The sequence below is a fragment of the Mycobacterium paraseoulense genome (assembly GCF_010731655.1).
In the GTDB taxonomy this organism is placed as follows: domain Bacteria; phylum Actinomycetota; class Actinomycetes; order Mycobacteriales; family Mycobacteriaceae; genus Mycobacterium; species Mycobacterium paraseoulense.
Genome location: NZ_AP022619.1, coordinates 3,373,376 through 3,834,748, shown reverse-complemented (window position 1 = coordinate 3,834,748; position 461,373 = coordinate 3,373,376). Strand labels below are relative to the sequence as shown.

Genomic DNA, 461,373 nt, shown 5'->3' with positions numbered 1-461,373 from the left:
TGATCGTCTTCAACGAGGTGAGCAAGGCCTTCGCCGACGGAACCACCGCGGTCGACCGGTTGACCCTGGTGATCCCGAATGGGAAGTTGACCGTCTTCGTCGGCTCGTCGGGCAGCGGTAAGACCACGGCGCTGCGCATGGTCAATCGCATGATCGAACCCACGTCCGGCGCCATCACCGTCGACGGTGTGGATGTGTCCACCCTCGACCCGGTGCGCCTGCGCCTGGGCATCGGCTATGTCATCCAGCACGCCGGCCTGATGCCGCACCTGCGGGTGATCGACAACGTCGCAACGGTTCCGGTGCTGAAAGGGCAGTCCCGCCGGGCGGCCCGCGCCGCCGCCTATGAGGTGCTCGAACGCGTTGGGCTCGACACCAAGCTGGCCACCCGCTACCCCGCGCAGCTCTCCGGTGGCGAGCAACAACGCGTCGGCGTGGCGCGTGCACTGGCCGCCGACCCGCCCATCCTGTTGATGGACGAGCCGTTCTCGGCCGTCGACCCCGTGGTCCGTCTCGAGCTGCAGAACGAAATTCTGCGCCTGCAAAGCGAATTGCGGAAGACGATCGTCTTCGTCACGCACGACATCGACGAAGCGCTCAAGCTCGCCGACCAGGTCGCGGTCTTTCGGGCGGGCTCGTTGCAGCAGTACGACGAACCCGCGCGGCTGCTCTCGCGGCCCGCCAACGACTTCGTGGCCAGGTTCATCGGCCTGGGCCGCGGCTATCGGTGGTTACAACTCATCGACGCGACGGGCCTACCGCTGCACGACGTCGAGCGGATACCGGCGGACGACCTGCCCGCCACCCCACCCGACGGCTGGGCGGTGGTGGTCGACGGTGCGGGCGCGCCGCTTGGCTGGATTGACAGCGAAGGGCTGCGCCGGCATCGAGCCGGTGCGTCACTGTCCGACAGCATGAGTGGCATCGGCTCGTTGTTTCGGCCCCGCGGGAATCTCAGTCACGCGCTCGACGCGGCGCTGTCATCGCCGTCGGGCGTGGGCGTCGCGGTCGACGACGGGGGCAGGGTCATCGGCGGTGTGCTGGCCGGCGACGTGCTGGCCGCGGTGGAAACCCGGCGAAGGACCTGACGGGGAATTCGCATGCACTACCTGCTCACCCACCTCGACGACGCCTGGGCGCTGACCGTCATCCATCTGCGCCTGTCGTTGGTGCCGGTGCTGATCGGCCTGGCGGTCGCGGTCCCGCTGGGGGCGGCGGTGCGGCGCGCACCGGTGGCGCGCCGGCTGACGACGGCGGCCGCGAGCGTCGTGTTCACCATCCCGTCGCTGGCGCTGTTCGTGGTCTTGCCGACGATCATCGGGACCCGCATCCTCGACGAGGCCAATGTCATGATCGCGCTGACCGCCTACACCGCGGCGCTGCTGGTGCGGGCGGTGCTCGAAGCGCTGGACGCGGTGCCGGCCCAGGTGCGCGACGCCGCCACCGCGGTCGGCTACTCGCGGATCGCCCGCATGCTGAAAGTCGAACTGCCGCTGTCTATCCCGGTGCTGGTGGCCGGGTTGCGGGTGGTGGTGGTCACCAACATCGCGATGGTCTCGGTGGGTTCGGTGATCGGCATCGGCGGCCTGGGCGCCTGGTTCACCGAGGGCTACCAGACCAACAAGAGCGACCAGATCCTCGCGGGCATCATCGCGCTGTTCGTGCTGGCGGTCGTCATCGACGCGCTGATCGTGGTGGCCGGCCGGCTGGCCACGCCGTGGGAGCGCACGGGGCGCACCGCGCGCCGACGGTCGGTGGTGGCCCCCATCGTGGGCGGCGCGCGATGAACTTCGTGCAGCGGGCCGTCGCCTACCTGTTGACCCTCGACAACTGGACCGGCCCGGTCGGGCTGGCGGCGCGCGTCTTGGAGCATCTCGAGTACACGGCCGCCGCCGTGGGCGCCTCGGCCCTGATCGCCGTCCCGGCCGGGCTGATCATCGGGCACACCGGCCGCGGCACCCTGCTGGTGGTGGGCGCGGTCAACGGGTTGCGGGCGCTGCCGACGCTGGGCGTGCTGCTGCTCGGGACTCTGATGTTCGGGCTGGGCCTGGGGCCGCCGCTGGTCGCCCTGATGCTGCTGGGTGTCCCGGCGCTGCTGGCCGGCACGTATGCGGGCATCGCCAGTGTCGAGCCGGCCGTGGTCGACGCCGCCCGGGCGATGGGCATGACGGAGGCCCAGGTGGTGCGGGTGGAGGCGCGCAACGCGCTGCCGTTGATCCTGGGCGGGTTGCGCAGCGCGACGCTGCAGGTGGTCGCCACCGCGACGGTCGCGGCCTACGCCAGCCTCGGCGGCCTGGGCAGGTACCTGATCGACGGAATCAAGGAGCGCGAGTTTCACCTCGCCCTGGTCGGCGCCTTGATGGTGGCCGCGTTGGCGCTCGCGCTCGACGGGCTGCTGGCGTTGACGGTGTGGGCGTCGGTCCCGGGCACCGGCCGGCTGCGCAAGGCCGCCCGAGGGGTGAGGACCGGGCAGGTACGTCACGGTTGGCGGCCACGATTTACGGTAGATGAGTGAACGCAGATTCCTCTGATTCGACTCGGCGCGTGTGGCAGGCGATGCTCACCTGGCGTGCACAGGACGTATCGCGGATGGAATCGGTACGAATCCAGGTGTCCGGCAAGAGAATCAAGGCCAACGGCCGCATCGTGGCCGCAGCCACCGCAACCAACCCGGCATTCGGCGCGTACTACGACCTGCAGACCGACGAGACCGGCGCCACCAAGCGGCTCGGGATGACGGTCACGCTGGCCGAGCGGGAACGCGTGCTGTCGATCGCCCGTGACGAAGAGAACATGTGGCTGGTCACCGACCATCAGGGCGAGCGTCGCGCGGCCTACCAAGGTGCCCTCGACTGCGACGTGGTGTTCAGCCCGTTCTTCAACGCGCTACCCATCCGGCGGCTCGGCCTCCATGAACGGGCAGACCCGGTCACGTTGCCGGTGGTGTACGTCAACCTGCCCGAGATGTCGATCACTCCGGAAGTCGTCAGCTACACCAGCTCGGGCGGCGCCGACGGCATCAAACTGCGCTCCCCGGTCGCCGACACCACGGTGAGCGTCGACGAAGAGGGGTTCATCGTGGACTATCCAGGCTTGGCAGAGCGGATCTGATCACCCCGCCCGCCCGGCCGGCGGCGGCCAACTCCTCGCGCCAGTTCTCCGTGCCGATGACGACGTGGAAGATGTCGGAACGCGGGAAGCTGTCGTAGCGCGTCCGCGCCGCGTGCCCGGCCTCGACAAGCTCGGCCACCGAATTGTGCCCGGCCAGCGACTCGCGAGCCCGGCTCAGCAATTCGATGACCCGGTCGGCCGTCGGCACCAGCTGGTCGGAGTTGCCCTCACACATCGCGCGTACCAGGTCCGGGGCGGTCGCTGCCACCCGCGTCCCGTCCCGGAACGAGCCGGCGGCCAGCGCGAAGGCCAGAGGGACGTCTCCCGCGATGACCGCCAGCGCCTCGGCGAGCAGGTGCGGCAGGTGCGAGATGGCCGCCGCCGCGGCGTCGTGGTCGTCGGACTTGGCCGGCACCACCACCGCGCCGCAATCCAGCGCCAGCGTCATCACCATGGACCACACCGTCGGGTCGACGTGGTCGTCCACGCTGACCACCCACGGCGCCCTGGTGAACAGGTGGGGGTTACCGGCGGCCCAACCGGAATGCGCGGTGCCGGTCATCGGGTGGCCGCCGACGAAACGCTGCCGCAGACCGGCCGCTACGACCTCGTCGAGCACCGCCCGTTTGACGCTGGTGACGTCGGTCAACGGGCAGGCCGGGGCCAGTTCGCCGATGTGGGCGAGCATGCCGGCCATCGCCGGCATCGGTACCGCCAGCACGATCAGCGCGTCGGTCTGGGCGGCGCGGGTCAATGTCGCGGTGAGGTCGGTGGTGGCGTCGAAACCGTCGGCGGCGGCCCCGTGCGCGCCCTCCACCGACCGGTTGTAGCCGAACACTTCCCGGCCGGCCGCCGTGGCGGCCCGCATGATCGAGCCCCCGATCAGCCCCAGCCCGAGCACGCATACCGGTGGTTGAGAAAAAGGGCGAGCCACAAAAGCAAGGTTGGCATAACCCGGCGGCGATGCTGCGTCCAGATGCTGCCGTGTCCGGCTCCATCTGGTCACGGGGGCTGGTCTGCGACTACCGTAAGCGGCCATGGGAGCACAACGGGCCCCTGCCCAAGGCCTGTCCGCCGATACGCCGGATGGTTTCGGCGTAGCGGTTGTGCGCGAGGAGGGCCAGTGGCGGTGTGCCCCGATGGCCCGGAAATCGCTGACGAGCCTCAAGGCCGCCGAGACGGAACTGCGGGAGTTGCGCAGCGCCGGCGCCGTGTTCGGGCTGCTCGACGTGGACGACGAGTTCTTTGTGATTGTGCGCCCCGCGCCGTCGGGGACGCGGCTGCTGTTGTCGGACGCCACCGCCGCGTTGGACTACGACATCGCCGCCGAGGTCCTCGACAAGCTGGATGCCGACATCGACCCCGAGGACCTGGAGGATTCCGATCCCTTCGAGGAGGGCGACCTCGGGTTGCTGTCCGACATCGGGCTGCCCGAGGCGGTCCTGGGCGTCATCCTCGACGAGGCCGACCTGTACGCGGACGAGCAGCTCGGCCGTATCGCCCGGGAGATGGGCTTCGCCGACCAGCTGTCGGCCGTGATCGACCGCATCGGTCGGTGATCGCGAGGCCGGTGGTGGCGATCGCAAGCGCGGCGGAGCCGGGCGCAGCGGGTCGCCACGAATGACGCAGCCGGGCGAAGCGGGTCGCCACGAATGACGCAGCCGGGCGAAGCGGGTCGCCGCCAGCAGCCGCGGTCGGTGATCGCAAGCGACGACGACCTGATCCGCGCCGCGCTGGCGGTCGCCGCGACTGCGGGCCCCCGCGACGTGCCGATCGGTGCGGTGGTCGTTGGCGCCGACGGAACCGAGCTGGCCCGTGCGGTCAATGCCCGGGAAGCCCTGGGCGATCCCACCGCGCATGCCGAGATCCTCGCGCTGCGCGCGGCTGCCGGCGCGCTCGGCGACGGCTGGCGGCTGGAGGGGGCCACGCTGGCCGTTACCGTCGAACCATGCACCATGTGCGCCGGCGCGCTCGTCCTGGCGCGCATCGGCCGACTGGTGTTCGGCGCGTGGGAGCCCAAAACGGGCGCGGTCGGATCGCTGTGGGACGTGGTCCGCGATCGGCGGCTCAACCATCGGCCGCAAGTGCGCGGCGGCGTCCTCGCCAAAGAGTGCGCCGCACCGCTGGAGGCGTTCTTCGCCCGCCAGCGATTGGGGTAAGAGGCCGACGGTTCGGTAAGCTGCTCGGCGGTGGCGTGTCCGAGCGGCCTAAGGAGCACGCCTCGAAAGCGTGTGACGGCTAACACCGTCCGAGGGTTCAAATCCCTCCGCCACCGCCAAAACTGACTGCAACGCGGGATCATGCCTTAGCAAAGCAGTACATCCGGTATTCCATGGTGCCGCCACTTTGCAGACCCTGGTACGTATCCCATACGAATCGGTAGCCGCGGGTGACGGCGAAGCTGCGCGCGAAGGCGGGCACAAGTGCGTTGACCACCGTCACCCACCACTGTGAGTTCTTCTCCATCCCGCGCATGATTTCTGGATTGATCACCCGCTGCGAGAGAAGCCGCATCGGCGCTTCGGCTAATTGTGCCTCCCAGGCGCCAGTACCCTCGGTGAGGCGGAAATCGGCGTAGAGAAAATGACCGCCGGGGCGAAGCACACGTACCACCTCGGTGAGGAATCGGGGAAACTGAGAGTAAAGGTGTGACGATTCGATATTGATCACGGCGTCGAAGGATTGGTCGGGGAATGGCAAGTTCTCGGCGTCGCCTTGCAAAAATTCGAGGCCGGCCACATTGTGCCTTCGCCGGCAAAAGGCGACACCGGCCGAGTTCAAATCCAGTCCCGTGTATGACGCCGGGTGCAGGGTGCGGGTGAGGTAGGAGGCGCCGCCGCCGTGACCGCAACCGACCTCCAGCACGTCCTTACCGCGGAGGTCTACCTGAGCCGCCGTGCGGTGATAAAGCTGGATGAAATACCGGTTCGGCTCGTCGGAGGGCGAAAGCGCAACGCCCATCGGTGGATCTTCTTCGTAACCGTAATTGAGGAACTGAACATCTTCGGCGGACAACTTGCGCGTTAAGTAGCCGTAGAAAAACCGTTGATATAAGTACTCGTGAACATACTGCGCATACTTCGCGCTGACCTTGTCCAGAAGGCGGCGACGAAAGCCGCGCTGTTGACCCTGCAGCGCCATGGCCGGAGCATAGCAAGGCCAGTTTGATGCTGATCGGATTTGCCGCGATCGACTTAATCCGATTTTCCGTGACCGTCACCTGCAACGGAGGAGAATCTTGTGATTCTCGGCAGGCCCGGTCGAAGGCGGATAGCATTGCCTCACGGGCAACTGCAGGCGCGCAGCAAGAGGCCACATGACGAAGAAAGCCGCGATCGTCGCCATCTCCTCCTTTTGCAGTGTCCTCATGGCGGCTCCGGGCGTCGTTGCTGAATTCGTCGCGCGCGCAGACGATTCTGCTGCCGCGCTGTACAGCGGCGTCAACGGGTTTCGCCAGCCGTGCGGGCCGCTCACAGACGACCCGCATTTGAGGGTGGCGGCGCAGCGGCACGCCGACGATATGCTGCACACCGGTATAAGCGGGCACATCGGTTCCGACGGCTCGTCGCCGCGGACGCGCATCGCAGATGCCGGCTACACCAGGACCCCCGCCACGGGTGAGATTGTCTACTGGGGCACCGGGTCAGCGGCGAATCCCACCCAGGCCCTCGACTCGTGGATGCAAAGCCCCCCGCACCGGGCGATTATCGTGAATTGCGCTTTCACGGCGGGCGGCTTCGCCACCGCCTCGGACGGCAACAAAATGACCGTGGTGGGTGACTTCGCGGCTTCCTAAGTCTCTGCCGTGCAGGACATTTCATCGCTCGCCAGATCAGTCGAATAGCGTCGGTCCGTGGCTTCGTTGGATGGGTATCTCGTTGGTGCGGTCACGAGGTTTGGCGTTGTAGCGGGGCTCGTGATGACCGGTGCTGCCTGCACTGACCACCACACCGAATCGACCTCGAGCCCGGCGACGCTCACCGCCGCGCCGACCGAAACCGGGGATTGCGCGCCGGATCGGTTGGCGCGCTGACTCAGGCCTGGCTGCCGGCCAGCTTCCGCGTCGTCAGGGCCTCCGTATCCTGGAAGGGTCGGCCATCGGGCCCGAGCAGGTCGTGGAACCAGACTTTCGGGATCGTGGTGTATGGGTGGTCCCACGATTCCCAGGGGAAGTAGGTCTGCGTCTTTCCGGCGACCAGACCCCAGTTGACGGCTCCGACGTTGTGGCGCTTGGCCACCGGCAGAATTCCCTCCACGGTGCTGCCCCGCGGTCGGGCCATGTACTCGGTGCACAGGATCGGCCTACCCAGCGGGGCGAGCTCGCCGATCCGCGACTCGAAGCCCGCGGGTTCGGCGTAGGAGTGGAACGTGACCACGTCGGAGTTGGCGAGCTGAATGTCGCTGATTGCGCTGCGCCCCTGGGGTTGTCCCCAGTCGCCGCGCCACACGCCACTGGTCAGCGGCTGACTTGGGTCGACCGCGCGCGCCCAGCGGAACACCTGGGGAAGCAGGTTGGCGACCAACTGCTCTTTGTCGCTGCGCTCAACGCTTCGATACTGCTTCGCGGGGTTGTCGGGCTCGTTCCACAGATCCCAACCGAGAATCCGGTCGTCGGTGCGGAACTGGGTCATCACGGCCGTGACGTAGTCTCGCATGATCCCGGCGTAGCGCGGGTCGCCGAGCCGTTCGGCGCCGGGGCTCTGCACCCAGCCGGAGTTGTGCACCCCGGGCCTCGGTGCGCGCTGCCGGCCCGCTCTGGGTGCCGGGTCCCAGCATGAGTCGAAGAAGACGAACAGCGGCTTGATGCGGTGGCGCGCCGCGATGTCGACGAACTGCGCAAGCCGCGTTTGGAAGCCTCGCGGATCCTGGGCCCACAACTGATCGTGGAGGAACACCCGGGCGGTGTTGTGCCCGTAGAACCGGGCCCACCCGAGCTCGGTGTCGATGCGGCGCGGGTCGTAGCTGTCGGCCTGAAACATCTCGAGTTGGTTGATGGCGTTGGAGGTGATGTAGTTCGACCCGACAAGGAAGCCCTGCGCCTGATACCAGCGGTTGGCGCGATCGGCGGACCAGCGTCCCGGCTCCTCGGCCGAGGCGCGCGGTGCTCGCGCCACCGCGGTGCCTGCCGCCAGCAGCAGTGGCAGCTTGAGGGCCGTTCGTCGTTGCACGATGTGACGATAGGTTTTCCGGGCGATTTCGCCGGGATTTGCTCAGCGCGTCGCGCCAGCTTGACGTGGGAATTGTTATCGCCCCGTCACCCGGGGCACTTAACTCTTTCTCAGAAAAAGTTTTGCATACGCAAATAGTTGCCTACTGCTACTATCTTCTCACGCGATCATCGGATGTGTTGAGGAGTGGACCCGTGCAGGCACTGTCGTTCGATCCGGCCGCCGCCGCCATCGGGTCCGACGTCGTCCGTGGTGCCGTGCAGGGCATGCAGGCCGGAGCGATGGCGGCTCCTTCCACCACGGCGTTGGTGCCCGCCGGGGCCGACGTGGTGTCGGCGCAGGCGGCCCTCGCGTTCGGCGCGGAGGCCGCCGCGTTCCTCGCGCTGCATACGACCGCTCAACAGGAGCTGGTCCGCACGGGCACGGCGGTTGTCGACATCGCCCGCATGTATTCGGAGGTCGACGCCGCGGCGGCGGGCAGCCTGCTCGGCGTCGGCCCGGTGGCCACCTACCGGAAGGCCGGATAGACAGCCGGCACGGGCTGGAAAATTGCTCCCCGGCAGTCGGCAAAGTTACTTCTAACTTCACCCCTGAGAGGGCGATACTTAATCGGTGCCCGATCGAAACGTGTTAGGCGGTCCGCTGGAACCGTGCGGCACAGAGCCACTTACCGGGTACTACCGCGACGGCTGTTGCTCGACAGGACCCGAGGATATCGGGCGGCACACGATCTGCGCCGTCATGACGGCCGAATTCCTGGGGCACCAGCGTTCCATCGGCAATGACTTGCTCACCCCCGTTCCCGAATACCGGTTCCCCGGCCTGCTGCCCGGCGATCGATGGTGTGTCACCGCGCTGAACTGGCTCCGGGCCCACCAGGATGGCTGCGCCGCGCCGGTGGTGCTGGCCTCCACCCACGAGCGCACCCTCGAGGTGGTGCCGCTGGAGGCGCTGCAGGAGCACAAGGTCGACGTGCCCGACGACTTGGCGAATCTGTAGGGACCGCGGCGGCCGGCGTCTGGCGTCTGTGTCATATTTTTCGTCGACGACACGTCGAAAAGAGGATCCGGTGGGCTCTGCCGTCGACGACATCGACTTCGACGACCTGACCGCGCCCAAACTCACCGACATCCAACGCCAGATCCTCGAGTTCACCGAGGCCAAGGTCGTCGATTTCGACATCGATCGGATGTTGGCGGAGGCCGTTGCGGAGGCGGGCGCAGATGACCTCGACGACGTCGACGGTTTCGGCGATCGGCTCGCCGCGCACGTCGCCGCGATCGAAGCCGACGAGGGTCTGCGTCAGCTCACGCGTTCATCGCTGCGGCAGCGCATCGTGCGACTGCTGCGCAACCGGTTGTCGCTGACCGAGCTCCTCAAGCGGTATCCCGAAATCGAAGCCATCGCGATCGAGAAGCCGTTCATCGTCGTCGGGATGCCGCGATCGGGCACCACCCATCTGGTCAACCTCATCGCGGCCGATCCACGCCGACGGGCGCTGCCGTACTGGGAGAGTCAGGAACCCATCCCCGCTCGAGGCCGGGGCCCCGACATCTTCGGGGTCGACCCCCGGTACGCCCGAGCGAAAGCCGAGCACGACGCGCTCATGGCCAGCGCCCCGGCCGTCGCCGCGATGCACGACCGGTTCCCCGAGGGGATCGAGGAGGAGGTCGAACTCCTCGACCTCGACATGGCCGCGTACGTCCTGGAATGGCATGCGCGCGTACCGGACTGGCGCGACTACTACCTGCGCCTGGACCAGAACCGGCACTACGGATACCTGCGGAAAGTCCTGCAGGCATTGACCTTCTTGCGGGGTCCGCGGACCTGGGTCCTTAAAAGTCCTCAACACTGTGAGCAGCTCGGCCCGCTCATAGCGACATTCCCAGACGCGACAGTGGCTTTCACGCATCGCGATCCCGTCGCAGTGATCCAGTCGGCCATCACGATGATGGCCTACTCCGATCGACTGCGCCGAACGAGCATCGATCCGCAGTGGCTGCTCGACTATTGGAGCGACCGGGTGCAAAGCTTGCTCGGGGCATGCGTGCGCGACCGCGAACTCATACCGGCGGAACGCAGCATCGACATCAACTTCCATCAGCTCAACGGCAACGAAATGCCGTTGCTGGAACGGCTTTACCACTGCGGCGGTGTCGAATTGACGCCGAAGGTGCGGGGGCTGTTTCAGAAATACCTGAAGGGTAATCCGCGGGGCAAGCACGGTCGCGTCAACTACGACCTGCATCGGCACTTCGGCATCACGGCAGACGAGCTGCGCCGACGCTTCGACTTCTACTTCGACAAGTTCGACGTCCGGGCCGAGAGCTAGCCGGAGGCAAACGAGAACGATGAGTTTCGAACCGGTATACCGCAGCAGGCCCGGGGCCGACGCCATGCGGCCCGCGGCCGCCGACCGTGCCGAAGAGATCGCGCCCGGGCTGTGGTGCTCACCGGGGCTCTCGAACGCCTACCTGCTCACCACCCGCGAGGGCCGGGTGATCGTCAACACCGGCATGGGTTTTGAGGGTCCGGTGCATCGCGCGAACTTCGATGCCGTCGACCCGTCGCCGGTGCGCTACATCGTCTTGACCCAGGGCCACGTCGACCACGTCGGCGGTTTGGACAGCGTGCGCGACCAAAAGACAACGGTGGTCGCGCAGGCGAACTGGACGCTGTGGCGCGACGACAACGAGCGCCTCATCCCGTACCGCGCCAGCCGCAGCGCCTTCGCGTTCAAGGACACCCTGGCAGCCGGGATCCAAGCCATTCAGCGGCGCCTGGGCACCACCCGGTTGGCCGGGCAGAGCGTTCCCGTCGTCGACCTCGACTTCGAAGAAACCCTGACTCTCGAGGTCGGCGGCCGGCGAATGGAGCTGATCTCCGTGCCCGGCGGTGAAACCACCGACTCCCTGGTGGTGTGGCTGCCTGACGAACGGATATGCCTGTGCGGGAATGTCTTTGGCCCGCTGTTCGGGCATATCCCCAACCTGGTCACCATCCGCGGCGACCGGTATCGCGACGCCCTAACTGCCATCGCCTCGGTGGAGCGGGTGCGCGACCTGCAGCCCGACCTTCTGGTGACCGGCCATTTCGAGCCGATAGCGGGCGCCGAGCGCATCCACGCCGAACTGTCCCGGCTGCGCGACGCCATCCGGTACGTCCACGACCAGACCGTCGCGGGGATGAATGCGGGAAAGGATGTGCGCACCCTCATGCGCGAGATCACCTTGCCCGCCGAATATGACGTGGGGCAGGGGTATGGAAAGGTGGCCTGGGACGTGCGGGCCGTCTGGGAGAACTACTCCGGCTGGTTTCATCACGAGTCGACCACCGAGCTCTATCCGGTCGGGTTCGATGCCGTCGCTGCCGACGTGGTGGAGCTGGCCGGTGCCGACGCCTTGGTGGACCGGGCGCGGGAACACCTCGCCGCCGGCCGCCCACTGCAAGCCATCCACCTGGCCGAGCTCCTTCCCCCCGACCATGCGGGGGCGCGGGCCGTGCTTCGAGAGGCCCACGAACAACTCCTGGCCGGCAGCACGAACTTCTGGGAAAGCGCCTGGCTCAGAAACCAGATAGCGAGGAATTCATGACGGCTCGCGTGAGCTTCGACTTCACCGGGACCACGGCGCTAATCACCGGCGGCACCAGCGGGATCGGGCACGCGACCGCGGTCCTGTTCCGTGATGCCGGGGCCCGCGTCGCGGTCACCGGAACCAAACCGGCGGCGACGGATTACGAGGTGGACCTGTCCGGCATGGCTTATCACCAGCTGCAGATCAGCGACCCGGCTTCGGTGGACGCGCTGGCGGAGAAGTTCACCGGCCTCGACGTGCTGGTCAACAACGCCGGCGCTAATTTCCCTGGCGGCCTTGATGAATCGAAGCCAGCCGGGTTCGAGGCGTCGGTCGCGCTGAATCTCACCGGACCGTACCGGTTGACGGTCGGGCTCTACCGCGCATTGAAGGCGTCGACCGCGGCCGGCGGCGCCAGCGTGGTCAACCTGGCGTCGATGTCGGCTTTGCGGGCCGTCCCCTTGGTCCCCGGATACGGCGCCGCGAAGGCCGGGGTCGTCTGCGTCACCAGGAACCTCGCCGTCAAGTGGGCCGGCAAGGGGATCCGGGTGAACGCGGTGGCGCCCGGCGCCATCGACACCCCGATGACCGCACCCATGCAGGGCTCGGCCGAATTGGTGGAGTCCGAGCTGGCGCACATCCCGTTGCGCCGTTTCGGTTCCGTTGGTGAGGTCGCCCCGACCATCGCCTTCTTGTGCACCGAGCAGAGCAGTTACACCAGCGGCGCGTTGTTCGTCGTCGACGCCGCATCGGACTGCGTCTGAAACCCAAGGAGTGACATGGCGATTGCGTTGCGACCCGAGGATTTCTACCACACCGGTATCGTCGTGCCCGACCTCGACGCGGCGATGGCCAGGCTGAGCGCGCTGGCCGGTTACCGGTGGATCACCCCGATGAGCTACACCCTGCCGTTCCGCACCGCGACCGGCGTCCGCGAATTGACCTCGACGGTCGTCTACTCCTTGCAGAGCCCGCACCTCGAATTGGTGCAAGAGGTGCCCGGAAGCCCGTGGACGGCCGCCCCGGGCAACGCGGTCCACCACCTCGGCTACTTCAGTGACAACCTGGCCGAGAGCGGCCGGGCGCTGGAGTCCAACGGCTTCACCCTCGAGATGACCGCGGCAGTGCCCGGCTCAGAGCTTGGGCTGTTTGCGTACTACACGGACGCTTTCGGTGCCCGCATCGAGATCGTCGACCGCGCGTTGTTTCCCGACTTTCCCGCCTTTCTCCAGTCGATGGCCGCACCACGGGAGGCGTGACGTGTTGCTGACGGTGTTGCGCTTCAACTTCGCCTCCCCGCACGGCGAACCACGCACGCAGGGCGCGCTGTTGTCGGCCGCCCTCGAACTGGCGCAGTGGGGCGAGTCGCATGGCATCACCTCCATCAGCGTCGACGAGCATCACGCGACCGGACACGGGTGGAGCTGCAATCCCATCATGGCTGCGGCGATGTTCTTGGCCCGAACTTCGACTCTGATAGCCAGCGTGGACTGCGCGCTCGGCCCGTTGTGGAATCCGGTGCGGCTCGCCGAGGACATTGCGCTCGTCGACAACATGAGCCGGGGACGGCTGCACACCACGGTCGGCCTCGGTTACCGGACTGTCGAATATGACACTCTGGGAGCCGATTTCGCGCGGCGGGGCGCGCTCATGGACAGCCTGCTCGCGAGAATGCTGTCGGTGTGGTCCGGCGCCGATGCCGACGCGGGAATCTGCGCGGGCACCTGGACCCGACCCCATCCTCCGCTGTATGTCGGCGGGGGCGCCCGCGCCACGGCCCGACGGGCGGTACGATTCCGGCTGCCGCTCAGCCTGGCCGACCACCTGCCCGACATCGCGGCCTACTACCGCGAGTTGTGTGCCGACGCCGGGATGACGCCGCTCATCCTCATGCCGGGGCCGGTCAACCGCGGGATGATATTCCTGCACGAGGATCCCGACCGCGCATGGGCGGAACTCGGTGACCACATCCTCTGGGAGGCAGTCACTTACGGCGGATGGTCAACCGACCAGCGGTCCCTCATGCATTTGCCCGGCGTGCAAACGCTGGATGAGGTCAGGGCGTCGGGCCGGTACCGCTTCCTGACTCCCGACGAGTTGATCGCCGAGGTGCGCGACGCCGACAACTACGGGCCGCTGGTGATGCACCCCCTCGTCGGCGGCATGCCCGCCGACGAAGCGTGGAAGTCGGTCCAGTTGCTCACCGACAAGGTGTTGCCCGCACTGACTCAGAGGAGATCCACATCCAAGTCTCACTCGTGAATGTGGCCGCGAATTTCGGGTACGCGAACGAAGTACGAGCTGAGATAAGGATAGGAGGATCTGATGGAATTTCGCTTAAGCAGGGTCGCGGCCGTGCTCGGTGGGGCCGCCATCCTCAGTTCGGGAATGGCCTGCACCACGGGCGCGAACGCTTCGGCCAGTAAGGCCCCCGCCGCCCCGGCGCCACCGACTTCGTCCCACCCGGTACCACCACCACCATTGGTGGTCCCCCAACAGCAACAATGCAACTACTACTACTACTGCCGTGGCAACGGACTTTCCGGCGCGGGCGGTGGCGGCGGCGGTGCCGGTGGCGGTTAAGTCGCGCCCAGCCACCCCGAAAAGGAGCAACGATGACCAAATCGCAAGCAAGGAAGGCATTCGCCGCATTGGGCGGCGCCGCCGCGCTGACCGTGTTGGTGGGTTGCGGCGCGGACACGTCCTCGATCGGTGCGCCCGCGGTACCGACCATGGCCACATCGTCCAGCCCGGCCCCGCCACCGCCGAGTCATCCAGCGCGGGTGCCCGACAGCGGCTGCATCGCCGGCGCCAATTGCTAGCGCCCGGCGTGCCAGCCGTTGCGGCGCCGGTGGGGGCGGCGGCTGAGTCGCGCCGGTCATCCCGTCAAGAGCGCCGTGACCGGCCTTCGGCGGTAATGAGCCATCGACGAGTTCACCACCGAGCGCCGGGTGCCCGTGCAGCACCGCCCGCGGGAGTACGCGTTCTGACCTGAGGTTCAATGGGGTAATGGGAGACCCTGTGCCCCGGGTGGCGATCCTCGACGACTATGCCGGTGTGGCTTTGCGGCTTGCGGACTGGTCGACGGTGCAAAATCGTTCCCGTGTTTCCGTTTTCGATCGGCACCTGTCCGAGGACGACGCCGCCGAGGCGCTGCGGCCATTCGACGTGATCTGCACCATGCGCGAGCGGATGGCGTTGCCGCGAACGCTGATCGAGCGGCTGCCGAACCTGAAGCTGATCACCATCGTCGGCAGCAGCCTGCCCAGCCTGGACATGGCCGCCGCCACCGAGCGGGGGATCCTGGTCGCCCACACCGACTTCACCCATTCACGATTCCGCTCCGTGCACGACGCCACGCCGGAACTGGCCTGGGGATTGCTGATCGCCACGGTGCGCAACCTGGCCGAAGAACACCGACGCATGCGGGACGGCGGCTGGCAGGTGACGACGGGGCTCACGCTGTCCGGAAAGACGCTCGGGCTGCTTGGCCTCGGGCGGTTGGGCAGGCGGATGGCCGGATACGCGAAAGCCTTTGGCATGGAGGTCATCGCGTGGAGCCAGAATCTCACCTCGGATGCGGCCGCGGTGGTCGGCGCGCGCCGAGTGGAGAAGGCGGCGTTGTTCGAGCAGTCGGACGTGGTCTCCATCCACGTGGTGCTCTCGGAACGCACGCGCGGCCTGGTCGGCGAACCGGAGCTGTCCCTGATGCAGCCGCACGCGTACCTGATCAACACGTCGCGGGGACCGATCGTCGACGAGGCCGCCCTGCTCGATGCGCTCGAAACCGGCCGCCTCGCCGGGGCCGGGCTCGACGTCTACGACATCGAACCGCTGCCGCCGGACCACCCCTTGCGGCAGCTCCCGAACGTCACGCTGTCTCCACACCTGGGATACGTCACCCGCGAAATGCTCGGTGCCTTCTACTCCGACACGGTGGAGGCGGTGAGCGCCTGGCTGGACGGGGCGCCGATCCGGATCGCCAATCCCGAGGCGTCCCGGGCTTGATCAGGCCCGCTTCCGCTTCCAGTGCGAGCTCTTGACCGCTTGCAGGGCTTCGGTCACGTAGCGATCCAGCGGCCAGGGGCGACCGGCCTGGCGCACCCATTGCTGGAACCCGAAATCCGCGGCGGCGAACGCGAGTTGGACCAAGAGTCCGGGACGGAGGTCGACGTCGGGGTTGACGCCCATCCGCTCGGCGATCAGCTTGGCCGCCCGCTCCTTGTCCGCGGGCGTGTGGACGGTGACCTTGCGGAGCAGATCGGGGGCCACCAGCAGAGCTTCTCGCCACTCGTCGGTGTCGGCCTGCTCGAAGGACCGGGTCCGCGTGATGATGGCGTTGATCAACGCGACATCCGGCGCTTCGGTCGCGGGCCGCTGCTCGAGCAGGTTGACGATCGCGGCGCCGCCATGCCGGACGGGGGCCAGTAACAGGTCCTCTTTCGTCGGAACGTGCCGGAAGAAGGTGCGCGGCGAAACGCCCGCTGCGGCGGCGATCTCCTCGGTTGTGACGGCGTCGTAGCCACGGTCGACGAACAGCCGGAACGCCGCTCGCCTGAGGTCGGCCCGGACCTGTGCGCGTTGCCGATCGCGCAGCGACTCGCCTCTGGCGGGGGAGGTCACCGAAAGCAGCCGATCCCACCGTCGACGTGAATGGTCTGTCCGGTGATGAACGTCGAATCGGTGCCCAGCAGGAACGCCACCAACGCACCCACGTCGGTGCGGACGTCGCCGATGCGTTTCATTGGAACGCGGCTCACCGCCTTTTCGTATTCCTTGGGCGCGAACGACTTCCAGAACTTGACGCCGTCCGATTCGGCGAACGGGCAGATGACGTTGACGCGGATGTTGTCGCGCCCCCACTCCAGGGCGGCGACCTTCGACAGGCCCCGGATGGCCTCCTTGGCGGCGGCGTATCCGCCCCATTTCGGCTCGCCGCCGGTGCCCGTCCCGGAGCCGAGGTTGACGATCGACCCGCCACGTCCTAGGACCATCACGGGGTGCACGGCCTGCATCAGCAGGAAGGTCGCCCGCGGGCCGACGTCGTGGCCGAGCGCGAAGTCCTCGGTGGTGATGTCGACGAATGCCTTGGGCTCGTTGGTGGCGATCGCGTTGTTGACCAGGCCGTGGATCGTACCGAACGCGTCGACCGCGGCCGCCACGATGCGTTGGGCGCTGCCCGGGTCGCGGAGGTCGGCGGTCAGCTTCTCGACGCGGCCCACCGACGACAGCTCTCCGGTTGTCGCGCACAGCAATTCGTCTTGAATGTCGACCAGCAGGACCGATGCGCCGCGTTCCAGTAGCGCGGCGGCGACGCCCTTGCCCACGCCTTGGGCGGCGCCGGTGACGACCGCGACATGGCCGCGCATCGAGGACGGATGACTGTAGGTCATGAGGCCGCGAGGTCGGGAGCGGGGCGACCCGCGAACAGGGGTAGGTCGAGGTAGGTCTTGATGCCGGGTTCGGCGGCGCAGACATCCGGGATGGCGTTGACGCAATGATTGGCCGTCGCCACCACGCCAGGATTCTTCACCAGCCCTTCGGCGATCGTCTCGGGTTGCAGACCCTTGAAGGTGAGGCTCACGGTGGGATCACCGGTGATCTCAACCTCGAACCGTTCGCCCCGCCCGCCGAAATCCCAGGCCGGGTCCAGGTTCTCCTCACCCATCAACCAGTTGACCGCCGCCGTGATGACCGGTTCGCCGTCCACGAGGGCCTGCCAGCGGAACCGGCGTGCGGCCACGGCTCCGGTCGTGATGGGGAATGGACCGTATTCGATCTCGGCGGTCGCGACGGCGACGTCCTGGATGGTCCTGATGTTCGGGTCGATGCGAAATCCCATGTGGTCGGCTATCATTCGCACCGACTGCTTGAAGCCGCCGTCCAGCAGGCCGGCCATGGGTCCTTGCATCGCCTCCTCGGGAGTGCCGCCGAAGCCCATGATGTGGCGCACGACGTCCGGGGCGTTGTAGGTACGGATGTCGGAGAATTCTTCGGCGCGGATGTGGGTGACCGCCGACGAAAGCGAGGTCAGCATGAGCGGGAATCGTTCGGTGATGCCGCCGGGGTGGATCCCCGAACCGTGCAGGGTCACTCCGCCTTGGACCGCGGCGTCGGCGACGGCCCGGTGCCGCGGGTTGCCGGGGTCGGGGTACACCCAGCCGACCGGGGTGACGACGTTCTTGCCGGATCCCAGGATGGCGATGACCTCGTCGTCGTTGGGCACCAGGGGGCTGTAGACGACGCAGTCGGCGTCCAGCGCCAAGATCTGCTCGGCATCGGAGGTGGCCGTGACACCGAGGTCGCCAGTTCCAAGGATCCGGCCGACATCCACGCCGTTCTTGTCCGCGCTGTGCACCCAGCAGCCGGCCAGCTCCAACTGCGGATGATTCAGGACGCACGCGATGGCCGCCTTGCCGACGCCTCCGGTCGCCCATTGGATGACGCGGAGCTTGGACGGACTACTCATCTCGGTGACCTCCGAATCACATGCCTTTACACGCCAACGACCGAAATGGCACAGTATGACCCGCTGACAGTGACTGTCAACGTCGGCTCGACGGAGGAAGGACTGTCATGAGTGTCCTGGACGGCAAGGTCGCGATCGTCACCGGAACCAGCCGGGGTGTGGGTGTCGGCATCGCCCACGAACTGCTCCGCGCCGGTGCCACCGTCGTCGGCTGTTCACGCTCGCCGCTGGACGCCATTCCCGGGGTCGACCCCGATTGGTCGGCCCGGGCTTCCCAAAAGGTCTGCGACCAAGGGGACTACCGTGCGATCGACTCCTTTGTCGCCGAAGTCGTCGCCGAGCACGGCCGCGTCGACATCCTGGTGAACAACGCCGGCGGAACGGTTCCGGCGCCCCACGCGGAGGGCATTCCCGAACTGGTGCAACGCATTCAGGGGGCACCGGCGAGCGACGACGAGTATGAGCGCACCGCGTTGTTCCACGCGTTCGCGGTGCAGATGAACCTGATCAGCCCGCTCTGGTTCGCGATCCGCGCCTACCGCCAGATGCGCACCCAGGACGGCGTGGGCTGCATCATCAACATTTCCAGCGGGGCCGGGCATCCGGCCGGGTCTCCGACGTTGGTCTCCTATGGTGCGGCCAAGAGCGGCCTCAACCACCTCACCCGCTCGCTGGCCGAGGAGTGGGGTCCCAAGGTTCGGGTCAACTGCGTCGCGCTCGGACCGACGATGACCGAGAACTTCCGGTCGTTCGTGCTGCCCAAAGACGACCCAACTGGCGCAAAGTATTTCGAGGCCGTCCCGCTGCGGCGTGCGGGTGAGCCCGCGGAGGTGGGCAGGGTCTGCGTATTCCTCGCCGGCGGGGCGGCCGACTTCATCAACGGCACCACCATCGAGCACGACGGCGGCATGCTGCCCGGCGTCCTTTATGAAGCGGGCCTGAAGACCATCACCGATCTGCTCTAATCGTCTCTCATGAGCCATTCCTTGGAGCCCACCGCCGAACAGTTCGCGGCCCTGGCCGCGCGGCCCGCCGACGCGCCGGTGGTGATGGTCAACCTGTTGAAGTTCAAGACCTCGGGCGGCCGGGAGTCCTACCAGCGCTACGCGCTGGAGGTGGCGCCGCACCTGCGGCGGGTGGGCGCCACCGTCCGTTATGCGGGCATCGCGCCGGCCTTCGTGATCGGTGACGACGAAACCCCTTGGTGGGATGCGATTCTCGTTGTGGAATACCCGACGCCGCAGGCGTTCATCGACATGGTGAGCACGCCGGAGTACGCGCAAGTGCACGAACACCGCGCCGCGGCGCTTGACCGTGGCGACCTGGTCGCGACATCGGCATGGTCGCTGGCCCCCGAATAAACGGGTGCTGGCGGGTTTGCCCATAGTCGCGTGTAATTGCTGAATGGACCTGATGATGCCCACCGACGCGATCTTCCTATTGGGAGAGTCGCGGGAACATCCCATGCACGTCGGTGGGTTGCAGTTGTTCGAGTTGCCGAGCGGCGCCGACCGCGACTTTGTCCGCAACCTCTACGACCGGTTGATCGCGCAGCGCGATTTCCAGCCCACCTTCCGTAAGCATCCCGCGACGTTCGTCGGCGGAATCGCGAACCTGGGCTGGTCCTATGACAACGACGTCGACATCGACTACCACGTCCGGCGCTCCGCGGTGCCGTCCCCGGGGCGGATCCGTGAATTGCTCGAGCTGACGTCGCGATGGCACAGCAGTCTGCTGGATCGTCACCGCCCGCTGTGGGAGACCCACGTCATCGAGGGCCTCAAGGATGGGCGGTTCGCCATTTACACGAAGGTTCACCACGCACTGATCGACGGCGTCTCGGCGCAGAAGCTGATGCAGCGCGCGTTGTCGACGGACCCCGACGACACCGAGATCCGCGCACCGTGGAGCCTGCCGAAAAGCAAGCGCAAGAGCAGCCCGGTCAGCCCCCTGCGTGCGGCGCTGCACGCGGCGGGGGCCCTTGCGGCGCTTGCCCCTTCGACGGTTTCGCTGGCCCGCGCGGCGCTGCTCGAGCAGCAGTTGACGTTGCCCTTCGGCGCGCCGCGCACCATGTTGAACGTCAAGATCGGCGGCGCTCGCCGGTGCGCCGCCCAGTCCTGGTCGCTGGATCGCCTCAAAAGCGTCAAGAAGGCCGCCGGCGTGACCGTCAACGATGTCGTCCTGGCCATGTGCTCGGGCGCGCTGCGCTACTACCTGCTCGAGCAGAACGCCCTGCCGGAGGCCCCGCTGATCGCGATGGTCCCGGTGAGCCTGCGCACCGAGGACGAGGCCGACGCCGGGGGCAACCTCGTCGGCGCCATCCTGTGCAATCTCGGCACCGACAGCGACGATCCCGCGCAGCGACTGCGGACCATCAGCGACTCGATGCGCAGCAACAAGACGGTGTTCTCACAGTTGCCCCGCTTCCAGGCGCTCGCGCTCTCCGCGGTTAATACCTCGGCGCTGGCGCTGGCGGCGGTCCCCGGATGGGTGTCGTCCACGTCGCCGCCGTTCAACATCATCATTTCGAACGTGCCGGGGCCCACCCAGCCGATCTACTACGGGGGCGCGCGGCTCGACGGCAATTATCCGCTGTCCATCGCGCTCGACGGCCAGGCGCTGAACATCACCCTGGCCAACAATGCCGGCAATCTGGACTTCGGGCTGGTGGGATGCCGGCGCAGCGTGCCGCACCTGCAGCGCCTGCTCGCACACCTGGAGTCGTCGCTCAAGGACCTGGAACGTTCGGTCGGGTCCTGAACGAATGCCGAAGCTCAGCGCCGGTGTGCTGTTGTACCGGACCCGCGAGGGCGTCGTCGAGGTCCTGATCGCGCATCCGGGCGGCCCGTTCTGGGCGCGAAAAGACAACGGGGCCTGGTCGATTCCCAAAGGGGAGTACACCGACGGGGAGGATCCCTGGGCCGCCGCCCAACGCGAGTTCTCCGAAGAGCTCGGGGTTTCTGCGCCGGCCGGGACCCGGCTGGACCTCGGCCAGCTGAAACAGTCCGGCGGCAAGGTGGTCACCGCATTCGCCGTCCACGCCGACCTCGACGTGAGCGACGCGCGCAGCAACACCTTCGAGCTGGAGTGGCCGAGGGGGTCGGGCACCATGCGCGAGTTCCCGGAAGTCGACCGGGTGGGGTGGTTTTCGGTGGCCGAGGCGCGGGTCAAGTTGCTCAAGGGCCAGCTGGATTTTCTTGATCGATTGATGGCGCATCCCGAATTGGTGGGACTACGCGAAGGGACCTGACATGCAGACGTTGCGCACGCCCGACGAGTCTTTCGACCACGTGCCCGACTTTCCTTACGCCCCAAGGTATTGCGAGGTGCCCGACGGCGAAGGCGGGCTGTTGCGGGTCGCGTGGGTGCAGGACGGCCCCGAAGGGGCCGACCCGGTCCTCATGCTGCACGGCGAACCGTCGTGGTCGTTCCTGTACCGCAAGATGATTCCGGTACTTGCCGGCGCCGGACACCGGGTCATCTGCCCCGACCTGGTCGGTTTCGGTCGCTCGGACAAGCCGGCCCGCCGCGAAGACCACAGCTACGCGCGCCACGTCGAATGGATGCGCGCGGTGGCCTTCGATGTCCTCGACCTGCGAAACGTGACCCTGGTCGGCCAGGATTGGGGCGGCCTGATCGGTCTGCGCCTCGCCGCCGAACACCCCGATCGGTTCGCCCGGCTGGTTGTGGCCAACACCGGCCTGCCGACCGGCGAGCAGCCGATGCCCGACGTCTGGTGGCGCTTCCGCGAGGCCATCACGACCGCGCCGACGCTACGGGTAGGCGCGTTCGTGCAGGGCGGCTGTCGCCAACCGATGAGCGACGACGTGCGCGCGGGCTACGACGCACCGTTCCCCGCCGACGAGTACTGCGCGGGCCCGCGCGCCATGCCGGGCCTGGTGCCGACCTCACCGGACGATCCCGCGGCGGCGGCCAACAAAGCGGCGTGGGCCACATTGTCCGGGAGCCCGACGCCCATGCTGGTTGCCTTCAGCGACAGCGACCCGATCACGGGACCGATGGGGGCGATCTTCCGGCGCGAGATGCGCGGGGCGCAGGGAATCGAGCATCCCCTGATCCGCGGCGCCGGTCACTTCCTGCAAGAGGACGCCGGCGAGGAACTCGCGGGCCACATCGTCGAGTTCCTCCGTCACTGAAACCGGGTGCGCGTCCGGCGCCGGGCACAATGGCCGCATGACGACCGCGCCGACCGAGCAAGCCGAATCCCAGGGACTGCTGCTCCAACTGCTGGACCCGGCCAACCGGGCCGACCCGTATCGACTCTGTGCGCGGTTCCGCGAGGGCGGAGCGTTGCAGCTGCCCGACGCCAACCTGACCGTCTTCTCGGCCTACCGGGACTGCGACGAGGTGTTGCGGCATCCGTCGTCCAGCAGCGACAACGTCAACTCGACGGTCGCCAAGCGCCAGGCCGCGGCCGGAACGGCGCCGCGCAGGCAGGGCCCGCCGGGTTTCTTGTTCCTCGATCCGCCCGACCACACCCGGTTGCGCAGGCTGGTCAGCAAAGCGTTCGCGCCGAGGGTGGTGAGCGCGCTGGAACCCGATATCCGTTCGCTGGTCGACGGAATGCTCGATCGGGTCGCCGACAAGGGCCACTTCGAAGTCGTCGAAGATTTCGCCTATCCGCTGCCGGTGGCGGTGATCTGCCGGCTGCTCGGGGTGCCACTCGACGACGAGCCGCAATTCAGCCGCGCGTCGGCACTGCTCGCCCAGGCGCTGGACCCGTTCTCCACCATCACCGGGGTGCCGGCCGATGTCGCGGACCAACGACAACAGGCCGGGACGTGGCTGCGCGAGTACTTCCACGACCTGATCGAGCGCCGCCGTTCACAACCCGGGGACGACCTGCTCTCGGGACTGATCGCGGTGGAGGAGTCCGGAGACCAGCTGACCGAGGAAGAGATCGTCTCCACCTGCAACCTGCTTTTGATCGCCGGACACGAAACCACGGTGAATCTCATCGGGAACGCCGTCCTGGCAATGCTGCGCCATCCCGCGCAGTGGGCCGCGCTCAGTGCCGACACCGGTCGAGCGCCGGCGATCGTGGAAGAGACCTTGCGCTATGACCCCCCGGTGCAACTCGTCGGTCGAATTGCTCTCGCCGACATGGTGATTGGCGGGGTTGAGGTGCCGACGGGAGATGTCATGATGCTGCTGCTCGCCGCGGCCCACCGCGATCCGGCGGAATTCGACCGGCCCGATAGCTTCGACCCGGACCGGAAGGGGCTGCGGCACTTAGGCTTCGGCCGGGGATCCCATTACTGCCTGGGCGCGCCGCTGGCCCGGCTGGAGGCCGGCGTGGCACTGTCGGCGGTCACGGCGCGCTTCCAGAACGCGCGACTGGACGGCGAGCCGCAATACAAGGCCAACGTCACGCTGCGCGGGCTGTCGCGCCTGCCGGTCGCGGTCTGACTAGCCGCGCTCCCAAGGCGCGCTTTCGCCCATCTTCTTGTAGTACTTGGCCAGGTGGCTCTTGACCCGATCGACGTCCGCCTTCGGCAGGTCGATGCCGCCGCGCGCTCCGTCCATGATCGCGCCGGCCGCCATCACCCCGCGTGGCACGGCCTTGAGGTCGCCGTCGACGACATCGGCGATCAACAGCTTGTACGCCGTGAAGTTGTCTTTCTTGGCGTTGTCGTACCAGACGTGGGCGTTGCGGTACTTCTCGTTGGGCTCGTCCTCGGCCCCCGCCCACTTGCGCACCCGCTTCTCGGCGGCGTCACCATCCCACTTGCGGTCGCGGTCGGCCAACGGCAGGTCTTGAAACGCTGTCACTGACATGTGGGTTCGCGTGCCCGCCTGCCGGGGGCGTTAAACGCCCCAGGTCGGTGTTATCCACAGTTGAAAGTTCTTCCACAGGGTGCTCTTCGGGCGGTGCTTCGCGTCGCCGGCCGCGGTTAGTATCGAAAATATGTTCGATTCCGGGCTGCCCACCGTCGGGGAGCTTGCGTGCGCCGACGATGCGCAAGTGGCGGCCGCGATCGCTGAGTGTGCGCGGGTTGAGGCGGCGGCCGCGGCGCGCAGGCTGGCGGCCATCGCGGAGCTGGTGCACCGCCGTGCCGACGGGCCAACCAGCTCCGCCCAGTGGTCCTGCGACAACTGGGATGCCATGGCCGCCGAGGTCGCCGCGGCACAGAACATCAGCCACGCCATGGCCTGTGGGCAGATGTACTTGGCCGCCGCGCTGCGCAATCGACTTCCACAGGTGGGGGCGCTCTTCGCCGAGGGGATGATCAGCGCCCGGCTCGCGGCGACGATCGTGTGGCACACCGACCTCGTGAAGGACCCCGACACACTGCAATTGGTCGATACCACCCTGGCGGAAGACGCGAGGCGGTTCGGGCCGCTGTCGGCAACCAAGACGGCGCAGGCCATCGACGCGGTGGTGGACCAATACGATCCCGGCGCCCTGCGGCGAACTCGCGCCGCGGCCCGCAGCCGCGACGTGGTCATCGATCGATCCGATGACGAGTCGGGCACCGCCTCGATGTGGGGCCGGCTCTACGCGCACGATGCGGCCGTGTTGGACCAGCGCCTGCTGCAGATGGCCCACGAAGTCTGCGACGACGATCCGCGCACCGTCGCCCAGCGCCGCGCCGACGCCCTGGGGGCCTTGGCCGCCGGCGCGGCCCGGCTCGCGTGTGGATGCGGCCAGGCGGGCTGCCTGGCCGGCGCCGAGGGGGACGCGCGGGCGGCCAGCGTGGTGATCCACGTCGTCGCCGACGCTTCGGCGTTGGACGCCGACCCCGACCCCCATATGTCGGGGGAGCGGCAAGCACGGCCCATCACGGACCAGACGACGTTGGCGGAGGCGCTGGCGCCAGATCCCGAGCCCGACGTCCCGGATCCCCGGCCGCCGGCGCTGATCCCCGGCGGCGGCGTGGTATCGCCGGCGCAGGTCGCCGAGCTGATCCGTGGCGGCGCCACGGTGCGCCGGGTGCGCCATCCGGCCGACGCGAAGCCCGAGTCGGGTTACCGCCCGTCGGCCGAGCTGGAACGGTTCATTCGGTGCCGGGACATGACGTGCCGATTCCCCGGGTGCGATCGACCCGCCGAGTTCGCCGACATCGACCACACGGTGCCCTACCCGCTCGGGCCCACCCACGCGTCCAACCTCAAGTGCCTGTGCAGGAAGCATCACCTGCTGAAAACGTTCTGGACGGGTTGGCGCGACGAGCAGCTTACGGACGGCGCCGTCGTCTGGACGTCGCCGAGTGGGCAGACCTACACCACCCGCCCGGGCAGCCGCCTGTTGTTTCCCGCGCTGTGCGTGCCGACGGGTGAATTGCCAACCGTATCAACCAACTACGGTTCTCTCGGTGATCGCGGCGTGATGATGCCCAAACGCCGCCGAACCCGACAGCAAGATCGAGCCCGCCGCATCGACGCCGAACGCGCCCTCAACGCCGCCCGCATCGCCGAACGCAATCAGCCTCCGCCCTTCTAGCCCGATCCCAGGCCGGGCACGATGTCACCGAGGCTGAACGTGACCGGCTGCTCGAGTTGTTCGTATGTGCACGACCGCGGGTCGCGGTCCGGCCGCCACCGGTTGAACTGGGCGGTGTGCCGAAAGCGCCGGCCTTCCATGTGGTCGTAGCGGACCTCGACGACACGCTCGGGTCGCAGCGGCACGAACGAAAGGTCCTTGCCGGCGTTCCAGCGCGAAAACTCGTTCTTGCGCGGTGTTCGCTCGCCGGCCTCGTGGGCGGCCCAATTCCACGGGTGGCCGTCGAAATCGGTGACGAGCGGCTGAAGCTCGGCGAACAGGCGCCGCCGTTCGGCCATCGGAAAGGCACCGATCACCCCGACGGACGCGAGCTGGCCGTCGTCCTGGTAGAGCCCGAGCAGCAGCGAGCCGATCGCGTCGCCGCCGGACTTGTGCACGCGATAGCCGGCGACCACGCAGTCGGCGGTCCGCTCGTGCTTGATCTTGAACATGACCCGCTTGTCGGGCTGATAGGTGACGCTCAGCGGCTTGGCGATGACACCGTCGAGTCCGGCCCCCTCGAATTCGTCGAACCAGCGCCGCGCGAGATCGATGTCGGTGGTGGCGGGCGTGACGTGGATCGACGGGCCGGCGTCCCCCAACGCCTCGACGAGGGCCGCGCGCCGCTCGCTGAACGGCCTCCGCAGGTAGTCGTCGTCGCCCACGGCGAGCAAGTCGAAGGCGATGAAGGACGCCGGCGTCGCATCGGCGAGCATCCGCACCCGCGAATCGGCCGGGTGGATGCGTTGTTGTAGCGCCTCGAAATCCAGGCCGTGGTCGGTGGCGATGACAATCTCCCCGTCGATCACACACCGCTCGGGCAGCCCTGCCCGCACCGCGGCGACCAACTCGGGGAAGTAACGCGTCATGGGCCGCTCGTTGCGACTGCCCAGCTCGACCTCGTTGCGGTCGCGGAAACATATGGACCTGAACCCATCCCATTTCGGCTCGTATGACGCGTCCGGCGGAATCGACCGCACCGATTTGGCGAGCATCGGCGACACCGGGGGCATGACAGGTAAGTCCATAAGCCGATTGTGCTGGAATCTTCGGTATGGCTGCTGCAGAAGAGCTCGACGTCGAAGGTGTTGCGGTGCGCCTGACCAATCCGGACAAGGTCTATTTCCCCAAGTTGGGCGCCAAAGGTACCAAGCGGCGCCTCGTCGAGTACTACCTCGCCGTGGCGCACGGACCGATGCTCGACACGCTCCGCGACCGGCCCACCCATCTGCAGCGGTTCCCGGATGGCATCGACGGCGAGGAGATCTACCAGAAACGGATTCCGCAGCACCATCCCGACTATCTGCAGACCTGCCGGGTGACATTCCCGTCCGGGCGCACCGCCGACGCGCTGAAGGTCACCCACCCCTCGGCTATCGTCTGGGCGGCGCAGATGGGCGCCATCACCTTGCACCCGTGGCAGGTGCGTTGCCCGGACACCGACCATCCCGACGAGTTGCGCATCGACCTGGATCCGCAGCCCGGCGTCGGATTCGAGCAGGCTCGTACTGTCGCGGTGCAGGTGTTGCGTCCGTTACTCGATGAGCTCGGTCTGGTGGGCTACCCCAAGACCTCCGGCGGACGGGGGATCCACGTCTTCCTGCGGATCGCCGCGGACTGGGATTTCGTGGAGGTGCGCCGCGCCGGCATCGCGTTGGCCCGCGAAGTGGAACGCCGCGCGCCCGAGGCCGTCACCACCTCATGGTGGAAAGAAGAGCGCGGCGAGCGCATCTTCATCGACTTCAATCAAAACGCTCGGGACCGCACCATGGCGTCGGCCTACTCGGTGCGGCGCACCCCGATTGCGACGGTGTCGACGCCGCTGAGTTGGGACGAGCTGGCCAGCGCGGAACCGGACGACTATACGATGGCGTCAGTTCCCGACCTGGTGGCGGGCCGCGAAGACCCTTGGGCCGCAATGGGAGATGTGGCACAGTCGATCTCGCCCCTGTTAGCGATGGCCGATGCCGACGAAGAACGCGGCCTCGGCGACATGCCGTATCCGCCGAACTATCCGAAGATGCCGGGTGAGCCGAAACGCGTTCAACCGAGCCGGGATACGGACCTGAAGAAGGGCGCCGAACAGAAGTGAGAGAGCTCTGGTCGCTGCGGTGTCAGGGAATCGGTACGCTTCCTGGCACGCCCATACCATCAACGATGCACTCGATATAGGCCCAAAACCGGCCATTACCAAGTAGAGCGTGCCAGGAGCGCAACCCCCGACGACCGCCGGCCAGCTCTATGGCGTGCAGGTGATTCCGGTGGATGAACCGGTGCACGAGATGCTCGGCAGCGTGCAACCGGAGCTTGCCAATGCGGTGAAGCCCAGGACCAGGCCGAGAACGGCCTTGTACTTCAAACGAGACATGAACACTCCGTTCGTCGATGAAGAAATGTTTCGCCCGAGGGGAGACATATTACGTGACCGCAATACGGAATGATGTGGGATTCAATAAATTTCAGATGATTTACGTCAACCGTTTGAAGTCGGGACAAGCCTTTCGAACGACGCTCGGTAGCTCGAATGCCTTGTGCCACGAGGCCGGAAAAGATTAGCGCTAAAATGATTAGCCGCACTTCCTGGCGAGCTGGCTTGGCTCAGCGAACGACCACAACGACGGTGGAGTATATGCGGCGCAATTCGAAAACACCTGGGTGGCCGAGCATTTCGTAAACCGCGCGGAAACCAGTTGGGTACGCTGACTGGCACGCTTAGGCAGCTATGCTGCCCCCCGGCAGGTCTCAGAGTGGACCATGCCAAGTAAGGCGTGCCAGTAGCGCAACCCCCCGACGCCCGCCGGGCAGCCCTACGGTGAGCAGGTAATGCCAGTGGTTGCAGTGCTGCAGTTGATAGTCAGCGGGATAGTGCAACCGGAACCTGCCAAGGCGGTCGCGGCCAGGATCAGGCCGAGAGCAACCTTGTACTTCATACGCGCCATGGACCACTCCATCCGTCAGAGGAGAGATGTACGCCCGAGGGGAGCTATGTTACGTGAGTGCAATGCGGAATGCTATGGGATTCACCAAATTTAAGGCGATCAACACGGCCCACTGTTTGAGAGCCGGCATAACCCGTGGGCTGAACCGCGCAGTGCCGCGGGGTAATCCGCACTCGGCGGGCAGGCTCGACCTTATTGCATTCATTTCTCGCCCCTTTCCGCGCGGACGGATGGGGTCATGCGTAGCACCGGCGTACCATCCGCCGTGCACTAAAACGGTGCGTGGTGATGCCAAATATGTTCGGGGGAGCAGACATACGTACTTTTGGTTTGGAAAATGACGGCTAGCGGTATCTCAGGGTATGTGCCACGCCCAGGCGCTCCTGCCGGTGAACCTGCATTCGGCCGTGCCATTGTGCGCTCGTCTTCCCGGTTTTTTCAACTGCTTGAATGCATTTCATGGTATCGCCACGCCGGCGACGATCTGGAGTTAGATTCCAAATCAGGTCAACCCGACCGAGAAAAGTAAGCTTTGTCGCTATGCCGGTGGCGATTCGTGCGTGGTGCGTGATCGCGGCCTTCGCGCTGTCGGCGGCGGCCGGCGTGATCACGGCGGCGCAAGCGCCGGCTGGGTCGAGCGGCGACGGCGGAAGGTTGATCGGCTGGGACACGTATCGCCGACTGGACCTGCTGCCGTATCTGCGGTCCGACACCGAAGCCTTGCAGTTTTCCAGCTTCGATCGCAGCGGCGGTGATTTCGACCTCTCCACCGGAAATCGCAACGGCACCGGTGGGTGTTTGGCGGACGGCGGTGCCGGCTGCGTCATCGCGGAGGATCGCGGTGCCGGCGAGGTGGATTCGATCTGGTTCACCCGCGACGGCGGCAAAGTGACCCGGATCGGGAACGTCCGCGTCGAACTGGATGGCCAGGCCGTGCTGGATGCTCCCCTGCAGTCGGTGGTCGACGGTGCGCTGGGTGCGCCGTTCGCATGGCCGTTGGTGGCCAACGCGGCACAGTCGCCGGGTGGGGTGTACATCAAGGTGCCAATGCCCTACCGGCGGTCGATGCGCATCAGTGTGACGTCGAATCTCGAGTACTACCACGTCGATTACCGTCGATTCTCGACGGCCGAGGGCGTGACGACCTTCTCGCCCGCTGACCCCGCCCTCGACGTCGTCGCCACCCTGCGCGACGCGGGCACCGCCGATCCCAAACCGCCGGCATCCTCTGCGGCTCACGACAAGCGGATCGTCGAACTCCCCGCCGGTGCCGGGGTGACGATCGCAGAATCGACTGGCTCGGGCAGCATCTCGGCGCTGCACCTCCGACTACGCGAACCGGCGGACCAACTCCTCAGCGGCTTGCGGCTGCAGATGGAGTTCGACGGCCAGACCACGGTCGACTCCCCACTAGGGGAGTTTTTCGGCGCCGGCCTGGGTGTCGACACGGTGCGTTCGTTGATGTTCGCTGCGATTCCGCAGCCCGACGGCTCGTTGTCGTTGTCCGGTTGGTGGCCCATGCCGTTCGCCCACGAAGTTCGCCTCACGCTGGTGAACACCACCGATGACGCCGTGGCAGGAATCGACAGCGACGTGACGATCGCCCCAGATGCCCGGTGGGCGCCTGCACTGGCCGGCGGCCGCGCCGGCTATTTCACCGCCCGGTCCCACGCGGCGCCGACGACCCTGGGCCAGGACTGGCTGTTCGCCGACGAACACGGCCACGGGAAATTCGTCGGCGTCAGCCACACCATTCGCGGCTCGCGCATCAGGACCGCCTTCAGCGACGCGGCTCCTTACTTCCTGGAGGGAGCCGAGCGCGTGTACACCGACGGTTCCGCGTCGCCCCAGTGGTATGGCACCGGCACCGAGGACCTCTACGAGGGTGGTTGGTATTTCAAGGACGGCACCCGCTTCAGCGACCCGCTCACCGGGCAGCCCGATCGGCGCACGGCGACCGGCGGCTGCGCGGACTACTGCGTCGCGGTCTATCGGCTCATGCTGGCCGACGCCATCGACTACCACTCCGCGATCCTCTTCGGTATCGAGCACGGGAAGCGGAACATGGTCCAACCCGATTACAGCTCAACCGCTTTCCTCTACACACAGCCGGATGAAACGCTCACGCCCGGTGACGAAGTCCGCCCCGGCGATCCCGTCAGCCGACTCCTGCACGGCTACGGCGACACCGACGCCGCGGACCAGCTGCTGGTCAGCGAATACGAGGGCGCCGACGATCTTCATCCGGTCATCGGTTCGGTCCGCGCCACCAACGCCGCCGTAACGTTTCACGTCGAAACAGACCCGGCCAACCGCGGCATCCTGTTGCGCCGCACGTCGGATCAAGCGGACGGTTTCCAATCGGCGGACGTCGCCATCGACGGCGTCCCGGTCGGCAACTGGCTACAACCGCGCGCCAACAATTTTCACCGCTGGCTCGACGACACCTACCCCCTGCCGCCCTCGGCAACCGCTGGCAAAGCGCAGCTCACGGTCACCCTCACCCCCGCGCCGGACTCCCCGCCCTGGACGGCGAGTCGCTACCAGGTCCAAACACTTTCCGGGCCAACCGATTAGACGGCGGCCGACCGCACCACCCGGCCGGCGAACTGGGCCACCACCACGCCCGTCAGTCCGCCGATCGGCGCCACCAACGACGACCATCCCGAGATCACGAAGTAGCCGAAGGCAGCTCCGACGGCGAGCAAGGCGGTGTGCACGGGCGTCCAGCGCGCGATCGAAGGCAACCGGAAGGACAGGCACATGCCCAGGAGTAGCGCAAGCACGTGACCGAACGCGGTGAAGTCCGCGTCAAGAGTCGCCGTCAACGCGATACCAAGCCACCAGCCGATCCACGCCGGGCGCCAGGCCAACGGTATCGATGCGGTCAGGGCGCCGAGTACGCACGCGGCGCCGTAGCTGATACCCACGTCGGTGGCGCGCGCAACCGAGAACGGCAACCATCCCGTCTCGACCGCGGCGACCAGCCCGACCGCGAGGATCAAGGTGGCGCCGATATGGCCGACCGCGAAGGTGATGAGCAACCCCCTGCCGTGCCAGATGAGTTCGCCCAGCGCCAACAGGCACACCAGCCCCGGCAACCAGAGATAGACGTCGCCGCCGTCGCTGACGAACGCGCTGCCGACCAGGGTGCCCAGGTGGCCGTGCGCCAGGTTGTGCAGATTGGTGCTCATCTCGCTGACGACCGCGGCGCGGGTGCGCGCACCCAGCGCCGTCAGGGTGACCGAGACCGCGAGCAACAGGACCGCGTATGCCGCCGTGACCCGCAACCGGTCGGCACGGACCCGATCGTCGCTAGGGGACACCATCATTGGTCGGTCCAGCCGCGATCGCGGGCCAACAGGTCGGCCACGGTTTCCCGGCGCACAAGCTCGCGCGACCGTCCCCCGGAGACCGCGATCAGGGGCGGACGGCCCACCAGGCTGCGGCTCGACTCCGTCGAGTGCTGATAGGCGCCGGTACAGGCCACCGCCAGCAGGTCTCCGGGCCGAACGTCCGCGGGCAGCTCGACGTCACGGGCGATCACGTCGCCGTCGCCATGCCGGCCCACGACGGTGACCGGCGCGGTCGCGGTTGGGCGGTGCCGATTGGCTAGTGCCACCGTGTATCTCACGCCCGGCCGCTCGGTGCTGTGGAGATCGCCCGTGCCGCCGTCCACCGCGACGAAGGTGCGCCCGCCCGGCTGCCGCTTGACGGCGATCACCCGGCACAGCATCACCCCGGCGCGCGCGGCGATCGCCCGGCCCGGCTCGATCACGATCGTCGGGCGCGGGAATTCGTGCTCAGCACAGGCGGATTCCAGTGCGCCGGCGATGGTGGCGCCAAGCGAGCGCAAGTTCAGTTCCGGGTCGCCGGACAGGTACGGGACCGCGTGTCCGCCGCCAAGGTTGAGCTCGGTGAGCACCACCCGATGGCGGTCGCGGACCTCGGCCATCACGCCGATCATCTGGCGGATCGCCTCGCCGTAGTGCGAGGCGTCGGTGAGCTGCGACCCGAGCCGGCAGTGCAGCCCCACCAGATTCAGCCACGGCTGGTCCAGGACCCGCCTGAGGGCGCCCGCCGCCTGGCCGCCTGAGAGCGCGAAGCCGAATTTCTGGTCGACGGCCCCGACATCGGTTATGACGCCGACCAGGACGCGCTGAGGGTGCCGCACCCGGCAGGCGAGCAGCGAGACCTCGCTCGGGGTGTCGATGACGATCCGCCCGACGCCGGCGGCGACCGCGTCGTACAGCTCTGCGGCGGTGATCACGCCGTCCAGGATGATTCGTGACGGCGGGACGTCGGCGGCCAGGGCGGTGGCCAGCTCGCCGGCCGAGCAGACATTCACGCCGGCCCCTTCGTCCGCGGCCCAGCGGGCGACGTCGACGCTCAACAGCGCCCTGCCCGCGTAGATCAGCTCGGCATCGGGGAGCGTCGCGCGATAGCAGCGGATGCGGGCCCGAAAGTCCTCCTCGTCCACCACGTAGGTGGGGGTGCCGAACTCGGCGGCGATGTCGTCGGCGGGCACGTCGCCGACGCACAGCCGGCCCAGGTCGTCGACGTAGGCGCTCAGCGGCCAGACCGCGCGATCGAGGTGCGGGTTCAGCCCGTGCCTCAGCGACGGAAGCAGCTCGAAGAGCGTCATGCCTCCACGGTGCCGGTCGCGGGGCGTGCGTGCCGCGCGCTTAACGAAGCTTTCACACCTGGGCGGTGAATCTTCACAGTTTCGGAACACAGGGCGCGATCGAGGCGATCACCGTGCCTACCTTCTGGCGGCAAGTCCACGTCTTGACTACGCCGTCTCCCCGCTGCTAGACATGGGTGCGCCCCTAATTTGGGCGATCGCCCAAATAGCTTCGGCGTGGAGGTGGAGCATCGATGACCGTCACCAACGACACGGCCGTCTACTACGACCCCTATGACCCCGGCATCATCGCCGACCCCTACCCGACCTACGCCCGGCTGCGTGAAGAGGCGCCGATCTACTACAACGAGCGCTACGACTTCTGGGCGCTGTCAAGGCATTCCGACGTCGAACGGGCGCTGGCCAGTTGGGAGACGTTCTCCAACAAACGCAGCGACATCCTCGAACTCATCCAGTCGAAATTCGACATGCCCGGCGGGGTGATGATGTTCCAGGATCCGCCCGAGCACACCAGGCTGCGCGGGCTGATGTCGCGCGTGTTCACCCCACGCCGGATGGCGGAGCTCGAGGACCAGATTCGCCGATACTGCGTGCGGTGTCTGGACCCGCTCGTCGGCGCGCAAGGTTTCGACATCATCGCGGAGCTGGCCTCGATGATGCCGATGCGGGTGATCGGGATGCTGTTGGGAATCCCGGAGTCCGAGCAGGTCTCGGTCCGCGACGCCAACGACGCCAACCTGCGCACCAAACCGGGCGCACCGCTGAAGGTCGCCGATGCCGACTCCATCGCCGACGGCCGGATCTACGCCGACTACGTGGAATGGCGGTCGAAGAATCCGTCCGACGATCTGATGACAACGCTGCTCAACGTCGAATTCGACGACGAGGACGGTGTGCACCGCAAGCTGACCCGCAAGGAGGTGCTGCACTACACCCAGGTGGTCGCCGGGGCGGGCAACGAGACGACCGGCCGCCTGATCGGCTGGCTGGCCAAGGTGCTCGCCGAGCACCCCGACCAGCGGCGCGCGGTCTACGAGGATCGGTCGCTGCTCACCCGCACCGTCGACGAGACACTGCGCTTCGAACCCACCGGCCCGCACGTCGCCCGCTGGATGGCACGGGATTTCGAGTGTTACGGCACGACGGTTCCGGCCGGCAGCGCCATGCTGCTCCTGTTCGGCGCGGCAAACCGCGACCACCGCCGCTACACCCATCCCGACACCTACAACATCCGACGCGACAACATCTCGCACATCACGTTCGGCAAGGGTGTGCACTACTGCCTCGGCGCCAACCTGGCCCGCCTCGAGGGCCGCGTCGCGCTGGACGAGATTCTCAACCGTTGGCCCGAATGGGGTATCGACTACGACACGGCGCGACTGGCCTCGACGTCGACCGTGCGCGGCTGGGAGCGGTTGCGGATCGTGTTGCCCTGACTCGGGTTAACTCGGCATCTCGAATCGGTCGACGAAACGGTTCACCAGCGCGACGGCCTCGGAGTGGCCGGTCGTGGCGCCGAGTGCCTGCTCCAGGATCAGCATGCGGCCGACCGCGGCGATGATGACCGCGATGCCGGCCGGCGGAAAGTCGAAGGTGTCCAGGCCGTGTTCGCAGGCGATGGAATTCAGTGCGGTGATCTGCATTTCGCGCCACCGCTGGAACCAGGCCGCGATCTCGGCCCTGATCTCCTTGCGATGGTTGGCCAGCCCCATGAACTCCAGCAGCAGGCGGGTGTCCTTCGGCTCGATGAGCGTGTCCCAGAACGCGTGCAGGGGGCGGTCGGAGGCCAGCGCCTGCTGTTGGCGCTCCAGGTATGCCTCCGCTCCGCGCCGGAAGACGTTCAGGAAGAGCTCGTCCATGGTGGGGAAGTAGTAGTGCACCAAAGCCGGTTTGACGCCGGCTTGCGCCGCCACCCGGCGAGACGTCGCCGCGGCGTAGCCCTCGTCGACCATGACCTGGATCGTCGCGCCGATCAGCATGTCGCGGGTCGTGGAATCCCGCGCCCTCGGTCGTTGGGAGGCGGTCATGGTGTTGGCTTCCTGTCGTTGGACCGGGGTGTGCGGGCGGTTGGGCGATCGCCCAAGAGTCTAGCGTGGCGGGGTCGCAGGATTAGGAAGTGGCGTGATCGGGGAATTGGGTTACCAACAGTCACGTAACGGAAGGAAGCCCGTGCCTCCGACTTTCGCCGACGTCATCCAATCGAAGTACCTGCTGCTGACGACGTTCACCAAGGACGGCCGCCGCAAGCCGACACCGATCTGGGGTGTGCCCGACGGCGACACGCTGCTGGTGATCACCGACGACGGGTCGTGGAAGACCAAGCGGATCAACAACACGCCCCGGGTTACCCTCGCGAAGAGCGCCGCGTTGGGCAAACCGAAGAGCGAAGAGGTCGAGGGCGTCGCCCGGGTCCTGCCGAAGTCCGAGACGCGCCGCGTCTACAACGCCGTGCTCAGGCGGTACTGGTACCACGCGTGGTGGTTCTACGCGCACTCGATCGTGCGCGGCGGCATCGACAAGGTGCACGTCGGCCTGGAGATCAAACCGGCCGGATAGCGTCGCTCTTGGGGTCGATCAGGATCTTCGCGTGCGTCTCGGGGTCAGCGAGCGCATCGAACGCGGCTTCGACGCCGGACAACCCGACCGTCCCCGTGATCAGCGGCGTCACGTTGACCTTGCCGTCGGCGAGCATATTCAGGGTGTCGCGGAACTCCAGCGGCGTGTAGCCGAGCACGAACCTCAGGTCGATTTCTTTGTTGATCGCCATGGCCGGTCGAATGCGGTCGGCGCCCATGCAGACGCCGACGACAACGACGCGCGAGAACAGCGGCGCATGGGCAATGATGTCGTCGATGATGCCCGGGACGCCGACGCATTCGAAGACGACGGGATGCTTGGGCGTCGCCGCGCCGGCGGCTTCGGCGGCGCGCCACACGTGCCACCACGGCAGCCGTAGCCGCTGCAGCTTCTCGATCGTCCCGACGGCCAGGTCGAACGCCTCGAGGATGCCTCGCAGATGCTTGCGCCCCGCCTCGGTTGCGTACGGCGAGTCCCGCGCGGGGTCGACGACGATATCGGCCCCGCACGCCGTCGCCAGCGCGCGCCGCCCCGGCGAGAAGTCGCTGGCGATCACCGCGCGCACTCCGTGTGCCTTGAGCATGCAGATCACCGCGAGACCGATTGGCCCGCAACCGATGACGATCGCGACGTCGCCCTTCTTCACCTCGCCGCGCCGGACGGCGTGCCACCCGACGGCCATCGGCTCGGTCAGCGCCGCCGTCTCGGGGGGCAACCCGTTGGGGACGGCGATCGTCAGGGACTGCTCGACCAGAAGCTGCTCGGCGTAGGCGCCCGGCGCCATGGTGGACAGCCCGATCCCGTGCACCTCTTTGCCGCGCCGCAGCAGCGGCAGGGCCACGACGCGTGTGCCGGGCCGCGGGGCCTTGCGAGTGCCGGGACCGTAATCGAGCACCTCGCCGCAGAATTCGTGACCGAACACCACCTGCTGATCCGATCGCATGAACGCGTCATATCCCGACTCGGCCATCACGTCGGCGAGTTCGTCGCAGTGCCGGCGTGCGTGCAGATCCGACCCGCAGATGCCGCACCGCAGGACGTCGATCAGTAACTGCCCCTTGGCGGGGGTCGGCGTCGGGGCGTCGATAACTTCGAGCTTCGCATTCGTGCACGTCACGCTCTTCATCCGTCGATCCTCCCGCTTCGTTGCTCGACAAAGGATCGTGCCTGGTCGATTTCGTCGTAGGCAAAGGCCGCGATGGCGGCGGTCTTCATCGACTCGCCCATGCCGGCCAACTCCTCGTAGCGTTGTCCGCCCAGGGCATCCCGGAGCTCGGCGATGGTGGTCCCCAACTGGGGAAACACCGCACCGGTCATCGGGCTCAACGCATAGCCGACGATGGTGGCCGCCGCCTCCCGGAGCCCGAGGCGGTTGAGCAGCACCGCCAGAATCGCCAGCGGCGACTGCATGGAGACGGGGTTGCCGGAATGGTGGTTGTTACGGATCGACAGCATGAGGAAGTCGAGCGCGGCCACCGGGTCACCGTGCTCGAACTCGAGGCGGGCGAGGTTCAAGGCGAGATACGACTCGTTCCACCAGATGCCGGTGTCTTGGGCGATCGCCAGGCCGCGGCGAAGTGCCTGCAGTGCGGCGTCCGGCTCGGCATCCCAGAAGGCGAAGCCGTAGGCCAGCAGGGCGTACGAGATGGCCCAGGGGTTGTCGGTGGCCTCCGCGGCCTCGATCAGACCGTCTGCGGTGGCCCTCGCCTCGTCAGCGGAACCCGCGATCACGAGCGCCATGACCAGCAGCGTCCACGACATGGTGAGGGTGTCGCGGCCGGAGGCGCGGTGCGCGCGGCACAACTCGACGCACCGTTGCGGCTGGCCGATCACGAGGTAGACGCCGTAGTAGAGACTGTCGATTCCGAACGGGGCATTCTGGCGCCCACCGATCTCCGTCGCCTCGCCCGTCATGACGTAGCCGAATGAGTCTTCGATTCGCCCTTGGGTCCAGCACAGCGCCGCCAGCACCAACAGGACGGCGAGCCGCGGATGATCCACGGCGCGCGCCGGTTCGACGAGTTCCTCGGCCCACGCGACCGCCTCGCCGTTCTCGACGAGAAATCCGAGGAGCGCCGCGGTGAAGACGATCGCTGCGGCGGCATCGAGATCCTTCTGATCGGCAGCCCAACGAAACCCGACACGCAGGTTCGCAATTTCGGTGTTGAACCATTCATAGGCCTCGCGCTGCCGAGGGCTGTTCCACAGCGAGATGATGTCGGGTTCGCGCCCGGCGAAGTACCGGGCGTGCGCGTTCCGCGCGTCCGCGGCCTCCCCGCGTGCCACGAGTTGTTCCTCGGCGAACTGGCGGACCGTCTCCAGCATCGAGAACCTGGTGCGCCCGGCCGATCGATCGGCGACGAGCAGCGACTTGCGGACCAGGGCATCGAGCAGATCGAGCGCGGCGAACTCGTCGTCGAATCCGCCTACGACACAGGCGCTTTCGAGATCGAACCCGCCGGCGAACACGGAGCATCTGTCCAGAAGGACCTTCTCATCGCCGCTCAGCAGGTCATAGGACCACGCGACGGCATGCCGCAGGGTCTGGTGCCGTTCTAGACCGCGGCGCGCGCCGACCAGCAGCCGGAAGCGTTGGTCCAGCCGGTCGCGGACCTCGTCCGGGGTCATCGACGCCATGCGCGAGGCGGCCAGCTCTATCGCTAAGGGAATCCCATCGAGCCGACGACAGATCTCTACAGCCGCTGCTCCCGCGTCGGTCAGCGAGAAGCGCGGCGACACGCTGCGGGCGCGTTCGGCAAACAGCTTCACCGCCGGTGAGTCAGATCCGGCCGCAACGTCCAGCGAGGGCACCGGCCAGAGCTGCTCGTCGGCGAGCCCCAACCCTTCGCGACTGGTGGCAAGCATTTTCACGGTTGCCGAGCGCGCGAGGATGGCCTCCATGATGTCGGCGGTGGCCTCTCGCAGGTGCTCGCAGTTGTCGAACACCAACAGCCGCACTTTGTCCTCCAGCGCGGCGGTCACGCTATCGACGATCGTCTTGTCGGGTTGCCGCGTGACGCCGAGCACCGCCGCGACGGCGTCGCGAACAGCCGCCGGGTCGGTGACCGCCGCCAGCTCGAAAATCCAGACGCCGTCAGGGAACTCGTCGGTCAAGCGCGTCGCGACCTCCAAAGCCAGCCGCGTCTTGCCGACCCCGCCCACCCCGGTCAGCGTCACCAGTCGATGCGTACGCACTATGTCCTGCAACTCGCCGACCTCGCCCTCGCGCCCGACGAAACTCGTCGTCGCAGGCCGCAGGTTGCCCAGGCTCGTGTCCAGCGCCCGCAACGGCGGGAAGTCCATCGGCAGTCCGGGTGCGCTCACCTGGAACACCCGAACGGGGTTGGGCAGGTCGCGCAACCGCCGCAGTCCGAGATCCAGCAGGTCCACGCCGGCAAGCAACGCGGCAGTCGACTCGGCCAGCAGGATCTGGCCGCCGTGCCCGGCGGCCATCACCCGTGCGGCGCGGTTGAGCACGGCACCGAAGTAGTCCGCGCCTCGCAGCTCCGCCTCGCCGGTGGCCAGCCCCATGCGCACCGGCAGCTCCAGCGCAAGCTGTGCTGCGGTGGCGGCATCGACGGCGGATCGGGCGGAGGCGAATGCGGCACAGACGCCGTCGCCGGTGTGCTTGAACAACCAGCCACCGTGCGCCTCAATCGCACCCCGTAATGCGCTGTCATGTGCGGCCAGGGCCAACCGCATCGCATCCGGGTCCTCCTCCCACCGCCGGGTCGAGCCCTCGACGTCGGTGAACAAGAAGGTCACCACCCCCGCAGGGGCGGCCGCCGGGGAAGCGGACACCAACGCAGGATGACACAACTGACGCTGGTTAACGTGGCGTTCGATGCGTTTCGGTGGCCCGCCAATACACGGCGCGATCAGCCGCTGCGACGCTAAGACGCCGTAACTCTGGGCGGTGTCGGCTTGGCGCGCGCAGGGGTCCGCACTCCCGCCGCCCCTTTCAGCTCTGCGTAGGCCCGCCGCGTGCACCGCGCGAGGAGCGGTAGGTCACCGAGTGCCGCGGCGTTGGCGACGAAGCCGAAGTCCATGCTGTCGTGGTAGGACGCGAAGGTGGCGTTGAGTCCGATCGAGGCCGCGAGGGCGGAAACCGGGTAGATGCCCAGCAGGCGTGCGCCGTTGAGGTATCGGATCTCCTTGGCGCCCGCCACATTGGAGATGACGAGGTTGCACGCCGGGTTGGCCACGCGGTCCAGGTGCGTGGAAGAACCCAGGCCGGCGAGCGCGACGAGCCCGGCCGCATAGGTCAGCGCCGCCTCGCTGGACATGCGGCCGAGTTCTTTCTTGCACGCCGCGACCGAGTCGACCACCTGGTGGATCCGTTCCGACATGCTCGCTTGGGGCTCTCCGAGTCGCGGGAACACCGCCGACACTCGCGTGCCGATCGCCGTGTCCCCGCCGGCGCGCAGCGACACCGGACACATCGCGATGAAGCGGTGCGCAAAGGCCCGGTCCGTCTCGCGTAGGTAGGCGTGCAGCCCGGCGTCGACGACGGTGACCGCCACGTCGTTCAGGGTCGCCCCGAGGCGACGGCCGACCTCATGCATCTCTTCGAGCGGCAGGGAAAGCGTCGCGAAGCTTCGCCCGATCTGCAGCGGAGCGTTGGTCGGGGCGTGCTGCGCCCCAAACGGCAGACTGCCCTCCAGATGCGATCGGAAGAGACCCGCGAGCACTTTGCGCAGCGCGCCGACCGAAATCTGGTTGAGCGCCTCGACCTGCGTGACGGTCCCGCGAATCGAGTCGGCGATCCGCGCCGTGAGGGGCGTCGGCGGGTGCGGCGTGGGTTCCGGTGCGCCCAGCGCGAAGGCGGGTGTCGGGACCGTGCGCTCCGCGGTCGTGCTCAGCCCGGCGTAGAGAAGCTTGAGACCGGATTCGCCGTCGATGATCGAGTGATGGGTCTTGGTGTAGATCGCGAACATGCCGTCCGGTACCCCATCGATCACCCAACACCGAAAAAGCGGCCGGTCACGGTCGAGTTGTGGCTCGTGCAGGTCGGCGACGAGCCGCAGCAGGTCCTCGTAAGAGGAGCGAGCGGGGAGGGCCAGGTGTCCGATGTGGTAGTGGGGGTCCCAGTGCGTCACCTCCCGGAAATGGGGCGCGCCCAGACCGAGTAGCTCCGGGACGTAGTTGAAGGGCGGCGCCGGCGTGCATACCCGGTAGGCCTCCACGATCTCGCGCACTATGGGCGCGCGGCCGGCCGGCTTCTTGAACAGCAGCATGGCGCCGACATGCGTGGTGCCGGCCGGCGACTCGATCAACAGCCATGAAAGATCCAGGGGCGGAATGAGTTTGGTCACCAAGCACCTCCAATCCGAGGCTCTGTCACCCGGCCTGGGCGCGCGTGACCCGAATCGATATGGCGATGTTCTCTCCGTGCACCAGGGCTCACGAGGGCATTAGGGCCCGGTTACGGCAGTCGTAAGTCCCTCAGGACGAGGTTTGGCCGCTTGCCGCGCGGTACGCCGCCAGCGTGTCCGCCACGGTCTCCTGCGGATCCCGGTACTTGATGCCGAGCTCGCGCTCGCTGGGTGAATCGTCGGATGCCGGCATCTGCGTGTAGTACTGCATCCCGGCCCAGGTGAAGGGCGTCTCGAACGGCAGGAAGCGGCCGGCCTTGTCCAGCACCGCTCCCGCCACGCGCAGCGCGGTGTCGGGAATCGGGACGGACACCATGGGCGTCCCGGCAACCTCGCCGAGCATGGCCGCGAGTTCGGCCGCCGGCACCCGGTGGCCACCCGCGGTGTAGCGGCGCGGGCCGCGCCCCGGTTCCAGCAGCGCCGCGTGCAAGGCGGCCAGATCGCGGACGTCGACGATCAACCAGGCCGCGCTGCGGCCCGGGATCGCGTGCATCTGCACGGCCGCCCTGACGCCCTCGCCGGCCTCGCCGAACTGGTCGCCGACCGGCGGGCCGAGCACCATGCCGGGATAGGTGATGTTCACCGGCGCGCCGGCGTCCTGCAGACCCCGGGCATAGATGTCGACCTGCGCCTTGGACGTGCCGTACCCGTCGGCCCCGCCGACCACCGGCAGGTCCGCGGTCAAGGTCTCCAGGCCCGGATGGAAGAGCGCGGTGAAGCTGGACACGTGAACGATGGGGTCCAGGCCCAACTCGACCGACTGACCGAGGACATTCTGGGCGCCCTGCATGTTGGTGGTCAGCATCTGCATCGTCTGGCGCGGGTCGGTGGCGACCAGGGCGGCGCCGTGCACGACCGCATCGCATCCGTCCAGCGCCTTGCGCACGGCAACCCGGTCGGTGATGTCGGCGACGGCGAAGTCGGACACGTCGACGCCCAGCTTGGCCACCGAGGTCTCCAGCTTGCCGGGGTTGCGCACCAGAAACCGGATGGAGTGCCCCGCGTCGGCGATGGCCTTGGCCGTCCATCCGCCGACGAATCCCGTACCGCCTGTGATCACAACGCGCATGGTGCGATCTTTGCAGGACCGTCCGGCCTACAGGTGACTGGAGGCGAAGTTGGCGGCCTGGGTTGTCATGCCGTTCACCCCGTAGGAGACGTGCGCGGCAAAGTCGCCGGTGCCGCTGCCGCACACGGGATCGCCCTGGGCGCACAGCTCCAAGGTCTTGGGCTGATACAGCGGACCGATCGTGAGCGGCGGGGCGTGATACTTCTGCAGGAAGTCGCCCGACGGCGTTCCGAACAGGGTGACGGCGGCGACGTGGTTCGCCACGTCCGGCGGCATGGGCGCCGGCACGGCGGACGCGGGCACACCCGCCGGGACGGCCGCCGAGGTGACATACCCGGCCAGCGCCGCGCCCTGGGAGTACCCGCCGAGCACCTCCCGGGTGTTGGGGCAGTTCTTGGCGGTGGCTTCGACGTGCGCGCTGGCGTCACGGATGCCGTCGATGACCGTCAGTGGAAAGTTGGGACTCGAAAAGTCCGTGCTGGCAGGGTAATTCACCGCATACACCCCGAGCGACCGCGAGCCGAGCTCCGAGCGCAGCGCGTCCACGAACGACCCCCCGATGCCCCCGATGCCAGGCGGCTCGCCCGACCCGCGCGCGAACACCACCTCGACGTCGGGACACGGGTCGGCGGACGCCGAGGGGCTGGGCGCGCTGGACACCAGCGCGCCGGCCACCAGCGCCGCCAGTCCGACGAGCGCCGACAGCCGGCGCAGCTCGGCGAGCGTGCTCACTTCTTGAAGGCGTCTTTCACCTTTTCCCCGGCGTCCTTCAGGCTGGACTTAGCCTGGTCCGCCCGGCCCTCGTCCCTGGTGTCGTGGTCGCCGGTCGCCTTGCCGATGGCCTCTTTGGCCCGGCCGCCCAGGTCCTCGATCTTGTTCTTCAGCTTGCCTTCGTTGCTCATGCCGCTGTGGCTACCCAGCAAAGGGAGATGTTGAAACCCCCACCCTGCCATCATGGAGGTTGTGAGCGCCGCAATCGTGGTCGCAATAGTGGTGGGGCTGATGCTGCTCGGCATCGGCATGGTGGTAAACCAACTGCTTCGGCTCCGCAAATATCTCGGGGACGCGCCGCCTGCTCCGCCGGCCGCCCCGGATCCCCCCGGCCCACCCGACTAGCTCGTAGGATCAGCCCGCGATCGCCGCGATCGCCGCCGCGCTCTCCAAGTCGCCGAAGGCGATCGCGTACCGCTGCGCCAGGGCGACGGCGATCTCGACGCGTTGCCACAGCCCGCCGCCGGCGCTGGCCGTGCACAGCCACAGCGTCAGCCCGTGGGCGACCGACGCCCGGTAGCGCAGCCACAGCTCGTCGCGGGACGGCAGCTCAGCGTCCGGCAGCCCCAGCGCGTTGCGGTATTCCTCGAGGAGGGTGCGCTCGTGTTTCCGGCGTTCGTCGACCGTCAGGGCGCCCTGCAGGAAGTAGCCGAGGTCGAGCGACCAGTTTCCGCGGCGTGTCATCTGCCAGTCGAGAAACCCGACGTCGCAGTCGGGCGTGACGTACGTGTTGCCGATGTGCGGATCGCCGTGCAGCAAGGTCTGCGGCGATGTGGTGAGCGTCCGGATGTAGGGCTTCCACACCGAGTCGACGAGGTGGTCGATGGTCAGCGCCAGCACCTCGGGGGGAGTGTCGGCGTCGAGGCGTTCCAGAGCGGAGGGCAGCGGCGCGTACTGCAGCCCTTCGAAGGGCAGGATCGGTTCCAGCCAGGCGAGGCCGGGATGCCGCAGGACGCGCTCGCCCCAGTAACGGCCGTGCATTCGGCCCAGGGCTCGCGCCCCGGCGGCGGCCTGCTCCGGGTTCAGCGGCCGGAGGGAATCGCGCGGGTCCGCGGCGCGCGCGTTCAGGTCCTCCATGACCATGATGAAGTCGTAGGCGTCCTCGTCGATCAGAGCGGTGTAAACGGCCGGGTGTTCGAGCGGCAGTTCGACACCGGAGGAGAACAGGCGCGGCTCGTGAAACATCCCGCTGGTCATCCGGATCAACTCTTTGTGCGCCGGGTCTGCGGCCTTGACGAACACAGTGGCCGGGCCGGAGCCGGCCGAATATCTCAGAGCCAGCCGGGCGCGCCGATTGGTGCCGTCGTCGCGGAGGTCGACGGTCACGTCGTCGATGACGACGCCCGGATGGTGTCCGGCCAGGGCCGCCGACATCCAGGCCGGTGTGATCTCGTCCCAGCTCCGAGGCACGGCTAGAGGCAGTGTGCTCACTCAGGATCCCGTCGTCGACCTGGTATGCCAGTAACGACACGGATCGTGTCGTTACTGGCTGAAGCGCAAGTTACCGCATCCGACGCACCCTTCGGAAGTGCGGGGCTGATCTAAGCTCGCCCCATGCCTGAGGCGAGGGGCGGCAGGCCACGCGACGTGCAGCTGGACGACGTGATCCTCGCGGCGACCCGCGAGCTCCTGGCGGCCGGCAGCTACGCCGAGTTGTCGATGGAAGGGGTAGCCACCCGCGCCAAGGTGGGCAAGAAGACCGTGTACCGGCGCTGGTCGTCGAAGGCGCCGTTGGTGGCGGATGCCGTCCTCGACGCCTACGGCAGGGGCGGCTCGTTCGAGGTTCCCAACACCGGGGACCTGCGGGCCGACCTGCGGTGCTGGCTGGTCGAGCACGCCGAGTTCATCGCCGACCCCGCGAGCGCGGCGCTTATTCGCGCGCTCATCGCCGCCGCCGCGGCCAGCACGTTGGACAACCAGGCGCTCGACCAGCAGCTCAGCGTTCCCCAGCACGCCGGCCTGCTGGCCCGCCTGCGCCTAGCCGCCGACGCCGCCCAATTGCATGCAGATGCCGACATCGACGCCGTCGCGAACGCGCTGATCGGAACTCTGCTGCTGCGGCTGTTGAGCCGCACGCCGGCGAACCGACCGCGGGCCACCGAATTCGACGGGCTCCTCGACGCGATCCTCGGCGGAATCCTGCGCTGATCGGTGCGGGAGAATCCGAACCGTTGCGCGGGGGCGACTGATAGCTTCGTGCTCGTGGCAACGGCGCGGCGCGGCACCGGGACACCGGCGGGTCTTCTGGTCACCGACGACGGTCTGCCGCGCGGCGTCTCCGGGGCGGCCGACCCGCATTTCGGCAACGTCGTCAAGCTGTTCGCGCAGCTGTTCCCCGGGCGCAGGTTCGGTGGCGGAGCGCTGAGCGTCTACATCGACGGCGTGCCGGTCGTCGACGTCTGGACGGGATGGTCGGACCGGGCCGGCGGCCGGCGCTGGAGCGCCGACACCGGCGCGATGGTGTTCTCGGCGACCAAGGGTGTCGCCTCGACGGTCATCCATCGGCTGGCCGACCGCGGCCTGCTCTCCTACGACGAGCCCGTGGCCGAATACTGGCCCGAGTTCGCGGCCAACGGCAAGGCCGAGATCACCGTTCGCGACGTCCTGCGGCACCGCTCCGGGCTGTCGCACCTGCGCGGGGTCACCAAGGCGCAGTTGATGGACCACTTCCTGATGGAGGAGCGCCTCGCCGCCGCGCCGGTCGACCATCTGCGAGGGGTGCAGGCGTATCACGCATTGACCTACGGCTGGCTGCTGTCCGGTCTGGCCAGGGCGGTGACGGGCAAGGGCATGCGGGAACTGATCCGCCAGGAGGTCGCGCGCCCGCTCGACACCGACGGCCTGCACCTCGGCCGCCCCCCGGAAGGCTCGCCGACCACACCCGCGGAGGTCCTGCTGCCGCAGGGCAGGTTACGCGCGCCGGTGTTCAACTTCATCGCCCCGAAGGTGGCGGGCCTGCCTTTCTCCGGCGCGCTGGGTGCGATGTACTTCCCCGGCGTCGTCTCGCTGATCAAGGGCGACACCCCCTTCCTCGACGGGGAGGTCCCCGCCGCCAACGGCGTGGTCACCGGCCGCGGGCTGGCGAAGATGTACGCCGCGCTGGCCAACTACGGTCGCATCGACGGCAAGAAATATCTGTCCGAGGAGCTGGCGCGCGGCCTGGCGGGACGGGCGCGGCGCAAGTGGCCGGACGCGAACATGGTGGTGCCCATGCCGTTTCACCTCGGTTACCACGAATCGCCGGTGCCCGGCCTGCTGCGCGGTTTCGGCCACGTCGGTCTCGGTGGGACGCTCGGCTGGGCCGACCCCGAAGCGGGCAGCTCCTTCGGCTTCGTCCACAACCGGTTGCTGACGCCGCTGCTGTTCGACATGGGATCCTTTGCGGGACTGGCGCGTCCGCTGCGCAACGCCATCCTGGCCGCCCGTGATCAGGGTCCGCTGCCGGTGCCGCAGCTCGGCGCCGGCTACGCCAAGCCCACCCGCCGCAAGGCGGCCCTATAACCGGGCGGCGACGAAGTTCGCCGCCTGAGCCGTCATCCCCGACTGCACATACGAGCCGTGCGCGAAGACGTTGATGTGGGAGCCATCGGAGCACGCCGGGTCGCCGGCGGCGCACTCGTCGATGGTCTTCGCGGCGTAGGGCGGGCCGATCGGCGGGAACACCGTGCCGGCGAGGCTGCCCGCGAGCGGGCTGGTCGGATTGCCGAAGACGGCGATCGCCGCGACGTGGTCGTCCGCCTGCTGCGGCAGGGCCTTGGTGGCCAGATCCATCACGCCGGCGCCCTGGGAGAACCCGCCCAGCACCAACCGGGTGCGGGGGCACCGGGCGATCATGTCCTGCACGTGGGCGACGGTGTCTTCGGAGCCGGCCTGGGCGCTCGTCGCGAAAGCCGTTGTCGCCGGGTAATTCACCGCGTAGACGTCCATCGACCGGCCGCCGAGCTGCGGCCCGAGCGAGTCGATGAACGCCTGACCCACCGGGCCGACGCCGGCCGCCTGCCCGGTGCCGCGGGCGAACACCACCTCGACGTCCGGGCACGGATCGGCATCAGCGGGGGGGACGTCGACGGGGCCGCCTACCGCCGCCGCACTCACCGCGGCCGCAACGCCGGCGGCGCGAAAGAGGTTGCGAAAGAAGGGCGGCGCGATCACCGCTTCATGCTGACACAGGCGTTCCCGCGCGGCAGTGTCAGCGGGAGGTCGGCGTAGGTGACGATGCCGGGCGCCGCGGCGACGACGGCCGGGATGGCGTTGATCGCGGGCATCGCGGTCATGATGTGACCGAGGTCCATGAACTCCTCGATCGTGGTGGCCTCGAAGTAGGGCGGAGGCAGGAAGCCGACCTTGGTGGTCACCGTCGGCTGCCCGTCGATCTGGATGACCCAGCCGTCCTGCTCGATCTTCCAGTCGGGTTCCAGCGTCTGCCCCTTGCGCCACCGGACGTTCAGGTCGATCAGGGTGGTGTCGCCGACGACGCCCTGCCAGCTGATGTACACCCCCGCCACGCATCCCGCGGGAATCGTCCAGGACGCCATCTCGAGATCCGCCGTGGTCTGGGCGAACTCGGCCACGCAGCGCACCTCGTCGAGCTCGACGCCCAGCGCGTCGCCCACCAGGCGGACGGCCTCGCCGAAGATCGCGGTCCCCTGGGCCGCCATCGCCTGCAGCTCGGGGTGATCGATCGGCTGACCGAAGCCCACCGGCTTCTCGGTCTCCGGGGAGTCGTAGAACGTGGTGTCGGCGGCCTCGTTGACCGTGACCTTGTCGATCCGGTTGCACACCATCGCCGACACGATGGCGAGCAGCTCGGCGAAGCCGGGGCTGACCCCGGAGCCGAACATGGTGGCGCCGCCCTTCTCGCAGGCGTCCGCGATCCTGGCGCGCCCGCGGCCGAGGTTTCCGCCGGTGATGAAGGACGCCGTGGTCACCACGTTGACGCCCGCGGACAGGATGCGGACCAGCTCGTCGACGTCGATCCACATCGGGTTGTAGACCACGCAGTCCGGTTTCAGCGCCAGCAGCGCGTCGACGTCATTGGTGGCCGCCACGCCCAGCGGCGGGATGCCGACGAGTTCGCCGGCGTCGCGGCCCACCTTCTCCGCCGACCAGGCATAGCAGCCCACCAGTTCCAGCGTTGGGTTGGTGACGATGGACTTCAGTGAGCTCTTGCCGACATTGCCGGTGTTCCACTGGACCACTCGATAGTTGTTTGGCACTCGCTCAGCATAGGGAATCGAGGGCTCCGTTAATAGGCGGATTCGGCCGCCAGGATTTCGGCGAGGAAGGCGTCGTCGGCCGGCCGGTCCAACCGCGCCCTGGCCCACCGCCGCACGCGTTCCCGGATTTCGGGCGACTCCGTCGTCTCGGCCCCGACGAGCACCGACGGCGCCGCCCAATCGTGGTCCCACGCCGCCGATTCCGTGAGCGGACCTCGCTGGCCGTCGACCAGGGGGAGGGTTGCGCGGCCGTCGGCGTCCAGGGCGCCGGTACCGGAGATGGCCCCGGAGCGCAGTCGCACCGCGACACCGGTCGGTGCGTCCGGCCCGATGACGGCCGCCCGCACGACGGCGACGACCCCCGGCCCGGCCGCCTCGACCGTCCAGTCGACGGTGTTCTCGCCCGCGTCGAAGATCGCGGGCGGAACCCCACCCCAGTTGACGGACGCGGTGCCGCGGGCGATCGGCGCCGCGGCGCGCGGGGCCGCGCCAGCCCCGGCGGCCAGCGCGTAGTCGTCGCGGCGCCCGCTCGGCGGCGCCGGCGTCAGGTCCGAATCGTCAAGGGCGGCGAACAGTTCCGGCCAGCCGGGGCCGTCCACCCCCACCTCGTCGGCCAGGGCGGCGCCCGCCCGCACGAGTTCGAGCGCGCGCGGGTCACCCTCGGCGGCGTGCGCGGCCAGGGCTGCGGCGTGCGGCACCAGCAGCCCCGCGACGTCCGAATCGAACGTGTCGTCGGCGAGGAAGCCCTGTGCGCCGGTGGTCAGCAGCGCGACCTCGAGGTCCAACAACGCGCGGTCGAGGCCGGCGATGCCCTCGCGCTGGCTGGCGGGCCACCAGCGCCGCAGCCAATGGCCCAGGGCCAGCCTGCGCAGCGGCCTCAGCGAACCCGGCAGGATGTCCACCCCGGCCAGTTCGATACCGCGCGGTTCGTCCGCCGGTCCCACCGTGGAAACCAGGGCGACGTGGCCGGATTCACCGAGCACCCGCCAAAGCCAGTCGGCGCGCCGGAGATCCGTGAACGTGATGTGGGTGGCCGCATCGTCCGGCTCGTCCAGGGTCCACGACAGCACCGCCCCACTGACCTCCAGGACCACGGCCAGCGGCGTCGCCTCGCTGACGGGTCCGGTGCTCCACAACCCGGAATCGGCAACCAATCTCATCCGGCCACCTGCAATTCCAGCATCGCCTTGATCCGCTGCCGGTGGTCCAGGCTCACCGAGCGCGCCACCCCCTCGAGCAGCGATCGCACGTCATCGACGTCGTCGCAGGGCTCCTGCCACACGTCGCGCCCATGCAGCCGCGCCCACAATCGGCTCAGGTAGGGCTGCGCGTACGCGGCGAGGTCGTCGACCACCTGCCGCTGGCGCGGGTGGATCGGGCCGCCCTCGGCGAGGTAGCGCCGCGCGTGCAGCACGTAGGCCTCTTTGCGCAGGCGGGCCTGAATCTGCGCCGCCAGGGCGTAGCGGCTGGCGGCGGACGGGTCCAACGGGGCCAGCTCGACCGCGATCTCGATGCCCGCGACGAGGGTGGCCTGTTTGTCCTCGGCCAGCAGCCCCCAGGGCGCGCAGGCCCTGTCGACCTCCTCCTCGCAGAGCAGGGGGATATCGGGCAACGCGTCGCGGTCCAGGGCGCGGCGCAGCGTGGCGCGAACCCGGTCCACCACGCTGCGGTCCAGCGGGCGGTCGCTGTCGGTGCCGCCGATGACGCGCGGGGGCCGTTGTGGCGCAGCCGAACTCAATCCCAGGTCGACGATCGACCACGGCAATTCGGCCGCCTCGACCCGGGCCAGCGCGCCCAGGTTGTACGGGGTGGCGTCGGCGATCATCGCCGACCAGACGCGTTGCCGGCCCGTCGCGCTGCGGTGGCTGCTGGCCGGTCCGAGCACGGTGGCCAACTCGGCCAGGAACGGTTCGGTGACGGTGTCGCCGCCGGCCCGCACGTCGCGCCAGCTGCGGTCGAGCTGGTCGGCCAGCTTGGCGACCGCTTCGGAATCGGCCACGTACTGGTGCAGCACCTCGATCGCGGTGCGATCGCGGCCCTGGTGGATGTCACCCAGCACCGTGGCCGCCGTCTCGCGATCATGCGGTGCCGGTGGGCCTTTCGTCACCGCGAGCTCGAAGCACACCGGGAAGTACAGCTCCTGGGCGTTTCCAGTGCGGATGCGCTGCCTGCGGCGCTCCATCTTGAGGACGTCGAACCATGCTGCGGCGGCGCGCAATTCGGTGCCACTGCCGACGATCAACTCGCGCATGGCCGCGGCGGCCTCGGGGGTGACGACGGGAGCCGAGTATTGCGGGTTCGTCCGCAGTCGCAGCACCAACGGATCGATGATGCGTTTGACGGTGCGGCTCAACGGCCCGCCGTCGTCGCTGCTGAGCACCTCCACCCCGGGGCCGATCGCCCGCCACGCCGCGTCGATCACCGACCGGCGAGGGTGGCCGACCGCGACGGCCAGCTCCGAATCGGCGCTCATCTGCACAGAATAGGGGCACCGCGCGAAACGCGGCAGCCGAAAACTTGGGTTCGGTAGCCGGCGGGCGGCTGCACCGTGGTCGGATGAGGAAGCTGTTGGCGCTCGTTGACCGGTTCAGGCCCCCGCGGCGGCGGGGCGCCGCCGACCGCGCCGTCGGGGTCGGCACCGTGCGCGCGGTCGAGCGTCAGGTGTTCATCGAGGTGGTCGCCGTCTCCGGGGAGACCTTCATCGGCAAGCTGGCCCGCTGCGGCGACGGCCTCGACGTGTCGGTGCTGCGTCCCGGCCTGGTCGTCCTGGTGGCGTTCGATCCCGCTGCGCGCGAGGAACTTTCGCTGCCCGACGACGTGCTTGCGGTGCACGCGGCGTTCGTGGCGTCGCTGTGAGCTAGCGCGCGCCGTCCACCGCGAAGCTGACCACCGCACCCCAATACACCGGGCTGGCCCCCGGATCGCCGTCGCGCCAGCGGCGCATCTGCTCGCGCTGCCAGAGGTTCACCGCGCACCCGGCGTCTGTTTCGGCGTCAAGGGCGCGATCCACGGCGGCCACGACGTCGGCCATCGGATCGCCGGCCGCCGTGGCGAACTGCCGGTACGCCGCGGTGGTCGGCAGCGACCACAGGGTGGCCGTCACCAGCTGTGCGCCACCCAGGACCATGGCCGCCACCAGCCCGGTGGCCTCGTCGAATTGGTAGTCCCCACCCGACCCGCACGCGAGCAGGGCCACCCGCGGCGGCATCGGCAATTGCAGGGCCATCAGGTCAGAGGCGGTCAGCGGGCGGTGATCACCGATCGGGTCGGCGTCGCCCGGGGTTTCGGCCGTATCCGCGAGGTGCAGCGCGGCCCGATCGGCTTGTCCCTCGGCCGAACTCGCGTGCCCCACATACAGGAGCCGGCTCGGGGCCTGGGCGAGCAGCTTGGCCAGCCACGTCCGATCGGCGTCCTGGCGGCGGAACAGGTCGACCGCGGCGTCGACGGCCGGTAGCACGGGCCGGTGCCGCAGCACCTCGGTGAAGTGCCGCGCCAACGGGGTTTCGGGCGACGGCCTGCCGAGCACCGAACCCAGCGGCGAGTCCGGCCGCTGCCCCGGCACCCGGGGGTCCAGAACCAGCAGCGGCGGGCCGTTTCTCCTGACGTCCCATCCGGCCGGCACCCGCGGCGAGTGCACGATGTTCGGCGGCACCGCCATCAGGACGTCGGCCAGCTCCATCAGCCGGTGGCCGTCGGTGTGCTGCGCGATGTCGGCGAGCTGCCACGGGATCCGGGCCGCGGCCCGGCCGCTGGCGGTGATCGCCTCCTGACGGGCGCGCACCAGCTCTTCCTTGCTGGGCCCCGATTTCGGCACCGCCAGCAGTCCCCACGGGACGCGCGCCAGCCGCGCGCTCGGCGAGACGAACAGGACCGCCCGCGGCGTGGCGACGCACTCGGTCAGCAGCTGCCAGCCGGCGGAGCCGATCAGCAGCACCCCGAGGATGTAGGCGAGCGTGAGCTCGCTCTCGGCCGCCGCGAACGGCCCGGTGGTCAGGGCGCGTGCGATGGCGTCCCGCCGGCCCTCGGAACCGTTCGGCTCGGGCAGGGCGCTCGCCAGCTCTTCCAGCGCGGCGAGCAACAGCGGCTCTTCGATGACCCAGTTGACGGTTCGCGACGGCTGCCCGACGATGCGCAGGCTCGCGTAGGTGGCGATCCCGACGTCGGCGTACCGCAGGATCAGCGTGGTGCGCTCGGCGTCGCTCATGGCCAGGTCGACCAGGCGGGCTCGGCCGAGGTGACGTCGCGGCCGTAGCGCTGGTGGGCCAGCGCGCGATAGTGGCTCAGGATCGGCTCGGCGCCGGGCTGCATCCGCAACGGCGGCAGCGGCCCGAGCCGGGTCAGCGATACGTCGCGGGGGGCGGGCGAACCGGCCGCGGCCAGCGCCGGGGCCGGCTCCAGCTCGGTGTCCACGGGGATGTGCGCCGTGGCGGTCGACGCCCATTCGCCGGATTGCGGCCGCTCCACGCCAGAATCGAAAGTCCCTCGCGCGCTGTGATATTCGACCAGTTCGCTGATAAGTTCGGTGTTCTCCCATTCCCACGCGACGGCGAAGGCTCCGGCCAGGACCCGCGCCGAAACCCCGGCGGCCCAACGGGATCTGGCATCGGCGTCTGCGATCGAATACCGCACCGAATCGACCGCCAGCGCGGCCGGCACCTTGAGCTCGGCGGCCTGCTGCAGTTTGGTCATGCCGCGCCGGTATGATTCGGTGCCGACCTCGCCGTGGAGGATGCCGAGCCCCTCGGCCTGCCTGGCCTCGGTCTCCTCCAGCGTCTCGTCGGGATCGCCCGAGCTGTCGAAACCGAGGTCCGCCAACGCGTCCGCACGCCACACCGTGCCGAGTTGGTTGTCGAGCAGCGCGTACTGCAGCCAGCTGCTGCGCGGCGACGAGTCGAGCAAATCGCGTGCCTCGGCGATCAGCTCGACGGCATCGGCGAAGCGGCTCCAGAAGATCGCAATCCAGCTGCGTTGCAACAAGATACGGTGCAGGTGCAACGGCTTTCCCAACTCCCGCCAGTGCCGCTCGGCGTGTTCCCAGCATTCGTCGGCGGCCTGCAGCGCGCCCGCACCCAGCCGGGTGAGTCCCAGGTACAGCCAGCAGCGGGCGACGTCGTGTGCCCGGGCGTGGCGGGCGATGACGGGATAGGCCTCCGAGACCAATCGCTCGGTGCCGGCGTGGTCGTTCGCCGCCCAGCGCGCCGCCGCGCACTCCAATTGCGCTCGCGCCGTTGCGAGTTCCCAACCGTTGGCGCGAGCCCGGGCTTCCGCGCGGCGCAGCCACGGGTCGGCCTCCGCGAGCCGGCCGGTTTCGACGCAGAACCTGCCGTACCCGATGCCGGCGGCCACCCGGAGGTGGTCCGCGGCCTCGCCGCCGCCCCGGTACTCTCCAATGTCGGCAACGATGCTCTCCCACAACGGGACTGACCGAACGTGCAGGTCGTCGTCGCACAGCGCGGTCGCGCACAGCAGCGATGCATGGATGCGCAGTCGTGCGTGCTCGTCGGCCAGAGCGGGCAGATCCGCGTCGTCGTCCAAGTTCGCCAGCGCCGCGGCCGCACCCTCGTGATCGCCGATCGCCGCAGCCAGGCCGGTTTGCAGGAACTGGGCCCGGCGCGAGTACCGACGGATCATCTGTGTGGTGTCGGCGTCTGCGGGCATGCCCGCGTAGATCGACACGCAGTCCCGTATGCGCCGGATGGACTCGCGCACCCCGTCATTCGCGCCGCGGCCAAGGTAGATTTCGCCGAGCTGCGCGAGGACCTCCAGCATCAGATCGTCGCGGTCCTCTCGCTCGATGCCCGGTATCAAGGACAGCAACAGATCGCGCGCCCCGGCCTCGTCGGCCGCGAACGCCAGGCGGCGCGCGTGGTCCAACTCGTCGGCGATCGACACGGCTGCATCATAAGTCCGCGGTCTCGTGCGGGCAGCCGAAAACGGCGAGCGGCGGACGCGTGAGTGGGGCACGTCCGCCGCCCGGTCGCAGTCGATCAGCCGCAGGTCACCTTGATGTTGAAGTCCTTGCTGATCATTCCGGCCATCGGGTTCTTCAAGTCGGCGCCCTGAGCCTGGCCGGTGATGGTGTAGGTCTTGCCGTCCACCGCCACACTGGCCGAGCCGACCTTCGCGCCCATGTTGTTGCTGACCGACAGGGCGTTGCCGTCGACGACCATCGCCAGCGACTCGACCTTCGGGGTGGCCTCGTCGGTCATCACGACGGCGAGCGCCTGCCGTCCGCCGCTGGAACCACTGCCGATGTCGATTTTGCCGCCGGTCCTGACGCAGGTCACCGAGGCCGGGTCCAGGCCCGCCAGGTCGGCGCCGCCAACCTTGACCTGTGCCCCGCCGCCGTTGGCGACGCTGGGTGCCGTGCTGGACGCCGGGCCGGCCGTGTGGCCGCCGCTGGAGCACCCCACCAGCACCGATGCGGCGCCCACTGTCCCGATCGCAGCCGCGAGAAGACGTTTCACTTTGCGGTTCCTTCCTTCATGCGCCGCCCCGATGGCGTCGTCATGGCGCAAGTACAGACCCCCGCAGTCGCTACCGATCCCAAATATCGTTGCGCCGAGCCGGTAGGCTGCGTCGAGGCCGCCAGGCGAGGAAGGGAGGCACGCGATGCTGCGCGTGAAGTGGCTGGAAAAGCCTGAGGCCCATGACTTTCCGGCGGCGGCGGACTACCTCACGATGCTCGCGGACGCGAACACCGTGAAGAAGGTGATCAAGATGCTGAAGGCCGGAACCGTCACGCACCGAAAGGCCAAAGACATTCTGCGCGCGGCGCAGCTGGGGCTGTTGCCCGCCGACAATCCCCACGTCGCCGCCGACCTGACCAAGGTCGAGAAGGGCCAAGCGCTGTCGCCCATCCTGCTGGTGCGCGGCGACTTCGCCGCCGGTGTCCCGCTCCAGATCGCCGACGGCTACCACCGGGTGTGCGCGAGCTACCACACCGACGAGAACACCGACATTCCGGTCGTCATCGCGGCCGTGAGCCGCTGACTTAAGGAGTGGCGATGATCGACACCAAGACGGTGGGAACCGTGCAGGTGCTGACCCTGTCGTCGGGTCCCGTCAACGCCCAGGACGTCGAGCTGCTCGACGAGCTGACCTCGGCGGTCGGGGAGCTGCGCGGTGCGGGCGCCGGCGCGCTGGTCGTCACCGGCGCCGGTCGGGCGTTCAGCGCCGGCGTCGACCTCAACCGCGTGGTGGAGGGCGGCGCCCGTTACACCGATCGGCTGGTCCCGGCGCTGGCCGCGGCGTTCGAGGCGATGTTCTCCTATCCGGGGCCGACCGTCGCCGCGATCAACGGCGCGGCCATCGCCGGCGGCTGTGTGCTGGCGTGCGCCTGCGATCGCCGCCTGATCGGCCCCGAGGCGCAGATCGGCGCGGCCGAGGTGCGCGTCGGTGTGGCGTTCCCGGTCGCCGCGCTGGAGGTCATGCGCTATGCGTGCGGGGATCACGCCGAGGAAGTGCTACTGGGCGGCCTGACCTATCGCGGACCCGACGCCGTGTCCCGCGGGCTCGCCCATCGCGTGGTCGCCGACGACCTCCTCGAGGCGGCCGTCGCGGAGGCCTCCGATCTCGGCGGCATCCCGGCCGGCGCCTACCGCCAGACCAAGACCCAGCTCCGCGCCCCGACGATGGCGCGGATCCGCGAGGGCCGGGGTATCGACGACGAGGTGCGTCAGATGTGGGGCGCGGACGAAACGCTGCAACGCATCGCCACCTACGTGGAGCGGCTGCGCCGGCGCGGCTGATCAGTCTTCGTCGACGGCGTCCTCGACGGCCACGCCGCCCCTGGTGCGGCGGCGCCGCATCCGATGCGAGCCCTTGCCCGTCGGGCGGCGGTTGCGCAACCTGGCTGGGGCGGCTTCCGCGCCGTCGGCCTCCGGGGTCTCCTCGGTCTCCGGGGTCTCCCCGGCAGCCTCGACCGCCTCGGCCGCCGGCTCGGGCTCCAGGGCTTCGGAACCCTTGGCCGTGACGGTCTCGGCCTCCTCGGTCTCCTCGGCCTCGGCTTCCTCGGCCTCGTCGGCCTCGGTCTCCTCGGTCTCCTCGGTGGCCTCTTTGCGGCGGCGCTGCTTCTTGGGCTTCTTCGCCTTGATCGGCTTCGGCGGCGGCGGCGGCAACTCGGCGACGAACGACAGGTAGAACGCGAAGAACCCCAGCAGGGCGATCGCCGCGGCCGCGCCGTAGATGGCGAACAGATACTGTCCGGCGGCATCCAGGCTCAGCCAGATCTCGCTGATCGCCGTGCCGATGATCAGCGCACCCGCCAGCACGTGACACACGATCGAGACGACCCGCAGCGTCAGGGCCAGCTGCGGCGTCCCCAGCTCCGGCTTGCGCACCCGCAGCAGGTTGAACACCACGGGCAGGGCGGCCAGCGCGACCAGCGCACCCGTGGTGATCCGCAGCGCCGTCCCCAACGAATGCGTGGTGTCACCCATCAGCTCCGGCCAGCGGGGCAGCACGAAGAAGAAGTAGAGGGCGCCGGCGACAAGGGAGAACAGCAGGTGCCATGGCACGGCGATCTTGCGCCCCATACCCCTCCTCGTGCTGGTGAGTTCACGCCAGCCTAAAGGCGGCCAACCCGAATCCAAACCAATTCGTGCCTGTCCGCATGGCGGACCAATTGCGGAGGATGCGGGATTTGAACCCGCGAGGGCTGTTAACCCAACCCGCGTTCCAGGCGAGCGCCATAGGCCACTAGGCGAATCCTCCGTGGCCATGGTAACCGAGGCCACCATCGGCGCCGCCACGCGCTCGTCAACGTCTTCGAGCCAGGTATTACACTCGCGATGGACCCCGCGCGGCGTCTATCCTGTGAACTCCCCCAGGGCCGGAAGGCAGCAAGGGTCAATGGGCTCTGTCGGGTGCGCGGGGTCCCCTATGTCGGGGCCCAAGGCTCGTCCCCCCACCTGACCCCGAAATCACGGTCGACAGTGAAAGGGTCCATGGTGTCGCTGGAGTCCCTCGGCGCGGCGGAGCTCGCCGCCGAACACGCCCGCCACGAGCAGGATTACGCGGGCCTGCAGGCCAAGAAGTTGGCGCTGGACCTGACCCGCGGTAAACCGGCGCCGGAGCAGCTCGACCTGTCCAACCAGCTGCTGAGCCTGCCCGGTGACGACTACCGCGACAGCGAGGGCACCGACACCCGGAACTACGGCGGCCTGCACGGCCTGCCCGAGCTGCGGGCGATCTTCGGCGAGTTGCTCGGCATTCCGGTGCAAAACCTGATCGCCGGGAACAACTCCAGCCTGGAGCTGATGCACGACCTCGTCGCGTTCTCGATGCTCTACGGCGGCGTCGACTCGCAGCGCCCATGGATGAGGGAGCAGGACGGCGTCAAGTTCCTGTGCCCCGTTCCGGGCTATGACCGGCACTTCGCCATCACCGAGACGATGGGCATCGAGATGATTCCCGTCCCGATGCTCGCCGACGGCCCCGACGTCGACCTGATCGAGGAGCTGGTGGCCGTCGACCCCGCCATCAAGGGCATGTGGACGGTCCCGGTGTTCGGCAACCCCACCGGGATCACCTACTCGTGGGAAACGGTGCGCCGGCTGGTCCAGATGCGGACGGCGGCGCCCGACTTCCGGCTTTTCTGGGACAACGCCTACGCGGTGCACACCCTCACGCACGACTTCGTCCGCCAGGTCGACGTGCTGGGGCTGGCGGCCAAGGCCGGCAACCCCAACCGGCCCTACGTGTTCGCGTCCACCTCCAAGATCACCTTCGCCGGTGCGGGCGTGAGCTTCCTGGGCGGATCGCTGGGCAACATCGCGTGGTACCTGCAGTACGCGGGGAAGAAGTCGATCGGCCCGGACAAGGTCAACCAGCTGCGGCACCTGCGGTTCTTCCGGGACGCCGACGGGGTGCGCCTGCACATGCTGCGCCATCAGCAGATCCTGGCGCCGAAATTCGAGCTGGCCCTGGACATCCTCGACAAGCGGCTCAGCGACTCCAAGATCGCGTCGTGGACCGAACCCCAGGGCGGCTACTTCATCAGCCTCGACGTGTTGCCCGGGACGGCGCGCCGGACCGTCGCCCTGGCCAAGGACGCGGGCATCGCCGTGACCGAGGCGGGCGCGTCGTTCCCGTACCGAAAAGACCCGGAGGACAAGAACATCCGGATCGCGCCCACCTTCCCGTCGCTGCCCGACCTGCGCGACGCGGTCGACGGGCTGGCCACCTGCGCGCTGCTGGCCGCCTCGGAGTCGTTGCTGGTTTCCTCCGCGTCCAGTGTGAGCTGACGGCGGCGGCGCCCGACGGGCTCACGTCACCGCGCGCCGGTAGCCTGCTGACCGTGGCCCTCTACCGCAAGTACCGACCGGCAACCTTCGCCGAGGTGGTGGGGCAGGAGCACGTCACCGAACCGCTGTCGATCGCCCTGGAAGCCGGCCGGATCAACCACGCCTACCTGTTCTCCGGCCCGCGCGGCTGCGGAAAGACTTCGTCGGCGCGCATCCTGGCCCGGTCGTTGAACTGTGCGCAGGGGCCGACGGCCAACCCGTGCGGCGTGTGCGACTCCTGCGTCGCGCTGGCGCCCAACGCGCCGGGCAGCATCGACGTGGTGGAGCTGGACGCCGCCAGCCACGGCGGCGTGGACGACACCCGTGAGCTGCGGGACCGCGCCTTCTATGCGCCCGCGCAGTCGCGCTACCGGGTGTTCATCATCGACGAGGCGCACATGGTGACCACCGCCGGGTTCAACGCGCTGCTCAAGATCGTCGAGGAGCCCCCCGAGCACCTCATCTTCATCTTCGCCACCACCGAACCGGAGAAGGTGCTGCCGACGATCCGGTCGCGCACCCACCACTACCCGTTCCGGCTGCTGCCGCCGAAGACCATGCGGGCACTGATCGGACGGATCTGCGAGCAGGAGGGCGTCGCCGTCGACGACGCGGTGTTCCCGCTGGTGATCCGGGCCGGCGGCGGTTCCCCGCGCGACACGCTGTCGGTGCTCGATCAGCTGTTGGCGGGCGCCGAGGGCGCGCACGTCACCTACCCGCGGGCGCTCGGCCTGCTGGGCGCCACCGATGTCGCGCTGATCGACGACGCGGTGGACGCCCTGGCCGCGTCGGACGCGGCGGCGCTGTTCGGCGCGGTGGAGTCGGTGATCGACGCGGGCCACGACCCGCGGCGCTTCGCCACCGACCTGCTGGAGCGGTTCCGCGACCTGATCGTCCTGCAAGCGGTTCCGGACGCGGTCAGCCGGGGCGTCGTGGACGCCCCGGAGGACGTGCTCGACCGGATGCGTGACCAGGCGGCCCGCCTGGGGCCGGCCACCCTGACCCGCTGCGCCGAAGTCGTGCAGGCGGGGCTGGGCGAGATGCGTGGCGCGACGGCCCCCCGGCTGCTGCTCGAAGTCGTGTGCGCGCGGCTGCTGCTGCCCTCGGCCAGCGACTCCGAGTCGGCGCTGCTGCAGCGCGTCGAGCGGATCGAGACCCGGCTGGACATGTCCATTCCCGCCGCCGAGACGGCCGCCGCGCACCCGCAGCGGCCGGCGGTGGCCGCGGCCGCGCGGCCCCGCGGGGAGGCCGTCGCGCCCGCGGAGGCCGCACCGCCCAGGGCCCCCGCCCCCCCGGTCGCCAAGCCCGAACCGGCGCCCGAGCCGGCCACGCCGCCCGCACCCGAACCGGCGCCCGCGCCGGCGCCCGAACCGGTGGCCGCGCCGGCCCCCGAACCCGCCGCCGCGCCCGGCGAACTCAACGCCGCCGCGGTGCGCACCATGTGGCCGACGGTGCGCGACAAGGTGCGCCAGCGCAGCCGGACCACCGAGGTGATGCTGGCGGGCGCCACCGTGCGCGCGCTCGAGGACAACACGCTGGTGTTGACGCATTCCTCGGCGCCGCTGGCCAAGCGGCTCTGCGAACAGCGCAACGCCGACGTCATCGCCGAGGCGCTCAAAGATGCGCTGGGCGTCAACTGGCGGGTGCGCTGCGAGGTGGGCGCCGGCGCACCCGTCGAGTCGGCCCCGGCGACCCCGCGGGTCGAAGAGCCGGCGCCCGACGTCGCCCAGCGCGACGAAGAGGAGCACATGCTCGCCGAGGCCGGCCGCACGGAGTCGTCGGAGCCGCGGCGCGACCCCGAAGAGGTCGCGCTCGAGCTGCTACAGAACGAGCTGGGCGCGCGCCGGATCGATAACGGCTAGGGCGTCCACCACGGCCGCAGCGGCAGGCGGTCGCAGCCCCGCTCGTCGACGTTGGCCGCCAGCACGTGGTGCAGCTGCAGGTTGTTCTGCTCGAACGCCACCCGCGAGGCCGCCATGTACAGGCCCCACACCTTGGCGGTGGCCAACCCGACCTCGTCGACCGCCTCGTCCCAGTGCTCGACCAGGTTGCGGCACCAGTCCCGCAGCGTCATCGCGTAGTGATTCCGGAAGTTCTCCTCGTGCAGCACCTCGAACCCGACGTCCTGGACATCGGTGATGATGCGGCCCGAGCCGGTCAGCTCCCCGTCCGGGAAGACATACCGGTCGGTGAAGCCGCCCGCGAAGGAGGTCGACTTGTTGTCGTGGCGGGTGATGCAGTGGTTGAGCAGGAGGCCGCCGGTGCGCAGCTTGGACTTCAGGAACCCGAAGTAGGCCGGGTAGTTCTTGACGCCGATGTGCTCGGTCAACCCGATCGAGGACACCGCGTCGAACCCGCACTCGCCGATGTCGCGGTAGTCGGAATGCCTGACCTCGGCGAGGTTCGCGAGCCCGTCGCGCTCGATCGCGCGCTGCGCCCACTTCGCCTGCTCACCGGAGAGGGTGGCACCGATCACCCGGACGCCGCGGCGCGCGGCGAAACGCGCCATCCCGCCCCAACCGCAGCCGACGTCGAGCAGCCGGTCGCCCGGCCGCAGCCGCAGCTTCTCGAAGACCAGCCGGTACTTGTTCTCCTGGGCCTCTTCCAGCGTCGCGTCGGCGTCGGGATAAACCGCGCACGTGTAGGTCATCGACGGGCCCAGCACCCACTCATAGAAGGTGTTGGACACGTCGTAGTGGTGGTGGATGGCCTCGGCGTCGCGCGTCTTGGTGTGCATCAGCCCGTCGGCGATCCGCCGCCACCGCGGCGGGGTCTCCTGCGGTGGCGGGGGGACCGGCACCAGCCGCTCCAGGCCCATCGAACGCACCACGTTGGCGAGCACCCGCGCCGGCGGGCGCTTGAACTGCACGCGGTCGGTCAGCGTTTTGAGCAGCTGGTACGGGTCACCGGGGTGGACGCCGTACACGTCCAGGTCGCCCGCCACGTAGGCGCGGGCGAGACCGAGTTCGCCGGGGGCGGTGGCCAGGTAGGTGGCGCCGCGCGGGCTCCGAAGGTCCAGGCCCAGTTCGGCATCCTTGCTGCCCGCGGTGCTGCCGTCGTAGGCGGTGAACTTCAGCGGGTGGCGCCCGGTCGCGGCGAAGACCTCCAGGATCTCGGCCATGCTCAGCTTGCCGGTGGCGGCGCGGTGGGGTTCTTGGGTCTTGCTGATCGAAGTCATCGCCGTTGTACCGCCTTTGCATACAGGTCGAGGAGACGGGAATCGGGGTCGTAGGTTTTTTTGACGGTGTTGTAGGCCTCGCCGCCGTACAACGCGTCGAATTCCTCGCGGGCGTAGTAGCTGTCGGAGTACAGCGACTTGTGCCCGTCGAGCTCGCTCACCTTCGCTTCGATCTTCCGGTTGGTGCCACCTTCCACGGCGCCCGCCGGCACCGAGGACCAGAAGCCGACATTGACGTAGGTGTGGTCCGGCCGCATCGGATACAGCGGCCAGCCCTCGCGATCGCGCAGCCGCAGCGGGCACAGCCAGATCGGGGTGATCGGCACGTTGTCCAGAAACCATTCCAGGAACTCGCAGGTCCGTTCGACCGGCACCTCGACGTCCTGGACCACCCGCTCGCGCAGAGGGCGGCCAGGCGAACGAATACTGCGCCTCTCGATCCGGTCCGCGACACCGAAGCGCTGGTCCATGGCGACGAGCTTCGAGTACACGCTGCTGCGCCGGTAGCGCCGCGGCCACCAGCGCCGCACCCGAGGGTTCTGCACGCCGAAGGCGCGCGAGCACCAGAACCAGTCGGTGTCCCAGCGCCAGAAGTAGTCGTGCATCGTCAATCGGTCGTCCTTGGTGGCTTCCACTCCCGCGGAGTCGTGCCGGATCGACTGGTAATAGATGTCTTTGCCGGTGTAGTCGCTGACCGGTCCCGGGGTGGTGGTTCGCCGGCCCACACACAGGTAACTTTCGTCCGCGCTGAACACCACCCCGTCGAGATAGTCCACCGGGGTGCCGCCCTGCCCGCCGGTGTCGATGATGCGTTCGGCCGCCGCGATCAGGGCGGGCAACGATGTGAACCGGACGTGCCGCAACGCCACGAACGGTGCGACGGGCTCCAGCTCGATGCGCAGCCGGGTCGAATATCCAAGCGTGCCATAGGAATTGGGGAAGGCTCGGAACAGGTCGGGGTGCTGGGTGGGGGACGCGGTGAGCAATTCGCCGGCGCCGGTGAGGATGTCCATCTCCAACACCGATTCGTGGGGCAGGCCGTTGCGGAACGACGCCGACTCGATACCCAGGCCGCTGACGGCACCGCCGAGCGTGATGGTCTTCAGTTGCGGGACGACGAGGGGGGAAAGCCCGTAGGGCAACGTCGCGGCGACCAGATCCTCGTAGCTGCACATGCCGGCGACGTCGGCGGTCCGGGACTCGGGATCGACGCTCAGCACGCCGGTCAGCCCCGACGTGTCCAGGCCGGGAGCGTCGCGTTTTGTGCGCGCGCGAAACAGGTTCGAGGTGGGCTTGGCGAGCCGAACGGCGGACGTGGCGGGGATGGATCGATAACTCGCCATCAACCGGTCCACGCCCGACGTGTGCGCCGAGAGTGCAGATCCAGGGACAGGCACCACATATACCCTAGTCTTCGACCACAGCCCGTGCACCCGCGCGCGGGCGGCATAGCTTCAGGAGTTGTCTTGGGACAGGTGAGTGCTGCCAGCACGATTTTGGTCAATACCGAGCCGGGCGCCACCCTTGCCGCCGTCGCGGACTATCAGCAGGTGCGCCCGAAGATCCTGTCCCCCCAGTACAGCGACTACCAGGTGTTGCAGGGCGGCCAGGGGGCGGGCACCGTCGCCAAATGGAGGTTGCAGGCCACCAAATCCCGCGTCCGAGACGTACAGGTCGACGTCGACGTCGCCGGCCACTCCGTCATCGAGAAGGACGCGAACTCGTCGATGGTCATCAACTGGACGGTGGCCCCCGCCGGGCCCGGCTCCAGCGTCACCATCAAGACCACCTGGACCGGTGCGGGCGGCATCAAGGGGTTCTTCGAGAAGACCTTTGCGCCGTTGGGGCTGAAGAGGATTCAGGGCGAGGTGCTGGCCAACCTGAAGCGCGAGCTGGAAGGCTAGGCCGGGTTGGAACCGCGGCCGGCAACCGCCACCGTCGGGCCCAACCGTTGGTCGGGAAATTCGACGGTAATCGCCGGGTCGGCGAAATGGGCGAGCGCGCTCAGCGCCGACGGGCTGTAGGCGCGTAGTTGGCTGATGAAACCATCGTGTGCCAGCGGGCTCAGACGCGTGAAGGGCCACGTCGCCGCCAACACCACCGAGTGGATCGGTGCCGGCGGCCTGCGGAGGTCGATGATCACCAACTTTTTCGCGGCCCGGGTCCCTTCGGCGAAAACTCGGGCCGCCAGGGCGGGCGGCAGATGATGTAACGACATCGCAAACACCGCGAGGTCGAAATGCCCGTCCGGGGCGTCGATGGCGGTGGCATCCATCGCCCGCACCGTGGCCCGTGGGTGGCTGCCGAGGTCGCCGGCGACGACGGCGGCCACAAACGTGGGGTCGATGTCGGTGACCGTCACGTGTGCCGTGGGGTGCATCTCCAGCAGCTTGCTCGACAGCCCGCCGAGGCCGGCTCCGAGCTCGAGGATGTTCGGAGAGGGGACATCGGACACCTCAGCAAGCACGATCTTGGCCAACTTCTCGTGGGCACCCAAGAACCGGCGCCGCCCGGCGCGGTCGAGTGCGCGGACGACCTTTTGTTTGAGATCGTCGACGTCCTCGCGGTCGAGGTATTCCAGTCGATTGGTCTGCAACCGACGGTCCAGCCAGGAGGCGTCCGGCCCACCGCGGGGCATGTTTTCGATGTCGTGGGCGCTGCTTTCCACGCAGACAATCATGGACCATGGCGGCACTCACCGACCGCGTTTTGCGCCCAATCCGTTCGCCGCAGAAGTACCCCATCCGGGTAGCGCGCGCTACGATGAATGTTTGGTTTCCCGAAGGGAAGACAATGGGCGGAAATGCCTTTTCAATCAGCAGGGCGTTTCGGACGGTTTCCCAGTCCTTTCGCCTCATGCGACAGAAAGACGCCGCGGCTTACTATACGATGATCGGCGACGACGTCATCGACTTTATGAATGACGGGTATGCCGATAGCTCCAAGCCGCTGTGGCTCAACCTCGGTTACTGGAAAGTCGCTCGGACCTATCCCGACGCTTGTGTGGCGATGGTCGAATTCTTGGGAACGCGGGCCGCGTTGGAACCAAGCGATAGAGTCTTGGACGTCGGCGTCGGTTTCGCAGAGCAAGATTTTGTTCTTCTCGATCGCTTCAAAGTTTCTCACATCACGGGCATCGACATCACGCCCGTCCACGTCGACAAGGGCCGAGAGCGCGTCGCAAAGCGCGGGCTGGAGAAGCAAATCGACATCCGACTCGGTTCCGCGACTGCAATGGAGTTTCCGGACGCATCGTTCGAAAAAGTGTTGGCCCTGGAATGCGCCTTCCACTTCGACACGCGCGATCAATTCCTCCGGGAAGCGCATCGCGTCCTCATACCGGGAGGAACCATTGCGCTTGCCGATATGCTTCCGAATTCGGATACGAAATTCGGCCTGACGACCGCTTTTGGCCGGAAGTACGGTCACATTCCCAAAGCCAATTACTACGACCGGGAGGAATACCGCCGGCGGCTGGCCTCTGCGGGATTTGGCGATGTCCTCGTTGAATCGATCCGGGAGGACGTGTACCCGGGGATGGCCAAGTACACCTGGCAACGCATTCAGGAAAAGAAAAAGATGAATGAAGTGGTCGTGGAAGTGACTCAAGACGATCGCGCACAATGCCGCGGTGCAGCGCTGTGGGAGAGATCGACCGGCTTGGGCGACTATGTGATCGTGTCGGCGCGAAAGCCTCCGGAGGCCAGCCGAGTTCCGTGACGACGTGGACGGCAAACGGGCTAGAGCATTCCGAGCAGGTGCAGGTCGGTGGCGTATTTGATGATGATCGGTGCCGAGATGTGCGGAATGTCTTGATCGGGGCCGATTTTCGCTTCTTGCACCGCGGCGCGGAATCGGTCGGTCGGCGCGTAGCACGCGCTGGTCGGCTCGGGGGGCTGCAACTGCTCGGCAGTGTTCAACAGGAACTGCAACACCTCCAGGACCGAGTGCCGGCGCTGTCGGTCCGGCAGGGCACGCAGGGCGGCCTCGAACCGCTGCAACCACTCCCCGAAGTCATCGATGCGCTGGATCGGGTAGCCGGCCTCGATCAGCCAGTCGACGAACTCATCGGGCCCGATGCCGTCGTCGTGCGGGTTCATCACGTGGTAGGTCTCAAACCCGTCGACCACCCGGGCGCCCAGCGTGGCGATCGCCTCGGCGACGAAACCCACCGGCAGCCCGTCGAAGTGCGCGCGTTGCCGGTTGCCCTCGGCGTCGAGCTGGAAGAACGAGCCGGGCGCGACGCCGGTGGCCAGCAGGCTCAGCGCCGTCCTCGTGAACACGTCCGGCACGTTGAGCTGGCCCGCGTAGGTGGTGTCGGCCAGGATCACGTCGCTACGAAATACCGAGACCGGCATACCGCACAGGTCGTGGGCCTCGCGCAGCAGCACCTCGCCGGCCCACTTGCTGTTGGGGTATCCGTTGCCGTAGCTGTTGTCGACTGTGCGGGTGGGGCTGATGACCCGGATGTCGGCGTCCTCGGTGAACAGCGACCGCTCGACCTGGTGACCCACGGCGCTCGTCGACACGTAGGTGTAGGGCTTGATCTTGGTGGTGAGCGCGATCCGGATCAGCTCGGCGGTGCCCATGACGTTGGGCCCGAACAACTCACGGTAGGGCAAGACGGTATTGACCAGGGCGGCGGCATCGACGATCAGATCGACGGTGTCGGCCAGCCGCTGCCAGGTCTGGGGGTCCAGGCCCAGGTTGGCTTCGCCCTTGTCGCCGGCGATGACCTCGAGATGATCGGCGAGTTCCTCGAAGTGCCGCAACAGCTCGGGGTCGCCGCTGTCGAAGGTCTGGTGCAGACGGCGTCGCGCGTCCTCGTCGGAGTGCGCGCGCACCAGGCAGATCAGCGTGCCCTCGACGCGCGCCATGCGGTCGAGCCAGTGCAGCGCCAGGTAACGCCCGAGGAAGCCGGTCGCCCCGGTCAGCAGGACCGTCCGCGCCTGGGAGCCGGCCCTGGGAAGCGTCGGGGCGACCGAGAGCGTCGGGGCGTCGATGAACTTGTCCAGCGTCAGATCGCGGGCGTGCACCTCGGTGGTGTCGCCGCCGTGCACCGACGCAAAGAGCACGTCGCCGGCCGGGCTCTCATGTCGGTCCAATTGCTCGCTGAGGCTTCTGACGGACGGGGCGTCGAACACTGTGCGCACCGCAAGATGGGACTCAAGGGCTTTGTTGATCGAGTCGATCAGGCGCATCGCCGACAGCGAATCCCCGCCCAGGTCGAAGAACGACTCGTCGACCCCGACCCGCTCGAGGCCCAGGACCTGGGCGTAGACGCCGGCCACGATCTCCTCGGTCGGGGTCTGCGGTGCCTGGAAGGGTGTGGCGGCAAACACCGGCGCCGGCAGCGCTTTTCGGTCGATCTTGCCCGAGGAGGTCAACGGGAACTGCTCAAGCACGACTATCTGGGACGGCACCATGTATTCCGGTAACCGCGCGCTCAAACGCTGGCGCACCGCGCTGACCTTGGCGTTGGTGCGGGGTTCATTGGCGTGCGGGGTGCTTCGGCGGGCCCACGTGTCGGGCAGGTAGAGGTCGGTCAGCGGTGGGGTGTGCTCGCGGTGCGGTTCGGGGCCGATGAAGACGGCGTCGAGGGTGCCGGGTTTGGTGCCCCAGGTCACCGCGACGTGATATCCGGCGGCTTCGCCGGCGCGGTGCAATTGTTCCGCAGTGGCGGTATCGGGGGTCGCATTGGCTTGGGCGAGTGCATCGGCCAGCGGTAACCCGGCCGTGAGTGCCTCTTCGACGCGGACGTCGGTGATCACTCCGGTGTGGGGAATCTCGGCGATGCGGACCGTGGCGGGACGGTGCGTCAGCAACTGGCTGCGTAACCCGTCCAGTCCTGCGCACTGGGCCCACGTCCAGGTGGGCACTTTCGCGAGCGAGCGTACCCACGTCGGGGTTTTATGGACGACCACGTCGTAGCGGTACCGGTTCAGTTCGTTGTCGGCAGATCCGCGTTTGACTTGGATGTCGAGCCCGGCCACTGACGGGTGGTCGGCGGCCCACGTGGTGAAAAACTCCGGGGCTAAGAGCAATTCGGATTCGCTGAGCATGGCCCGGTGAACCCGTTGGCGGATCTCGGCGGTGTCCGTGGTGTCGGTGCGGGCCAGCGCGACCGCGGTTTGGAAGGCGCCCTGCAGAGTGTGGTTGCGGACGTCACCGATGAACAGTGCCCCGCCGGGGGCCAGCAGTTCCACGGCGTAGTCGATGAGGTCGGCCAGGTATTGCCGATTGGGAAAGTACTGGATGACCGAGTTGAGAATGATGGTGTCGAAGTAGCCGGGCGGCAGTCCCTCGACCACATGGGCGGGTCGGGTCAGCAGCTGGACCCGGTCACGCCACGGGGTCTGCAACCGCTCCAGCGAGCGGGCCAGGTGGTCGATGGCCGCCGCCGACATGTCGGTGGCAACGTAACGCTCACACTCCGGGGCGATCTGCGACAGCACCAACCCCGAGCCCGCGCCGATCTCCAACACTCTTCGCGGCTGCAGGGCGATGATCCGGTCCACTATTGCCGAACGCCACTCCACCATTTCCTCGAGCGGGATCGGATCACCGGTGTAACTGCTGTTCCAGCTCCGAAAGTCCATGCCGAACGCCGACACTCCGACCTCAGCACCGTAGAGCTCGTTCCAGACGTGTTGCCATTCTTCGACGCTTTCGGCGTCGTGGTCGGCGCTGGCGGTGTGCTCGAGGGTGACGTAGGCGACGAGTTGGGCGCCGGTCTTGGCGTGGTGCACGGTTGCGGCTGCCTGGGTGACCTGCGGGCACGACAGCAGGGTGTTTTCGATTTCGCCCAGTTCGATGCGTTGACCGCGCAATTTGATCTGGGTGTCGGCGCGGCCCAGGTAGTCCAGTGTTCCATCCGGGGCCCAGCGCACCAGGTCACCGGTCCGGTACATCCGCGCGCCGGCAGCCCCATAGGGATTTGCGACGAACCGCTCGGCGGTCAGGTCCACCCGGCCCACATAGCCGTGAGCCAGGACCGGCCCGCTCACATACAACTCGCCGACCACTCCCCTGGGCACCGGGTTCAGCCGGGTATCGAGAACCAGCGCGCACGCTCCGGGCAGCGGGGCGCCGATGCCCACCGGCTGCCCCGCCGACAGCGGCGCAGTGCAGGTGACCCAGATGGTGGTCTCGGTGGGGCCGTAGGTGTTGAACATCTGCCGGCCCGACGCCCAGGTGGCCGCCAACTCTGCCGGGAGGGCCTCCCCGATGGTGATCAGCGTGTCCACCCCGTTCAGCCGGGCCGGATCCAGCGACGACAGCACCGTCGGGGTGAATACCGCCGCATTGACCTGCCGGCACTGCAGCAACGTGGTCAACGCCTCCCCGGCGTACGCTTCCCTGCCCGCCACCACCAGCGCCGCCCCCGACCTCACCGCCGACAACAACTCGCCGACCGACACATCGAAGGTCGGCGACGCCACCATCAACAGCCGCGAATCCGCACCCAGCCCGACCCCCTCGCCCAGCGCCGCCGCGCGCAGACCGGCGTGGCTGACCGCGACCCCTTTGGGTGAACCGGTGGACCCCGACGTGAACATCACGTAGGCGGTGTTGTCCACCCCCAACGGCGCCAGCCGGTCGGCGTCGGTTATTGCATCCGCGGAGCGCCCGCACAGGTCCATACCGTCGATGCGGAGCACCGGGCGCGGCCCGGCCCCGGCCACGGTGTCGGCACCACACGTCAACACCAACCCCGCATCGACCGTGTCCAGCATCGTGGCGATCCGTTCGACCGGATAGGCCGGATCCACCGGCACATAGATCCCGCCGGCCTTGACCACCGCCCACCAGGCCACCACCAACTCCAGACACCGATCCATTGCGACACCCACGGCATGCTCAGGACCCACCCCCGCGTCGATCAGTACCCGCGCCAACCGCGTCGACCACTCATCAAGCTCGCGGTACGACACCTCCCGGGTGCCGTCCACCACCGCCACCGAGTCGGGGCGGGCCGCCGCCGCAGCCAACAACTGTGGCGCCACCGCCACGGGCACTTCCACGCCAGTCCCAGACCACTGCGACAGCACCAAGTCCCGCTCACCGCGATCGAGCAGCGGGACGTCTCCCACCACGACCGACGCGTTCGCCACCACCGCCTCGATCAGCCGTCCAAACCAGGTGACCAACCGCTCGACGGTGGCTCGGTCGAAGAGATCGGTGGCGTAAGTCACCACCCCGGAGGCCATCGGCGCGGCCGGATCGTCGGTCGGCACTTCGCTGAACTCGAATTCCAGGTCGAACTTGGCGGTGCCGGTCGCAGCCGTCAGCGGCTCGACGCTGAGCTCGTCGAACGACAACACCTCGGGGCGCACATTGTTCTGGAAGGCCATGAACACCTGAAACAGCGGATGGTGTGCCGTGGAGCGCACCGGGTTGAGCTGCTCGACCAGCCGCTCGAACGGAACATCCTGATTGCTGTAGGCATCAAGCGCCTTATCGCGCACCTGCCCGAGCACATCGCTGAACCGGTGCGCAGAAGTGATCCCCACCCGCAGCACCCAGGTGTTGACGAAGAACCCGACCAGATCGTCGAGCGCCTGATCCAACCGTCCGGCGATCGGCGTGCCCATCACCACGTCCTCGCCGACGCCGACTCGGTGCAACAACACCGCCACCACCGCCTGCAGCACCATCGATGCGGTCGTATTATGCTCTGCTGCAACACGTTTGACGCCGGCCCACATTTGCGGGTCGACGGGCACGTCGATCGCATCACCGCGGAAACTGGGCTCCGGCGAGCGGGGCCGATCCGTCGGCAGCGACGCCACTGCCGGCAGATCGGCCAATTCCTGCCGCCAGTACCGCAACTGGCCCGCGATAATGCTGTCGGGATCAGACTCCGCGCCCAACAGATCCAATTGCCAAAGCGTGTAATCCGCATACTGCACCGGTAACGGCACCCACCGCGGCGCCTCCCCCCGCGCTCGTGCCCGGTACGCCTCGGCGATGTCCCTGACCATGGGAGCGAACGACCAGCCATCAAAAGCAATGTGGTGCAACACAATTGCCACCACATGCTGCTCGGGCCCGACCGAGTAGATCTGCGCACGAATCGGGATCTCTGCCGACAAATCGAACCGGTACCCAGCCAGCGCAATCACCCTGCCGGCGACATCCTGCTCCGGCAAAGACATCACCGCTGGGTCCCCGCCCTGCCACATGCCCGGCTTGGCCGGCATCACCTGCTGGAACGGCACACCGTCGATGTCGGGAAATATGGTGCGCAGCGATTCGTGGCGGGCGACGACATCGTCGAGCGCCGATTGCAGCGCCGCAACATCCAGGAGCCCGCTCATCCGAAAAGCGATCGGCATGTTGTAGGTCGCAACCCCACCCTCGAACCGGTTGAGGAACCACAGCCGGCTTTGGGCGAACGACAGCGGGACCACTGCCGGCCGTGGACCGGCCACCAACGGCTTACGCCGACCCGCATCTCCACGCGAGTCGTCGGCCCCGGCCCGTTCCGCACCCAGCAGGCCGAGCAGGTGCAGGTCGGTGGCGTACTTGATGATGATCGGCGCCGACACGTGCGGGATGTCCGGGATGTCCTTGTCGGGGCCGATTTTCGCTTCTTGCACCGCGGCACGGAATCGGTCGGTCGGCGCGTAGGACCCGCGGCTGGGCTCGGGGGGTTGCGGCTGAATAGCGTTGCGCAACAGCAACATCTGCAGCACCGAGTGCCGGCGCTGCCGGTCCGGCAGGGCACGCAGGGCGGCCTCGAACCGCTGCAACCACTCCCCGAAGTCATCGATGCGCTGGATGGGGTAGCCGGCCTCGATCAGCCAGTCGACGAACTCATCGGGCCCGATGCCGTCGTCGTGCGGGTTCATCACGTGGTAGGTCTCAAACCCGTCGACCACCCGGGCGCCCAGCGTGGCGATCGCCTCGGCGACGAAACCCACCGGCAGCCCGTCGAAGTGCGTGCGTTGCCGGTTGCCCTCGGCGTCGAGCTGGAAGAACGAGGAGGGCGCGACGCCGGTGGCCAGGACGCTCAGCACCATGCGGGTGACGGTGTCCGGCACGTTGAGCTGGCCCGCGTAGGTGGTGTCGGCCAGGATCATGCCGGAGCGGAACACCGCTACCGGCAGCCCGCACAGGTCGTGGGCCTCGCGCAGCAGCACCTCGCCGGCCCACTTGCTGCTGCCGTAGCCGTTGGCCAGGCTTCCGTCGACGGTGCGGGTGGGGCTGATGGCCCGGATGTCGGCGTCCTCGGTGAACAGCGACCGCTCGACCTGGCGGCCGACGTCTGAAGTCGACACGTAGGTGTAGGGCTTGATCTTGGTGGTGAGCGCGATCCGGATCAGCTCGGCGGTGCCCATGACGTTGGGCCCGAACAACTCACGGTAGGACAGGACGGCGTTGACCAGGGCGGCGGCATCGACGATCAGATCGACGGTCTCGGCCAGCCGCTGCCAGGTCTGGGGGTCCAGGCCCAGGTTGGCTTCGCCCTTGTCGCCGGCGATGACCTCGAGATGATCGGCGAGTTCCTCGAAGTGCCGCAACAGCTCGGGGTCGCCGCTGTCGAAGGTCTGGTGCAGACGGCGTCGCGCGTCCTCGTCGGAGTGGGCGCGCACCAGGCAGATCAGGGTGCCGTCGACGCGTGCCATGCGGTCGAGCCAGTGCAGCGCCAGGTAACGCCCGAGGAAGCCGGTCGCCCCGGTCAGCAGGACCGTCCGCGCCTGGGAGCCGGCCCTGGGAAGCGTCGGGGCGACCGAGAGCGTCGGGGCGTCGATGAACTTGTCCAGCGTCAGATCGCGGGCGTGCACCTCGGCCGTCTCGCCGCCATGCACCGACGTGAAGCACAAGTCGGTTGCCGGGCTCACGGCGGGAGCCACTTCCAGCAGCCTGCCATCCCTACCCAACAGCCGACTCAGGCTTCTGACGGACGGCGCGTCGAATATCGTGCGCACCGCGAGGTTGGTATCCAGGGTTTTGTTGACCGCGGCGACCAGCCGCATCGCCGACAGCGAATCCCCGCCCAGGTCGAAGAACGACTCGTCGACCCCGACCTGCTCGAGCCCCAGGATCTGGGCGTAGACGCCGGCCAGGACCTCCTCGACCACGTCGGCGGGGGCGCGGTAGAGACCCGCATGGTATTCGGGTGCCGGCAGGGCGCGCCTGTCGAGCTTGCCGTTGACCGTCAGGGGCAGCTCCTGCAGCACCATCACCGCCGCGGGGACGAGGTACGCCGGTAACCGCTCGGCGAGCTGCGAACGGACGGCTGCCGGGTCCACTGCCCCGGTGACCGTCTCGGTGACGTAGCCCACCAAGCGCTTGTCACCGGGGCGGTCTTCGCGGGCGATCACCACCGCCTGCTCCACCCCGTCCAGTCCGGACAGCGCCGTCTGGATCTCACCGAGTTCGATGCGATATCCGCGGATCTTGACCTGCTCATCGGCGCGCCCGAGATACTGCAGCTGCCCATCGGCGCCCCAGCGCACCAGGTCCCCGGTGCGATACATGCGTGTTCCGGGCTCCCCGAACGGACACGCCACGAACCGCGACGCGGTCAACCCGGCCCGCCGCAGATACCCGCACCCGACGCCGCGACCGGCCACATACAACTCCCCGATCACGCCGACGGGCACCGCGCGCAACCATCCGTCCAGGACGAACAGCGCCGCCCCCGGCACCGGTGCACCGATCGGCACCACCGCCGACCCCGCCGTCAGCGGGGCGCTGATCGTGGCATACACCGTGGTCTCGGTCGGGCCGTAGCCGTTGATCATCACCCGCCCGGGCGCCCACCGATCCACCACCTCGCCCGGGCAGGCCTCGGCGGCGATCATCAACGCCGCCGATCCCAGACCCTCGGGTGAGAGCGTCGCGACCGCCGACGGGGTTTGACTCAAGACGCTGACCTTCTCGGCGACGAGTAAGGCGTGCAAGTCATCCGGTGAGGCCGCCACCGACTCCGGCACCACGACCAGGCGCCCGCCGTGCAGCAACGCGCCCCAGATCTCCCAGACCGAGTAGTCGAAGGCATAGGAGTGGCACTGAGTCCACACCTGTTCCGGCGCCGGCTCCAGGCCGACGTCGAGTGAGTCGAACAGCCGGGTGATGTTGTGGTGGGTGACGGCGACGCCCTTGGGGACTCCCGTGGTGCCGGAGGTATAGATGATGTGGGCGACGTCGTCGGGGTCCGGCGCCGGGAGGCCTGTGCTTGGGTAGGTCTTCACAGCGGGGTCGTCGGTGGCGATGACCGGCACGCCGTACCCGCGCAGCCGGTCGGCCGGCCCGGTGGCGGCAATCGCGGCGATCGGCGCGGCGTCAGCCATCATGAACTCGATCCGGGCCGGCGGGTGCGCCGGGTCGATCGGTAAGTACGCGGCCCCGGCCTTGAGCGTTGCCAGGATCGCGACAATCGCGTCGGCGCACCGGTTGAACAGCACCGCCACACACTGGCCGGGGCCAACACCATGTCCGATCAGCAGGTGCGCCAAGCGATTCGATGCCCGATCAACCTCGCGGTACGTCATTGAGCGGCCGTCGAAGGTCACCGCCACCGCCCCGGGTGTGCGCGCCACCTGTGCGGCGAATAACCCTGGAATCGACACCGGCGTCGCGGGCTGGGCCAACACCGCGCGATTGCCGAACTCATCGAGGCGGGTGTGTTCGTCGGCATCGAGCACATCCATCGACGCAAGCCGCGCCGTTGGATCGGCGGACATGGTCGCCAGGATCCGCTGCAAGCGCGCGGCCAGCGCCTCGATGCCGGCCGGGTCGAATACGGCGGTGTCGAATTCGAGGCGAAGGCCCAACTCGTCGCCCGGCATCGCTTGCAGTGTCAGCGGGTAGTGGGTGGATTCACGGGTGGCGATGTCGGTGATGGCCAGCTCGCGGACGTCCAACGACGTGGCGGTGTCGATGGGGTAGTTCTCGTAGACGAACAGGGTGTCGAAGAGTTGGTCGTGGCCGGTGGCGCGGTGGATCTCGGCGAGCGCCAGGTGTTGGTGTTCCAGTGTGTGGTTGTGGTCGTTGCGTAGTTGGTCGAGCAGCCCGGCGGTGGTGGTGGCCGGGTTGATCCTCGCGCGCACCGGCACCGTGTTGATCAACAGACCGACCATCGTTTCCGCGCCGGGCAGCTCAGTCGGCCGGCCGGAGACCGCGGTGCCGAAGGTGACGTCATGCTGACCTGTCAGCCCCATCAGCAGCTGCGCCCACGCGGCCTGCAACACGGTGTTGACGGTGGTGTGGCACGAGCGCGCCAACTCGACCAGCGCCCGGGTGGTCTGTTCGGGCACCCGAGACGAGGTCACGCCGCGCCGCCCGAGCCCTGACCGATTCGGCGGGGCCACCAGGGTGGGGGTGTCGAAGCCGGCCAGCACATCGCGCCAGGCGGCGTGGGCGGCCTCGAGGTCTCGATCGGCCAGCCAACCGACGAACCGGCGATACGGCGTGGCCGCGGGTAGCCGCTGTCCGTAGTAGCCGGCGAAGATTTCCCCCAGCAGGATCGGCAGCGACCAGCCATCGAGCACGATGTGGTGGTTGGTCAGCACGACCCGGTGCCGCCCGTCGGCGGTGCGGATCAACGCCACCCGAAAGGCCGGCGGCTCGGTGAGGTCGCAGACCGCGGCGCGTTCGGCGGCGCACACCTGCTGGACCTGTTCCTCGGAGTCCAGTTCGAAGTACTGCCACGCCGCCGTGGGTTCGGCCGGGATGATCTGGACCGGCTGGTCGAATTCTTCGCAGAACCGGGCGGCCAGGTTGGGATGGCGGTTGATCACCGTGTGTACGGCATCGTGCAGGCGGTGCGGATCGAGCGGGCCGGTGACGGTGATGTCCAACTGCATCGCGTACAGGTCGTTGTTGCTGCCGCTGGCGCCGGCGTGAAAGTGTAGTCCCCGCTGCAGGGGGGTTAGCGGCAAGATATCGGCGATCCGGTACTGCTGTTGCAGCGCGTCGATCTGAGGTTGGCTGAGCCGGGCGGGGACGATATCGGAGGGGGTCAGCCCGCCGCCCCCGCGACGGACATGCGCGCAGATTCCGGCCAGGGCCTCGAACCACAGCTGACTGAGTCGGCTGATCTGGTGGTGGTCCAGTGCTGACGAGGCCCACGTCCAGGTGGCGTGCAGGTGCGGGCCGGTATCGGTGTCAGTCTCGTTTTCCAAGGCGACGGCGTTGAGTTCCAGGGTGTGTCCCAGTGGCATCGGCACGGCGGTCGCGGCAGCGACTGACTGGCCGTCCTGGCTGACCCGCCACAGCTCGTCAGGGAGGTCGGCGGCGGCCGCGCCCATCCGGCCCAGATAGTTGAATCCGATCGTCGGGTCCGGACCGGCCAGGTCGACGTCGGTGTTGAGGTAGCGCAGCAGCCCGTAGGTCAGGCCGTCGGGCAGGGCGCGCAGTTGTTCTTTGCCGCCTTTGACCACCGCACCCAGCGCCGCCTCGCCGGCCACGACCTGGGTCCAGCGCAGGCCACCGACCGCCAGCGAAACCGGGTATTTGGTGGTGAACCAGCCCACGGTGCGCGACAAGTCCACGTCGGGGAAAAGGTCGTCGTGGCGCCCATGGCCCTCAACGTCGATGCCGACGGGCGCGTCGCTGAGTGCGCCCAAGTATTCGGCCCAGGCCATCCCGAATGCGATCAACAGGATGTCGGTGATCCCGGTGTGAAACGCCGCGGGCACCTCGCCGAGCAGCAGGCGGGTCGTCTCGACATCCAGTGCTGCCGTCAGGTGCCCGGCGCTGGCATAGGTATCACGTTCGGGTTGTACCGGCGGTAACGCGGCCGGGGTCGCCAACACCTTTCGCCAGGTGTCGGCCTGGTCGACGACCGCTGGGGTGTGGGCGTGCTCATTGAGGAGTGCCGCCCAGCGGGCGAATGAGGTCCCGGCTGCCGGCAGCGCAATCGGTTGACCGCTGTGATGCTGGGCCCACGCGATATTCAAGTCCTCCAACAGGATTCGCCAGGACACCGCGTCGATGGCCAGGTGGTGAATGATCAGCGCCAACTGGCCGCTGACGGTCGCCCATACCGCGCGCACCATCGCCCCGCCGGCCGGGTTCAACCGTGACCGGGCCTCTGACAGCGCCTCGTCCGAGAGCACGTCGACGGTGTGCAGGCAAGCACCGGAGTCGACCGAACCCGGCTCGGGAACCTGGAGTGACCAGCCCCCGGCGTCATCGGTGTCGGCGCGTAGCCGCAGCATGGCGTGGCGGTCCAGCAGCGCCTGAAGAACGATCGCCACGTCGACGTCGGAGACCCCGGCCGGTGCTTGCACGACCATCGTTTGGTTGAACTGGTCGGTCGGGCCGTCCACGGTGTGCAGCCAGCGCATGATCGGGGTTGCCGGCACCGGCCCGACACCCTCATCGACCGGGACGGCTGCACCGGCGGCCGCCACGGCCACTCGGGCCAGGCGGGCCACCGTCTGCTCGACGAAGATGTCGCGCGGCCGACACGTCAGGCCTGCCGCCCGGGCCTGGGCCACCACCTGCATCGACAAGATGCTGTCCCCGCCCAGGTCGAAGAACGACTCGTCGACCCCGACCCGCTCCAGCCCCAGCACCTGGGCGTAGATGCCGGCCAGAACCTCCTCGACCGCGTTGGTCGGTGCGCGGTAGCGATCGCCATCGCGGTACTCCGGTGCCGGCAGGGCGCGGGTGTCGAGCTTGTTGTTGACCGTCAACGGCAACGCGCCGACAGCCACCACCGCGGCGGGAACCATATAGGCGGGGAGCCGCTCAGCGAGCAGGGCGCGCGCCTCGGCCGGGAGTGCTGTTCCGGTGATGTAGCCGACCAGGCGTTTGTCGCCGGGACGGTCCTCGCGGGCGATCACCACCGCCTGGTCGACACCGTCCAGCCCGGCCAGTGCGGCCTGGATCTCACCGAGTTCGATGCGGTACCCGCGGATTTTGACCTGTTCGTCCGCGCGTCCGAGGTAGCGCAGCTGTCCATCGGGACCCCACCGCACCAGATCGCCGGTGCGATACATCCGCGTCCCGGGTCCGCCGAAGGGACAGGGGACGAACCGGGCCGCGGTCAACCCGGGCCGCCGCACATACCCGACCCCCACGCCGTGGCCGGCCACGTACAACTCGCCGACCACCCCGGCCGGCAGGGGGCGCAGCCATTCGTCGAGGACGAACAAGGCCGCGGTCGCCACCGGCGCCCCGATCGGCGCCGCACCCGACCCCGCCTGTAACGGCGCGCTCATCGACGCGTACACCGTCGCCTCGGTCGGGCCGTATGCGTTGATCACCACCCGTCCGGGTGCCCACCGATCCACCACCTCGGCGGGGACGGCCTCACCGCCGAGCAGCAACGCCACCGAATCCAACCCCTGCGGCGAGAGTGCGGTCACCGCGGACGGGGTCTGGGTGAGCACGTTGACCTGTTCGCCGACCAAGAAGGCGTGGAAGTCCTCTGGCGAGGCCGTCACCTCCTCGGGTACCACCACCAGGCGCCCTCCGCCGAGGAGCGCAGCCCAGATCTCCCACACCGAGAAGTCGAAGGCATAGGAGTGGCATTGGGTCCACACCTGGGCACCGGGCAGGCCTGGGGGCGCTGACCGAGCCAAGTGGGTCAGGTTGCGGTGGTTGATGGCCACGCCCTTGGGGACGCCGGTAGTGCCCGAGGTGTAGATCAGGTAGGCGATGCCGTCCGGGGCTGGCGCCGGCAATGCGGTATCGGGCTGGCCGTCGACAGCGGGATCGTCGACATCGATGACCAGCAGGTCGTACCCGTCCAGTCGCGACCGCAGGCCCGCGGTCGTGACAGCGGCGATCGGCGCGGCATCGGTGATCATGAACTCGATCCGGGTATCGGGCAGCGCGGGGTCGATCGCCAGATAGGCCGCCCCGGACTTGAGTACCGCCAGCATGGCCGCGACCGCGTGCGCGGACCGCTCCATCAACAGCGCCACACACGAGCCCGGCCGCACACCATCGGCGGCCAGCAGGTGCCCCAGCCGGTTCGCGGCCTCGTCGAGTTCGCGGTAGGTCAGTGAGCGGCCGCCGCAGCGGATCGCGACCGCCTGCGGCGAGCGGGTCACGTGGTCGGCGAACAACTCCGGAACGGACGCGGGCGCCGGTGCGGGCCCGGTCAACACCGCCCGGTTGCCGATCTCATCCAGCCGGGCATGCTCACCGGCATCCAGCACGTCCACCGACGACAACCGCTGGTCCGGGTCGGCGGTCATCGCCTCCAGGACGCGTTCGAACCGCTCGATGAAGGCGTCGACGGTTGCCGTGTCGAACACGTCGGTGCGGAATTCCACCGCCCCGCCGATCCCGGCGGCCGCACCGGTCTCGGTGAAGCGCTCGGCCAGGGAAAACGACAGATCCATCCGGGCGGTGTGGCTGTCCACCGGCACCTGGGTGACCTGCAGATCGCCCAGCGCCAATCCGGCGGCGGGATCATGGTTTTCGTGCCCGGGAAGGTTCTGCCAGGACAACATCACCTGGATCAGCGGGTGATGGGCCAGGGATCGGGCGGGGTTGAGGCGCTCGACCAGCACCTCGAAGGGCACGTCCTGACGATCGTAGGCGGCCAGGCTACGCCGGCGCACCTGGGCCAGCAGCTCGGCAAAGCTGGGATCTCCGGTCAGATCGACCCGCAACACCAGGGTGTTGACGAAGAACCCGACCAGCTCGTCGAGAGCAGGATCACCACGGCCGGCGATCGGAAACCCCACCGCCACATCGGAACTCGCGCTGAGCCGCGACAGCAGCACCGCCAGGGCCGTCTGCACCACCATGAAGCTGGTCGCGTTGTGCTCGACGGCGAGCTCGCGAACTCGTTGCTGGAGCGCCGCAGGCCAGTCCACGGCTGCCTTGGCGCCGCGCTGATCGGCCACCGGCGGATAGGGCCGATCGATTGGCAAGTGCAGGCATTCGGGCATGCCGGCCAGGGCATCCTGCCAGTAGGCCAGTTGGCCGGCGATCGGGCTGTGGTCGTCGTCCAGATCACCAAACTGTTCGCGTTGCCACAACGTGTAATCGACGTATTGCAACGGCAATTCGGCCCATGCTGGGGACCGCCCCGCGCTTCGGCTGGCATACGCGATGCCCAGGTCACGCATCAGAGGGGTGATCGACCAGCCGTCGGCGGCGATATGGTGCACCACACCCACCAACACGTGCTCATCATCGTTGACGCGGAAAAGCTTTGCCCGCAACGGGATTTGGGTTGCCAGGTCAAAGGTGTGACCCGCCGCCTCCTCGATGGCCGCACTCAGCCGGCCCGGCGACCAGGCGGCGGCGTCGATGATTTCCCAACCGAAATCGGTCGGCTCGGCGGACACCACCTGCTGCTGGGGTATGCCGTCGGGTGCGGCGATCAGTGTGCGCAGGCTCTCATGGCGCGCCACCACGTCGACCATCCCCGCACCCAGTGCGTCGACATCGAGGTGCCCGCGCAACCGCAAGACCACCGCCATGTTGTAAACCGCTGAGGGCCCTTGCAATTGGTCGAGGAACCACAACCGATTCTGGGCAAACGACAACGGCACCACCGCGGGCCGCTCGACGGCCACCAACGGCTTACGCCGACCACCCTCCCTGCTGATACGGGGCGTCAATTGGGCAATCGTGGGGAAGTCGAACAGGGCGTGCATGTCGAGGTCGGCGTCCAGGGCGGTGTTGAGCGCGGCGACGAGGCGCATCGCGGACACCGAATTCCCGCCCAGGTCGAAGAACGAGTCATCGACGCCGACCCGGTCCAGTCCGAGGACTTGGGCGTAGATGTCGGCCAGGATCTCTTCCACGGCGTTGGTGGGGGCGCGGTAGTGGTCGGCATCCTGGTATTCCGGGGCCGGCAGGGCGCGGGTGTCGAGTTTCCCGTTGACCGTGACGGGCAGCGTCTGCAACGTCACGATCGCGGCTGGCACCATGTAGCCGGGGAGCCGCTCGGCCAGCGCGGCACGCGCGGTGGTCGGGTCGGCGGTGCCGATGATGTAGCCCACGAGCCGTTTGTCTCCGGGGCGGTCTTCGCGGGCGATGACGGCGGCGCGGTCGACGCCGTCGAGTGCGGTCAGGGCCGCTTGGATTTCGCCGAGTTCGATGCGGTAGCCGCGGATCTTGACCTGTTCGTCGGCGCGCCCCAGGTAGTCCAGTTGGCCGTTGCGGCCCCAGCGCACCAGATCCCCGGTGCGATACATCCGCGCTCCTGCTCCGCCGAAGGGGCAGGCGACAAACCGCGACGCGGTCAACCCGGCCCGGCGCACATACCCGACTCCGACGCCGTGACCGGCCACGTAGAGTTCACCGACCGCCCCGGGCGGCACCGGGTGCAGCGACTCGTCGAGGACGAACAGCGCCGCCCCCGGCACGGGTGTCCCGATGGGCACCACCGCCGAACCGGGGGCCAGTGGGGCGCTGATGGTGGCGTAGACGGTGGTTTCGGTCGGGCCGTAGCCGTTGATCATCACGCGCCCGGGCGCCCAGCGGTCGACCAGGTCGGCGGGGCAGGCCTCACCGGCGGCGATCAGCGCCACCGATTCCAATCCTCCGGGGGAGAGTGCGGCTGCCGCTGAGGGGGTTTGGCTCAACACGGTGACGTGCTCGGCGACGAGCAGGGCGTGCAGGTCGGGCGGCGAGCCGGCTATCGCCTCGGGCACCACGACCAGGCGCCCGCCGAACAGCAGGGCGCCCCAGATCTCCCACACGGAGAAGTCGAAGGCGTAGGAATGGCACTGGGTCCACACCTGCGCCGGGGTCAGTTCCAGCCCGACGTCGAGTGAGTCGAAAAGGCGGGTGACGTTGTGATGGGTAGCCGCAACGCCTTTGGGGACGCCGGTGGTGCCCGAGGTGTAGATGATGTGGGCGATGCCGTCGGGGGCCGGGGCCGGTAGTGCGGCACAGGGCTGGGTGGCGATGCGCGGGTCGTCGATGTCGATGACGGTCAGGCCGTGCCCGTGCAGCCGGCAGGCCTGCGCGGCGGTGGTGACCGCGGCAATCGGTGCGGCGTCGGTAACCATGAATTCTATGCGGGTCGCCGGCACCGCCGGGTCGATCGGCAGGTACGCCGCCCCGGTCTTGAGCACGGCCAGGATCGCCGCGATCGCCTCGGCCGACCGGGAGAACAGCAGCGCCACGCACGTGCCCGGGCCAGCGCCGTATCCAACAAGTAAGTGCGCCAACCGGTTCGACGCCTCGTCGAGCTCGCTGTAGGTCATCGAGCGGCCCTCGAAGGTCACCGCCACCGCCTCGGGGTCGCGTTCCACCTGGGCGGAGAACAGCGCCGGAATCGACACCGGCGCGGCGGGCTTGGTCAATATCGCCCGGTTGCTCCACTCATCCAGGTGAGCGTGCTCCGACTCGTTGACAAGATCGATGGAGAACAACCGTCGTGTTGGGTTGGTGGTCACGATTGACTCTCCACGTCGGTGGTCATGGCCATCAGCGCCCGCTGGAAGCGCTCGATCAATGCCTCGATTGCGGCCGCATCGAACACGTGGCTGTCGTATTCGACGCGCAGGAGCAATTCGCGGTCGGGTCTGGCCTGCATCGTCAGCGGGTAATGGGTGGATTCGGTGCCGGTGAAGTCGGTGATGGCCAATCCGTTGTTGCTCACCAGTGCGGTGGCGTCGATCGGGTAGTTCTCGAACACGAACAGCGTGTCGAACAGTTGGTCGTGCCCGGTGATGCGGTGAATTTCGTTGAGCGCCAGATGCTGATGGTCGAGTGTGTGGTTGTGGGCACTCTGGAGCTGGCCGAGCAGGTCGGCGATGGTGGTGGCCGGTGTGATGGTGGCCCGCACCGGGACCGTGTTGATCATCAGCCCCACAATCGATTCCGCGTCTGCCACCTCGGCGGGCCGTCCCGAGACCGCGGCGCCGAAGACGACGTCACGCCGGCCCGTCATCGACATCAATACCTGTGCCCAGGCGCCCTGAAGCACGGTGTTGACGGTGGTGCGACAGGAGCGGGCCAGCTCGTTGACGGCCTTGGTGGTGTCCTCGGGCACCCGAGCAGAGGCAACGGCTCGCGGTCCCAGCTTGGCCGGGCCCGGCGGTCCGACCAGTGTGGGAATCTCGAACCCGGCCAGCACCTCACGCCAGGCCGCCTCGGCGGCGGGCAGGTCTCGCTCGGCGAGCCAGGTGACAAACCGACGATATGACCCGGCCGCCGGCAGCCGCTGGCCGTAGTAACTGGCGAAGATCTCGTGCAGCAGGATGGGCAATGACCACCCGTCGAGCACGATGTGGTGATTGGTCAGGACGACGCGGTACTGTTCGCGCGCGGTACGGATCAGAGCGACCCGAAAAGCCGGCGAGACCTTGAGGTCGCATACCGCGGCGCGCTCGGCGGCGCATATTTGCCGGACCCGCTCATCGATGTCCGTATCGAATTCCAAGTATTGCCAAGGTATTTGGGGATCGGATGGGATGATTTGTACCGGCTGGTCGAATTTACTGCAGAATCGGGCGGCCAGGTTGGGGTGACGGGCGACGACGGCGTTCACGGCATCGTGCAGGCGATCGGGGTGGAGCGGGCCGGCGACGGTGATGTCGAGTTGCATTGCGTACAGGTCGTTGTCGCTGTTCTGCCGGGCGGAGTGGAACAGCAGTCCCTGCTGGAGAGGGGTGAGCGGCAGGATGTCGGCGATCCGGTACTGCCGCTGCAGTTCGTCGATCTGCCTTTGGGTGAGGTGGGCGGGGGAGACGTCGGAGGGGGTGATACCGCCGCCGCCGCGTTGGACGTGGGCACAGATGCCCGCCAGCGCCTCGAACCACAGCTGGCTGAGCCGGGCGACCCGGGTGTGATCGAGCGCCGAAGGCGCCCAGGTCCAGTCGGCGTGCAGGTGGGGGCCGGTGGCCGTGTCGACAGTGCCGGCATTGAGGTCCAGGGTGTGCGCCAGCGGCATGGGCACCGCCGCCGCGGAGGTGGAGATCGCCAGACCATCCTGGCTGATCCGCCACAGATCGACGGCCACCTCGGCCGCGCCCAGCCGCCCGAAATAGTTGAACCCGATCGTCGGATCGGACCCGGGGAGTGCGACATCGGTGTTGAGGTAGCGCAGCAGACCGTAGGTCAGGCCGTCGGGCAGGCCGCGCAGTTGTTCCTTGGCCCGCTTGACGATTGGGCCGACGGCAGCGTCACCGGCCACCAGCTGCGTCCAGCGCAGCCCATCGACCGCCAGCGACACCGGGTACTTGGTGGTGAACCAGCCCACGGTGCGGGACAGGTCGACATCAGGGGCCAGGTCCTCGTACCGGCCGTGGCCCTCGACGTCGATCCCGATCGACGCGCCACCCCTCGAGCCCGAGAACTCGGACCACGCCAACCCGAAGGCGATCAGCAGGATGTCTTGGATGCCAGCACGAAAGGCCGCGGGAACCTCACCGAGCAGCAGGCGGGTGGTCTCGGTGTCCAGCGAAACCGCCAGGTGTCCCGCGCTGGCGTAGGTGTCAGTCTCGGGTTCCGGAGGGGGCAGGGCGGCCGGGGTCGCCGCGACCTGTTGCCAGGTGCCGGCAAGATCCACCACCGCAGGCTGGTGGGCGTGCTCGGCGAGTAGTGCCGCCCAGCGCTGGAATGGAGTCCCGCCCGCGGGCAGTGCGACCGGCTGGCCGCTACGGTGTTGAGCCCAGGCGATGTTGAGATCTTCCAACAGGATTCGCCAGGACACTGCGTCCACAGCGAGATGGTGGATGATCAGCGCCAGCTGACCGGTGTCGGCCATCCACAGCGCGCTCAGCATCACCCCGCCGGCGGGGTCTAGGCGCGACCGGGCATCCGCCACTGCGGCCTCGGTCAACACCTCGACGCCGTGCAGGCACCCCCCGGCATCCACCGCACCGGCCTCGCGCACGGCCAGCGTCCACTCGCCGGCATCGCCATCGGCGACGTGCAGCCGCAGCATGGCGTGGCGGTCCAGCAGGGCTTGCAGGACCACCACCACGTCGGCCTGGGTGACCCCGGGCGGCGCCTGTATCAGCATGGTTTGGTTGAACTGATCGACGGGGCCGTCGATGTTGTGCAGCCAGCGCATGATTGGGGTGGGCGTGATCGGCCCGATGCCGCCATCCACAACGGCGCCAAGGCCCTCGGTGACGTGGGCTACGCGGGCAAGTCGGGCCACGGTCTGTTCGACGAAGATGTCGCGCGGGCGGCACGCGAGGCCGGCGGCGCGGGCGCGGGCGACCACCTGCATCGACGAAATGCTGTCGCCGCCAAGGTCGAAGAAGGAGTCGTCCACCCCTACGTGCTCGAGTCCCAGGACCTGGGCGTAGACGCCCGCGAGGATTTCCTCGACGGCGTCGGTCGGGGCGCGGTAGTGATCGACCTTGGAGTAGTCGGGCGCCGGAAGGGCGCGGGTGTCGAGTTTCTTGTTGGCTGTCAGGGGCAGCACGTCCAATGCGAGAACGGCAGCGGGCACCATGTAGCCGGGCAGCCGCTCAGCCAGGGCGGCACGGGCGGCGACCGGGTCGGCGGTGCCGGTGATGTAGCCGACCAGCCGTTTGTCGCCGGGGTGGTCTTCGCGGGCGATGACGGCGGCGTGGTCGACGCCGTCGAGCGCGGCCAGGGCCATTCGGATTTCGCCGAGTTCGACGCGGTAACCGCGAATCTTGACCTGTTCGTCGGCGCGCCCCAGGTAGTGCAGTTGCCCGTCGCGGCCCCAGCGCACCAGATCCCCGGTGCGATACATGCGCGCCCCGGGGCCTCCGAACGGGCAGGCCACAAATCGAGCCGCGGTCAGCCCCGCCCGGCGCAGATAGCCGACGCCTACGCCGCGACCGGCGACGTACAGCTCGCCGACTACCCCCGGCGGTACCTGAAGCAACGACTCGTCCAGGACGAACAACGCCGCCCCCGGCACCGGCGCACCGATGGGCACGGTCCCCGACCCGGCGGTCAACGGCGCACTGATCGCGACGCACATCGTCGTCTCGCTCGGGCCGTAGGCATTGATCATCACTCGCCCGGGCGCCCATCGATCAACCACTTCGGGGGCGCAAGCCTCACCGACCACCACCAGCGCCGCCGCCTCCAAACCTTCGGGCGACAACACACCTGCCGCAGAAGGGGTCTGCGTGAGCACATCGATTTGCCCGGTGACCAGTGCGTCGTGGAAGTCGGTCGGTGACGTTGTCACGTCTTCGCTCACCACCACCACCCGCCCACCACGCAGGAGGGCGCCGAAGATCTCCCACACCGAGACGTCGAAGGCCAAGGAATGGCACTGCGGCCAAACGCCTGTTGGGGGTAGGCCGGCGTCCAGTGACTCGAGTAGTTGCGTGACGTTGTGATGACTGATGGCAACACCTTTGGGCACACCGGTGGTGCCGGAGGTGTAGATGAGGTACGCGATGTCGTCGGGGGCCGGCGCAGGCAGTGGTGTGCGGGGTTGGGCGTCCATGGCGACGTCGCTCACGTCGAGGACCGTCAACTCGTGCCCGTCCAGCCGCGGCCGCAGGTCTGTGGTGGTGATCGCGGCGATCGGCGCGGCATCGGCGAGCATGAATTCGACCCGCGCCTGCGGTAGCGCCGGGTCGATCGGTAGATAAGCCGCCCCGGTCTTGAGCACCGATAAGATCGCGATGATGGCCTCGGCCGAGCGAGAGAACAGCAGCGCCACGCTCTCACCAGGACCTGCCCCATATCCAGTCAGGAAGTGCGCCAACCGGTTCGACGCCACCTCCAGTTCGCGGTAGGTCCAGGAGTGCGCCCCGTCGCTGATCGCGACCGCGTCGGGGTTGCGCGTCACGCGTCCGGCAAACAGCGCTGGTATCGAGACCGGCTCGGGCTCGGGCCGGGTCAGGATCGCCCGGTTAGACGTAGTGTCCAGACGGGCGTGCTCTGCAGCGTCCAACACGTCGATCGACGACAACCGGGCCCGCGGATCGGCGGTCATCGCCACCAGGACCCGCTGGAACCGCTCGACGAGCGTGCTGACGGTATCGGGGTCGAACACGTCGGTGCGGAATTCAACCGCGCCCCGAATGCCGTCGGGCGCATTGGCATCGGTCCAGTGTTCGGACAGCGAGAAGGTCAGGTCCATGCGGGCGGTGTGGGTGCCTATCGGCACCTCGGTCACCTGCAGATCACCCAACGCCGACCCGGCGGCAGCCTCGCTGGCGTCCCCCGGCAGGTTCTGCCACGCCAATGCCACCTGAACCAGCGGATGATGGCTCAACGACCGGGTGGGGTTGAGCCGGTCGACGAGCACCTCAAACGGCACGTCTTGATGCTCGAAGGCAAGCAGGCTACGCCGACGCACTTGAGCCAACAACTCGGCAGCGGTTGGATCTCCGGCCACGTCGACCCGCAGCACCAAGGTGTTGACGAAGAAACCCACCAGGTCGTCGAGCGCGGGATCACGACGTCCGGCGATCGGGAAACCCACCGCCACGTCGGAACTCGAGCCGAGCCGCGACAGCAGCACCGCCAAGGCGGTCTGAACCACCATGAAGCTCGTCGCGTTGAAGTCGCGAGCAACCTCGCGTATGCGTCGCTGCAACTCGGGCGGCCAGTCCACGGCCACCTGGGCGCCACGCTGATCAGCCACCGAGGGATAAGGCCGATCCGTCGGCAACTCCAAGCGCTCGGGCAGGTCGACGAGGGCGTCTTCCCAATACTTCAGCTGCGCGGCGATTCGGCTGTCGGTGTCGTCGAGAGCACCGAACTGCGCCCGCTGCCACAGCGTGTAGTCCACGTATTGCAGCGGCAATTCGGGCCAGCCAGGGGCCTGCCCCGCGCAGCGGCTCGCGTACGCCTCGCCGATATCGCGGATCATCGGCGCCAGTGACCACCCGTCAAAAGCGATGTGGTGGACCACGCACACCAGCACATGCTCCTCATCGGCGACACGGAAGAGTTTGGCCCGCAACGGGATTTCGGATTCCAAAGCAAAGGGATGGCGTGCCGCTTCATCGATTGCCTCATCGAGTCGGGCCGGCGGCCATGCGGTGGCGTCGATGACAGCCCAACCAAAATCCGCCCGATCAGCAGAAACGACGAGTTGCTGCGGTATCCCGTCGGGTGCGGGAAATATCGTGCGCAGGCTTTCGTGCCGGGTCACCACGTCGGCCAGCGATGCGTCGAGCGCTTCTGCATCAAGCGTGCCGGCCAGCCTGAGTGCCACTGGAATGTTGTAGACCGCTGAGGGCCCCTGCAACTGGTCGAGAACCCACAGCCGGTTTTGGGTGAACGAGAGTGGAATCACCGCGGGGCGCCGGCACACCACCAACGGCTCACGACGGGAAGCCTCGCCGTCGAGACAGGGTGCCAACTGCGCAACCGTGGGCGCGTCGAACAACGCGCGCACGGCGAGGTCCGCGTCCAGCCCGGTGTTGATGGCGGCAATCAAACGCATCGCCGACAGTGAGTCCCCGCCCAGGTTGAAAAACGAGTCATCGACACCGACCCGCTCGACACCCAGCACCTGGGCGTAGATGCCGGCCAGGATCTCCTCAACGGCGGTGGCGGGGGCACGGTAGTGCTCGGTGGTGTAGTCGGGTGGGGGAAGGGCCCGGGCGTCGAGTTTGCCGTTGACCGTCAGCGGCAGCGCCTGCAACACCACGATCGCCAAGGGGACCATATGACCGGGCAGTCGCTCGGCCAGTGTGGCCCGTGCCGCAGCGGGATCGACTGTCCCTGTGGTCGTTTCGACGATGTATCCGACGAGGCGCTTGTCGCCCGGGCGGTCTTCGCGGGTGATGACCGCGGCCTGTTCGACGCCGTCGAGTTCGGCGAGCGCGGTCTGGACTTCGCCGAGTTCGACTCGGTAGCCGCGGATTTTGACCTGGTCGTCGGCGCGGCCCAGGTAATGCAGTTGCGCGTCGGGACCCCAGCGCACCAGGTCCCCGGTGCGATACATCCGCGCGCCTGGCGCACCGAAGGGGCAGGGCACGAACTGAGCGGCGGTCAGCCCGGGCCGGCCGACATAGCCGACGCCGACGCCGCGTCCGGCCACATAGAGTTCGCCGACCACTCCCGGCGGCACCGGGTGGAGCCATTCGTCGAGAACGAACAATGCCGTTGTCGACACCGGTGCACCGATCGGGACCGTCCCCGAACCCGCCGCCAGCGGGGCGGTGAGCGTTGCGTAGACGGTGGTTTCGGTGGGGCCGTAGGCGTTGATCACCACCCGCTCGGGGGCCCACCGGTCCACCAGCTCGGCCGGGCAGGCCTCGCCTCCGAGCAGCAGCGCAACGGACTCCAGGCCTTGCGGGGAGAGCGTCGCGGCGGCCGACGGAGTCTGGGTGAGCACGGTGACGTGTTCGGCGACGAGCAGGGCGTGGAAGTCTCTCGGTGAGCTCACCACCTGCTCGGGCACCACGACCAGGCGCCCTCCGCCGAGCAGCGCGGCCCAGATCTCCCAGACGGAGAAGTCGAACGCGTAGGAGTGGCACTGCGTCCACACCTGGTCTGCGGGTAGGTGCGCCGACGCTGAATCGACCAGATGGGCCAGGTTGTGATGCGTGATCGCAACCCCTTTGGGTACGCCCGTGGTGCCCGAAGTGTAGATGAGGTAGGCGATATCCTCCGCTACGGACGTGGGTAGCTCGCAGCGGGGTGGAGCGGCCGTGCGGTCGTCGGTGATATCGATGACGGCCAGGGCACATCCGGCCAGCCGTGGGCGCAGCGCGGTGGTGGTAACCGCGACGATCGGCGCGGCGTCGCTCAACATGAATCCGATCCGCTCGTCGGGCAGTGCCGGGTCGATCGCCAGGTACGCCGCGCCGGCCTTGAGCACCGCGAGCATGGCGATGACAGCTTCGGCGGAGCGTTCCAACAGCAGCGCCACACACGAGCCCCGGCCGGCGCCGCAGCCAGATATATTATGCGCCAGGTCATTCGAGGCTTCGTCGAGATCCTGATAGGTGAACGACCGGCCCGCGCAACTGATTGCCACCGCCTGCTGGGAACGGGCCAGCCGGCCGGCGAACAGTTCCGGGATCGACACCGGCCCCGATGGTGGCCCGGTCAGCGCCGCCCGATTGCCCATGTCGTCGAGGCGGCTGCGCTCATCGGGCTCGAGCACGTCGATCGCCGACAATTGGAGCTGTGGATCGGCAATCATCGTCAGGATGATCCGCCGCAGCCGATTGATCAGCGTGTCAACGTTTTCGGCGTCGAACACGTGGGTGTCGTACTCGATGCGGAAGCCGAGTTCGGGGCCGGGTGCGGCCTGCATGGTCAGGGGGTAATGGTTGGCCTCGCGGCCGGTGAACTCGGTAATGATCAGCCCGCCGGCGCCTGCGAACGTGGTGGCGTCGATCGGGTAGTTCTCGTAGACGAACAGGGTGTCGAACAGTTGGTCGTAGCCTGTCGCGCGGTGAATCTCGTTGAGCGCCAGGTGTTGGTGGTCGAGGGTGCGGTTATTGGCGTTGTGGAGTTGGTCGAGCAGGTCAGCGGTGCTGGTGGCCGGCGTGATAGTGGCCCGCACCGGCACGGTGTTGATTAGCAGTCCGACCATGGTTTCAGCGCCGGCCAGCTCGACGGGCCGCCCCGAGACGGCGGTGCCGAAGACGATGTCGCGCTGGCCGGTCATGCCCATCAGCAGTTGCGCCCACGCTGCCTGCAGCACGGTGTTGAGGGTCGTGTGCTTGGAACGTGCCAGCTCGTTCAGCGCCAACGTGGTCTGCTCGGACATCCCGAACGTACGAGTGCCCTTGGGGCCGGGCTTGAGTCGGGCCGGCGGGCCGACCAGGGTGGGGGTGTCGAAGCCGGCGAGCGCCTCGCGCCAGGCTGCCCGGGCGGCCTCGAGGTCTCGCTCGGCCAGCCAGGTGACGAACCGCCGGTACGGGGTGGCGGGCGGCAGCTGCTGCCCCTGGTAGCTGGCGAAGATCTCTTGCAGCAGGATTGGTAGCGACCAGCCGTCGAGCACGATGTGGTGAAAAGTCAACGCGATACGGTGCTGGTCGTCGGCGGTGCGGATCAACGCCACCCGGAAGGCGGGGGCGTCGGTGAGGTCGCAGACCGCGGCTCGCTCAGCGGCGCAGACTCGCCCGAGGTGGTCGTTGACGTCGGAGTCGAATTGGAGGTACTGCCAGAGTATTTCAGGATCGGCAGGAATGATCTGCACCGGTTGATCGAATTGCGGGCAGAATCGGGCGGCCAGGTTGGGGTGGCGCTTGATGACGTTTTGCACCGCGCCGTGCAGCCGGCGGGGGTCCAGTGGGCCGGTGACGGTGATGTCGATCTGCATCGCATACAGGTCACCGAGACCCGCCGCGGTGCCGGCGTGGAACAGCAGTCCCTCCTGGAGGGGGGTGAGCGGCAAGACGTCGGCGACATCGTATTGTGCTTGCAATTCGTCGATTTGGTATTGGGTGAGCCGGGCCGGGGTGATGTCGGAGGGAGTCAGCCCGCCGCCGCCGTGCTGGACATGGGCGCAGATGCCGGTCAGGGCGTCGAACCAGAGTTGGCTGACCCGAGCGATCTGGGTGTGATCCAGTGCCGAGGGTGCCCAGGTCCAGGCGGCGTTGAGGCGCGGCCCGGTGTCGGTGTCGATGGTGCCGGCGTTGAGTTCGGCGGTGTGGGAGAGCGGCACGGGAACCGCGGCGGCAGCGCCGGTGACCCCCAGGCTGTCCTGGCTGGCCCCCCACCGGTCGCCGGACATGTCGGCGGCTGGGCCGCCGAGGCGTCCGAGGTAGTTGAATCCGATGGTGGGGTCGGGCCCGGTCAGGTCGGAGTCGGTGTTGAGGTAGCGCAGCATCCCGTAGGTCAGGGGATGGGGCAAGGCACGCAATTGTTCCTTGAGGCGCTTGACAATTGGACCCAGCACTGGGTCGCCGGTCACCACCTGTTCCCAGCGCAGGCCGCCGACGGTCAGTGCCACGGGATATTTGGCGGTGAACCACCCCACCGTGCGCGACAGGTCGACGTCGTGGCCCAGCTCCTCGTGGCGGCCGTGGCCTTCGACGTCGATGCCGAGGGGCGTGTCGTCGGCGCCGAGAAATTCAATCCAGGCCAGTGCGTAGGCGATCAGCAAGATCTCGTGGATGCCCGTGTGGAAGGCGGCGGGAACCTCGGTGAGCAGTCGGCGGGTGGTCTCGGTGTCCAGCGCCACCGTCAGGTGCCCCGCGCTGGTGTAGGTGTCCTCCGGTCGGGGTCCGGGCAGGGCGGCGCCGACGCTGGTGATGTGTTTCCAGGTATCGGCCTGGTCAATGACCGCACGGGTGTGGGCCAGTTGTTCGAGGATTGCAGCCCAGCGTTGATATGAGGTTCCGCCGGTGAGCAGCGTGATCGGTTGGCCACGGTGGTGTTGAGCCCAGGCAATGCTGAGGTCGTCCAACAGAATCCGCCACGACACCGCATCGACGGCCAGGTGGTGGACGATCAGCACCAACCGACCGGTGGTGGACACCCATACCGCGCTGAGCATGCGTGCGGCGGCGGGGCTCAGCCTCGACCGGGCCTGAGCAAGTGCCTCATCGGTCAACACGTCGACGCTGTGCAGGCACTCACCGGCCTGGACCACCCCGATGTCGGGCACCGTGAGCGCGCGCCCTTCGGTGCCGTCGTCGTCGACTCGTAGTCGCAGCATCGGGTGGTGGTCGATCAAAGCTTGCAGGACGGCGAGCACGTCGGTGGGGGTGACCCCGGACGGTGCTTGGAGCGAGATGGTTTGGTTGAACTGGTCGACGGGGCCGTCGATGTCGAACAACCAGCGCATGATCGGGGTGGGCGTGATCGGCCCGATGCCCTCGTCGATGACCGCGTCGTGACCGTCAGTGATACCGGCGATGCGGGCCAGCCGGGCCACGGTTTGTTCGACGAAGATGTCGCGGGGGCGACAGCTGAGCCCGGCATCGCGGGCGTGGGCCACCACCTGCATCGACAAGATGCTGTCGCCACCGAGGTCGAAGAATGAGTCGTCGATGCCGACCCGCTCCAAACCGAGCACCTGGGCGTAGATGCCCGCCAGGATTTCTTCGACCGGTGTAGCGGGGGCGCGGTAGTGCTCGGTGGTGTAGTCGGGTGCGGGCAGGGCGCGGCTGTCCAGTTTGCCGTTTACCGTCATAGGCAGCGCGTCCACCGCGACGATCGCGGCGGGCACCAAGAACCCGGGGAGCCGGTCCGCCAGTGCAGCGCGTGCTTCAGCGGGATCGACCGCGCCGGTGATTGTTTCGGTGATATAGCCGACCAGCCGTTTGTCACCTGGGCGGTCTTCGCGGGTGATGACCGCGGCGTGCTCAACGCCCTCGACGGCGGCCAGTGCGGTCTGGATCTCACCGAGTTCGATGCGGTAGCCGCGGATTTTGACTTGCTGGTCGGCGCGGCCAAGGTAGTCCAGTTGTCCGTCGGGTCGCCAGCGCACCAGATCCCCGCTGCGATACATTCGCATGCCCGGCGGACCGAAGGGGCAGGCCACGAACCGTGACGCGGTCAACCCTGCCCGGTCGATATAGCCGACGCCGACGCCGCGGCCGGCCACATACAGTTCGCCGACGACTCCGGGCGGTACCCGGTGCAGCCACGGATCGAGAACGAACAACGCCGTCCCGGGCACCGGCACACCGATGGGAACCACCGCACCGTGCGAGGTCAGCTGGGCGCTGATGGCGGCATAGATCGTGGTTTCGGTGGGGCCGTAGCCGTTGACCATCACCCGTCCGGGCGCCCACCGGTCCACCACCTCGGGTGGGCAGGCCTCCCCGGCGGCCATCAGCGCCACCGCCTCCAGCCCGTGCGGTGACAGCGCCGCGAGCGCGGAGGGGGTCTGGCTGAACACGGTGACCTGTTCGGCGATCAGCAGCGCGTGCAGGTCCTCGGGGGAGCGGGTCACCTGGTCGGGCACCACCACCAGCCGCCCGCCAGACAGCAGCGCGCCCCAGATCTCCCACACTGAGAAGTCGAACGCGTAGGAGTGGCATTGGGTCCACACCTGCTCCGGCCCCAACCTGATCCCCACCTGCAGGCCGTCGAACAGTCGGGTGATGTTGTGGTGGGTGACCGCGACACCTTTGGGCACCCCGGTCGTGCCCGAGGTGTAAATAATGTGGGCGATATCCCCGGGCGCGGGGGCCGGCAAGCCCGTGTTGGGTCGGGCATCGATGCGGGAGTCGTCGATCTCGAGGACCGCCAAGTCGCGCTCGCTCAACCGGGGGCGTAGCGCGGTGGTGGTCAGCACGGCGATCGGTACGGCGTCGGTGACCAGGAAGGCAATCCGCTCATCGGGAACCATGGGGTCGATCGGCAGGTAGGCCGCCCCCGTCTTGAGCACCGCCACGATCGCAACGATGGCCTCGGCCGAACGGGCGAACAGCAGCGCCACGCACGCGCCCGGACCAGCACCGTAGTCGATCAGCAGGTGGGCTAACCGGTTTGACGCCTCGTCGAGTTCGCGGTAGGTCCAGGAGCGCTGCCCGCAGCGCAGCGCCACCGCTTCCGGGGTGCGCGCCACCTGCTCGGCGAACAACGCCGGGATCGAGACCGCCCTAGTCGGCTGGGTCAGTGCCGCGCGGTGGCCCAGCACATCAAGCCGCACACGCTCATCGGAGTCGAGCACGTCGATCGACGACAGTGCCGCCTGCGGATCGGCGGTCATCGCCACCAACACCCGCTGCAACCGCCCGATCAGCGAGGCGACGGTGCGCAGCTCGAAGACGTCGGCGCGGAACTCCACCGTCCCCGAAATCCCATCCGGTTCAGAGGAACCGGTGAAGCGTTCGCCCAGATTGAACGTCAAATCCATGCGGGCGGTGTGGGTGGCGATCGGCATCTGCGCGACCTGCAGATCACCCAACGCCAACCCGGCACCCGGGTCTGCCGTGCTTCCGTGCAGGTTCTGCCAGGCCAACATCACCTGCACCAACGGATGATGGGTCAGCGACCGCGCCGGATTAAGCCGCTCAACGAGCACCTCAAACGGCACATCTCGATGCTCAAGAGCGGCAAGTGCTTTCAGGCGGACCTGTGTCAGCAGCTCCGCCACCGTGGGATCGCCGGACAGGTCCACTCGCAGCGGCAGGGTGTTGACGAAGAACCCGACCAAATCGTCGAGCGCCGGGTCATCACGTCCGGCGGTCGGAAAACCCAGAACCACATCCGAACTCGAGCCAAGGCGGGACAGCAACACGGCCAATCCGGCCTGGATCACCATGAAACTGGTCGCGTCGCACTCGCGGGCCACAGCGCGCACCCGCTGCTGCAACTCCGCGGGCCACTCCACCGCCACGGTGGCACCGCGCTGGTCGGCCAGCGGCGGGTATGGCCGATCCGTTGGCAACTCCACGCGCTCAGGCATCCCGGCCAGCGCATCCTCCCAATACGCCAGCTGCGCGGCGATCGGACTATCGCCGTCATCAAGATCACCGAACTGGGCCCGCTGCCACAGCGTGTAATCCACATACTGCACCGGCAACCCGACCCAATCCGGGGCAAGGCCCTGCTGCCGCGCCCGATACGCAGCGCTGATATCCCGCACCATCGGTGCCAGTGACAGCCCGTCAAAGGCGATATGGTGCACCACAATTCCCACCACGTAGTGCTCCGGGCCGACCGAATAGATCTGCACACGGATCGGGATGTCGCTCGACAGATCGAACTGATGCCTGGCCAGCGACCTCAACTCGCCGGCCACATCCTGTTCGGCCAATGGCACTACCGCGGCATCCCCGCGTTGCCACATCCCGCTTCGGGGCGCCAGCACCCGTTGGAACGAAACGCCGTCTAGGTCGGGGAAAACGGTGCGTAAGGACTCGTGACGGGCAACGACGTCGTCGAGGGCGGCGCAAAGAGCCTCGACATTGAGGGGCCCGCTAATCCGGAACGCGGTCGGCATGTTGTAAGGTGTTGCGCCGTCGTGTAATTGCTCGAGGAACCACAGTCTGCTCTGGGCGAACGACAACGGAACCGTCGCGGGACGCTCGACGGCCACCAGTGGCTCGCGTCCGGGTCCACCTTCAATGAGCCGGGGCGCGAGCAGCGCCACCGTGGGCGCGTCGAACAAGGTGCGCAACGAGAGGCTGGCGTCCATAGACTTGTTGATCGCCGCGACCAGGCGCATCGCCGACAGCGAATCCCCGCCCAGTTCAAAAAATGACTCGTCGATCCCGACCCGTTCGGCGCCGAGCACTTGGGCGTAGATGACGGTCAGGATCTCCTCGGTGGGGTTGGTGGGGGCGCGGTAACGATCGGCATCGCCGTATTCAGGTGCCGGTAGAGCGCGGGTGTCGAGTTTGCCGTTGACCGTCATCGGCATCGCCTGCAGCACCACCAGAGCGGCGGGCACCATATAGCCGGGTAGGTGCTCGCCCAACATCTTCCGCAGATCAGCGGGATCAACAGCCCCGGCAACGGTTTCGGTGACATAACCGATCAGACGCTTGTCGCCCGGGCGGTCCTCGCGCACGATCACCGCGGCCCGTTCGATGCCGTCCAGTTCGGCCAGGGCGGCCTGGATCTCGCCGAGTTCGATCCGATACCCGCGGACTTTGACTTGCTGGTCGGCGCGGCCAAGGTAATCCAGTTGCCCGTCGCGGCGCCAGCGCACCAGATCCCCGCTGCGATACATCCGCGTTCCCGGCGGACCGAAGGGGCAGGCCACAAACCGCGACGCGGTCAATCCGGCCCGGCGCCAATATCCCACGCCCACACCACGGCCGGCGATATATAACTCACCGATCACATCAACGGGCACCGGACGCAGCCACCGGTCGAGGACGAATAACGCCGCTCCGGGGACGGGCGCGCCGATCGGCGGTGCACCCGTCCCGGCGGTCAGCGGCGCGCTCCTCGACGCACACACTGTGGTCTCGGTGGGGCCGTAGCCGTTGACCATCACCCGTCCAGGCGCCCAACGATCGACGATCTCGGCGGGGCAGGGCTCACCGGCCACCAATAGCGCCGCACATCCCAAACCCTCGGGAAGCAACTCGGCCACCGCCGAGGGGGTTTGGCTCACGACGCTGACCTGTTCGGTGACCAGCAGGGCTTGGAAGTCTTCCGGTGAGTGCGCGAGCGACTCGGGCGCCACCACCAACCGCCCGCCGAACAACAGCGCACTCCAGATCTCTTCAACCGACGCGTCGAAGGCCAACGAGTGCCATTGCGCCCACACTTGTCCCGGCAGGTGCGAATTCAGCGAAGCCAGCAGCTGAGTTACGTTGTGGTGCGTGACCGCAACGCCTTTGGGCACGCCAGTGGTGCCCGAAGTGTAGATGATGTACGCGATGTCATCGGGTGAGGGTAACGGCAACGCGGTGCTGGGTCGGGCGTCGACAGCGGGGTCGTTGATGTCGATGACCACGTGGTCGTACCCGTCCAGCCGCGACCGCAGCCCCGCGGTGGTCACCACGGCAATCGGGGTGGCGTCACCCAACATGAACTCGATGCGGGAACGGGGATGCATCGGATCGATCGGCAGATAGGCCGCGCCGGTCTTGAGCACCGCGAGCATCGCGATGACGGCCTCAGGCGACCGAGGGAGCAGCAATGCGACACACCCGCCCGGACCCGCACGATGTTCAGTCAGCAGATGCGCCAACCGGTTAGCGGCCTCATCGAGCTCGCCATAGGTCATCGATCGGCCCGCGAACCTCACCGCCACGGCCTCGGGAGCGCGCTTCACCTGCGCGGCGAATGACTCCGGAATCGAAACCGGTTGGCGGGGTGGCTGGGCGAGCACCGCGCGATTGCCCCACTCATCAGGCCGGCCGTACTCATCGGCGCTGAACGGATCGACCGACGACAGCTTCCGCCCCGGGTCGACCGTCATCGCCACCAAGACGTCTTGCAGCCGTTCCGCTAGGTCTGCGAGATCGAGGTGTGAAAATGGTTGGCCGGCGCCCTCCGTGCCGAACAAGAGCTCGTCACCGACGGCAGAGAAGAACAAGCCGAAGCCGTCGGTAAGCCCAGAGTTGGTGAATGACGCCGACGCCGCGAGGCCACCGAAGTCCAAGGTGAACGCGGACGGAAGAAAGTTGACGCTCACTCTCCGGCCCGGCTGGCTCCAGCCGGACAAGCGAGCTTTGCGTTCCAGGGCTTGCACCGGAAAGCGCTGGTGTTGCAGGGCTTCCCGAATTCGGATGTCAACATGGTGACAGAACTCGGCGACCGTTGCGTCCGGCGAGATCGTCAGGAGCAGCGGCACGACCCCCGAAAACACCCCGGGGAGTGTCTTCGCCTCCGGATCCACTCGCCTACTCACCGGGAAGTCGAGCACGACCTCTGAGCCTTGGGCGCACCAGCCGTGTACCAGTAGTGCGCACGCCGCGGTGACGACCGATGAACGAGGCATGTCGCGCGCTTGGGATAACTCTTGTACCCGGCGGAGGACCACCGGGTCCAGGCGAACCGGCGCAGAGGCACCACGTTCGCTCGCGTCCTGAGGGAACCAGTGATCCAGTCCGCTTTCCGATGGCAGGTTTTGCGTCCAATACGCCTGATCCTCTAGGTAATCGGCCGACGCTTCGTACTCTGCCTCGCACCTGACCAAGTCCTCGAGGGAGCCGAACAACGGGGGCGGCAAGGGTGCGCCTGAGACAACCGCGGAGTAAATCGTGGCGATCCGGTGGCCGACCAGCGCAATACCCGAGGCGTCCACGACGATGTGGTGGCAGCATGTGAACCAATAGAATTCGTCGGGCCGCAGCTGAAATAGCGCGAACCTGAACAGTGGTCCCGTGAGCGGCATCGGCGTGCGCTGAATCGACGACGCTATCTCGTAGGCCTCGTGCAGGGGATCATGTGAGCCGCTCAGATCGTGGACAACGAGTTCAATTTCCGGATCGTCAATAGTCCTCTGGAGAACCTGGCCGTGCTCTTCAAAGAACGTGGCCCTGACCGGCTCAGCCTCCCGCAGCGCTCGGCGGATCGCCCACTCGAATGGCTCTCGCTGCAGCCGGCCCTCGATTTTCGCGAAGAGGCCAAGCTGCCACTCCGTAGTGAAGCGACCTGTCTCCTGCGCGAGCCATATGTCCAACTGCCCGGGCGTCAGGGGAAGCGCCAGGCCATCACGTTCCATCCGACCCCCTTCGGTGTCAGGCCGCACTAGCGGGCGCTAGCTTCTCGCATAGCAGCCCCGCTAGACCGCGGATGGTTATGGTGGAGATGTCAGCGGACGGGATGCGAACCCCCGTTTCGGTCTCGATGCGGGTGCGTAGTTCGAGGGCGCCCAGCGAGTCCAAGCCGTACCCGGAGAGCGCCCGGTCGGGATCGACGCTGCGACGCAGAATCAGGCTGACCTGATCGGAGATCAGACGCCGCAGCCAGGTGGGCCACTCGTCCACGGGCAGCTCGTCGAGCTCAGCGCGCAGTTTGCTTGTGCCCGTTTGGTTTTGCCCGACGGAGCGGAATGCCTGCGCAAACAGGCTGCGCTCGGCGAGGATCGCAAACCAGGAGGTGCCGGTGATCGGCGCGTAGCCGGTATAGGCCCGGTCGTGGCGCAGTATCGATTCGAATGCGTAAGCGCCCTCGTCGGGGGCGATTGCAATGTCGGAACTTTCCGCGAGCGCGGTCGCGCGCCCGATCTTTGCCCAGGGGCCCCAGGCGATTGCGGTGGCCGGCAGGCCCCGAGCCCGCCGCCAGTGGGTGAAGCCGTCCACCCAGCTGTTGGCCGCGGCGTAGGCGCCCTGCCCCGGCGAGCCCACCAGCGCGGCCGCCGAGGAGAACGAGCAGAACCAGTCCAGCGGCTGCCGGGCGGTTGCAGTATGCAAGTTCCACGCGCCGTAGACCTTTGGCGCCCAGTCATGCGCGATCAGCTCGTCGGTGATGTTGGCCAATGTGGCGTCCTCCACGACCGCCGCCGCGTGCAGTACGCCGCGCACCGCAAGCCCCGTCGCTGTCGCTGTGGCCACCAGCCGATGCGCGGTGTCGGATTGTGCGATATCACCGCATTCCACCACGATGTCGGCGCCGGTCGCGCGGATTCGCTCGATCGTCGCCAGCGCATTGCGCGTCGGCTGTGAGCGTGAGGACAGCACGATACGCCCACATCCCGCGGCGGCCATCTTCTCCGCCAAGAACAGCCCAAGGCCCCCGAGGCCGCCGGTGATGAGGTAGGCGCCGTCGCGGCGGAACACCCGAGCCTGCGCCGGCGGCACCGTCACCCGGTGGTGGCCGGTGTGCGGGACGTCAAGCACGATCTTGCCGGTATGCCGGGCGCCGGCCATCGTTCGAATGGCGTTGCCGGCTTCGGCAAGCGGGTAGTGCGTGCTCTCCGGCACCGGGAGCACACCGTCCGCGATGAGCTGGTACACCGTGGTCAACATGTCGTGAACCCGGTCGGGTTCGCTGTACGACAGCAGCGCCAGGTCGACGCCGTGAAACGCGAGGTTGGGCCGGAACGAGAAGAGGCCCAGCCGGGTTTCGCGCTTGCCTATCTCGACGAATCGTCCACCGAGAGCGAGCAATTTGAGGCCCGCGAGTTGAGCGGCGCCGGGGAGCGAGTTAAGCACGATGTCGACGCCATACCCGTCGGTGTGGCGCCTTATCAGGTCGGCGAACTCGGTGCTTCGCGAATCGTAGACATGGTCGATGCCCATGTCGCGCAACACTTGACGACGTTGCTCGCTGCCCGCTGTGGCGAAGATTTCGGCGCCGGCGGCCCGGGCCATCGCGATCGCCGCCTGTCCCACCCCGCCCGTCGCAGAGTGGATCAAAACGCGGTCACCGGCCTTGATATGAGCCAGCTCATGCAGGCCGTAATACGCGGTGGCGTGTGCGGTTGGTACCGCCGCGGCCTGCCCATCGGAGAGTCCAGCCGGCAGCGTCACCGCCAGGCGCGCGTCGCAGGTGATGAACGTGGCCCAGCATCCGTCGCCACAAAGACCCCCAACGTGATCGCCGACCTTGTGGTCCGTCACACCTGGCCCGACGGCGGTCACCACTCCGGCGAAATCGGTGCCCAGCTGTTGTCGTCGGCCCTCGAAGGCGGGATAGCGATCGAACGCGATCAGCACATCGGCGAAGTTGATGTTGGAGGCACTGATTTCGACCTCAATCTGGCCCGGCCCCGGCGCAACCCGGTCGCGGGCAATGAATTCCACCGACTCCAGATCGCCGGGCGTGCGGATTTGCAGGCGGACGCCGTCGAGCTCGAGGTTGGCGATGGTGGTTTGCCGCTCTTCCGGGCGCAGCGGACTCAAGGCCAACCGCGCCGTGTACCACGCGCCGTGTCGCCAGGCCGTCTCGTCTTCCTCGGACCCGCCGAGCAGTTGGCGGGCGAGCAGCCCGGCATCGGTGTCATCGTCCACATCGATCTGAGTGACCCGCAGGTGTGGATGCTCGGTGCCGATCACGCGCAGGAAACCCCGCAGCCCGGCCTGCTCCAAATTGGGCACGTCACTGGCCACTACGGTCTGCGCGTTGCGCGTCACGACGTAGAGACGCGGGAGTTCGCCGGGAATGTCGGGCAATTCGCGGGTGACACGCACCAGATGTTGCACGGCCTCGAGGCCCAGCAGCGGCGACCGGTCACCGGAGCCGCCTTCCCCTGGTCCCGTCGCGATCACCAAGCCGCCGAATCCACCGGCACGCAGCTGATCTCGAAGCCGTTCTCTGTTCAAGGTGTGGTCGGCGTGCGGCGGCCAGCACATGGTGGTGCATTGTGCGCCGAGCTGTTTCAGCGCGTCCCCCATCGGGGCGACGGTATCGGCGGTGGTGCCGACGACCAGCCAGGCTCCGGGGTTGTCGTGTTCCGCCTCCGGTAGTTCGCGTTGCCGCCATTCGATCGTCAGCGATCGCTTGGCCAGCAGCCGTTCGTCGTGGTCGCTTTCGGAAGCTCCGGCACCCAAGCGCAGTCCCTGCACGGCGAGTAGGACAACCCCGTTCTCATCGAGCATTTCGAGGTCTGCCTCCACGCCGGAAGCGTCGGCTTTCGTCACCCGGGTGTAGCAGTAGCGGGCCCTGCGGGCAGCGTCATAGGAGCGGAGCCGCCGGAGACCCAGCGGCAATGCCAGCACATCTTCACCCAGCGCACGCAACTCCGGGTGCGCCGCGACCGACTGAAAGCAGGCATCGAGCAGCGCCGGGTGCACCCCGTAGGCATCTTGCTGCGAGCGGATCTGGCCTGGCAGCTTGACCTCGGCCAGCACAGTGCGGGTCGCGCCCTCGCCGGTGTGCAACGCGGCGAGACCGCTGAATGCCTGACCGTATCGAATGCCGCGTTCGTCCAGGCGACGGCGCACCTCGGCGCCGTCCTCGCGGCCCGGGTGCGCGGCGAGCAGCGCGGAGATGTCGTGCGCGGGAGGGGGATCCGCCGCTGCGGCAGACAGCACCGCGGTGACCAGCTGCGTTTGTTCGCCCCCCTCATCGGACTCCACGGCGAAATCGGCGGCGCCCGCTGATGACAACGCCGCCGAGGCGCCGATCGTGGTCTGCTCGTCCAGCAGCAGCGCATGTTCGAAGCGCAGGTCGCGGACTTCAGAGGCGTTGCCGAGCACAGTGCGCGCGGCCGCCAGCGCCATTTCGCAGTAAGCAGCCCCCGGAAACACGGTCACATCGCGAACCTGGTGATCGCCGAGCCAGGGCTGGGCGGCGGTGCCGACCTCGGCCTGCCAGACGTGGCGCTCCGGGTCTTCCAGCAAGCGCACGTGGGCGCCCAACAGCGGATGCACCGAAACGGTGCAACCGCCGTGTATCGAGGGTTGAGCGCCGCGGCTCAACAACAGCCGGCGGTGCGTCCAGGTCGGCAGCGGCGCGTCCACCAGCCGCCCATTCGGGTAGAGAGCGGAGAAGTCGACCGCAGCCCCCGCGCTGTACAGGTCCGCGACAAAACCGCGTAAACCGTGGGGCTGCGCCTGCTCGCGGCGCATGGCGGCCAGGGCGGCCAGCGGCATGTCGAGACTGCGGGCGGTCTGCTCGACCGCGTGGGTGAGCAGCGGGTGGGGCGCCAGCTCCGCGAAGACCCGGTAGCCGTCCTCCAAAGCGGCCCGCACCGCCGGGGCGAACCGCACCATCTGGCGCAGATTCTGCACCCAGTACCCGGCATCGCAGAGCGGCCGCTCGCGCGGGTCGTAGAGGGTCGCCGAGTAGAAGGGAACTTCCGGCGGCATCGGGTGCAGCTCGGCGAGCGCGTCGGCCAGATCGTCGAGAATCGGGTCGACCTGGGGGGAGTGCGAGGCGACGTCGACGGCGATCTCGCGGGCCATCACGTCGCGCGCTTCCCAGGCCGCGACCAGATCGCGCACCGTCTGGGTGGCACCGCCGATCACTGTGGACTGCGGCGACGCCACCACCGCCACCACGGCGTCGTCGACACCACGGGTCACCAGCTCCGAAAGCACTTGCTGGGCAGGCAGTTCCACCGAGGCCATTGCACCGGCGCCGGCGATGCGGGACATCAGCCGGGAGCGCCGGCAGATGACGCGCAACCCGTCTTCCAGCGATAGCGCTCCCGCGACGACGGCCGCCGCGACCTCACCCAGGGAATGCCCGATGACCGCGCCCGGGTGCACCCCGTACGAGCGCATGGTGTCGGCCAGCGCGACCTGCATGGTGAACAGGGTCGGTTGAATCCGGTCGATACCGGTCACGGACTGCGGGGCGGTCATCGCCTGGGTCACCGAGAACCCGGACTCGTGGGCGATCAGTGACTCGGCGGCCGCGACGGTCGCGGCGAACACCGGTTCGGTCGCCAGCAGCTCAGCTCCCATTTGAGCCCACTGCGAACCTTGTCCCGAGAACACCCAGACCGGTCCGCGGTCGTCCTGCCCGGCCGCGGCCTGATACGGAGTGTCGCCGTCGGCGACCTCGCGCAAAGCCTTGGTTAGCTCCGGCCGGCTACCCGCAATGACGGCAGTGCGCACCGGGCGGTGCGCGCGCCGGCGCGCCAGGGTGTAGGCCAGATCCGTCAAGGCCACCTCCTCGTGCGCCGCCACCCAGTCGGCCAGGCGGCCGGCGGTGCGGCGCAATTCGTCGGCTGAGGTGGACGACAGCGGGAACAGCAGGGGTGCCGCCGTAACCGACTCGGCTGGGATGGTTTCGGGCACAGCGGATTCGGGAGCCTGCGCTGGGGCTTGCTCCACGATGGCGTGTGCGTTTGTTCCCGAAAGTCCGTACGACGACACCGCCGCCCGTCGGGGATGGTGACCATTGGTCGGCCACGGTGTAATCGTCTGTGGCACAAAGAGTTCGGTCTTTATTGCGGCCATTTGGTCGGGCAGCCGGGTGAAGTGCAGATTTTGCGGAATCATGCCGTGCTGGAGGGCCAGGATGGTTTTCATCAGCCCGAGCGTTCCGGCGGCCGACTGGGCATGCCCCAGGTTGGTCTTCACCGTCGCCAGCGCGCAGGGGCCGTCGATGCCGTAGACGGCGGCGAGGCTGGCGTATTCGACCGGGTCGCCGACGGGCGTGCCGGTGCCGTGCGCCTCGATCATGCCGACGCTGCGGGCGTCGACGCCGGCCGCGGCCAACGCCGCCTTGTACACCGCGGTCTGCGCCTCGACCGAGGGTGTGGCGATGTTGACGGTGTGGCCGTCCTGGTTGGCGGCACTGCCGCGGATGACGGCCAGGATCCGATCGCCGTCGCGCAGCGCGTCGGACAAACGCTTGAGTAAAACCACGACGCAGCCCTCAGCAGACGCGAACCCGTCAGCCGCGACGTCGAACGCGTGGCACCGTCCGGTGGGAGACAGCATGCCTTCCGCGGAACCTGCGACGAACTTCCGCGGATCCAGGATCACCGCGGCGCCACCCGCCAGGGCGAGGTCGCTTTCACCGTCGCTCAGGCTGTGGCAGGCCAGGTGCACTGCGGTCAGACCGGACGAGCATGCGGTGTCCACCGTGAGCGCGGGACCGTGGATGCCCAAGGTGTACGCGATCCGCCCGGATGCCAGGCTGAAACTGCTGCCGGTGAATCCATACGGCGCCTCCACGGCGTTCGCATCGGCGGCCAGCAGTTGATAGTCGCCGTGCGTCAGACCCACGAACACCCCGGTGAGCGAGTCGGCCATGGTCGCTGGAGTCAGGCCGGCGTGCTCGATGGCCTCCCAGGAGGTTTCCAGCAGCAACCGGTGCTGGGGGTCGATCGCGGTGGCCTCGCGCTCGTTGATCCCGAAGAATTCGCAATCGAAGCCGGCGACGTCATCGAGGAACCCACCCCACTTCGTCACCGATCGACCCGGCACTCCCGGCTGAGGGTCGTAATATTCCTCGGCGTCCCAGCGGTCCGGCGGGACCTCGGTGACCAGGTCATCTCCGCGTAGCAAAGCCTCCCACAGCCGCTCAGGGGAGTCGATGCCCCCGGGCAGTCGACAAGCCATGCCGATGACAGCGGTGGAAGTGAGGGTTGCTTTGTCCACGGCCGTTACCTCTTCTTATCCGGCGGGGTGGTAAGCGCGTTTGAATTCGAATTTGCAGATGGGACCGCCTGGTCGAGTCGGCGCGTCTTCGACAATTGGTTGCGGCCGGAAACGTCGGGTGCCGGGCGTGATACCGGTGCCCATTCCAATTGATCGATTACGGAGCCGTTGGGGTGCAATCCCGGGCTCTACCAGCGCAAACACATAATCAGAGTTCGGCTCGAGGTCCGAATATGCAATCGCTCCGTGGAACACTTGGCGGTCCGCCTCGGAAAAATCGGCCCTGGGTGGCGCCAGCTCTCGCGGCGCTTTGCTGATTACTCGCCTAGGCAAATCTGGAATGACTGATTTCCCGATATTCGCCAATAGGCTGGGTCGCCATTCGGTGCGGAAGTGACCAGACTCTCGTGGAGGCGGGACATTTGATTGTCGCCCCGTCAGTAGCTGTTTCCGGCCCTCAAACCTCATCCGACTTCGCCCGCCTCAAAGGCGTATGAGTCGACGGCTGCGCCAGCGTGGCCGCTCTCGCCACTTTGCCGGGCGGAGCGGAGATGCAGCGCGAATGGTTGCGCTCTCGACCATCCGGCAGTTGGTTGAGACTTCGGCGAAGGTCTGCCACAAGTCGTCCTGCGCCGGTTGTCGTCGGCCGCAACGAACAAGTCGGCGTTGTCGTTGTCGACGGGTCGATCATCGGTTCTCCCACCCCGCAACTCGACATGCGTGGAACAGACCATACCCAAGGTCTCGTTGTCGCGCGCCGCCTTGAGGCAAATTTTCCGAAGTGACCAGTGTGTTAGCTGTGCGTTAAACCACGATGGGGGTTACGGCCCGGCGGAGAAGCCTCCGCGGGTGGCGCCGGCGCGTGCCAGGCGCTGGTGGCGGTTAGCGCGCCTGGCCCTGCGAGGCCAGGAAACCCGCGACCCCGCGGACCATCGCGTCGGCATACTTCTGCCTGCCCTCGGCCGATTCCATCAACGCCGAATCCGCTGGGTTCTTCATGTTGCCGCACTCGACCAGGATCGACGGGTACTGCGCCAGGTTCAGCCCAGCCAGGTCCGAGCGACCGTAGAGCCCGTTCTGGCCGATGTAGTTGGCCGGCGGAATCCCGGAGGCCTGCATCTGGTCGCGCATGATCCGCGCGTACTGCACCGACGGGCCGGCCTGCACCTGGTTGAGCGGCGGGGCCGAGTAGTTGACGTGGAAGCCCCGGCCCGACGCCGGCCCGCCGTCGGCGTGGATGCTCAGCACCGCGTTCGGGCGCAGCGCGTTGGCCATGTTGGCGCGCTCGTCGACGCACGGCCCCAGCCCGGTGTCGTTCCCGCGGGCCAGGGCGGTCCGGACGCCCAGGGCGTTCAACTCCTGGCGGACCCGCAGCGCGGTGTCCCAGGTGAAGGTGTGTTCCTGATAGCCGCTGTTGGTCGACGTCCCGCTCGCCTGGCAGTCCTTGGTGCCGCCGCGGCCGGTGGGCACCTGACGGCTGATCGAGGCGTCGTTGGAGCCGTTGTGGCCGGGATCGATGAAAACCACCATGCCGGCGATGTTGGAGGGAACCCCCCATGCGGCCGGGACCGCGGTCGGGGTGATTGCCGCCGACACGGCGACCAGCACACCGATGACCAACCTGATGCCGACACGCCTGCTGACTCTTAGGTCCACGGCGCAAAGGTAGCCTCGCGCGGTCTACGCTGGGTGTTTCGAATCGCCGGACACACGCAGGCGAAACCAACTCGAGACCAAGATGCGAGGGGACTGTCATGCAACCTGGAGGCGACATGTCGGCGCTGCTGGCCCAGGCGCAGCAGATGCAGCAGAAGTTGATGGAAGCCCAGCAACACCTCGCCAACGCCGAGGTGCACGGGCAGGCCGGCGGTGGCTTGGTCAAGGTGACGGTGAAAGGCAGCGGCGAGGTGGTCGGGGTGCGGATCGATCCTCAGGTGGTCGACCCCGGGGACGTCGAGACGCTGCAGGACCTGATCGTCGGCGCCATGGCCGACGCGTCGAAGCAGGTCACCCGGATGGCGCAGGAGCGGCTCGGCGCGCTGGCCGGCGGTCTCGGCGGGCCGCCCCCGGGCCAACCCCCGGCCCCGGCGCCGGGGCTCTAGATCCTCCGCCGACATGTTTGAAGGACCCGTCCAGGATCTGATCGACGAGCTCGGCAAGCTGCCGGGTATCGGGCCCAAGAGCGCCCAACGCATCGCCTTTCACCTGTTGTCCGTCGAGCCCCCGGAGATCGACCGGTTGACCGCGGCGCTGGGCAAGGTCCGCGACGGCGTCCGGTTCTGCGCGGTGTGCGGCAACGTCTCCGACAACGAGCGGTGCCGGATCTGCTCGGACCCCCGCCGGGACGGCTCGCTGGTGTGCGTCGTCGAGGAGCCCAAGGATGTCCAGGCCGTCGAGCGCACCCGCGAGTTCCGGGGCCGCTACCACGTGCTGGGCGGCGCCCTGGATCCGCTGTCGGGGGTGGGGCCCGATCAGCTGCGGATCCGCGAGCTGCTCAGCCGGATCGGGGAGCGGGTCGACGACGTCGACATCGCCGAGGTGATCATCGCCACCGATCCCAACACCGAGGGCGAGGCGACCGCCACCTATCTGGTCCGGATGTTGCGTGACATCCCCGGCCTGACCGTGACGCGGATCGCCTCCGGGCTGCCGATGGGCGGCGACCTGGAGTTCGCCGACGAGCTGACGCTGGGCCGCGCGCTCGCCGGCCGCCGGGCGATGGTCTGAGGTCGCTCAGGACTTAATTAATCGGAACGGCCGGGTGACGGTCGAGCCTGGACCTCCACACCCGTCCGACGTGGTCGTCGTGCCCTCACCGGCAAGCGACACGGCGTCGAAGCTGTAGTCGACGGTTGCCGGGACCGAGGCTCCGTTCGCGCACGGCGCCTGCGTCGCGCCGCTGTGGGTCCAGCGTCCGTTCGCGAGGTCGAACTCCCAGCTGATGACGAACGTCCCGCCGTCCTGCGAGGTCGCCAGCGTGCAGTCCGACCCGCACGGGGCGAACAGCCAATTGGTCGACTTGTCGCTGTCGGTATAGAGCACGGTGTACCGACCGCTCGGCACCTCCGGGGCGGCGTGCGCGGGGATCGGCGTAATCAATGCGGCTGCGACGAGCAGGGCGCCGCCGCCCGCCCACCCCGGCCGGCTGCTTCTCGCGATGTCTTTCCTCACGTCAGCGCGCCGCCAATCGCTCCCGGCGCAACAACTCCACCTCTGGCAGCTCCAGCGGCGCCAGCTCACCCACCACCTTGCCCAGCAGCAGGTCGGCCAGCTCGGGGTTGCGGGCCAGGCACGGCCCATGCATGTAGGTGGCGACGACGCTGCCCTGCACCGCGCCGTCGTGGCCGTCGCCCGCCCGGTTGCCCGCCCCCTTGACCACCGCGCCCAGCGGGGACGCGGCGGCGCCCAGGACGGTGCCGCCCCGGTGATTCTCGAAACCGGTGAGCCGTTGGGTCAGCCCGGGCAGCAGCGGCCTGGTGATCAGCTCCCCGATGGTGCGGGCCTCCTGCGGCGAGGTGGTCGCATCGAGCAGGCCCACGCCGTCGACCCGGTCACCCGCCGACGTCTCATACCACTGGCCGAGCACCTGGACCGCCGCGCAGATCGCCAGCACGGGCGCGCCGCGTCCCGCGGCGCGCTGCAGCCCCGGGTGCTTGATCAGGTGCTTGGTGGCCAACCGCTGCGCGTAGTCCTCCGCCCCACCGAGGGTGTAGAGGTCCAGCGAGTCCGGCACCGGGTCGGCCAGCGTGATCTCGACGATCTCCGCGGCGATGCCGCGCAGCCGCAGCCGCTGGCGCAGCACCAGCGCGTTGCCGCCGTCGCCGTAGGTGCCCATCACGTCGGGCAGCACCAGCCCGATGCGCACGGTCGAGTCAGCCACGGCGCACCAACGCCCGTTGCAGCTGGAGGAACGCGGTGTAGTTGGCGACGACCTCGACCCGGCCCGGCGGGCAGGACGCGATGGCGGCCACGGTGTCGTGCACCAGGGTGTGGTCGACACCCGCGTACCCGAGGCGCACCGCGAGGTCGGTGCCCCGCTCGCCGGCCGCCACCACCGCGGTCTTGTCGAAGTGCTCGAAGCGCACGTCCCACAACCAGGACAGGTCCTCGCCGTCGGGCACCTGCCCGTTGACCGCGATGACCACCCCGGCCGCGTGCTTGTCGACCATCGACAGCGCCTCCTGCCAGCCGGCCGGGTTCTTGGCCAGCAGGATCCGCGCCTCGTGGTCGCCGAGGCGGACGGTGCGATAGCGCCCGGCGACCTCGTCGACCCGGCTGGCGGCCGCGACGGCATGGACCGGGTCCGCACCCAGGGCGACGGCGGCCGCGACGGCCTGGGCGGCGTTGCCGCGGTTGACCGCCCCCGGCAGCGCCAACCGCATCGGCAGGGCCAGCCCGTCGGGCCCGTGCAGCGTCTCGTCGTCGAACCACCACTGCGGGCTGGGCCGCTTGAAGTCGGCGCCGGTGGAATACCAGTGGCCCTTCTCGCGGACGATGACCTCGCCGCTGCGCGGGCAGCTGACCGAGTCGTTCGCCCAGGACCCGCCCGCGGCCACCCACACCACGTTCGGGCTGTCGTAGGCCGCCGACGTCATGAGCACGTCGTCGCAGTTGGCGACCACGACCGCCGTCGGGTGGCGCGCCAGCCCGGCTCGCAGCGTGCGTTCGATGACGTTGATCTCGCCGACGCGGTCCAGCTGGTCCCGCGACAGGTTGAGCAGCACGACGACGGCGGGCTCGACCGCATCCGAGACGTGTGGCACGTGCATCTCGTCGACCTCCAGGGCCGCCAGCGGCGCCTCGCGGTTCGCCGCCAGCGCGGCCACCAGCCCGGCGTCCATGTTGGCGCCCTCGGCGTTGGTGGCCACCGCACCCAGCGTGCCCAGCGCGGCGGCGGTCATCCGGGTGGTGGTCGACTTGCCGTTGGTGCCGGTGACGATGACGGTGCGCCGGCCGGCCGCGAGCTGGCGGAGCACCGAGCGGTCCAGGGTCATCGCGACCAGGCCGCCGATCATCGCCCCGGCCCCGCGCCCGGTCACCCGCGACGCCCAGCGCGCGCTCGCTCCCGTGGCGAGGGCCAGGCGTGCGCGGGTGGTGATCACCCGGGCAGATTACCGACCGACACGGCAGCGCAGCGACCCGGCGATGTCGGTCCGACGTGCCATCCTCAAATCATGAACGGCGTGTCCTGGGGTCGGCCGGCCAGCGAGCCGGTCGGGGGCTGGGCCGTCATCGACGTCGAGACCTCGGGCTTTCGGCCCGGCCAGGCGCGCGTCATCAGCCTGGCGGTGCTCGGCCTCGACTCCGACGGCCGCGTCGAGCAGTCGGTCGTCAGCCTGCTCAACCCCGGCGTGGACCCGGGTCCCACCCACGTGCACGGCCTGACCGCCGCGATGCTGGAAGACCAGCCGCAGTTCACCGACGTCGTCGACGACGTGGTCAAGGTGCTGGACGGCCGCACGCTGGTCGCCCACAACGTCGCGTTCGACTACTCGTTTTTGGCCGCCGAAGCCGAACTCGCCGAGGCCGAGTTGCCCATCGACTCCGTCATGTGCACGGTCGAGCTGGCCCGGCGGTTGGACCTCGGCATCGACAACCTGCGATTGGAGACCCTGGCGGCGCACTGGGGCGTGACCCAGGAACGGCCGCACGACGCCTTCGACGACGCGATGGTGCTGACCGGCGTGCTGGCGTCGGCGCTCGAGCGGGCGCGCGAACGCGACATCTGGCTGCCCGTCCATCCGGTGAGCCGGCGCCGGTGGCCGAACGGCCGCGTCACCCACGACGAGCTGCGCCCGTTGAAGGTGCTGGCCTCGCGAATGCCCTGCCCATATCTCAATCCCGGACGCTACGTGTGCGGCAGGCCGCTGGTGCAGGGCATGCGGGTGGCCCTGGCGGCCGAGGTCTGCCGCACCCACGAGGAACTCGTCGAGCGGATCCTGCATGCCGGGCTGGCCTACACCGACGCCGTCGACGCGGAGACGTCGCTGGTGATCTGCAACGACCCCGCCCCGGACCAGGGCAAGGGCTACCTGGCCCGCCAGCTGGGCATCCCCGTCATCTCCGACACGCAGTTCATGGACTCCATCCGCGCCGTCGTCGGCGGCACCGGCATGGAGGAATTCACCGACACCACCACGGTCGATCAGCAGCTCGCCCTGTTCTAGGCCGGAGGGTGCCGACCCGCGGCGCCCGGCGCGAGCGCCGCGCTTGCGATCGGCACTAGGCCGGAGGGTGCCGACCCGCGGCGCCCGGCGCGAGCGCCGCGCTTGCGATCGGCACTAACGCGCCGCGCGGTTGACCGCCGACACGACAGCGCGCAACGATGCGGTGGTGATCGACGGCGCGATGCCGACACCCCACACCGTGCGGCCGTTGACCGACGCCTCCACGTACGCGGCGGCCTGCGCGTCGTCGCCGGCGCTCATCGCGTGCTCGGAGTAGTCGAGGACCGCGACGTCGAAGCCCACCTCGCCCAGCGCATGGACGAACGCCGCCAGCGGGCCGTTGCCCGCGCCGCTGATCTCGGTCTCGACCCCGTTGACCTTCACGGTCGCCGCGATCGTGGTGCTGCCGCTGTCTTCCTCCGACGCCTCGACCCGCTGCTTCATCCGCTCCAGCGGCCACACCGGGGCCAGGTACTCCTCGTAGAACGCGTCCCACATCTCCTTGGGGGAGACCTCCCCACCCTCGCCCGCTGTGCCCTCTGCGATCTGTTGGATCGCGCGGGAGAACTCGATCTGCAGCCGTCGCGGCAGGGCCAGACCGTGGTCGGACTTCATGATGTACGCCACCCCGCCCTTGCCGGACTGCGAGTTGACCCGGATCACCGCCTCGTAGGTGCGCCCGACGTCCTTGGGGTCGATCGGCAGGTACGGCACCTGCCAGAGCATGTCGTCGACATCTGCGTCGGCGGCGTCCGCGTCGATCTTCATCTGGTCCAGGCCCTTGTTGATGGCGTCCTGGTGGCTGCCGGAGAACGCGGTGTAGACCAGGTCCCCGCCATAGGGGTGACGCTCGTGTACCGGCAGCTGGTTGCAGTACTCCACGGTGCGACGGATCTCGTCGATGTTGGAGAAGTCGATCTGGGGGTCCACGCCGCGGGAGAACAGGTTGAGCCCCAGCGTCACCAGGCACACGTTGCCGGTGCGCTCGCCGTTGCCGAACAGGCAGCCCTCGATCCGGTCGGCGCCGGCGGCGAAGCCCAACTCGGCTGCGGCGACGGCTGTTCCGCGGTCGTTGTGCGGATGCAGGCTCAGGATGACCGATTCGCGGTTGGCCAGGTTACGGCTCATCCACTCGATCGAGTCGGCATAGACGTTGGGGGTGGCCATCTCCACCGTGGCGGGCAGGTTGAAGATGATCGGGTTGGCCGGGGTCGGCGCGATGATCTCACCCACGGCGTCGCACACCTGACGGGCGTACTCCAGCTCCGTTCCGGTGTAGGACTCCGGCGAGTACTCGAAACGCCATTGTGTGCCAGGGTATTTGGCGGCCTCCTCGACGCACTTGCGGGCGCCGTCGGTGGCGATGGCCAGCACCGCGGCCCGGTCGGCGCGAAAAACCACGCGGCGCTGCAGGATTGACGTCGAGTTGTAGAAGTGCACGATGGCTCGCGGCGCGCCCTCGCACGCGACGAAGGTGCGCTCGATGAGTTCGGGACGGCACTGGGTCAGCACCTGGATGGTGACGTCGTCGGGGATCGCGCCGTCGGTGATGATCTCGCGGACGAAGTCGAAGTCGGTCTGGCTGGCCGACGGGAAGCCGACCTCGATCTCCTTGTAGCCCATGCGGACCAGCAGGTCGAACATGCGGCGCTTGCGGGTCGGGCTCATCGGGTCGATCAGTGCCTGGTTGCCGTCGCGCAGGTCCACCGCGCACCACAGCGGCGCGCGATCGATGACGCGGTCTGGCCAGGTGCGGTCGGGGAGCCGGACGGGCTCGACCTCGTCGGCGAAGGACCGATACCGGTTGATCGGCATCGCCGAGCCCCGCTGCGGATTCCACGCGGGCTGGCCGGGCCGCGCCGGGCCCGCGGGTTTGACGATGGATCGTTGCGACGTATAGGCGTCGGGATTGGAAGTCACGGTAGTTGCTCCGGGGGTGTCAGAAGGAACCTCAGACCGGCGCATCGCGAACACCCGCGACGGGAAGCCGGTCTGGATCAGACCCCGTCGCGGCGTCCGAGGAGGAGCACCCGCTGCACGACGAGAACTCTACCGCGGTTGGCGCCACGGAGAAAATTGCGCGAAAGCCGTCGAGCGTGCGGCGACGGCCTCCGGCGTGCGGTCAGGGCGGCAAACCCGCGAGAATTCAGCCGTGAACGCACCCGCAAAGCCGTGAGTTCACACCGGACGCCTCGCCGGGAAAATCGCGATGTGCAGGCACGTATTCTGTTGTGGACCTGAACGCCTGTGGGAAAGGGAGACAGTGGCGCTCGTCGTGCAAAAGTACGGCGGATCCTCGGTGGCCGACGCCGACCGGATTCGCCGGGTGGCCGAGCGCATCGTCGCGACCAAGAAGCAGGGCAACGACGTCGTCGTCGTGGTCTCCGCGATGGGCGACACCACCGACGACCTGATGGACCTGGCCCAGCAGGTCTGCCCGGCCCCGCCGCCCCGGGAACTCGACATGCTGCTGACCGCCGGCGAGCGCATCTCCAACGCGCTGGTGGCCATGGCGATCGAATCACTGGGCGCGCAGGCGCGCTCGTTCACCGGTTCGCAGGCCGGCGTCATCACCACCGGCACCCACGGCAACGCGAAGATCATCGAAGTGACGCCGGGACGGCTGCGGGACGCGCTCAACGAGGGGCGCATCGTGCTGGTCGCCGGGTTCCAGGGTGTCAGCCAGGACACCCGCGACGTCACCACGCTCGGCCGCGGCGGCTCGGACACCACGGCGGTCGCGCTGGCCGCCGCCCTGCACGCCGACGTCTGCGAGATCTACACCGACGTAGACGGCATCTTCAGCGCCGACCCGCGGATCGTGCACAACGCCCGCCGGTTGGACACGGTGACGTTCGAGGAAATGCTCGAGATGGCGGCCTGCGGCGCCAAGGTGCTGATGTTGCGCTGCGTCGAATACGCTCGCCGCTACAACATTCCGGTGCACGTCCGCTCGTCGTACTCGGACAAGCCGGGCACCATCGTCAAGGGATCGATCAAGGACATCGCCATGGAAGACCCCATCCTGACCGGAGTCGCGCACGACCGCAGCGAGGCCAAGGTGACCATCGTCGGGATACCGGACATCCCGGGGTATGCGGCCCGGGTGTTCCGGGCCGTCGCCGACGCCGACGTGAACATCGACATGGTGCTGCAGAACGTCTCCAAGATCGAGGACGGCAAGACCGACATCACCTTCACCTGCTCCCGGGACAGCGGGCCCACCGCGGTGGCCAAGCTGGACGCGCTCAAGGACGAGATCGGGTTCACCCAGCTGCTCTACGACGACCACATCGGCAAGGTGTCGCTGATCGGCGCGGGCATGCGCAGCCACCCCGGCGTCACCGCGACCTTCTGTGAGGCGCTGGCGGAGGTGGGCGTCAACATCGAACTGATCTCCACCTCCGAGATCCGCATCTCGGTGCTGTGCCGCGACACCGAACTAGACAAGGCCGTCGTCGCGTTGCACGAGGCGTTCGGGCTCGGCGGCGAGGAGTCGGCCACGGTGTATGCGGGGACGGGCAGATAGATATGGGCGCGAATAGCGTGTCGATAGGTGTGGTGGGCGCCACCGGCCAGGTGGGCCAGGTGATGCGCAGATTGCTCGACGAGCGGGACTTCCCCGCGACTGGTGGTGAGTTAAAGGTGCGGTTCTTCGCGTCGTCGCGCTCGCAGGGGCGCAAGCTGGACTTCCGCGGCCAGGAGATCGAGGTCGAGGACGCCGCGACCGCGGACCCGACCGGGCTCGACATCGCGCTGTTCTCAGCGGGAAAGACGATGTCACTGGTGCAGGCGCCGAGGTTCGCCGCGGCCGGGGTGACGGTGATCGACAACTCGTCGGCGTGGCGCAAGGACCCCGACGTGCCGCTGGTGGTGTCCGAGGTGAACTTCGACCGGGACGCCCACCGCCGGCCGAAGGGCATCATCGCCAATCCGAACTGCACCACGATGGCGGCGATGCCGGTGCTCAAGGTGCTGCACGACGAGGCCGAGCTGGTGCGCCTGGTGGTCTCGAGCTATCAGGCGGTGTCCGGCAGCGGCCTGGCCGGGGTCGAGGAGCTGGCGACGCAGGCGCGCGCGGTCATCGACGACGCCGAGCAGTTGGTGCACGACGGCTCCGCGGTGGAGTTCCCCGAGCCCAAGACCTACGTCGCGCCGATCGCCTTCAACGTGGTCCCGCTGGCCGGATCGCTGGTCGACGACGGCTCCGGCGAGACCGACGAGGACCAGAAGCTGCGGCACGAGAGCCGCAAGATCCTGGGCATCCCGGAGTTGGCCGTGAGCGGGACGTGCGTGCGGGTGCCGGTGTTCACCGGGCACTCGCTGTCGATCAACGCCGAATTCGCCCGGCCGCTGTCGCCCGAGCGGGCCCGAGCGCTGCTCGACGGCGCGCCGGGCGTCAAGGTGGTCGACGTGCCGACCCCGTTGGCGGCCGCCGGCGTCGACGAGTCTTTGGTCGGCCGCATCCGACACGACCCCGGGGTGCCCGACGGGCGCGGCCTGGCCCTGTTCGTGTCGGGGGACAACCTGCGCAAGGGCGCGGCGCTGAACACCATCCAGATCGCCGAGCTGCTGGCCGCCCAGCTGTGATGAGCGGGTGAACACCGCCCACACCCGACTGTTCGTGCGGTGCTCGCTCGCGCTTATTCTTTTTGCACCGCAATGGTTTTGGCTTGTGCGGGCAGACCCCCCGGCTCCGGTACCCGAGCCCATCGTGGGTCCGCTGGCGCCCGGTCAGGTGTTGCGGCTCGGGCCCACGGCCGGCACCGGCACCCCCACCGGGGACTACGGCGTCGGCGCGACCGACCTCTGTGAGTTCATCGAATTCCCCACCGAGCTGTTGCAGGTCTGCGGTGACAGCTTCGCCGGCCAGGGCGTCGGTTTCGGCGGCTGGTACGCGCCGGTGGCCCTGCACGTGGACACCGCGTCCGTCGACGACCCGGCCGGGGTGCGCTACACGGGCGTCACCGGGATCAGCAACCCGCTGCTGGCCGATCCCACCCCGCCGGGCGCCTCGCAGCTGCCCGCCGGGGTGGTGCAGATCAACCGGCGCAACTACCTGATGGTGACGACGACGAAGAACCTGGAGCCGCAGAGCTCACGGCTGGTGACGGCCGAGCCCGCGCGGGCGGGGTGGCAGACCATCGCCGGGTCGCGGCGACCCGCCTCCTATCAGGGCGGGTCGCAAACGCAGATCAGCGGCTACTACGACCCGATCCCCACGCCGGACTCGCCCACCGGATGGGTGTACATCGTGGCCGACAGCTTCACCCGCAGGGACCCCGCCGTGCTGTATCGGGCCACCCCGCAGGCGTTTACCGACCGGTCCCGGTGGCAGGGCTGGGCGGCCGGCCCGCGCGGCGGCTGGGGCAAGCCCCCCACCCCGCTGTGGCCGGACGCGGTCGGGGAGATGAGCATCCGGCAAATCGACGGCAAGGCCGTGCTGTCGTATTTCAACGCCGTCACCGGCAACATGGAGGTTCGCGTCGCCGCCGACCCGACCGGGCTGGGCGACGCGCCGGTGACCACGGTGGTGCAGCACGACGAGTGGCCGGAGCCCGCGGAGAGCCTGCCGCCGCCGTACGACAACCGGCTCGCACAACCGTACGGCGGATACATCTCGCCCGGATCCACCCTCGACGAGCTGCGAATCTTCGTGAGCCAGTGGGACACCCGGGCCCGGGTCGCAGCGCCCTACCGGGTGATCCAGTTCGCGGTCAACCCGTTCAAGCCGTGATCAGTGGCCCGAGTTGTGGGCCAGATCGATCGCGTACTGACTCACGAAGGTGCCCGCCGGCGGATCGCCGTTGTCGCACGTTCCGTCGGATTCGCCGGGCCGTTTGATCCACAAATAGGCGTCGGCGTGCGCGCCCGCGGTGGCCGTCGTGGGCGGGGTGCCGAGCGCCCGGCCGCTGGGGTTGCACCAGTTGAGCCGGGAGTCGGGCGCCGGTCCGACCCCGTTGCGCGAGGTGTCGATCACGTAGTGCGACCCGTTCGTCAGCCCCGAAATCGCTTCGCCGTAACCGATTTCGTCCTCGGTGGTGTAGAAGTTCGCGGTGTTGACGCTGAAACCCCGCGCGCGCCCGACACCGACCGCGTTGAGCCTGGCGGCCATGTCCTCGGGGCTGTGCCAGCGCAGGTGGCCGGCGTCGACGTACACGGCCGTGGCCGGATTGCGCGTCAGGGTGTCGACGGCGTAGCGGATCAGGTCGTAGCGTTCCTGGCGCTGGTCGGCGGACAGGCAGTCGGCCATGGCGAGGGCGTCGGGTTCGAGGATGATCGCCGTCCGGGCACCGCCCACGTCGTTGGCGATGCCGCTGATCCACGCGCGGTAGTCGTCGGCCGTCGCGAAGCCACCCGCGGCGAAGCTGCCACAGTCGCGATGCGGGATTCCGTAGATCGCCAGCACCGGGATGGCGCCGGCGGCCTGCGCGTCACCGGTGTACTTCGCGACCGTGGCCGCGGACGAGCCCGGGACGATCCAATACGCCTGCGGCGTGTTGGCGATCGCGGTCAACTCCGGACTCGGAGGATCGGCGTGTTGCGCCGCGCGCATGGCCGCCGAGTTGGGGTTGACGTAGAAGGGCATGCCGGCCAACGGGTTCGCATCGTCGGCCAGGCGCACCGCCGGCACGGGACCGGCCTGCGGCGGGCCGGCGAGCAGACCCACGGCGGCGACCGTGAGCAGGGGGGCGATCCACCGCGCGACTGCACCAGCAGCTGAAGACATCACGTCAGGAAAATTAGTAGGTCCGCGGCGTCGAACGCCAATCGTGGTCCACACTGCTGCCGTGAAACTCGTTTGTGCCCGACCCGGTCGTGGCGCGCACGCCCTGCAGAGGCCACCCAGTGGTTTCGTCGGGCGCGATTGGCCGTCTGACCAGCCCGGAAGCCGGCCTTTAGCTCACAGCTGCTACATAAGTGGTGCATAGCCGCAACTATTGTTAACGGCTTCATCATTTGTCTCATGAGTGAAACATCTGAAACCCCCACTGCGCGGACTTCCACCGCCACCGCACCGGTCGCCGCGGAAGCGGCGGCCGCCTACCGGACCCCGCGGGTCTTCCAACTCGCCGCGTGGGTCGCCATCGTCGCCGGGATCGTGTTCATCGTCGCGGTCATCTTCTTCACCGGCTTCATCCTCGGCCACCGCGGCGGCCACCACGGCCACCACCACCACAAGCACCACGCGGCGTTCATGCACCCGCACCGCATGGGCGGCCCGGGTGGCCCGGGTGCCGGCGGACCGGCCGGTATCCAGCAGGGCGGGCCCGCGTCGGTGGCGCCGGGCGCCCCCGGCCCCAGCCAGATCCCGTCGTCGGTCGCCCCGGCCAGGTAGTCCACCCCCTTTCACCGAACAACCAGCAGCCCGGTGCTCGACAGAGCACCGGGCTGCTCGTCGTTCAGTCAGCGCCGCATCTCGATTCACAGCAAGTTTGTGGCCCGACCCTGTTATGCCGGCCGTGCCCCCGGGCATCATTCAGGGATGAGCGAGACACCAGAACCGCCGCCCACCCCGCCGACCCCTGCCCCAGCCGCCGCACCCCCGCCGCCGGAGCGGGTGAAACCGCCCAGGTTGTACACGGCCGCGGCGTGGGTGGTCATCGTTGCCGGGATCGTCTTCATCATCACCAGCGTGTTCTTCGCCGGGGCGTTCGTCTTCGGGTATTACCACCACTGCCACCATCACCACGGCCAGATGTTCAGGCCGGGCGGCGGCCCCGGACCGGGCAACGGCCCCGGACCGGGCAACGGCCCGTGGGGACCGGGCTACGGACCCGGGCCGTGGGGATCCGGCGGCCCCGGCCCCGGCGGCCCATGGAATTCCGGCGGCCCGCAGCTGATCGTGCCGATGCCCCCCGGCGGTCCGGGTGGGCCCGGCGGGCCGGCGGGCGGGCCCGGTATGAGCGGCCCCGGCGGACCGCCGGCCAGCAGCCCTACACCCGGCGCACCGGCACCGCGTCCGTAGCGGCCGATGCCCTTCTTGACTCGGTCAAGAAAGCGAGAATAGTCATTGGTACGCGGGCATTTTCGTAGCCAAAGCCTGGAGTCAGCCCACCAAACGAGGAGATAGTGACATGACGGAGCGTTTCACCACCACTGACGCCGGCATCGCTGCACCCAGCGACGACCAGTCGTTGACGATCGGGCCCGACGGCCCGATTCTGCTGCAGGACCACTACCTGATCGAGCAGATGGCCCAGTTCAATCGGGAGCGCATCCCGGAGCGTCAGCCGCACGCGAAGGGCGGGGGCGCCTTCGGCACCTTCGAGGTCACCAACGACGTCAGCAAGTACACCAGGGCCGCGGTCTTCCAGCCCGGCACCAAGACCGACATGCTGGCCAGGTTCTCGACCGTCGCGGGCGAGCGGGGCAGCCCGGACACCTGGCGCGACCCTCGCGGCTTCGCCCTGAAGTTCTACACCAGCGAGGGCAACTTCGACCTGGTCGGCAACAACACGCCGGTCTTCTTCATGCGCGACCCGCTGAAGTTCCAGCACTTCATCCGTTCGCAGAAGCGCCTGCAGGCGAGCAACGTCCGCGACCACAACATGCAGTGGGACTTCTGGAGCCTGTCGCCGGAGTCCGCCCACCAGGTGACCTGGCTGATGGGTGACCGCGGCATCCCCAAGACCTGGCGGCACATGAACGGCTACAGCAGCCACACCTACAGCTGGATCAACGCATCCGGCGAGATCTTCTGGGTCAAGTACCACTTCAAGACCGATCAGGGCGCCGACTTCCTGACCCAGGAGGACGCCGACCGGCTGGCCGGGGAGGACGGCGACTACCACCAACGGGACCTCTACGAGGCCATCGAGGGCGGCGACCACCCCAGCTGGACCCTGAAGATGCAGATCATGCCGTACGAGGAGGCCCGCAACTACCGGTTCAACCCGTTCGACCTGACGAAGGTGTGGCCGCACAGCGACTACCCGTTGATCGACGTCGGCAAGATGACGCTGAACCGCAACGTCACCGACTACCACACGGAGATCGAGCAGGCCGCCTTCGAGCCCAACAACACCGTGCCCGGTACCGGGTTGAGCCCCGACAAGATGCTGCAGGCCCGGGGGTTCTCCTACTCCGACGCGCACCGCGCCAGGCTGGGAACCAATTACCGGCAGATCCCCGTCAACACGCCGAAGGTCGAGGTGAACAGCTACTCGAAGGACGGCGCGATGCGGATGAAGAACGTCTCCGACCCGGTCTACGCGCCCAACTCCTACGGCGGCCCGCACGCCGACCCGGCCCGCGCCGCCGAGGTGCGCTGGCACGCCGACGGCGACATGGTCCGCGCCGCGTACACGCTGCACGCCGAGGACGACGACTGGGGCCAGGCCGGCACCATGGTTCGCGAGGTCCTCGACGACGCTGCCCGGGACCGGTTGGCGCACAACATCATTGGGCACGTATCCAAGGGCGTCAAAGAACCGGTGCTGTCGCGGGTGTTCGAGTACTGGCGCAACGTCGACCCCGACCTCGGCAAGCAGGTCGAGGAGGGCGTGCGGGGCAACGGGGGCTGACCGCGCGCCCACCTGCCTGGCATGATCGCTGGAATGACCATGCGGATCTGTGCCGCGGTGGTGACCGTCGGCGTGGCGGTCGGAGCGGGGTTGGGCGTTCCCGTGGCGGCCGGGCACCCGTCGGAACCCGGGGTGGTGAACTACGCGGTCCTGGGTAAGGGGTCGGTCGGCAACATCGTGGGCGCAACGATGGGCTGGGAGTCGGTGTTCACCCAACCGGTGCAGGGCGACTGGGTGGACGTTCCGGCGTGCAACAACTGGGCCGACATCGGATTGCCCGAGGTGTACGGCGACCCGGACCTGGCGTCGTTCAACGGCGCCGTCACCCAGACGTCGGCCAGCGACCAGACCCACTTCGTCAAGCAGGCCGTCGGGGTGTTTGCCACCAACGACGCCGCCGACCGCGCGTTCCATCGCGTGGTGGACCGGACGGTTGGCTGCTCGGGCCAGACCACCGCGATCCACCTGGACAACGGCGTAACCCAGGTGTGGTCCTTCGACGGGGGGCCGCCCGGTCCCGCCGACGCAAACTGGACCAAGCAAGAGGCCGGCACCGATCGGCGGTGTTTCAATCAAACCAGGCTGCGCGAAAATGTGTTGCTGCAGGCCAAGGTCTGCCAGTCTGGCAACGCCGGGCCGGCGGTCAACGTGCTGGCCGGCGCGATGCAGAACGCGCTCGGCCAGTGAGCCGGTTCGGGGGCCGGCTCGGCATGCTTGAGTTTTGGCGCGAACGGGAATATGTCGGAGCCATCTGTTAGATGAAGTAGTGGCGGTTACCGTTCCCCTCGCTATGCAGGGAAGTGGTCCGCGGACGCGTGCTCAGGCTGGCCCAGGCCCGAAGGGATAGTGATATGACGTTCGCCGCTGTCACTACCGCGAGCTCCGAGATGGCCGACTCGAAAGCCGCCGCGCACTACATCGCGGACGCCTGCCTGGTGGACGCCCCGCTGGGCCGAGTGGGTCTGGAGGTGGAAGCCCACTGCCACGACCCGGCCGACCCGCACCGCAGGCCCGGCTGGGACGAGATCGCCGACGTGCTGAAGCCTCTGGGGTCACTGCCTTGTGGCAGCCGGGTCACGGTGGAGCCCGGCGGTGCGGTGGAGCTGTCCGGTCCGCCGGCCGACGGGGTGGTCGCCGCCATCGACGCGATGCTTCGCGACCAGTCCGTGTTGCGGTCGGCGTTCGCCGGCGCCGGGCTGGGCCTCGTCCTCTTGGGGGCGGACCCGCTGCGCCTGCCCAAGCGCATCAACCCGGGCGCGCGCTACCGCGCCATGGAGCAGTTCTTCGCGTCCAGCCGCTCGGGTGCGGCCGGCGCGGCCATGATGACGTCCACCGCGTCCATTCAGGTCAACGTGGACGCCGGCCCGCGGGCCGGCTGGGCGGACCGGGTGCGGCTGGCGCACGCGCTGGGCCCCACCATGATCGCGATGGCCGCGAACTCGCCGATGCTGCGCGGTGGGTTCACCGGGTGGGCCTCGACCCGGCAATGGGTGTGGGGCCAGATGGACTCGGCGCGGTGCGGACCCATTCTTGGCGCCAGCGGCGACGAACCCGGCACCGACTGGGCGCGCTACGCGCTCAAAGCGCCGGTGATGCTGGTGCACACCCCGGACGCCGCAGAACTCACAGCGGTCACGCGCTGGGTGCCGTTTGCCGACTGGGTGGACGGCCGGGTGTTGCTGGGTGCTCGCCGTCCCACCGTCGCCGATTTGGAATACCACCTGACCACGCTGTTTCCCCCGGTGCGCCCGAGGCAGTGGCTGGAGATCCGCTACCTCGACAGCGTGCCGGACGCCTTCTGGCCGGTGCTGGTGTTCACCCTGGTGACCCTGCTCGACGACCCGGTCGCGGCCGGCGTCGCGGCCGAGGCGGTCGAACCGGTGGCCACCGCCTGGGACACCGCGGCCCGGTTGGGGCTGCGTGACCGGCGGCTGTACGCCGCGGCCAACAAGTGCGTGGCCGTCGCCGCCGAACTGGCGCCGCCCGAACTCGCCGATTCGATGCAGCGCCTGGTCGACGCCGTCGAACGGGGCCGTTGTCCCGGCGACGACTTCTCCGACGGGGTGATCCAGCACGGCATCGCGCCCACCGTGGCGCGACTGGCGCGAGGGGGGCTGTGACTTCCGCTGATGATTCCGACCCGCCGCGCCCGGTCCCCCGCACGCGGGTGGGGTCCCCGCGGAGCTGGGGAGTGCCCCCAGCGCCGCGCGTGCGATCGTCATGCCGGGCGAGCCTTGCCGACGATTTGGCGCGGGCGCGGGCGCGGACGTTGCGGCTGGTCGACTTCGACGACGCCGAACTGTACCGGCAGTACGACCCCCTGATGAGCCCGCTGGTGTGGGACCTGGCGCACATCGGTCAGCAAGAGGAGCTCTGGCTGCTACGTGGCGGCGACCCCGGCCGGCCCGGCATGCTGCCGCCGGCGGTCGAGGGCCTCTACGACGCCTTCGTGCACTCGCGCGCGAGCCGGGTCGAGTTGCCGCTGCTATCCCCGGACCGCGCGCGGTCGTACTGCCGGACCGTGCGGTCCGCCGCCCTCGATGCCCTCGACGCCCTGCCCGACGACGCCGACAGCTTCGCGTTCGCGCTGGTGATCAGCCACGAAAACCAGCACGACGAAACCATGTTGCAGGCGTTGAACCTGCGCAGCGGCGCGCCGCTGCTGCGCGACGGCGCGGCGCTGCCGGCCGGGCGGCCCGGGTTGGCCGGCACGTCGGTCCCGGTGCCCGCGGGCCCGTTCGTGCTGGGCGTGGACGCCGCGACCGAGCCGTACTCGTTGGACAACGAACGTCCCGCCCACGTCGTCGAGCTGCCGGCCTTCCGGATCGGCCGGGTGCCGGTCACCAACGGCGAGTGGCGGCAGTTCGTGGACGACGGCGGGTACCGGCAGCCCCGCTGGTGGTCCGAGCGCGGCTGGGAGCATCGCCAGCGCGCGGGACTGACCGCGCCGCTGTTCTGGAGCCCCGACGCGCGAACGCGCACCCGCTTCGGACACGTCGAGGACATTCCCGCCGACGAACCGGTGCAGCACGTCACCTACTTCGAGGCGCAGGCCTACGCGGCCTGGGCCGGCGCGCGGCTGCCCACCGAGATGGAATGGGAGAAGGCCTGCGCGTGGGATCCGGCCACCGAGAGCCGGCGCCGCTACCCGTGGGGGGCGCAGCCGCCGACCGACGCCCTCGCCAACCTGGGCGGCGCCGCGTTGCGCCCGGCGCCCGTCGGGGCGTACCCGGCCGGCGCCTCGGCATACGGGGCCGAGCAGATGCTCGGCGACGTGTGGGAGTGGACCTCCTCGCCGCTGCGGCCGTGGCCTGGCTTCGTTCCGATGATCTACGAGCGCTACTCGCAGCCGTTCTTCGGCGGCGACTACCGGGTGCTTCGCGGTGGATCGTGGGCCGTGGAGCCCGCCATCCTGCGGCCGAGCTTCCGCAACTGGGACCATCCGATCCGGCGCCAGATCTTCTCCGGCGTCCGGTTGGCCTGGGACGCGGAGGATTCCGCCTGATGTGCCGTCATCTCGGTTGGCTCGGGGCCGACGTCACCGTCTCCTCGCTGGTGCTGGACCCGCCGTACGGGCTGCGGGTGCAGTCCTATGCCCCGCGCCGGCAGAAGCACGGCCTGCTCAACGCCGACGGTTGGGGCGTCGGGTTTTTCGACGTCTCCTCCGGAACCCAGGTGCCGCGCCGGTGGCGCAGCTCGGCGCCGCTGTGGGGTGACACGTCGTTCACCTCCGTCGCGCCGGCGCTGCGCAGCCACTGCATGGTGGCCGCGGTGCGCTCGGCGACGGTCGGGATGCCGATCGACGTGAGCGCGACGGCGCCGTTCACCGACGGCCAGTGGTTGTTGTCGCACAACGGAGTCGTCGACCGCGCCGCGCTGCCCGCGACCCCGCGGGCCGAATCGGTGTGCGACAGCGCGCTCCTCGCGGCGGCCATCTTCGAGCGCGGCCTCGACGCGCTCGGCGAGACCCTCAACGAGGTAGCGGCCGCCGACCCGAACGCCCGGCTGAACATCCTGGCCGCCAACGGCTCTCGCCTGCTGGCGACGGCGTTCGGCGACACGCTTTCGATCCTGCGCCGCGCCGACGGTGTCGTCTTGGCCAGCGAGCCCTACGACGACGACCCCGGTTGGGAGGAAGTGCCGGACCGACACCTCGTCGACGTCAGCGCGACGGGGATCGCGCTGACCCCGCTGGATCACCCGGAAGGTTATCGATGACGCTGACCCTGTCCAACCACCTGGCCGCCGACTCCGCCGACCGTGCGTTGCGCCGCGACGTGTTCGAAGGCCTGCAGCGGACACCGAAGTCGTTGCCCCCCAAATGGTTCTACGATTCGCTTGGCAGCCACCTGTTCGACCAGATCACCCGGTTGCCCGAATACTATCCGACCCGCGCCGAGGCCGAGATCCTGCGCGCCCGGTCGGCCGACGTCGCCGCGGCCAGCGGGGCGGACACCCTGGTGGAGTTGGGCAGCGGGACGTCGGAGAAGACCCGGCTGCTGCTGGACGCGCTGCGCAACCGCGGATCGCTGCGCAGGTTCGTCCCGTTCGACGTCGACGCCGGCATCCTGTCGACGGCCGCGGCGGCCATTCAGCGGGAATATTCCGGCGTCGAAATCAACGCGGTCTGCGGCGATTTCGAAGAACACCTGACCGAGATCCCGACCGGCGGGCGTCGCCTGTTCGTGTTCCTGGGGTCGACGATCGGCAACCTCACGCCCGGACCGCGGGCGGAGTTCCTGTCGAGCCTGTCCGCCCAGATGCGGCCCGGGGACAGCCTGCTGCTGGGCACGGACCTGGTCAAGGACACCGGCCGGCTGGTGCGGGCCTACGACGACTCGGCCGGCGTGACGGCGGCGTTCAACCGCAACGTGCTGGCGGTCATCAACCGGCAACTCGACGCCGATTTCGACGTCGAGGCCTTCGACCACGTGGCGCGCTGGAATGCCGACGAGGAACGCATCGAAATGTGGTTACGCGCCGGCCGCCGCCAGCGGGTCCGTGTCGACGCGCTCGACCTGACCGTCGATTTCGCGGCCGGCGAGGAGATGCTCACCGAGGTGTCGTGCAAGTTCCGCCCGGACGGGGTGAGCGCCGAATTGGCCGCGGTGGGGTTGCGTCGCACCAGGTGGTGGACCGACACCGCGGGCGATTTCGGGTTGTCGTTGGCCGTGAAGTGACGGCCGGGGGTTCGCTGGCGAACCGGTGGCGGGCGGCCCGCCCACCCGTGGCCGGGCTGCACCTGGACAGCGCGGCCTGCTCGCGGCAGAGCCTGGCGGTGATCGAGGCGGCCGCCCTGCACGCGCGCAACGAATCCGAAATCGGTGGCTACGTCGCGGCCGAGGCGGCCGCGCCCGCGCTGGACGCCGGACGCGTTGCGTTCGCCACGCTGGCCGGCATGCGCGACGCCGAGGTGGTGTTCACCACGGGCTCCCTGAACGCGCTGGACCTGCTCCTCGGCGCCTGGCCGGCCGACCGGCGCAGGGTGGCGTGCCTGCCCGGCGAATACGGTCCCAACCTGGCGCTGCTGGCGGCGCACGGGTTCGACCGTCAGCTGCTGCCGACGCTCGAGGACGGCCGGGTCGCGCTCGACGACGCGGCGCTGGCGCTGGAGGCCGACCCGCCCGACCTGGTCCACCTGACCGCCCTCGGCAGCCACAGCGGGGTGGTGCAACCGTCGGCGATGATCGCGCAGCTGTGCCGCGAGCTGGGGCTGCCGCTGGTCGTCGACGCCGCCCAAGCGCTGGGCCAGGTGGACTGCGCGGTCGGCGCCGACGTGACCTATGCGTCGTCGCGCAAGTGGATCGCCGGGCCGCGCGGTGTCGGCGCGCTGGCGGTGCGCCGCCGGCTGATGGAGGACCTGCATCCGCGGCTGGCGGCACCGGAGTGGCTCGCGGGCTCGTTCACGGTGGCCCAGCAGCTGGAGTTCGGTGAGGCCAACGTCGCGGCGCGCGTGGGGTTTTCGCTGGCGCTGGGCGAGCACCTGGCGTACGGGCCGCGGGCCGTGCGGGCGCGGCTGGGCGAGCTGGGCGGCGTCAGCCGCCGGGTGCTGGCCGACGTGGCCGGCTGGGCGGTCGTCGAAGAGGCCGACGAGCCCAGCGCCATCACGACCCTGGCGCCGGTCGACGGCGCCGATCCGCAGGCGGTGCGGTCGTGGCTGCTCGCCGAGCGGCGGATCCTGACCACCTTCGTCGGCGTGCAGCGGGCACCCCTGGAGCTGGCCGGGCCGCGACTGCGGATCTCGCCGCACGTCGACACCACGGCCGACGACCTGGAGACCTTCGCCGAGGCGCTGATCGCCGCCACGGCGGCGACCGCCGGTTGAGGACCTAGCCCGCTTTGTGTGCCGTGAGCAGGTAGGCGGGCATCTTCAGCCGGCCCTTCTCGTCGCGCTCGTGCGGCGGGAATTCGAAGGGCGCGCCCGCGATCTCGACGGCGTTCGACAGGATGAAGGACGGCCGGATGTCGTCCACCTCCCAGTACTTGCTGACTGCGGCGCGAAGTTCGTCCTCGTCGACCTCGTTGGGTTTGGGTTCCATCTCGGCGGGAAACGCGCCCTTGGCGAACACCAGCACGAACAAGCCGGCGCCCGGCGCGGCCGCGCGGTGTATGGAGCTCAGGTAGCCGTCGCGGCCCTCGACCGGCAGCGAGTGAAACAGCGTGGAATCGACCACGGTGGAGAACCGTCCGTCATAGCCACTGAACGAGGTGATGTCGGCCTGCACGAAGCTGGCCGTGGTCAAGCCGCGTTCCTCGGCGGCCTTGGTGGCCGCCGCGACGGCGGTCGGCGTGATGTCGACCCCGACCACCGTGTAGCCCCGGGCGGCCAGCGCCAACGACAGCTCGGCCACCCCGCACCCGGCGTCCAGCACGTCGCTGCGGAACTTGCCGGCCGCCAGAAGTGCGGCCAGTTCGGGCTGCGGTTCGCCGATGTTCCACGGCGGCGGCCCCTCGAAGTGCGCCTGCTCCCGGTATGCGCTGTCCCAGTCCATCACCTGATCGCCCGTCATGGTTTGCAACGTACTCCGGGTTCAGGACTCCCAGGTGTGCACCGGTTCGTTGGTGTGCATGTGTGTGCAGTAGCGGCGCAGCATCTCGGCCAGCGCCGCGGGCCGCGCCATCCCACCGTCTTCCAGGGCGCGCACCGTGGACACCTGCCAGCTGGCGCCGTTGCGGCCGGTCTTGGCGCGGCCCTCGATGACGCCGAGGAAGCGGTCGCGCACCTCGGCGTCCACGCCCCAGCGCCGCAGTCCCTCGTCGGCGATCGGCAGCAACGTGTCCAGCACCAGTGCGGTCGCCGTCACCTCGCCCAGACCGGGCCAACGCAGCCGGGCGTCGATGCCGTTGCGCGCCGCCCCGAGGAAATTCGCCTGCGCCGCAGCGAAATCCATACCCGACCACACCGGATCGTCGTCCTCGGACAGGCGGCGCAGCATGCCGTAGAAGAAGGCCGAATTGGCCAGCATGTCCACGACGGTCGGCCCCGCCGGCAGCACCCGGTTCTCCAGCCGCAGGTGCGGGCGGCCAACCCCGTCTGCCTGCACCACGTCGTAGACCGGGCGGTTCCACCGGTAGACGGTGCCGCTGTGCAACCGCAGCTCGGACAGGTGCGGGACCCGGCCGGCGGCCAGCTCGGCGACCGGATCCTCATCGGACACCTCGGGCAGCAGGGACGGAAAGTAGCGGATGTTCTCTCGGTACAGGTCGAGCACCGAGCTGATCCACCCTTCGCCGAACCACACCCGCGGCCGCACGCCCTGGGACTTGAGCTTCTCGGGCCGGGTGTCGGTGGACTGGGTGAACAGCTCGATTCGGGTCTCGGCCCACAGCTGGTGGCCGAAGAAGTACGGCGAGTTGGCGCCCAGCGCCAGCTGCGGGCCGGCCACCACCTGGGCCGCGTTCCAGTTGGCGGCGAACGCTTCCGGGGCCACCTGCAGATGCAATTGAATGCTGGTGCAAGCGGATTCGGGCGCGATCGACACGGCCTGCCAGCTCAGCGGCTCGGGGCCGGAGATGTTGATCGGGATGTCCTCGCCCCGCGCGGTGAAGATCGACTCGTTGAGCGCCGCGTACCGCCTCGAGTCGCTCATCCAGCCGGTGGCCAGGTGCTCGGGCATCAGCGTGGGCAGGATCCCGATCATCACGATGTGCGCGCCGCCGGCGCCGGCCTTGATCTCGGCCTCGTTCAGGCTGGCCCGCACCTCGCTTTCCAGGTCCAGCGCGGTGTGCCCGGGCAGGGCGTGGGGCGGGACGTTGAATTCGATGTTGTAGGCGCCCAATTCCGGCTGGAACGCCGGATCGGCGATGGCGTCCAGTACATCGCGATTCGACATCGCGGGCTGATAGCCGGCGTCGACAAGGTTGCACTCGATCTCCATGCCGGTGAGCGGTCTGGCCGAGTCAAAGTGCGACTGCGCCAGCATCGTCTCCAAGACGTCCAGGCATAGCTGGAGCTTGCGCCGGTATTCCCGCCGATGTGCGCTGTTGTACGTGGTGCGCCTGACCTCTTCGCCCACACCGCCGATGGAACAGGGTTACCGGCGGTAATGCAAGCTACGCGGTGAGCTTGTCGAGTCCACCCGGACCATGATGGACTCCTGACGTGTCCGCTGAGTTCGTCGCCGCCATCGACCAGGGAACCACCAGCACCCGCTGCATGATCTTCGATCATGACGGCGCCGAGGTGGCTCGTCACCAGCTCGAGCACGAACAGATTCTGCCCCGCGCCGGCTGGGTCGAGCACGACCCGGTCGAAATCTGGGAGCGGACGTCGTCGGTGTTGATGTCGGTGCTGAACCGGGCCAACTTGTCCGCCAAACACATTGCCGCCCTTGGCATCACGAACCAGCGGGAAACCACGCTGGTGTGGAATCGGCACACCGGCCGGCCCTATTACAACGCGATCGTCTGGCAGGACACCCGCACCGACCGGATCGCGTCGGCGCTGGAACGGGATGGCCACGGCGAGGTGATCCGCCGCAAGGCGGGCCTGCCCCCGGCGACCTATTTCTCCGGCGGCAAACTGCAATGGATCCTGGAGAACGTCGACGGGGTGCGGCAGGCCGCCGAGAGCGGTGACGCCGTGTTCGGCACGCCCGATACCTGGGTGTTGTGGAACCTGACCGGAGGCGCGCGCGGCGGCGTGCACGTCACCGACGTGACCAACGCCAGCCGGACCATGCTGATGGACCTGGAGACCCTGGATTGGGACGACGAGCTGTTGTCGTTCTTCTCGATCCCGCGTGCGATGTTGCCGGCGATCGCGCCGTCGTCGTCGCCGGGGCCGTACGGGGTCTCCGCGCAGACCGGGCCGGTCGGCGGCGAGGTGCCGGTCACCGGCATGCTCGGTGACCAGCACGCGGCGATGGTGGGCCAGGTGTGCCTGTCGGAGGGTGAGGCCAAGAACACCTACGGCACCGGAAACTTCTTGCTGCTCAACACCGGCGAGACGATCGTGCGGTCGGACAACGGGCTACTGACCACCGTCTGCTACCAGTTCGGGGAGGCGAAACCGGTTTACGCGCTTGAGGGTTCGATCGCGGTCACCGGCGCCGCGGTGCAGTGGCTGCGCGACCAGCTGGGCATCATCAGCGGCGCGGCGCAAAGCGAGTCGTTGGCGCGTCAGGTCGAAGACAACGGCGGGGTCTATTTCGTCCCGGCCTTTTCGGGGTTGTTCGCGCCGTACTGGCGATCCGACGCCCGCGGCGCGATCGTCGGGCTGTCACGGTTCAACACCAACGCGCACCTGGCCCGCGCGACGCTGGAGGCGATCTGCTATCAGAGCCGCGACGTGGTCGACGCGATGGCGGCGGATTCTGGTGTGCGCCTTGAAGTTTTGAAGGTAGACGGCGGTGTCACCGGCAACGACCTGTGCATGCAGATCCAGGCCGACGTGCTCGGGGTCGACGTGGTGCGTCCGGTCGTCGCCGAGACGACCGCGCTGGGCGCGGCCTACGCGGCCGGCCTGGCGGTGGGCTTCTGGGCGGATCCGTCGGACCTGCGGGCCAACTGGCGCGAGGACAAGCGCTGGACGCCGGCCTGGACCGACGAGCAGCGCGCCGCGGGATACGCGGGTTGGCTCAAGGCGGTGCAGCGGACCCTGGATTGGGTGGACGTCACCTGATCCAGGGCCCGCCGGGGTGGGGGTCAGTCCTCGCCGAGGATGCCGTAGACCTCGCGCCGCGCGTTGTTGAGAATTTCGACGATGCGCTGCTGCTGGTCGGCGGTGGCGGTGTGCGCCGACTGCGCGACCGCACCGAACAGTTGGCCGACGGCCGCCCGCAGGTTCATGTGACCGGGGTCCGCGCCCTCGGCGATCTCGTCCCACGGCGGGGTCTCAACCTTCTCGGCCGCCGCGCGGCCCTCGTCGGTCAGCTCGAAGAGCTTCTTGCTGCCTTCGCTTTCGCTGGCGGTGATCAGACCCTCGTCGGTCAACAGCTGCAGCGTCGGGTAGACCGAGCCGGGGCTCGGCTTCCAGATTCCGTTGCTGCGTTCGGCGATCTGCTGGATCATCTCGTAGCCGTGCATCGGCCGCTCGGCCAGGAGCGCCAGGATGGCCGCGCGGACGTCGCCGCGCTTGCCGCGACCGGGGCCGCCACGACGCCATCCGCCGCGCCGGCCGCCCGGCCCGAAGCCGAAGCCCGGACCGAAGCCCGGTCCGAAGCCGGGGCCGAAGCCCGGTCCGAACCCGGGGCCGAAACCGATGGGGCCGTCATGGTCGGGGCCGTGCTCGCGGAGGTTCTCGAAGAACTCCTGGCGGGCGCGCCGCCGGGCGCCGTGCAGGGCGCGCCGATGGGTGTCGGGCCCGAAGCCGAAACCGGGGCCGGCGGCGAACGGGCCGCCGGTGGGGGTGAAGGGGTTGTTCATGTCTGTTCCTTACGTCTGAAGGGAAGCGCACCGTGCGCTCCGAAGTATTACGATATATCGGAACCTATCGCGATGCAACGGTGAAAATTGGGCGGGGCGGTTTGCACCCCCCAGGCGGCGGGTAGGAACTCTGGGATGAACGCTGATGACTCCAACCTGGCGGTCCGCGGGGCCTCCTCCGCGACCGGCTTCGCGCAGGATGGCAGCGGTCGGGGGCGCACCGTGTGGCCGTGGGTCAACTGGGGTTTGGCGCTGGCCACGGTGCCCGCCGCCGTCATCGTGATGCTCTTTGCCCTGGGCGCGGTGATGAGTACCGACGGCTGCGCCGACCGAAGCTGTCCGAACCTGGGCCACGGCGGGATCGATTTCGGGGTCGCGTTCTACGGTGCGCCCGCGGTCGCCGTCGTCGTCATCGTCGTCTCGCTTTTGACCGCGAAGCGGCGCGGCGGTATCGCCGTGCCGCTGTGCGGTTGGGCGCTGTTGATCGCCGACGTCGCCCTCATGGCGGCGAGCGTCTCCGGCTAGCGGCCGGTCAGCCGGGTGGCGAGAAACCGCCCGGCGGCCGATTGGGCGGGTCCTGCTGCCGCGGTGCCGCGTCCGGCCACGGGATCGCCTGCTGTTGGGGCGCGGCCGGCCAGGTTGGCCACGGCGCGCCGGCGGCCGGCGGCACGGCGGGACGGAGCCGGGCCAGCTCGCGGCGGTGCCGTTCGGCGAGAACGGCGGCGAGCACCAGTTCCGGCGGGGCGCCGGGCGGGGGCGGCGGGGCGATGCGGGACACAACGTCACCGGCGATGCGGTACGCCATCTGCTGGCGTAACTGGCGATCCAGTTGCGTTGCCCGCGAGAGGAATTGGCGCGCCACCTCGGCCTGGCCCGGGGACAGGCCGGACAGCTGCAGCGACGACGCCCACCACGCCAGCGACGGCGGCATCATCGGCGGGGGACCCAGGCGCGGTCCGCGCTCGTTGATGACGACGGTGCCGGCGAAGATGTCACCGATCCGTTTGGCTTTCGGCGACAGGATGCTGGCGATGACGGCGGGACTCCCGAACAGCATCCAGATCTCCACCACCGATGCCAGCGCCCGAAACAGGGCCTGCCGGAAGCGTTCTGGGCCGCCGTCGTCGGATACCACGCGTAGGCCCATCGCGATCTTGCCCACCGAGCGCCCGCGGGTCGCGGTTTCGAGGATCACGGGATAGCCGACGATCACCACCACCGTGAAGATGAGCAGGACGGCGGCGCTCAGCGCGGTGTCGTATTGGGTGAGCGTCGCGGCCCACAACATCAGGCCGAGCAGATAGCCCACGACGATCACGGCGATATCGATCAGCGCGCTCACGGCCCGCACCGGCAACTGGGCGATCTGCACATCGAGCACGACGGCGTCGCCGGTCACCACCTCCGACATAACACCGAACGGTACAGGGCGATTAGGCTGCGCAGGGTGGACGTCGACGCATTCGTGCTGGCCCATCGCGGTACCTGGGACCGCCTCGAGCGGTTGGTGGGGCGGCGTCGCTCGCTGACCGGAGCCGAGGTCGACGAGCTCGTCGAGCTGTACCAGCGGGTGTCCACCCACCTCTCGACGCTGCGTTCGGCCTCGTCGGATTCGGTATTGATCGGTCGGCTTTCCAGCCTGGTCGCGCGGGCGCGTTCCGTGGTGACCGGCGCTCACGCGCCGTTGGGCAGCACCTTCGCCCGGTTTTGGACGGTGTCTTTCCCGGTGGTCGCGTACCGCTCGTGGCGGTGGTGGCTGGGCACGGCGGTGGCGTTCTTCGCCGTGGTGGTCGTCATGGCGTTGTGGGTGGTCGGCAACCCCGAGGTGCAGTCGGCCGCCGGAACACCAAGCGACATCGAGCAATTGGTCAACCACGACGTGGCCTCCTACTACAGCGAGCATCCGGCCGCGGCGTTCGCGCTGCAGATCTGGGTGAACAATTCCTGGGTTGCGGCGCAGTGCATCGCGATGTCGGTCCTACTGGGACTGCCGATCCCGATCGTGTTGTTTCAGAACGCCGCCAACCTGGGGCTGATCTCCGGGCTGATGTTCCAGGCCGGCAAGGGCGGCGTGCTGCTTGGGTTGCTGGCCCCGCACGGGTTGCTGGAGCTGACGGCGGCATTCCTGGCCGGGGCGGCGGGGATGCGGCTGGGGTGGTCGGTGGTCGCACCCGGCGACCGGCCCCGCGGACAAGCGCTCGCCGAACAGGGCCGCGCGGTTGTGTCGGTCGCGATCGGACTGGTGGCCGTCCTGTTGGTCTCGGGGTTGATCGAGGCGTTGGTGACGCCCTCGCCGCTGCCGACGGTCGTCCGGGTCGGGATCGGGATCGTCGCCGAGGTCGCGTTCCTCTCCTACATCGTGTATTTCGGCCGTCGTGCGGCCAAGGCCGGCGAGACCGGCGACATCGAAGACGCGCCGGACGTGGTCCCCACGGGCTGAGCGGTCAGAGCCGGCCGGTGGCCTTCATCGCCAGATACCGGTCGGCCAGGGCGGGCGCCAGTTCGGTGGGCGGGGCGTCGACGACCTCCACCCCGCTGCGGCGCAGCCGGGCGGCGATCGCGCGGCGGTCGTTGCGGGATCGTTCGGCGGCCGCCGCGTCGTAGACGGCGGCCGGATCCGAACGCCCGGCGGCCATCTGGTCCACCCGGGGGTCGGCGACCGCGGCCACCATCAGGTGATGCTTCGCCGCCAACTGCGGCAGCACGGGCAGCAACCCCTCGTCGAGCGCCGTCGCGTTGAGGTCGGTCAGCAGCACCACCAGCGACCGCCTGCGGGCCCGCCGCGCGATCGCGGAAACCATTGCCGTCCAATCGGGTTCGAGCAGAGCCGGTTGCAAGGGCGCCATCGCGTCGACCAGCTGCGCGAGCAGTTCGGTGCGCGACGCACCGAACACGCCCGCCCGGCTGACCCGGTCATGGGCGAGGAAGTCCACGTGGTCGCCGGCCCGCGACGCCAGCGCCGCCAGCAGCAGCGCGGCGTCCATGGACCAGTCCAGCCGCGGCCAGCCCGCAGGATCGGACGCGGTCGGGTCGACGCCGACCCGGCCCGCCGCTGTGCGCCCCGTGTCGAGCACGATCACCACGCGCCGGTCGCGTTCCGGCCGCCAGGTGCGGACGACGACGTCGGCACGGCGCGCGGTCGCGCGCCAGTCGATCGACCGCACGTCATCGCCGACGACATATTCTCGCAGCGAGTCGAATTCGGTTCCCTGGCCGCGGATCAGCGTCGGCAGCAGCCCGTCGATCTCGCGCAGTTTGGCCAGCCGGGCCGGCAGGTGCTTGCGGGACAGGAAGGGCGGCAACACCCGAAGCAGGCCCGGCACGGCTTGCGACCCCTGTCGTCCCGCCAGCCCAAGCGGGCCGATGGATCGGGCGGTGACCACCGCCGCGCGCTGTTCGCCGCGGCGGACCGGCCGCAGCTGGGAACCGACGTGCTGATGCCGGCCGGCGGGGATGTTCACTGGGTGGATGCGGGGCCGCGCGCCCGCGCTGGGCGGCCACGCGTCGCGGACCTGGCCGCGGAACCGCCGCCGACCGTCGTTGTGGATCAGCAGCCCGACGTCCACCGGCTGGGCGAGCCGGGCGGAGCGATCCGGGGAACGGTCATAACGCAATCCGCGGGGGCTGGCCGCAAGCGCGACGTCCACGATCACCACACCCAGAAGGGCGACCAGGAGGGCTCCGAAAGTCCTTGCCGGCCAAGGGGACAGCGCGACGGGCAGGACGCAGATGAGCGCGACCAGCCCGGTGCGTCCGGTCAGAACCACTAGCGGGGCACCGGGACCGACGCCAGGATCCCGTCGAGCACGCCGTCGGGGGTGGCCCCTTCGAGTTCGGCCTCGGGGCGCAGCATCACCCGGTGCCGCAGCGTCGGGCGGGCCATGGCCTTCACGTCGTCGGGAGTGACGTAGTTGCGGCCGGACAACCAGGCCCAGGAACGGGCCGTGGCCAGCAGCGCGGTCGCCCCACGCGGCGAGACGCCCAGCTGCAGCGCGGGCGACGAGCGGGTGGCGCCGACGATGTCGACGATGTAGCCCAGGACCTCGTCGGCGACCAGCACGTGCCGCACGGCGTCGCGCCCGGCCGCGAGTTCGGCGGGCCCGGCCACCGGTTTGATCGCCGACAGGTCGCGGGGATCGAAGCCCTGGGCGTGCCGCCCGAGGATGGCGATCTCCGAATCCCGCGGTGGCAGAGTCACGTTCAGTTTGAGCAGAAACCGGTCCAGCTGCGCTTCGGGCAACTGGTAGGTGCCCTCGTATTCGACGGGGTTCTGGGTCGCGGCCACGATGAAGGGGTCGGGCAGCGGCTGGGCCACCCCTTCCACGCTGACCTGGCGCTCCTCCATCGCCTCGAGTAGCGCGGCCTGGGTCTTCGGCGGGGTCCGGTTGATCTCGTCGGCCAACAGCAGATTGGTGAACACCGGGCCGGGCCGGAACGTGAACGCGGCGGTGCGCGCGTCGTACACTAGCGAGCCCGTGACGTCGCCGGGCATCAGGTCCGGGGTGAACTGCACCCGCTTGAACTCCAGCCGCAGCGCGGCGGCCAGCGCCCGTACCAGCAGCGTCTTCGCCACTCCCGGAACGCCTTCCAGCAGCACGTGGCCGCGGCACAGCAGTGCGATCACCAGCCCGCTGATCACCCCCTCCTGCCCGACGACGGCCTTGGCGAGCTCGCCGCGCAGCGCCAGCAGCGCGTCCCGCGCCGATTCAGTGGTGGGAGAGGTTTGCGGGCTGGAATCCGACTGCGTCACGTCCGTGTGACCTGCCTTTCGATGTCGTCGAGCGCACGGGCAAGTTGTAGCAGGTCGTGGTCGGTCGCCGGGGGCGGGCCGAACAGCTGGTAGGACACGAATGCCGGGTCGGCCCGGCTGCGGGCGGCCACCGCGGCCGCCACCGCGGGCGCGGACGCCCCGGTGTTCAGGCCGAGCCGGGGCAGCAGCCGCTGCAGCGTGGCGGTGCGCAGGGCCGCGGCGGCGCGGTCGCGCGCCCGGCGGGAACGGTAGAGCCGGCCGCGGCCCTCGACGGTCTCCGACGCGCGCACCACGACGGGCAGCTGCTCGGCGACCAGCGGGCCGGGCCGCCGGCCCCGCCAGAGCGCGACCAGCAGCACGACCAGGCACAGCTGCCAGACGATCCACGGCACGTTGGGCGGGATCAGGTCGGAAATCGAACCGGGGGGCGACGATTCGCCCTCGACGTGGTGGGGTGCATACCAGATGAGCCGGGGCCGGGCGCCCGCGAGGTTCATCGCCAGGGCGGCGTTGCCCGCCTGCAACAGGGCGCCGTTGGTTAGGAAGTCGGTGTTGCCGACCGCCGTGACGCTCCGCCCGCCGTCGCGGAAGCGGATCAGCGCACCGCCGTAGCAACGGGTCATAGCCCGGCCGTCGGTGGCGTGGTAGGTGTCGCTGGGTCCGAATCGCACCGGTCCGGCCCGGGTTGCCTCGCGCAGAGTGCAATCGGGGTCGGAGTCGAAGTTGTCGGCCGGCGAGACGCGCACGCCGGGCAGCAATGCCTCGCGGGTGCGCGCCGTCGGTTCCACCAGGAGCAGATCGCCCGGTGCCTTCGCCAGCCGGTCCAGCAGCGGTCCGGTCAGGAACTGGCTCTGGGCCACCAGGATCAGCGCGTCGGGGCGCGCCGCCCGCTCGACCCCGGCGATGCCGTCGGCGACCACGACGTCGACGCCGCCGTCGCGCAGCAGCGCCACCAGCGCATGGGTCCCGTCGGGACCCGTCGACGCCGGATCCATGCGCGCGCCCGGCCGCGGCGCCGTCAGGTAGGCGTCGACGCACGCGATGACGGTGAGCACGACCAGGGTCAGGATCACCCAGGGCCAGGATCGCCGGCGCCGCGCCGCCGGAGCGGCGGATTGCGGGTGCCCGATGGTCGCCATCACCGCACCTGCGCCCACGAGTCGGATGCCACCGGTTGTTCCGGCCCGGCGGTGCCGGCACCCGAGCGGGAGCGCAGGTGGTCGTCGAGGTCGGCGATCATCCGGTAAGCGTCCTGCGTCCCCGGTTGTTCACCGTAGGTGACGTCGTTGAAAGCCGTTGCCGCTTGCGATAATTCGCCGCCAAGGTGGGGTAATGCGGCGCCGGCGTCGGCGGCCAGTTCGTTGGCGGTGCGGCCGGGCGCCGGGTTGAGTACGCCGGTCTCCTCGAGCTGGCGGGCGACGGCTCGCAGCCGGTGGCGAATCGCTGCGGCCCAGTCGCCTTGTGCCGCATAGTTTTCTGCGGTCGCGCGGTGCTGAGCCGCGGTGAGCTGCGCGGCTTCGAACAACTGGTAGTCGCCGCCGCGGTTGGTGCGCATGGTGCGCCGCGCGATGTGGATGGCGGCCGCCAGCGCGATCCCCAGCATGATGAAAAGCACCGTCGCCGTGAGCCATCCGCCGGGCAACGAGGCGGTCTTCTGCAGCAGCCGGTAGATCATCTCGTTGATCCACTCGGCGATCTGTTCGCCGGCCGAGCCCTTGGAGTAGATCGGTTTGTCGAGCTCGACCTGGGCGGCCTGGTGCGCGGCATCGCGGTCGATGTCGATGGAGGGCACTATCTCACTCGTCCTCAGACCGGCCGGGTCAGCCAGAGGTTATCGGTGGAGGCGCCCGCGGACGGCCCGCCCGCGGCGCCGGTCTGCAGCACCAGATCGAATGCCTCGGCCCGCATTCGGCGGTCGGTGTAGAGCAGCGCGATGACTCCGGCGTTGAACGGCGCGGTGATGATCTCGCCGATCGCGGCCCCCACCGATGCGACCGCGGTGCTGATCAGGAAACCCGAGGTGGACGTCGTGGTCATGAAGAACTGGCTGACGATGTTGAAGGGCACCGCGACCGCACCGGCCACGACCGATGTCACCAGCAGCGTGAGCAGCCGGATGCCCAGCACCCGCCAGAAGCCGTTGCGTACCAGGGCGAACGATCGGGTGACGGCGTCCAGGACGGGCAGCCGCTCCAAGACGATCAGCACGGGCGCGAACAACACCACCGTGTACAGGTACACCAGCAACGCGATCACGGCCAGCGCCAGCGGCAGGCCCAGGACGACCGCCGCCGCGGCGCTGCCGATCGCCGCCAACACCGCGACGCTCACCGCCACCAGCCCCCCGATCACCGCTAGCGCGGCGCCTTCCAGCAAGGCGAGACCGAGCAAGGGCACCAGCCGCCCGCGGATCTTGACCCACGTCTCCCCGATGGTGATCGGCGAGCCGAACACCGCCCGCCCGACGATCACGGTGAGCATCCCGGAGAGCAGCATGCCGCCCAGCCAGGCGACCACGACCCCGGCGCCCATCGACGTGAACCAGGCGCCGATGACCCCGTTGCTCAACTCCTTGGCGTGATCGGTGCTCAACCTGCCGTAGGCCGCCAGGGGGCCGAAGACGGCGATCTTCGTGACGATCTGGATGAACACCACCACGATGGCGGTCAACCCCAGCGTTGCCTTCGGATTGGCCCGCACGTAGCCGACCGCGCCGTTGAAGATGTCACCGAGCGTCAGCGGCCGCAGGGGGATGATCCCGGGCTTGATCGCTCCCGGGACCAGTTGTGGGGGGCCGTATCCCGGCGGCGGGCCGTAGCCGGGTGGCGGGCCATAACCCGGTGGTGGGCCGTAACCGGGTGGTGGGCCGTAACCGGGTGGTGGGCCGTAACCCGGTCGCGGGCCGTATCCCGGTGGGGGGCCGTAGCCGGGTGGTGGGCCGTAGCCGGGTGGCGGGCCGTAACCCGGCGGCGGCCCAACCGGATAGCCGGGCGGCGGCGCGCTCAACGTGTTCCGCGGCGTTGGTGAGCGGGCCCGTCGTTCGTCATGGGTTCCATCCTGTCGGTGGTCCGGGCAATTCTCAATCATGGCCGGGCGGGCGGCGCGTAGCGTTCCGGGCATGGCGGAACTCAAATCCCGGCTGCGGGCCGACCTGACCGAAGCGATGAAGAGTAAGGACAAGCTGCGCACGGCGACGCTGCGCCTCCTGCTCGCCGCGATCCAAACCGAGGAGGTCTCCGGCAAACAGGCCAAAGAGCTCTCCGACGACGAGGTGATCAAGGTGCTGGCCAGGGAGTCGCGCAAGCGCGCCGAGTCGGCGGAGATCTACACGCAGAACGGCCGCGGGGAGCTCGCTGCCAACGAGCACGCCGAGGCGCGGATCATCGACGAATATTTGCCGACGCCACTCACCGAGGCCGAACTGGCCGACGTCGCCGACACCGCCATCGCCCAGGTCGCCGAGGAGATCGGCGAGCGCCCGAGCACGAAGCAGATGGGCATGGTGATGAAGGCGGCCACCGCGATCGCGGCAGGCAAGGCCGACGGCGCCCGATTGTCGGCGGCGGTCAAGGAGCGGCTGTAGCTAGCCGGGTGAGACCACTACCCGGGTGCCGTCCGGGGACCGCCTGGTGACCCGCCGGGCGTCGAGCTGCTCGAGCAGCGGCACGGCGACCCGCCGGGTGGTGGCCAGCGCGCGGCGCGCGTCGCTGACCGTGAACGGCTGCGGCAGCGCGGCGAGGACGCCGGCCGCCCGGTCCAGCGCGCCGGCCCCCAGGACGACGCCGTCGGCGATCCGCGTCAGCCGCCCGGCGCGCACCGCCGCGGCCAGCTCGCGGGGCCCAAGCCTGAGCTCGGCCAGTTCGTCGGCCTCCGGCGCCCGGAAGGGCTCGGCGGCCAGCCACTCCTCGACGGTGCGCACCGCCTTGTCGACGCGGGCCGGCAGGCCCGCACCCGGCGCGCGGACCAACCCGTCGGCCACCTGAAGGCCGGTGCCCTCGAGCAGCGTCGGCAGGAGCTCGGCGGACGGGAGCCCGGCTCGCTGCCGCAGCGTCTCCAGCGGCATCCCCGCCGCGATGTCGTGGTCGTCCGCCCAGCGCCGCACCGCCGCGGTCGCGCACTCGCGCCGCCCGCCCCACCACTGCGGGTCCACCAGCCAGTCGCCCACTCGAAGGCCGGAAAGCGGCAGGCCCATCGCCCGAAGTTCGGCCACCCGGGCACAGTCCGGCGGGCGGACGCGACCGGTGGCGAGCTCCGCGGCACGGTCCCGCGCGGCGCCCCGGCGGCGCAGCGCCGGCGGCCGGACGTCGAGCACTTCGACCCCCGCGGCGATCCGGTGCTCGCCGGGATCACGCAGCAATCCGATGTCCGACACGCGCAGCGGCAGGGGCCGCGCCAGCCGCAGCCGGGCCGCCGCCTCGCCCAGCTGACGCACCCGCACCGGCACGGCCGCGGACCCGACGTGCAGCATCAGCTGGCGGTGCAGCGGCTCCGCCGACCGCAGGGCGACGTCGATCTCCGCGGCGTCCAGCCACACGCCAGGCGTCCGAACGGCGTCGCCGCGGCCGATGTGCCCGCGCTCCACCCCGCGCAGGTTGAGCGCGACGCGCGCGACCGGGCCGACCGCCGACAGGTCTCGGCCCAGCGATTGCAGCCCGCGCACCGTGACGCGCCGGCCGGCGTGTTCCAGCTCGTCGCCCACCCGGATCGTCCCGGCCGCCAGCGTGCCGGTCACCACGGTGCCCGCGCCCCGGACGGTGAAGCTCCGGTCGACCCACAGCCGCACGTCGGCATCTGGGTCCGGAACCGGCAGCCGCTCGGTCAGCGCCAGCAGTTCCGACCGCACCCGGTCCAGGTCGGTGCCGACCGCGACGGGAATCCCGGCGAGCGAGGTGGCAGCGAACCGTTCGCGCGCCTGCCGGGTCGCCGGGCCGGGATCGGCGAGGTCGGCCTTGCTGATCACCGCCAGCCCGTGGCGGACCCCGAGCGCATCCAGCGCCGCGAGGTGTTCCTCCGACTGCGGCATCCAGCCCTCGGTGGCGGCGACGACGAACAGCACCGCCGGGACGGCGCCCACCCCGGCCAGCATGTTGGCCACGAAGCGCTCGTGTCCGGGCACGTCGACGAACGCCAGCTGACGCCCTCCGAGCTCGGTCCACGCGAAGCCGAGGTCGATGGTCAGGCCCCGGCGCTTTTCCTCGGCCAGCCGGTCCGGCCACATGCCGGTGAGCCTGTGCAACAGGGTGGACTTGCCGTGGTCGACGTGCCCGGCGGTGGCTATGACGAACATGCCCGCACCGCCGCGGCCAGCAGCGCGTCGTCCCCGGGCGCCACCGTGCGCAGGTCGAGCAGGCACCGGCCCGCCTCGATGCGCCCGACGACCGGCGGGTTGGCGGCGCGCAGCGCGGCGGCGTAGGGCTCGGGCAGGCTCACGGCGGCGCTGGGCAGCCGGACATCCGGCGCCCCGCCGCCGCCGACGGCCGCGACGCACTCCACCACCTGCGCGCCGGGCAGCGCGGCGGCGAGCGACTCGGCGCGGGCCCGCAGCCGCGCCACGTCGGCGGTCAGCGCCTCGGCCACCGGGGTCGGCGGGCCCGTCAGGGTCGCTTCCAGAGCGGCAAGGGTGAGTTTGTCCACCCGCAGCGCCCGCGCCGCCGGGTGGCGCCGCAGCCGCTCGATCAGCTCGGCGTCGCCCAGCAGCAGGCCGGCCTGGGGGCCGCCGAGCAGCTTGTCGCCGCTCGCGGTGACCAGGTCCGCGCCATCGCGCAGGGTCGACGTGGCGTCGGGCTCGTCGGGCAGCACGGGGTGCGGGGACAGCAGCCCGGAGCCGATGTCGACCACCAGCGGCACGTTGTGTTGGTGCGAGAGGGTCGCCAGCTCCGCCACGCCGACCGCCGAGGTGAATCCGGTGACGTGGAAGTTGGACGGGTGAACCTTCAGCACGAAGCCGGTGTCCGGGCCGATCGCCTCGGCGTAGTCGCGCAGGCCGGTGCGGTTGGTGGTGCCGACCTCGCGCAGCCGCGATCCCGTCGACGCCAGCAGCTCGGGGATGCGGAACCCGTCGCCGATCTCGACCAGCTCGCCGCGGCTGAGCACGATCTCCTTGCCCCCCGACGAGCCCCCAGCCAGCGTGAGGGCCGTCAGCAGCAGGGCGGCGGCGTTGTTGTTGACCACGTGCACGCCGGCGGCGGTGGGCACCGCGCGGCCCAGCGCGGCCAGCGCGCCCCGGCCGCGGCGGCCGCGGCGACCCGTCGCCAGGTCCAACTCGACGTCAGTGGTTCCGGCCGCGGCGACCACCGCGTCGACGGCGGCCCGCGACAGGGGTGCCCGGCCGAGGTTGGTGTGCACCACCACGCCCGTGGCGTTGATCACGGGTCGCAGGCTCGACGCGGTGGGCGGCAGCGCGGCGACCGCGCATTCGGCGACGCGCTCGGGCTCGATCTCCCCGGCGCGCGCCCGCTGCTGCGCGTCGGCGATCACCGACTTCACCAGCGCGCGGCCCAACACCCGCTCCGCCTGGGCGAGGCGCGGATCGGCGAGCAGTGTGTCGGTGCCCGGCACCCGCCGGCGCGGGTCGCTCATGCCGGGCTCGACGGAGTATGGCGGAGGCGGACGGGAATCGAACCCGCCAGCGGCAGCGTCTGCCGTTCGACGGTTTTGAAGACCGCGCCGGTCACCAGACCGGACACGCCTCCCTGGACCATGACGACATTATGGACGTGTGACCTACCGACTGACTCAGTACGCCCATGGCGGCGGCTGTGCGTGCAAGATCCCGCCCGGTGAGCTGGAGGACGTGGTCCGCGGGTTGGGCGCGAGCGCGCCGCGCGATCCGGTCGGCGAGCTGCTGGTCGGGCTGGACCACGGCGACGACGCGGCCGCGGTGCGCCTCGAAAACGGCACGGCGCTGATCGCGACGACGGACTTCTTCACCCCGGTGGTCGACGACGCCTACGACTGGGGGCGGATCGCGGCCGCCAACGCGCTGTCCGACGTCTACGCGATGGGCGGGCGCCCGGTGGTGGCGGTGAACCTGCTGGGCTGGCCGCGCGAGGTGCTGCCCTTCGAGCTGGCGGCCGAGGCGCTGCGCGGCGGGCGCGACGTCTGCGGCCTGGCGGGCTGCCACCTCGCCGGCGGGCACAGCGTCGACGACCCGGAGCCCAAATACGGGCTGGCCGTCACCGGGATCGCGGACCCGAACCGGTTGCTGCGCAACGACGCCGGCAAACCCGGCATCCCGCTGTCGCTGACCAAGCCGCTGGGGATCGGTGTGCTCAACAGCAGGCACAAGGCCACCGGCGAGCGCTTCGAGCAGGCGATCGAGGCGATGACCACGCTCAACGCCGCCGCGGCCGCCGCGGCGCTGGCGGCCGGTGCCGAATGCGCCACGGACGTCACGGGTTTCGGCCTGCTCGGGCACCTGTACAAGCTGGCGCGGGCCAGCGGCGTGACCGCGATCGTCGACGCGGCGGCGGTGCCCTATCTGGAGGGCGCGCGCGAGGCGCTGGCCGCGGGCTACGTCAGCGGGGGGACGCGGCGCAACCTCGACTGGGTGGCCCCGCACGCAGACCTGTCCGGGGTCGGCGAGGCGGAGGCGCTGCTGCTTGCCGACGCGCAGACCTCGGGCGGGCTGCTGATCGCCGGCGAGATCCCGGGCGCCCCCGTGATCGGTGAGCTGGTGCCCCGCGGGGAGCACACGATCGTGGTCCGCTGAATCCGGCGGGGTTTCGGTCGCGCGCACTAGGGTAGAGGCCATGGTTATGCGCAAGCTTTTCCTTCAGTGGCCCGTCGTGCGCCAGTTGCGTTCACCGGACAAGCTCGGCCTCGGTTCGGCCGTGACCTCGAAGCGCACCCGCGCCGTGACGCCGCGCACGACGACCGCCGACCGCGTGGTGCAGAGCATCTGCCCTTACTGCGCGGTCGGTTGCGGGCAGCGGGTGTACGTCAAGGACGAGCGGGTGGTGCAGATCGAGGGCGACCCCGACTCGCCGATCTCGCGAGGACGCTTGTGCCCCAAGGGCGCTGCCAGCGAACAGCTGGTGAACTCGCCGGGCCGGCAGCTGCAGGTGCTCTACCGTGCGCCCCGGGCGACCGAATGGCAGCCCCTCGAGCTGGACACCGCGATCGACATGATCGTCGACCGGTTCGTCGAATCCCGCCGGCACACCTGGCAGGACATCGACAAGAAGGGCAGCCTGTTGCGCCGCACCATGGGCATCGCCGCCCTCGGCGGTGCGACGCTGGACAACGAGGAGAACTACCTCATCAAGAAGCTGTTCACCGCCGCCGGCGCCATTCAGATCGAGAACCAAGCCCGTATTTGACACTCCGCCACGGTTCCCGGTCTGGGAGCCTCCTTCGGGCGCGGCGGCGCCACCCAAACACTGCAGGACATGGCCAACGCCGATTGCATCGTCATCCAGGGCTCCAACATGGCCGAGTGTCACCCGGTGGGCTTCCAGTGGGTCGAAGAGGCCCGCGCCCGCGGGGCGCGGGTGATCCACGTCGACCCGCGCTTCACCCGCACGTCGGCGGTGTCGGACAAACACATCCCGATCCGGGCCGGTTCCGACGTGGTGCTGCTCGGCGCGCTCATCAATTACGTCCTCACCCATGACCTGTGGTTCAAAGAGTACGTCGTCGCGTACACCAACGCCGCCACCCTGATCAACGAAAAGTTCAGGGACACCGAGGATCTGAACGGCCTGTTCTCCGGGTTCGACCCCGAGACCGGGCAGTACGACACGTCGACGTGGGCGTACGAACAAGAGGAGAACGGCCAGATCGAGCCTCAGGCCGGCGGCCACCCGCACGGCGCCACCGCCTCGCAGAGCGCGGCCGGTGACGAGCATGGCAGCGGCGGACCGCCCCTCGCGCACGCCCGGGTGAGACGGGACGAGACGCTGCAGCACCCGCGCACCGTCTTCCAGATCGTCAAGCGCCATTACGCCCGCTACACCCCGGAGATGGTCACGGACGTCTGCGGCATCAGCCGCGCGGATTTCGACTACCTCGCCCGCTCCATCGTCGAGAACTCCGGGCGCGAGCGCACCACCTGTTTCGCGTACGCCGTCGGGTGGACGCAGCACACGCTCGGCGCCCAATTCATTCGTACCGCAACCATTTTGCAGCTCCTGCTGGGCAACGTCGGCCGTCCGGGCAGTGGCATCATGGCGCTGCGCGGCCACGCCACCATTCAGGGCTCCACGGACATCCCCACGCTGTTCAACCTGCTGCCCGGCTACCTGCCCATGCCCAAGGCCGGCATGCACGACACGCTGACCGACTACCTCGACGCGGTGGGATCGAAGAAACAGAAAGGCTTCTGGGCCAACGCCGATGCCTACGCGATCAGCCTGCTCAAGGCGTGGTGGGGTCAGGCGGCCACGAAGGACAACGACTGGGCCTACGACTACCTGCCCCGGTTGTCCGGCCCGCACGGCACCTACCAGACTGTGACGGGGATGCTGGCCGACGAGGTCGAGGGCTACTTCCTGCTGGGCCAGAACCCCGCGGTCGGGTCGGCGCACGGCCGGATGCAGCGGCTTGGCATGTCCCACCTCAAGTGGCTGGTGGTCCGCGACCTCAACCTCATCGAGTCGGCCACCTGGTGGAAGGACGGGCCCGAAATCGCCTCGGGCGAACTGAAAACCGAGGAGATCGAGACCGAGGTGTTCTTCCTGCCCGCGGCCGCGCACGTCGAGAAGGCGGGATCGTTCACCCAGACCCAGCGACTGGTGCAGTGGCGGCACAAGGCCGTCGAGCCGCCGGGTCAGTGCCAGAGCGAATTGGCCTTCTTCTACGAACTGGGCAAGCGCATCCGGCAGCGGTTGGCCGGTTCGACCGACGAGCGCGACCGGCCGCTGTTGGACCTGACGTGGGACTACCCGACGGACGAAAACGGCGAGCCCGACGGTGAAGCGGTGCTGGCCGAGATCAACGGGTATCACGTCACCGACGGCACGCCGCTGTCCTCGTACACCGAGATGCGGGTCGACGGGTCGACGGCGGGCGGCTGCTGGATCTACACCGGCGTCTACGCGAACGCCACCAACCAGGCCGCGCGCCGCGTCCCGCACGGCGGTGAGTCGCCGAGCCAACACGAGTGGGGCTGGGCGTGGCCCGCCGACCGGAGAATTCTCTACAACCGCGCGTCGGCCGACCCGGACGGCAAGCCGTGGAGCGAACGCAAGCGATACGTCTGGTGGGACGCAGATCAGCGCCGCTGGGTCGGGTACGACGTGCCCGACTTCGTCGCCGACCGGGCGCCGGGGAGCCGGCCCGACCGCGATGTCGGAGGGCCCGACGCGCTCGCCGGGGACGACCCGTTCATCATGCAGGCCGACGGCAAGGGCTGGTTGTTCGCGCCGAAGGGTCTGGTCGACGGGCCGCTGCCCACGCACTACGAACCGCAGGAGTCCCCAGTCGCCAACGCGTTGTATCCCCAGCAGCGGAACCCCGCGCGAATCACGTTCCCGCGCAAGGACAATCTGAGCGCGCCCAGTGCCGGGGAGCCGGGCGCCGAGGTGTATCCGTACGTGTTCACCACCTACCGGCTCACCGAGCATCACACCGCCGGCGGCATGAGCCGGTGGCTGCCCTACCTGTCGGAGCTGCAACCGGAGATGTTCTGCGAGGTGTCCCCGGAGCTGGCCGCCGAACGCGGCCTCGAGCCCTACGGGTGGGCCACCATCGTCTCGCCGCGGGCGGCGATCGAGGCCCGGGTGCTGGTCACCAAACGCGTTGCGCCGCTGGTGATCAACGGCCACACGGTGCACCAGATCGGCCTGCCGTACCACTGGGGTGTGGGCAGCGACGCCGTGGTCAGCGGGGACGCGGCCAACGACCTGCTCGGCGTGACGCTGGACCCCAACGTGCAGATCCAGGAGTCGAAGGCCGGCTCGTGTGACATCCGGCCGGGGCGCCGGCCGCAGGGCGAGGACCTGCTGCGGCTGATCGCCGAGTATCAGTCCCGCTCGGGGGCCACCACCGAGACCGGCAACGTGCGGATCAGCGACGGCGTCTGGGAAGGGGGAGCCGATGGGTCAGCTGAGCGGACCGACCGACCCGACGAGTGACGCCGGCTGGGTCGAACCCAAGCCGCGCAAGGGATTCTTCACCGACACCTCGATCTGCATCGGCTGCAAGGCCTGCGAGGTCGCCTGCAAGGAGTGGAACCGCAACCCGCGCGACGGCGACCTGGAGCTGCTGGGCTCTTCCTACGACAACACCGGATCGCTGGGCGCCAGCACCTGGCGGCACGTCGCCTTCATCGAGCAGGGCCGCGACCGGATCGAGGAGGCGCGCGAATCCGGGCGCGCCCTCACCGATTTGGGCATGCCCGCGATCGCGGGTGCAGCGAAGCGACCGGACGTCACACCCCCGGACACCCCCGAGTTCCGCTGGCTGATGTCGTCGGACGTGTGCAAGCACTGCACGCACGCCGGCTGCCTGGACGTGTGCCCGACCGGTGCGCTGTTCCGCACCGAGTTCGGCACCGTCGTCGTGCAGGACGACGTCTGCAACGGCTGCGGCACCTGCGTGGCCGGATGCCCGTTCGGCGTCGTCGAGCGGCGCAGCGACGGCACGTACGCCACGCCGGCGCAGCGACCCGGCGGCCCGGCCGAGAAACCGGTTACGGGAGTGGCCCAGAAGTGCACCCTGTGCTACGACCGCCTCGTCGAGGACCAGATCCCGGCCTGCGCCCAGACCTGCCCGACGACGTCGATCAAGTTCGGCGACCACGACGACCTGGTGGTCGCGGCGCGGGAACGGGTCGCCGCGCTGCACGCCCAGGGGCTCACCGAGGCCCGCCTCTACGGCGCCAACGAGCATGACGGCGTGGGCGGCACCGGGTCGATCTTCCTGCTGCTCGACGAGCCGGAGGTCTACGGGCTGCCGCCCGACCCGCGCGTGTGCACGGCCGACCTGCCCCAAATGTTCAGGCGCGCCGTGGTGGCCGCGGCCGGCATGGTTGGCGCCGCGGCATGGGCCTTCTGGAGGAGCCGGTGAGTACCTCGGAATTCGACAGCTTCCGCCCGCCGGAGCCGCAGCGCGGCAAGCGCCGGAAGGGCAGGCGGGCGGGCCGCCGGGGCCTTGCAGAGGGCGCCCGCGACGGTTCGCGCGAGATGCCGATGGTGCCCGAGGCGGAGTTCGGCTCCTACTACGGGCGCCCGGTGGTCAAGCCCGCGCCGTGGGGACATGAGGTGGCCGCCTACCTGTTCCTGGGTGGCGTCGCCGGTGGGTCCGGCCTGCTGGCGGCCGGCGCCCAGCTCACCGGGCGAAAGACGTTGCGCCGCAACGCGAGGCTGTCCGCCCTGATAGCGGTGATGCTGGGCGCTGTCGCCCTGGTGAAGGACCTGGGCCGGCCGGAACGTTTCGTCAACATGCTCCGGACGGTCAAACTGACCTCGCCGATGAGCATTGGCTCGTGGATTCTCAGCTTCTTTTCCGCCGGCATCGGGATTGCCTCGGTGTCGGAGGTCGACCGGATGACCGGCGAGCGAATCCCGTTGGGCCCGTTGCGTCCCGTGCTGCGTGCCGTGGAGGGACCGGCCGGACTGGAAGCCGCCGCGTTCGGCGCACCGCTGGCCGTCTACACCGCCGTGCTGCTCAGCGACACCGCGACGCCCACGTGGAACGCCGCGTACAAAGACCTGCCGTTCGTGTTCGTCAGCTCGGCGAGCCTGGCCGCATCGGGGCTGGCGATGATCACCACCGGAGTCTCCGAGGCGGGGCCCGCCCGCACCCTGGCCGTTATCGGCGCGGTCGGGGATCTGATCTCCGCCAGGGTTACGGAGTACCGGATGGACCCGGTGACCAGAGAACCGCTGCATCGGGGCAGGCCCGGCCGGTTGCTGGCGTGGAGCGAACGGTTGGCCGCCGCGGGCGGTCTCGGCGCCTTGCTCGGCGGACGGCACCGCGGTGTCGCGGCCCTGTCCGGCGTGACATTGCTGACGGCGTCGGCGCTGCTGAGGTTCGGTTTCTTCGAGGCGGGGCTGGAATCGACCCGTGACCCCCGCTACACGATCGAGCCGCAGAAACGCCGGCTGGCGGCGCGCCGCGCGGCCGGCGGCACCGGGGACTCGATCACCACCGCGGGCTGACGCGGTTTGCGCCCCGCGGACCGGGGTACGTATAACCTCATGACGAATTTTGGCTACACTTTGATGACCGAGCAGAGTGGACCCAAAGACCTTGTCCGGCAAGCCGTTTCCGCCGAAGAGCGCGGTTTCGACTTCGAGGTGTGCAGCGACCACTTCTCCCCCTGGCTGACATCGCAGGGGCATGCGCCCAACGCCTGGACGGTGCTGGGCGCGGTGGCCCACGCCACCGAGCGGGTCGACCTCTACACCTACGTAACGTGCCCCACGATGCGCTACCACCCGGCCGTCGTCGCCCAGCAGGCCGCCACCGTGCAGATCCTGTCCGACGGCCGGTTCACCCTGGGCCTGGGCACCGGCGAGAACCTCAACGAGCACATCGTCGGCAAGGGCTGGCCCACCGTGGAACGTCGGCAGGACATGCTGCGCGAAGCGATCAAGATCATCCGCGAGCTGTTCGGCGGCCAGCTGGTGAGCTTCAGCGGCGACTACTTCCAGGTAGACTCCGCACGGCTGTGGGACGTGCCCGACATCCCGGTCGGCATCGCGGTGGCCATGGGGGGCACCAAGGCGGTCGACAAATTCGGCCGGCTCGCCGACCACTTCGTAGCGGTCGAGCCCGACGGGGAGCTCGTCGACGCCTGGCACGCCGCGCGGCAGGCCGCCAACCTCGCGGGCGGGGGCCGCGTGGTCGGCCAGATCCCGGTGTGCTGGGACCCCGACCGCGACACCGCGATCGAACGTGCCCATGACCAGTTCCGCTGGTTCGCGGGCGGCTGGAAGGTCAACGCCGACCTGCCGACGCCGGCCGGTTTCGCCGGGGCGACCCAGTTCGTCCGCCCCGAAGACGTCGCCGAGTCCATCCCCTGCGGACCCGACCTCGACGCGATCGTGGAGGCCGTCAAACCATATTGGGAGGCCGGGTTCACCGACGTGGCGCTGGTCCAGGTCGGCGGGGAGACGCAGGACCTCTTTCTGTCCGAAGCCGCCGAGCCTTTGCTTGCCGCGCTGCGCAGCGCAGCGAAGTAAGCGCAGGTTTGGGCCGAATCTGCCCGGGTACCCCGCTTGAATCGCGCGCTCGGCCGGGCGGGTCGCTGCGGCGTGCGAACACCGGCTAGCAGCGCCGGCTACCTGTCTGAATCGCAAAGCGGCCGTCCGGCAGCGACTTTGCCCGATGTGTGTTCGCCGCAAGGCAAGGAGAGCTGACGATGGGCGACCGATCCGCCGCCACCACCACCGCGTTGGTCAAGGCGCTCGGTGAGGTTGATCCGATCATCATCGTCGGCCACCACCTGACCCTCGACCAGGCGCCGCACGGTGACGAGATCTTAAAAACAAAGACGACCGCTGCACGAAAGTCATCCTCAATCCGAGCTGACCGGAAGAGTGTGGAAAGGGAATTGCCATGACAAATGAATTAGAAGGAAAGAAAGTCGCGATTCTCGCCGCCGATGGCGTAGAGAAGGTGGAACTCGAACAGCCCCGCGCGGCGCTCCGGGAGGCCGGCGCACAAGTCGAGCTGCTTTCGCTCAAGGATGGCGAAATCCAGGCCCGCAACCACGATCTCGAGCCTGCGGGAACTTTCAAGGTCGACCGTGTGGTCGCGGAGGCATCGGTCTCCGAATTCGACGGCCTGGTGCTGCCGGGCGGCACCGTCAACCCGGACAAGCTCCGGATGGACAGCGCGGCCGTGTCCTTCGTGCGCGACTTCGCATCCTCCGGAAAACCGGTCGCCGCGATCTGCCATGGCCCCTGGACACTGCTGGAAGCCGGTGTGGCAGAGGGCCGGACGCTCACGTCGTATCCGTCCATCCGCACCGACCTGCGCAACGCGGGTGCGAATGTGGTGGACGAGGAGGTCGTGGTCGACGGCAATCTGATCACCAGCCGCTCACCGAAGGACCTCCCGGCATTCTGCGCAACCATTCTGCAGCAATTCGCCCACGCGCCTGCGAGTTAGGGGGAAAGGCCTTTCCTCACGCCGTTTGAACCCATCGGTTTGCGGGCATTACACAGCCCATGCAGTGATCGCCCCGGCGATCTGTCGAAAGGCCAGCGTTGACCACAACATATCCAGGACCCGCCGTCACGGCTGCTTCCAACGTTTATCACCCACAAGACGATTCCCGATTGCTGGTGGATGTGATGGCAGAAAGCGCGCTCATTCCGGGGCGGCGCGTCCTCGACCTGTGTACGGGCAGCGGATTCGTCGCGATCGCGGCGGCCGAAATGGGTGGCGCCGACGTCACCGCCTTTGACATCTGCCCGGACGCGGTGGGCTGTTCGCGGGGCAACGCCGTCGCCGCCGGCGTGAACGTCGATGTCCGCAACGGCACATGGAGCGACGCGCTGGACTGCGCGCCGTTCGACGTCGTCGTGTCGAACCCGCCGTACGTTCCGGCGCCGCCGCACGATGACACGGCGGCGATCTCTTCCAGCGCGGGACCGTCGTGGGCCTGGAACGCCGGCCCCGACGGGCGGTTGGTGCTGGATCCGCTGTGCGAAGCGGCGCCGAAGTTGCTGTGCGACGGGGGGACCCTGCTTCTGGTGCACTCGGCGCTCGCCGGCGTCCAGAAGTCGCTGGACTCGCTGAAGTGGGCCGGCATGGACGCCAAAGTCGTTGCGTCGAAATGGATACCGTTTGGGCCGGTGATGACGGCGCGGGCCCCCTGGCTGGAGAGCATCGGCTTGATACCGACCGGTCGCCGGGAAGAGGAGCTGATCGTGATCAGGGCGGACAAGCGGTGACGGGCACGCGGGTACAGGTGGTTGCGGGCGGGCCGGTGCTGGTCGCCGGCCCGGTGCGCATCGAGATGCCCGACGGGGAGGTCGTCGAATCCGACCGGTTCATGGTGGCGATCTGCACCTGCCGGCGCAGCGAGAACTATCCCCTGTGCGACACCAGCCATCGCCGCTGCCGAAACATCGGGCGCCGCAACGTTAGTCCAGCGCCGTCCGCAACGATGTCCGACCCTGCCGCCACGACGCCATAACCGCGTCGGCCAGCCGGTTCTCGACCGCGGCGTGGGCGCGGATCCCGAACACGACGTCGCGATCGAGCTGTGGTTCGCGGGCGACGAGGTCGCCGACCACGTCGATGCGGACCACGTGCTCGTGCACCGCGTCGGCTTCGACATGCTCGGCATAGAACTCCACGCACGCCGACGGCGCCCCCATCCGCTGCAGGGCCTGCACCATCCGCCGGGATCCCGGCGGGGAGGTGATCTCGGTCGAGGCGAAGTGCCCGATCGCGGCACCCCGTAACTCGCGGTGCAGCCCGAACAGCGACATCAGGTTCACCGCGGCCAACGCTTCGGCGGTCACGACGTCCGCGTAGGCCAGGTACGTCGCGTCCAGGCCCGCCGCCGCCATCAGGTCGGCGAAGAGCTGCTGGTGCAGCCGGGGACCCTGTCCCGCGCCGTATTCGTCGAATTCGACTGCCACGAATGCCGCTTTCGCGACACCCATCAGCCGCGGGATCGCCCACGCGTGCGGATCGCCCTCTTTGAGGTGATACACCGACCGGTGCACGAAGTATTCGCGCATCTGCTGCCAAGTCCCGTTGTCGCGCAGGTAGTACGACGGGCCGGTGCCGTCCACCGGTTCGACCGAGATGGCGTCCATCTCGGCCGCTGCCGTCTGCCCCGCCGCGATGGGCCCCACGTCGCGGCGCACGCGCGCGAGGAAGACGCGTTCCAGCTCGCCGCGTAACGCCAGCAGCGCCGGATTCCACTCCCAGCTGGGGTCGACGCCCACGAAGCCGCGGTAGTGCAGCTCGTAGCACATGCACAGCGCCAGCTGCAGGTCCAGGCCGTAGGGATCCGAATCGCGAACGGACGCGCCGATCCGCGTCAAGTGGTCGTGCGACGGAGGTCCCGTCAGGGCGCGACGAACGGCGGTGGACAGCGGCCCGTGTGCCGCCGGCAGGGCGGGTTCGGTCGAGATCGATGCGCGGGTCACGCCCACGACTACCCCCAATCCAGGGCCGACAAACGGTGTGTCGTCACCCCTGGCCGGCCGCGTCCGGCAGCCGGAAGGCCATGTCGGCCGTCGTGCCGCCCGGGGTGCAGTCCAGTTCCATCGTGGTGCTGAGCGCCCCCATCAGCACCAGGCCCCGCCCACCGTTGACCGGGTTGGCCTCCGGCGTCTTCCACGATCCCCGGTCGCTGACCCGGGCGCGTATTTGGCCGTCGACCAGGGCGACGTCGAGCGCCATCGTGCCCCGCGGGTGCCCGTCGTACGCGTGCTCGACGCAGTTCGTGCAGGCCTCGTTGACGACCAACACGATGTCGCCGGCCAATTCGTCCGGCACGCCGGCCCGGCCCAGCCATTCGGCCAGCCGGTGCCGGATGCCGATCAATCGGTCTGCCCGGGCCTCACTTTCGATCCGCAGGGGGGACTGCCCGTGCCGGTAGATGACCATCGCCACATCGTCGTCATACCCCGAGGCGGGGGCCAGCCCACGCAAGACCGCGTCGGCGACCGAATCCAACGGTAACGCCGTCGTCTCCGCCAGAACCGCTGCGGCACGACCGATTCCCTCATCGATGGACTCGTGCTTGCGCTCCACCAGTCCGTCGGTGAACAGCATCAGGGTCGAACCCGGCGGCAACACCCGGCTGGCCTGCGGACGGGGCTCGCCGCGGCGGACCGCGAGCGGCACAGACGCGGCATCGGTCAACATCGACGTCGTGCCCGGTTCCGATCCGACAAGCACGGCGGGCATGTGGCCCGCGTTGCTGTACTGCAAAATCCCGGATTCGGTGTCCAGGATCGCGAGAAAGACGGTGGTGCAGTACGCGTTCGGGATCAGCGACGCGGCCGAGTCGAGCTGATCGAGCAGCAGCGCGGGCTCGGCGCCGTTGATCAACAGCGCTCGTGCCGAGCTGCGCAGCTGGCCCATGACCGCCGCGGCCGGCAGGCCACGACCGACGCAGTCGCCGACGACGATGCCGATTCGGTGATCGCCGATCGGCAGCACGTCGTACCAGTCGCCGCCGATTTCCAGCGGTGGCACCGCCGGTTCGTATCGCACCGCGAAGCCCGGCGGCGGCTCCATCGTCGGCAGCAGGGCGCGCTGCAACGTCAGCGAGGTCTCGCGGGCGCTCTCGAATTGGCGGACATGCTGCATCGCCAGGCTGAGGTGACCGATGAGGACCGTGATCAGCAGCCGGTCTTCGGCGCTGACCCAGCGCGGCGAGCGCAGTTCCAGCCACAGGGCCACGTCGCCCGCGCCGGAGAGCACCGCCACCAATCCCTGTGCCTTGCCGGGATTGTCGGGCCGCTCTACCGTCTTGGCGGTCAGCGGCAGCTGATGGCGCGCGTCCTCGAAGGTCTGGCGTAACCACGGATCCAGCCTGCGCCAGGAGGTTTGGGACTGCTCGCCCGCCACCTGGACGGTCGGTTCCCCCTCGCCCGCGGGCCAGGAGATCGCGATCACCCGTTGCACATCGATCGCCGCGGTGCACTCGGCGAGCGTGATGGACAGCAGCTCGTCCACGCTCTTGGCCACCGCCACCGCGGTCGCCAGGCGCAGGACCGCGCTTTCCCGTGCGGCGAAGGCCCGTTCGGCCGTGATGTCACGGATCGTTCCCACGAAGACGTCTTCGTCACTGCCGCTGCCCTGGACCGCGTTGATGCTGACCGTCACCCAAACCAGGTGCCCGTCGCGATGGCGGATCGGTGTCTCGTAGGCGGTGCTGCCGATGCTGCGGACCAGCGCCTGCTGCTGGGTGGCGCCCTGTTGGTCGACCAACCACGGGTGGGGCCAGCGGTACGGCAGGCCCTCGGCGGGATACCCGAGGATTTCGATCAGCGCGCTGTTCATCTCGACCACGGAACCCTCGTGGTCGGCGACGAAGAACCCCTCCTGCAACGAATTGACCAGTGCGGTGCGGAATTTGTCGCGATCGGCCAGCCCCTCGGCGCGAGCCCGCTCGCGCGCGTAACGCCTGTTGCCGTCCAGGAAGCCGCGGGTGGCGATGTCGAGCGGGACCAGCATCTGCAACAGGAATTCCAGCGCGATCGGCGCGTCGATCTGAATGTCCTTGGCCAGTGCGAGGATCAGCTCGACATGACGCTCGATGATGGCGAGCAGGCTGACCTCTTCCTGCAGGGCCCGACGCCCGAGCTCGTACGCGACGGCCAAGCTGTCCTCGTCACGCGCCTGCATATAGGTGCGCAACGCGGTGGCGTACTGCGCGTGGAAATCGTCGCTCATTTCGAGGCTCCCCGGTGCCGGGCGGTCAGCACCATGGCGTCATCGGTCTCCTTCGCATCCTTGCCCAGGAGTTCTTCCGCGATGGCGACGGCGGGGGCCGCGAAGTCGATGTGGTCGAGGCAGTGCTCGGCGATTCCGTCGGTGCTCATCACGAGCAGATCGCCGGGGCGCATCGAAACAACCTGTGCCGGCCTGATTTCCGGTATGCGGTAGCCGACGATGCCCGCGGTCAGCCGCGCGCTGGATCGGACCTGGACGCCGGTGGGGGACTTGGCCACCAGGTCGGCGGTGACGTTGCCGACGCCCGTCCACGTCAGCGTGTTGGCCGCGAAGTCCACCCGGGCCAAGGTCATCGCGACTCCTCTGGTGCCCTCCAGCACGCGGTGGCACAGCTGGATCAACACTTCGAGCCGCTCGGAGCTGGATCGCTTAACCGCTTCGATGGCCCGCAGTGCGGCGGTTGCGGCCTCCGGACCGTGGCCGAGGCCGTCCACCACGCCGAACAGGGCGGCCTCACCGCCAACGTCGACGGCGAGGCCCCGATCCCCGGAGATGAACTCACTGGGCACGGGGCGACCCGCGCGTGCCCACTCGATCGGCCCGAAGCGGCCGTTCTCATGCACGGGGCGAGACCCACTTCCACATCTCGACGACCGTTCCGCGGCCGAGCGTGGATTCCACGAACAACCGGTCCATCAGCCGCCGGGACCCGGGCAGCCCCATGCCCAGGCCGCGCCCGGTCGAATATCCGTCCTCCATCGCCCGCTCGATATCGGCGATGCCCGGTCCCTGATCCTCGGCGCGCACCACCAGGGCCTTGCGGCCATCCCGGTCGGCCACGAAGACCCGGACGACGCCGCGACCGGCGTAGCTGGTGATGTTTCGCGCGATCTCGGAGATCGCCGTGGCGATCATGGTGACGTCGGTGAGGGAGAATCCCAGGTCGAGCGCGAGGTGGTGTCCGGCTTTGCGGGCTTCGACGATGTCGTCCGAATTGTCGATGTCGACGACGATGTCAGTCTCCACCGTCGCGCCCGATCGCCGGTTTCCGCTGCGCCAGTTGGCGATTCAGCAGGGCCAGGCCCTCTTCGAGGTCGAGCGCCGTATTCATGTCGTCGAACGCCAAACCCAGCTGGACCATCGCGAAGGCCACCTCCGGCTGCAGGCCCACGATCACCGTGTCCGCTCCGCGCAGCCGGGTCATGTGCGCGATCGTCCGCAGCGACCGGGCCGCGAACGAGTCCATCACGTCGATGGCCGTGACGTCGACGATGATGCCTTGCGCCCGGAACCGGCTGACCCGCTCCATGAGGTCATAGCGGAGCCGCTCGGCGTCGGAGTCGCTCAGCGCGGCCTGCACCGAGGCGATGAGGATCGCACCCTGTTTCAGGATCGGTACCGGCATGGTGCGCTCGTGTTCGTCCGTCTACCCGGTCTGCTCGCCGGTGCGAGTGACCTCGTAGCCCAGCAGCCGCTCGGCTTCCTCGATGCCGCCCTGCAGGTCGCCGACGGCGTTCATCTTCGACAGGTCCAGGCCGATCGTCACCAGCGTGAGGGCGATCTCGGAGGACAGGCCGGTGATGATGACGCTGGCGCCCATCAACCCCGACGCGTCGACCGTCTGCACCAGGTGGTTGGCCACCGTGGAGTCGATGGTCGGCACACCGGTGATGTCGATGACCACCACCTTGGCGCGGTTGGCGCGGATGGCTCTCAGCAGCTGCTCGGTGACCTGGCGGGCACGCTGGGAATCGAGCACGCCGATGATCGGCAGAATCAGCAGCTGTTCACGCACCTGCAGCACCGGCGTGGACAGCTCGCGAATCGCTTCCTGCTGCTGGCGGATGATGCGCTCGCGTTCCTGCACGAAGCTGACCGCCACGGTGTTGGCGATGCGGTTGGCCGCGGGTTCGTAGGCGTCCAGCACCCGGTTGAGCATCTCGAATTCGGTCTGGTACTTCTCGAACAACGAGCGCGCGAGCACGTCGCGCAGCAGCAGCACGATGCCGACGACCTCGTCGGTCTCCACGCCCCGGGGGATGATGCGCTCCGAGAGGTCGCGCGCGTAGGCCTGCAGCGCCTCGACGCTACCGGTCTCGAGCACCTCCACGTAATTGTCGTAGACCGCGGTCGCCTCGGAGAACAACTCCTCCGGCGTCATCGCGGTGAGCAGTTCGGCCTCGGTGATCCTGCGCGCCCATTCCTCGCGCAGCACGGTGCGGTTTTGCCGCAGGTGTTGCACGAGCTGGGGCAGCAGGCCTTCGCTGGAGATGCCGACCGCCGGCGCGGTGGCAGTAGCAGCGCCGATGAACTCCGCCGGCGAATCTGACATGTGACCTCCCGAGTGCCGGTCCCCGCCCCGCCATGTGCAGGCTCGATTTGCGAGACTAGCCTGGGTTGCCGCGGGGCAGGTGTTGAGGGCATATTCTTCTCGCAGTTCGCAACGCAGGCTAGGCTTGCACCACACCTGAACCCCAGGACAAAGGATTGCCATTGTCAGCTCCTGATTCGATTACCACGTTGGTTGAGGACCACGATGGGGTGTCCGTGGTCAGCGTCAGTGGCGAAATCGATTTGGTCACGGCGCCGGCCCTCGAGCAGGCGATCGGCGCGGTAGTTGCGGAGAACCCGACGGCACTGGTGATCGACCTTTCGGCGGTGGAGTTTCTCGGTTCGGTGGGGCTGAAGATCCTCGCCGCGACGTACGAGAAGCTGGGCAATGCGACGGGGTTCGGGGTGGTCGCGCGCGGTCCGGCGACCAGGCGGCCGATCCACCTGACCGGGCTGGACAAGACCTTCCCGCTGTACCCCACGCTGGACGACGCGCTGACCGCGGTGCGCGACGACAACGTCGGCCGCTAGGCGCGCTGCGTCGCCTGCGGTTGCGCGGCAACGTGTTTCGTGAAATTGCCGGCGCTTCGTCGCGCGATGTCAATTCCGGACGGGCCGGCGCCCTACTCAATTCACATTGTGCAGGCGGATAATCGGTCCTGAGCCTGCGGCGGGTGCGATGATCACCGCTATGGACGTCGATAACCCGGAAGGCGACCAGCGCTGGGACAGCCGCGAGCGTGGCGAAACCGAAGTCCAACGGCTGGACCGCAATTGGAACAGCCTGCTGCAGGAGCTGAGGGTGGTGCAGACCGGTGTGCAGCTGCTCACCGGTTTCCTGTTGACGCTGCCGTTCCAGCAGCGTTTCGACGTCCTGAGCCCGCCGATGCGCAACCTCTATCTCGCGACGGTGGGATGCTCGGTGGGCGCGACGGTGCTGTTGATCGCCCCGGTCGGCATGCATCGCCTGCTGTTCCGGCGCCATCGCCTGCAAGTCTTGGTGTCCGCCGCGCACCGGTGCGCGTACGCCGGGTTGGCGCTGCTGGGCATGGCGTTGACCGGGGTGACGGTCATCGTCTTCACCGCCGTGGCCGGGCGCGATCCCGGGCTGATCGCGGGCGGGTGTGCGCTGACGCTGTTCGCGCTGTTCTGGTGGCTACTGCCGTTGCTGCTGCGCACCCGCGGCTAGGGCGAGTTCGGCGATCCGGGTCGAGTCCAGATGCTCGAGCACGTCCTGCGGATCGGCGAAGATCGGTGCGGCGCCCGCGGCCTGCAGCTCCTCGCGGGCGATGCCGCCGCTGAGCAGTCCGATGCAGGGCAATCCGGCGCCGCCCGCGGCGTGCGCGTCCCACACGGCGTCCCCGATGAACACGGCATGGCCGGCATCGACGCCGGCCCGGTCGAGCGCGACCTGCACGATGCCGGGCTCGGGCTTGGCGGTGTCGACGTCGCGCGAGGACGTCGTTTCGGAGATGACGTCGTCGCAGTCGAGGACCTTGCGCAGGATCTCCAGTTCGTCGTCGGGGGCCGAGGTGGCCAGCACCACCTGCAGACCGAGGTCGGCGACGCGGTGCAGCAGCGCGCGGGCGCCGGGCAGCGGGGTGAGCAGGGGCGTGCTCTCCCGGTAGTAGCGGCTGTGCCCGTCGCTGAGCCGCTCCTGAACCTCGTCCGGGGCATTCTTGGACAGCGTGCGCACCAGCGTGGAGCCGTCCATGCCGATGCAGCGGTGGATCTGCCAGGCGGCCACGGGCAGGCCTTCGGCGTCGAAGGCCCGTTGCCACGCGTGCACGTGCAGGTAGTTGGAGTCGACCAGGCTTCCGTCGACGTCGAACAGAACGGCGGGTTTCATCTGCGCGGCATACCCACGCGCGGGCACGCTGACACGGGGTGCGGCGTCGTTCGAGCCGGGGGGGCGGCGGGTAACCGGCGTTGGCGGGCCGTTGCGGCTCGTTGGCCGCCCAGCCGGCCGACCGGACGGAGAACCGCGCTGCCGCACGAATCACATTGGTACACAGATGTTCTCAGAGGAGTGGAGGTGGATGACCGTGACGGCGAGCGCGGTGTGGTTGCTGCACACCGCGGGGTACGTGACGCCGAGCCGACCTGGTGTGCCCGCGAATTTCGACGAGCCCGCCGCGCCGCCGACGGGGACGTTTGATCGAGGTGGTGACCGGGTAAAAGCCGATTATGGTCGCGCCCGTTTCGCTGCGAGCAGCAAACTACCCGGTCGAGTACGGGCGTGATTTCCCGCTGACCGTCCTCGCGGCCGTGGGGGTGTGGGCGCTCAGCTTGGCGATCGGTCTGTTCGAGCTGTTGGTCGGGCACGAGGGGGTCGCCATCGCGGCGCTGGTCGTGTCGGTCGTCGCGCCGTGGCTGGGACTGGCCCTGGCGCACTACCCCGCGATCGCCCGGCGCTTGCGGCGGCGCGATTTCCGGTGGCGCAATTTTTTCGGGCCGGGCGGTGTAACGCGCGCCTGAACGGGGTACTGCCTGCGCCACGGGTGAGTACAGGAAAGTGCGTCAGCCCGGTCACGAGCAGGAAGGAACTGCCATGGCGACCGCAAGCGATTATGACGCACGCCGGGGCTCCGACATGGACGCCCAGGACAAGTCCGCGATACGCGAGCTAGCACCGGCCTTGCAGGGACCCGCCACCGCGGTGGTCGACGAGGATCCCAACGATGTGCACTTCTTCGAGCTGCCCGGCGCCGACCTGTCCGGCGAAGAGCTGTCGGTGACGGTGATTCCGCAGCGGTCCGACGAATTCACCTGCTCGAGCTGTTTTCTGGTGCAGCACCGCAGCCGGCTGCGCAGGTCCAACGCGGGCCTGTCCATCTGCGCCGACTGCGCGTAACGCCGCCACGCTGGTCGGGCTCACACGGTGCGCGTTAACCGCGCCTTGACCGGAGGTGAAAAGCCGTGTTTGTGTCGTCAGCGTGGCAGCTGCGGAGGTTGGCCGGCGGGGCAGGCCCGACGCCCTGAAACGTCCGCCTGGGCTGCCCGCGCCGCGCGGGCTCCGTCCGGCTTGCGCCACCGCGTACGCCATCGCCTACCTGGTCGGCGGCGAGCGCAGGATGCTGCGATGGATCCGCCGATACGGGCCCATCATGACGATGCCCGTCCTCAGCCTGGGCAACGTGGCGATCGTGTCGGACCCGGAACTGGCCAAACAGGTTTTCGGCGCCCCGGGGGATGTGCTGCTCGGCGGGGAGGGAGTGGGTCCGGCGGCGGCGATCTACGGGTCCGGCTCGATGTTCGTTCAGGAGGAGCCGGAGCACCTTCGCCGGCGCAGGCTGCTGACGCCCGCGCTGCACGGCGCGGCCCTGAGCGGCTACGTGCCGGTCATGCGGGACGCCGCCCGTGCGGCGATGCACAACTGGCCGGTCGACCGCCCTTTCGAGATGCTGACGGCGGCGCGGGCCCTGATGCTGGACGTGATTGTCAAGGTCATGTTCGGGGTCGAGCACCCCGACGAGGTGCGCCGCTTGGGCGGACCCTTCGAACGCCTCCTGAGTCTCGGGGTCTCCGAGGAATTGACGGTGCGCTACGCGCTGCGCCGCCTCGGCGCGTTGCGGGTCTGGCCCCGCCGCGCCTGCGCGCGCCGGGAAATCGACGACCTCGTCCTGCCGCTCATCGCCGAACGGCGAAACGATCCCCGGCTGGGGGAGCGGTCCGACATCTTGGCGTTGCTGATGTCCGCGCGCGGCGAGAGCGGGGAATGCCTGTCGGACAGCGAGATTCGCGATGACGTGACCACGCTGATGCTGGCGGGTCACGAAACCACCGCGACCACCCTGGCCTGGGTGTTCGACCTGCTGTTGCACCATCCGGATGCGTTGCGGCGCGTCCGGTCCGAAGCCCGCACCGGTGCGGAGGACTTCACGACGGCGGTGATCAACGAGACGTTGCGGATACGCCCGCCGGCTCCGTTGACGTCCCGTGTTGCGGCACAACCGTTTCGGGTAGGTGACTACCTGGTCGACGCCGGCACACGCATCGTCGTTCACATCGTCGCGATCAATCGCAACCCCCGCACCTACGACCGGCCGAACGACTTCTGCCCGGAGCGGTTCCTGGGCGTCCGAGCGCCGACACACGCATGGCTCCCTTTCGGCGGCGGTACGAAACGCTGTCTGGGCGCGAGCTTTTCGATGCGGGAGTTGATCACCGTGCTGCATACACTGCTGCTCGAGGGCGAGTTCAGCGCCGTTGACGATCGGCCGGAGCGGATCGTCAGGCGCTCCATCATGCTGGCCCCGCGGCACGGTACCAGGGTGCGGTTCCGGCCCATCCCGTCGTCGTTGTAGCGCTGTGTCCCTGGCGTGGAACCGATTCAGGCCTGCGCCCATTGGCGGTCACACACGGCGCACCGCCGGGTCACCATCGCCCAGTCCGGTTCGTCCTTGCCGGGCTCGCGGATCGGGTGCGCGGATACGTCGCCGCAGCCGGGGCAGGCGCAGATGGCGCGGTAGGACTCGACGGGCTGGCCCTGCATCAGCCGCAGGTTCTCCGCACGGGAGAACGGCACGATCGCCAACGGCTCGGGACGGGGGACCGGGTGCGGATTGTCGAACCACAACAGGCCGCAGGTCACCGTCGCCACCGCGGTGAAGACGGCCAGGATCATCGTCGGAATGTCCCACGGCCAGTTCGGTGGGATGGGCGTCACCACGAGGACGACCAGCACTGCGGAGATCAGCGAACCGATGATGGTTCCGGGTTTGGCGAACCGGTAGCCGCCGACGTTCAGCGCTTCCCACGCCCGGATCTCCTGCTGCCGCCGCGTGATCTCCGCGAGGGTGGGGTGGCCCGGGGGGCCGATCGCCGCTGCGGGATCAGCAAATTCCGTGGCCCGGCGGCGACCCCCGCGCGGCCGGCCCCGCTCGTGGGACGGGCTCACCGGCGGCATGCAGGCAGAGCTTAATGGCAAAGCCGCGACGTCGCAGTGTCAGACGTCGCGGCCGGCCTCGAAGACAGCTAACACAACTGGGTCGGGGTGGCGGGATTTGAACCCACGGCCTCTTCGTCCCGAACGAAGCGCGCTACCAAGCTGCGCCACACCCCGCGTGAAGCTCCGACAGCCTATCGCACCGGCCCGTCGGCTGGCCAAATCGCGGTGTGGCGGGTCACTGCCACACGCAGGAGCGTTCGAACTCCACCAGCGCCCCGGCGGGGCCGCTCGGATCGAGTCCCTGTGCGCCCACCCACTCGTCGCTGAAATAGGTGTCGGCGTAGCGGTCGCCGCTGTCGGCGAGCAGCGTGACCACCGAACCGCTGCGCCCCTCGGCAACCATCTCGGCGAGCAGGCCGAAGGCGCCCCACAGGTTGGTGCCCGTCGAGGGCCCCACCCGGCGTCCCAGGACGGCACTGACGTGGCGGGCGGCGGCGATGGACGCCGCGTCGGGCACCGCCACCATGCGGTCGACGACGCCGGGCAGGAACGAAGGCTCGACCCGCGGGCGGCCGATGCCCTCGATGCGCGACGAGGTGGCCATCACCACGTCGTAGCGGTCCTCGGCGTAGGCGGGAAAGAACGCGGAGTTCTCCGGGTCGACGACGCAGAGCCGGGTCGCGTGCCGCCGGTAGCGGATGTAGCGGCCGATCGTGGCGCTGGTGCCGCCGGTGCCGGCGCCGACCACGATCCATTCCGGAATGGGATGCGTCTCCTCGCCCATCTGCTCGAAGATCGACTCGGCGATGTTGTTGTTGCCGCGCCAGTCGGTGGCGCGTTCGGCGTTGGTGAACTGGTCCAGGTAATGGCCGCCGGTGTCGCCGGCGACCCGCTCGGCCTCGGCGTACACCTCAGCCGAGTTCTGCACGAAATGGCAACGGCCGCCCTGGGCTTCGATCAGCGCCACCTTGGACGAGCTGGTGGACGCCGGCATCACGGCAACGAACGGCAGGCCCAGCAGGGCGGCGAAGTAGGCCTCCGAAACCGCGGTCGAGCCCGATGACGCCTCGACCACCGTGGTGCCCTCGTTGATCCACCCGTTGCACAGCGCATACAGGAACAGCGAGCGTGCCAGCCGGTGCTTGAGGCTGCCGGTGATGTGCGTGGTCTCGTCCTTGAGATACAGCGCCACCTGAGCGCCGGGGCCGTCCGCGCCCCACGCCGACGGCAGCGGGTAACGCAGCAGGTGCGTGTCGGCGCTGCGGCGGGCGTCGGCCTGGATCAGCCGGACCGCGTCGTCCGTCCAGCGCCGCGAGTGGCTACGGACCGCGATCCGGGTCCGCTCGCTCAACGCACCGAAACTGTTGGCTGCGAACGGCTCAGGTCGCTGGCCGAATCGCGGCCGCCCATCGGCGCGGCGATCAACGTCAGCAGCGTGGCCTCGGGCCGGCAGCAGAAGCGCACCGGCGCGAACGGCGAGGTGCCGATCCCGGCGGACACGTGCAGCTGCAGGTGCGCTCCCCACCGGGACGGTCCCTTCGCGCGGGACCGGTCCAGGCCGCAGTTGGTCACCAGGGCGCCGTAGAGCGGCAGGCAGACCTGCCCGCCGTGGGTGTGTCCGGCCATCACCAGCTGGTAGCCGTCGGCGGCGAAGCGGTCCAGCACCCGCGGCTCCGGGGAATGGGTCAGCCCGAGTCGCAGGTTCGCGGCCGGGCTGGCCGGGCCCGCGATCGTCTCGTAGCGGTCCCGGTCGATGTGCGGGTCGTCGACGCCGGCGGCGGCGACGTGCAGGCCGGCCACCTCGAACTCGCGCCGGGTGTGGGTGAGGTCGAGCCAGCCGCGCTCGGTGAAGGCCGCGCGCAGATCCTGCCAGGGCAGCGGCTCGCCGTGGACCCGATGCGACGGGTTGGCCAGGTAGTTCAGCGGGTTCTTCAGCCGCGGCCCGAAGTAGTCGTTGCTGCCGAACACGAAGACACCCGGCCGCGACAGCAGATCCCCGAGGGCCTGCACCACCGCGGGGACGGCCTTGGGATGGGCCAGGTTGTCGCCGGTGTTGACCACCAGGTCGGGTTCCCAGTTGCTCAGCTCGCGCAGCCAGGCCTGTTTGCGGCGTTGGTTGGGCAGCATGTGCAGATCGCTGATATGCAGCACCCGCAGCGGGGTCGAGCCGGGCGTCAAGACGGGCATGGTGATCTCGCGCAGGACGAAGGCGTTGCGCTCGACGACGGCGGCATAACCGATGCCGGCGACGGCCGAACCGAGCGCGACGGCACCGGTGCGGATCAGCGTGGGCAAAACATCAGCCATGCTGGCAGCCTACTGCCGGTTGCGCTTTGGCAACGTATAGCTTGCGGCGCAGCGTCAAATCCGGCCCCGGCCTACGGGGGCGGCTGCCCCGGCGGCGGAGGCGGCGGCGCCAGCAGCGGAATGGTGATCGGCGGCAGACCCGGGATCTCCACGACCTGCGAGCCGACCGGCACGGGCGCGCCCTCGGGCGGCGGTGGCGGTGCCGGCGGGATGCCGTTGCTGACCTGGATGGTGATGATCGACCCCGGGATCGTCGCGCCGCTGGGCGTGGTGCCGACCACCTCGCCCTGTTTCGCGGTGCTGTTGACGAAGTTGTTCTGGTCGGCGACCTGGAAGCCGGCCTCCTTGAGCCGCGAGCGCGCCGCGTCGATATCCAGGCCGGCGACGCTGGGCACCCGCGAGCCGGGCGACCCGTCGACGTAACGGGGATCGGTGGGCGGCAACTGCACCGGACCGAACTTTGTCGCGATCGGCTTCATCGCGGTGAACCAGGTGCGGGCCGGCTCGTTACCGCCGTACAGGTCGCCCTCGCTGCAATGCCGCAGCGGCGACGAGCACAGGTCCGTCGGCGTCGTCGAGTCGTCGTAGATGTAGTTGGCCGCCGCGTAGTGGTTGGTGAACCCCACGAAGCCCGAGGAGCGGTGCGCCTCGGTGGTGCCCGTCTTGCCGGACACCGGCAGGGTCCAGCCCGCGGCGCTGGCCGAGCCGGACGCGGTGCCGCCGCCCACAGCGTCCTTGCTCATCGCGTTGGCCAGGGTGTTCGCCAAGCCTTCGGGCACCACTTGGTCGCAGGTCTCGGTGGTTACGGCGACTTCGTTGCCGTGCCGGTCGATCAGCTTGTCGATCGGGTTGGGCGGGCACCAGGTGCCGCCGGAGGCCAGCGTGGCCGCGACGTTGGACAGCTCCAGGGCGTTCACCTCGATGGGGCCCAGTGTGAACGAGCCGATGTTCTGCCGTTTGACGAAGTCGGCGAGGCTCTCGTTGCTGTCGGGGTTGTAGTCGCGGGCGGTACCGGGATCGGCGTAGGACCGCAGGCCGAGCTTGATCGCCATGTCCACCGTGCGCGTCACCCCGACCTGCTGGATGAGCTTGGCGAACGCGGTGTTGGGCGAGGTGGCCAGCGCCTCGGTCACGTTCATCGACCCGCGGTAGTTGCCGGCGTTGATCACGCACCAGGTGTCCTTGGGGCAGCCCTTTGCCCCGCCGCTGCCCATGCCCTTGGCCTGAAAGCGCGCCGGCACCTCGAGCGTGGCGTTGGTACCCATGCCCATATCCAGCGCCGCCGCGGTGGTGAAGATCTTGAAGACCGACCCCGCGCCGTCGCCGACCAACGAGAAGGGCTGCGGCCGCATGGTTTCGCCGGCGTCGAGGTTCAGGCCGTAGGTGCGGTTGCTGGCCATCGCCATCACCTTGTGCGACGTCTTTCCGGGCTGGATCACACTCATCACGCTGGAAATACCGGGCAGTGTCGGGCTGGCGAACTGGTCGATGGCCGCCTTGACCGGGACCTGCACGTCGGGATCCAGCGTGGTGCGGATCAGGTAGCCGCCGCGCGCCACCTGTTCTTTGCTGATGCCGGCGCGCGACAGGTACTCCTGGACGTAGTCGCAGAAGAACGCGCGGTCGCCGGCCGCGATGCAGCCTCGCGGCAGCTCGTTGGGCTGCGGCAGCACGCCCAGCGGGGTCGCCTTGGCGGCGCGCAACGCGTCCGCCTCCTGCGGGATGTTCTCGATCATGGTGTCGAGCACCAGGTTTCGCCGCGCCAGCGCTCCCTCGGGGTTGGTGTAGGGGTTCAGCGCGCTGGTCGACTGCACCATGCCCGCCAGCAGCGCCGCCTGTTGCCAGTTCAGGTCGGATGCGTTGATGCCGAAGTAGGTCTGCGCCGCGTCCTGCACGCCGAACGAACCGTTGCCGAAGGACACCAGGTTCAGGTAGCGCGTCAGGATCTCCGGCTTGGTGAACGTCTTGTCCAGGGTGAGCGCCATCCGGATCTCGCGCAGCTTGCGGGCCGGGGTGGTCTCCACGGCGGCGCGCTTCTCGGCGTCGGTCTTCGCCGTCACCAGCAATTGGTAGTTCTTGATGTACTGCTGTTCGATGGTCGAACCGCCGCGGGTGTCCACGTCACCGCGCGCATAGCCGGCCAACCCGGTCAGCGTGCCCTTCCAGTCCACCCCGTTGTGGTCGGCGAACCGCTTGTCCTCGATGGACACGATCGCCAGCTTCATCGTGTTGGCGATCTTGTCGCTGGGCACCTCGAACCGGCGCTGGGAGTACAGCCAGGCGATGGTATTGCCCTTCGCGTCGACCATCGTCGACACCGCGGGTATCTCACCTTCGAGGAGTTGGGCCGAGCCGTTGGCGACGACCTCGGACGCCCGGTTGGACACCAGCCCCAAACCGCCCGCGAACGGAAACATCAGCGCCGTGGCGACGACACCGGCCAGCAAGCAGTACCCCGCAAGCTTGAGGATCGTGAGCGCGGCCGGGGGGCGGTCTGACATGGCTACTACAGTAGCGGCCCCCAGTCACGCCGCCACGCTGCGCGTTCGCCCACTTTTTGCCCGGTCATTGACCAGCGCTTTACCCCCGCCGCCGCGTTAAAATTGTCGCGCGCGTCAGTGGAAGGCCTCCACGGACGTGTGCAAGATCACTTCCTCGCCGACCCTTTCTGAGGCGAGACGGCACGCCCGTCCCAAAAAAAGCGTTATCGGACTGTTGCGCAATTGGCAGCTGACCACCTAACTTAGACACACGGTGAGATTCAGGTAACACCGATGTACACAGTGTGGCGTAGATCGCAGGTCAGGATCTGCACCCCAGGAGGGCGGTCGCTAGGGCGGCCGGTAGGGAAAGGGACCAGCTCGTGTCAGGAACACGGCCTGCGGCGCGTAGGACAAACATTGCGGCCGCACAAGGGGTACTCCGCAGCGTTGACGCCGAAGAACGAATCGCCTGGGTTTCCAAAGCACTGTGCCGGACCACCGATCCGGACGAACTCTTCGTTCGGGGAGCCGCCCAACGCAAAGCCGCCGTCATCTGCAGGCACTGCCCGGTCATGCAGGAGTGTGGCGCGGACGCGCTGGACAACAAAGTCGAGTTCGGCGTCTGGGGCGGCATGACCGAGCGTCAGCGCCGCGCCCTGCTCAAGCAGCACCCCGAGGTGGTGTCCTGGGCGGACTTCTTCGACAAGAGGCGGACGCGCAACGTCGGCTGACCCGGCGGTTCGAGCGGGCTGCTAGCGCCCGGCCACCCGCGCCGCATCGTCGCCGGTGGAAGTGATCTGATCGGCGAGCGCGCGCAGCGCTTCCAGATCCGAGACGTCGAACGGCAGCGAGGGGACCCCGACCACCGGCACGTGCGGATTGGCCCCGGTGAATCGCGACAGCAACCTGATCTCCCGCTTGGCGGTCTGCGCGCGTTCGGCATGAATCTCCAGCACCGCCGCGGCCAGCGACGTCGCCCCGGAATTCGGCTGCGCCGCCAGTGTTTCGGCCCCATCGATCGCCCGCTCGGCGGGTAACGAACACAGCGTCGGGTGGGTGCGATTCAAGACCAGCCCCGCCAGTGGCATGCCTTCTTGAGACAACCGGTCGACGAAGAACGAGGCCTCGCGCAGCGCGTCGGGTTCGGCCGCCGACACCACCACGAACTGCGTACCGCGCCTCTTGAGCAGCGCGTAGGTGCGATCCGCCTTCTCGCGGAATCCGCCGAAGGTGGCGTCCAGCGACTGGACGAACGCCGCCGCGTCGCTGAGCATCTGCGAGCCGAGCACGGTGGACATCGCCTTCATTGCCAAACCCATTGCACCCGTGACCAATCGGCCTATACCCCGGCCCGGCGCGAGCAGCAGCCGCCACAAGCGGCTGTCCATGAAACTGCCCAGTCGTTTGGGTGCGTCCAGGAAGTCCAGCGCGTTGCGCGACGGCGGGGTGTCCACCACCACCAGGTCCCACCGGTCCTCGGCCAGCAGCTGCCCCAGCTTCTCCATCGCCATGTACTCCTGCGTCCCCGCGAGCGAGCTTGCGACGGTCTGATAGAACTGGTTGTCCAGAATCGCTTGCGCCCGGCCGTTTCCGGAGTACTGGACCACCATCTCGTCGAACGTGCGACGCATGTCGAGCATCATCGCGTGCAACTCGCCGGGAACCTCGGGTGCCAGGGGCACCCGCTGCGGGGTGTTACCGAGGTCGTTGACCCCCAGCGCCTGCGCCAATCGCTTGGCCGGGTCGATCGTCAGGACGCAGACGTTGCGGCCGTATTCGGCCGCGCGCAACGCCATCGCGGCCGCGGTGGTGGTCTTGCCCACCCCGCCGGCGCCGCAGCACACCACCACCCGGTTGGTCGTGTCGGCCAGGATCGTCGCCATGTCAAGCCGATTCGGCGTGGTGCTCATCGAACCCCCTGATGCGCAAGCGATTCCGAAAGCTCATAAAGGCTTCCGAGGTCGACACCGTCGGAGATCGCCGGCAGTTCGAGGCGCGGCACCTGCCACGCGTCCAGCTGCTGGGCGATCTCGGCCCGCGCGGCGATGACCGTCGCATGCTCGATGGTTTCGGTCAGCAGCCCGGCGAAGTCGGCGTCGTTGAGCGTGATCCCCGCCGTCTGAAGCCCGGCCCGCAGCGAGTCCGCGTCCACGTCTCCCTCGGCGGCCTTCGCCAGGTCGGCCGGCTGCAGGTGCGACGCGATGTTGCGATTCACGATCACGCTGCCGATCGGCAGCTCCATCTCGGCGAGCTCCTCGATGGCTTCCAGCGTCTCCTGCACCGGCAGCGCCTCCAGCAGGGTGACCAGGTGGATGGCCGTCTGGTCGGAGTGCAGCAGCTTCACCACGCCCTCGCTCTGCGAGTGCACCGGCCCGCCCTTGGCCAGATCCGACACGGCCTTGGTGACGTCCAGGAAGCGGGCGATTCGCCCCGTCGGTGGCGCGTCGACGACAACCGCGTCGTAAACCGGAAGCCGGTTCTTGTCGACGCGCACCACCGATTCCTTGATCTTCCCGGTGAGCAGCACGTCGCGCAGGCCCGGCGCGATCGTCGTGGCGAACTCGATGGCGCCGATGCGGCGCATCGCCCGCCCGGCGATGCCGAGGTTGTAGAACATGTCCAGGTACTCCAGGAACGCCGCCTCGATGTCGATCGCCAGGGCGTTGACCTGTCCGCCGCGTTCGGCGGTCGCGATCTTGACCTCCTGGTACGGCAGCGGCGGGACGTCGAAGAGCTGCGCAATGCCTTGCCGCCCTTCGACTTCCACGAGGAGCACCTTGCGGCCTCCGGATGCCAGGGTCAGTGCCAGCGCGGCCGCTACCGTCGACTTGCCCGTACCGCCTTTGCCGGTGACGAAATGCAGGCGCGCTTTCGACAGCCGCGCCGGCCAGCCGACGGCGCTACCGCCGCTCGATGTGTTTGCCACCTTCGCATGCTAGCCCGACCGGCGCCAGGCCCCCGGGCAGGCCAGAGCCGTTCAGATCCGACCGATAAGCTCGCGCCATGAGCCAATCGACCGCTTGGGAATACGTCACGGTCCCGCTGCTGACCCACGCCACCAAACAGATCCTCGACCAGTGGGGTGCCGACGGCTGGGAACTGGTGTCCGTACTGCCCGGTCCCACCGGTGAGCAACACGTCGCGTATCTGAAGCGCCCCAAGTAGATGACGGCGTCGGCCCGGCTGGCGCAACTCGGCGTCGCGCTCCCGGAGGTGGTGGCGCCGCTGGCCGCCTACGTGCCCGCGGTGCGAACGGGTGACCTCGTCTACACCGCCGGTCAGCTGCCGATGCAGGCCGGACAGCTGGCCGGGACCGGCAAGGTCGGGGCGCAGGTCAGCCCGGAAGACGGCAAGGCGCTGGCCCGGATCTGCGCGCTCAACGCCTTGGCCGCCATCGATTCGCTGGTGGGCATCGATGCGGTGACCCGAGTGGTCAAGGTCGTCGGATTCGTCGCGTCCGCACCGGGTTTCAACGGCCAGCCCGGCGTCATCAACGGGGCTTCCGAGCTGCTCGCCGAGGTGTTCGGCGATGACGGCGCGCACGCGCGGTCGGCGGTCGGGGTGTCCGAGCTGCCGCTGGACGCGCCGGTGGAAGTGGAGCTCATCGTGGAGGTCGGCTCACGACCGTGACCGACGCACCCGAGTCGCTGAGCCATCCCGCCTACGGCAGGCTGCGGGCGGTCACCGACACGGCCTCGGTCCTGTTGGCCGACAACCCCGGCTTGCTGACGCTCGAGGGCACCAACACCTGGGTACTGCGCGGCGAGGGCAGCGACGAGATGGTCGTCGTGGATCCCGGGCCGGACGACGACAAACACATCGACCGCGTCGCCGACCTGGGCCGGATCACCCTGGTGCTGATCAGTCACCGGCACGGCGATCACACCGACGGCATCGACAAGCTGGTCGAGCGGACCGGCGCGACCGTGCGCTCGGCGGGCAGCGGATTCCTGCGCGGGCTTGGCGGCCACCTCACCGACGGGGAGGTGATCGACGCGGCCGGCCTCAAGATCACGGCGATGGCCACCCCCGGCCACACCGCCGACTCGTTCTCGTTCGTGCTCGACGACGCCGTGCTCACCGCGGACAGCGTGCTGGGGCGCGGCACCACCGTCATAGATAAGGAAGACGGCAGCCTCGCCGACTACCTGGAGTCGCTGCGCCGGCTGCGCGGGCTGGGGCGCCGGACCGTGCTGCCCGGTCACGGGCCCGACCTGCCCGACCTTGGGGCCGTCGCGTCGGGCTACCTCACTCACCGGCACGAACGCCTCGAGCAGGTGCGCGGGGCCCTGCGGGACATCGGCGAGGACGCCACCGCGCGCCAGGTCGTCGAACACGTCTATGTAGACGTCGACGAGAAACTCTGGGACGCCGCCGAATGGTCCGTTCAGGCGCAGCTCGACTATTTGCAGCGCTGAACTCGCAGCGAAATCGGGGCTATCACGGCAAGTTCGAGAGAGCGCGTGGATAAGGCCGAACTCGGCGCAATTAGCGTGCTTACAGCTGGTGGTTCGATTCTCGCTCGGTTGCGCCCGCGCTCCGCGCGCGCTTACCTCGCTCGGCGGGCCAGCCTTTCGGAGTCCGAAATCAGCACACTCTTGCCCTCCAGGCGGATCCAGCCCCGGTGGGCGAAATCGGCCAGCGCCTTGTTCACCGTCTCCCTGGACGCGCCCACCAGCTGGGCGATCTCCTCCTGGGTCAGGTCGTGGGTGACCCGCATCGCGCCACCCTCCTGAGTGCCGAAACGCTGGGCGAGCTGAAGCAGCTGCTTGGCCACGCGGCCGGGCACGTCGGTGAAGATCAGGTCGGCCAGGTTGTTGTTGGTGCGGCGCAGCCGTCGGGCCAGCACCCGCAACAGCTGCTCGGCGATCTCGGGACGATCGGCGATCCACGCCCGCAGCGCGTCGCGGTCCATCGACACCGCGCGCACCTCGGTGATGGTGGTCGCGCTGGAAGTCCGCGGGCCGGGGTCGAAGATCGACAACTCACCGAACATGTCCGACGGGCCCATGATCGTCAGCAAGTTCTCCCGGCCGTCGGGTGAGCGGCGGCCGATCTTCACCTTCCCCGAGACGATGATGTACAGCCGATCGCCCGGCTCGCCTTCGGCGAAGACCGTGTGCCCACGGGGGAAGTCGACGGGTTGCAGTTGCTTGGTCAGCGCGGCGACGGCGCTGGGCTCAACCCCTTGGAAGATTCCTGCCCTTGCCAGGATCTCGTCCACATTGCCTCTTCAGATTTCCAATGAATGGTGCTACGGGCAGGTTAATCCCGTGCTCGCGTGATGAGTCTAGCGGTAGGACATTTTGTCCAACGTGCAACGCTACACACGATTGACGGGTCGAGTGGCCTTAAACTGCGGATTGCTCCGCGAATGCGGGTGTATTCGCGTCGGCAATGTCAGCTCCGCGTGGTCGACGAAGCTGGCGGCAAACGACGGCGCCGCGTGCCGCGGCCGGGCCGTCAGCCCGGCCAGCGCGGCCTCCGACAGTTCCCGAGCCTCGCGGCGGTGCAGGTATTCCAGCGCCTCCGGCATGCCCTCCCGGGCCAGCGTGTGCATGTCGACGAACTCGACGCGCTCGAAGAGCTCGGTGACCGCCAGCACCGCGACGTCGTCGCGGGCCAGGCCCCGCTCGAGCCGGCCCAAGCCGAGCGCCGCCAGCATCAGCAGCACCGGAACGCCCGCCACCAGCAACCAGGACACAAGGAGAGTAAACATGGCCTTCAATCAACACGAGGTCTCGACGAGATCACGAAATCAGTACTCTGTCGTAGGTGACAGCGGCTAAGTCGTCCGGGCGCACGAAGTCCACGCCGGCACCTCCGGGCGGCGACGCCGCACGGCGCTGGTCCGAGGAGACCCGAGTCGGCTTGGTGCGCCGGGCCCGCCGGATGAATCGGGCGCTGGCGCAGGCGTTTCCGGACGCGCACTGCGAGCTGGACTTCACCACAGCGCTCGAGCTGACGGTCGCCACCATCCTGTCCGCGCAGAGCACCGACAAACGGGTGAACCTGACGACGCCGGCGTTGTTCAAGCGCTACCCGTCGGCGCTGGACTACGCCCAGGCCGACCGCGACGAACTGGAAAACCTGATCCGTCCGACGGGGTTCTTCCGGAACAAGGCGACCTCCCTCATCGGCCTTGGGCAGGCCCTGGTCGAACGGTTCGACGGCGAGGTGCCCTCCACCATGGAGGAACTGGTCACGCTGCCCGGGGTGGGCCGCAAGACCGCCAACGTGATCCTGGGCAACGCCTTCGGCGTCCCCGGCATCACGGTCGACACCCATTTCGCGCGGCTGCTGCACCGGTGGCGCTGGACCGCCGATAAGGACCCGGTCAAGATCGAGCGCGCGGCGAGCGAGCTGATCGAACGCAGCGAGTGGACCATGTTGAGCCACCGCGTGATCTTCCACGGCCGCCGGGTGTGCCACGCGCGCAAGCCGGCCTGCGGCGTGTGCGTGGTGGCCAAGGACTGCCCCTCGTTCGGCCTCGGTCCCACCGAGCCGCTGCTGGCCGCGCCGCTGGTGCGGGGGCCGGAAACCGAGCACCTGCTGGCCCTGGCCGGCCTGTAGGGCACGGCCTTGACGCGCACCACGCGCTGGACGATCGCGATCCTCGCGGTGGTCGCGGCGCTGACCGCCGCCCTGGTGGCCCAGCTGCGCGACGAGTCCGCCACGACGTCGAAGCCCGGCACCGGAGTGAACGCGCCCGACCGCGAACACCGCGACGCCGACACGGCGGCCGCGCTGGCGGGTCCGCGGCGGCGGGCCGACCTGGCGCCCTGTCCCGCCGCGGGCGGCGGGCCCGGCCCCGAGGCGCTGCGCGGCGTCACGGCCGAGTGCGCAGCGGACGGTTCTGTCGTCGATGTGGCCCGCGCGCTGGCCGGGCGCCGGGTGGTCCTCAACCTCTGGGCGTATTGGTGTGCGCCCTGTGCGGCCGAACTGCCCGCGATGGCCGAATATCAACGGCGAGTGGGGCCGAACGTGACGGTGCTGACCGTGCATCAAGACGAGAACGAGACCGCGGCATTGTTGCGGCTGGCCGAACTGGGTGTTCGGCTGCCGACGCTGCAGGACGGCCGCCGCCGGGTCGCCGCGGCCCTGGGCGTGGTAAACGTAATGCCTGCGACGGTGGTTCTGCGGCCGGACGGTACCGTTGCGCAGATGCTGCCGCGGGCTTTCGGAAGTGCCGACGAGATCGCCGCCGCGGTCGGAAATGACAAGGGATAAACCGCAAATTGGACCGACTGGAGCGCCCGGTGAGTGTCGGGGGTACGCCCCGCGCGGACGGTGGGATCTCGGCCCGCGCGCGCGGGACGGTTCCGCTGACGCCCGAGGCCTCACCGGCGTGGCTGCGCCCCCTGGTCGACAACGTCGCGCGGATGCCGGACGCGTACCGGCGCCGGCTACCGGCCGACGTGCTGGCGATGATCACCGGCAAGGCCGCCTCGTCGTTGTCGGCGATGCGCGGCGGCGGCCGCGACGCCGCCGTCCTGGTGCTGTTCTCGGGGCCCGCATCCGCGCCGGGCGACGGCAGCCTCCCCGACGACGCGGACCTGCTGGTCACCGTCCGGGCCTCGACGCTGCGCCATCACGCCGGTCAGGCGGCGTTTCCCGGCGGCGCATCCGATCCCACCGATGACGGGCCGGTGACCACCGCCCTGCGAGAAGCCCAGGAGGAGACCGGGATCGACGTGTCCCGGCTGCGTCCCTTGGTCACGATGGAACGCACGTTCATCGCGCCGTCGCGGTTTCACGTCGTCCCGGTGCTGGCGTACTCGCCCGATCCCGGGCCGGTCGCCGTCGTCAACGAGGCGGAAACCGCGATCGTCGCGCGGGTTCCGGTGCGCGCCTTCATCAACCCGGCCAACCGGCTGATGGTGTACCGGGGCGATCTCGGCCGCAGGTGGGCCGGACCGGCGTTTCTGCTGAACGAGATGCTGGTCTGGGGATTCACTGGCCAGGTGATCTCTGCGATGCTCGACGTCGCCGGCTGGGCCCAGCCCTGGGACACCACCGACGTCCGCGAGTTGGACGCGGCGATGGCGCTGGTCGGCGATCAGGGTGGGCCCCCGCGATGAACCTGAATTCGATGACCCCGTCGCAATGGCTTGACGTGGCCGTGCTGGCGGTCGCCTTCATCGCGGCCGTGTCGGGCTGGCGTTCCGGTGCGCTGGGCTCGTTGCTGTCGTTCGTCGGCGTCTTGCTCGGCGCGATCGCGGGCGTGCTGCTGGCGCCCCACCTCGTCAGCCACATCGCCGCGCCCAGGGCCAAGCTGTTCGCGGCCCTATTCCTGATCCTCGCGCTGGTGGTCATCGGCGAGGTCGCGGGAGTGGTGTTGGGGCGGGCGGTCCGGGGCGCGATCCGCAGCCGCATGATCCGCACGGTCGACTCCTTCATCGGGGTGGGGGTCCAGCTGATCGTGGTGTTGACCGCGGCCTGGCTGCTGGCGACGCCCCTGACCCAGTCCAAGGACCAGCCGGAACTGGCCGCCGCGGTCCGCGGCTCGCGGGTGCTGGCCCAGGTCAACGAGGTTGCCCCGCCGTGGTTGAAGACGGTGCCCAAGCGGCTCTCGGCCCTGCTGAACACCTCCGGCCTGCCCGCGGTGCTGGAGCCGTTCAGCCGCACGCCGGTGATTCCCGTCGCCTCGCCCGACCCGGCCCTGGCCAACAACCCGGTGGTGCAGGCCGCCGCGCCCAGCGTCGTCAAGGTGCGCAGCCTGGCCCCGAGCTGCCAGAAAGTGTTGGAGGGCAGTGGATTTGTGATCGCCCCGGACCGGGTGATGACCAACGCGCACGTGGTGGCCGGTTCCAACAGCGTGCAGATCTACGCCAGCGGCAGCCCGCTGGACGCCACCGTCGTGTCCTACGACCCGTCGGTCGACATCGCCATCCTCGCGGTCCCCAACCTGCCGCCCCAGCCGTTGGCCTTCGCCCAGGCCGAAGCGAAAACCGGTACCAGCGTCGTGGTGTTGGGGTACCCGGGCGGCGGTAACTTCACCGCAACCCCGGCCCGCATCCGCGAGGTCATCAAGCTCAGCGGCCCCGACATCTACCGCGATCCGGCGCCGGTGACCCGCGACGTGTACACCATCAGAGCCAATGTGGAGCAAGGCAATTCGGGCGGACCGCTGATCGACCTGAACGGTCAGGTGCTCGGCGTGGTGTTCGGTGCGGCCGTCGACGACCCCGACACGGGTTTCGTGCTGACGGCCGACGAGGTGGCCGGTCAGCTCGCCAAGATCGGCGACACCCAGCAGGTGGCCACCGGGTCCTGCGTCAGCTGATGGCGGAGTCGAGGAACTTCATCAGGTGCCTGTTGATTTCCCCGGGCGCCTCTTCGTGGCTGAAATGCCCTGCGCCGGCGATGGATACATAGCGCCCCTGCGGGGCATACCGCCGCGTCCGGTCGACCGGGTCGGCCAGCACGTAGGGATCGGCGTCACCGCGCAGGTGCAGCAGCGGCACGCTGAGCTGTTGGCACATCGATTTCATGAAGCGGCGGCCCTCGTCGCGCAGCTGACTGCGCACGGCCCAGCGCTGGTATTCCAGCGCGCAGTGCGCCGCCGACGGAATCTGGATCGCGGTCCGCAGGTGACCGATGGATTCGGAAAAGTCCTCCGACGCAAGCCATTTGGTGCTGCTGCGGCGGCGGACGAGGCGTTCGATCTCGGCCGCGTTGTCGCGGGTCAGCAGGCGCTCCGGCCAGACGGGCACCTGGTAGCGCAGCAACGTCGGCAACAGGGCGTGGCGCTGGTCGCGCCGGGTCAGCGTGGACCGGCGCAGCGCCGCCGGGTGCGGCGAGCTGATCAATGCGATGGCCGACACCAACCGCGCGTGCAGGAGCGCGGTGGCCCAGCAGGCCAGCCCGCCGTCGGCGTGACCGACCAGCGTCGCCGACGAGTGCCCCAGCGCGCGAATGAGGCCGGCGGTGTCGCCGGCCAGCGTCCACCCGTCGTAGCCGCGGGGCGGTTTATCGCTGCCGCCGTACCCGCGCAGGTCGACCGCGACCACCCGCGCCCCGGTCAGTCCCCGCAACTGATGACGCCACGACCACCAGAACGAGCCGAAACCGTGCAGCAACATGACGAGGGGCCGAGCGGTGGGCGGTGTGCTGTCGGCGGGCAGGGCCTCGACGACGTGAAACCGGATGCCGTTGGCGTGTACGTCGAAGTGGCGCCATGGCCCGTCGATGCGGGTTACCGACGGATCCGGCGGGGCCACTTACCAGCCCGATGGATCGGTTTCGGGCCTTTCGTGCTTGCCGTGCTCGGCGAGCTGCTTGGCGGCGCCTTGCGGCTTGTCGTGGCCCGGCGTGAGGGCGGTGCGGGTCTCCTTGACCGATTCGATGGTCTGCCGCGGGCCCCGGATCCGGCGCACCTTGAGGAAGCCCAGCAGGGCCAGCAGGGCCCCGACCACCACCTGGACCCCGAACACGATGAGGAACGCCACCCAGCGCCACAACCAGGTGTCGAGCAGTTCGGCGACGAAGAAGAAGAAAAAGAACGTCGAGTAGAACAGCACCACCAGCGCGGCGATGAAGTACACGCTGCCGGTCAGGCCCTTTTTGACGTCCCGGGTGATCTCCGCCCGGGCCAGTTCGACCTCGGCGCGCACCAGCGTGGAGACCTGCGTGGTCGCGTCCTTGATCAGGTCGCCGATCGAGGGCTCCGCGGGCCGGGCGTGCGGGTCGGTCAGGGGGATTGTGGTCAGAGTGCTGGGCACACCGTTCTTGCCATCGGCTTTGCTCACAGACGGTCCCCTCTTTCGTCATTGCCCGGCTTCATCGTCGCGGTTCATGTTGCCATGCGGCGCTTTGCCAGACGAGGCCAGCCGCAGACCGGGCCATCCATGCGCGGACGCGATCGCCCGCTGTGCGCGGCACGGCGGGCGAGGTGCGTGGCCGACTAGACTGGCCTCGCCGGTCCGGGTCCGGCCTGTCGATGGGAGGGGTGCTGTGCAGACGGCGCGGTGCTTCGTGGCGGCAATTGCGGCGGTCCTCTTGGTACTGGTGGGTTGCCCCGCCCGGGCGGCGGCCGCCGATGTCCGGATCCCGATGGGCGGCGGTGCCGGCATCGTGATCAACGGGGACACGATGTGCACCCTGACGACCATCGGCGGTGATGCCGCCGGTGAGCTGATCGGCTTCACCTCCGCGCACTGCGGTGGTCCGGGCGCGCAGGTGGCCGCCGAGGGCGCCGAGAACGCCGGTGTCCTGGGCACCATGGTGGCCGGCAACGACAACCTCGACTACGCCGTCATCAAATTCGATCCGGCCAAGGTGACCCCGACGGCCAACTACAACGGCTTCGCGATCAACGGCCTCGGCCCGGATCCGGCCTTCGGCGAGATCGCCTGCAAGCAGGGCCGGACCACCGGAAACTCGTGCGGCGTCACCTGGGGGCCGGGCCAGGACCCGGGCACCATCGTCATGCAGGTCTGCGGGCAGCCGGGTGACTCGGGGGCGCCGGTGACCGTCAACAACATGCTGGTCGGCATGATCCACGGGGCGTTCAGCGACAACCTGCCGACCTGCGTCATCAAGTACATCCCGCTGCACACGCCGGCCGTGGTGCAGTCGTTCAACGCGATCCTGGCCGACGTCAACGCCAAGCACCGGCCCGGTGCGGGGTTCACGCCGCTACCGGCCTGAGGCGGCTATTTCGAGGCTTGGATCGCGTCGAAGACGCCGGGGTCGAGCAGTGTCGACGTGTCGCCCAGTTCGCGGTTCTCGGCGATGTCGCGCAGCAGCCTGCGCATGATCTTGCCGCTGCGAGTCTTGGGCAGCTCCGGCACCACGTGGATCTCCCGCGGCTTGGCGATGGGTGAGATCTCCCGGGCCACCTCGGCGCGCAGCTCGTCGACGACCCCGTCGTGCACCTCGTACTCGGCGCACAAGACGACGAAGGCGCAGACGGCTTGGCCCGTGGTCGCGTCGGACTTGGCGACCACCGCGGCTTCGGCCACCCCGTGGTGGCCGACCAGCGCCGACTCCAGTTCGGCACTCGAGAGCCGATGCCCCGACACGTTCATCACGTCGTCGATGCGGCCCACCACCCAGATGGCGCCGTCGCGGTCGTAATAGGCGCTGTCACCGGCGAAATACCAGCCCTGCTCGGCGAACCTGGACCAGTAGGTCTCGACGTATCGCTCGGGATCACCCCAGATGCCGCGCAGCATGGACGGCCACGGTTGATCCAAAACCAGGTACCCGGTGACGTGTTCGCCGTGGTGGACGGTTGGCACCAGTTCGTCGCCGTGGTCGTCGACGATGCTCGCGGAGATGCCCGGCAGCGGCCGCATCGCCGAGCCGGGTTTGGCGGTGGCGACCCCGGGCAGCGGGGAGATCATCGCGGCACCCGTTTCGGTCTGCCACCAGGTGTCCACGATCGGAAGGCGCTCGGCGCCGATCACCGTGCGGTACCAGCGCCACGCCTCGGGGTTGATCGGCTCGCCCACCGTGCCCAGCAGTCGCAGGCTGGACAGGTCGTGCGCGTCGGGGATCTCGCGCCCCCACTTCATGAAGGTTCGGATGAGCGTGGGCGCGGTGTAATAGATTGTCACGCCGTACTTTTCGATGATCTCGAAGTGCCGGTGCTGGGTGGGCGAGTCGGGCGTGCCCTCGTAGAGGACCTCGGTGGCGCCGTTGGACAGCGGCCCGTAGACCCCGTAGGTGTGCCCGGTGACCCAGCCGATATCGGCGGTGCACCAGAAGACGTCGCGTTCGGGCTTGATGTCGAAGATGTAGTAGTGCGTGTAGGAGCACTGGGTCAGGTAGCCGCCGCTGGTGTGCACGATGCCCTTGGGCTTGCCGGTGGTGCCGGAGGTGTACAGCAGGAACAGCGGCTGCTCCGCGTCGAAGGGCTCCGGCGTGTGTTCGGGCGACGCGGCGTCGACGACGTCGTGCCACCACACGTCGCGGTCGTCGTTCCACGACACGTCGATCCCGGTGCGCCGCACCACCAGGATGCGTTCGACGGGGCTCTCGGGATCGTCGACCGCCTCGTCGGCGGCGTCCTTCAACGGTGCGGGCTTGCCGCGGCGGAACTGCCCGTCGCTGGTGATCACCAATTTGGCCTGGGCATCGGCGATGCGCGCCCGTAGCGCCTTGGCGGTGAAGCCGGCGAACACGACGCTGTGCATGATGCCCAGCCGGGCGCAGGCGAGCATCGATATCACCGCTTCCGGGATCAACGGCATATAGATCGCGACGCGGTCGCCGGCGACCAGCCCCAGTCCGGTCAGCGCGTTGGCCGCCTTGCACACCTCGGCCTGCAGCTCGGCGTAGGTCAGGCTGCGGCTGTCGCCCGGCTCGCCCTCCCAGTGGATGGCGACCCGGTCCCCGTGGCCTGCCTCCACGTGGCGGTCCACGCAGTTGTAGGCGACGTTGAGTTTGCCGTCGGCGAACCACTTCGCGAACGGCGCCTGCGACCAATCGAGCACCTCGGTGAAGGGCGTCGACCAGGAGAGCCGGTTCGCCTGCTTGGCCCAGAAGGCCAGCCGGTCCTCGTCGGCCTCGCGATACAACTCCTCGCCCGCGTTGGCCTGTTCGGCGAACCCAGGCGGCGGGGGGAACGACGACGGGCCTACGGCGTCGGTGGTGGTCACTGGCTTCCTCCTAATGTCGAGGCTCGTCAATCGTCAGAGAGCCTAGCCCTAGAAGGTGAAATGGACCGCTCGAAACCGAGGCCAAAGCGCGGACCGATGCCGGATAATCACCGGTGTGCCGGGCCGCGGGCGGCGCATCCGCCGACTAGTTCCCAGCTTCGCCGCGGCCGCAACGGGTTACGCGGCCATCGCCATGCCGGGGGTTCCGGCGTGGGCCATGCCCACCGACACCGCCGACGCGCCCGCCCCGTGCTGGTCGGACCAGATCGCCGTCACCGCCTCGCCGGCCCAGGCCGCCGTCGGGCACCGAGCGACCACCCTGGTGTTCAGCCTCGCCGGCGGCGCGGAGCCCTGCACGCTGACCGGCTATCCGGGGGTCGACTCCGGTGCCGGGGGCCCGCTCATTCATGCCGAGCCCACGCTGCGCGGCTACATGGGCGGCCTGCCGGGCGGCGCCGACGTGCCGCCCACCGTCATCCTGTCCCTGTCCACGCAGGGGCAGGCCGTCGTGGAGGGCATCGCCATCGACGCCGACGGGCACCCGTGCCCCACCTACACCGAGTTGCTGGTCAACCCGCCGGACACCACCGTGGTGCTGACCGTGCAGGCCACCATCGACGCCTGCGCGCTGCAGGTGCACCCCGTCACGCCGGTCTGAGCGTCACGAGTCGGCTTGCGCCAGGCAGTAGACCCGCGGCGGCGTGGGGTACGCGTTGGCCTTTGTCCACGGCGGACATTGCGTTTCGTCGGCGCTGCCGTCAATGCGCTTGTCGACCTTGAATCTTGCGAAGCGTGCTTCAGCGCAATCGACCGGTGTCCACGTCGTCGTCTCGCGCTGGTCGGTCCTCAGGTAGCAGAGCCCTTGTTTGAGGTTGGCGGCAAAACACAGTGTGTGGGATTCGTTGGTGAGGCGCGCGTAGACAGAGCCGCCGCGCTTGTTGTCGGGGCATGTCGCCGTCGGCCCGCCTTTGGCGGCGAGCTCATAGGTCGCCACAGGATCACCGCAGTCGGTCGGATGGTTGAGCGAACCCATACGGACCTCGAATTCGGTGAAGCACTGACCTATTTCGGGCATCGCGGCTCTGGTCGATGGGGTTGGCTGGGCGGTCGTGGGCGAGTCACGCTCGTCGCTCGACAAGGCGCGCGTCGCATGGAAGAAGATGTTCAGCCCGCCCAGCCCCAGCAGGACGGCGCCGACGGTGATCAGCGTGGTGGCCGACTTGCTCGTCGGCCGCCGCGGCGGCACGGCGGGCGGATAGCCCGGGACAGGCGGCGGAGCGGGGTACGGGCCCGGATAGCCCATCGGCGGTGGGGGCGGATACGGATGGCCGGCGTTGTACGGAGGCGGGACCGGTGGACGTCTGCGCGAGCGCTCCAGCAGGCCGGCGATCAGACAGATCAATCCGATTGCGGGAAGGCCGAACGCGAAGATCAGTTCCCCCGCCAGCAGACCCGGTCTGTCCGAAGCCAGATACGCGACAGTCACGACAGGATTCTAATTTCGCGGGCCCTCGCCGGGCACTTCACCCGATCGCCGTGGCAGGCCCTAGGGTCGGGTGTCATGCGTCGGAAGCGGGCCGCCTTGCCGGTCTTCGTCGCCGGGCTGCTGGCGGCCGCAACGCTGGGCGGCTGCGGCGGCGGGGCGCTGACCCCTGAGTCGGTCGTGGTGAACGGCGGCGAACCGCCCAACCCGCTGATTCCGACCGCCACGAACGACAGCCTCGGAGGGCGGATCCTGGACCGGCTGTTCGCCGGTTTGGTGTCCTATGACGCCGCGGGCAAACCGTCGCCGGAAGTGGCGCGGTCGGTCGAGACGACCGACAACATCAACTACCGCATCATCCTCAAGCCCGGCTGGAAATTCACCGACGGCTCACCGGTGACGGCGCATTCGTTCGTCGACGCGTGGAACTACGGGGCCCTGAGTACCAATGCCCAACTGCAACAGAGCTTTTTCAGCCCGATCGTCGGGTACGACGAGGTCGCCGGCCGCACCGGAGACGGGAAGCCGGCTCGGACCACCATGTCCGGGCTGCAAGTGGTCAATGATCTCGAGTTCGATGTGCGGCTCAAGGCACCGACCGTCGACTTCACGTTGCGGCTAGGACACAATGCGTTCTACCCGTTGCCGGACAAGGCTTTTCGGGACATGGCCGCGTTCGGCCGCCACCCCGTCGGCAACGGCCCGTACGAGTTGGCGGACGGTCCCGACGGGCCGGCCTGGGAACACAACGTCAAGATCGACTTGAAACCCAACCCCGCCTACCACGGCAATCGCAAACCCCACAACAAAGGTTTGAGGTTCGAGTTCTACGCCAGCCTGGACACCGCCTACGCCGACCTGCTGTCGGGCAACCTCGACGTGCTGGACACGATTCCGTCCAGTGCGCTGACGATCTACAAGCGTGACCTGGGCGGCAACGCCGCCAGCGGACCCGTCGCGGTCAGCCAATCGCTCGACACGCCGTTGCGGCTACCCCATTTCGGGGGCGAAGAAGGTCGGTTGCGCCGCTTGGCGCTGTCGGCGGCCATCAACCGGCCGCAGATCTGTCAGCAGATCTTCAACGGCACCCGCAGCCCGGCCCGCGATTTCACCGCCAGCTCGCTGCCCGGATTCGACCCGAACATCCCGGGCAACGACGCGTTGGACTTCGATCCCGCACGGGCACGCCAACTCTGGGCGCGAGCCAACGCGATCTCGCCGTGGAGCGGGCGGTACTGGATCGCATACAACGCCGACAGCGGCCATCAAGAGTGGGTCGACGCGGTGGCCAACAGCATCAAGAACGTGCTGGGCATCGATGCCGTCGGCGCGCCGCACCCCACGTTCGCGGGTTTCCGCACCCAGATCACCAACCACACCATCGATACCGCGTTCCGCGCGGGCTGGATCGGCGACTACCCGTCGATGATCGAGTTCCTGGCCCCGCTGTACGCCACCGGAGCGGGATCCAACGACGTCGGATACTCGAACCGCGAGTTCGACGCCGGCCTGGCGGCCGCCGAGGCCGCACCCGACCTGGCGCAGGCGGATGTGCTGGTCAATAAGGCCCAACGAATCCTGTTGCGCGACATGCCCGCCGTGCCGCTGTGGTACTACATCGCGGTGGTCGGATGGTCGTCGCAGGTGAGCGGCGTCAAGCTCACCTGGAACGGATTGCCCGACTACGAGAACATCGTCAAGGCTTGAACGATGGGCTCCTACATCGCGCGCCGGATCGCCGTCATGGTGCCCGTTTTCCTCGGCGCCACACTGCTGATCTACGGCATGGTGTTCCTGTTGCCGGGCGACCCGGTGGCCGCGATCGCCGGGGACCGGCCGCTGACGCCCGAGGTCGCCGCGCAGCTGCGGGCCCGCTACCACCTCGATGATCCGTTCATCGTGCAGTACCTGCGCTACCTCGGCGGCGTCCTGCGCGGCGACCTGGGCCGCTCCTACTCCGGTCTCCCGGTGAGCGCCGTTCTGGCACATGCCTTTCCGGTCACGCTGCGGCTGGCGCTGATCGCCCTGGCCGTCGAAGCGGTGCTGGGCATCGGGTTCGGGGTGATCGCCGGCCTGCGCACGGGTGGCCTGTTCGACGCGGGCGTGCTGATCACCGGGCTGATCATCATCGCCATCCCCATCTTCGTCCTGGGCTTTTTGGCCCAGTTCGTTTTCGGGGTGAAGCTGGGCATCGCGCCGGTGACGGTGGGGGAGCGGTCGACGTTCGGGCGCCTGCTGCTGCCCGGCGTCGTGCTGGGTTCGGTGTCGTTCGCTTACGTGGTGCGGTTGACCCGGTCCGCGGTCGCCGCCAACGCGCACGCCGACTACGTCCGCACCGCCACCGCCAAGGGGTTGTCCCGCCCGCGCGTGGTGGCGGTGCACATTCTGCGCAATTCGCTCATCCCCGTGGTGACGTTCCTGGGTGCCGACCTGGGCGCGCTGATGGGGGGAGCCATTGTGACGGAGGGCATTTTCAACATCCACGGCGTCGGCGGCGTGCTGTATCAGGCCGTCACCCGGCAGGAGGCGCCGACCGTGGTGTCGATCGTGACGGTGCTGGTGCTGATCTACCTCATCACCAACCTGGCGGTGGACCTGCTGTATGCCGCGCTGGACCCCAGGATCCGGTATGGCTGAGCGCAGCGGCTTCTGGCTCGACACCTGGCGCGCGTTGCGCGGGCGCCCGAAGTTCGTCGTCGCCGGCCTGCTCATCCTGTTCATCGCGTTCGTCGCGATGTTTCCCGCGGTGTTCACCGGGGCCGATCCCGCCTACGCCGATCCCAGCCAGAGCCTGCTCCCGCCGTCGCGCGCCCATTGGTTCGGCACCGACCTGCAGGGCCACGACGTCTACACCCGCACGGTCTACGGCGCGCGGGCCTCGGTCACCGTCGGCGTGGGGGCGGCCCTGGTGGTGTTCGTCGTCGGCGGCGCGCTCGGCGCGCTGGCGGGGTTCTACGGCGGCTGGATCGACGCGCTGGTCTCGCGCGTCAGCGACGTGTTCTTCGGCTTGCCCCTGCTGCTGGCCGCGATCGTGCTCATGCAGGTCATGCGCCATCGCACGGTGTGGACCGTGATCGCCATCCTCGCCCTGTTCGGCTGGCCCCAGGTCGCCCGCATCGCGCGGGGATCGGTGCTCGCGGTGCGCGCCAGCGACTTCGTGCTGGCCGCGAAGGCATTGGGGCTGAGCCGCTTTCAAATCCTGCTGCGCCACGCGCTGCCCAACGCCCTGGGCCCGGTCGTCGCGATGGCCACCATCGCGCTGGGCGTCTTCATCGTCACCGAGGCCACGCTGTCCTACCTCGGCGTCGGGCTGCCGCCGACGGTGGTGTCCTGGGGCGGCGACATCAACCTCGCCCAGACGCGGCTGCGGGCGGGCTCGCCCATCCTGTTCTATCCCGCCGGCGCACTGGCGATCACGGTGCTGGCCTTCATGATGATGGGCGACGCGTTGCGCGACGCCCTGGATCCGGCTTCACGAGCGTGGCGGCCATGAACGCCGGACCGCTGCTGGCCGTCGAGGGTCTCAGAGTCGACTTCGGCCGTCAGGGCGCCGTCCGTGGCGTGGACCTCGCCGTGCTGCCCGGCCAGACCGTCGCGGTGGTGGGTGAGTCCGGCTCGGGGAAATCCACCACGGCGGCCGCCGTCCTCGGGCTGCTTCCCCCCGGCGGGCGGATCACCGCCGGGCGCATCGTCTTCGACGGAACCGACATCGCAGGGGCCGACCGCCGGACCCTGCGCTCGATCCGGGGCCGCGAGATCGGCTACATACCGCAGGACCCGATGACGAACCTCAACCCCGTCTGGAAGGTCGGCTTCCAGGTCTCCGAAGCGTTGCGCGCCAACACTTCCGACCGCAGGACGCGACGAACCGCGGTCGAGCTGCTCGCCCAGGCCGGGTTGCCGGACCCGGCCAGGCAAGCGGGTCGCTATCCGCATCAGCTCTCCGGCGGGATGTGTCAGCGGGCGCTGATCGCGATCGGGTTGGCGGGCCGGCCGCGGCTGCTGATCGCCGACGAGCCGACCTCCGCGCTGGACGTCACCGTGCAGCGCCAGGTGCTCGACCACTTGCAGGGGCTCACCACCGAACTCGGCACCGCGCTGCTGCTGATCACCCACGACCTGGCGCTGGCCGCCGAACGCGCCGAGTCCGTGGTCGTGATGCGCGCCGGCGTCGTGGTGGAATCCGGTGCGGCGGAGTCGATCCTGCGCGACCCGCAACACGATTACACCCGTCGCCTGGTGGCCGCGGCGCCGTCGCTGGCGGTCAAAAGTCAGGGCCGGCCGCACCCGGTGGATCACCCGGAGCCCGACGACGTCCTCGTCGCCTCGGACCTGACCAAGGTGTACCGCGAGTCCCGCGGGGTCCCCGGGTGGCGGGCGCAGCGGCGAGCGGAATTCCGTGCCGTCGACGGGGTTTCGTTTCGGCTGCGGCGGGCGCGCACCCTGGCCGTCGTGGGGGAGTCGGGTTCGGGCAAATCGACGCTGGCGCGAATGGTGCTGGGCCTGCTGCCCCCCACTTCCGGCACCGTCACCTTCGACGGCACCCGCGTCGACGCCGCGCTGAACCGCGATCAGCAACTGGCATTCCGGCGCAGGGTGCAGCCCGTCTTCCAGAATCCCTACAGCAGCCTGGATCCGATGTACACCGTGTTCCGCGCCATCGAGGAGCCGCTGCGCGTCCACCGCGTCGGTGACCGCGGGCAGCGCGAGCGCGCGGTGCGCGAGCTCGTCGACCAGGTCGCGCTGCCGGCGTCCGTCCTGGGGCGGCTGCCCCGTGAGCTTTCCGGCGGCCAACGACAGCGCGTCGCGATCGCCCGGGCGCTGGCGTTGCGGCCCGAGGTGCTGGTCTGCGACGAGGCGGTCTCCGCGCTCGATGTCCTGGTGCAGGCCCAGATACTTCAGTTGCTGGCCGGCCTGCAGGCCGAGCTCGGACTCGCCTACCTGTTCATCAGCCACGACCTGGCGGTGATCCGGCAGATCGCCGACGACGTGTTGGTGATGCGCGCCGGCAGCGTGGTGGAGCGGGCACCTACCGAGGAGCTGTTCAGCCGGCCCCGGCACGACTACACCCGCCAGCTGCTGGCGGCCATCCCCGGCGCGCTCGCGCCACCGCGATAGGTTGGCAACCCGTGACGGCTGATCCACTGGCTCCCCTGCTGGAGTTGCCGGGCGTCGCCGAGGCCAGCGACCGGGCCCGCGACGCGCTGGGCCGCGCCCACCGCCACCGGGCGAACCTGCGGGGCTGGCCGGTGACCGCGGCCGAAGCGGCGTTGCGGGCGGCCCGCGCCTCGTCGGTGCTGGACGGCGGCCCCGTGCGGCTCGAAGACCTCGCGGACGCGGCGGTGGTCAACGACCCGGTGTTCGGCGGCGCGTTGCGGGTGGCTCAGGCGCTCGAGGGCGGCGAGGGTCCACTGGTCGGCATCTGGCGTCGCGCGCCGTTGCAGGCGCTGGCCAGGCTGCACATGTTGGCGGCGGCCGACCAGGTCGACGAGGACAGGCTGGGCCGGCCGCGCGCCGACGCCGGGGTGGGGCCGCGGCTGGAGTTGCTGGCGGAGTTGGTGAGCGGCGGCACCCAGGCGCCGGCGCCGGTGGTCGCCGCCGTCGCCCACGGCGAGCTGCTGACGCTGCGGCCGTTCGGCAGCGCGGACGGCGTGGTCGCCCGCGCGGTGTCGCGCCTGGTGACCATCGCCAGCGGGCTGGACCCACACGGATTGGGTGTGCCCGAGGTGAGTTGGATGCGACAGCCGGCCGACTACCGGACCGCCGCCGAGGGCTTCGCCGACGGCACCCCGGAAGGAGTGGGGACCTGGCTGGTGCTGTGCTGCCGAGCGATGCGGGCCGGCGCGCAGGAGGCGTTGACGATCGCCGAGTCGCTGTCGAGTCGATAGCTGGTGATGACGAAAAACGCCCCTGGACAATGCAAGACAATGCAAAGCGGGCGACGTCCCGAAGAATTCGGTTCGCCGCCCGCTAGCACGGAACTCGGTTACCATGCGTGCATTTCGGGGCTGCGTGGGTTGGCCTCGGCGATCTTGCGATGCTTCCGGTAGCAACCCCACCCAAAGGGCCGTCGACACCGTCCACATTCCGCAATTACGCAGGCCCGCAACACTTCTGCCATTATCGCGGCTATGACTCCGCGTGGGTGCCGAGCACCGTGCTGGGCGCCCGGATCGGGAGATCGAACCTTCTCTTCCGGATCGACCTAGGCCTCACCGGGCTTCCGTGGTTCCTTTGTACTACTAGACCCTTAGCGCAGCAAGGCCCAATTTTGCAAAAATTGCGAAGCGGCGCCGGAACACGTTTGCTACGGGCCGGCGGCCGGCGGGCTAGAACGCGAAGCGGCGCAACAGCGAATAGGTGACCGCGCCGGCGGCCAGCGCACTGACGCCCACCGCGGCGGTCGTCGCGATCGCCGCACCCGACGGCGCGGGGATACGGTCGCGCAGCGACACCGGCCGAGAGAAGGACAGCACCGGCCAACCGCGCTCGAGGGCTTCCCGGCGCAGTCCGCGGTCGGGGTTCACCACGCTGGGATGGCCGACGGATTCGAGCATCGGCAAATCGGTGATCGAGTCGGAGTACGCGTAGCAGTGCTCCAGCGGGTAGCCCTCGCGCGCGGCCAGCTCGCGGATCGCCTGCACCTTGCCCTCGCCGTAGCAGTAGAACGCGATCTCGCCGGTGTACCGGCCGTTCTCGACGACCATGCGGGTCGCCATCGCATGCGTGGCGCCGAGCGCCCGGGCGATGGGCGCCACGATTTCCTCGCCCGAGGCGGAGACCACGACCACGTCGCGGCCGCACAACTTGTGGGCGGCGATCAGGTCCGCGGCTTCGGCGAACACCAGCGGGGTCACGATCTCGTGCAACGTCTCGTTGACGATCGACTTGACCTGTTCCACGTCCCAGCCGGCGACCATGTTCGTCATGTGGATGCGCATCCGGTCCATCTGGTCATGATCGGCGCCGGAGAGCAGATAGATGAACTGGGCGTAGCTCGACTTGAGCACGGCGCGGCGGTTCAGCAGTCCCTGGTTGAAGAACGGTTTGCTGAACGCCAGCGTGCTGGACTTGGCGATGATCGTCTTGTCCAGGTCGAAGAAGGCGGCGGTGCGGGCCCGGGGAGTCGGGTGCTGCGCGTCGGCCGGGTCGAAGACGGTCACGGGCCCAGCATAGGTCGGTCGTCCGCCGGCGCTGGGACCTTGGACCCGAAACGGCCGCTCAGCAAAGTGGGACCTGCGGTATCGGCAGTGTTCTTGCGGCTCAACGTGTTCTTTCATAGAAAGAGCTATTGCGTTACCGCGGCTGGGCATGTGTATAGTAAGCATTACTCGGCCTGAGCCGAGGGTGTATCAGCCCGACCCCCCGGGGCTGATGCACGACGACCCTCGCCTCCTCCCCCCCTGGCGGGGGTCGTCCCTTATCTGGGGTCAGTTCCGGTCATCCGGACCGCGCAGCGGGGCCGTCCGAGTAGTTGCGGACGTTCCGTCTCGTGCGCGCCGGCCGATGCGTCGGCCGAGTCTTTGTGCACACTCGCGTCTCTATCCACAAACCCCGCGTTTGGGACTGGCGTCCAATATCGCCAGGCCGCACAGTGGTCGCGTGAGTGGCACCCCTCAAGCCGAAGTGGCGACGTCCGCGGGCGTCTTGGCGGTGTTGGCGGACCCGGAACTTCGCCGCGAATTGGATCGCGTGGCCGCGGCCGTCGGCGTCCGGGTCGTCCATGCCGGCGGCGCGTTGAGCCGCAAGACGTGGTCGGCGGCCGCGGCCGTGGTGCTGGACGAGGCGGGGGCCGAGCGCTGCGGGCGGGCGGCGCTGCCGCGCCGCGCTCACCTGACCGTGCTGACGGCGGCCGACCCGGAGACCGCGACGTGGGCGGCGGCCGTGGCGGTCGGTGCCGGGCGGGTGCTGCGGCTGCCCGAGCAGGAGGGCGAGCTGGTGTGCGCGCTCGCCGAGGCCGCCGAATCGTCACGCGACGACGGGTCACGCGGCGCCGTCGTCGCCGTCATCGGCGGGTGCGGCGGCGCGGGCGCGTCGTCGTTGACGGCCGCCTTGGCGCAGGCCGCCGCCGACGCGCTGGTGCTGGATCTCGACCCGTGGGGCGGCGGGATCGACCTGCTGCTGGGCGCGGAGAGCACAACGGGCCTGCGGTGGCCGGATCTGGCGCTGCAGGGCGGCCGGCTCAACTGGTCGGCCGTGCGTGCGGCGCTGCCCCGACACCGGGGTGCCAGCGTGCTGTCGGGCACCCGGCGCGGGTACGAGTTGGCGCCGGGGCCGGTGCACGCCCTCGTCGATGCCGGTCGCCGCGGGGCGGTGACGGTGGTCTGCGACCTTCCGCGCCGTCTGACCGACGCGGCCCAGGCCGCCCTCGACGCCGCCGACCTGGTGGTCGTGGTCAGCCGATGCGATGTCCGCGCATGCGCGGCGACGGGTGCGCTGGCTCCGGTGCTGGCCGCCGTCAACCCCAACGTGGGATTGGTGGTGCGCGGTCCGTCGCCGGGCGGGTTGCGGGCGTCCGAGATCGGCGACCTCACCGGGTTGCCGTTGCTGGCGTCCATGCGGGCGGAGCCGCGCGTCGCCGAACAGCTCGAGCGCGGCGGGCTGCGGGTCGGCCGGCGATCCGCGCTCGCGGCGGCGGCCCGTCAGGTGCTCTCGGTCTTGCCGCGCGCGGCGTCGGGTGCCGCACGAAACGGTAGGGCCGCCGCGTGAGCGGTTCGCTGATCGATCGGGTGCGCGAGCGACTGGCCGCGGAATCCGCCCCGCTCGGGTCGCCGTTGGGGCCGAACGTCGTCGCCGCCGCGATCCGGGCCGAGTCCGGGGGGATGCTCGGCGACACCGAGGTGCTGGCCAACCTGCGGGTGCTGCAGACCGAACTGACCGGTGCCGGGATCCTCGAGCCGCTGTTGTGCGCCGACGGCACCACCGACGTCTTGGTCACCGCGCCGGACGCGGTGTGGGTCGACGACGGAAATGGTTTGCGGCGCACGCAGGTCCGGTTCGCCGACGAGGCGGCGGTGCGGCGGCTGGCGCAGCGGCTCGCGCTGGCCGCCGGTCGGCGCCTGGACGACGCGCAGCCGTGGGTGGACGGCCAGCTGACCGGCATCGGGGCGGGTTTTGCGGTCCGCTTGCACGCCGTCCTGCCGCCCGTGGCGGCCGGTGGCACCTGCGTGTCGCTGCGGGTGCTGCGGCCGGCCAGTCAGGACCTGGCGGCCCTGACCGCCTCGGGCGCCCTGGCGCCTGAGGCCGCCGCCCTGGTCGCCGACATCATCGCCGCGCGGCTGGCCTTCCTGGTGTGCGGCGGGACGGGAGCCGGCAAGACGACCCTGCTCGCGGCGATGCTCGGGGCCGTCGCCCCGACCGAGCGCATCGTCTGCGTCGAGGACGCCGCCGAGTTGGCGCCCCGCCATCCGCACGTGGTGAAGCTGGTCGCGCGGTGCGCCAACGTGGAAGGGGTCGGCGAAGTCGCCGTGCGCCAACTCGTGCGGCAAGCCCTGCGGATGCGGCCCGACCGCATCGTGGTCGGCGAGGTGCGTGGCGCCGAGGTGGTGGATCTGCTGGCGGCGCTGAACACCGGCCACGACGGGGGAGCGGGCACGGTGCACGCGAACAACCCCGCCGAAGTTCCCGCCCGGCTGGAGGCGCTCGGCGCGCTGGGCGGCCTCGATCGCGCGGCGCTGCACAGTCAGCTCGCCGCGGCCGTGCAGGTGCTGCTGCACGTCGCACGGGATCGCGACGGGCGGCGCCGGCTCGCCGAGATCGCCGTGCTGCACCCTGCCGCGGGGCGGGTGCGGGCCGTCACGGCGTGGCACGCCGACGGCGGCCTGGTCGACGACGCCGAGCTCCTGCACCGCTTGCTGCACAGCCGGATGCCGGCGTGAGCGGCCCCGTCGCGGGTGCACTGCTGTTGGCGGCCGCGCTCGTCGTCCTTCCCGCGACACCGCGGCGCCGCCTCGCGCCCGCCCCGCCCAACCGTCGCCGCCCGTTCGCCGGGCCGCGGGGGGCGGGCTGCCTTGCCGCCGCAGCCGTGGCCGCTGCCGCGATGGTGCTGCCGCTGACCACCGTGCTGGCCGGGGCCGTCGTGGGCACGACCGCGAGCCTGCGCCACCGCCGCCGCCACCGCACCCGGCGGGCCGCGCGCGAGGGGCGGGCGCTGGAAGGCGCACTCGACGTGCTCGTCGGCGAATTGCGGGTCGGCTCGCATCCGGTGCGCGCGTTCGGCGTGGCCGCCGGCGAGACCGGCGGTGCGGTTGCCGAGTCGTTGCGGGCCGTCGCGGCCCGCGCCAGATTGGGGGCCGACGTCGCGGCCGGACTGCGCGCCGCGGCCCAGTCGTCGACCCTGCCCGCGCAGTGGGACCGCCTCGCGTCGTGCTGGCAACTGGCCAGCGACCACGGCCTGGCGATAGCGACCCTGATGCGCGCCGCGCAGCGCGATGTCGCGCAGCGGCAACGGTTCTCGGCGCGGGTGAGGTCGAACATGGCCGGTGCGCGGGCAACCGCGGCGATCTTGGCGGCCCTGCCGGCGCTCGGCGTACTGCTGGGTCAACTGATCGGCGCCCGGCCGCTGGCCTTCCTGCTCGACGGCCGCGCCGGCGGATGGCTGCTGGTCGCCGGTTCGACCCTGGCGTGCGGGGGTCTGTTGTGGGCCGACCGCATCACCGATCGGCTCGTGCCATGAGCGCGGCGGCGGTGTTGCTGGCGGTGGCCGCGTGGATCGCACCCGGCCCATCGTTGGTGCGGGCGCGCGCTCGGATACCGGTCCGCGAGCAGCGAACCCGCCATGGCCTCGGGCCGGCTCCGGCCGACGACCCGCTGGCGGTCGCGTCGTCTCTCGACGTGCTGGCCGTGTGCCTGGGCGCGGGCATGGCGGTGGCCACCGCCGCGGCCGCCGCCGCAACGTCCGCGCCGGCCACACTGGCCCACGTGCTGCGGCGAGCGGCCGACCTGCTGGCGCTGGGCGCCGATCCCGTTGTCGCGTGGTCGGTTACGCCGGACGCCCGGCCCGACCCGCACGTCGAAGCGTTGTTGCGGCTGGCCCGGCGGTCGGCCGCCTCGGGTGCCGCGCTGGCCGAGGGCGTCGCCGGGTTGGCCGACCAGTCCCGGCACGACGTGGCGCACGCGGCCACGGCCGCCGCCGAGCGCGCCGGGGTGTTGATCGCCGGACCGCTCGGGTTGTGCTTCCTGCCGGCGTTCGTGTGCCTGGGCATCGTTCCGGTGGTGGCCGGGCTCGCCGGTGACGTCTTGGGGTTATGGTGAGGAGAAAGGAAAGCATTGGTGCACAACATATTTCGTGTCCTGGTGGCCCGTGTGACGGTTCTGGTGTCGGACGAGGCGGGCATGTCCACGGTCGAGTACGCCATCGGAACCATCGCGGCCGCCGCCTTCGGCGCGATCCTGTACACCGTCGTGACGGGCGACTCCATCGTGTCGGCACTGACCAACATCATCGGCCGCGCGCTCAACACCAAGGTCTAGCCGGCGGTGCGGGTGCCAGCACCGTGGAGGCGGCGCTGGGGGTCGCCACGCTGGTCGTCGTGCTGGTGCTCTGCCTGGCCGGCGTCACCGCGGTGTCGATGCAGGTGCGCTGCGTGGACGCCGCCCGCGAGGCCGCCCGGCTGGCCGCCCGCGGCGACGAAAGCTCGGCCCTCGGCGCGGCTCGCCGCATCGCCCCGGGTGGGGCGCGCGTCGAGGTGCACCGTGACGGAGATTTTCTGGTGGCCACCGTTGTCGCGCATTCGAAGTTGTTGCCGGCGCTCGACATCGCGGCCAAAGCGATCTCGGTGGCGGAGCCACCGGGGTGATCGCGGTTCGGCCACCCTGGTGACGGCCTGGATGGCGGCGGTGCTGCTCTGCGTCACCGGGGCCGCGGCCTACGTCGGCGCCGTCGTGGTGGCGCGGCACCGCGCGCAGGCGGCCGCCGACCTGGCCGCCTTGGCCGCCGCGGCCCGCCTGCCTGCCGGGCCCGAAGCCGCCTGCGCCGAAGCGGCGGTGGTGGCCCGCGCAATGCGGACCGACGCCAGGTGTGCGGTGGACGGTCTCGACGTCGTCGTCACGGTCCGGGTGGCAGTCTTCGGCGAGGCGGCGAGCGCCGCCGCGCGGGCCGGGCCGGCCAGCGGCTGAAGCGGGCCCGTGCGTGCCCGACGTAATAGTCTGTCGGCGTGGTGCCGCAGTGGCGGATCGGCCCGATGGTGTTGCCGGTGCATGGTGTCTTCGTGGCGCTGGGCGTCCTGGCGGCGGCCGTGGTGTTCATCGCCGAGGCGCGCCGGCGCGGAGCGGTCAACGAACAGTCGCTGGTGGCGGTGACCGGGGCCTTGGTCGGCGGCGCGCTGGGCATGCGCCTGTCCGGCTGGGCCGAGCACCTCGACCTTCGGCTGAACCCGACGCTGCTGCAGGCATGGGAATTCGGGTCGCGCAGCATCCTCGGCGGACTGTGCGGTGCCTACGTCGGCGTGCTGATCGCCAAACGGATCGGCGGCTACACCGGCAAGACCGGTGACTTGTTCGCGCCGGCGGTCGCCCTGGGCATGGCGATCGGCCGCATCGGCTGCCACCTCACCGAAGCGCCGGGGCGCCCGACCACCCTGCCGTGGGGCATCCACGCCCCGGCCGGCACGCCCAAATGTCCGGGCTGTGTCACCGGCGCGGCCATGCACCCGTCGTTCCTGTACGAAATCGCCTTCCAGCTGGCCGCATTCGCGGCGCTGCTGTGGTTGCGCCACCGGATGAGCCGGCCCGGCGAGCTGTTCGTCCTCTACATCGCGGGCTATGCGGTCTTCAGATTCTTCGTCGAGTTCGTGCGGGCCAACGAGACCGTCTGGCTGGGCCTGACCCGGCCGCAGTGGTTTCTCCTGCCCTCCCTGCTGCTCATCGCCGTCCGGCTGCGGGTGGGATATCGGCGGGGCTACTACGACGCCTTCTTGCGCCGAGAGGTGGTTGCCGCATGACGAACCCACCGCCGGGTCCCCCTCCGCCGGACGGCTGGCGCCCCCCGGACTGGCCCCCGCCCGGCTACCCCTATGACATGAACCAGCCGTACCCCGGCTGGCAACCGCCGCCGCGCAAGCCGAGCGGCGGGGAAATCTTCGGCGCCGCGATCGCCGGGATGGTCCTGTACGTCGGAATCAACACGGTCCTAGGCCCGCTGGTGTTGTTCGGACTCGCCAATGCCGTCGCGCCGAAGATCGCGTTCGCGACCGGGGCCGTCCTGCTCGCGATGATCGCCTTCGGCGGCGGGGGAGGGTTGTTGTTCGCGAAGAGGAGCGCGTGGGCGAGGGGGATCGGGATGGGACTGATGATCGGCTGGGCGCTCACCTCCATCCTCACCGTCGGCATCTGTACCGGGCTGAACCCGATGCTCTATCACCTGACCCGATGAGCGGCATGGACCTGCGGGGCGACCGAATCCACCGCTACGTCAACGCCTTTTGTCCGCACTGTCATGCCGAGGAGCCCGACCGCCCATTGAGCGCCGTGGCGCGGCTCAGCGGCTGGCTGGCCGTGCGCGACGACGGGCAGGTCTGGCTCGAACGTGGCTGTCGGACACACGGGCTCGTTCGGACGCTGTACGACGAAGACCCGGCGATCCTTTCCTATCTCGAGGAGTGGACCGCGCCCACCAAGGCCCATGTCCCCGACGCGCCCGACAACTTCGACCCCATACCGTCGGCCTATCTGCGCGGCCTGCCGCCGATGCAGACCCAGCACACCTGCATCCTGCTCGAAGACATCGCCGCGGCCTGCAACCTGCGCTGCCCGACGTGTTTCGCCGACTCCTCGCCCGACCTGCGCGATGTCGTCGCCGTCGGCGACGTGCTGGCCAACGTCGACCAGCGGCTCGCGCGCGAGAACGGCCGCCTCGACGTGGTGATGCTCAGCGGCGGAGAACCCAGCCTGCACCCGCAGCTTCCCGAGCTGCTCGCCGAGCTCAGCTCGCGGCCGATAACACGAATTCTGTTGAATACCAATGGTATACGGATAGCCCACGATGACGGGCTGCTCGACCTGCTCACCGAGCATCGCGAACGGGTCGAGGTGTATCTGCAGTACGACGGGCTCTCGACGGCCGCGCACCGCTACCACCGTGGCGGTGACCTGTCCCGCGTCAAACAGGCGGCGCTGCGGCTACTTTCCGAACGCGAAATCTTCACCACGCTCGTGATGACCGCCGCGCTCGGGGTCAACGACGGCGAGATCGGCGACGTCGTCAAGCTGGCGCTGGACACACCCTACGTCGGTGGGGTGAGCATCCAGCCGCAATTCGCTTCCGGCCGTTCGGGTCTCATCGATCCGCAAAGCCGGCTGACCCACACCGGCGTGCTCAAGCGGTTGGGACCGCAGACCGGCGGCCTGGTCACCTGGCGGGACCTGACCGCACTGCCGTGCTCGCACCCGCACTGCTGTTCGGTCGGGTACCTGCTCAACGACGACAGCGGGAACTGGCGCTCACTGGTCGCGCTGATCGGCCACGACAACCTCAAAGGCAAGCTGGGTCTGATCGCCAACCGGATCGCCGACTCCGACCTTCCCCGCGAATTGCGGCTGGCCGTGCGGGAATCCCTGATGGGCTTGCTGTCGGAGCAGTCTTCGCTGTCGCATCCTCAGATGTCGGACGTGTGGCGCATGATCTGCGAGAACTGCGACCTGGGCATCGCGACGTTGCTGACGGTGGCGTCCGCCGCGCTGCCCGGGCGCCGGCGAAAGCTGAGGCAGCTGCTGGGTGAGCGCGTCGTTCGCATCACGGTCAAACCGTTCATGGACCTCTCGACGATGATCGAAGAGCGGTTGGTGCAGTGCTGCGTGCACGTCGGCACCCGCTCGGCGCAGGACCAGTGCGCGCCGTTCTGCGCGGTGCAGGCGTGGCCGCAACTCGGCGGCCAGCGGCTGTCGGTCGCCGCCGAACGCTTGCTGCCGGTCGTCGGTTAGGCCCTCGCGTCGGGGACGCCCGTCAGTCCCGCGGCGGCGAGTTCCTCGTCGGAGGGCAACCGCAGCGAGACCAGCCCGGCGTAGGCGTCCGGTTCGAGTTCGACCCTGTTGACGGTCACGTGCACCGGCACCCATTCGGTGTCGCGGCCCGGCATGCGCAGCACTCGGCTGGTCGCGCCGTGGGCGAATTCCTCGGTCATCGAGGACACCAGGTGCTGGTCGTCGGGGTGCACCTTCGGCTTGCCCGTCTCGCTGCCCCGCCAGTCGTAGAAGGTGCAGGGCTCGTCCAGCCATTTCAGCAGGGCCCAGTTCTTGAGGTCGATCAGCGCGCGGTGGACGCCGGCCTGGGCCAGTCCGCTCAGGATCCGTTGCGCCAGATCGTCTGTCGAGACCTGCGGGCCCTTGAGTTCGGCGCGCCAGTTGATCGCCCGGGCGACCAGGTGGTCCCGGCCGTCGGGGCCGGTCTCCAGGCCGGTGCGCGCGACAAAACCGATCCGCATCGGATTGCCCTGCCAATCGGTGAGATCCCATGTGCTGCATAGCGTTTGGTCGGGCTCGGCCTTGACGGCCATGGCAAGCACCTTGGTCTCGTTGGGATTGAGCTCGCGAGAGGGGAGGTCTTCCGCGAAGGCCCTGCCGAAGGTCACCTCGACTTCGGGATTCTTTCCGCTGTTCATCAGCGACTCCCGGGTGTCGGTGGCGACACCCAGCGTCAGATCCCACTTCAGCGGCCCGGGGGTGGGCCGCTCGGGAGGTTCGGCGTCGGCGGGGCCCGTCCACACGTGCACGCCGTGGATATGGCCGTCGGACATGACCACCGGTTCGGTGCGAATGACGCGGTCGCGCTTGGGGGTGATGCTGGTCAGGCTCTGCCCCGTCTGTACCGATTCGGCGATCGCCGTCCGGACCGCGGAGAGATAGGGGCTGCGGCGCATGAACGTGGTGATGGGGACGAGGTTTTTCAGTTGGCGCCCCTGCGCCACCACGGTGGGTTCGCCGCCCAGCGTCTCCACGAGCAGCCAGTCGTGGCCCATGCGGCCGATTTTACGGCGAGGGGCCAAGGCCTCGGGCTTGGCATCGGCGTCAGGGGGCACAGCACCGTGGTCGGCGGTCGAGGGGCCGGTCGTCATCCGCCGGATCGCTGCTCGTGCGGCAGTTCCGCGAGCACCAATCGCAGCACGCGCACCGCACCCGCCTTGTCGAGCGGGTCGTTGCCGTTGCCGCATTTGGGGGATTGCACGCAGGACGGACATCCCCGGGGGCACTCACACGCCTCGATGGCGGCGGCCGTCGCACCCAGCCAGGTGCTCACCTGGCGGAAGCCGCGTTCGGCGAACCCGGCGCCGCCGGGATAGCCGTCGTAGACGAAGACACTGGGCAGGCCGGCCGGGTCCGGTCCCACCGCCGTGGACAGGCCGCCGATGTCACCGCGGTCGCAGCTGGCCACCAACGGCAGCAGGCCGATCGCCGCGTGCTCGGCGGCATGCAGCGACCCGGGGATCCGCGGCTCGTCAATACCGTTGCGCAGCAACGCCTCTTCGGTGATGGTGTACATCACCGCGGTGGTCGCCAACGTCTGCTCGGGCATGTCCAGCTCGATGAAGTCGATCACCTCCCCGGAAAGCCGGCGGCGCAGATACCCCACCACCCGGTGCGTGACGGTGACCGGCACCAGCCCCAGGGTGACCGGCCCGAACCGCGCGCGTTCCCCGGTGCCGGTGACGGCGATGTCGGTGATCTCCCGCGCGAACGTGGCGTAACCGGGGTCCTCGGCGTGCACGAAGGCGATGGCGTCCTCGAGGTCCAGCGAGTCGACGACGTAACTCTCGCCCTGATGCAGGTAGACGGCGCCCGGGTGGACCGACGCCGGGGCCTGACCGACGCCGGTGCTGCCCAGCAACCGCCCGGTGTCTGCCTCCACGATCACGATCTGGCCGCCCGCCGACCCCCGGATGTCCACCGCCCCATGCGGTTCCAGGCCGGCCGCGGGAAAATACTTGCCGTTGCGGCGCCGCAGCAGTCCGTCGTCGATGAGGCCCTCGGCCACCGCCGTGGCGCCGAAGTCACGCACCTCGGCCTCATCGAGCGGCATTTCGGTTGCCGCACACAGAAGTTGGGGTCCCAAGATGTAGGGATTGGCGGGATCGATCACCACCCGTTCGACCGGCTTGCCCAGCAGCGCGGCCGGGTTGTGGACCAGGTAGGTGTCCAGCGGATCGTCGCGGGCGATCAGCACCACCAGCGCGCCCTGCCCGCGCCGGCCCGACCGGCCGGCCTGCTGCCAGAACGACGCGACCGTCCCGGGGAACCCGGCGAGCACCACCGCGTCCAGCCCCGCGATGTCGACACCCAACTCCAGGGCGTTCGTGGTGGCCAGCCCGCGCAGCCGGCCTTCCGCCAGGGCGCGCTCCAGCGCGGTGCGGTCCTCGGCGAGATATCCGGCCCGATACGACGCCACCTTGCCGCAGAGCTGCGGGGCGATGTCGGCCAGCCGCGCCTGGGCGCCCAGGGCGGTCAGCTCCGCGGCGCGGCGCGAGCGGACGAACGTCAGCGTCTGCGCCCCCTCGGCGACCAGGTCGGCCATCACCCGCGCCGCCTCCGCGCCGGCCGAGCGGCGCACCGGCGCACCGTTCTCGCCCAGCAGGTCGGCCCGCAGCGCCGGCTCCCACAGCGCCACCGTCCGCGCGCCCTGCGGCGACCCGTCCTCGGTGACCTCCTCGACCGGAAGCCCGATCAGCTCGGCGGCCGTCGCGCCCGGAGCATCCGTCGTCGCGCTGGCGAAGATCACCGTCGGCGCCGACGAGTACCGGGCACACAGCCGCAGCAGCCGGCGCAGCACCATCGCCACATTGGAGCCGAAAACTCCACGGTAGTAATGGCATTCGTCGACGATCACGAAGCGAAGACCCCGCAGCAGCACCGCCCAGCGGGCATGGTTGCGCAAGATCGACAGATGGATCATGTCGGGATTGGAGAACAGCCAGCGGGACCGTTCGCGCGCGAAGCGGCGGACCTCTGGGGGGCTGTCGCCGTCGTAGGCGGTGGGGGCGACGTCATGCAGCCGCGGGATCGCGGCCGTCAGCGCGTGCGCGGCGCGCAACTGATCGTGGCCCAGCGCCTTCGTCGGCGACAGGTAGAGCACCCGGGCGCGTGGATCGGTGGCCAGCGCGTTGAGGACGGGAAGCTGATACGCCAGCGACTTGCCCGACGCCGTCCCGGTGCTCACCACCACATGACGGCCGGCGTGCGCCAATTCCGCGGCCGCCGACTGGTGCGACCAGGGGGACCCGACGCCGCGGTCGGTGAACGCGCGCACCACGTCGGGCTCGGCCCACGCCGGCCAGCTGTGCGGGCGGCCGCTTCGCGGCGGCAGCTCGGCGACGTGGCGCAGCGGGTGCTCGTCGGCGGCGGTGCCGGCGAGCGCGGCGGCGAGCAGCTCGCTGCCGAAACTCGCCATTCGCACCCTCCTGGGACCCGGCTGAGACTCCGTCCAAGGCGCAAGTCTGTCGCCGAAGCGATGAACATGGTTGACTATTTGCGGTCGCAGCTTCTGTGTTCGTGTCAAACTTTCGCAGGATCGACGTTGCGGCCGCGGTTCCTGCGAGGTTAATCGGTCGGGTGAAGTTCCGGCGACTGAGCGAGGTATGGCGGTCGTACCAGGCCCGGGGCATCGAAAGGCGATGCCCCGCACCCAGAAGAAAAGGAAAGATCGAGAGATGCCACAGGGAACTGTGAAGTGGTTCAACGCGGAGAAGGGCTTCGGGTTCATTGCCCCCGAAGACGGCTCCGCAGACGTGTTTGTCCACTACACGGAGATCCAGGGTTCGGGCTTCCGCACCCTCGAAGAAAACCAGAAGGTCGAGTTCGAAATCGGCCACAGCCCTAAGGGCCCCCAGGCCACCGGAGTCCGCTCCGTCTAAGACGAGCCGATTCTCCACGGACCCCCCGTGCAGTCCCGCCCCGCGGGCCCGCCGGGGGGTTTTCGTTCGGGCCGGCCCGCGAAACCAGCGCCGCGCCGGTTACCTCAAGACGCGGATGGTGGACCTGGCCTACTGTCGGTGGCGTGAGCCAGCTTTCCTTCTTCACAGCGGAGTCGGTGCCGCCCGCGGTCGCCGATCTCTCCGGGGTGCTGGCGGCTTCCGGTCAGATCGTCATGGTCGGCGGTCCGGAGTCCCAGGGCGCGCGGCTCTCGGTGGTGGTGGATCAGGCTTGGCGCGCGGGCGCGCTGGCCGAGATGATCCGCGAGGCGGGGCTGGTGCCCGAGATTTCCCGCACCGACGAGGACACCCCGCTGGTGCGGACGGCGGTCACCGCATCGTTGGTGAGCTTGGCCGCCGCCTGGACGCGCGGGGCGGTCAAGACGGTGCCGCCGCGGTGGCTGCCCGGGCCGCGCGAATTGCGGGCGTGGACGCTGGCGGCCGGTCACCCCGAGGGCGACCATTACCTGCTTGGGCTCGATCCCCACGCGCCCGACACCCATTCCCCGCTGGCGTCGGCTTTGATGCGGGTCGGAATTGCCCCCACGTTGATCGGCACCCGCGGCGGCCGTCCTGCGCTGCGGATCAGCGGCCGCCGGCGGCTATCGCGCCTGGTAGAGAACGTGGGCGAAGCCCCCGAGGGCGTTGACGTCGCATCGGTGTGGCCGCGGGTATAACCGCGTAAAACGATTTGCGTATCGCGCGGCCGGTTTGCGCAGGCGCGCCCAATGGTGCGAAATTGTCAGGTGCCCGAGGGCGAAGGAACGCCGGCGTATCTGAATTTCCACGGAATTTTTGACGCCGGCCTGTCATTCTTCTGCGGGGTGGCCTCGCAGGGGGCCGGGAATCAAGGATGGAGCGTAAGCGTAGTTGGCCGACCCAAATCTCAAGGACCGCGAAAGCGGCCGGGCTGGGAGCCGTAGGCGACTCGTCATCGTCGAGTCGCCCACCAAGGCGCGCAAATTGGCCGGCTACCTGGGCTCCAACTACATCGTCGAATCCTCGCGCGGCCACATCCGCGACCTGCCCCGCGCCGCGGCCGACGTGCCGGCCAAATACAAGTCGGAGCCGTGGGCGCGGCTCGGGGTCAACGTCGACCACGACTTCGAACCGCTGTACATCATCAGCCCGGAGAAGAAGAGCACCGTCAGCGAACTCAAGGGCCTGCTGAAGGGCGTCGACGAGCTCTACCTGGCCACGGATGGTGACCGCGAGGGCGAAGCCATCGCCTGGCACCTGCTGGAAACCCTGAAGCCGAACATCCCGGTCAAGCGGATGGTGTTCCACGAGATCACCGAGCCGGCCATCCTCGAGGCCGCCGAGAATCCCCGTGACCTGGACATCGACCTGGTCGACGCGCAGGAAACCCGGCGCATCCTGGACCGGCTGTACGGCTACGAGGTCAGCCCGGTGCTGTGGAAGAAGGTCGCGCCGAAGCTGTCGGCGGGCCGGGTGCAGTCGGTGGCCACCCGCATCATCGTGCAACGGGAACGCGACCGCATGGCGTTCCGCAGCGCCTCCTACTGGGACATCCTGGCTCGTCTGGACGCCAGCGTGTCCGACCCGCAGGCCGCCCCGCCCACCTTCACCGCCCGGCTGAGCTCCGTCGACGGGCTGCGCGTGGCCACCGGCCGTGACTTCGACTCGCTGGGCCAGCTGCGCAGGGCCGACGAGGTGACCGTGCTGGACGAGGCCAGGGCGACCGAGCTGGCCACCGGGCTGCGCGGCGCCCAGCTCTCGGTCGCCTCGGTGGAGGAGAAGCCGTACACCCGCCGGCCCTACGCGCCGTTCATGACGTCGACGCTGCAGCAGGAGGCCGGCCGCAAGCTGCGGTTCTCGTCGGAGCGCACCATGAGCATCGCCCAGCGGCTCTACGAGAACGGCTACATCACATATATGCGTACCGACTCGACCACGCTGTCGCAGTCGGCCATCAACGCCGCGCGCACCCAGGCGCGCCAGCTCTACGGCGAGGAGTACGTCTCGCCTTCGCCCCGCCAGTACACCCGCAAGGTGAAGAACGCCCAGGAGGCGCACGAAGCCATCCGGCCCGCCGGCGAGACGTTCGCCACCCCGGACGCGGTGCGCCGCGAGCTCGACGGCGACGAATTCCGGCTCTACGAGCTGATCTGGCAGCGCACCGTGGCCTCGCAGATGGCCGACGCGCGCGGCACGACGCTGAGCCTGCGGATCGCCGGTAGGTCGGGGGAGCGGGACGTGGTGTTCTCCGCGAGCGGTCGCACGATCACGTTCGCCGGCTTCTTGAAGGCCTACGTGGAGACCGTCGACGAATTGGCCGGCGGCGAGGCCGACGACGCCGAGAGCCGGCTGCCGCAGCTGACACAGGGGCAGCGGCTGGACGCCATCGACCTCACCCCCGACGGCCACGCCACCAACCCGCCGGCGCGCTACACCGAGGCGTCGCTGGTGAAGGCGCTCGAGGAGCTGGGCATCGGCCGTCCGTCGACGTACTCGTCGATCATCAAGACCATCCAGGACCGCGGCTACGTGCACAAGAAGGGCAGCGCCCTGGTGCCGTCCTGGGTCGCGTTTGCCGTAACCGGTTTGCTGGAGCAGCATTTCGGCCGGCTCGTCGATTACGGCTTCACCGCCGCGATGGAGGACGAGCTGGACGCGATCGCCTCGGGTCAGGAGCGGCGGACCGACTGGCTCAACCGCTTCTACTTCGGCGGCGACCACGGGGTGGCCGATTCGGTTGCGCGCTCCGGCGGCCTCAAGAAGCTCGTCGGCGTCAACCTCGAAGGTATCGATGCCCGAGAAGTCAACTCCATCAAGCTTTTTGACGACGAGCAGGGTAGGCCGGTGTACGTCCGGGTGGGCAAGAACGGGCCGTACCTGGAACGCATGGTCACGGGCGACGACGGCGAACCGACGCCGCAGCGCGCCAACCTCAGCGACTCGCTGACGCCCGACGAGCTGACGCTGGAGGTGGCCGAGCAGCTGTTCGCCACGCCGCAGGAGGGGCGCTCGTTGGGTGTCGACCCGCAGACGGGTCACGAGATCGTCGCCAAGGACGGCCGATACGGCCCGTACGTGACCGAGATCCTGCCCGCGCCGCCCGAGGAGGGCCCGGGTGATGCCGAGGGCGGCGCCCCGGCCAAGAAGGGCAAGAAGCCCACCGGTCCCAAGCCGCGCACCGGCTCGCTGCTGCGCAGCATGGACCTGCAGACCGTCACCCTCGAGGACGCCCTGAAGCTCCTGTCGCTGCCCCGGGTGGTCGGCGTGGACCCGCAGACTGGCGAGGAGATCACCGCGCAGAACGGCCGCTACGGCCCATACCTGAAGCGCGGCACCGACTCTCGCTCGCTGGCCACCGAAGACCAGATCTTCGAGATCACGCTCGACGAGGCGCTGAAGATCTACGCCGAGCCCAAGCGGCGCGGCCGGCAGGCCGCCGCCGCGCCGCCGTTGCGTGAGCTGGGCGCCGATCCCGCGACAGGTAAGCCGATGGTGATCAAGGACGGCCGGTTCGGCCCCTACGTCACCGATGGCGAGACGAACGCGAGCCTGCGCAAGGGCGACGACGTGCTGTCGATCACCGACGAGCGAGCCGCCGAACTGTTGGCCGACCGGCGGGCGCGCGGTCCGGTGAAGCGTCCGGCGAAGAAGGCGGCGCGCAAGAAGGCCCCGGCCAAACGGGCCGCCAAGCGCACCTAGGCCGGCCTAGAAACCGGGGCCGATGGCCTCGCTGTGCACATTCTCGCGGACGGGCCGGACGGGTTGGGACTCCTGGGATCCCGCCAGTTTCACCGGCCGCGCGAGCTGAGTGGGGGCGGTGCGCCCGCGCAGCTCGACCACCTCGCCCACGTCCCAGCACAGGGCCTCGGCGTCCAGTGCGCCGCTGACCGCGATCGCCGACGCCAGCACGTGGCCGGGCTCGAGCTTGGCCAGCTCGGTGAGCCGGGCGGCCTCGTTGACCGGGTCGCCGATCACCGTGTACTCGAAGCGGGCCTGCGCGCCGATGTGCCCGGCGATGGCCCGGCCCGCCGACACCCCGATCCCGAACTCCGCCGACCCGATCACCGGCAGGAGCTCGTCGTGCAGTTCGCGGGCGGCGGCGAGCGCGCCGCCCGAAGCGTCGGGGTGTTCGATCGGCGCGCCGAAGATCGCCAGCGCGGCGTCGCCCTGGAACTTGTTCACGAAACCGCCGTGCTTGCCGACGGTTTCGACCACCACCCGGAAGAACTCGTTGAGCAGGAGGACCACCTCGGCGGGCGGCCGCGTCGCGGCGAGCTTGGTCGAGCCGACCAGGTCGACGAACAGGACCGCGACGTGGCGCTCCTGACCGCCCAACTCGGTGCCGCGCTCCAGCGCCCGGCGGGCGACGTCCTCGCCGACGTAGCGACCGAACAGGTCACGCAGCCGCTGCCGCTCCGACAGGTCGCGCACCATGTCGTTGAAGCCGGCCTGCAGCAGGCCCAGCTCGCTGGCGTCGTAGATCTGCATGTGCGCGTTGTAGTTTCCGCGCTGCACCTCCGACAGTGCCCAGCGCAGCTGGCGCAGCGGGTCGGCGATCGACATGGCCACCAGCAGGGTGCTCACGAAGCCGATGCCCAGCGCCGCCAGCGCCAGCAACAGGATGGGGGTGAACAGCTTCTCCGGCGTGGCGTGCAGCAGGGACGCCTTGTCCGCCATCACCGCGAGCACGATGGCCAGCACCGGGACGGCGGTGGACAGCATCCACGTCAGGATCTGCCGCAGGATCACGCCGGGCGCCTTCACGTTCTCGGGCACGCCGCTGCGCAGGGCCGCCACGGCCACCGGCCGCAGCACCCGCTCGGACTGCAGGTAGCCGATGATCGCGGTCGCCGCGGCGCCGAGCGCGGTGGAGACGGCCACGACGGGCGCGGCGAACCGGGCCACCGACCAGCTGGCGATGATGAACACCACGCCGCCGATGCACCAGGCGGCCATGCTGATGAGCGTCCGGTAGAACGGCATTCGCAGGGCACGGCTGCGGGCCAGCTCGGTGGCGGCCGGGTCGGCCTCGGCGAGCAGGTTGTCGCGGCGCTGCCAGCGGAAGACCGGCATCAGCAGCTTCAGGTTCACCATCCAGCCGGCCAGGAACAACACCACCAGGGCCGTCCCGAAGACGGCGAGGTTGAGGACCGGCAGATCCTGCAGCTGGATGCGATCCTCGGGGGGCAGCGCGTAGCGCAGGAAGCCGAGCACGAACAGGGCGCCGATGATGTCGGCCTGCAGCATGCTCAGCGAGAACAGCGGCCACGGGGTACGCACCACCCACCGGACGAATGCGCTGATCCGCCCGGGCAGTGCTCCCGGTGTTGCCACGATCCCACCGTATCGGTCGGCAGGGACTTGTCGGAAACTTACAACGATCTCCGGCCGCCCCGATCCGGGCCGAAAAGCGACGAAATGTCACGGCATTGTCGCGATACGGTGGCCGATCGGTATCTGTCGGCGATGGTGGTTACTGTTACCGGTGATGTCCGGGGTGTTTACGCGGCTGGTAGGCCAGGACGTGGTGACCGCCGAATTGCTCGCCGCAGCCAGGGCGGCCCGCGGTGACCTGGTTCACAGCGATGCGGACCGCGGGACTATGACACATGCGTGGCTGATCACGGGTCCCCCGGGCTCGGGGCGTTCGGTCGCGGCGCTGTGCTTCGCGGCCGCGCTGCAGTGCACCTCCGACGGGGAACCCGGCTGCGGGCAATGCCGGGCGTGCACGACGACGATGGCCGGTACCCATGCCGACGTGCGCCGCGTGATCCCCGAAGGGCTGTCCATCGGGGTCGACGAGATGCGGGGCATCGTGCAGATCGCATCCCGGCGCCCGGCCACCGGGCACCGGCAGATCGTGGTCATCGAGGACGCCGACCGGCTGACCGAAGGCGCCGCCAACGCGCTGCTGAAGGTCGTGGAGGAGCCGCCGCCGTCGACGGTGTTCCTGTTGTGCGCGCCGTCGGTGGACCCGGAGGACATCTCCATCACGTTGCGGTCGCGCTGCCGGCACGTCGCGCTGGTCACCCCGCCCACGGAGGCGATCGCGCGCGTGCTGATCGACAGCGACGGCCTGACCCCCGAGACCGCGAACTGGGCGGCGTCGGTCAGCGGCGGCCACGTGGGCCGGGCGCGGCGGCTGGCGACCGATGCCGAGGCCCGCGCGCGCCGCGAGCGGGCGCTGGCGCTGGTGCGGGACGCCGCGACGCCGTCGCGGGCCTATGCCGCCGCCGAGGAACTGGTGGCCGCGGCCGAAGCGGAGGCCGTGGTGCTCACCGCGGACCGTGCCGAGGCCGAGACCGAGGAGCTGCGGACGGCGCTGGGCGCCGGTGGCACCGGCAAGGGCACCGCCGGGGCAATGCGCGGTGCCACGGGCGCGATGAAAGACCTCGAACGGCGGCAGAAGTCGCGTCAGACGCGGGCCTCGCGCGACGCCCTGGACCGGGCGCTGATCGACCTGGCGACCTATTTCCGCGACGCGCTCATGGTCTCGGCGGGCGCGGGGTCGGTGCGGCCGAACCATCCCGACATGGCCGACCGGGTGGCGGCCCTGGCCGCCCATGCCCCGCCGCCGCGCCTGCTGCGCTGCATCGAGGCGGTCCTTCAGTGCCGCGAGGCGTTGGCGATGAACGTCAAGCCCAAATTCGCCGTGGACGCCATGGTGGCCACCTTTGGCCAAGAACTGCGCGATTGATTTCGTCGTGTCCCGTCCGCTGCCGTAGACTCGTGCCGCCCGGCATGAGGGTGCGCCGCCTTAGCTCAGTCGGTAGAGCGATTCACTCGTAATGAATAGGTCGGGGGTTCGATTCCCCCAGGCGGCTCCACATCTTTCTCTTCGCCGAGTGCGGAGCCGGCCGCACACTCGGCGGGGGGTCAGGCCGGCGCCAGGAAACCCACCGGACCCGACGCGAGGCACAACGCCAGCGCGGTCGTGTTGGCGCGCACGGTGATCGCGTCCCCGGCCCCGGGCAGCCGGGCGAAGACCCGGTTGAGCCCCGGGTGCACCGGCACCTTGACGCCGGGTCCCTGCGTCATCGACAGCGTCATCGTTCCCTCGCTGTTGGCCAGGTAGTTGAGTTCGACGCTCCAGTCGGCGGGCAGCAGCGGCCCGTCGAGGACCAGGCGCGCCGGCTTGTCCGGCTGCGCGAAATAACCGCACTGCGGCATCGGCCCCGGCACGATGGTCCGCACCCAGGTCACCCGCGCCTTGACCAGGTGACCGGAGCTGTCCAACATCCGCAATTGCGTTGTGGCCGGGGCGAATTCGGGCCTGTCCCGCAGCAGGGCAAACATGTGGCTGGCCAAATTCTCCGGCGCCGCCACCCGTTGCAGCACCAGCGGGTCGACCTCCTGGTCCAGCAGCGGCGCCGTCGACGCCGCGTGCGCCGCGGCCAGATCGGCCTGGGCGTTCTGTAGATAGCGCTGGGCCGGGTTGTCCTGCCAGCTGGTCAGAAACGTCGCCGTCGAGTAGAGGCTGCTGGCCACGAACAGCGCCGCCACAGCCAGCGTCACCGCGGTGCGTCTGGGCGAGGCGTCCAGCCAGCTCGGCCCGGCCGGCCGGTTCGGCGCGCAGAACGCGACGGCGGCCAGCAGCGCCAGCACGAAGACGAGATCCGGAAAATAGCGCAGGGTTTGGGCGAGTTCCAGCGCGGTCTGCTTCGACGAGCGCATGAGATAGATCGGCACCTGGCAGGCGACGGCGTACCCGGCCGCCGTCAGCCACACCGCCCCGACGCGCTGCTTGCGCAGCAGCGACACCACCAGCGCGCCGGCCAGCGCCAGCCAGCCGAGGGCCATCACCGACGGCGGGGGCGTCGCCCACGGCGAGGCCGGCGCCCACCGGTCCCAGTGCCACGGGCCGCCGGCCAGCCCCGGGACGATGCCGTGCGTGACCGACCGCACCAGCAGCTCGGACGTCATCGCCAGGTCGGAACTCCACCGCCGCTGATTCACCACGGCCAGATAGAGCGCGATCCAGCCGACGGTCAACACGAGCGTCGCGACCCACAGCCGCACACCCGCCCGCCACACCGTCGCCAGCGCCGCTCGGTCACCCTGGACGTGGCGCAGCAGCGCCGCCACCGCGAAGGCGACGAACGGGATGACCGCCGCCTTCTCGAAGAACAGCAGCCCGCCGAGATAGACCAGCGTCCCGGTGACCGCGTAGCGCCGGTCGCCGGTCCGCACCAACAGGACGGCGTCGGCGCACACCCAGGCCAGCGCGGCCAGCATGGGCAGCGAGTTCAGCGCCGCGGCCCACCACGCGAACCCCGGCACGGCCAGCGGCGTGAACAGCGCGAACGTCAGCGGGACCAGCAGCACCGGCCGCCAGCCGAGGATGACGTACAGGGCGCGCAGCAGCGCCAGCGAGGCCAGCAGCTGCAGCACCACCAGGCTGATCGCCGGCCAGGTCCAATTCAGGGGAGCCAGCCGGACGATGGCGCCGCCGAGCAGGAAGGCGCCCGGCATGACGTGGCCGTCGTGGTCGTCGAACAGGTACGCCGGCGAGAGCAGGTTGTGGGTGCCGGCCTTGCCGATGAGGATCAGGTCGTCCCAGTAGAAGTAGCCCCCGAACGCCAGCGTCGCGCGAATTCCCAGCGCAATGGCGATCAGCGCGACGGCCGCGGCCACTATGTATGGTGGGCCGGTGCGCGTACTGGTCACCGGGGCAGCCGGATTCATCGGGTCGACGCTAGTCGACCGTCTGCTGGCCGACGGCCACACGGTGGTGGGGCTCGACAACTTCGCCACCGGCCGCGCGACCAACATCGAACACCTGGCCGGCGATCCGGGGTTCGTGTTCGTCGAGGCGGACATCGTCGACGCCGATCTGCGGGCCATCCTCGACGAGCACCGGCCCGAGGTGGTGTTCCACCTGGCGGCCCAGATCGACGTGCGGCACTCGGTGGCCGATCCGCAGTTCGACGCCTCGGTCAACGTCGTCGGCACGGTGCGTCTCGCCGAGGCGGCGCGGCTGGCCGGGGTGCGCAAGGTCGTGCACACCTCGTCGGGCGGGTCCATCTACGGCACCCCGACGCAATACCCGACGCCGGAGACCGTGCCCACCGACCCGGCCTCGCCGTACGCCGCCGGAAAGGTGGCCGGCGAGATCTACCTGAACACCTTCCGCCACCTCTACGGAATGGACTGCTCACACATCGCCCCGGCCAACGTCTACGGCCCCCGCCAGGACCCGCACGGCGAGGCCGGCGTGGTCGCGATCTTCGCCCAGGCGCTGCTATCGGGTAAGCCCACCAAGGTGTTCGGCGACGGCGGCAAGACCCGCGACTACGTGTTCGTCGACGACGTGGTGGACGCCTTCGTCAAAGCTGCCGGGGAGGCGGGTGGCGGGCAGCGCTTCAACGTGGGCACCGGCATCGAAACGTCGGACCGGCAACTGCATTCGGCGGTGGCGGCGGCCGTCGGGGGGCCCGACGACCCGGAGTTTCATCCGGATCGCCTGGGCGACCTGAGGCGGTCCTGCCTCGACATCGGTTTGGCCGAACGGGTTTTGGGGTGGCGGCCGCGGGTCCGGCTCGACGACGGCGTGCGCCGCACGGTCGAGTACTTCCGCAACGCCCAGACGGTCTAGCGCGGTTCGGCGGGCTCCTGGGCGCCCTCGAGGGCGACCGCCCGGGCGAGGCGCGCGTAGCGCAGCTCCAGGTCCTTGAACCGCATGTAGGTGCTGAGCGTGGTGAAGCAGAACGCCATGACCAGCGCGTAGAGCATCAGGTCGGTGCCGCGGCGCACCCCGAACCAATTCGCCACGACCGTGGTGTCGTCGGGGCGCAGCACGGCGTAGACACCGGCCAGCACGAAGACGACGTAGCCGACCTTGACCCACGCCTTGGACCGTGAGTTCCTGCGGGACCGCAGCAGGTACACCAGTAGTGCGACGATCGAGCCGATCAGCAGCACCTGGATCCAGTTCATCTTTCGGTCCTTTTCATCTCGGAATCCTCCCTCGCAGGAACCCGTCGAAGATGATGTTGACGCCGTTGAGCAGCGGCTGCCCCTTCGACTTCGAGTAATCGGTGTAGAGCACCTCGACCGGTTGTTCGACGACGCGCCAATGGTTTTCGGCGATCAGCATGATGAACTCGTTGGCGTGGCTCATGCCGCTCATGGTGATGTCCAGCCCGTCGGCGACCTTCTTGTTGAACACCCGCAGCCCATTGTTGGTGTCGGTCAAGCCAAGTCGGCGACCGCGCCGGCTCAGCCGCGCGGCGGTCTGCAGCACCACCCGCTTGACGAACGGCGGCCGGGTGCCCCGGTGCGCGCCGAACCGGGTCCCGATGACGACGTCGACGCCCTCGGCGCAGAGCCGGTCGACCATCGCCGCCAGGTCCTTGACCCGATGCTGCCCGTCGCCGTCGAAGGTGGCGAACACCTGCGCCCCAGGCTGTTTGCGGGCGTACTCGACGCCGGTCTGGATGGCCGCCCCCTGCCCCAGGTTGATCGGGTGGCGCACCAGGTGGGCGCCGGCGCTCCTGGCGATCTCGCCCGTGCCGTCGGTGCTCCCGTCATCCACGCAGACGACATTGTCGAAGACCGAGCGCACATCGGCGACCACCTCGCCGATGACGGTGGCTTCGTTGAAGGCGGGGATGACGACCCAGGCGCCGGGGTATTTGGCTGCAGTGTCCATTCAAGCCCAAAAGGTACACGCGATCAGCCGGTGAGGCGGTCGGCGCGCGCCAGCGCCACCAGATGAACGGCGATTCCGACCAACGGGCCGCACAACAGGCCGACCACGGTGCGCGTCTGCAGGGGCAACGGCAACAGCAGCAACAATCCCGACGCCACCGTGGCGCCGACCCAGCCCAGCGAGTACGCCCGGTGAAGCGCCGCCGCTACCGCGCCGGTGCCGGTCAGCGTCAGCATGGCGATCGCCACCGCGGCCGCGGTCAACCAGGCCAGCAGCGCACCGCTGGCCTGGTACTGCGGCCCGAAGGCCACCCGCAGCAGCCACGGGCCCACGACCCCGGCCGCCACCACCCCCACCGCGCCGACGCCGCCGACGATCCCGGCCGGGGCGATCAGGGCACGAACCCGGTCGGTGCGCGCGTCGACGAAATGCGCGATCAGGTTGCCCTGCATGGCCATCAGCGGCACCAGCAGCGGCGCCCGCGTCAGCGTCACGGCGAGGATGATCACCCCGCCTTCGGCCCCCAGCTCGTTACTGGTCAGCTTCAACAAGACGGGAAAGCCCATCACCAGGATCGCGTTCGCGCCGGCGGCGGTGATCGAATGGGCGGCCCCGCGCAGGAAGGTCGCCGCGCCACCGGGCGTCAGCAGGCGGGCGGCGGCCCGCGCCGACGGCGAGGCCACCAGCATGATCAGCCAGGCGACCGCGCCCGCGACCGTGGCCCACAGGAAGCCGACCAGGCGCCAGCCGAGCACGACGGTGGCCGCGGCGACCGTCACCCGGATGACCGCGTCGGTCACCATCAGCGCCCCGTACCCGGTCCACCGATCGGTGCCGGCCAGCATGCCCAGCAAGGTGGCGTGCACGCAGAACCCGGCCAGCCCGACGCTGAGCAGCGCCACCGACAGCCAGCGTTCCTCGACGAACACCCGCCCGCTCCACAGCGGCGAGCTGCCTACGATCGCGACGGCCGCACCCACGCCGACCAGCATCGCGACCCGCAGCGGGTGGGTTCGCGGTTGGTCCGCGCCAGGCGACGCCGCCGAGAGGTGCCGGGTCGAGCGCACCTCCCGGGTGGTCTCCTGCATCATCCCGAAAGCGGCGCCGGTGGCCAGGCCGAACGCCCCCCAGAACACCCCGAACACCGAAAAGCCGCCCGGGGCCAGGTCACGGGCCGCCAGGTAGATCACCGCGTAGCCGCACAAGGCCGTCACGGCCGTCGCGGTGGCGACCCGGGCCACGCTGCCGCGCGTGGTCGGACCGGTGCCGGTGGGGGCTTGGGTACCGCCGACTTCGGGCATCGCCACAATCTGTAAATAGTAGGTGGCCGTGGACGCCCGCCTGCGGCGGCGACCGGGGTTCGCTATCGTGAGCGGCTGTCGGAAAGGATCCATGGCCGCCTTGCGCATCTTCGGGATCTCGCTGGTGCTCACCGTGGCGGCCCTTGCGCTCGGGTACGCCCACGGCGGGCTCAATGCGCTGCTTCTACTGCTAGCCCTGGGGCTGCTCGAGATCTCGCTATCGTTCGACAACGCCATCATCAACGCCGCCATCCTGAAACAGATGAGCCCGTTCTGGCGGCAGATGTTTCTGACCGTCGGGGTACTCGTCGCCGTGTTCGGGATGCGGCTGATTTTTCCGCTGGTCATCGTCTGGGCCACCGCGGGCCTCGACCCCGTTCGCGCGATGGAGCTGGCGCTCCATCCGCCGCCGCACGGCGCGCTGGAATTTCCCGACGGCTCGCCCAGCTACGAAAAGCTGATCGTCGCCGCGCATCCGCAGATCGCGGCGTTCGGCGGGACGTTCTTGTTGATGCTTTTTCTGGACTTCGTGTTCCACGACCGAGACATCAAGTGGCTCAAGTGGATCGAGATCCCATTCGCCCGCATCGGGCGGCTGGGTCAGGTGCCGGTGGCGGTGACCGCCGTCGCGCTGGTCCTGGTGGGCACCCGGTTGACGCACTCCGGCGACGAGCGCGCGACGGTGCTGACCGCCGGGCTGCTGGGTCTGGTGACGTATCTCCTCGTCAACGGCCTGAGCCGGGCGTTTCGGCCCCCGGGCCTCGAGGCGGCGTCGGCCGGCAAGGCGGTCGGCAAGGCCGGCCTGACGCTGTTCCTTTATCTCGAGGTCCTCGATGCCGCGTTCTCGTTCGACGGTGTCACCGGGGCCTTTGCGATCACCTCGGACCCAATCGTCATCGCGTTGGGACTCGGACTGGTGGGCTCGATGTTCGTCCGGTCCATCACGATCTTCCTGGTGAAGCAGGATGCGCTGGACCGCTACGTGTACCTCGAGCACGGCGCGCATTGGGCGATCGGGGTGCTGGCGGTGATCATGCTCGTGTCGATCGAACCGCGATTCGAGGTCCCCGACCCGGTCACCGCGTCGGTGGGGGTGGTGTTCATCGGGGCGGCGCTGGGCTGGAGCGTGCTCCGCAATCGGCGCCACGCCAAGGCCGCCGCGTCGTCGGCGGTTTAGGCCTCGATCTGGCCGGCGATGCGCCGTTCGATGCCGGCCCGCGCGGGGGCCGGCAGCACGATCAAGCCGTCCAGTTCTTTGCTCGCCCGCGCGTAGGCATTCTGTCGCTCCTCGCGGGTGGCCGCGTCGTCCTGCGCCAAATGCAACAAGCTTTGGGCCCGCCCCATCCGTTGTTGCTCGTCGGCCGAGAAGTCGCTGCGACGGCGGCGAATCGCCTCGGCCTCGGCGATCTCGAAGGCGCTGATGTACTCATGGACGGCGTCGCGGTATTCCACGAGCGCGTCCCGGTTGCCGAGGAGCCCCTCGGGCGGTTCCGGCCGCAGCAGGTCCGCGTGCCGCTTCGCCCGATGGAACGCGATGGTCAGCGGAGCCCGCATGTCGGTCATCATCGGAAAGTCCAGCAGTCGCGCGATATCGACTTCATAGTCGAACCACCGGGCGTCGGTACGGTCATGTGCCGCAACGAGTTTGGCGATCTCGCGCCGGTCGGTTCCCTCGTTGGTCCGCGCCCGGCCGGATGCCTCGGCCACCGCGATCTTGGCTTGCTGCTTCAGCCGGTACCGTTCCAGCCGGCGCTCGGCCCGCCGCTCGTTCGCGGCGGCAATGGCCCGAAGCCCTCCGCCGATCGCACCGCCCAGCGGAAAAACCAGCCACCAGAAGTTGGCGGCGAAATGCCACACAGGGGTCACCTCGCCAGGATGCCACCGGAAATCGGCGCGCGGTTACGCCGCGAGCGTCAATGCGGTCAGTGCCCGCCCGCCTTGAAGCGTTCCACCGAGCGCTGCACCTCCGCTTCGGCCTCCGCGCGGCCGACCCAGTCGGCGGCCTTGACGAACTTGCCCGGCTCCAGGTCCTTGTAGTGCACGAAGAAGTGCTTGATGACGTCGAGCTCGAACTCGGGGACGTCCGCGATGTCCTGGACGTGGTCCCAGCGGTGGTCGCCGGCCGGCACGCACAGGACTTTGTCGTCGCCGCCCTTCTCGTCGGTCATCCGGAACATGCCCACCGGGCGCGCCTCGACGATGACGCCGGGGAACACCGACTGCGGCAGCAGCACCATCGCGTCCAGCGGGTCGCCGTCTTCGCCGAGGGTGTCCTCGATGAAGCCGTAGTCCGTCGGGTAGCCCATCGAGGTGTAGAGGTAACGGTCCAGCCGCACCCGTCCGGTCTCGTGGTCGACCTCGTACTTGTTCCGCTGGCCTTTCAGGATCTCGATGGTGACGTCGAATTCCACCGCGTCGGCTCCTTTTCTGGGTAGGCAGGTCAATTTTGCTCTGTTACACCCTAGTCGAGCGCATTCCGGCCGATTCGGCAGAATGGCTTCAGAGAGTCAGGAGAGCGATGGGTTTCACTCGCTGGCAAAAATCCACCCATGTGTTCGTCGGGTTGGCCGTGCTGGCGTTTGTCGCCGCCGTGGTGGCGGCGGCGACGTTTTTCACCTCCGCGGGGCATGGGGGCATCAATGCGCACGCGCCCATACCGCCTCCGCACGCGCCGCCGGTCAAGCCGGGAATGGTCCCGGTCAGCGACACCGCCGAGACGCCCAGCCCCGCCGGGGTTACGGCGGCGCTGTCGGCCATCGCTGCCGATCCGAACCTGGGCAGGCTGGGTGGCCGGGTCACCGACGCCATCACCGGCAAAGAGCTCTGGCAGGTGGCCGACGACATGCCGCTCGTGCCGGCCTCGACCAACAAGGTGCTCACGGCGGCCGCGGCCCTGCTGACCCTGGACCGGCAGGCCCGAATCAGCACCCGGGTGGTGGCCGGCAGCCAGAACGCGCAGGGGCCCGTCGTGCTCGTCGGCGCCGGCGACCCGGTGCTGTCGGCGGCACCGCCCGGCGTGGATACCTGGTACCGCGGGTCGGCCCGGCTCAGTGACCTCGTCGAGCAGATCCGCCGCAGCGGCGTGACGCCGACCGCGGTGCAGGTGGACACCTCGGCGTTCAGCGGGCCGACGATGGCGCAGGGCTGGGATCCCGCCGACGTCGACAACGGCGACATCGCGCCGATCGAATCGGTGATGATCGACGCCGGGCGCATCCAGCCGAGCACGGTCAACTCCCGGCGGTCCCGGACGCCGGCGCTCGACGCCGGCCGGGAGCTGGCCAAGGCGCTGGGCCTGGACCCGGCGGCGGTGACGATCGCGACGGCTCCGTCCGGGGCGCGGCAGCTGGCCGTCGTGCAGTCGGCGCCGCTGGTCGAGCGGCTGTCCGAGATGATGGACCACTCCGACAACGTGATGGCCGAATGCATCGCCCGCGAGGTGGCGGCCGCAATCAACCGGCCGCGCAGCTTCGCGGGCGCGGCCGACGCGGTGACCAACCGGCTGAGCACCGCGCACGTCGACACGGGCGGCGTCGCGCTGATGGACTCCAGCGGGCTGTCGGTCGATGACCGGTTGACCGCCAAGACGCTCGACGGCGTGCTGCAGGCGGCGGCCGGACCCGACCAGCCGGCGCTGCGCGCGCTGCTGGATCTGCTGCCGATCGCCGCCGGCAGTGGGACGTTGGGCGACCGCTTCACCGACGCGGCCTCCAATCAGGGGCCGGCCGGCTGGCTGCGTGCGAAGACCGGATCGCTGACCGCCGTCAACGCCCTGGCCGGGGTGGTCACCGACCGCAGCGGACGGGTGCTCACGTTCGCCTTCATCTCCAACGCCGCCGGACCCAACGGCCGCAACGTGATGGACGCGCTGGCCACCAAGCTGTGGTCGTGCGGGTGCTCATGAGCGCGTCCTCGGAGCTGACACTCGGTACCGCCGTCGACTGGGGCTTCGCCGCCACCGTCGGCCGGCGGTTGGCCCGGCCGGGGCCACCGTCGAGCGAATACACCCGCCGCCAGGTGATCGATGAGCTCACCAGGTCGGCCGCCAAGGCCGAACCGCCCGTTCGTGAGGTCACCGGGCTGGTGACCGACGGCGTCGTTCCCGCCGCCCGGATCGTCGACCGCCCGGAGTGGATCGCCGCGGCGGCGGAGTCGATGCGGGTGATGATGAACGGGGCCGAGAAGCCGCGGGGGTTCTTCACCGGCCGCGTCACCGGGGCGCAGACCGGGGCGGTGCTGGCGTTCGTCTCGTCGGGAATCCTCGGTCAGTACGACCCGTTCGCGGCCGCCAAAGAGGGCTGCCTGCTGCTGGTGTATCCGAACGTCATCGCCGTCGAGCGGCAACTGCGCGTCGAGCCCTCGGACTTCCGGTTGTGGGTCTGCCTGCACGAGGTGACCCACCGGGTGCAGTTCACCGCCAATCCGTGGTTGTCCGAGCACATGTCCCGGACGCTGTCCGTATTGACGCGGGACGCCGGAGAAGACGTCGCGCAGGTGGCGAGCAGGCTCGCCGATTACGTCCGCAACCGCGGCAACGGAGTGGCCGACGGCGGCTCGTCGGGAATCGTCGGCCTGGTGCGCGCGGTGCAGTCCGAGCCGCAGCGGCAGGCGCTCGATCGGCTGCTGGTGCTCGGCACGCTGCTGGAAGGCCACGCCGACCACGTGATGGATGCGGTGGGGCCCATGGTGGTGCCGTCGGTGACCACCATCCGGCGCCGGTTCGACGAGCGCCGCAACCGCAAGCAACCGCCCCTGCAGCGGCTGGTGCGGGCCCTGCTGGGCCTCGACGCCAAGCTCAGCCAGTACACGCGAGGCAAGGCGTTCGTCGACCACGTGGTGGGGCGGGTCGGCATGGAGCGATTCAACGCCATCTGGACCGGGCCCGAGACGCTGCCCGTGCCCGCTGAGATCGAGGAACCCCAGCGATGGATCGACCGGGTGCTGTAGGGCAGCTGCGCGCGGCTGTCGAGGAGTTCATCAAGACGCATGTCGCCACGGCCGAGCAGTGGTGCGTGGCGCTGTCGGGTGGCCCGGATTCCCTGGCGTTGACCGCGGTGGCTGCCCAGCTGCGGCCCACCACCGCGGTGATCGTCGACCACGGCCTGCAACCCGATTCCGCCGCCGTCGCGGAGGCCGCGCGAGCGCAGGCCCTCAGCCTGGGATGTGTTGCGGCGCAAGTTGTTCGGGTGCACGTGGGTAACAAGGGCGGACCCGAGGCCGCCGCCCGCGCCGCCCGCTACGCCGCCTTGAGCGCGTACCACGCCGGCCCGGTGCTGCTGGCCCACACACTCGACGACCAGGCGGAGACCGTGCTGCTCGGGCTGGGCCGCGGGTCGGGCGTGCGGTCGATCGCCGGGATGCGGGCGTACGACTCGCCGTGGGGCCGGCCGCTGTTGGGGGTGCGGCGCGCCGTGACCCATGCCGCGTGCCGCGAGCTGGGCCTGACCGCGTGGCAGGATCCGCACAACACCGACCGCCGCTTCACCCGGACCCGGCTGCGCCTCGAGGTGCTGCCGCTGCTGGAGGATGTGCTGGGCGGCGGGGTGGCCGAGGCGCTGGCCCGCACGGCGACGGCGCTGCGCGAGGACACCGAGCTCATCGACGCGCTCGCCGCCCAGGCGTTGCCCGAGGCGAAGGCGGGTGCGGGCCTGCAGACCCAGGCCCTGGCCGGGATGCCTGCCCCGGTGCGGCGCCGGGTGATCCGCGGCTGGCTCCTGGCGGGCGGCGCAACCGGCCTGACCGACAAGCAGATTCGCGGTGTCGACGCGCTTGTCACGGCCTGGCGCGGGCAGGGCGGGGTGGCGGTCGGTTCGGCCCTGCGCGACGAGCGGCTGATCGCGGGGCGGCGCGACGGCGTGCTGACCCTGTGGCGTGAACCGGTTGAAAAGCCCGACCGATAGCCGCAATACCGGGGTCGCCGTTGGTTTTTCGGCCGGTGGCGTGGCACTCTGTGGGCGTGGCCCAGATCTCCTCGGCGATCACCCCCGCGCAGCCCGTGGAGCTGTACCCGGGGGACATCAAGTCGGTTCTGCTGACCGCGGAGCAGATCCAGGCGCGAATCGCCGAACTCGGCGGCGAGATCGGCGGGCAATACCGCGACGTCATGACCGAGACCGGCCAGGATCTGCTGCTGATCACGGTGCTCAAGGGTGCTGTGATCTTTGTCACCGATCTGGCGCGGGCGATCCCGGTGCCCACCCAGTTCGAGTTCATGGCCGTGAGCTCCTATGGATCCTCGACCTCGTCGTCGGGCGTGGTGCGGATCCTCAAGGACTTGGACCGCGACATCCAGGGCCGCGACGTGCTGATCGTCGAGGACGTCGTGGACTCGGGGCTGACCCTGTCGTGGCTGCTGCGCAACCTCTCCAGTCGCCATCCGCGCTCGCTGCGCGTGTGCACGCTGCTGCGCAAGCCCGACGCGAAGGGCGCCAACGTCGACATCGCCTACGTGGGCTTCGACATCCCGAACGACTTCGTCGTGGGTTACGGCCTGGACTACGACGAGCGCTACCGCGACCTGTCGTACATCGGCACCCTGGACCCCAGGGTCTACCAGCAGTAGGCCCGCGCCCGGCTACGCCGCGCTTGCGATCGCCACGGGTTCGATGGTGGCGACCCGCAGCGCCCGGCTACGCCGCGCTTGCGATCGCCACGGGTTCGATGGTGGCGACCCGCCGCGCCCGGCTACGCCGCGCTTGCGATCGCCACGGGTTCGATGGTGGCGACCCGCCGCGCCGGCTACGCCGCGCTTGCGATCGCCACGGGTTCGATGGTGGCGACCCGCCGCGCCCGGCTACGCCGCGCTTGCGATCGCCACGGGTTCGATGGTGGCGACCCGCCGCGCCCGGCTACGCCGCGCTTGCGATCGCCACGTGTTCGATGGTGGCGACCCGCAGCGCCCGGCTACGCCGCGCTTGCGATCGCCACGGGTTCGATGGTGGCGACCCGCCGCGCCCGGCTACGCCGCGCTTGCGATCGCCACGGGTTCGATGGTGGCGACCCGCCGCGCCCGGCTACGCCGCGCTTGCGATCGCCACTAGTCCAGCTCCCACACGGCGGTCACCGAAAAGCTCACTGTCTGCTGGCCGGGTTCCAGCGGGACCGCGCTCGGCATGGCCCTCGGTGGCGCCGGCGGCCCGCCCGCCGTCGGCTCGGTGGCCTCCGAAATGGACAGCACCCTGCCCAGCCGGAGCCCGGACAGCTGGGCATACTGTTCGGCGCGGTTCTTGGCGTCGTTGAACGCTCGCGCGCGCGCATCCTTCACCAGCTGCGAGTCATCAGCGATGGAGTAGCTGACCGACTTGATCCGGGTGGCATCGCCGCCGGTGCCCACGATGAGGGCCAGCATCCGCGACGCCGCATCGGGCGGGTGGATCTTGACCGTGATGGCGTTGGTGGCGCGGTAACCGGTGATGGTCGCGGTGCCGTTGGGCTCGGGGTTGCTGAACTGCGGCTGCAGCGTGACCTCGGTGGTGCTGATGTCCTTGCGGTCGACCCCGGCGCCGGCTAGAGCGTTGATGACCGCTTGCTGACGGTCGTTGGTCTGGTTCATCGCAGCGGTCACGTCGGGCGCCGTGAATTCGATGCCGACGTCGGCGGTCAACGTGTCCGGGACGCCCTGGACTTGCCCCGACCCGAAGACGGTGACCTGACGGGGGTTGACCCCGGGCGAGGGCGCCGACGGCGGGGAATCGCAGGCCGACAGCGTGGCCGCCGCCAGCCCGGCGGCGGCCAAGGCGATCAACTTACGGGCAAATCTCGGGGCGTTCGTTGCGGCCGGCATGCCTGGCACCCTAGCCGCTCGGGACCCGCCGATGCTATGGGCTGGCCGCGGCAGCTCCCTTGCAGGGTTCCGACGATTCGAATATCGCTGTGCCGGAACATATTTGGAATCAACCGCCACTCCTGCCTACTCTCGGCAAACCTATTCTGAGCCTTTCGAGCGCCGCATATAAGCACATATATGACCCCAAAAATATTGGTTCACAATAAGGTTCATGCCAAAGGCATATGTTTGCGGGGCAATCGGCCAGCTAAGTGAACAGTTATCGACCCGGTGATGAATTGGCGTCTCGAGGGCTGTCATCCGTGGACATCGCTGCCCTAACGTGTCGAGACGTCTGACTCGGCACTGGTCAGATGCGCCGAAAGCTGTTGCAATGATGGACTTTTGAGGAGGGAAAATGTCGTTCCTGATGACCCGACCGGAAATGATGGATGTGGCCGCCGCCGAGCTGCACGGTATCAACACCGCCGTGCGGGAGGGAAATTCGGCCGTGGTGGTCCCGACAACCGGGGTGGCGCCCGCCGCCGCCGATCTGGTGTCGATATTGACCGCGGCCCAGTTCTCCTGGCACGCAAAGCTCTTCCAGAAGATCAGCGCTGAGGCCGCGGCGGTTCGCGAGCAGCTGGCGACAACGCTCGGCGTCTGCGCCGGCTCGTACGTCGCAACGGAGACGGCCAACGTCGCCGCGGTCGGTTAGGCGGAAAGACAATGCTGGATTTCGCGCAGTTGCCACCTGAGATCAACTCCGCGCTGATGTACTCGGGGCCGGGATCGGGCCCCCTCCTGGCCGCTGCGGCGGCCTGGGACCGGCTGGCGGCCGAGCTGCATTCCGCGGCGGCCTCCTATGGGTCGGTGATCACGGGCCTCACCGACGGACCGTGGCAGGGGCCGGCTGCATCGTCAATGCTGGCTGCGGCCGTACCGCAAGTGGCGTGGCTGCGCGGGTCGGCCGGGCGAGCGGAACACGCCGGCGCTCAAGCCGTGGCGGCAGCGGGGGCCTATGAGGCCGCGTTCACCGAAACGGTGCCCCCGGCGGTGGTCGCCGCGAACCGGGCGTTGTTGGCGCAGTTGATGGCGACGAACGTTCTTGGCCAGAACACCGCGGCAATCGCGGCGACCGAGTCGCAATACGGCGACATGTGGGCCCAAGACGCCGCCGCGATGTACGGATACGCCGGTACTTCGGCCGCGGCGTCGACGTTGCCACCCTTCGAACCGGCGGTACCGTCTGTCAACCCGGCCGGGGTGACCGGCCAGGCGGCTGCGGTGGCCCAAGCGACCGGCGTCGGCGCAACCGACAACGCACAGGTGCTCGACGCGGTGCCTCAGACGCTGTCGTCGCTGGCCGGGTTGACGAGCAATCCGCCGGCGAATCCCCCGCTTTCCCTTGGCGGGATGATCGGGCTGAACCCCGAGGGAGACGGGATAGTGGTGGGCGGTCCATTGGGTGACCTGTTGGAGGGTCTGACCGGGTCGCAGACCCTGGACGCCAGCACGCCCTTTGACGCGTTCATCCGATTGATCTCGCCGACACGGCTATTCACTACATCGTTCAAAGACATCCAAGGCATCGCCCAGGGCATGATGCCCGCCGCGAAGTCCGCCGCCGAGGGCACCGCCAAAGCGGCCGAGGCGGTTCTGCCCGCCGCCGTTCCGGGCGCGGGCCTGGGTTCGATCGGCTCGATCGGCGGCGCCGTCGGCAAGGCGGCATCGATCGGCGGGTTATCGGTGCCAGGGGCATGGGCGAGCGCCGCCCCGACGGCAACCGTCACCGTGGCGCTCAACGGCGGCACTGCGGCAGCGGCTTTCGAACCCGCCACGAACGCGGTGGGTGGAGTGCCGATGATGCCTGGCGGCGGGACCGGACGCAGTGCGGCAGCCCACTTCGTCGCGCCGCGATACGGTTTCAAGCCCACCGTCATCGCTCAGCCACCGGCGGGAGGCTGATTCGAGTCCCCCGCGCGGGCGCGCGTCAGAACGGTGGATCGTCGGGCAGGGCCTGTGGGGCCGGCTCGTCGGGAATCCAGTCAGGCGGTAGTTCTTCCGGCTCTTTGGGATCATTCACCCAGGTGCAGAAGGGGCTGGTGCTCGGCGCGCCTTTGAACAGGAAGAGCATGTCGCGCATGTGGTTACGGAACTTGCGCGCTGCGATTTCCTGTTGCCGGGCCTCCTCCAGCGCTCGCCGCGCCTCGTTGATCGGCCGCTGCACCCGGTTGTGGTTGCGCGCCTGAATGATTCGCGCGCTGCGTTGCTGCGACCGGGTCCATCTCGCAAGCACAGGCGGCGAACAGGCCGGGCGGGCGGTCTGGGGGAACAGGTCGGCACCGGCGGGCGACGTGCGGTAAGTCCGCCCCGCGGGCGACAGCCAGATCACGGTGCCGTCGGCAAGCTGTTCATCGCGCCAGCCACCGAAAGTCTTGAGCCGATGATGTTGTCGACAAAGACATTTCAAGTTCTCCGCGACGGTCCGCCCGCCAGCCGCCGGGTTCTCGTGGTTGAACGGAATGGTGTGGTCGAGGTCGCAGACGACGGCCGGTCGGCTGCACCCGGGGAAGCGACACGTGAGATCGCGGCACCGGACGGCCCGTTCCAAGGCCGCGGATGGTTGGTAGCGCAACGCCTCGACCGCACTCGTCACCGGATCGGCGACGAGTATGGATGCCGCGGCCGCCAATCGGCGCACCTGCGCGGCGTCGATGACGCCGTAGCCCTCCAGGTAGCCGGGCTCACCGCCACCGGCGTTGACGGTCTGGTCGCTGGCTACGACGTTGATGACCACCTGCGCGGCGGCCCCCCTAACCGGGCCGCGGTCACTGGTTCGGTTGGGACACTCCGGTTCTCCGCAGTCGCAGGCCAGCCCGCGGCCCTCGGCCAGCGCGGCGAGTGCGTCGGCCCGGCGCTGATCCAGCGTCCGCGGGTCCGTCGGGCACACCTGCTTGGCGAGCTGTGAGAGCCGTCGGTCAAACGCGGTTGCGGCCGTGGCGGCGACCGACCCGTAGATGTCGGCCATCCCGTCGTCTCTGGTGCTGATTCCGACATGGCGGTCGTCCTGGGCGGCAACGTGGCGCTCGCGCGCGGCGTCGGGATCGGTGGCCCGAACCGCGGCGTCGACGGCGTTGATGATGCGCTGCTTGGACCACCCGTGCCAGTTACCGATGCGTTCGGCCAGCGATTGGTCGATATCGGCGATCAGGTTCTCGTCGGTCACCAGGTCGGTCCGGCTGATGATCAGGCGCGCTGTGCGCCAGTCCGTCCGGCCCGCCGCGAGCAGGGCCCCGATTTTCGGCAACCGGGTGTCCAGCGCCTCCGCGTACGACACCACGTAGCTGGCCGCAACGGGGGAGAGGTTCATCGCGGCGGCGACCTCGGCGGCAGTCTGCTCGAACGCGTCGATCGCCGCATATTCACGCGGGCGCTCCGGCCGCTCGGCGGCGGCCGCACGATGCCGCAGCAGCGCCGCTACCGCGGCCAGTCGGCGGGCCACCAGCTCTGCTTCCCGCCGGTGCGTCGACTCGATCACCTGCACCAGAGAGGCGGGGTCGGGCGCTATCTCGAACATGTGTTCGATTATAGGCGGTGGCGCCGACAGATAACCGTCAGCCGACGACGGCTAGCCGGGCGAGGCGTCCGGCGTCGGATTCGGCATCAGCACTCGCTGTCGGGTCGTGGCACGGAAAGGGTCCAGCGACTGCCCTTCGCCCAGAGCTCCGTGCACGTCTTCCGGCGTGATCAGGCCGAGTTCGACCTGCAGCCAGGTGGCGCTCAGCCCGAACGCGTGCGCGGCGCGCCGGGCCTCCTCGGCGTCGGGGAAGTCGTCGGCGTTGGCGCGCCCGCCGGCCCCGTACCAGCGCCCTTTGGTGACACCGCACGCGTCGCGCAACTGCTCGACGGTGATGTCGCGGTTCAGCGTCGCCTCGAGCAGGCGCCTCAGCCCCCAGCCCGCGGCATTGGTTCGTGGCATCCACCCAGAGTAACCCGGTGCCGAAAGGCGGGCAAACTGTCTCCACCTGCGAGTTGTAGACCGAAATAAAGAACCAGTGACTAAAGACTAGACATAGATTCCGAATCTATGACATAGTGTCTGCAAGTACGACAAACCAAGCCGAGATCCGGCATCGCAAGAGGAGAAGACACATGTCGTTCCTGACCACCGACCCGGAGCTGCTGTTAGCCGCAGCCGGCCAGCTGCAGGCGATCGGCTCCGCGGTGACCGCGGCCAACTCGATGGCCGGGTTTTCGATCACGGGCGTGGTCCCGGCGGCGGCCGATGAAGTTTCGATCATGACCGCGGCCGCCTTCGCCGGTTACGGCCAGCAATATCAGGCGATCAGCGCCGAGGCGAGCATGATCCACGAGCAGTTCGTCAAGGCCCTGGGGTTGAGTGCCGATTCGTATTCGGCCACCGAGGCCGCCAATGCGAAGCAGGCCGCGGGTGGTCACCTGGCGCCCGCGCACATGGCTCCGGTCGCGCCTGCCCGTCCAGCACCCGCCATGCACACCCGGGTTGCGCCGCCTGCGCCGAGCCGCGTGACCCCGACCGTCCCCGGCCGGCCGGTGGCGGGCGCCCCCGCCGGCGCGGGCCCCGCCGCTCCGGGCCGACTCGCGGCGGCGACGCCCCTCGGCCAGGGTGGGCGCGGCGGCGGTAACTACGGCGGTCACATGACACCGCAGCACGGCGGCTATGCGAACGCCAATTACGGCGGTCACATGACACCGCAGCACGGCGGCTATGCCAACGCCAACTACGGCGGTCACATGACACCGCAGCACGGCGGCTATGCCAACGCCAATTACGGCGGTCACCCGGCAACTCCCGCCGAGCACCTCACGCCTGCGCACATGGCGCCCGCCCGGCATCTCGAGCACGTCGCGCCCGCCCGCCCGGCGCCCGCCGAGAATGTCGCGGGCGCGGATTTGGGTGCCGGCCAGCACATCTCGCCTTCGCAGCTGGCGCCGACGGCGCCCGTCCACCGGATGCCGCTCGCGGCGGCCGACCTGGCTTCCGCCCTGCCCGCCGAACACGTCGCCCCGATGCACCTGCCTGCCGGCACGCCCGGCGAGCACGTCGTGCACGCGCACGCGGCCATCAAAGCCGCCGCCGGCCCGAAGCCCGTGCCGGCGCTGGCATAGCGAAACCACGGAAAGAGAGGAATGTAGTCATGGATTTCGGTGCGATGCCCCCGGAGATCAATTCCGGTCTGATGTATGCGGGCCCGGGACCAGAGTCGATGCTGGCGGCGGCGATGGCCTGGGAAGGATTGGCCGCGGAGCTGCGCTCAGCCGCGACGAGTTACGGGACGGTGGTCCTCGAACTCACCGAGTCCGGCTGGCAGGGACCGTCTTCGGCCGCGATGGCCGCCGCCGCCGCTCCCTACGTGACCTGGATGCACGCCACGGCCGCGCAGGCCGAGCAGGCGGGGATGCAAGCGACCGCGGCTGCGGTCGCCCACGAGGCGGCGTTTGCGGCCACCGTGCCGCCGCCGCTCATCGCCGCCAATCGGGCCCTGCTGATGCAGCTCGTCGCGACCAACTTCCTGGGGATAAACACCCCGGCGATCGCGGCCACCGAAGCGCAGTACGGCGAGATGTGGGCCCAGGACGCCATGGCCATGTACGCCTATGCCGGCGCCTCGTCGGCGGCGGCCATGCTCGCGCCGATGGCCGTCGCCCCGCCCACCACCTCCGCCGAGCCCGCTATGCAGGGCGTCACCCAGGGAATGGCGACTCAAGCGGCCATGGGGCTGACCTCGACGCTCAATTCGCCCGCCTCGTCGCTGGCAAGCGGCTTCCTATCGGCGATCGGCAGCTTCACCGACCTACTCGGGATGCCCTTCGGCCAGGGGGGCGGCGCCGGCACGACGGCACTGGGTGGGGTGCCCGCCTCCAGCGCCGCCCTTGCCGGCGGCATACCCGCATCCAGCGCCTTCTCCCCGGGGGCGATGTCCGGGATGCAACGTTTCATCCCCGCACAGCCGCTGATGCAAGCTCCGGAGAGGCTGGCGTCGGCGCGGCTGATGCCGTCGGCGGCCATGGGCCAGGCCACTCCCATCGGAGGCCTGTCGGTTCCGTCCGGCTGGACCGCGGCGACTCCCGAAGCTGCCGCGCCGGCCGGCGCACCACTGGCGGGTGCCGGCGCTGCGGCTCGAATGCTGCGACCCTCGAGCAACTCTGCGGCCCAAGCGGGCGGCATGGAGATGCGCGGATTCGGTGGCACCATGCCGACTCCGGCAAGCGTATTGCCGCGAGTGGTCGGATGACGGAAGGAGAAGCGCCCTCGACGTAGTGATGACCAGTATTCACACCTGACAACAAATTTCGAAGGAGAGCTTCAATGACAGCACGATTCATGACCGATCCGCACGCGATGCGGGACATGGCGGGCCGCTTCGAGGTCCACGCCCAAACGGTGGAGGACGAGGCCCGCAAGATGTGGGCGTCGTCGCAGAACATCTCCGGCGCCGGCTGGAGCGGCCAGGCGCAGGCGACGTCGTACGACACCATGGGCCAGATGAATCAAGCGTTCCGCAACATCGTCAACATGCTGCACAGCGTGCGGGATGGGCTGGTTCGGGACGCCGACAACTACGAGCAGCAAGAGCAGGCCTCCCAGCAAGTCCTGGGCAGCTAATCCACCAATCAACCCCTCTACCAACAGGAGACGTTCAACATGACGATCAACTATCAATTCGGTGATGTCGACTCCCACGGGGCCACCATTCGCGCACAGGCCGCGTCGTTGGAGGCCGAACACCAGGCCATCGTCCGCGATGTGCTTGCCGCCGGCGACTTTTGGGGCGGTGCCGGTTCGGCGGCGTGCCAGGAGTTCATCATCCAGCTGGGCCGCAACTTCCAGGTGATCTACGAGCAGGCCAACGCTCACGGGCAGAAGGTGCAAACCGCGGGCAGCAACATGGCCGGCACCGACAGCGCCGTCGGATCCAGCTGGGCCTAACGGCGGGTCAAGGGGTGACCAGAACCTTGCAGTGCCGTTCGGGGTCGGCGAGTTCGTCAAAGGCGGCGCCGACCCCGTCCAGGCCGACCTCCCCGGTGATCAGCGGATTCACGTCGATGTCACCCTCGGCCAGCGCGCGCAGCGAGTCGGTGAATTCCTCCGGTGTGTAGGCGAGGACGAACTGAACAGTGATCTCTTTGGCAATCGCGAAGAACGGATGCACGGTGTCGGGCTGCATGCAAACGCCGGCGACCACCAGGCGGGTGCCCGGCCGGGCCCGGAGCAGGACGTCATCGATGATGCCAGGTACTCCGACCGCCTCGAACACCACGGCGGGCTTGACGGAGTCGAACGGCGAACCCTGTGCGGCGTCCAGCGTATGGTGGGCGCCCATGGCGGCGGCGAGTTCGCGGCGTTTCGGCGAAAAATCGGACGCCACAACGTTTTCGATACCCCGCGCGCTTAGGGCCGCGATGATCGCGATGCCGATCGGGCCGCACCCGATGACCAGGGCCGTCTCGCCGGGGGCGATGTTGGACTTGTTGACGGCGTGCAACCCCACCGCCATGGGTTCGGTCAGGGCCGCATGTTTGAAGTCCAGGCCGTTCGGGACGGGCAGCAGCAGCGGCGCCGAAAGGAGCATACGTTCGGCGTAACCACCGATTGTGCTGTTGCTGTAGACGATTGGCTCGACGCCCTTGGCGGACAACAACACCGGAAGCGATGTGACCAGCGTTCCCGGCGGGTGGGTTTCGGTGTCGGGTCCGGCCTCGAGAACCTCGGCGCTGAACTCGTGCCCCATGAAGACGTCGTGGTTCAGGTCGACGTGCATGCCGCCCGCGCCGCCGGCCACCCGATCGCTCATCTGCAGCACGTGTGCGCCGTGCGCCGCGAAATGCAGGTCCGAACCGCATATCCCGCATGCCCGCACGCCGACGAGCACCTGCCCGGCCCCGGGCACGGGATCCGGCACGTCGTCCCGACAGACCATCCGGCCCTCTCGCAATACCGCAGCGCGCATCAGCTTTTCACCCCCTTCTGTTCGTCGACATGCTCGGTGATGGCTTTCACCACGGCCTCACCGGCCCGGCCGATCAACTGGTCACGATTGCCCTTGGCCCAGTCGTGCGACGAGCGCGACGCCGCCAGCTGTCCCTTGAAATGGGGGATCACCTTGCGCGCCATCAGCTCGTAGCAGTGATACGTCGCCTCGGGGGAGGCCCAGTCGTGGCCGAGCATCAGCAGCGTGCCGAAACCGCCTGAGCGGTCGAGCAGGTCTTCGATGTGGGCGATCGCGTCCTCGGGGGTTCCTATGCAGCAATTGCCCTTGGCCGCGTAGTCCTCGACGAACTCGTGCGGCGTCTGGGCACCATCGACGCTGTTGGCCAGCGGAACGAACCCCGCCGCGCCGAAGTAGTTGGCGAAATCCTGCAGCCCGTAGGTGCAGTCGTCGATGGCCCGCTCACGGCTGTCCGCGATGTGCATGATGCTCAGAACGCGCCAGTCGGCCCGGTTCGGCTCGTCCCGGCCGGCTTTGGCGGCCTGCTCGCGCACCACGTCCCAGGTGGTTTCCAGCGCGGCGTAGCCGCCGGGGACCGACATCGACAACGACAGCAACGACGTGCCCAGTGCACCGGCCAGCCGCGGTCCGGACGGAGAAATCATTGCCGCCGTGGAGATTTCGGGATAGGGCCAGGTGTAGGGCCGGATGTGCAGTTGCGCGTCGCGCAGCGTGAACCAGTCGGTGTGGCGGTCTATCCGCTCGGTGGGACCGGCGCGGAACAGCGCGAGGATCGCCTCCAACGAATCCTGCATCATGTGTCGTTGGTCGACCGGATCGATGCCCATCATGTAGGCATCCGATGGCAACGCGCCGGGGCCGGTGCCGAACATGACCCGGCCGCGGGTGAGGTGGTCGAGCAGCACCCAGCGATCGGCGACCATCAGCGGATGATGGTAGGGCAGCGAAACCACCCCGGTGCCCAGCCGGATGTGTTTCGTGCGCTCGGCGGCGGCCGCGATGAAGACCTCCGGGCAGGCGATCAGTTCGTAGCCACCGGAATGGTGCTCGCCGAACCACGCTTCGTCGTAACCGAGCCGATCGAGTGCGACCACCCGCTCCATGTCGTATTCCAAAGCCACCGTTGGGGATTGACCGATCGGGTGAAACGGTGTGATGAAGACACCGAAGCGAAGTGGCGCGCTCATCGCAACTCCAATCCATTGAGGAAGTCCAATAGGGCCGCGTTCACCTCGTCGGGCCTTTCCTGCTGCAACCAGTGCCCCGCGTCGTCGATCATCACCTGGCGGTAGGGGCCGGTGATCAACTGTGACGCGCGGTCGGCGCGGGTGAACGTCAACACCGGGTCGGCGGTTCCCCCGATAAAGAGCGCCGGCACAGTGATTTTCGCATCGGTCAGCTCGGGGGTGGTCTCCCAGTTACGGTCGAAGTTGCGATACCAGTTCAGGCCACCGGTGAACCCGGTGCGGGAAAACTCGGCGATGTAGTGATCGAGTTCCTCCTGGCTGAGCCAGTCCGGCAGCGCGTCCGGTTCGGGAAGGCGGTCGATGAACCCCTCGGGGCCGGGGGCCACCATCCGCGACGCGGTGAGTGGGTCACCCGATGTCCGCAATCCGCCCATCATCCGCCGCATCGTCCGGGCTGGATCGGCGTTGAGCTCCGCGTCGGCGACGCCGGGCTCCTGGAAGTACAGGATGTAAAAGAAGTTCTCGCCGAACGCCTTGCCCCACGCCTGCGTCGGCGCCGACTTCGGCCGGGGCACCGCGGGCACGCTGAGCGCGGCGACGGCCGCGACCCGATCCGGGTGCAGCAACGGGGCGTTCCACACCACGGCGGCACCCCAGTCGTGTCCGATCCAGACGGCACGGTCGGCGTCGACGTCATCGAGGAGACCGACAAGGTCGGCCGTGAGCTGGTGTACGTCGTACGCCTCGATCGCTTCCGGACGAGATGAGCCGCCATAGCCGCGCTGATCGGGCGCCAGCACGTGGTATCCCGCCTCGGCGAGGACCGGAATCTGGTGGCGCCAGGAATAGGCCAGTTCGGGAAAGCCGTGGGCCAAAATCACGACCGGTGCGCCGCGCTCGCCCGCCTCGGTCACCCGCAGTTGTACACCGTTGGTCTCTACTAACCGTTCGGTTGATTTGAGCACCATGCCACCAAAGCACAACCCCTGCGGGGCTGAGAAGGATTCATGCTGATTGCGAATAGCATCCCAACGGCTTTCGTCGGCTGGTAGATATCGCCGTGAAGCCATCGCAGTTGCGCGAAAGCAGGTGGACGGGAATGAAGCGGCTCGATCACGTCGTCCTCTGGACCGGGAATCCGCGCGCCTCGATGGATTTCTATACGAGGGTGGTCGGGTTGGAGCCGGTCCGGTTCGCCGAGTTCGAGGCCGGCGACGCGCCCTTCCCGAGCGTGCGGGTCGGTGAGGACTCGATCATCGACTTGGTTCCGCTTGGCGATGTCGCCGGCACCGAGTCGCTGACGCGGGTGCCCGGCAGCGCCGGCCACCCGGTGAACCACGTCTGTCTCGCGCTGTCGAAGCCCGAATACGACGCGCTGGATCTTCGCCTGCAAGCGGCGGGAGTGGACACCGGCGCGCGACTGGGCCCCAATTTCGGGGCCCGCGGCTGGGCGCCGCAGGCCTACTACTTCGCCGATCCGGATGGCAACGTCGTCGAGGCGCGCTATTACGAATGATCACGACACCGTCGTCCGCCCCGACCGCCCGGCTGGGCGGGATCCCGCACCCCACCGCCCGCCTGGGCGGGAACCCGTCGTCGTTATATGCAGTTATATGCAAAGGGCCGTTTTATCCAAAGACAAGGTGGACCCGGCCCCCGCAAGCGGGCGGTGCCCCCAGCGCCCCGGCTCTGCCGGGGCTGGCGGTAGCCACGAGCGGTAACCTGGACTTTTCGAGCTGCGTGAATATCGGGGAAGGACCTGGCCGGCACGGCCGATGATTGATGAACCGGAAAAACGTTATCCGCACCATCACGGCGATTGCCGTCGTGGTGCTGCTCGGTTGGTCGTTCTTCTACTTCAGCGACGACACCCGCGGCTATAAGCCCGTCGACACGTCGGTGGCGGTGGCGCAGATCAACGGCGACAACGTCAAGAGCGCGCAGATCGACGATCGCGAGCAGCAGCTGCGGTTGACCCTGAAAAAGGGCAACGGCGACACCGACAACTCCGACAAGGTCATCACCAAATACCCGAGCGGGTACGCGGTCGACCTGTTCAACGCGCTGAGCGCGAAGAACGCGAAGGTCAGCACGGTCGTCAACCAGGGCAGCATCCTGGGCGAGCTGCTGGTGTACGTGCTTCCGCTGCTGTTGCTGGTGGGCCTGTTCGTGATGTTCTCCCGCATGCAGGGTGGCGCCCGAATGGGCTTCGGGTTCGGCAAATCACGCGCCAAGCTGCTCAATAAGGACATGCCCAAGACGACGTTCGCCGACGTTGCGGGCGTGGACGAGGCGGTCGAAGAGCTCTACGAGATCAAGGACTTCCTGCAGAACCCCGGCCGCTATCAGGCCCTGGGCGCCAAGATCCCCAAGGGGGTGCTGCTCTACGGCCCACCCGGGACCGGTAAGACGCTGCTGGCCCGCGCCGTGGCGGGGGAAGCCGGGGTCCCCTTCTTCACCATCTCCGGCTCCGACTTCGTCGAGATGTTCGTCGGTGTGGGCGCGTCGCGCGTGCGCGACCTGTTCGAGCAGGCCAAACAGAACAACCCCTGCATCATCTTCGTCGACGAGATCGACGCGGTGGGCCGACAGCGCGGTGCCGGCCTGGGCGGCGGCCACGACGAACGCGAGCAGACGCTGAACCAGCTGCTGGTCGAGATGGACGGCTTCGACCCGCGCGCCGGCGTCATCCTCATCGCGGCCACCAACCGGCCCGACATCCTGGACCCCGCGCTGCTGCGGCCCGGCCGCTTCGACCGGCAGATCCCGGTGTCCAACCCGGATCTGGCGGGCCGCAAAGCGGTGCTCGAAGTGCACTCCAAGGGCAAGCCGATCGGCCCCGACGCCGACCTCGCCGGGCTGGCCAAGCGCACCGTCGGCATGACCGGCGCCGACCTGGCCAACGTCATCAACGAGGCGGCGCTGCTGACCGCCCGGGAGAACGGCACCGTCATCACCAGCGCCGCGCTCGAAGAGGCGGTGGACCGGGTGATCGGCGGGCCGCGCCGCAAGGGCCGCATCATCAGCGAGCAGGAAAAGAAGATCACCGCCTACCACGAGGGCGGCCACACCCTGGCGGCGTGGGCGATGCCGGACATCGAGCCGATTTACAAGGTGACGATCCTGGCGCGCGGTCGGACCGGCGGCCACGCGGTCGCGGTGCCCGAGGAGGACAAGGGTCTGCGGACCCGCTCGGAGATGATCGCGCAACTGGTGTTCGCGATGGGCGGACGCGCCGCCGAGGAACTGGTGTTCCGGGAGCCGACGACGGGCGCGGTGTCCGACATCGAGCAGGCCACCAAGGTGGCCCGCGCGATGGTCACCGAATTCGGGATGAGTTCCAAGCTGGGCGCGGTCAAGTACGGCACCGAACACGGCGACCCGTTCCTGGGCCGCACCATGGGGACGCAGGCCGACTACTCCCACGAGGTCGCCCGCGACATCGACGACGAGATCCGCAAGCTGATCGAGGCGGCCCACACCGAGGCGTGGGAGATCCTCACCGAATACCGCGACGTGCTCGACACACTGGCCGGCGAGCTCCTGGAAAAGGAGACGCTGCACCGGGCCGAGCTGGAGGGCATCTTCGCCGACGTCGAAAAGCGGCCCCGGCTCACCGTGTTCGACGATTTCGGTGGCCGCATCCCGTCGGACAAGCCGCCGATCAAGACGCCCGGCGAGCTGGCGATGGAGCGCGGCGAGCCGTGGCCACCACCCGTTCCCGAACCGGCATTCAAGGCGGCCATCGCGCGGGCCAGCCAGGCCGCGGCGGCTGCGGGAGCGGACGCCGAGCGGAAGAACAACGGCGGCAACGGCTCTCAAGCGGCCGGCCATCGTCCAGGAGTGCCGCACGGGCCCACCCAGCCCGACTACGGGGCTCCGGCGGGCTGGCATGCGCCGGGATGGCCCCCGCAGGACCAGCAGCCCAATTACTGGTATCCGCCGCCGCAGGCCCCGCAACAGCCCTATTGGCCGCAGCCCGCGGGGCACTCCCCGGGTTATCCGGGCCAGCCCCGCCATCCGGGTCACCAGGGACAGCAGGGCCCGGCACAAACCCCCTACCCGCCGTATCCGCCCTACCCGCCGCCGGGTCTGCCGGACCCGGTCGGCAAGTCGCCTGAGCAGCAGGACGACGACGTGAGCCGGTCCAACCCACCGGCGCACGGGTGACGAACGGAGGATCGATGTCCGTAACAGGTGTGGGGCCGGACACCGCCTCCCCCTCGATTCGGGTGTTCGACCAGGCGCGTGCCGAGGCCGCGGTGCGCGAGTTGCTGCACGCCATCGGCGAGGACCCGGACCGGCACGGCCTGCGCGACACGCCGGCTCGAGTGGCCCGTGCCTACCGGGAAATCTTCGCCGGGCTCTACACGGACCCCGACAGCGTGCTGAACACGATGTTCGACGAAGACCACGACGAACTGGTGCTCGTTAAGGAAATCCCGCTGTACTCCACGTGTGAACACCATCTGGTGTCGTTTCACGGCGTGGCCCACGTCGGCTACATCCCGGGCAACGACGGCAGGGTGACCGGGCTGTCGAAGATCGCGCGATTGGTCGACCTGTACGCCAAGCGGCCGCAGGTGCAGGAACGGCTCACCAGCCAGATCGCCGACGCCCTGATGAACAAACTCGACCCGCGCGGAGTGATCGTCGTGATCGAGGCCGAGCACCTGTGCATGGCCATGCGCGGCGTCCGCAAGCCGGGCGCGGTCACCACCACCTCGGCGGTGCGCGGACAGTTCAAGACCAACGCCGCTTCCCGGGCCGAGGCGCTCGACCTCATCCTGCGTAAGTGAGTCGCACCCGTGCGGGTTATGGGAGTCCTGAACGTCACTGACGACTCGTTCTCCGATGGCGGCCGCTATCTCGATACCGGCAACGCGGTGGCGCATGGACTGGCGCTGGTCGCCGACGGCGCGGACATCGTCGACGTCGGTGGGGAGTCGACCCGGCCCGGTGCCACGCGGATCGATTCCCGGGTTGAGACGTCGCGAGTGATTCCCGTGGTCAAAGAGCTTGTGGCGGAGGGGATCACGGTAAGTATCGACACCATGCACGCGGATGTCGCACAAGCGGCGATGCAGAACGGCGCGCGCATCGTCAACGACGTGTCGGGCGGGCGCGCCGACCCGGCGATGGCGCCACTGATGGCCGACGCCGGCCTGCCCTGGGTGTTGATGCATTGGCGGTCGGTGTCGTCCGACCGCCCGCATGCGGCCCCCCACTACGACGACGTGGTCGCCGAAGTGCGCGCCGAGCTACTTGCCAGCGTCGACGCCGCCGTCGCCGCGGGCGTCGACCCCGCCAAGCTGGTGATCGATCCGGGCCTCGGGTTCGCCAAGACCGCGCAGCACAATTGGGCGCTGCTGCGCGCGTTGCCGCAGTTGGTCGCCACCGGAATCCCGGTGCTCCTGGGCGCGTCGCGGAAACGGTTCCTCGGTACGTTGTTAACCGGGCCGGATGGCTCGCCGCGTCCGCCCGACGGCCGCGAGACGGCGACCGCGGTGATATCCGCGCTGGCGGCGCTCTACGGGGCATGGGGCGTCCGCGTGCACGACGTGCGGGCCACGGCCGACGCCCTCAAAGTCGTGGGAGCCTGGGCGCGACCCGAAACGGAGGAGACCGACCTGGCTGGAAACGATGGCTGATCGAATCGAATTGCGGGGGTTGACGATTCGTGGGCGACACGGAGTTTTCCAGCACGAGCGCGCCGACGGGCAGGAGTTCGTCGTCGACATCACCGTGTGGATCGATCTCGCCGACGCCGCCGCCAGCGACGAGTTGTCGGACACCTACGACTATGCCGCCCTGGCCCAGCTGGCGGCCGACGTCGTGGCCGGGCCGCCGCGGAACCTGATCGAAGCGGTGGGCGGCGAGATCGCCGACCGGGTGATGCACGACGAACGAGTGCACGCCGTCGAGGTGGTGGTGCACAAGCCGCAGGCCCCGATCCCGCTGCAGTTCGCCGACGTCGCGGTGGTGGTGCGGCGGTCGCGGCGCGGCGGCCGCGGTTCGGTCGTCCCGGCGGAGCGGCGCCTATGACTTGGGTGGTGCTGTCCATCGGATCCAACCTGGGCGACCGTCTCGCGCGGTTGCAGTCGGTCGTCGACGGCCTGGGCGAGACGGTGCTCGCGGTGTCGCCGGTGTACGAGACCGACCCGTGGGGCCGGGTCGACCAGGCGCCGTTTCTCAACGCGGTGCTGATCGCGAACGACCCGGCCTGCGACGGGCAGGGCTGGCTGCGCCGGGCGCAGGAATTCGAGCGGGCGGCCGGCCGGGTCCGCGGCGAGCGGTGGGGCCCGCGCACCCTCGACGTCGACCTGATCGCGTGTTACGGCGAGGAGGAGGTGATCTCGCGCGAGAACAACCTGACGCTGCCGCACCCGCTCGCCCATTTGCGGGCGTTCGTCATGATCCCGTGGCTTGCCATCGACCCCGAAGCCCGGCTGACCGTCGCCGAGGGCCCGCAACCCGTCGCGAGCCTGCTCGCCGAACTGGACCCGGCCGACCGGGAAAGCGTCCGATTGACCGGCCTGACGCTCGAGCGGGCGGGCGGGTCGCGGGCCGATCGGGAGCCGGAAGCCTGATGGGACCGACCAGGAAACGTGACCTGACGGCCGCGGTGGTCGGCGCTGCGGTGGTGGGCTACCTGCTGGTCACCGGGCTATACCGGTGGTTTCCGCCCATCACGGTGTGGACGGGCCTGTCGCTGCTCGCGGTCGCCGTCGCCGAAGCGCTGTGGGCGCGATACGTGCGGGCCAAGATCAACGAGGGCGAAATCGGCGTCGGGCCCGGCTGGCTGCACCCCTTGGCGGTGGCGCGCACCCTGGTGATCGCGAAGGCGTCGGCCTGGGTGGGCGCGCTGATGCTGGGCTGGTGGGTCGGCGTGCTGGTGTACTTCCTGCCGCGGCGGTCCTGGCTGCGGGCGGCCGCCGAGGACACCAGTGGGACCGTGGTCGCCGCCGTCAGCGCGCTGGCGCTCGTCGTAGCCGCGCTGTGGCTGCAACATTGCTGCAAGTCCCCGCCGGATCAGACCGAGCACGGGGAGGGCGCGGAAAACTAGCCCACCCCCGACCGGCCGACAACCCGCGTGAGAATCGCCGAAGGAGGGCGACACGCGGATTGACCTCGCGCAGGTACAGTCAGGCCATGACCGTTCTGTCCCGCGGCGCCAGGGTCCGGCGCGGCGGCCGCAGGCCGGGGTGGGTGCTCTTGACCGCGTTGCTGGTCCTCGCCATGGGGGCCAGCTCCGCGCTGGTTTTCACCAATCGGGTGGAACTCCTCAAGCTCGCTGTAATCCTGGCGCTGTGGGCCGCAGTCGCCGGCGCCTTCGTGTCGGTGCTGTACCGCCGCCAGAGCGACGCGGACCAGTCCCGCGTCCGCGACCTGAAGCTGGTGTACGACCTGCAGCTGGATCGGGAAATCTCGGCCCGGCGCGAGTACGAGCTGACAGTGGAGTCCCAGCTGCGCCGAGAGCTCGCTTCCGAGCTGCGCGCTCAAGCCGCCGACGACCTGGCCGAGCTGCGCGCGGAGCTGAGCGCGTTGCGCACCAGCCTGGAAATCCTGTTCGACACCGATCTCGCCCAGCGCCCCGCCCTGGAGACACCGGAGACCGAGGCGCCGCCCGAACGCGCCTACAGCGAGTGGGACCGCAACGGGGAGACCCCGCGCGACGCGCCCTACGACTGGGTCGCCAGCGACCGGGTGACCTCCGTACCCCAGGACATCCCGACGGGCCGCCCCGACGAGACGGCGATCATCGATGTGCCCGAGGAGCCGCTGCTGCCGCCCCGGCAGCCGCGCCGGGAGCGGCCGCGTTACCAGTACGAAGCGCCGCCGGAGCCGGCGCCGCCGGCCCAGTCCGAGCCGTCGTACAGCGCCGCGCCGCCGCTGCCGGATCCGCGATTCGAGCCTGTTCGCCAACCGCCCCCACCGCCGGCGCCGGAGCCCCAGCACCAGCCGCAGCCGCAGGGTTGGCAGCCGGTGGGTTCGTCCGGACTATGGCTGCCGCCCGGTACGCCGGGCAGCCACTGGGCCGGCTCCGAGCCCTCCGGGGCACCGGCCGACGAAACGCCCGGCCGGCGCCGGCGCGCCCGCCACTCCGAACCGGACGAGGCCTGGGCCGCCCCGTCCGTCGAGCCGGCGACCCCACCGCCGTACGACGAGTCCGGTCGCCGCGCACGCTCGCGCCACTCGGCGGAGTACCGCGACTACGGTGTGCGTAGGTTCGCGCCCACGAGCGAGCCCCCGAACGAGCACCCATTCGAGCCGCCGAACGAGCGCCCGTTCGCGCCGACGCCCCCGGCGCCCGCCGCGGCCACGCCCCCGCCACCGCCGCCACCCCATTCACCGCACCCGGCCGCCGAGGCGCCACCACCGCGGCTGGCCCCGCCGCCACCGCCGGAGCACGCGCCCCGGCACGGCGGGGCGGACCCGCTGGCGGAGGGCGCGGACGGCCACCGCCAAAGCCTCGAGGGCTCCCAAACCGGCGGCCAGTCGGTTGCCGACCTGCTGGCGCGCCTGCAGGTCCAGCCGTCCGAGGGGGGCCGCCGTCGTCGACGCGACGGCTGAGCTGGGAGCTTCCTCACATTGGGCGCCGCCGGGTAATCGACTACAGTTTTAGTGACCGAACGGTACCCACGGGGTGGGACCGGAACGAACGAAGAAATCTGTGAGGTCGTCTGCGATGGTGCAGTTCGACGGTTTGCGCCCGGCCAGGCTGAAGGTGGGAATCATCTCGGCCGGCCGGGTGGGCACCGCGCTCGGTGTCGCACTGGAGCGCGCCGACCACGTGGTCGTCGCGTGCAGCGCCATTTCCCACGCCTCCCGACAGCGGGCGCAGCGCTGGCTACCCGACACCCCGGTGGTCGCGCCGCCGGACGTCGCCGCCGGCGCCGAGCTGCTGCTGCTGGCCGTCCCCGACAGCGAACTCGCCGGCTTGGTGTCCGGGTTGGCCGCGACGTCGTCGGTGCGGCCGGGCACGATCGTCGCCCACACCTCCGGCGCCAACGGCGTCGGCATTCTCGCGCCGCTGACCCGGGACGGTTGCGTACCGCTGGCCATTCACCCGGCGATGACGTTCACCGGCTCCGATGAGGACATCAGCAGGCTGCCCGACACCTGCTTCGGCATCACCGCGGCCGACGAGGTGGGGTATGCGATCGGACAGTCGCTCGTCCTGGAAATGGGCGGAGAGCCGTTCTGCGTGCGCGAGGAATCGCGGGTGCTCTACCACGCCGCCCTGGCGCACGCCGGCAACCATCTGGTGACGGTGGTCGCCGACGCGCTGGAGGCGTTGCGGGCCGCGCTGCGCGGCAGCGAACTGCTCGGGCAAGAATCCGTCGACGACTCCCCCGGCGGCATCGCCGAACGCATCGTCGGGCCGCTGGCCCGGGCGGCGCTGGAGAACACCCTGCAACGCGGGCAGGCCGCGCTGACCGGCCCGGTCGCGCGCGGTGACGCGGCCGCGATCGCCGGGCACCTGGCCGCGCTGAATCAGGTCGATCCGGAGCTGGGGCAGGCGTACCGGGTGAACGCCCTGCGGACCGCCCGGCGCGCCCACGCTCCCGCCGACGTCGTCCGGGTGCTGGCGGGATGACACCGGGCAGGCCGCCCGCGTTCACGGCCGGCGAACTCAACCTGTACTCGCGCCCGCGCGACGTGACGGACGTCTGCCGCGCGCTGCGTCACACCGGCCGCCGGGTGATGCTGGTCCCCACCATGGGCGCGCTGCACGACGGCCACCTCACCCTGGTCCGCGCCGCCAAGCGGGTGCCCGGGGCGGTGGTGGCGGTGTCGATCTTCGTCAACCCCCTCCAGTTCGGCGCCGGAGAAGACCTCGACGCCTATCCGCGGACCCTGGACCACGACCTGGCGCTGCTGCGCGGCGAAGGTGTCGAAATCGTATTCGCGCCAACGGCTGCGGCGATGTATCCCGACGGCCTGCGCACCACCGTGCAGCCCGGCCCGCTGGCCGCCGACCTCGAGGGTGGCCCGCGCCCGACCCACTTCGCCGGTGTGCTGACCGTGGTCTGCAAGCTGTTGCAGATCGTGCGGCCCGACCGAGTGTTCTTCGGCGAGAAGGACTATCAGCAATTGGTGCTGATCCGGCAGATGGTTGCCGACCTGAACATCGACGTCGCGGTGGTCGGCGTGCCCACCGTCCGCGAAGCCGACGGGCTGGCCATGTCGTCACGCAACCGCTACCTCGATCCGGTGCAGCGCGAGGCGGCCGTGGCGGTGTCGTCGGCGCTGACCGCGGCGGCGCACGCCGCCGACGCCGGGCCACAGGCCGCGTTGGACGCGGCGCGCGCGGTGCTCGAGGCGGTGCCCGGTCTCACGGTCGACTACCTCGAGCTGCGTGATGCGGACCTGGGCCCGCTGCAGGCCGACAGAACCGGCCGGTTGCTCGTCGCCGTGCGGCTCGGCCGTACCAGGCTGCTGGACAACATCGCCATTGAACTCGGAACAGAAAAGACTTCGCCGGCACCCGTGGGGCCGGACGGATATCGGCACACCCGTGAATCATCTTGGAGGAATTGATGCTACGGACGATGCTCAAGTCGAAGATCCACCGCGCGACCGTTACGCAGGCTGACCTGCACTACGTGGGCTCGGTGACCATCGACGCCGACCTGATGGACGCTGCGGACCTGCTCGAGGGCGAGCAGGTGACCATCGTCGACATCGACAACGGTGCCCGCCTGGTCACCTACGCGATCACCGGGGAGCGCGGCAGCGGCGTGATCGGAATCAACGGCGCGGCAGCCCATCTCGTGCACCCGGGCGATCTGGTGATCCTGATCGCCTACGGGACCATGGAAGACGCCGAGGCGCGCTCCTACCGGCCACGGATCGTGTTCGTCGACGCCGACAACAAGCCGATCGACCTGGGTGACGATCCGGCCTTCGTGCCCGCAGACGCCGCCGAGCTGTTGGATCCCCGAATCGTCGCGCGGTAGCCGTGCTGCTCGCCATCGACGTTCGCAACACCCACACCGTCGTGGGGCTGATCTCCGGGTCCAAGGAGCACGCAAAGGTCGTGCAGCACTGGCGGATCCGGACCGAGCCCGAGGTCACCGCCGACGAGCTGGCCCTGACCATCGACGGCCTGATCGGGGAGGACTCCGAGCGGCTCACCGGCGCCGCGGCGCTGTCCACCGTCCCGTCGGTGCTGCACGAGGTGCGGATCATGCTCGACCAGTACTGGCCGTCGGTGCCGCACGTGCTGATCGAGCCCGGTGTGCGCACCGGCATCCCGCTGCTGGTCGACAATCCGAAAGAAGTCGGTGCCGACCGAATCGTCAACTGCCTGGCCGCATTCCATCGCTACCAAAGCGCCGCCATCGTCATCGACTTCGGCTCCTCGATCTGCGTGGACGTCGTGTCGGCCAAGGGCGAGTTCCTCGGCGGCGCGATCGCGCCGGGCGTGCAGGTCTCCTCGGACGCCGCCGCGGCCCGCTCCGCCGCGCTGCGCCGCGTGGAACTGTCCCGCCCCCGTTCGGTGGTGGGTAAGAACACCGTCGAATGCATGCAATCCGGCGCGGTGTTCGGCTTCGCCGGCCTGGTCGACGGCCTGGTCGGACGCGTCCGCGAGGACGTGGAGGGCTTCGCCGGTGACGACGTGGCGGTGGTGGCGACGGGCCATGCGGCACCGCTGCTACTGCCGGAGCTGCACACGGCCAGCCATTACGACCAGCATTTGACCCTGCAGGGACTGCGGCTGGTCTTCGAACGCAATCGCGAAGCCCAGCGCGGTCGGCTCAAGACCGCGCGCTGAACCGGCGTCCACGCACGCGCAAAGCCCGGTCATTTAAGCTGGCACGTCGTGAGTGACGCCAGTGAGGATGCAGCAGCAGACCTGCCCGAGCAGTTCCGCATCCGCCGGGACAAGCGCGCTCGCTTGCTGGCGGAGGGTCGCGAACCCTATCCGGTCGCCATCGAACGCACCCACACCCTGGCGCAGGTCCGCGCCGAGCATCCCGACCTGCCGGTCGACACCGCGACCGACGACGTCGTCGGCATCGCCGGCCGGGTCATATTCGCCCGCAACTCCGGGAAACTGTGCTTCGCCACCCTGCAGGAGGGCGACGGCACCGCCCTACAGGTGATGATCAGCCTGGACAAGGTGGGCCGCGAGTCGCTGGACGCGTGGAAGGCCGACGTCGACCTCGGCGACATCGTCTACGTGCACGGCAACGTGATCAGCTCACGCCGCGGCGAATTGTCGGTCCTCGCCGATTCCTGGCAGATGGCGGCCAAGTCCCTGCGACCGCTGCCGGTGGCCCACAAGGAGATGAGCGAAGAGGCGCGGGTGCGCCAGCGCTACGTCGACCTCATCGTCCGTCCCCAGGCCCGCACGGTGGCGCGGCAGCGAATCGCCGTCGTCCGCGCGATCCGCAACGCACTCGAGCGGCGCGGGTTTTCCGAAGTCGAAACGCCGATGTTGCAGACGCTCGCGGGCGGCGCGGCGGCACGACCGTTCGTCACACATTCCAATGCGCTCGACATCGATCTGTACCTGCGGATCGCCCCGGAACTGTTCCTCAAGCGCTGCGTGGTCGGCGGATTCGACAAGGTCTTCGAAGTAAATCGAGTGTTCCGAAACGAGGGCGCGGATTCCACGCATTCTCCGGAATTCTCCATGCTGGAGACCTACCAGGCGTACGGAACCTATGACGATTCGGCAGTCGTCACACGCGAGCTTATTCAAGAGGTCGCCGATGAGGCGATCGGAACCCGACAACTGCCGCTGCCCGACGGGAGTGTCTACGACATAGACGGAGAATGGGCCTCGATTCAAATGTACCCGTCGCTGTCGGCGGCGCTCGGTGAGGAGATCACACCGCAGACCCCGGTCGAGCGCCTGTGGGCCATCGCGGATCGGCTCGGGGTGGAGATCCCCCGCGATCGCGGTTACGGGCATGGAAAGCTGGTCGAGGAACTCTGGGAGCACACGGTGGGCAACGCGCTGACCGCGCCCACGTTCGTCCGGGACTTTCCGGTTGAGACAACGCCTTTGACACGTCAGCACCGAAGCATCCCCGGCGTGACCGAGAAGTGGGACCTCTACATCCGGGGGGTCGAACTGGCCACCGGGTACTCCGAATTGAACGACCCCGTCGTGCAGCGGGAGAGATTCGCCGCGCAAGCCCGCGCCGCCGCGGCCGGCGACGACGAGGCCATGGTGCTCGACGAAGACTTTCTCGCCGCGCTCGAGTATGCGATGCCGCCGTGCACCGGAACGGGAATGGGTATCGATCGGTTGTTGATGACTTTGACCGGACTGTCAATTCGGGAGACAGTTTTGTTCCCGATTGTTCGGCCGCACTCCAGTTGAAAAGAGCAACTGTGCGCCATGCGGTCGGATTGAGTATGCTGCGTTGTTATGGCAGATTGGTGACCCGGGGAGGCACACCCAATCTGCTCGGCAACTGCTCAGGACGAAATGCGAGGATAAGCTAATGGCGAAAAAAGTGACCGTCACCCTGGTCGATGATTTCGACGGTGCCGGCGCAGCCGATGAAACGGTCGAATTCGGGCTCGACGGGGTGACGTATGAGATTGACCTTTCGTCCAAGAATGCCGCGAAACTTCGCAACGACCTGAAGCAGTGGGTGGAAGCCGGTCGCCGGGTCGGCGGACGGCGACGCGGGCGTTCCGGCTCAGGCCGCGGCCGCGGCGCGATCGACCGCGAACAGAGCGCGGCGATTCGCGAATGGGCCCGCCGAAACGGCCACAACGTGTCGACGCGTGGCCGTATCCCCGCCGACGTCATCGACGCGTTCCACGCGGCGACCTGACAAACCCGGAAACCGGCGCCCGGGCTGCAACGGCCCAGGCGCCGGTTTGCCGTTTCGCTCGCGGCGAAAGCCTCGTCGGTAGATAAGGGAAACGAATTGGCGCTCGGCCACGTTGGTCGAGTTACGGCGCTGTGATCACAGGGAGATCGCCCGAAACGGGCCCGCGGGTCTTCAGCAGCAGGGAACCGCAAGGTTATGCCCCCTGGCAGGCCGACCATTACAGTGGATGGCAGGTATGCGATTCCGGTCCCAACTGGGGCCGGTGGGCCGCTAAGGGGCCAGTACCGATGGTGAGGGAGAGCAGGTAACCACCGATGTTTGAACGATTTACGGACCGTGCCCGCAGGGTCGTCGTCCTGGCGCAGGAAGAGGCCCGGATGCTCAACCACAACTACATCGGCACCGAGCACATCCTGTTGGGTCTGATCCACGAGGGTGAGGGCGTCGCGGCGAAGTCGCTGGAGTCGCTGGGCATCTCGCTGGAGGGCGTTCGCAGCCAGGTCGAGGAGATCATCGGCCAGGGCCAGCAGGCCCCGTCGGGCCACATCCCGTTCACGCCGCGCGCCAAGAAGGTTCTCGAACTGAGCCTGCGTGAGGCGCTGCAGCTGGGCCACAACTACATCGGCACCGAGCACATCCTGCTCGGCCTCATCCGCGAGGGTGAGGGCGTGGCCGCCCAGGTGCTGGTCAAGCTGGGCGCCGAGCTGACCCGGGTGCGCCAGCAGGTCATCCAGCTGCTGAGCGGCTACCAGGGCAAGGAGGCCGCGGAGGCCGGCACCGGCGGGCGCGGCGGCGAATCGGGCAGCCCGTCAACCTCGTTGGTGCTCGACCAGTTCGGGCGCAACCTGACGGCCGCCGCGATGGAGGGCAAGCTCGATCCGGTCATCGGCCGTGAGAAGGAAATCGAGCGCGTCATGCAGGTGCTCTCCCGGCGGACCAAGAACAACCCGGTGCTGATCGGTGAGCCCGGCGTCGGCAAGACCGCCGTCGTCGAGGGCCTGGCGCAGGCCATCGTGCACGGCCAGGTGCCGGAGACGCTGAAGGACAAGCAGCTCTACACGCTGGACCTCGGCTCTCTGGTCGCCGGTTCGCGCTACCGCGGTGACTTCGAGGAGCGGCTGAAGAAGGTGCTCAAGGAGATCAACACCCGCGGCGACATCATCCTGTTCATCGACGAGCTGCACACGCTCGTGGGCGCCGGTGCCGCCGAGGGCGCGATCGACGCCGCGTCCATCCTCAAGCCCAAGCTGGCCCGCGGCGAGCTGCAGACCATCGGCGCCACCACGCTCGACGAGTACCGCAAGTACATCGAGAAGGACGCCGCCCTGGAGCGCCGCTTCCAGCCGGTGCAGGTGGGGGAGCCGACGGTGGAGCACACCATCGAGATCCTCAAGGGGCTGCGGGACCGCTACGAGGCGCACCACCGGGTGTCGATCTCCGATGCGGCGCTGGTGGCCGCCGCCACCCTGGCCGACCGCTACATCAACGACCGGTTCCTGCCGGACAAGGCGATCGACCTGATCGACGAGGCGGGCGCCCGGATGCGGATCCGCCGGATGACCGCCCCGCCAGACCTGCGCGAGTTCGACGAGAAGATCGCGGACGCGCGTCGGGAGAAGGAGTCCGCGATCGACGCACAGGACTTCGAGAAGGCCGCGAGCCTGCGCGACCGCGAGAAGCAGCTGGTCGCCCAGCGGGCCGAGCGCGAAAAGCAATGGCGCTCAGGAGATCTGGATGTGGTTGCCGAGGTCGACGACGAGCAGATCGCCGAGGTGTTGGGCAACTGGACCGGTATCCCCGTGTTCAAGCTGACCGAGGCCGAGACCACGCGCTTGCTGCGCATGGAGGACGAGTTGCACAAGCGGATCATCGGCCAGGAGGACGCCGTCAAGGCCGTCTCCAAGGCGATCCGCCGCACCCGCGCCGGGTTGAAGGACCCCAAGCGCCCGTCGGGTTCGTTCATCTTCGCCGGCCCGTCCGGTGTCGGTAAGACGGAGCTGTCCAAGGCGCTGGCCAACTTCCTGTTCGGCGACGACGACGCGCTCATCCAGATCGACATGGGCGAGTTCCACGACCGATTCACCGCGTCGCGGCTCTTCGGCGCCCCGCCCGGATACGTCGGCTACGAAGAGGGCGGCCAGCTCACCGAGAAGGTTCGGCGCAAGCCGTTCTCGGTGGTGCTGTTCGACGAGATCGAGAAGGCCCACCAGGAGATCTACAACAGCCTGTTGCAGGTTCTCGAGGACGGCCGGCTCACCGACGGCCAGGGACGCACGGTGGACTTCAAGAACACCGTGCTGATCTTCACCTCGAACCTCGGTACGTCGGACATCTCGAAGCCGGTCGGCCTGGGCTTCACCCAGGGTGGCGGTGAGAACAACTACGAGCGGATGAAGCAGAAGGTCAACGACGAGCTGAAGAAGCACTTCCGCCCGGAGTTCCTCAACCGCATCGACGACATCATCGTCTTCCACCAGCTGACGCGCGACGAGATCATCCGGATGGTCGACCTGATGATCGAGCGCGTCGGCAAGCAGCTCAAGGCCAAGGACATGGCCATGGAGCTGACCGACAAGGCCAAGGCCTTGCTGGCCAAGCGCGGCTTCGACCCGGTGCTGGGTGCCCGCCCGTTGCGGCGCACCATCCAGCGCGAGATCGAGGACCAGCTGTCGGAGAAGATCCTCTTCGAGGAGGTCGGACCGGGACAGATCGTCACGGTCGACGTGGACAACTGGGACGGCGAGAGCGCCGGCGAGGACGCGGTGTTCACCTTCACCGGGGCCCGCAAGCCGCCGGCCGAGCCGGACCTGGCGAAGGCCGGGGCGCACGCGGCCCCCGAAACGCCGTAGCGATTCACGGAAAACGGGCGGTTGGTCGAACGGGACCGACCGCCCGTTTTTCGTCTGTGTCGGTGCCGTGTTTGCGCCGGGGTTTACACTGACGGTTGCTATCGACGAGTCACGGAATCTGGTGAAACTCCAGAACGGTCGCGCCACTGTCCACAGTCAGACCCGAAACTCGTCATCCCCAGCGGGGACGCGCAATCCCCGGAAGGAGTCGGCTGTGTCCAATCGTCAGCTCATCGTCGCCCGGACCAAATCGGTTGACCTCTCGGCGGCCCACGCCGCGGTCTGGTTGGCGGCAACCACCTTCCTGGCGCTGTTGGCGCTCTATTTCGTCGGCATCGACCAGGGCGCCGTGTCGCTGTTCGGCAGCGATTCGCACGTGCACGAGTTCGTGCACGACGCGCGTCATCTGCTCGGCTTCCCCTGCCACTGATCGCGTGGAGAAGCGTCTGATCGGACGCGGCCTGCTGGCCGGTGCAATCGGAGCGGTGCCGGCGTTCGTCGTCGCCCGACTGTGCGCCGAGCCGGTGATCGGTCGCGCGATCGCTTTCGAGCACGGACGAGCCGACGCCGAGAACGCCCATGGCGTGCACGAGCACGGCGCCGAGTTGTTCAGCCGCGGGGTGCAGTCGACCGCGGGGTTGGGCTTCGGTGTGCTCATCTTCGGCGTCGCGATGGGCGCGTTGTTCGCCGTGCTGTTCTGTGTCGTTGCCTCGCGCGTGACAAGCGTTGGGGCGCGGGAACTTTCGCTGCTGCTCGCGGGGGGTGCATTCGTCGCGGTCTACCTGGTGCCGTTCGTGAAGTATCCGCCGGATCCGCCGGCGGTCGGCCAGGCGGACACCATCGGCGCGCGCACCGGCTGGTATCTGGTGATGGTGCTGGCGTCGGTGGTGCTGGCCTCCGCCGCGGTGTGGCTGGCGCGCTTGCTGACGGGCCGGTTCGGCGCGTGGAACGGGCGGCTGCTCGCGGCGGGCGCATACGTCGCCGCCGTTGCCCTGATGATGGTGCTGCTGCCGGGCGTGGACGAGACACCCGAACCGCTGCGCGACGCCTCGGGGTCGATCATGTACCCGGGCTTTCCCGCCGACGTCCTCTACGACTTCAGGCTGCTGGCCCTGGCGGCGCAGCTGGTGTTGTGGGTGACCATCGGCGTGGTGTTCGCGACGCTCGCCGGGCGCCTGCTCGGGGAGCGCACCGGGGACGGGCGGGCATCGAGCATCGCGGCGTGACGCGGGTCGTCCGGCTGACCCTGGTATCGCACGCGATGACCGACGCCGTGGCGGCCGCGCGTTTCCCCGGCGACGAGCCCCTCAACGACATGGGCCGTCGACAGGCCGAAGCCTTCAGTGGCGAAACATGCTTGGGTGCAAAGCGTTTCACCGCACCCGAGCGGCGGGCCCAGCAGACGGCGGAGTTACTCGGATTGGACGCCACGGTCGACCCGCTGCTGGCGGACCTGAATTGCGGCCGCTGGCGGGGGAAGAGGCTGCGCGACGTGCCCCCCGGCGACGTGACGGCCTGGCTGGCCGATCCCACCCGGGCCCCGCACGGCGGCGAGTCCATCACCGAACTGATCCAGCGGGTGGCTCGCTGGCTGGATTTGCTGGCCGAAAGCGCCGTGCCCGCGGTGGCGGTGACGCACCCCGCGGTGACCCGGGCCGCGATCGTGCATGCCCTGGGAGCACCCCGGAAGTCGTTCTGGCGCATCGACGTCGCGCCGATGAGTCACACCGGACTGCACCTCCGCGACGGTCGCTGGTCGCTGCGCCTCTGAACCGACCGGGGCGGCTATTTTCCGCCGGTGTCGTCGACGATGCGGACGCCGGTGATGAATTCCGGCTGGATCGCGATCATGGTGTCCATGGTCATGTTGACCCACGGGTGTAAGAGTTGTTCGTAGCGCGCGAGTTGCCGGGGGTCGGTGATCGTGGTCGCCCACCCGGTCACCGCGACGGTCCAGCCGGCCCGCCGCTCGGGGTCGAGGCAGTCGACCTCATAGGCCACCACCACACCGGCGTCGGCGCCCGACCGCACCACGGTGGACACCTTGGCCGCCAGGCGGGTCCGCACGATGATGCGCCCGTCGTCGACGACATGGTTCACCAGGCGGATCGCGGGCAGCGCCCGGTCATTGAACACCACCCGACCATGGTCGACGCTGGCCAGCAACCGCATCGCCTCGCGGTCATCGATTTGGATCACCTCGCGGGGCGGAGTCAACGCTGTCATTCGGCGGTCTCCGCTCGTTGCGCGCCACCAGATGGGTGAGCGGTGCGGTCGAGGACGTCATGAGGCGCAGCCATTTTCAATTGCCGCCGACCACGGCCCATCTGCACATACAAAGCCGTGCTACCTCTCTTCGTCCGGACCCCGACTGTGGCAGTCATGCAGTCTCGCCTGGCGGCGCACCCGTCGGGAAGGGCCAAAAGTCCCGCGTGGAATGTGGTGTGCGTCACTCGGGCGCTAGCGCGGTGCGATGAGCGCGAAGGCCTGCTTGGCGACCTGCAGCATCCAGCTCGTCACGGTCGGGCCGTGGTCGCGCGGCCAGTTGAGCTGGAAGCTGACCACGTACGGTTGCCGGGTCTTGTCGACGGCGTACCAGCTGAAGGTCAGATCCCCCGGCAGGCCACCGGCTTTCGCGCCGATGTAGGGCCAGACGTCGCGGTCCAGCTGGATGCCCGACACCGCGGAGAGGATCTGTTCGACCGGTGCGGCCCTGCCGACGGCGTCGGCCTGCAGGGCCGCGTGAATCCGGCAGATGTCCTCGGCATTGCCGTACCACTCCGCGCCATAGGACGACGCGGGCGTGTGGGCGCGGGTCGGATCCGGTTCGTAGGGCGTCGAATTCGCCTGCGCCAACAGCTGGGCGCGGACTTGCGGTGACCCGTGCTGCCACTGCTCGCGCAGGTCCGGCTTACCCCAGCCGACCGAGAACAGCTCGTACATCGTCGGGAACGGCGTCATGCTGGCCGGGTCGTGGTGGCCCGCGGTGGCGAGCGCTTCCTCGATGGCGTGAGTGCCCAGCTTCCCGATCAGCAGGTCGGTCGCCATGTTGTCGCTCGTCGCGATCATCTTCTCGGCGGCGGTCCGAACCGAGACATGGGCTCCGGCCGGCAATGCCAGACCGGACGAGCCGACCGCCCGGCTCTTGTCGGTGACCGTCAGCTGGTCGTCCCAGGACACCGTCCCGTCCCGGATGGCGCCGGCCAGCGCATGCAGGACGTACAACTTGAAAATCGATGCCAGCGGCAAGGATTCACCGGTGTTGGTGCCCGCGATCGGGTCGCAGTGGCCGTTGTCGACTTTGGCGACCTGGTAGGAGTAGCGGGCGCCGGTCTTGCTCAACACCGCATCGATGTCGTGCCACGAGTTGATCTTCGGCGGCTGCGTCTCGAGGTCGAACCGGTCGACCCAGCCGCCGTCGTCGGTGTGGATGCGGATGTCTTGTCGCGCCCCGTAGGACGACGTCAGGTGCAAGGTGGCCACGCTGGCGCCCAGATCCACGCCGTCGAGGGTGAACGGACGGTCCCACCAGAGTGCCTCCATGGTGGTCTCCACCGGTTTGACCATGTCCGGCGCGGCCAGCGTGCCGACGCCGACCGGGCCGATGGGCCAGTCCGAGTTGAGCATGTCCAGCGTCTGCTGGGCACGGATGCCCGGCGGCGTGCGGACGTCGATCTGGCGGCCGGGATTGGCCGCGTTCGCCTGCGGTGAGGGGGAGGAAGCGCAACCGGGCGCGAACGTGACGACCAGTGCGGCGGCGGCGCTCAACGCCACCGCGCGGCGCCGGGCCGGGACCCCGCTAGCCAGCCTGCTTGCTGCCGGCAACGTCCATCACAACCTCGAATTCCAGCAGCGAGGCCCCGGTCGCCACCGGGTTTGCCCGCTCACCGGCGTGGGCCGCGATGGCAGGCCCCTGCGCCCAGGCCTGAAAGGCCTCCTCGGACTCCCACTGCGTCACCACGAAGTAGCGGTTCTCGCCCTTGATCGGGCGGAGCAGCTGAAACCCGAGAAAGCCGGGCTGATTGTCGACCGCGTGGGCCCGGTGTGCGAACCGCTTCTCCAGTTCCGGGCCGGCGTCGGCGGGTACTTCGATTGCGTTGATCTTCACCACTGGCGGCATGCGGCTAGGCTACCCCTTCGCCGGGCCTGTCCGACCGCAGGGCGGGGGCGCGCAGGATGGTGACATGCCCAGTGATCTGCTGACTTGCCGCGGGGGGCGAGGAGAACCGTTGGTGCTGGTGCACGGCCTGATGGGGCGGGGCACCACGTGGTCGCGGCAGCTGCCGTGGCTGACCCGGCTGGGCGTCGTGTACACCTTCGACGCCCTGTGGCATCGGGGCCGCGGCGTCGACGACCCGCACCCGATCAGCACCGAACGGTTCGTGTCCGACCTGGCGGATGCGGTGCGCACGCTGCAGGCGCCGGTCACGCTCGTCGGTCATTCGATGGGCGCCCTGCACGCGTGGTGCCTGGCCGCGCAGCGTCCCGAACTGGTGTCCGCGCTGGTTCTCGAGGACATGGCCCCGGACTTTCGCGGCCGCACCACCGGTCCCTGGGAGCCGTGGCTGCACGCCCTTCCGCTCGAGTTCGACTCCGCCGAGCGGGTCATCGAGGAGTTCGGGCCCGTCGCGGGGCGGTACTTCCTGGAGGCCTTCGACCGGACCGCCACCGGTTGGCGCCTGCACGGTCACACCGCGCGGTGGATCGAGATCGCCGCTGAATGGGGCACCCGCGACTTCTGGGAGCAGTGGCGGGCGGTGCGCGCCCCGGCGCTGCTCATCGAGGCCGGCAACTCCGTCACGCCGCCGGGACAGATGCGGCAGATGGCCGAAACAAGCTTTGCCGCAACATATTTGCATGTTCCGGACGCCGGGCATCTGATTCACGACGAGGCGCCGCGGGCCTACCGCGAGGCGGTCGAGTCCTTCTTGGCGGCGTTGCCCGCGCGCGACTGAGCGCCGGATGACCGACGCCCCGATGTGGACGGCCGAGCAACGTATGATAAATTCTTCAATCGTTCACATGTAGGAAGTTTGTAGTCTTTAGGAGCCGGAGCGTGACCGAGCCGCTGTACAAGCTCAAGGCGGAGTTCTTCAAGACGCTGGGGCATCCCGCGCGGATCAGGATCCTGGAGCTGCTGGTGTCGGGCGACAAGTCGGTCGCCGAATTGCTGCCGGAGGTCGGGCTCGAAGCCTCGAACTTGTCCCAGCAGCTCGGCGTCATGCGCCGAGCCGGCGTGGTGGACGCGCTGCGGGACGGCAACACGATGATCTACTCGATCGCCTCACCGGACATCGCAGAACTGCTGATGGTGGCGCGCAAGGTCCTCACCGGGGTGCTCAACGACCGCGTGGCGATGCTGGAAGGCCTGCGCGCCGGCGGTGCGGAGTAGCGCGCATGGGCTGGGTCAGCAAAGCCTTCAGGGTCGGTCGGATCGCCGAACCCGCACCGCCCGCCCCGGGTCCAATAGCCAAACCGCCCGCGGGAGTGCGTGGTTCGCTTCAGATCCGGCACGTCGACGCCGGGTCGTGCAATGGCTGTGAGGTGGAGATCGCGGGAGCGTTCGGGCCGGTCTATGACGCCGAGCGGTTCGGTGCCCGCCTGGTGGCCTCGCCCCGCCATGCCGACGCGCTGCTGGTGACCGGTGTGGTGACACACAACATGGCCGGCCCGCTGCGCGCCACGATCGAGGCCACGCCGCTGCCGCGTCGGGTGATCGCCTGCGGGGACTGCGCCATCAACCAAGGCGTCTTCACCGGCGCCTACGGCGTGGCGGGCGCGGTCGGCGACCTGGTGCCCGTGGACGTGGAAATCCCGGGGTGCCCGCCGGCGCCGAGCCAGATCGTCGCGGCTCTGCGGTCGGTGACCGGCAAGTGACCGCAACCTTGGTGACCGGCGCGGTGCCCGCACCAAACCTGATGCGCCGCAACGGATCCGCGGCCGTCGCGGGCACGCTGACCTCGGTGCTGGGCGCCGCCGGGTTGTGGGCAGGCGCGGTGGGGATGTTCGGTCAGGTGCGCACCGTCCGCATCGGATGGTTGCTTCCGCTCGCGGGCGTCCAGCTGGGCCTCGATCCGCTGGGCGGCTTCTTCATGGCGCTCACGGGAGCGGTCGCGATCGTGACGGGGCTGTACACGATCGGATATGCCCGGCGCGAGCAGTTGGGCCCCGTCACCCTGGCGGTGTTCCCGGCGTTCGTCGCGGCGATGTTGCTGGTGCCGGCGGCTGCGTCGGTCACCACCTTCCTGCTGGCGTGGGAGTTGATGGCGGTCGCGTCGTTGGTGTTGGTGCTGGCCCACCACACCCAGCCGGCGGTTCGCTCCGCCGCGTTGGTGTACGCGGTGATGACCCAGTTGGGTTTCGTGGCGATCTTGGTCGGCCTGATGGTGTTGTCTTCGGCCGGCGGCGCGGACCGGTTCGCCGACGTGCACCGGATACCGTCCGGCGCGTGCACCGCGGTGTTCCTGTTGACCCTGGCGGGATTCGGTTCGAAGGCCGGCCTGGTGCCGCTGCACGCGTGGTTGCCGCGCGCGCACCCCGAGGCGCCCAGCCCCGTGTCGGCGCTGATGAGCGCGGCGATGGTCAACCTCGGGATCTACGGCATTTGCCGGGTCGACCTGCAGCTGCTGGGCCCGGGCCCGCGGTGGTGGGGGCTCACCATGATGGTCGTCGGCGGGTTGTCGGCCCTCTACGGCGTGGTGCAGGCGTCGGTGGCCACGGATCTCAAACGGCTGCTGGCCTATTCGACGACCGAGAACCTCGGGTTGATCACGCTGGCGCTGGGGGCCGCCACGTTGTTCACCGCGGCCGGCGTGCACGGCCCGGCGACGATCGCCGCGGCCGCCGCCATGCTGCACCTCGTCGCCCACGCGGGATTCAAGAGCCTCGGATTCCTCGCCGCGGGATCGGTGTTGGCCTCGACCGGATTGCGTGACCTCGACCGGCTGGGCGGCCTGGCCCGCCGGATGCCCGCGACGACCGTCCTGTTCGGGGTGGCCGCCTTGGGAGCGTCCGGGTTGCCGCTGGGCGCCGGCTTCGTCAGCGAGTGGCTGCTGGTGCAGTCGCTGATCCACACGGCCCGAGAGCATTCCGCCGTCCTGGCGTTGACCACGCCGCTGGCGGTCGGCGCGGTCGCGCTCACCACCGGCCTGGGCGTGGCGGCAATGGTCAAGGCGTTCGGGATCGGGTTTTTGGCCCGGCCCCGCTCCGAGCGGGCCGCCGGGGCTCGGGAGGCGTCCGGCACCATGCTGGCCGGCATGGCGATCGCGGCGGCCGCCTGCCTGCTGCTGGCCGTGGCGCCCGCCGTCGTCGCACCCGCGCTGCGCAGGGCGATCGCCGCGCTACCAGCGGGCGCGGCAGTGCAATTCACCGATTTCGGCGGCGTGGTGCGCCTTCCCGGCCTGCCCGGCTCGATCGCACCCGGCGCGATCGCCGCCGGCGTCGTGACGGCCGCGCTGGCCGCGGCGATGCTGGCGCGCTGGCGTTCCAGGCGGCGCCCGGCGCCCGCGACATTGCCGTTATGGGCCTGCGGCGCCGACGATCTCACCCCACGGATGCAATACACGGCCACGTCGTTCGCCGAGCCGCTGCAACGAATCTTCGACGACGTACTGCGCCCCGACACCGACATCGAAGTCACTCACACCGTCGAATCACGCTATCTGGCCGACAAGATCACCTACCGCTCCAGAATCGCCGACGCGATCGAGGAACGCTGCTACACGCCGGTGATCCGGGCGGTCACGGCCGCGGCCGAATTGATGCGGCGCGCCCACACCGGCAGCGTGCACTTGTATCTGGCCTACGGCGCGCTCGGTGTGCTGGTCATCCTGGTGGTCGCGCGATGAACGCATTGTCCTACGTCGCGGGCGCGGTCCAGATCGGCGGCGTCATGGCCGGGGCGCCGCTGGTGGTCGGGCTGACCCGGCAGGTGCGCGCCCGCTGGGAAGGCCGCGCCGGTGCCGGCATCCTGCAGCCGTGCCGTGACATCGCCAAACAGCTTGGCAAGCAACAGATCACCCCGCGGGGGACGACGGTGGTGTTCGCGGCCGCACCCGCGATCGTCGCCGGAACCACGCTGCTGATTGCCGCGATCGCACCGCTGGTCGCCACCGGATCGCCGCTGGACGCCAGCGCCGACCTGTTCGCAGTGGTCGGACTGTTGTTCGTCGGCACCGTCGCGCTGACCCTGGCCGGCATCGACACCGGCACCTCGTTCGGCGGCATGGGTGCCAGCCGCGAGATCACCATCGCCGCACTCGTCGAACCCACCATCTTGCTCGCGGTCTTCGCCCTGTCCATGCCGGCGGGGTCGGCTAATCTCGGTGCGCTGGTTGCGCATACGATCACCCACCCGGGTCAGGTGGTGTCGCTGGCGGCGGTGCTGGCGTTCGCCGCCCTGGTGATCGTGATCGTCGCCGAGACCGGACGGCTGCCGGTGGACAACCCGGCCACCCATCTCGAGCTGACGATGGTTCACGAGGCCATGATCCTCGAATACGCCGGCCCACGGCTGGCCCTGGTGGAGTGGGCGGCCGGGATGCGACTCACCGTGCTCCTGGCGCTGCTGGCGAACCTGTTCGCGCCGTGGGGCATTGCCGGAGGACGGCCCGGAACCGTTGACATCGTCGTCGGGTTCGCGGCGGTGGCGGTCAAGGTCGCCGTGCTGGCGGGGCTGCTGGCCACCGTCGAGGTGTTCGTCGCAAAGCTCCGGCTCTTCCGGGTACCCGAGCTGCTGGCCGGATCGTTCCTCTTGGCGTTGCTCGCGGTGATCGCCGCCAACTTCTTCGTGGTGCCGACATGACCTACGGCACGTTTTCGGTACTGGTCGACCTCGCCGCCGGCGGGCTGCTGCTGGCCGCGGTGCTGATCGTCTGGCGCCACGACCTCGCCGCCATCATCCGGCTGCTGGCGTGGCAGGGCGTCGCGCTGGCGGCCATCCCGATCCTTCGCGGGGCGTACGACGGCGACGGCGCGCTCGTCGGCGTCGGCGCGGCCGTGCTGGTCCTGCGGGTTGCGGTGCTGCCGCGGCTGCTGGCCCGCGCGGGCGGCGCCGAATCGCGGTCGCGGCGAGAAGCCGCCCCATTGGTCAACACCGCCACGTCGCTGCTCATCACCGCCGCGCTGACGCTGGCCGCGTTCGCCGCCACCGGCCCCCTGGTGAACCTGCAGCCCGCCGCCACGACCACGGCGGTGCCGGCCGCGACCGCGGTCGTGCTCATCGCCCTGTTCGTCATGGTCACGCGGCGGCACGCGGTGTCGCAGGCGGCGGGATTCCTCATGCTGGACAACGGGATCGCCGCCACCGCGTTCCTGCTCACCGCCGGGGTGCCGCTGATCGTCGAACTCGGGGCGTCGCTGGACGTGTTGTTCGCGGTCATCGTGATCGGCGTGCTGACGGGGCGCCTGTCCCACGCTTTCGGCGGCGCCGACCTGGACGCGCTGCAGGAGCTGCACGACTGATGACCGCCTTGCTGCTCGCCGCGATCCTCGCCCCCGTCGGCGCCTCGGTCGCCGTCCTGGTCGCCGGATGGCGCCGGGCGACCGCGACGCTGATCGTGTTCTCCGCGGTGACGGTGCTCGCATGCGGCGCGGCGCTCGCCTTCGGGGTGGGGTCCGGCACCCGGTTCGCGCTGAACGGACTGCTGCGGCTCGACGCGCTCACCGCCACGATGCTGATCGTCATCGGAGTCGTTGCCACCCTGGCCACCTGGGCCAGCATCGGCTACCTCGACGCCGAACTCGCCCACGGCCACACCGATCTGCGCGGTGCCCGGTTGTACGGGGCCCTGACGGCGGGCTTCCTGGCCGCGATGGTGATCGCGGTGTGCGCCAACAACATCGGGGTGATCTGGATCGCGATCGAAGCGACCACGGTGATCACCGCCTTCCTGGTCGGGCACCGCCGCACCCGCGGCGCGCTCGAGGCGACCTGGAAGTACGTCGTGATCTGTTCGGTCGGCATCGCGATCGCCTTTCTCGGCACCGTGCTGCTCTACTACGCCGCCGAGCATGCCGGCGCGCCCGCCGCAGCCGCCCTGAATCTCGACGTGCTGGCGGCCCACGCCGGGGGGCTCGATCCCGGCATCGCCCGACTGGCCGGCGGGTTGCTGCTCGTCGGCTACGGCGCCAAGGCCGGGTTGTTCCCGTTCCACACCTGGTTGGCCGACGCGCACAGCCAGGCCCCCGCGCCGGTTTCGGCGCTGATGAGCGGGGTGCTGCTCTCGGTGGCCTTCTCGGTGCTGATCCGCCTCAAGCCGGTCATCGGCGCCGCCACCGGGCCCACCTTCATGCGGTCCGGTCTGCTGGCGGTCGGGCTGGCGACGCTGGTGGTCGCCGCCCTGATGCTGACGGTGACACCGGACATCAAACGCATGCTCGCCTACTCGTCCATGGAGAACATGGGCTTGATCGCGATCGCCGCGGCGGCCGGAACCACGTTGGCGATCGCCGCGCTGCTGCTGCACGTCCTCGCGCACGGGATCGGCAAGACGGTGCTCTTCCTGGCCAGCGGGCAGCTGCAGGCCGCTCACGGCTCGACCGCGATCGCCGACATCGGCGCCGTGCTTCGGCGGTCCCGCCTCGTCGGTGCGGCGCTGGCCGTCGGCGTGGTCGTGCTGCTCGGCCTGCCGCCGTTCGCGATGTTCGCCAGCGAATTGGGCATCGTCCGTTCCCTCGCCGACGCCCGGCTCACCTGGGCCCTCGCCGTGGGCATGCTGTTGGTCGCGGTTGGGTTCGCCGCGCTGGCCCGCAACGCGGGCCGCATCCTGCTGGGCGCCCCCGCCGCCGCGCCCGAGATCGCGGTCCCGCGAACGGTGGCGGCCGCCCTCGTCGTCGGGATCGCCGCGTCGATCGCCCTCGGCGTCACCGCCGGCCCGCTCACCGACCTGTTCACCACCGCGGCCGGCGAGGTAGGGGGACACCGATGAGGCCGCAGTGGCAGCGCCACCGGCTGTCTCAGGACGGGGTGGGACAGGCGGCTGAGGACTTGCTGGGCAAGGGTTTTCGTTTGGGCCTGGTGGCCGCCCACGACGACGACGCGGCCTTCCGGGTCGTTTACCTGTTTCTGGCCGGCGGGCCGGATCGGCGCGTCGAACTGGAATGCGTCGTGCCCAAGGACGCTGCGGCGATTCGATCGCTGGCCTACCTGTCGTTTGCCGCCAGCCGCTTCGAGCGAGAAATGGCCGACCTGTATGGAATCCGGTGCATCGGGCATCCCAAGGCGCGCCGGCTGGTGCGGCACGCCCACTGGCCCGAGGACTGGTATCCCATGCGCGGCGACGCGCCGCCCGCCCCCGAATTCGATGGCGCGGGCCGGTTTCCGTTCGTCACCGTGGAAGGACCCGGGGTGTACGAGATCCCGGTGGGTCCGGTGCACGCGGGGTTGATCGAGCCGGGGCATTTCCGGTTCTCCGTCGCGGGTGAAACCGTGTTGCGGCTCAAGGCGCGGCTGTGGTTCGTCCACCGGGGTGTGGAGAAGCTGTTCGAGGGCCGGGCGCCCGGCGGCGCAGTCGATCTGGCCGAGCGCGTCAGCGGGGACACCTCCCTCGGGCACGCGCTCGCCCACTGCCTGGCCATCGAGGACGCACTCGGGATGGAGCTTCCCGAGGAGGTACACCGGCTGCGGGCGCTGCTGGTCGAACTCGAGCGGCTCTACAACCACGCCGCCGACTTGGGCGCGCTGGCCAACGACGTTGGTTTTTCGCTCGCGCACGCGCACGCGCAACGCATCCGCGAAGAGTTGTTGCGGCTCAACGCCGCCGTCACCGGGCATCGGTTGCTGCGCGGCGCCGTCCGTCCGGGCGCGGTGGCTCTTCGGGCCCTGCCGGAGGTCACCGTGCTGCGGCGCATCGCCGCCGACGTCGCCGAGGTCGCGGAGCTCACTCTCGGCAACTCCGTGGTCTATGACCGGTTCGCCGGGACCGCCGTCCTGTACCAAGACGACGCGCACGCCCTGGGCTGCCTGGGCTACGTCGCGCGGGCCAGCGGCATGCGCACGGACGCCCGGGTCGAACACCCCACCGTCGCGCTGCCCGTCGCCGAGATCGGCGCCGACGCGGGCGACGTGCTGGCCCGCTACACCGTGCGGCGCGACGAATTCGCGGCCTCCGCCGAGCTGGCCTGCCAACTGGTCGAATCACATAGCGGCCCAACAGAATACGCCGACGAGCCGCCGGCGCGGCAAGGGCCCCGCAGCGGCATCGGCATCGTCGAGGGCTGGCGCGGGACCATCGTGCACCGCGTCGAGACCGGCGCCGCCGCTCGGATCACCCGCGCGAAGATCGTCGACCCGTCGTGGTTCAACTGGCCCGCGCTGCCCGTCGCGATGGCCGACACGATCGTCCCCGACTTCCCGCTGGCCAACAAGAGCTTCAACCAGTCCTACGCCGGCAACGACCTGTGACGCGGCGCCGCTAGGCTTCGCCCGGCAACGCGAAGCGGCCGTCGACCGTCTGGGTGACCAGGCCGTCGGCAAGCAACGAATACAGGGCCCGGTCTCGCTGTGCGGTATCGGTCAGCCACGCCACGTCAAGCTCCGCCCGGGTGACCGGGGAGTCGTTGGCCCGCAACACGTCCAGCAACCTGCCGCGGACCTGCCGATCGGTTCCGGCATAGGTCTGGACCCGCCGAGCCGGGCCCTGCGCCGGGGAATAGCCGGCGTCGCGCCACGCGCACCGGGCGAGCGGGCACAACCCGCACCGCGGCGTTCGTGCGGTGCACACCGTCGCACCGAGTTCCATCAGGGCGACCGAAAACTGCGGCGCCGTTTCGTCGGTGGGCAGCAGCGCCGAGACGTCGGCCATGTCACGCGTGGCCGACGCCGAACCGCCGTCGGCCAGCCCGCGCACGGCGCGGGCCACCACCCGGCGCACGTTGGTGTCCACCACCGGGACCGGTTGGCGGTAGGCGAAACAGGCGACGGCGCGCGCGGTGTAGCTGCCGATACCGGGCAGGGTCAGCAGTGTTTCGACGTCATCGGGAACCACGTCGTCGTGCTCGCGTGCGATGACGGTCGCGCATTCGTGCAGGCGCTTGGCCCGCCTCGGGTAACCGAGCTTGCCCCAGGCCCGCAGCACGTCGGCGGCGCTGGCCGCGGCGGTGGCCGACGGGGTGGGCCAGCGCCGCACCCAGTCCGACCAGATCGGCAGCACCCGCGACACCGGCGTCTGCTGCAGCATGAATTCGCTGACCAGGATCTGCCATGCGCTGACGCCGGCCTCACGCCAAGGCAGGTCGCGGCGGGATCGTTCGTACCACTCGAGCAACTCATCGCCCGGAATATTTGGCCGTCCGTTTACCGGCGGATGCGGCATGATGTCAGCCATGCCTAACACCAGCCCGGTAACCGCGTGGAAAGCACTCAAAGAGGGTAACGAGCGATTCGTCGCCGGGAAGCCGCAGCATCCCAGCCAGAGTGTCGAACACCGGGCCAGCCTGGCCGGCGGGCAGAAGCCCACCGCGGTCGTGTTCGGCTGCGCGGACAGCCGGGTGGCGGCCGAGCTCATCTTCGACCAGGGTCTGGGCGACATGTTCGTGGTGCGCACCGCCGGACAGGCCATCGACTCGGCGGTACTCGGCTCCATCGAGTTCGCGGTGACGGTGCTCGACGTGCCGCTCATCGTCGTGCTCGGACACGACAGCTGCGGCGCCGTCAAGGCGGCCCTGGCGGCCATCAACGACGGTTCGATACCGGGCGGATTCGTGCGAGACGTGGTGGAGCGGGTCGCGCCCTCGATACTGATGGGCCGCCGTGACGGCCTGAGTCGCGTCGACGAGTTCGAGGAGCGACACGTGCGCGAGACGGTCGCCCAGCTCATGTCGCGTTCGAGCGCGATCGCCGAGCGGGTGGCCGCGGGCAGCCTGGCCGTCGCCGGCGCCACCTACCACCTGGCCGACGGCCGGGCTGCGCTGGTCGACCACGTCGGCGACATCGGCGAATAGCGGCCGGCTGACGCCCGTACCGGGCGGCCACTAACACGGCGGTCAGCCAGCAAACCCCGCGACACGCCGGGGCGGGTCAGGCAACTCGACGTGACCTGGGCCTACGCTGCAAACGTGCTGGATCTGGAACCGCGTGGCCCGCTACCTACCGAGATCTATTGGCGGCGCCGTGGCCTGGCCGTGGGCGTCGCGGTCGTCGTCGTCGGGATCGTGGTCGCCGCGGTCATCGCCTTCATGGGACACAACTCGGGCGCCAAGCCCGCCAATGTGAACAAGCCCAATTCCGCTCAGAGCAAGCCCGGTTCGCCCGCGCCGCAGGCGCCTCCGCCGGTGGCGCCCGGGGAGCAGCCCAACCCCGCGGTGCCGCAGCAGGGGCAGAACCCGGAGATGCCCACCCCGACCGCCGCGGTGCTGCCGCCGCCCGTGCTGAAAGAGGGCGACGACTGCCCCGATTCGACGCTGGCCGTCAAGGGCCTGACCAACGCGCCCCAATACTTCATCGGTGATCAGCCGAAGTTCACCATGATCGTCACCAACATCGGCCTGGTGTCCTGCAAGCGTGACGTGGGGGCCGCGGTGCTGGCGGCCTACGTGTACTCGCTGGACAACAAGCGGCTGTGGTCGAACCTGGACTGCGCGCCGTCCAACGAGACGCTGATCAAGACCTTCACCCCGGGCGAGCAGGTGACGACCGCGGTGACGTGGACGGGGATGGGGTCGGCGCCGCACTGCCCGCTGCCGCGTCCGGCGATCGGGCCGGGCACCTACAACCTCGTCGTGCAGCTGGGCAACCTGCGTTCGCAGCCGGTCCCGTTCATCATGAACCAGCCGCCACCGCCGCCGGGCCCGGTGCCCGGGCCGGGTCAGCCGGCCGCCGCGCCGCCGCCCGAGGCGCCGCCGAACGCGCCGATCCCCGCCGGCTAGCTGAGCGGGTCGGCGATAGTCGACTCCGCGAGCTGCGACAACCCCTCCCGCACGTGGCGGGCCCACATCGCACCGATGCCCTCGACCGACTGCAGGTCGCCGGCGCTGGCCGCCAGCAAACCCTGCAACGTGCCGAACGACCGAACCAATAGGTCGGAGTGCGCGAACTGCAGCCGCGGGATGCTGGCCAGCGCCCGGTAGCCGCGCGGGCTGACCGCCGAGTCCTGCGCCTCGGCCGTTGTGGGATAGCCGAATACCTTTGCCAGCGCAGTCAATTCGAGCAGGTCGGTATCCGAGAGGGCGTCCAGCTCGTCGAGGGTGGCGGTCATCTGCGCTTTGGACAGCGGCTCGGGACTGGCGTGATAGTCGCGCACGGTCAGTTCCCGCGCGATGTCGTTGCCGCCCAGCAACTCGTCGAGCTGCAGCCGCAGCTGGCGCCCGTCGGTGCCCAGCTCGACGACGTCGTAGTCGATCACCAGGCCGATCCGCCGGACGAGCTCCAGCCGCTGCACCACCGTCATCACGTCGCGCAGCGTGACGAAGTCCTCGATCTCGGCCAGCGACAGTTGCCTGCTGACCTCGTCGAGCCTGGTCTTGTAGCGTTCCAGGGTCGCGATGGCCTGATTGGCCCGCGACAGGATGGTCGCGGAATCCGCCACCACGTGGCGTTCCCCGCCCACGTAGACCGTCACGATGTTCATCGAGTGGCTCACCGAGATCACCGGGTAACCGGTCTGGATCGCCGCGCGTTCGGCGGAGCGGTGCCGCGTCCCCGACTCGTCGGTGGGTATCGACGGATCCGGCACCAGCTGCACGTTGGCCCGCACGATGCGGCTGCCGTCGGTGGACAGGATGACGGCGCCGTCCATCTTCGCCAGCTCGCGCAGCCGGGTCGGCGCGTACCGGACGTCCAGGGCGAAGCCGCCGTCACAGATGGCCTCGACGTTTTCGTCGTTGCCGAGGACGATCAGCGCCCCGGTGCGGCCGCGCAGGATGCGCTCCAGGCCGTCTCGCAGCCCGGTGCCCGGGGCCAGGCGGGCGACGGTCTCACGCAGTGTCGGACGGGTCACAGCGTGTCATTGTGCGGCCCCGGCACGTTATGCGTCCAGCCGCTGTGCGGCTCGGCGATGGCTTTCATGTGTTGCAGCGCCGCCACGATGGTCGGCGCGCGCAGGGCCCGCATCCCGCTCGGCACTATCTCGCGGCGCGGGTCGTCGCCGTCCGGGATGAGCGCGATGCTGAATCCCTGGCGCGCGGCCTCACCCAGCCGCCGCTCCATCCCGCTGACCCGCCGCAGGTCGCCCGCCAGCCCCACCTCGCCGATCATCACCGCCGTCGTCGGCAGCGGCAGGCCGGAGTATGCCGAGGCCAGCGCCATCGCGACGGCCAGGTCCGAGGAGGGATCGGTCAACCGCATGCCGCCCACGGTGGACAGGTAGATGTCGCTGGCGCCGACCGCCAGCCTGCCGTGCTTCTCCAATACGGCGCCGATCATCGCGGCGCGGGAGTGGTCGATGCCGCTGACGGCGCGGCGCGGCGAGCCACCCCCCGGTGTCGCCAGGAGCGCCTGGACTTCGCCGATGAGTGGGCGCTTGCCGTCCAGCGTCACGGTTATCGCGGTCCCGGCTACCGGGGCCGGCCGCTGATCCAGGAAAAGGCTCGACGGGTCGGACACGTCCTCGATCCCGTTGTCGTGCAGCATGAAACAGCCGACTTCGTCGGCGGCGCCGAACCGGTTCTTGATCCCGCGGACCATCCGCAGGGACCCGTTGCGGTCGCCCTCGAAGTGCAGCACCACGTCGACGAGGTGCTCGAGCGAGCGGGGTCCGGCGATGGCGCCGTCCTTGGTGACGTGGCCGACCAGGATCAGCGCGATGCCGTTGGCCTTCGCGGCGGCGGTGAGCGCCGCGGTGACCGCCCGCACCTGGGTGACCCCGCCCGCCACACCGTCGGCCTCCGTGGTGGACATGGTTTGCACCGAGTCGACGATCACCAGGGCCGGTCGCACCGCCGCGATGTGGTCCAGCACGGTGCGCACATCGGATTCGGCGGCCAGGTAGACCTCGTCGGCGCCGCAGCCGATCCGGTCCGCGCGCAGCCGGATCTGGCCGGCGGACTCCTCACCGGAGATGTACAGCGCTCGCCGGCCCGACAGCGCCCAGCGATGGGCCACCTTGAGCAGCAGCGTCGACTTTCCCACGCCGGGATCGCCCGCCAGCAGCGTGACCGAACCGGGGACGACCCCGCCCCCGAGCACCCGGTCGAGCTCTCCGACGCCGGTCGAGCGGTGCTGGCTGGCGTTGGGTTCGACGGAAGTGATGGGGACCGCTCGTGACGAGGACGCCGAAGCGAGCCCCGCGCGTCGGCCGCCGACCGCGCTGAGCACCGGTACCTCGTCGACGGTGCCCCACGTGCCGCACTCCATGCAGCGGCCCACCCACTTGGCGGTGAGGTGCTGGCATTCGGAGCAGCGGTATTGCGAGCGCGGATTTGCCACGCCATGACGGTATCGAGGCGGTACGACAAATCTCCGCTATGACAGGCGGTTACGCCCGTCTAGCTGTGCGGTGGCGGGGCCAACCCGGCCGAAACCGGCACCAGCACGCTCGCCTGCCCGGCCTTCTCGAACGTGAAGGTGAAGTTGTAGAGCAGGCCATTGCTGATCGGCTTGGCGAGCATGACCGTCGCCTTGGCCGAATTGTTCGAGCCCATGGGCCCCGGCGGCACCTTCTGGCCCTCCGGCGTACCGATCAACAGCATGCCGCCGGCGGGCAGTCGACCGTCTCCGCTCAGGGTCACCGATCCGACGTCGCTGGCGATGTTCACCAGTCTGTCCGGCGTGTCAGGCGATTGGTTGATGGCCACCAGCAACAGGTCCACCGCGCGCCCCGGCTGAAGGAAGTCACCGGTCTGCACCGCCTGCATGCGGATGTCGCGCAGGGCCACGTTGTTGAACGTGACCTTGTTGCCGTTGATGGCGGGCTCCTGGACGGCCATCTGGGACACCTGACCGGCCCCGCAACCGCTGAGCAAGACGGAGACCACCGCGATGAGCCCGACGAGCGCGGCCCGGACGGTCGGGGCGGCCAGGCGGACGGGGAGGCTCATCTCGAAGCGGTTCACTCAATGCCTCCTGCTGGGCCGGTTCGACTGATGCAACTATGCACAGTAGTAGGAAGGTTTCGCGCGCGGTAGCGCGGGGCGTACGACCAGCCCGGGAGCCCCCGCCGGGGGGGTGCTCCGGGGCCGCAAGGGGGCGCTCTCGGGGCCGGGTGAGCGCATTGGTAATGTGCGTCACTGCACGTTCTGCTCCCCCTGTCAACCCCTAATCTGCGCGTGTTGTGCCCCTGACCTGCATCGTTGCTCCGCGCGCGATTGGGCGGCCGTGTTAGGATGAAGTAACGAAAGGGGCTCGAATCAGATGATCTTCAAGGTCGGCGACACCGTTGTATACCCACATCACGGTGCTGCGTTAGTCGAGGCGATTGAAACCCGCACCATCAAAGGGGAACAAAAGGAATATCTCGTCTTGAAGGTTGCGCAGGGAGACCTGACCGTTCGAGTCCCGGCTGACAACGCCGAGTACGTCGGCGTCCGCGACGTCGTCGGGCAGGAAGGCCTCGACAAGGTGTTCCAGGTGTTGCGGGCTCCGCACACCGAAGAGCCGACCAACTGGTCGCGCCGCTACAAGGCCAATCTGGAAAAGCTGGCCTCCGGCGATGTCAACAAGGTGGCCGAGGTAGTGCGCGACCTGTGGCGTCGCGACCAGGAGCGCGGCCTGTCCGCCGGCGAGAAGCGCATGCTGGCCAAGGCGCGCCAGATTCTGGTCGGCGAATTGGCGCTCGCCGAGAGCACCGACGACGCCAAGGCCGAAACCATCCTCGACGAGGTGCTGGCCGCCGCTTCCTGAAGGCCCTGAGGCTTCGGTGGTCACGGGGACGGTCTCCTCGGGCACGGTCGTCGCAGTAGTCCCGGCCGCGGGGTCGGGGGAGCGACTGGGTGCCGGCATCCCGAAGGCATTTTGCGAGGTCGACGGCCGCACCCTGCTGGACCGCGCCGTCGGCGGTTTGCTGGAATCCGGAGTGGTCGACCACGTCGTGGTCGCGGTCCCCGCGGCTCGCGTCGATGAGGCCAAGCGGGCCCTGGGCGAGCGGGCGACCGTGGTCGTCGGAGGAGCCGACCGCACGACATCGGTGAGTCTGGCGCTGGCGGCCGTGCCCGGTGAGCCCGACTTCGTGCTGGTGCACGATGCCGCCCGCGCCCTGACACCCCCCGCGCTGATCGCGCGCGTGGTGGACGCGCTGAGGGCCGGGAACAACGCCGTGGTGCCCGCGCTGCCGCTGCATGACACCATCAAGGCCGTGGACGCCAACGGCGTGGTCCTGGGCACGCCCGAGCGAGCGGGCCTGCGCGCCGTGCAGACGCCGCAGGGCTTCGCCCATGACCTGCTGCTGCGGGCGTACCAGCGCGCCGGCACCGCCGATTTCACCGACGACGCGTCGCTCGTCGAGCACGTCGGCGGGCAGGTGCAGGTGGTCGACGGCGACCCGCTGGCGTTCAAGATCACCACCCAGCTCGATCTGGTCTTGGCCGAAGCGATCGTGCGCCGGTGAGCGAGCCGCCTCCGCTGCCACGGGTCGGCCTGGGCGTCGACGTCCATCCGATCGAACCTGGGCGGCCCTGCTGGCTGCTGGGTCTGCTGTTTTCCGGCGCCGACGGCTGCGCCGGACACTCCGACGGCGACGTGGGGGCGCACGCGCTGTGCGACGCGCTGTTGTCCGCCGCGGGCCTCGGCGACATCGGCGCCGTCTTCGGGGTCGATGATCCGCGCTGGCAGGGCGTCAGCGGCGCCGACATGCTGCGCCACGTCATCGACCTGGTGGCCCGGGCCGGTTTTCGCGTGGGGAACGCCGCGGTGCAGCTGATCGGCAACCAGCCGAGGGTCGGCCCGCGCCGTGCCGAGGCGCAGGGCGTGCTCTCGGATCTGGTCGGGGCGCCGGTCGCGGTGTCGGCCACGACCACCGACGGGCTGGGCCTGACCGGTCGCGGCGAGGGCCGCGCCGCCATCGCCACCGCGTTGGTCGTCCCCGCCGGCTGAGGCGCGCGCAGCGCCGGGCATCTCCGAACCACCCGGTAAGCTGGCACGTCGTGACCGATCGCGCCCGCTTGCGGCTACACGACACGGCGGCCGGTGCCGTGCGTGATTTCGTTCCGCTGCGCGAGGGGCACGTGTCGATCTATCTGTGTGGCGCCACCGTTCAGGGCCTGCCGCATATCGGCCACGTCCGCAGCGGTGTCGCCTTCGACATCCTGCGCCGCTGGTTGATGGCGCGCGGCTGCGACGTCGCGTTCATCCGCAACGTCACCGACATCGACGACAAGATCCTGAACAAGGCCGCCGCGGCCGGCCGGCCGTGGTGGGAGTGGGCGGCCACCTACGAGCGCGCGTTCAGCGCGGCCTACGACGCCCTGGACGTCCTGCCGCCGTCGGCCGAGCCGCGTGCCACCGGGCACATCACCCAGATGGTGGAGTTGATGGAACGCCTGATCGAAACCGGCCACGCCTACCCTTCGGGCGGCGACGTGTACTTCGACGTGCTCAGCTACCCGCAGTACGGCCAGCTGTCCGGTCACAAGATCGACGACGTCCACCAGGGCGAGGGCGTGGCCACCTGCAAGCGCGACCAGCGTGACTTCACGCTGTGGAAGGCCGCCAAGCCGGGCGAGCCGTCGTGGCCGACCCCGTGGGGCCGCGGACGGCCGGGCTGGCACCTGGAGTGCTCGGCGATGGCGCGCACCTATCTGGGGCCGGAGTTCGACATCCATTGCGGCGGGATGGACTTGGTGTTCCCGCACCACGAGAACGAGATTGCGCAGAGCCGCGCCGCCGGCGACGGATTCGCCCGGTACTGGCTGCACAACGGCTGGGTCACCATGGGCGGCGAGAAGATGAGCAAGTCGCTGGGCAACGTGCTGGCCATCCCGGCGATGTTGCAGCGGGTGCGGCCGGCGGAGCTGCGCTACTACCTGGGCAGCGCCCACTACCGTTCGATGCTGGAGTTCTCCGACGCCGCCCTGCAGGACGCGGTGAAAGCCTATGTGGGCGTTGAGGATTTCCTGCACCGCGTCCGCGTCCGCGTCGGTGGCGTCGAGCCCGGCGAATGGACTCCGCGGTTCGCCGCGGCGCTCGACGACGACTTGGCGGTCCCGGCCGCGCTGGCCGAAGTGCACCACGCCCGTGCGGAGGGCAACCGTGCCCTCGATACCGGCGATCACGACGGCGCGCTGCGGCACGCGCGCGCGATCCGCGCCATGATGGGCATCCTCGGCTGTGACCCGCTCGATGAGCGCTGGGAGACCCGCGATGAGACGTCGGCGGCGCTGGCGGCGGTCGAGGTGCTGGTGCGGACCGAATTGGGGAACCGGGAAAAGGCACGCGAGCAACGCAATTGGGCGCTCGCCGACGAGATCCGGGACCGGCTGAAGATCGCCGGCATCGAGGTCACCGACACCGCCGACGGCCCGCAGTGGTCACTGCAGGCCGGTGACGACAAGTAGATGGCCGGCAATTCGAAGCGCCGCGGGGCGGTGCGCAAAGCGGGCTCCAAGAAGGGCGCCACCGTGGGTTCGGGCGGCCAGCGCCGCCGCGGGCTGGAGGGGCGCGGTCCGACGCCGCCCGCTCACCTGCGCCCCAAGCATCCCGCCGCCAAGCGCGCCCAGTCCCAGCCGCGGCGGCCCACCAAGCGGAGCGCCGACGAGACCGAAACGGTGCTCGGCCGCAACCCGGTGCTGGAGTGCCTGCGCGCCGGGGTTCCGGCGACCGCGCTCTACGTGGCCCTGGGCACCGAGGCCGACGAACGGGTCACCGAATGCGTTGCCCGCGCGGCGGATTCGGGCATCTCGATCCTCGAGGTGCCACGCGCCGACCTGGACCGGATGACCGCCAACCACCTGCACCAGGGCATCGCGTTGCAGGTGCCGCCGTATAACTACGCCCACCCCGATGACCTGCTCGCGGCGGCGCTCGGCTCGCCGCCCGCGCTGTTGGTCGCGTTGGACAACATCTCCGATCCCCGCAACCTGGGAGCGATCGTGCGCTCGGTCGCGGCCTTCGGCGGCCACGGTGTGCTGATTCCGCAGCGGCGTTCGGCGTCGGTGACGGCAGTGGCCTGGCGCACCAGCGCCGGGGCCGCGGCCCGCCTCCCGGTGGCCAGGGCCACCAATCTCACCAGGACGCTGAAGGATTGGGCCGACCGGGGGATCAGGGTGATCGGCCTGGATGCCGACGGTGACACCGTGGTCGACGACATCGACGGCGCCGACCCGGTGGTGGTGGTCGTGGGGTCGGAAGGCAAGGGGTTGTCGCGCCTGGTGCGGCAGAACTGTGACGAGGTGGTTTCCATCCCGATGGCCGGGCACGCCGAATCGCTGAACGCCTCGGTGGCCGCCGGCGTGGTGCTCGCCGAAATCGCCCGCCAGCGCAGGGGTTAACTGCGGTGCGCCGCCGCCTCGCGTGTTTCGCGGCCGCGCTGACCGTCCTTGTTGCGCTTGCGCCCGCGGCCGGCGCCCAGGCGCCCGACTTCGACCTGCAGGCTCATCGCGGGGGGCGCGGCGAAGCCACCGAGGAGTCGTTGCGGGCCTTCTCCAAATCCATCGAATTGGGTGTCAGCACCCTCGAACTCGACATCAATGTCACCAGGGACGGGCAACCGCTGGTGTGGCACGACCCGACGATCGACGCGGACAAATGCGCCGACACCGCGCCCGCGTTCGCCGGCGATCCGCAGTATCCCTACGTCGGCAAGTTGGTGCACGAGCTCACCCTGTCCCAAATCCGCACCCTCGATTGCGGGCGGCGCCTGGCCGAATTTCCCGACGCCGAAGTGGTGCGGGGCAACAAGATAGCCATCCTGCCGGAGGTGTTCGCCCTGGCAGATTCCTACCGTGCCGCCGTGCGCTACAACATCGAGATGAAGGTGGCCGCCGATAAGCCGGGCACGTCGGCCGACCCGCAGCAGTTCGTCGACGTGATCCTGGCGGCGGTCAGGTCGGCCGGCGAGGTCGACCGGGTGGAGATCCAGAGTTTCGACTGGCGGACCCTGCAGATGGTGCACTCCGACGAGCCCTCGATCCCGTTGGTGGCGTTGTACAACGAGGACACCTGGGTACCCGGGTCGCCGTGGCTGGCCGGTGAGAACGCCGCCGCCATCGGCGACCCGATGATCGGGGCGAGGCTGGTGGGCGCGGACATCGTCTCGCCCAGGTATCAGCTGGTGACCGGCGCACCGTTTGTCGATCACGCGCATTCGTTGGGGCTCAAGGTAATCCCGTGGACGGTCGACGACGCGGCCACCATGCGCGAACAGATCGCCGACGGCGTCGACGGCATCATCACCGACTACCCGACCCGGTTGCGCCGCGTGATGGCCGAACTCGGGATGGCGCTGCCGCCGCCCTACCACCGCGGTTAGGTGCCGAGTAGGCGCGCCGACGCCCACAGCGCGACCACCGCGACCACCAGTGACACGGGCACCGTGCACAGCCCGAGGCGGGTGTATTCCCCCACCCCGGCATCGACGTCGTGCTGGCGAAGCACGCGCCGCCACAACAGGTTCGACAGCGAACCGACGTAGGTCAGGTTCGGTCCGATGTTCACGCCGAGCAGGACGGCCAGGATGGCGACCGGCCCGCTCGGCGCGACCAGTGGCAGCAGCACCAGGGTGGCCGGCAGGTTGTTCACGATGTTGGCCAGGACCGCGGCCACCGCGGCGATGGCGAGCAGCGCCGGCAGTGCCGAGCCGGATGGCAGCACCGCCGACATGGCCCTGTCCATGCCGTTGAGCATGACGGCCCGTACGACGACGCCCAGCGCGAGCACGAACACCAGGAACGACACGTGCACCGAGCGCGCGATGTCGGCCACCGAGGTGTTCCCCCGGTTCAGGCTGCGAACCGCCAGCGCGGCGGCGCCGGCGAGCGCCACCCAGGCCGGGGCCACCCCGATGGACTGGGCCACCGCGAAGCCGGCCAGCGTCAGCCCCACGACCACCAGCACGAAGACCGGGGGCCGCGGCGCCGGCCCGGGTTCCTCCGGGTGCGGCTGCACGCGCAGGTCGCCGGCGAAAAACCAGCGGAACACCGCATACAGCGTGACCACCGCGCCCGCCCACGGCAAGGCCATCATCAGGGTGAACCGCGTGAACGAGAGGCCGGCGGTGTGAAACGCCAGCAGGTTGGTCAGGTTGGACACCGGCAGCAGCAGGGATGCGCCGTTGGCCAGGTGCGCGGTCGCATAGGCGTACGGCCGCACCGGGGTTCGCAGCCGGCGAACGGCGGCCAGCACCACCGGGGTCAGCAACACCACCGCGGTGTCCAGGCTCAGCACGGCGGTGATCAGGGAGGCGATGGCGAACACCCGCAGCAGCAGGCCACCCGACCCGACGCGACCGCGCGCGATCGCCGCGCCGGCGGCCTCGAACAGGCCCTCGTCGTCGCACAGCTTCGCCAACACCAGCACCGCGCCCAGGAACCCGACCACGCCCGATAGCCCGGCCACCTCGTCGGCCGCCTGGCGCACCGATATCGCGCCGACCGCGATCAGGATGAGCGCCGCGGGAATCGCCGCCACCGCCTCCGGCAGGCCCTTCGGACGCACAACCGCGAAGGCCAGGACGGCAGCGAGCAGCGCCAGCGCAAGGGTGAGGGTCAATGTCTTAAGGCCGCTTCACGCCCAGGGGTCCTCGCGCCGCCACACCGTCGGCAGGTGCAGCGCGACACCGTCGTGCGTCGCCAGCTCGTCGAGGACGCGGATCGACACGTCCAGGTCGTCACCCGCATAGGGCAGGGCGCGCAGCGGTTTTGACAGCGGGCGGAAGAAGTCGTCCCAGTGAATGAGGAGCACCCGGCGCGCCCCGACGGCGCGCACGGTCTCGGTCCAGTAATCGGTCACGTAGGACCTCGGCTGTAGCCCCAGCTGCCCGACGGACAGGTAGACCGCGTCGGCGCGCCGGCCGGCGAGCGCGCCCTCGACGAAACCGGCGCTGCCCTGGATCAGCAGGCGCCGGCCCGTGGGCCGATGGTGCACCAGCGTCGACCAGGCCTCGCCGCAGCGGTAGGCGGACGCCCTGACCGGCGGGGTCAGCGGCGCGTCGATCGTGCCGGGAAACCGGTCCGGCGGGCAGTGGTGCGACTCGACCAGCGTCACGTCGTAGGGGCCCAACGTGATTGGCTCACCGCCGACGGCGACGACGAGGCGGTCGTCGGGCATCCCGTGCCCGCGCCCGACGTTGGCCGCCGAGCGGCCGCCGACCAGCCGGGCGCCGGTGCGGTCGGCGACCAGCGCGGAATCCAGCGCGTGGTCGATGTGGGTGTGCACCGGAATCACGGCCTCCAGCCGGGACACCTTGGCCCGGGCCAGGCAGCCGTCCACGCGGGCGGGCGACGGCGCCACCTTGCCGGACGCCACCCGCGCCAGGCTGGGCCGGGAGAAGTAGCCGTCGGTCAGCAGGGCCGAGGACCCGTCGTCGACGAGCAGCGTCGCCACACCCAGCCAGGTCACCGACGGGGACCCAGGCGCGGCGGCGGGCGCGTCGAATCGATCCGCGTACCGTCCGATGTCGGGCCGGCCGAGTTTCAGCCGCATCAGCCGAACGCCCCGATCTCGACGCCGGCGGCCTCGAGCCGGTCGCGGACGGCGCCGGCGATCTGCACCGCACCGGGCGAATCACCGTGCACGCAAACCGATTCCACGTGCACCGCGATCGACGTGCCGTCGACGGCACCGACCCGCCCGGAGGTCACCATGGCCACCACGCGCTCGGCGATCGCCGCCGGGTCGTGCAGCACCGCCCCGGGTTCGCGGCGAGACACCAACTGGCCGTCCGGCCGGTAGGCGCGGTCGGCGAACGCCTCGGGCACCGTGCGCAGGCCCCGGCGCGCGGCCTCGTCGAAAAACACCGAGCCCGCCATGCCCAGCACCGGCAGCGCCGGTTCCACCATCCGGACCGCTTCGGCCACCGCGGCCGCCTGATCACGATGGGTCACGATCGTGTTGTACAGCGCGCCATGGGGTTTGACGTAGGACACCGCCGAACCCGACGCGCGCGCGATCGCCTGCAGCGCGCCGATCTGATACGCCACGTCGGCGGCGAGGTCCTCGGCGGCGACGTCGATGAAGCGCCTGCCGAACCCGGCCAGGTCGCGATAGCTCACCTGCGCCCCGATCCGCACGCCGCGCTCGGCGGCCGACCGGCAGACCCGCAACAACCCCGCGGGATCGCCGGCGTGGAATCCGCACGCCACGTTGGCGCTGGTGACGATCCCCAGCATGGCGTCGTCATCCCCGAGGCGCCAGACGCCGAAGCCCTCGCCCAGGTCGGCGTTGAGGTCGATGCGGGCCACCCGCCCAGCTTATGGGGCGACGCCGCGCCATCCTTAGAGGCGGTCGTCTTCGCCCGTCGCTACCGGGTGACGACCGCGGCCGCGATCTGTTGGGCGACGTCGACGGCGGCCCCACCGGACAGGAAGGAGCCGCAGGCGGCCACATCGACGACGATGTTGTTGCGGACGGTCAGCGCGCGCTGGCACCGCCAGTCGTCCGCGCTGCCTTCCTGCTCTTCAGACGTGCTGAGCGTGCCGCCGACCTTGTGGGCATCGGCCACCGCCCACGCGATCTCGGGCCGGCCGGGGGCATGGTCGACGAAGCGGCGGTTGGCACAGGCGGACCATCTCCGGACCGAGGCGTCGTAGAACGTGTTGGCCTGGCGGGCCGCGGGGTAGGCGATCACGGCCTGGGTGACCGAGTCGTTGCGCACCTCGGGGTCGTCGAAGCTGTCGTCCAGTCGCTCGCCGCGCACCGCGGTCCAGCCGGTGTCGGCATACACGATCCGCTGGGCGGGTCCGGCCATCGCCAAGCAGGTCGAGTCGCTGAACGTCGGGCTCGAGTCCCACATGTCCTGCGTGCGATACCGGATCCGCATTCCCGCACCCAGGATGTCGTTGATCTTCCTGGCGTCGAGCAGCAGCGCGTCCAGGGCGGTGACCGCCACCGGGGCCTGCGGCAACGGACCGCGGGTGTCCGCGGGCGCGGCGCTGCCGCCGACGACGGTGGTGCAGCCGGCCGCCAGGGCGCACAGCGCTGCCTGCAGGAGGATCGGGAATTGCCTACGCACCACAGCCTTTCGGACGCGGGGCCCGTCTGTGCCGACCAGCTTAGGCGGCGACTTCCTGCCGGCGCCCCAGCACCCAGCAGACCAGATAGATCAGGAACGAGATGCCTGCGACGAAGACCGACACCGGGACACCGGGCGCCAGCGACAGCACGATGCCGCCGACGGCGGAAACCTCGGCGAAGAGGACCGAGGCCACCATCGCCGCCGCGGGCGAGGCCACCACTCGGGCGGCCGCGGCGGCCGGGGTGATCAGCAACGACATCACCAGCAGCGCCCCGACGATCTGCACGGCCTGGGCGGCCACCACCCCGACGAGCGCGGCGAACACGATGCCCAGCGCGCGGACGGGGACGCCGCGGGCCGCGGCGACATCCGGATCGACCGTGGCGAACAGCAGCGGTCGGTAACAGGTGGCCAGCACGGCGATGACGACCAGGCACACCAGCGCCAGCATGGTCAGCCCGGTGTAGCCGACGCCGACAATCTGGCCGGTGAGCAGGGCGAAGCTGGTCGCGGTCCGCCCCGGGTACAGGTAGATGAACAGCACCGCCAGGCCCAGCCCGAAGGCCAGCACCACGCCGATCACCGAATCACGTTCGCGGGCCCGCCGCCCCAGGACGCCGAACAGCGCGGCGGCCAGGGCGCTGCCGATCAGCGCCCCCACTCCCACCTCGACGCCGACCAACAGCGCGAAAGCCGCTCCGGTCAAGGACAATTCGCTGGAGCCGTGCACGGCGAACGACATCTGACGCATCACGATGAACGGCCCGATCAACCCGGCCACCAGTCCAAGCAGCACGGCGGCGAGCAGCGCTTGCCGAACGAAGTCGTGCCCGAGCAGGTGCGCGGTGATGTCGAAGTCGAGCAGGTGGGCCAGGACGTCGGTGAGCCGGTGGTTCACGGGTGGGCACCGTCGTTGGTGTCGCCCACCACCACGTAGCGGTCATTGACCTTCACCACCTGGATGTCGGCCCGGTACAGCAGGGAGAGTGTCTCCGTCGTCATCACCTCTTCGACGGTGCCGATCCGGAACCGTCCGTCGACCAGATACACCAGCCGGTCCACGTACGGCAGGATCGCGTTGACGTCGTGGGTGACGACGATGACGGTGGTCGCGGCGTCCCGGCGGCGGCGGTCGATGAGCGCCGACACCAGCTTCGCGTTCGCCGGGTCCAGTGCCAGCAGCGGCTCGTCGCACAGCAGCAGCATCGGATCACTGACCAGAGCCTGCGCGATGCGCATCCGCTGCAGCTCGCCGCCCGACATCACACCCACGCGCACGTCCGCCAGGTGTTCGGCGTTGACCTGGCGCAGCGCGCCGGCCACGGCCGCACGGCGGCGGGCCCGGCCGGCGGACTTCAGTGGCATGGCGCCCCAGCGGTGTCCGTCGACGCCCAGCCGGACCAGGTCGCGTCCCCGAAGCATCACGTCGCGGTCCATCGGCCGGTGTTGCGGCACGTAGCCGACGCGGCCGCTGCCCGAGTTCATCGGCTTGCCGTCTATCAGGGCGACACCGCCGGACAGCGACAGCTGCCCGAGCAGCACCTTGAGCAGCGACGTCTTGCCGCTGCCGTTGGGGCCCAGGACCGCGATGAACTCGCCGCGGGACACCGACAGGTCGAGGTGGTCCCACAGCACGCGGTCACCGAACGCCAGCCGGGCACCGCGCAGCGAGACGGTGTCCGGGTAGGGGTCGACGGCCGGGGCCGCATCCAGGCTCACGGCTGTACGGCCCGGCCCGACTGCAGCGCGGCCAGCAGTCGGTTGACCGTGTTGCGTTGCCAGGTCAGGTAATCGGTTCCGTCGGGCAGGGCTTCGCTCACCTCGGTCACCGGCACGCCCGAGCGCCGCGCGGCGTTTCGCAACCCGTTGATCGCGACGGTGGACGTCTGCGGATTGACCAGCAGCGCCGACACCTGACGGTGGTCGATCAGGTCGAGGACGAACGCCATGTCGGCCGGTGCGGGATCCGTCTCGTTCTCGTTGGCCGCGGTGAAGGCGGGCGGCGTGCGGTTGACCAGACCGGACGCCGCCAGCAGGTAGTAGCCGACCGGTTCGGTCGCGATGACCGCGGTGCCGGGGTAGGCGGTGGCGATGGCGTGCTCGGTGATGGCGACCTCGTCGGCGCCGCGGCAGAACCCGGCGGCGTTGGCCCGGTAGTCGGCGGCGTGGGCCGGGTCGAGGGCGGCCACCCGGTCGGCGATGGCGAGGGCGACCGCTTTGGCGACGTCGAGGTCGTAGAAGACGTGCTCGTTGGCGGGCTGCCCGCCCGCGGTGGTCCTTGGCAGGAACGAGTAGGCGCCGACCGCTTGGACTCCGGGATGCCCGGCCAGCACCTGTTCGACCCACGGGTCGTAGCCGCCGCCGTTGTACACGACCAGGGTGGCGTCGGTGATGGCGGCGGCGTCCGAGGGGCTGGCTTGGTAGGAGTGCGGGTCGATGTCGCTCCCGGTCAGGATCGACGTCACCCCGATGTGACCGCCGGTGACGGCGCGCGCCACGCTGCCCCACACGCCGGTGGAGGCCACGACGGCGGCCGCGTGCGGATGCGCCGGGCCGGCGCAACCGCTGACCGCGCCGCCGGCGAGCACCACCAGCCCGGCGGGCAGCCAGCGCAGCGCCGCGCGCACCGCGTTTCGTCCCCGCTTGAGCGCCATGCGCACGTCCGAATTCCTCTCGCCGGCCGACCGGCCGACCGGCCGACCATGATACTAATGAAAATCGTTTCCATTACAAAGTGACGAGTGGCGGCGGCCGGGTGCATCCGGAGTCGCTGTAGCGTCAGCGAATGTGAGTCCCGCATCGCGCCGGCGTGCGACTCTGGCATCGCTGGCCGACGAACTGAAGGTTTCGCGCACCACGATCTCCAACGCCTTCAACCGGCCGGACCAGCTCTCCGCCGACCTGCGCGAGCGCGTGCTTGCGACGGCCAAGCGGCTGGGCTACCCGGGCCCCGACCCGGTGGCGCGGTCCCTGCGCACCCGCAAGGCGGGTGCGGTCGGGCTGGTGATGGCCGAACCGCTGACCTACTTCTTCAGCGACCCCGCGGCCCGCGACTTCGTCGCGGGCGTCGCCCAGTCGTGCGAGGAGCTGGGGCAGGGACTGCTCCTGGTGGCGGTCGGGCCCGGCCGAAGCGTCGAGGACGGAATGGGCGCCGTGCTCGGTGCCGGCGTGGACGGCTTCGTGGTGTATTCGGTCTGCGAGGAGGACCCCTACCTGCAGGTCGTCCTGCAGCGCCGATTGCCGGTCGTGGTCGTCGACCAGCCGAAGGGGCTCTCCGGCGTGTCCCGGGTCGGCATCGACGACCGGGCCGCGATGCGTGAGCTGGCGGACTACGTACTGGGGCTCGGGCATCGCGACATCGGGCTCCTGACCATGCGGCTGGGCCGGGACCGCAGGCAAGGGCTGGTGGACGCCGCCCGGTTGCGGTCGCCGGCCTTCGACGTCCAGCGCGAACGCATCATCGGGGTGTGGGAGGCGATGACCGCCGCCGGCGTCGACCGCGACGCGCTGACCGTGGTGGAGAGCTACGAGCACCTGCCGGAGTCCGGGGGGACCGCCGCCAAGGCGGCGCTGGAGGCCAATCCGCGGATCACCGCGCTGATGTGCACGGCGGACATATTGGCCCTATCCGCCATGGATTACCTTCGCGCGCATGGCATTTACGTTCCCGGGCAGATGACCGTCACCGGTTTCGACGGCGTGCCCGACGCGCTCGGCCGGGGGTTGACCACGGTGTCGCAGCCGAGCCTGCAGAAGGGCCGCCGGGCGGGTGAGCTGTTGTTGAGTCCGCCGCGGTCGGGCCTGCCGGTGGTCGAGGTGTTGGGCACCGAGCTGATCCGGGGCCGCACCGCCGGCCCGCCCGCCTAGCGGGCTACTTGCCTTCGGTGTCGCCGATCAGCAGCCGCACGGCCAGGTCCAGTCGCTTGCTGACGTCGGTCGCCGAGGCGCGCCGGGTGAGCCAGGCGAGCAGGTTGGACAACCAGACGTCGGAGATCACCCGGGCGATGTGGTACTGATCCTCGGTCGGTTCGCCGTCGGCCATGGCCCGGGCGAACATCGAATCGATGAGCTTCTCCACCTGGTCGACCTCGCTGGCCGCCGACGCGTCGGCGAAGACGTAGGCACGCGTCATCGCCTCGGTGAGCAGGGGATTGCGCTGCATCGCCCGGTTGAGCTTGCCGACCATGAAGTTCAGCCGCTGAAACGGCGTGCCCCCGGCGACCGACGAGCGGTCGGTCTTGGCGTCGATGCGGCTGAATTCGCGGCCCAGCGCCGAGACCAGCAGGTGCACCTTCGACGGGAAATACCGGTACAGCGTGCCCACCGCCACGTCGGCGCGGTCCGCGACGGCGCGCATCTGGACCGCCTCATAGCCGCCCTTGGAGGCGATGGCCATGGTGGCGTCCAGGATGCGCTTGCGTCGTTCCCGCTGTGCCTCAGAGCCGAGTTCGGACTCGGCCAATACGGCCACGTTCATGACCTCGCGCGGCTGCGAGTCCGAAGCGTGGCTCGAGGTGGCCTTCGAGTTGGCGCTGGCGGGCATCTGCTGGGTGGCTCCTGTTCCTGGCGGCTCGCTTGCAAACGATACGCATGCTGAGTGTGAATTTCCCACCTCCGTACCGCCGGGACAGCCGCGTGTGCTGCTGTGATGGCGTTCGACTTGACGGTCGATCGCTGGCACTATTAGAACACGTTCTAGTCTGCGAGGAGGCGGGTTGCGCAGCGACCCGAGGCAGGCAGGACAATCGAGAGCTAGGGGCCATAGGCCCCACATCACGCCGAATCGAAGGACGCGGAGGTCCCCAGGGTGGTAGCGACCGTCACAGACGAACAGTTCGCCGCGCGCGCCCTGGTGCGCGACTGGGCGCGCAACGCGACATCGGGGCCCGGCGGGACGACGGCGATCCGCGAGGTCGAGCGGGGCGACGCGGACGCGTGGCGCCCGGTGTTCGGCCGCCTGGCCGAGCTGGGCATCTTCGGCGTCGCAATCCCGGAGGACCACGGCGGGGCCGGCGGCAGCGTCGAGGACCTGTGCGCGATGGTCGAGGAAGCCGCCAAGGCGCTGGTTCCCGGGCCGGTCGCGACCACGGCGCTGGCGACGCTCGTCGTCACCGATCCCGACCTGCTGGCGCAACTGGCCGCCGGCGAACGGTTCGCGGGGCTGGCGCTGGAGGGTGCCGCCCAATACGACGGCGAAACCTCGCGCGCGTCGGGTGTCCTGCCCGTGGTGCTGGGCGCCGCCGAGGGCGGCGTCCTGCTGCTGCCCGCCGACGGGAAGTGGCTGCTCGTCGACACCGCCTCGCGGGAAGTGCACATCGAGCCGCTGGAGGCCACCGACTTCTCCCGGCCACTGGCCAGGGTGGTCCTCGCATCCGCTCCAGCCACCGTCGTGGCGGAATCCGGTCAACGCGTCGAGGAACTGGCGGCGACCGTGCTGGCGGCCGAGGCGGCCGGCGTGACCCGGTGGTCACTGGACACCGCCGTCGACTACGCCAAGGTCCGCGAGCAGTTCGGCAAGCCGATCGGCAGCTTTCAGGCCGTCAAGCACCTGTGCGCGGAGATGCTGTGTCGCGCCGAGCAGGCCGAGGTGGCCGCCGCCGACGCCGCACGCGCCGCGGCCGAGTCCGACCCGGACCAGTTCGCCATCGCGGCCGCCCTCGCTGCGAGCATCGGCATCGCGGCCGCCAAGGCCAGCGTCAAGGACTGCATCCAGGTCCTCGGCGGGATCGGGTGCACCTGGGAGCACGACGCGCACCTGTACCTGCGCCGGGCGCACGCCATCGGCCGCTTCCTCGGCGGCGCCGAGCGCTGGTTGCGCCGCGTCACCGAACTGACCCAGGCCGGTGTGCGACGACGCCTCGGTATCGACCTCACCGACGTCGAGGGCCAGCGCGCGGAAATCGCCGCGGCCGTCGCCGAGATCGCCGCGCTGCCCGAAGCGAAGCGCCAGGCGGCGCTCGCCGAGGCCGGGCTGCAGGCGCCGCACTGGCCCGCGCCATACGGGCGTGCCGCGTCACCGGCCGAACAGCTGCTCATCGATCAGGAGATGGCGGCGGCCGGCGTGGTCCGCCCGGACCTGGTGATCGGCTGGTGGGCGGCGCCGACCATCCTCGAGCACGGCACGCCGGAGCAGATCGAGCGCTTCGTGCCGGGCACCCTGCGTGGCGAATTCCTCTGGTGTCAGCTGTTTTCCGAACCGGGAGCCGGCTCCGACCTGGCGTCGCTGCGCACCAAGGCCGTGCGCGGCGAGGGCGGCTGGCTGCTCACCGGCCAGAAGGTGTGGACGTCGGCGGCGCACAAGGCGCGGTGGGGTGTCTGCCTGGCGCGTACCGATCCCGACGCACCCAAGCACAAGGGCATCACCTACTTCCTGGTGGACATGAAGGCGCCGGGCACCGAGATCCGCCCGCTTCGCGAGATCACCGGCGACTCGCTGTTCAACGAGGTCTTCCTGGACAACGTGTTCGTCCCCGACGAGCTGGTGGTCGGCGCGGTGAACGACGGCTGGCGGCTGGCCCGGACCACGCTGGCCAACGAGCGCATCGCGATGGCCACCGGCACCGCGCTGGGCAACCCGATGGAGGAGTTGCTCAAGGTGCTGGCGGAGCTCGACCTCGATGCCGCGCAGCAGGATCGGCTCGGCCGGTTGATCGTCATCGCCCAGACCGGCGCCCTGCTGGACCAGCGCATCGCCCAACTCGCCGTGGGCGGGCAGGACCCCGGTGCGCAGTCCAGCGTGCGCAAGCTCATCGGGGTGCGGTACCGGCAGGCGCTGGCCGAATACATGATGGACGTCTCCGAGGGCGGCGGCCTGGTCCGCAACCACGCGGTCTATGACTTCCTGAACACCCGCTGCCTCACCATCGCCGGCGGCACCGAGCAGATCCTGCTCACCGTGGCCGCCGAGCGGCTCCTCGGCCTGCCGCGCTAGCGGCGGAACCGCCTCGCCGCCAACGGCTCTAGGAGAACGTGGTCTGGGCGCAGGTGCTGGGCGAGGTGATGTTGACCCCGGGGTAGACCACCTGGATGTGGGTGCAGACGATGACGTTGTTGTCGGTCTTGGGCTGGCCCGTCTGCCAATCCGTGGAGTCGATGCGGCCGGTCGTCTGGTATTTGTCCGGCGGGCCCTCCCCGAAGTAGACCGTGGTGATCTCGTCGGACCCCATCGATTTCATCACCCGCTCGTACTGACTGGTGGCGTGCGCGTCGAGGTAGGCCAGCCGGTTCGACGACCGGATCTCGGTGGTCTGGCGGGCCCACAGGCCGGGCGGGAAACCGGTCGGTCCGTCGGGCGTCAGCATGTCCGCCCCGGCGGTGAAGTCGCAGTGGCCGTCGGACTTGAAGCAGTTGAGGACGGTGCGCGTCTCCAGCTGGTTGGGGCCGTCCAGCGGGAACAACGTGGTGGCGGTGTTGCTGGCCGCGCCGGCGGTCGGGCCGGGCAGCAACGTCAACGCCGATCCGACGACCGCGAACCCGGCAATCAGCCGCTTCATGTTGCTCCCCTCTCGGTTCGCCAACCCTAAGGGTGAACCTAGCCCCGCGACTATTCGTCGTAGGTGACTTCTACCGAATCAGATTCGGGGTGAGATTGACAGGCCAGGATGAGGCCGTCGTCGAGGTCCTGCTGTTCGAGCACGTCGTTGACCTCCATGCTCACCTTCCCGCTGCGCAAGGTGCACGCGCACGCGCCGCAGTGGCCCTCGCGGCAGGAGAACGGCGCGTCGAGGCCCTTCGCCAGCAGCACGTCGAGCAGCTTGGCGTTGCGCGGCCACGACACCGTGTGGGTCTCGCCGTCCAGCTGCACCACGGCGGTGGCCGGAGGCTGGTCGCCCGGAGCGGTGTCGTCGATCTTCACCGCCGCGAACGGGTCGGAGTCCAGCGACTTGAACACCTCGATATGCACTTGCGCCGCGGGCACTTTCAGCAATTCCAGCGCGTCGCGGGCGGCGTCCATGAAGGGGCCGGGTCCGCAGATGTACACCGGCCGATCGGTATAGGGGGCGGCGAGCTTCGCCAGCGCGGCGACGCTCGGCATCCCCTGCAGCGATTCCAGCCAGTGCACCACCGTGAGCCGGTCGGGATACTTGGCGCACAGTTCACGAAGCGCACCGGAGAAGATCACCGACTTCTCGTCGCGATTCGCATACAGCAGCGTCACCTGGCCCCCGCCCTCGGCGAGGGCCGACTTGGCGATCGACATGACCGGGGTGATCCCGCTGCCCGCGGCCAGCAGCAGGAAGTCGTCGTCGAGCGTCTTGGGCACGAAGTTGCCCGACGGGGCCAGGACGTGGATCCGCATGCCCGCCCGCGCGTGCTCGCACAGCCAGTTCGACGCGTACCCGTCCGTGGTCCGCTTGACCGTGACGATCAGCGCGTCGTCGGTGAACGGCGAGCTGCACAGCGAGTAGCAGCGGGCCACCGAGCCGGTGCGCTCGCTGGGGACGCGCAGCGTCAAGAACTGCCCCGGCGCGTAGCGCAGCCGTTCGGGCGGGATCTCGGGGTCACCCGGATCGTCGGGCACCGCGAACACCAGCGACCGCGCGTCGTCGGTTTCTGCGACGACCTCGGCGATCTGCAGTTCCAGGACGTGGTCGCCGAGCGGCTCGTCGAGATTGGCCTCGGCCAAGGCCCATCCTCCCTCTCGTTGCAACTAGAACATGTTACAGAAAAGTGGATTCGTATCGCTACCAGCCGCAGGAATACCCTGCTCGACACAAATCGGAACGTGTTCTAGTCTCTGGTGTAAGTCCGCACTCTCAGGAGGCAAACTTAAGTGACGTCCATTCAACAGCGTGACGCGCAGTCGGTTCTGGCTGACATCGATGATCTGCTGCCGCGGATTCGGGAGCGCGCTCAGGCGACGGAGGATTTGCGGCGGCTGCCCGACGAGACCGTTCAGGATCTCCAGGACATCGGTTTCTTCACCCTGCTGCAGCCCGAACAATGGGGTGGACTGCAATGCGACCCGACGCTGTTCTACGAGGCGGTGCGGCGGCTGGCGAGCGCGTGCGGTTCCACCGGCTGGGTGAGTTCGATCATCGGCGTGCACAACTGGCATCTGGCGTTGTTCGACCAGCAGGCCCAGGAGGAGGTCTGGGGCGACGACCCGAACGTGCGGGTCTCCTCGTCGTACGCGCCGATGGGCGCCGGCGTGGTCACCGACGGGGGATATCTGGTCAACGGTTCGTGGAACTGGTCGTCGGGATGTGACCACGCCACCTGGGCCTTCCTCGGCGGCCCGGTGATCAAGGACGGCCGTCCGGTCGACTTCGGCAGCTTCCTGATCCCGCGCACCGAGTACCGCATCGACGACGTGTGGCACGTCGTCGGGCTGCGCGGCACCGGCAGCAACACCGTGGTGGTCAAGGACGTCTTCGTGCCGCGGCACCGGTTCCTGTCGTACAAGGCGATGAACGACGGCACCGCGGGCGGGTACCAGACGAACACGGCCCCGGTCTACAAGATGCCTTGGGGCACAATGCACCCCACCACCATCTCGGCGCCGATCGTCGGCATGGCCTACGGGGCGTACGACGCGCACGTCGAGCACCAGGGCAAGCGGGTGCGCGCGGCGTTCGCCGGGGAGAAGGCCAAGGACGACCCGTTCGCCAAGGTGCGCATCGCCGAAGCGGCCAGCGACATCGACGCGGCGTGGCGCCAGTTGAGCGGCAACGTCGCCGACGAGTACGCGTTGTTGTCCGCCGGCAAGGAGATCCCGTTCGAGCTGCGCGCCCGCGCCCGCCGCGACCAGGTGCGGGCCACCGGGCGCGCGATCGCGTCCATCGATCGGCTGTTCGAGGCGTCCGGCGCCACCGCACTGGGCAATGACCAACCGGTGCAACGGTTCTGGCGCGACGCGCACGCGGGCCGGGTGCACGCGGCCAACGATCCCGAGCGCGCATACCAGATCTTCGGGAACAACGAATTCGGGTTGCCGCCCGGCGACACCATGGTCTAGCCATGCGCGCCGGCGACGATGCAGTGGGGGCACCACCCGCTTGCGGGGGACGAAGCGATGAGGAGGAGCGGCGCTGAATGACGGCAACGACGGGGGAGTTGACGTTCGAGTCGACCTCGCGCTTCGTCGAGGTCGATGTCGACGGACCGCTCAAGCTGCACTACCACGAGGCCGGGGTCGGCAACGACCAAACCGTGGTGCTGTTGCACGGCGGCGGCCCGGGCGCGGCGAGCTGGACGAACTTCTCGCGCAACATCCCGGTGCTGGCGCAGCGGTTTCATGTGCTGGCCGTCGATCAGCCCGGCTACGGGCTGTCCGACAAGCGTGCCGAGCACGGGCAGTTCAACCACTACGCCGCCCGCGCGCTCAGGGGGCTCTTCGACCAGCTCGGGCTGGGACGCGTTCCGCTGGTGGGTAATTCGCTGGGCGGGGGCACCGCGGTCCGATTCGCCCTCGACTACCCGGACCGGGCCGGCCGGCTCGTGTTGATGGGACCCGGCGGGCTGAGCATCAACCTGTTCGCCCCGGATCCGACCGAGGGCGTCAAGCGGCTGGGGAAGTTCTCCGTCGAACCGACCCGGGAGAACCTCGAGGCCTTCCTGCGCGTCATGGTCTACGACCAGAAGCTGATCACGCCGGAGCTGATCGACGAGCGGTTCGCGCTGGCCAGCACGCCGGAATCGTTGACCGCGACCCGCGCGATGGGAATGTCCTTCGCGGGGCCCGACTTCGAGCTCGGCATGATGTGGCGCGAGGTGCACCGGCTGCGCCAGCCCGTTCTGCTGATCTGGGGCCGCGAGGACCGGGTCAACCCGCTCGACGGCGCGCTGGTCGCGCTGAAGACCATTCCGCGTGCGCAGCTCCACGTTTTCGGGCAATGTGGGCACTGGGCGCAAGTGGAGAAGTTCGACGAGTTCAACAAGTTGACCGTGGATTTCCTTGGAGGCGCGTGATGAGCATCCGTTCGCTGGGCTATCTACGCATCGAGGCCACCGACATGGCGGCCTGGCGTGAATTCGGCCTGAAGGTGCTCGGCATGGTCGAGGGCAAGGGCAGCACCGAAGGCGCGCTCTACCTGCGCATGGACGATTTCCCCGCCCGGCTGGTCATCGTGCCCGGCGAGCGTGACCACCTCATGGAGGCCGGCTGGGAGTGCGCCAACGCCGAAGGGCTGCAAGAAATCCGGAACCGGCTCGACGTCGAGGGCGTGCCGTACAAGGAGGCCACCGCCGCCGAACTGGCGGATCGCCGGGTCGCCGAGATGATCCGGTTCTCCGACCCGTCCGGCAACTGCCTGGAGGTGTTCCACGGCGTCGCGCTCGAGCACCGCCGCGTGGTCAGCCCGTACGGGCACACGTTCGTCACCGGCGAGCAGGGACTGGGGCACGTGGTGTTGTCCACCCGCGACGACGACGAGGCCTTGCACTTCTACCGGGACGTTCTCGGGTTCAAGCTGCGCGACTCCATGCGGATGCCGCCGCAGGTGGTCGGTCGGCCCGCCGACGGGGAACCCGCGTGGCTGCGGTTCTTCGGTTGCAATCCGCGGCACCACAGCCTGGCTTTCCTGCCGCTGCCGACGCCCAGTGGCATCGTGCACCTGATGATGGAGGTCGAGAACGCCGACGACGTCGGGCTGTGTCTCGACCGGGCGTTGCGCCGCAAGGTACCCATGTCGGCCACGCTGGGCCGGCACGTCAACGACCTGATGCTGTCTTTCTACATGAAGACGCCCAGCGGGTTTGACGTCGAATTCGGCTGCGAGGGAAGGCAAGTCGAGGACGACGACTGGGTCGCCCGGGAGAGCACCGCCGTGAGTCTGTGGGGCCACGACTTCACGGTCGGCGCCCGCGGATAGTCATGTCTGCGCCGATCGACCCGCGGGCCTTCCGGCAGGTGCTGGGCCAGTTCTGCACCGGCATCACGATCATCACCACGGTGCACGACGACGTTCCGGTCGGCTTCGCCTGCCAGTCCTTCGCGGCACTGTCGCTGGACCCGCCCTTGGTGCTCTTCTGCCCCACGAAGGTGTCGCGGTCCTGGCAGGCCATCGAGGCCACCGGCCGGTTCTGCGTGAACGTGCTCAGGGAAAAGCAGAAGGACGTGTCGGCGCGGTTCGGATCGAAGGAGCCGGACAAGTTCGCCGGGATCGACTGGCACCCTTCGGAACTCGGCTCGCCGATCATCGACGGGTCGCTGGCCTACATCGACTGCACGGTGGCGTCCGTGCACGACGGTGGCGACCACTTCGTGGTGTTCGGCGCGGTCCAGTCGTTGTCGGAGGCGCCCAAGATCAAGCCGCGCCCATTGCTGTTCTATCGCGGGGATTACACCGGGATAGAACCGGACAAGACCACACCTGCGCAGTGGCGCGACGACCTGGAGGCGTTCCTCACGGCGACCACCCAGGACACCTGGCTCTAGGCGTTCCGATTCAGCGGGGCGGCCGGGCGATCGGAGGCGGCATCGCGGCGGTTGCCCTCGGAGTCGGCGCCGGTGTCCGGCTGGTATGACCGCTCGCGCCCGGCCGCGTCGGAACCGGGTGGCGGCTCATCGGTTTGCTTCCCCGCATCGGGGTCGAGGCTGTCGGCGCGGTTCCATTGCTCGTTAACCTGCTCGCGCGAGGTCGCGGCCTCGCTTTGATGCTCGGCCGCCCGCTCCTGCAGCCGTGCGGCTTCGGCCGCCTTGACCTCCGCCTCGGCCTGTGCGGCGCGGGCCTTGGCGGCAGTTTCCTGCGCCAGTGCTTCACGCCGCTCGACTTTGGCCGTGGCCAGCCTGGCTTCTTCGCGGATCTGCTCGGCCTGCCGCTGCCGGCGGCGGCGCCGCATTCTGCTCAGCGCGACGAGGACGACGAGAATCACCAAGACGGCCGCGGCGGCGACCACGATCCAGATAGCGCTGCTGTTCATCATGGGCTCCCATCACATCGGTTTACGCCTGGCGCTGGGCGCCGGCTCGTAGTGGGATCCCCGTATCTGGCGCAAGTAAAACAACGGGCGGGCGCGACGGCCCCGAGCGGGTGATCTTGGCCCCTAGCCGGCCGCGGTGCTGTTCCTCAGCGCCCACCGGCGTGCCCGTGCGGGCGGGACGGATCGTCGGGGGTGATCCGGAACACCGGGTAGTGGGCGGCGATGCGCTCGAATTCCGTCAGCGGAGCGTCGCCGCCCAGCGGAATGTGGGGGCGCGCTCCGGGCGCGACCGCGACGTAGCGGCGCAGCACGGGTGCGCGGTCCTCGGTGGCGACCTCGAGCAGGTGCACGGGTTGGGCGTGCCCGCGTCGCATGACCGCCCGCCCGCCGGCAGCGCGAACGTTGCGCACCCAGTTCGCGTCGTCGCCCAACATCGATACCAGATAGCGCCCGCCGTCGTGATGGACCACGACCACGGGGACCGAGACCACTCGCCCGGAACGCCGCCCGAGCACCTCGAGGGTCATCGCCCGCCTCGGGGACAGGACACCGGCCGAATACTGCAGCGCGGACAGCCGATTCATGACTCGGGCCGGAAACCCCGGCCTCCCACCGCGATACATCCACCGCTTGACGCCGTAGAACCAGTCGACAACCCGGCGCCGATTCATCGTCGCGCGCTCACGGGGCCGGCGCTACATGAAGTCGAGCGCCTCGACCGTGGCGATCGGGCCCTCGTGCGTCGGCCGGTTCGCCCCACCGATGCAGTAGACGGTGTTTCCGACCGTCGCCACCACCTCGGCGTGGCGCGCGGTGGGCATCGGGGGCAAGGTGCTCCACCTGCCGTCTGCGATGTCGTACATCTCGACGACGTTCAGCACCATCGTCGGTTCCTCGCCACCGGCCACCACGATGCGGCCGTCGATGTAGGTCGCGCCGTAGCTCCCCCGCGGGGTCGGCATGCCCACCAGCTTGGTCCAGGTTCCCGACTGCGGGTCGAACCGCTCGTTCGCGGCGGAGTTCTTGTCGGCGGAGAGGAACCGCCCGCCGATCGCGTACAGGTAGGTGCCGTCCGACACCGCGGCCAGGTGTTCGCGGGGCGTGGGCATGTCGGCGGCGTCCTTCCACGAACTGCCGTCGAACACCTCGGTCTGCGGAACGAGTTGCTTGGCGTTCTGGCCGCCGACCACGACGAGCTTGTCACCCACCACCGCCGCGGCAGGGGCGGCGCGCGGGTGGGTGAGATGCGGCAGTTCGACCCAGTTGCCGCCGCGCAGCGCGAACACCTTGTCGGACGCGTCGGCGAGCTGATCGCTCGCACCGCCGAGCACCACGACTTCGTCGCGGTAGGTAGCCGCCGTCGCGTGATGCAGCGGGATGGGCAGCGGCGGCCCGGTCTGCCAGGCGCCGGTGCGCGGGTCGTAGCTCTCGACGGTCTGCAGCGCGGCGCCGTTGCGCAGGCCGCCCAGGATCCAGATCTTGTCGCCCTGCACTGCCCAGGCCATCATCAGCCGGGGGGTCGGCGCATCGGGCAGCGAGCGCCATTGCGCCGCGGGCTGGATCCTGCGGGGCGGCAGTTTGAGCGCCTCGGCCGACGAGGTCGGCTGGCCGTCCCCGGGGGCGGTCGACCCGCCGATGGCGTACACGGACTTCTCCACGGCGTCGACCGCCATGCCGTGCCGCGGGGTCGTCATGTCGGGCAGTCCGGACCACGTCTTGGTCATCAGGTCGAACGCGGCGACGCTCTTGAGGAGTTGTCCCGCCGACATGCCCCCGGCCGCCACCAGACGCCCGTCGACGATGGCCACCCCGAAATCGCTGCGCGGCTGGCTCAGCGCGGGCAACGGCGTCCAGGCCTTCGCGCCCGGGTCGTAGGCCTCGACCGTCGCCAGGTCCCCGGTGCCGTTGGCGCCGCCCACGGTGTACATCAGCTTGCCGTCCGAGGCCGCCGCCAGCATCTGGCGCGGGGTCGGGATGGGCGCGCCGAGGGTCCAGGCGTTGCCGTCGAACACCTCGGTGGTGTTCAGCAGCGCGCCGCTCGCGTCGACGCCGCCCGCGACGACCAGGCGGTCGCCCACCACGGCGGCCGCCGCGGCCGCCCGGGGTTGCAACAGGTGCGGAAGCTCGACCCAGCGGCTGTTGATGACCCGCCAAACCTGGTCGCTCGCCACGTTTTTACCGCCCTCGGACTTCCAGCCGCCGAGCACGACGGGGTTGCCCTGCCAGGTGACGGCCATCGCGTGCGAAACGGGGACCGGCAGGTCGTCGCCGACCTTCCAGCTGTCGATGACGGGGTCATATCCCTCTTGCACTCCGGTGAGGCCGCCGTCGCTGCGGATCCCGCCGAAGATCCAGATCGTGCCGTCGGCCTGCGTGGTGGCCGCCGCGTCCCGCGAAATGCGTGCGTTGGTGATCGGCTTCCACTGCATGGGCGGCTGCGCGGTCGGTTGTCCGGAAGTGCCCTTCGAACCGGCGTTGTTGTCGGGCGAAAGCGCGAGATAGACGCCGCCGACCACCAGCAGCACGACCAGGGCCGCCGCGCCGGCCGCCAACGCGATGCGGTTTCGCTTCTTGCCCGGCTCCGCGAACCACGCGGCCACCCGAGCCCGGTTCCCGCCCCGCGGTGGACCCTGGGCGCCGCCGCCCGACGGTGCCGCGGTGCTGGGCGGCCGCACCTTGGGTTGCGTCGCCGACCCGTGCACTCCGCGCAGCAGGCTGGCCGCCTCGGACAGCTCGGCGGGCCCCGACTGCGGCAAAGCCGCGGTCTCGAGCCCGTGGTCGATCGGGGCGCTGATGGCGGAGGTCGGATCGTCGTGCCCGGTCGGCAGCCGCGGCGGGGCGGGCATGCTCGACGTGTTCGGGGCGGGGGGCCGCGCCACCTCGCTGTGGCCGCCGGGCGGGGCCGGGGCGGCATGCGGGACATCCGCCACCACGGCCGAGGGGCGTCCGGTGATGGCCATCGCGTCGGGTTTCAGACCGTTGCGGCGCTGGGCGGCCTGTAGCTCGCGGCCGAACTCCTCGGCCGAGGCGGGCCGGTCGGCCGGGTCGATCGACATCGCCCTCTCGATCGCCGAGCACACCGCGTCCGGGATGCCGTCGGGACGCATGTCCGGGACCCCGGTGGTGCTGATCCGCAGATACTGCGCGATCAGGTCCTCGCCCTTCTTGCGCTCGTGCGCGGCGTTGCCCGCGATGAGCGCGTACAGGGTGGCGCCCAGCGAATACATGTCAGAGGCGACGGTCGCCGGGTTGCCCGTCATCACCTCCGGTGCGGTGAAATCGATCGTGCCGGAGAAGAACCCGGTCGCCGTCTCGTACCCGCCTTCGATGTGGGCGATTCCGAAATCGCTCAGCTGCGGCTCGCCGTAATCGTTGACAAGGATGTTCGCCGGCTTGATGTCGCGGTGCAAGGTTCCGGTCCGGTGCGCGGTTTCCAGTGCGCCGCAGAGCTTTACACCGATGTGCAACGCTTCGGGCCAGGGCACCGGACCTTCGCGTCGCAGCCGGACCGCCAGCGAATCCGCCGAGTGGTACGGCATCACGATGTAGGGCTTGCCGCTCGCGGTGACGCCGACCCGCAGGATGTTGACGATGTTCGGATGCCCGGAGAGCCCGCCCATCGCGTACCCCTCGCGAAGGAACCGTTCCCTGCTGTCGTCGTCGATGTGCGACGGGAGCACCTTGACCGCAACGCTTCGCCCGAGGGCGGTCTCGTAACAGCAGTAGATGACCCCCGCCCCGCCCCGGGCCACCTGGCGCGCGTCCTCGAACCCCGCGGCCGCCAGCTCCGCGGCGATGCCGCTCGGTACGGGTGCGACATTGTCGGAACGTGGCTCTTCAGGCATTTGCTGGCGCTCAACCCTCCGCGAAATATGTGACGGGCGAGCTCAAGATTAAGCGCTCAGAACCTCGCCGGTGTGCCTTTCGGCGACCTTGATGTACCAGGGCAACGATCAGCAGCCGGAAGAGTTAGCCGGCAGGCGCGGGGTCGCGGGCTCAGCCGTCGATGGTCGGGGGACCCTGGTACGGCCGTTGCAGCGCGGCGAATTCGGGAACGCCGGCCATGGTGAGCACGGCTTCGAGCAGTCGAACACCGTCGTGGGTGTTCGGGGCCCGGGTCAGGACCGGTCCGGAGAACGCGCGGCCGTCGACAGCGATGATCGGGCTGCCGGCCTCGTCGCCCAGGGCGTCCTGGCTGGCCTGGTGCGCCCGCCTGACTGCGTCGTCGAGGTCGCCGTCGTCGAGCGCTCCGGCGAGCCGGTCCTCGAGGCCGTTCTCGGCGAGGGCTTCGCGGATCGCTGAGGCATCGAGTTCGTCCCGGCGCACGTGGATGCGACCGCCTATCGAGTCGTAGAGGCCCGCGAACGCCTCGGGTCCATGTTCGGCGACGGCCGCGGCGAACAGCCGTCCCAGCCGCGTCGACCGCTCCATCATGTGTTGTTGTTCGGCGTTCTCCGCGTCCTGGCCCTCGTTGAGCACCGCCAGGCTCATCTGCCGCAGGGCGACCGGCGTGTGCGTCGACCGCGCCGCGTCGCGCAGCCAGCGCGCCGTCACCCAGGAGAACGGACAGACTGGATCGAGGTAGAGGTCGATGTCGGTCAAGGCTCCTCCTTCGCGTTACTGGGCTGCCGAATGGCATACCCGCTGCCGGGCGTCGCACGCCTGTCAACGGCGTGGGCAGCAGAATGGCTTCATGACGCTGAACCTGGGCGAGTACTTCGATCGCATCGGCTATGGGGGCCCCGCGGCGCCCAACCTCGAGGTACTGCGGGCCTTGGTCAGCGCGCACACCCAAACGATTCCCTTCGAGAACCTCGATCCGGTGATGGGCGTGCCGGTCGACGACCTGAGCCCGGGCGCCCTGGCCGGCAAGCTGGTTCGGCGGGGCCGCGGCGGCTATTGCTACGAGCACAACGGCTTGATGGGCTACGTGCTGGCCGAGCTCGGCTTCCGGGTTCGGCGACTGGCGGGCCGGGTGGTGTGGATGCGGCCGCCCGACTCGCCGTCACCGCCGCAAACCCACACCGTGTTGGCGGTGACGTTCCCCGCCTCGCACGGTGTCTACCTGGTCGACGTGGGTTTCGGCGGGATGACCCCCACCTCGCCACTGCGCATCGAGATCGGCAGCGTGCAGCAGACGACGCACGAGCCCTACCGGCTGGAGGACCGCGGCGACGGCCTGGTCTTGCAGGCCCAGGTCCGCGACGAGTGGCAACCGCTCTACGAGTTCAGCAGCCGGACCGTGCCCGCCGTCGACCTGCAGGTGGGCAGCTGGTTCGTCTCGACGCATCCCTCGTCGCACTTCGTGACCGCACTGACGGCCGCGCGCGTCACCGGGGAGGCCCGATTGAACCTGGCCGGCCGGAACCTGGCCATCCACCGCGCCGATTCCAGCGAGAAGATCCGCCTCGACGACGCGGCCGCGGTGGTCGACACCCTCAGAGACACGTTCGGCATCAACGTGTCCGACGTCGCCGGCCGCGGCGCGCTCGAGGCGCGCCTGGACAGGATCCTGGACGCCTAGAGCCAGGGGCCGATCCGCCGGAGGGCCTCTTCGATGTCGCCCGTCGGCCCGGCGAACGAGAACCGGACGAAGGAATTGCCGTGCGTGACATCGAAATCGATGCCGGGCGCGATGGCAACGCCGGTGTCGTTCAACAGTTTCGCGCAGAACGCGATCGAGTCGTCGGTGTGGTCGGACACGTCGGCGTAGACGTAGAACGCGCCGTCGGTGGGGGCCAGCCGGTCGATGCCGATTTCGCGCAGCCCGTCCAGCAGCAGCGTGCGGTTGGTCGCGTAGTGGTGCAGGTTGCCCTCGGCTTCGGCGGTCGCCTCCGGGGTGAAGGCCGCCACCCCGGCGATCTGCGACAGCACCGGCGCGCAGATGGTGAAGTTGCCGGTCAGGCGGTCCACCGCTCGCAGCAGCGGGGGCGGCACCAGCATCCAGCCCAGCCGCCAGCCCGTCATCGCGTAATACTTCGAAAAGCTGTTGACCACCACGGCGTCTCGGGATGTCTGCCAGGCGCAGCTGGTCGGCGGCGCGCCGTCGTAGACCAGGCCGTGATAGACCTCATCGCTGATCAGCCGCACCCCGGACGCTTCGCACCACCCCGCGATGGCGGCCAACTCCGCCGGCGCTATCACCGTTCCGGTGGGGTTGGCCGGGCTGGCGACGATCACGCCCTGCACGGGCGGGTCGAGTTCGTCGAGCATTCCCACGGTGGGCTGAAAGCGGGTCTGCGGTCCGCATGGAATCTCGACCACCTCGCATCCCAACGCGGACAAGATGTTTCGATAACACGGATAGCCGGGACTGGCCAGTGCGACCCGGTCACCGGCGTCGAAGCACGCCAGGAAGGCGAGCAGGAATCCGCCCGAGGAGCCCGTGGTGACCACCACGTCATCGGGCTCGACGCGAAGCCCGTGCTGCCGTTGGTAATCCGCCGCTATCGCCGCGCGCAGCTCGGGGATGCCGAGCGTCACGGAGTAGCCCAGCTCGCCCAGGTGCAGGGCGGCGGCCGCGGCCGCGCGCACCGGCTCCGGCGCCCCCACGCTGGGCTGGCCGGCCGAGAGGTTCACCAGATCGCCGTGGCTGCACTGGCGCTCCGCGGCCGCCAGCCACACGTCCATCACATAGAAGGGCGGGATGGCGGCGCGCGCCGCGACGTGGTCGTTCACGACGTTTCGAGCACCTCGGCTTCCAGTCGCGCGAGCAGTTCTCGCGGTGTGTCGAGCAGGTGCGCGCTGCCGTGGGCGCGTTTGAAATACAGGTGCATGTCGTGTTCCCAGGTGATCGCGATCCCGCCGTGCAATTGGATGCCTTCGGCGGCCGCGGCGCACAATGCCTCGGTCGCGGCGAGGCGCGCCGTGGCCGCATTCGTCGGGGTGGGCTCGTTGCATGCGTCCGCGACGACGGCCTTCGCCGCGGCGACCGTGACGTACAGGTCGGCCATCCGGTGTTTGAGGGCCTGGAAACTGCCGATCGGCCGGCCGAACTGCACTCTGTTCTTGGCGTATTCGACGGTGAGCTCCAGGCAGCGTTCGGCGGCGCCAATCTGCTCGGCGGCCAGCAGGATGGCGGCGCTGGCGGTGATGCCGGGGTCGGTGCCGATCGGTTCGGTCTGCTCGGCCTTCAGCCGTGCGAGTCGCCGGGTCGGGTCCATGGTGGCGACGGGCTCGGCGCCGAAGCGGGTCCACCGGGTCAGCCGTCCGTCGTCGATGGCGACCACGACGTCGGCGATATCGCCGTTGACCACGTAGTCGGCGTCGAGCACCAGGGCGCCGATCGAGGCGCCCTCGGCGAGGCCGCACAGCGTCTCGGCGTCGGGCTCGGGCGCGGATAGCAGGGCCAGCTCGGCCAGCGTGGTGCCCAGCAGTGGGGAAGGCACCAGCGCCCGGCCCAGCTCCTGCAAAACCGTTGCGGCGTCGGCCAATTCGCCGCCGGCGCCACCCAACTCCTCGGGGATGACCAGCGCGGCGGCGCCCACCTGCTCACACAGCAGCTGCCACAGCGACTCGTCGTAGCCGCGGTCGGACTCCATCGCCGCGCGCACCGCAGCCGGGTTGGCGTGCTTGGCCACCAGCGCCGCGACGGTCTCCCGCAGCATCTCCCGTTCTTCGCTCATAGCGCCTCCAGCACTCGCCGCCGATGCGCCTCGGGAGTACCCCAGGCCGAACGCAATGCTTGCACGCGCAGCAACCACAGGGACAGGTCGTGTTCCTGGGTGAAGCCGATCGCGCCGTGGGTCTGCAGCGCCGATCGCGCCGCCAGCAGGCCCGCCTCGGACGCCGCCGCCTTGGCCGCGCTGACGTCGCGGGGCTCCAGCGACAAGGCCGCGCCGTACAGCAGCGGCCGGGCCAGCTCGATCGCGATGTGCACGTCGGCGAGCTTGTGCTTGATCGCCTGATACGAACCGATCAGCCGGCCGAACTGCGCACGCTGCTTGGCGTAATCGACGGTGTCGCGCAGCAGCGCCTCGGCCGCGCCGACCAGCTGTGCGGCGGTCGCCAGCGCCCCGAACTCGTAGGCGCGCCGGACGTTTGCCTGCCAGGCCTGTCCGGTCGCGGTCACGTCGTAGAGCCGGCGGCTGGGGTCGACGGACTGGTGCTCTTCACCCGGGGTCGCCTCTGTCACGCCGCTTTGGCCGGCCAGCAGCACCAGCCCGGCCGTTTCGGCATCGACGGCGCGCGGGGTGTGCGGCGGCATCGCGACGGTGGCGATGAGCTCGCCGGAAGCCAGGCCCGCGCAGCGCTCATCGTCCGCCAGCAGAATCGGTGCCACGGCAATGGATTCGGCCACCGGACCCGGGACGCACCAGCGGCCGAGGCGTTCGAGGGCGACCACCAGGTCGACGGGCTCGGCGCCGATGCCGTCGAATTTCTCCGGCACGGTCAGCGCGGTGACGCCCAGGTTCGTCAGCTGTTCCCACACCTTGCGGCCGGGCGCGGTGTCGCCCGCGGACCACGCGCGGATCGCCGCGGGCAGGTCCGCCGCGCCGAGCGCGGCGTCGATGCTGGCCGCGAAGTCGCGCTGCTGAGAGTCTGGTTGGAATTCCACGGTCACTTCTTCTCTCGGGGCAGGCCCAACAGCCGTTCGGAGATGATGTTGCGCTGAATTTCGTTGGTGCCGGCGTAGATCGGGCCGCCCAGCGCGAACAGGAGCCCGTCGGTCCACTCGCCGACCAGCTCCCCGTCGGCCCCGAGGATGTCGAGTGCCGTCTGATGTATCGCCACGTCGAGGTCCGACCAGAACACCTTGGTCACCGACGATTCGGCGCCCAGTTCACCGCCGGCCGCAAGCCTGGTCACCGTGCCGAACGTCTGCAGTCGGTAGGCCTGCGCCTTGATCCACGCGTCGGCGACCCGGTCGGCGGATGCGGCGGGGGAGCCGCGGTCCTTCCACAGTTCCACCAACCGTTCCGCCGCCGCGAGGAAGCGGGCCGGGCTGCGCAGCGACATGCCGCGCTCGTTGCTCGATGTGCTCATGGCCGCCCGCCAGCCCTCGTTCGGCGTGCCGATCACGTCGTGGTCGGGGACGAACACGTCGTCGAGGAAGATCTCGCCGAAGCCGGTGTCGCCGCCGAGCTGGACGATGGGTCGCACGGTGACGCCCTCGGCCCTCAGGTCGAACATGAAGTAGGTCAGGCCGTGGTGCCGCTCGGCTTCCGGGTCCGACCGGAACAATCCGAAGCCCATTTCGGCGAACGGGGCGCGCGAACTCCAGATCTTCTGCCCGTTGAGCAGCCAGCCGCCGTCGGTCCTGGTGGCGGTGGACCGCAGCGAGGCCAGATCGCTGCCGGATTCCGGTTCCGACCATGCCTGCGCCCAGATTTGTTCGCCACTGGCCATTTTCGGCAGGATGCGGTCCAGCTGCTCTTCGGTGCCGTGCGCGAAGAGCGTCGGGGCGAGCATCGAGGTGCCGTTGGCGCTGGCGCGGCCGGGGGCGCCCGCGCGGAAGTATTCCTCCTCGAACACCACCCAGTGCAGCAGCGGTGCGTCGCGGCCGCCGTACTTCTTGGGCCAGGTGATGACCGACAGCCCGGCGTCGAACAGCACCCGGTCCCAATGCCGGTGCTGGGCGAAGCCTTCGGCGTTGTCGTAGGACTTCGTCGGGATCGACTCGGCGTTGGCCGACAGGAAGTCCCGCACCTCGGCCTGCAACGTCAGGGTCTCTTCGTCTAGTTCCAGATCCAATTCAGGTCCACTCTCGCAGTTGTGGTTTGACCACCTTGCCGCCCGGATTGCGCGGCAACGCGTCGACGAACCGCACCGACCGCGGCGCCTTGAAGTTCGCCAGATGTTCACGGGTGTAGGCGATCACGGATTGCTCGTCGACGTCGGCGCCGGGCCGGGTCACGACGAACGCCCGGCCTACCTCACCGAGGCGCTCGTCGGGGACTCCGATCACCGCGGCGTCGGCAATCCCCGGCATCCGGGCCAGCACCTGCTCGACCTCCGCGGGGTAGACGTTGAATCCGCCGCAGATGTACATGTCCTTGAGCCGGTCGGTGATGCGCAGGTTGCCGGCCGCGTCGACGGCGCCGATATCACCGGTGTGCAGCCAGCCGTCCGCGTCGATCGCCGCCGTGGTGGCCTCCGGATCGTCGAGATAACCCAGCATCACGTTCGGCCCGCGCAGCAACACCTCACCCTCCCCGCCGGGAGTGCTTGCGTCGATGCGCAATTCGAAATCGGCGAACGGCCGCCCGCAGGTGGTCGCGACGGTGACCGCGTCATCGTCGGCCCGGCACATGGTGCCCATGCCGTTGGCCTCGGTCAGCCCGTAGGCGGTCAGCACGATGTCGATGTCGAGCTCGGATTGCATGCGCTCGACCAACACCACGGGCACGGTGGCCGCCCCCGTCACCGCGAACCGCAGCGAGCTCAGGTCGTAGTCTCGGCGCTGCGGGTGGTCCAGCAGCGTCTGGTAGATGGTGGGCGGCCCGGGCAACACGGTGATGCGGTGCCGCTCGATCGCCTGCAGCGCGCGCAGCGGGTCGAAGGTCAGGTGCGGGATCAGCGTCGCGCCGGTCTGCAGGCAGGCCAGGATGCCGGCCTTGTAACCGAAGTTGTGGAAGAACGGGTTGATGCACAGGTAGCGGTCGTCGCCGGTGATCTTGCCGTTGGCGGCCCACGACGCCGACGCCGACAACGACTGCCGGTGCGCGCAGAGCACACCCTTGCTGCGGCCGGTGGTACCCGAGGTGAACAGGATGTCGCTCACATCGTCGGGTGTGACGGCGGCGGCGCGGGCGGCGACCGCGTCCACGTCGGTGCCGTGGCCGACGAAGTCGTCCCAGGTTCCGTCGCGCGACTCGATCGGGATTCGGATGACGTGCCGCAGCGCGGGCAGGGCGCCGCGATCGAGGTCGGCGACGCGATCATGGCCGAGGAATCGGCCCATCCCGAACAGCACGGGCGCACGGGTGCGGGCCAGGATGTCGCCGGCTTCTTCGGCGGTATAGCGGGTGTTCAGGGGCACCATGGCCGCGCCGGCGTGGTGGATCGCCAGGCAGGCCACCACCCAGTGCCAGGTATTCGGCGACCAGATGGCCACGCGGTCACCGGGCTCGACGCCCAGCGCGATCAGCGCGGCGGCCGCCCGGCGGACCTCGTCACGCAGTCCGGCCGCCGTGAACGTCCGCTCGTCGGTGATCAGCGCGTCGTGGTCCGGGAACTGACTCGCCAAACGGTCCAGCGCCGCGGGAATGGTGCGGACATCGCCGGTCATCGAGACTGCTCCTACCTGGATTGCTCGGCTCCTCCTCGCGCCGCTGCGCGGCGCGCATCGTCACCGAGCCGACAAAGCAAGTGCTTGGTAGGTTAGCCTACAGGGCATGCAGGACGTCGAGGAGTTCCGGGCGGAGGTCCGCGGTTGGCTCGCCGACAATCTGGTCGGCGAATTCGCAGCTCTCAAGGGCCTCGGCGGACCGGGACGCGAGCACGAGGCCTTCGAAGAGCGCCGGGCGTGGAATCAGCACCTCGCCAAGGCCGGTCTCACCTGCCTGGGCTGGCCCGTCGAGCACGGCGGCCGCGGGCTGTCGACCGCGCACCGGGTGGCGTTCTACGAGGAGTACGCGCGCGCCGACGCCCCCGACAAGGTCAACCACTTCGGCGAGGAGCTGCTCGGCCCGACGCTGATCGCGTTCGGGACGCCCGAGCAGCAGCAGCGCTTCCTGCCGAAAATCCTCGACGTCACCGAGCTGTGGTGCCAGGGCTACTCCGAGCCCGGCGCCGGCAGCGATCTGGCCAACGTGTCCACCACCGCCGAACTCGACGGCGACCAGTGGGTGATCAACGGCCAGAAGGTGTGGACGTCGCTGGCGCACCTGTCGCAGTGGTGCTTCGTGGTCGCGCGCACCGAGAAGGGCTCCAAGCGCCATGCCGGGCTGTCCTACCTGCTGGTGCCGCTGGACCAGCCGGGTGTGCAGGTCCGGCCGATCGTCCAGATCACCGGCACCGCGGAGTTCAACGAGGTGTTCTTCGACGACGCCCGCACCGAGGCCGGCCTGGTGGTCGGGCAGCCCGGTGACGGATGGCGCGTCGCGATGGGCACGCTGACCTTCGAGCGTGGGGTTTCGACACTCGGGCAGCAAATCCGTTACGCCCGTGAGCTTTCCAACCTGGCGGAGCTCGCGCGCCGCAACGGTGCCGCCGAAGACCCCTTCATCCGGGAGCGGCTGACGCGGGCGTGGACGGGGCTTCGGGCGATGCGTTCGTATGCGCTGGCCACCATGGATGTCGAGCAGCCCGGCCAGGACAACGTGTCGAAGTTGTTGTGGGCCAACTGGCATCGCGGTCTGGGAGAGCTGGCGATGGATGTGATCGGCAAGCCGGGCCTCACCCTTTCGGACGGCGAGTTCGACGAATGGCAGCGGCTGTTTCTGTTCACCCGCGCCGACACCATCTACGGCGGCTCGAATGAGATCCAGCGCAACATCATCGCCGAGCGGGTGCTCGGCCTGCCCCGGGAGGTAAAGGGATGAGCCTGTCCGAAGCTCCGAAAGAGGTTGCCGGGCACGGGCTTCTGCAGGGCAAGGTGGTTGTCGTGACCGCGGCGGCCGGCACCGGCATCGGATCGGCGACGGCGCGAAGGGCCTTGGTGGAGGGCGCCGACGTGGTGGTGTCCGACCACCACGAACGGCGGCTGGGGCAGACCGCCGACGAACTGTCCGCGCTGGGCCTGGGTCGGGTCGAGAGCGTGCTGTGCGACGTGACGTCCACGGCGCAGGTCGACGCGCTGATCGCGTCGACGACCGCCCGGATGGGCCGGCTCGACGTGCTGGTCAACAATGCCGGGCTGGGCGGTCAGACGCCGGTGGTCGACATGACCGACGACGAGTGGGACCGCGTCCTGGACGTGACGCTGTCGTCGGTGTTCCGGGCCACCCGGGCGGCGCTGGGCTACTTCCGTGAGGCGGACCACGGCGGCGTCATCGTCAACAACGCCAGCGTGCTGGGCTGGCGCGCCCAGCACTCGCAGTCGCACTATGCGGCGGCCAAAGCGGGGGTGATGGCGTTAACCCGTTGCAGCGCAATCGAAGCCGTCGAGTACGGGGTGCGGATCAACGCGGTGTCCCCGAGCATCGCGCGCCACAAGTTCCTGGACAAGACGACCTCCGCCGACCTGCTCGACCGGTTGTCGGCCGGCGAAGCGTTCGGGCGGGCGGCCGAGCCGTGGGAGGTGGCGGCCACCATCGCGTTCCTGGCCAGCGACTACTCCAGCTATCTGACGGGCGAGGTCATCTCGGTCTCCAGCCAGCATCCCTGAGCGGCGAACTGGCCAAGCAAGCGCTTGGTTGATACTCTGATCGGATGGACCGAGTGGCCGGTCAGGCGAACAGCCGCCGCGACGAGTTACTGGAACTCGCCGCGACCATGTTCGCCGAGCGCGGCCTGCGCGCCACCACCGTGCGCGACATCGCCGACAGCGCGGGCATCCTGTCCGGGAGCCTTTATCACCACTTCTCCTCCAAGGAGGAGATGGTCGACGAGCTGCTGCGCAGCTTTCTGGACTGGCTGTTCGCCCGCTACCGCGAGATCGTCGACAGCGAGGCCAACCCGCTGGAGCGGCTCAAGGGACTGTTCATGGCGTCGTTCGAGGCGATCGAGCACCGGCACGCGCAGGTCGTCATCTATCAGGACGAAGCCCAACGGTTGCTGGCGCAGCCCCGGTTCGCCTACATCGAGGACATGAACCGCCAGCAGCGCAAGATGTGGGTCGAGGTGATCAACCAGGGCATCGACGAGGGCTACTTCCAGCCCGACCTCAACGTCGACCTCGTCTACCGTTTCATTCGTGACACCACCTGGGTGTCGGTGCGCTGGTATCAACCCGGCGGGCCCCTGACGGCTCAGCAGGTGGGTCAGCAATATCTCGCCATCGTCCTTGGTGGGATTACCAAAGAAGGAGTCTGAAGATGGCTCGTGTCGGAGACGATGCGGTGGGGGTACCACCCGCTTGCGGGGGACGAAGCGATGAGGAGGAGCGACACCATGGCTGAGGCGTACGTCATTGACGCTGTGCGTACCGCGGTCGGCAAGCGGAACGGATCGCTGGCCGGGGTGCACCCCGTGGACCTCGGTGCCCTCGGGTGGCGCGGACTGCTCGACCGGGTCGACGTCGACCCCGCCGCCGTCGACGACGTGATCGCCGGCTGCGTCGACGCCATCGGTGCGCAGGCGGGCAACATCGCCCGGCTCTCGTGGCTGGCCGCGGGCTACCCCGAAGAGGTTCCCGGCGTCACCGTGGACCGCCAGTGCGGTTCCAGCCAGCAGGCGATTTCCTTTGGCGCGCAGGCGATCATGGCCGGAACAGCCGACCTCATCGTGGCCGGCGGCGTGCAGAACATGAGCCAGATCCCGATCTCGTCCGCGATGACCGTCGGCGAACAGTTCGGGTTCACCTCGCCGACCAACGAGTCCAAGCAGTGGCTGCACCGCTACGGCGACCAGGAGATCTCTCAGTTCCGCGGCTCCGAGCTGATTGCCGAGAAGTGGAACCTGTCGCGCGAGGAGATGGAGCAGTACGCGCTGACCAGCCACGAGCGGGCGTTCGCCGCGATCCGCGGCGGTCACTTCGACAACGAGATCATCACCGTCGAAACGGAATCGGGGCCATTCCGGGTCGACGAGGGTCCGCGTGAGTCGTCGCTGGAGAAGATGGCCGGCCTGAAGACGCTCGTCGAGGGCGGCCGGTTGACGGCGGCGATGGCCAGCCAGATCTCGGACGGCGCCAGCGCGGTGCTGTTGGCTTCGGAGCAGGCGGTCAAGGACCACAACCTGACCCCGCGGGCCCGCATCCACCACATCAGTGCCCGCGCCGCCGACCCGGTGTTCATGCTGACCGGGCCCATCCCCGCCACCCGCCACGCCTTCGACAAGACCGGGCTGTCCATCGACGACATCGACACCGTCGAGATCAACGAGGCGTTCGCGCCGGTGGTGATGGCGTGGCTCAAGGAGATCAAGGCCGATCCGGAAAAGGTCAACCCCAACGGTGGCGCGATCGCCCTCGGTCACCCGCTCGGGGCCACCGGCGCCAAGCTGTTCGCCACCATGCTCAACAATCTCGAGCGCATCGGCGGCCGCTATGGCCTGCAGACGATGTGTGAGGGCGGCGGCACCGCCAACGTCACCATTATCGAGCGGTTGTAGGTCCTGCGGGGCCGCGTGCCGGATCGAACTCGAGTACTTGGGTGAGTCGAATGTTGTTGCCGGACGGGTCGCGGAAGGAAGTGTCGATACCGTACGCCTGCGCGGTGGGAGGATCATTGAATTCGACTCCGCGAGCGGATAATTCGTCGTAGGCGGCTTGGCAGTCGTCGGTCTCCAGGAACAAGGTGCCACCGGCTCCCTTGGCCACCAGCTCTGCCAGTTGCGCGCTGGCCGCGGCGTCGAGCATCGGCGCCCCTGGAACGGGCATGAGAACCAGCCCGACGCCGTCCTGCCCGACGGGACCGACGCACAGCCAGCGGAAGTGCCACGCTTCCATCGTCACGTCCGCCCGGACCTCCCAGCCCAGGGTCTTGGTGTAGAACGCCAGCGCCGCGTCTTGGTCATGCACCCAGAACTGAGCGTTTGCAATCGTGATCATCAGTTCTCCTCACTCCCGTTGTCTCGCGTCGACGCTACGGATTTCGCAGGTCCGCCGTCTTCTCGAAACGTGCGGTTTTGCGGCCGCCCGTAGGCCAGCGCGACACAGCGCGGAATTCGTACGTGGCGCTCGGCGGGCGGAAAGGTAGCCCGATAGCCCTGTGGCGTCACGCCGAACATGCGGCGAAAGCTCGTCGTGAACGAGCCGACGCTTTCCCAACCCACGGCGATGCAAACGGCGGCCACCGTCCAGTCGGTCGTGCGCAGCAATGCGGCGGCTCGTTCGAGCCGCCGCGTCAGCACGTACTGGTGCGGCGACTCGCCGAACGTCTGCCTGAAGCGCCGACTGAAGTGAGCGGGTGAAAGGCCTGCGGCCGCGGCCAGGTCGGCGACGGACAGAGACTCGTAGTAACGCGCGTCGACGAGGTCTTTGGCCCGAAGCAGGTGCCGGGCTACCGGTGCGGCTGCCACCCCCACAGTCTGCCCGTCATCACCGGGTCGCCAGCACCAGGCCGATCCCGCCGAGGGCCAGCAGCCAACTCGTGAAGCTGCCGACCAAGAAGTACTCGGTCACCTCGTCGATGCCGACCTCACCGTTGCGGCCCTTCTGGGCGCTCAACTCGGGAAAGCGGATGATGCCCTTGGCGGCGACGACGGCGCTGGCGGCGGCCACCTGGCCGCCGACGCCCAGGCTCAGGATCAGCAGGCGTTCCATGGGGCCCAGCAGTCGGCCGCCCTTGAGCCGGTCCGACGGCTGCGGCTCACCGGCCGGGCGCACCGCTCCCACCGAACCGAGCACCAGGCGCACAAGCTGATTCGCGGTCGCGAACTGCACCAGCACCACGCCGAGGATCATCAGCAGCCGCGTGGGCGTCACGTGGCTGAGCGGCAGCTGCACCCACGCCGACCACCGCCCGATGACGCCGCCGACCGTCGACGTCCAGCCGGACAGCAACGTCAAGAGGGCCAGCGTCGCAGCGAACACCGCGAGCGGCGCGGCCTGGTGGCCGCCGCTGCGTTCGCTGCGCGCGCAGAGCCATTCCCATGCGACGACCGACGCGGCAGCCAGCACGAGCAGCGGGATGTCGCCGGCATGCCACAGCGCGCCCAGCGCCAAGAACGCCGCCACCACAACCGGCCCGACCGCAAGCGGCACCCACACCGCCCGGATCGCTCGGCGACACAGGTCGGCGATGCCGAGAGCCGTAAGCAGGACGGCGACGGCGCTCACGGCAGGCCCCGAAGGTATTGACTGGCAAGGACAATCAGATCCAAACCGTCGCGGCTCGCGCGCTGCGAGACCGCCGACGGGCTGATGCCCTCGGCAGCGGCGAGCTCCCTTTTGGTGCGGCCGGTCATCAATCCCCTCACAATCCGCAACGACCTCTCATCGAGCGATCCAAGCAGATGGTCCCGACAAATCAGCGCCGCGTTGACCGCGGCGATGTCGGTGCGCGTCTCTGCGGCGGCCCGAAACGTCGTGCGCACCAGCGCCAAGCCGGGCTGCCGCTGGGCCTTCGCCGTCTGCTGGATGGCCTCCCGGGCGGTCCACCACCCCGGACCGTCCTGGATGCCGGCGTCGGCGTCCAGGACGGTCACCGCGCCCCACCCAAGCCCGAAGCGGACATCGACATCGGGCACAAGTAACAGGCGCACGGTCAACGCCGCGTCGATCGCACCACCGAGAGTGGGGTAGCTGCCCTGAAACTCGTCCCCCACGGTGAAGGATGGCGGGTCGATCGCGCCGTTCGCGACCTGGCCGAGGGCGTCGGCCACGCGCCGATGCAGGGCGGGCCGGTCCCCGGCACGCCGGGACCCCACCACATCGCCGATCAGCGTTGCGCGGATTGAAGGCTCAGCCTTCACCTTAGACATATAAAGACTATAGCTTCATTTATCACATATTTAGCGGAAAGCTTAACCAGGCTCGGTGGTCGAGACGCCGCTCAAGTCGACGGCCGGTCTTTGACCCTCAGATAACCCTCTATGCCGACCCGTTCGAAGGTGCGTCGGCGGCGCGGCGACAGCAAGGGCAGGGCCTCCCCAGCGTCGATGATCTCGGGCCGCACGACCTGGTATTTCTCGCCCCGCGACGAGATCGTCGCTCGCCCCGCCGCGCGAACATTCTGCAACCAATCCACCGCGGTGCCGTAGGGCAACGGTATGACGAAGCCGCCATCGATGCGTTCGGCGACGACCGGTGTGGCGTACACCTTGCCCGACCGGCGTCCGGTGTGCTCGATCGCCGCCGCATACCAGTTCTTGCGGCCGGCCAGCCGCAGCATGAGCGGGTTGAGGAGGTACCTGTTGGACGTGCGAATCGCGTTCAAAAGCGGCGTGGGCCAGGTTTCCGGTGCCAGCGACATCATTGATCCAGGATGGCGCCGCGCCGCGGGCCACGGCCAGAGTCCTTAGTCCGCTGCTGACGGTTGCACGAGCGCCGCCGCGGCCTTCAGGTGCGCGATCGCGTCGCGCACGATCGAGTCGATCAGCTCGGCGCACGACGGCAGGTCCTCGAGGATGCCGGCGACCTGGCCGGATGCGAGCACCCCGGCCTCGGTGTTGCCCTCGACCAGCCCCGCCTTCAACAGCATGGGAGTGTTGGCCGCCATCACCACTTGTGACCAGGTCAGCTCCTTGCCGTGGCGCATCGCCAGGCCGTCGCGGATCATCGACCGCCAGGTCATCTGCGACATGTGTTTGAACTTCGCCGCGTTACGCACGGCCGCGGTGAGACCCCTTACCGGCGAACCGCTTTCCAGCCTTTCGACCAGGCCGGTGCGCAGGACGCGGTGCGGCATGCCGTCCACGCGCGTGGTGACCACGGTGCCGTCCAGCGCCGCGTCCAGGTAGCGCCGCTTGACCGCCTCGGGGACGGTCGAATCGGAGGTCAACAGGAAGCGAGTGCCCATCGCCACGCCCGCGGCGCCGTAGCTCAGCGCGGCCGCCAGCCCGCGCCCGTCGAAGAATCCCCCGGCCGCGATCACCGGAATGCCGGTGCCCTGCACGGCGTCCAGCACCGACGGCAGCAGCAGCGTGGTGGCGACGGGCCCGGTGTGCCCGCCGCCCTCACCGCCCTGCACGATCATCGCGTCGGCGCCCCAGGCCGCGACCTTGCGCGCGTGCTTGGCCGCGCCGATCGACGGGATCACCACCGCGCCGGCCTCTTTCAGCCGGGCGATCAACTCCTGCTTGGGCGCCAGGGCGAACGACGCCACCTTCACGCCCTCGCGGATCATCAGGTCGACGCGGTCGCCGGCGTCGGCGGCGTCGGCGCGGATGTTCACCCCGAACGGCTTGTCGGTTGCGGCCTTGACCTTACCGATGGCCGTCGCCAACTCGTCCAGCGTCATGGTGGCCGACGCCAGGATGCCCAGCCCGCCCGCGTTGGCGGTAGCGGCCACCAGCCGCGCGCCGGCCACCCAGCCCATCCCGGTCTGGACCACCGGGTGCTCGACACCGACCAGCTCGGTCAGCGGCGTGCGCAGCTTCATACCGACCGCCGACGATGCAGAGGGGGTACCACCCGCTTGCGGGGGACGAAGCGATGGGCAGGAGGCGGAACAATCATCAACGTATCTCTCTGTCGCGCAGCGACTTCGGGTCGATGACCTCGCGGATCAGGCGGAGCTCCTCGTCGGTCGGCAGCCTGGTCTCGCCGGCCTCGTCCACCCCGTGCACCTCGAACGAGGTGGCCTCGCGGACATCGTCGGGGGATACCCCGGGATGCAGGGACACCGCGCGCATGGTGTGGTCCGGTCCGCCGAAGTCGAACACCCCGAGGTTGGACACGACCCGGTAGGTGTTGGCGAAGCGGAACGCCGGATTCTTAGGGTCCACCTTGTCCCAGCCGATGCCGCAGACCACGTCGACCGCCTCGCAGAACACCCGCTTGGAGTGGTTGCCGACCCAGTAGCTGGTCGCGTGGTTGATCGCGTTGCCCGGCGCGCCCCGCAGGCCGAACATCTGTCTGGTCGGGTGTTGCAGCGGGCCGAACGCCGAGATGTTCTGATTGCCAAAGCGGTCAACCTGATTGGCGCCCATCACCACATGCCGCCGGCCCCAGGCCAGCGTCTCGAACACCCGCCCGAACGGCATCCAGCCCTCCACAAGTCCGGGCTTGCCCAGGGCCGGGGTGTCCGCCAGCAGTTGCGCCTCGCCGTCGGTCAGCAGAATGTCGGGTGAAAAGGTCAACCGCGCCAGCCGCGCGCCGACCGATGCCATGTTCGTCATCGGGCTGACCATGATTTCGCCCGCTCCGGCGAACAATTCGGCACACGCGACTGCGCACACCTCGGCGCGGGTGGTGCTCACTTGGCCGCCTCCTCTGCGAACGCGCGGACCGCCGCCTGATAGTCGTCTTCGCTGCCCGACAGGTAGGTCTGGACGAACGTCTGCCAGCCCTCGTCGGTCGATGCGGCCTCGGCGTAATGCCGCTGGAATTTCTCGTCGCGACCGTAATCCGGTGCGGCGGTGGTGAAGTGGGCGCCACCCGGCGCCTCCACCACGGAGTCGACCATCATCCGGTTCACCAGCAGGGCCTGCGGGGGAACGGCCTTCACCAGCTCCTCGGTGGAGACGACGCGCTCTACCGACAGGAAACGCTTGTCGGCGGCCATCAGGAACAGATCGTCGAAGTAGGGATCGATGCCGGTGTAGGCCGCATTGCCGCGGCTGTCGCCGAGATTGAGGTGCACGAAGGCCGCGTCCAAGCGCAGCGCCGGCATGGCGATCAGCGTCTCATGCCCGCCCTCCGGTGCGGGGTACGGGCTGGTCACGGTCCGCAGTTCGCCCTCCCAGAAGTCGGGGACCGAACTGCCCAAACCGGCCCGAATCGGCAGGAACGGCAGGCGTTGCGCGGCGGCCTGCAGGCCGCACCGCAGCATGCCCTCGTCCATCTCCCTGGCCTCGATCGCTCCGCTGGTGCGGGCCTTGGCGAACCAGGGGTCGTAGAAGGGCGGGGAGTCCAGCGAAACGAAGCCGTAGTAGACGCGCTTGACCTTGCCGGCCGAGCAGAGCAAACCCAGATCGGGCCCGCCGTAGGTGACCACCGTCAAATCTTTGACGCCGGTGCGCAGCATGGCGCGCACGAACGCCATCGGCTTGCGCCGCGAGCCCCAGCCGCCGATACCGATCGTCATGCCGCTGCGCAATTGCGCGACGGCGGCGTCCAGGCTGGTCCTTTTGTCGGTCACTTGTCCTTGCCCTTCGCCGTTCCGGCGAACGCGTCGCGGTGCTCGTCGGCGACGCCGGCCAGATTGAGCTCGAACGTAAAGCCCTGTTCCATGCGGTAACTCGAGTTGACCCGCTGCACGTCGATCAGGTTGAGCGCTTCCTTGGCCGCGCGGATGACCCGGGTGTCCTTGGCGGCGATGTCGCGGGCCACCTTCAAAGCGGCTTCGTCCAGGTGGTCGCGCGGCACCACCTCGTGCACCGAACCGAAGTGGTGCAGGGTGGCCGCGTCGACGGTGGCGGCGGTGAAGAACAGCCGCCGCATCATGTGCTGCGGCACCAGCCGCGACAGGTGGGTGGCCGCGCCGAGGGCTCCGCGCTCCACCTCGGGCAGCCCGAAGGTGGCGTCCTCGGAGGCCACGATGACGTCGGAGTTGCCGACCAGACCGATGCCGCCGCCGACACAGAACCCGTTGACGGCGGCCACGACGGGCACCGCGCACTCATAGACCGCGCGGAAGGCGGCGAAGCATCCGCGGTTGGCGTCGATCAGCGCGGTGAATCCCTCGGTGCGCTGCATCTCCTTGATGTCGACCCCGGCGTTGAATCCGCGCCCCTCCGCCCGCAGGATGACGACATGGGTCTCGGGGTTGCGGCCGGCGTCCGTGATCACGTCGGCCAGCTCGAACCAGCCGCGCGACGGAATGGCGTTGACCGGGGGAAAGTCGACGGTGACCGCGACGATGCCCGGTTCGGTGGTTTTGGATGTGATGGGCAAGGTGCCACTTCCTTGTGGGGTAACTACCTAAGCAAGCACTTGCTTGGTACGCTAGCACAGTGACTCGCGCCGAAGCACCCGACGCCATCAACCTGGGGCTGGCCGGACGGGTGGTGCTGGTCACCGGCGGGGTTCGCGGAGTCGGCGCCGGAATCAGCTCGGTCTTCGCCGGGCAGGGCGCGACCGTCATCACCTGCGCACGGCGGGCCGTTGAGGGTCTGCCCTATGAGTTTCACTCTTGCGACATCCGCGACGACGATGCCGTCAAGGCGCTGGTCGACTCGATCGTCGACGAGCACGGCAGGCTCGACGTCGTGGTCAACAACGCCGGCGGTTCGCCGTACGTGCTGACCGCGGAGTCCAGCGCGAAGTTCAACCGCAAGATCATCGAGTTGAACCTGATTGGGGCGCTGTCGGTTTCGCAACACGCCAACGAGAAGATGCAGACCCAGAGCGGCGGCGGGTCGATCATCAACATCTGCAGTCTGTCCGGCCGGCGGCCATCGCCCGGCACCGGCGCCTACGGGGCGGCCAAGGCCGGCCTGGAAAGCCTCACGCAGACCCTCGCGGTGGAATGGGGGCCGAGGGTCCGGGTGAACGCCTGCGTCGTCGGCATGGTCGAGACCGAACAATCCGAGCTGTTCTACGGCGACGCCGAGTCCATCGCGGCGATCTCGAAGAACGTGCCCCTGGGCCGACTTGCCAAGCCCGACGATATCGGCTGGGCCGCGGCGTTTTTGGCGTCGGATGCGGCGTCCTACATCAGTGGCGCCTCGCTCGAGGTGCACGGCGGCGGCGAGCCGCCGCACTATCTGTCCACAACGACCGCCAGCGCGGTCAAGTAGAGGAGACACGAACAATGGGAGTGGTTGACGGCCGCGTCGTCATCGTCACCGGAGCGGGCGGCGGTATCGGACGCGCCCACGCGCTGGCCTTCGCGGCCGAAGGCGCGCGTGTGGTGGTCAATGACATCGGCGTGGGCCTGGACGGTTCGCCGGCCGGGGGCGGCAGCGCCGCCCAGGGCGTGGTCGACGAAATCACCGCCGCCGGTGGGGAAGCCGTCGCCAACGGGTCCAACGTCGCCGACTGGGACGAGGCGGCCGCCCTGATCCAGACCGCCGTCGACCATTTCGGTGGGCTGGACGTTCTGGTCAACAACGCGGGCATCGTGCGCGACCGGATGATGGCCAACACCAGCGAGGAGGAGTTCGACGCCGTCATCGCCGTGCACCTCAAGGGCCACTTCGCCACGATGCGGCACGCCGCGTCGTACTGGCGGGGCCTGTCCAAAGAGGGCAAGACCGTCGACGCGCGGATCATCAACACCAGTTCGGGCGCCGGCCTGCAGGGCAGCGTCGGGCAGGGCAACTACAGCGCCGCCAAGGCCGGCATCGCGGCGATGACGCTGGTCGGCTCGGCCGAGATGGGCCGCTACGGCGTCACGGTCAACGCCATCGCGCCGTCGGCGCGCACCCGCATGACCGAGACCGTCTTCGCCGAGATGATGGCAACGCAGGACCAGGATTTCGACGCCATGGCGCCGGAGAACATCTCGCCGCTGGTGGTGTGGCTGGGCAGCGCCGAATCCCGTGACGTCACCGGGAAGGTGTTCGAGGTCGAGGGCGGCAAGATCCGCGTCGCGGAGGGCTGGGCGCACGGACCGCAGATCGACAAGGGCGCCAGGTGGGACCCCGCGGAATTGGGCCCGGTCGTCGCCGACCTGCTTGCCAAGGCACGCCCACCGGTCCCCGTGTACGGGGCCTGACGACTAAGCCGGGTCGCAGATCACGATCGGGATCAGCCGATCGGTCCACGACTGGTAGTCCTCGAACGAGGGATACATGGCGTTCAACTTCGGCCAGTACTCCGCGCGCTCCTCGGCGGTGGCGTCGCGCGCCTGCAGCTGCAGCACCTCGTCCTTGATCTGCACGGAGACTTTGGGGTTGGCCTTGAGGTTGAGATACCACAACGGGTGCTTGTCGCTGCCGCCCTTCGATGCGACCAGGACCACCCGGTTGCCCTCGCGCAGATAGAGCAGCGGACTCACCCGCGGTTCACCGGTCTTGCGGCCCGTCGTGGTGAGCAGCGCAACCGGTGCCTTTTGGAACGTGCCGCCGAATTTTCCGTTGCTGCGTCGGTAGATCCACGCGTTGCCCTTGGCCATCCATTTGATGATGAAGTCGACCCAGGGTGCGTTCAACGAGCGTGGCTTCGGTTTCGGCATGGTGCTCCTCTGTGCTCGATGTGCCGGCTTCTCCCCACCCCGCTTTGCGGGCTGCGTCGTTACCGGCGCTGCTGGACGAACGGTTGGAAGCGAACCTTGATGTGCTGGATTTCGGCCGCCCCGCTCGGAGTTTCGGCGGGAATCGCGAACGTCTCGCTGACCCGTGCGGCCAGCCGCCGGCCGCCGAACGCCGCCTTGGTGAGCACGGTGTACGCCGCGTGCACCCGATCGCCCTCGATCCGGTAGTCCGGCGGTGTGGTGTCGGCGAGGAATCGGTACTGGGCACCGCGATTAAGGCTGCGGCGCAGGTGGTTTCCGGAAAACCCGTTCTTGATCCCCTGCTCGACGCGGGTGCACCGCGCGGCGAACGGCACTGAGTCGCCGTCATGGCTGACCAGCGCGTCGATATAGGACTGCGCCGCGGCGATGCGGCTCTCCTCCGAGACGATCAAGTGCTAGATGCGCTCGATGATGGTGCCGGTCGACAGGGCCCCGCCCGCGCACATGGTGATCAGCGCGGTGGTCTGATCGGTGCGCTCCAGCTCGTGCAGGGCGGTGGTGATCAGCCTGCTGCCGGTGCTGCCCACCGGGTGGCCCAGCGCGATGGCACCGCCGTTGACGTTGACCCTGGCCATGTCGGGCTCGTGGACTCGCGCCCACGACAGCACCACCGACGCGAAGGCCTCGTTGATCTCTACCAGGTCGATGTCGCCCATCTTCATGCCGGCCTTCTCCAGCACCTTGGCCGTCGACTGCACCGGGCCGTCCAGGTGGTAGTACGGCTCGGCGCCGATGAGCGCCTGGCTGACGATGCGCGCCCGCGGCCGCAGCCCGAGCGCCTTGGCCTTGTCCTCGTCCATCCACAACACGGCCGCGGCCCCGTCGGAGATCTGCGACGACGTTCCCGCCGTGTGGATCCCGCCCTCGATGACCGGCTTCAGCGCGGAAAGGCCCGACAGAGTCGTCTCCCGCAGGCCCTGGTCGCGGGAGATGGTGACCCGCTCCGACGTCGGTTGCTTGTTCTCGTCCAGCGCCGGCGCCTCGATCGGGGAGATCTCGCGATCGAAACGGCCTTCCTCCCAGGCCTGCTTGGCCTTGGCCTGCGACTCGTAACCGAACTGGTCGATGTCGTCACGCGTGATGCCGCGCCGCTTGGCGATCCGCTCAGCGGCGGTGAACTGGTCGGGCAGGTCGATGTCCCACGACGCGGGCCGCAGGATGCTGCGGTCGGGACCGGCGTTGGCGCCGAGTCCGACGCGGCTCATGGCCTCGATTCCGCACGCGATGCCGATGTCGATCGCGCCGGCCGCGATCAGGCCGGCGATCAGGCCGTTGGCCTGCTGGCTGCTGCCGCACTGGCAGTCCACGGTCGTGGCGCCGACGTGTTCGGGCAGCCCGGCGACGAGCCAGCTCACCCGGGTGATGTTGTTGGACTGCTCGCCGAACTGCGTCACGCAGCCGCCGATCACCTGTTCGACGTCGCCCGCATCGATGCCGGCCTTCTCCACCAGTGCCTTCTGCACCGCACCGAGCAGCTCGGTGGCGTGCAGCCCTGACAGCCATCCGTTCCGCTTGCCGATCGGGCTGCGGGTGGCTTCGACGATTACCGGGTTACCCATTCCGTCAGGCTAGAACACGTTTCATTACTCTGACAAGCGAGGATGATGACCTGCCTTTTATCTGCCTAGGAGCCGTGTTTTACTGGCACTAGAACACGTTGCAATTGAGGAGCGCACACATCATGGCACCCCCCAACATTCCCGCCGACTTCGACTTCCTTGACCCGGACGTCAACCTCGCCGGGCTGCCCGTCGAGGAGCTCGCCTGGCTGCGCAAGGCGGAGCCGATCCACTGGGTCGACATTCCCAACGGCGCCGGCGGGTTCGAGGACCACGGCTATTGGATCGTCACCAGGCACGCCGACGTCAAGGAGGTGTCGAAACGCAGTGACATCTTCTCCAGCTGGATGAACGGCGCCATCCCGACATGGCCGCCGGAGATGAAGCGTGAGCAGGTGGAACTGCAGCGCAGCGTCATGCTCAACATGGACGCGCCGCACCACACCCGGCTGCGCAAGATCATCTCCCGCGGGTTCACCCCGCGGGCCATCGGACGGCTGGAAGCCGAACTGGCCCAGCGGGCCCAGAACATCGCCAAGACCGCGGCGGCCGAGGGCAGCGGCGACTTCGTCGAGCAGGTCTCGTGCGAGCTGCCGCTGCAAGCCATCGCGGGGCTGCTCGGCGTTCCCCAGGAGGACCGCGACAAGCTCTTCCGCTGGTCCAACGAGATGACGGGCGGCACGGACCCCGAGTATGCGCACGTCGATCCCGCACAGTCGTCGATGGAGCTGATCACCTACGCGATGGCCATGGCCGAGGAGCGGGGCAAGAACCCGACCGACGACATCGTCACCACGCTCATCGAGGCCGACATCGAGGGCGAAAAGCTCTCCGACGACGAGTTCGGCTTCTTCGTGGTCATGCTCGCCGTGGCGGGCAACGAGACCACGCGCAACTCGATCACGCACGGCATGATCGCCATGGCCAACAACCCCGATCAGTGGGAGCTGTTCAAGAAGGAGCGCCCGTCGACCACCGCCGACGAGATCATCCGGTGGGCCACCCCGGTGTCGGCCTTCCAGCGCACCGCCAACGAGGACACCGAGTTGGCCGGTGTCCAGATCAAGAAGGGCCAGCGGGTGGTGATGTCCTACCGGTCCGCCAATTTCGACGAAGAGGTCTTCGAAGACCCGCACACCTTCAACATCCTGCGCGACCCGAATCCCCATGTCGGCTTCGGCGGCACCGGCGCCCACTACTGCATCGGCGCGAACCTGGCCCGCATGACCATCAACCTGATCTTCAACGCGGTCGCCGATCACATGCCGGACCTCAAGCCCATCGGCGAGCCGGAGCGGCTGCGGTCGGGCTGGCTCAACGGGATCAAGCACTGGCAGGTCGACTACACCGGCGCGACGCGGTGACGTCCTGATGGACTTCAACCTCACTGCGACGCAACAGGCCGTCGCCGACGTGGTGACGTCCGTTCTGGATCGTGACCTCAGCTGGGACGCGCTGGTCAGCGGGGGCGTGGCGGCGCTGCCGGTGCCCGAACGCCTCGGCGGCGACGGCGTGGGCCTGCCCGAGGTTGCCACGGTGCTCACCGAGGTGGGTCGTCACGGCGCCATCACGCCCGCGCTGGCCACGCTCGGCTTCGGCGTGGCGCCGCTGCTTGAGCTGGCCTCCGCCGAACAGCAGGACCGGTTCCTGAGCGGCGTCGCCAAGGGTGGCGTGCTGACTGCCGCACTCAACGAGCCCGGCACCGCGCTGCCCGATCGGCCGTCGACGACGTTCGCCAACGGCCGCCTGGCGGGCACCAAAGTGGCTGTGCCGTATGCCGAATCGGCCGACTGGATCGTCGTGACCGCCGACAGCGCGGTGGTGGTGGTGTCGCCGAAGGCCGACGGCGTGGCGGTGGTTAAGACGCCGACATCGAACGGTGCGGACGAGTACACCGTCACGTTCGCCGACGTCGCTGTCGGCGAGTCCGACGTGCTGGCCGGAGCCCGGGCGCATCGGGTCAACCAGCTTGCCTTGGCGGCCGTCGGCGCTTATGCCGACGGGCTGGTGGCCGGGGCGCTGCGCCTGACCGCGGACTACGTGGCCAACCGCAAGCAGTTCGGCAAGCCGCTGTCCACGTTCCAGACGGTGGCGGCGCAACTCGCCGAGGTCTACATCGCCTCGCGCACGATCGATTTGGCGGCCAAGTCGGTGGTGTGGCGGCTGTCCGAGGGCCGGGACGCCGACGACGACCTCGACGTTCTCGGTTACTGGATCACCTCGCAGGCGCCGCCGGTCATGCAGACCTGCCATCATCTACACGGCGGCATGGGGATGGACGTCACCTACCCGATGCACCGGTACTACTCGACGATCAAGGACCTGTCCCGACTGCTGGGCGGTTCTTCTCATCGGCTCGACTTGGTGGGAGCGCAATGTTCATAGACCTGACTCCGGAGCAGCGCCAGCTGCAAGCGGAACTGCGGGAGTACTTTTCGAACCTGATCTCGTCCGACGAGATGAAGGCGATGGAGCAGGACCGGCACAACGAGGCCTACCGCGCGGTGATCAGGCGGATGGGCCGGGACGGCAAGCTCGGCGTGGGGTGGCCAAAGGAGTTCGGCGGCTTGGGCTTCGGTCCCATCGAGCAGTCGATCTTCGTCAACGAGGCGCATCGGGCCGACGTTCCGCTGCCCGCCGTCACCCTGCAGACCGTCGGTCCGACGCTGCAGCAGTTCGGTAGTGAGGCGCAGAAGAAGAAGTTCCTGCCGGCGATCTTGGCGGGCGAGGTGCACTTCGCGATCGGCTACAGCGAACCAGAGGCGGGCACCGACCTGGCGTCCCTGCGAACCACCGCCGTCCGTCAGGGCGACGAGTACATCGTCAACGGCCAGAAGATGTGGACCACCGGCGGGCACGACGCCGACTACATCTGGCTGGCCTGCCGCACCGACCCGGAAGCCGTGAAGCACAAGGGCATTTCGATCCTGATCGTCGACACGAAGGATCCCGGATTCTCTTGGACCCCGATCATCCTGTCCGACGGCGCGCACCACACCAACGCCACGTACTACAACGACGTGCGGGTGCCGGCGGACATGCTGGTCGGCGAGGAGAACGGCGGCTGGCGGCTCATCACCACCCAGCTCAACAACGAACGCGTCATGCTCGGCCCGGCGGGCCGCACTGCCGGCATCTACGACCGTTTGCACTCCTGGGCATCCAAGCCGGGCAGCGACGGGATAACCCCGATCGACCATCAGGACGTCAAGCGGGCGCTCGGCGAGATCCACGCGATGTGGCGGATCAACGAGCTGCTCAACTGGCAGGTGGCCGCGGCCGGTGAAGACATCAACATGGCCGACGCCGCGGCCACGAAAGTCTTTGGCACCGAGCGCATTCAGTACATCGGCCGACTCGCCGAAGAGATCGTCGGCAAGTATGGCAACCCGGCCGACTCGGACACCGCCGAGCTGCTTAACTGGCTGGACTCGCAAACCAAGCGCAACCTGGTCATCACCTTCGGTGGAGGCGTCAACGAAGTCATGCGAGAGATGATCGCGGCGGCGGGCCTCAAAGTGCCGAGGGTGCCCCGATGACCGACATCCACGACGCCGTCGCCGAGATCAAGGCGGCCGGTGGGCCCAAGCCGCGCGCCGGCCGCGACCCGGTGAACCAGCCGATGGTCAACAACTGGGTGGAGGCCATCGGCGACCGCAACCCCGTCTACGTCGACGAGGCCGCGGCCCGGGCGGCCGGGCATCCGGGAATCGTTGCCCCGCCGGCGATGATTCAGGTCTGGACCATGTTCGGCCTGAGCGGTGAGCGTCCGAAGGACGACCCGATGGGCCCCCTCATGGAGTTGTTCGACAACGCCGGCTACATCGGCGTCGTCGCCACCAACTGCGAGCAGACCTATCACCGCTACCTGCGTCCCGGCGAGCACGTCAGCATCACCTCGGAGATGGGTGACGTGATCGGGCCCAAGCAGACCGGTTTGGGTGAGGGTTATTTCATCAACCAGCACATCATCTGGCGGGTCGGGGATGAGGACGTCGCCGAGATGAACTGGCGCATCCTGAAATTCAAGCCGCGGGAAGAGGCGTCCGGGCCTGCCGTGCCCGAGGACCTGGATCCCGACGCCATGATGCGTCCCTCGTCGTCGCGGGACACCGCCTTCTTCTGGGAGGGGGTCAAGGCGCACGAGCTGCGGATCCAGCGGCGACCCGACGGCAGCCTGCAGCACCCGCCCGTGCCGGCGGTGTGGCAGGACAAGGCCGCGCCGATCGATTACGTGGTGGCCGGCGGCAACGGCACGGTGTTCAGTTTCGTCGTGCACCATGCGCCGAAGGTGCCGGGCCGTACGCTGCCATTCGTGATCGCGTTGGTCGAACTCGACGAGGGCGTGCGGATGCTGGGCGAGCTGCGCGGGGTCGACCCGGCCGACGTGAGGATTGGAATGCCGGTGCGCGCAACCTATATCGACTTCCCCGCCGGTGACAGCGGCCCGGAGTGGACACTGTATGCGTGGGAGCCGCAGGCATGAGCGCGCCGGCGATCGAAGTGGGCACCGTACTGCCCGAACTCAAGCTGCACGGCGACCCCACCTTCATCATCTCGACGGCCCTGGCCACGCGGGACTTCCAGGACGTGCACCACGACCGGGACCTGGCACAGGCCAAGGGGTCGAAGGACATCTTCGTCAACATCCTCACCGACACCGGCCTGGTGCAGCGCTACGTCACCGACTGGGCGGGCCCGTCGGCGCTGATCAAGTCCATCGGGCTGCGGCTCGGCGTGCCGTGGTACGCCTACGACACGGTGACCTTCTCCGGTGAGGTGACCGCCGTGGAGGACGGCCTGATCACGGTGAAGGTGTTCGGGCGCAACAGCCTTGGCGATCACGTCATCGCGACCGTGACACTGACGATGGGGGATTCCTGATGTTGTCGGGCAAGGCCGCGATCGTCGGCATCGGCGCCACCGACTTCTCGAAGGACTCCGGTCGAAGCGAGCTGCGGTTGGCCGCCGAGGCGGTGTTGGACGCGTTGGACGACGCGGGCCTTTCGCCGTCGGACGTCGACGGGCTGACCACCTTCACGATGGACACCAACAACGAGACCGCGGTGGCCCGCGCGGTCGGTATCGGTGACCTGAAGTTCTTCTCGCAGATCGGTTACGGTGGCGGCGCCGCGTGTGCGACCGTCCAGCAGGCGGCGATGGCCGTCGCCACCGGGGTGGCCGACGTCGTGGTGGCGTACCGGGCGTTCAACGAACGGTCGGGCATGCGGTTCGGCCAGGTGCAGGCCCGGCTGGCGGGAGACGCCCGCGCGCAGGCCGATTCGACCGCCGCCGACAATTCCTTCTCCTACCCGCATGGTCTGTCCACACCGGCCGCCCAGGTCGCCATGATCGCCCAGCGCTACATGCACTCCTCCGGTGCGACCAGCCGCGACTTCGGCGTCATCTCGGTGGCCGACCGCAAGCACGCCGCGAAGAATCCCAAGGCGTACTTCTACGGGAAGCCGATCACCATTGAGGATCACCAGAATTCGCGATGGATCGCCGAGCCGCTGCGGCTGCTGGACTGCTGCCAGGAAACCGACGGTGCGGTCGCGATCGTGGTGACTTCGGTGGAGCGCGCGCGGGACCTCAAGCAGCGGCCGGCCGTCATCGAGGCGGCGTCGCAGGGCTCGAGCCCCGACCAGTACACGATGGTCAGCTACTACCGGCCGGAACTGGGCCTACCGGAGATGGGCGTGGTGGGGCAGCAGCTGTGGCAGCAGTCCGGCCTGAAGCCGTCCGACATCCAGACCGCCGTCTTGTACGACCATTTCACCCCCTTCACGCTGATTCAGTTGGAGGAGTTGGGATTCTGCGGTAAGGGCGAGGCCAAGGACTTCATCGCCGACGGTGCGATCGAAATCGGTGGGCGGCTTCCCATCAACACCCATGGCGGTCAACTCGGTGAGGCCTACATCCATGGCATGAACGGCATCGCCGAGGGGGTCCGGCAATTGCGCGGGACCTCGGTGAACCCGGTGCCCGACGTCGAACACGTGCTGGTCACCGCGGGCACCGGCGTCCCCACGTCGGGCCTGATTCTCGGCTAGCGCTTGGTTCTCTCCCGCTTCTCTCCCGCCGAGCGCCCGGCTGGCCGGGCGTTCGGCGCTCAACGTGCTGCTGGACGGGCGCTGGGCGGCTGAAGTGACGGCGGTGGCTACGCATGCGACCCTGCGGCGATGGGTGAGCCATTTTTCGGGAGCGAAGCCATCGCCTCCGGACTGTTGACCAAGAGCCAATTGGAGACGCGGTACCACCGGCTTTTTCGAGGCGTGTACATCGATCGCGATGCTGAGCTGACCGCCGCGGTGCGTGCCAAGGCCGCGTGGTTGTGGACCGGGCGCCGCGGAATCGTGGCGGGGTTCTCGGCGGCCGCCGTGCACGGAAGCAAATGGGTCGACGACAGAAGAGTCGTGGAGCTAATTCACACGAACCACCATCGCTCGTCGGGCATGCAACTGCATAGAGACACCGTCGCCGCGGATGAAATCGAAGTAATCGGCGGCCTGACGGTTACATCGCCCGCCAGAACAGCCCTGGACATGGGCTGCTGGTACCCGACGATGACCGCCGTGGCAGGTATTGACGCTTTGGCCGGCGCGACGGAAATCAAAGCAGTTGATGTCGAGCTGCTGGCCCGCAGGTATGCCGGGCGCCGAGGCATCGCGCGAGCACGGCGAGCCGCCGACCTGTTCGATGCCGGGGCGCAGTCGCCGAAAGAGTCATGGCTTCGCATGGTGCTGATTGAGGCTGGCCTGCCGCGGCCCCAGACGCAGATCCCGGTGCTCGACGAATTCGGCAGCGTGTTCGCCTATTTGGATATGGGGTGGGAAGAGATCAAAGTCGCCGTCGAGTACGACGGTGAGCAGCACCGCAGCGATCGCCGGCAGTACACCTGGGATGTTCGGAGGCTGGAAACACTCGAGTGTCTGGGTTGGATCGTGGTAAGGGTGGTCGCCGGTGACCGGCCCGGCGACATCATTCACAGGGTTCGCGCGGCGCGTGCTCGTCGTGTGCCCGGTTAGCCGGGCACACGACCACGAGCCCCCGGCTGGCCGGGCGCTCGGCGCATAAGCCTCAGGCTGGGATGAGTTCGACGCCGCTCAGCACTACCGCGTTGTCACGCGAAGGCGCGACAACGCTGGCCAGTAGCCGCCCGTCTTCCTTCCAGATGCCGACGTTGAGGGTCTCGCCGGGGAACGCGACACCGGCAAACCGTGCACCGTAGGCTGCCACCGCGCCGGCGTCGCCGTCCAGCATCGTGTCGACGATGGCCTTGCATGTCATGCCATAGGTGCACAGGCCGTGCAGGATGGGCTGCGAAAAGCCCGCGGCCGCAGCGAATTCGGGGTCGGAGTGCAGCGGGTTGCGATCCCCGCAGAGCCGGTACAGCAGTGCCTGCTGCGGCAGGATCGGCACCGCGACCTCCACATCGGGCGCCCGGTCCGGCGCGGCGTCCGAAGTCGACGGTCCACGCTCGCCGCCGAAACCGCCTTCGCCACGGGCGAAGATGGACCGCCGCTGTGTCCAGAGCAGGGTGCCGTCGGGCGCGCTGACCGTCGTCTCGCTCCAGATGACCGCGGCCTTGCCCTTGTCCCAGATGTCGGTGAACCGGGTGACGGCGCGAGCGGATCCCGAGGGCGGCAGCGGCCCGGGCACCTCCACCCGCTCGCTGGCGTGCAGCACCTTGCCCAGCTCGATGTCGATCCCGGGGAACTGCACGGTCGGCGGCTTGGTCATGTGGAAGGAGGCCGCGACGTTGCCGAACGTCGGCAGGACCTGCGGTGTGTCGTCGACGAGGTAGCGCAGTTCGCGCGGGTCCATCGGGTCCTTGCCGGCCCCCAACGCCAAGTGGTAGAGCTGCACATCGCTGCTCGTCCAAGCGAATTCGATCGGGTCCAGCTCGGCGGCCAGCGCGACGTCTACGTCAATGGGCATGTCAGCGCTCCCCCGCAATGTGCAGCGCGGCCAAGTAGCCGAAGGTCATGGCCGGGCCGATGGTGCCGCCGGGGCCCGGATAGGTGTGGCCCATCACCGGGGCGCTGACATTGCCCGCGGCATAGAGCCCTTCGATGATGGAGCCGTCGTCGCGCAGCGCGCGGCCGTGGACGTCGGTGCGGACGCCGCCCTTGGTGCCCAGGTCGCCGGGCACCATCTTGGCGGCGTAGTACGGCGCGTGCGTGAGCTCGCCGAGGTTGGGGTTCGGCTTGTTGGTCGGGTCGCCGTAGTAGCGGTCGTAGGCGCTCTCGCCGCGGTGGTAGTCCTCGTCGACGCCCGACCTGGCAAAACCGTTGAACCGCGCCACCGTAGCGGTGAACTCCGCAACCGGAAGGCCGGCCTTCTGGGCGAGCTCTTCGAGCGTGTCGGCCTGGATGATGACCCCGGATTCCAGCCATTTGCGGGGAATGCGTTGTCCTGGCTGCAATCCCGCGAAGATGTAGCGATCCCGGTATTGCTGGTCGAACACCAGCCACGCCGGGATGTTCTCGCCCGGCCCCGGCCCCTGGCCGAATTCCCCGCCGTACATGTGGTGGCAGGCCTCGACGTAGGGCATCGACTCGTTCATGAATCGCTTGCCCGACATGTTGACGATGATCGATCCCGGCGAATTGCGTTCCGACAACGCGAACCACGGTGCGCCCACCAGGGGCACGGTCGGGCCCCACCAGGCGTCTTCCATCAGTTCCAGTGCGGCGCCGAGCTTTTCAGCGGCGACGATGCCGTCTCCGGTGTTGGCCTTGGCGCCCACGGTCCACTCCGTGGTGATCGGCGCCCGTTGATATTTCACCCGCATCTGCTCGTTGTGCTCGAACCCGCCGGAGGCGAGGATCACCCCGCGCCGGGCCCGGATGAGCCGCGGCTCGGAAGACTCCGATGCGCCCGTGTCGCGCACGTAGACGCCGCGCACCACGCCGTCCTCGACGTACAGGTCGGTCAGCGCGGTGTTGAGCAAGACCGGAACACCGGCGCGTTGCAGGCCGATCCGCAGCGGGCCGATCAACGCCCGGCCCATCCCGACGAGGTTCTTACCGGTCGCCTTCGCCCACATCGTGCGGGCGCCGACCTTCAGGCTGCGCAGCACGCCCCGCGGGTGCCGCTTGAGCTGGTTCAGCCGCACGTAGTCCTGCTGCATCACCACGACGTTGAGCGGCACCTTGCCGTAGGCCGGCTCCAGGCCGGCCATGTCGGCACCCAGCTTGCGAGCGTCGAACGGCTTCGGCTCGATCGAGCGGCCCTCCGCACGCCCGCCCGGCGCCTCGGGGTAGTAGTCGGAGTAACGCGGGACCCAGCACATCTTCAGCGGGGTGTGCTTGAGCACGAACGACAGCATCTCGGGCCCGCGGTCGAGGTAGGTGTCGATGCGTTCCGGCTCGACGATGTCGCCGACGATGCCGTGCAGGTAGGTCCGGGCCGCCTCGGAATTGTCCCGGACGCCGTCACGCTTGAGGATCTCGTTGTTGGGGATCCAGACGCCGCCACCCGACCGCGCGGTCGAGCCGCCAAAATGGGCAGCCTTCTCGATGACTATTGTGGAAAGGCCCCGGTGAGCGGCGGTAAGGGCAGCTACCATGCCGGCCCCGCCGCTCCCGACCACGACGACGTCGAGCTCCTGTGCTGTCATGTAGAACACGTTATAGAATTGCCCGGGCCGGGCGCTACTGGGCCGGTCACACGAACGAGGAGACTTCCGCAGATGCTCAGTGTTGCGACGCGAGACGAGCTGGCTGCCGAACTGGCGCAGGCGGAGCGGAGCCGCGAGCCGATCGCTCCGCTGACCGCGGTGCACCCGGACATCGACGTCGTCGACGCGTATGAGATCCAGCTGATCAATATCCGCCAGCGGGTCGCCGAGGGGGCCCGGGTACTGGGGCACAAGGTGGGCCTGTCGTCGAAGGCGATCCAACAGATGATGGGGGTTGACGAGCCGGACTACGGGCATTTGCTCGACGAGATGCAATTGTTCGAAGACACCCCGGTCAAGGCGAGCCGCTACCTGTGGCCGCGGGTCGAGGTCGAGGTCGGTTTCATCCTCAACGCCGACCTGCCGGGGGCCGGCTGCACCGAGGACGACGTGCTGGCGGCCACCGAGGCGCTGGTGCCCTCCATCGAGTTGATCGACACCCGGATCACCGACTGGAAGATCGAGTTGTGCGACACCATCGCCGACAACGCCTCGTCGGCGGGCTTTGTCCTGGGCCAGGCGCGCATCGCGCCTGGCGACGTCGACGTCAAGGGCATCGATGCCGTCCTCAGTTGCAATGGTGAGGTCGTCGCGAAGGGCCGCACCGACGCGGTGCTGGGCAATCCGGTCACCGCGGTGGCGTGGCTGGCCCGGAAGGTGGACGGGTTCGGCGTGCGGTTACGCAAGGGCGACGTGGTGCTTCCCGGATCGTGCACGCGGGCGATCGACGCGCACGCCGGCGACAAGTTTGTGGCCGACTTCACGGGCCTTGGTTCTGTCCATCTGTCGTTCGAATAGTCTCGAATTAAATCGTCGGACTTAAATATCGAGAGCTTCGCGAAGGAGCATCATGCCGGCTAAGGCGAGTGTGGCCATTGTCGGGTCGGGAAACATCAGCACTGACCTGCTCTACAAGCTGCTGCGGTCGGACTGGCTGGAGCCGCGCTGGATGGTCGGTATCGACCCGGAAAGCGAGGGGCTGGCCCGGGCCCGCAAGCTGGGTTTGGAGACCACGCACGAAGGGGTGGACTGGTTGCTGGCCCAGTCCGAGAAGCCCGACCTGGTGTTCGAGGCGACCAGCGCCTACGTTCACCGCGACGCGGCGCCGAAGTACGAAGCCGCGGGTATCCGGGCGATCGACCTGACCCCGGCCGCGGTGGGCCCGGCGGTCATCCCGCCGGCGAACCTGCGCCAGCACCTGGACGCGCCGAACGTCAACATGATCACCTGCGGGGGGCAGGCGACCATCCCGATCGTGTACGCGGTCAGTCGCGCGTTGGTCGAAAAGGGCGGCGTGCCCTACGCCGAGATCGTCGCCTCGGTCGCCTCGGTCTCCGCCGGCCCGGGCACGCGGGCCAACATCGACGAGTTCACCAAGACCACCAGCAAGGGTGTGGAAACCATCGGCGGCGCCAAGCGCGGCAAGGCGATCATCATCCTCAACCCGGCCGACCCGCCGATGATCATGCGCGACACCATTTTCTGCGCCATCCCCGAGGACGCCGATCGCGACGCGATCGCCAAATCCATTTACGACGTGGTGGCCGAGGTGCAGACCTACGTGCCGGGATACCGGCTGCTCAACGAGCCCCAGTTCGACGAGCCGTCGCTCAATTCGGGCGGTCAGGCGGTGGTCACCACGTTCGTCGAAGTCGAGGGCGCCGGCGATTACCTGCCGCCCTATGCGGGCAATCTGGACATCATGACCGCCGCGGCCACCAAGGTCGGCGAGGAAATCGCGAAGGAATCCTTATCCGCGACGGCGGGAGGAATGCAGGCATGAGCACCCAGGAGATCTTCTTCAACCCGATCTGGGATGTCCGGCTGACCGACACGTCGCTGCGCGACGGCTCGCATCACAAGCGCCACCAATTCACCAAAGACGAGGTGGGCGCCATCGTGGCCGCCCTGGACGCCGCCGGGGTGCCGGTCATCGAGGTCACCCACGGCGACGGGCTGGGCGGCTCCAGCTTCAACTACGGCTTCTCCAAAACGCCCGAGCAGGAGCTGATCAAGCTCGCCGCCGAGACCGCCAAGGAAGCCAAGATCGCCTTCCTGATGTTGCCCGGCGTGGGCACCAAGGAGGACATCAAGGAGGCGCAGAACAACGGCGGGTCGATCTGCCGGATCGCCACGCACTGCACCGAGGCCGACGTGTCGATCCAGCACTTCGGCCTGGCCCGCGAGCTCGGTTTGGAGACCGTCGGGTTCCTGATGATGAGCCACACGATCCCGCCGGAGAAGCTGGCCGCGCAGGCCCGCATCATGGCCGACGCGGGCTGCCAGTGCGTGTACGTGGTCGATTCGGCCGGCGCGCTGGTCCTCGAAGGCGTGCGCGACCGGGTGGCCGCGCTGGTGGCCGAGCTCGGTGACGACGCCCAGGTCGGCTTCCACGGGCACGAGAACCTCGGGCTCGGGGTGGCGAACAGCGTGGAGGCCGTGCGCGCGGGCGCCAAGCAGATCGACGGCTCGTGCCGCCGGTTCGGCGCCGGCGCGGGCAATGCGCCCGTGGAGGCCTTGATCGGGGTGTTCGACAAGATCGGCGTCAAGACCGGCATCGACTTCTTCGACATCGCCGACGCCGCCGAGGAGGTCGTCGCCCCGGCCATGCCGGCCGAATGCCTGCTGGACCGCAACGCCCTGATCATGGGCTACTCCGGGGTGTATTCGAGCTTCCTCAAGCACGCCATCCGCCAGTCGGAGCGCTACGGCGTGCCCGCGCACCAGCTGCTGCACCGGGCGGGCCAGCGCAAGCTCATCGGCGGCCAGGAAGACCAGCTCATCGACATCGCCCTGGAAATCAAGCGCGAGCAAGAAAACGGCGCCGCCACCAAATAGCCCACCTCCGCGCGCACAGGCGACGCAAAGGAACCGCGAGTAGCCTGGCGCGCATGAGCACGACAGACACGACAGTCGGTCCTCGCCGGGGACGGTACGGCCTGCTCGCCGGGGGACTACTCACCGCCACCGCCGCGACGATGATCGCACTGCCAACGGCCAGCGCAGCTCCCCAGTGCAATCAGGACGTGGGTGCATCCATCAACTCGTACCTGCAGCGGCATCCGGACCTCCATGCTCAGCTGCAGGCCAAGTCGGAGGCCGAAGGTGGTGGCCCCAACGTGATCGACTACCTCAACCGGCATCCCGACGTACGCCAGCACCTCATCGACCTGTCCCACTCGTGCCCACCCTAGCGAGCCGGCCTCGTCCTTGAACGCTGTCGCCGACGCGCGGGAACGTTCGCCATTGACGAAAAAGTAGAACACGTTCTAGCGTCTAGGCGTGTTCGCAGATTCTTTTTCAGGCCCGCTCACCGCCGCGATCGTCGAAGCCGAGAAACTCGTCGCCGACGCGCCCTTCATCGAGACCGAAGCCGACCTGCTCGAAGGGCTTCAGTATTTGGCGGGCTGCGTTTCGGCCTGCATCCACCTGGCCTTCGATTACGACCGGGACCATCCGTTCCTGCAGTCGGGAACCGGGCCGTTCACCAAGATGGGCCTGGACAACCCCGACACCCTCTACTTCGGGACCCGGGTGCACGCCAATCACGACTACGTCGTGACCGGTCGGCGCGGTACCACGACGGACCTGAGTTTCCAGCTGCTCGGGGGTGAATACACCGACGACAACGTGCCCGCCAGCCAGGCCGCGTTCGACGACCGAGAGCTCGAGATCGCCGCCGACGGCAGCTTCGAGTGGCGGGTGCGGCCCACGAGCAACGGGCAACTGGTCATCCGCGAGGTCTACGGCGACTGGGCGGCGCAGCGCGGAACGCTGGCCATCTCCCGGCTGGACACCGCGGGCACCGCCCCGCCGCCGCTGACCCGCGAAACCATCGAAAAGCGTTACGCCACAGCGGGAAAGCAGCTCGTCAACCGGGTGAAGACGTGGCTGCAGTTCCCGCAGTGGTTCTACCTCGACCTTCCGGTCAACACCATGGTCGCGCCCCGGCTGACCCCGGGCGGCCTGGCGACCCAGTATTCGTCGGTCGGCCACTACGACCTGCGGCCCGACCAGGCACTGGTGATCACCGTGCCCGTGTCCGACGCGCCCTACCTCGGCTTCCAATTGGGCAGCCTTTGGTACATCTCGCTGGACTACATCAACCATCAGACATCGCTGAACAACACTCAGGCGCAGGCGGATCCGGACGGCAAGGTGCGCATCGTCGTGGCCGACCAAAACCCGGGCGTGACCAACTGGGTGGAGACGGTGGGCCATCGGCGGGGCTTTTTGCAGTTCCGCTGGCAGCGGGTGTCTCGCCAACTCACCGAGGCCGACGGCCCCTCCGTGGAGCTCGTCGACTTCGACGCCGTCCCGGCCAGGCTGCCCTATTTCGACCACAACAAGATCTCCGAGGATGACTGGCGCACGCGAATCGCACTGCGCCACCAACAGATTCAAGCAAGGATGCTGGGATGACGAAGTTGCTCGACGGCAAGGTAGTGGTGATCAGCGGCGTCGGCCCGGGCCTGGGCACGACGCTGGCGCACCGGTGCACGCGGGAAGGCGCCGACCTGGTGCTGGCGGCCCGCACCCAGGAACGCCTGGACGACGTCGCCAAGCAGATCGCCGACATCGGAGGCCGGGCGACGACGGTGCGCGCCGACATCACCGACGACGACCAGGTCAGCAACTTGGTGTCCGCCACGCTGGAGGCTTACGGCAAGGTCGATGTGCTGGTCAACAACGCGTTCCGGGTGCCGTCGCTGAAACCGTTCTCCGGCACCAGCTTCCAGCACATCCGCGACGCGATCGAGCTCAGTGCGCTGGGTGCGCTGCGCCTGATCCAGGGCTTCACCGAGGCGCTGGCCGAGTCGAAGGGCTCGATCGTCAACGTCAACTCCATGGTGCTGCGGCACTCGCAGGCCAAATACGGTGCCTACAAGATGGCCAAGTCGGCGCTGCTGGCGATGTCGCATTCGCTGGCCACGGAGCTCGGCGAGCAGGGAATCCGCGTGAATTCAGTTGCCCCCGGCTACATTTGGGGTGAGACGTTGCAGGGCTACTTCAACCACCAGGCCGGCAAGTACGGCACCACGGCGGACCAGATCTACGCGGCCACCGCGGCGAACTCCGACCTCAAGCGCTTGCCCACCGAAGACGAGGTGGCCTCGGCGATTCTTTTCCTCGCCAGCGACCTGTCCAGCGGCATCACCGGACAGACGCTGGACGTCAACTGCGGGGAGTACCACACGTAATGTCCGATCGCACCGATATCGGCACCGTCGAAGAGCTGCACGCGTCGGCCACCAAGCTGACCGGGCTCGACGACTTCGGCACCAACGACGACAACTATCTCGAAGCGCTGGAGGTGCTGCTGGACTCCTACCGCCGCGAAGCCGGCCTTACGGTGTTGGGCAGCAAGATGAATCGGTTCTTCCTGCGCGGCGCGCTGGTGGCCCGGCTGTTGTCCGAGGCGTCGTGGAAGCAGTACCCTCAGCACGCCGACGTCGTGATCGAACGCCCGATCTTCGTCACCGGCCTGGTACGCACCGGCACCACCGCGCTGCACCGGCTGCTGGGAGCAGACCCCGCGCATCAGGGCCTGCACATGTGGCTGGCCGAGTTCCCGCAGCCACGACCACCGCGCGAAACCTGGGAGTCGCATCCGCTCTATCAACAACTCGACGCCCAATTCACCCGGCACCACCAGGAGAATCCCGGCTACACCGGCCTGCATTTCATGGCGGCGTACGAACTCGAGGAATGCTGGCAGCTGCTCCGGCAATCGCTGCATTCGGTGTCCTACGAGACGTTGGCGCACGTCCCCACTTACGCGCGGTGGCTGTCCGAACAGGACTGGACACCGTCCTACCGGCGGCACCGCAAGAACCTCCAGCTGATCGGGCTCAACGATACCGAGAAGCGTTGGGTGCTCAAGAATCCCAGCCACCTGTTCGCCCTGGACGCCCTGATGACGACCTACCCAGACGCGCTGGTGATTCAGACGCATCGGCCGGTCGAGACGATCATGGCTTCGATGTGCTCGCTGGCCCAGCACACCGCCGAGGGATGGTCGACGAATTTCGACGGGGCCCAGATCGGTGCCGACGCAATGGATACCTGGTCGCGAGGGCTGGAGCGTTTCAACACCGCGCGCGCGAAGTACTCGCCGTCGCAGTTCTATGACGTCGACTACACGGAACTGATCGCCGACCCGATCGGCACGGTGGCCGACATCTACCGGCACTTCGGGTTGACGCTGTCGGATGAGGCGAGGGCGGCGATGGAAAAGACGCACGCCGACAGCCAGTCCGGCGAACGCGCGCCGAAACACCGCTATTCGCTGGCCGATTACGGGCTGACGGTGGAAACCGTCAAGGAGCGTTTCGCCGGGCTGTAGGTCAGTCGATCCGCCGCCGGCCCAACCACACGCCGTCCGGAGGCCCGATCGCCCCGGCCCGCCCGCGCGCCGAGGCAAGCTCCGCCGATGCCGCATTCCGATGGCCAGCGCCCGGGACGGCGACATCGCGGCGATATTCCTCGAGGCGTTCGAGGCGATAACCAAACTGCAGCAAGGACAGTGAATTAGCCGGCGTCCGGATCGTCGGGCTCGCCCAGGTAGCCTTCCGCGACCGCGTGCTCGATGCTGTCGCTCAATTTGGGGCACGACCGGGTGCGTGCGGTGTCACCGCCGGAATTGCGCACCTCGGTGAAGTGCGCGCAGCGCTGCCACGCTTCGGTGTTCCACTGCACCGCGGTGTGGCCCGGGCCGAGTCGTCGGACGGTGACCGTGACATGGCAGAACCGGCAGTCCACCGGCAGCAGCCCCGAGCTGAGGTAGCGCTCACGGTCGGCGCGGCTGGCGTCGGCGACGGCGGCGGCGCGTTGCGGATCGCCGCTGAAATCCCTTGACTTCGACCAAGATCCGCCGCCGACGCGGTCGGAGCCAGCTGGCCGCTCGTCGTGGTCGTGATGGTCGCCGTGCAGCAACAACATCGACCGGGCGAGCCGATCGACGTCAGGAACTGCCGGCTGATCGTCGGGCATGGCTGTCAGTGTTGTTCCGCGGGAACGTCTTCAGTCTCTTTGGCCTTGAGGTTCTCTTCGACCTCGGCGTTCCAGTACTCGTTGGCGCGGGTGGTGTCGACCTCGATCTCGAAGCGTTCCACCATCTCCGGCTGGATATCGGCGACGTCGACATAGAACTGCTGATACCAGCGGCGAAGCTGATAGACGGCGCCGTCCTCCTCGACCAGCAGCGGGTTATCGATGCGGGTCTTGTGCTTCCAGATTTCGACATCCTGCAGGAAACCCTTGCTGACGCCTTCGGTGAACACCCGCGACAGCTTGTCGGTCATCTTTTCGTCCATGCCCTTGGGCTTTTCGACGATGACTCCCCACTGCAGCATGAACGAGTTCTGGGTCACCGGGTAGTGGCAGTTGATCAGGATCGACTCGGCCTTGTAGCCGCCGTAGCTGTTGTGCAGCCAGTTGATCATGAACGACGGCCCGAAGTAGGATGCCTCGGAGTCAAGGTGCGCCTCGCCGTAGGAGGTGCCCAGGTCGTTGACGTCCGGGCGGCCCACGTTGTGCAGGTACTGCGACGCGATGTGGCCCTCGAAAACGTTCTTGAAGTACGTCGGCAACCCGAAATGGATGTAGAAGAAGTGCGCCATGTCGGTGACGTTGTCGATGATGTCGCGGCAGTTCGAGCCCTCGATGAGGATGCGGTTCCACCGCCATTCGGTCCACTCGTCGCTGGCGGCTTCCGGGATGTCGGGAATCCGGACCGCCGGGTCCGGCGGATTCTGTTCGTGGTCGTGCCAGACGAACAGCAGGCCGCCGCGCACGTCGGTCGTCCACGAGCGGGTACGCGCCGTCTTGGGCGTGCGCTTGGCGTACGGCACCAGTTTGCAGCGGCCATCGCCGCCCCAGCGCCAGTCGTGGAACGGGCAGGCCACCTCGTCGCCCTTGATGGTGCCCTCCGACAGGTCGCCACCCATGTGCCGGCAGTAGCCGTCCAGCACCTTCAGGTCCCCGTGCGAGTCGGCGAAGACCACGAGCTTGGTGCCGAACGCCTCGATCGGGTGCGGCTTACCGTCCTGGAAGTCCTTCGCGACGCCCAGGCAATGCCAGCCCCGGGCGTACCTCGTCGGCAATGCGCCGGGATCGATCTCCCGGATGCCGACCGCCTTGGTGTCGGTACTCACCTGTCACCTCCAACTCACTGGCCCTCTAACTAGAACACGTTACAGTTTTGCGGCGGGGCTGCGCAATGACGGCGCGTCTGGCTGCGGATACCCGCGGCGCATGCGCGCTCGGGGTATATCTAGACGATGCCGCTGTTCGCTTTCGAGGGTCGTGCGCCGCGGGTCGATCCGACCGCATTCATCGCCCCGACCGCCACCCTGATCGGCGACGTCGTCGTCGAGGCCGGCGCATCGGTGTGGTTCAACACCGTGCTGCGCGGCGATTACGGGCCCATCGTGGTGCGGGAGGGCGCCAACGTTCAGGACGGGTCCGTGCTGCACGCCCCGCCCGGCATCCCGGTCGACATCGGCCCAGGCGCCACCGTGGCGCACATGTGCTGCATCCACGGGGCGCACGTCGGGTCCGAGGCCCTGATCGCCAACCACGCCACCGTCCTCGACGGCGCGGTGATCGGCGCGGGCAGCCTGATCGCGGCCCACTCGCTGGTGACGGCCGGCACCCAGATTCCGGCCGGGATGCTGGCGGTCGGCGCGCCGGCGCAGATCAAGGGTCCGGTGGCGGGAACGGGCGCGGAGATGTGGGTCAAGGTGAACCCCCAGGCCTACCGCGAACTGGCGCAGCGGCACCTGGCCGGGCTCGAGCCGCTCTAGACCTTCCGGGCCGAGGCGGCCGCGCGGTCCATCTCCCAGTACGCGCGTAGGGCGGTGAGCTTGCCCTCGTCGTTGGCCTTGTACGTGAAGACGCCCTCCGCGGTCACCTGGTAGTCGCCATGGGTGATGAGGATGTGCCCGACGTTGGCTTCCTCGTTGCCGCACTGGTAGGTGTCGCGGAAGACGAACTCGATCTTGGCGGTGGGGGCGATCGCCTTGTCCCAGAACGCCGAGATGGCGTCGCGGCCCCGGTGGCCCCTGCCCTCCGGGTCGAAGGCCGACGGCCCGATCGGGTCCTCCACGATCGCGTCGTCGGCGAACACCGCCAGCCACGCTTCCTTGTCCCTGGCGATGACCGCCTCGCGCGAGCGCCGGCCGGCCTCGTGCGCGGGGTGCTCGCTCACGCGCCGACTTTTTCCGGCGTGGGCTTGTCCGCCCCGACCACCCACATGGAGTAGTACTGCGAGCCGCCACCGTAGGCGTGCCCCAAGGCTTTGCGCGCGCCCTGAACCTGGTGGTCCCCGCCCTTGCCCATCACCTGAATCGCCGCCTCGGCGAACCGGATCAGGCCGGAGGCGCCGATCGGGTTCGACGACAGCACACCGCCCGACGGATTGACCGGCAACCGCCCGCCGATCGCCGTCTCGCCGGCTTCGGTAAGCTTCCAGCCTTCGCCCTCGGGCGCAAACCCAAGGTTTTCCAACCACATCGGCTCGAACCACGAGAAGGGCACGTAGATCTCGGCGGCGTCGATCTCGTCGATCGGGCTCGTGATGCCGGCCGCCTTCCACAGCGCGGCGGCCGCGTCACGCCCCGCCTGCGGGCTGACCTGGTCGCGGCCGGAGAACTGCAGCGGCTCGGTGCGCAGCGCGGTCGCGTGGATCCAGGCGACCGGATTTCCCTGCGCCAGCCGGGCTTCGGCGCTTTCCTCGTCGCCGATCACCACGGCGGCGGCGCCGTCGGACGACGGGCAGGTCTCGTCGTAGCGGATCGGGTCCCACAGCATCGGGGACTCCATCACCTTTTCCAGGGTGATGTCGGGCTGGTGCAGATGGGCCAGCGGGTTGCGGGCCCCGTTGAGCCGGTCCTTGACCGCGACCATGGCACCGATATTCAGCGGTGCGCCCGACCGGCGGATGTAGGACCGCACGTGGGGCGCGAAATACCCGCCCGCGCCCGCTCCCACCGGCTTGATGAAGGGAATCGGAATCGACAACGCCCACATGGCGTTTGACTCCGACTGCTTCTCCCAGGCCATCGCCAGCACGCGCCGGTACTTGCCGGACTGCACCAGGCTGGCGGCCACCACGCCGGTGGACCCGCCGACCGAACCCGCGGTGTGCACCCGGATCAGCGGTTTGCCGGTGGCTCCCACGGCGTCCGCCATGAACAGCTCCGGCATCATGACGCCCTCGAAGAAGTCGGGCGCCTTGCCGACGACGACGGCGTCGATGTCGTCGAAGGTGCAGCCGGAGTCGGCCAGCGCGCGGTCGATCGCCTCGCGCACCAGGCCGTTCATCGAGACGTCTTGCCGCTTCGCGACGTATTTCGTTTGTCCGGTACCAAGTACCGCGGCGAGGTTGGGCCCTGCACCGGCCATCAGTTCTTTCCTTCCATGACCGCGACCAGGTTCTGTTGCAACGCGGGTCCGCTGGTGGCGTGTGCGAGCACCCGCTCGGCCGACCCGTCCCAGATATGTTGCGCCGCAAAGCCGATGCGCTCGAGGCCCGCGACGAACATGGGGTTGGCGGCCAGCGCGCCGCCCGACGGATTGACTTTCGTCGGCCCCGGTATCCGGATGGCGTCCGCGATGATCAGGTGCTGGTGGGTGAACGGCGCGCAGATCTCGGCCACGTCCAGCTTGTCGGTCCTGCCACCGGTGGCCGCCTGGGCCGCCGCCTTCGTCGAAGCGGAGTCGGTGAGGTCACGCGCACCCAGCGACGGGGTTTCGATGCGGTGCTCGATTCCTGTGATCCAGGCGGGGTTTTCGCGCAGCTCGCGTGCCCGCTCACCCGCCGCGAGCACAATGGCGGCGGCGCCGTCGGTGATCGGCGCGATGTCGTGGCGCCGCAGCGGCTCGGCGAAGAACGGCCTGTCGAGCAATTCCTCGATGCTGATCGCAGGCTCCACGGAGTCCACCCGGCGGGCATTCGCGAAGGAGTCAAACGCGACGCGCGCCATCTGCTCTTCGGTCCACTTCCCGGAGTCGAGCCCCATGCGGGCCTGCAGCCCCGCCATGGACACCGAGTCCGGCCACAGCGGGGCCACGGTGTACGGGTCGGTCTGCCGCGACAGGATCTGGCGCAGGATCCCCGCCGAGGACTTGCCGAAGCCGTACACCAGGGCGGTGTCGACCTCGCCGGTCAGCAGCTTGATGTAGGCCTCGTAGAGGGCCCACGCCGCGTCCATCTCGACATGCGATTCGTTGATCGGCGGGACGGCGCCGATCGAGTCGATCGCCGAGATGAACGAAAAAGCCCGTCCGGCAAGGTAATCGGATGACCCCGAACACCAGAAGCCGATGTCGGCTTTGGTGATGCCGAGATCCTCATAGAGCTGTGCGAAGCACGGCATCAACATCTCGACGCCGTTGGTGGTGCCGTCGGTGCGGCGGACATGCGGCGCGTGGGCAAAGCCGACCACCGCAACGTTGCGAGCGCTCATTTACAGGTAGGCCCTTTACAGGTGATGCTTGTAGGTGTCGTAGTCGGCGTCGGGTTCTCCCGTCGGCCGGAAGTACTCGATGTTGTCGATGCCAAAGCCCCACTCCTCGCGGGGTTTCCATACCGCCTCGACGCGCATGCCCATCCGCACCTCGTGCGCGTCGACGTCGGCGACCAGATGCAGGAAGGGGATGTCGGCCCCGTCGAGCAGCACGTAGGCCGCGACGTACGGCGGCTTGATGCGCTGCCCTTGGAAGGGGATGTTGATGATCGCGAACGTCGTCACGGTGCCCTTGTCCGGCAACTCGACGAACTCGGTGGTCGGCTGGCCGGTGGCCGGGTCCGCGCCGTGCGGCGGGAAGTAGACCTTGCCGTTCTTGCCGGTGCGAGCCCCGAGCAGTTTGCCCTGCGCGATGGCGCGCAGGTAGGCGCTTTCCTCGTGGGAGGCGGTGTGCTGAATCGTCAGCGAGATCGGCGTGACGATCATGGTCACCGGGTCTTGTTCGCCCGCGGCCTGCTCGGACACCGGTTCGGCGTCCTCGCCGAGCGCGAAGTAGGCGATGTCGGTGATGGCGCCGACCGGCTCGTCGGCCCAGTGCACGTGCACCCGGGACCCGGTCTTGATGGCCTTGGGTTCGCCGGCGTCCACCGCATGGATCATCGCGGTGTCCGCGCCGTCGAGCTTGATCAGCGCCCAGGCGAACGGGCGGTCCAGCGGCTGGCCCTCCAGCGGCTCCGGTTGCCACGTCCAGGAAACGACGGTGCCGACGCTGGACACCGGTACCATCTCGCCCAGCGGCTCGTAGGTAACCGGGTCATATTCCGCCGGCGGAACGTGAACTCGGCCATCGGATCCGCGCACCCCCAGGATGTGGCGCTCACGCAGTGCGGTGAAGAACTTGCTTAGCGTGGGGCCGACCGAACGGGTGTAGTCGAAAGACAACGTCAGTGGCGCGGAGAGCGGTGGCTCAGGGTGATCCGTCAAGGTCGGGCTGCTCGAGCTGGCTGTCACGCCATCGAGTAGAACAGGTTCTAAGAACGGTTTCAACATCGGGTCGGCCGGAAGGGTCAGTGACATGAAGCTGGGGTTGCAGCTCGGGTATTGGGGCGCTCGGCCGCCGGAGAATCACGCGGAGCTCGTCGCTGCGGCCGAGGACGCCGCGTTCGACGCGGTCTTCACCGCCGAGGCGTGGGGTTCGGACGCGTACACGCCGCTGGCGTGGCTGGGCGCGTCGACGCGCCGGCTCCGGCTGGGCACCTCGGTGATCCAGCTGTCCGCGCGCACCCCGACCGCGACCGCGATGGCCGCGCTCACGCTCGACCACCTCTCCGGGGGCCGGCACATCCTCGGGCTCGGCGTCTCCGGGCCGCAGGTGGTGGAGGGCTGGTACGGGCGGCCGTTCCCCAAGCCGCTGGCCCGCACCCGCGAATACGTCGACATCATGAGGCAGGTGTGGGCGCGGGAGAAGCCGGTGACCAGCGACGGACCGCACTACCCGCTGCCGCTGACCGGGGAGGGGACGACGGGCCTGGGCAAGCCGCTCAAGCCGATCACGCACCCGCTGCGCGCCGACATCCCGGTCATGCTGGGCGCCGAGGGGCCGAAGAACGTGGCGCTGGCCGCCGAGATCTGCGACGGCTGGCTGCCCATCTTCTACACGCCGCGGATGGCGGACACCTACAACGAATGGCTCGACGAGGGGTTCGCGCGACCCGGGGCGCGACGCACCCGCGAGGACTTCGAGATCTGCGCGACCGCCAACATCGTGATCACCGACGACCGGGCCGCGGCCTTCGCGGCGATGAAGCCCTACCTGGCCCTCTACATGGGCGGCATGGGCGCCGAGGACACCAACTTCCACGCCGACGTATACCGCCGGATGGGCTACGCCGAGGTGGTCGACGACGTGACCAAGCTGTTCCGCAGCAACCAGAAGGACAAGGCGGCGTCGATCATCCCCGACGAGGTCGTCGACGACGCCGCGATCGTCGGTGACATCAACTACGTCCGTGAGCAGGTCAAGGTCTGGGAGGCCGCCGGCGTGACCATGATGGTGGTCAACGGGCGCAACGAGGCGCAGATCAGGGAGCTCGCCACGCTGATCTAGCCGATCCTTGCCAGAGGATTAGAACGCGTTCTAGATTGGCCGGATGACAGCCTCGCAGCACACCATCGCGGGCACGGTACTCACGATGCCGGTGCAGATCCGCACGGCAAATCAACACATGGCGATGTTCTCCGTCGACGCCGATGCCGCGCAGCAGATGATCGACTACAGCGGCCTGCGGGTCTGCCGCTACCTTCCCGGCCGCGCGATCGTGGTCCTGATGTTGATGCATTACATCGACGGCGACCTGGGCCAGTACCACGAGTTCGGCACCAGCGTGATGGTCAATCCACCCGGATCGGAGGAAAGCGGGCTGCGGGCCCTGCAGTCGGCCGGCGCGTTCATCCACCACCTCCCCGTCGACCAGGCGTTCACCCTGGAAGCGGGAACCAAGATCTGGGGCTACCCGAAGGTGATGGGCGACTTCACCGTTCGCGAAGGCCGTCAGTTCGGTTTCGACCTCAGCATCGAAGGCCAACCGGTGATCGGCATGGACTTTCGCCGCGGGCTGCCGTTCCGGCTGACCCCCCGCCGGCAGCAGCAGCGCACCTACTCGCACCGCGACGGGATCACCCGCGAAACCGCCTTCGAACACACGCTGGACGGCGTGCGCACTCGATTCGGCGGGGTGAGCGTCCGACTCGGTGATCATCCGTACGCCAAAGAGCTTGCGTCGCTGGGTCTTCCGAAGCGTGCTTTGGTGTCCAGCTCCGTCGACCACGTCCAAATGACCTTCGGTGATGCCCAGGAGATCTCATGACTTCCACGCAATTGGAGACCAGACCCGACGTCGACCTGACCGACGGTGCTTTCTACGCGGGCGATTCGCGGCCCGTCTACCGGTGGATGCGCGAGCACGAGCCGGTCTTCCGGGACCGCAAGGGGCTGGCCGCCGCGTCGACCTATCAGGCCGTGATCGATGCGGAGCGCAACCCCGAGTTGTTCTCCAACGCCGGCGGCATTCGGCCCGACCAAGACGGCGTCGAGATGATGATCGAGATGGACGATCCGCAGCACCTGTTGCGCCGCAAGCTCGTCAACTCCGGTTTCACCCGCAAGCGCGTGAAAGACCTGGAATCCAAGATCGTTTCATTGTGCGACACCCTGATCGACGCGGTGTGCGAACGCGGCGAGTGTGACTTCGTCTGGGACTTGGCCGCGCCGCTGCCGATGGCCGTCATCGGTGACATGCTCGGCGTGCGGCCGGAGGAACGCAAGATGTTCCTCAAATGGTCCGACGACCTGGTGAGCTTCCTGAGCAGCACCGCGGCGCAAGAGGATTTCCAGGTCAGCATGGACGCCTTCGCGGCCTACAGCCAATACATGATGGGGATGATCGAGGCCCGCAAGTCCGAGCCCACCGATGACCTGGTCAGCGTCCTCGTGCACGCGGAGGTCGAGGGCTCAAAGCTGGAGGACCACCAGATCGTCACCGAGGTCCTGCTGCTGTTGATCGGCGGCGACGAGACCACGCGTCACACGCTGTCGGGTGGGACGCGGCAGCTGCTGTTGCACCCCGATCAGCACCGGCGCCTGGCCGGCGACCTGAGCCTGCTGCCCAACGCGATCGAAGAGATGCTCCGCTGGACCGCGCCGGTGAAGAACATGGCACGCACGGTCACCGCGGACACCGAATTCCACGGCACCCGGCTGCACCAGGGCGAGAAGATGATCCTGCTGTTCGAGTCGGCGAACTTCGACGAGAAGGTCTTCGACGACCCGGAGACCTTCAACATCGAGCGCTACCCGAACAACCACCTCGCCTTCGGCTTCGGGACGCACTTCTGCCTCGGTAACCAGCTCGCCCGGCTGGAGCTGTCCATCATGCAGTCGCGGCTGCTGCAGCGCCTCCCCGACATGCGGCTGGCCTCCGACGCCGACCTGCCGCTGCGGCCGGCCAACTTCGTCTCCGGCCTGGAGAAGATGCCGGTGGTGTTCACGCCGAGCGCGCCGATGGGCTGACGCCCAGTCACAGCGGCACCACTGGCCCCTGGCGGAGGCGACAGCCGATGTGCCCGCCTCGTAGCGACAAATCGTTGGCACCCGGCGCGTACGTCGCACCCGTATCGGTGATTGTCGCTATGAGGCGGGCAAAAAGTCGGTCGCCCGGCGCAGAGGCTGGTGTGGCGGGTGTGACTAAAGCCCGTCGGCCTAGCGGTTCTGGAAGTTGGGCTTGCGCTTCTCGGCGAACGCCCGCGGGCCTTCCTTGGCGTCGTCGGACAGGAACACCTTGATGCCGATCTGGGTGTCGATCTTGAAGGCCTCGTTCTCGTGCATGCCCTCGGTCTCGCGGATCGCCCGCAGGATCGCCTGCACGGCCAGCGGGCCGTTGTTCTCGATGATCTCGGCGATCTCGAGCGCCTTGGACAGCGCCTGCCCGTCGGGCACCACATGCCCGATCAGGCCCATCTCCTTGGCTTCGGCGGCGGTGATGTGGCGGCCGGTCAGCAGCAGGTCGCACGCGACCGTGTAGGGAATCTGCCGCACCAGCCGCACGGCCGACCCGCCCATCGGGTACAGGCTCCACTTGGCCTCGGAGATGCCGAACTTGGCGCTCTCGCCGGCGATGCGGATGTCGGTGCCCTGCAGGATCTCGGTGCCGCCGGCGATCGCGGGTCCCTCGACGGCCGCGATGAGCGGCTTGGTCAGCCGGCGGCCCTTGAGCAGGGCGTCGATTCGCGACGGGTCGTAGCTGCCGTCCTTGAACGACTCACCCGGCGGCTTCTTGGTTGCCGCCTTGAGGTCCATGCCGGCGCAGAAGTAGCCACCGGCGCCGGTCAGGATGCAGCAGCGGATGTCCGGATCGTTGTCGACGCGGTCCCAGGCCTGCACCATGATCTCCATCATTTCCGTGCTCAGGGCGTTGCGGGCATGCGGCCGGTTCAGGGTCACGATCAGGGTGTGACCCCGCTGCTCCACCAGGGCGTCCTGACCGGTCTGCTCGTTTGCTGGAGCCCCACCATTCTGCGAAGCCACGGCTACCACCTTTCGGTCGACGTTGGGGGTGAGCTTGTCAAGAAATGTAACACGTTCTAATTTGGTGGCCGTGGCCCTGAATATTGCCGATCTCGCAGAGCACGCCATCGACGCTGTGCCGGACCGTGTCGCCCTGATCTGCGGCGACGAGAAGCTGACCTACGCCGAACTGGAGGAGAAGGCCAACCGCCTGGCCCACTACCTGATCGATCAGGGGGTGAAAAAGGACGACAAGGTCGGGCTGTACTGCCGCAACCGCATCGAGATCGTCATCGCGATGCTCGGGATCGTCAAGGCCGGCGCCATCCTGGTGAACGTCAACTACCGCTACGTCGAGGGTGAGCTTCGCTACCTGTTCGACAACTCCGACATGGTCGCGCTGGTCCACGAGCGGCAGTACTCCGACCGGGTGGCCAACGTGCTGCCGGACACCCCCAACGTCAAGACGATCCTGGTCATCGAGGACGGCTCCGACAACGACTACCAGCGCTACGGCGGCGTCGAGTTCTACTCGGCGATCGCGCAGGGCTCGCCCGAGCGCGACTTCGGCGAGCGCAGCGCGGACGACATCTACCTGCTGTACACCGGCGGCACCACCGGCTTCCCGAAGGGCGTCATGTGGCGCCACGAGGACATCTACCGCGTGCTGTTGGGGGGCACCGACTTCGCCACGGGCGAATTCGTCAAGGACGAGTACGACCTGGCCAGGGGGGCGACCGCCAACCCGCCGATGGTGCGCTACCCGATTCCGCCGATGATCCACGGCGCCACCCAGTCGGCCACCTGGATGTCCATCTTCTCGGGCCAAACCACGGTGCTCGCACCGGAATTCAACGCCGACGAGGTGTGGCGCACGATCCACGAGCACAAGGTGAACCTGCTGTTCTTCACCGGCGACGCGATGGCGCGCCCGCTGCTCGACGCGCTGCTGGCAGCACAGGAAGGGGCAGAAGGCGAAGCATACGACCTGTCGTCGCTGTTCCTGCTCGCCAGCACCGCGGCGCTGTTCTCGCCGAGCATCAAGGAGAAGCTCCTCGAACTGCTGCCCAACCGGGTCATCACCGACTCCATCGGCTCCTCGGAAACCGGATTCGGCGGCACCAGCATCGTCGCCAAGGACGCGCCGCACAGCGGCGGCCCGCGCGTGGCCATCGACCACCGCACCGTCGTGCTCGACGAGGAGGGCAACGAGGTCAAGCCCGGCTCCGGCGTGCGCGGCTTCATCGCGAAGAAGGGCAACATCCCGGTCGGCTACTACAAGGACGAGAAGAAGACCGCCGAAACCTTCAAGACCATCAACGGCATCCGCTACGCGATCCCGGGGGACTGGGCCCTGGTCGAGGAGGACGGCACCGTCACGATGCTGGGCCGCGGCTCGGTGTCGATCAACAGCGGCGGCGAGAAGATCTACCCCGAAGAGGTCGAGGCGGCGCTCAAGGGCCACCCCGACGTGTTCGACGCGCTGGTGGTCGGCGTGCCCGACCCGCGCTACGGACAGCACGTTGCCGCCGTCGTGCAGCCGAGGCCGGGGTCCCGGCCGACGCTGGCGGAACTGGACCGCTTCGTGCGCTCCGAGATCGCGGGATACAAGGTGCCGCGCAGCCTTTGGCTGGTCGACGAGGTCAAGCGCTCGCCCGCGGGCAAGCCGGATTACCGCTGGGCCAAGGAGCAGACCGAGGCGCGGCCCGCCGACGACGTGCACGCCGCTCACGTGAGCGCTTGACCGATTTCGTCAAGCACCACCCGGCGGCCCCGGCCGGCTACTTCGCCTGGGAAGCCGCGGGGCTGCGTTGGCTTTCCGCCGTCGACGGCGGCGTGCCGTGCGCACAGGTGGTTTCCGTCGACGCGACGAGCCTGACCCTGCGGCGCCTTGATTCGGCGCCCCCGACCCCTGAGGCGGCCCTCGCGTTCGGCGGCCGGCTCGCGGTCATGCACGACGCGGGCGCCCCGGCGTTCGGCGCCGGGCCGGACGGCTGGGACGGGCCCGGGTTCTTCGGGCCGCTGTCGCAGCCGCTGCCGATGTCGCTGTGTCGGCATGGCCGCTGGGGCGAGTTCTACGCCGAGGAGCGGCTGGCGCCGATGGCCGAGCTAGCCGCGGCGCGGCTGGACGCCGCCACCCGCCGTGCGATCGATTCCGTGGTAGCGCGTTGCCGCGCGGGCGACTTCGACGACGACGACCCGCCGGCCCGGCTGCACGGCGACCTGTGGGGCGGCAACGTGATGTGGACGCCCGACGGGGTGGTGCTGATCGACCCGGCCGCGCACGCCGGCCATCGCGAGACCGACCTGGCGATGCTCGCGCTGTTCGGCTGCCCGCACCTCGAGGCCGTCCTCGACGGTTACCAGCGGGTGCGGTCGCTGGGACCGGGCTGGCGCGACCGGGTCGGGCTACACCAGCTCTTCCCGCTGCTGGCGCACGTCGTGTTGTTCGGCTCCGGCTACGCGCGGCAGACGCATGCCGCCGCCCGCAGCGCGTTGGCCGCCTGATCTTTCGGTGGCTTACAGTCGTCGCAATGACGATCGACGTGTGGATGCAGCACCCGACGGTGCGATTCCTGGGCAGCGACATGCTGGCCTCGCTGCGGCGCTGGACCGGTGGGTCCATGCCGGACACCGAGATCCCCATCGAGATGACCGTGGCATCGATGGACGCCGCCGGGATCCAACTCGGCTTGCTCAGCGCCTGGCGCGGCCCGCGCGGTCAGGACCTGATCTCCAACGACGAGGTCGCCGAGTGGATTCGCCTGCACCCGAAGCGGTTCGCCGGCCTGGCCACGGTCGACCTCGATCGCCCGATGGAGGCGGTCCGCGAACTGCGGCGGCGGGTCGGCGACGGCTTCGTCGGCCTCCGGGTGGTGCCGTGGCTGTGGGAGGCGCCGCCCACCGATCGCCGCTACTACCCGCTGTACGCCCAGTGCGTGGAGTCCCGGGTGCCGTTTTGCACCCAGGTGGGTCATACCGGCCCCCTGCGGCCCTCGGAGACCGGCCGTCCGATCCCGTACATCGACCAGGTGGCCCTGGACTTCCCGGAACTGGTGATCGTGTGCGGGCACGTCGGCTACCCGTGGACCGAGGAGATGGTCGCCGTCGCCCGCAAGCATGAGAACGTCTACATCGACACGTCGGCCTATACCCTCAAGCGGCTGCCGCCGGAGCTCATCCGTTTCATGAAAACCGGTACGGGGCAACGCAAAGTGCTGTTCGGCACCAACTATCCGATGATCGCGCCCGCCCGCGCGCTGGAGGCCCTGGACGAACTCGGGCTCAGCGAGGACGGGCGCCGCGACTTTCTCCACGCCAACGCCGAACGCGTTTTCAGACTGGAGGCGATCACGTGAACGGTGCCCAGGCGCTGATCAACACCCTGGTCGACGGTGGCGTCGACGTGTGCTTCGCCAACCCGGGCACCTCGGAGATGCACTTCGTGGCCGCGCTGGACACCGTTCCGCGCATGCGCGGCGTGCTGGCCCTGTTCGAGGGTGTCGCGACCGGCGCGGCCGACGGCTACGCCCGCATCGCCGGTCGGCCGGCGGCGGTGCTGCTCCACCTGGGTCCCGGACTGGGCAACGGTCTGGCGAACCTGCACAACGCCCGGCGCGCCCAGGTGCCGATGGTGGTGGTCGTCGGCGACCACGCCACCTATCACAAGAAGTACGACGCCCCTTTGGAATCCGACATCGACGCGCTGGCCGGCACGGTGTCGGGGTGGGTGCGCCGCACCGAACACACCGCCGACGTCGCGTCCGACGCCGCAGAGGCGATCGCCGCCAGCCGCACCGGCCCGCTGATCTCGACGCTGATCCTGCCCGCCGACGTGTCCTGGTCGGACGGGGTGCAATCCGCCGGCGCCCTGCCCGCGCAACCCGCGGGAGCCGAGCCCCGGTTGGCGCTCGAGGTCATCGAGGTGCTGCGCTCGGGGGAACCCACGGTGCTCATGATCGGCGGCGACGCCACCCGCGGGCCTGGCCTCGCCGCCGCGGCTCGGATCGCGCAGGCGACCGGGGCCCGGTTGTTGTGCGAGACGTTCCCGGCGCGGCTGGAGCGCGGCGCGGGCGTCCCCGCGGTCGAGCGACTGGCGTATTTCGCCGAGGCCGCCACCGCCCAGCTGGACGGCGCCAAGCATCTGGTGCTGGCGGGCGCCAAGTCGCCGGTGTCGTTCTTCGCCTACCCGGGCATGCCCAGCGACCTCGTCCCGGCCGGCTGTGAGGTGCATCTGCTCGCGGGCCACAGCGGTGCCGCCGAGGCGCTCGCCGCGGTGGCCGACGAGGTGGCATCCGGAACCGTGGCGCCCGTAGCGGATCCGGCGCGGCCGCAACTGCCGACGGGCGCCCTGACGTCCGCTTCGGCTGCCGACGTGGTCGGGGCGCTGCTGCCGGAGGGGGCGATCGTGGTCGACGAGTCCAACACCTCCGGCGTGCTGCTCGCCCAGGCCACGGCCGGAGCACCGGCCCACGATTGGCTGACGCTGACCGGCGGGGCGATCGGGTACGGCATCCCGGCCGCCGTGGGCGCCGCGGTGGCCGCCCCCGACCGCCCGGTGCTCTGCCTGGAATCCGATGGGTCGGCGATGTACACGATCTCCGGGCTGTGGACCCAGGCGCGGGAAAACTTGAACGTGACCACCGTGATCTACGACAACAGCGCCTACGACATCCTGCGGATCGAGTTGGCGCGGGTAGGAGCCGGATCGGCTCCCGGGCCCAAGGCACTTGACTTACTCGACTTGTCGCGCCCCACAATGGATTTCGTCAAGATCAGCGAGGGGATGGGAGTGCCGGCGCGCCGCGTCACCACCGCCGAGGAACTCGCCGACGCGCTGCGCCACGCCCTGAACGAGGCGGGGCCGCACCTGATCGACGCCGTGGTGCCGTCAATAACGGGCTAGTCCGGGAAGTCGGCTGAGGACCCAGTCCGACATCGTGTTCAGGACGTCGACGCCCGTCTCCAACACGCCGTCGTGCACTTGGGCGGCCACCGCCACTCCCCAGTGTCCCGACGGCGTGGGCACGATGCCGAACTGCCGCACCAGGTAGTCACCGTGCATCCCAGGCCCCCAACCGCCTTTCGCGGCAAAGCCTTTGGCGGCGAGCCCCCAGCGATGGCCGCTGGTGAGCCGCTGCATCATGTCGATCACGTCGGCCGAACCGGGGATCGACGCCAGCTCGGCCGCGAACCGGGCCTGCCGCTGCAGGGTCCACTGCGTTTGGCCGAACGCGGTGTATCCCCGCCGAAGCCGGCGCGATTCGACCACCGTGGCGGTATCACCCCCTTCGGCGATCACACCTTGCACCCGCCGTGCCGCTTCCTCCGGATCGCCCAAGTGGGACCACAATTGCTCGGACGCACGGTTGTCGGACTCCGTGATCGCCATGACCGCGAGGTCCTTGGCGCGCAGCCAATCGCTGCGCAGCGCCGCGATCGCCAGCGGCACCTTGATCGTCGACCATGCGACGCCGGACCACCAGCGGCCCAGCGAGTAGGTGCGATCCGGTCGGGCGATCGCGACGCCGACGTCCGCCGCCACGGCGGCGGACAGCTGATCGAAGCTCGCTTCGAGCGCGGTCTCCAGGGGCCGAGAAGTCATGCGCTGATCGGACCAACCATCGCGCCTCCTTCGGTCCCGGCATGTCGGTGCCCCGTCGCATTATCGTCGACAGCCGCGACGCGCAGCGCCAGAAGGGCGACGGCGCGCCGCTACCTCGGCGGCAGTGGCGGCAGTGGTGGTGCCTCGTCCTGCGGGGGAGGCTGCCACGGTTCGCGTTCCGGCATCTGCGGCGCCCACACCAGCGGCGGTGGCGGCGGTAGGGGAGGCGGCGGCGGCGCCGGCTCTCCCGCCGCGCAACCGGCACCGAACCCGAACGCGGCAGCGCCGAGTGACGCGACAAGGGCGACGCCGGCGATCACCTCACGTATCTGCATCAAGCACCGGCCTTTCCCTTGCCGTTTGCGGCTGGATCCGTACCACGGGATCTTCGCAGTCGACACCCTGCGCCGCCAACTGGCGCTTGAGCACCTTGAAGGTCACCGTGCGCGGGAGTTCCCGGCTGACCCGGACGTACGACGGCCACTGCTTGGGCCCGAGGTCGGGCTGTCCGGCCAGGAATCCGCGGAACTTCTCCGCGTCGAATTCGGCCCCGGGCGCCATCACCACCGCGGCCATGACCTGGTCACCGACCACCGGATCCGGCACCGCGTACACGGCCGCCTCCGTCACGTCGGGATGGCGCAGCAGCACCCGCTCGATCGGCGCGGCGCCCAGGTTTTCACCGTCGACCCGCATCCAATCACCAAGCCGCCCGGCGAAGTACGCGTAGCCGGCGTCGTCCCGGTAGGCGAGGTCGCCGCTGTGGTACACCCCGCCGGCCATCCGCTCGGCCTCGGCGGCCTCGTCGTTGTAGTAACCCTCGAAACGGCCCGGCCCGGCGGTGTTCACCAACTCGCCGATAACTCCCGGCGCGCAGGGCTCACCGGTGTCGGGGCCGACGATCTCGACACCCTCGGGCAGCGGTCCCAGCGCCCCGTCCGGGGTGTCGGGGGTGCGCGCGATCGCCACCCCGCCCTCGGTGGAACCGAAGCCGTCCTGCACGACGCAGCCGAACCGGCGCGCGAAGCGTTCGACATCGCGGGGCACACCCTCGTTGCCGTACACCGCGCGCAGGGGATTGTCCGCATCGTCGGGCCGCTCGGGTGTGGCGAGCACATACGACAGCGGCTTGCCGACGTAGTTGGCGTAGGTGGCGCCGAAGCGGCGCACGTCCCCCAGGAAGTTGGATGCCGAGAACTTGCGCCGCAATGCCAATGAGCCCCGGCAGGCCGCCGCCACCGCCCAGCCGACCAGCACCGCGTTGGAATGAAACAGCGGCATCGACACATAGCAGACGTCGTCGCGCCCGAGGTTGAATCGCTGGGTCATCGTCACCCCCGCGATTGCAACCTTGCCGTGGCTGCACTTCACCGCCTTCGGCTCGCCACTGGTGCCCGAGGTGAAGATCAGCATGAAAAGATCGGTGGCCGTAGCGGATTGGAAAGTCGGCTGGGCATCCCGATGCGCGGCCACCTCGTCGGCCCACTCGGCGGAATCGACGTTGACGTGGGCGATGTCGCCCAACGCGGCAGCCGAATTCGAGTCGGCCAGCACCAGTTGGCAATCGGCGTGGGCGATGTCGCGGCCCAGCGCGTCGCCGCGGCGTACCGGGTTGAGCCCCACCGGCACGATCCCGGTCATGCCGGCCGCCACCAGCATCGCCGAGAAGAACGGGGTGTTCTCCAGCAGCACCCCGACATGCGGTGGCGCGGCGGGGTCGAGGCGGGCGCGCAGCGCCGCCGCGATCGCGGCACCGTGGCGCAGGTGATCACGCCAGCTGGTGTACGAATCCTCGAAGTAGACGCCCCGGTCGTCGATCTCAGCAAGCGGTACCAGCAGTTTGGTGACCGTCGGATCGGCCGGCAGGTTCAACAACGCGCCTAGGCCGGGGTTTCGGCCAGCTCGCGACCGATCCGGCGCAGCTGACCGGTGGCACCGCCCAACGCGAACTCGGCCTCCTTGGCGGCCAGGAAGTAGCGGTGCACCGGGTGATCGGTGTCCACGCCGACGCCGCCGTGCACGTGCACGATGGTGTGCGCCACCCGGTGCCCCGCGTCGGCGGCCCAGAACGCGGCGCTGGCCACGTCGATGTCGGCCGGGACGTCCTCGGAGACCTTCCACGCCGCCTGAGTGAGCGTGAGCCGCAAGCCTTTGACGTCGATGTAGCCATCGGCCAGCCGCTGTGACACCGCCTGGAAGCTGCCGATCGGACGGTCGAACTGCTCGCGCTCGCGGGCGTACTCGGCGGTAAGCTGCAGTCCGCGTTCGAGCACTCCGAGCTGGAAGGCGCTGCGGCCCAAGGCCGCAAGCGTGTCGAGCCAGACGACGACCTCGGCGCCGCCGAGCATCCGGGTCCCGTCGACTCCGGTACCGTCCAGCGCCAGGTGCCCGACGCTGCCCAGGCCGGTGGTCTCCATCGCGGTCACCGAGACCCCGGGATCGTCGGCGGCGACAAGGAAAACGGCCGTGCCGGAGTCGGTCTCGGCCGGAACGAGAAACGCGTCGGCGACCGGCCCGAAGCCGACCTGGGTGCGGGTGCCGGTGAGGCGGTAGCCGTCACCGGCGCGGGTGGCCCGCACCGGTCCCTCACCCATCTCGCCGAGGAGCGCGACGGTGAGGACCTTCTCGCCGCTGACGGCCGGGGTGCCCCAATCCTGTTGCAGTTCTTCGGTGCCGAAGCGGGCCAACGCGCCGGCACCCAGCATCACCGACTCCAGATACGGAACGGCCGCCAGCTGGTGCCCCAACGCCACCAGGATCGCGACCTGCTCGAGCACCCCGAATCCGTCGCCGCCGACCGGGGTGGCCGCCGCGCTGGTCAGGATGCCGGCGTCGATGAGCTTGCCCCAGAGCTCGCGGTCGAACCTCTGGTCGAGCTTGTCGAGTTCACGCTGGTGCTCCGGCGTGCACACCGAGTTCACGATCGTGTCGACCAGGCCACCGAGATCGTTCGCCGCTTCGGTAGTCGAAAAATCCATCGATGTTCGTCCTTACGAGTGGGAGTTCAGCGGTTTCGGGGCAGTCCCAGCGCGACCATCCCGATGATGTCGCGCTGCACTTCGTTGGTGCCGCCGCCGAAGGTCAGGATCAGGCAGGCGCGGTGCATCCGCTCGACCCGGCCGCGTAGCAACGCGCCCGGCGAATCCTGGCGCACGGTCGCCGCGGTCCCCAGCACCTCCATCAGCAGCCGGTAGGCCTCGGTGGCCAGCTCGGTGCCGTACACCTTGGCCGCCGATGCGTCGGCCGGCCCCAGCGAGTCGTTGGCCGACGACGCCAGCTCCCAGTTGATCAGCTTGAGCACCTCGGCCTTGGCGTGCACGCGGGCCAGGTTGATCTGCACCCACTCCGAGTCGATCAGCCGGGCGCCGCTGGAATCCTTGGTGTTCTGCGCCCATTCGCGGACCTCGCGCAGCGCCATGAAGATGGGCGCCGGCGACACCAGGGCAACGCGCTCGTGGTTGAGCTGGTTGGTCACCAGCTTCCAGCCGCCGTTCTCCTCGCCGATCAGGTTGGTCACCGGCACCCGCACGTCGGAGTAATAGGTCGCGCTGGTGTCCGGCCCGGCCATGGTGTGCACGGGTGTCCAGGAGAAGCCCTCGGCGGTCGTCGGCACGACCAGCATCGAGATGCCGCGGTGCTTCTTCGCCTCCGGGTTGGTGCGGACCGCGAGCCAGACCCAGTCGGCGTAGGCGATCAGGCTGGTCCACATCTTCTGTCCGTTGATGACGTAGTCGTCGCCGTCGCGCACCGCGGTGGTGCGCAGGTTGGCCAGGTCGGTGCCGGCGCCCGGCTCCGAGTAGCCGATGGAGAAGTGCAGCTCACCGGCGGCGATCTTGGGCAGGAAGAATTTCTTCTGCTCGTCGGTGCCGAAGGCCATGATCGTCGGCGCCACACTGTTGATCGTCAAAAACGGCACCGGGGCGCCGGCGATGGCCGCCTCATCGGTGAAGATCAGGGAGTCCATCGGGGAGCGGTCCTGCCCGCCGTACTCCTTGGGCCAGTTCAGGGTCAGCCACCCGTCCTTGCCCATCTGCGCGACGGTCTCGCGATAGACGTTGCCGGTCCCGTACTCGCCCTGGACCGAGCTCAGCGCCTCGCGACGCTCCGGCGTCATCAGCGTGGTGAAGTACGACCGCAGTTCGCGACGCAGCTCCTCTTGCTCAGGGGTGTAACTGATGCGCATTCCAGCAGTCCTTTGTTAACGTGACACGCCTCGATTAGCCGACGGTACTCGGCCGACAACTACCCATTCGTCTTCCCGGTTGTAACACGTTCTAGTCTGAGATTCCAGCGACCGTTTCCCCAGCGGTATCGGGGCCCTATGGTGGACCTACATACTGATGGGGCGTGTCCTCGGGTTGAAGGCCAGGTGCAAGGAGGGTGCTGTGCGGGTGATCGTCGACCGGGACCGGTGTGAAGGCAACGCCGTGTGCATGGGAATCGCGCCGGATATCTTCGATCTGGACGACGAGGATTACGCGGTCGTGAAGCTCGACCCGATTCCCCCCGACCAGGAGCAGCTGGCCGAGCGGGCGATCGCCGAATGCCCGCGCGCCGCGCTGTTGCGGGGCGAGTAACCCGAGCCCGAGTGCGCCACCAGAAACTAGAGGTATTCATAAATTGACTAGCAGCACGAACGCGACCGATCTATCCGGGCGGGTCGCGGTGGTGACCGGTGCCGCCGCGGGACTGGGGCGGGCCGAGGCTCTCGGCCTGGCCCGGCTCGGTGCCACCGTGGTGGTCAACGACATCGCCGCCGCGCTGGATGCCTCCGACGTCATCGACGAGATCAACTCGGCCGGTTCGAAGGCCGTCGCGGTCGCCGGCGACATCAGCGAGCGCGCGACCGCCGACGAGCTGGTCGCCCAGGCCGACAGCCTGGGCGGGTTGGACGTGGTGGTCAACAACGCAGGGATCACCCGTGACCGGATGCTGTTCAACATGTCCGACGAGGAATGGGATCTGGTCATCGCCGTGCATCTGCGGGGCCACTTCCTGCTGACCCGCAACGCGGCCACCTACTGGCGCTCGAAGGCCAAGGAAGCGGGCGGAACCGTCTTCGGCCGCCTGGTCAACACCGCGTCCGAGGCCGGGCTGGTCGGCCCGGTCGGGCAGGCCAACTATGGGGCGGCCAAGGCCGGCATCATCTCGCTCACCCTGACGGCCGCCCGGGCGCTGGGCCGCTACGGCGTGTGCGCCAACGCGATCTGTCCGCGCGCCCGCACCGCGATGACGGCCGACGTCTTCGGCGCCGCACCGGAAGTGGAGCCGGGCGGGATCGACCCGCTGTCGCCCGAGCACGTCGTCAGCCTGGTCAAGTTCTTGTCATCGCCGGCCGCCGCAGAAGTCAACGGTCAGGTCTTTATTGTTTACGGGCCGCGGGTGACACTGGTTGCGGCGCCGACCGCGGAGCACCAATTCAGCGCCGAGGGGCCGGCCTGGGATCCCGCACAACTGAGCGCGACGCTGCGCGAGTACTTTGCTGGGCGGGATCCGGAGCGGAACTTTTCCGCGGTCGGACTGATGGAGCAATAACCGTGTGAGGTTACTTTGTGGGGGGGGAATCGGCAGGTAGAACGTGTGTCAGTTTGGAATGCAGTAACGGTGTCTGACCTGGCAAATTAACGTTTTGGACAAAGAAATGCTCTTCATTGACACCGTTAACTTGTTCTGAGTTAATATGATCCGGCTCACACCGAGCCGCATGCGACGGAAGACAGCGCAAAGGCGACGCATAGCCTTCGCCGCGAGCAGCCGAGGGGGAGAGTCGAGTTGATGCAACAACTTGCGGTTCCCGCCCGTGCCGTCGGCGGGTTCTTCGAAATGATGATCGACACCGGCCGCGAGACTTTTCGCCGGCCGTTCCAGTTGAGCGAGTTCCTGGAACAGACCTGGATGATCGCGCGCGTGTCGTTGGTCCCAACCCTGCTGGTGTCGATCCCGTTCACCGTGCTGGTGGCGTTCACCCTCAATATCCTGCTGCGCGAAATCGGCGCCGCCGACTTGTCCGGCGCCGGAACGGCGTTCGGCACCATCACCCAGTTGGGTCCGGTGGTGACCGTGCTCGTCGTGGCCGGTGCGGGAGCCACGGCGATCTGCGCCGACCTGGGCGCTCGGACCATCCGCGAAGAGATCGACGCGATGCGGGTGCTGGGCATCGACCCGATCCACCGGCTGGTGGTTCCCCGCGTGCTGGCCTCCACCGTCGTCGCGCTCTTGCTGAACGGCCTGGTGTGCGCAATCGGCTTGTCCGGTGGCTACGTGTTCTCCGTCTTCTTGCAGGGCGTCAACCCCGGGGCGTTCATCAACGGGTTGACCGTCCTGACCGGCCTGCGGGAGCTGGTGCTCGCCGAGGTCAAGGCGCTGCTGTTCGGGGTCATGGCCGGGCTGGTCGGTTGCTACCGCGGGCTGACCGTCAAGGGCGGACCCAAGGGCGTCGGCAACGCGGTCAACGAAACCGTCGTCTACGCATTCATCTGTCTGTTCGTCATCAACGTGGTGATGACGGCCATCGGTGTACGGATCTCGGCGAAGTGAGTACTCGATGAGCTACGACGTCACCTACCGGCTGCGGAACCTCGCCCTACGGTTCCAGGAGCCGGTCGACGACTTCGGTGAGCAGGCCTTGTTCTACGGCCAGACGGTGCGTCACGTGCCCCACGCGATCACCAAATACCGCAAAGAGACGGTCCGGCTGATCGCCGAGATGACGATGGGCGCCGGGGCGCTGGTCATGATCGGCGGCACGGTCGGCGTCGCGGCCTTCCTGACGTTGGCGTCCGGCGGGGTCATCGCCGTGCAGGGGTACTCCTCGCTGGGAAACATCGGCATCGAGGCGCTGACCGGTTTCTTGTCGGCGTTTCTCAACGTCCGGGTGGTCGCGCCGGTGATCGCGGGCATCGCGCTGGCGGCCACGATCGGCGCCGGCGCCACCGCGCAATTGGGCGCCATGCGGGTGTCCGAGGAGATCGACGCGGTCGAATGCATGGCGGTGGAATCGGTGTCCTACCTGGTGTCCACCCGGCTGATCGCCGGCCTCATCGCGATCATCCCGCTGTATTCGCTGTCGGTGCTGGCCGCGTTCTTCGCTGCCCGGTTCACCACGGTGTACATCAACGGGCAGTCCAAAGGCCTCTACGACCACTACTTCAATACGTTCCTCATCCCGTCGGACCTGCTGTGGTCGTTCCTGCAGGCGATCGTCATGTCCATCGCGGTGATGCTCGTCCATACCTATTACGGCTACAACGCCAGCGGCGGCCCGGTCGGCGTCGGGATCGCGGTCGGTCAGGCCGTGCGGACGTCGCTGATCGTCGTCGTCGTCATCACCTTGTTCATCTCACTCGCTGTCTACGGCGCGTCCGGTAACTTCAACCTCTCCGGGTAAGAGGACCGCTTAAAGACATGGCAGAAACAGAAACGCGACGTACCTCCGTCCGGCTGGCAGCCGCGGTGCTGGCCGGCCTGCTGGTGGCGTTCGCCGTCGTGACCTACCTTTCCTACACAGCGGCATTCGCCTCGGTCGACAAGGTCACCGTTTCGGCTCCGCGTGCCGGGCTGGTGATGGAAAAGGGCGCCAAGGTCAAATACCGCGGCATCCAGATCGGCAAGGTCGAGGCCATCGACTACTCCGGTGACCAGGCTCAGCTGACGCTCCACATCAACAGCAACGACATGCATTTCATCCCGTCGAATGCGGCGGTGCACATCGCCGGGAACACGATTTTCGGCGCCAAGTCGGTCGAATTCCTTCCGCCGCAGAACCCTTCGCCGACCTCCCTGCGCCCGGACGCGCACGTCGCGGCCTCGGCGGTGCAGCTGGAAGTCAACACCTTGTTCCAGTCGCTGATGGACCTGCTGCACAAGATCGACCCGGTCGAGCTGAACGGGACTTTGAGCGCGCTGTCCGAAGGTCTGCGCGGTCACGGCGACGACTTCGGCAGCATCTTGTCGGGCCTGAACACCCTGACGCGCCAGACCAACCCGAAACTGCCCGCGCTGCAGGAGGACTTCCGCAAGGCGGCGGTGGTCACCAACGTCTACGCCGACGCCGCCCCGGACCTGAACACCGTCTTCGACAACCTGCCAACGATCAACAAGACGGTCGTCGACCAGCAGAACAACCTCAACGACACCCTGCTGGCCACCATCGGCCTGGCCAACAACGCCTACGAGACGTTGCAGCCGGCCGAACAGAACTTCATTGACGCCATCAACCGGCTGCGGGCCCCGCTGAAGGTGGCTGCCGACTATTCACCGGAATTGGGCTGCCTGTTCGCCGGGATCGAGCGCGGTATCAAGGAGTTCGCGCCGTTGCTTGGGGTCCGCAAGGCGGGCCTGTTCACGTCCTCGAGCTTCGTGCTGGGCGCGCCGTCGTATACGTATCCGGAGTCGCTGCCCGTCGTCAACGCCTCCGGAGGCCCGAACTGTCGGGGCCTGCCGGACATTCCGACCAAGCAGACCGGCGGATCGTTCTACCGTGCTCCCTTCCTGGTCACCGACAACGCCAACATCCCCTACGAGCCGTTCACGGAACTGCAGTTCGACGCGCCTTCGACGCTGCAGTTCTTGTTCCACGGCGCCTTCGCCGAACGGGACGACTTCTGATGGCCGCCGGGAGCATGCCGACGCACCGCTCGATGATGATCAAGGTCAGCATCTTCACGGTCGCCATGCTGATCGTGTCGGCGGGACTGGTCGTGGTCTTCGGCGACTTCCGCTTCGGCCCCGAAAGCACGTACCACGCAACGTTCACCGATGTGTCGAGGTTGAAGGCGGGGCAGAAGGTGCGCATCGCCGGCGTGCCCGTCGGTGCGGTGTCCGGCGTGAAGCTCAACCCGGACAACACCATCGACGTGACATTCGGAATCGACAAGCGCTATACGCTCTATTCGTCCACGCGCGCGGTGATCCGCTACGAAAACCTGGTCGGCGACCGGTACTTGGAGATCACCTCCGGACCGGGCGAGCTGCGAAAGCTGCCGCCGGGCGCGACGATCAACGCCCAACACACCCAGCCCGCGCTGGATCTCGACGCGCTGCTGGGCGGCCTGCGGCCGGTCCTCAAGGGGCTGGACGCGGACAAGGTGAACACGATCAGCAGTGCGGTCATCGAACTGCTGCAGGGGCAGGGCGGCGCGTTGTCCAACGTGCTGGCCGACACCAGCGCGTTCTCCTCGGCGCTGGGCCAGCGCGACCAACTCATCGGTGACGTGATCAACAACCTGAACACGGTGCTCAAGACCGTCGATGCGCGCAGCGCACAGTTTTCGGCCAGCGTCGACCAGTTGCAGCAATTGATCAGCGGCTTGGCCAAGAACAAGGACGACATCGCCGGCGCCATTCCGCCGCTTGCCTCGACGACGACGGATCTGACCGAGCTGTTGCAGAATTCGCGCCGACCGCTGCAGGGCATCCTCGAGAACACCCGGCCGCTGGCGACCGAATTGGACAACCGCAAGGCCGAAGTCAACAACGACGTCGAGCAGCTGGGCGAGGACTATCTGCGGCTGGCTGCCCTGGGCGCTTACGGATCGTTCTTCAACATCTACTTCTGCTCGGTGACGATCAAGATCAACGGCCCGGCCGGCAGCGACATCCTGCTGCCCCTTGGTGGCCAAGTGGATCCCAGCAAGGGGAGGTGCGCTTTTGCCAAGTAACGCAAAGCGTGAGCGCGATCCGCTGCGCACCGGCATCTTCGGGGTGGTGCTGGTGGTGTGCGTCGTGCTCATCGCATTCGGCTACGCGGGCCTGCCGTTCTGGCCGCAGGGAAAGATCTACGACGCCTACTTCGCTGACGCCGGCGGCATCAATCCCGGCAACGCGGTGTACGTCTCGGGCTTGAAGGTCGGGAAGGTGACGTCCGTCGGCCTGGCCGGCGACAGCGCCAAGATCAGTTTCAGCGTGGACCGCCACGTCGCCGTCGGTGACCAGTCGCTGGCCGCGATCCGCACCGACACCATCCTCGGTGAGCGGTCCATCGCGGTGAGCCCGGCCGGCAGCGGCAGATCAACCACGATCCCGCTGAGCCGGACGACCACGCCATACACGCTGGCCGGCGCGCTCGAGGACTTGGGGCAGAACGCCAACAACCTGAACAAGCCGCAGTTCGAGCAGGCGTTGAACGTACTGACCGACACGCTGCAAGGCGCAACTCCGGAACTGCGCGGTGCCCTCGACGGTGTGACGACGCTGTCGCGCACCCTGAACCGCCGTGACGAGGCGCTGCAAAGCCTTCTGGCGCATGCGAAGTCCGTGACCGGCGTGCTGTCCCAGCGCGCCGACCAAGTCAACAAACTTGTCGACGACGGCAACGCGCTGTTCGCCGCGCTCGATGAGCGGCGCGCCGCCCTGGGGCGGTTGATTTCGGGGATCCAGGGCCTCTCGGCGCAGATCTCCGGCTTCGTCGCCGACAACCGCAAGGAGTTCGGTCCCGCGCTGAGCAAGCTCAACGACGTGCTGAGCAATCTCAACGAGCGCCGCGACTACATCACCGAGGCCCTCAAACGGCTGCCCACCTATGCCACCGAGCTGGGCGAGGTCGTCGGGTCCGGACCGGGATTCAACGTCAACGTCTACGGTGTGATCCCCGCGCCGCTGATCGCGACGATGTTCGACTTCTTCTACCAGCCGGGCAAGATGCCGGCCAGCCTCGCCGATTATCTGCGCGGCTTAATCCAGGAGCGCTGGATCATCAGGCCGAAGTCGCCATGATGCAGCGGATCGCCGGCAGCCGGGGGCTGCGTTACACCACCGCCATCGCGCTCATCGCGGTGTTGGTGGGCGGCGTGTATGTGTTGTCGTCGACCGGCAATACGCGAAGCATCGTCGGCTACTTCACTTCCGCGGTCGGGCTCTACCCCGGTGACCAGGTCCGCGTTCTCGGCGTTCCGGTGGGTCGGGTCGACACGATCGAGCCGCGCCCGTCCGACGTCAAGATCACCATGTCGGTGTCCAAGGACGTGAAGGTCCCGAAGGACGCCCAGGCCATCATCATGTCGCCGAACCTGGTGTCCGCGCGGTTCATTCAGTTGACGCCTGCCTACACCGGCGGGGCGGTGCTGCCCGACGGTGGGAGCATCGGCCTGAGCCGGACCGGGGTGCCGGTGGAGTGGGACGAGGTCAAGGAGTCGCTGACGCAACTGGCCGTTCAGCTCGGCCCCACCACAGGGTCGATGCAGGGGCCGCTGGGCCGGGCGATCAACCAGGCCGCGGACACGCTGAACGGCAACGGCGAGTCTTTCCACAACGCCTTGCGTGAACTCTCCCAAGCCGCTGGACGGCTGGGGGATTCGCGCAGCGACATCTTCGGCACGGTCAAGAACCTTCAGGTCCTGGTCAACGCGCTGTCGGCCAGCAACGAACAGATCGTGCAGTTCGCCGGTAACGTCGCCTCGGTCTCGCAGGTGCTCGCCGACAGTTCGCGGCACCTCGACAGCACCCTGGGCACGCTGAACAAGGCGCTCTCCGACATCCGGGGATTCCTGCATGAGAACAACTCGACCATCATCGATACGGTCAACAACCTCAACGACTTCGCCAAGACCCTGAGCGACCAGAGCGACAACATCGAGCAGGTGCTGCATGTGGCGGGCCCCGGCATCGCCAACTTCTACAACATCTACGACCCGGCACAGGGCACGCTCAACGGCCTGCTGTCGATACCCGAATTCGCCAACCCCGTGCAGTTCATCTGCGGTGGGTCCTTCGAGACGGCCGGCGGCCCGCGCGCGCCCGACTACTACCGGCGCGCGGAACTGTGTCGTGAGCGGCTGGGTCCCGTGCTGCGCCGGCTCACCGTGAACTACCCGCCGATCATGTTCCACCCGCTCAACACGATCACTGCCTACAAAGGCCAGATCATCTACGACACCCCGGAAACCCAGGCGAAGTCGGCCACTCCGGTCCCCGAGCTGACCTGGATCCCGGCCAACGGTGCCAAGACGCCGCCCGCCGCCCAGAACCCGGCGGACCTGCAGGCCTTGCTGGTTCCGACGGCACCGCCGACCGGCCAGCCGCCGGCGCCGGCCTTGGGGAATGCCGGGCCCGCGCCGAGGCCCGCTCCGGGCAGCGCCTTCGGGCCCCTCCCGGGGCCGTCGCCGGGCCAGGCGACGCCGCCGGCCGGTCAGGGGGGCGGCTGATGAACCGAATGTGGTTGCGTGGCGGCGCTTTAGCGGCGGGTAGCGCGCTGCTGGCGGGCTGTCAATACGGCGGGTTGAACTCCCTGTCGATGCCGGGTACCGCCGGTCATGGCGGTGGCGGCTACTCGATCACCGTCGACCTGCCCGATGTGGCGACGCTGCCGCAGAACTCGCCGGTCATGGTCGACGACGTCACCGTCGGCAGCGTCTCGGGCGTTCAAGCCCAACAGCGGTCCGACGGATCGTTCTACGCGGCAGTGAAATTGTCGTTGGACAAGAATGTCGTGCTGCCGGCCAACTCCACGGCGACCGTTGCGCAGACGTCGCTGCTGGGTTCGATGCACATCGACCTGGCCCGCCCGAAGGACAAGCCGGGTGTCGGCCGGCTGACGGACGGGTCGAAGATCTCCGAGTCCCACACCGGCCGTTATCCCACCACCGAAGAGGTGCTGTCGGCCCTCGGCGTCGTGGTGAACAAGGGCAACGTCGGTGCGCTGGAAGAGATCACCGACGAGACGTATCAGGCCGTCGCCGGCCGGCAGGACCAGTTCGCCGACCTCATCCCCCACCTGGCGGAACTGACCGCGGGACTCAACCGGCAGGTCAACGACATCATCGATGCGGTCGACGGCTTGAACCGATTCTCCGCGAGCCTGGCGCGTGACAAGGACAACCTGGGCCGGGCGCTGGACACGCTGCCCGACGCGATTCGCGTGCTCAACAAGAACCGCGACCACATCGTCGAGGCGTTCAGCGCGCTTCACAAATTGGCGAACGTCACCTCGAACATCCTGGCCAAGACCAAGGTGGACTTCGCCGCCGACCTCAAGGACCTGTACGCGGCCGTCAAGGCGCTGAACGACAACCGGAGGAACTTCGTCACCTCGCTGCAGCTCTTGCTGACGTTCCCCTTCCCCAACTTCGGTATCAAGAACGCCGTGCGGGGCGACTACCTCAATGTGTTCACCACCTTCGACCTCACACTCCGCCGGATCGGTGAAACATTCTTCACGACGGCGTATTTCGACCCGAACATGGCCCACATGAACGAGATCCTCAATCCGCCCGACTTTTTGGTCGGCGAATTGGCCAACCTGTCCGGACAGGCCGCCGACCCGTTCAAAATTCCGCCCGGCACGGCTTCAGGACAGTAGGGGGCCGACGCACATGCACGACAAACTCACCAGGATCCAGCTCTGGATATTCGCGGTGATCACCGCCATCACGTTGACCGTGATGGCGATCTTCTACCTGCGACTGCCCGCCACGTTCGGCCTTGGAACCTACGCCGGGACAGCCGATTTCGTCGCCGGCGGCGGCCTGTACAAGAACGCCAACGTGACCTATCGCGGCGTCGCCGTCGGCCGCGTGGAGTCGGTCGGCCTCAACCCCAACGGCGTCACCGCCGCGATGCGACTCAACAGCGGAACTGCCATCCCGTCCAACGTCACCGCGACCGTCAAGAGCGTGTCGGCCGTCGGCGAGCAATACATCGACCTGGTGCCCCCGAGCACACCGGCATCCACCAAACTGCACAACGGGTTTCGGATCGAGCGACAGAACACCCGGATCGGCCAGGACGTCGCCGATCTGTTGAAGCGGGCCGAGGCGCTGACCAACAGCCTGGGCGACACCCGGCTGCGCGAGCTGTTGCACGAGACCTTCATCGCGACCAACGGATCGGGCCCCGAGCTGGCGCGCTTGTTCGAGTCGGCCCGGCTGTTGGTCGACGAGGCCAACGCGAACTACCCGCAAGCCTCGCAGTTGATCGACCAGGCCGGTCCGTTCCTGGAAGCACAGATTCGCGCCGGCGCCGACATCAAGTCGCTGGCCGACGGGCTGGCGCGGTTCACCTCCGAGGTGCGGCAGGCCGACCCGCAGCTGCGTTCGACGCTGGCCACCGCCCCCGGTGCGACCGACGAGGCAAGCACCGCGTTCTCCGGTATTCGCCCCTCCTTCCCGGCGCTGGCGGCCAGCCTGGCCAACCTGGGCCGGGTGGGCGTGATCTACCACAAGTCGATCGAGCAGCTGTTGGTCGTGCTGCCGGCGCTGTTCGCCGCGATCACCACGGCCGCCGGCGGTGCCCCGCAGGACGAGGGCGCCAAGCTCGACTTCAAGCTCGACCTCAACGACCCCCCGCCGTGCGCCGTCGGCTTCCTCCCGCCGCCGTTGATGCGCACACCCGCCGATGAGACGGTGCGGGAGCTGCCGCGGGACATGTATTGCAAGGTCGCCCAGAACGATCCGAGTACCGTGCGCGGCGCGCGCAACTACCCCTGTCAGGAGTTTCCCGGCAAACGGGCGCCGACGATCCAGCTCTGCCGTGACCCGAAGGGTTATGTGCCCGTTGGTCGCAACCCGTGGCGCGGTCCGCCGGTGCCCTACGACACTCCGGTAACCAACGGGCTGAACGTGTTGCCGCCCAATAAGTTCCCGTACATCCCGCCGGGTGCCGAACCCGATCCGGGCACCCCGATCGTCGGGCCGCCCCCGCCCGGGGTGGTCCCCGGGCCGGGACCGCTGCCCAACAAGCAACCGGCGTTCGACCCGCCGCCGCCCAACGACAACGGGCCACCACCGCCGTTCACGTCGTGGCAGCCGCCCGGGGTTCCGCCCGTGCCACCGCAGCTGCCGTACCCCAAATGGCTGCCGCCGCCGGCGCCGCCGGAAGGGATCAATCCCCCGCCGCCGGGCCCCGGACCGGAGAAGCCGTGGGGGCCGCCGCCCGGCGGACAGCCACAGGCCAGCGGACCGGCGTATGCCACCTATGACGAGAAGACCGGCGCGTTCAAGGACCCGGCGGGCGGCACTGGTATTTTCGCGGCCGGTGCTAGCGGCGCGTCGAGCGCCGAGAATTGGGTGGACCTGATGCTTGATCCGAGGCCGATGTAGTGGCAGACGAGCCGACCAACAAACCGCGCGTTCGTCGTCGGGCCTCCCGCGCGGCCGGCCCCGCGAAGGGCGAGGCGAATCCGGCCGCCACGGTGCAAGTCGACGCCGCGCCGACGCAGCCGGCCAAGCCCGTCAGGGCCCTCAATTCCGTCAAGCCCCCACCGCGGCGGCGGCCGCACCGCGCCTTGGTGGCCTGGATCTCGTTGGCGGCCGGGCTGTTGGCCATCGGCGCGCTGGCCGGTTGCCTGGCCCTGCTTGTCGTGCAGCATCGGCACGCCAACGCCCAGCAAGCGCGCGACCAGCGCTTCGTCGACACCGCCACGCAGACGGTGGTCAACATGTTCAGCTACAAGCAGGACAACATCGACGAGAGCGTGAACCGGTTCTACAACGGCACCAGCGGACCGCTGCGCGGAATGCTGGGCGCCAACAACAACATCGAGAACCTCAAGGGCATCTTCCGCTCCACCAACGCGACGTCGGAGGCCGTCATCAACGGCGCCGCCCTGGAGGGCATCGACAACGTGACCGACAACGCGTCCGTGCTTGTTTCCGTGCGGGTCACCGTCGCCGACATCGACGGCGTGAACAAGCCCTCCATGCCCTATCGCCTGCGGGTGATCGTCCATGAGGACGAGCAGGGCCGGATGACGGGCTACGACCTGAAGTATCCCAACGGGGGTAATTGATGCGGTGGCGGCGCAGGCTGCTCGTCGTCGCGGGCTACCTCCTGGTTCTGGTGTTCGTCGGATTGTCGGCGGCCGCCGGCTGGTTCTACTGGGGTCGGGTACAGACCCGGGGCGAGGAGGCGGCGCGTGCGGTGCTACCGGGCCTGGCCACCAAGGAGATTCCCGAAGTCTTCGCCTACGACTACCAGACGGTGGAGCGCAGCCTCAGTGACGCGTATCCCCTGTTGACACCCGACTACCGTCAGGAGTTCCGCAAAAGCGCCAACGCGCAGATCATCCCGGAAGCCAAGAAGCGCGAGGTGGTCGTCCAGGCCAACGTGGTGGGCGTGGGGGTGATGTCAGCCAAGCGTGATTCGGCATCGCTGATGGTCTATATGAACCGCACGGTGACCGACAAATCGCGCCAGCCCCTCTACGACGGCAGCCGGCTACGGGTGGACTTCAAAAAGATCGGCAAGCAATGGCTGATCGCCTACATCACGCCGATCTAGTCGTACGCGCTAGTAACACATCGCAATGCCGTTGCAGTACAACGGGTAACGTTCGACCGGGCTGGGCGGGGGCCCGGACAATTGGAGCGAGAACGGTTGCTTCTTCATCTCCGGCTGCATCCCACAGACGGCACCGTGCAGGGTGGTGTGAGTGCCGCTCATGTTCTCGTCACTGAACGCATAGGTGTCGGTGGACGGTGCGGTGCCGCCCCCGGGGCACGAAACACCGTCGGGTTTCTCGACTTTGAACGTCCACATCATGCTGGTCATCCGGGCCCTACCGCTGAAGTTCTGCAACTTGTCCGCGGGGGTGATCCGTTCGGGCGTCGAACTCACGATGTTCAGGGCGCAGTTCATCGCGAAGACGATCGGGTCGGAATAGTCATTCATGTTCCGGGTTCCGGACGGCTGGTCGCACAGCGCCGAGATCGTCCAGGTCACCCCGGAGACGCCCGCCTCGTTGAAGTTGTAGTTGCCGTCGGGCGGCGGTCCGACCGCATGCGCCGGGTCACCCGATTCCAGTGCGATTCCGATGGCGACGGCCGAGAATATGCCGGCGCCAGCCGCCAGCCCGCGACGGAGCTTCACGGTTCCCTCCCTTCCGGGCCTTCCCCTTCGCCGATGCATCGAGTATCACAGCGTTTACGCGGCAACACCATGGGTTCGCGGGACCTACGTGCCATCCCGCGGACGCGGCTCCGCCAGCGCGTCGAGGAATGACCGCGCCCAGCGGTCGACGTCGTGGGCGAGGACCTGGCGCCGCATCGCCCGCATCCGGCGCCGGCCCTCCTCGACGGGCTGGTTGAGCGCTGCTTCGATCGCGTCCTTGACGCCGTCGAGGTCGTGCGGGTTCACCAGATACGCCTGCCGGAGTTCGGCTGCGGCGCCGGTGAATTCGGACAGCACAAGCGCACCGCCGAGGTCGCTGCGGCATGCGACGTACTCCTTGGCCACCAGGTTCATGCCGTCGCGCAGCGGGGTGACCAGCATGACGTCGGCGGCCACGAAGTAGGCGATCAATTCGTTGCGGGGGACCGGGCGGTGCAAGTAGTGCACCACCGGATGGCCGACCTCCGCGTATTCGCCGTTGATGTGGCCCACCTCGCGCTCGATCTCGTTGCGCAGGATCTGGTAGCTCTCCACACGTTCGCGGCTCGGCGTCGCGAGTTGGACCAGCACGGTGTCGTCGCGTTTCGAGCGGCCCTCCGCGAGCAGCTCCGAGAAGGCCTTCAGCCGCACGTCGATGCCCTTGGTGTAGTCGAGCCGGTCGACGCCGAGCAGCACCTTGCGCGGGTTGCCCAGCTCGGCGCGGATCTCCCGCGCCCGCCGCCTGACGTCGCGGTCGCGCGCCGCCTGGTCGAGCGAGCCGGAGTCGATGGAGATGGGGAAGGCGCCCACCCGGACCACGCGCGAGCCGAGGTCGACCTCGCCGTATCGCGAGCGCACCCCGACAGATCCGCGCGATGTGTTGGCGCCGATCAACCGACGGGACAGGAACAGGAAATTCTGGGCGCCCCCGGTCAGGTGGAAGCCCACCAGGTCGGCGCCGAGCAGGCCTTCGACGATCTCGGTGCGCCAGGGAAGCTGCATGAACAGCTCCACCGGCGGGAACGGGATGTGCAGGAAGAAGCCGATGGTCAGGTCGGGCCGCACTTCACGCAACATCTTGGGGACCAGCTGCAGCTGGTAATCCTGCACCCACACGGTCGCGCCCTCGGCGGCGGCGCGGGAGGTGGCTTCGGCGAAGCGCCGGTTGACCTCGACGTAGCGTTCCCACCATTGGCGGTGGTAGATCGGTTTGACGATGACGTCGTGGTACAGCGGCCACAACGTGGCGTTGGAAAACCCCTCGTAGTACTGGGCGATGTCGTCGGCGCTGAGCCGCACGGGGCGCAGCTCGAGGTCTTCCTGGAGGATGGGCTCGTCGTCGAACTCGGTCTCCTCCTCGGCGATGCCCGCCCATCCGACCCACGCGCCGCGGCGCCGGCGCAGCAGCGGCTCCAGCGCCGTCACCAGGCCGCCGGGGCTGCGCTTCCACGCCGTGGTGCCGTCGGGCAGCCGCTCCTGGTCTACCGGAAGCCGGTTGGCGACCACCACGAAGTCGGACTTGCCGAAGGTTGGCGCATTCGAGTCGTGCCCGTCCCCGCGAGCCATTTACGCGTCGAGTTTTGCGGGCCCAATGCCGAGCATCGACAGAAAGACGCGGCACTCGTCGGCGTCGTTCGCGTACGCCGCGACAACCCGCCTGGCCTGGCTCGCGGTGCTGTCGGCGACCGGTTCGACGTCGCCGATCTCGCCAGGGTCAGATTTCGTAGCCATGACTTAACTGTAGGTGATGCGGGATGGGCGAGTGGGTGAGGACTTGATGTTCGGGTTCCTCGACGTGGTCGCAGAGCGGGAAGTTGATCCTGGGCTCAATGGCGGCCACCACGGTCGGCGTCGCACCCGGCCCGGTCCGCCTGGCGTCCACCCGAGACCATCGCCTGCTGGCCCTCGGCGCGCGACCGGGTCACCCACCCAGCGGTGACTCGCTTACACACTGGCCGTAATGTGTAACGACATCGGACCTGACAACGAGTGAGGTGGGCCGAATGACTGTCTCCGAGCAAGCCGGTGCTCAGACGGGCGACGCCAACGCCCAAGAGTTGGTGAGCTACGAAACCCTGGACGACGGCCACATCGCGCGGATCTGGCTCAACCGGCCCGACGCCCACAACGCGCAAAGCCGTGGCCTGCTGGTTCAGCTCGACGAGGCGTTTCTGCGGGCCGAGGCCGACGACACCGTGCGTGTGGTGATCCTCGCGGCGCGCGGCCGCAACTTCTCCGCGGGCCACGACCTGGGCTCGGAGCTGGCGATCGCCGAGCGCAGCCAGCTTCCCAGCTTCCGCATCAATGGCGGTACCCGCGATCCGATCGCGGAGAAGATCTACCTGCAGGAGTGGCACTACTTCTTCCAAAACACCTGCCGTTGGCGGGATTTGCGCAAGATCACCATCGCCCAGGTGCAGGGCAATGCGATCTCCGCGGGCCTGATGCTGATCTGGGCGTGTGATCTGATCGTCGCCGCCGACAATGCCAAATTCAGCGATGTGGTCGCGGTGCGCCTGGGGATGCCTGGCGTCGAATATTACGCGCACCCTTGGGAATTCGGTCCGCGGAAAGCCAAAGAGCTGCTGCTGACCGGAGATGCGCTCGACGCCGATGAGGCCTACCGGCTCGGCATGGTGTCCAAGGTGTTCCCCGTCGACGAGCTGGCGGAAAAGACGCTGGAATTCGCGCGGCGCATCGCCGACCGGCCCACGATGGCGGCGCTGCTCGTCAAGGACTCGGTCAACGCCGCCTCCGACGCCATGGGATTCACCGAGGCGCTGCGGCACGCGTTCCACATCCACGAGCTGGGGCACGCGCACTGGGCGGCCCACAACGAGAACAGGTACGCCGTGGGCCTGCCACCCGACGTCGAGGACTGGCGCAATGCCAAGCCCACGCAGGTGGCCCGCCGCGATACGCCGTAGCGCTCGCTCGGTCACGTCGGCGGGAGTCACCAGCACCCGTTGCCGCGGGCAGATTGCTGCATGGTTCGATATCGAGAACCTGTTTCAGTTTGAGAGGGCGTCGCGTGCAGCTTTCTTTCGAAGACCGGACGTATCTGGTCACCGGCGGTGGCAGCGGAATCGGCAAGGGCGTGGCCGCCGGGCTCGTCGCCTCCGGCGCCTCGGTCATGATCGTCGGCCGCAACGCCGACCGGCTGGCGGGGGCCGTCAGCGAGATCGAGGCGCTCGACGGTGGCGGCGCCATTCGCTACGAGCCGACCGATGTCACCAACGAGGAGGAGGCCGCCCGCGCGGTCGACGCCGCGACGGCCTGGCACGGTCAACTCCACGGGGCGGTGCACTGCGCGGGTGGCTCCGAGACCATCGGGCCGATCACCCAGATGGACTCGGAAGGCTGGCGGCGCACCGTCGACCTGAACGTCAACGGCACCATGTACGTGCTCAAGCACGTCGCGCGCGAGCTGGTCCGGGGCGGCGGCGGTTCGTTCGTGGGTATCTCGTCGATCGCGGCCAGCAACACCCACCGGTGGTTCGGCGCCTATGGCGTCAGCAAGTCGGCCGTCGACCACATGATGCAGTTGGCCGCCGACGAACTCGGCCCGTCCTGGGTGCGGGTCAACAGCATCCGGCCGGGCCTGATCCGGACCGATCTGGTCGCACCGGTGTTTGCCGTGCCCGAGGTCGCCGACGACTACCGCCAGTGCACCCCGCTGCCCCGCCCCGGCGAGGTCGAGGACGTCGCCAATCTGGCGATGTTTCTGCTCAGCGACGCCGCCTGCTACATCACCGGGCAGGTCATCAACGTCGACGGTGGGCTCATGCTCAGGCGCGGCCCGGACTACTCCGCGATGCTGGAACCCGCGTTCGGCGCCGACGGGCTACGCGGAGTCGTCTGACGCCAGCCCGGCGTCGCGATCGGTCAGCGCGGACAGCGCCGACCAGTCCAGATGCCCACCGCCGGCGGCCACCAGGGTGAGGAAGCGGTCGCGCAGCAGGCTCGCCACCGGCAGGGGCACCTCCAACTGCTCGGCGGCGGCAAGCGCCAGGCGAACGTCTTTCATGCCCAGCCGGGCGGCGAACCCGGCCGGCTCGAATTCCCGGCGCGCGATCAACCCGCCGTAGGTCTGGTATACCGGCGCCGCGAACAACGTCGACGTGAGGATGTCGACATACTGCTGCCGGTCGACCCCGGCCTTGGCGACCAGCGCGACGGCCTCACCGACGCTCTCGATCACGGAGGCGATCAGGAAGTTGCCGCTCAGCTTCACCAGGTTGGCGGTGTGCGGCTGCTCGGAGACCACGAAGGTCCGTTGCCCGATCACGTCGAACAGCGGCGCCAGCGGCTGCAGGACCTGGGCCTCGCCCGCCGCGATGACGAAAAGCTTTGCGGCCGCCGCGGCTTCGGGCCTGCCGAACACCGGCGCCGCCGCGTAGCGCTGACCGGCTTCGGCGTGCGCGGCCGCCAGGCGTTCGGACAGGGCGACGCTGATGGTGCTCGACGAGACATGCGTGGCGCCCGGTGCCAGCGCCGCCACGATCCCGTGCTCGCCGAACGTGACGGCCTCGACCGCTTGGTCGTCGGCCAGCATGGTGAACACCACGTCACCCGTGCAGGCCCCGGCGACGTTCGACGCGGCGGTGGCGCCCAGCTCGACGAGGCCCTCGGCCTTCTCGGGGGAGCGGTTGTAGACGGTCACGCGGTGGCCCGCCTTCACGAGGTTGGCGGCCATGCCCTGGCCCATGTTGCCCAAGCCGATAAATCCGATGTCCATGCATCCACTCTGCCTTGTCAGGGCGCCGTCCTTTGCGATGATGAGCGCCTAGTGACGCGACGAGCAGGGAGCAGCGATGAAGCGACTCGAGGGCAAGCGGATCCTGGTGACCGGCGCCGCGTCGGGCATCGGGCAGGCGACCGCGCTGCGACTCCTCGACGAGGGGGCCACCGTGGTGGCCTCCGACGTCGCGGCCGGCGGCCTGGACGCCACACGGGCCCGCGCGGATGAGGCCGGGACCGCCGGCCGTATCACCACCATGCCGATGGACGTGGGCAACGAGGCTTCGGTGATCGACGGCGTGTGCCGGGCCGTCGAAACGCTCGGCGGCCTGGACTCGTTGGTCAACGCCGCCGGCATCCTGCGCGCCGCGCACACCCATCAGACCACCCTGGAGTTGTGGAACCAGATCGTCGGCGTCAACCTGACCGGCACGTTTCTCGTTGTGCGGGAAGCCCTTCCGGCGCTGTTGGCCAATTCCCGCAGCGCGATCGTCAACTTCAGCTCCACGTCCGCCTCATTCGCGCACCCCTACATGGCGGCCTACGCCGCGAGCAAGGGCGGCATCCAGGCCTTCACCCATTCGCTGGCGCTCGAATACGCGCGCGACGGCCTGCGCGCGGTGTGCGTGGCCCCGGGCAGCATCAAGTCCGGGATCACCGACGCGACCGGCGGGTACATCCCGAAGGACGCTGACTGGGCACTGTTTTCGAGGTTGATGCCGATTCTGCCGACCACGGTCGAGTCCAGCGGGACCGGGATGGCCGACCCGTCCGTGGTGGCCGGGGTGATCGCCATGCTGGTCTCCGAGGACGGCGCGTTCATCACCGGAACCGAAATCCGCATCGACGGCGGAACGCACGCCTGATTCGATGGCGGCGACCCGCCGCGCCCGGCTTCGCCGCGCTTGTGATCGCCGCCGGCTAGTTAACGCAGGGGACCCCGCCGCCGTCGATCGGCTTCCCCTGGTCGGGCGTCGGATAGGTCGTGGTGGTGCCGTTGTAGTAGTACGTCTTGGCCTTGCTGGACGTTGTGGTGGTCGCCGCTTCGTCCGTCGTGCCGTCGTCAACCATCGACACCGAGAAATTGGTGTCCACGGTCACCCTGATGTGACCGGGCTGCACGCTGGGATCGGGCTGACTGGGCGCATCGAGGCCGAGCAGTTTGGCCACGTTCGCCGCGTCCGTCTCCGCGCCGGCACCGTATGCGACCGTGCTCGCCGTCGGTTCACCCGATTTGCGGTCCCGGGTCTGGCCCGTCGTGTAGCCGTGGTTCTGCAGGGCGCGGGACACCTCGGTCGCGAGTCCACTCATGCTGCCGGCGTTGACCACGTCCACCACGGTCGACGGACTCGGTTTGGCAGCGGTGGTGGCGGGCGTCGTGGTCGTCGGCGAGGCGCCGATCGCGGCGGCCACCTCCGCCTTGATCGCCGCCGGGTCGATGATGTTGACGTCCTGGCCGTCGATGTTGTCGTAGCGCACCACCGGCAGCGTCCGGAACTCGACATGGCCGCCGGAGGCCAGCGAACCGAGTCGCTGGATCATCTCCTCGTCCCAACCGGACGACAGCACCACGTCCTTACGCGCCACCGCCATCAGGCTCTTGAGCTTGTCCAGGTTGGTGAAGGTGCCCGCGGCCTGCAACTCCTGCATGACCGACGAAATGAACGCCTGCTGGCGGTGGGTGCGGTCGAGGTCCCCGTTTTCCAGGCCATGGCGCTGCCGGACGAAAGACAGCGCCTGGGAGGCGTCCAAGGTCTGCCGCCCGGCCGGGAAGTCGGCACCGGAATAGGAGTCGTAGACGGGATGGTTGAGGCAGACCTCCACCCCACCGAGGGTCTGGGCCAGGTCGTAGAACCCGGCCAGATTGACCTCCGCGAAATAGTCGATCGGAACGCCGGTCAGACTGCGCACCGCGCGCAGCGTCGCCGCGCGGCCGGCCTCGCGGCCCTTGGTCTCGAGTTCCTTCTGACTGCTGGTGCCCTGATTGGCGAGTTTGTTGGCGACATACTGCTTGGTCAGGCCGTACGCTTCCTTGATCTTGATGTGGTTGTAGCCCGGCACCCCGTTGAAGGCCACCCAATCGTCGCGCGGGATCGAGAAGGCGACGACTTTGTCGTCCGCCCCGACGTGCACCAGGATCAGGGTGTTGGTGTTGTAGCCGCCGTCGTCGGAATCGCCCGCGTGCAGGTGCTTGAGAATGGACGAGGGCAGGTCGTTGCCATCCTGGTCTTTGCGGGAGTCCAGCCCGATCAGCAGGATGTTCATGTTGTCGCCGCTGGATCGCGGGTCGTCTGGCTGCAGGGCGTTCGAGACGGTGATGCCGCCCAGCGCGCCGTGGGCCACGTAATACCCCGCTCCGGTCAGGCCGACTGCCGCCACGGAGACCAGCGCGCCGAGGGTGCGCGTCAACCCTTTGCGGAATCGTGAGGGTTGACGAACGGCTCGATGGCGGTGATGCGCACCGCCCGAGCGGGCCATCACAACGCTCGGCCCGTACCCAGCGCATCACCAGGCACCGCGGCAGCGGTTTGCGGCGATGTCGCTTCGAGCATGGTGTCAAGTATGCGTTAGCTTGCTGCGAAGCCCCCAATCGAAGCGATTTTCGCGGCTTCTACCTGCGCGTTTGGCGGGGAACGCTGGACGCCGTCCATCTGGCCCGGGACGGAGGGACTTCTGGCCCTGGGCGCTGCGCGGGGCCCTTGGAACAGTAGGCACAAAGCTTCAACGCCCGGCGGCCGCCGTCGTTTGCCGGGGGCGGGTGGGACTTATCGGAGGGTAGCTGTGCGGACCAGCGATCAGATGGCGTCGACGCCGCTCCAGCAGTTGTTGACCGAGCTCGATACCACGGCGCAGGGGTTGACGTCGGCCGAGGCGCGCTCGCGGCTGCAGCGCCACGGCCTCAATGAGATCGCCGAGCGGCGACGAAATCCCTTGCTGACCTTTCTGGGGTACTTCTGGGCGCCGATCCCGTGGATGATCGAGGCCGCCCTGGTGCTGTCGATCGCGGCCCGGCACTGGACGGACAGCGTCATCATCGGTGTCCTGTTGCTGATGAACGGCCTGGTGGCCTTCACCGAGGAGCGTCAGGCTGCCAGCGCGATCGCCGCGCTCAAGCAGCGCTTGGTGTCCTCGACGCGGGTGTTGCGTGACGGCACGTGGGCGACCGTGGCGACTCGCGACCTGGTGCCTGGCGACGTGGTGCGGATCCGGCTGGGCGACGTCGTGCCCGCCGATTTACGCGTACTGGACGACGTGACGCTCGAAGTCGATCAGTCGGCGATGACGGGCGAATCGCTCGCGGTCTCCCGAGGCCGCGGCGAGGTGCTCTATTCGGGATCTGTATTGGTGCGCGGCGAGGCCAACGCGCTGGTATTCGCGACGGGGGCGTCGTCGTATTTCGGACGCACCGCGGCACTGGTGGAGACCGCCGGCGCGGTCAGCCATTTCCAGCGCGCGGTGCTGCGGATCGGAAATGCCTTGATCCTGCTCGCGGCGGCGCTTGTGACGCTGACGGTGGTGGTGTCGCTGGTGCGCGGCAATGCGGTGTTGCAGACCCTGGAATTTGCGCTGGTCGTCACGATCGCGTCGGTCCCGGTCGCACTGCCCGCGGTGTTGTCGGTGACGATGGCCGTCGGCGCGCGCAAGCTGGCACATCAGCAGGCCGTGGTCAGCCACTTGCCCGCCGTCGAAGAACTCGGCGGGATGGATTTGTTGTGTTCAGACAAGACCGGCACGCTGACCCAGAATCGTCTCGCGCTGGCCGCAACGTGGACGGCCCCGGACGTCGGGGATCACGATTTGCTCTTGGTCGCCGCCCTGGCCTCGCGCGAGGAGGACAACGACCCCATCGACCTCGCGGTGCTTGGCGCCGCCCCCGAGTTGCCCGAGGCGAGCATCGAACGGTTCATCCCGTTCGATCCGGTCAGCAAACGCGCCGAGGCGCTCGTGCGCGACGCTGATGGGCGCCGATTCCGGGTCACCAAAGGCGCGCCGCAGGTGATTGCCGCCCTTTGTGGCGACGTCGGCGCCACGGATCAGATCGCCGCGGTTGTCGATGGATTCGCCGGACATGGTTTCCGTTCACTCGGCGTCGCCCGAACCGAGGGTGAGGGGGCATGGCGGCTCGTCGGCGTGTTGGGACTGGCCGACCCGCCCCGCGAGGACTCCGCCGCCACCATCGCCGCGGCCCGGGCTCTCGGCGTGGAGGTCAAGATGGTCACGGGCGATCAGGTCGCCATCGGACGCGAAATCGCGCACCGGGTCGGTCTGGGAGACAACATCTTCGACGCAGCCATCCTGGACGCCGCGACCGACGACGCTGAATTGGGAGCCCGCGTCGAAGCCACCGACGGGTTCGCGCAGGTGTTTCCCGAACACAAATACCGCATCGTGCGCATGTTGCAGGCGAGGGGCCACATCGTGGGCATGACCGGTGACGGCGTCAACGATGCCCCGGCGCTCAAACAGGCCGATGCCGGCATCGCGGTCGCCGGAGCCACCGACGCCGCCCGCGCCGCAGCCGACGTGGTCCTGATGGCCTCGGGGCTGTCGGTGATCGTGGCCGCGATCCGGCAGGCCCGGGAAATCTTCGCCAGGATGACCAGCTACGCCACCTACCGCATCACCGAAACCATTCGCGTGCTGCTGTTGATCAGCCTGTCGATCGTGGCCTTGAACTTCTTCCCGGTGACGGCGGTGATGATCGTGATGCTGGCGCTGCTCAACGACGGCGCGATCCTGGCCATCGCTTACGACCATGTTCGTGGGTCGGCCAAGCCGGCGGCGTGGGACATGCGAAGTGTGCTGACCATCGCCACCACGTTGGGCGTGCTGGGGGTCGCCGAGACCTTTTTGATGTTCGTGGTCGCCGACGAGCTTTTTGCCATGCCTCACGCGGTGATCCGCACGCTGATCTACCTCAAGTTATCGGTATCCGGGCATCTGACCGTCTTCGTCACCCGGACGCACGGACCGTTTTGGTCGCGGCCGCGCCCGGCCGGCATCCTGTTGGCCGCGGTGATTGGGACACAAGCGATCGCGACCATCATCGCCGTCTATGGGCTGCTGATGACGCCGTTGGGTTGGGGCTGGGCCGCAGTGGTGTGGGCTTATGCCCTGTTCTGGTTCCTCGTTGAGGATCGTGTCAAGCTTGCGGTCAACCATTGGCTCGATCGCCGGACGGCTCCGGCTTGGTACGGCAGACCTACTGTGCCGCAGTAACTTCGGGTCTTATGGCGCTATCGGGCTTTGACGAGGTCTTCGCCCGACTCGTAGAACACGGTGATGTTCGAGCCGGTGATTACTTCGGCGAGGTAGACACCGAGCGGCTCGACCTCGTAGTAGTAGTGAACGTTGCCCTGTCGGTCCACGGCCGTCGCGCACGACAAGCCCGGCGCCCCGCAGCGTTGCTTGACGGGTATGGCGAGAACGGCCAGCGCCACCGCCACGACGATCCCGATCATGAGCGGAACCCTGCTGAATGCCCGCCTCGTCGTCGGCGTCGGATGCATCACCGTTGGAGTGTAAGCGGCATTGCCGCCCGATCCGGCCGCGGCGCAGTAGGGTTTTGCAGCTATGGCCACTGCAAACCCGGACGGCGCACCGTCGCCGCAGACCCGGGTCGAGGTACTGGGCAATATCGGGCCCAACTGGTTCGCCTCGGTGATGGGCACCGGGATCGTGGCCATCGCCGGCGCCACCCTGCCCGTGCACGTGGTGGGGCTGCGCGCATTCGCCCAGGTGGTATGGGTGATCGCCGCCGTCCTGCTCGCGGCGCTGATCGTCCTGGTCGGGGGGCACTGGATGCGCCATCCCACGGTGGCACGCACGCACGCGCGCAATCCGCAGATGGCGCACTTCTACGGCGCCGCGCCGATGGCGTTGATGACGGTCGGTGGGGGTGCGGTGCTGGTCGGCAGGGATCTGATCGGCGAGCGCATCGCGATCGACCTGGATTGGGTGCTGTGGACCGGGGGGACGCTGGGCGGTCTGTTCACCGCGGTGAGCATTCCGTTCTTGATGTTCACCCAGCACAACGTCGAGCCCGACGCGGCCTTCGGTGGCTGGCTGATGCCAGTGGTTCCGCCCATGGTGAGCGCGGCCACCGGTGCGCTGCTGCTGCCGCACATGCCGGCGGGAACCGGGCGCGAATCCATGCTCTTCGGCTGCTACGCGATGTTCGGACTGTCGTTGCTGGCTTCCCTGAACATCATCGCGATGATTTGGGCGCGGTTGACCCTCTATGGCACGTCGGGTTCCGCGCGCGTGCCGACGCTGTGGATCGTCTTGGGTCCGCTCGGCCAATCCATTACCGCCGCAGGGCTTTTGGGGTCGAGCGCGGGGATGTCCGTCGACCCCGAGCTGGCCGAGGACATGGACGCCTTCGCGATCTTGTACGGCGTTCCGGTGTGGGGTTTCGCCGTGTTGTGGATCGCGCTGGCCACCGCGCTGACCGTGCGCACGCTGCGGCGCGGCATGCCGTTCGCGCTGACGTGGTGGAGCCTGACCTTCCCGGTCGGAACCTTCGTCACGGGCACCTCCCAGCTCGCCGGCCATACCCATCTGCCGGCGTTCCGGGTGGCCGCGGCCGTCGCATACGCCGGGCTGCTGTTCACCTGGGTGCTGGTCGCCGCGCGCACCGCGCGGGGCAGCCTGCGCGGCAACCTGCTCAAGCTGCCGCCGAGCAGCACGCCGATCAGGGCCAGTAAGGAACCGGTGTCCTGAGCGGCGGCGGCCGTTCAACGCCGCCCGCGTTTCGCTCCCCGGGGTCGGTGGGTAGGCAACCCTGAGCCGATCGAAGGGCCAGATGATGGACACCAGCGAGCCGCCGCAGCGGGGCACTCCGCCCGAGACGCCCGAGCGGCTGACGCCGAACGAGACACCCGAACGACTCACACCGGCGGAGCCGCCGGAGCGGTTGACTCCGTCCGAACCGTCGGACAACAGCTCGATAGGGACTGGAGGTTGAGGATGCGCGCTGAGGAAGGCGACGAAACGGTCAACGACTACGCCGTGGAGGGAAAACAGACTCTCGGCAGGATCAACGCTTCCCAACGAGCGGGGAACCGGCTCGGCGATGTCGCCCAATGGTTTGCGAAGCTGTGGCGAGGCGGCCGCCCGGCGGAGGACAAGCCGGGCACCTCTGGATAGTCACGCGGGTGCCGGATACCGGTGGGCCCACGGGTCGGCTTCTTCGAGCTGGGCTGCCAGCTGGAGCAGGTCACCGTCGGCGCCCAGCCGTCCCACGAATTGAACTCCGAGGGGAAGACCGGCGGCGGTCCAGTGGACGGGCACGCTGATCGCGGGGCGGCCAGTGATGTTGGCGAGTTGCGTGTAGGGCACCCAGCCCAGGCTCTCCTGAACCAGTTGGTCGAGAATCCCGCTGAGCGCCATGACTTTTCCCGCTCGCAGCTTGCTGGCGATGCGGGCCACCTGTTGTAGGGGGCGCGGCGTGGCCGTAACCCCTACGCGCAAGGGCGGGGTGGCCAGGCTGGGGGTCAGCAAGCAATCGAAGGTCTCGTGGAACGCCGCCAGCGATCGGATGTGAATGTTCCTGTTCTCCAACGCAATGAGCGGCGCCAGGACGCCGGCGGACCGGGCGAGTTCGCTGACCGCCAAGGTGTCGGCCTCGAAATCACGGTCGCCCGCGCCGGTGCGTTGTCTGGCGTCGGCGACGTGCTGGTAGAGCTGGGCGAACCAGATGGTGAGAAAGTCGCGCGCCAGGGCGGCGTCGTCGTACGGCGGCGGAACCTCTTCGACCCGGTGCCCCAGATCGTGCAGCAGCGCCACCGCCCGTTCGACCGCGGCGACGGCCTCCCGGTCGGGATGCGGGGTGATCGCCGAAGACCACGAGTACCCGATCCGCAGCGTGCCCGGAGGACGCGTGATGTGGTCGGCGAAAGTGCCTCGGGGCAAGGCGACTTCGTACGCAGCGTGCGTATCGCGCCCGATGAGCGCGTCGCAGAGCGCTGCGCTGTCGCGGACGGTGCGAGACACGACGCCCTGGGTCACCATCCCGAACATCGGCTCCCCGGTCTGCGGGCCGTAGGGCGACAGCCCCCGGCTGAGCTTGAGGCCGACGAGTCCGTTGCACGCGGCCGGGATGCGGATCGATCCGCCGCCGTCGTTTGCCCCGGCTGCCGGGACTATCCCGGCCGCGACCGCCGCTCCGGACCCACCCGATGAGCCGCCGGGGGTGTGCGCGGTGTTCCACGGGTTGCGCGCCGGCCCCCAGTAATCCGATTCCGTCACGCCCTTCGCCCCGAACTCGGGGGTGTTCGTCATGGCGAAGATCACCAGTCCCGCGTCCAAGAACCGTTGCGTCACCAGCGCGTGCCGGTCGGCCACGTCGTTGGCCAGCGACCGGGAGCCACTCGATGTCGGAAAACCGCGATACTCCTGTGCAAGGTCTTTGATCACGAAGGGCACACCGGCAAACGGTCCGCACAGGGTGGGGTCGGCGGCCTGCCTGTCCGCCACATCGCCGAGGTTGCGGACGATCGCGTTCAGCCGCGGATTGACTGCGTCCGCTCGCTGCCGCGCCAATGCGAGAAGTTCGGACGGCGTCACCTGCTTGCGCTCGACCAGTTCGGCCAGCCCGGTCGCATCCAAGGACATGTATTCGGCAAGCTGCATCGGTTTCTCCTCGGGACGCTTCGCTGCATCGTATTTGAGGCGCTCTGACGCCGGGTCGGCGCCGGAGCGGCTTAGTATCAGCTGGTGCCCATGGCAGTTGAACCGTTTTCGATTCAGGGGCCCGGTGGCGTGCGCATCGTCGCCGACCGGCTGGGCGATCCTCAGGCGCGGGCCGTGGTGTTCCTGCACGGTGGCGGTCAGACGCGCCGCTCGTGGGGCAAGGCGGCCGCCGCCGTCGCCCAGCGTGGCTGGCAAGCCGTCACGGTCGATCTGCGGGGCCACGGCGAATCCGATTGGTCCGACGAGGGCGACTACCGCGTCGTCAGCTTCGCCCGCGACGTCCAGGAAGTCCTGGGCACTCTCCCCCCGCAGCCGGTGCTGGTCGGCGCCTCGTTGGGCGGGTTCACCTCGATGCTGCTCGCGGGTGAGCTTTCGCCGGGTATCGCCAGCGCGGTCGTGTTGGTCGACATCGTGCCCAACATGGACCAGTCCGGGGCGAACCGGATACACGCGTTCATGTCCGAGCGGGTGGAATCGGGGTTCGCCACACTCGACGAGGTCGCTGACGCGATCGCCGAGTACAACCCGCACCGGCCGCGACCTACCGACCTGGACGGGCTGACCACGAATCTGCGTCGCCGCGGCGACCGCTGGTACTGGCACTGGGATCCCCAGTTCATCAGCGGAACCGCAGCGTTTCCCCCCTTCGAGGTCACGGACCCCGACCGCATGCACGCGGCCGTCGACACGATCCTGTGCGGGGGCGTGCCGATGCTGTTGGTTCGGGGCCAGATGAGCGACCTCGTCAGCCAGGAGCGCGCCGACGAATTCCTGGCGCGCTTCCCCCAGGTCGAGTTCGCCGATGTCCGAGGTGCGGGGCACATGGTCGCCGGCGATCGCAACGACATCTTCGCCGATTCGGTGCTGAGTTTTCTTGCCCGGCATGTCGGCGACTGATCATTCCCACGCTGAGGCGAAAGCTGCTGTGTGCCGGGGTCTTCGCTAAATATTCTGTCGCTCACGTCAATTCGGTTGCTCGAGGCGGGCGGACGCCTTCTCGACGCCCACGCGGCCGAAACTCGCTCGCGCTGTTAGCATGCTGCCCGATACATCAAGAGAGGTGGCGTGGCCATGCGGTGGTTGCGAGGATTGGGCCTGGTCGGTGCTGTGGTCGTCGCCGCGTCGACGCTGGCGAACCCCGTGTGGGCGGCCCCGGGTGTGACGCCGGGCATGAAGGTCGAGGGTGAAAATAGCTCGTGCACAGCGGGTTTCGCAGCCCAGGGCAATGATGGCAGCTATTACCTGATGACCAGCGGCCACTGCGACGCCCACGACGGTTCGCTGTGGACGTACGGGAACGACGTACCGCTCGGGAGGATCAGCGCCAGCGAGCAGGAGGGCGACGCGAGGGACGCGGCGATCATCCACCTCGATTCGAGCGTCGGCGCCCCGGTAGGTGATGTCGGGGGCAGGTATGTGGTCCGGGATGTGTTGAACGGCGACCAAATTCGGGAGGGCATGCCGTTCTGCAAGATAGGTGCGGTCACCGGCGAAACCTGTGGGTTCGTCAAACACGTAGAAGGCGGCGTCGTCACCGCCAGCGTGTTCAGCCTCAACGGGGACAGCGGCAGTCCTGGCTTCGTGAAGAACGCCGACGGCACCGCGAGCGCGGTGGGTTTGTTGATGTCGTCACCCGACGGCGACGACAACACCACCGACTTCGTGCTCGTCGACCCGCTGCTGGGCAGGTGGGGGTTGCGCGTCTTGCCGTGACATGCGGCGCCGTGCAACGGGTTTGTCCTTCACGGGTAGCGGGTATCCCGCCCCGCGGCATTGCGGGCGTCCGTGCCGCAGTATCGGCGAGGTCTCGCCGCCTTGACGAGGCCAATGGGATAGGTAATGCGACACCAGCGACACCAAGGAGAGCAGTAGTGAAGCGTGGGATCGTCGTCAGCGTGGCGGGCGTGGCCGTAGTGGCCGCGGCGTGCGCCGGCTGTTCGGACAACAAATCAAACACCTCATCGGGTTCATCACCGTCCGCCGCCGGCCCGCAGGTCATCGTCGACGGACAGGCGCAGAACGTGAGCGGTCAGGTGACGTGCACGCCGGCGGGTGACAACACCAATATCGGCATCGGTGACCCGACCGCCGGGGTCGGCGCCGTGGTCAGTAATGCCAACCCGCCCATCGTTCATTCGGTCGGACTCGGCAGCGTCAACGGCATCACGCTCGGGTTTTCCGACGCCGCTCCCAATCAAGGCGGCAACGCCGGAGCCGCGGTGAACGGCAAGACCTACGCGATCAAGGGCACGGCGACCGGGCTCGACATGAGCAACCCGCAGCAACCGCAGCAGGTGACGAAGCCATTCGAGTTGGACGTGACCTGCCCGTAGCGCGGGCGACCTACACCCAAGAGGGGACGCAGCTATGTCTATGAAACGTATCGTCAGCGCGGCGGCGGTCGCGGCTGGCCTGAGCATGTCCGCGGTCACGTTGAACGCGGGTTCGGCGTTCGCCGCTCCGCTCGACCCGCCGCCGCCGTGCCCGAACTGCCACGGAGGTGGCGGTGGCGGGGGCAATCCCGGTGGTGCCGGCGGCCAGCAGAGCGGACCGGGCGGCCAGCAGAGCGGACCCGGCGGCGCGCCGGGCGGGCAGAGCAATCCGCCTCAGGGCGGACATGGGCAGAACAACCCACCGCAGGGTGGGCAGAACAACCCACCGCAGGGTGGGCAGAACACTCCGGCGCCCAATGAGCACGGGCAGTACCCGCCGCAGGGCGGCCCCAACGACCAGCCGAACAACCCGCCGAACGATCACGGGCAGAATCCGCCGGGCGGCCAATCCAACGCGCCCGCGAGCGAACACAACCCCCCGCCGCCGCAGCAGGGCAGGCAGGCACTCAACCCGCCGAGCACCCAGCCCCCGCACCAGCCCTACGTCCCGCGCGGGACCTACGTGAGTGGGAACGCCCAGGTGGGCGGGCCCGGGGATGCGCGGGCCGGATTCAGCGTGGTGGACCACGGCGCGCCGCCGCCGCCGCCCCCGCGGGGCCACGGCTGGAACGACGGCCCGGCTCCCGGCCACCCGCCGCCACACTGGGTGGGTGCGCCGCCCCCAGGGGGCTGGGACGGCCCGCCGCCTCCTGGCGGGTGGAACCGCCCGTGGTCCGGGCCCCAGCGTGACATCGCCGTCGCCCAGGTCGATTTCGGGCCGTTCCAGTACGACTCCTACACCGCCATCCCCGTGTTCAACTGGCAGTTCGGCGGATGGGGCTTCTGGTACATGGGGGTCTGGGTTCCGCTGTACTGACGCTGCGGCCCGGGCAGGCCGCCGAACCGAGCCGCCAACGGGCGCAGCCGTTACGGCCGGTGCGCGCGTTGGCGGGCGGCAGCCGGGTCGTCGTGGCAGGCTCCGGGAATGGATGTGCGAGAAAACGTTCGCCGCGCCATCGACGTCATGACGGCTTGGACGTCGGACAGCGGCAATGAATTCGCGTGGAGCCGCCTGGTCGAAAACGTCACCAACGAGCCCGACGGGGAAATCATGCTGTTGATGGGCTTCGTCAATCTCGCGGGCGAGTTGGGGATCAAGCTGGAGAAGGCGACCGGCCAAGAGATGCGCGCTCATCTGCAAGACATCGCCCTGAAGTACCTCTGAAGGCCGGATGAACGCGATGGAGAAGCGGTTCACCCGGGTCGGTCGCGACGGTGGCGTACTCACCATCGAGCTGACCAATTCGAAACGGCTCAACATCGTCGGCACGAGCGCCGTAGCGGAACTGACACAGGCGGTCCGCGCCGTCGGTCACGATGGTGACGTCCGGGTGGTCGTGTTGCGCGGGGCGGGGGAAGCGGCGTTCATCGGTGGCGCCGATATCAACGAGATGGTCACCCTGGACCGTTTTAGCGCCGAGGCGTTCATCCGTCGGCTCGCGGGCCTGTGTGAGGCGATCCGCGAATGTCCCGTCCCCGTCATCGCCCGGCTGGCCGGGTACTGCCTCGGCGGCGGGCTCGAGGTCGCGATGTGCTGCGATCTGCGGATCGCCGAATCCGGCGCCACATTCGGCATGCCGGAAGTGGCGGTCGGAATCCCCTCGGTGATCCATTCGGCCTTGATGCCCGCGCTGATCGGCGCATCGCACGCGGCCTGGCTCCTGCTGACGGGCGAGACGATTGACGCGGGCACGGCCGTCACGTGGGGTTTGGTGCATGAGGTGGTGGCCGCCGACGCCCTCGATTCTCGCATCGCCGACCTCGCGTCGAAGCTCGCCGGATTCGGCCCGCACGCGGTCCGGCAACAAAAGCGCCTGCTCAACAAGTGGTTCGACATGACGGTTCACGGGGCGATCGAGGACAGTATCGAGCAGTTCGGTCTGGCGTTCTTGACCGGAGAACCCCAACAGCACATGCGAGCGTTCCTCGCGCGCAAGACGCAGCGGCCGTAGACGGTAAGACGCGCACGAAATCCCTTGCTGCGCCGAAGTTTCGGCCGTACGCATGGTCCCTACTGCGGGTGGGTGGCGAGGTAGTCCGCGACGGGGATCGGGGCCGGCGCCGCGTAACCGATGGGGAGCAGGACGTCACCCGCGGTGGTGACGTAATAGACGTCCCACCGGTAGTAGGTGGGGAACACCGCCGGATCGGCCGCGATCAGCGCGGCGTATTGGTCGACCGCCCGGACGTATTGGTGCGCATGGTTGTAGCCGTAGACGGCGCGATCGGGGTCGTTGGCGAATCCGTTGGCGGCGAGGAAGCGGGCCGCCGCCATGATGCTGTCGCGGGGTGAGGTGATCTCGCCGCCCTGTCCATAGGTGGCGAACGTCGACGGCAGGAACTGCATGGGTCCTTGCGCGCCGGCCGTACTGACGCCGTTGATGCTGCCGAAGCGGGTCTCGACGAAGTTGATCGCGGCCAGATAGTTCCAGCCGACACCGGTCTCCGCTTCGGCCGCGTGGTAGTCGCTCATCAGCTCGTCGGCGGGCACCGGGGGTTCGATCCGCCACGCGGGCAGCGTGTCTTTCGCGGGTGTCATCGCCTGGAGCTGGCGACGGGCATCGAGGTTGCGGTCGTAGAGGTCGACCAATTCGGGCGGGATGCGCGGCGCGGTGATCGAATCCCATTCGGGGTGTCGCCCGATGGCCCGGTACGCGGCCTGCTCGCGGCGCGCCGCCGCCACCAGAGCCGGCTCGGTCGTCGACGGGTCACGCAACGCCCGCTCGTCGGCGACGAGGTCGTCGGCCACTTGCGCCGGATCTGCCGCCAGTTGGGGCTGCGCGCCAAGGGGCGGATTCGGTGCTTCGGCAACCGTTCTCGACACGAGCGGGGTGGCGACCGCAGTCGATGCTTGCGAAGCAACTGACCCTGCGATGGGCTTCGCCGTCGACGCCGAGCAGCCGACAAGTGCGAAAACGACCGCGCCGAGCATCATCGGCGCGGTGCGCCGCATTATCCGGATACTCACGACGCGCTCACGGCTCACGGGATCACTTCCGTCGATTCCGTGGACAGTCTTGCGCATCGACCCGTCTGACATCAATGCGGCTGACCGGGCGCCCAACAGCGGGCGGGAGCGGGCGTGTCGATGCTCAGCTGTCGCTCGTAGGACAGGCCTCCGTCGACCACGACCGCGTTGAACGTGACTTCGAGGAGCCGGATAGTTCGACATTCACCGAAAACCCCTAGGCCGTTTTGCATTTGGCCGCGGAGCTGACTTCTGTGTCGGTTCCCCGTTGACCGATTTGAGCGCCGGGTGGCGCGAGTGCCGGTAGAACGTTGAGCTGCGGATGCCTTCGAGTTGCGGCTGGCCGCGGTCCATCTCAGACTGGGGGATCAGCGTCCCAGCAGAGCGGAACAGTTATATGCCCGATGCCACGGCTGAATCAACGGCGAGACGAGCCGGCATCCGCCGAACTCCGGGCCGGGCAGCCGCAAAATTACTGGGCCGGCTTGCGCCTGCGGCTGTCGCGGCCGCGATGGTGACGGCGCTGGTCGCGGGACCGCAGACCCGTCCTTTGCTGCCGCCCGGGTGTGCCATTGGCTGGACGATGGTCGGGGGCGTATTGATCTTCGTGCCCGACTGCACGCACCGATCGCCGGTTCCTCCACCGCCGCCGGATGGGCCGCCGCCGCCGGATGGGCCGCCGCCGGATGGGCCGCCGCCCGGCCCAGCTTCGCCGCCGACCGAATAGGCCATAGGGATCTCCCCGCGAGGCCCACGGGTGCAGCGCGGCGTCGCGCCCCGGCTACGAGCGCTTCGTCGCGGCGGAATCGCTATTGGGCCGGTCGGAGAAGGTCGGAAGTTGCACCGGTTCCCCATTGCAAGCGGCGGGTGAGACGACCTCGGGCTCGGAGCGATGGGAGAACAAGTCGGATGATGTCATGAAGCGGGATCCTCAAGTTGGTTTGGCTTCGGCCCAAACGGGTGCCTGGAGCGAAGGCGATCGATTTCCTAGATGCGCTCATCTGCACAAGAAAGTGGCTAGGGGCAGTAATAATGCGAACTGCTCCCACCAATCTACACGCCGGCGTCGGAGAACGCGTCGCGCCGTGCGGCTGGCGATGATATGCCCCCAGAAACCGCGCCTCCGGATTCGCTGCGCGGCGCGGCCGGCGCGAGGTGTTCACCGCAGAAGTGGGCCGGGGGCCCGCAAAGTGCTGTGGGCTGGCGGGAAGCCTCCCACCAGCCCACATAGGGTAGAACTCGATTTAGACGGCAGTCACTCCGACTGCCTGCGGACCCTTGGTCCCCTGCTCGACACTGAACTCCACTCGTTGGTTCTCCTCGAGCGACTTGTAGCCGTTGCCCTGGATTTCCGAGTAGTGGACGAACACATCTGCTGCGCCGCCGTCCGGAGCGATAAAACCGAAGCCTTTTTCGCTGTTAAACCATTTCACAGTTCCCTGTGTCATACCTTCAACTTCTCTCATTTTGAACGGATGCCGACGGGCATCCCCGATCAGCGTAGCACGTGCGGTGTGTTGAAACGCTAATCGACTGCACCAGAATACTTTTCACGCAGCCATCGCCGGATGGCGATCCATCGGGTCGGAAGTCTCCAATGCCCTTGCTAGAGGGCAACATTCGATGGATCCGAGGCCTCGGCGTTCGGCGGCGGAGCCGCTGTGAGCGTCGACTGACGACCGCTTGGCAACAGGGTGGACCGGGCGATGTCCGCGTGCGTTCCGGACGATCCGCGGCAGCGTCAGAACCCTGTGTGGCCAGGGGGAACGCCACGGTCCGGTGCGCGGTATCGACCGGGGGTCCCCGGCTGTTCTCGGGGCTTGTCACAACGCCTGGACACGCTCAAACTGGTTGATATGCGCGACCGCGAGACGATCGATTCAGAATTGCGGCGCATCGCTCTGGGTCGCCGATCGGCCCGGGAGCACGGCGGCCAGCCGTCGTCTCGAGAGGTCGACGAACTGCTCGACGAACTCCTCGCCCACAGCGCGGGGGTGCCTCCCACCCCGGCGGCGAATAGCAGCCAAGCCCGAGTTGTCGCCGGCAGCCGGGCCCACAGCATCGGCACTGCGCGTCGCCGTCGCAAGGGCGCGCCGAGGCGCTTGACCCTTCTCGCGGCGTTGCCGCTGTCGCTGGTAGCCGTCGTCGCCGCGGTGGTGGTGATGTTTGCGGTCCACCACCGGGATTCATCGGCGCAGCCGGCGCAGACGCCGCCGTCGGCCCCGCCGCCCCATCGGATTGCGCCGAAAGCACCCGCGCCGCGCATTGACATCGCCGACGCGGCGCTTATCGCCACGTTGAAGCACGAAGGCGTACCGGTTCCCAGCCAGGATTACGTGATGGCCCAGGGGCATGCAGTCTGCGACTTCCTGGCGCACCAACCCAATTTCGCTGACGCGGTCGCGTTCGTGCAGCGATCGTCGGTATGGGACGCCGATCAAAGCGCGCAAGTCACGGCGGGCGCCATCGTCGCGTACTGCCCTCAGTCCCAGCCGACCACCCCGGACCAGCTGTCGCCGGCCTATCAGAGCGCTCTCTCCGATCTGCAGGCCATCGAGGGGAAGCTGCAGGGCATCCAAGGGGACCTGCAAGGCATCCAGGGAGACCTGGACGGCGTCCCAGGTCATCCCTTGCCGGGGCCGTCGTCGAGCAGGTAGCTCGCCGCGTTTGAGCGGCGGCGTGCCCAGATGACGATGCCGACGACGGCTGTCAGGGCCGCCACGACCGCGAGCGCGACACCGCGCGACAACACCCCATCTGTCGCCCGCTCGGCGTAGTGATCCAACCGTGGTGAGGTCTCGACGGTGGGGGCCGAAGGCTTGTTGGTGTGTTGGCTCCTCGACTGCTCGCGAAGAGCGTGCGGTGGCTGCCGGACGTCGACCGACGGGGCGGGTCCCGCCTCGGGTGCGCCCGCGGCTGGTCCCGCGGGTGGTGATCCCGGCTCCGTCGGCGAAGCGACGCCCGGGTATGCGGCCGCCGGCCCGGGGACCGCTTCGGAGGGTGGGCGCTGGTGCGGGTCGCGGTCGCGGCCCTGTCGCGGCACCCAAGCCTCGTCTCCCAGCTCGTCGGGAATCAGCCACATCAGCAGCGCGAAATTGACCACCGCCAGCAAACCGTGGAGGACGATGTCAGCCGCGTGGAATCCCAAGGGCGTCGGCGTCGTGCGCGCGGTCGCGACACTGCTGAAAAACAACAACATCGTGTAGGCCACCGCACTCAGCGCGGTGACAGTCACTGCCGCGCGGCGATGGCCGACGGCCGCGATGGCCGCCACACCCAGCGCCAGCACTATTGCGCTGTGCGCCGGAGCCGATGTCAGGCCGAGAACCGGGGCGCCGGTGGGCCCGGCATGCGGGTGCAGGACGGCCGAAACCAGCCCCGCAATGCCGAATGCGCTCACCAGGACGCCCTCGGCCAACAGCAGCTAACGCCCGCTGCGGAAACGCCCCGGGTCCATCCGGACCCTGCGCAAACCGGACGTCAACCCGGGCACAGGCCCCGCCGTAACCGGCATCGCCACCTCCAGCCCGAACAGCAAGTCTTGCGACGTCGGCTACCCACTTCGGCCACGAATACTCGGAAGTATTTGCCGACGGCTGACCTAGGCCGCGTGACCCCTTGGATCCGGACGAGGCCCGTCCTGTGGCACCGGCCGACGCGTTCAAGATGCGGTCACCGGAGGCGCACCATCAGCCGGTAGCACAGACACTTCCACCGGCGTTTATGTGGCGAAACCAAAACCAGCGGAGCCCCCTGTCAGGATTGAACTGACGACCGCTCGCTTACAAGGCGAGTGCTCTACCACTGAGCTAAGGAGGCGGGGTCAAACCGGGTCAAGCGTAATCGGTCAGTCGCCCGTTTCGATCACGCGCGTTGATCGCACCGCCCGCGACGAGGGGCGGCGGCGGCCCGGCAGCGGGATGCGGTCGGCGATGTTGCTGAGTGGGTTGACCACCATGGTGAGCGCGACGACGGCGTCCTGCAGCGTGGCGATCGCGGGCTCCAGCGCTTCCATCCCGGGCGTGAGCCGCGCCAGGGTGTCGGCGACGTCGGCGAACTGGTCCAGCGGCCCGTTCCGGGCTGTCAGCTTGTCGACCAGGCCGCCCTCGGCCAGCAGCCGATCCGCCAGCCCGTCCTCGGCCAGCAGCCGCTCGATCAACCCGTCCTCGGAGACAAGCTGATCGGCCAGGCCGCCGGGCTGCAGCGTGCGGTGCAGACCCCCGCCCTCCGCGGTCAGGCGGTCCAGCAGACCGCCGTCCGACGTCAACATGTCGACGACGCCGCCCGGGCGCAGCAGCCGGTCGATCGGCCCGTCGGGCGCCACCGCCCGCCCGAGTGGCGCGTCGTCGTCCAGCAGCCGGGCGAGCCGGTTCGCCCGCACGATCGCGTCGTCGATTCCGAGCATGGACGTCATGGCCGTCCCGGAAGTACCGCCATCACCCAGGGCCCGTTTCGCCACACCCACCGCCGCGCTGGCGACGGTCAGGCTGGCGTCCGCTGCGGCGAGCCCCACCCGGGCCGGGGCGGTCGCGGCCGAGACGATCCGTGCGGCGAGGTTCATCCCACGAGTTTATTCGCGACGCGACCGCGGCAAGACCCGCAGGTCCAAGGCGATGCGAGGATTCCTGGCAGACTACTATCAGAGTGTTGGCACTGAGCTTTCAGCAACCACACAGCCTTCACATAGCTAACGTACAACTAAGGGTGGAGAACCGATGACCGCGGCAACGCCAAGCGAAACGAAACCGGAGGCGCGCGTCCTGGTGGTCGACGACGAGGCCAACATCGTCGAACTGCTTTCCGTGAGCCTGAAGTTCCAGGGGTTCGAGGTGTACACCGCGACCAACGGAGCGCAAGCCCTGGACCGGGCGCGCGAGGCCCGTCCCGACGCGGTGATCCTCGACGTGATGATGCCCGGGATGGACGGGTTCGGCGTGCTGCGGCGCCTGCGCGCCGACGGCATCGACGCCCCGGCGTTGTTCCTGACGGCACGGGACTCGTTGCAGGACAAGATCGCCGGCCTGACCCTCGGCGGTGACGACTACGTGACCAAGCCGTTCAGCCTCGAAGAGGTGGTCGCCCGGTTGCGGGTCATCCTCCGGCGCGCCGGCAAGGGGGGAGCGGAGCCCCGCAGTGCCCGGCTGACGTTCGCCGACATCGAACTCGACGAGGAGACCCACGAGGTGTGGAAGGCCGGCGAACCGGTCTCCCTGTCGCCCACCGAATTCACGCTGCTGCGTTACTTTGTCATCAATGCGGGCACGGTGTTGAGCAAGCCCAAGATTCTCGATCACGTGTGGCGGTACGACTTTGGAGGTGACGTCAATGTCGTCGAGTCCTATGTGTCGTATCTGCGGCGCAAGATCGACACCGGCGAGAAGCGCCTCTTGCATACCCTGCGGGGGGTGGGTTATGTGTTGCGGGAACCGCGCTGAACCCGCGCTCGGTCACCGGCGGTAGCGAAGACCCACCCCTGATGGCCAAACAGCCTCGACGTGGATTGCCGCTCCGGGTGGGGCTGGTCGCCGCCACCCTGGTGCTGGTGGCGTGCGGCCTCGCGGCCTCGGGCATCGCGGTCACCTCGATCCTGCGGCATAGCCTGGTCAGCCGGATCGACCAGACGCTGCTCGACGCGTCGCGTGGCTGGGCCCAGGCCCCGCGGCGGCAATCACCGCCGCCCTACGAGGGCCCGGACCCGGCCCGGCCCCCGTCGAAGTTCTACGTGCGCGGCATCGGGTCCGACGGCACCGCGTTCACCGCCATCAACGACCGCAACTCCGAACCGGCACTGCCGCCCAACAACGACGTGGGGCCCAATCCGACGACGTTGCCGTCGGTCAACGGGTCCGACATCCTGTGGCGCGCGGTGTCGGTGCGCGGGCCGCACGGCCTGACGACCGTCGCGATCGACCTGTCCGACGTCCAACACACGGTCAGCTCGCTGGTCTGGTTGCAGATCGGCATCGGGGTGGCGGTGCTGGTGGTGGTCGGCATCGCCGGCTTCGCGGTGGTGCAGCGCAGCCTGCGCCCGCTCTCGGAGGTCGAGCAGACCGCCGCGGCGATCGCCGCCGGCCAGCTGGATCGCCGTGTGCCGGAACGCGATCCGCGCACCGAGGTCGGCCGGCTTTCCCTCGCCCTCAACGGAATGCTCGCGCAGATCCAGCAGGCGCTCGCATCCTCGGAGTCGTCGGCCGAGAAGGCCCGCGGTTCCGAGGAGCGGATGCGGCGGTTCATCACCGACGCCAGCCACGAGCTGCGCACCCCGCTGACGACCATCAGGGGCTTCGCGGAGTTGTATCGCCAGGGTGCCGCACGCGATGTCGCCATGCTGTTGTCGCGCATCGAAAGCGAAGCCAGCCGGATGGGGCTCCTGGTCGACGACTTGCTGCTGTTGGCCCGCCTCGACGTGCAGCGACCGCTCGAACACAACCGGGTCGACCTGCTGGCGCTGGCCAGCGACGCCGTGCACGACGCGCAGGCGATGGATCCGAAACGCAACATCGCCATGGAAGTCCTCGACGGCCCCGGCACCCCGGAGGTGCTCGGCGACGAGCCGCGGATCCGGCAGGTGCTGAGCAACCTCGTCGCCAATGCCTTGCAGCACACGCCGGAGAAGGCCGACGTCACGGTCCGGGTCGGCACCGCCGGCGACGACGCGGTGCTCGAAGTCGCCGACAAGGGCCCGGGCATGACCGAGCAGGACGCGTCGCGGGTGTTCGAGCGGTTCTATCGCACCGACTCGTCGCGGGCGCGGGCCAGCGGCGGGACCGGGTTGGGGCTATCGATCGTCGATTCGCTGGTGCGCGCGCACGGCGGCGCCGTCACGGTGAGGACCGCGCCCGGCGAGGGCTGCTGCTTCCGCGTGACGCTGCCGCGCATCAGCGAGGTGCCGGCGCAGGAGCCGATTCACGCCAACTGAGCCAGGGCCGCCTTGATCTTGGCCTGCGCCTCGTCGAGGGATTCCGGTGACGGGTTCCGGTCGACGTTGGCGAAGCCGAAGTCGCTCAGGCGACGGGTGGGGAACACGTGCACGTGCAGATGGGGAACCTCCAGCCCGGCGATGATCACCCCCGCCCGCTCGGTTTTGAAGGCCTTGCACACCGCCTTGCCGACGAGCTGACTCACGGCCATGATCCGGGCGAACGTCGCGCCGTCGACGTCCTGCCACTGATCGATTTCCGCCCGCGGCACGACCAGCGTATGCCCTTGGGTCATGGGCTCGATCGTCAAGAACGCGACGACGTCGTCGTCCTCGTAGACGAAGCGGCCGGGAAGTTCACGGTTGATGATCTTGGTGAAGATCGACGCCATGGCCCCAGCATAGGTGCGTCGAAGTTCTCCGCTGGGCGCGCCCGCTTGCGACAGCCGCGCGGCCTCCTCACTCCTCCTTGCCGAACTGCATGACTTCGAGGTTCCAGTACCCGCGCATGTTGGTGATGAGTCCGGCTTCGTTGACCGCGTAGGTGAACACGCCACGCACCGAGCTCGTGAAGCCGCCCTCGAACTTGCTGTTGAGCACCAAGATGTGGGCGATCTCGTCGGGTGAGCTCGACGGGAACGTCTCCTCGCACGTGATGGAGAGCTGATTGGCCGCGATGTTGGTGTCGAAGAACGCCCCAACGGCTTCCTTGCCGCGGACCCCGGTGCCATCCGGGTTGGTCACCGATTTGCCGATCGGGTCCTCGATGACGACGTCGTCCGCCATCAGGGCCAGCCAGCCCTCCCGGTCGTGCGCTTGCACGCACCGCCACGAGGCTTGGGAGGCCGCCAGCGCTGGTGTGGCCTGGGATGCTTGCGCTTCTTCGGCTTTGGTCATTTCCGTTCTCCTGTCACTAGATTGCGCACGCGGCGCGCGCGCCTTCCTCGGTGGCCTTGCGGATCAGCCCCAGTCCGGTGCAGTCGCCGGCGGCGTACACCTCGACGCCGGGCAGGGCCGCAACCAGCGCATCGAACAACGTCGTATCGGGTTCGACCGTCCCGGCCAGCACGGCGGCGTCGGCCTGCAGCTGTCGGGTGGTGCCACCGGCGGGGGTGAAAATCACCGCTTCGGTGGTGATCCGCTCCACGGTTGCGCGAACGTGCACGGTGACACCCAGCCGGTCGAGTCGATCCATATGCTCGGTCCTGCGTTTGTTGCCCACTTCGGGGGCGATGCCCTTGCCGGACTCGAGTATGGACACCAGGCGGCCCCGGCTCGCCAGGAATTCGGCCAGTTCCAGGGCGACCAGGTCGCCGCCCACGATGGCGACCCGGCGCCCGAGCGGCATCCAGGCACGGCTGGCCAGCCGGACCGCGGCGGGGCGCACCAGCCGCTGCCGCCACCCGCCGAGGGCGGCGGCACCCAGCCGCTGCCAGGCCGGGGCGCCGGATTCTGCTTGCCCGCCGAGCAATTCGCGCAACCCGGGCCCGGTGTGGACGTGCGGTAGGTCGGAACCGGGGATCGCCGGCACGGCCACCCGGCCGCCGGTGGCCACGATGACCGCGTCCGGGGCGGCGTCGACGATGTCCTGAGTCGAAATGTTATGGCCGAGAGCGACTTCCGCGTTGCTGAGGTGGATCTCGTCGCGCAGGTAGCGCAGGAACGGCTGGTTCTCCGGATGCAGAACCGACGCCCATCGCAGGGCGCCGCCCAGCGCGGCGCTCCGCTCGAAAAGGCTGACGCGATGGCCCCGCTCGGCAGCGACCCGGGCGGCCTCCAGCCCGGCCGGCCCGCCACCGATGACCGCCACCCGCTTGCGGCGTCCGGCCCGGACCGGCGACAACTGGCCTTCTTTGCCGGTGCGTGGATTGACGGCGCAATCGACGGAAAAACGCTGTTCCATTGCGTCGATGCAGTTCTCGCAGGAGATGCACTTGCGAATCCGGTGCGCTAGCCCGTCGCGGAGTTTGCGGGGCAGCTCGGGGTCGGCCAGCAGGGGGCGTCCCATCGCGACGAAGTCGGCGCGCCCGTCGGCCAGGATCCGTTCGGCCCGCACCGGGTCATGGATGCGGCCGACGGCGATCACCGGCACGTCGACCACCTGCTTGACCGCCGCCGCGGCCCCGACGTTGAGCTCGTCGCCGTCGTCGGCGCCGTTGACCATGCCGGTCACCAACCGGTCGATCACACCGCCGCTCACGTGGAACGCGTTGACGCCCGCGGCGACGAATTCCGGGGCCAGCTGCGCGGTCTCGAAGATGGGCCGGCCGCCGGCGACCCGTTCGTAGCCCGAGATGCGCAGCGTGATCGGCAGGGTGTCACCGATCTCGGAGCGGATCGCCGCGAGCGCGTCCATTACCACCCGTGCCCGCCCACGCGCCGAATCGCCGCGGTACTCGTCGGTGCGCCGATTGCGTTGTGGGGCAAGGAACGAGCCCAGCAGCATGTAGCCGTGCGCGGCATGCAACTCGATGCCGTCGTACCCGGCTTCCACGGCACGGCGCGCCGCGGCCTTGAACAGATCGAACACTGCGCACAGCTGCTGCTTGCTGATCTCGACCGACGGCCGTCCGGTGAGATATGACGGAATCACCGAGGGCCCCACCGACGTGACACCGAAGATCTCCGGCCCCAGCCCGTCGGGCCCGGCGTGCACGATCTGGGGCTGGATCTTGGCGCCGTGCTCGTGCACCACCTCCACGAGCGCCCGGTGCGCGTGGACGGCCTCGTCGGTCGCCAGGTGCAACCCACCGGGTGTCTCGGGGTGCTGGTTGTCGATCCCGGTCGCGCCCAGGGTGATCAGGCCGACGCCGCCCTCGGCGCGGGCGGCGAAGTAATCGCGGGTGCGCTCCGACGGCAACCCGTCGGGCGTGCCGTACATGGTCTCCATCGGAGACATCACCACGCGGTTGCGCACCGTCATGGCGCCGATCCGTCCCGGCGCCAGCAGGCGCCCGAACCCCGTCACTCGGGACCCAGTCGATTGGGGCGGCTCTTACCTGTCGGCGTCCGTGTACCGGATGACGCCGCGAATGTTCTTGCCGTCCAGCATGTCCTGGTAGCCGTCGTTGATCTGCTCGAGTCGGTACTGGCGGGTGATCATGTCGTCCAGGTTCAGCTTGCCGGCCTTGTACATCGACAGCAGCTGCGGGATGTCGTACTGCGGGTTGCCGCCGCCGAAGATGGTGCCCTGCAGGTTCTTCTGCATCAGGGTCAGCATCGCCAGGTTCAGCGTCACGTTGGTGTCCAGCAGGCTGCCGATGGCGGTCAGCACGCAGGTGCCGCCCTTTTGGGTGATGTTGAGGTAGTTGTCGACGTCGGCGCCCTGCAGCTCGCCGACCGTGACCACGACCTTGTGCGCCATCAGGCCGTAGGTGACCTCCATGATGCCCATCAGCGCTGCGTTGATGTCCGGGTAGACGTGCGTGGCACCGAACTTCAGCGCCTGATCGCGCTTCCATTCCACCGGATCGATCGCGAAGATGTACCGCGCGCCCGCGGCGACGGCACCCTGCAGCGCTGCCATCCCGACCCCGCCGACTCCGACGATGGCGACGTCCTGGCCCGGGCGGATGTCGGCGGTGCGTACCGCGGACCCGTAGCCCGTAGTGACGCCGCAGCCGACCAGAGCGGCCACCTCGAACGGGACCGACGGGTCGATCTTCACCACCGAGCTGCGGTGCACCACCATGTACGGCGAGAACGTGCCCAGCAGAGTCATCGGGAAGACATTCTGGCCGCGGGCCTGGATGCGGAAGGTGCCGTCGGAGACGGCCGCACCGCCGAGCAGCCCGGCCCCCAGGTCACACAGGTTGCGCAGGCCGGCCTGGCACGTCGGGCACTGCCCGCAGGACGGGATGAAGGACAGCACGACATGGTCGCCCGGGGCGATGTCTTCGACGCCGGGACCGACCTCGGTGACGATGCCGGCACCCTCATGCCCGCCGAGCACGGGGAAGCCGGCCATCGGGATGCCGCCGGTCACGAGGTGATGATCGGAGTGGCACATGCCGGCCGCTTCCATCTGGATCTTGACCTCGTGCGCTTGCGGGTCGCCGATCTCGATTTCCTCGATGGACCAGGGCTGGTTGAATTCCCAGATGAGTGCGCCTTTTGTCTTCACGATGGTCCTGACCCCATTTCGCCTTTGAATCGATCAGAGCTGTCCGGCCCCTTCATGCCGGACAACTTGGTGACGGGCGCCACAGGCACCCACGTCGCGTCAGCATAGCGCGTGCAACAAATCAAATGCTTGGTTGGTCCGTTCACCAGATCGGGACCGGTGCCTGGCCAAGCGGGTAATAGCCCGGCAGTTTCTCGCCGGCGATGCTGCGCTCGATTCGCTTCTGCATGCCGGCGCTGAGGTCGCCCGACTCGATCAGCGTCGCGAACATCTTCGCGACATGACCGAAATCGAAGAAGTCCCGTTGCCACTCGATGAGGTTCTCGTCATTGAGGCGGAACCAGCTGCCGCCGATGCCGTAGATCTCGTCCTGGGTGCCGTCGGACTTGTTGACGATCTGCTTCCAGAAGCCGACGATCTCGCGCTGCTTCTCGTCGATGAGCACCTTCTGGTACTCGTACACCCAGTTCTCCAGGCCCTCCATCTCCAGGCCGAGGGCGATGTCGCGGATCTCGTCGACGCCGACGCACATCACGTCTTCCTTGGGGCCGATGTTCCAGCCGTAGGTCGCGTCCCGGGTGTAGAAGTCCGCCAACGGCCGCCAGTCACCGGCCTTCTCGCAGTCCTTGTTGGCCTGCAGCCAGCGGTCGACCCAGGCCTCGAGTTCCTCGCGTGACGCCATTATTGGTCTTCTTTCTCTTTGATGAACAGTGCATGCGTTGGGCACATATCGACCGCGCGTTCGACTTCATCGCGGGCGTCTTCGGGTGGTTCGGGGTCCAGGATCTCGACCTTGCCCCGCTTGGGCACCCGGAAGTAGTCCGGCGCCTCCAATTCGCACATGGCGTGGCCCTGACACAAATCCAGATCCGCTTCGATTCTGAATCCATTTGAGCCCATTGGACGTACCCCCTACGCATTGCGCTTGCGGTAGCGGACCTTCGCAGGCCGCGCGAGCTGGACGACCATCTTCGAGTGGTCGTTGTGATAGCTGTCGGCCGGCTGGGCCATCTCGAACTCGTACTCGCGCAACAAAACCGAGAAGATCGCCTTGATCTGCATCTGGGCGAAAGCGGCGCCGACACAGCGGTGTCGCCCCGCACCGAAGGGAATCCAGGTCCACCGGTTGACGATGTCGGCCTGCTCGGGCTTGTTGTAGCGATCGGGCTTGAACGCGTCCGGATCGGGAAAGTCCTCGGGGATCCGGTTCGAGATCGCCGGGGACGCCGCGACGTAGTCACCGGCGTGGATCGGGAAGCCCTCGACCTCGAACTCGCCCTTGGCGACCCGCATCAGGATGATCAGCGGCGGGTGCAGTCGCAGGGTCTCCTTGACCACGTTGTCAAGCTTCGGAATCGACCGCAGCGCATGGAAACTCACCTCCTGACCGTCGGCGTACAGCTCCTCGAGTTCGGCCCGCACCTCGCGGTAGACGTCGGGATGGCGGATCAGCTCGATCAACGTCCAGGCCGACGTCCCCGAGCTGGTGTGGTGCCCCGCGAACATCAGCGAGATGAACATCCCGGTGACCTCGTCGGCGGAGAACCGGGGATTGCCCTCATCGTCGCGGATCGAGACCAGGACGTCGAGCATGTCGCGGTCGGCCTTGTCCTTGGGCGGATTGGCCAGCCGTTGGTCCATGATCTCCTGCACCAGCGCGACGAGCTTGACGCGCGCCTCGTCACGCAGCCGGAAGCTCTCGATCGGTAGGTACGGATCGACGTAGCACAGCGGGTCGGTGCCGCGCTCCAGCATGTGGTAGTACTCCGCAAACCGGTGGTCGAGCTGCTCGCGGAACTTCAGCCCGATCAGGCAGGCGGTCGAGGTGTAGATGGTCAGCTCGGCGAAGAAGTCGAGCAGCTCGATCTCGCCCTCGTCGCCCCAGTTGGCGATCATCTTCTTGACTTCGCCCTCGATGGTGGCGGCGTGGCCCTTCATCTGCTCGCCGCGCAGCGCGGAGTTGTGCAGCATCTCCTTGCGCCGCTCGGGGCTGGCGTCGAACACCACTCCCTTGCCGAAGATCGGCGTCATGAACGGGTACGCCTCGGCCTGATCCAGCTCCTCGTCCGCCGAGCGGAAGAAGAATTCGTTGGCCCCCGCGCCGGAGAGCAGGATGACGTGTTTGTCGACCAGCTGAAACCAACCCACGTCGCCGCACTCTTCGCGGACGCGCTTCATCAAACCGATTGGGTCCGTGCGGAATTCCTCGAGGTGGCCGTGCTCCTCCTCGCCGCCGGAGACCCGCGGGACGATAGCGGTAGTTGTCATGACGGCATCCCCTCTTCGCCGAGCGCGAGTTTCTGGCGATCTTTTTTGTCGGCCAACGGGGCCTCCGGCTGAAGTTCCATGTTCGCGATGAAGCCACCGCGCGGGGTTTCGGCGACGAACGTGATGGCTCGCGCCAGGTCCGCCGCGCGCAGGAAGTAGTCGTGGCGAGCCTGGCCCCACTTGGCCCAGTCCTCCAGCGCGGGGCCGATCTTCTCGGCCGGCAGGCTCCAGCCCATCGACGTCTTCGTGGGGCCGGGGTGCACGATCGATGCCCGCACGCCGGTGCCTTCAAGCTCCATCTGAAAGTTGGTGACCATCGCGACGAGCGCGGCCTTGGCGGCGCCGTAGGCGCCCATGTGCGGCCGCTGACGCAGGGCCACATCGGAGCCGACGAAGATCAAATCCCCGCGCTGCCGCTCCAGCATGCCCGGCAGCACGGCGGCGGCCAGCCGGTTGGCGCCCACGAGGTGGATCTGCAGCTGCGACTCGAACTCCTCGGTGGTGATCTCGGCGAGCTTGCCGAAGTAGGTGTCACCCGCGCCGGCCACCAGTACCTCGATGTCGCCGAGCGCGTCGACCGACTGCGCGACAAAGGATTTCACCGAGTTTGGGTCGGTGACGTCCAGGTGGAATCCGACCGCCTCACCGCCTTCGGCGTTGATCTTGCCGACGATGTCGTTGAGCTTCTCCACCCGGCGGGCGCCCAGGGCGACCGGGAAGCCATGCGCAGCCAGTTCGATGGCGGTGGCCTCCCCGATGCCGGAGGAGGCGCCTGCCACGATCGCAGGCCGGCGTTCGGGCAGGGGGTCAAAGCGGGGCATTCAGCGGACCTCCACGGTCATCGGTAGGTGAGCGAATCCGCGGACATTGCTGGAGTGGACGCGGACGGCGTTGGCCTCGTCCACCTCGTATCCGCGGATTCGCTTGAACAACTCGGTGAGCGCAACCCGGGCTTCCATCCGCGCCAGATGCGCGCCCAGGCAGAAGTGTGCACCACTGCCGAAACTCAGGAGCTTGGGCCCGATTTCGCGCCCAATCACATAGTCGTCGGGGTTGTCAAAGACCCGCTCGTCGCGATGGCCCGAACCGGGTAACAGCAGCAGGACGTCACCCTCGGGAATGGTGGTGTCGTAGAGGGTGAGCTCCCCGGACACGGTGCGGGCCAGGATCTGGCTGGAGGTGTCGTAGCGCAGCGTCTCCTCGACCCACTGCGGCACCAGCGAAAGGTCGTCATAGACCGGTGTCAATTGCTCGGGATTCTTGTTCCCCCAAAAAGCCGCATTGGCAAGCAGTTTGGTGGTGGTCTCGTTTCCGGCGATCACCATCAGGAACATGAAGCCGAGCACTTCGTCATCGGTGAGCCGGTCGCCGTCGATCTCCGCTTCCAGCAGCGCCGAGGTCAGGTCGTTCGTCAGCTTCTTGCGCCGCTCGGCCACCATCCCTTGGTAGTAGACGATCAGGTTGATCGAGGCCTCGACAGCCTCCGGCGGTACGTCGGTGACGCCCTCCGCGCGGTGCATCACCCCGTCGGCCCAGGCCCGAACCTCGTCTCGATCCGGCTCGGGAACACCCATCAACTCCGAGATGACGTCCATGGGGAGCTTCCCGGCGAACTCGTCCACATAGTCGACGGTGCCGTCCTTCGCCCTTTCCAGCATGGCGTCGAGGTGCTGCGTGGCGATCTCGGTGACGCGCGGCTCGAGTTCCCGGATCCTCCTCGGCGTGAACCCCTTTGACACCAGGGTCCGCAGTCGCAGGTGCGCGGGATCGTCCATCGCCAGGAACGACATCGTCTTGGACGCGTGCGGGCCGCGGGATGCCGGATCCAGCGAGACGCCGTATTTGTTGGACAGCGTCGTGCTGTTGCGGAAACCCTGCAGCACGTCTTGATGCCGTGACAACGCCCAGAACTTCAGGTCCTCGTTGCGATACAGCGGGGCCTCGTCGCGCAGTCGCTTGTAGTACGGGTACGGGTCTTCGTGGAAGTCGTAGTCGTACGGATCGAGGACCAACTCGTGGTCCCCCGCGTGAACGGTCATTCGGTGGTTGTCTCCTGGCTCGTCTCTTCCGCGCTGGTGAGGATCAGCCGCACCACATAGGCCAGCCGGTCGGCGATCTCGCGGTAGCTGAATTCGCCGCTGCCGGCCTGAACGAGCGCCCCGAAGAAGGACATCTCCAGCGCGGAAACGGCGGTGGGGTCGGCGTCGGGGCCCATGGCAGACGTGATGCGACGGTGAATCTCCGCGCCGATCCGGTCCCGCGCGGCCCGCACCGCGGGATCGGCGCCGCCGCTGAGCAACGCCGTCGTGCATGCGGCGCTCACCTCGGGTTCGTCGGCGACGACCAGAGCCAGGTGCCGCAGCACCTGTTCCACCCGATTGGGCATCGGGTCGTTGACGTCCGTGAAGAACGGCACCTGCCGCACCAGATCCAGGTAGACCTCGGCGATCAAATGGTTCTTTGACGAGAAGTAGGTGTACGCGGTGGCCGGGGCGACTTTGGCGCGGGCCGCCACCGCGCGCACTGTCAGGTCGCCGTAGGACTTCTCACGCAGCGTCTCGATGCCGGCCGCGAGCACCTTGCGGAAGGTCTCCTCCTGGCGGCGGTTGCGCGCGGGTCGACCGGTCTGGTGCTCGGCCTGAGACGTGATCGCCACCAGTGCATCGCTGGACACATGTCCAAGCTATCGGACCGGCAAGACCGGAAGCAACCCCGATCGGAAAATATAGCGGTTAATGTGCTATTTCCCGCCGCGCAACCGCTGCCGGGCCGATCGGCCCTTGCACCCCCGACGGCCGGGCGGCTATGGTTCGGTCGGACGATATCGGACAACTGTCTACTCGATTCGCTACGCGATGGGTCCGCACAGACGGGAGCGGGAGATGGCCTTGCTGGCCGACGGCGTGAGTTCACTTTTCATCGACGGCAAGATGTCGCCCGGCAGTGCCGGTACCTTCCCGACGATCAACCCGGCGACCGAGGAAGTGCTGGGGGCGGCGGCCGACGCCGGCGCCGACGACATGGGCCGCGCCATCGATGCCGCGCGCCGCGCATTCGACGACACGGACTGGTCGCGTGACACCGAGCTGCGGGTGCGGTGCATCCGGCAGCTGCGGGAGGCGATGCAGCAGCATCTCGAAGAGCTGCGCGACCTGACCATCGCCGAAGTCGGGGCGCCCCGGATGCTGACATCGATCGCTCAGCTCGAAGTCCCGGTCAACGACCTGGCGTTCGCCGCGGATACCGCCGAATCCTACGTTTACAACCAGGATCTCGGCGAGGCGTCGCCGATGGGTATCCGCACCCACCGCACGATCGCCCGAGAGGCCGTCGGCGTGGTCGGCGCCATCACCCCGTGGAACTTTCCTCACCAGATCAACCTTGCCAAGATCGGGCCCGCGCTGGCCGCCGGGAACACCGTCGTCCTGAAGCCGGCACCCGACACCCCCTGGTGTGCCGCCGTGCTCGGCGAACTCATCGCCGATCACACCGACTTTCCGCCCGGTGTGATCAACATCGTGACGTCGAGCGACCACGGCGTTGGCGCGCTGTTGGCCAAAGACCCTCGAGTGGACATGGTTTCGTTCACCGGGTCGACGGCCACGGGCCGCAGCGTGATGGCCGACGGCGCCGCGACGATCAAGAAGGTGTTCCTCGAGCTGGGTGGCAAGTCGGCATTCATCGTCCTCGACGACGCCGACTTGAGCGGTGCGGTGGGCGTGGCCGGATTCTCGGTGTGCATGCACGCCGGGCAAGGCTGCGCCATCACCACCCGGCTGGTGGTGCCGCGTGCGAAGTATGACGAGGCCGTGGCCATCGCGGCCGCAACGATGGGCGGCATCAAGGCGGGCGACCCCACCGACCCCGGAACCATCTGCGGGCCGGTGATTTCGGCGCGCCAGCGGGATCGCATCCAGGGTTACCTCGACTCGGCGATCGCCGAGGGCGGGACCTTCGCCTGCGGCGGCGGCCGGCCGGCCGACCGTGAGGTCGGCTTTTTCATCGAGCCCACGGTGATCGCCGGGCTGGGCAACGACGCGCGCTGCGCGCGCGAGGAGATCTTCGGGCCCGTCCTGACGGTGATCCCCCACGACGGCGACGACGACGCCGTGCGCATCGCCAACGACTCGCCATACGGGTTGTCGGGCACCGTGTTCGGCGCCGACCCGGATCGGGCGGCGAGGGTTGCCGCGCGGGTCCGTGCGGGGACGATCAACGTCAATGGCGGCGTGTGGTATTCGGCCGACGCACCCTTCGGCGGCTACAAGCAGTCCGGCAACGGTCGCGAGATGGGTCTGGCCGGATTCGAGGAGTACTTGGAAATCAAGACCATCGCGACGGCGATGTAACCAGAGGAGCCCACGAGCATGCGGTTTGAGAACAAGGTCGGCATCGTCACCGGGGCCGGCGGCGGCATCGGCCAGGCCTACGCCGAGGCGCTGGCCCGCGAGGGCGCGGCGGTGGTCGTCGCCGACATCAATGCGGAAGCGGCCGAAGGGGTGGCCAAGCAGATCGCGGCCGACGGTGGCACGGCGATCAGCATCCCGGTCGACGTGTCCGACCCGGCCTCGGCCAAGGCGATGGCCGATCGGACGCTGGCGGAATTCGGCGGCATCGATTACCTGGTCAACAATGCGGCGATCTTCGGAGGCATGAAGCTGGACTTCCTGCTCACCATCGACCCCGAGTACTACAAGAAGTTCATGAGCGTCAACCTCGACGGCGCGTTGTGGTGCACCCGCGCCGTGTACAAGAAGATGGCCAAGCGCGGCGGGGGCGCGATCATCAATCAGTCGTCCACCGCGGCGTGGCTGTACTCGAACTTCTACGGCCTGGCGAAGGTCGGGATCAACGGTTTGACGCAACAGCTCTCGCGCGAGTTGGGCGGGCAGAACATCCGGATCAACGCGATCGCTCCGGGACCCATCGACACCGAGGCGAACCGGACCACCACCCCGCAGGAGATCGTCGCCGACATCGTCAAGGGTCTTCCCCTGTCGCGCATGGGAACCCCCGAGGACCTGGTAGGGATGTGCCTGTTCTTGCTCTCCGACGAGGCGTCGTGGATCACCGGGCAGATCTTCAATGTTGACGGCGGGCAGATAATCCGGTCATGACAAGCGATCTGAAGCTGGGCTACGTCGGGCTGGGCAACATGGGTGCGCCGATGGCCACGAAGATGACCGAATGGCCCGGCGGGGTGACGGTTTACGACATTCGGACGGAGGCGATGACGCCGCTGGCCGAGAAGGGGGCCGGCCTCGCCGACAGCGTCGCCGACGTCGCCGCCGCCGACATCATCCACATCACCGTGCTCAACGACGCCCAGGTGCGCGAGGTGGTGGGCGAGCTCGCCGCCCACGCCAAGCCCGGCACGGTCATCGCGATCCACTCGACCATCAGCGACAACACCGCTGTCGAGCTGGCCGCCGAGCTCAAACCGCAGGGAATCCACATCGTCGACGCGCCCGTCAGCGGTGGCGCGGCCGCCGCCGCGAAGGGCGAGCTGGCCACGATGGTGGGCGCCGATCGCGACGTGTACGAGCGGATCAAGCCGGCGTTCAAACACTGGGCGGCGGTGGTCATCCACGCCGGCGAGCCCGGCGCTGGGACTCGAATGAAGCTGGCCCGCAACATGTTGACCTTCACGTCCTATGTCGCGGCCTGCGAAGCCATGAAGCTCGCCGAGGCCGCGGGCCTGGATCTGCAGGCGCTGGGGCGGGTGGTGCGGCACACCGACGCCCTCACCGGCGGGCCGGGGGCGATCATGGTCCGCGACGACATGAACGACCTTGCGCCAGAACACTTTCTGTATCAGCCATTCATGCACACCCGCGGTCTGGGGGAGAAGGACCTGAGCCTGGCACTGGCGTTAGGTGAGGCGTTGTCGGTCGAGCTGCCGCTGGCCAGGCTGGCGCACGAGGGGTTGGCCGCCGGCCTCGGGGTGCCACACACAGAGAAAGAGGCGTGATGGACGAACGTCGCCGCAAGGGCCTCGAGAAGATGAACGAGGTCTACGGGTGGGAGATGCCCAACATCGAGGGCGACGCGTACTTCGACCTGACCGTCGACCACCTGTTCGGCAGCATCTGGACACGACCGGGATTGTCGATGCGCGACAAGCGCATCATGACGTTGACGGCGGTGACCGCGATCGGCAACCGCGACCTGGCCGAGATTCAGATCAACGCCGCGTTGCTCAACGGGGAGCTCACCGAGACCGAGCTGAAGGAGATGGCCGTCTTCCTCACCCACTACCTCGGGTTCCCGCTGGGGTCGGCGCTCAACGGCGCCGTCGACGCCGTCGTCGCCAAGCGCAAGAAGGCCGCGGCGAAGGGCGGCGGGGAGGACAAGAAGGCCAACGTGGACGCCGCGTTGAAGATGCACTCCGGCGACAAGGACTGACTCAGTACGGCCGGCCACCTTCGGGCATCACGTACTCGGAGATCGAGCCCGATACGCCGTTGACCGATGTCCCGCCGTTGAGAATGCCCGGCGCCATCTCCAGCATGTTGTGCGGAAACCCGAACTTCGGCTTGGTCAGCGCGTCGAGCCGGGCCAGTTCGTCGGCGCGAAGGCTCACGTCGACGGCGCGGACGTTGTCATCCAGTTGCGAGAGCCTGCGCGCGCCGATGATGACGGAGGAGACGGCCGCCTGCGCGTGCACCCAGGCCAGCGCGACACTGGCGACCGTCGTCTCGTGGGCCTGGGCGATGGTCTCGAGTTCGTCCATCAGCGCGTAGGTCTTCTCGTTGAGGAAGGCGTTGACCATCGCGCCGCGGTCGGCGTCCTGCCGCCCGGCATTGGCCCTGGTGTATTTCCCGCTGAGCACGCCGCCCTTGAGCGGCGACCACGGTGTGATGCCGAGGCCGAATTCCGACGCCATCGGAACCAGTTCCTGTTCGATGGCGCGTTCCAGCAGTGAGTACTCGACCTGCAGACCGACGAAGCTCGACCATCCGCGGAACCGGGCGATGAGGTTGGCCTCGGCGATCTTCCACGCCGGGGTGTCCGAAACGCCGATGTAGCGCACCTTTCCGGCCCGGACGAGGTCGTCGAGCGCCGCCATCGTCTCGTCGATCGGGGTGTTCGCATCCCAGATGTGCAACCAGTACAGGTCGATGTAGTCGGTTTGCAGACGCCGCAGCGAGTTTTCGCAGGCGTTGATCAGGGACTTGCGGCCCGAGCCGCCGCCGTTGGGGTCGCCCGGGTACAGGTTGCCGCTGAATTTGGTCGCGATCACCAGTCGATCCCGCCGGGCGGCGTTGCGGCCGATGTGGTCGCCGATGATCTTCTCGGAGTGGCTGCGCGTGTAGAAGTTGGCGGTGTCGATGAAGTTGCCGCCGAGCCCGGTGTATCGATCGATGATCTGTTGGGACTCCTCGACACTGGTACCCCAGCCGAGGTCTTCTCCGAACGTCATGGCGCCCAGGCACAGAGGGCTGACGCGCAGGCCGGAGCGTCCGAGTGTCACGTACTGATCCAGAGGCATTAGGGTCGCTTTCTGGTAAGTTGTTCGAGTATGGGCTTGTTCCGTTATAAACTAGTTCATGTCTGAACGACCTGGCAAGTCGGCCTCCGTGGTCGACGGGGCCAGGATCTGGTCGTTGAACTACCGGGTGCTGCTGTCGGTCATCTCGTGCGCCGAGGCCGACATCTGCGCGCTTGGGCTCGAGTCCAAGGAGCTGTTCCTGCTCGCCGAGATCGACGAGCATCCCTACCCGGCCGAGCTGGCGGCGACGTTGAGCATGCCCAAGGCGACGGTCACGGTCTACCTCAAACGACTGGAGGCCGCGGGCTTCGTGCGCCGCGAGATCGACGCCGCCGATCTGCGGCGCCACCGCCTGCTGCTCACCCCGGCCGGGCGCAGGGCCGCCGCGGACGGTCTGGCGCTGCTGTCCGCCGAGTTCGACAAGCGTCTCGGACGCCTCACGGCGGCGCAACAAAAAGACCTCAAGCATCTGCTCGAAAAAATTCTCTGAATACGGGTGCCGTAGGCGTGCGGCGTTTGCCCGGGCTAGTCTGACGTGTCGTGCGAGTCCTCGTGATCGGTTCGGGTGCCCGAGAGCATGCGCTGCTGCTGGCTCTTCGGAAAGACCCGCAGGTCACGGGCCTAATCGTCGCTCCCGGTAACGCCGGGACCGCCCGGGTGGCCGAGCAGCGCGACGTCGACATCACCTCCGGTTCCGATGTCGTCGCCCTCGCCCGCGAGGTCCTGGCCGATCTCGTGGTCATCGGTCCGGAGGTGCCGTTGGTGCTGGGGGTGGCCGACGCCCTGCGCGCCGCCGGCATCGTCTGCTTCGGTCCCGGCAAGGACGCCGCCCGCATCGAAGGGTCGAAGGCGTTCGCCAAAGAGGTGATGGCCGCGGCGGGCGTGCGCACCGCGGCCAGCGAAACCGTCGACAGTCCAGCGCATTTGGATGCCGCACTGGACCGGTTCGGGCCACCGGTGGGCGACCCGGCCTGGGTGGTCAAGGACGACCGGCTGGCCGCCGGCAAGGGCGTGGTGGTGACGGCGGACCGCAGCGTCGCCCGGGCGCACGCGGCCGAACTGCTCGAGGCGGGACACCCGGTGCTGCTGGAGTCGTATCTGGACGGCCCCGAGGTGTCGCTGTTCTGCGTCGTCGACGGCGAAACCGTGGTGCCGCTGTTGCCCGCGCAGGACTTCAAGCGCGTCGGCGAGGGTGATACGGGGCCCAACACCGGCGGCATGGGCGCCTACGCGCCGGTGCCGTGGCTTCCCGACGAGCTGTATCGGGACATCGTCGGCGATATCGTCGAACCCGTTGCGGCCGAGATGGTTCGGCGCGGCAGCCCGTTCCGCGGGTTGCTCTACGTCGGATTGGCGATCACTGCCAACGGGCCGGCCGTCGTCGAATTCAACTGCCGGTTCGGCGATCCGGAGACCCAGGCGGTGCTGGCGCTGCTGGAATCGCCGCTCGGGCAACTGCTGTACGCGGCGGGCGCGGGCAAGCTGGCCGACTTCGGCGAGCTGCGCTGGCGCGACGGCGCGGCCGTCACGGTGGTGCTGGCGGCGGAGAACTATCCCGGTCGCCCCCGGGTCGGGGACGTGGTCGCGGGCTCGGAAGCCGAAGGGGTGCTGCACGCGGGCACGGCGCGTCGCGACGACGGCCAGGTGGTTTCCTCGGGCGGCCGCGTGCTGTCGGTGGTGGGCACCGGCGCCGACCTCGCCGACGCACGGGCGCGGGCGTACGAGCTGATGCGCTCTATCCGGTTGCCCGGCAGCCACTTTCGAGGCGACATCGCGCTGTTGGCCGCCGAGGGCAAGATCAGCGTCTAGAACCCCGCGGCTTGGCCGTCGCGGCGGGGATCGCTCGCCGCGAAATAGCCGCCGTCGAGGCGCCAGATCGCCTGACAGCTGCCGAACTGGTTGTAGTCGTCCACGGCAACCAGGTCATGTCCGCGGCGTCGAAGCTCGTCGAGCGTCGAGGGCGGGAATCCCTTCTCGCAGGCGACCTGCATGCCCTGCACCCATCGGAACCGCGGGCCGTCGCACGCGGCCTGCGGATTCTGGCCGTAATCGGCGATGCGCACCATCAGCTGCGTGTGACCCTGGGGTTGCATCGTTCCGCCCATCACCCCGAAGCTCATCACCGGGGCGCCGTCTTTGGTGACGAAGCCGGGGATGATCGTGTGGTAGGGGCGTTTCGCCGGCCCCACCCGGTTCGGATGGCCGTGGGCGGCAACGAAGTTCGCCCCACGGTTCTGCAGCGATATGCCAGTGCCCGGCACCACGACACCCGACCCGAATCCCATGTAGTTCGACTGGATCATCGACACCATCATCCCCTCGGCGTCGGCGGCGGTCAGGTACACGGTTCCCCCGCTCGGCGCGCCCGCCGACGCCGGCTGGGCCCGCGCCCGATCGATCAGGGCCGCGCGGTGCCTCAGGTAGTCGACGTCGAGCAGGCGTTCGGGGCGCAGCGACATGTGCTCGATGTCGGCGACGTAGGCCTGAGCGTCGGCGAAGGCCAGCTTCACCGCTTCGATCTGCAGGTGCACGCTGTCGGCGGAATCGACTGCGAACGAGGCCATGTCGAAGTGCTCCAGGATTCCCAGTGCGATCAGCGCCACGATACCGTGGCCGTTGGGCGGGATCTCGTGCACCGTGTAACCGCGGTAGCCCCCACTGATCGTGTCCACCCAGTCGGCGCGATGGGCGGCGAGGTCGGTGGCCCGCATCGCGCCGTCGTTGGCCAGCGCGTGGGCTTGGAGTTGATCGGCCAGCTCTCCGCGGTAGAACGACTCACCGTGGGTCGCGGCGATCTTCTCGAGTGTGGCGGCCTGATCGGCGAGCCTGAACCGCTCGCCGGGTTTCGGCGCGCGCCCGGCGGGCATGAAGGCGGCGGCGAAGCCGGGCTGCTTCTCGAACAGGGGGATCTGCGCCGCCCATTGCTCCGCGACGGTCGGCGAGACCGGGAAACCGTTGTGGCCGTAGCGGATTGCGGGCTCAAAGAGCGTCTCGAACGGGAGCTTGCCGAACTTTACGTGCAGTTCGGTCCACGCCGAAACCGCGCCGGGCACGGTCACCGCGTTCCAGCCGAGCGCGGGAACGGCGTCGCCGCCGAAATATTCCGGTGTCCAGGCCGCAGGTGAGCGGCCAGACGCATTGAGTCCATGCAAGCGCCGGCCATCCCACACGATGGCGAACGCGTCCGAGCCGATACCGTTGGACACCGGCTCGACCACCGTGAGGGCGATCGCAGTGGCGATCGCCGCGTCCACCGCGCTGCCCCCTTCGGCGAGCATCCGAAGGCCCGCTTGTGCTGCCAGCGGTTGTGACGTGCACACAACGTTTTCCGCCAGCATCGGCTTTCGCGGCCACGCGTAAGGGAAGTGCCAATCGAAAGGTGCGGTCACCTTCGCGAGCGTAACGCTACGGCGATTTTCGGCGGCAATTCTCGCCTTGCCGTTACGCCCGCGGGCCCGAAATCAGGCCGTCAGAAGCGGCGCCATCCAAATCAGCTCGGCCGGCAGCTGCGAGCTCCAAAACTCCCCGTTATGGCCGCCGGGGGAGAAACCCCCCGCCGGGGGATGGGGCAGCTGCGCGATGAACTGCTTGGTCGCGGCGTAGAACGGATCGCTGTCGCCGCAGTCCACCCGGATCGGAATCGACGCCAGCGCTGGCATCCCGAACACCGAGTTCGCCGCGAAGTCGTCGGGCCCGTCGAACGCCCCCGGCGCAGCCGCGCCGGGGGAGAGCCACAGCGCGGGACTGACGGCGCAGATCGCCGCGGTGCGTGCCGGGCCCAGCCGGCCGCCGAGCAACAACGCGCCGTAGCCGCCCATCGACCACCCCAGAAACGCCACCCGCGACGTGTCGATGTTCTGCCCGCCGAGCATCGGAATGAGCTCATCGAGCACCATGGCCCCGCTGTCCTCACCGGAAGTCCGCTTGTGCCAATAGCTGCCACCGCCGTCGACGGCGACCACCGCAAACGGCGGCAGCCCCGCGTTGACGGCCTGTGCCAGGCCCTGCTCGACACCACCGGCCATCACCGTCGACGCGTCACTGCCCTTGCCGTGCAGCGCGATCACCGGTCGCAGCGGCTTTGTCTGACCGGGCGGGCGCGCGATGGCCCAGTTGGTGTTGATCCCGCCGCGCGCCCCCGAGACGAAGGAACCCGTCACCATGGTGGGCGCGGGCTGTCCCGGCGGAGCGGGTTCGAGGGGCGCGGTCGGCGGCGGTGCCAGCGGCGCCGGGGTGCCGGCCGGTGACAGCGGGAGGGCCTGAGATGGCCGGGGCTTGAACAGGATGTCGAGCCCGTACGTGCCCAATGCGCCCGCGGCGGCGCCGGCGCCGAGGCCCAGCAGGGCGCGGCGGCTCAAGTCGGGCATGCGGGCCATCATGCCATGTTGGTTTGGCGGGCCGTTTGGGCGAAATGGCAATGCAGTACCACTTTGACTGGCACGATGGCTACTCGTGACGGCAGCAGTCACTCCCAAGGGAGAACGTCGACGGTATGCGCTGGTGAGCGCCGCCGCCGAGCTGCTTGCCGAAGGCGGCTTCGATGCGGTGGGGCATCGTGCCGTCGCTCGGCGGGCCGGATTGCCGTTGGCGTCTACCACGTATTACTTCTCGTCCCTTGACGATTTGATTGCGCGCGCTGTCGAACACATCGCGATGATCGAGGTGGCGCAGCTGCGGTCACGGGTTGCCGCCCTCTCGCGCCGGCGTCGCGGCCCCGAAACCATCGCCGAGGTACTGGTCGACCTGCTGGTCGGAGATGTGTCCAGCCCGAGACTCAGTGACCAGCTGATCTCGCGCTACGAGCGGCACATCGCGTGCACCCGGCTGCCCGCGTTGCGCGAAACCATGCGCCGCAGCCTGCGCCAGCGCGCCGAGGCCGTGGCCGAGGCCATCGAGCGATCGGGCCGCACGGTGCATATCGAGCTGGTGTGCACGCTGATCTGTGCGGTCGACGGTTGCGTGGTGTCCGCCCTCGTGGAGGGTCGCGATCCGCACGCGGCGGCCCTGGGGACGGTGGTCGATCTCATCGACGTGCTTGCGCCCATTGATCAGCGGCCCGTCCGGTCGGCGGGCAGCGCCGGCGTCACGATGTACCCCGTGGCGAAGTCGCCGTAAATCGTCACGTCCGCCGGGCGGCGCTCCGCGTACAAGGCCACGTAGGCGCAGACGACGGCGTCGACCGGATCTTCGGCGCGCCGCAGCTCGCTTTTCCGCTGGGCGGCGGCGACTCGGTTGCGCAGCCGAAGCCACTCGTCATGACCAGTCACGGCTAACGGCACCGCATTGTGCGCGAGCTTTTCGATGCCGTCCATCAACAAGAGCAGCTCCGACTTGAGCTGGTCGACATCGCGGCCTGGCTTCGCCTTGTACTTGAGCGTTCGGGCCAGCTGGAACAACACCACGGTCGCCGGATGGGGGTAGACCTCGAGGGCGCGGCGCGGAGCCGGTGACCGCGGGTCCATGTCGAGCCCCATCGCCCGCGCCAAGCGCGCCGCACGCCCGCCGTCCGCGAATTCCGGTTTGGCGGTGTTGGCCGGGTGCGCCCCGGCTTCGAACCTGCGGAAGTCACGGTTGAGTGCCGCCTCGGCGGGACGCTGGCCGGTCGGGTTGTTGACCACCAGCGGCGCGTCGAACCCCACCACGCAATGCCCCCGCACGTAGGGCGCCAACGAGGCGAGCACCCCGGTGTCGTCGCCGGCGGCCGCGATGTGCACGAGGCGGCCCCCCGCGTCGATGACCGCTACCCCGGTGGGGTTGCGCCCGGCCCAGGCCAGGTCGACGCCGGCGAAGTACACGTGCCTACCGTATGGCGCCCGGGCCGATCGTAAGCTCTATGTCTGTGAGCATTCCGAACGTCCTGGCCGCCCGGTACGCCAGCGCGGAAATGGTCGCGATCTGGTCGCCGGAGGCCAAGGTCGTCGCGGAGCGCCGGCTATGGCTGGCGGTGCTGCGGGCGCAGGCGGAGCTCGGGGTTGACGTCCCGCAGGATGCCATCGCCGACTACGAGCGGGTGCTCGAGGACGTCGATCTGGGCTCGATCGCCGAGCGTGAACGGGCGCTGCGCCACGACGTCAAGGCCCGGATCGAAGAGTTCAACGCGTTGGCCGGTCACGAGCACGTGCACAAGGGCATGACCAGCCGTGACCTGACCGAGAACGTGGAACAGCTGCAGATCCGGCGGTCGCTGGAACTGACCTTCTCGCATGGAATCGCCGTGGTGGCGCGGCTTGCCGAGCGGGCGGTGGCCTACCGCGACCTGGTGATGGCCGGGCGCAGCCACAACGTCGCCGCGCAGGCCACCACGTTGGGCAAGCGGTTCGCCTCCGCCGCGCAAGAGACGCTGATCGCGCTGACCCGGCTGCGCGAGCTGATCGACCGCTACCCGCTGCGCGGCATCAAAGGCCCGATGGGCACCGCCCAGGACATGCTGGACCTGCTGGACGGCGACGCGGCCAAGCTGGCCGAACTCGAGCGACGCGTGGCCCAATTCCTGGGCTTCGCAACCGTTTTGACCAGCGTCGGGCAGGTTTATCCGCGTTCGCTCGACCACGACGTACTTTCCGCCCTGGTGCAACTCGGGGCGGGGCCGTCATCGATGGCCCACACCATCCGGCTGATGGCCGGGCACGAGCTGGTCACCGAGGGATTCGCCCCGGGCCAGGTCGGCTCGTCGGCGATGCCGCACAAGATGAACACCCGCAGTTGCGAACGGGTCAACGGGCTGCAGGTCGTGCTACGCGGTTACGCCTCGATGGCCGCCGAGCTGGCCGGCGCGCAGTGGAACGAGGGTGACGTCTTCTGCTCGGTGGTGCGCCGAGTTGCCTTGCCGGACAGCTTCTTTGCCATCGACGGGCAGATCGAGACGTTCTTGACCGTGCTGGACGAGTTCGGCGCCTACCCCGCGGTGATCGCCCGCGAGTTGGATCGCTACCTGCCGTTCCTGGCCACCACCAAGGTGCTCATCGCCGCGGTCCGCGCCGGCATGGGACGCGAGGCCGCGCACCACGTGATCCGCGAACACGCGGTCGCGACGGCGCTGGCCATGCGGGAACACGGCGCCGAACCCGACCTGCTGGACCGGTTGGCCGCAGACGAGCGACTGCCGCTGGACCGGGCGGCGCTGGACGTCGCGCTGGCCGACAAGAACGCGTTCATCGGCGCCGCCGGTGACCAGGTGGACGAGGTGGCCGCGACGGTGGACGCGTTGGTGAGCCGTTATCCGGACGCCGCCAAGTACGCGCCCGGTGCGATCCTGTGACGCTGGCCGGCGCGCTCGCGGGGGTCGACTTCACCGACCTGGACAACTTCGCCCACGGATTCCCGCACGACCTGTTCGCCATCCACCGGCGCGAGGCGCCGGTGTACTGGCACGAGCCGACCGACAACACCCCCGACGGGGAGGGCTTCTGGTCCGTCGCCACCTACGCGGAAACGCTTGAGGTGCTGAAGGATCCGGCGACCTACTCGTCGGTCACCGGCGGCAGCCGGCCGTACGGCGGCACGCTGCTGCAGGATCTGGCCATCGCCGGTCAGGTACTCAACATGATGGACGACCCGCGCCACTCCCAGATCCGGCGGCTGGTCAGCTCCGGGTTGACGCCGCGGATGATCCGGCTGGTCGAAGACGATCTGCGGATGCGGGCCCGCCGGCTGCTGGATGCTGTGGTGCCCGGTGAACCGTTCGACTTCCTGGTCGACATCGCCGCCGAGCTGCCCATGCAGATGATCTGCATCCTGCTGGGAGTGCCCGGGTCCGAGCGGCATTGGCTCTTCGAAGCCATCGAGCCGCAGTTCGACTTCGGCGGTTCGCGTAAGGCCACACTGTCGCAGCTATCGCCGCGAACGTCGGTGCAAGAGGCCGGGTCGCGGATGTACGAGTACGGCCAGCAGCTGATCGCATCGAAGCGCGCGGAGCCGACCGACGACATGTTGTCGGTCGTCGCCAACGCGATGGTCGACGACGCCGACGCGCCGTCGCTGACGGATCTCGAGCTCTACCTGTTCTTCAGCCTGCTGTTCAGCGCCGGCGCCGAGACGACGCGCAACGCCGTCGCGGGGGGGCTGCTGGCGCTGGCCGAACACCCCGAGCAGTTAAGGGCGCTGCGAGCGGATCTTGATGCGCTGCCGACGGCCGTGGAGGAGATCGTGCGGTGGACGTCGCCGTCACCGTCCAAGCGACGCACCGCCACCCGCGACGTCACGCTCGGCGGGCAGTCGATCGTGGCGGGACAGAAGATTCAGATCTGGGAGGGCTCGGCGAATCGCGACGCCAGTGTGTTCGAACGCGCCGGTGAATTCGATATCTCGCGGAAGCCGAACCCGCACTTAGGTTTCGGTCAGGGCGTCCACTATTGCCTGGGTGCCAACCTGGCCCGGCTGGAACTGCGCGTGCTCTACGAAGAGCTGTTTTCGCGGTTCGGCGCGGTCCGGGTTGTCCGGCCCGTCGAGTGGGCTCGTAGTAATCGGCACACCGGCATTCGTCACCTGGTCGTGGAACTCCTCGAGGAGGGCTGACGATCCGACGCACCGACGTCGAGCCGACGCCAGGCCCGCGCGGTGCTAAAGCCTGCCAATCGAGATGCCGGCCGCCCGTAACTCGAGCGCGGCCAGGGCCCTGATGGTGAGCGGATCCTCCCGCCGCCACCCACCGACCGGGTCCGCGCTGACCGCGGCGAGCTTTCCCGGCGGCCGATTCGTCAGCGCCCGCAGGGCCAGGAGCTGCTCGCCGGCCGGGGTCGCGGCCAACGCCGTCACCGTCAATTTGCGTCGGAAAAATCGCAGCCGCAGGAGGAGCCACGGGACGTCGGCGACGAGGATCGGGACGGCGGCGATGGCCATCGCCAGCAGGACCGCCAGCCAGCTGGCCGTGGAGTCCAGGTCGTGGCCCGCGCTCGCGAGATCCAGCGCAGCCTGACTGGCCGAATTCAGGGGCTGGCTCAGCGCGTCTCCCACCAAAGGGATGTGCTGGGTGCTGTGGCCGGCCGACGCCAGATTGCCGGCGATGCCGTGCGCGCCGTTCTCGACCTGCCGGCCGGCGTCGGCGATCGTCGACACGGCGTCGTAAACCGCCAGGCCGACGAGCAGCCAGGCAGCGGTCCACAGGGTGACGGCGAAGTCGCTGAGCAGCTGGACCATCAACCGGCCCGGTCGGGTGGAGTAGGGCAAAAACCGCGGGGTCATAGTCTCGATCCCAGCACAGCTCCCGACACAAGTCCCCTGATCGGGCGACCGATAGGCTGACCCGATGCGCCCTGCACTGTCCGACTACCGGCACCTGGCCCGCGGCAAGGTCCGCGAGATCTACCGCGTCGACGACGAACATCTGCTGCTCGTCGCGACCGACCGGATCTCGGCGTACGACTACGTGCTCGACAGCACCATCCCGGACAAGGGCCGCATCCTGACCGCGATGAGCGTCTTCTTCTTCGGTCTCGTCGACGCCCCCAACCATCTCGCCGGGCCGCCGGACGACCCGCGCATCCCCGACGAGGTCCTGGGCCGTGGGTTGGTGGTGCGGCGGCTGGACATGCTGCCGGTGGAGTGCGTGGCGCGCGGGTACCTCACCGGATCGGGACTGCTGGACTATCAGGCGACCGGCAAGGTCTGCGGCATCACCTTGCCGCCCGGGCTGGTCGAGGCCAGCAAGTTCTCCGAACCGCTGTTCACGCCGGCCACGAAAGCCGCGCTGGGGGACCACGACGAGAACATCTCGTTCGACAGGGTGATCGAGTTGGTGGGCGGGGTGCGCGCCAACCAGCTGCGCGACCGCACGCTGCAGACGTATGTTCAGGCCGCCGATCACGCCCTGACGAAGGGAATCATCATCGCCGACACCAAGTTCGAGTTCGGCACCGACCGCGACGGCAACCTGCTGCTGGCCGACGAAATCTTCACGCCCGACTCCTCGCGATACTGGCCGGCCGAGGATTACCGGGTTGGGGTGGTGCAGACGAGTTTCGACAAGCAATTCGTCCGTAACTGGCTCACCGGCCCCGAGTCCGGCTGGGACCGCCACGGCTCGCAGCCGCCACCACCACTGCCGGACCACATCATCGACGCCACCCGGGACCGTTACATCGATGCCTACGAACGCATTTCGGGCTTGAGTTTCGCCGACTGGATCGGCGCATGACGGAAGCCCTCGCCGGCAACCGGGATGCGCCGCCGATAGCACCCGTCGCCAAGCGGCAGGAGACCCGACGCGAGCATCACGGCGACGTCTTCATCGATCCCTATGAATGGCTGCGCGACAAGTCCAACCCCGACGTCATCGCCTACCTCGATGCGGAGAACGGCTACGTCGACGCGATGACGGCTGATCTCGAACCGCTGCGCCAACAGATCTTCGATGAAATCAAGGCGCGCACCAAGGAGACCGACCTATCGGTGCCGACACGGCAGGGCGACTGGTGGTATTACGCCCGCACCTTCGAAGGTAAGCAGTATCGGGTCCAGTGCCGTTGTCCGGTGGGCGATCCCGATGACTGGGATCCGCCGATCCTGGAAGAGGACACCGAGATTCCCGGCGAGCAGATCCTGCTCGACTCGAACGCCGAGGCCCACGGCCACGAATTCTTCGCGCTCGGTGCCGCCACCGTCAGCCTGGACGGAAATCTGCTGGCCTATTCCGTCGATGTCGTCGGCGACGAACGCTATACGTTGCGTTTCAAGGACTTGCGCACCGGCGAGCTGTATGGCGACGAGATCGCCGACATTGGGGCGGGGGCGACCTGGGCTGCCGACAACCGCACGGTGTACTACCTGACTCTGGATGCGGCCCACCGCCCCGACAAGGTCTGGCGCTACCGCGTGGGCTCCGGCGAGCCGTCGGAACTGGTGTATCACGAGGCAGACGAACGGTTTTGGCTTGGCGTGGGGCTCACGCGTAGCGAGGCCTACATTTTCATCGCATCGGGTTCGTCCATCACCTCCGAGTACCGGTACGCCGACGCCGCCGATCCGCACGCACGGTTCACCGTCGTGCTGCCACGGCGCGAAGGCATCGAGTACGCGGTCGAGCACGCGGTGGTCGGCGGCCAGGACCGATTCCTGATTCTGCACAACGACGACGCGGTCAACTTCACGCTGACCGAAGCGCCGGTCAGCGACCCGACCCGGCAGCGCACCCTGATCCCGCACTGTGACGACGTGCGGCTCGACGGCGTGGACGCCTTCGCCCGCCATCTGGTGGTCAGCTACCGGCGAGAGGCGTTGCCTCGCCTGCAGGTGTGGGACATCGATGCCGCGGGGAACTACGCCGAGCCCGAGGAGATTACGTTCGACTCCGAGTTGATGTGCGCCGCCCCCGCCGGTAACCCCAACTGGGACGCGCCCAAGCTGCGGATCAGGGCGGGGTCGCTCGTCGTCCCGGCCCGGGTGTACGACGTCGACTTCGCCACCGGCGAACGCACCTTGCTGCGCGAGCAGCCTGTGCTGGGCGGTTACCGCACCGCCGACTACGTCGAGCGGCGTGATTGGGCGATTGCCGACGACGGCACCCGCATCCCGGTGTCCATCGTGCATCGCGTCGGTATCGAATTTCCGGCGCCCGCGCTGCTTTACGGCTACGGCGCCTACGAGATGTGCACCGATCCCAGCTTTTCCATCGCTCGGCTGTCGCTGCTGGACCGCGGCATGGTGTTCGCCATCGCCCACGTCCGCGGCGGCGGTGAGATGGGCCGGCCGTGGTATGAGCACGGCAAGCTGCTAGAGAAGAAGAACACCTTCACCGACTTCGTCGCGGTGGCAAGGCACTTGGTCGACACCGGCGTCACCCGGCCCGGGCAACTGGTGGCGTTGGGTGGCAGCGCGGGCGGCCTGCTGATGGGTGCCGTCGCCAACCTGGCGCCGGATCTCTTCGCCGGGATCCTTGCGCAGGTCCCGTTCGTGGACCCACTGACCACCATCCTCGATCCCTCGTTGCCGCTGACCGTGACCGAATGGGACGAATGGGGAAACCCGTTGGAGGACAAGGACGTCTACTTTTACATGAAGTCCTATTCGCCGTATGAGAACGTTGCGGCCAGGCGGTATCCGGCCATTCTGGCGATGACTTCGCTCAACGACACCAGGGTCTACTACGTGGAGCCCGCCAAGTGGGTGGCCGCGTTGCGGCACGTCAACGGAAACGGCAGTCCGGTCCTGCTCAAGACCCAGATGAACGCCGGGCACGGCGGCGTCAGTGGTCGCTACAAGGCCTGGCAGGAAACCGCATTCCAGTACGCGTGGCTGCTGGCTGTCGCCTCAGGCCGCCGCGATGGCGGCGGCCTGGAAGAAGGTCGCGGAGGCGGTCCGGAGCACTGACCGCGAGGGGGCAAGCCGGAGGCGGCGATGTTTCAACGGTGACGGCGACTCAATCGCCGACTACGTGGCTCGGTATCTTCTTCGGCAAAAACCACGCCGGAATCATCGTCACCGCAACCAGCACGACGGCCAGCACGTACACCACCGTGTAAGCGTGGGTAAGACTGTTCATCAGATTGGTCGCGAAATCGGGGCTGGCCGTTTGCCGCGGAATGGCAGACGGGTCGACGGGTTGCCCGTGCCTGGCGGCCTCACCTTGCAGAGCCGCCAGCTTGTTTGCACCGGCGATGTATGCGTTGTGGTTGAACTGATTGGTCAAGATCACCGCCATCAAGGCCGCGCCGATCGAGCCACCTATCTGTTGATTGACGCTCATCAGCGTCGTCCCGCGGGCGATCTGATGCGGCGCCAGGGACTGCATGAGCGCCGCATTGAGCGGCGTCGTGGTGAAGCCTATGCCTAGGCCCATGATCGTCAGCCCGGCCAGCAGCGTCGGTTGATAGGCGGCCTGCTTGGCCACTCCGAAGGTGAATACGCCGAGACCCACGGCCATCAGCGCGAGGCCGGCCACCACGATCTTGCCTGGCCCCCGCCGGTCCACGAAGGCCCCGCCGAGTGGCATGGTCACCAGGGCGCCGACCCCTACCGGCACCATGTGCAACCCGGCCTGCATCGGAGTCTCGTGGAGCACAACCTGGAAATAGCTGGGGACCAGCAGCCCGGCGCCCACGAAGGCGACGGCGAACACCAGCAACGTCACGTTGACCTCTGTGACCACGCGGTTTCGGAAAAGCCTCAGGTCAATGAGCGGATGGTCCGCGCGATACCAGGCGTGCCAGACGAACGCGGCGATCAAGCCCAGCCCGAGGAGCGCCGGTATCAACACGTAGCGGTCGGCCAGTGTGCCGCGCCCCGGGATCGATGACACCCCAATCAGAAACGCAGCCACGCCGGGCGACAGCAGCAGGACGCCGACGAAGTCGAACGCCTCCGACGGCGCCGAGCGATCTTTGGCGAACATGACCGCCGCGAGAGCAAACGCGGCGAGGCCAACCGGCAGGTTCACCAAAAAGATCCATTTCCAGCCGTAAGTATCGATTAGCCAGCCGCCCAGAATCGGGCCACCGATGGGGCCGAGCAGAATCGGGAGGCCTCCGATGGCCATGAGGCGGCCGACGCGCTTCGGTCCGGCCTCGCGAGTCAAGATCACAAAACTCAGCGGCAACAGCATGCCGCCACCGACACCCTGCAGCACCCGAAAGATGATGAGGGTCAGAATATTCGGTGCCAACGCGCACAGTAGCGAGCCCAGCGTGAACAGCAAGATCGAACCCATGAAGAGCCGTTTGGTGCCGAAGCGGTCGGCTGCCCAACCCGTTATCGGGATCACGGTCGCAAAAGCGAGCATGTAGCCGGCGATTGTCCAGGAGACGATGGCCTGGGTCGAACCGAATTGCGCGAGGAAGGTGGGCTGTGCGACGAGCACGACGGTGTTGTCCAGGATCGCCATAATGCAGGCCAGCCCGCACACCCCGGCGATACGGAGCAGCGCGGCGTCAAGTTTGTCGGGAGACTGGTGTCTGTCCGAGTCCGGTTGACCGGTTGGAGTGGGCTCGCCCGCGGCATCGGAGGGGGCGGAATAGGCCTTCTGCATCGTGTTGCCGAGCATATCTATTCCGATACCCCTCCGCGGAAGCTTTTAGCCGTTTGATTCGGCGGGCGCCGCTTTCTCGCTGGCCAGGCGGGTGACCGGTGGTCGGACCGTCCACGCTGTTCGTTCCGAACCGGCGCTTGAACGCCTCGACACCGCCCGTAGTGACCGCGCTAATGGCCCAATGTTTGGCTCGCCGGCTTTTTCGGCAGAAACGACGCCGGAATGATCGTCGACACCACTAGCACCACCGCGATCACGAATACGGCCGTATAGGCGTGGGAAAGGTCGTGCACCACGGTGGCCCCAAAGTTTGCGCCCAGCGCCCGCTGCGGTATCGCGGACTGGTCGACCGGGACGCCGGTGACGGCGGCTTTCTGCTGTAAGGCAGCCAGCTTGTTCGCGGCGACGATGCTGTCGCTGCGGTTGAACTGATTGGTCAGGATCATCGACATCAGCGCGGTACCCATCGAGCCGCCGACCTGGTGGCTCACGCTCATCAGGGTCGTTCCGCGGGCGATCTGGTGCAGGGCCAGCGCCTGCACGGAGGCGACGGACAGCGGCATCATGGTGCATCCCATGCCGAGGCCCATGATCGCCAGGCCGATCAGCAACGTGGGGAAGTAGTCGGCCTGCCTGGCGACGCCGACGGTGAAGGTGCCCAGGCCGGCGGTGATCAGCGCGATGCCGACCAACACGATCTTGCCCGGCCCCTGCCGGTCCACCAACGGCCCGGTCAGCCGCATGGTCAGCATGGCGCCGAGTCCCTGGGGAATCATGCGCAGGCCTGCCTGCATCGGTGTCTGGTGCAGCACCTGCTGGAAGTAACTGGGCAGCAGTAGCCCAGCGCCGAAGAACGCCGTGGCGAACACCAGCATCGTCACGTTGGCGTGGGTGAGCACCGGGTTGCCGAACAACCGCAGATCGATGAGGGGATGATCGGCGCGGCGCCAGGCGTGGGCGACGAACCCGGCGATCAAGGCCAGACCGATGCCCGCCGGTATCAGCACGTGGCGGTCGGCCACGGTGCCGCAACGCGGAATCGACGACACCGCGAACAGGAAGGTGGCCAGCCCGGGTGACAGCAGTAGCACCCCGACGAGGTCGAAGGTTTCCGACCGCGCCGGGTGGTCCCTGGGAAAGATGATCCCGGCGAGCGCGATGGTGAGGACCCCGAGCGGCAGGTTGATCAGGAAGATCCACCGCCAGCTGGAAGCGTCGATGAGCCAGCCACCCAGGATCGGGCCACCGATCGGGGCGAGCAGCATCGGGATGCTCAGGATCGACATCAGGCGGCCGAGCCGTCGCGGGCCGGCCTCACGGGTCAAGATCATGAAGCTCAGGGGCAGCAGCATGCCGCCGCCGACACCCTGGATGACCCGAAAGACAATGAGCTGCAAGATGTTCGCGGCCAGCGCGCACAGCAGGGATCCCAGCGTGAAGGCCAGCACGGAGCCGATGAAAAGTCGCTTGGTGCCGAACCGGTCGGCCGCCCACCCGGTGATCGGTATCACGGTCGCCAACGCCAGCGTGTAGCCGGTCATCGTCCATGCGACGACGGCCTGCGAGGACGCGAATTGGTCGATGAAGGTGCGCTGAGCGACGCTGACGACGGTGATGTCCACGATCGCCATCACGGTGGCCAGGATGCACACGCCGGAAATCCGCAGCAGGCCGGCGTCGAGCTTGTCGGGATAGTCCCGCTCACCCTCGCCCGGCTGCGCGGCGGGGTCGTAGGGCAGCGGAATGTCGGCCGCTGCGTACGGGGCCTGATCCATGGCGTTGCTTAGCATATCGAACCGATTCTCGCCGCCGCCGCCCGCGGGCCCTTGCCGCGTGGCGCAGATCGCCGCGACCTGCGGCTCGGCCGCAGCGATATACGTCTGCCGTCTGCGTGTCCTTCACCATTCCGACACCTGAGATCGTCAAACTGCGGGTGTGGCTGGAAAGTTGATCGTCTCGGTCTCAGGGATTGGCGAGCGCACCCTGTCCGACGTCGAGGCGTTCTGTGCGCAAATGGATGCCCGCAACGTCCCGCTGTCGCTGTTGGTGGCACCACGGCTCAGCGGTGATTATCGGCTCGACCGGGACCCGCGCACGGTCGAATGGCTGACCAACCGCCGGTCCGGCGGTGACGCCATCGTGCTGCACGGCTATGACGACGCGGCCACCAAGAAGCGCCGTGGTGAATTCGCCATCCTTCGCGCCCACGAGGCCAACCTGCGGCTGATGGCCGCAGACCGGGTGCTCGAACACCTCGGGCTGCGCACCCGGCTGTTCGCGGCGCCTGGATGGGTGGTGTCTCCGGGCGTTGTCAAGGCGTTGCCGGACAATGGTTTTCGGATGCTCGCCGACCTGCACGGCATCACCGACCTGGTTCGGCACTCGACCGTGCGCTCCCGCGTATTGGGCATCGGCGAAGGCTTCCTCACCGAACCGTGGTGGTGCCGGATGGTCGTGCTGTCCGCGGAGCGGATCGCCCGCCGCGGCGGCGTGGTCCGGGTCGCCGTGGCCGCCCGTCACCTCCGCAAACCCGGCCCGCTGCAGGCGATGGTGGACGCCGTCGACCTGTCGTTGATGCACGGCTGCGCACCGACGGTCTACCGTTGGCGGCGCGACAAGGCGATTCTCGACGCGGCCTGATCCAGCGTCTCCTCAGCTCGCCCGCCACGGGCATTACCCTGGTCCGACATGAGCGATTCTTCGGCCGCGGCATTCGGCGCCGACGTCATCGTCGTCGGGGCCGGACTCGCGGGCTTGGTGGCCGCCTGCGAATTGGTGGACCGGGGTCTGCGGGTGCTGATCCTCGACCAGGAGAGCAGCGCCAACCTGGGTGGGCAGGCCTTCTGGTCTTTCGGCGGTCTGTTCTTCGTCGACAGCCCCGAACAGCGCCGGCTGGGGATTCGCGACAGCCACGAACTCGCCCTGCAGGATTGGCTCGGAACCGCGGCGTTCGATCGGCCCGAGGACTACTGGCCACGCCAATGGGCGCACGCCTACGTCGATTTCGCGGCGGGGGAGAAACGCCGTTGGCTGCGTGACCGGGGCCTCAAGATCTTCCCGCTGGTGGGCTGGGCCGAACGCGGGGGCTATGACGCCCAGGGACACGGAAATTCGGTGCCCCGATTCCACATCACCTGGGGCACCGGGCCCGCCTTGGTCGAGATCTTCGCCCGTCAGCTGCGGGATCGCTCGACGGTGCGCTTCGCGCACCGCCACCAGGTCGACGAGTTGATCGTGGAGGGCGGCGCGGTGACGGGCGTCCGGGGCACCGTGCTGGAACCCTCGGCCGTACCCAGGGGCGTGGCGTCGTCACGAACTCCCGTGGGGCAATTCGAGTTCCGCGCCCCCGCGGTGATCGTCACCAGCGGCGGCATCGGCGCCAACCACGAGCTGGTGCGCAAGAACTGGCCCACGCGGATGGGCCGCGTACCCGAGCAGCTACTCAGTGGCGTGCCCGCCCACGTCGACGGCAGGATGATCGGCATCTCCCAGCAGGCCGGCGCGCGGGTGATCAACCCGGACCGGATGTGGCATTACACCGAGGGCATCACCAACTACGACCCGATCTGGCCGCTGCACGGCATCCGGATCATTCCCGGGCCGTCGTCGCTGTGGCTCGACGCGAGCGGCAAGCGGTTGCCGGTGCCGCTCTACCCCGGATTCGACACTCTCGGCACGCTGGAATACATCACCAAATCCGGGCAGGACTACACCTGGTTCGTGTTGAACGCCAAAATCATCGAGAAGGAATTCGCGCTGTCCGGACAGGAGCAGAATCCCGATCTGACCGGGCAGAGCCTGCGCGAGCTGCTGCGTAACCGCGCGCGTTCGGGGCCGCCGGGGCCGGTGCAGGCATTCGTCGACCGGGGAGTGGACTTCGTCAGCGCGAAATCGTTGCGGGAGTTGGTGACCGCGATGAACAAGTTGCCCGGCGTGGCGCCGCTGGACTATGCCACGGTGGAGGCCGAGGTGACCGCCCGCGACCGGGAGGTGGCCAACAAGTTCAGCAAGGACGGCCAGATCACCGCGATCCGCGCCGCCCGCGGTTACCTGGGCGACCGGTTGGGCCGGGTGGTGGCACCGCACCGGCTGACCGATCCGAAGGCCGGGCCGATGATCGCGGTCAAGTTGCACATCCTGACCCGAAAGACATTGGGTGGCATAGAGACCGATCTCGCTGCCCGAGTCCTGAAGGCGGACGGAACACCCCTGAACGGCCTGTACGCCGCCGGCGAGGTGGCCGGGTTCGGTGGGGGCGGTGTGCACGGCTACCGCGCCCTGGAGGGCACGTTCCTTGGCGGCTGCATCTTTTCGGGGCGCGCCGCCGGCCGCGGCGTCGCCGACGATATCGCCTAGCCGGGTGCGGTCAGAACGTGACCGCGTCCTCCTCGGGCAGCACCTGGAAATCGGTGGTGGTCATCTCGGTGAGCCGGCCGTAGTAGATGCCCCGCGCATCCGGGGAGATGATCCCTTGGTGGATGGGTACCGCGCGCACCGGCGCCACCGCGCGCAGGTAGTCGACGGCTTCGGAGATCTTCATCCACGGGGCCGCCGCCGGTGCCGCCAGAACGTCGACCTGTTCGTCGGGCACGAACAGCGCGTCACCGGGATGCATCAGCCTGGCGGGATGATCGGCGTCGCCCACCAGGAACGAAATGTTCTCTATCACGGGGATTTCCGGGTGGATGACGGCGTGTTTGCCACCGACGGCACGGACCGTCAGCTCACCGATTACTAGCTCGTCACCGACGTGCACCGCCTGGCACGGCGCGCCCAGCTGGTCGGTGGTTTGCGGATCGGCGTACAGTGCGGCATCCGGGTTGCCCTCGAGCAAAGCGGGCAGGCGGGTGGCGTCGACGTGGTCGGGGTGCTGGTGGGTGATGAGAATGGCCGATAACCCCGTTATGCCCTCAAACCCGTGCGCGAAGGTCCCAGGATCGAAGAGCACCCGGGTGTGGTCGAATTCGGCAAGTAGACAGGAGTGGCCGAAATGCGTCAGTTGCATGATTACGATTGTGCCCTGACGGGGGTGAGGCCGATGCGGGTGATCCTGGCGACCATGGTGGTGGTCGGCGGCCTCGCGATGTCGTTCATCGTCGCGGTTCCCGGGCACGCCGAGCCGCAGGCCTGCCCGCCGGTGTGCGACCAGATCCCCGACTCCGCGTGGATCCAGCGCCGTGCCGTGCCGCTGGACTCGGTGTATGGCTGGCCGGCGCTTGCGAGCCTCGCGGCGCAAGTGACCGGGGCGACGCCCGGCCCCCGATTCCGGTTCGAGGAGTTGTGTGCCACGCCCCCGGTGCAGCGGGATCCGCGGGACTCGGCGGTCGTGGCACGCGCCACCGTGACCCACCCGGACGGGCAGTGGCAGCTGCAGGCTCAGATCCTGCACTGGCGCGGCGATACGGCCAGCGGCGGCGCCATCGCCGCGTCGGTGTTCGGCACCGCCGTCGGCGCGCTGCGGTCCTGCCAGCAGCGGGCTCCGCTGCAGTCACCGTCGGTCACCAGCGACGAGACGAACCGGATGGCCGCGGTGATCAGCGGTCCGGTCGTCATGCACACCTACCTGGTCGCCCACCCGGCGAGCAGCACGATCAGCGAGCTGACCCTTTGGTCGTCGGGGCCGCCGCAGGTCCCGTGGCCGGCGATGGCCGACGACCCGGTGCTGAACGCCATGACCGCGCCGCTGTGTGAGGCCTACATTGCCTCGTGCCCGTAGCGGTCGGGCTGCACTTTCGCCGGTAGAGTTGGCGCGGAAGCAAACCTGAGGAGGAGCGCCGGTGGGCCGGGTAGTCGTTCATGTGATGCCCAAAGCGGAGATTCTCGACCCACAGGGTCAGGCGATCGTCGGCGCACTGGGCCGACTCGGTCATCCGGGGATCTCAGATGTCAGGCAGGGCAAGAGATTCGAACTCGAAGTGGACGACAGCGTCGACGATTCGGTGCTCGCCGAGATAGCGGAAACGTTGTTGGCGAACACCGTGATCGAGGACTGGACCATCAGCCGGGAGCCCCGGTGACGGCACGAATCGGCATCATCACCTTTCCGGGGACCCTGGACGACGTCGACGCCGCCCGGGCGGCGCACCGGGTCGGCGCAGAGGCGGTCAGCCTCTGGCACGCGGACGCCGACCTCAAGGGCGTCGACGCCGTGGTGGTGCCCGGCGGGTTCTCCTACGGCGACTACCTGCGGGCGGGGGCGATCGCCCGGTTCGCCCCGGTGATGGGCGAGGTGGTGGCCGCCGCGCAGCGCGGCATGCCGGTGTTGGGAATCTGCAACGGGTTTCAGGTGCTCTGTGAAGCCGGGCTGCTCCCCGGCGCGCTGACCCGCAACGCCGGCCTACACTTCGTCTGCCGCGACGTGTGGCTGCGGGTGGCGTCGACGTCGACGGCATGGACGTCGCGTTTCGAGCCCGGCGCGGACCTGCTGGTGCCGCTGAAATCCGGCGAGGGCCGCTACGTGGCCCCCGCCGACGTCGTCGAGGAACTCGAGGGCGAGGGCCGGGTGGTGTTCCGCTACCACGACAACCCCAACGGCTCGCTACATGACATCGCCGGCGTCAGCTCGGCCAACGGTCGTGTGGTCGGACTGATGCCGCATCCCGAGCACGCCATCGAGGCGTTGACGGGCCCATCCGACGACGGGTTGGGCCTGTTCTACTCGGTGTTGGATGCGGTGCTTTCGGTCTAGGCGGAAACCCCCGCGGCGGAGCGCAATTCCGCGAACGATGCGCTGATCGCATCCGTGGCCTCGTGCGGGTCGTTGAACGTGCGGTCATCGGTGAGCACGGCAACGCCGAGCTGGTCGACGTAGCTCCACACGGTGATGTTGACCGGGGCGCCCGGCGACAACACACCGGTGGAGTAGATCTCGCTGACCGCGGCGCCACCGAAGTGGCCGCGTTCGCGAGGGCCCACCACGCTGGAGACCGCCACGTTCATCAGCTTGTTGGGCGCGTCGCGCCGCCCCAGCCAGCGGAATGCGGCCGGGGCGACGGCCGTCGGGAGGTAGGCCATCAGCCGGCCGTAGAGCTGCGGGCCGAGAATCTCGTGGTCTTCTTTGGCGATTCGGGTCGCCAGTGCCACCAGCCGCGCTCGCTCGGTGGCAGCGGCGACGTGTACCGGTAATGAGACCATCAGACCGCTGATCTCGTTGCCCGTGATGCGGTCCGACTTGTCGGTGGCCGTCGGCACCGACGCGATGAGCGGCCGGTCGGCCACGCCGTCGTAGGCCAACAAGAGCGTGCGCAGGCCGCCGGCGACCGTCGCCAGTATGAGGTCGTTAACGGTGATGCCCAACGCCTTGGCCGTCGCCTTGGCGTCGGCCAGCGGTAGCGTCGCGCTGGCGAACCGCCGCCGGGGCGACACGACATGATTCAAGAACGTCGGTGGTGCATCGAAGGCATTGGCCAGATCCGGATGGCCACCGCGTTCTTTGGACCGGCGACGAACCCGGGTCAGCCCGACGGCGGCGTCCCTGGCCAACCCAGGCAGTTCGGCGATCTGCCGGGCGTGATCGCGCGCGGCCGCGCGCAGCAGCTCGGCGGTCGACGCGGTCGTCCCCGCGTCGTCGTTGTCGCGCTCGTCGGTCGGCGCATCCTTCAGATCCATCGCGCGGGCCAGCAGGTTGGCGGAAGCGACGCCGTCGGCCAGCGCATGGTGCACCTTGCCGATCAACGCGAACCGGCCGCCGGCCAGTCCCTCGGCGAAGTGGAACTCCCACAGCGGGCGGCTGCGGTCCAACGGAGAGGAGGCGACCTCGCCGATGACGGCGTCGAGTTCGTGCCGCCCGCCCGGCGCCGGCACCCGCACCCGGCGCAGGTGATAGTCGAGGTCGACGTCGCAGTCCTCCTGCCACATCGGGTGATGAAGCTGCCAGGGGATGTCGACGAGCTTGTAGCGCAACGGTTCCAGCAGGTGCAGCCGGCGGCGCACGTGAAAGCGGAACGCCTCGAAACCGAACCCGGGGTCGGAGGGCTCGATGACCGCCACTTTCAACGTGTGCGTGTGCAGGTTGGGCGTCTCGCTGTAGAGCAGCATCGCGTCCATGCCGTTGAGCCGTTTCACCGGCCACCTCGCTGTGCCGACTCCAGGACGGTTGGAATCAGCTTGTGCTGCAGACGCTTTCGCATGGTATCGAGTCCCAAGCCATCGGTTGCTGTGGGTTAGCCGAGGATGGGCAGCCGGCGCTGGCCGGCCAGTCGCTTGAGCGCCGATTCCATGACCCCGCGCACATGCGCGTCGACCTCGTCGACGTCGGGATCCTCGCCGAACTGGGCGGCGACGTCGATCGGCTCGAGCACCTCGGTGACGATCTTGGCGGGTAGCGGGAGGTTGGGCGGGAAGATCACGCTCAGGCCGAAGGGGACCCCGAAGCTGACCGGCAAGATGTCCATGCGCGCCTTCGTCAGCCCCAACTTGCGCGCCAGCCAGTTGCCGCGGGTCAAGAAGAGCTGGGTCTCCTGGCCCCCGATCGAGACGGTGGGCACGATCGGCACCCCGGCTTCGATGGCGGTCCGCACGTAGCCGGTGCGTCCGTTGAAGTCGATGGTGTTGGCACTGAAGGTGGGCCGGTACGAGTCGTAGTCGCCGCCGGGGAAGACCAGCACCACGGCGCCGGAATGCAATGCCGCGGCAGCGTTTTCACGGCTGGCCTCGATGACCCCGAGGCGGCGCAGCCAGCCGTCCAGGGGGCCCATGAACAGGCCGTAATGGCCCAGCGTGTAGACCGGGCGGTCGTAGCCGAACTCGCCGTAGAACGCGGGGGAGAAGATCAGCACGTCCGGTGTCAGCATGCCGCCCGAGTGGTTGGACACCACCAGCGCTCCCCCGGACGACGGCACATTGCTTATGTTGCGCACCTCGGCCCGATACCACCGCTTGACGACCGGTCCGAGGGTCTTGCTGACCTGCTCGGTGAAGGCCGGGTCCCACTTGGTGGTCTCGTGGTTGTCGGCCACCTCGTTGCCGCTGCCCGTCATGGCTCCCCGCTGTCGTGTTCCTGCGCTCTGCTACTGATTGCCGGTGTGACGTAGCTCCCAAACCTGCCCGGCGGAGCAAATTCTACTCTCCAAATTAGAGAATACGGTTTCCGTTTGCTCGCGCGGTCGGGCCGCTAGCGCAGAGGACCCGGGTTCAGCCGGCGTCGCGCAGCAACGGATGGGCCGTCGGCAGCTCGACGCCCGGGCTCAAGGCGGCGAAGAATTTGGTCGCGTCGTCGATGGTGCGGTCGACGAAGGCGGCGAATTCCTCGAACGACGTGTTCCGTCGGATCCAGTGGGATCTGCGCGCCACCACGCCGATCCGTTGCGGGTCGCACGAGCCGTGCATGACCGCGGTGACTTCGTGCTCCTCGCGGTTCCAGGTGTCCGAGAAGTGCACCAGCCAGGGGCGCTCTGTGGCGGGAAAGAAGCAGCCGGGAGTCACCCGAACGATCAGCACGTCGCCGTGCGCGGGGGAGATCTCGAGATGGACGTGCAGGCGTCGCGGGCGGGGGCTGGTGACGAAGAAATATTCGCCGTCGTGGTGGCCACGGAAATAGCGTCGGCCGCGGGTGCGCAGGTACCGTTCGACCGCTTTTGCGCACATGGGCTCGTTCGTCATGAAAACATGCTGCGGCCAGTGGCTTTGCGGATGCTGGGAGACAAGCCACGGGTTAGCGAAGAAACTGTTGAGAATTGGCTGAGCGCCCGGGGCAGGGTCGGTCGGCCGGTGAAGTCAGTCGGTCAAACGCCGCTCGACGATCCCGGCGGCGGGCCGCGGCATCGTCCTCGGCAGCGTCACGGAAAACCGGTATCGCTCGGGACGATAGTGGAACTCGACAACCTCGAGCGGCTTGTCGTCCGTGCCGAAACTGACGCGTTCGAGCACCAGCACGGGAGAGCCCAACGGCAGATTCAGCGCGCCCGCGACGTCAAGGGAGGCGCCGGCCGCGTGGATCTCATAGGTGGCCCGGGCGACGGGCACGTCGAGGCGCCGCTCCCACATGGTGTAGGTGCTTTCCATCGCCCGCTCGGGCTGCGTGTCCGACGCGCTCGACAGCAGCGGCTCGACGGCCTTCCCGAGCCCCGGCGGTAGGTAGGCGATCATCAGGGCAAGGGGTGCATCCCCATCGCGAAATCGTCTGTGTATGCACAGAACTCTCGGCAAGCCCAGCGTGTCGGCGACCCGTTGCGGGGGCTCCTCGATGCGGTGCGACAGCACGTCGACGTGCGGCGTGATTCCGGAGCTCGCCAGTACCTCGGTGATCGTGCGCACGCCGGACCCCAATTCCTGTCGCACCGGGTTGGTGACGAACGTGCCCAGCCCCTGGCGCCGAACCAGCCAGCCCTGCCGCTCGAGCAGCCCGACCGCCGCGCGCACGGTTACCCGGCTCAGGCCGGAGCGATCGATCAGCTCCCGCTCGCTGGGCAGGAGTCCGCCGCGGGGCAGGCGCTGCTTGATGATCGCGGCCTTGAGCGCTTCGGCGAGCTGGGTGCTTGCGGGTACGTTGCCATGCCGAACCCGCAGATCTGCGGCCTCGAGGTCCAACGCTCGGGTGGCCATAAGACGTATTAAAACGTCTGGTTGCCGGGAGGGTAAAGGAGATCCGAGCCCACGCCCGGCGACCGTCGTCCCCCGGATGCTCGGATTACTCTGGCCAAGAATGCTTTTGCGCCAGCACAGGAGGGCCGACGGTGGGGATTGCGGTGGAACGAATCGACCATGTCGTGCTGAATTGCAACGACGTGGAGGTGACCGCGGCCTGGTACGAGCGGGTGCTCGGCATGCGGAGGGAGACGTTCGGGCGGTCGGCGCGGATCGCGCTGCGGTTCGGGGAGCAGAAACTCAACCTTCGACCGGTCGGGGCGCTGGCCGAGGATCCGGATTGGGTCACCGCCTCGTTCGAGGTGGCCGGTTCCCAGGACTTGTGCTTCATCACGCGCAGCAACCCCGACGAGGTGCGCACCCATCTGGCGGAGTGCGGGGCGGAGATCGTCGCAGGACCGGTGACCAGAACCGGCGCGCTGGGCCCGATGACCTCGCACTACTGCCGCGACGTCGATGGGAATCTGGTCGAAATCGCCGTCTACCGAACGGTTTAGAGCGGGTAGAGCGCCGGGAGGTTCACCACGACGGCCTCTTGGGTGCTGCGCGCGATGACGACCTCCGCCGGCGTGGTCGGGTCGGGGTTCTCCTCGCGGTGCGGCAGGTACGGCGGGATGAAGACGTAGTCCCCGGGCGACGCCGAGATACGCACTTCCTGCACGCCGTCGTGGAAGACGAACGCCGGGTGGCCGCTGCGAACGTAGATGGCGGTTTCCGAGTCGCCGTGATGGTGGTTGGACGACACGGTCGCCGGCGCCGCGTGTGTCTCGCCCATCCAGAGCTTCTCGGCACCCACCGATGTGCCGCTGAGCGCGGCGAAGCGACGAAGCCCGTCCGATTGCGCGGTGTCGGAGCTGATCTCCGACGACTTGATGTGGTGCACCCGGTTGCGGATGGTTTGCGGCGCCTTCTCGTCGAAATCTGGGTGGAATCCGTCTGCAGTGGCCATGCGTCAATTATGGGATCGAATCCCGATACGCCTCGAGGAGCCGCAGCCACAGCTCGCTGACCGTGGGGAAGCAGGGCACGGCGTGCCACAACCGGTCGATGGGCACCTCGCCCGCGACGGCGATGGTGGCGGAATGGAGCATCTCGGTGACCCCGGGTCCCACCAGAGTGACCCCGAGCAAGTGCTCGCGATCGAGATCGACCACCATCCGCGCCCGGCCGGCGTACCCGTCGGCGTAGAGCTTGGCCCCCATCACCGCGCCGCCGATCTCGACGTCGACGGTGCGCACCCGGTGCCCGGCCCGCCGCGCCTGCTCGGCCGTCAGGCCGACCGCGGCGGCTTCGGGGTCGGTGAAGAAGGCCTGCGGCACGGCGTGATGGTCGGCAGTGGTCGCGTGGCGGCCCCAGGGCGCGGTGTCCAAGGGCGTGCCCGCCGCACGCGCACCGATCGCCGCGCCGGCAATGCGACCCTGGTACTTGCCCTGATGGGTCAGCAGGGCTCGGTGATTGACGTCACCCGCCGCATAGAGCCAGTCCGACTCGATGGCCCGCACTCGGCAGGTGTCGTCGACGTCGAGCCAGCTGCCGGGGGTCAGCCCGACGGTCTCGAGGCCGATGTCGTCGGTGAGCGGGGCGCGGCCGGTCGCGAAAAGCACTTCGTCGGCCTGCACCTCGGAGTCGTCGTCCAACGCGAGGGTTACCGGTCCGCCGCCAGGCCGGCGCAGCGCCCGGACGGATACCCCGACTCGCACGTCCACACCCGCATCGGCGAGGCCGCGGCCGATGAGTTCGCCCACGAACGGTTCCATCCGCGGTAACAAGCCCGACCCCCGCGCGAGCAGGGTCACCTGAGACCCCAATCCTTGCCAAGCGGTGGCCATTTCGACGCCGACGCCGCCGGCGCCGACCACGGCCAGCCGCTCGGGCACACAGCTGCTGTCGGTGGCCTCGCGGTTGGTCCACGGTCTGGCTTCGCCGATTCCGGGCAAGTCGGGAAGGACCGGCCGGCTTCCGGTGCAGACCACGACCGCGTGCCGCGCGGCCAACCACGACGTCTGACCGTCGGAAGCCGTGACGGCGACGCGTCGCGCCCCATCCAACCGGCCCTGGCCGCGTACCAGGGTGGCGCCGATTCCGCGAACCCAGTCGGCTTGGCCGCTGTCGTCCCAGTCGCTCACGTAACGGTCGCGGCGGCCGAAGACACCCGCCGCGTTGATCCGGCCGCTCACCGCCTCGCGCGCGCCATCGACCCGGCGGGCGTCCGCGATGGCGATCACCGGCCGCAACAAGGCCTTACTCGGCACGCAGGCCCAGTAGGAGCATTCTCCCCCGACCAGTTCCCGCTCGATGAGCGCGACCGTCAGTCCTGCCGCCCGGGCGCGCTCCGCGGCGTTTTGCCCGACCGGGCCGGCGCCGAGCACTATGACGTCGTAGCCGCTTTCTTCGTGTGCTGCCATCGTTCTTCGTCCTCCCCGTGTTGCGTCAGTTGGCGATGAGCGTCGCGGCCAGCTGGCGCAGGTCGCTCGCTACCAGATTCGGTTGGGGCAGCGCGTCGACGGGCAGCGGCGGATTGCCGGGTCGGGTAATGAGCGCAGCGCCGAAGCCGACCTTTTGGGCGCCGAGGGTGTCCCACACGTGTGCGGCCACCATCATGCAGTCGGCCGGTGCCACCCCGACCGTCTCGCACGCGTATCGGTACACGGCGGGCGCGGGCTTGAAGGCGTGGCAGGCGTCGACGCTCAATTGGTGTTCGAAGAATTCGGCCAGCCCGGAACTCTGCAGCGCCGTCGGGCCGTCCGGGTTGGGCGGCGAATTGGTAAGGGTCACAAGGCGAAAGCCGTTGTCCCGCAAGCGCGCGAGCCCTTCAGCCGCGTCCGGGTGTGCCGGCATGGTGAGCAGGCCGGTCTTCAGGCGGTGCGCGTCATCGTCGGAGACGGCCACGCCGTGGATATCGCCAACCATGCGAAACACGCCTTGGGCCAGGGTGGAGAAGTCCACGTAACTGTCCGCCAATGTCGCGGACATCGAGTACATGACCAGCTGGGCGAACCACTCGCGGAGCACCCGCTGATCGCCGAACAGTTCGGTGAAAAGCGGTGCGAGTGACTCGATGTCGACCAACGTTTCGTTGACGTCGAAAACCAGGACTGACGGTACGCGCATGGTCACGGCTTGTCCTTCTTCAGAGTTGGAGCATCCGGCCGGAGATACCCGATCAAACACAAACAAATCAAAGCCATCCCCACAAAGGGCCACCAAAGCGCGGCCACGCCGGCCGTTGTGAAGACGCCGATCGTGATGAATGACCTCATCCGCAACAACCTGCGCATTCGATCCGTGACTTCTTCAGGAGCGGGCCGGTCGACCACTTCCCAGCACAGTGCGAGATAGGTGATGTTTACGAGCACGAACACGAACGCATATGAGGCCACGGGGGCGGCGGCGAACCTACTGTCGGCGATCCACTCGGTGGTTATCGGGATGAGCGAGACCGAGAACAAATGCGCGAAGTTCGACCACACCAGTCGCGGCGTCGCCAGCTCCGCATAGCCGAACAGGTGATGATGGTTGACCCATACGATCGCGATGAACAAATAGCTGACCACATAGCTCAGGCCGGTGGGCCATAGCGGGATTAGGGCGCTGAAGCTGTGGGCGGTCGGAGGCTTGAGCTCCAGCACCAAGATCGTGATGAGCACCGCGAACACACCGTCGGAGAACGCTCCCACCCGGTCGGGACTGGATTTGCGCACAACCACTGCGCCTCCTCAGGCTCGTTGATGGTTTCGTTCCTGCGACACCCACGCATTACCGTCGGGATCGCGGAAATCCGCAAGGCTCGCATAGTCAGTGCGGCCGCTAGCTGGGCCAGGAAGAAACCCGCCGCGCCAGCCACCGCGCGTGTCCTTATGCCGGATGTCGCTGACCGTTACCCCGCGTCCCACAAGCTCCGCGCGGTAGCCTTCGATGTCGCGAACGACCAGGTAGAGACCTTGCAGCGAGCCCGGCGGCGCGTCGGTTCGATTGATGCCGAATTGAATCGAGGTACCCGACCCTTCGGGTGTCAACTGGATGACCCGGAATTCGGAGGATGGCGCGTACTCGACGTCGAGCTTGAAGCCAACCTGGTCACGGTAAAACCGCAGCGAGCGATCGGGATCCGTGACGGGCACGACGACAACTTCGAGGGAAACCGTCATGGGATCCCCGCGGTTGGTGTCTTCCCTAAGACCTCATCTGTGTCCAGTCCGCGGTCGATGCCGTGGGGAATGACGGTCTGGCCTGGCTCGAGTTCAAGCTGTTCGTCGTCGAGGTAGACATCAATCTTATCCGGTTCGAAGGAAACCCAGTTGGCCACCCGCCTCACCTCGCGCCATGCGCTGAGGTAGGACCACGCCGCGCGTTTCCGGTCGCCGATATCGTAATAGGAGCAGATTCCTTTGTAGGGGCAAAAGGTTTGCGTCTCAATTATTTCGAGAGCGGACTCGTCAATGTCCTCGCGGGGCACATACCAGCGTGGCGCAAATCCTGACTCATAAAGCGCCAGCGGGTGCTGGGTATCGGCGATCACACTGTCACCAGCACGAACAATCAGATGCCGTGCTGTGGAACGGATGTCGATGCGATGATAGGCGTCCGCGGCATGCCCGACGATGCGCTCGTCCTCTTCGTAAAAGGCGTCCATGGCGCGCCAGGCAAACGCGAGACGCCCGTCGAGGTCCGATGCATAGGGCGGCAGACAGGTATGCCGCCAAGCCGCGTGGCTGGCCTCCCGCTCCGCGACCTTGATGGTGAACCACTGCGTGTCACCAAGGTCCTGATGCTCTGTGACGCGATCCTCGGCCAACACGATGTCTGCCTCGATGTCGCCGAGCGGGAAGTAGGCGACCGGATAGCGACCCGGCTCGTGCAACAGAACCACGTTCTCGCTGTCAGCGATCCACCTGTCCGCGAATTGCACTCGCATTCGCCTTCGCAGCGGCTCGGCGTACAGCAGTCGTCGTGGTAACGGCTGCTCGGTCAGGAATCGTCCCGCTGATCCGGTCGCAAGCGGACCTTGCTGCCATGCCAGCCCCATCGTCGAGTCCCTTCTCCGCGAATTTCTTTGCCGGAACAGGCTTCTCTATTGCAGAACGACGACCATCTTGCCGCCGGCCTCTCCCGCTTCCATCACGCGGTGCGCCTCGCGGATCTCGTCGAAGGCGAAGACGCGGGACGGCTTGGCTTCCAACGTGCCGTCGGCGACCTGGCGTGCGATGGCTTGCAGGGGGACATCCGAGAGCGGAAAGCCGAGGGTCCCAAACACGAAGCTGCCGAAGAAGTTCCAGTTGACCCCGCTTGGCATGTGCAACAGCGGATTGAAATTCCCGATCGGGTCGAGCCCGCCCAGCCACCCCGCCAGGCAGGCCGTTCCGTCGCGGCGCAGCATGTCGAGGGAGTCCAGGATGGTGCTGTTTCCGACCAAGTCCAGGACGGCATCGACCTGCTTGGCCTCCGGGAGATGGTCGGCCAGGTCGCGCCTTTCCAATTCGACGCGTGATGCGCCCAGCTCCACGAGCATGGGAAACCGGCCGTGGCTTCGCGCGGTGGCAATGACGCGCGCGCCGGCGGCGACGGCCATCTTGAGCGCGGCCTGCCCGAGGGACGAGGTCGCACCGCGCAGGACCAGCGTCTGTCCCGACTTCAGGCCGAGGTTGCGGAAGAGACATGTCCACGCGACCGCGTAGGTTTCGGGCAGCGCGGCCAACTGTGCCCAGGGCAGCTCGGATTCCATGGCGGCGACGTTCGCCGCGCGCACGCGGGTGTACTGCGCGTAGCTGCCGTTGATGGTACGGCCAAGACCGCCCATCAACGCGGCCACCTTGGCGCCCACGGGGAATTCGCCGCCCGGACACGAGTCGACGATGCCGACGCATTCGATGCCGCTGATCTCCGCGGCTTCGGCCCATTCCCCGCGACGCATGTGCAGCTCGGCGTGATTGACGCCGAACGCCTTGACTTCGATGACCACTTCGCCGTGCCTGGGCAGCGGCTTCGGAATGTCGGCGTGGACGAGCCTGTCCACGCCGCCGAACCCCCGGAGGATCACAGCCCGCATGGTTTCGCCGCCGGGCCGCTCGCGCACGACCGCGGGCGCGGTGGGTAGCTGGGGCGCTTCGGTGGTCGACACTTGCCGCTCCTCCCAAATGCCGAGTGGGCATTCATATCTGGATGTGCGCAACGGAGCCGGTGAGCTTCCGCCCGTAATGGGCCAGCTGACCCAGTTATTATGGGCTATCCGTCCCAATTTGTCCAGTGGGGTGGACTCACTTGGCCCGGGAAGGGCCGCGACGGCGCGGCGGAGCGGATCGGCCCCTGCGGGCGTGCGTCATGAACGCGCGCACGTAGTCGACGGCGGCGTTGACCGCGGCCCGCAAAGGTTCGGGATCCCCGGTGGCGTATGTCAGCATCGCACCGCCCTGGTGCGCGGCGACAAGTGAAACCGCCAGGTGGCGCGGGTCGGCATCGGGGCACAGCTCGCCGCGCCGGCGCATGGCCGCAAGGCCTGTCCTGAAAAGCTCGATCCACTGGTCATAGCCGGCGGAGAGATCGTCGTGCAAGTCGTCGTCGGCGTCGATCAATTCCCCCGCCAAAGAGCCGTAGACGCAACCTCCTAAACGGTATACGGCGTCGATGTCGGCGACGCAGGCGTCGGCCCACGCCTGCAGGGCGTCGAGGGTGTCGAGGGCGCCAAGCGGTGGCTGAGTGTGGAAGGCCCGTACGTCTTCGCGGCGGGCGGCGATCACCTGGCGGGTCAGTTCGCGCTTGTCCTGAAAGTAGTGCGTGATCTGTGAGCCGCCGACCCCGGCCGCTCGCCGCACCTGCTCGATGCTGGTGCCGGCGACGCCGCGCTCGAACATGAGACCGGCGGCGACATCGACGATGTGCGCGCGCGTCGCCTGTCCCTTGCGGGTGAAACGTGTTGGGCTGGCCTCAGTTAGGTTGGGGCCCTTGCCCAGGCGCCGAGCACGCCGGGCGGGCCGGGCAACCCGCTCGCCGGGATCGGTGGCGAAGCTGCGCAGGTAGTTGATCGCGAAGCGGATGGCGTCGGCGTGCGGCCATTCCGCGCGGTAGGTGAAGGCCAAGGTGCCACCGCCTTGATGGGCGGCGACAATCACGATCGCCAGCGTCCGCGGGTCGGCTTCAGCGACCACGATGCCGTCATCTTTCATTCGCTGGATCGCCGCCTCGATGAGGTCGACCCACTGCCAATAGCCGGCCGCAAGCGTTTCGCGCGTCGCGTCGTCGGACTTCGCCAGCTGCGCGGCAAGGGCGTGATAGGTGGGCGTGCCGAGGTATCCGATGCGCCTGAGGTACCTCATATTGAGGTCGATCCACCGCTCGAAGTCGGCGAACGAAGCCAGACCACCCAGCTTGGGCTGCCGGTGAAAGTCGAGAACCACGCCGATCTGACGCCGGATGACCGCGCGAATGAGGGCGCTCTTGTCGGTGAAATAATGGGCGAGCTGCGAACCGCTGACCGACGCCGCCCTGCGTACGTTCTCCATGTTCGAGGCGGACAGTCCCTCGGTGACAATCAGTTGGGCGGCCGCTGCCACGATGCGGTCCCGGGTGGCACGCCCCTTGGCGGTCAACCGTTGTTCGTCCTGAACATCGGAATGGGCCATCGCGTCAGGCTAGCCCGCGAGCGTCGGGAATTATGGGATATGAAACCCATTGATCCCCGGAACCGGTCAGGTGGTCATGTCAACCTTGGCGAGGAAGCCGCGAATCAGCGCGGCGACGTCGTCCAGCGCGGACTCCAGCAGGAAGTGCCCGCCGTCGAGCAGTCGGATCTCGGCATCCGGGAGGTCGTCGGCGAAGGCCTCGGCGCCGGCCGGGCCGAATATCTCATCCCCCCGACCCCACACCGCGAGCAGGGGCACCTGGCTGGCACGAAAGTATTCGTGCAGGCGCGGATAGAGCGGCGCGTTGGTCGCGTAGTCCCGCAACAGCTTCAGCTGCACCAGGTCGTTGCCGGGACGCGATATGAGCGCGTAGTCGTGATGCCACGATTCGGGGTCGACGAGGGTCTCGTCGGAAACGCCGGTGACGTATTGCCACCGGGTGGCGTCCAGCGTGAGGAACTGCCGTACCTCGGCCTCGGCCTCGGGTGTTTGCTCGCGTTGGTAGGCCCACACGACCTTCCAGAAGTTCTCGACGAATCCCGCGTTGTAGCCGTTGCCGTTCTGGGTGATGATTGCGGTGATCGCCGACGGGTCGCGCAGCGCCAGCCGCCAACCGACCGGCGCACCGTAATCCTGGACGTAGATTGCGTATTTGGCGACGCCGAGCATGTGCAACAACCCGGCGGTGAGGTCGGCCAGGGCGTCGAAGGTGTAGTCGAACTCTTGCACGGACGGCGCGTCGGAAAGCCCGAAGCCCAGGTAGTCCGGTGCGATCACGTGATAGCGGTCGGCGAGTGCCGGCAGCAGATGCCGGAACATGTAGGAGCTGGTCGGAAAGCCGTGCAACAGCACGAGCGCGGGAGCGCTTGGGTCGCCCGCTTGCCGGAAGAAGAGCCGGTGACCGTTGACGGTGGCGTATCGATGATGGACAGCCGGCATGAGTTCCTCCTGAATCTCGCCCCGGCGCGCCGCTCGGCCAAGGTTCACTGAAATCACCGCGCGGGACAGTTTGGGCTGTGTAACCCATTATGCACCAGACGGGGACGGTGCGATAGCCCACCTCTTGTGGCACTGCGGGCCGGGCGGCATACTCTGGGTTAGCCCTCCCAATCAAGGGGCCTGGGAGGTGACACGGTGGGCAAGCTGGTTTCGGTGAATGTCGGTCTGCCCAGAAACGTGCACTGGCGGGAAAAGGCCGTCTATACGGGGATCTGGAAGACTCCGGTCGAGGGCCCGGTCATGGTGCGACGGCTGAACATCGACGGCGACGGCCAGGGTGATCTGGGGGGCCATGGTGGCGAGCAGCGTGCCGTCATGGTGTATCAGGCCGAGTCGTACGACTATTGGCAGAAATACCTGGGTCGCGACGACCTCGTGCCCGGCCACTTCGGGGAGAATTTCACGGTCACCGGGCTTCCCGATGACGAGGTGTGCATCGGTGACCGCTACCGGATCGGTGAAGCCGAGTTCGAAGTCACCCAGCCGCGCGTGACATGCTTCCGTGTTGGCCTCCGACTGAACGAACCGAGGATGCCGAACCTGCTTGTCTCCCAACGGCGCCCGGGCTTCTATTTCCGGGTGATCACCGAGGGGCAGGTCCGCGCCGGTGACGAGATCGTGCGTACCCGCCGTGGCCGCCACGAGCTCAGCGTCGCCGACGTCGATGCGCTGTTGTACCTGCCGAACCGCGACCTTGACCGACTCCGCAAGGTCGTCGATGTCCCCGCGCTCAGCCCCGGCTGGCAGCAGTCGTTCCGGGAAATGCTCGACTCACGCCAGGGGTCGGCGCGCCAGCTCCCTGGCGCGCCGCGGGCGTGGGACGGGTTTCGCCCCTTACGCGTCGGCGCGATACGCCGGGAGAGCCCACAAGTGATGTCCATCCGGCTTGAGGCCGACGACCATGTCGCGCTGCCGGCGCCTCTTCCCGGGCAATACCTCACGGTACGAGTTCCCGGCGCGGGCACCCCCGCGCCGCTGCGCAGCTACTCCCTCTCGGGAGACCCCGCCGCGGGGTATTACCGCATCAGCGTCAAACGCGAAAGCCGTGGCCTGGTGAGTCGATGGCTGCACGACCACGTCGAGCCGGGTTCGGTCGTTGAGGCCGCCGCCCCGCGGGGCGACTTCTACCTCACCGATGGCGGCGGTCCGGTGTTGCTCATATCCGCGGGAATCGGCATCACGCCCGTCTTGGCCATGCTGCACGCGCTCGGCGCGGCCGGCAGCCCCCGCGACATCTGGTGGCTGCACACCGCCCGCGATCGCGAAACGCAAACGTTCGCAACCGAGGTCGACACCTTGATCGGATCCTTGCCGAGTGCGCGGCAGTCGGTCTTCTACACACAGACACAGGGGCGGCCGGACGGAGCGGCCATCGAGGCGCTGGGTATCCCGACCGACGCCACGGCATACCTCTGCGGCCCAACCCAATTCATGGTCGACATGCGCGACGCACTCGCCGCTGGCGGCCTGGACCCCGACCGAATCCATAGCGAGCTGTTCGGCGCCCTGCCACCGATCAATCCCGGCATCGTCGACGGTGCCCCTCGCAAGCCGCCGCATCCCCCGGTAGGTGTCCAGGGGTTCGGCCCGCCAATCACCTTCGCGCGCAGCGGCCTGACGGTCAACTGGTCATCCCGGTACGGAAGCATCCTCGAGCTGGCCGAAGCCTGCGACGTGCCCACCCGGTTCTCCTGCCGAAGCGGGGTCTGCCACGTCTGCGTCACGGGGATCGTTGCGGGCAGCACCACGTACGTGCAGCAGCCGCTGGAGCCGCCCGCGCAAGGAACCGTACTCATCTGCTCGGCGGCTCCAGAGACCGAGCTCGCACTCGACCTGTAGCGAAAGCCGATGCGTCAGGCGGCGATTGCGCGTTGACCGCCGGTCACGGGCACCACGGCGCCGTTGACATAGCTCGCGTCGGCGGAGCTGAGGAAGACGACCGCTCTCGCGATTTCGCTGGGCTCGGCGGCCCGGCCCAGCGCGGTGCTGCCCGCCACCGCCTCCAACACACCGGGTAGAGCCGCCAAACCGGGAGTATCGGTTGGCCCGACCGCGATCGCGTTGACGCGCACGCCCGATCCACCGAATTCATCCGCCCACACGCGCGTCAGCGACTCCAGCCCGGCCTTCGTCGCGCCGTAGATACCCGCGCCACTCGCCGGAACGGAGGCCGCAACTGTGCTCACGTTGACCACCGCGCCGGCGCCACGCTCGGCCATTCCCGGTACCAACTCCTGGACCAAGATGTAGGGGGCGCGCAGGTTCACATTCACGTGGTCGTCGAACGTCGCATCGTCGGTGTCTGCGGTCGCGCCGAACTTGTAGATGCCGGCGTTGTTGATCAAAATGTCGACCGGTCCGGCCTCGGCGGCCAGGCGACGCACGTCGTCTCCATCGTTGAGGTCCGCCGCGACGAAACGCGCCCTGCCGCCTGCGTTTTCGATATCACGGACGGTCTTGGCGCCGCGTTCGGCGCTGCGGCCGTGCACCACCACCTCGACTCCGCGTTCCGCGAGTTGTAGCGCGATCGCTCGGCCGATCCCCGACGTGGCTCCGGTCACCAGCGCGGTGGAGCCGGCCATTGTTGCTGCCATCGAACCCTGCCTCCGGGAGAGAAGTTCACTTGCCTCCCCGTCAGCAGCTTGCCGTCACGGTTTATTCCTGGGAGCTGAGCGGGACAGACGCCTCGGCGGTGTAGCACAGGAATGTCAGCGTCTCCTGTAGATACAGCTGCACGGTGTCCGCGTCGTGGCTGGTGTACCCGATCGACACGTCGGTTCCGAGCTGCAGGTCGAAGTCGCCGCCGCGGGTGGTGAGCACGAATGCGCCGTCAATGGCCGGTGCCCAGATGATGTCCCCGGGAACCAGCCGGTCGATGTGCTCGAGGATGGGATATCCGTGTTCGGTGGTCTCGCTGACCCTGGTGTAGACGTCGGCGGATAGCAGGACGGAGTAGGGACCGTCGACACCGGCCAACCGCAGTTGCGAGATCGCCTGGGTGATGACGTCGGGGATCTCGCGGGGGTCGGCCGGCAAGGTCAGCGGCTTGTTCGAGCTGCACGTGCGGATGCCGTCGATCGACGCGGCGGCGTAGCCCTCGAAAATCGCGCGGTCCTCGACGAACGCCAGCTTCTTGGCGGCGGCCTTGACCGGGTCCCAGTCCGAGTCCTGCGCCCCGCGCTCGACGTTGTCGATTTCGTAGCGCGATAGGGTGAACGGAACACGCAGACGCACAAGGGGTTTGCTGGTCCGCAGGTGAGCCTCCACTCCGTCGGAGGGTGACGCCACGTCGATCAGGCGCCCGGTGCTGACCGCTGCGGTGACCGGACCGCCGGGCTCGCTGACGTCGACCACCCGGCGGCCGGCGACATGGCGTTTGAAGGTGCGCGTCGCCTCCAATTCGATTTCGTGCCAGGCGGCTTCGGTGACCGGGGCCAGGTCGCGGTAGAGATTGTTCATAAACTGGTTCCTTTCAGGCTGCCGATGGAAAGTGAGCCGTCCTGTGCGGCAGGCTTTTCCGCCACCGGCGCTGCGGGCAGCGGCGGTGGATCGTCGAGGAAGTCAACAGTGGGGGAGAAGAACAGGCCACCGGTGACCGCGGTGGAGAATTCGAGGATGTGGTCGGTATTGCCGGGCGGATCCCCGAGGAACATGTTGCGCAGCATCTGTTCGGTGACCCGCGGCGTGCGGGAATAGCCGATGAAATAGGTGCCGTACTCACCCTTGCCGAGTTCACCGAACGGCATGTTGTGTCGCACGATCTTGAGCTCGGTGCCGTCGTCGTCGGTGATGACGTTCAGGGCGATGTGGGAGTTGGCCGGCTTTTCGTCGTCGTCGAGTTCGAGGTTTTCCAGCTTCGTGCGGCCGATCACCCGCTCCTGCTCGCTGACGGAAAGCGAATTCCATGAATCCATTTCGTGCAGGTACTTCTGCACGTGCACGTAGCACGAGCCCTCGAATTCGGGATCCTCGGCGCCGATGGCGGTGGCGCTGACGGCGAGCTGCCCGTCGGGGTTTTCGGTGCCGTCGACGAAGCCCAACAGGTCGCGGTTGTCGAAGTAGCGGAATCCGTGCACCTCGTCGACCACCGTGACGGCACCGGCCATCGACCTCAGAATGCGGTCGGCGAGTTCGAAACACACGTCCAGGCTCTCGGCCCGGAGGTGAAACAGCAGGTCCCCGGGCGTGGCCGGGGCGGTGTGCCGCGGGCCCTTCAGCTCGACGAACGGGTGCAACTCGGCGGGACGCGGCCCGGTGAACAAGCGATCCCAGGCCTGCGAGCCGATCGAGGTGATGGCCGACAACCGTTTCGGCGGCTCGCGAAACCCGATCGCGCGCACGAGCCCGGAAATGTCGGGCAGCGCGTCATGAACCGTCGCTTCCCCGCCGTCGTCGATGGTCACCACCAGGAAGACCGCCGCCGGCGTCAACGGCTCGAGGATGGGCTGCGGCTGGACGGGAGGCACTCTGCCGACCCTAGCGTGGCGACGGCGAGCGCCGGAAGGGCGCGAGGAAGGAGCCGCGCAATCGACCCTAGCGTGGCGACGGCGAGCGCCGGAAGGGCGCGAGGAAGGAGCCGCGCAATCGGACCTAGCGTGGCGACGGCGAGCGCCGGAAGGGCGCGAGGAAGGAGCCGCGCAATCGGACCTAGCGTGGCGATGGCGAGCGCCGGAAGGGCGCGAGGAAGGAGCCGCGCAATCGGACCTAGCGTGGCGACGGCGAGCGCCGGCCGCCATGATGTTGAACATGTCGGCCAGCGCCGCAGGCCTCTGCGATTTCATCGACGCTTCTCCGTCGCCGTTTCATGTCTGCGCGACGGTGGCCGCGCGGCTGGCTGCCGCCGGATACACCGAACTGGGCGAGGGTGAGCGCTGGCCGGGCGAACCGGGGCGCTACTTCACGGTGCGGGCCGGCTCGCTGGTCGCGTGGAACTCCGATGGGGCTGAGGGCCCGTTCCGGATCGTCGGGGCGCACACCGACAGCCCGAATCTGCGGGTCAAGCAGCATCCGGATCGGCTGGTCGCCGGCTGGCGGGTGGTCGCGCTGGAGCCGTACGGCGGAGCGTGGCTCAACTCTTGGCTGGACCGTGACCTCGGCATCAGTGGACGGTTGTCGGTGCGTGTCGGCGCCGGGGTCGAGCATCGGTTGGTCCGGATCGACGACCCGATCCTGCGGGTGCCGCAGCTGGCCATCCACCTGGCCGAGGACCGCAAATCGCTGACGCTCGACCCGCAGCGCCACGTCAACGCGGTCTGGGGCGTCGGCGCCGAAACGAAATCATTCCTCGAGTTCGTCGCCGACCGCGCCGGTGTCGCGCCGACCGAGGTGCTGGCCGCCGATTTGATGACCCATGACCTGACACCATCGGGGGCGGTCGGCGCCGACGCCGACCTCCTCAGCGCGCCCCGGCTGGACAACCAGGCCAGCTGCTATGCGGGGATGGAGGCTTTGTTGGCGGCTGAACCGCGGGGCTTCCTGCCGGTGTTGGTGCTCTTCGACCACGAGGAGGTTGGTTCGTCCTCGGACCACGGCGCCCAGTCCGACCTGCTGGGCACCGTCCTCGAGCGGATCGTGCTCGCGGCCGGCGGCACCCGGGAAGATTTCCTGCGCCGGCTGCCCGACTCGTTGCTGGCCTCGGCCGACATGGCGCACGCCACTCACCCCAACTATCCGGAGCGGCACGAGCCCGGCCACCTCATCGAGGTCAACGCCGGACCCGTGCTCAAGGTGCACCCCAACCTGCGTTACGCAACCGACTCACGTACGGCCGCGGCCTTCGCCCTGGCCTGCGAACAGGCCGGGGTCGCCTTGCAGCGGTACGAGCACCGCGCCGACCTGCCGTGCGGGTCGACGATCGGCCCGCTGGCGTCGGCCCGCACCGGGATCCCCACCGTCGACGTCGGTGCTGCGCAGCTGGCGATGCACTCCGCGCGCGAGCTGATGGGCGCGCACGACGTAGCCGCCTACTCAGCCGCGATGGAAGCGTTTCTTTCGCCCAAGCCCTAGTGCGGCCGGCCTGCCGTTCTAGATGACGACAGGGTGGACGAGCGCGGTGAGCGCGAAGGTCGCGACGTTGAGTGCGAGCAGGAACCCGGCGAATGCGAACTGCCCGGAGATGTCGTCGGCGAGCACATGGGTGTACATCGCGCAGACAAAGAAGATGGTCAGTCCGGCTGCCGCGGCGATGCCGAGGGGCGGAACCCACAGGCCGGCGATAAGCCCAAGGGCGCCCAGGGTTTTCAGAGTGCCGATGGGAAACGTAAGCCAGGACACCGGCACCCCGGCCCGCTGCATGGGTGGCAGGATCGGTGCGAAGTGGACCAGCGCGCTGACGCCGGAGAATGCGTTGAGACCGATGGCGAAGATCGTCACGACGAGGTATGCGGTGTGCATGATGCGCCTTTCGGGATGACCGATCAACGGGGCAGTCAGTTCGCCGCGATCGGGTCCAGCCGGAACACGGCGATGCGACCGGCCAGCGCCTCGACCTCTTCGGGATTGCCTTGACGCACCAGTCCGGAGCGTTTCAAAAAGCCAACACCGATCGGCACTTCGGCCGGATATTGGCGCAACACCGGGCGAGCCTGCGCGGCAGTCAGCTCAGTTATCTTCACGTGCCGTGTCTTTCGGCCCTTGCCGAGCGTTCCTGCGCCGGCGGCGCGGGCGTTGAGCGCCCAATCGGCACCGGGAAACCCGGCCACCGCATAAAGCTGCCCATCCAGCGTGAACGGTGTCATCGGCGTGCTGCGCGGTCGACCCGTTTTGCGGCCCGGCACCGTCAAAACCATGGGTGGTCCAGTCGGTACGCCGATTCTTTGCAGCGCGATCATGAACTTGTTCATCGGCTTGAGCCAACGAGGGGGCGTCGGGCGGGACATCACTTCTCCTATCGCGTATTTCGTTGCGGTGGCAGGTCTGGTCACCAGCAACCCGTATCCAAGGACGGATCGGCGGCGCGGAAAGTTACCCACGCGTGCGTAACTTTTCACCGCGACGCCTCGTCGTCATCTCCTAAAGTCCGCAATCTCTCGGAGGACTGATGACAGCAGACGACCGGTACGGCCCGCGCTGGCCCCGTGTGATCGCCCGTGCCACCAGCGCGACGTTGGCACTGCTGGCGCTGGCTCAAGCCGGGTTCGCCGGCAGTTTTCTCGGCGGGCAATACGACGCACTGATGCTGCACTCGGTTGGCGCGAAGGTAACCACGGTGCTTTCCGTCGTTCAGGTGATGGTGCTGGTGATCGTGAGCAGGACGGGCGGGCCGCGATGGCCGATAGCAGTCGGCGCGCTCGTGACGATCCTCTTCGTCGCCGAGTTCGCATCGGGGGAATTACGGCTGACATGCTTACACGTTCCGCTCGGGGTGCTGTTGATCATGGGAATCTTCCAGCTGACCGCCTCTGTGTGGCGTCTGCCGCTGGCCGCACGCTCGCGTTCGGCAGCGCGGGAAGTGATCCGATGAATCGGCGCGGCGCGTTGCGGCTGGGTGCCGCCGCGGCGGGCATCGGTTTCATCGGTGCCGGCTGGCCGCTTGCCGGCGCACTGCTGGGCTCCGCAGAATCAGGACGGCTTGTCAGCAGTCAGACGAGGTTGCCCGATCGCTATCAAGTCCCATTGCCGATCCCGGAACAGCTGACGCCGGTTCGGACCGACGCGGACACCGACTACTACGAGATCACCCAGCAGACCACGCAATTGCGCATACTGCCCGAGCTGCCCACGGCGGCATGGACTTACAACACGAGCTTTCCCGGCCCCACCATTGCCTCGCGGTCCGGCCGACGCACCATCGTGCGGCACCGCAACGCCCTGCCCGTGCCGGTCGTGGTGCATCTGCACGGCGGCCACACGCCGGAAGACCACGATGGGTACCCGACCGACTTCATCCTCCCGCCGACCGGTCAGCCCGGGGCTGAAGCCATGGCGCGCAAGAGCATTGTCGGAGAGCGCGAATACGTCTATCCGATGAACCAGCGGGCCGCTACGTTGTGGTACCACGATCACCGCATGGGCTACACCGGCGCCGCCGTGTGGCGCGGCCTGGCCGGATTCCACTTGGTCCACGACGACGAGGAAGACGCGCTGCCCCTGCCGCGCGGCCGGCGGGACGTCCCGCTGATGATCACCGATCGCGCATTCGCCGCCGACGGCTCCTTCCGCTATCCGTCCGCTGACGGCGGCGGAGCAACCGGTGACTACATGAATGGCGTCCTCGGTGACGTCGTCCTCGTCAACGGCGCACCATGGCCGGTGCTGTCGACCGATCCCGCCCGTTACCGCCTGCGGCTGCTGAACGCATCCAACGCCCGCCGCTACCGGCTGCAGCTAGACCCGCAGCCACCCGGCGGCTCGGCGCTGGTGCAGATCGGCAGTGACGGCGGATTACTCGCCCGACCGGTAGGCCACGATTTCATCGACATCGCTCCGGCCGAACGGTTCGATGTTGTGGTCGATTTCGGCCGCTATGAGCCCGGATCAAAAGTGCGGTTGCTCAACCGGTTGGGTACCGAAAGCGCCGGCGAAGTCATGCGGTTCGACATCGAAGGCGCGGACCGTTCCGACGATTCGGCGATCCCCCACCGGCTCAGCGGAAGTGTCCCGGATGTGGACCCGCGCGGCGCCGTAACCACTCGAACGTTCGTCTTCCGTCTGGGCAGAAAGGGCGTATGGACGATCAACGACCTCTCCTATCAACCGGGCCGGTCGCTGGCGCGCCCTAAGCTCGGCACCACAGAAATCTGGCGGTTCATCACCGAGTTCCACCACCCTATTCACCTGCACCTGAATTCCTTCCGCGTGATCTCCCGCAACAACCGCGCACCGGATCGATTCGACACGGGGTGGAAGGACACCGTCGATGTCCGCCCAGCCGAAGCGGTTGAAGTCCTCACCCGGTTCACCGATTACGCGGGTTCCTACCTTCTGCACTGCCACAACCTCGAGCACGAAGACATGGCCATGATGGCCGACTTCCTGACCGTCGATTAACCGCGAGGCGAAAGCAGGGGCCCGACCGGACGTGCAAACTTCGTGAGCGCTGCAGCCGTTCCTTTCGCCGCAGCGGGTCCAGGCCTAAGGTCGGGCGGTATGGCGCTCAACGTGGAGATGATCACCTTCGACTGCAGCAATCCGGCGCAGCTGGCCGGCTGGTGGGCCGAGCAGTTCGGTGGTACGACGCAGGAATTGCTCGCCGACGAGTTCACCGCGGTGAGTTTGCCGGAGGGCCCTCGGCTCGGATTCCAGAAGGTGCCCGACCCTACGCCCGGGAAGAACCGCGTGCACCTCGACTTCGGCCCCGCCGACGTGGACGCCGAGGCGTCTCGGCTGACAGCCGCCGGGGCCACCGAGGTCGGCCGGCACAACTTCGGCGACAATTTCCGCTGGGTGGTGCTGGCCGACCCCGAGGGCAACGTCTTCTGCGTGGTCGGCCAATAGCCTCCACGGCGACCCGACGGTGACTGGATCGTCGCCCTAGACTGTCTGGCGTGACTGTCTCCGGGACGAGCGCCCGCACCCAGGCGATCGACACCGTCGAGCACGCCGCCGCCAGCCCCGACCAACCGCAGCCGTTCGCCGAGCTGGGCCTCAAAGAGGACGAGTACGAGCGGATCCGCCAGATCCTGGGCCGCAGACCCACCGACACCGAGCTGGCGATGTACTCGGTGATGTGGAGCGAGCACTGCTCCTACAAGTCGTCGAAGGTGCACCTGCGCTACTTCGGCGAGACCACAACCGACGAGATGCGCGCGGGCATGCTGGCCGGCATCGGCGAGAACGCCGGCGTCGTCGACATCGGCGACGGCTGGGCGGTCACCTTCAAGGTGGAGTCGCACAACCACCCGTCCTACGTCGAGCCCTACCAGGGCGCGGCCACCGGCGTGGGCGGCATCGTGCGCGACATCATGGCCATGGGCGCGCGACCGGTCGCCGTGATGGACCAGCTGCGGTTCGGCGCCGCCGACGCGCCCGACACCCGCCGCGTGGTCGACGGCGTTGTCCGCGGCATCGGCGGCTATGGCAATTCGCTGGGCCTGCCCAACATCGGCGGCGAGACCGTTTTCGACGCATGCTACGCCGGAAACCCGTTGGTGAACGCGATGTGTGTGGGCGTATTACGCCAGGAGGACCTGCATTTGGCGTTCGCCTCCGGCGCGGGGAACAAGATCATTCTGTTCGGCGCGCGGACGGGACTCGACGGCATCGGCGGGGTGTCGGTGCTGGCGTCGGACACGTTCGATTCCACCGGATCCCGCAAGAAGCTGCCCTCGGTTCAGGTGGGCGACCCCTTCATGGAGAAGGTGCTCATCGAGTGCTGCCTCGAGCTGTACGCGGGCGGCCTGGTGATCGGTATCCAGGACCTCGGCGGGGCCGGATTGGCTTGCGCCACCTCCGAATTGGCATCGGCCGGGGACGGCGGGATGGCGGTCGAACTCGACACGGTGCCGCTGCGGGCCAAGGAGATGACACCCGCCGAGGTGCTCTGCAGCGAGTCGCAGGAGCGCATGTGCGCGGTGGTCGCCCCGCAGAACGTGGACGCCTTCATGGCGGTGTGCCGCAAATGGGAGGTGTTGGCCACGGTCATCGGCGAGGTCACCGACGGTGAGCGGTTGCGGATCACCTGGCGGGGCGAGACGGTCGTCGACGTGCCGCCGCGCACCGTCGCGCACGAGGGCCCGGTGTACCAGCGCCCGGTCGCGCGGCCCGAATCCCAGGACGCCCTGAACGCCGACCGGTCGACCAGCCTGCCGCGACCGACGACGGGGGAGGAGCTGCGCGCGACTTTGCTTGCCCTGCTGGGCAGCCCGCACCTGTGCAGCCGCGCATTCATCACCGAACAGTACGACCGTTACGTGCGCGGCAACACCGTGCTGGCCGAGCACGCCGATGGCGGCGTGTTGCGCGTCGACGAAACCACCGGCCGCGGCATCGCGCTGTCGACCGATGCGTCGGGGCGCTACACGCTGCTCGATCCCTACGCGGGGGCCCAGCTCGCGCTGGCCGAGGCGTACCGCAACGTCGCTGTCACCGGCGCCACCCCGGTCGCGGTGACCAACTGCCTAAACTTCGGCTCACCGGAGGATCCCGGCGTGATGTGGCAGTTCTCGCAGGCGGTGCGGGGGCTGGCCGATGGGTGTGCGGCGCTCGGCATTCCGGTGACCGGTGGCAACGTCAGCTTCTACAACCAGACCGGGTCGGCGGCGATCCTGCCCACGCCGGTGGTCGGCGTGCTCGGCGTGCTCGATGACGTCGCCCGGCGCATCCCCACCGGCCTGGGCACCGAGCCGGGCGAGACCCTGATGCTGCTGGGCGATACGCGCGACGAGTTCGACGGTTCGATTTGGGCGCAGGTGACCGGCGACCATCTCGGTGGGTTGCCGCCCGCGGTCGACCTGGCGCGCGAAAAGCTGCTGGCCGACGTGCTGAGCGCGGCTTCCCGGGACGGGCTGGTGTCGGCGGCGCACGACCTGTCCGAAGGCGGGCTCGCGCAGGCGATCGTGGAGGCGGCGCTCGCGGGTGAAACCGGGTGCCGCATCGTGCTTCCCGAGGGACCCGATCCGTTCGTGACGTTGTTTTCGGAGTCGGCGGGCCGGGTCCTGGTGGCGGTGCCGCGTACCGAGGAGAGCCGGTTCCGGGCGATGTGCGAGGCGCGCGGACTGCCCGCGATGCGCATCGGCGTCGTCGATGAGGCCTCCGATGCGGTGGAGGTTCAGGGTCTGTTCAGTGTTTCGCTGTCGGAACTGCGCGAGACGTCCGAGGCGGTGCTGCCGCGCCTCTTCGGATGAGCCGTAGCGACGACTCCATATGGGCTACAGCGGTTTACGCCGAGCGCGGGCGTTCTGTCTAGCCGCCGGCCTGGTCGGGTGGAGCTTCGTGGGCCCGCGGCTGCCCACGGCCTGGCGGACGACCGTGCAGGCCGGGGCGGCCGGCCTGCTGGTGCTTGCCACGCGTGCACCGCTGGGGCTAAATCCGCCGCGGCTGTGGGCGGGGCTGCGGCTGGGTTCGGCGGCCGGCGTGGCGGCGGTGAGCGCGATCGCCGCGACGACGGCGGTGCCGTTGGTGCGGGCGTCGATGGCCGACCGGGAGCCACCCGGCTCAACGCCCGGGTGGCTGCTGCTGCAGATCCCGATCGGAACCGTCTGGTCCGAGGAGGCCGCGTTCCGCGCGGCGCTGATCACCGCCGCCGCGGATGGGTTCGGCACCTCGGGCGCAAGGTTGTTGCAGGCGGCAAGCTTTGGGCTCTCCCACATCGCGGACGCACGCGCGTCGGGTGAGCCGGTGGTGGGCACCGTGCTGGTGACCGGCCTCGCCGGCTGGCTCTTCGGTTGGCTGGCGGACCGTTCGGGTAGCGTCGCCGCACCCATGCTCGCGCACTTGGCCATCAACGAGGCCGGCGCGATCGCCGCGCTCAGCGTGCGGCGTCACGGGTTGATGGTGTAGTCGCCCAACTGGCGGCCCCACACGTGCTCGACGAAGAGTGGCGAGCCCAGTTCGAAATGGTTGTAGGGAGCCATGCTTGCGCCGGTGTCCATCACCAGAAACGGCGCCGGCCACAACTGCCGGGTGATCGTCTGCCAGCAGCCCGGCCGCCCGCCGGGACCGCCCCTGGCATTGGTCCGCGGCAGGTTCTCCGGCCAGATATAGGGATTGGGAGCCCCGGCGATCGCGCCCGCAGCGTGCGCGCCCAGCGAGTAGCCGTTGTCGCCGAGGGCGTTGTGGATCCTGGGCCCGACCTCGTCGAAATTGCGTATGGTGCAGAAGATTTCCGGGCTGTACTCGTCGAGCAGCTGGCTGGAGGTGACCAGATCGTCGGCCCCCCGCGCCAGGTACGGGCCGCCGCGTCCGAAGATGTCGGCGCCCGTGCCGCCCAGCCCGGCCGCCGCCAGCAGCGCCGCGTCCAGATCGATTTGCTGCCGGTTCAACGTGCGCGCCGCGGTCACCGCGTGGTCCAGCGCGCCCCACAGGTCGGGAGACGCGCGGGCGTAGGTCTCAGCGAGAGCGGCCAATCGCGCAGCGTCAGCGCGTATTTCGGGCATCCGCGGATTGACGTCGTCGAGGATCGTGTTGCCGTTGACCAGAGATGCACCGAACCTGTCACCCAACCCGGTCAGGGCTTGCGCGGCCGCGCTGAGCGTCAGATTCACCTTGACCGGGTCGACTTTCTCCGCAATCGACATGAGCGTCTCGAAAACGGTATTGAACTCGGTGGTCACCGACGTCGCCTCGATCACCGCCGCCGGCGCGATCGATTGTGCCGCGGGCTGCGCCGGTGACCTCAACGCGACGTATTTGTTGCCGAATACCGTTGTCGCTTTGATCGTGGCCGCCACGTTGGCCGGGATCAGCTTGAGGTACCGCGGGGTGATGTCAAGCACCAGCTTGGCCGCCGGCTTGCCGTCGCGGGTGGTCTCGGAAATGCGCTCCACCCGGCCGATCTGGACTCCGTTGTAGGTCACCTTGGAGCCGGGATCCAGCACCAGGCCGGCGCGCGCAGCCATTAGGGTCAGCTTGGTCGTCGGAGTGAGGTCACCCCGGAACTGCAGGTACAGGAGCGACCCGATCAACCCCATGACGGCCACCGTCACGAGCCCGACGGCCTTGTGCGGTGGCCCGCGCCGCAGGCGACGACGCTCCATGAGTTTGAGACCCTAGGGTATGGCCGTCCGTCAAAAGGCCGATCCGGCGAAGACTCGGCAGGCGGTGTTGGCTGTCGCGGACTGGCTGCGCGACGAATCCCGGCCCGCGCCCGACCGCGAGAGCCTCGGCACCGCCGTCCGGCTCACCGCCCGCACGCTGGCCGCCGTGGCGCCCGGCGCCAGCGTCGAGGTGCGGATTCCGCCGTTCGTCGCGGTCCAGTGCATCGCGGGGCCAATGCACACCCGCGGCACGCCGCCCAACGTGGTGGAGACCGATCCGCGGACGTGGCTGCTGCTGGCTGCCGGACTGTGGGCGTTCCCGCAGGCGAGGGACGCCGGTGCGATAAGTCTCTCGGGCTCTCGAGCCGGTGACATCGAACACTACCTGCCCCTGTTCGATATCAGCTGAATAGTAACCCTGAACTGCAGCTTTAGGTTCCCTGCGGGAATTTTCGGCGCGCAACACGCGCTGTTGATTCGCGGTCGCGGGCGTCGGACCCGTAGACTCCGTAACGTCACCAACCGTTCCCCAGGGAGCCGCCCGATCGTGACCGTCGGAGAACCCGAGCAGGACCTGAACTCGCCTCGTGAAGAGTGTGGTGTATTTGGGGTTTGGGCCCCGGGCGAGGATGTCGCAAAACTCACCTATTACGGCTTGTACGCCCTGCAGCATCGCGGGCAGGAGGCCGCCGGAATCGCCGTCGCCGATGGATCACAGGTTCTCGTCTTCAAGGACTTGGGCTTGGTCAGCCAGGTTTTCGACGAGCAGACGCTCGCCGCGATGCCGGGTCACGTCGCCATCGGGCATTGCCGCTACTCCACCACCGGCGACACGACGTGGGAGAACGCGCAGCCGGTGTTCCGCAACACCGCCGCCGGCACCGGTGTCGCGCTGGGGCACAACGGAAATCTGGTCAACACCGCCGAGCTTGCCGCACTCGCCCGTGACGCCGGGCTGATCGCTCGGCGCTGCCCCGCGCCGGCGACGACGGACTCCGACATCCTGGGCGCCCTGCTGGCCCACGGCGCGGCGGATTCCACCCTCGAGCAGGCGGCCCTGGATCTGTTGCCCACCGTGCGCGGCGCGTTCTGCCTGACCTTCATGGACGAGAACACGCTCTATGCATGCCGCGATCCCCACGGCGTAAGGCCGCTTTCGCTTGGCCGGCTGGATCGGGGCTGGGTGGTGGCCTCCGAAACGGCGGCCCTGGACATCGTCGGCGCATCGTTCGTGCGCGATATCGAGCCGGGCGAACTGCTGGCGATCGACGCCGACGGGGTGCGGTCCACGCGTTTTGCCAACCCGACGCCCAAGGGCTGCGTGTTCGAGTACGTCTACCTGGCGCGGCCGGACAGCACGATCGCCGGCCGGTCCGTGCACGCCACTCGGGTGGAGATCGGTCGCCGCCTGGCCCGTGAGTGCCCGGTCGACGCCGACCTGGTCATTGGAGTCCCGGAGTCGGGCACTCCCGCGGCGGTCGGATACGCGCAGGAGTCCGGCATTCCGTACGGGCAGGGCCTGATGAAGAACGCCTACGTCGGGCGGACCTTCATCCAACCGTCCCAGACCATCCGCCAGCTCGGTATCCGCCTGAAGCTCAACCCACTTCGCGAGGTCATCCGCGGCAAGCGGCTCATCGTCGTGGACGACTCGATCGTGCGCGGGAACACCCAGCGCGCGCTGCTGCGCATGCTGCGCGAGGCCGGTGCCGTCGAAGTCCACGTGCGGATCGCGTCGCCGCCGGTGAAATGGCCCTGCTTCTATGGCATCGACTTCCCGTCGCCGGCCGAGCTGATCGCCAACGCCGTACAGGACAAAGAGGAAATGCTCGAAGCGGTGCGGCACGCCATCGGCGCCGACTCCCTCGGCTACATCTCGCTGCGCGGCCTGGTCGCGGCGTCCGAACAACCCGCGTCGCGACTGTGCACAGCCTGCTTCGACGGACGGTATCCGATCGAGCTGCCCGAGGAGACGGCCTTGGGTAAGAACGTCATCGAGCACATGCTCACCAACGCCGCGCGCGGGTCCGGGCTCGAGGAGCTGACGCCCGACGAAGTCCCCATCGTCCGCTGACGGACGTCCGACGCGCCCGTTCCAACACGTTTGATAACGGCGGTCGGCGGCGCCCGGTAGCCTTTATCGCGATGACGGATCCCGGAAAAAGCCCCGGACGAAACCCGGGCAGCCACGGCATCACCTACGCGTCGGCCGGGGTGGACATTGAGGCTGGCGACCGCGCCGTCGAGATGTTCAAGCCGCTGGCGACACGGGCCACCAGGCCCGAGGTGCGGGGCGGCCTCGGTGGGTTCGCCGGGCTGTTCGCTTTGCGCAACGACTACCGCGAACCGCTGCTCGCGGCCTCGACCGACGGTGTGGGAACCAAGCTGGCGGTCGCTCAGGCGATGGACAAACACGACACCGTCGGCCTGGACCTGGTCGCGATGGTGGTCGACGACCTCGTCGTCTGCGGCGCCGAGCCGCTGTTCCTGCAGGACTACATCGCGGTGGGCCGGACCGTGCCTGAACGGCTCAGCGCGATCGTGGCCGGCATCGCCGAGGGATGTGTGCGCGCCGGCTGCGCGCTGCTGGGCGGTGAAACCGCCGAGCATCCCGGTCTGATGGAACCCGACCATTACGACATCTCGGCGACCGGTGTCGGTGTCGTGGAAGCCGACGACGTGCTGGGGCCCGATCGGGTCAAACCCGGCGACACGCTCATCGCCATGGGCTCCTCCGGCCTGCATTCCAACGGCTACTCGCTGGCCCGCACGGTGCTGCTCGAGATCGACCGGATGAACTTGGCCGGTTATGTCGAGGAGTTCGGCCGAACCCTGGGGGAAGAGCTGTTGGAACCCACTCGGATCTACGCCAAAGACTGTCTGGCGTTGACCGCCGAAACCCATGTCCGCACCTTCTGCCACGTCACCGGCGGCGGGCTGGCCGGCAACCTGCAACGCGTCATCCCGCACGGCCTGGTCGCCGAAATCGACCGGGGGACTTGGACGCCCGCACCGGTGTTCGCCATGATCGCGCAGCGTGGTCGGGTGAGGCGGGAGGAGATGGAGAAGACTTTCAACATGGGCGTCGGCATGGTCGCCGTTGTCGCGCCCGAGGACACCGACCGCGCTTTGGCCATCTTGACGGCCCGCCACCTGGACTGCTGGGTGTTGGGGACGGTCTGCAAAGGCGGTAAAGAGGGCCCGCGGGCAAAGCTGGTCGGACAGCACCCGAGATTCTAGACGGCCAGATCCGGGCTAGCGTGGTGCCGAAACGGACCGCACCGGCACAGCCGGGCGAGCCTTAGCGACGCCAGTCGTCGGCGTCTTGCCAGGAGTCGCCGACGCCGTCGTCCTCCAGTTCGGTGGAGTTTCCGGCATCCGACCCTGCCAGCTCTTGCTGAAGCCGCTGGAAGTCGGTCTGCGGGGAACTGTATTTGAGTTCTCGAGCAACCTTGGTCTGCTTTGCCTTAGCCCGGCCGCGGCCCATGGGGGAACCCCCTCGCGCAATAACGGAGCGGCCCGAATCAGGCGGCTCCGATCTACTGGTGTCGTTATTGTCCTGCCGACAGTTTACCGTGCCTTACGGTTGAGCGTCGGTCCCCCCTGCCGCTGTGGCGGACGTCATCGACGATTATCTCGCACCGCCCCGCAACCGTTCAACGGCCAGCCGTCCCGCACCGGTCTGTTCGGTCGGCGGCAGCGAATCGGCGTCGATCACCGCGGCTACCGAGGCCTGCGGCCCGGTCGCGAGTTCGGTGTCGGCCGGCACCCCGCGCTTGAGCAGAGCGAGGGCCACGGGCCCGAGGTCCACATGATCCACCACGGTGCCAAGGCGGCCGATGGCGCGACCGCCGGCGAGCACCGGGTCACCCGTCGAAGGCCGCTCCACCGAGCCGTCGAGGTGCAACAGGACGAGCATCCGGGGTGGCCTACCCAGGTTGTGCACGCGCGCGACGGTCTCCTGCCCCCGGTAGCAACCCTTGTCCAGGTGGACGGCCCCCTGGCCGGGCCCGCCGATCCACCCAACCTCGTGCGGAATCGTGCGTTCGTCGGTGTCGACGCCCAGCCGCGGTCTCAGCGCCACGACCCGGTGGGCCTCGTAGGCCCACACCCCCGCGGGCCGCACGCCCGCCCGCACCAGACGCTCCCGCCAGCCGGCGGATTCGCTGCGGGGAACCAGCAGGTCCAGTTCGATCTGGCCCGCGGGGGCGCCGGGCATCCGCCGCACGAAGCCACCGCCGGCGACCGGCGTCGCGGTCAGCTCGGCGGGCAGGGCGTCCAGGCCCAGCACGTCGAGCACCGCCGGCTCGGCCAGTCGCGGACCCAATAGCGAAAGCACCGCCAGGTCGGCGGCCGCCGGGGCGACGTCGGACCAGAAGACCATCTTGCGCAGGTATTCCAGCAGCGGTTCGCCCCGCCACGGCTCGGTGTCGAGGTAGGTGGTGCCGCCGAGTTCGGTTTGGATCCAGTGGTCCTCGACCCGGCCCTGGCCGTCGAGGCTGAGGTTCTGCCTGCTGGCGCCCTCGGGGAGGTCGCTGACGTGTTGGGTGGAGATGCTGTGCAGCCACTTCTGGCGGTCGCCACCGGTCAGGGTGAGCACCGCCCGGTGCGAGCGGTCCACCACCACCGCATCGGTTTCGGCCGCGCGCTGTTCGCCCAGTGGGTCGCCGTAATGCCAAATGGCGCCCGCGTCGGGGCCGGAATCGGGTGCGGGTACTGCAGACACACGTCAACTCTACGGACCCCTGGCGCCGCGCCCGTCGAGCGTGCGGCCAGCCGCACGCTCGGCGCTAGGCTTTACCTCCATGGCAAGCCTGACCGGTGTGATCGTCACGCTGGACGGCGCGGTCCATCCGCCCGATGCCCCGCTTCTGCACGCCGACGACCTGGCCGCGGTTCGCGGCGACGGCGTCTTCGAGACGCTGTTGGTCCGCGACGGCAGGCCCTGTCTGCTCGAGTCCCATCTGCAGCGGCTGGCCCAGTCGGCCAGGCTGATGGATTTGCCCGGGCCGGAACTGCCCGCCTGGCGCAATGCGATCGGCCTGGCCACCCGGCAGTGGGTCGCGGGAACCGCTGACGAGGGCGCGATGCGCCTGATCTACAGCCGCGGCCGGGAGAGCGGGACGACGCCGACGGCCTATGTCATGGTCACCGCTGTCCCCGAACGAGTGACGGCCGTCCGGCGCGACGGGCTGGCCGCGGTGACGTTGGACCGCGGGCTGGCCGCCGCCGGCACCGACGCGATGCCGTGGCTGCTGGCCGGGGCCAAGACCCTGTCCTATGCGGTCAACATGGCCGCCTTGCGTCATGCCGCCCGGCAGGGCGCCGGTGACGTGATCTTCGTCAGCTCGGACGGCTACATCCTGGAAGGTCCGCGCTCGACGGTGGTGATCGCGGCCGATGCCGAAACGGGAGCGGGCGGGAATGTGTGCCTGCTGACGCCTCCGCCGTGGTATCCGATTTTGCGTGGCACCACGCAGCAGGCCCTTTTCGAGGTGGCGAGGTCGAAGGGCTACGACTGCGACTATCGCGCGTTGCGGCTTGCCGATCTCAATGCCGCGCAAGGGATCTGGCTGGTCTCGAGTATGACGTTGGCCGCCCGCGTGCACACGCTCGACGGTCGGCCACTGCCTCGGTCTGCAATGGCCGCGGAATTCGCCTCCTTGATCGACTCCGCGATCGTCAGCGATCGCTAAGCGCTGAATTGTGTTGTCGGGTTGCGGAATCGCGGGTACGGTCGGCCGTACACAAGAAGGGAGGTGGTCCGCGAAATTGATAGCTTCATGGACATGTGAGGTGGCTGCGCGCTAGCAGCAGTGGCTTTCGAAGAGCCGGCGATTTACGCGCGCTGGCGAATTCCCCGTGGCCACCCGGCCCCCGAGTTTCCGGTCTGTCCAACCGGGAGCCTTGCTCGGGGGCCGCTCCACGTCTGGGGCCGGTCGACGCCTGGGCGCCGCTATTGTTTGACGTTGGCGGCCATCTGATCGGTGATCTGTCCGCCTTGACCGTGGACACCCACTTCGCAGGCCATGACGTCGAGGACCACGTCGGACACCGCACTCAGCACGCGCTCGCAGCTCGCCCGGTTCGGATCTCCCGGCGCGCGCGACAGCGTGATCCTCGACGAAGTCTCGGTCACATTCCCGAAGGTCCAGTTGGCTTTGTTGTTGAACTTCACGGTTACGCCGTTGCACGCCTTCCATTTGCCGGCAGAGGCGGTCACGAACTCCTGAGCTTGTGCGGGGGTCGGGAAGCTGACCGCGGCTTGGTAAACCCGATAGCTGCTGTCCTGCGTATCCAGCCCCTGTCCGAGCACGCCGGTGGGGTTGTAGCCCGCATAGGCGCTCTGCCGAATCGGATCGAACGCGCCAAAGCAGGCCGCATTTGACAGACTCTCGTCTGGACGCAGCCGCGTGGCCGTCTGGTCGTCCGCGACTTGCATCGATGTGGGCGGGTTCATGATGGCGTTCACCTGCTGCGCGCTGAGCAGAATCGTGTCCAGACGCCCAGCGGCCCCTGGTGCGGGCGCCGATTGTCCGGGTGCCCCGGTAGCGGGCGCCGTCTGCCCGGCTGTCCCGGCGGGGCCGCCCGGCGCCGTCCCGGCCGATGTTTTTTTGGAAGTCGACTCCTGGCTCAGGAAAACGACCGCCGCGACGATCGCGACGATGACGGCCAGGGTGGCGCCGCCGATGATGATCAGCCGGTTGTTGGATCCGCCGGTTGCGGCCGCACCGCCGCCGGCCGCGCTCGCGGCGGTGGTGTCGCTTGCCGGTCGCGCCGGGGCGGTCGGTGCAGTCTGCGAGCTGGCGCCGGTTGTTGTCGACGCGCCCGAAGCCGAAGCTTGCTGATCAGACTCGATCGACGCGAGCACGTTGTCGATGTCGTTTCGGGTGCGATAGGTGACGTCGTGTCGCAGGCGCATCATGCGCAAAAGTTGGGCGATGTCGCTGCGAGCGCTGGGGTCGTCGCCGTCCTCGTCGAGTCCGGATCTGAGTTCGACCAGCAATTGCAGCTGCTGCTGCGGGCTGAGCTCCTTCTCGGCGAGCATGTTGCCCAACCGCGTTATGTAGCCGAACGGCACGGGCGGCTCGTCGGGCAGCGGGTCCGGCAACGGGTGAGGCTTAGCGGTGAGCGAGTGCACGGCGGTGACCAGCTGGATGCCGGCGTCAACGGTCGGGTTGCGATAGTCGATGATCTGCAACGCCGCAAGTGGATTCACGCGCATGCTGCCTATGTCGCCGATGCGAACCGGAAGGATCGGCTTGTTCAAAGCCTGCGCGTAGCGCAGCTCGGACTGACTCGGTTTGGACTGCAACCAGTTGCTTGAGAGCGCGACGAGGAACAGGTCGCAGGCACGGATCTGCTCGAGGATCTTGGCCCACCACGAGTCGCCGCCGCCTAGCTCTTGGTCGAACCAAACTTGCTGTTGGGCGCGCCGCAGGGCCGCCGCCAGGGCATCGACCGTTGACCTGTCCTGGCTCGAGTAGCTGACAAACAGCGCCATCACAGTCTCCTAGGGTGAGGCCGAGCGAACGAAATGGGCCATGGCCTGCATGCGACCGGTATCACATGCGCCGATACCGTATCAGTGTCAGCCCATCTCAGGATGGCCAATTCGACTCCGTTCGAGTCGATAACGCGTCAGACGCTTATTGCTTTCCGCGATCCAAAACGCGGCTTTCTTCGGGAGGGCGGAATTCGGCGTAGCGGCGCGCGAATTCGTCGGCGGGCACGGGCCATTGCTCGCCGGCCTCCCCGCGTACGACCCAGTCGCCGTCGGCCGCAGTCGCGGGGCCTTCCAGGGTGTCAATGGTTTCACCGGCCTGCGCGGGCCGCGCCTGAACGCAGCCACTGCGTTGCCATTTCCCATCACCCGCCGGCTCGTACGTGTCGCGGAAAATGTCGTCGCGCACGGACCAGATCTTTCCGTCTTCGTGGACCGCCCAGTCACCGGCGTTGGCACGCATCGTGTGTCCGGAATCCGATGTCCACGTCCACGGGGCGTCGCGTTGTTCAGCGGTGACCGTCCCGATCCGGGTGAAGGTCTGCCACATTGGGCGCGACCGGAATCCCAGCTGGCGCAGACTCCACAAGGTAGCGGCCAAGCTGCGGATCGCTGCATTGAGCAAATCGGGGGTGCTTTCCACCGCCGACCAGTCGACGAGCTTGTCGTGGATCTTGTGGGAATCATCGCGAGGCGAACCGTACTTCCAGCCGTTGCGGCGGTAATAGCGACACCAGTCCTCGTGCTCAGCCCGCGCCATGCTCATCGCTGAGTCGTGGTCGAAGCCCATCAGAGCAAGCTGCTCCAATGGCGGCAATCCCGCCATGTCGTTGCCGGAAAGCTGTGCCGGTGGGCTGCCCCACGTATTCCAGGTGTGCCCGGCGATTTTTTCAACCATCCATAGGGCGTTGCGTACCTGGCGCCGATTGGATCCGCGGTAGAACTCATTAAGGTCCTCCCACGGCAGCGCGGCCGGGGACCGGGGTGCCCCCGGTTCGATCGTTGACACATAGCGCTCGTGAATGAGCCTCGCCGCGCGCTCCCAGGCATCCTGGACTCGGCCCTCGCGACTGTCCAGCACCAGGGAGTAGGACTGCAACCTTCCCACGACCTGGATCGCGTCGTCAGCCAGGTTGGTGTTGAGATCCGAGGTGTACACCGGCATCTCGGGGAAGCGGGCAGCCAGCCTACTGGCCGTCGCAGCCTGCTGCGTGTTGACCAAAATCACGGCGCTCGTCGCGGGGTTCGCATCGCCAATCAAACGCAGCATGGTGGGTACCGTTGGCATCGCCGATACCGCATCGACTTCCGGTCCATCCGACATGAAACCGGCTTGCTGGCGATGAAATTCGTGATCCTGCAAGTAGTCGTCGGCGTCGCGTTCGACGAGGGTGAGCGCCGGTAACGGCACCGCATCCGGCGGGGTATAGAAGTCGCGCTCAAGAGCGCGGCGGGTCAGGTCCGCGCACAACGCCAGAGTCAATTGTGAAGTGCCACAAACGAATACCCGACGAATGGTCTTGGCTTCAATGATGCCGTCCAATAACCTGCCGGCGGTCACCTCATACTTACCGACCACATCGGCCGCCCACCGGTTGCCCGACCCCCCGAATTGCTGAGCGCGCCACGCTTCGGCGAGCCACGGGTCATCCATGCGCACGATCAGCGGCAACCGCTGCTTGTGGCCGACCTCGGCGAGCCGACGACCGATCAGGTCAAGCCACAGTAGGTTGATCGCCGGGTCGGGTGCCATCAGGTAGAGCCGTGTGAGGTGGCGCCACAGTCGCAGCGAGACCAGGGTGGACGGCGTGCTGAAATCCACCAGGACCACTCGGGCGCCCTGCCTGCGAGCACGGGTTACGTGGTCGTCGCCCGCGTTGGTGATGACCACCAGGGTGTTGCGCCGGTCCAACGTCTGCGCGATCCCGCTGATCATCGACTGGGTGTCGTCATCGATGCCGACGACGGCGGTGACGGAGTCTGCGAGGTTCGCTCGTAACCGGTCCACTTGGGAGCGGAAGGCAGCGATAACGACCCCACCCAATCCGGTGAAGATCGCGGCCAGGGCGGTCACCCGGGCCACTTCCAGGGCGATCGGGGTGGGCGTCGGGCACGGGCGTCCGCCCAGCGAGTAGTCGCCGGTGCTGCCTTTGACCAACGAGGCCGTCGCCATCAGCGGGGTGAACAACGCCGGATGGTTGGCGTCGTGACAAGACCAATAGGAGCTGAGGCCGAGTATGCCGGTCAAGCTGATCAAGGCTGCGATAACGGTGAATGAGATGCCTGTCGTGCGCCCGACGCCGGCCGATCGAAACGCCATCACGAAAAAAGCCAGGATCGCCAACGTCACCAACAGCGTGGGTCCCGACCCGGGCTGACCGAACCACCTCAACCACGACGGCAGGGCGTCACTGGTCGAAGGCCGCAGCGCCAGAAGGCACAGATACCCAAGGAGAAGTAGGCCGACGACGGACGCGATGCGGCGGGCAGGAGGGGACGTCGTCACACTACGACGCATCCGCCGACCTCCTTCGATCGTGGTTGCACGCACATGATGACACCGGAGGTGGCCGGTTGGAGGTCGAACGAGCGGGTCGGCGGTTACCCGGCGTACCGCGAGAGCCGCGCCGAAAGATGGGGAACCAGGCCGCCGTCGGCGTCCACCCGCTCCTCGACATAGGCCAGGTCGCCGCCCTCGACGATGCCGTAGAGGCGCTTCGCGCCACCGACCAGCACGCCCGATCGGCTGCGGGCCAGCGCGTCGGTCACCAACTCCCACGACGACTGGGTACGCGGCCGGCCGTAGAACAGTTCCACGTAGCCGGCCGAATGGGCCAGCAGCAACTCGATGGCCTGAGATTCGCTGGGGTCGTCGGGATCATTGACGAAGCGCCAGAACCCCGTCTCGCGCAACCCGTGTTCCTGGTAATCACCCGTGTCGCTGAGCCGCCACGTGCGGGATTCCCAATTCAGATAATCACCGCCGTCGTGCGAGACCACGATCTGCTGGCCGAACCGGTAATCGCCGTCATGGGCACGGCCCTCGCCGTGTCCGCGCCACACACCGACCAGCGGCAGCAGCGCCAACAATGCGTCGTGCAGGTTGGCGCCTTCCCGCAGGTTGGCGGTGTCGGCAGGAAGCGGCAGGTCGTCGAAGGCGGGAATATTGCGGCCGGCGGTGAGCTTGGCGCGCTCCGCGGCGGCGGCCATCGCGCGATCGCCGGAGCTCGCCGGACTCAATGGCTCGTCAGAAGTCACGATTCGTCAGTGATGAGCCGGTAGAGCGTGTACAGCGCAAACCATGAGATCACCACGACCGACACGACCAGCATGATCTCGAAGAACAGCACCACGGGGACCAGTCTATTAGCCACGGGAGGTGGTCGTCGGTGCAGCGGGGGTCTCAGGCGATCTTGACGTCCACCTCGTGGATGCCCGCGCCGGACGGGGTCACCACGGCGTTCCCGTTACCGGCCGCCGACAAGGCGCGCAGCGTCCAGGACCCCGGGGCGGCGAAGAACCGGAAGTCGCCGGTCGCCGATGCGACGACCTCGGCCGTGAACTCGTCCGACGAGTCGAGCAAGCGGACGAACGCGCCACCCACCGCCTGGCCATCGCTGTCCACGACTCGGCCGGTGATCACCGTTTCCTTCTCCAAGTCGACGCTGGCCGGCAGCGTCACTCCTTGCTTCGGGGCAGAGCACATATCAGCTTCCCAACTCAATCGGGGCACCCACCAGGGAGCCGTATTCCGTCCAACTTCCGTCGTAGTTCTTGACGTTCTTGTGGCCGAGTAATTCCCGGAGCACGAACCAGGTGTGCGACGAACGCTCCCCGATCCGGCAGTACGCGATCGTTTCCTTGGTGCCGTCCAGGCCGGCGTCGGCGTACAGCTTGGCCAGCTCCTCGTCGGACTTGAAGGTGCCATCCTCGTTGGCAGCCCGGCTCCACGGCACGTTGATCGCCCCGGGAATGTGGCCGGGCCGCTGGCTCTGCTCCTGCGGCAGATGCGCCGGCGCCAAGATCTTGCCGGAGAACTCGTCGGGCGAACGCACGTCGACCAGGTTCTTGGCGTTGATGGCCGCGATCACTTCGTCGCGGAACGCCCGGATGCTGTTGTCCGGGGCGGCGGCGCTGTATGAGGTGGCCGGCCTGCTAACCGCGTCGCTGGACAGCGCGCGCCCGTCGAGTTCCCACTTCTTGCGGCCTCCGTCGAGCAGCTTGACCTTCTCGTGGCCGTACAACTTGAAGTACCAATAGGCGTAGGCGGCGAACCAGTTGTTGTTGCCGCCGTAGAGGATCACGGTGTCGTCGTTGGAGACGCCACGCTCGCTGAGGAGTTTGGAGAACTGCTGTGCGTCGACGAAGTCGCGCTTGACGGGGTCCTGCAAGTCGGAACGCCAGTCCAGCCTGATCGCGCCGGGGATGTGGCCGGTGTCGTATGCGCTGGTGTCCTCGTCGACCTCGACGAAGACGACACCGGCGGCGTCGAGATTGCTCTCGGCCCAGTCCGCGGAGACCAGGACGTCGGAGCGTGCCATGCGGGGGATCCTTTCGATCGCTTTCTATGAACAGGTCATGTGGTGCGGGCGGCGCCTCGGAAACGCGCGACCAGTGGGTAGAGCTGGCAGCCCAGGCAGATCCCGAATGCGGCGTTCAGGAAGGCGGCGGTGAGCGCGGCGGCGGTGGCGATGACGCCGATCAGAAAGGCGCCGGCGGCGAACGCGGCGACACCCGCGAGCGCGAAGATCAGGCCGACGAGCTGGGCGAACTTCAGCGGTGCGGCCGGCTCGCGCTCGACAACGGGGCCCAGTCGGGGCGCCACGACAGCGGCGAATATCCGGCCGTAGGGGTGCTTGCGCGGCCCCCAGACGGCGCCGATGGCGAAGATGGCGGCCTGCACGCCGAGGATGACCGCCGCCAACGCCGGGCTGGCGGCGGACGCGGCGAGCGTGATCACCAGGACCGCGGTGGTAACCCACGCGGCGAACCTGGGGCCCCGCACGTCGACGGTGTCCGGCTGGGTGGTGGTGTTGCTGCTCGGCACGGGACTACTCCTGGATAAGCCTGTTGCTTTTGTGCTGTTGGGAACGAACGACGGGAGACGGGCCACGGTAACGTTCCGGGCGGCTCCGAGTGCTACGCGAAAGCGCGTGCGACTCAGCAGCTACAGCGACAGCAACAGCCCGCGGTGCGGCACAGATCGACTGCGCGGCGTTGGGTGAGCAGAGGCTCAAGGCGGGCTAGCACGCCGGCAAGCTTACCGAATGACGGACAACGATCAAATCAGCGGAGGTTGCTCCGCGGACCGCGCACTCGGGGGCCGACCGGCTCACGACTGCTTGAAGCCGTCCAGGTCGACCGTCGTCCCGTAGCTGATGCCCTCGATGATGACGTCGGAGCCGCGCGCCCCCTCGGTCTTCGGTGCCACTCCGAACGGGAGCCGCTGGTTGGGCAGCCGGGCGGTGAAGGCGCGCAGCACCGCATCCCGCTTGTCGTTCGGGACGGCTTGGTCGGCGGTGTCCGGCCCGGTTAGGACGCCGGTCGGCGTGATCACCAGCGTCGCCTGGTCTTCCGGGGCGATGGAGAGGTCCACCGAGACGCTGACCCGGTGCTCGAAGTTGGCCGAATGGGGGGTGCCGCTGAACACCAGCCCATGGCTGTCGGAGATGCCCGATGCGGTGACACCGCCGGTAGCGGTGTTGGTTTCGTTGGCCGGCGCCTCGACCATCAAGTCGCTGATGCCCATGTACCTGCCCAGATGGGTCGAGCCGATGATGATCCGGCTCTCCAGTTTGCCCACCGGCAGTCTCGCGTCCGGCCCGATCAGCCAGGACGTGTGGGCCAGATCGACCGAATACATCGTGGCTTCCAGCGTGGCCTTGCCGACCGTCGCATGGTCGACGGCGTTGGCCTTGATCTCCACCTGGTTGTAGTGGTCACGCAATGCCTGTGGGATGAACGGGAATGCGACGATCGCGACGAACGGGTCCGACCTCAGATTGGCCGCTTTGCGCACGCTGCACGAGAGCCGGTATTCGGCGTAGATGCTGCTCCCGAAGTCGACGGCGACCGCGCCGAGCGTGACCACGGTCACGGCGATGGCCGCGGCCGCCAGCCCGATCAGCAGCTTGCGCACCCGCATATTGTCGCGTAACCGTCTCTGCGCCGTGCGCCGGACCACCCGGGTGGCGGGGCTCACACTGGCGCCGTCGCCACGCAAAAATGGCAGGTGGCAAGTTATCGTTAGGTGACCTGGCAACTAACGCGTTGTTGCGTTGCGACTTGTGAAGATGCCGTTCCCCCGAGCTGGAGGGGCTAGTTGGAGC

428 protein-coding genes, 6 tRNA genes, 1 other RNA gene and 7 pseudogenes (3 of these 442 cut by a window edge) are annotated in these 461,373 nt (G+C 68.6%); 244 read left to right on the top strand and 198 right to left on the bottom strand.

From position 1 onward, the window contains the following. Positions 1-3, top strand: partial view of an ABC transporter substrate-binding protein gene (locus G6N51_RS17820; RefSeq protein ID WP_083171764.1) — the final stretch only. It extends 945 nt beyond the left edge of the window; the window shows 3 of its 948 coding nt (coding positions 946-948); the start codon falls outside the window, past its left edge; its stop codon occupies positions 1-3. Further along, a pseudogene (locus G6N51_RS17815) lies at positions 1-1,143 on the top strand (ABC transporter ATP-binding protein); it begins 1 nt to the left of the window's first position. The gene G6N51_RS17820 and the pseudogene G6N51_RS17815 overlap by 4 nt, the downstream one beginning before the upstream one ends. Continuing rightward, a complete protein-coding gene (locus G6N51_RS17810; RefSeq protein WP_083171762.1) occupies positions 1,101-1,787 on the top strand; it encodes an ABC transporter permease in 687 nt (228 codons plus the stop codon). The pseudogene G6N51_RS17815 and the gene G6N51_RS17810 overlap by 43 nt, the downstream one beginning before the upstream one ends. Next, positions 1,784-2,515, top strand: a complete 732-nt coding sequence (locus G6N51_RS17805; RefSeq protein WP_232078424.1) for an ABC transporter permease — start codon at positions 1,784-1,786, stop codon at positions 2,513-2,515. Before G6N51_RS17810 ends, G6N51_RS17805 begins: the two co-directional genes overlap by 4 nt. Then, positions 2,512-3,111, top strand: a complete 600-nt coding sequence (locus G6N51_RS17800; protein WP_142274942.1) for a putative glycolipid-binding domain-containing protein — start codon at positions 2,512-2,514, stop codon at positions 3,109-3,111. Before G6N51_RS17805 ends, G6N51_RS17800 begins: the two co-directional genes overlap by 4 nt. Here the strand turns inward: G6N51_RS17800 and G6N51_RS17795 are convergent. Further along, entirely contained in the window at positions 3,074-4,012 is a 939-nt protein-coding gene (locus G6N51_RS17795; protein WP_264054418.1) for a prephenate dehydrogenase, read from the bottom strand. The genes G6N51_RS17800 and G6N51_RS17795 overlap by 38 nt on opposite strands. A gap of 136 nt (positions 4,013-4,148) precedes the next feature. Between G6N51_RS17795 and G6N51_RS17790 the strand changes: the two genes are divergently transcribed. The 3 genes from G6N51_RS17790 (at position 4,149) to G6N51_RS17780 (ending at position 5,389) form a co-directional block, all read left to right on the top strand. Further along, positions 4,149-4,670 (top strand): tRNA adenosine deaminase-associated protein, encoded by a 522-nt coding sequence (locus G6N51_RS17790; protein WP_083171760.1) that lies wholly within the window; start codon positions 4,149-4,151, stop codon positions 4,668-4,670. A 141-nt stretch (positions 4,671-4,811) separates the two neighbouring features. Beyond that, positions 4,812-5,270: a nucleoside deaminase gene (locus G6N51_RS17785; RefSeq protein WP_083171846.1), complete on the top strand. Its 459-nt coding sequence runs from the start codon at positions 4,812-4,814 to the stop codon at positions 5,268-5,270. Positions 5,271-5,299: 29 nt separating this feature from the next. Next, positions 5,300-5,389, top strand: a tRNA-Ser gene (locus G6N51_RS17780). 20 nt (positions 5,390-5,409) lie between these two features. Here the strand turns inward: G6N51_RS17780 and mtf2 are convergent. After that, the gene (gene mtf2, locus G6N51_RS17775) at positions 5,410-6,210 is read right to left on the bottom strand and encodes a fatty-acid O-methyltransferase Mtf2 (protein WP_083171845.1); all 801 of its coding nucleotides are present in this window, start codon (positions 6,208-6,210) and stop codon (positions 5,410-5,412) included. Between the two features lie 217 nt (positions 6,211-6,427). Here mtf2 and G6N51_RS17770 point away from each other — a divergent pair, with 217 nt between their 5' ends. Beyond that, positions 6,428-6,907: a CAP domain-containing protein gene (locus G6N51_RS17770; protein ID WP_174814326.1), complete on the top strand. Its 480-nt coding sequence runs from the start codon at positions 6,428-6,430 to the stop codon at positions 6,905-6,907. A gap of 238 nt (positions 6,908-7,145) precedes the next feature. Here G6N51_RS17770 and G6N51_RS17765 read toward each other — a convergent pair whose 3' ends face one another. Further along, on the bottom strand, positions 7,146-8,279 hold the full coding sequence (locus G6N51_RS17765) for a glycoside hydrolase 5 family protein (protein WP_083171759.1): 1,134 nt from the start codon (positions 8,277-8,279) through the stop codon (positions 7,146-7,148). Between the two features lie 194 nt (positions 8,280-8,473). On the opposite strand from G6N51_RS17765, the gene G6N51_RS17760 reads away from it, so the two are divergent. The 10 genes from G6N51_RS17760 to G6N51_RS17715 all read left to right on the top strand — a co-directional run bounded on the left by G6N51_RS17760 (position 8,474) and on the right by G6N51_RS17715 (position 15,862). Further along, positions 8,474-8,806 (top strand): PE domain-containing protein, encoded by a 333-nt coding sequence (locus G6N51_RS17760; protein WP_083171758.1) that lies wholly within the window; start codon positions 8,474-8,476, stop codon positions 8,804-8,806. An 85-nt stretch (positions 8,807-8,891) separates the two neighbouring features. Continuing rightward, positions 8,892-9,278 carry a DUF2237 family protein gene (locus tag G6N51_RS17755; protein WP_083171757.1) on the top strand — a complete coding sequence of 129 codons (387 nt, stop codon included), beginning with the start codon at positions 8,892-8,894 and terminating at the stop codon, positions 9,276-9,278. Positions 9,279-9,348: 70 nt separating this feature from the next. Next, complete coding sequence (locus G6N51_RS17750; protein ID WP_083171756.1) at positions 9,349-10,611, top strand: sulfotransferase family protein; 1,263 nt, start codon at positions 9,349-9,351, stop codon at positions 10,609-10,611. 19 nt (positions 10,612-10,630) lie between these two features. Further along, entirely contained in the window at positions 10,631-11,872 is a 1,242-nt protein-coding gene (locus G6N51_RS17745; protein ID WP_083171755.1) for an MBL fold metallo-hydrolase, read from the top strand. Further along, on the top strand, positions 11,869-12,618 hold the full coding sequence (locus tag G6N51_RS17740) for an SDR family NAD(P)-dependent oxidoreductase (protein WP_083171754.1): 750 nt from the start codon (positions 11,869-11,871) through the stop codon (positions 12,616-12,618). The genes G6N51_RS17745 and G6N51_RS17740 overlap by 4 nt, the downstream gene beginning before the upstream one ends. A gap of 15 nt (positions 12,619-12,633) precedes the next feature. After that, entirely contained in the window at positions 12,634-13,113 is a 480-nt protein-coding gene (locus G6N51_RS17735) for a VOC family protein (RefSeq protein ID WP_083171753.1), read from the top strand. 1 nt (position 13,114) lies between these two features. Further along, a complete protein-coding gene (locus G6N51_RS17730; protein WP_083171752.1) occupies positions 13,115-14,116 on the top strand; it encodes an LLM class flavin-dependent oxidoreductase in 1,002 nt (333 codons plus the stop codon). 63 nt (positions 14,117-14,179) lie between these two features. Next, the gene (locus G6N51_RS17725; protein ID WP_142274940.1) at positions 14,180-14,437 is read left to right on the top strand and encodes a hypothetical protein; all 258 of its coding nucleotides are present in this window, start codon (positions 14,180-14,182) and stop codon (positions 14,435-14,437) included. A gap of 32 nt (positions 14,438-14,469) precedes the next feature. Then, positions 14,470-14,676 carry a hypothetical protein gene (locus G6N51_RS17720; RefSeq protein WP_142274939.1) on the top strand — a complete coding sequence of 69 codons (207 nt, stop codon included), beginning with the start codon at positions 14,470-14,472 and terminating at the stop codon, positions 14,674-14,676. A gap of 199 nt (positions 14,677-14,875) precedes the next feature. Next, entirely contained in the window at positions 14,876-15,862 is a 987-nt protein-coding gene (locus tag G6N51_RS17715) for a D-2-hydroxyacid dehydrogenase family protein (RefSeq protein ID WP_083171751.1), read from the top strand. Here the strand turns inward: G6N51_RS17715 and G6N51_RS17710 are convergent, their stop codons facing one another. The 3 genes from G6N51_RS17710 to G6N51_RS17700 are packed head-to-tail and all read right to left on the bottom strand — an operon-like array spanning position 15,863 to position 18,323. After that, entirely contained in the window at positions 15,863-16,477 is a 615-nt protein-coding gene (locus G6N51_RS17710; RefSeq protein ID WP_083171750.1) for a TetR/AcrR family transcriptional regulator, read from the bottom strand. Next, on the bottom strand, positions 16,474-17,247 hold the full coding sequence (locus G6N51_RS17705; protein WP_083171749.1) for an SDR family NAD(P)-dependent oxidoreductase: 774 nt from the start codon (positions 17,245-17,247) through the stop codon (positions 16,474-16,476). The genes G6N51_RS17710 and G6N51_RS17705 overlap by 4 nt, the downstream gene beginning before the upstream one ends. Beyond that, positions 17,244-18,323, bottom strand: a complete 1,080-nt coding sequence (locus G6N51_RS17700) for an NAD(P)H-dependent amine dehydrogenase family protein (RefSeq protein WP_083171748.1) — start codon at positions 18,321-18,323, stop codon at positions 17,244-17,246. Before G6N51_RS17700 ends, G6N51_RS17705 begins: the two co-directional genes overlap by 4 nt. Positions 18,324-18,430: 107 nt before the next feature. Here G6N51_RS17700 and G6N51_RS17695 point away from each other — a divergent pair, with 107 nt between their 5' ends. The 6 genes from G6N51_RS17695 to G6N51_RS17670 are packed head-to-tail and all read left to right on the top strand — an operon-like array spanning position 18,431 to position 23,753. Next, on the top strand, positions 18,431-19,288 hold the full coding sequence (locus G6N51_RS17695; protein ID WP_083171747.1) for an SDR family NAD(P)-dependent oxidoreductase: 858 nt from the start codon (positions 18,431-18,433) through the stop codon (positions 19,286-19,288). 9 nt (positions 19,289-19,297) lie between these two features. Then, the gene (locus G6N51_RS17690) at positions 19,298-19,684 is read left to right on the top strand and encodes a DUF1330 domain-containing protein (protein ID WP_083171746.1); all 387 of its coding nucleotides are present in this window, start codon (positions 19,298-19,300) and stop codon (positions 19,682-19,684) included. Positions 19,685-19,727: 43 nt separating this feature from the next. Beyond that, positions 19,728-21,083 (top strand): WS/DGAT/MGAT family O-acyltransferase, encoded by a 1,356-nt coding sequence (locus G6N51_RS17685; RefSeq protein ID WP_083171745.1) that lies wholly within the window; start codon positions 19,728-19,730, stop codon positions 21,081-21,083. A gap of 4 nt (positions 21,084-21,087) precedes the next feature. Further along, positions 21,088-21,573 (top strand): NUDIX domain-containing protein, encoded by a 486-nt coding sequence (locus G6N51_RS17680; protein ID WP_083171744.1) that lies wholly within the window; start codon positions 21,088-21,090, stop codon positions 21,571-21,573. A gap of 1 nt (position 21,574) precedes the next feature. Further along, positions 21,575-22,480 (top strand): haloalkane dehalogenase, encoded by a 906-nt coding sequence (locus G6N51_RS17675; RefSeq protein WP_083171743.1) that lies wholly within the window; start codon positions 21,575-21,577, stop codon positions 22,478-22,480. Between the two features lie 37 nt (positions 22,481-22,517). Beyond that, entirely contained in the window at positions 22,518-23,753 is a 1,236-nt protein-coding gene (locus G6N51_RS17670) for a cytochrome P450 (RefSeq protein ID WP_083171742.1), read from the top strand. On the opposite strand, the gene G6N51_RS17665 is transcribed toward G6N51_RS17670, so the two are convergent. Then, positions 23,754-24,122, bottom strand: coding sequence for a hypothetical protein (locus G6N51_RS17665; protein ID WP_083171741.1), 369 nt, complete (start codon positions 24,120-24,122; stop codon positions 23,754-23,756). A gap of 130 nt (positions 24,123-24,252) precedes the next feature. Here G6N51_RS17665 and G6N51_RS17660 point away from each other — a divergent pair, with 130 nt between their 5' ends. Further along, entirely contained in the window at positions 24,253-25,788 is a 1,536-nt protein-coding gene (locus G6N51_RS17660) for an HNH endonuclease signature motif containing protein (RefSeq protein WP_083171740.1), read from the top strand. Here G6N51_RS17660 and G6N51_RS17655 read toward each other — a convergent pair. Next, the gene (locus G6N51_RS17655; RefSeq protein WP_083171739.1) at positions 25,785-26,855 is read right to left on the bottom strand and encodes an ATP-dependent DNA ligase; all 1,071 of its coding nucleotides are present in this window, start codon (positions 26,853-26,855) and stop codon (positions 25,785-25,787) included. The genes G6N51_RS17660 and G6N51_RS17655 overlap by 4 nt on opposite strands. A 26-nt stretch (positions 26,856-26,881) precedes the next feature. On the opposite strand from G6N51_RS17655, the gene ligD reads away from it, so the two are divergent. The 3 genes from ligD (at position 26,882) to G6N51_RS17640 (ending at position 31,343) form a co-directional block, all read left to right on the top strand. Continuing rightward, positions 26,882-27,919 carry a non-homologous end-joining DNA ligase gene (ligD, locus tag G6N51_RS17650; RefSeq protein ID WP_083171738.1) on the top strand — a complete coding sequence of 346 codons (1,038 nt, stop codon included), beginning with the start codon at positions 26,882-26,884 and terminating at the stop codon, positions 27,917-27,919. Positions 27,920-28,028: 109 nt separating this feature from the next. Beyond that, entirely contained in the window at positions 28,029-28,268 is a 240-nt protein-coding gene (locus G6N51_RS17645; RefSeq protein ID WP_163750576.1) for a hypothetical protein, read from the top strand. Between the two features lie 1,038 nt (positions 28,269-29,306). Then, a complete protein-coding gene (locus tag G6N51_RS17640; RefSeq protein ID WP_083171737.1) occupies positions 29,307-31,343 on the top strand; it encodes a glycoside hydrolase family 172 protein in 2,037 nt (678 codons plus the stop codon). Here G6N51_RS17640 and G6N51_RS17635 read toward each other — a convergent pair. Then, positions 31,340-32,095 (bottom strand): rhomboid-like protein, encoded by a 756-nt coding sequence (locus tag G6N51_RS17635; protein ID WP_083171843.1) that lies wholly within the window; start codon positions 32,093-32,095, stop codon positions 31,340-31,342. The two genes, G6N51_RS17640 and G6N51_RS17635, sit on opposite strands and share 4 nt — an antisense overlap. Next, on the bottom strand, positions 32,095-33,411 hold the full coding sequence (locus G6N51_RS17630) for a diaminopimelate decarboxylase family protein (RefSeq protein WP_083171736.1): 1,317 nt from the start codon (positions 33,409-33,411) through the stop codon (positions 32,095-32,097). Before G6N51_RS17630 ends, G6N51_RS17635 begins: the two co-directional genes overlap by 1 nt. Positions 33,412-33,644: 233 nt before the next feature. On the opposite strand from G6N51_RS17630, the gene G6N51_RS17625 reads away from it, so the two are divergent. Next, positions 33,645-34,847 carry a cytochrome P450 gene (locus tag G6N51_RS17625; RefSeq protein WP_083171735.1) on the top strand — a complete coding sequence of 401 codons (1,203 nt, stop codon included), beginning with the start codon at positions 33,645-33,647 and terminating at the stop codon, positions 34,845-34,847. A 6-nt stretch (positions 34,848-34,853) separates the two neighbouring features. Here G6N51_RS17625 and G6N51_RS17620 read toward each other — a convergent pair whose 3' ends face one another. Next, the gene (locus G6N51_RS17620; RefSeq protein WP_083171734.1) at positions 34,854-35,438 is read right to left on the bottom strand and encodes a TetR/AcrR family transcriptional regulator; all 585 of its coding nucleotides are present in this window, start codon (positions 35,436-35,438) and stop codon (positions 34,854-34,856) included. Positions 35,439-35,580: 142 nt separating this feature from the next. On the opposite strand from G6N51_RS17620, the gene G6N51_RS17615 reads away from it, so the two are divergent. Continuing rightward, on the top strand, positions 35,581-35,967 hold the full coding sequence (locus tag G6N51_RS17615) for a PPOX class F420-dependent oxidoreductase (protein ID WP_083171733.1): 387 nt from the start codon (positions 35,581-35,583) through the stop codon (positions 35,965-35,967). Here the strand turns inward: G6N51_RS17615 and G6N51_RS17610 are convergent. The 6 genes from G6N51_RS17610 to G6N51_RS17585 form a co-directional block, all read right to left on the bottom strand. After that, positions 35,951-37,114, bottom strand: a complete 1,164-nt coding sequence (locus G6N51_RS17610; RefSeq protein ID WP_083171732.1) for a zinc-binding dehydrogenase — start codon at positions 37,112-37,114, stop codon at positions 35,951-35,953. The two genes, G6N51_RS17615 and G6N51_RS17610, sit on opposite strands and share 17 nt — an antisense overlap. Then, positions 37,111-39,789, bottom strand: a complete 2,679-nt coding sequence (locus G6N51_RS17605; protein ID WP_232078422.1) for an ATP-binding protein — start codon at positions 39,787-39,789, stop codon at positions 37,111-37,113. The genes G6N51_RS17610 and G6N51_RS17605 overlap by 4 nt, the downstream gene beginning before the upstream one ends. A gap of 92 nt (positions 39,790-39,881) precedes the next feature. Next, a complete protein-coding gene (locus tag G6N51_RS17600) occupies positions 39,882-41,303 on the bottom strand; it encodes a wax ester/triacylglycerol synthase family O-acyltransferase (protein WP_083171731.1) in 1,422 nt (473 codons plus the stop codon). A gap of 130 nt (positions 41,304-41,433) precedes the next feature. After that, on the bottom strand, positions 41,434-42,432 hold the full coding sequence (locus G6N51_RS17595; RefSeq protein ID WP_083171730.1) for an SDR family NAD(P)-dependent oxidoreductase: 999 nt from the start codon (positions 42,430-42,432) through the stop codon (positions 41,434-41,436). A gap of 27 nt (positions 42,433-42,459) precedes the next feature. Continuing rightward, positions 42,460-43,137 (bottom strand): cutinase family protein, encoded by a 678-nt coding sequence (locus G6N51_RS17590; RefSeq protein ID WP_083171841.1) that lies wholly within the window; start codon positions 43,135-43,137, stop codon positions 42,460-42,462. Positions 43,138-43,160: 23 nt separating this feature from the next. Next, positions 43,161-43,334, bottom strand: coding sequence for a CsbD family protein (locus G6N51_RS17585; RefSeq protein ID WP_083171729.1), 174 nt, complete (start codon positions 43,332-43,334; stop codon positions 43,161-43,163). A gap of 61 nt (positions 43,335-43,395) precedes the next feature. Between G6N51_RS17585 and G6N51_RS17580 the strand changes: the two genes are divergently transcribed. Continuing rightward, positions 43,396-43,548, top strand: a complete 153-nt coding sequence (locus G6N51_RS17580) for a hypothetical protein (protein ID WP_163750574.1) — start codon at positions 43,396-43,398, stop codon at positions 43,546-43,548. Between the two features lie 9 nt (positions 43,549-43,557). Here G6N51_RS17580 and G6N51_RS17575 read toward each other — a convergent pair whose 3' ends face one another. Next, positions 43,558-44,577 carry a phosphotransferase gene (locus G6N51_RS17575; protein WP_276055765.1) on the bottom strand — a complete coding sequence of 340 codons (1,020 nt, stop codon included), beginning with the start codon at positions 44,575-44,577 and terminating at the stop codon, positions 43,558-43,560. A 180-nt stretch (positions 44,578-44,757) separates the two neighbouring features. On the opposite strand from G6N51_RS17575, the gene G6N51_RS17570 reads away from it, so the two are divergent. Both G6N51_RS17570 and lipL read left to right on the top strand, forming a co-directional pair. Beyond that, complete coding sequence (locus tag G6N51_RS17570; RefSeq protein WP_083171727.1) at positions 44,758-45,351, top strand: TetR/AcrR family transcriptional regulator; 594 nt, start codon at positions 44,758-44,760, stop codon at positions 45,349-45,351. 54 nt (positions 45,352-45,405) lie between these two features. Next, on the top strand, positions 45,406-46,704 hold the full coding sequence (lipL, locus tag G6N51_RS17565) for an esterase/beta-lactamase LipL (RefSeq protein WP_083171840.1): 1,299 nt from the start codon (positions 45,406-45,408) through the stop codon (positions 46,702-46,704). On the opposite strand, the gene G6N51_RS17560 is transcribed toward lipL, so the two are convergent. The 4 genes from G6N51_RS17560 to G6N51_RS17545 are packed head-to-tail and all read right to left on the bottom strand — an operon-like array spanning position 46,699 to position 50,892. Beyond that, positions 46,699-47,355 (bottom strand): cutinase family protein, encoded by a 657-nt coding sequence (locus G6N51_RS17560; protein WP_232078420.1) that lies wholly within the window; start codon positions 47,353-47,355, stop codon positions 46,699-46,701. The genes lipL and G6N51_RS17560 overlap by 6 nt on opposite strands. After that, positions 47,352-48,419: an NAD(P)H-dependent amine dehydrogenase family protein gene (locus tag G6N51_RS17555; RefSeq protein ID WP_083171726.1), complete on the bottom strand. Its 1,068-nt coding sequence runs from the start codon at positions 48,417-48,419 to the stop codon at positions 47,352-47,354. Before G6N51_RS17555 ends, G6N51_RS17560 begins: the two co-directional genes overlap by 4 nt. Before the next feature lie 29 nt (positions 48,420-48,448). Next, positions 48,449-49,579 carry a hypothetical protein gene (locus G6N51_RS17550; protein WP_083171725.1) on the bottom strand — a complete coding sequence of 377 codons (1,131 nt, stop codon included), beginning with the start codon at positions 49,577-49,579 and terminating at the stop codon, positions 48,449-48,451. Next, positions 49,576-50,892 (bottom strand): hypothetical protein, encoded by a 1,317-nt coding sequence (locus tag G6N51_RS17545; RefSeq protein ID WP_083171838.1) that lies wholly within the window; start codon positions 50,890-50,892, stop codon positions 49,576-49,578. The genes G6N51_RS17550 and G6N51_RS17545 overlap by 4 nt, the downstream gene beginning before the upstream one ends. A 44-nt stretch (positions 50,893-50,936) precedes the next feature. Between G6N51_RS17545 and G6N51_RS17540 the strand changes: the two genes are divergently transcribed. After that, positions 50,937-51,275: a hypothetical protein gene (locus G6N51_RS17540; protein WP_083171724.1), complete on the top strand. Its 339-nt coding sequence runs from the start codon at positions 50,937-50,939 to the stop codon at positions 51,273-51,275. Position 51,276: 1 nt separating this feature from the next. On the opposite strand, the gene G6N51_RS17535 is transcribed toward G6N51_RS17540, so the two are convergent. The 3 genes from G6N51_RS17535 to G6N51_RS17525 all read right to left on the bottom strand — a co-directional run bounded on the left by G6N51_RS17535 (position 51,277) and on the right by G6N51_RS17525 (position 54,886). After that, entirely contained in the window at positions 51,277-52,623 is a 1,347-nt protein-coding gene (locus G6N51_RS17535) for a CHAT domain-containing protein (RefSeq protein WP_083171723.1), read from the bottom strand. After that, positions 52,620-54,311, bottom strand: coding sequence for a hypothetical protein (locus G6N51_RS17530; RefSeq protein WP_083171722.1), 1,692 nt, complete (start codon positions 54,309-54,311; stop codon positions 52,620-52,622). Before G6N51_RS17530 ends, G6N51_RS17535 begins: the two co-directional genes overlap by 4 nt. A gap of 95 nt (positions 54,312-54,406) precedes the next feature. Then, a complete protein-coding gene (locus tag G6N51_RS17525) occupies positions 54,407-54,886 on the bottom strand; it encodes a lipoprotein LpqH (protein WP_083171837.1) in 480 nt (159 codons plus the stop codon). Positions 54,887-55,031: 145 nt separating this feature from the next. Between G6N51_RS17525 and G6N51_RS17520 the strand changes: the two genes are divergently transcribed. Both G6N51_RS17520 and G6N51_RS17515 read left to right on the top strand, forming a co-directional pair. Further along, entirely contained in the window at positions 55,032-55,412 is a 381-nt protein-coding gene (locus tag G6N51_RS17520) for a hypothetical protein (protein ID WP_083171721.1), read from the top strand. 14 nt (positions 55,413-55,426) lie between these two features. Beyond that, entirely contained in the window at positions 55,427-56,170 is a 744-nt protein-coding gene (locus G6N51_RS17515; RefSeq protein ID WP_083171836.1) for an enoyl-CoA hydratase/isomerase family protein, read from the top strand. Here the strand turns inward: G6N51_RS17515 and G6N51_RS17510 are convergent, their stop codons facing one another. Both G6N51_RS17510 and G6N51_RS17505 read right to left on the bottom strand, forming a co-directional pair. Next, complete coding sequence (locus G6N51_RS17510) at positions 56,171-56,956, bottom strand: hypothetical protein (RefSeq protein WP_083171720.1); 786 nt, start codon at positions 56,954-56,956, stop codon at positions 56,171-56,173. It abuts the gene before it with no gap. A 92-nt stretch (positions 56,957-57,048) separates the two neighbouring features. Next, a tRNA-Ser gene (locus G6N51_RS17505) sits at positions 57,049-57,134 on the bottom strand. A gap of 75 nt (positions 57,135-57,209) precedes the next feature. Here G6N51_RS17505 and ffs point away from each other — a divergent pair. From ffs to G6N51_RS17490, 3 genes are all read left to right on the top strand, one after another. Further along, an RNA gene (gene ffs, locus G6N51_RS17500) (signal recognition particle sRNA small type) lies at positions 57,210-57,306 on the top strand. A 61-nt stretch (positions 57,307-57,367) separates the two neighbouring features. Beyond that, the gene (locus G6N51_RS17495) at positions 57,368-58,666 is read left to right on the top strand and encodes an aminotransferase class I/II-fold pyridoxal phosphate-dependent enzyme (RefSeq protein WP_083171719.1); all 1,299 of its coding nucleotides are present in this window, start codon (positions 57,368-57,370) and stop codon (positions 58,664-58,666) included. 53 nt (positions 58,667-58,719) lie between these two features. Next, positions 58,720-60,567, top strand: a complete 1,848-nt coding sequence (locus G6N51_RS17490; protein WP_163750746.1) for a DNA polymerase III subunits gamma/tau — start codon at positions 58,720-58,722, stop codon at positions 60,565-60,567. On the opposite strand, the gene G6N51_RS17485 is transcribed toward G6N51_RS17490, so the two are convergent. After that, positions 60,564-61,883: a class I SAM-dependent methyltransferase gene (locus G6N51_RS17485; protein ID WP_197747123.1), complete on the bottom strand. Its 1,320-nt coding sequence runs from the start codon at positions 61,881-61,883 to the stop codon at positions 60,564-60,566. The genes G6N51_RS17490 and G6N51_RS17485 overlap by 4 nt on opposite strands. Then, on the bottom strand, positions 61,880-63,283 hold the full coding sequence (locus tag G6N51_RS17480) for an FAD-binding oxidoreductase (protein ID WP_083176757.1): 1,404 nt from the start codon (positions 63,281-63,283) through the stop codon (positions 61,880-61,882). The genes G6N51_RS17485 and G6N51_RS17480 overlap by 4 nt, the downstream gene beginning before the upstream one ends. A gap of 66 nt (positions 63,284-63,349) precedes the next feature. Here G6N51_RS17480 and G6N51_RS17475 point away from each other — a divergent pair, with 66 nt between their 5' ends. After that, on the top strand, positions 63,350-63,787 hold the full coding sequence (locus G6N51_RS17475; protein ID WP_083176754.1) for an SRPBCC family protein: 438 nt from the start codon (positions 63,350-63,352) through the stop codon (positions 63,785-63,787). On the opposite strand, the gene G6N51_RS17470 is transcribed toward G6N51_RS17475, so the two are convergent. After that, a complete protein-coding gene (locus G6N51_RS17470) occupies positions 63,784-64,563 on the bottom strand; it encodes a methyltransferase domain-containing protein (RefSeq protein ID WP_083176752.1) in 780 nt (259 codons plus the stop codon). The two genes, G6N51_RS17475 and G6N51_RS17470, sit on opposite strands and share 4 nt — an antisense overlap. 5 nt (positions 64,564-64,568) lie before the next feature. On the opposite strand from G6N51_RS17470, the gene G6N51_RS17465 reads away from it, so the two are divergent. Further along, entirely contained in the window at positions 64,569-65,603 is a 1,035-nt protein-coding gene (locus tag G6N51_RS17465) for a class I SAM-dependent methyltransferase (RefSeq protein ID WP_083176750.1), read from the top strand. 20 nt (positions 65,604-65,623) lie between these two features. On the opposite strand, the gene G6N51_RS17445 is transcribed toward G6N51_RS17465, so the two are convergent. The 4 genes from G6N51_RS17445 to G6N51_RS17430 all read right to left on the bottom strand — a co-directional run bounded on the left by G6N51_RS17445 (position 65,624) and on the right by G6N51_RS17430 (position 106,699). After that, on the bottom strand, positions 65,624-82,216 hold the full coding sequence (locus tag G6N51_RS17445) for a non-ribosomal peptide synthetase (protein WP_167528589.1): 16,593 nt from the start codon (positions 82,214-82,216) through the stop codon (positions 65,624-65,626). Further along, positions 82,213-98,766, bottom strand: coding sequence for a non-ribosomal peptide synthetase (locus G6N51_RS17440; protein ID WP_142275223.1), 16,554 nt, complete (start codon positions 98,764-98,766; stop codon positions 82,213-82,215). Before G6N51_RS17440 ends, G6N51_RS17445 begins: the two co-directional genes overlap by 4 nt. 16 nt (positions 98,767-98,782) lie before the next feature. Continuing rightward, on the bottom strand, positions 98,783-105,004 hold the full coding sequence (gene pks2, locus G6N51_RS17435; protein ID WP_083175442.1) for a sulfolipid-1 biosynthesis phthioceranic/hydroxyphthioceranic acid synthase: 6,222 nt from the start codon (positions 105,002-105,004) through the stop codon (positions 98,783-98,785). A 921-nt stretch (positions 105,005-105,925) separates the two neighbouring features. Then, positions 105,926-106,699 (bottom strand): Rv3717 family N-acetylmuramoyl-L-alanine amidase, encoded by a 774-nt coding sequence (locus tag G6N51_RS17430; RefSeq protein ID WP_083175439.1) that lies wholly within the window; start codon positions 106,697-106,699, stop codon positions 105,926-105,928. A gap of 98 nt (positions 106,700-106,797) precedes the next feature. On the opposite strand from G6N51_RS17430, the gene G6N51_RS17425 reads away from it, so the two are divergent. Further along, a complete protein-coding gene (locus tag G6N51_RS17425) occupies positions 106,798-107,145 on the top strand; it encodes a YbaB/EbfC family nucleoid-associated protein (RefSeq protein WP_083175436.1) in 348 nt (115 codons plus the stop codon). Positions 107,146-107,158: 13 nt separating this feature from the next. After that, positions 107,159-107,770: a recombination mediator RecR gene (recR, locus tag G6N51_RS17420; RefSeq protein ID WP_083175433.1), complete on the top strand. Its 612-nt coding sequence runs from the start codon at positions 107,159-107,161 to the stop codon at positions 107,768-107,770. Between the two features lie 6 nt (positions 107,771-107,776). Here the strand turns inward: recR and G6N51_RS17415 are convergent, their stop codons facing one another. Genes G6N51_RS17415 through G6N51_RS17405 form a run of 3 tightly spaced genes read right to left on the bottom strand, consistent with a single transcriptional unit; the run spans position 107,777 to position 110,145 of the window. Further along, positions 107,777-108,214 (bottom strand): hypothetical protein, encoded by a 438-nt coding sequence (locus G6N51_RS17415; RefSeq protein WP_083175432.1) that lies wholly within the window; start codon positions 108,212-108,214, stop codon positions 107,777-107,779. Between the two features lies 1 nt (position 108,215). Beyond that, positions 108,216-108,923 (bottom strand): type 1 glutamine amidotransferase, encoded by a 708-nt coding sequence (locus G6N51_RS17410; RefSeq protein WP_163750742.1) that lies wholly within the window; start codon positions 108,921-108,923, stop codon positions 108,216-108,218. Beyond that, on the bottom strand, positions 108,916-110,145 hold the full coding sequence (locus tag G6N51_RS17405; RefSeq protein ID WP_083176607.1) for a Mur ligase family protein: 1,230 nt from the start codon (positions 110,143-110,145) through the stop codon (positions 108,916-108,918). Before G6N51_RS17405 ends, G6N51_RS17410 begins: the two co-directional genes overlap by 8 nt. Before the next feature lie 72 nt (positions 110,146-110,217). On the opposite strand from G6N51_RS17405, the gene G6N51_RS17400 reads away from it, so the two are divergent. Then, complete coding sequence (locus G6N51_RS17400) at positions 110,218-111,210, top strand: DEDDh family exonuclease (protein WP_083176609.1); 993 nt, start codon at positions 110,218-110,220, stop codon at positions 111,208-111,210. 114 nt (positions 111,211-111,324) lie between these two features. On the opposite strand, the gene leuA is transcribed toward G6N51_RS17400, so the two are convergent. Continuing rightward, positions 111,325-113,175 carry a 2-isopropylmalate synthase gene (gene leuA, locus G6N51_RS17395; RefSeq protein ID WP_163750741.1) on the bottom strand — a complete coding sequence of 617 codons (1,851 nt, stop codon included), beginning with the start codon at positions 113,173-113,175 and terminating at the stop codon, positions 111,325-111,327. A 298-nt stretch (positions 113,176-113,473) separates the two neighbouring features. Between leuA and G6N51_RS17390 the strand changes: the two genes are divergently transcribed. Genes G6N51_RS17390 through G6N51_RS17380 form a run of 3 tightly spaced genes read left to right on the top strand, consistent with a single transcriptional unit; the run spans position 113,474 to position 116,947 of the window. Further along, positions 113,474-114,739 (top strand): aspartate kinase, encoded by a 1,266-nt coding sequence (locus G6N51_RS17390; protein ID WP_083176615.1) that lies wholly within the window; start codon positions 113,474-113,476, stop codon positions 114,737-114,739. Positions 114,740-114,741: 2 nt separating this feature from the next. Further along, positions 114,742-115,800 (top strand): aspartate-semialdehyde dehydrogenase, encoded by a 1,059-nt coding sequence (locus G6N51_RS17385; RefSeq protein WP_083176617.1) that lies wholly within the window; start codon positions 114,742-114,744, stop codon positions 115,798-115,800. A gap of 7 nt (positions 115,801-115,807) precedes the next feature. Further along, on the top strand, positions 115,808-116,947 hold the full coding sequence (locus tag G6N51_RS17380) for a DUF4185 domain-containing protein (protein ID WP_083176620.1): 1,140 nt from the start codon (positions 115,808-115,810) through the stop codon (positions 116,945-116,947). Here the strand turns inward: G6N51_RS17380 and G6N51_RS17375 are convergent, their stop codons facing one another. Next, on the bottom strand, positions 116,948-117,943 hold the full coding sequence (locus G6N51_RS17375) for a glycoside hydrolase family 6 protein (RefSeq protein ID WP_142275285.1): 996 nt from the start codon (positions 117,941-117,943) through the stop codon (positions 116,948-116,950). Between the two features lie 234 nt (positions 117,944-118,177). On the opposite strand from G6N51_RS17375, the pseudogene G6N51_RS17370 reads away from it, so the two are divergent. The 9 genes and pseudogenes from G6N51_RS17370 to egtE form a co-directional block, all read left to right on the top strand. After that, positions 118,178-118,559 (top strand): annotated as a pseudogene (locus G6N51_RS17370) (hypothetical protein); the annotation flags it as partial. Positions 118,560-118,696: 137 nt separating this feature from the next. Continuing rightward, a complete protein-coding gene (locus tag G6N51_RS17365; RefSeq protein WP_163750739.1) occupies positions 118,697-119,179 on the top strand; it encodes a hypothetical protein in 483 nt (160 codons plus the stop codon). A 109-nt stretch (positions 119,180-119,288) separates the two neighbouring features. Beyond that, entirely contained in the window at positions 119,289-120,737 is a 1,449-nt protein-coding gene (locus G6N51_RS17360; protein ID WP_083173511.1) for a catalase, read from the top strand. 39 nt (positions 120,738-120,776) lie between these two features. Then, a complete protein-coding gene (locus G6N51_RS17355; RefSeq protein ID WP_142275097.1) occupies positions 120,777-121,424 on the top strand; it encodes a sensor domain-containing protein in 648 nt (215 codons plus the stop codon). A 164-nt stretch (positions 121,425-121,588) separates the two neighbouring features. Then, positions 121,589-122,857 carry an ergothioneine biosynthesis glutamate--cysteine ligase EgtA gene (gene egtA, locus G6N51_RS17350; protein WP_083173509.1) on the top strand — a complete coding sequence of 423 codons (1,269 nt, stop codon included), beginning with the start codon at positions 121,589-121,591 and terminating at the stop codon, positions 122,855-122,857. Positions 122,858-122,946: 89 nt separating this feature from the next. Continuing rightward, positions 122,947-124,242: an ergothioneine biosynthesis protein EgtB gene (gene egtB, locus G6N51_RS17345; protein ID WP_083173508.1), complete on the top strand. Its 1,296-nt coding sequence runs from the start codon at positions 122,947-122,949 to the stop codon at positions 124,240-124,242. After that, on the top strand, positions 124,242-124,955 hold the full coding sequence (gene egtC / locus G6N51_RS17340) for an ergothioneine biosynthesis protein EgtC (protein WP_083173507.1): 714 nt from the start codon (positions 124,242-124,244) through the stop codon (positions 124,953-124,955). Before egtB ends, egtC begins: the two co-directional genes overlap by 1 nt. Continuing rightward, positions 124,952-125,917, top strand: coding sequence for an L-histidine N(alpha)-methyltransferase (gene egtD / locus G6N51_RS17335; protein WP_083173506.1), 966 nt, complete (start codon positions 124,952-124,954; stop codon positions 125,915-125,917). The genes egtC and egtD overlap by 4 nt, the downstream gene beginning before the upstream one ends. After that, the gene (gene egtE, locus G6N51_RS17330; protein ID WP_083173505.1) at positions 125,914-127,062 is read left to right on the top strand and encodes an ergothioneine biosynthesis PLP-dependent enzyme EgtE; all 1,149 of its coding nucleotides are present in this window, start codon (positions 125,914-125,916) and stop codon (positions 127,060-127,062) included. Before egtD ends, egtE begins: the two co-directional genes overlap by 4 nt. Positions 127,063-127,066: 4 nt before the next feature. On the opposite strand, the gene G6N51_RS17325 is transcribed toward egtE, so the two are convergent. Both G6N51_RS17325 and G6N51_RS17320 read right to left on the bottom strand, forming a co-directional pair. Continuing rightward, a complete protein-coding gene (locus G6N51_RS17325) occupies positions 127,067-127,747 on the bottom strand; it encodes a class I SAM-dependent methyltransferase (RefSeq protein ID WP_083173504.1) in 681 nt (226 codons plus the stop codon). Between the two features lie 21 nt (positions 127,748-127,768). Continuing rightward, positions 127,769-129,253, bottom strand: coding sequence for a glutamate--cysteine ligase family protein (locus G6N51_RS17320; protein ID WP_083173503.1), 1,485 nt, complete (start codon positions 129,251-129,253; stop codon positions 127,769-127,771). An 86-nt stretch (positions 129,254-129,339) separates the two neighbouring features. On the opposite strand from G6N51_RS17320, the gene glpK reads away from it, so the two are divergent. Further along, the gene (gene glpK, locus G6N51_RS17315) at positions 129,340-130,860 is read left to right on the top strand and encodes a glycerol kinase GlpK (RefSeq protein WP_083173502.1); all 1,521 of its coding nucleotides are present in this window, start codon (positions 129,340-129,342) and stop codon (positions 130,858-130,860) included. Positions 130,861-130,883: 23 nt separating this feature from the next. Here the strand turns inward: glpK and G6N51_RS17310 are convergent, their stop codons facing one another. Beyond that, positions 130,884-131,603 carry a PadR family transcriptional regulator gene (locus G6N51_RS17310; RefSeq protein ID WP_083173501.1) on the bottom strand — a complete coding sequence of 240 codons (720 nt, stop codon included), beginning with the start codon at positions 131,601-131,603 and terminating at the stop codon, positions 130,884-130,886. A 135-nt stretch (positions 131,604-131,738) separates the two neighbouring features. On the opposite strand from G6N51_RS17310, the gene G6N51_RS17305 reads away from it, so the two are divergent. Next, entirely contained in the window at positions 131,739-132,128 is a 390-nt protein-coding gene (locus G6N51_RS17305) for a hypothetical protein (RefSeq protein WP_083173500.1), read from the top strand. Between the two features lie 7 nt (positions 132,129-132,135). Here G6N51_RS17305 and G6N51_RS17300 read toward each other — a convergent pair whose 3' ends face one another. After that, a complete protein-coding gene (locus G6N51_RS17300; protein WP_083173499.1) occupies positions 132,136-133,014 on the bottom strand; it encodes an RDD family protein in 879 nt (292 codons plus the stop codon). Between the two features lie 36 nt (positions 133,015-133,050). Between G6N51_RS17300 and G6N51_RS17295 the strand changes: the two genes are divergently transcribed. Further along, positions 133,051-134,043, top strand: a complete 993-nt coding sequence (locus G6N51_RS17295) for a stage II sporulation protein M (RefSeq protein WP_083173498.1) — start codon at positions 133,051-133,053, stop codon at positions 134,041-134,043. 4 nt (positions 134,044-134,047) lie between these two features. Here G6N51_RS17295 and G6N51_RS17290 read toward each other — a convergent pair whose 3' ends face one another. From G6N51_RS17290 to G6N51_RS17270, 5 genes are read right to left on the bottom strand one after another with little or no spacing between them, the layout of a single operon-like run. Then, positions 134,048-135,370 (bottom strand): DUF58 domain-containing protein, encoded by a 1,323-nt coding sequence (locus G6N51_RS17290; RefSeq protein WP_083173497.1) that lies wholly within the window; start codon positions 135,368-135,370, stop codon positions 134,048-134,050. Continuing rightward, positions 135,370-136,353: an AAA family ATPase gene (locus tag G6N51_RS17285; protein ID WP_083173496.1), complete on the bottom strand. Its 984-nt coding sequence runs from the start codon at positions 136,351-136,353 to the stop codon at positions 135,370-135,372. Before G6N51_RS17285 ends, G6N51_RS17290 begins: the two co-directional genes overlap by 1 nt. Beyond that, positions 136,350-137,492: a DUF4350 domain-containing protein gene (locus G6N51_RS17280; protein ID WP_083173523.1), complete on the bottom strand. Its 1,143-nt coding sequence runs from the start codon at positions 137,490-137,492 to the stop codon at positions 136,350-136,352. Before G6N51_RS17280 ends, G6N51_RS17285 begins: the two co-directional genes overlap by 4 nt. After that, positions 137,492-138,145: a DUF4129 domain-containing protein gene (locus tag G6N51_RS17275; RefSeq protein WP_083173495.1), complete on the bottom strand. Its 654-nt coding sequence runs from the start codon at positions 138,143-138,145 to the stop codon at positions 137,492-137,494. The genes G6N51_RS17280 and G6N51_RS17275 overlap by 1 nt, the downstream gene beginning before the upstream one ends. 14 nt (positions 138,146-138,159) lie before the next feature. Further along, the gene (locus G6N51_RS17270; RefSeq protein ID WP_306460845.1) at positions 138,160-139,473 is read right to left on the bottom strand and encodes a hypothetical protein; all 1,314 of its coding nucleotides are present in this window, start codon (positions 139,471-139,473) and stop codon (positions 138,160-138,162) included. Between G6N51_RS17270 and G6N51_RS17265 the strand changes: the two genes are divergently transcribed. After that, positions 139,472-139,936, top strand: a complete 465-nt coding sequence (locus G6N51_RS17265; RefSeq protein ID WP_083173522.1) for a GatB/YqeY domain-containing protein — start codon at positions 139,472-139,474, stop codon at positions 139,934-139,936. The two genes, G6N51_RS17270 and G6N51_RS17265, sit on opposite strands and share 2 nt — an antisense overlap. Here G6N51_RS17265 and G6N51_RS17260 read toward each other — a convergent pair whose 3' ends face one another. The 3 genes from G6N51_RS17260 to G6N51_RS17250 all read right to left on the bottom strand — a co-directional run bounded on the left by G6N51_RS17260 (position 139,937) and on the right by G6N51_RS17250 (position 143,045). Next, the gene (locus G6N51_RS17260) at positions 139,937-141,640 is read right to left on the bottom strand and encodes a selenocysteine-specific translation elongation factor (protein WP_083173493.1); all 1,704 of its coding nucleotides are present in this window, start codon (positions 141,638-141,640) and stop codon (positions 139,937-139,939) included. Further along, entirely contained in the window at positions 141,628-142,932 is a 1,305-nt protein-coding gene (gene selA, locus G6N51_RS17255; RefSeq protein WP_083173492.1) for an L-seryl-tRNA(Sec) selenium transferase, read from the bottom strand. The genes G6N51_RS17260 and selA overlap by 13 nt, the downstream gene beginning before the upstream one ends. Positions 142,933-142,950: 18 nt before the next feature. After that, positions 142,951-143,045, bottom strand: a tRNA-Sec gene (locus tag G6N51_RS17250). 26 nt (positions 143,046-143,071) lie between these two features. Between G6N51_RS17250 and selD the strand changes: the two genes are divergently transcribed. From selD to G6N51_RS17205, 9 genes are all read left to right on the top strand, one after another. Then, positions 143,072-144,064: a selenide, water dikinase SelD gene (gene selD / locus G6N51_RS17245; RefSeq protein ID WP_083173491.1), complete on the top strand. Its 993-nt coding sequence runs from the start codon at positions 143,072-143,074 to the stop codon at positions 144,062-144,064. Positions 144,065-144,104: 40 nt separating this feature from the next. Then, a complete protein-coding gene (gene fdh / locus G6N51_RS17240; protein WP_174814325.1) occupies positions 144,105-147,428 on the top strand; it encodes a formate dehydrogenase in 3,324 nt (1,107 codons plus the stop codon). Continuing rightward, positions 147,391-148,362, top strand: a complete 972-nt coding sequence (locus G6N51_RS17235; RefSeq protein ID WP_083173488.1) for a 4Fe-4S dicluster domain-containing protein — start codon at positions 147,391-147,393, stop codon at positions 148,360-148,362. Before fdh ends, G6N51_RS17235 begins: the two co-directional genes overlap by 38 nt. Further along, positions 148,359-149,456 (top strand): NrfD/PsrC family molybdoenzyme membrane anchor subunit, encoded by a 1,098-nt coding sequence (gene nrfD, locus G6N51_RS17230; protein WP_306460844.1) that lies wholly within the window; start codon positions 148,359-148,361, stop codon positions 149,454-149,456. The genes G6N51_RS17235 and nrfD overlap by 4 nt, the downstream gene beginning before the upstream one ends. 39 nt (positions 149,457-149,495) lie before the next feature. After that, entirely contained in the window at positions 149,496-150,482 is a 987-nt protein-coding gene (locus G6N51_RS17225) for an LLM class F420-dependent oxidoreductase (RefSeq protein ID WP_083173486.1), read from the top strand. A gap of 179 nt (positions 150,483-150,661) precedes the next feature. After that, positions 150,662-150,862 (top strand): hypothetical protein, encoded by a 201-nt coding sequence (locus G6N51_RS28895; RefSeq protein ID WP_083173485.1) that lies wholly within the window; start codon positions 150,662-150,664, stop codon positions 150,860-150,862. Further along, on the top strand, positions 150,859-151,413 hold the full coding sequence (locus G6N51_RS17215) for a type 1 glutamine amidotransferase domain-containing protein (protein ID WP_083173484.1): 555 nt from the start codon (positions 150,859-150,861) through the stop codon (positions 151,411-151,413). Before G6N51_RS28895 ends, G6N51_RS17215 begins: the two co-directional genes overlap by 4 nt. A gap of 98 nt (positions 151,414-151,511) precedes the next feature. Then, the gene (locus tag G6N51_RS17210) at positions 151,512-152,201 is read left to right on the top strand and encodes a HemK2/MTQ2 family protein methyltransferase (protein ID WP_083173483.1); all 690 of its coding nucleotides are present in this window, start codon (positions 151,512-151,514) and stop codon (positions 152,199-152,201) included. Then, positions 152,198-152,446 carry a CDGSH iron-sulfur domain-containing protein gene (locus tag G6N51_RS17205; RefSeq protein WP_083173482.1) on the top strand — a complete coding sequence of 83 codons (249 nt, stop codon included), beginning with the start codon at positions 152,198-152,200 and terminating at the stop codon, positions 152,444-152,446. Before G6N51_RS17210 ends, G6N51_RS17205 begins: the two co-directional genes overlap by 4 nt. On the opposite strand, the gene G6N51_RS17200 is transcribed toward G6N51_RS17205, so the two are convergent. Genes G6N51_RS17200 through G6N51_RS17175 form a run of 6 tightly spaced genes read right to left on the bottom strand, consistent with a single transcriptional unit; the run spans position 152,394 to position 158,005 of the window. Continuing rightward, positions 152,394-153,413 carry an iron-containing redox enzyme family protein gene (locus G6N51_RS17200; RefSeq protein ID WP_083173521.1) on the bottom strand — a complete coding sequence of 340 codons (1,020 nt, stop codon included), beginning with the start codon at positions 153,411-153,413 and terminating at the stop codon, positions 152,394-152,396. The genes G6N51_RS17205 and G6N51_RS17200 overlap by 53 nt on opposite strands. 43 nt (positions 153,414-153,456) lie before the next feature. Next, the gene (locus tag G6N51_RS17195; RefSeq protein ID WP_083173481.1) at positions 153,457-155,673 is read right to left on the bottom strand and encodes a SpoIIE family protein phosphatase; all 2,217 of its coding nucleotides are present in this window, start codon (positions 155,671-155,673) and stop codon (positions 153,457-153,459) included. Further along, the gene (locus G6N51_RS17190; protein ID WP_083173480.1) at positions 155,670-156,296 is read right to left on the bottom strand and encodes a SpoIIE family protein phosphatase; all 627 of its coding nucleotides are present in this window, start codon (positions 156,294-156,296) and stop codon (positions 155,670-155,672) included. The genes G6N51_RS17195 and G6N51_RS17190 overlap by 4 nt, the downstream gene beginning before the upstream one ends. Then, positions 156,289-156,699, bottom strand: a complete 411-nt coding sequence (locus G6N51_RS17185) for an anti-sigma regulatory factor (RefSeq protein WP_083173479.1) — start codon at positions 156,697-156,699, stop codon at positions 156,289-156,291. The genes G6N51_RS17190 and G6N51_RS17185 overlap by 8 nt, the downstream gene beginning before the upstream one ends. Then, the gene (locus tag G6N51_RS17180) at positions 156,689-157,078 is read right to left on the bottom strand and encodes an STAS domain-containing protein (RefSeq protein WP_068061358.1); all 390 of its coding nucleotides are present in this window, start codon (positions 157,076-157,078) and stop codon (positions 156,689-156,691) included. The genes G6N51_RS17185 and G6N51_RS17180 overlap by 11 nt, the downstream gene beginning before the upstream one ends. 21 nt (positions 157,079-157,099) lie before the next feature. Continuing rightward, a complete protein-coding gene (locus tag G6N51_RS17175; protein WP_083173478.1) occupies positions 157,100-158,005 on the bottom strand; it encodes an STAS domain-containing protein in 906 nt (301 codons plus the stop codon). A 161-nt stretch (positions 158,006-158,166) separates the two neighbouring features. On the opposite strand from G6N51_RS17175, the gene G6N51_RS17170 reads away from it, so the two are divergent. Beyond that, positions 158,167-158,535, top strand: coding sequence for an STAS domain-containing protein (locus G6N51_RS17170; RefSeq protein ID WP_142275090.1), 369 nt, complete (start codon positions 158,167-158,169; stop codon positions 158,533-158,535). Between the two features lie 160 nt (positions 158,536-158,695). Beyond that, positions 158,696-159,193, top strand: a complete 498-nt coding sequence (locus G6N51_RS17165) for a DUF6328 family protein (RefSeq protein ID WP_083173520.1) — start codon at positions 158,696-158,698, stop codon at positions 159,191-159,193. Here G6N51_RS17165 and G6N51_RS17160 read toward each other — a convergent pair. Continuing rightward, entirely contained in the window at positions 159,161-159,853 is a 693-nt protein-coding gene (locus G6N51_RS17160; protein WP_083173519.1) for an HAD family hydrolase, read from the bottom strand. The two genes, G6N51_RS17165 and G6N51_RS17160, sit on opposite strands and share 33 nt — an antisense overlap. Before the next feature lie 338 nt (positions 159,854-160,191). On the opposite strand from G6N51_RS17160, the gene G6N51_RS28890 reads away from it, so the two are divergent. The 3 genes from G6N51_RS28890 (at position 160,192) to G6N51_RS17145 (ending at position 162,311) form a co-directional block, all read left to right on the top strand. After that, positions 160,192-160,482, top strand: coding sequence for a hypothetical protein (locus G6N51_RS28890; protein ID WP_174814324.1), 291 nt, complete (start codon positions 160,192-160,194; stop codon positions 160,480-160,482). 73 nt (positions 160,483-160,555) lie between these two features. Then, a complete protein-coding gene (locus G6N51_RS17150) occupies positions 160,556-160,858 on the top strand; it encodes a DUF4193 domain-containing protein (RefSeq protein ID WP_083173476.1) in 303 nt (100 codons plus the stop codon). Positions 160,859-160,913: 55 nt separating this feature from the next. Then, on the top strand, positions 160,914-162,311 hold the full coding sequence (locus G6N51_RS17145) for a cytochrome P450 (RefSeq protein WP_174814323.1): 1,398 nt from the start codon (positions 160,914-160,916) through the stop codon (positions 162,309-162,311). A gap of 26 nt (positions 162,312-162,337) precedes the next feature. On the opposite strand, the gene G6N51_RS17140 is transcribed toward G6N51_RS17145, so the two are convergent. The 5 genes from G6N51_RS17140 to ponA2 form a co-directional block, all read right to left on the bottom strand. Continuing rightward, positions 162,338-162,913: a hypothetical protein gene (locus tag G6N51_RS17140; protein WP_083173474.1), complete on the bottom strand. Its 576-nt coding sequence runs from the start codon at positions 162,911-162,913 to the stop codon at positions 162,338-162,340. An 82-nt stretch (positions 162,914-162,995) separates the two neighbouring features. Continuing rightward, a tRNA-Pro gene (locus tag G6N51_RS17135) sits at positions 162,996-163,069 on the bottom strand. A gap of 61 nt (positions 163,070-163,130) precedes the next feature. Next, a complete protein-coding gene (cds1, locus tag G6N51_RS17130; RefSeq protein ID WP_083173473.1) occupies positions 163,131-164,246 on the bottom strand; it encodes an L-cysteine desulfhydrase Cds1 in 1,116 nt (371 codons plus the stop codon). Continuing rightward, a complete protein-coding gene (locus G6N51_RS17125; protein WP_083173472.1) occupies positions 164,243-165,202 on the bottom strand; it encodes a metallophosphoesterase in 960 nt (319 codons plus the stop codon). The genes cds1 and G6N51_RS17125 overlap by 4 nt, the downstream gene beginning before the upstream one ends. Before the next feature lie 71 nt (positions 165,203-165,273). Further along, on the bottom strand, positions 165,274-167,703 hold the full coding sequence (gene ponA2 / locus G6N51_RS17120) for a transglycosylase/D,D-transpeptidase PonA2 (RefSeq protein WP_083173471.1): 2,430 nt from the start codon (positions 167,701-167,703) through the stop codon (positions 165,274-165,276). A gap of 362 nt (positions 167,704-168,065) precedes the next feature. Between ponA2 and G6N51_RS17115 the strand changes: the two genes are divergently transcribed. After that, positions 168,066-168,416, top strand: a complete 351-nt coding sequence (locus G6N51_RS17115) for a WhiB family transcriptional regulator (protein ID WP_083173470.1) — start codon at positions 168,066-168,068, stop codon at positions 168,414-168,416. A 21-nt stretch (positions 168,417-168,437) separates the two neighbouring features. Here G6N51_RS17115 and G6N51_RS17110 read toward each other — a convergent pair whose 3' ends face one another. Together G6N51_RS17110 and G6N51_RS17105 are read right to left on the bottom strand one after the other, a co-directional pair. After that, on the bottom strand, positions 168,438-169,595 hold the full coding sequence (locus tag G6N51_RS17110) for an ArsA family ATPase (protein ID WP_083173469.1): 1,158 nt from the start codon (positions 169,593-169,595) through the stop codon (positions 168,438-168,440). Then, entirely contained in the window at positions 169,592-170,611 is a 1,020-nt protein-coding gene (locus G6N51_RS17105; protein WP_083173468.1) for an ArsA-related P-loop ATPase, read from the bottom strand. The genes G6N51_RS17110 and G6N51_RS17105 overlap by 4 nt, the downstream gene beginning before the upstream one ends. Before the next feature lie 77 nt (positions 170,612-170,688). Between G6N51_RS17105 and G6N51_RS17100 the strand changes: the two genes are divergently transcribed. From G6N51_RS17100 to G6N51_RS17090, 3 genes are read left to right on the top strand one after another with little or no spacing between them, the layout of a single operon-like run. After that, positions 170,689-170,850, top strand: a complete 162-nt coding sequence (locus tag G6N51_RS17100) for a DUF4177 domain-containing protein (RefSeq protein ID WP_142275089.1) — start codon at positions 170,689-170,691, stop codon at positions 170,848-170,850. Further along, positions 170,851-171,315, top strand: a complete 465-nt coding sequence (locus G6N51_RS17095) for a RidA family protein (RefSeq protein ID WP_083173467.1) — start codon at positions 170,851-170,853, stop codon at positions 171,313-171,315. After that, entirely contained in the window at positions 171,312-172,103 is a 792-nt protein-coding gene (locus G6N51_RS17090) for an MBL fold metallo-hydrolase (protein WP_083173466.1), read from the top strand. Before G6N51_RS17095 ends, G6N51_RS17090 begins: the two co-directional genes overlap by 4 nt. 131 nt (positions 172,104-172,234) lie before the next feature. Here G6N51_RS17090 and crp read toward each other — a convergent pair whose 3' ends face one another. Both crp and G6N51_RS17080 read right to left on the bottom strand, forming a co-directional pair. Next, positions 172,235-172,909 carry a cAMP-activated global transcriptional regulator CRP gene (gene crp / locus G6N51_RS17085; protein ID WP_007166630.1) on the bottom strand — a complete coding sequence of 225 codons (675 nt, stop codon included), beginning with the start codon at positions 172,907-172,909 and terminating at the stop codon, positions 172,235-172,237. A gap of 99 nt (positions 172,910-173,008) precedes the next feature. Further along, a complete protein-coding gene (locus tag G6N51_RS17080; protein ID WP_232078418.1) occupies positions 173,009-173,404 on the bottom strand; it encodes a hypothetical protein in 396 nt (131 codons plus the stop codon). Positions 173,405-173,577: 173 nt separating this feature from the next. Between G6N51_RS17080 and nth the strand changes: the two genes are divergently transcribed. The 4 genes from nth to marP are packed head-to-tail and all read left to right on the top strand — an operon-like array spanning position 173,578 to position 176,971. Beyond that, entirely contained in the window at positions 173,578-174,258 is a 681-nt protein-coding gene (gene nth, locus G6N51_RS17075; RefSeq protein WP_083173464.1) for an endonuclease III, read from the top strand. 9 nt (positions 174,259-174,267) lie between these two features. Continuing rightward, positions 174,268-174,915 carry a TlpA family protein disulfide reductase gene (locus G6N51_RS17070; protein WP_083173463.1) on the top strand — a complete coding sequence of 216 codons (648 nt, stop codon included), beginning with the start codon at positions 174,268-174,270 and terminating at the stop codon, positions 174,913-174,915. A gap of 29 nt (positions 174,916-174,944) precedes the next feature. Beyond that, entirely contained in the window at positions 174,945-175,766 is an 822-nt protein-coding gene (locus G6N51_RS17065) for an NUDIX hydrolase (RefSeq protein WP_083173518.1), read from the top strand. Positions 175,767-175,777: 11 nt separating this feature from the next. Continuing rightward, a complete protein-coding gene (marP, locus tag G6N51_RS17060) occupies positions 175,778-176,971 on the top strand; it encodes an acid resistance serine protease MarP (protein WP_142275087.1) in 1,194 nt (397 codons plus the stop codon). On the opposite strand, the gene G6N51_RS17055 is transcribed toward marP, so the two are convergent. Continuing rightward, positions 176,964-177,908 (bottom strand): alpha/beta fold hydrolase, encoded by a 945-nt coding sequence (locus G6N51_RS17055; RefSeq protein WP_083173461.1) that lies wholly within the window; start codon positions 177,906-177,908, stop codon positions 176,964-176,966. The two genes, marP and G6N51_RS17055, sit on opposite strands and share 8 nt — an antisense overlap. Beyond that, positions 177,909-178,436, bottom strand: coding sequence for a phage holin family protein (locus G6N51_RS17050; RefSeq protein ID WP_083173460.1), 528 nt, complete (start codon positions 178,434-178,436; stop codon positions 177,909-177,911). A gap of 205 nt (positions 178,437-178,641) precedes the next feature. Between G6N51_RS17050 and G6N51_RS17045 the strand changes: the two genes are divergently transcribed. Then, entirely contained in the window at positions 178,642-179,337 is a 696-nt protein-coding gene (locus tag G6N51_RS17045) for a chymotrypsin family serine protease (RefSeq protein WP_083173459.1), read from the top strand. Between the two features lie 5 nt (positions 179,338-179,342). Here G6N51_RS17045 and acs read toward each other — a convergent pair whose 3' ends face one another. Continuing rightward, a complete protein-coding gene (gene acs, locus G6N51_RS17040; protein WP_083173458.1) occupies positions 179,343-181,292 on the bottom strand; it encodes an acetate--CoA ligase in 1,950 nt (649 codons plus the stop codon). Between the two features lie 115 nt (positions 181,293-181,407). Here acs and G6N51_RS17035 point away from each other — a divergent pair, with 115 nt between their 5' ends. Then, the gene (locus G6N51_RS17035) at positions 181,408-181,950 is read left to right on the top strand and encodes a DUF4232 domain-containing protein (RefSeq protein ID WP_174814322.1); all 543 of its coding nucleotides are present in this window, start codon (positions 181,408-181,410) and stop codon (positions 181,948-181,950) included. A gap of 3 nt (positions 181,951-181,953) precedes the next feature. Here the strand turns inward: G6N51_RS17035 and G6N51_RS17030 are convergent, their stop codons facing one another. Further along, entirely contained in the window at positions 181,954-182,778 is an 825-nt protein-coding gene (locus tag G6N51_RS17030) for an LppU/SCO3897 family protein (protein ID WP_083173457.1), read from the bottom strand. Positions 182,779-182,853: 75 nt separating this feature from the next. Between G6N51_RS17030 and G6N51_RS17025 the strand changes: the two genes are divergently transcribed. From G6N51_RS17025 to G6N51_RS17005, 5 genes are read left to right on the top strand one after another with little or no spacing between them, the layout of a single operon-like run. After that, on the top strand, positions 182,854-184,482 hold the full coding sequence (locus G6N51_RS17025; protein WP_163750737.1) for a peptide ABC transporter substrate-binding protein: 1,629 nt from the start codon (positions 182,854-182,856) through the stop codon (positions 184,480-184,482). Between the two features lie 3 nt (positions 184,483-184,485). After that, positions 184,486-185,412 carry an ABC transporter permease gene (locus G6N51_RS17020; RefSeq protein ID WP_083173455.1) on the top strand — a complete coding sequence of 309 codons (927 nt, stop codon included), beginning with the start codon at positions 184,486-184,488 and terminating at the stop codon, positions 185,410-185,412. Further along, positions 185,405-186,268, top strand: coding sequence for an ABC transporter permease (locus G6N51_RS17015; RefSeq protein WP_083173454.1), 864 nt, complete (start codon positions 185,405-185,407; stop codon positions 186,266-186,268). Before G6N51_RS17020 ends, G6N51_RS17015 begins: the two co-directional genes overlap by 8 nt. After that, positions 186,265-187,893 (top strand): dipeptide ABC transporter ATP-binding protein, encoded by a 1,629-nt coding sequence (locus G6N51_RS17010; protein ID WP_083173516.1) that lies wholly within the window; start codon positions 186,265-186,267, stop codon positions 187,891-187,893. Before G6N51_RS17015 ends, G6N51_RS17010 begins: the two co-directional genes overlap by 4 nt. A gap of 11 nt (positions 187,894-187,904) precedes the next feature. Continuing rightward, positions 187,905-188,663 carry an oxidoreductase gene (locus G6N51_RS17005; RefSeq protein ID WP_083173453.1) on the top strand — a complete coding sequence of 253 codons (759 nt, stop codon included), beginning with the start codon at positions 187,905-187,907 and terminating at the stop codon, positions 188,661-188,663. Positions 188,664-189,104: 441 nt separating this feature from the next. Here the strand turns inward: G6N51_RS17005 and G6N51_RS17000 are convergent, their stop codons facing one another. Then, positions 189,105-189,938 carry an HAD-IB family hydrolase gene (locus G6N51_RS17000; protein ID WP_083173452.1) on the bottom strand — a complete coding sequence of 278 codons (834 nt, stop codon included), beginning with the start codon at positions 189,936-189,938 and terminating at the stop codon, positions 189,105-189,107. A gap of 490 nt (positions 189,939-190,428) precedes the next feature. Between G6N51_RS17000 and ssd the strand changes: the two genes are divergently transcribed. The 10 genes and pseudogenes from ssd to G6N51_RS16950 all read left to right on the top strand — a co-directional run bounded on the left by ssd (position 190,429) and on the right by G6N51_RS16950 (position 197,694). Next, the gene (gene ssd / locus G6N51_RS16995) at positions 190,429-191,484 is read left to right on the top strand and encodes a septum site-determining protein Ssd (RefSeq protein WP_142275092.1); all 1,056 of its coding nucleotides are present in this window, start codon (positions 190,429-190,431) and stop codon (positions 191,482-191,484) included. After that, positions 191,481-192,653 carry a TadA family conjugal transfer-associated ATPase gene (locus G6N51_RS16990; protein ID WP_083173450.1) on the top strand — a complete coding sequence of 391 codons (1,173 nt, stop codon included), beginning with the start codon at positions 191,481-191,483 and terminating at the stop codon, positions 192,651-192,653. The genes ssd and G6N51_RS16990 overlap by 4 nt, the downstream gene beginning before the upstream one ends. After that, positions 192,650-193,450 (top strand): type II secretion system F family protein, encoded by an 801-nt coding sequence (locus G6N51_RS16985; RefSeq protein ID WP_083173449.1) that lies wholly within the window; start codon positions 192,650-192,652, stop codon positions 193,448-193,450. Before G6N51_RS16990 ends, G6N51_RS16985 begins: the two co-directional genes overlap by 4 nt. Then, positions 193,447-194,028 carry a type II secretion system F family protein gene (locus G6N51_RS16980; RefSeq protein ID WP_174814321.1) on the top strand — a complete coding sequence of 194 codons (582 nt, stop codon included), beginning with the start codon at positions 193,447-193,449 and terminating at the stop codon, positions 194,026-194,028. Before G6N51_RS16985 ends, G6N51_RS16980 begins: the two co-directional genes overlap by 4 nt. Before the next feature lie 15 nt (positions 194,029-194,043). Next, the gene (locus G6N51_RS16975) at positions 194,044-194,247 is read left to right on the top strand and encodes a DUF4244 domain-containing protein (RefSeq protein WP_276055473.1); all 204 of its coding nucleotides are present in this window, start codon (positions 194,044-194,046) and stop codon (positions 194,245-194,247) included. 23 nt (positions 194,248-194,270) lie between these two features. Beyond that, positions 194,271-194,596, top strand: a pseudogene (locus G6N51_RS16970) (TadE family type IV pilus minor pilin). Beyond that, positions 194,593-194,892, top strand: coding sequence for an Rv3654c family TadE-like protein (locus G6N51_RS16965; RefSeq protein WP_306460843.1), 300 nt, complete (start codon positions 194,593-194,595; stop codon positions 194,890-194,892). Before G6N51_RS16970 ends, G6N51_RS16965 begins: the two are co-directional and overlap by 4 nt. Positions 194,893-194,930: 38 nt before the next feature. Then, complete coding sequence (locus G6N51_RS16960) at positions 194,931-195,716, top strand: prolipoprotein diacylglyceryl transferase (RefSeq protein ID WP_083173447.1); 786 nt, start codon at positions 194,931-194,933, stop codon at positions 195,714-195,716. Then, positions 195,713-196,147 carry a hypothetical protein gene (locus G6N51_RS16955; protein WP_163750734.1) on the top strand — a complete coding sequence of 145 codons (435 nt, stop codon included), beginning with the start codon at positions 195,713-195,715 and terminating at the stop codon, positions 196,145-196,147. Before G6N51_RS16960 ends, G6N51_RS16955 begins: the two co-directional genes overlap by 4 nt. Positions 196,148-196,152: 5 nt before the next feature. Further along, positions 196,153-197,694: a radical SAM protein gene (locus tag G6N51_RS16950; RefSeq protein ID WP_083175974.1), complete on the top strand. Its 1,542-nt coding sequence runs from the start codon at positions 196,153-196,155 to the stop codon at positions 197,692-197,694. Here the strand turns inward: G6N51_RS16950 and G6N51_RS16945 are convergent. Then, entirely contained in the window at positions 197,691-198,728 is a 1,038-nt protein-coding gene (locus tag G6N51_RS16945; RefSeq protein ID WP_083175962.1) for a PAS domain-containing protein, read from the bottom strand. The genes G6N51_RS16950 and G6N51_RS16945 overlap by 4 nt on opposite strands. Positions 198,729-198,820: 92 nt before the next feature. Further along, on the bottom strand, positions 198,821-201,151 hold the full coding sequence (locus G6N51_RS16940; RefSeq protein WP_083175960.1) for a DEAD/DEAH box helicase: 2,331 nt from the start codon (positions 201,149-201,151) through the stop codon (positions 198,821-198,823). A gap of 259 nt (positions 201,152-201,410) precedes the next feature. Here G6N51_RS16940 and cspA point away from each other — a divergent pair, with 259 nt between their 5' ends. From cspA to topA, 3 genes are all read left to right on the top strand, one after another. Further along, complete coding sequence (cspA, locus tag G6N51_RS16935) at positions 201,411-201,614, top strand: cold shock protein CspA (RefSeq protein ID WP_007166602.1); 204 nt, start codon at positions 201,411-201,413, stop codon at positions 201,612-201,614. Between the two features lie 143 nt (positions 201,615-201,757). After that, positions 201,758-202,348 (top strand): hypothetical protein, encoded by a 591-nt coding sequence (locus G6N51_RS16930; protein WP_083175958.1) that lies wholly within the window; start codon positions 201,758-201,760, stop codon positions 202,346-202,348. 193 nt (positions 202,349-202,541) lie between these two features. After that, positions 202,542-205,349: a type I DNA topoisomerase gene (gene topA / locus G6N51_RS16925; protein WP_083175956.1), complete on the top strand. Its 2,808-nt coding sequence runs from the start codon at positions 202,542-202,544 to the stop codon at positions 205,347-205,349. Between the two features lie 6 nt (positions 205,350-205,355). On the opposite strand, the gene G6N51_RS16920 is transcribed toward topA, so the two are convergent. Beyond that, positions 205,356-207,032: an adenylate/guanylate cyclase domain-containing protein gene (locus G6N51_RS16920; protein WP_232078560.1), complete on the bottom strand. Its 1,677-nt coding sequence runs from the start codon at positions 207,030-207,032 to the stop codon at positions 205,356-205,358. Positions 207,033-207,138: 106 nt separating this feature from the next. On the opposite strand from G6N51_RS16920, the gene G6N51_RS16915 reads away from it, so the two are divergent. Together G6N51_RS16915 and G6N51_RS16910 are read left to right on the top strand one after the other, a co-directional pair. Continuing rightward, positions 207,139-208,347 (top strand): DNA polymerase III subunit delta', encoded by a 1,209-nt coding sequence (locus G6N51_RS16915; protein WP_083175954.1) that lies wholly within the window; start codon positions 207,139-207,141, stop codon positions 208,345-208,347. Positions 208,348-208,401: 54 nt separating this feature from the next. Then, positions 208,402-208,477 (top strand) — tRNA-Thr (locus tag G6N51_RS16910). Between the two features lie 49 nt (positions 208,478-208,526). Here G6N51_RS16910 and G6N51_RS16905 read toward each other — a convergent pair. Next, positions 208,527-210,335 (bottom strand): hypothetical protein, encoded by a 1,809-nt coding sequence (locus G6N51_RS16905; RefSeq protein ID WP_167528588.1) that lies wholly within the window; start codon positions 210,333-210,335, stop codon positions 208,527-208,529. Between G6N51_RS16905 and G6N51_RS16900 the strand changes: the two genes are divergently transcribed. Beyond that, complete coding sequence (locus G6N51_RS16900) at positions 210,301-211,245, top strand: NAD-dependent epimerase/dehydratase family protein (protein WP_163750732.1); 945 nt, start codon at positions 210,301-210,303, stop codon at positions 211,243-211,245. The genes G6N51_RS16905 and G6N51_RS16900 overlap by 35 nt on opposite strands. Here the strand turns inward: G6N51_RS16900 and G6N51_RS16895 are convergent. Genes G6N51_RS16895 through G6N51_RS16885 form a run of 3 tightly spaced genes read right to left on the bottom strand, consistent with a single transcriptional unit; the run spans position 211,242 to position 213,602 of the window. Next, positions 211,242-211,586 carry a DUF2304 domain-containing protein gene (locus tag G6N51_RS16895; protein WP_083175952.1) on the bottom strand — a complete coding sequence of 115 codons (345 nt, stop codon included), beginning with the start codon at positions 211,584-211,586 and terminating at the stop codon, positions 211,242-211,244. The two genes, G6N51_RS16900 and G6N51_RS16895, sit on opposite strands and share 4 nt — an antisense overlap. Before the next feature lie 13 nt (positions 211,587-211,599). After that, on the bottom strand, positions 211,600-212,301 hold the full coding sequence (locus G6N51_RS16890; RefSeq protein ID WP_083175950.1) for a glycosyltransferase family 2 protein: 702 nt from the start codon (positions 212,299-212,301) through the stop codon (positions 211,600-211,602). A gap of 23 nt (positions 212,302-212,324) precedes the next feature. After that, on the bottom strand, positions 212,325-213,602 hold the full coding sequence (locus G6N51_RS16885; protein ID WP_083175948.1) for a hypothetical protein: 1,278 nt from the start codon (positions 213,600-213,602) through the stop codon (positions 212,325-212,327). Positions 213,603-213,693: 91 nt separating this feature from the next. Between G6N51_RS16885 and G6N51_RS16880 the strand changes: the two genes are divergently transcribed. Beyond that, positions 213,694-214,779 carry a DUF475 domain-containing protein gene (locus G6N51_RS16880; protein ID WP_083175946.1) on the top strand — a complete coding sequence of 362 codons (1,086 nt, stop codon included), beginning with the start codon at positions 213,694-213,696 and terminating at the stop codon, positions 214,777-214,779. On the opposite strand, the gene G6N51_RS16875 is transcribed toward G6N51_RS16880, so the two are convergent. Beyond that, on the bottom strand, positions 214,776-215,468 hold the full coding sequence (locus tag G6N51_RS16875) for a hypothetical protein (RefSeq protein WP_083175944.1): 693 nt from the start codon (positions 215,466-215,468) through the stop codon (positions 214,776-214,778). The two genes, G6N51_RS16880 and G6N51_RS16875, sit on opposite strands and share 4 nt — an antisense overlap. Before the next feature lie 56 nt (positions 215,469-215,524). Further along, positions 215,525-216,013 carry an inorganic diphosphatase gene (locus G6N51_RS16870; RefSeq protein ID WP_083175942.1) on the bottom strand — a complete coding sequence of 163 codons (489 nt, stop codon included), beginning with the start codon at positions 216,011-216,013 and terminating at the stop codon, positions 215,525-215,527. A 107-nt stretch (positions 216,014-216,120) separates the two neighbouring features. Here G6N51_RS16870 and dacB point away from each other — a divergent pair, with 107 nt between their 5' ends. From dacB to hpt, 4 genes are read left to right on the top strand one after another with little or no spacing between them, the layout of a single operon-like run. Then, on the top strand, positions 216,121-217,506 hold the full coding sequence (gene dacB / locus G6N51_RS16865; RefSeq protein WP_142275251.1) for a D-alanyl-D-alanine carboxypeptidase/D-alanyl-D-alanine endopeptidase: 1,386 nt from the start codon (positions 216,121-216,123) through the stop codon (positions 217,504-217,506). Beyond that, positions 217,503-218,549: a zinc-dependent metalloprotease gene (locus G6N51_RS16860; protein WP_083175964.1), complete on the top strand. Its 1,047-nt coding sequence runs from the start codon at positions 217,503-217,505 to the stop codon at positions 218,547-218,549. The genes dacB and G6N51_RS16860 overlap by 4 nt, the downstream gene beginning before the upstream one ends. Further along, positions 218,528-219,502, top strand: coding sequence for a tRNA lysidine(34) synthetase TilS (gene tilS / locus G6N51_RS16855; RefSeq protein ID WP_083175940.1), 975 nt, complete (start codon positions 218,528-218,530; stop codon positions 219,500-219,502). The genes G6N51_RS16860 and tilS overlap by 22 nt, the downstream gene beginning before the upstream one ends. 50 nt (positions 219,503-219,552) lie before the next feature. Then, positions 219,553-220,164, top strand: a complete 612-nt coding sequence (hpt, locus tag G6N51_RS16850) for a hypoxanthine phosphoribosyltransferase (protein ID WP_083175938.1) — start codon at positions 219,553-219,555, stop codon at positions 220,162-220,164. A gap of 474 nt (positions 220,165-220,638) precedes the next feature. Here hpt and G6N51_RS16840 read toward each other — a convergent pair whose 3' ends face one another. Continuing rightward, positions 220,639-221,385: an SIMPL domain-containing protein gene (locus tag G6N51_RS16840; protein ID WP_083176213.1), complete on the bottom strand. Its 747-nt coding sequence runs from the start codon at positions 221,383-221,385 to the stop codon at positions 220,639-220,641. Between the two features lie 400 nt (positions 221,386-221,785). Here G6N51_RS16840 and G6N51_RS16835 point away from each other — a divergent pair, with 400 nt between their 5' ends. Both G6N51_RS16835 and G6N51_RS16830 read left to right on the top strand, forming a co-directional pair. Then, positions 221,786-222,085, top strand: coding sequence for a PE family protein (locus G6N51_RS16835; RefSeq protein WP_083176211.1), 300 nt, complete (start codon positions 221,786-221,788; stop codon positions 222,083-222,085). 11 nt (positions 222,086-222,096) lie between these two features. Next, entirely contained in the window at positions 222,097-223,335 is a 1,239-nt protein-coding gene (locus tag G6N51_RS16830; protein WP_083176209.1) for a PPE family protein, read from the top strand. Positions 223,336-223,360: 25 nt separating this feature from the next. Here the strand turns inward: G6N51_RS16830 and G6N51_RS16825 are convergent, their stop codons facing one another. Together G6N51_RS16825 and G6N51_RS16820 are read right to left on the bottom strand one after the other, a co-directional pair. Then, positions 223,361-224,947, bottom strand: coding sequence for an HNH endonuclease signature motif containing protein (locus G6N51_RS16825; RefSeq protein WP_083176207.1), 1,587 nt, complete (start codon positions 224,945-224,947; stop codon positions 223,361-223,363). Positions 224,948-224,998: 51 nt separating this feature from the next. Continuing rightward, positions 224,999-225,349: a hypothetical protein gene (locus G6N51_RS16820; RefSeq protein WP_083176205.1), complete on the bottom strand. Its 351-nt coding sequence runs from the start codon at positions 225,347-225,349 to the stop codon at positions 224,999-225,001. Positions 225,350-225,522: 173 nt separating this feature from the next. Between G6N51_RS16820 and G6N51_RS29565 the strand changes: the two are divergent. From G6N51_RS29565 to G6N51_RS16800, 4 genes and pseudogenes are all read left to right on the top strand, one after another. Next, positions 225,523-225,816, top strand: a pseudogene (locus tag G6N51_RS29565) (PE family protein); the annotation flags it as partial. 731 nt (positions 225,817-226,547) lie between these two features. Next, positions 226,548-227,645 (top strand): PPE family protein, encoded by a 1,098-nt coding sequence (locus G6N51_RS16810; protein WP_083176201.1) that lies wholly within the window; start codon positions 226,548-226,550, stop codon positions 227,643-227,645. A gap of 74 nt (positions 227,646-227,719) precedes the next feature. Beyond that, complete coding sequence (locus tag G6N51_RS16805) at positions 227,720-228,016, top strand: WXG100 family type VII secretion target (RefSeq protein WP_083176199.1); 297 nt, start codon at positions 227,720-227,722, stop codon at positions 228,014-228,016. Between the two features lie 39 nt (positions 228,017-228,055). After that, entirely contained in the window at positions 228,056-228,340 is a 285-nt protein-coding gene (locus G6N51_RS16800; protein WP_083176197.1) for a WXG100 family type VII secretion target, read from the top strand. Positions 228,341-228,347: 7 nt separating this feature from the next. On the opposite strand, the gene G6N51_RS16795 is transcribed toward G6N51_RS16800, so the two are convergent. Genes G6N51_RS16795 through G6N51_RS16785 form a run of 3 tightly spaced genes read right to left on the bottom strand, consistent with a single transcriptional unit; the run spans position 228,348 to position 231,516 of the window. After that, complete coding sequence (locus G6N51_RS16795; RefSeq protein ID WP_083176194.1) at positions 228,348-229,361, bottom strand: zinc-binding dehydrogenase; 1,014 nt, start codon at positions 229,359-229,361, stop codon at positions 228,348-228,350. Beyond that, complete coding sequence (locus G6N51_RS16790) at positions 229,361-230,548, bottom strand: LLM class flavin-dependent oxidoreductase (RefSeq protein WP_083176192.1); 1,188 nt, start codon at positions 230,546-230,548, stop codon at positions 229,361-229,363. The genes G6N51_RS16795 and G6N51_RS16790 overlap by 1 nt, the downstream gene beginning before the upstream one ends. Then, a complete protein-coding gene (locus G6N51_RS16785) occupies positions 230,545-231,516 on the bottom strand; it encodes an alpha/beta fold hydrolase (RefSeq protein WP_083176190.1) in 972 nt (323 codons plus the stop codon). Before G6N51_RS16785 ends, G6N51_RS16790 begins: the two co-directional genes overlap by 4 nt. A 131-nt stretch (positions 231,517-231,647) precedes the next feature. Between G6N51_RS16785 and G6N51_RS16780 the strand changes: the two genes are divergently transcribed. From G6N51_RS16780 to G6N51_RS16695, 18 genes are all read left to right on the top strand, one after another. Further along, a complete protein-coding gene (locus G6N51_RS16780; protein WP_083176188.1) occupies positions 231,648-232,064 on the top strand; it encodes a VOC family protein in 417 nt (138 codons plus the stop codon). A gap of 266 nt (positions 232,065-232,330) precedes the next feature. After that, complete coding sequence (ftsH, locus tag G6N51_RS16775) at positions 232,331-234,718, top strand: ATP-dependent zinc metalloprotease FtsH (RefSeq protein ID WP_083176184.1); 2,388 nt, start codon at positions 232,331-232,333, stop codon at positions 234,716-234,718. 14 nt (positions 234,719-234,732) lie between these two features. After that, entirely contained in the window at positions 234,733-235,347 is a 615-nt protein-coding gene (folE, locus tag G6N51_RS16770) for a GTP cyclohydrolase I FolE (RefSeq protein ID WP_083176215.1), read from the top strand. Between the two features lie 18 nt (positions 235,348-235,365). Then, entirely contained in the window at positions 235,366-236,199 is an 834-nt protein-coding gene (gene folP, locus G6N51_RS16765) for a dihydropteroate synthase (RefSeq protein WP_083176182.1), read from the top strand. Continuing rightward, on the top strand, positions 236,192-236,593 hold the full coding sequence (gene folB, locus G6N51_RS16760; protein WP_083176180.1) for a dihydroneopterin aldolase: 402 nt from the start codon (positions 236,192-236,194) through the stop codon (positions 236,591-236,593). Before folP ends, folB begins: the two co-directional genes overlap by 8 nt. Continuing rightward, positions 236,590-237,138, top strand: a complete 549-nt coding sequence (folK, locus tag G6N51_RS16755; protein ID WP_083176178.1) for a 2-amino-4-hydroxy-6-hydroxymethyldihydropteridine diphosphokinase — start codon at positions 236,590-236,592, stop codon at positions 237,136-237,138. Before folB ends, folK begins: the two co-directional genes overlap by 4 nt. After that, positions 237,138-237,614, top strand: a complete 477-nt coding sequence (locus G6N51_RS16750; protein WP_083176176.1) for a DUF3180 domain-containing protein — start codon at positions 237,138-237,140, stop codon at positions 237,612-237,614. Before folK ends, G6N51_RS16750 begins: the two co-directional genes overlap by 1 nt. Before the next feature lie 86 nt (positions 237,615-237,700). Further along, positions 237,701-239,122 carry a DUF6779 domain-containing protein gene (locus G6N51_RS16745; protein ID WP_163750730.1) on the top strand — a complete coding sequence of 474 codons (1,422 nt, stop codon included), beginning with the start codon at positions 237,701-237,703 and terminating at the stop codon, positions 239,120-239,122. A 115-nt stretch (positions 239,123-239,237) separates the two neighbouring features. After that, the gene (locus G6N51_RS16740) at positions 239,238-240,149 is read left to right on the top strand and encodes a Rossmann-like and DUF2520 domain-containing protein (RefSeq protein ID WP_083174411.1); all 912 of its coding nucleotides are present in this window, start codon (positions 239,238-239,240) and stop codon (positions 240,147-240,149) included. After that, positions 240,146-241,093 carry a pantoate--beta-alanine ligase gene (panC, locus tag G6N51_RS16735; RefSeq protein ID WP_083174414.1) on the top strand — a complete coding sequence of 316 codons (948 nt, stop codon included), beginning with the start codon at positions 240,146-240,148 and terminating at the stop codon, positions 241,091-241,093. The genes G6N51_RS16740 and panC overlap by 4 nt, the downstream gene beginning before the upstream one ends. Continuing rightward, positions 241,093-241,512 (top strand): aspartate 1-decarboxylase, encoded by a 420-nt coding sequence (panD, locus tag G6N51_RS16730; RefSeq protein WP_083174417.1) that lies wholly within the window; start codon positions 241,093-241,095, stop codon positions 241,510-241,512. Before panC ends, panD begins: the two co-directional genes overlap by 1 nt. A gap of 2 nt (positions 241,513-241,514) precedes the next feature. Beyond that, positions 241,515-242,330 (top strand): type III pantothenate kinase, encoded by an 816-nt coding sequence (locus tag G6N51_RS16725; protein ID WP_083174419.1) that lies wholly within the window; start codon positions 241,515-241,517, stop codon positions 242,328-242,330. 48 nt (positions 242,331-242,378) lie between these two features. Continuing rightward, entirely contained in the window at positions 242,379-243,890 is a 1,512-nt protein-coding gene (gene lysS / locus G6N51_RS16720; RefSeq protein WP_083174422.1) for a lysine--tRNA ligase, read from the top strand. Positions 243,891-244,014: 124 nt separating this feature from the next. Continuing rightward, positions 244,015-244,353, top strand: coding sequence for a histone-like nucleoid-structuring protein Lsr2 (gene lsr2, locus G6N51_RS16715; protein WP_003875617.1), 339 nt, complete (start codon positions 244,015-244,017; stop codon positions 244,351-244,353). A 314-nt stretch (positions 244,354-244,667) separates the two neighbouring features. Next, positions 244,668-247,202, top strand: coding sequence for an ATP-dependent protease ATP-binding subunit ClpC (gene clpC1, locus G6N51_RS16710; RefSeq protein ID WP_083174425.1), 2,535 nt, complete (start codon positions 244,668-244,670; stop codon positions 247,200-247,202). Positions 247,203-247,416: 214 nt separating this feature from the next. Further along, on the top strand, positions 247,417-247,632 hold the full coding sequence (locus tag G6N51_RS16705) for a CbtB domain-containing protein (RefSeq protein ID WP_083174428.1): 216 nt from the start codon (positions 247,417-247,419) through the stop codon (positions 247,630-247,632). 4 nt (positions 247,633-247,636) lie between these two features. Continuing rightward, entirely contained in the window at positions 247,637-248,428 is a 792-nt protein-coding gene (locus G6N51_RS16700) for a CbtA family protein (RefSeq protein WP_083174431.1), read from the top strand. Continuing rightward, a complete protein-coding gene (locus G6N51_RS16695) occupies positions 248,425-248,973 on the top strand; it encodes a histidine phosphatase family protein (protein WP_083174434.1) in 549 nt (182 codons plus the stop codon). The genes G6N51_RS16700 and G6N51_RS16695 overlap by 4 nt, the downstream gene beginning before the upstream one ends. Before the next feature lie 14 nt (positions 248,974-248,987). Here the strand turns inward: G6N51_RS16695 and G6N51_RS16690 are convergent, their stop codons facing one another. The 3 genes from G6N51_RS16690 to mhuD all read right to left on the bottom strand — a co-directional run bounded on the left by G6N51_RS16690 (position 248,988) and on the right by mhuD (position 251,322). Next, positions 248,988-249,428 carry a pyridoxamine 5'-phosphate oxidase family protein gene (locus tag G6N51_RS16690; protein ID WP_083174437.1) on the bottom strand — a complete coding sequence of 147 codons (441 nt, stop codon included), beginning with the start codon at positions 249,426-249,428 and terminating at the stop codon, positions 248,988-248,990. A gap of 234 nt (positions 249,429-249,662) precedes the next feature. Further along, the gene (locus tag G6N51_RS16685) at positions 249,663-251,027 is read right to left on the bottom strand and encodes a serine hydrolase (protein ID WP_083174440.1); all 1,365 of its coding nucleotides are present in this window, start codon (positions 251,025-251,027) and stop codon (positions 249,663-249,665) included. Continuing rightward, a complete protein-coding gene (mhuD, locus tag G6N51_RS16680) occupies positions 251,002-251,322 on the bottom strand; it encodes a mycobilin-forming heme oxygenase MhuD (protein ID WP_068052933.1) in 321 nt (106 codons plus the stop codon). The genes G6N51_RS16685 and mhuD overlap by 26 nt, the downstream gene beginning before the upstream one ends. 64 nt (positions 251,323-251,386) lie before the next feature. Between mhuD and G6N51_RS16675 the strand changes: the two genes are divergently transcribed. The 8 genes from G6N51_RS16675 to G6N51_RS16640 all read left to right on the top strand — a co-directional run bounded on the left by G6N51_RS16675 (position 251,387) and on the right by G6N51_RS16640 (position 259,605). Beyond that, positions 251,387-252,157: an alpha/beta fold hydrolase gene (locus G6N51_RS16675; protein WP_083174442.1), complete on the top strand. Its 771-nt coding sequence runs from the start codon at positions 251,387-251,389 to the stop codon at positions 252,155-252,157. A 101-nt stretch (positions 252,158-252,258) separates the two neighbouring features. Further along, positions 252,259-252,594: a lsr2/espR transcriptional regulator gene (locus G6N51_RS16670; protein WP_083174445.1), complete on the top strand. Its 336-nt coding sequence runs from the start codon at positions 252,259-252,261 to the stop codon at positions 252,592-252,594. A gap of 5 nt (positions 252,595-252,599) precedes the next feature. Continuing rightward, entirely contained in the window at positions 252,600-253,079 is a 480-nt protein-coding gene (locus G6N51_RS16665) for an NADH-quinone oxidoreductase subunit B family protein (RefSeq protein ID WP_083174448.1), read from the top strand. A gap of 41 nt (positions 253,080-253,120) precedes the next feature. Beyond that, entirely contained in the window at positions 253,121-255,049 is a 1,929-nt protein-coding gene (locus G6N51_RS16660; protein WP_083174526.1) for a proton-conducting transporter transmembrane domain-containing protein, read from the top strand. A 5-nt stretch (positions 255,050-255,054) separates the two neighbouring features. After that, on the top strand, positions 255,055-256,005 hold the full coding sequence (locus G6N51_RS16655) for a respiratory chain complex I subunit 1 family protein (protein WP_083174523.1): 951 nt from the start codon (positions 255,055-255,057) through the stop codon (positions 256,003-256,005). Next, the gene (locus G6N51_RS16650; RefSeq protein WP_083174450.1) at positions 256,002-256,664 is read left to right on the top strand and encodes a hypothetical protein; all 663 of its coding nucleotides are present in this window, start codon (positions 256,002-256,004) and stop codon (positions 256,662-256,664) included. Before G6N51_RS16655 ends, G6N51_RS16650 begins: the two co-directional genes overlap by 4 nt. Next, on the top strand, positions 256,664-258,130 hold the full coding sequence (locus G6N51_RS16645) for a proton-conducting transporter transmembrane domain-containing protein (protein WP_083174453.1): 1,467 nt from the start codon (positions 256,664-256,666) through the stop codon (positions 258,128-258,130). The genes G6N51_RS16650 and G6N51_RS16645 overlap by 1 nt, the downstream gene beginning before the upstream one ends. Continuing rightward, positions 258,127-259,605 carry a hydrogenase large subunit gene (locus tag G6N51_RS16640; RefSeq protein ID WP_083174456.1) on the top strand — a complete coding sequence of 493 codons (1,479 nt, stop codon included), beginning with the start codon at positions 258,127-258,129 and terminating at the stop codon, positions 259,603-259,605. The genes G6N51_RS16645 and G6N51_RS16640 overlap by 4 nt, the downstream gene beginning before the upstream one ends. A 10-nt stretch (positions 259,606-259,615) precedes the next feature. Here G6N51_RS16640 and G6N51_RS16635 read toward each other — a convergent pair whose 3' ends face one another. Then, entirely contained in the window at positions 259,616-260,527 is a 912-nt protein-coding gene (locus tag G6N51_RS16635) for an HhH-GPD family protein (RefSeq protein WP_083174458.1), read from the bottom strand. Here G6N51_RS16635 and G6N51_RS16630 point away from each other — a divergent pair. Both G6N51_RS16630 and G6N51_RS16625 read left to right on the top strand, forming a co-directional pair. Then, positions 260,526-261,143, top strand: coding sequence for a carbonic anhydrase (locus tag G6N51_RS16630; protein WP_083174460.1), 618 nt, complete (start codon positions 260,526-260,528; stop codon positions 261,141-261,143). The genes G6N51_RS16635 and G6N51_RS16630 overlap by 2 nt on opposite strands. A gap of 114 nt (positions 261,144-261,257) precedes the next feature. Continuing rightward, the gene (locus G6N51_RS16625; protein WP_142275177.1) at positions 261,258-262,067 is read left to right on the top strand and encodes a hypothetical protein; all 810 of its coding nucleotides are present in this window, start codon (positions 261,258-261,260) and stop codon (positions 262,065-262,067) included. On the opposite strand, the gene disA is transcribed toward G6N51_RS16625, so the two are convergent. From disA to G6N51_RS16610, 3 genes are read right to left on the bottom strand one after another with little or no spacing between them, the layout of a single operon-like run. Then, a complete protein-coding gene (disA, locus tag G6N51_RS16620; protein WP_083174465.1) occupies positions 262,064-263,137 on the bottom strand; it encodes a DNA integrity scanning diadenylate cyclase DisA in 1,074 nt (357 codons plus the stop codon). The genes G6N51_RS16625 and disA overlap by 4 nt on opposite strands. Further along, the gene (radA, locus tag G6N51_RS16615; RefSeq protein ID WP_083174467.1) at positions 263,134-264,564 is read right to left on the bottom strand and encodes a DNA repair protein RadA; all 1,431 of its coding nucleotides are present in this window, start codon (positions 264,562-264,564) and stop codon (positions 263,134-263,136) included. The genes disA and radA overlap by 4 nt, the downstream gene beginning before the upstream one ends. A 59-nt stretch (positions 264,565-264,623) precedes the next feature. Further along, positions 264,624-265,190 (bottom strand): hypothetical protein, encoded by a 567-nt coding sequence (locus G6N51_RS16610; RefSeq protein WP_083174469.1) that lies wholly within the window; start codon positions 265,188-265,190, stop codon positions 264,624-264,626. A gap of 298 nt (positions 265,191-265,488) precedes the next feature. Between G6N51_RS16610 and carD the strand changes: the two genes are divergently transcribed. The 6 genes from carD to G6N51_RS16580 are packed head-to-tail and all read left to right on the top strand — an operon-like array spanning position 265,489 to position 270,538. Further along, positions 265,489-265,977, top strand: coding sequence for an RNA polymerase-binding transcription factor CarD (carD, locus tag G6N51_RS16605; protein WP_007166539.1), 489 nt, complete (start codon positions 265,489-265,491; stop codon positions 265,975-265,977). Positions 265,978-265,993: 16 nt separating this feature from the next. Continuing rightward, a complete protein-coding gene (ispD, locus tag G6N51_RS16600; RefSeq protein ID WP_083174471.1) occupies positions 265,994-266,680 on the top strand; it encodes a 2-C-methyl-D-erythritol 4-phosphate cytidylyltransferase in 687 nt (228 codons plus the stop codon). Beyond that, positions 266,677-267,165, top strand: a complete 489-nt coding sequence (gene ispF / locus G6N51_RS16595) for a 2-C-methyl-D-erythritol 2,4-cyclodiphosphate synthase (protein ID WP_083174473.1) — start codon at positions 266,677-266,679, stop codon at positions 267,163-267,165. Before ispD ends, ispF begins: the two co-directional genes overlap by 4 nt. A 50-nt stretch (positions 267,166-267,215) precedes the next feature. Next, positions 267,216-268,625: a cysteine--tRNA ligase gene (gene cysS, locus G6N51_RS16590; protein ID WP_083174475.1), complete on the top strand. Its 1,410-nt coding sequence runs from the start codon at positions 267,216-267,218 to the stop codon at positions 268,623-268,625. Beyond that, the gene (rlmB, locus tag G6N51_RS16585; protein ID WP_083174477.1) at positions 268,626-269,558 is read left to right on the top strand and encodes a 23S rRNA (guanosine(2251)-2'-O)-methyltransferase RlmB; all 933 of its coding nucleotides are present in this window, start codon (positions 268,626-268,628) and stop codon (positions 269,556-269,558) included. It abuts the gene before it with no gap. A 5-nt stretch (positions 269,559-269,563) separates the two neighbouring features. Beyond that, a complete protein-coding gene (locus G6N51_RS16580; protein WP_372510147.1) occupies positions 269,564-270,538 on the top strand; it encodes a glycerophosphodiester phosphodiesterase in 975 nt (324 codons plus the stop codon). Here the strand turns inward: G6N51_RS16580 and G6N51_RS16575 are convergent. Genes G6N51_RS16575 through G6N51_RS16545 form a run of 7 tightly spaced genes read right to left on the bottom strand, consistent with a single transcriptional unit; the run spans position 270,535 to position 276,894 of the window. Then, positions 270,535-271,776, bottom strand: a complete 1,242-nt coding sequence (locus G6N51_RS16575; RefSeq protein WP_083174479.1) for an SLC13 family permease — start codon at positions 271,774-271,776, stop codon at positions 270,535-270,537. The genes G6N51_RS16580 and G6N51_RS16575 overlap by 4 nt on opposite strands. Before the next feature lie 15 nt (positions 271,777-271,791). Then, entirely contained in the window at positions 271,792-272,709 is a 918-nt protein-coding gene (locus tag G6N51_RS16570; RefSeq protein WP_083174481.1) for an MBL fold metallo-hydrolase, read from the bottom strand. Further along, positions 272,709-273,467, bottom strand: coding sequence for a LamB/YcsF family protein (locus G6N51_RS16565; protein WP_083174483.1), 759 nt, complete (start codon positions 273,465-273,467; stop codon positions 272,709-272,711). The genes G6N51_RS16570 and G6N51_RS16565 overlap by 1 nt, the downstream gene beginning before the upstream one ends. Before the next feature lie 59 nt (positions 273,468-273,526). Beyond that, complete coding sequence (locus tag G6N51_RS16560) at positions 273,527-274,240, bottom strand: sensor domain-containing protein (RefSeq protein WP_083174485.1); 714 nt, start codon at positions 274,238-274,240, stop codon at positions 273,527-273,529. Positions 274,241-274,277: 37 nt separating this feature from the next. Next, positions 274,278-275,138, bottom strand: a complete 861-nt coding sequence (locus G6N51_RS16555; RefSeq protein ID WP_083174487.1) for a metal ABC transporter permease — start codon at positions 275,136-275,138, stop codon at positions 274,278-274,280. Further along, positions 275,135-275,959: a metal ABC transporter ATP-binding protein gene (locus G6N51_RS16550; RefSeq protein WP_083174489.1), complete on the bottom strand. Its 825-nt coding sequence runs from the start codon at positions 275,957-275,959 to the stop codon at positions 275,135-275,137. Before G6N51_RS16550 ends, G6N51_RS16555 begins: the two co-directional genes overlap by 4 nt. Then, positions 275,956-276,894, bottom strand: a complete 939-nt coding sequence (locus tag G6N51_RS16545) for a metal ABC transporter solute-binding protein, Zn/Mn family (protein ID WP_083174491.1) — start codon at positions 276,892-276,894, stop codon at positions 275,956-275,958. Before G6N51_RS16545 ends, G6N51_RS16550 begins: the two co-directional genes overlap by 4 nt. A 133-nt stretch (positions 276,895-277,027) precedes the next feature. Between G6N51_RS16545 and G6N51_RS16540 the strand changes: the two genes are divergently transcribed. After that, positions 277,028-278,107, top strand: a complete 1,080-nt coding sequence (locus tag G6N51_RS16540) for a LacI family DNA-binding transcriptional regulator (protein ID WP_083174493.1) — start codon at positions 277,028-277,030, stop codon at positions 278,105-278,107. A gap of 4 nt (positions 278,108-278,111) precedes the next feature. Here G6N51_RS16540 and kstR read toward each other — a convergent pair whose 3' ends face one another. Beyond that, positions 278,112-278,711 carry a cholesterol catabolism transcriptional regulator KstR gene (gene kstR / locus G6N51_RS16535; protein WP_163685138.1) on the bottom strand — a complete coding sequence of 200 codons (600 nt, stop codon included), beginning with the start codon at positions 278,709-278,711 and terminating at the stop codon, positions 278,112-278,114. A 336-nt stretch (positions 278,712-279,047) separates the two neighbouring features. Between kstR and G6N51_RS16530 the strand changes: the two genes are divergently transcribed. Then, the gene (locus G6N51_RS16530) at positions 279,048-281,171 is read left to right on the top strand and encodes an acyl-CoA dehydrogenase (RefSeq protein ID WP_083174497.1); all 2,124 of its coding nucleotides are present in this window, start codon (positions 279,048-279,050) and stop codon (positions 281,169-281,171) included. 28 nt (positions 281,172-281,199) lie between these two features. Here G6N51_RS16530 and G6N51_RS16525 read toward each other — a convergent pair whose 3' ends face one another. Beyond that, entirely contained in the window at positions 281,200-281,733 is a 534-nt protein-coding gene (locus G6N51_RS16525; RefSeq protein ID WP_083174499.1) for a hypothetical protein, read from the bottom strand. Positions 281,734-281,783: 50 nt separating this feature from the next. Beyond that, positions 281,784-282,866, bottom strand: coding sequence for a ferredoxin--NADP reductase (locus G6N51_RS16520; RefSeq protein ID WP_083174512.1), 1,083 nt, complete (start codon positions 282,864-282,866; stop codon positions 281,784-281,786). A 147-nt stretch (positions 282,867-283,013) separates the two neighbouring features. Between G6N51_RS16520 and hsaA the strand changes: the two genes are divergently transcribed. The 5 genes and pseudogenes from hsaA (at position 283,014) to hsaB (ending at position 286,619) form a co-directional block, all read left to right on the top strand. Then, positions 283,014-284,198, top strand: coding sequence for a 3-hydroxy-9,10-secoandrosta-1,3,5(10)-triene-9,17-dione monooxygenase oxygenase subunit (hsaA, locus tag G6N51_RS16515; RefSeq protein WP_083174514.1), 1,185 nt, complete (start codon positions 283,014-283,016; stop codon positions 284,196-284,198). Between the two features lie 5 nt (positions 284,199-284,203). Further along, positions 284,204-284,275: pseudogene (locus tag G6N51_RS29240) on the top strand (16S rRNA (guanine(966)-N(2))-methyltransferase RsmD); the annotation flags it as partial. Next, the gene (gene hsaD / locus G6N51_RS16510) at positions 284,276-285,151 is read left to right on the top strand and encodes a 4,5:9,10-diseco-3-hydroxy-5,9,17-trioxoandrosta-1(10),2-diene-4-oate hydrolase (protein WP_083174516.1); all 876 of its coding nucleotides are present in this window, start codon (positions 284,276-284,278) and stop codon (positions 285,149-285,151) included. After that, a complete protein-coding gene (gene hsaC, locus G6N51_RS16505; protein ID WP_083174518.1) occupies positions 285,151-286,053 on the top strand; it encodes an iron-dependent extradiol dioxygenase HsaC in 903 nt (300 codons plus the stop codon). Before hsaD ends, hsaC begins: the two co-directional genes overlap by 1 nt. 2 nt (positions 286,054-286,055) lie before the next feature. Then, on the top strand, positions 286,056-286,619 hold the full coding sequence (hsaB, locus tag G6N51_RS16500) for a 3-hydroxy-9,10-secoandrosta-1,3,5(10)-triene-9,17-dione monooxygenase reductase subunit (protein WP_083174520.1): 564 nt from the start codon (positions 286,056-286,058) through the stop codon (positions 286,617-286,619). Here hsaB and G6N51_RS16495 read toward each other — a convergent pair. The 4 genes from G6N51_RS16495 to G6N51_RS16480 all read right to left on the bottom strand — a co-directional run bounded on the left by G6N51_RS16495 (position 286,616) and on the right by G6N51_RS16480 (position 291,706). Next, positions 286,616-287,104 carry a hypothetical protein gene (locus G6N51_RS16495; protein ID WP_232078414.1) on the bottom strand — a complete coding sequence of 163 codons (489 nt, stop codon included), beginning with the start codon at positions 287,102-287,104 and terminating at the stop codon, positions 286,616-286,618. The two genes, hsaB and G6N51_RS16495, sit on opposite strands and share 4 nt — an antisense overlap. 146 nt (positions 287,105-287,250) lie before the next feature. After that, positions 287,251-287,688: a nitroreductase family deazaflavin-dependent oxidoreductase gene (locus tag G6N51_RS16490; RefSeq protein ID WP_232078412.1), complete on the bottom strand. Its 438-nt coding sequence runs from the start codon at positions 287,686-287,688 to the stop codon at positions 287,251-287,253. A gap of 111 nt (positions 287,689-287,799) precedes the next feature. Next, positions 287,800-290,949 carry a serine/threonine-protein kinase gene (locus tag G6N51_RS16485; protein WP_163750728.1) on the bottom strand — a complete coding sequence of 1,050 codons (3,150 nt, stop codon included), beginning with the start codon at positions 290,947-290,949 and terminating at the stop codon, positions 287,800-287,802. A 151-nt stretch (positions 290,950-291,100) separates the two neighbouring features. Beyond that, a complete protein-coding gene (locus G6N51_RS16480; protein ID WP_083175741.1) occupies positions 291,101-291,706 on the bottom strand; it encodes a mycothiol-dependent nitroreductase Rv2466c family protein in 606 nt (201 codons plus the stop codon). A 91-nt stretch (positions 291,707-291,797) separates the two neighbouring features. Here G6N51_RS16480 and G6N51_RS16475 point away from each other — a divergent pair, with 91 nt between their 5' ends. Beyond that, positions 291,798-292,628, top strand: coding sequence for an arylamine N-acetyltransferase family protein (locus G6N51_RS16475; protein WP_083175743.1), 831 nt, complete (start codon positions 291,798-291,800; stop codon positions 292,626-292,628). Here G6N51_RS16475 and G6N51_RS16470 read toward each other — a convergent pair. Genes G6N51_RS16470 through fadD3 form a run of 5 tightly spaced genes read right to left on the bottom strand, consistent with a single transcriptional unit; the run spans position 292,625 to position 298,334 of the window. Further along, on the bottom strand, positions 292,625-293,782 hold the full coding sequence (locus G6N51_RS16470) for a pyridoxal phosphate-dependent aminotransferase (RefSeq protein WP_083175745.1): 1,158 nt from the start codon (positions 293,780-293,782) through the stop codon (positions 292,625-292,627). The two genes, G6N51_RS16475 and G6N51_RS16470, sit on opposite strands and share 4 nt — an antisense overlap. Continuing rightward, positions 293,779-294,729: an acyl-CoA dehydrogenase IpdE2 gene (gene ipdE2, locus G6N51_RS16465; RefSeq protein WP_083175747.1), complete on the bottom strand. Its 951-nt coding sequence runs from the start codon at positions 294,727-294,729 to the stop codon at positions 293,779-293,781. The genes G6N51_RS16470 and ipdE2 overlap by 4 nt, the downstream gene beginning before the upstream one ends. Beyond that, a complete protein-coding gene (locus tag G6N51_RS16460; RefSeq protein ID WP_083175798.1) occupies positions 294,726-295,661 on the bottom strand; it encodes an acyl-CoA dehydrogenase family protein in 936 nt (311 codons plus the stop codon). The genes ipdE2 and G6N51_RS16460 overlap by 4 nt, the downstream gene beginning before the upstream one ends. A gap of 2 nt (positions 295,662-295,663) precedes the next feature. Beyond that, on the bottom strand, positions 295,664-296,797 hold the full coding sequence (locus tag G6N51_RS16455; RefSeq protein ID WP_083175749.1) for an acyl-CoA dehydrogenase family protein: 1,134 nt from the start codon (positions 296,795-296,797) through the stop codon (positions 295,664-295,666). Between the two features lies 1 nt (position 296,798). Continuing rightward, positions 296,799-298,334 carry a 3-((3aS,4S,7aS)-7a-methyl-1,5-dioxo-octahydro-1H-inden-4-yl)propanoate--CoA ligase FadD3 gene (gene fadD3, locus G6N51_RS16450; RefSeq protein ID WP_083175751.1) on the bottom strand — a complete coding sequence of 512 codons (1,536 nt, stop codon included), beginning with the start codon at positions 298,332-298,334 and terminating at the stop codon, positions 296,799-296,801. Between the two features lie 106 nt (positions 298,335-298,440). On the opposite strand from fadD3, the gene ipdE1 reads away from it, so the two are divergent. From ipdE1 to fadA6, 5 genes and pseudogenes are all read left to right on the top strand, one after another. Then, positions 298,441-299,589, top strand: coding sequence for an acyl-CoA dehydrogenase IpdE1 (gene ipdE1 / locus G6N51_RS16445; RefSeq protein WP_083175753.1), 1,149 nt, complete (start codon positions 298,441-298,443; stop codon positions 299,587-299,589). After that, positions 299,586-300,374 (top strand): (5R,7aS)-5-hydroxy-7a-methyl-1-oxo-2,3,5,6,7,7a-hexahydro-1H-indene-carboxyl-CoA reductase, encoded by a 789-nt coding sequence (gene ipdF, locus G6N51_RS16440; protein WP_083175755.1) that lies wholly within the window; start codon positions 299,586-299,588, stop codon positions 300,372-300,374. Before ipdE1 ends, ipdF begins: the two co-directional genes overlap by 4 nt. A 44-nt stretch (positions 300,375-300,418) precedes the next feature. Beyond that, the gene (gene kstR2 / locus G6N51_RS16435) at positions 300,419-301,021 is read left to right on the top strand and encodes a TetR family transcriptional regulator KstR2 (RefSeq protein WP_083175757.1); all 603 of its coding nucleotides are present in this window, start codon (positions 300,419-300,421) and stop codon (positions 301,019-301,021) included. A gap of 8 nt (positions 301,022-301,029) precedes the next feature. After that, positions 301,030-301,107: pseudogene (locus G6N51_RS29235) on the top strand (hypothetical protein); the annotation flags it as partial. Further along, entirely contained in the window at positions 301,100-302,260 is a 1,161-nt protein-coding gene (fadA6, locus tag G6N51_RS16430; protein ID WP_083175759.1) for a steroid 3-ketoacyl-CoA thiolase FadA6, read from the top strand. The pseudogene G6N51_RS29235 and the gene fadA6, both read left to right, overlap by 8 nt. Here the strand turns inward: fadA6 and G6N51_RS16425 are convergent. The 9 genes from G6N51_RS16425 to echA20 all read right to left on the bottom strand — a co-directional run bounded on the left by G6N51_RS16425 (position 302,244) and on the right by echA20 (position 308,648). Further along, positions 302,244-302,699 carry a VOC family protein gene (locus tag G6N51_RS16425; protein ID WP_083175761.1) on the bottom strand — a complete coding sequence of 152 codons (456 nt, stop codon included), beginning with the start codon at positions 302,697-302,699 and terminating at the stop codon, positions 302,244-302,246. The two genes, fadA6 and G6N51_RS16425, sit on opposite strands and share 17 nt — an antisense overlap. Further along, positions 302,699-303,169, bottom strand: a complete 471-nt coding sequence (locus tag G6N51_RS16420; RefSeq protein WP_083175800.1) for a helix-turn-helix transcriptional regulator — start codon at positions 303,167-303,169, stop codon at positions 302,699-302,701. The genes G6N51_RS16425 and G6N51_RS16420 overlap by 1 nt, the downstream gene beginning before the upstream one ends. Positions 303,170-303,188: 19 nt before the next feature. Then, the gene (locus tag G6N51_RS16415; protein ID WP_083175763.1) at positions 303,189-303,929 is read right to left on the bottom strand and encodes a hypothetical protein; all 741 of its coding nucleotides are present in this window, start codon (positions 303,927-303,929) and stop codon (positions 303,189-303,191) included. Continuing rightward, positions 303,926-304,573 (bottom strand): SatD family protein, encoded by a 648-nt coding sequence (locus G6N51_RS16410; RefSeq protein ID WP_083175765.1) that lies wholly within the window; start codon positions 304,571-304,573, stop codon positions 303,926-303,928. Before G6N51_RS16410 ends, G6N51_RS16415 begins: the two co-directional genes overlap by 4 nt. 71 nt (positions 304,574-304,644) lie before the next feature. Next, positions 304,645-305,067: a nitroreductase family deazaflavin-dependent oxidoreductase gene (locus G6N51_RS16405; protein WP_083175767.1), complete on the bottom strand. Its 423-nt coding sequence runs from the start codon at positions 305,065-305,067 to the stop codon at positions 304,645-304,647. Between the two features lie 42 nt (positions 305,068-305,109). Further along, entirely contained in the window at positions 305,110-306,192 is a 1,083-nt protein-coding gene (ipdC, locus tag G6N51_RS16400) for a (3aS,4S,5R,7aS)-5-hydroxy-7a-methyl-1-oxo-octahydro-1H-indene-4-carboxyl-CoA dehydrogenase (RefSeq protein ID WP_083175769.1), read from the bottom strand. 76 nt (positions 306,193-306,268) lie between these two features. Next, a complete protein-coding gene (gene ipdB / locus G6N51_RS16395) occupies positions 306,269-307,012 on the bottom strand; it encodes a cholesterol ring-cleaving hydrolase subunit IpdB (RefSeq protein ID WP_083175771.1) in 744 nt (247 codons plus the stop codon). Then, complete coding sequence (gene ipdA, locus G6N51_RS16390; RefSeq protein WP_083175773.1) at positions 307,009-307,893, bottom strand: cholesterol ring-cleaving hydrolase subunit IpdA; 885 nt, start codon at positions 307,891-307,893, stop codon at positions 307,009-307,011. Before ipdA ends, ipdB begins: the two co-directional genes overlap by 4 nt. Further along, on the bottom strand, positions 307,890-308,648 hold the full coding sequence (echA20, locus tag G6N51_RS16385) for a (7aS)-7a-methyl-1,5-dioxo-2,3,5,6,7,7a-hexahydro-1H-indene-carboxyl-CoA hydrolase (protein ID WP_083175775.1): 759 nt from the start codon (positions 308,646-308,648) through the stop codon (positions 307,890-307,892). Before echA20 ends, ipdA begins: the two co-directional genes overlap by 4 nt. Before the next feature lie 59 nt (positions 308,649-308,707). Between echA20 and G6N51_RS16380 the strand changes: the two genes are divergently transcribed. Together G6N51_RS16380 and G6N51_RS16375 are read left to right on the top strand one after the other, a co-directional pair. Continuing rightward, complete coding sequence (locus G6N51_RS16380) at positions 308,708-309,493, top strand: SDR family oxidoreductase (RefSeq protein ID WP_163750726.1); 786 nt, start codon at positions 308,708-308,710, stop codon at positions 309,491-309,493. 14 nt (positions 309,494-309,507) lie between these two features. Further along, entirely contained in the window at positions 309,508-310,413 is a 906-nt protein-coding gene (locus tag G6N51_RS16375; protein ID WP_083175777.1) for an SDR family oxidoreductase, read from the top strand. A gap of 3 nt (positions 310,414-310,416) precedes the next feature. On the opposite strand, the gene G6N51_RS16370 is transcribed toward G6N51_RS16375, so the two are convergent. Genes G6N51_RS16370 through G6N51_RS16360 form a run of 3 tightly spaced genes read right to left on the bottom strand, consistent with a single transcriptional unit; the run spans position 310,417 to position 312,491 of the window. Further along, positions 310,417-310,872, bottom strand: coding sequence for a nitroreductase family deazaflavin-dependent oxidoreductase (locus tag G6N51_RS16370; RefSeq protein WP_083175779.1), 456 nt, complete (start codon positions 310,870-310,872; stop codon positions 310,417-310,419). Positions 310,873-310,931: 59 nt separating this feature from the next. Beyond that, positions 310,932-311,324, bottom strand: coding sequence for a hypothetical protein (locus G6N51_RS16365; RefSeq protein WP_083175781.1), 393 nt, complete (start codon positions 311,322-311,324; stop codon positions 310,932-310,934). A gap of 3 nt (positions 311,325-311,327) precedes the next feature. Further along, complete coding sequence (locus G6N51_RS16360; protein WP_083175783.1) at positions 311,328-312,491, bottom strand: steroid 3-ketoacyl-CoA thiolase; 1,164 nt, start codon at positions 312,489-312,491, stop codon at positions 311,328-311,330. 122 nt (positions 312,492-312,613) lie between these two features. Between G6N51_RS16360 and G6N51_RS16355 the strand changes: the two genes are divergently transcribed. The 7 genes from G6N51_RS16355 to G6N51_RS16325 all read left to right on the top strand — a co-directional run bounded on the left by G6N51_RS16355 (position 312,614) and on the right by G6N51_RS16325 (position 319,519). Further along, positions 312,614-313,855: a cytochrome P450 gene (locus G6N51_RS16355; RefSeq protein ID WP_083175785.1), complete on the top strand. Its 1,242-nt coding sequence runs from the start codon at positions 312,614-312,616 to the stop codon at positions 313,853-313,855. A 7-nt stretch (positions 313,856-313,862) separates the two neighbouring features. Beyond that, entirely contained in the window at positions 313,863-314,876 is a 1,014-nt protein-coding gene (locus G6N51_RS16350) for an acyl-CoA dehydrogenase family protein (RefSeq protein WP_083175787.1), read from the top strand. Continuing rightward, positions 314,867-316,030 carry an acyl-CoA dehydrogenase FadE29 gene (fadE29, locus tag G6N51_RS16345; RefSeq protein ID WP_083175789.1) on the top strand — a complete coding sequence of 388 codons (1,164 nt, stop codon included), beginning with the start codon at positions 314,867-314,869 and terminating at the stop codon, positions 316,028-316,030. Before G6N51_RS16350 ends, fadE29 begins: the two co-directional genes overlap by 10 nt. After that, positions 316,027-316,977 (top strand): bifunctional MaoC family dehydratase N-terminal/OB-fold nucleic acid binding domain-containing protein, encoded by a 951-nt coding sequence (locus tag G6N51_RS16340; protein WP_083175791.1) that lies wholly within the window; start codon positions 316,027-316,029, stop codon positions 316,975-316,977. Before fadE29 ends, G6N51_RS16340 begins: the two co-directional genes overlap by 4 nt. After that, on the top strand, positions 316,974-317,375 hold the full coding sequence (locus G6N51_RS16335) for a MaoC family dehydratase (RefSeq protein ID WP_046183003.1): 402 nt from the start codon (positions 316,974-316,976) through the stop codon (positions 317,373-317,375). Before G6N51_RS16340 ends, G6N51_RS16335 begins: the two co-directional genes overlap by 4 nt. Then, a complete protein-coding gene (locus tag G6N51_RS16330) occupies positions 317,375-318,544 on the top strand; it encodes a lipid-transfer protein (protein ID WP_083175793.1) in 1,170 nt (389 codons plus the stop codon). The genes G6N51_RS16335 and G6N51_RS16330 overlap by 1 nt, the downstream gene beginning before the upstream one ends. 129 nt (positions 318,545-318,673) lie before the next feature. After that, on the top strand, positions 318,674-319,519 hold the full coding sequence (locus tag G6N51_RS16325) for a DUF559 domain-containing protein (RefSeq protein WP_163750724.1): 846 nt from the start codon (positions 318,674-318,676) through the stop codon (positions 319,517-319,519). Between the two features lie 52 nt (positions 319,520-319,571). Here the strand turns inward: G6N51_RS16325 and G6N51_RS16320 are convergent, their stop codons facing one another. Beyond that, positions 319,572-320,432, bottom strand: a complete 861-nt coding sequence (locus G6N51_RS16320; RefSeq protein WP_083167681.1) for a MaoC/PaaZ C-terminal domain-containing protein — start codon at positions 320,430-320,432, stop codon at positions 319,572-319,574. Between the two features lies 1 nt (position 320,433). Next, on the bottom strand, positions 320,434-322,116 hold the full coding sequence (gene kstD / locus G6N51_RS16315; protein WP_083168634.1) for a 3-oxosteroid 1-dehydrogenase: 1,683 nt from the start codon (positions 322,114-322,116) through the stop codon (positions 320,434-320,436). 72 nt (positions 322,117-322,188) lie between these two features. On the opposite strand from kstD, the gene G6N51_RS16310 reads away from it, so the two are divergent. The 7 genes from G6N51_RS16310 to G6N51_RS16280 all read left to right on the top strand — a co-directional run bounded on the left by G6N51_RS16310 (position 322,189) and on the right by G6N51_RS16280 (position 328,522). Next, positions 322,189-322,974, top strand: coding sequence for a 2-keto-4-pentenoate hydratase (locus G6N51_RS16310; RefSeq protein ID WP_083167686.1), 786 nt, complete (start codon positions 322,189-322,191; stop codon positions 322,972-322,974). Positions 322,975-323,026: 52 nt separating this feature from the next. Then, positions 323,027-323,959 carry an acetaldehyde dehydrogenase (acetylating) gene (locus G6N51_RS16305; RefSeq protein ID WP_083167689.1) on the top strand — a complete coding sequence of 311 codons (933 nt, stop codon included), beginning with the start codon at positions 323,027-323,029 and terminating at the stop codon, positions 323,957-323,959. Then, positions 323,956-325,014, top strand: coding sequence for a 4-hydroxy-2-oxovalerate aldolase (gene dmpG / locus G6N51_RS16300; protein WP_083167693.1), 1,059 nt, complete (start codon positions 323,956-323,958; stop codon positions 325,012-325,014). Before G6N51_RS16305 ends, dmpG begins: the two co-directional genes overlap by 4 nt. A gap of 53 nt (positions 325,015-325,067) precedes the next feature. Next, positions 325,068-325,370, top strand: a complete 303-nt coding sequence (locus G6N51_RS16295) for a hypothetical protein (RefSeq protein ID WP_083167696.1) — start codon at positions 325,068-325,070, stop codon at positions 325,368-325,370. Between the two features lie 88 nt (positions 325,371-325,458). Next, positions 325,459-326,598 carry a hypothetical protein gene (locus tag G6N51_RS16290; RefSeq protein WP_083167700.1) on the top strand — a complete coding sequence of 380 codons (1,140 nt, stop codon included), beginning with the start codon at positions 325,459-325,461 and terminating at the stop codon, positions 326,596-326,598. Then, positions 326,595-327,377 (top strand): SDR family oxidoreductase, encoded by a 783-nt coding sequence (locus tag G6N51_RS16285; RefSeq protein WP_083167705.1) that lies wholly within the window; start codon positions 326,595-326,597, stop codon positions 327,375-327,377. Before G6N51_RS16290 ends, G6N51_RS16285 begins: the two co-directional genes overlap by 4 nt. Continuing rightward, positions 327,377-328,522: a sulfotransferase family protein gene (locus G6N51_RS16280; protein ID WP_083167708.1), complete on the top strand. Its 1,146-nt coding sequence runs from the start codon at positions 327,377-327,379 to the stop codon at positions 328,520-328,522. The genes G6N51_RS16285 and G6N51_RS16280 overlap by 1 nt, the downstream gene beginning before the upstream one ends. A gap of 185 nt (positions 328,523-328,707) precedes the next feature. Here G6N51_RS16280 and G6N51_RS16275 read toward each other — a convergent pair whose 3' ends face one another. Together G6N51_RS16275 and G6N51_RS16270 are read right to left on the bottom strand one after the other, a co-directional pair. After that, positions 328,708-329,169 carry a hypothetical protein gene (locus G6N51_RS16275; protein WP_083167712.1) on the bottom strand — a complete coding sequence of 154 codons (462 nt, stop codon included), beginning with the start codon at positions 329,167-329,169 and terminating at the stop codon, positions 328,708-328,710. Between the two features lie 5 nt (positions 329,170-329,174). Further along, the gene (locus G6N51_RS16270; RefSeq protein WP_083167714.1) at positions 329,175-330,332 is read right to left on the bottom strand and encodes a Rieske 2Fe-2S domain-containing protein; all 1,158 of its coding nucleotides are present in this window, start codon (positions 330,330-330,332) and stop codon (positions 329,175-329,177) included. A 126-nt stretch (positions 330,333-330,458) separates the two neighbouring features. On the opposite strand from G6N51_RS16270, the gene G6N51_RS16265 reads away from it, so the two are divergent. After that, the gene (locus G6N51_RS16265) at positions 330,459-330,983 is read left to right on the top strand and encodes a gamma carbonic anhydrase family protein (protein ID WP_083167717.1); all 525 of its coding nucleotides are present in this window, start codon (positions 330,459-330,461) and stop codon (positions 330,981-330,983) included. Here G6N51_RS16265 and G6N51_RS16260 read toward each other — a convergent pair. From G6N51_RS16260 to G6N51_RS16245, 4 genes are read right to left on the bottom strand one after another with little or no spacing between them, the layout of a single operon-like run. Beyond that, positions 330,980-331,387, bottom strand: a complete 408-nt coding sequence (locus G6N51_RS16260) for a nuclear transport factor 2 family protein (RefSeq protein ID WP_083167719.1) — start codon at positions 331,385-331,387, stop codon at positions 330,980-330,982. The genes G6N51_RS16265 and G6N51_RS16260 overlap by 4 nt on opposite strands. Continuing rightward, positions 331,384-332,583 carry a thiolase domain-containing protein gene (locus tag G6N51_RS16255; RefSeq protein ID WP_083167722.1) on the bottom strand — a complete coding sequence of 400 codons (1,200 nt, stop codon included), beginning with the start codon at positions 332,581-332,583 and terminating at the stop codon, positions 331,384-331,386. Before G6N51_RS16255 ends, G6N51_RS16260 begins: the two co-directional genes overlap by 4 nt. Further along, complete coding sequence (locus G6N51_RS16250; protein WP_083167727.1) at positions 332,583-333,647, bottom strand: thiolase domain-containing protein; 1,065 nt, start codon at positions 333,645-333,647, stop codon at positions 332,583-332,585. The genes G6N51_RS16255 and G6N51_RS16250 overlap by 1 nt, the downstream gene beginning before the upstream one ends. A gap of 15 nt (positions 333,648-333,662) precedes the next feature. Then, entirely contained in the window at positions 333,663-334,658 is a 996-nt protein-coding gene (locus G6N51_RS16245) for a Zn-ribbon domain-containing OB-fold protein (RefSeq protein WP_083167730.1), read from the bottom strand. Between the two features lie 64 nt (positions 334,659-334,722). Here G6N51_RS16245 and G6N51_RS16240 point away from each other — a divergent pair, with 64 nt between their 5' ends. Genes G6N51_RS16240 through G6N51_RS16230 form a run of 3 tightly spaced genes read left to right on the top strand, consistent with a single transcriptional unit; the run spans position 334,723 to position 337,716 of the window. Then, positions 334,723-335,754: an LLM class F420-dependent oxidoreductase gene (locus G6N51_RS16240; RefSeq protein ID WP_083167734.1), complete on the top strand. Its 1,032-nt coding sequence runs from the start codon at positions 334,723-334,725 to the stop codon at positions 335,752-335,754. Positions 335,755-335,797: 43 nt separating this feature from the next. Continuing rightward, entirely contained in the window at positions 335,798-336,514 is a 717-nt protein-coding gene (locus G6N51_RS16235) for an acetoacetate decarboxylase family protein (RefSeq protein ID WP_083167738.1), read from the top strand. Beyond that, positions 336,511-337,716: a cytochrome P450 gene (locus G6N51_RS16230; RefSeq protein ID WP_083167742.1), complete on the top strand. Its 1,206-nt coding sequence runs from the start codon at positions 336,511-336,513 to the stop codon at positions 337,714-337,716. Before G6N51_RS16235 ends, G6N51_RS16230 begins: the two co-directional genes overlap by 4 nt. A 189-nt stretch (positions 337,717-337,905) precedes the next feature. Here the strand turns inward: G6N51_RS16230 and G6N51_RS16225 are convergent, their stop codons facing one another. Then, complete coding sequence (locus G6N51_RS16225; RefSeq protein WP_083167747.1) at positions 337,906-338,730, bottom strand: crotonase/enoyl-CoA hydratase family protein; 825 nt, start codon at positions 338,728-338,730, stop codon at positions 337,906-337,908. 64 nt (positions 338,731-338,794) lie between these two features. Between G6N51_RS16225 and G6N51_RS16220 the strand changes: the two genes are divergently transcribed. From G6N51_RS16220 to G6N51_RS16205, 4 genes are read left to right on the top strand one after another with little or no spacing between them, the layout of a single operon-like run. Beyond that, positions 338,795-340,453 (top strand): acyl-CoA synthetase, encoded by a 1,659-nt coding sequence (locus G6N51_RS16220; protein ID WP_083167751.1) that lies wholly within the window; start codon positions 338,795-338,797, stop codon positions 340,451-340,453. Further along, a complete protein-coding gene (locus G6N51_RS16215) occupies positions 340,450-341,217 on the top strand; it encodes a fructosamine kinase family protein (RefSeq protein ID WP_083167756.1) in 768 nt (255 codons plus the stop codon). Before G6N51_RS16220 ends, G6N51_RS16215 begins: the two co-directional genes overlap by 4 nt. A gap of 26 nt (positions 341,218-341,243) precedes the next feature. After that, positions 341,244-342,068 (top strand): amidohydrolase family protein, encoded by an 825-nt coding sequence (locus G6N51_RS16210; protein ID WP_083167760.1) that lies wholly within the window; start codon positions 341,244-341,246, stop codon positions 342,066-342,068. Next, entirely contained in the window at positions 342,065-343,615 is a 1,551-nt protein-coding gene (locus tag G6N51_RS16205) for an acetolactate synthase large subunit (RefSeq protein ID WP_083167765.1), read from the top strand. Before G6N51_RS16210 ends, G6N51_RS16205 begins: the two co-directional genes overlap by 4 nt. On the opposite strand, the gene G6N51_RS16200 is transcribed toward G6N51_RS16205, so the two are convergent. The 5 genes from G6N51_RS16200 to G6N51_RS16180 all read right to left on the bottom strand — a co-directional run bounded on the left by G6N51_RS16200 (position 343,601) and on the right by G6N51_RS16180 (position 348,497). Continuing rightward, positions 343,601-344,314, bottom strand: coding sequence for a serine hydrolase (locus G6N51_RS16200; protein ID WP_083167769.1), 714 nt, complete (start codon positions 344,312-344,314; stop codon positions 343,601-343,603). The genes G6N51_RS16205 and G6N51_RS16200 overlap by 15 nt on opposite strands. Before the next feature lie 110 nt (positions 344,315-344,424). Further along, positions 344,425-344,649, bottom strand: a complete 225-nt coding sequence (locus G6N51_RS16195; protein WP_083167773.1) for a hypothetical protein — start codon at positions 344,647-344,649, stop codon at positions 344,425-344,427. After that, a complete protein-coding gene (fadD17, locus tag G6N51_RS16190) occupies positions 344,636-346,180 on the bottom strand; it encodes a long-chain-fatty-acid--CoA ligase FadD17 (protein ID WP_142274828.1) in 1,545 nt (514 codons plus the stop codon). The genes G6N51_RS16195 and fadD17 overlap by 14 nt, the downstream gene beginning before the upstream one ends. 14 nt (positions 346,181-346,194) lie before the next feature. Further along, positions 346,195-347,292: an acyl-CoA dehydrogenase family protein gene (locus G6N51_RS16185; protein ID WP_083167777.1), complete on the bottom strand. Its 1,098-nt coding sequence runs from the start codon at positions 347,290-347,292 to the stop codon at positions 346,195-346,197. 26 nt (positions 347,293-347,318) lie between these two features. After that, positions 347,319-348,497 (bottom strand): acyl-CoA dehydrogenase, encoded by a 1,179-nt coding sequence (locus G6N51_RS16180; protein WP_083167781.1) that lies wholly within the window; start codon positions 348,495-348,497, stop codon positions 347,319-347,321. A gap of 202 nt (positions 348,498-348,699) precedes the next feature. On the opposite strand from G6N51_RS16180, the gene G6N51_RS16175 reads away from it, so the two are divergent. The 12 genes from G6N51_RS16175 to G6N51_RS16120 all read left to right on the top strand — a co-directional run bounded on the left by G6N51_RS16175 (position 348,700) and on the right by G6N51_RS16120 (position 360,526). Then, positions 348,700-348,891, top strand: coding sequence for a ferredoxin (locus tag G6N51_RS16175; protein WP_083167786.1), 192 nt, complete (start codon positions 348,700-348,702; stop codon positions 348,889-348,891). A 43-nt stretch (positions 348,892-348,934) separates the two neighbouring features. Next, positions 348,935-349,849 (top strand): 3-oxoacyl-ACP reductase, encoded by a 915-nt coding sequence (locus tag G6N51_RS16170; RefSeq protein WP_083167790.1) that lies wholly within the window; start codon positions 348,935-348,937, stop codon positions 349,847-349,849. Positions 349,850-350,086: 237 nt separating this feature from the next. Then, positions 350,087-350,851, top strand: a complete 765-nt coding sequence (locus G6N51_RS16165) for an MlaE family ABC transporter permease (protein ID WP_083167801.1) — start codon at positions 350,087-350,089, stop codon at positions 350,849-350,851. 7 nt (positions 350,852-350,858) lie between these two features. Beyond that, on the top strand, positions 350,859-351,701 hold the full coding sequence (locus G6N51_RS16160) for an MlaE family ABC transporter permease (RefSeq protein ID WP_083167805.1): 843 nt from the start codon (positions 350,859-350,861) through the stop codon (positions 351,699-351,701). A 17-nt stretch (positions 351,702-351,718) separates the two neighbouring features. Then, positions 351,719-352,921, top strand: coding sequence for an MCE family protein (locus G6N51_RS16155; protein WP_083167810.1), 1,203 nt, complete (start codon positions 351,719-351,721; stop codon positions 352,919-352,921). Continuing rightward, positions 352,921-353,973: a virulence factor Mce family protein gene (locus G6N51_RS16150; RefSeq protein WP_083167815.1), complete on the top strand. Its 1,053-nt coding sequence runs from the start codon at positions 352,921-352,923 to the stop codon at positions 353,971-353,973. Before G6N51_RS16155 ends, G6N51_RS16150 begins: the two co-directional genes overlap by 1 nt. Continuing rightward, on the top strand, positions 353,963-355,027 hold the full coding sequence (locus G6N51_RS16145) for a virulence factor Mce family protein (RefSeq protein WP_083167819.1): 1,065 nt from the start codon (positions 353,963-353,965) through the stop codon (positions 355,025-355,027). Before G6N51_RS16150 ends, G6N51_RS16145 begins: the two co-directional genes overlap by 11 nt. Next, on the top strand, positions 355,024-356,454 hold the full coding sequence (locus G6N51_RS16140) for a virulence factor Mce family protein (protein WP_083167824.1): 1,431 nt from the start codon (positions 355,024-355,026) through the stop codon (positions 356,452-356,454). Before G6N51_RS16145 ends, G6N51_RS16140 begins: the two co-directional genes overlap by 4 nt. Continuing rightward, positions 356,454-357,608: an MCE family protein gene (locus tag G6N51_RS16135; RefSeq protein WP_083167829.1), complete on the top strand. Its 1,155-nt coding sequence runs from the start codon at positions 356,454-356,456 to the stop codon at positions 357,606-357,608. The genes G6N51_RS16140 and G6N51_RS16135 overlap by 1 nt, the downstream gene beginning before the upstream one ends. A 13-nt stretch (positions 357,609-357,621) precedes the next feature. Further along, positions 357,622-359,346: a virulence factor Mce family protein gene (locus G6N51_RS16130; RefSeq protein ID WP_083167833.1), complete on the top strand. Its 1,725-nt coding sequence runs from the start codon at positions 357,622-357,624 to the stop codon at positions 359,344-359,346. Continuing rightward, on the top strand, positions 359,346-360,035 hold the full coding sequence (locus G6N51_RS16125; RefSeq protein WP_083167837.1) for a mammalian cell entry protein: 690 nt from the start codon (positions 359,346-359,348) through the stop codon (positions 360,033-360,035). Before G6N51_RS16130 ends, G6N51_RS16125 begins: the two co-directional genes overlap by 1 nt. After that, positions 360,035-360,526 carry a mammalian cell entry protein gene (locus G6N51_RS16120; protein ID WP_083167841.1) on the top strand — a complete coding sequence of 164 codons (492 nt, stop codon included), beginning with the start codon at positions 360,035-360,037 and terminating at the stop codon, positions 360,524-360,526. The genes G6N51_RS16125 and G6N51_RS16120 overlap by 1 nt, the downstream gene beginning before the upstream one ends. Positions 360,527-360,535: 9 nt before the next feature. Here G6N51_RS16120 and G6N51_RS16115 read toward each other — a convergent pair whose 3' ends face one another. The 3 genes from G6N51_RS16115 to G6N51_RS16105 all read right to left on the bottom strand — a co-directional run bounded on the left by G6N51_RS16115 (position 360,536) and on the right by G6N51_RS16105 (position 362,845). Continuing rightward, positions 360,536-361,114, bottom strand: coding sequence for a hypothetical protein (locus G6N51_RS16115; RefSeq protein WP_083167844.1), 579 nt, complete (start codon positions 361,112-361,114; stop codon positions 360,536-360,538). A gap of 84 nt (positions 361,115-361,198) precedes the next feature. Then, the gene (locus G6N51_RS16110) at positions 361,199-362,680 is read right to left on the bottom strand and encodes an alpha,alpha-trehalose-phosphate synthase (UDP-forming) (RefSeq protein WP_083167848.1); all 1,482 of its coding nucleotides are present in this window, start codon (positions 362,678-362,680) and stop codon (positions 361,199-361,201) included. Then, complete coding sequence (locus G6N51_RS16105) at positions 362,681-362,845, bottom strand: hypothetical protein (protein ID WP_102419489.1); 165 nt, start codon at positions 362,843-362,845, stop codon at positions 362,681-362,683. It abuts the gene before it with no gap. A gap of 272 nt (positions 362,846-363,117) precedes the next feature. On the opposite strand from G6N51_RS16105, the gene G6N51_RS16100 reads away from it, so the two are divergent. Together G6N51_RS16100 and G6N51_RS16095 are read left to right on the top strand one after the other, a co-directional pair. Then, a complete protein-coding gene (locus tag G6N51_RS16100) occupies positions 363,118-364,041 on the top strand; it encodes an enoyl-CoA hydratase (RefSeq protein ID WP_083167853.1) in 924 nt (307 codons plus the stop codon). A 104-nt stretch (positions 364,042-364,145) separates the two neighbouring features. Beyond that, complete coding sequence (locus G6N51_RS16095) at positions 364,146-364,976, top strand: SDR family oxidoreductase (protein ID WP_083167857.1); 831 nt, start codon at positions 364,146-364,148, stop codon at positions 364,974-364,976. On the opposite strand, the gene G6N51_RS16090 is transcribed toward G6N51_RS16095, so the two are convergent. Next, a complete protein-coding gene (locus G6N51_RS16090; protein WP_083167860.1) occupies positions 364,959-365,852 on the bottom strand; it encodes an NAD(P)-dependent oxidoreductase in 894 nt (297 codons plus the stop codon). The genes G6N51_RS16095 and G6N51_RS16090 overlap by 18 nt on opposite strands. 76 nt (positions 365,853-365,928) lie before the next feature. On the opposite strand from G6N51_RS16090, the gene G6N51_RS16085 reads away from it, so the two are divergent. After that, positions 365,929-366,720 (top strand): SDR family NAD(P)-dependent oxidoreductase, encoded by a 792-nt coding sequence (locus tag G6N51_RS16085; RefSeq protein ID WP_083167864.1) that lies wholly within the window; start codon positions 365,929-365,931, stop codon positions 366,718-366,720. Positions 366,721-366,775: 55 nt separating this feature from the next. On the opposite strand, the gene G6N51_RS16080 is transcribed toward G6N51_RS16085, so the two are convergent. Then, entirely contained in the window at positions 366,776-368,332 is a 1,557-nt protein-coding gene (locus tag G6N51_RS16080; RefSeq protein ID WP_142274820.1) for an LCP family protein, read from the bottom strand. A gap of 321 nt (positions 368,333-368,653) precedes the next feature. Between G6N51_RS16080 and G6N51_RS16075 the strand changes: the two genes are divergently transcribed. Beyond that, on the top strand, positions 368,654-371,074 hold the full coding sequence (locus tag G6N51_RS16075; protein ID WP_083168640.1) for a plasma-membrane proton-efflux P-type ATPase: 2,421 nt from the start codon (positions 368,654-368,656) through the stop codon (positions 371,072-371,074). A gap of 17 nt (positions 371,075-371,091) precedes the next feature. On the opposite strand, the gene G6N51_RS16070 is transcribed toward G6N51_RS16075, so the two are convergent. After that, positions 371,092-371,364, bottom strand: a complete 273-nt coding sequence (locus tag G6N51_RS16070) for a hypothetical protein (protein ID WP_083167873.1) — start codon at positions 371,362-371,364, stop codon at positions 371,092-371,094. Positions 371,365-371,428: 64 nt separating this feature from the next. Here G6N51_RS16070 and G6N51_RS16065 point away from each other — a divergent pair, with 64 nt between their 5' ends. Then, a complete protein-coding gene (locus tag G6N51_RS16065; protein WP_083167877.1) occupies positions 371,429-372,577 on the top strand; it encodes a TDT family transporter in 1,149 nt (382 codons plus the stop codon). A gap of 246 nt (positions 372,578-372,823) precedes the next feature. After that, on the top strand, positions 372,824-373,003 hold the full coding sequence (locus tag G6N51_RS16060) for a hypothetical protein (RefSeq protein WP_083167881.1): 180 nt from the start codon (positions 372,824-372,826) through the stop codon (positions 373,001-373,003). Here G6N51_RS16060 and G6N51_RS16055 read toward each other — a convergent pair whose 3' ends face one another. Beyond that, the gene (locus G6N51_RS16055) at positions 373,004-374,488 is read right to left on the bottom strand and encodes an amidase (protein WP_083168643.1); all 1,485 of its coding nucleotides are present in this window, start codon (positions 374,486-374,488) and stop codon (positions 373,004-373,006) included. A 90-nt stretch (positions 374,489-374,578) separates the two neighbouring features. Between G6N51_RS16055 and G6N51_RS16050 the strand changes: the two genes are divergently transcribed. The 6 genes from G6N51_RS16050 to G6N51_RS16025 all read left to right on the top strand — a co-directional run bounded on the left by G6N51_RS16050 (position 374,579) and on the right by G6N51_RS16025 (position 378,932). Further along, positions 374,579-375,445, top strand: a complete 867-nt coding sequence (locus G6N51_RS16050; protein WP_174814393.1) for an alpha/beta fold hydrolase — start codon at positions 374,579-374,581, stop codon at positions 375,443-375,445. 168 nt (positions 375,446-375,613) lie between these two features. Beyond that, positions 375,614-376,261 (top strand): chymotrypsin family serine protease, encoded by a 648-nt coding sequence (locus tag G6N51_RS16045; RefSeq protein ID WP_083167885.1) that lies wholly within the window; start codon positions 375,614-375,616, stop codon positions 376,259-376,261. Between the two features lie 158 nt (positions 376,262-376,419). Beyond that, complete coding sequence (locus G6N51_RS16040; protein WP_083167890.1) at positions 376,420-376,881, top strand: lipoprotein LpqH; 462 nt, start codon at positions 376,420-376,422, stop codon at positions 376,879-376,881. Positions 376,882-376,921: 40 nt separating this feature from the next. After that, positions 376,922-377,797, top strand: a complete 876-nt coding sequence (locus G6N51_RS16035; RefSeq protein WP_083167895.1) for an MAP_0585 family protein — start codon at positions 376,922-376,924, stop codon at positions 377,795-377,797. Positions 377,798-377,905: 108 nt separating this feature from the next. Then, positions 377,906-378,145, top strand: a complete 240-nt coding sequence (locus G6N51_RS16030; RefSeq protein WP_083167898.1) for a hypothetical protein — start codon at positions 377,906-377,908, stop codon at positions 378,143-378,145. 7 nt (positions 378,146-378,152) lie between these two features. Further along, positions 378,153-378,932 carry an enoyl-CoA hydratase gene (locus G6N51_RS16025; protein WP_083167901.1) on the top strand — a complete coding sequence of 260 codons (780 nt, stop codon included), beginning with the start codon at positions 378,153-378,155 and terminating at the stop codon, positions 378,930-378,932. 59 nt (positions 378,933-378,991) lie between these two features. On the opposite strand, the gene G6N51_RS16020 is transcribed toward G6N51_RS16025, so the two are convergent. Beyond that, positions 378,992-379,933, bottom strand: a complete 942-nt coding sequence (locus tag G6N51_RS16020; RefSeq protein ID WP_083168649.1) for a lytic transglycosylase domain-containing protein — start codon at positions 379,931-379,933, stop codon at positions 378,992-378,994. Positions 379,934-381,192: 1,259 nt separating this feature from the next. Then, complete coding sequence (locus G6N51_RS16015; RefSeq protein WP_083167910.1) at positions 381,193-381,396, bottom strand: cold-shock protein; 204 nt, start codon at positions 381,394-381,396, stop codon at positions 381,193-381,195. Between the two features lie 408 nt (positions 381,397-381,804). On the opposite strand from G6N51_RS16015, the gene G6N51_RS16010 reads away from it, so the two are divergent. Next, complete coding sequence (locus G6N51_RS16010; protein ID WP_083168652.1) at positions 381,805-382,605, top strand: DUF732 domain-containing protein; 801 nt, start codon at positions 381,805-381,807, stop codon at positions 382,603-382,605. Here G6N51_RS16010 and G6N51_RS16005 read toward each other — a convergent pair. The 3 genes from G6N51_RS16005 to G6N51_RS15995 all read right to left on the bottom strand — a co-directional run bounded on the left by G6N51_RS16005 (position 382,572) and on the right by G6N51_RS15995 (position 384,509). Further along, complete coding sequence (locus G6N51_RS16005; protein WP_264053736.1) at positions 382,572-383,366, bottom strand: DUF4383 domain-containing protein; 795 nt, start codon at positions 383,364-383,366, stop codon at positions 382,572-382,574. The genes G6N51_RS16010 and G6N51_RS16005 overlap by 34 nt on opposite strands. A 329-nt stretch (positions 383,367-383,695) precedes the next feature. Further along, positions 383,696-383,767 (bottom strand) — tRNA-Thr (locus tag G6N51_RS16000). Positions 383,768-383,795: 28 nt separating this feature from the next. Then, a complete protein-coding gene (locus tag G6N51_RS15995) occupies positions 383,796-384,509 on the bottom strand; it encodes a hypothetical protein (protein ID WP_083167920.1) in 714 nt (237 codons plus the stop codon). A 154-nt stretch (positions 384,510-384,663) separates the two neighbouring features. On the opposite strand from G6N51_RS15995, the gene phoP reads away from it, so the two are divergent. Further along, positions 384,664-385,383, top strand: a complete 720-nt coding sequence (gene phoP / locus G6N51_RS15990; protein ID WP_067201572.1) for a two-component system response regulator PhoP — start codon at positions 384,664-384,666, stop codon at positions 385,381-385,383. A gap of 41 nt (positions 385,384-385,424) precedes the next feature. Beyond that, positions 385,425-386,883, top strand: a pseudogene (locus tag G6N51_RS15985) (sensor histidine kinase). On the opposite strand, the gene G6N51_RS15980 reads toward G6N51_RS15985, so the two are convergent. From G6N51_RS15980 to G6N51_RS15935, 10 genes are all read right to left on the bottom strand, one after another. Then, the gene (locus tag G6N51_RS15980) at positions 386,855-387,259 is read right to left on the bottom strand and encodes an HIT family protein (protein WP_083167928.1); all 405 of its coding nucleotides are present in this window, start codon (positions 387,257-387,259) and stop codon (positions 386,855-386,857) included. The pseudogene G6N51_RS15985 and the gene G6N51_RS15980 sit on opposite strands and share 29 nt — an antisense overlap. Positions 387,260-387,326: 67 nt before the next feature. Continuing rightward, positions 387,327-387,764, bottom strand: coding sequence for a ketosteroid isomerase family protein (locus G6N51_RS15975; RefSeq protein ID WP_083167933.1), 438 nt, complete (start codon positions 387,762-387,764; stop codon positions 387,327-387,329). A 16-nt stretch (positions 387,765-387,780) separates the two neighbouring features. Further along, positions 387,781-389,835, bottom strand: a complete 2,055-nt coding sequence (locus tag G6N51_RS15970; RefSeq protein WP_083167938.1) for an oxidoreductase — start codon at positions 389,833-389,835, stop codon at positions 387,781-387,783. Between the two features lie 27 nt (positions 389,836-389,862). Further along, complete coding sequence (locus tag G6N51_RS15965; protein ID WP_083167941.1) at positions 389,863-390,990, bottom strand: NDMA-dependent alcohol dehydrogenase; 1,128 nt, start codon at positions 390,988-390,990, stop codon at positions 389,863-389,865. Positions 390,991-391,132: 142 nt separating this feature from the next. Then, positions 391,133-391,672: a hypothetical protein gene (locus G6N51_RS15960; protein WP_083167946.1), complete on the bottom strand. Its 540-nt coding sequence runs from the start codon at positions 391,670-391,672 to the stop codon at positions 391,133-391,135. Continuing rightward, complete coding sequence (locus tag G6N51_RS15955; RefSeq protein ID WP_083167951.1) at positions 391,672-391,890, bottom strand: ferredoxin; 219 nt, start codon at positions 391,888-391,890, stop codon at positions 391,672-391,674. Before G6N51_RS15955 ends, G6N51_RS15960 begins: the two co-directional genes overlap by 1 nt. A 12-nt stretch (positions 391,891-391,902) precedes the next feature. After that, a complete protein-coding gene (locus tag G6N51_RS15950; protein ID WP_083167955.1) occupies positions 391,903-393,258 on the bottom strand; it encodes a cytochrome P450 in 1,356 nt (451 codons plus the stop codon). Then, entirely contained in the window at positions 393,255-394,079 is an 825-nt protein-coding gene (locus G6N51_RS15945; protein WP_083167960.1) for an SDR family oxidoreductase, read from the bottom strand. The genes G6N51_RS15950 and G6N51_RS15945 overlap by 4 nt, the downstream gene beginning before the upstream one ends. Further along, positions 394,080-395,297, bottom strand: coding sequence for a cytochrome P450 (locus G6N51_RS15940; RefSeq protein ID WP_083167964.1), 1,218 nt, complete (start codon positions 395,295-395,297; stop codon positions 394,080-394,082). After that, the gene (locus G6N51_RS15935) at positions 395,294-395,932 is read right to left on the bottom strand and encodes a TetR/AcrR family transcriptional regulator (protein ID WP_083167969.1); all 639 of its coding nucleotides are present in this window, start codon (positions 395,930-395,932) and stop codon (positions 395,294-395,296) included. Before G6N51_RS15935 ends, G6N51_RS15940 begins: the two co-directional genes overlap by 4 nt. A gap of 208 nt (positions 395,933-396,140) precedes the next feature. Between G6N51_RS15935 and G6N51_RS15930 the strand changes: the two genes are divergently transcribed. From G6N51_RS15930 to G6N51_RS15915, 4 genes are read left to right on the top strand one after another with little or no spacing between them, the layout of a single operon-like run. Beyond that, positions 396,141-397,607, top strand: a complete 1,467-nt coding sequence (locus G6N51_RS15930) for an aldehyde dehydrogenase (protein ID WP_083167973.1) — start codon at positions 396,141-396,143, stop codon at positions 397,605-397,607. Between the two features lie 18 nt (positions 397,608-397,625). After that, positions 397,626-398,375: an SDR family oxidoreductase gene (locus G6N51_RS15925; protein ID WP_083167980.1), complete on the top strand. Its 750-nt coding sequence runs from the start codon at positions 397,626-397,628 to the stop codon at positions 398,373-398,375. Next, positions 398,372-399,229 carry an NAD(P)-dependent oxidoreductase gene (locus tag G6N51_RS15920; protein WP_083167984.1) on the top strand — a complete coding sequence of 286 codons (858 nt, stop codon included), beginning with the start codon at positions 398,372-398,374 and terminating at the stop codon, positions 399,227-399,229. Before G6N51_RS15925 ends, G6N51_RS15920 begins: the two co-directional genes overlap by 4 nt. Next, entirely contained in the window at positions 399,229-399,663 is a 435-nt protein-coding gene (locus G6N51_RS15915; protein ID WP_083167988.1) for a carboxymuconolactone decarboxylase family protein, read from the top strand. The genes G6N51_RS15920 and G6N51_RS15915 overlap by 1 nt, the downstream gene beginning before the upstream one ends. Before the next feature lies 1 nt (position 399,664). Here G6N51_RS15915 and G6N51_RS15910 read toward each other — a convergent pair whose 3' ends face one another. Further along, on the bottom strand, positions 399,665-400,750 hold the full coding sequence (locus G6N51_RS15910; protein ID WP_083167994.1) for an aldo/keto reductase: 1,086 nt from the start codon (positions 400,748-400,750) through the stop codon (positions 399,665-399,667). A gap of 58 nt (positions 400,751-400,808) precedes the next feature. Here G6N51_RS15910 and G6N51_RS15905 point away from each other — a divergent pair, with 58 nt between their 5' ends. Beyond that, entirely contained in the window at positions 400,809-401,240 is a 432-nt protein-coding gene (locus G6N51_RS15905) for a MarR family winged helix-turn-helix transcriptional regulator (RefSeq protein ID WP_083167999.1), read from the top strand. Between the two features lie 50 nt (positions 401,241-401,290). Further along, complete coding sequence (purD, locus tag G6N51_RS15900) at positions 401,291-402,559, top strand: phosphoribosylamine--glycine ligase (protein WP_083168003.1); 1,269 nt, start codon at positions 401,291-401,293, stop codon at positions 402,557-402,559. On the opposite strand, the gene G6N51_RS15895 is transcribed toward purD, so the two are convergent. Together G6N51_RS15895 and G6N51_RS15890 are read right to left on the bottom strand one after the other, a co-directional pair. Then, positions 402,556-404,139 (bottom strand): gamma-glutamyltransferase family protein, encoded by a 1,584-nt coding sequence (locus tag G6N51_RS15895; RefSeq protein ID WP_083168006.1) that lies wholly within the window; start codon positions 404,137-404,139, stop codon positions 402,556-402,558. The two genes, purD and G6N51_RS15895, sit on opposite strands and share 4 nt — an antisense overlap. A gap of 72 nt (positions 404,140-404,211) precedes the next feature. Then, complete coding sequence (locus tag G6N51_RS15890) at positions 404,212-405,129, bottom strand: alpha/beta hydrolase-fold protein (protein ID WP_083168010.1); 918 nt, start codon at positions 405,127-405,129, stop codon at positions 404,212-404,214. A 73-nt stretch (positions 405,130-405,202) separates the two neighbouring features. Here G6N51_RS15890 and G6N51_RS15885 point away from each other — a divergent pair, with 73 nt between their 5' ends. Continuing rightward, positions 405,203-405,865 carry a TetR/AcrR family transcriptional regulator gene (locus tag G6N51_RS15885; protein ID WP_083168015.1) on the top strand — a complete coding sequence of 221 codons (663 nt, stop codon included), beginning with the start codon at positions 405,203-405,205 and terminating at the stop codon, positions 405,863-405,865. Here the strand turns inward: G6N51_RS15885 and G6N51_RS15880 are convergent. Then, complete coding sequence (locus G6N51_RS15880; protein ID WP_083168019.1) at positions 405,799-406,545, bottom strand: DUF429 domain-containing protein; 747 nt, start codon at positions 406,543-406,545, stop codon at positions 405,799-405,801. The two genes, G6N51_RS15885 and G6N51_RS15880, sit on opposite strands and share 67 nt — an antisense overlap. Before the next feature lie 44 nt (positions 406,546-406,589). Here G6N51_RS15880 and purB point away from each other — a divergent pair, with 44 nt between their 5' ends. Continuing rightward, a complete protein-coding gene (gene purB / locus G6N51_RS15875) occupies positions 406,590-408,008 on the top strand; it encodes an adenylosuccinate lyase (RefSeq protein WP_083168023.1) in 1,419 nt (472 codons plus the stop codon). Continuing rightward, positions 408,005-409,264, top strand: a complete 1,260-nt coding sequence (locus tag G6N51_RS15870) for a cytochrome P450 (RefSeq protein WP_083168028.1) — start codon at positions 408,005-408,007, stop codon at positions 409,262-409,264. Before purB ends, G6N51_RS15870 begins: the two co-directional genes overlap by 4 nt. Before the next feature lie 45 nt (positions 409,265-409,309). Here the strand turns inward: G6N51_RS15870 and G6N51_RS15865 are convergent, their stop codons facing one another. After that, positions 409,310-409,930, bottom strand: coding sequence for a hypothetical protein (locus tag G6N51_RS15865; RefSeq protein ID WP_083168032.1), 621 nt, complete (start codon positions 409,928-409,930; stop codon positions 409,310-409,312). A gap of 64 nt (positions 409,931-409,994) precedes the next feature. Between G6N51_RS15865 and G6N51_RS15860 the strand changes: the two genes are divergently transcribed. Together G6N51_RS15860 and G6N51_RS15855 are read left to right on the top strand one after the other, a co-directional pair. Next, the gene (locus G6N51_RS15860) at positions 409,995-410,882 is read left to right on the top strand and encodes a phosphoribosylaminoimidazolesuccinocarboxamide synthase (RefSeq protein WP_083168036.1); all 888 of its coding nucleotides are present in this window, start codon (positions 409,995-409,997) and stop codon (positions 410,880-410,882) included. Continuing rightward, on the top strand, positions 410,879-413,053 hold the full coding sequence (locus G6N51_RS15855) for a S9 family peptidase (protein WP_083168040.1): 2,175 nt from the start codon (positions 410,879-410,881) through the stop codon (positions 413,051-413,053). Before G6N51_RS15860 ends, G6N51_RS15855 begins: the two co-directional genes overlap by 4 nt. Positions 413,054-413,102: 49 nt before the next feature. On the opposite strand, the gene G6N51_RS15850 is transcribed toward G6N51_RS15855, so the two are convergent. Both G6N51_RS15850 and G6N51_RS15845 read right to left on the bottom strand, forming a co-directional pair. Next, positions 413,103-414,722, bottom strand: coding sequence for a DHA2 family efflux MFS transporter permease subunit (locus G6N51_RS15850; protein ID WP_083168044.1), 1,620 nt, complete (start codon positions 414,720-414,722; stop codon positions 413,103-413,105). Positions 414,723-414,877: 155 nt separating this feature from the next. Then, positions 414,878-416,497, bottom strand: coding sequence for a DHA2 family efflux MFS transporter permease subunit (locus G6N51_RS15845; RefSeq protein WP_232078409.1), 1,620 nt, complete (start codon positions 416,495-416,497; stop codon positions 414,878-414,880). Positions 416,498-416,642: 145 nt separating this feature from the next. Between G6N51_RS15845 and G6N51_RS15840 the strand changes: the two genes are divergently transcribed. Next, a complete protein-coding gene (locus G6N51_RS15840; protein ID WP_083168052.1) occupies positions 416,643-417,347 on the top strand; it encodes a DUF2334 domain-containing protein in 705 nt (234 codons plus the stop codon). A 48-nt stretch (positions 417,348-417,395) separates the two neighbouring features. Further along, a complete protein-coding gene (locus G6N51_RS15835; protein WP_083168056.1) occupies positions 417,396-419,063 on the top strand; it encodes an FAD-binding dehydrogenase in 1,668 nt (555 codons plus the stop codon). A 10-nt stretch (positions 419,064-419,073) separates the two neighbouring features. Here G6N51_RS15835 and G6N51_RS15830 read toward each other — a convergent pair whose 3' ends face one another. After that, positions 419,074-419,712: an MBL fold metallo-hydrolase gene (locus tag G6N51_RS15830; RefSeq protein WP_083168059.1), complete on the bottom strand. Its 639-nt coding sequence runs from the start codon at positions 419,710-419,712 to the stop codon at positions 419,074-419,076. On the opposite strand from G6N51_RS15830, the gene G6N51_RS15825 reads away from it, so the two are divergent. From G6N51_RS15825 to purQ, 3 genes are all read left to right on the top strand, one after another. Beyond that, entirely contained in the window at positions 419,689-420,423 is a 735-nt protein-coding gene (locus G6N51_RS15825) for an ATPase (RefSeq protein WP_180134406.1), read from the top strand. The two genes, G6N51_RS15830 and G6N51_RS15825, sit on opposite strands and share 24 nt — an antisense overlap. A 61-nt stretch (positions 420,424-420,484) precedes the next feature. Continuing rightward, entirely contained in the window at positions 420,485-420,724 is a 240-nt protein-coding gene (gene purS / locus G6N51_RS15820) for a phosphoribosylformylglycinamidine synthase subunit PurS (RefSeq protein ID WP_083168066.1), read from the top strand. After that, positions 420,721-421,395: a phosphoribosylformylglycinamidine synthase subunit PurQ gene (purQ, locus tag G6N51_RS15815; RefSeq protein WP_083168071.1), complete on the top strand. Its 675-nt coding sequence runs from the start codon at positions 420,721-420,723 to the stop codon at positions 421,393-421,395. The genes purS and purQ overlap by 4 nt, the downstream gene beginning before the upstream one ends. Here the strand turns inward: purQ and G6N51_RS15810 are convergent. The 4 genes from G6N51_RS15810 to G6N51_RS15795 form a co-directional block, all read right to left on the bottom strand. Next, the gene (locus G6N51_RS15810; RefSeq protein WP_174814320.1) at positions 421,392-422,771 is read right to left on the bottom strand and encodes a WS/DGAT/MGAT family O-acyltransferase; all 1,380 of its coding nucleotides are present in this window, start codon (positions 422,769-422,771) and stop codon (positions 421,392-421,394) included. The genes purQ and G6N51_RS15810 overlap by 4 nt on opposite strands. Positions 422,772-422,869: 98 nt before the next feature. Then, a complete protein-coding gene (locus G6N51_RS15805; RefSeq protein ID WP_083168076.1) occupies positions 422,870-423,685 on the bottom strand; it encodes a lysophospholipid acyltransferase family protein in 816 nt (271 codons plus the stop codon). A gap of 154 nt (positions 423,686-423,839) precedes the next feature. Then, positions 423,840-424,307, bottom strand: a complete 468-nt coding sequence (locus G6N51_RS15800) for a hypothetical protein (protein ID WP_083168081.1) — start codon at positions 424,305-424,307, stop codon at positions 423,840-423,842. A gap of 114 nt (positions 424,308-424,421) precedes the next feature. Next, a complete protein-coding gene (locus G6N51_RS15795; protein ID WP_083168085.1) occupies positions 424,422-425,249 on the bottom strand; it encodes an Rv0792c family HTH-type transcriptional regulator in 828 nt (275 codons plus the stop codon). 131 nt (positions 425,250-425,380) lie between these two features. On the opposite strand from G6N51_RS15795, the gene G6N51_RS15790 reads away from it, so the two are divergent. Further along, positions 425,381-425,788 (top strand): VOC family protein, encoded by a 408-nt coding sequence (locus G6N51_RS15790; protein WP_083168089.1) that lies wholly within the window; start codon positions 425,381-425,383, stop codon positions 425,786-425,788. Here the strand turns inward: G6N51_RS15790 and G6N51_RS15785 are convergent. The 9 genes from G6N51_RS15785 to G6N51_RS15745 form a co-directional block, all read right to left on the bottom strand. Further along, positions 425,785-426,240: a cupin domain-containing protein gene (locus G6N51_RS15785; RefSeq protein WP_083168094.1), complete on the bottom strand. Its 456-nt coding sequence runs from the start codon at positions 426,238-426,240 to the stop codon at positions 425,785-425,787. The two genes, G6N51_RS15790 and G6N51_RS15785, sit on opposite strands and share 4 nt — an antisense overlap. A gap of 7 nt (positions 426,241-426,247) precedes the next feature. After that, positions 426,248-427,696 carry a dihydrolipoyl dehydrogenase family protein gene (locus G6N51_RS15780; protein ID WP_083168099.1) on the bottom strand — a complete coding sequence of 483 codons (1,449 nt, stop codon included), beginning with the start codon at positions 427,694-427,696 and terminating at the stop codon, positions 426,248-426,250. A 25-nt stretch (positions 427,697-427,721) separates the two neighbouring features. Beyond that, a complete protein-coding gene (locus G6N51_RS15775; protein WP_083168104.1) occupies positions 427,722-428,402 on the bottom strand; it encodes a haloacid dehalogenase type II in 681 nt (226 codons plus the stop codon). Positions 428,403-428,404: 2 nt separating this feature from the next. Next, positions 428,405-428,968, bottom strand: coding sequence for a TMEM175 family protein (locus tag G6N51_RS15770; RefSeq protein ID WP_083168658.1), 564 nt, complete (start codon positions 428,966-428,968; stop codon positions 428,405-428,407). A gap of 39 nt (positions 428,969-429,007) precedes the next feature. Next, positions 429,008-429,439: a VOC family protein gene (locus tag G6N51_RS15765; protein ID WP_083168109.1), complete on the bottom strand. Its 432-nt coding sequence runs from the start codon at positions 429,437-429,439 to the stop codon at positions 429,008-429,010. Next, complete coding sequence (locus tag G6N51_RS15760) at positions 429,436-430,317, bottom strand: DUF427 domain-containing protein (protein WP_083168114.1); 882 nt, start codon at positions 430,315-430,317, stop codon at positions 429,436-429,438. The genes G6N51_RS15765 and G6N51_RS15760 overlap by 4 nt, the downstream gene beginning before the upstream one ends. Positions 430,318-430,362: 45 nt before the next feature. Continuing rightward, positions 430,363-431,409 carry a zinc-binding dehydrogenase gene (locus tag G6N51_RS15755; protein ID WP_083168118.1) on the bottom strand — a complete coding sequence of 349 codons (1,047 nt, stop codon included), beginning with the start codon at positions 431,407-431,409 and terminating at the stop codon, positions 430,363-430,365. A gap of 136 nt (positions 431,410-431,545) precedes the next feature. Further along, positions 431,546-432,907: a TetR/AcrR family transcriptional regulator gene (locus G6N51_RS15750; protein WP_083168123.1), complete on the bottom strand. Its 1,362-nt coding sequence runs from the start codon at positions 432,905-432,907 to the stop codon at positions 431,546-431,548. 66 nt (positions 432,908-432,973) lie between these two features. Further along, on the bottom strand, positions 432,974-433,846 hold the full coding sequence (locus tag G6N51_RS15745) for an alpha/beta fold hydrolase (RefSeq protein ID WP_083168661.1): 873 nt from the start codon (positions 433,844-433,846) through the stop codon (positions 432,974-432,976). 195 nt (positions 433,847-434,041) lie between these two features. Here G6N51_RS15745 and G6N51_RS15740 point away from each other — a divergent pair, with 195 nt between their 5' ends. Beyond that, positions 434,042-435,745, top strand: coding sequence for an MOSC and FAD-binding oxidoreductase domain-containing protein (locus tag G6N51_RS15740; protein ID WP_083168126.1), 1,704 nt, complete (start codon positions 434,042-434,044; stop codon positions 435,743-435,745). 14 nt (positions 435,746-435,759) lie between these two features. Here G6N51_RS15740 and G6N51_RS15735 read toward each other — a convergent pair whose 3' ends face one another. The 3 genes from G6N51_RS15735 to G6N51_RS15725 all read right to left on the bottom strand — a co-directional run bounded on the left by G6N51_RS15735 (position 435,760) and on the right by G6N51_RS15725 (position 438,372). Beyond that, entirely contained in the window at positions 435,760-436,500 is a 741-nt protein-coding gene (locus G6N51_RS15735) for an SDR family NAD(P)-dependent oxidoreductase (RefSeq protein ID WP_083168131.1), read from the bottom strand. A 61-nt stretch (positions 436,501-436,561) separates the two neighbouring features. Next, positions 436,562-437,365, bottom strand: a complete 804-nt coding sequence (locus G6N51_RS15730) for a family 1 encapsulin nanocompartment shell protein (RefSeq protein WP_083168135.1) — start codon at positions 437,363-437,365, stop codon at positions 436,562-436,564. Continuing rightward, complete coding sequence (locus tag G6N51_RS15725) at positions 437,362-438,372, bottom strand: Dyp-type peroxidase (RefSeq protein WP_083168140.1); 1,011 nt, start codon at positions 438,370-438,372, stop codon at positions 437,362-437,364. The genes G6N51_RS15730 and G6N51_RS15725 overlap by 4 nt, the downstream gene beginning before the upstream one ends. 280 nt (positions 438,373-438,652) lie before the next feature. Here G6N51_RS15725 and G6N51_RS15720 point away from each other — a divergent pair, with 280 nt between their 5' ends. Further along, positions 438,653-439,912: a M18 family aminopeptidase gene (locus G6N51_RS15720; protein WP_083168664.1), complete on the top strand. Its 1,260-nt coding sequence runs from the start codon at positions 438,653-438,655 to the stop codon at positions 439,910-439,912. A gap of 18 nt (positions 439,913-439,930) precedes the next feature. Here the strand turns inward: G6N51_RS15720 and G6N51_RS15715 are convergent, their stop codons facing one another. Both G6N51_RS15715 and G6N51_RS15710 read right to left on the bottom strand, forming a co-directional pair. Continuing rightward, entirely contained in the window at positions 439,931-440,299 is a 369-nt protein-coding gene (locus tag G6N51_RS15715) for a DoxX family protein (protein ID WP_083168144.1), read from the bottom strand. A gap of 35 nt (positions 440,300-440,334) precedes the next feature. Then, on the bottom strand, positions 440,335-440,784 hold the full coding sequence (locus tag G6N51_RS15710; RefSeq protein ID WP_083168149.1) for a nitroreductase family deazaflavin-dependent oxidoreductase: 450 nt from the start codon (positions 440,782-440,784) through the stop codon (positions 440,335-440,337). Between the two features lie 388 nt (positions 440,785-441,172). On the opposite strand from G6N51_RS15710, the gene G6N51_RS15700 reads away from it, so the two are divergent. The 4 genes from G6N51_RS15700 (at position 441,173) to G6N51_RS15685 (ending at position 446,344) form a co-directional block, all read left to right on the top strand. Beyond that, on the top strand, positions 441,173-442,894 hold the full coding sequence (locus tag G6N51_RS15700; protein WP_232078407.1) for a multicopper oxidase family protein: 1,722 nt from the start codon (positions 441,173-441,175) through the stop codon (positions 442,892-442,894). A 99-nt stretch (positions 442,895-442,993) separates the two neighbouring features. Then, entirely contained in the window at positions 442,994-443,341 is a 348-nt protein-coding gene (locus G6N51_RS15695) for a VOC family protein (RefSeq protein ID WP_083168158.1), read from the top strand. Between the two features lie 50 nt (positions 443,342-443,391). Then, positions 443,392-445,689, top strand: a complete 2,298-nt coding sequence (gene purL, locus G6N51_RS15690) for a phosphoribosylformylglycinamidine synthase subunit PurL (protein WP_083168161.1) — start codon at positions 443,392-443,394, stop codon at positions 445,687-445,689. 19 nt (positions 445,690-445,708) lie between these two features. After that, a complete protein-coding gene (locus G6N51_RS15685) occupies positions 445,709-446,344 on the top strand; it encodes an Rv0804 family intramembrane glutamic endopeptidase (RefSeq protein WP_083168165.1) in 636 nt (211 codons plus the stop codon). On the opposite strand, the gene G6N51_RS15680 is transcribed toward G6N51_RS15685, so the two are convergent. Beyond that, positions 446,326-447,540, bottom strand: a complete 1,215-nt coding sequence (locus G6N51_RS15680; protein ID WP_083168170.1) for an MCE family protein — start codon at positions 447,538-447,540, stop codon at positions 446,326-446,328. The genes G6N51_RS15685 and G6N51_RS15680 overlap by 19 nt on opposite strands. 19 nt (positions 447,541-447,559) lie before the next feature. On the opposite strand from G6N51_RS15680, the gene G6N51_RS15675 reads away from it, so the two are divergent. The 3 genes from G6N51_RS15675 (at position 447,560) to purM (ending at position 450,780) form a co-directional block, all read left to right on the top strand. Then, complete coding sequence (locus tag G6N51_RS15675) at positions 447,560-447,949, top strand: sterol carrier family protein (protein WP_083168175.1); 390 nt, start codon at positions 447,560-447,562, stop codon at positions 447,947-447,949. Positions 447,950-448,087: 138 nt separating this feature from the next. Then, entirely contained in the window at positions 448,088-449,614 is a 1,527-nt protein-coding gene (purF, locus tag G6N51_RS15670) for an amidophosphoribosyltransferase (RefSeq protein ID WP_083168179.1), read from the top strand. Between the two features lie 71 nt (positions 449,615-449,685). After that, a complete protein-coding gene (gene purM / locus G6N51_RS15665) occupies positions 449,686-450,780 on the top strand; it encodes a phosphoribosylformylglycinamidine cyclo-ligase (protein ID WP_083168184.1) in 1,095 nt (364 codons plus the stop codon). Between the two features lie 61 nt (positions 450,781-450,841). Here the strand turns inward: purM and G6N51_RS15660 are convergent, their stop codons facing one another. Then, on the bottom strand, positions 450,842-451,027 hold the full coding sequence (locus G6N51_RS15660; protein WP_083168188.1) for a DUF3073 domain-containing protein: 186 nt from the start codon (positions 451,025-451,027) through the stop codon (positions 450,842-450,844). Between the two features lie 144 nt (positions 451,028-451,171). Further along, positions 451,172-452,266, bottom strand: coding sequence for a CAF17-like 4Fe-4S cluster assembly/insertion protein YgfZ (ygfZ, locus tag G6N51_RS15655; protein ID WP_083168193.1), 1,095 nt, complete (start codon positions 452,264-452,266; stop codon positions 451,172-451,174). A gap of 97 nt (positions 452,267-452,363) precedes the next feature. Here ygfZ and G6N51_RS15650 point away from each other — a divergent pair, with 97 nt between their 5' ends. Continuing rightward, positions 452,364-453,236, top strand: a complete 873-nt coding sequence (locus G6N51_RS15650; RefSeq protein WP_142274832.1) for an aminodeoxychorismate lyase — start codon at positions 452,364-452,366, stop codon at positions 453,234-453,236. Between the two features lie 260 nt (positions 453,237-453,496). Here the strand turns inward: G6N51_RS15650 and G6N51_RS15645 are convergent, their stop codons facing one another. Next, positions 453,497-455,044 carry a sensor domain-containing protein gene (locus tag G6N51_RS15645; protein ID WP_083168202.1) on the bottom strand — a complete coding sequence of 516 codons (1,548 nt, stop codon included), beginning with the start codon at positions 455,042-455,044 and terminating at the stop codon, positions 453,497-453,499. Positions 455,045-455,189: 145 nt separating this feature from the next. Further along, the gene (locus tag G6N51_RS15640; RefSeq protein WP_232078405.1) at positions 455,190-457,118 is read right to left on the bottom strand and encodes a RyR domain-containing protein; all 1,929 of its coding nucleotides are present in this window, start codon (positions 457,116-457,118) and stop codon (positions 455,190-455,192) included. 163 nt (positions 457,119-457,281) lie between these two features. Here G6N51_RS15640 and G6N51_RS29230 point away from each other — a divergent pair, with 163 nt between their 5' ends. After that, positions 457,282-457,422, top strand: coding sequence for a hypothetical protein (locus G6N51_RS29230; RefSeq protein WP_232078404.1), 141 nt, complete (start codon positions 457,282-457,284; stop codon positions 457,420-457,422). 223 nt (positions 457,423-457,645) lie between these two features. Here the strand turns inward: G6N51_RS29230 and G6N51_RS15635 are convergent, their stop codons facing one another. From G6N51_RS15635 to lmeA, 6 genes are all read right to left on the bottom strand, one after another. After that, positions 457,646-458,254 carry an FABP family protein gene (locus tag G6N51_RS15635; RefSeq protein WP_232078559.1) on the bottom strand — a complete coding sequence of 203 codons (609 nt, stop codon included), beginning with the start codon at positions 458,252-458,254 and terminating at the stop codon, positions 457,646-457,648. Between the two features lie 193 nt (positions 458,255-458,447). After that, positions 458,448-458,750 (bottom strand): DUF1416 domain-containing protein, encoded by a 303-nt coding sequence (locus G6N51_RS15630; protein ID WP_003877205.1) that lies wholly within the window; start codon positions 458,748-458,750, stop codon positions 458,448-458,450. A gap of 1 nt (position 458,751) precedes the next feature. Beyond that, positions 458,752-459,585, bottom strand: coding sequence for a sulfurtransferase (locus G6N51_RS15625; RefSeq protein ID WP_083168215.1), 834 nt, complete (start codon positions 459,583-459,585; stop codon positions 458,752-458,754). 35 nt (positions 459,586-459,620) lie between these two features. Beyond that, entirely contained in the window at positions 459,621-460,091 is a 471-nt protein-coding gene (locus G6N51_RS15620; protein WP_083168219.1) for a DUF4395 domain-containing protein, read from the bottom strand. Between the two features lie 113 nt (positions 460,092-460,204). Then, positions 460,205-460,294, bottom strand: a complete 90-nt coding sequence (locus G6N51_RS29695; RefSeq protein ID WP_368730642.1) for an Ms5788A family Cys-rich leader peptide — start codon at positions 460,292-460,294, stop codon at positions 460,205-460,207. Between the two features lie 82 nt (positions 460,295-460,376). Beyond that, the gene (gene lmeA, locus G6N51_RS15615; protein ID WP_083168223.1) at positions 460,377-461,189 is read right to left on the bottom strand and encodes a mannan chain length control protein LmeA; all 813 of its coding nucleotides are present in this window, start codon (positions 461,187-461,189) and stop codon (positions 460,377-460,379) included. 177 nt (positions 461,190-461,366) lie between these two features. Between lmeA and G6N51_RS15610 the strand changes: the two genes are divergently transcribed. Next, on the top strand, positions 461,367-461,373 hold the start of the coding sequence (locus tag G6N51_RS15610; protein WP_083168226.1) for a winged helix-turn-helix transcriptional regulator. It continues 770 nt past the right edge of the window; only the first 7 of its 777 coding nucleotides appear in the window; it begins with the start codon at positions 461,367-461,369; the stop codon falls past the right edge of the window.

Coding starts and splice junctions, on each gene's coding strand:
- G6N51_RS17720 (WP_142274939.1), top strand. CDS start 14,470: ATGACCAAATCGCAAGCAAGGAAGGCATTCGCCGCATTGGGCGGCGCC.
- G6N51_RS16830 (WP_083176209.1), top strand. CDS start 222,097: ATGCTGGATTTCGCGCAGTTGCCACCTGAGATCAACTCCGCGCTGATG.
- G6N51_RS16185 (WP_083167777.1), bottom strand. CDS start 347,292: ATGGATTTTTCGACTACCGAAGCGGCGAACGATCTCGGTGGCCTGGTC.
- G6N51_RS16235 (WP_083167738.1), top strand. CDS start 335,798: ATGACAGCCTCGCAGCACACCATCGCGGGCACGGTACTCACGATGCCG.
- G6N51_RS17125 (WP_083173472.1), bottom strand. CDS start 165,202: ATGGCTGATGTTTTGCCCACGCTGATCCGCACCGGTGCCGTCGCGCTC.
- kstD (WP_083168634.1), bottom strand. CDS start 322,116: ATGACAGCACAGGAGCTCGACGTCGTCGTGGTCGGGAGCGGCGGGGCC.
- mhuD (WP_068052933.1), bottom strand. CDS start 251,322: ATGCCGCCAGTGGTGAAGATCAACGCAATCGAAGTACCCGCCGACGCC.
- egtC (WP_083173507.1), top strand. CDS start 124,242: ATGTGCCGTCATCTCGGTTGGCTCGGGGCCGACGTCACCGTCTCCTCG.
- G6N51_RS15715 (WP_083168144.1), bottom strand. CDS start 440,299: ATGCACACCGCATACCTCGTCGTGACGATCTTCGCCATCGGTCTCAAC.
- G6N51_RS17440 (WP_142275223.1), bottom strand. CDS start 98,766: ATGGAACGTGATGGCCTGGCGCTTCCCCTGACGCCCGGGCAGTTGGAC.
- G6N51_RS15680 (WP_083168170.1), bottom strand. CDS start 447,540: ATGGAGCGTCGTCGCCTGCGGCGCGGGCCACCGCACAAGGCCGTCGGG.
- G6N51_RS15780 (WP_083168099.1), bottom strand. CDS start 427,696: ATGGCAGCACACGAAGAAAGCGGCTACGACGTCATAGTGCTCGGCGCC.
- G6N51_RS16180 (WP_083167781.1), bottom strand. CDS start 348,497: ATGCGCATCAGTTACACCCCTGAGCAAGAGGAGCTGCGTCGCGAACTG.
- G6N51_RS17665 (WP_083171741.1), bottom strand. CDS start 24,122: ATGTCAGTGACAGCGTTTCAAGACCTGCCGTTGGCCGACCGCGACCGC.
- G6N51_RS16405 (WP_083175767.1), bottom strand. CDS start 305,067: ATGATGTCGCTGGCACCGGAAACCTGGCCCACGCCGCTTTTGAACGCG.
- G6N51_RS16835 (WP_083176211.1), top strand. CDS start 221,786: ATGTCGTTCCTGATGACCCGACCGGAAATGATGGATGTGGCCGCCGCC.
- G6N51_RS16790 (WP_083176192.1), bottom strand. CDS start 230,548: ATGAGCGCGCCACTTCGCTTCGGTGTCTTCATCACACCGTTTCACCCG.
- G6N51_RS17575 (WP_276055765.1), bottom strand. CDS start 44,577: ATGTCGGCGGCCCTGGCCGGACACCATCCGGGCGTCGTCATCGACGAC.
- G6N51_RS16885 (WP_083175948.1), bottom strand. CDS start 213,602: ATGCCCGAAGTCGGCGGTACCCAAGCCCCCACCGGCACCGGTCCGACC.
- G6N51_RS17165 (WP_083173520.1), top strand. CDS start 158,696: ATGGACGTCGATAACCCGGAAGGCGACCAGCGCTGGGACAGCCGCGAG.
- pks2 (WP_083175442.1), bottom strand. CDS start 105,004: ATGGCTTGTCGACTGCCCGGGGGCATCGACTCCCCTGAGCGGCTGTGG.
- G6N51_RS16940 (WP_083175960.1), bottom strand. CDS start 201,151: ATGGCGAGTTTCGGCAGCGAGCTGCTCGCCGCCGCGCTCGCCGGCACC.
- G6N51_RS17680 (WP_083171744.1), top strand. CDS start 21,088: ATGCCGAAGCTCAGCGCCGGTGTGCTGTTGTACCGGACCCGCGAGGGC.
- G6N51_RS16200 (WP_083167769.1), bottom strand. CDS start 344,314: ATGACTTCTCGGCCCCTGGAGACCGCGCTCGAAGCGAGCTTCGATCAG.
- G6N51_RS15730 (WP_083168135.1), bottom strand. CDS start 437,365: ATGAACAATCTCTACCGCGACCTGGCCCCGGTCACCGAAGCCGCCTGG.
- ipdE2 (WP_083175747.1), bottom strand. CDS start 294,729: ATGAGCGAAGAACGGGAGATGCTGCGGGAGACCGTCGCGGCGCTGGTG.
- G6N51_RS17265 (WP_083173522.1), top strand. CDS start 139,472: ATGGCGGAACTCAAATCCCGGCTGCGGGCCGACCTGACCGAAGCGATG.
- folK (WP_083176178.1), top strand. CDS start 236,590: ATGACTTGGGTGGTGCTGTCCATCGGATCCAACCTGGGCGACCGTCTC.
- G6N51_RS16130 (WP_083167833.1), top strand. CDS start 357,622: ATGCACGACAAACTCACCAGGATCCAGCTCTGGATATTCGCGGTGATC.
- G6N51_RS15785 (WP_083168094.1), bottom strand. CDS start 426,240: ATGGCCACTGCAGACGGATTCCACCCAGATTTCGACGAGAAGGCGCCG.
- G6N51_RS17325 (WP_083173504.1), bottom strand. CDS start 127,747: ATGACGGGCGATCAGGTGATGGACTGGGACAGCGCATACCGGGAGCAG.
- G6N51_RS16075 (WP_083168640.1), top strand. CDS start 368,654: ATGGCGTCGACGCCGCTCCAGCAGTTGTTGACCGAGCTCGATACCACG.
- G6N51_RS17385 (WP_083176617.1), top strand. CDS start 114,742: ATGGGCGCGAATAGCGTGTCGATAGGTGTGGTGGGCGCCACCGGCCAG.
- G6N51_RS16010 (WP_083168652.1), top strand. CDS start 381,805: ATGCGCGACCGCGAGACGATCGATTCAGAATTGCGGCGCATCGCTCTG.
- panD (WP_083174417.1), top strand. CDS start 241,093: ATGCTACGGACGATGCTCAAGTCGAAGATCCACCGCGCGACCGTTACG.
- G6N51_RS15830 (WP_083168059.1), bottom strand. CDS start 419,712: ATGCAACTGACGCATTTCGGCCACTCCTGTCTACTTGCCGAATTCGAC.
- G6N51_RS16110 (WP_083167848.1), bottom strand. CDS start 362,680: ATGGCTCGCGGGGACGGGCACGACTCGAATGCGCCAACCTTCGGCAAG.
- G6N51_RS17365 (WP_163750739.1), top strand. CDS start 118,697: ATGAGCGAGACACCAGAACCGCCGCCCACCCCGCCGACCCCTGCCCCA.
- G6N51_RS17625 (WP_083171735.1), top strand. CDS start 33,645: ATGACCGTCACCAACGACACGGCCGTCTACTACGACCCCTATGACCCC.
- G6N51_RS16630 (WP_083174460.1), top strand. CDS start 260,526: ATGCCTAACACCAGCCCGGTAACCGCGTGGAAAGCACTCAAAGAGGGT.
- G6N51_RS16370 (WP_083175779.1), bottom strand. CDS start 310,872: ATGCCGAAACCGAAGCCACGCTCGTTGAACGCACCCTGGGTCGACTTC.
- G6N51_RS15995 (WP_083167920.1), bottom strand. CDS start 384,509: ATGAACCTCGCCGCACGGATCGTCTCGGCCGCGACCGCCCCGGCCCGG.
- G6N51_RS16820 (WP_083176205.1), bottom strand. CDS start 225,349: ATGCCACGAACCAATGCCGCGGGCTGGGGGCTGAGGCGCCTGCTCGAG.
- G6N51_RS16840 (WP_083176213.1), bottom strand. CDS start 221,385: ATGCCGGCCGCAACGAACGCCCCGAGATTTGCCCGTAAGTTGATCGCC.
- G6N51_RS16740 (WP_083174411.1), top strand. CDS start 239,238: ATGGTGCAGTTCGACGGTTTGCGCCCGGCCAGGCTGAAGGTGGGAATC.
- G6N51_RS15710 (WP_083168149.1), bottom strand. CDS start 440,784: ATGTCCCGCCCGACGCCCCCTCGTTGGCTCAAGCCGATGAACAAGTTC.
- G6N51_RS15645 (WP_083168202.1), bottom strand. CDS start 455,044: ATGGCGCTGTTTGTCAGCTACTCGAGCCAGGACAGGTCAACGGTCGAT.
- G6N51_RS17360 (WP_083173511.1), top strand. CDS start 119,289: ATGACGGAGCGTTTCACCACCACTGACGCCGGCATCGCTGCACCCAGC.
- G6N51_RS17355 (WP_142275097.1), top strand. CDS start 120,777: ATGCGGATCTGTGCCGCGGTGGTGACCGTCGGCGTGGCGGTCGGAGCG.
- G6N51_RS16320 (WP_083167681.1), bottom strand. CDS start 320,432: ATGCCCATTGACGTAGACGTCGCGCTGGCCGCCGAGCTGGACCCGATC.
- G6N51_RS16810 (WP_083176201.1), top strand. CDS start 226,548: ATGGATTTCGGTGCGATGCCCCCGGAGATCAATTCCGGTCTGATGTAT.
- G6N51_RS16025 (WP_083167901.1), top strand. CDS start 378,153: ATGAACGCGATGGAGAAGCGGTTCACCCGGGTCGGTCGCGACGGTGGC.
- G6N51_RS17660 (WP_083171740.1), top strand. CDS start 24,253: ATGTTCGATTCCGGGCTGCCCACCGTCGGGGAGCTTGCGTGCGCCGAC.
- G6N51_RS17010 (WP_083173516.1), top strand. CDS start 186,265: ATGAACGCCGGACCGCTGCTGGCCGTCGAGGGTCTCAGAGTCGACTTC.
- purM (WP_083168184.1), top strand. CDS start 449,686: ATGACGGATCCCGGAAAAAGCCCCGGACGAAACCCGGGCAGCCACGGC.
- G6N51_RS16650 (WP_083174450.1), top strand. CDS start 256,002: ATGACCTACGGCACGTTTTCGGTACTGGTCGACCTCGCCGCCGGCGGG.
- G6N51_RS17545 (WP_083171838.1), bottom strand. CDS start 50,892: ATGAGCGCCGATTCGGAGCTGGCCGTCGCGGTCGGCCACCCTCGCCGG.
- G6N51_RS15950 (WP_083167955.1), bottom strand. CDS start 393,258: ATGACAACTACCGCTATCGTCCCGCGGGTCTCCGGCGGCGAGGAGGAG.
- G6N51_RS15735 (WP_083168131.1), bottom strand. CDS start 436,500: ATGGCAGCAACAATGGCCGGCTCCACCGCGCTGGTGACCGGAGCCACG.
- G6N51_RS17725 (WP_142274940.1), top strand. CDS start 14,180: ATGGAATTTCGCTTAAGCAGGGTCGCGGCCGTGCTCGGTGGGGCCGCC.
- kstR2 (WP_083175757.1), top strand. CDS start 300,419: ATGGACCGAGTGGCCGGTCAGGCGAACAGCCGCCGCGACGAGTTACTG.
- G6N51_RS16635 (WP_083174458.1), bottom strand. CDS start 260,527: ATGGCTGACATCATGCCGCATCCGCCGGTAAACGGACGGCCAAATATT.
- G6N51_RS17640 (WP_083171737.1), top strand. CDS start 29,307: ATGCCGGTGGCGATTCGTGCGTGGTGCGTGATCGCGGCCTTCGCGCTG.
- G6N51_RS17515 (WP_083171836.1), top strand. CDS start 55,427: ATGATCGACACCAAGACGGTGGGAACCGTGCAGGTGCTGACCCTGTCG.
- G6N51_RS16950 (WP_083175974.1), top strand. CDS start 196,153: ATGGACCTGCGGGGCGACCGAATCCACCGCTACGTCAACGCCTTTTGT.
- G6N51_RS17630 (WP_083171736.1), bottom strand. CDS start 33,411: ATGACGCTCTTCGAGCTGCTTCCGTCGCTGAGGCACGGGCTGAACCCG.
- G6N51_RS16135 (WP_083167829.1), top strand. CDS start 356,454: ATGAACCGAATGTGGTTGCGTGGCGGCGCTTTAGCGGCGGGTAGCGCG.
- G6N51_RS15700 (WP_232078407.1), top strand. CDS start 441,173: ATGGCCGATAGCAGTCGGCGCGCTCGTGACGATCCTCTTCGTCGCCGA.
- G6N51_RS16070 (WP_083167873.1), bottom strand. CDS start 371,364: ATGCATCCGACGCCGACGACGAGGCGGGCATTCAGCAGGGTTCCGCTC.
- G6N51_RS16905 (WP_167528588.1), bottom strand. CDS start 210,335: ATGAATCCGGCTGCCCCGGTGACCAGTACGCGCACCGGCCCACCATAC.
- G6N51_RS15800 (WP_083168081.1), bottom strand. CDS start 424,307: ATGACGAACGAGCCCATGTGCGCAAAAGCGGTCGAACGGTACCTGCGC.
- G6N51_RS16335 (WP_046183003.1), top strand. CDS start 316,974: ATGAGCGCGCCGGCGATCGAAGTGGGCACCGTACTGCCCGAACTCAAG.
- G6N51_RS16665 (WP_083174448.1), top strand. CDS start 252,600: ATGGGCTGGGTCAGCAAAGCCTTCAGGGTCGGTCGGATCGCCGAACCC.
- G6N51_RS16065 (WP_083167877.1), top strand. CDS start 371,429: ATGGCCACTGCAAACCCGGACGGCGCACCGTCGCCGCAGACCCGGGTC.
- G6N51_RS16355 (WP_083175785.1), top strand. CDS start 312,614: ATGGCACCCCCCAACATTCCCGCCGACTTCGACTTCCTTGACCCGGAC.
- G6N51_RS17100 (WP_142275089.1), top strand. CDS start 170,689: ATGAGCCAATCGACCGCTTGGGAATACGTCACGGTCCCGCTGCTGACC.
- G6N51_RS17305 (WP_083173500.1), top strand. CDS start 131,739: ATGAACGCTGATGACTCCAACCTGGCGGTCCGCGGGGCCTCCTCCGCG.
- G6N51_RS15890 (WP_083168010.1), bottom strand. CDS start 405,129: ATGATGGCCCGCATGCCCGACTTGAGCCGCCGCGCCCTGCTGGGCCTC.
- lsr2 (WP_003875617.1), top strand. CDS start 244,015: ATGGCGAAAAAAGTGACCGTCACCCTGGTCGATGATTTCGACGGTGCC.
- G6N51_RS16745 (WP_163750730.1), top strand. CDS start 237,701: ATGACCGTTCTGTCCCGCGGCGCCAGGGTCCGGCGCGGCGGCCGCAGG.
- G6N51_RS17300 (WP_083173499.1), bottom strand. CDS start 133,014: ATGTCGGAGGTGGTGACCGGCGACGCCGTCGTGCTCGATGTGCAGATC.
- tilS (WP_083175940.1), top strand. CDS start 218,528: ATGGATCGACCGGGTGCTGTAGGGCAGCTGCGCGCGGCTGTCGAGGAG.
- G6N51_RS17510 (WP_083171720.1), bottom strand. CDS start 56,956: ATGGGGCGCAAGATCGCCGTGCCATGGCACCTGCTGTTCTCCCTTGTC.
- G6N51_RS16475 (WP_083175743.1), top strand. CDS start 291,798: ATGACGCTGAACCTGGGCGAGTACTTCGATCGCATCGGCTATGGGGGC.
- G6N51_RS17465 (WP_083176750.1), top strand. CDS start 64,569: ATGGCGGCACTCACCGACCGCGTTTTGCGCCCAATCCGTTCGCCGCAG.
- G6N51_RS15845 (WP_232078409.1), bottom strand. CDS start 416,497: ATGCTAAGCAACGCCATGGATCAGGCCCCGTACGCAGCGGCCGACATT.
- G6N51_RS17270 (WP_306460845.1), bottom strand. CDS start 139,473: ATGCCCGGAACGCTACGCGCCGCCCGCCCGGCCATGATTGAGAATTGC.
- G6N51_RS15915 (WP_083167988.1), top strand. CDS start 399,229: ATGGACGAACGTCGCCGCAAGGGCCTCGAGAAGATGAACGAGGTCTAC.
- folE (WP_083176215.1), top strand. CDS start 234,733: ATGTCCGTAACAGGTGTGGGGCCGGACACCGCCTCCCCCTCGATTCGG.
- G6N51_RS17790 (WP_083171760.1), top strand. CDS start 4,149: ATGGGAGCACAACGGGCCCCTGCCCAAGGCCTGTCCGCCGATACGCCG.
- G6N51_RS16945 (WP_083175962.1), bottom strand. CDS start 198,728: ATGGGCCACGACTGGCTGCTCGTGGAGACGCTGGGCGGCGAACCCACC.
- cspA (WP_007166602.1), top strand. CDS start 201,411: ATGCCACAGGGAACTGTGAAGTGGTTCAACGCGGAGAAGGGCTTCGGG.
- ipdE1 (WP_083175753.1), top strand. CDS start 298,441: ATGCAGGACGTCGAGGAGTTCCGGGCGGAGGTCCGCGGTTGGCTCGCC.
- G6N51_RS16230 (WP_083167742.1), top strand. CDS start 336,511: ATGACTTCCACGCAATTGGAGACCAGACCCGACGTCGACCTGACCGAC.
- G6N51_RS15765 (WP_083168109.1), bottom strand. CDS start 429,439: ATGACGGTTTCCCTCGAAGTTGTCGTCGTGCCCGTCACGGATCCCGAT.
- G6N51_RS16035 (WP_083167895.1), top strand. CDS start 376,922: ATGAAACGTATCGTCAGCGCGGCGGCGGTCGCGGCTGGCCTGAGCATG.
- G6N51_RS15925 (WP_083167980.1), top strand. CDS start 397,626: ATGCGGTTTGAGAACAAGGTCGGCATCGTCACCGGGGCCGGCGGCGGC.
- G6N51_RS17020 (WP_083173455.1), top strand. CDS start 184,486: ATGGGCTCCTACATCGCGCGCCGGATCGCCGTCATGGTGCCCGTTTTC.
- G6N51_RS17570 (WP_083171727.1), top strand. CDS start 44,758: ATGCCTGAGGCGAGGGGCGGCAGGCCACGCGACGTGCAGCTGGACGAC.
- G6N51_RS15795 (WP_083168085.1), bottom strand. CDS start 425,249: ATGGCCACCCGAGCGTTGGACCTCGAGGCCGCAGATCTGCGGGTTCGG.
- G6N51_RS15850 (WP_083168044.1), bottom strand. CDS start 414,722: ATGCTCGGCAACACGATGCAGAAGGCCTATTCCGCCCCCTCCGATGCC.
- nth (WP_083173464.1), top strand. CDS start 173,578: ATGAATCGGGCGCTGGCGCAGGCGTTTCCGGACGCGCACTGCGAGCTG.
- G6N51_RS17745 (WP_083171755.1), top strand. CDS start 10,631: ATGAGTTTCGAACCGGTATACCGCAGCAGGCCCGGGGCCGACGCCATG.
- G6N51_RS15910 (WP_083167994.1), bottom strand. CDS start 400,750: ATGCCTCTGGATCAGTACGTGACACTCGGACGCTCCGGCCTGCGCGTC.
- G6N51_RS15720 (WP_083168664.1), top strand. CDS start 438,653: ATGTCGGCCAGCGCCGCAGGCCTCTGCGATTTCATCGACGCTTCTCCG.
- G6N51_RS15930 (WP_083167973.1), top strand. CDS start 396,141: ATGGCCTTGCTGGCCGACGGCGTGAGTTCACTTTTCATCGACGGCAAG.
- G6N51_RS17160 (WP_083173519.1), bottom strand. CDS start 159,853: ATGAAACCCGCCGTTCTGTTCGACGTCGACGGAAGCCTGGTCGACTCC.
- G6N51_RS16325 (WP_163750724.1), top strand. CDS start 318,674: ATGGGTGAGCCATTTTTCGGGAGCGAAGCCATCGCCTCCGGACTGTTG.
- G6N51_RS17735 (WP_083171753.1), top strand. CDS start 12,634: ATGGCGATTGCGTTGCGACCCGAGGATTTCTACCACACCGGTATCGTC.
- G6N51_RS16055 (WP_083168643.1), bottom strand. CDS start 374,488: ATGCAGCTTGCCGAATACATGTCCTTGGATGCGACCGGGCTGGCCGAA.
- G6N51_RS16895 (WP_083175952.1), bottom strand. CDS start 211,586: ATGAACTGGATCCAGGTGCTGCTGATCGGCTCGATCGTCGCACTACTG.
- G6N51_RS17095 (WP_083173467.1), top strand. CDS start 170,851: ATGACGGCGTCGGCCCGGCTGGCGCAACTCGGCGTCGCGCTCCCGGAG.
- G6N51_RS17260 (WP_083173493.1), bottom strand. CDS start 141,640: ATGTTCGTCATAGCCACCGCCGGGCACGTCGACCACGGCAAGTCCACC.
- G6N51_RS15695 (WP_083168158.1), top strand. CDS start 442,994: ATGGCGCTCAACGTGGAGATGATCACCTTCGACTGCAGCAATCCGGCG.
- G6N51_RS17195 (WP_083173481.1), bottom strand. CDS start 155,673: ATGAGCGACGATTTCCACGCGCAGTACGCCACCGCGTTGCGCACCTAT.
- G6N51_RS17310 (WP_083173501.1), bottom strand. CDS start 131,603: ATGAACAACCCCTTCACCCCCACCGGCGGCCCGTTCGCCGCCGGCCCC.
- selA (WP_083173492.1), bottom strand. CDS start 142,932: ATGAGCGACCCGCGCCGGCGGGTGCCGGGCACCGACACACTGCTCGCC.
- G6N51_RS17585 (WP_083171729.1), bottom strand. CDS start 43,334: ATGAGCAACGAAGGCAAGCTGAAGAACAAGATCGAGGACCTGGGCGGC.
- recR (WP_083175433.1), top strand. CDS start 107,159: ATGTTTGAAGGACCCGTCCAGGATCTGATCGACGAGCTCGGCAAGCTG.
- G6N51_RS17610 (WP_083171732.1), bottom strand. CDS start 37,114: ATGAAGAGCGTGACGTGCACGAATGCGAAGCTCGAAGTTATCGACGCC.
- G6N51_RS15660 (WP_083168188.1), bottom strand. CDS start 451,027: ATGGGCCGCGGCCGGGCTAAGGCAAAGCAGACCAAGGTTGCTCGAGAA.
- G6N51_RS17620 (WP_083171734.1), bottom strand. CDS start 35,438: ATGACCGCCTCCCAACGACCGAGGGCGCGGGATTCCACGACCCGCGAC.
- G6N51_RS17635 (WP_083171843.1), bottom strand. CDS start 32,095: ATGGTGTCCCCTAGCGACGATCGGGTCCGTGCCGACCGGTTGCGGGTC.
- G6N51_RS16280 (WP_083167708.1), top strand. CDS start 327,377: ATGTCCGATCGCACCGATATCGGCACCGTCGAAGAGCTGCACGCGTCG.
- G6N51_RS16330 (WP_083175793.1), top strand. CDS start 317,375: ATGTTGTCGGGCAAGGCCGCGATCGTCGGCATCGGCGCCACCGACTTC.
- dmpG (WP_083167693.1), top strand. CDS start 323,956: ATGAGCACCCAGGAGATCTTCTTCAACCCGATCTGGGATGTCCGGCTG.
- ipdF (WP_083175755.1), top strand. CDS start 299,586: ATGAGCCTGTCCGAAGCTCCGAAAGAGGTTGCCGGGCACGGGCTTCTG.
- G6N51_RS16240 (WP_083167734.1), top strand. CDS start 334,723: ATGAAGCTGGGGTTGCAGCTCGGGTATTGGGGCGCTCGGCCGCCGGAG.
- G6N51_RS16085 (WP_083167864.1), top strand. CDS start 365,929: ATGAAGCGACTCGAGGGCAAGCGGATCCTGGTGACCGGCGCCGCGTCG.
- G6N51_RS15955 (WP_083167951.1), bottom strand. CDS start 391,890: ATGGGCTCAAATGGATTCAGAATCGAAGCGGATCTGGATTTGTGTCAG.
- G6N51_RS16060 (WP_083167881.1), top strand. CDS start 372,824: ATGCGCGCTGAGGAAGGCGACGAAACGGTCAACGACTACGCCGTGGAG.
- G6N51_RS16160 (WP_083167805.1), top strand. CDS start 350,859: ATGAGCTACGACGTCACCTACCGGCTGCGGAACCTCGCCCTACGGTTC.
- G6N51_RS16120 (WP_083167841.1), top strand. CDS start 360,035: ATGCGGTGGCGGCGCAGGCTGCTCGTCGTCGCGGGCTACCTCCTGGTT.
- G6N51_RS17740 (WP_083171754.1), top strand. CDS start 11,869: ATGACGGCTCGCGTGAGCTTCGACTTCACCGGGACCACGGCGCTAATC.
- G6N51_RS16490 (WP_232078412.1), bottom strand. CDS start 287,688: ATGAATCGGCTGTCCGCGCTGCAGTATTCGGCCGGTGTCCTGTCCCCG.
- G6N51_RS17810 (WP_083171762.1), top strand. CDS start 1,101: ATGCACTACCTGCTCACCCACCTCGACGACGCCTGGGCGCTGACCGTC.
- G6N51_RS15625 (WP_083168215.1), bottom strand. CDS start 459,585: ATGGCACGCTCCGACGTCCTGGTCTCCGCGGACTGGGCCGAGAGCAAT.
- fadD3 (WP_083175751.1), bottom strand. CDS start 298,334: ATGACCGGCGATGTCCGCACCATTCCCGCGGCGCTGGACCGTTTGGCG.
- G6N51_RS15960 (WP_083167946.1), bottom strand. CDS start 391,672: ATGGCGTCACGCGAGGAACTCGAGGCCTGGGTCGACCGCTGGCTGCAG.
- egtA (WP_083173509.1), top strand. CDS start 121,589: ATGACGTTCGCCGCTGTCACTACCGCGAGCTCCGAGATGGCCGACTCG.
- G6N51_RS16105 (WP_102419489.1), bottom strand. CDS start 362,845: ATGGCTACGAAATCTGACCCTGGCGAGATCGGCGACGTCGAACCGGTC.
- ligD (WP_083171738.1), top strand. CDS start 26,882: ATGGCTGCTGCAGAAGAGCTCGACGTCGAAGGTGTTGCGGTGCGCCTG.
- G6N51_RS15860 (WP_083168036.1), top strand. CDS start 409,995: ATGCGCCCTGCACTGTCCGACTACCGGCACCTGGCCCGCGGCAAGGTC.
- G6N51_RS17520 (WP_083171721.1), top strand. CDS start 55,032: ATGCTGCGCGTGAAGTGGCTGGAAAAGCCTGAGGCCCATGACTTTCCG.
- G6N51_RS17140 (WP_083173474.1), bottom strand. CDS start 162,913: ATGCCGCCGGTGAGCCCGTCCCACGAGCGGGGCCGGCCGCGCGGGGGT.
- G6N51_RS16825 (WP_083176207.1), bottom strand. CDS start 224,947: ATGTTCGAGATAGCGCCCGACCCCGCCTCTCTGGTGCAGGTGATCGAG.
- egtD (WP_083173506.1), top strand. CDS start 124,952: ATGACGCTGACCCTGTCCAACCACCTGGCCGCCGACTCCGCCGACCGT.
- G6N51_RS15745 (WP_083168661.1), bottom strand. CDS start 433,846: ATGCCGGCTGTCCATCATCGATACGCCACCGTCAACGGTCACCGGCTC.
- G6N51_RS17685 (WP_083171745.1), top strand. CDS start 19,728: ATGGACCTGATGATGCCCACCGACGCGATCTTCCTATTGGGAGAGTCG.
- G6N51_RS17595 (WP_083171730.1), bottom strand. CDS start 42,432: ATGCGCGTTGTGATCACAGGCGGTACGGGATTCGTCGGCGGATGGACG.
- G6N51_RS15865 (WP_083168032.1), bottom strand. CDS start 409,930: ATGACCCCGCGGTTTTTGCCCTACTCCACCCGACCGGGCCGGTTGATG.
- G6N51_RS16275 (WP_083167712.1), bottom strand. CDS start 329,169: ATGCCCGACGATCAGCCGGCAGTTCCTGACGTCGATCGGCTCGCCCGG.
- G6N51_RS16955 (WP_163750734.1), top strand. CDS start 195,713: ATGACGAACCCACCGCCGGGTCCCCCTCCGCCGGACGGCTGGCGCCCC.
- G6N51_RS17015 (WP_083173454.1), top strand. CDS start 185,405: ATGGCTGAGCGCAGCGGCTTCTGGCTCGACACCTGGCGCGCGTTGCGC.
- folB (WP_083176180.1), top strand. CDS start 236,192: ATGGCTGATCGAATCGAATTGCGGGGGTTGACGATTCGTGGGCGACAC.
- G6N51_RS17655 (WP_083171739.1), bottom strand. CDS start 26,855: ATGGACTTACCTGTCATGCCCCCGGTGTCGCCGATGCTCGCCAAATCG.
- G6N51_RS15685 (WP_083168165.1), top strand. CDS start 445,709: ATGGGCTACAGCGGTTTACGCCGAGCGCGGGCGTTCTGTCTAGCCGCC.
- G6N51_RS16425 (WP_083175761.1), bottom strand. CDS start 302,699: ATGATCACGATTGCAAACGCTCAGTTCTGGGTGCATGACCAAGACGCG.
- G6N51_RS16030 (WP_083167898.1), top strand. CDS start 377,906: ATGGATGTGCGAGAAAACGTTCGCCGCGCCATCGACGTCATGACGGCT.
- G6N51_RS16310 (WP_083167686.1), top strand. CDS start 322,189: ATGCTCAGTGTTGCGACGCGAGACGAGCTGGCTGCCGAACTGGCGCAG.
- G6N51_RS17025 (WP_163750737.1), top strand. CDS start 182,854: ATGCGTCGGAAGCGGGCCGCCTTGCCGGTCTTCGTCGCCGGGCTGCTG.
- G6N51_RS28890 (WP_174814324.1), top strand. CDS start 160,192: ATGGTCGCGCCCGTTTCGCTGCGAGCAGCAAACTACCCGGTCGAGTAC.
- G6N51_RS29230 (WP_232078404.1), top strand. CDS start 457,282: ATGCCGGTCAAGCTGATCAAGGCTGCGATAACGGTGAATGAGATGCCT.
- G6N51_RS15835 (WP_083168056.1), top strand. CDS start 417,396: ATGAGCGATTCTTCGGCCGCGGCATTCGGCGCCGACGTCATCGTCGTC.
- leuA (WP_163750741.1), bottom strand. CDS start 113,175: ATGCGCCGGTCTGAGGTTCCTTCTGACACCCCCGGAGCAACTACCGTG.
- G6N51_RS16915 (WP_083175954.1), top strand. CDS start 207,139: ATGTCCGGGGTGTTTACGCGGCTGGTAGGCCAGGACGTGGTGACCGCC.
- phoP (WP_067201572.1), top strand. CDS start 384,664: ATGACCGCGGCAACGCCAAGCGAAACGAAACCGGAGGCGCGCGTCCTG.
- G6N51_RS16255 (WP_083167722.1), bottom strand. CDS start 332,583: ATGGCCGGTGCAGGGCCCAACCTCGCCGCGGTACTTGGTACCGGACAA.
- G6N51_RS16340 (WP_083175791.1), top strand. CDS start 316,027: ATGACCGACATCCACGACGCCGTCGCCGAGATCAAGGCGGCCGGTGGG.
- carD (WP_007166539.1), top strand. CDS start 265,489: ATGATCTTCAAGGTCGGCGACACCGTTGTATACCCACATCACGGTGCT.
- G6N51_RS16210 (WP_083167760.1), top strand. CDS start 341,244: ATGACGATCGACGTGTGGATGCAGCACCCGACGGTGCGATTCCTGGGC.
- G6N51_RS15760 (WP_083168114.1), bottom strand. CDS start 430,317: ATGGGGCTGGCATGGCAGCAAGGTCCGCTTGCGACCGGATCAGCGGGA.
- G6N51_RS15805 (WP_083168076.1), bottom strand. CDS start 423,685: ATGACGGGCAGCGGCAACGAGGTGGCCGACAACCACGAGACCACCAAG.
- folP (WP_083176182.1), top strand. CDS start 235,366: ATGGGAGTCCTGAACGTCACTGACGACTCGTTCTCCGATGGCGGCCGC.
- G6N51_RS17235 (WP_083173488.1), top strand. CDS start 147,391: ATGGGTCAGCTGAGCGGACCGACCGACCCGACGAGTGACGCCGGCTGG.
- G6N51_RS16780 (WP_083176188.1), top strand. CDS start 231,648: ATGAAGCGGCTCGATCACGTCGTCCTCTGGACCGGGAATCCGCGCGCC.
- G6N51_RS16020 (WP_083168649.1), bottom strand. CDS start 379,933: ATGCGGCGCACCGCGCCGATGATGCTCGGCGCGGTCGTTTTCGCACTT.
- G6N51_RS16410 (WP_083175765.1), bottom strand. CDS start 304,573: ATGTCTAAGGTGAAGGCTGAGCCTTCAATCCGCGCAACGCTGATCGGC.
- G6N51_RS15635 (WP_232078559.1), bottom strand. CDS start 458,254: ATGGCCGCCGCCGCGGAGCGCGCCAAGCTCACCGCCGGCCGCAATATT.
- G6N51_RS16675 (WP_083174442.1), top strand. CDS start 251,387: ATGCCCAGTGATCTGCTGACTTGCCGCGGGGGGCGAGGAGAACCGTTG.
- G6N51_RS16860 (WP_083175964.1), top strand. CDS start 217,503: ATGAGCGCGTCCTCGGAGCTGACACTCGGTACCGCCGTCGACTGGGGC.
- G6N51_RS16265 (WP_083167717.1), top strand. CDS start 330,459: ATGCCGCTGTTCGCTTTCGAGGGTCGTGCGCCGCGGGTCGATCCGACC.
- fadA6 (WP_083175759.1), top strand. CDS start 301,100: ATGGCTGAGGCGTACGTCATTGACGCTGTGCGTACCGCGGTCGGCAAG.
- G6N51_RS16305 (WP_083167689.1), top strand. CDS start 323,027: ATGCCGGCTAAGGCGAGTGTGGCCATTGTCGGGTCGGGAAACATCAGC.
- G6N51_RS16645 (WP_083174453.1), top strand. CDS start 256,664: ATGACCGCCTTGCTGCTCGCCGCGATCCTCGCCCCCGTCGGCGCCTCG.
- G6N51_RS16350 (WP_083175787.1), top strand. CDS start 313,863: ATGGACTTCAACCTCACTGCGACGCAACAGGCCGTCGCCGACGTGGTG.
- clpC1 (WP_083174425.1), top strand. CDS start 244,668: ATGTTTGAACGATTTACGGACCGTGCCCGCAGGGTCGTCGTCCTGGCG.
- G6N51_RS16980 (WP_174814321.1), top strand. CDS start 193,447: ATGAGCGCGGCGGCGGTGTTGCTGGCGGTGGCCGCGTGGATCGCACCC.
- G6N51_RS16375 (WP_083175777.1), top strand. CDS start 309,508: ATGGGAGTGGTTGACGGCCGCGTCGTCATCGTCACCGGAGCGGGCGGC.
- G6N51_RS17110 (WP_083173469.1), bottom strand. CDS start 169,595: ATGAGCACCACGCCGAATCGGCTTGACATGGCGACGATCCTGGCCGAC.
- hsaB (WP_083174520.1), top strand. CDS start 286,056: ATGTCTGCGCCGATCGACCCGCGGGCCTTCCGGCAGGTGCTGGGCCAG.
- marP (WP_142275087.1), top strand. CDS start 175,778: ATGACCCCGTCGCAATGGCTTGACGTGGCCGTGCTGGCGGTCGCCTTC.
- G6N51_RS17470 (WP_083176752.1), bottom strand. CDS start 64,563: ATGATTGTCTGCGTGGAAAGCAGCGCCCACGACATCGAAAACATGCCC.
- G6N51_RS16660 (WP_083174526.1), top strand. CDS start 253,121: ATGCGCCGCAACGGATCCGCGGCCGTCGCGGGCACGCTGACCTCGGTG.
- G6N51_RS16100 (WP_083167853.1), top strand. CDS start 363,118: ATGACTGTCTCCGAGCAAGCCGGTGCTCAGACGGGCGACGCCAACGCC.
- G6N51_RS16360 (WP_083175783.1), bottom strand. CDS start 312,491: ATGGGTAACCCGGTAATCGTCGAAGCCACCCGCAGCCCGATCGGCAAG.
- G6N51_RS16485 (WP_163750728.1), bottom strand. CDS start 290,949: ATGCCTGAAGAGCCACGTTCCGACAATGTCGCACCCGTACCGAGCGGC.
- G6N51_RS17805 (WP_232078424.1), top strand. CDS start 1,784: ATGAACTTCGTGCAGCGGGCCGTCGCCTACCTGTTGACCCTCGACAAC.
- G6N51_RS16250 (WP_083167727.1), bottom strand. CDS start 333,647: ATGAGCGCTCGCAACGTTGCGGTGGTCGGCTTTGCCCACGCGCCGCAT.
- G6N51_RS17425 (WP_083175436.1), top strand. CDS start 106,798: ATGCAACCTGGAGGCGACATGTCGGCGCTGCTGGCCCAGGCGCAGCAG.
- G6N51_RS15980 (WP_083167928.1), bottom strand. CDS start 387,259: ATGGCGTCGATCTTCACCAAGATCATCAACCGTGAACTTCCCGGCCGC.
- G6N51_RS15855 (WP_083168040.1), top strand. CDS start 410,879: ATGACGGAAGCCCTCGCCGGCAACCGGGATGCGCCGCCGATAGCACCC.
- G6N51_RS16050 (WP_174814393.1), top strand. CDS start 374,579: ATGGCAGTTGAACCGTTTTCGATTCAGGGGCCCGGTGGCGTGCGCATC.
- G6N51_RS28895 (WP_083173485.1), top strand. CDS start 150,662: ATGGGCGACCGATCCGCCGCCACCACCACCGCGTTGGTCAAGGCGCTC.
- G6N51_RS16195 (WP_083167773.1), bottom strand. CDS start 344,649: ATGCAGATACGTGAGGTGATCGCCGGCGTCGCCCTTGTCGCGTCACTC.
- G6N51_RS17175 (WP_083173478.1), bottom strand. CDS start 158,005: ATGTCAGATTCGCCGGCGGAGTTCATCGGCGCTGCTACTGCCACCGCG.
- G6N51_RS15940 (WP_083167964.1), bottom strand. CDS start 395,297: ATGACCGTTCACGCGGGGGACCACGAGTTGGTCCTCGATCCGTACGAC.
- G6N51_RS16140 (WP_083167824.1), top strand. CDS start 355,024: ATGATGCAGCGGATCGCCGGCAGCCGGGGGCTGCGTTACACCACCGCC.
- G6N51_RS17550 (WP_083171725.1), bottom strand. CDS start 49,579: ATGAGATTGGTTGCCGATTCCGGGTTGTGGAGCACCGGACCCGTCAGC.
- G6N51_RS16285 (WP_083167705.1), top strand. CDS start 326,595: ATGACGAAGTTGCTCGACGGCAAGGTAGTGGTGATCAGCGGCGTCGGC.
- G6N51_RS17700 (WP_083171748.1), bottom strand. CDS start 18,323: ATGAGTAGTCCGTCCAAGCTCCGCGTCATCCAATGGGCGACCGGAGGC.
- G6N51_RS15750 (WP_083168123.1), bottom strand. CDS start 432,907: ATGGCCCATTCCGATGTTCAGGACGAACAACGGTTGACCGCCAAGGGG.
- G6N51_RS17495 (WP_083171719.1), top strand. CDS start 57,368: ATGGTGTCGCTGGAGTCCCTCGGCGCGGCGGAGCTCGCCGCCGAACAC.
- G6N51_RS17400 (WP_083176609.1), top strand. CDS start 110,218: ATGAACGGCGTGTCCTGGGGTCGGCCGGCCAGCGAGCCGGTCGGGGGC.
- G6N51_RS16545 (WP_083174491.1), bottom strand. CDS start 276,894: ATGGCGCTCAAGCGGGGACGAAACGCGGTGCGCGCGGCGCTGCGCTGG.
- G6N51_RS16525 (WP_083174499.1), bottom strand. CDS start 281,733: ATGAAGCGGCTGATTGCCGGGTTCGCGGTCGTCGGATCGGCGTTGACG.
- ipdC (WP_083175769.1), bottom strand. CDS start 306,192: ATGAAGCTGCGCACGCCGCTGACCGAGCTGGTCGGTGTCGAGCACCCG.
- G6N51_RS17770 (WP_174814326.1), top strand. CDS start 6,428: ATGACGAAGAAAGCCGCGATCGTCGCCATCTCCTCCTTTTGCAGTGTC.
- G6N51_RS17690 (WP_083171746.1), top strand. CDS start 19,298: ATGAGCCATTCCTTGGAGCCCACCGCCGAACAGTTCGCGGCCCTGGCC.
- G6N51_RS15905 (WP_083167999.1), top strand. CDS start 400,809: ATGTCTGAACGACCTGGCAAGTCGGCCTCCGTGGTCGACGGGGCCAGG.
- G6N51_RS16570 (WP_083174481.1), bottom strand. CDS start 272,709: ATGCGGCTGAAACTCGGCCGGCCCGACATCGGACGGTACGCGGATCGA.
- fadE29 (WP_083175789.1), top strand. CDS start 314,867: ATGTTCATAGACCTGACTCCGGAGCAGCGCCAGCTGCAAGCGGAACTG.
- G6N51_RS17695 (WP_083171747.1), top strand. CDS start 18,431: ATGAGTGTCCTGGACGGCAAGGTCGCGATCGTCACCGGAACCAGCCGG.
- G6N51_RS16880 (WP_083175946.1), top strand. CDS start 213,694: ATGGCCGCCTTGCGCATCTTCGGGATCTCGCTGGTGCTCACCGTGGCG.
- dacB (WP_142275251.1), top strand. CDS start 216,121: ATGGGTTTCACTCGCTGGCAAAAATCCACCCATGTGTTCGTCGGGTTG.
- hsaC (WP_083174518.1), top strand. CDS start 285,151: ATGAGCATCCGTTCGCTGGGCTATCTACGCATCGAGGCCACCGACATG.
- G6N51_RS17225 (WP_083173486.1), top strand. CDS start 149,496: ATGACGAATTTTGGCTACACTTTGATGACCGAGCAGAGTGGACCCAAA.
- G6N51_RS16640 (WP_083174456.1), top strand. CDS start 258,127: ATGAGGCCGCAGTGGCAGCGCCACCGGCTGTCTCAGGACGGGGTGGGA.
- panC (WP_083174414.1), top strand. CDS start 240,146: ATGACACCGGGCAGGCCGCCCGCGTTCACGGCCGGCGAACTCAACCTG.
- G6N51_RS17280 (WP_083173523.1), bottom strand. CDS start 137,492: ATGGCGACCATCGGGCACCCGCAATCCGCCGCTCCGGCGGCGCGGCGC.
- G6N51_RS16150 (WP_083167815.1), top strand. CDS start 352,921: ATGGCCGCCGGGAGCATGCCGACGCACCGCTCGATGATGATCAAGGTC.
- G6N51_RS16795 (WP_083176194.1), bottom strand. CDS start 229,361: ATGCGCGCTGCGGTATTGCGAGAGGGCCGGATGGTCTGTCGGGACGAC.
- G6N51_RS15775 (WP_083168104.1), bottom strand. CDS start 428,402: ATGCGCGTACCGTCAGTCCTGGTTTTCGACGTCAACGAAACGTTGGTC.
- G6N51_RS16295 (WP_083167696.1), top strand. CDS start 325,068: ATGAGCACGACAGACACGACAGTCGGTCCTCGCCGGGGACGGTACGGC.
- G6N51_RS15630 (WP_003877205.1), bottom strand. CDS start 458,750: ATGTGCTCTGCCCCGAAGCAAGGAGTGACGCTGCCGGCCAGCGTCGAC.
- G6N51_RS16750 (WP_083176176.1), top strand. CDS start 237,138: ATGGGACCGACCAGGAAACGTGACCTGACGGCCGCGGTGGTCGGCGCT.
- G6N51_RS15975 (WP_083167933.1), bottom strand. CDS start 387,764: ATGACCAAAGCCGAAGAAGCGCAAGCATCCCAGGCCACACCAGCGCTG.
- G6N51_RS17215 (WP_083173484.1), top strand. CDS start 150,859: ATGACAAATGAATTAGAAGGAAAGAAAGTCGCGATTCTCGCCGCCGAT.
- G6N51_RS17180 (WP_068061358.1), bottom strand. CDS start 157,078: ATGCCGGTACCGATCCTGAAACAGGGTGCGATCCTCATCGCCTCGGTG.
- G6N51_RS17670 (WP_083171742.1), top strand. CDS start 22,518: ATGACGACCGCGCCGACCGAGCAAGCCGAATCCCAGGGACTGCTGCTC.
- G6N51_RS16080 (WP_142274820.1), bottom strand. CDS start 368,332: ATGGCCCGCTCGGGCGGTGCGCATCACCGCCATCGAGCCGTTCGTCAA.
- G6N51_RS16800 (WP_083176197.1), top strand. CDS start 228,056: ATGACGATCAACTATCAATTCGGTGATGTCGACTCCCACGGGGCCACC.
- ponA2 (WP_083173471.1), bottom strand. CDS start 167,703: ATGTCAGACCGCCCCCCGGCCGCGCTCACGATCCTCAAGCTTGCGGGG.
- G6N51_RS17535 (WP_083171723.1), bottom strand. CDS start 52,623: ATGAGCGACGCCGAGCGCACCACGCTGATCCTGCGGTACGCCGACGTC.
- G6N51_RS16805 (WP_083176199.1), top strand. CDS start 227,720: ATGACAGCACGATTCATGACCGATCCGCACGCGATGCGGGACATGGCG.
- G6N51_RS16890 (WP_083175950.1), bottom strand. CDS start 212,301: ATGGACACTGCAGCCAAATACCCCGGCGCCTGGGTCGTCATCCCCGCC.
- lmeA (WP_083168223.1), bottom strand. CDS start 461,189: ATGCGGGTGCGCAAGCTGCTGATCGGGCTGGCGGCCGCGGCCATCGCC.
- G6N51_RS17080 (WP_232078418.1), bottom strand. CDS start 173,404: ATGTTTACTCTCCTTGTGTCCTGGTTGCTGGTGGCGGGCGTTCCGGTG.
- hsaD (WP_083174516.1), top strand. CDS start 284,276: ATGACGGCAACGACGGGGGAGTTGACGTTCGAGTCGACCTCGCGCTTC.
- ftsH (WP_083176184.1), top strand. CDS start 232,331: ATGAACCGGAAAAACGTTATCCGCACCATCACGGCGATTGCCGTCGTG.
- G6N51_RS16090 (WP_083167860.1), bottom strand. CDS start 365,852: ATGGACATCGGATTTATCGGCTTGGGCAACATGGGCCAGGGCATGGCC.
- G6N51_RS16015 (WP_083167910.1), bottom strand. CDS start 381,396: ATGACACAGGGAACTGTGAAATGGTTTAACAGCGAAAAAGGCTTCGGT.
- G6N51_RS15675 (WP_083168175.1), top strand. CDS start 447,560: ATGGCCGTCCGTCAAAAGGCCGATCCGGCGAAGACTCGGCAGGCGGTG.
- G6N51_RS16495 (WP_232078414.1), bottom strand. CDS start 287,104: ATGAACAGCAGCGCTATCTGGATCGTGGTCGCCGCCGCGGCCGTCTTG.
- G6N51_RS16155 (WP_083167810.1), top strand. CDS start 351,719: ATGGCAGAAACAGAAACGCGACGTACCTCCGTCCGGCTGGCAGCCGCG.
- rlmB (WP_083174477.1), top strand. CDS start 268,626: ATGGCCGGCAATTCGAAGCGCCGCGGGGCGGTGCGCAAAGCGGGCTCC.
- G6N51_RS16785 (WP_083176190.1), bottom strand. CDS start 231,516: ATGGTGCTCAAATCAACCGAACGGTTAGTAGAGACCAACGGTGTACAA.
- G6N51_RS15920 (WP_083167984.1), top strand. CDS start 398,372: ATGACAAGCGATCTGAAGCTGGGCTACGTCGGGCTGGGCAACATGGGT.
- G6N51_RS17705 (WP_083171749.1), bottom strand. CDS start 17,247: ATGACCTACAGTCATCCGTCCTCGATGCGCGGCCATGTCGCGGTCGTC.
- G6N51_RS17675 (WP_083171743.1), top strand. CDS start 21,575: ATGCAGACGTTGCGCACGCCCGACGAGTCTTTCGACCACGTGCCCGAC.
- G6N51_RS17485 (WP_197747123.1), bottom strand. CDS start 61,883: ATGACTTCGATCAGCAAGACCCAAGAACCCCACCGCGCCGCCACCGGC.
- G6N51_RS15945 (WP_083167960.1), bottom strand. CDS start 394,079: ATGCCCCGCTTTGACCCCCTGCCCGAACGCCGGCCTGCGATCGTGGCA.
- G6N51_RS17150 (WP_083173476.1), top strand. CDS start 160,556: ATGGCGACCGCAAGCGATTATGACGCACGCCGGGGCTCCGACATGGAC.
- G6N51_RS16690 (WP_083174437.1), bottom strand. CDS start 249,428: ATGACAGCGTTGACTCCGCCCCGCGAGGTGATCCAAATCGATGACCGC.